Origin of the sequence: Marasmitruncus massiliensis, assembly GCF_900186535.1 — a bacterium.
Taxonomy (GTDB): domain Bacteria; phylum Bacillota; class Clostridia; order Oscillospirales; family Ruminococcaceae; genus Anaerotruncus; species Anaerotruncus massiliensis_A.
Window position 1 is genome coordinate 519043 of record NZ_FYDE01000004.1, and the last position, 357905, is coordinate 876947.

Sequence of the window (357905 nt, forward strand, 5' to 3'; positions counted from 1 at the left end):
TGAACGATAATATCGTGAAATCGAAAAGGAGATGCATTATGAAAAAGAAACTGGCACTTATCCTTGCTGCGATTACGGCACTTTCCGTCACGGCGGGATGTTCCGGTGACAAAGCGTCATCGTCGGCAAGCGAGGCGGCTCCCGCAGCGTCAAGTAAAGCAGCTTCCGCTGATACGGCGGCATCAGGCGATCCTGTCAAGTTCCTTGTTTATGCCTGCGTATCGGGCGGCACGTCCGAATCGGGCCGTCAGTGCACACTCGCGGCTGAAACGGCGCAATGGTACATTAATGAAAAACTCGGCGGTTTCCCATCTTTGGGCGGACGCCCCATCCAAATTGAAGTCCTCGACTCCACATCCGATGCGGCTACGGCGACTCTGCCGCTTGAACGTGCTCTTTCCGCAGGCGGCTATACGAGCGTTATTGGCAACTCCAACTCGTCCATCGCGCTGACAATGCTCCCGATACTTGAAAAATACAAGGTGCCCACAGTCACGGGCGCGGCGGCAAACAAGGCTGTTTCTGAACAGGGATGCTCTTTTGTGTTCCAGCCGGCGGCTACGTCAAGTTCGTTCATTCCCACACAGCTTGATTTCCTCGCCGAATACGCGGATCTCATCGGTAAGGACGTCAAAGACCTGAAACTCGGTCTGCTCTATTCCAATGATGCGTGGGGCACAGACCAGTCCAACAATACCCGCACACAGGTCGCGGAGCGCGGACTCAACCTCGTTTCCGACGAAGGCTATGAGGGCAGTTCGTTTACAGACGCGACACCGCTTATCACCAAGATCCAGAACGCGGGCGTTGATGTTATCCTTCCGAGCGCGTACCCGAACGACCTCAAACTGATCTTTACGGCGATGAATACGCTGAACTACCACCCGCTCGTAGTCGGCGGCGGCGCGGCTATGACCTGGCCGTCACTCTATAAAGACCTTGGCGACAACGTAAACGGGCTCACTTCTGTTGATTCCTGGTGCTGGGACCAGAAGGGCGCAACCGAAAACACCGGCTGGATGGAAATGAACGCCTACTATGAAGAGAAAAATAACGAATTCCTTGCAGGTCAGGGCGGACCGACTCTCTTCTCGATTATGCTTGCTTATGAAGCGGTTGAAAACGCGAAATCCGACGATCCCGTCGCGGTTCGCGACGAGCTTCGCAAGCTCAACAAAGACAACAGCAAATGGTTTGGCGTTATCAACGGCGACGGCGACTTTGATGACACAACAGGTCTTAACACTGGTTCCCGCGCTATCATCCTGCAATGGCAGAACGGCAAACCCACAAGCATCTATCCGCCGGAATACGCGACAGGCGTAGTGCTTAACCCGGACACAATGAAGCCTTTCACATTAAGCTAAAAGTTTAAGCGTTTACGGGCGCGCGCCGCGCGTGCGCGCCCGTCCTTAACCCTTCGTCTACGCATCGCGTACTTGGGAAATCACCCCCCGTAAAGAGGAGAATGATAAAAAATGCTTCAGGTTATAATTAACGGGCTGTTAATCGGCGGGGTTTATTCGCTGGTCGCCGTGGGAATAACGATGATTCACGGTGTTATGAAAATAGTCAACTTCGCTCAGGGCGATTTTCTGGCTATGGGACTTTATTTTACTTACGCGATGTATTCGCTTATGCCGCAGGGGAGCCTGCCTTACTGGCTGCTTGTTCCGGTGGGCGCGGCGATGTACCTCGCGGGCTGCATCTTCTTTTCCACCACCATCAGGAAGGTTATCGGCAAGGGCGACAGCAACTATATTTTGCTGACGATAGGGCTGTCTTATATTATACAGAACCTTATTCAGCTCATCTTCGGGCCCGACTTCAAGAGTGTGGCGGTATCAGACCAGCTCCGTAATGGGGCGGTCGCGATCGGGGGCGTGTCGCTTTCCACCGCGAGAATTATCGCGTTTGTCGCGGCGGCGGCGTTTGCCGTGTTCGTCAACTGGTTCCTCGGCTCAACCGACATCGGCAGGGCAATGAGAGCGACGAGCGAAAACCGCGTCATAGCCGAGTCCCTTGGAATAAAGACGAGCGTCGTCTTTATCACGGCGTTCGCTATGGGTACTGTATTCGCGGGGATCTCGGGGCTGCTCATCTCACCGATCTTCCTGCTTTCCCCGAAAGTGGGCTCGCAGTTTTCCATCATAGCGATGTCCGCGATGGTTCTCGGCGGATTGGGCAACATCAAGGGAGCGCTTGTCGGCGGGCTGATTATCGGGCTGGTTGAATCGCTGACAAGTTCATATGCCGGCGTGCTTCTGGCTCAGGCGGCAATTAACGCCGTACTGATGCTGGTGCTGATCTTCAGACCGTACGGACTTTTCGGGAAGAAAGGACGTGCGTCGTAATGATTAAGGATATTTTTAGCCCGGCAAGTATCAAAAAACATCCCATTGCGCTGATATTTATCGTAGCATGCCTGATTTTCCCGTTTGTGATAAGCAGGACTTATTTTACGCGCGTGCTTATGGAGGTCTTCTTCTTTGCCGCACTCGGCAACGCCTGGAATATCATCGGCGGATACGGCAAGCAGACATCATGGGCTTCGTCGACTTTCTTCTCAATCGGCGCGTATACCACCATCATACTGTTTGCCGGTTCGGGGCAGGCGGGCGGGAAGATTATCCCCGCGCTTGGCGTTTCCCCCTGGATAAGCGTATGGCTCGGAATCGCGATTGCCGTTTTGTTCGCCGTAATCATCGGCTGGCCGTGCTTCAGGCTTCGCGGAGTGTTCTTCTCCATAGCGACCATCGCCTGCACGACAATCTGGCGGCAGCTGTTGATTTACTATGAGCGTTTCACAGGCGGGTCGCTCGGACTTACTTTCAAAATTCGCAGCGGCAATACGCTTTGGGGGCTGCATTTCGACACGGATTTGCCTTACTATTTCGTGGCGTTCGTGTGGATGATTATCACCACGCTCATTATCGTGTATATTGACAGCCACAAACTCGGGTATTATCTGAGGGCTATTTGTGAAGATCAGGACGCGGCGGAATCACTGGGAATGAAATCGCAGAACGTCAAACTGCAGGCGTTCATTATAAGTTCTGCGATGATGGCGTTTACAGGAATGCTCTACGTTTTCAAGACAGGCTTTGCCGATCCGAATACGCTGGCGTCGCAGGATATGTCCGTGCGTATCGGCATCGTGGCAATTCTCGGCGGTATGGGCACAATCTGGGGGCCGACGGTCGGCGCGCTTATCACGATACCCCTGCTGGAACTCTCCAATGCCTATTTGCAGGACTTCGGTGGCGGCGGCGCGGGCTGGGCGCTTTACGGTTTGCTCATCGTGATTATGGTTCTGTTCAAGCCGAACGGTATCGTTTCGCTTGTTGACGACATCAAGGCGAAGTTCCTCGCCAAAAAGGCGGTCGGGGGTGACAATGTTGCCTGATAACTGTAAAAAGATCATCGAACTGAAAAACGTGGATAAGTCTTTTGGGGGCGTACACGCCATCAACAATTTGAGTTTCTCCGTATACGAGGGCGAAATTCTCGGGCTTATCGGACCGAACGGCTGTGGCAAAAGTACGTCCGTCAACCTTATGACAGGCGTTTATATTCACGATAAAGGCGAAATCATCTATTACAACGCCGACGGCGGGGCTGTCGCGCTCAAAGAGCAGTCCGTGCCGGACAGGGCGAAACTGGGTATGGGGAGAACTTTCCAGACCCCCAAACCTTTCGCGGATTTGACCGTGTTTGAAAACATTTATACGATCGCTATGCTGTATAACCGTACGCTCAAAGAGGCGTATAAGGCAGCGGAAGAGATTGTGAAGTTTGTGCAGCTCGACGACATCGCGGAGCAGAAATGTACCAAGCTGCCCATCGAAAAGCGCAAGTGGCTTGATATGGCGCGCGTGCTTGCGACACGCCCGCGAATCCTGATGCTGGACGAGTGCCTCGCGGGGCTTACCCCGAGCGAGATGGAAACAAGCCTTGATATGGTCCGCAAAATCAACAAGCAGGGCATAACGGTTCTATTTATCGAGCACGTTATGTCCGCCGTGACCAAACTGTGTAACCGCGTGGTCGTTATGGAGGAAGGTCACTTTATGACAGAGGGCGATCCCCTTGAAGTGATGAAAAAGCCTGAAGTGATCAGAGCGTACTTAGGGGAGGATTACAAATGAGGATACGGGATTTGATGTTTCGGGGACTGGGGACAGTGAGGGATCATGTGAGAATTCCGGGGAAGATGGGGTGGACTGTATATGGAGATGCTTAAACTCGAAAAGGTCTGCGCTGGTTACGGCGACCTGAAAATTCTCTTTGACATCAGCCTTTCGGTAAACGAGGGTGAAGTTGTGGCGCTTGTCGGCTCAAACGGCGCGGGCAAAACAACAATCCTCCGCACAATATCGGGCGAAGTAAAAATTCAGTCGGGCTCAATTTCCTGGTTCGGCGGCGACCTCGCGTCAAGGCCCGCCCATTCCCGCGCCGAGATGGGCATCGCCCACATCCCGCAGGGGCGCGGAATCCTCAGCAGCCTTTCCATAATGGATAACCTGATTCTTGGCTCTTACACAAAGCGCACAAAGTCAAAACGGCAGGAACTGCTGAAAACGGTTTTCGACACATTCCCGATTCTCAAAGAGAGGGAAAGCTACCCTGCCGGTACGCTGTCGGGCGGCCAGCAGCAGATGCTTGCCATCGGGCGTGCGATGATGATGGAACCGCAGCTTCTCATCCTCGACGAGCCGTCGCTCGGGCTCGCGCCTATCGTCGTGGACGAGGTGTTCCATATCCTGAAAAAAATGAAAGAAAACGGTTCGTCAATGCTTATCATCGAGCAGAATCTCGTCAAGGCGCTGCAAATTGCCGACAGAGGTTATGTCCTTGAAACAGGCAAAGTCGTAATGGCCGACAAGAGCGCGGAACTGCTCGCCAACCCCGATATACGCAAAGCGTATTTGGGAATTTGATCATTGATAGTTGTCAGTATATGAGCCGCTTTGCGGCGGATTGTATTGGCGAAACGGAGGCAGATTCTGAAAGCGTTAGTATACAAGGTCCCCAATCGCCGCGCTGAAACCCGGAGGAACCTGCGTATGGATAGGCAACAGCGCGAAAAACGTCGAGGTCAATATGCAGAGCGTGGTTACGCGCGCGCTTAACGTCAAGGGAACGTACATTTACTCGCACTCGGAATTCGGAGAGGCAATCGAGTTTATACGCGACACAAGCCCGATCTTTCCGCGCTTATTTCCCGCGAGGTTTCCCTTGACGAAGCCCCCGGAATGTTCAGGGAACTTGCGGAGCACACGGAAAGATATCTCAAATGTGTGGTTAAATTTTAATTGGTCTCGCGGCGGTGTTCGATCACCCGCATGAAATAACTGCGAAATTTATATTACGGGTCTGCGGCAAAATTACGCCGCGGGCGTGAAATCTGAAACGGAGGTCGATTTTTATGGCCTATCCAAAGGAATTATTGGATAGCATCAAAGCAAAGGCGCAGACTTTACGCCGCGACGTGGTAATCAGTATGGGAGTGGGTCACGCGGGGCATCTCGGCGGCTCGGGCTCTTCTGCAGACATTGTCGCGGCTTTGTATTTTCACAAGATGAACCATGACCCCAAAAACCCGAAGAAACCCGACCGCGACCGTTTTCTGCTCAGCAAAGGGCACGCGGCGATCCTGCAATATTCGGCGCTTGCCGAGGCGGGATATTTCCCTGTTAATGAGCTGAAGCACACCAAGGAAATCGGCGCAATGCTGCAAGGGCACCCCGATGTCCGCAAAACTCCCGGAATTGAGGCCGGCACAGGCTCTCTCGGGCAGGGGCTTTCCATCGGGCTTGGTATGGCAATCGGACTGAAAGAGGACAAAATTCCCGCGAAAGTCTATGTAATCTGCGGCGACGGCGAAATTGCCGAGGGCCAGATATGGGAAGCGGCTATGGCGGCGAAGGTTTTCAAAGCGGATAACCTTGTGGCGATAGTAGACCAGAACACATTGCAGGCGCAGGGCAAGGTCTGCGACCGCTTTGACACAAACCCCCTGCCTGAAAAATGGAAAGCTTTCGGCTGGAATGTCATCGAGATAGACGGGCACAACATCGCGGAAATCCTTACCGCGCTCGACGCCGCCGACGAAGTCAAAGGCCAGCCGACGGTGATTATCGCACACACAATCAAAGGCAAAGGTATCAGCTTTGCCGAGGGTGTCGTAGGATTTCATAACGGCATTCTGACGGATGAAACATACCAAAAGGCTCTTGACGAGCTTGAAGCGTAAGGGGGGCTTGACAATGGGCTATGTAAACCAAAGAATGGCATACGGCGAAACGCTTGTGGCGCTCGGTGAAAAAAATAGAAATATTTTCGTGCTTGACGCTGATCTGGGCGGCTCTACGATGGGCAAACTTTTTGAGCTTAAATATCCGAAACGCCACCTTGAAATGGGGATCGCGGAAGCAAATATGACCTCTGTCGCAGCGGGGCTTGCCCAGACGGGCAAGATTCCTTTCATCAATACCTTCGCCGTATTCGCGGCGGGACGCGCCTATGACCAGATTCGCCAGACAATCGCGATAGGCAAGCTCAATGTAAAAATCGTCGGCTCGTCCGCGGGGCTTTCCGATTTCGGCGACGGCGCGACACACCAGAGCGTCGAGGATATGGCGATTATGCGGGCCATTCCGAATATGGTTGTAATCAACCCCGCCGACGCCAACGAAACGGTAGAGGCGACAAAGGCGATAGCGGATTACGACGGCCCCGTCTATCTGCGTGTTAACCGCAACGATTACGATAATGTCACCCCCGAGGGCAAACCGTTCAAAATTGGCGAGCCGTCTGTGCTCAAAGAGGGCGGAGATGTTGTTGTGTTTGCGACGGGTTATGCGGTGAGCCTTGCCCTCGCGGCGGCGGAAGCGCTTGAAGGCAAAGTTTCCGTTAAAGTTGTCAACGTCAGCACAATTAAACCGCTTAACAACGAGAAAATCATCGCGCTTGCCGCCGATTGCGAAGCCGTTGTCACAGCGGAGGAGCACAGTGTCGTCGGCGGACTGGGCGGCGCGGTCGCGGAAGCGCTGCGTAAATCACGCAAGCCGATTGAGTTTGTCGGCGTTGAGGATACATTTGGTTGCAGCGCGCACAATTACAATGAGCTGCTCGAACATTTCGGCATTACGAAAGACCACATTGTCAAGGCGGTTTTGTCGGTGAAATAGATGACCGGCAACGGCGTCAACTGAAAGGGATTCAAAAGGGACAATGCCCTTTTACGGAGGTTTATGTTATATGAAAATTGGATTTATCGGGCTTGGAATCATGGGCAAGCCTATGGCAAAAAACCTGCTCAAAGCGGGATATGACTTGACCGTGTTCGACGTTGTGAAAGCAAATGTTGACGATGTTGTCGCCGCCGGGGCCAAAGCTGGCGCATCCGCGAAAGACGTGGCCGCTGTTTGTGATGTCGTGATCACGATGCTGCCAAACTCCCCGCACGTCAAAACGGTAGTCTGCGGCGCTGGCGGCGTTCTCGAAGGTGCGAAATCCGGGCTTATTCTGATCGATATGTCCTCTATCGCCCCGCTTGCTTCAATTGAGGTTGAAAAAGCCTGTGCCGAAAAAGGCGTCAAAATGATTGACGCGCCTGTTTCCGGCGGCGAACCCAAGGCAATCGACGGAACGCTCGCCATTATGGCGGGGGGGGACAGGGCAGTACTTGAAAGCGTCAAACCCATACTTTCCCAAATGGGATCAAGCGTTGTATATTGTGGAGAAATCGGCGCGGGCAATACGACAAAGCTCGCCAACCAGATTATAGTCGCTGTGAATATCGCGGCTGTCGCGGAAGCGTATACCCTTGCCCAAAAAGCGGGCGTAGACCCTGCTCTCGTCTTTGACGCGATTAAAGGCGGGCTTGCCGGTTCAACCGTTATGAACGCCAAATCCCCGATGATGCTTGATGGCAACTTCAAACCGGGTTTCAAAATCGATCTGCATATCAAAGACCTCGGCAACGCGCTTGATACGGGTCACGGCGTAGGTTCGCCGCTGCCGCTCACCGCGTCCGTTATGGAAATGATGCAGACTCTGCGTGCCGACGGCTGCGGTCAGGATGACCACAGCGCGCTCGCGAAATATTACGCGAAAGTGTCTGGAACAAAAATTGGCAAATAAAAAACAACAAGAGGCTATTACACACGGAGACGGCTTTGGCGGCTGTCCCCGTTCAGGGGAGGAATATATCATGGGTATAGCTGAAAATTTGCTCAAACTGTTTTCACTTGAAGGGAAAACAGTCCTGTTCACGGGAGCGGGCGGCGGTATCGGCGGGGAACTTGCCTCGACGCTGGCGGGGGCGGGCGCGTCCGTCGCGCTGTGCGATATAAACGCCGACGCTTTGGGCAAGCGCAAAAAACTCATTGAAGACGCGGGCGGCAAAGCGTCGGCCGTTATTCTTGACGTTACAAAGCGCGAGAGCATTGACATAGCGGTAAAGGCTGTCGTAGCTGAATACGGGAAAATAGATATTCTCGTAAACTGTGCGGGAATCAACAAACGCGAAGGACTTGCCGACGTTGACGAAGCCACCTACGACAAAATTATGGCGATCAACCTTAAAGGTGCGTTTTTTGTTTCGCAGGCTGTCGCGCCTTATATGAAAGAGAAAAAGTACGGAAGCATCATCAACATCGGTTCGCATAATACGGGACCTATCCTAGGCGGGTGTTCCGTTTACGGCGCGACAAAATGCGGGCTTCTTTCGCTGACGCGTTCTATGGCGGTAGAATGGGCGAAATACAATATCCGCGCCAACTGCATCAGCCCCGGGCATATCAAAACGGACCTTACAACCGTGACCTGGGCGCACCCGACGCGCAGCAAGTACCTTCTCGACCGCATTGCGCTTAATCGCCCCGGCTATCCTGAGGACATTTCGGGCGTGTGTCTGCTCCTTGCCTCGGACGCTTCATCCTATATCACCGGCTGTGAATACCGCGTTGACGGCGGTTGCGTCTGCGGCGGTCAGCCGTGGGATTATGACACAAACTTTTAACCGTTCGGGATTAAGAGCGGTTACGAGCATTCAGATCAGGGAATCTGTTGTTCTTTCGTAGGGGCAGGTTTTATCGCCTTCGGTAAAACTGTTGGTTGCGATCATGTTTTATGTGATAACAAAATGGCAGCAAGAAGCGGTGGTAATGTTACCACCGCTTCTTGCTGTAAAAATAACTACCGGGAAAAATCTATTATGGGGAGAAACGAGCAGAGAGAGGAAACCTATTGATTGCACAGTTCTTATCAATCGGTTATACTAGAAACCAAGGAGGTGTTTTCAAGTGACTGAACGTACAAGAAGAAATCTTGAATATACCCTGTCGACTTTCGCAGTGGAGGGATTAAAGCCGAGCAAAGAAGCGGTTCGTCTTTATGAGCGCATGGATGAGGGGAAATTGTCCCTGAAAGATGCCATAGCGGCCATTGAACGCAAGCATGGCGTAGCGGGTGAAAAGCGTGCCTAACAGTTTCGGAAAATATGATGTCTATACCGAAACGGGGTCTTTATACTGTTATAAGGATACTCATGTCCTGTGTCCTGAAAAATCGGTATGGTATTCGTGACACGGATAAACTGAAACAGGTCGAACAGGACATTGTCGGTGCAAAGCAGCAGTATCTTTTGTTAAATCCTGTGCAGGGGCGGTATACAGCCAGCCATCTATCCTTGTTACACATAATCCTAATATTGCAATTGCATGTGATGCTAAACAAATTGTATACTGTCACATGGATAAAGAATCGCATACCCTTAGTTATATTTCTGGAGCTATCGAGGATCCCATTACAAAAAAGCATGTTGTAGATGTTCTTGAGGGCACTATGCTAGCTTTTAATCTTAGGCAAAAAAAGTATGATAAAGTTAAATAATGCTGTATTATATTATCAATAGGTATGAAGTGCTAATTTTCCATTATGTTTATGACATGCCTCGATTGTATGCTATTTATAAAATAATAACTCACAGAGAATTGGGGGACAAACAAATGATACAAGCAGTGGTACATATTGCTTTGGTAGTAAAAGATTATGATGAAGCCATAGATTTTTACACAAAGAAACTCCATTTTGAATTAGTGGAAGATACATATCAACCAGAACAGAACAAGCGTTGGGTCGTTGTGTCCCCGTCGGGTTCAAATGGGACTACTATTTTACTTGCAAAGGCTTCAAAACCAGAGCAGGAACCATTCATTGGAAATCAGGCTGGCGGAAGAGTATTTTTGTTTTTAGGGACGGATGACTTCAACAGAGATTTTGAAGATATGAAACGTCGTGGAATCGAATTTGTCAGAGAACCTGCTGCACAAGAGTATGGAGTAGTCGCTGTATTCAAGGATTTGTACGGAAACTTATGGGACTTAATTCAATTTAGCCAAAGCCACCCTATGTTACATAGAGTTAAATAAATTTTTATTTTACGAATAGGCCGAATTATTTATAAAATAGTTACTTGACTAATGGAAACTGCAGAGAAGTTGAAGTTATAGTACGGGCTCAATCTGTACTTCGAATAATGGTACTAACTGTATAACTAAGAGTCATGTCTAACAGATGAAGCGAATTCCAACACGGTATCAAAAGGGCGTTTCCCACGGTTTCTGTAACCCCTGTGAGGTCGTTGGGTGTTATAGTGGACGAGCCACTGGTCTAAGTCCTCCTGCAGCGCCTCCACATTTTCATAAAAGTTCTCACGGAAAGCAATACGAAAAAACTCGTCCAGCACAGTCTTATTGAAGCGTTCAATAAAGCCGTTGGTTTTGGGGGATTTGACCTTTGTCCGCCGGTGCTCGATGTCGTTTAGGGCAAGGTAAAGCTCGAATGGATGGTTCTCGGTTCCACAGAACTCCCTGCCATTATCGGTCAAAATGGCACCGACAGATAGTCCGTGTTTCTGATAAAACGGGAGCACATCATTATGGACCAGCGCAGCGGCACACTCCGGCTTTTTGCCGGTATGAAGGAATCCAAAGGCATAGGAGCCGTATGTATCAACGCAGGCATGCAGATATACTTTTCCGACCCCTTTCAGGTTACCGACAAACATGGTGTCCTGGCACAAAAGTTCACCTGGGTGCGACGATTCCACATGCCGTTCCTTGAAACAGGGGTTGTATTTTTCTATCTTAGCCACCCTGCTCGGCAGTCAACTCTATGCCTGTCTCCAGATGGCGTTCTTCCACCTTGAGCCAGCGATCGTAGACACTCGCCATGTCATTGCGGGTGAGGATCTTTTGTACGGTAGGAGAACTGACCGAAATCCCTTGCAATTTCAAAAAATCAGACAGTTTCACGCAGCCCCAGGACGCATGAGCGAGGCTGCATTCCAGAATAGCAGCTTCTGTTTCGGGGGTTGTCTGATTGGGCTGCGACTTGGGAATAGGCGGCATGTCCTTGAGCCCCTCCAGCCCATGCGTCTGAAATCGCCGCTTCCATTCATAGAAGCTCGTCCTGTCCATACCCCCGCGACGGCATGCTTCAGAGATATTCCCGAGCATCTCGGCCATTTCCAATACGCTCAGCCGCTGCTTTGCTATTTTGATTGTCGGATCTTTTTCTACAATCTTTCCTGCCATCTTTCCTGCCATCTTTATCTCCTCCAACATCAATATATCATCTGTTTTGATGTTAGACAAGACCATTAGTCATACATCCATGCCGCTCAAAGTTTTGCCTTATCTGCGAATATTCCATAAATTCGTCTCCGACCTCACTAGTATTACTTTTATGCGAATTCCTGTTTAGTTGCGCACTATATAAAAAATCTGAATTTATACTGAATACTATTTTGCTTACATGTGCTGAATTGGAATAAGTAAACATTATGCGAAGTTCGGAGAGTTTACTGAGTTTCTCAATTTTCTCATACTGTGCCCTACTATTTATAGGTATTTTTAATCGGTTTGCTAAATGTAAATTCTATTATTTTTATTCCAAAATAATCTTTTAATTGTTTTTCTGTAAGTGGAGTATTTTCTATGCGCGTTACGTTTGAGGATTCACTATATTCTTCGAGATATGCAATTCGAGGTTTGTCTCGTGTGCGCCCAGATATATCCTCTCCCATATAATAATCTCCTGTGCCATAGTCAAGCCAAACCTCACTTCTATTATTAACCCTTGCAGGGTTTAGAACAGATGGAACGTTTTCAATACTTATAATTGAAATTCTTTTTGTTCCGCTTTTTAAATGCTCATCCCAAGTTCGAGGTTTAGTAAACCAAGTAGAATGATCAAATCCACTAAACTTGCACACAACAGTATCTTCTATGTCGGACGTTTCCCATTAAATTCATATATAAAGTGAAATGGAAACTCACCATCTTCTATAGTGGGAACTGTCTGTGTTTCTTCATAACCGCAATGCGTCATTGCCAATAAAATAACTATAATAGTAGTTATTATATAGAAGAATTTTCGAATACTAACACCACCTAGTATAAATAATGCGTTTTAAGAGCTTAAGCAGGTCATAAACATAATAAGCAACTTAGATTAATTAATCCTAATATAAAAGCATTACAACTAAAACAATGAACAGAACCATGATCTCTATAATCCAAATAATATAAGTATATTTGTAGTTCAAATTGCAAATATAAACTTTATTAGGGTATTTCTCCCAATATTTTATTTTCATTATTTCATTTTTATTCCCAGGTAATGTATAAAGAGGAATTTTTGACGATATTTTTATTGATTCTTGATATAAATAAAATTGAACTGTATAAAAATAATGATATGGTATGCGGTAACTCTTTTCTGCTTCAATTAATTTTGCTTCTCCCTCAATCCCATATTTAAGTATTTCATTATTTGCCTTTATATAATAATAAGAAACTATAGGTTTAATTATTACGTAAACCATGCAAAATAATATTGCTATTAGCTCTTTTACATCTATAATTGCTCATATGTATGACTAATGGTCTTGTCTAACATCAAAACAGATGATATATTGATGTTGGAGGAGATAAAGATGGCAGGAAAGATGGCAGGAAAGATTGTAGAAAAAGATCCGACAATCAAAATAGCAAAGCAGCGGCTGAGCGTATTGGAAATGGCCGAGATGCTCGGGAATATCTCTGAAGCATGCCGTCGCGGGGGTATGGACAGGACGAGCTTCTATGAATGGAAGCGGCGATTTCAGACGCATGGGCTGGAGGGGCTCAAGGACATGCCGCCTATTCCCAAGTCGCAGCCCAATCAGACAACCCCCGAAACAGAAGCTGCTATTCTGGAATGCAGCCTCGCTCATGCGTCCTGGGGCTGCGTGAAACTGTCTGATTTTTTGAAATTGCAAGGGATTTCGGTCAGTTCTCCTACCGTACAAAAGATCCTCACCCGCAATGACATGGCGAGTGTCTACGATCGCTGGCTCAAGGTGGAAGAACGCCATCTGGAGACAGGCATAGAGTTGACTGCCGAGCAGGGTGGCTAAGATAGAAAAATACAACCCCTGTTTCAAGGAACGGCATGTGGAATCGTCGCACCCAGGTGAACTTTTGTGCCAGGACACCATGTTTGTCGGTAACCTGAAAGGGGTCGGAAAAGTATATCTGCATGCCTGCGTTGATACATACGGCTCCTATGCCTTTGGATTCCTTCATACCGGCAAAAAGCCGGAGTGTGCCGCTGCGCTGGTCCATAATGATGTGCTCCCGTTTTATCAGAAACACGGACTATCTGTCGGTGCCATTTTGACCGATAATGGCAGGGAGTTCTGTGGAACCGAGAACCATCCATTCGAGCTTTACCTTGCCCTAAACGACATCGAGCACCGGCGGACAAAGGTCAAATCCCCCAAAACCAACGGCTTTATTGAACGCTTCAATAAGACTGTGCTGGACGAGTTTTTTCGTATTGCTTTCCGTGAGAACTTTTATGAAAATGTGGAGGCGCTGCAGGAGGACTTAGACCAGTGGCTCGTCCACTATAACACCCAACGACCTCACAGGGGTTACAGAAACCGTGGGAAACGCCCTTTTGATACCGTGTTGGAATTCGCTTCATCTGTTAGACATGACTCTTAGTTATATATGTTAAGTGCTTTGCTGTTTTCGCTATAAATTCCGTTCATCGTGAGCGGCGGCGTATTTCCGGCATTGTAATGTTGCAGGAAATCGCCATCTCCACCAATCAGGTTCGACCGTTTAGGTTGAATCAAGACAGCGCTGGCTTTGTTGTCAGCGTTGTTTTCTTTTATGGAATTATTTTAAAATAATCAAAGGTACCGTTCGGCGGTAAGCCGAACGGTACCTTACTTGTTTTTTGTATTTATTAATAAAATAATATAGAATCAATCTCCGATGGCAGACTTGCTTTTCCACGAGCCGCTCAGAAAACGGCCCCCTGCAATCGAAAGGCCAACCAGCCATCCGAGCGGAATGGACCACCAGATAGCGGCTTCCCCAATCAAGGCAGAAAGGGAGTATGCACCGACAACACGGCAGAAGAAATTGGCGAGCGTGCAGAACATAAACATCCGCAGATCCCCTGAACCGCGCAAAACGCCATTAAAGGAAGCCATAGACCCCATGAGCACGTAGAAAGTACCCACAACGCGCAGATATTCTATGCCTACAGCAATGACCTCGCGGTTGGTTTCGGTATCCACAAACAGGCCTACAAAGCTGCCGCCAAAGAGATAAAGCGAAGCTGTCAGCAGGCCGCCGATGATGAACACCATTAAAAATGCGGCGCGCAGGCCCTTTTTGACACGTTCCGGCTTCTTGGCACCGATATTCTGGGCTGTAAAGGCGGAAACTGCATTCCCGATGTTTATCATGGGCATAATGGCGATGCTGTCGATTTTGGTCGCTGCGGTGTAACCGGCTACAACATTTGTTCCATACCGGTTGACCAGAGCCTGCACAAATACGACACCAAAAGAGATAATCGACTGCTGAATAATAGAAGGAATTGCCACTTTCCCGATATGAGAGAGCATTGCCCCGTCAAATAAACGCGATTTTTCGTCCGTATTGATTTTATGAAGCCGGAGAAACAGAACCAACAGCGCCAGCAGGGAAGCAATCCCCTGTGAAATCAGGGTCGCCCATGCCACACCCGCCACGCCCGCATGAAACCGGATAACAAACAGCAAATCCAAAACAATGTTGGTCATGGAAGAAAAAATCAGAAAATAGAGCGGCGTGCGGCTATCACCGAGCGCATTAAAGGCGGCAGTACAGATATTATAGAGAAACATAAAACCGAGTCCCATCAGATAGACACGCAGATAAATATCCGCGTCCCCCATGATCTCGGCAGGCGTGCTCATCCAGCGCAGGATGGAACCGCTCATCAGCAAGCCGATTGCCGTCATGAGCAAACTCAGAAGAATAATGGAAGTCAGGGCGGTGAAAACTGCCGTTTTCATCTGCGCCAGCCGTTTGGCACCGAAAAACTGGGAGATCACTACCGAGCATCCGATGGACGACCCCGTGGCAATCGCGATGAACAGAAACGTGATGGAAGAGGATGCACCGACGGCGGCCAGCGCATCCGGGCCGACAAAGTTGCCGACAACCACCGAATCTACAATGTTATAAAGCTGCTGAAACAAATTCCCGAGAATAATGGGAATCGTAAAGAAAATCATAATTTTGGACGGGCTGCCTTGTGTCATATCCCGGATCATGCATTATCCTCTTTCAATCATTTTCTCTATTTATTGTAAAACAAACAAGTTGCTGTTTTTCTTACAGCAACTTTATTTTGCCCTTAGTTTATTCGTTTTCGTTATACATGCTGTACATCCGATAATAAAATCCTTTTCGCGCCATCAACTCCTCGTGAGTGCCCTGCTCGGCGATACCGTCTTCCGTCAGCACAAGAATCAAAGACGCGCCCCGGATAGTTGTCAGACGGTGTGCAATGGTAAAAGTAGTGCGCCCGGCCGCCAGTTTTTCCAGCGACTGCTGCACAAGCCGCTCGCTTTCATTGTCAAGCGCAGAGGTCGCCTCATCCAAAATCAGGATCGGTGGATTTTTCAAGAAGACGCGCGCAATGCTGATGCGCTGTTTTTGCCCGCCGGACAGCCGGACACCGCGTTCTCCCACATAGGTGTCATAGCCGTCCTCAAACTCCGAGATGAAATCATGTGCGCCAGCGAGCTTGGCGGCTTCTATGATTTCTTCCTCAGCTGCTCCGGGACGCCCGTAGGCAATATTTTCGCGGATACTGCCGGCAAACAGATAAACGTCCTGCTGCACAACGCCGATCCGGCCGCGCAGGGAATGCAGCGTAAACGACCGGATATCATTGCCGTCGATCAGGATGCTGCCGCTTGTGACATCATAAAAGCGGGGGATTAAATTGCAGAGGGTGGTTTTTCCGCTGCCGGACGGGCCCACCAGCGCCACATTCCCTCCGGGCGCTACATGCAGGTTGATATTCGCAAGCACGGCGTGTTCGTCTCCCGCATAGTGAAAGCCGACATTCCGGAATTCAATCTCGCCGCGGACATCCCTGAGTTCCTGTGCGTCCGGCAGATCGATGATATCCGCAGGAGCATCCATCACCTCGAGAAACCGTTCAATGCCGGTCATGCCGCGCTGAAACTGCTCGGTAAATTCCACGATTCTGCGGATGGAAGTCAGCAGGGTGGTGACATAGAGCAGATAGGCAATCAAATCCGCTGGGGTGATTTTCCCGTCAATCATAAACAGCGCACCCGCGACGACCACGGTGATGTACATCACCCCGTCGTACAGGCGGGTTGTGCTCTGAAAGCCCGCCATATAGCGGTACTGTTCCTTTTTGATGTCCAAAAACAGCTCGTTGCCTTCCTCGAATTTCCGCTCTTCAATCTCCTCGTTCGCGAAGGACTTTACAACCCGCACGCCTAAAAGGCTGTCCTCCACCTGCGCGTTCAGTTCGCCTGTCTGGTTGCGTGACTTTTTGAACGCATGTCTCATCCTTGTTCTGAAAAACATCGAGCTGAAGATCATAAGCGGGATAATGGCAAAAATAATCAGCGTCAGCCAGAAATTGACTCTTGCAAGGATGATAAAGGATACCGTGATTTTCAGCGCCGCAATAAAAAACTCTTCCGGACAATGGTGGGCAAATTCCGTGATTTCAAAAAGGTCGCTGGTGATGCGCGCCATAATCTGCCCCACTTTGGTGCTGTCAAAGTAAGCGAACGAAAGCTTTTGCAGATGCGCGAATAAATCCTTGCGCATATCCGTTTCAATCCGCGCGCCCATTACGTGCCCGATATTCGCCATGTAATAGTTGGCGCAGGTATCAATGATGCGCAGAATCACATAAAGCCCGCCGATACGCAAAATTATGCCGACCGTCAGGCTTGCCATATCGTTCATTCCCTGGTTGGTGATATAACGCACCATCAGCGGAAGAACGAGTTCGCACAGCGTTGTCAGGGCGGCGCAGAACAAATCCAGAAGCACCACCCATATATACTTTTTAAAATAGGGAGAAAACCGGCGTATCAGGGTCCCGGTCTTCATATGTTGGTTCATTTTGTTTTCCTCATTCCAATGTTAGTTATTGTTCATCATAGCATAAACCGTGTGGAAAATCATGGTTGATAATTCACAAAAATTAATTACCGGCCAAGCAGAATTTTAACCAGTCGCATTTTGGGACAACTTCTCATCATTTTATGCCCGGCACTGTCAAAAAATAAAGAACTGTGGTAAAATATAGATAAATTATGAACTGGGAGATGTGTATTTTGATCAAAACAGAGCAGCCTTATCAAACGATCTGCTGCATCTGCGAAAACCTGCGGGTTTTCCTGAAATGGCTTTTTGTGGCATTGATTACCGGCGGTTTGATCGGAGGGGTGGGGAGCCTTTTCCACATTGCTTTAAACTATGCGACAGAGCTTCGTATCACACATGGCTGGATGATCTGGCTGCTGCCGTTGGCAGGTGTGCTGATTGTGTTCCTCTACCGGCTTTGCAACATCAGGGAACCGCGCGGAACGGATTTGGTCATCGAAGCGGTCCGGACTTCCGAGGAACTTCCGGCAATTATGGCACCTCTGATTTTTGTTTCGACGATTCTGACCCATCTGTGCGGCGGCTCTGCCGGACGTGAAGGGGCAGTGCTCCAGATTGGAGGCAGCATCGGCAATAAACTGGGAAAATGTATGCGGCTGGATGACGAAAAATCAAAAAACATTATGATTATGTGCGGAATGAGCGCTGCTTTTTCTGCATTATTCGGCACACCGGTAACCGCGACGGTCTTCTCGATGGAACTGATCAGCGTAGGGGTAATGTATTATGCCGCGCTGGTGCCCTGCGCCGTTTCCGCGGTGATTGCGCTGGAGGTCGCGCGTGCGTGCGGCGTTGCGCCGGAAGCGTTTCAAGTATACGGCATTCCCGACACGAATATCGGCAGCATTTCCAGAGTCCTGGTGCTGTCGCTTCTTTGCGCGGGTCTGAGCATTGTCTTTTGTTTCTGCCTGCACCAGGCGGGACGGCTCTACAAAAAATATCTGTCTAACCAGTATCTGCGGGCGGCGGCGGGCGGCGCGCTTGTTTTGCTGCTTGTGCTGGTGTTCCAAACAAGGGAGTATCTCGGCGCAGGCATGGATGTGATTGAACGCAGCATACAGGGAGAAGCGCTTCCGTGGGCGTTTGCGCTGAAACTGCTGTTCACCGCAGTGACACTGGGCGCCGGCTATAAAGGCGGCGAAATTGTGCCAGGCTTTTTTGTGGGCGCTACGTTCGGATGCGTTGTGGGCGGTTTCCTTGGGCTGCACCCGTCCTTCGGCGCGGCGCTTGGCTTGGTGGCGCTGTTCTGCGGCGTGACCAACTGCCCGATTACCGCGCTGATGCTGGCGTTCGAGCTGTTCCATTTTACAGGGGTTCTCTTTTTCCTGCTTGCGGTTGCCGTCAGTTATATGCTGTCGGGCTATTTCAGTCTTTACAGTGCCCAAAAGTTTGTTTACGCCAAAACAAGACCGGAATTTATTAATCGATGCGCGCATTAACTCGATTTATATTTTACATAGAAATTTGAAATATCTTGCAAAATTGATCGAAAATGGTATAATTAGTTTTATCATGGGGGAATGTTTCGAATTTTTATTTAGGAAGTGTCACAATGACTTTTGGCAATACGAACAAAGATTTTGATGTAATCAGTTTGGGAGAAATTATGCTGAGGCTTTCGCCGACGGGCCTGGACAGGCTTTCCCAGTGTGAAACGCTTGAAAAGAGGCCGGGCGGAAGCGAACTGAACGTGGTTTCCGGTATTTCGCTGCTGGGCCTGCGTACAGGTATTGTAACGAAAATTCCGGATAATGACATGGGGCGTTTCATCAAAAATAAGATCCGTTTTTACGGCGTCAGCGACGATTATCTGATTTATGACAGTTCGGAGAATCGCCGCATCGGCATCTATTACTACGAGAGCGGCGCTTACCCCAGAAAACCCGCTGTGATGTATGACCGCGCGTTTTCTTCGATCAACAGCATCGGTATTGATGAAATTGACCCCAAGATTTACAGCGATTCGCGGGTGTTCCACACCAGCGGCATTACCCTGGCACTGAGCGAAAACTGCCGCAAGACAGCGGTTGAAATGATCAAACGCTTTAAAGAAAAGGGCGCGCTGATTTCTTTTGATGTCAATTACCGCGCAAACCTTTGGAACGAGGAAACAGCGCGCAAAACCATCTACGAAATCCTGCCTTATATTGACATTCTGTTTGTTTCTGAGGAAACGTCCCGCCGCATGATGCAGCGGCAGGGCACGATGGAAGAAATTATGCGCGGCTATTGCGCGGAATTCGGATGCAAAGTGGTGGCCTGCACCCATCGGAAAGTGAAGAGCCCCAAATGCCATTCGTTCAATTCGACGATTTATCTGCATGAAAACGATATGGTTTATACCGGCATTCCATTTGAAGACATTGATGTGATTGACCGTATCGGCAGCGGAGATGCCTATGTGGCGGGCGCGCTGTTCGGCCTGCTGAAATATAACGATGTAAAAAAAGCGGTGGAATTCGGAAACGCGATGTCTGCGGTGAAGAACACCATTGTGGGCGATATGCCGGCTTCTGATTTTGAAGAAATCAGCCGTGTGATTGCGCTGCATAACTCCGGAACTGCCGGAGACGAGTTGAATCGATAGCATTTGTGCCGGATATCTGCTGTTCGCGGCAGATATCCGGTATGATTTTTATGTAAGTTTTTGCAAATGGGTTGACAGATGACTGTTGTTTGTTATAATGAAAGAAACTATTCAGGGTTATGGAGGCCGCTATGGACCACCTGTCCGCAAAACAGAATCGATTTTACGGCTTTTTTAGCTGGGGCTTTTTCTTTAGCACCGGCTTTATTTGCTGTGAAAAAGATTGTGTTTGTGAGTAGAGGCGTTCCTGGGCCATATCAGCGATAGGAATGATACAAGAGAACTCATTGACGCAATGGGTTCTCTTTTTGTATGCTCAAAAAATGAACCCATGCAACTAACACATTTTTGGAGGGTATGCAATGATCGTAATCATCAAACGCGGAACACCGCAAAAGGAAATTGACGACTTAACAAACCAGCTCACCGCAAAAGGGGTGGAAGTCAATCCGGTTGTGGGCAAGGACCTGATCATCCTCGGGCTTGTGGGGGACACCAGCAAGATCGACGATTCCTGGATTGAAGCAAACCGGAATGTGGAACGGGTGATGCATGTCGCGGAGCCGTTTAAAAAAGCGAACCGTATGTTCCATCCGGCGCCGACTGTCGTAGAAGTCGGGGAAAACCGGATAGGCGGAAAGAAACTGGCTATGATCGCGGGCCCGTGCTCGGTGGAAAGCGAACAGCAGATCTGCGGAGTTGCCGAAGAGGTCAAGCGTATCGGCGCCAATTTTCTGCGCGGGGGCGCGTTCAAGCCCCGCACAAGCCCTTACGCCTTTCAGGGGCTGAAATATGATGGGCTGGAACTGCTCAAAGAAGCGAGGGCGGCAACCGGACTGCCGATTGTCACCGAAATTATGTCGCCTTATGATATCGAAATTTTTGAGCGGGATGTGGACATTATTCAGGTGGGGGCCCGCAACATGCAGAACTTTGAGCTGCTGAAAGAACTGGGACGCACCAGAAAGCCCATTCTGCTCAAGCGTGGGCTTTCCGCCACAATTGAGGAGTGGCTGATGTCCGCCGAATATATCATGTCCGGCGGCAACGAAAGCATTATCCTCTGCGAACGCGGTATCAGAACGTTTGAAACCTACACCCGCAATACGCTGGATCTTTCCGCGATACCCGCAATTAAAAAACTCAGCCATCTGCCAATTGTTGTGGACCCCAGCCATGCCACGGGAAAATGGTGGATGGTAGATCCTCTGGCAAAGGCGGCAGTCGCGGTGGGCGCTGACGGGCTGATTATTGAAGTGCACAACGACCCGGCCAATGCCCTCTGCGATGGGCAGCAGTCGATCAAGCCCAGCGTATACGGCGAACTTGTGGAGGAACTGCGCCCGATTGCCGCCGCTGTCGGACGCGAATTATAATGATCAGGGAGACGGAAAATGGCAGATTTGAACGATTACCGCAGAGAGATAGATGAAATCGACGGCCAGTTGATTCCGCTGTTCGAGCGCCGGATGGAAATTGTGCGCGAGGTTGGCTGCTATAAAAAGGAGCATGGGCTTCCTGTCCTCCAGGCAGGCAGGGAAGAAGAAATTTTGCAGAAAGCTGCCGATTTTTTAAAAGACAAGGGCTATGCGCCGGATGCAAGGCGTTTTATGCGTGCGGTTATGGAAATCAGCCGAGGGGCGCAGTCCCGCAGCTTGCAGGCCGGCGGACAGCAAACGCAAGATACCATAAAACATGGAACGGTCGGCTATTACGGCATCCCTGGTTCCTTTTCGGAACAGGCCCTGATCGATCTGTTTTCCGATCAGCAGGACCGCATGGCCTACGCGGAATTCCGCGACGTGTTTGAAGCGCTGAAGGATGCAAGAATTGACTATGGGGTACTGCCAATCGAAAACTCCTCCTCCGGCGCGATTTCTGCGGTCTATGATCTGCTGGGCAGCTACGGGTTTTATATCGTGGGGGAGCGGCGTGTCAGAATCAGTCAGAATCTGGCTGCTGCTCCCGGGGCGTCACTGGATAGCGTCACACAGGTCTATTCCCATGAGCAGGGGCTGATCCAGTGCAGTGAATTTTTGTCCCGCCATGGGCATTGGGCGCAGGTTTCCCATCAAAGCACGGCGACCAGCGCGAAGCTGGTGGCAGAAGCGCAGGACCCGGCAAAAGCCGCAATTTGCAGCCTGCGCGCCGCAAGCCTGTACGGGTTGCAGATATTGGCCTCCGATATTCAGAACCACCAGGAAAACACGACCCGTTTTATCTTAATCGGCCGTGAACTGGAATCGCGCAGCGCCGACAAGGTCAGCCTCGTATTTACGCTTGACCATGAGTCCGGCACGCTGTATCAGACGCTGCGCTATTTTGCGGAGCGCGGCATCAGCCTTGTTAAAATTGAATCCCGCCCGATTCCAGATGTTCTATGGAACTACCGGTTTTATCTGGATTTTGAGGGGGATATCGACAATCAGCAGGTGAAAACCGCTTTGGATGCCATCGCGGAGCATGCAAAGGATTTTCGCGTATTGGGAGCGTACCGGTCGGACAAATCCTGAGTAAAGTGTATAAAAAGAGCCGTCTCAATGCGAGACGGCTCTTTTTAGTCCAGCACAAGCGGAAGAAATTCCATCAGATTTTGAATGGTATAATCGCAGGTTTCATTTCCGCCGCCGCCCTGCGGAGCATACAGGCAGGTGGTCATTCCGGCGTCGCGGCCGCCCTTCATGTCGGAAGAAAGTGAGTCTCCGAGCAAAATCATCTGCCCGCGTTCGTCAGACGGAATATCCAGCTCCCGGAACATATGGTCGAAAAACGCGGGATGGGGCTTCTGCCAGCCGATTTCACCCGAAATAAAAATGTGATCGATATAGGGGGCCAGCGCAGACTTTTTAAGACGGGGCGCCTGAATGTCCGGTATGCCGTTGGTCACAATGATCAGCGGGCATTTGCCATGCAGCGCGCGACAGATGTCCAGCGCGCCGTCAATCAGAAACGTGCATTCGGAGAGACGGCGGGAATAACAGCGGTTCATGGAGGCGGCATCGCCGGAAATTCCCGTTTCGGAAAACAGCTTTTCAAACCGAAGCCGCCGCAGCGCGGACTGGTCGATTTCCCCGCGTTCAAGCTGCCGCCAGAGCTCCGCGTTGATCGCGCGGTATTGCTCGTAGAGGCCGGGAGAGGCGGGAATGCCCTGATCCGCGCAGGCGGCGGCAAAGGAATGCCGCTCGGAGCGGTCAAAATCAAACAGCGTCCCGTCAGCGTCAAAGAAAATCATTTGATACTTCATTTTTAACCTCCAGATTTTATCGGCGCATTCCCTGCCTGCGCGCGAGATATTCTTTCGTCAGAGAAAAAACTTTGCCGGACAGCAGCAGAATTGCAATCAGATTGGGAACTGCCATCAGGCCGTTAAAGGTATCGGAGATGCTCCAGACCAGCTTCAGGTCCGCGACACATCCGACGCAGGTCATACAGATATAGACCAGCTTATACAGGAAAACGGATTTCCGGCCGAACAGATATTCAACCGCCCGCTCGCCGTAATACGCCCACCCGAGGATAGTGGCAAAAGCAAAACAGGTGATGGCCAGCGACACAAAGAGGCTGCCGAATTCCCCCAGCCCTTCGGAAAAAGCGGCAATTGAAAGCGCCGCCCCGTCTTTTCCGTCGGAAAGCGCCCCCGAGGAAAGAATCACAAGCGCGGTAATCGTGCACATCACAATCGTGTCCGCAAACACCTCAAAAATTCCCCACATGCCCTGCCGGACAGGTTCCTTTACGTTGGAAGCGGAGTTGACGATGACAGAACTGCCAAGCCCGGCCTCGTTGGAAAAAATTCCCCTTGCCACACCGAACCGGACTGCGTGCATCATTGCGTACCCCCCGGCGCCGCCGCCCGCCGCGCGCAGGCTGAATGCCCCGGTAAAGATGGAGGAAAGCGCCTCCGGAATCCGCTGCCGGTTTATGACTAGGATTGCAAGGCCGCCTGCGATATAGAACAGTGCGGCAAACGGAACGAATTTTTCTGTTACAGAGGCGATCCGCCTGACCCCGCCCAAAATTACCAGCCCGGCCAGCAGAGCAACCAGGATGCCGATGGACAGGGGAGAAACGGAAAAGGAGGAAGTGAGCGCGCCCGCAATGGAATTTGCCTGTGTCATGTTGCCGATGCCAAAGGAAGCAACTGTACAGAACAACGCAAACAGAACCGCCAGCCATCTGCAGTGCAGCCCCCGCTCGATATAGACCATCGGACCGCCGACCCATGCCCCTTTTTTGTCCTTATAGCGGTAATAGTTTCCCAGAACATTTTCGGCGAATTTGGTCATCATTCCGACGAACGCTGATACCCACATCCAAAAGATCGCGCCCGTCCCCCCGGCGACAATCGCGGTGGCAACCCCCACAATGTTGCCGGTCCCGATGGTTCCGGCGAGGGCGGTTGAAAGAGCCTGAAACTGCGAAATTGTGTGCGGGTCGCGCTTATCACGCACGGTCTTGTCGCGGAAGATTGCAAACAGGGTTTCGCTGATCCAGAGGCGAAACCGGCTGAACTGGAAAAAGCCGGTTCCCACTGTAAAATACAGACCCGCAAGCATCATGAATGCAATCATAGCGGGTCCCCAGACGAGCCCGTTCAGCCGACTGTTTAAGCCGATAATTGCAGCGACCAACTCCCGCATACCTGTACACACTCCAAGCGTTGAATTCTATTATACCATAAGGGTCAAATACCTGCCATCCGACTTTACACCATATGAGAAACCTGCGGTCTTCATGCCAGCCGGTTCATTTGACGATGCATAGGGATCGGTAATAAGGATGGAAAGTGGAAGGAAGCATAAAAATTCACAAATTGTACATGATTTTTTTGGGGAGCTGGTTTACAATAAATTTAGCAGTCAAATACATAGAGTGCTAATAGACTTTACTGAACGAAATCAATTGTGATGAAGGAGGAGTGTTCCTTGAATGCTCAGAAATTTACCCAGAAATCTTTGGAGGCGCTCCAGTCCGCTCAGAATCTGGCAATAGAATATCAGAATATTCAGATTGAGCAGCAGCATCTGGTTTATGCGCTGCTGATGCAGGAAAACGGGCTGATCGGGCAGCTGCTGAAAAAGATGGAAATTGACCTCGCCGTGGTGCAGTCCGCGGTGCGCGTGGAGCTTGAAAAGCTCTCACGCATGAGCGGGCCCGGGCGGGAAGAAGGAAAAATCTATGTTTCGCAGGAAGTGGACAGGGCGCTGGTCGACGCTGAAAAAACTGCCGAGCGCATGAAGGACGACTATGTTTCGGTGGAGCATGTCATGCTTGCCCTGCTTGATTCGCCGAACAGCGCGATGAAACAGGTTTACCGCCAGTTCGAGATTACAAAGGACCGGTTCCTTGCTTCCCTTGCCGGCGTGCGCGGCAACGCCCGTGTGACTTCCGACAGCCCGGAAAGCACCTATGACGCCCTGAAAAAATACGGTTCCGATCTTGTGGAGCTGGCGAGGAACCAGAAGCTGGACCCGGTGATCGGGCGTGATAATGAAATCCGCAATGTCATCCGCATCCTGTCCCGCAAAACCAAAAACAACCCGGTGCTGATCGGCGAGCCGGGCGTTGGTAAAACCGCGATTGCGGAGGGATTGGCGCTGCGTATTGTGCGCGGGGATGTTCCGGAAAACCTGAAAGACCGCACCATTTTTTCGCTGGATATGGGCGCGCTGATCGCGGGCGCGAAATTCCGCGGGGAGTTTGAGGAACGTTTGAAAGCTGTCCTGCAGGACATCAAAAAAAGCGAAGGCAGGATTATCCTGTTCATCGACGAACTGCATACGATTGTGGGCGCGGGCAAAACGGAAGGCTCCATGGACGCCGGGAACCTGCTCAAGCCGATGCTGGCACGCGGGGAGCTGCACTGCATCGGTGCCACCACCCTCAACGAATATCGCCAGTACATTGAAAAGGACGCTGCGCTGGAGCGCCGGTTCCAGCCTGTGCTCGTGCCGGAACCGACGGTGGAGGATACGATTTCGATTCTGCGAGGCCTCAAGGAGCGGTATGAGGTGTTCCATGGCGTAAAAATCCACGATCAGGCTTTAATTGCCGCCGCGACCCTTTCCAACCGCTACATCTCCGACCGGTTCCTGCCGGATAAGGCAATTGACCTGGTGGATGAGGCGTGCGCAATGATCCGTACCGAAATGGATTCCATGCCGACCGAAATGGATGAAATTTCCCGCAGGATCATGCAGCATGAAATTGAGGAGGCGGCGCTGAAAAAGGAAACCGACCAGCTTTCCCGCGAGCATCTGAAAGAAATCCAAAAAGAACTGGCCGAGATGCGCGAACAGTTTAAGAGCATGAAAGCGCGCTGGGAAAATGAAAAGAGCGCGATCTCAAAGGTGCAGAAGCTGCGCGAGGAGCTGGAGCAGGTGAACGCCGATATTGAAAAGGCGGAGCGTAGCTACGACCTGAACAAAGCGGCGGAGCTGAAATACGGTAAACTGCCTGCGCTGCAAAAGCAGCTGGAAGCGGAAGAAAAACTGGCCGCTGAGGCGGAAAAAGGGACGACGTTGTTACGCGACAAGGTGACCGAGGAAGAAATTGCGCGTATTATCTGCCGCTGGACAGGAATCCCGGTTGCGCGGCTGATGGAGGGTGAGCGTGAAAAGCTGCTGAATATGGAGTCCATCCTGCATCAGCGGGTGATCGGCCAGGATGAAGCGGTGACAAGCGTCGCGGAAGCTATCCTGCGTTCGCGGGCGGGTATTCAGGACCGTAACCGCCCGATCGGCTCCTTCCTGTTCCTCGGGCCGACGGGCGTCGGCAAGACCGAACTCGCCAAAGCGCTGGCGCAGGCCCTGTTCGATGATGAAAAAAATATTGTACGTATCGATATGAGCGAGTACATGGAGAAATACTCGGTCAGCCGCCTGATCGGAGCGCCTCCGGGATATGTGGGCTATGAGGAAGGCGGCCAGCTGACGGAAGCGGTCCGGCGCAAGCCTTACGCGGTTGTACTGTTCGATGAAATCGAAAAAGCGCATCCCGACGTATTCAATGTGCTGCTGCAGGTGCTGGACGACGGACGGATTACCGATTCGCAGGGAAGGACTGTGGACTTTAAAAATACCATTATCATCCTGACTTCCAATCTCGGTTCGCCGTATATACTCGACGGCATCAATGAACGCGGCGAAATTACGCAGGAAGCGCGGGACAGCGTGGACAGTCTGCTCAAACAGCAGTTCCGTCCGGAGTTTCTCAACCGTCTGGACGAGATTGTGTTCTATAAGCCGCTGTCCAAAACGGAGATCAGCCGCATCGTCGACCTGCTGATGGCGGACCTGCAGAAACGTCTGAACGAAAAGCAGCTGTCGCTCACCCTGTCGCCGGAGGCAAAGGCCTATATCGTGGAGCAGGGATATGACCCCGTGTATGGCGCCCGTCCGCTGAAACGGTTCTTACAGCATAAAGTGGAAACGCTGCTGGCGAGAATGATGATTGCTAACGATCTGGCGCCCAATACCCGGCTGGAGGTTGTCCTGCAAAACGGCGAACTCGCTGTTCGGCAGAGCGCTGCTTCTTAAAAACAATTACGGCGGGCATCTTTCCGGATTCTTTGGAAAGATGCCCGCCGATTTTAATATTCAGAGATAGATGCTGTTCCCCGGATTATGCCCCCTGGGTAAGAGCAAGCGTAATCAAAAACGCCGCGGCCAGGATACCGAAAAAAAGAACGGGGTTGTTAGCGTAATGGCTGACCATTTTTTGAAAAAAAGAACGGTTATCCGGTGCGTTGCCGGACATCCGCGTCGGCTGTGAACGTCTTTTCTTTTTGGACAAAATATCACCCCTCGCTTATTATAACAAAAAAGCTGTGCGTTGCAAAGCGCAAAATCCGGATGCTGCAAAGAAAGTTCACTATTTAAAGATGTTCCGGAACCACCTGAAGTCCTCCCGGGTGATACAGGCAGAGAGCGTCAGGAACAGCCCGTAAATCAGCAGTGTCAAAACGATCTGCGCGGACAATGAAAAAAAATTCAGCCGGGAGGGGAATTCCGACAGCCGGAAGAGTACTCTGGAGGCGCAGACAGCGCCGACAATGCCAAAAACAGGCTTGATCAGAAGTTTCATCAAATCGACACGCAGCTGTGTAACCACAACCAGCCGCCCCGCGCTGAGGGCAAAATTCAATAGTTCCGTGACAAAAATGGTTACAATGTAACCTTTGATGGCGTACTTCGGCAGCAAAAACCAAATCATGACCACGCCTACGAAAGAGTCGATGATATTGTAGCGCATGGAACTTACCTGCTCACCCAGGCCTTTCAGCATACCGTCCACCGTTTCGTCTATGTAAATAAAAGGCACAAGCGGCGCCAGCAGCCGGATACATTCGGCAGTTTCGCTGCTGTGGTAGATCAGCAGCGAGAACTCCTCCGCAAAACTGTAAAGCAGCCCGGACATTCCGATCGCGAACAGCGCGGTAATTTGAAGCGCCCTGTTGACCGTATAATGAATGCTTCTGCGCTTCCCCTGCGCATAGAATTCCGACAATTCCGGAATCAGCAGGTCGGAGGCCGCGTGAAGAAACGAGGCGGGGAAAAGCAGAATCGGCATGACCATCCCGCGAATGATTCCGTATGCGGACAGGGCTGATTCGGTGGAAATCCCGGATTTTTTCAGCCCGTATGGGGTCAGCAAAGATTCCGCCATGGACAGAGCGGCGCGCACATATGCGCTGAACGCAATCGGCAGCGCGATTCCGAGCATTTTGCGCGGCATGCCCGCCGGAGGGGCCTTGCTCGTTCTGTATTTGCGGCGGTCCAGCAGATAAAGCAGGCAGGAGATCCCGCAGGAAATTGCTTCTGCCGCCACCGAACCGGCGACCATCGCAAGGCAGGCATATTTCAACCCCTTCGGCATCAGCAGCGTGAAAATGGTCACGACGAACGTAATTTTAGACATCTGCTCAAAAATTTGAATCAGCACATTTTTCACAATGCCGCGCACGGCGATAAAATAGCCGCTGATCACGCAGGAGATAGATACGGTGGGAAGTCCGATGGCAAGCAGCCGAAGCGAAGGCAGCGCATCGGCGCTGAGCCAGCGGCAGCTAATGAATTCTGCGCTGTTATAAAGCAAAAATGCGGCGCCGGTCCCAAAAATCAGGGCGTACAGAATGCAGCACCGCATGGCTTTTTTGACTCCCGCCCGGTTGTCCACGGCAAGCTCCAGGGCCACCAGCCTTGTCACGGCAAATTTAATCCCTGAAACAGCCAAAGTGACCGCCAGAAAATAGACGGACATCATCAGCTGATACAGTCCAATACCTGCCGAGCCGATTTTTCCGACGAGATAGACCTGAAATGCAACCCCGATAAAGTGCATCAGAACCGTACCCGCCGCAAGGAGAAGAGCATTCATAAAAAATAATTTAACCCGCTTCATCGCAACCCCTCATTCTGCATATACAAAGTAGTATATGCGGGCAGTACACCGCATTATGGCGGCATAACAGTTTCAAGGGAGGAATTTCGATGAATTATCAGGATTTTATCCGGCCGGAGCTGGTTATTTTGATCCCTGTCCTGTATTTCATGGGGAAACTATTAAAGGCGTCGAGAATACCCAATTACAGAATTCCTGCTATCTTGGGAGTCACGGGAATTTTGCTTGCAACGCTCCATGTGGTGGCGACAACTCCGCTTCATAACCTTCCGGAAATTGCAATGGGGCTGTTCGTTTCGATTACACAGGGGATTCTGGTTGCGGGAACCAGCGTCTATTATGACCAGCTGAAAAAGCAGTGGCACAACAGCAGGGAAGACGTTCCGGCAGTTTATGGACAGGAAAATAAAAGTTTGCATTAAAAAATCGCGCCCATGCAGAAAGCATGGGCGCGATTTTTTATGTCTTTAATGAACGTGGCAAGCGTCGCATTCACCAATCTCGCCTACAATCGGAGTCGGGTCTACCCCGTTCTTGCGGTAGTAATCAGCTAAGGCGGACTTGACAGCCTGTTCGGCCAGAACCGAGCAGTGAATCTTGGAAGCGGGCAACCCGTCCAGCGCTTCCACCACCGCCTTGTTGGAGATTTTCAGAGCATCCTCAATCGAGGCCCCTTTAATCATATCGGTCGCCATGGAACTTGTCGCGATTGCGGCCCCGCAGCCAAACGTTTTGAATTTTGCGTCCATGATGACGCCGTCCTGAATTTTCAGGTACATTTTCATGATGTCTCCGCATTTGGCGTTGCCGACTTCGCCGACACCGTCCGCGTTTTCGATTTCACCAACGTTGTGAGGATTGGCGAAATGTTCCAATACTTTATCAGAATACAGCATATAGAATACACCCTTTCTATCTCAATACAGATTGCAGTCAGTTAAAACCCGGCTGATTATGCCAGTACCAGTTCACCCTTCATGATGTGCTCCCACATGGGGGACATGCTCCGGAGCTTTTCAATGATCGGCGGGACAGACGCGATGATGTGATCTGTGTCCTCGTCGGTTGTCCAGTCGTTGATGCTGATTCGGAGGGATCCGTGGGCAACCTCATGGCTCAGCCCGATGGCAAGCAGAACATGGCTCGGATCGAGGGAACCGGAGGTGCAGGCGGAGCCGGAAGAGGCACAGATTCCCTGCAGGTCCAGCGACAGCAGCAGTGCTTCGCCTTCCACGCCCGGGAAAGAAATATTGATGTTTCCGGCGAGACGGTGCTCACGGTCGCCGTTAAGCCGCGCCATGGGAATTTCCAGCAGCGCATCGATAATACGGTCGCGCATAGCGCGCACACGCTCGTTTTTCTCCGGTAAATTGGAGCATGCAATTTCAATTGCACGTCCAAGCCCGACGATAGAAGCGACATTTTCGGTCCCCGCGCGGCGTCCGCGCTCCTGTCCGCCGCCGTCGATCAAATTGGGAAGAACGATCCCTTTTTTGATATAAAGCACGCCGACCCCTTTGGGCGCGTGAATCTTATGCCCGGACATGGAAAGCATATCGATCTTCTGTTCCACAACATTGATTGGCACATTCCCGACCGCCTGAACCGCGTCGGTATGGAACCAGACGCCCTTTTCGCGGCAGATCTTGCCGATTTCCGGAATGGGCTGGATGGTCCCGATTTCATTATTCGCATACATGATGGTAACGAGGGCGGTGTCGGGACGGATCGCGTCCGCTACCTGCTGCGCGGTAATCAGACCCTTTTCATCCACAGGCAGATAGGTGATTTCGAAGCCTTCCTTTTCCAGCGCGGCGCAGGTGTGCAAGACGGCATGATGCTCGAAAGTCGTCGTAATAATGTGCTTTTTACCTTTGGCTGCCAGCTTGTGCGCCGTACCTTTGATCGCCCAATTGTCGGCTTCCGAGCCGCAGCCGACGAAAAAGATTTCAGCAGGCTGCGCGCCCAGCGCGGCGGCAACCGATTTACGCGCGTCTTCGATTGCATGTCCCGCGTCACGGCCTTTTGCATAAATGCTGGAGGGGTTGCCATAGCCCTCCTTCAGCCAATACTCCATAGCCGAAAAAACCTCATCCGAAATCTGCGTGGTTGCGGCGTTATCGGCATATACAAATCTTTTCATATCCTAACCACCATTCTGTTATGAAATTCACCAATACAATATTAGGTTTCCTGATGCTCTTATTGTATACCTTAATGGTATGAATTTCAATAGCTTTTTAAAATTTATTAAAAAATTCACAAATTTTCTTTTATTTTCACAATTGCATGAACAGCCAAAGCGTCACAGCGTTCATTTTCGGGATGTCCGGCATGCCCCTTCACCCAATGAAATTTCACATGATGTGCTTGCAGGAGAGGGAGAAGCTGTTTCCATAAATCCACATTTTTTGCCGGTTCTCCCGGCGCGCGCATCCAGCCCTTTTTCTGCCAGCCGTATACCCAGCCCTTCTCCACGGAATCCACAACATATTTGGAGTCGGTCGTCAACAAGACCTCACAGGGCTCCTTTAAGGCGGAAAGCGCCATAATAACGGCCATTAATTCCATACGGTTATTGGTCGTCATCGGTTCGCCGCCCGACAGTTCTTTCTCATGTCCGCCGAAACGCAGAATTGCGCCCCAGCCTCCCGCGCCCGGGTTCCCGGAACAGGCGCCGTCTGTAAACGCTTCAATTTGCTTAGGCATAAGGCTCCTCCTGCTTAACTTCCCGAATTAACTATCTATTGTATACGATATTGCTCTTTTTTACAAGCCTTTCCTGAAATTTTTTGAGGGTGCAAAACGGCATAAAATGGTTTTGGAAGAGCAATACTACGATCAATAGAATCGGTGCGGAAGTTTCATGGGAACGGTGTGCGGAGGAATAGGATATGAAGGCGATTATAATCGCGGGCGACATTGGGGAACAACTGCAATCGCTGGCCGGCGGAGCACCAGCCTGTATGGTCCGGCTGTGCGGCCGGCCGCTGGCAGAATATGTTCTGGAGCAGCTTGCCGATTGCGGTTTCAACGAATGTACATTTGTGCTGGACGATCCAAAGGCGGCGGCAAAGCGATATCCGGAACAACGCTTTGCAGGCATTTCCCTGTGCTTTTGTACAAGCATAGGATGTCCAGAGGAAAAAGTCGGTATTCAGGACACAAAAGAACAGCCGGTACTTGTGATGGATGGAAGGCTGTTGTGTGATTTTTCGCTGGACGAATTGGTTAGAGCACATCGAAAGAGCAACGCGGATATTACTGCTGCAGTTCTTGGAAAGAGCGGAACGGGCGTTTCAGAAACAAGCGGCATCGAATCGGACAGGAACGTTTGGAATTCCGGTATCTATATGATATCCCCGCGCGCGGCAGATATCATGCAAAGCGAAGAAAAACCCCTGCTGGGAGACTTTATCAAAACGTTCGTTAACAAAGGGATGAAGGCCGCGCTTTGGAGCGGCAACGGCTACTGGAGACGTATCGACAGCCTCAGTTCCTACCAGCAGGCGCAGAAGGACCTGCTGGATGGGAGAATCAGATGCAGGCTCAGAGGAATACGGGACGAGCAGGGGAATCTGATTGCCGGGCGCTGCCCTCCCGGGCATTACAGATTGACAGCGCCGGTTTTTATCGGCAATGGCGTATATCTGGGCGAGGGAGCCGTAATTGGTGCCGGCAGTGTCCTTGATGACGGATGTACTGTGGCCTCCGGCGCAGCGGTGGAAGCGGGGACGCTGCTTCCGCACAGCTTTGTGGGGGAACGCGCCTGCATACAGTCCAGCGTCGTCTGTGCCGGCGCTCCCGTCAGGTCGGGAGCCGTATTGATGAAAGGAGCGGTGGCAAAATCCGTCGTACAAACGGCGTTTTCTGATGAGGCATCCGCCGATACGGACCATAACAATACGGTCGGCGGGGAGATCGGAATGGAATTGACTCCGGAGTTCGCGGTACAAGCGGGATGCGCGTTGGGGACGATACTGCGCGGCCGGACAATCGGTGTGGCGGTAGATGAGTTTTGCAGTTCCCGTGTGCTGGCCGACGCCTTGATTGCCGGTGTTCGTGCGACAGGGACGAATGTGCTGGATTTTGGCTGCGCGTTTCAGGCGCTGTTCCAATTTGCCGTCCGCTATAACGCAGTTCCCGGTGTGCGTATCAGCAGCGGAAAAGCCGGATGGATTCAAATGGTGGAAAGCGACGGCCAACCTTTTGACGGTTTACTGATGAAAAACTTTCGTTCTGTTTTATCCCATAAAGAGTTTTCATACGCCCCCTGGAACGGGTTCGGCGGGCATGTCGAACTGTCCGGAATCAACATGATCTATCGGGGGGAACTGCTGCGCCTCGCTTTGGAGGGGCTTCCAGGAATGTCTGCACAGACTGTTTCCCCCAATAAAGCGGTTGAAAAACTGATGAACGAAACCCTGCAAAAGCTGGGCTGTAATTTATCCGGAGGGGTGCTGCTCCGTATTTCCGCTGACGGTACGGATTTGGAGATCTGCGAAGGATATTGCAAAATGGAAGGCGAGCGGGTGCGGGCAGTCGACAGATTCCTGCAGTTAAAAACAGCCGGCGGCATGGATAGCTGTCCACCGGGGATGCATAGATGCGCGCTGTCGGCACAAACTGAAAATACTGGGCAAAAAGCCTGGACAGCTGTTGAGCGCCAGCCGATGCGGGACGGCATGATGACTGCAATCCGGATTTTAGATTACCTGCACCGGCAACGGCTTACCTTGCCGGAATTAAACGGTATCGTGCCTAAAAGCGACGCAAAGAGCAAAAGTCTGCAAAGCGAGCGGCAAGGCGGGAACGATTCCGGCGTGAGAAATCCGAAAAAGAGTGTACTGCTGCTATGCCCGGCTCAGCGCGCGCCGCTTCACGCGTTGGCGGAGGTGTCCGGCTGGGAACTTGCGCAGGAGCTTTACACGGATTCCGGACGGTGCCTGGACAGTTTGCTTGACAATGAGCGGCGGAACGGTTAATATAAATAATGATGATGTGTTCGGTTTTTGGTTTTGTGAGCTTTGCGCCACGAAACATGCGGCTGCTTTTTTTAAAGCGCGCGATCAAAATTACGGCTGTACTGCTTGCGTCGGTACGAGGCCTTGTTTTCTGATTGATTAACTGAATAGCACACGCCTATCCCGTTTTGTTCTTGATCGGCAAAAAGTACAAAGGGATGGGTAATTATTTAAGTTTGCCTAAAATGAAATTTTTAGTAAAAGAACATAATGAATTGCACAATATATGGAGGTATAATTTGTGACAGATGAAAAAAAAGTCGGCGGGAAGCTGACAGATGAACAACTCGGGCTGGGGCTTGACCTGCTGGAAAAGCGTGCCTCTGTGGAACGCGCTGCACCGCAGAAAAAAAAGCAGCGGCAGTCCGGGGCACCTTCTGCTGCGAAAAACCAGCAGGAAACACTGGTTAAGCACGAGAAGAAAAAGGAACAGACACAGACACAAACACGGAAAGCGCAGCCGGCAGCGGTTTCTGCCGAGCAGGAAAAACCGGCGCAGGAACAGGCGAGGCAGGAAGGCGCCAAGCCGCAGCAGCGACGGGGCCGCCGTCCCGGAAACAACGGCCAGAAGCAGGCGGTTTCTAAAACTGCCGCAGCGAAGACGAGCGTACCGGCCGCCGTCGTAAAACCGGCACCGGTAAACGCCGTACAGCCGGCTTCTAAAACCAACACGCGTCCTAAAAAAGGGCGTTCCAGGGAGAAAGAACAAAGCAAAATTCCGGTCAGGATTACCCCCTTGGGAGGACTCAACGAAGTCGGCAAAAACGTAACCCTGTATGAATGCCAGAATGACATGTTTATGGTGGACTGCGGCATGACATTTCCGGATGAACAGATGCTGGGTGTCGACCTGGTGCTGCCCGACCTCACGTATGTGGTCAAAAACCGTGAAAAACTCCGCGGCATTGTGATCACGCACGGACACGAAGATCATATCGGCGCGCTGCCTTATTTTCTGAAGCAGGTAAATGCTCCGGTTTACGCGACCAAACTGACGATAGGCCTGATTGCAAACAAACTGAAAGAGCATGGCCTTTTCGGAAAAGTCAAGCTGATGCAGATAGCCGCGGGGGAAACCTTTAAAATGGGCTGTATGGAAGTGGAATTCATCCGGGTCAATCATTCCATTCCCGATGCCGTATCGCTTGCGATCCACACACCTGCCGGTGTGATCATCCAGACTGGCGACTTTAAAATCGACTATACCCCGATTATCGGTGGAATCATAGATTTGGCTCGATTCGGCGAACTGGGCAGCCATGGTGTTCTGGCGCTGCTTTCCGACTCCACAAATGCCGAACGTCCGGGATTTACCCCGACTGAGCGGACCGTCGGAGAGAGCTTTGATAAGCTTTTTAAGCAGGCACACGACAAACGTATCCTTGTTGCGACCTTTTCGTCGAATGTCAACCGGATTCAGCTGATCTGCGAAGCGGCGGCAAAGTGCGGCCGAAAAGTGGCAGTTTCAGGACGAAGCATGGTAAACGTGGTCGAGGTGTCGATTGAACTTGGATATCTGAAACCGCCGAAAGACGTGATTATCGATATTGACGATATCAACCGTTTTCCGCCGGAACAGATTGTGCTGATCACGACCGGCAGTCAGGGAGAGCCTATGAGCGCGCTTTCCCGCATGGCCAGCAATGACCACCGCAAGGTCATGATCACATCCGGAGACTTCATTATCATCAGCGCGACCCCGATTCCAGGCAATGAAAAGACAGTAAGCCGTGTGGTAAATGAGCTGATGCGCCTTGGAGCCGAAGTGATCTATGAACGGATGTATGAGGTGCATGTATCGGGCCATGCCTGCCAGGAAGAACAGAAAATTATGCTTGCCCTGACACGTCCGAAATTCTTCTTCCCGGTGCACGGCGAATACAAACAGCTCAAACGCCATGCCAGCCTTGCTTTCGGCATGGGGATGGACTCAGACCATGTGATTATCGGTGAAAACGGAAAGGTTTTCGAACTCGACGGCGTTTCTGTCAAATGTGAGGAAACCGTGCCGTCCGGACGGGTTCTGGTGGATGGTCTGGGGGTTGGCGACGTCGGCAGCATCGTACTTCGCGACCGCAAGCATTTGGGGCAGGACGGTCTGATCGTGGTTGTGACCACAATCGAACAGGCAACCGGACAGATTGCTGCGGGGCCGGATATTATTTCCCGCGGATTTGTTTATGTGCGTGAAGCCGAAGACATGCTTTCGGAGGCCCGTGAGATTGTCCGCCAGACAATCGAAACCTGTATGCAGAACAATGTGCGTGAGTGGGGCAACATCAAAACGCAGGTGCGTGATGCGCTGTCCTCCTATTTCTACAACAGAACAAAAAGAAGCCCGATGATTCTTCCGGTGATTCAGGAAGTATAATCAGTCAGTAAATAAAAAACACCCGCCGAGCGCGGGTGTTTTTTCTGTTTAATAGGAGAGGGAAGGATCAAGCTTTTCCAGCCATAATTCACCCAGGGCTTCGATGTCCGCTTTGAATTCTTCCGGTGTCTGCGTTTCTTTTTGTTCAATTTCGTCAAGAATCTCAAAGGTAAACGCATCCTTGCCGTAGGCGTCCCAGTCTTTTTGCAGTTTATAGTGGATGCAGGAGCCTGTGGAACAGGAAAAGGCAAAGCGATTCTGATTGCCTTTGGGGTTGGGCCCGATTTCCAGCAGGTATTTCCCATTGACGGTGTTCCGGATGATACAGACCCCTCCCTGCAAGGGTCTCTGCTTATATTCCCGGATCAGTTCTTTTTTGCGTTCATCCATCAGTAGCCCATCTCCTTTAAAATACGAGCCAGCACCGACAGCCGTTCCCCAAGCAACTCATCATCATTGGAAAGTGCCTGGCTGAACAGTTTGATGTCCTCGTCGATCATCGGATTTTCGGTACATACCCCTACTGTCATGGCGTCGCCCTGCAAACCGATGCGGTCAATGACCGGCTGGTCGGGGTCATACATTTTTTGGTACCGGTATCCTTCTTCGCGGAAATATAGTTTGGTGCGGCAGATTAAGATTGCAAGATCGATGATACGGTGAAGAGGGAGTTCTTCCGATTGCCTGGACCACTTTTCTCCCGTATATCTCCAGACTTTTGCGGAAATATCCAGACGGCCGCGATCGTTCCACTGGGCTAAGCCGAGGGAAATCCCTTTCGCATCGCTGTTATAGGCATAACGCCCGTCGATATGCTCATAATCTTCCGAAGCGATCACAGGCTTGTGCTTAAGTGTGACCGGTATTTTCATGGTTAATGCCTCCGATTACTAATTTACTAAATTACTGATTTAGTAAATTCATTATAAACCGCTTCTGCGCCGAAGTCAAGTACGAAATGCGATTGCAACCCCAATCAGAACGTGTTATAATAAAGACCGATTGGCAATATGGAGCGTGCCTTGCTTTTTCGTCCGTTTCAAGTTGTCTGCCATATTCAAAGTCCATTCGATCTGTGAAAATGAGGTTTCAAAGTGAAGAAGAACTTGAACTTGTTCCGGCCTGTTTTCTATATTTCAGCCGGTTGCTGCATTTCAATGACGGTCGCGTCTCTGTTTTTCAGTCTGCGGCTGTTCTATATTTGCGCCTCAGTAACCGTTGTCTGCATTGCGTTGATCGTGTGGCAGATGCTGTCCATTCGGAACTCGGTTACCAAATTTCTGATTCAGATGGGCCATCTGCTGACCACCGTCCAGCAGGATGCCCTGATTAATTTTCCCATCCCTGTCATGGTCTGTGACAGCGACGGAGAAATCCTGTGGGCAAACCAGCAGGCGCAGCGCGGCGTCCTGGATGGGGAAAACATCTATTCCAAAAGCATTTATACGATCCTGACCGGTCTGGATATTACCCGCCGCTGCCCGGACAACGGATACGAGGTGGATTATAAGGGGCGGCACTTTGTAGCATATGTTACCCGTGCGGTCAACAATCATCAGGACCTGTATATGGTCTATTTCTTTGATAACACCGAGTTGAAGCAGTTTGCCCATGAATATTTTGAAACACGCCCTTCCATCATGCTTCTGGTTGTGGATAACTATGAAGAGCTCCAGCAAACCATGAAGGACAACGAGCGTTCCCGCCTGATGGGGCAGATCGAATATACAGTAAGCAAATACGTTTCGGAAAACGGCGGGCTGATGGTAAAAACCGAGCGGGACCGTTTTATCGTTATTATTGAGGAACGCAATCTCAGGGGAATTATCTCTTCCAGATTTCAGATTTTGGAAGAGGTGCGCGCCATTGAAAACGAGGCCAATCAGGTTCCCACGCTTTCCATTGGCGTGGGGCGGGATGCTTCAACCCTCAGCGAAAGCGAGCAGTTTGCGCGGCAGGCTGTGGATATGGCCTTGGGGCGCGGCGGGGATCAGGCCGCCGTACGCAGCGTTTCCGGCTACGAATTTTTCGGCGGGGTTTCCAATGGGGTTGAAAAGCGCACCAAAGTAAAAACCCGTATTGTAGCGACGGCTTTGGCGGAATTGATGAACGGCAGCGACAATGTGCTGGTCATGGGGCACCAGAACTCCGATTTGGACTGCTTCGGCGCTTCTATCGGGATTTTAAAGGCCGCCCGCCTGATGGGTAAGGATGCATGGCTGGTCATCCGTCGCGACAAAAACCTGGTGGGTCCTTTATATGACAAACTGCTGGAAAATGGCTATAACGGGCTGTTCATCGAGCCGGAGGAAGCACTGTCCCATATCAGCAGAAAAACGCTGCTGGTAATCTGCGATACGCATGTGAAGACGTTTCTGGAATCGGCGGAAGTATTTGAGGCCTGCAAATCCGTTGTGGTGATTGACCATCACCGCAAGATGGTGGGGCATATTGAAAACGCCGTGATCTTCTATCATGAGCCCTATGCGTCCAGCGCGTCGGAAATGGTGACGGAGCTGGTGCAGTATTTCGGCGAACGTTACCGCATCGGCCGCTACGAGGCGGAAGCTCTGCTGGCCGGCATTATGCTGGATACCAAAAACTTTGTGATCAAGACGGGCGTCCGTACCTTTGAAGCGGCTGCTTATCTGCGCAAAATCGGTGCGGATACGGTGGAGGTGCGCAAGCTTTTTGCCATCCAGATGGGAGCGTACCAGCTGAAGGCACAGCTGGTTGCCAACGCTGAAATTTATAAAGGCTGCGCGATTGCCGTTTCTCCCAACCGGGAAATTTCGGATATTCAGGTGACTGCCGCGCAGGCGGCGGATGAACTGCTGAATATCAGCGGGGTGCAGGCGTCGTTTTTGATCTTCCGCATTGGCGATGGGATCTCTTATTCGGCGCGGAGCATGGGGCAGCTGAATGTCCAGCTGATTATGGAAAAGCTGGGCGGAGGCGGGCATCACACGATGGCCGGAGCCCAGATTGCAAATATCAGTCTGGAAGAGGCAAAATCCAGGCTGACTGCGGCAATCGACGAATTTTTTGAAGAAAACAGCCGGTAGTCTGTTTTACGGCATTTATTTATTGCCAGACAGTCCGAATTTATATAGATAGGGGTTTTAAATATGAAAGTAATTTTGACAAAAGATGTACAGGGCAGCGGCAAAAAAGGTGACCTTGTGAATGTCTCAGACGGATACGCCCGTAATTTTTTGCTGCCAAAAGGGCTTGCGGTCGAGGCAAACGCGCAGGCAATGGGAGAACTGAAGGCAAAAGAGGCTGCCGCGGCTCACAAGGCGGCTGTTGAAAAACAGGCGGCGCTGGATCTCGCTGCGAAACTGGAAGGCAAAACTGTCAAGCTCACTGCAAAAGCGGGGGCAAACGGCAAGCTCTTCGGTTCTGTTACAGCCAAAGAAATTTCGGAGGAACTGAAAAAGCAGTTCGGCGCTGAAATCGATAAACGGAAAATTTCGCTGGATTCCGATATCAAGGCGTTTGGAAGCTATACGGCTGTGGCGAAGCTCCACCCCGGTATTACCGCAAGCATCTATGTGGTAGTTGGGGAAGCGGAATAAAATTCATGAAGTAATTTGCATAAGGGGGGCAGAGCTTGGCTGATTTTGACATAAGCGGACAGTACGGCCAGCAGATGCCCTATAATCTGGAAGCGGAACAGAGCGTGCTCGGCGCTGTTCTGATCGACCCGGCATGCTTCCCTGTGGTTATGGAAAACCTGCGTACGGATATGTTCCACCGCCCGCAGCATCAGCAGATCTTTGATGCGTTCCTCGGCATGTTTACCCGCAACGAGGTCATGGACTTCATCACCATTTTGGAAGAGGTCAAACGGCAGGAAGTTTTTGAAACCGCGGAAGACGCGAAAATCTACCTGACAAATCTTGCTCAGGTTGTGCCGTCTTCGGCAAATGTGGAGGCTTATTGCCGGATTGTCCGCGAAAAGTATTACATCCGCAGGCTGATTACCGCCTCGCGGGAGATTATAGAGATGGCGCAGGAGCCGCAGGCGGATTCGGACATGCTGCTTGACAGCGCGGAGCAGACAATCTTCGATATCCGGCAGGGGCGCAATACCAGCGCGTTCAAGCATATCCGTACGGCAATTACCGAAACCTATGAAACCCTCCAAAGGCTGTCCGGTGAGGACAGGGATCGATATAAAGGCATCTCCACCGGCTACCCGGCGCTGGACCATGTGATTACAGGGCTGAATAAGTCGGATTTGATCCTGATTGCCGCCCGCCCCGGTATGGGCAAGACTTCTTTCGCGCTGAACATCGCGGAAAATGTGGCGACAAAAACAGATAAAACCGTCGCAGTGTTTTCCCTTGAGATGAGCAGCGAGCAGCTTGCGCAAAGGCTGCTGTCCTCTCAGGCGTCTGTGGAAGGCAAGTCCCTCCGGACGGGGGAACTCTCCGGCGACGACTGGGTCCGCATCGCGATGGCGTCGCAGGTGCTTTCCAAGGCGGACATCTATCTGGATGATACTCCCGGCATCACCATCGGGGAGATGAAGGCAAAGCTGCGCAGACTCCGTAAGGTGGATGTGGTAATCATTGACTACCTGCAGCTGATGTCGTCCGGACGACGGATTGAAAACCGTGTGCAGGAAATCTCTGAAATTACCCGAAACCTCAAAATTATGGCGAAAGAATTAAATGTTCCGGTAATTACCCTGTCCCAGCTTTCCCGTGGCCCGGAGTCCCGTGCCGACCACAAGCCGATGCTTTCCGATTTGCGTGAGTCAGGGTCCATTGAGCAGGATGCGGACATCGTGCTGCTATTGTACCGTGAGGACTATTATGCGCGTGAAGAGGCGGAAGAACGCAACATCGTGGAATGTGATGTTGCGAAAAACCGCCATGGCGAAGTTGGCGTCGTAAAGCTTGGATGGGACAACCGTTATACAAGATTTACCAATTTGGAGTTATCGCGTCATGAACCATAAGGCGAGAGCTACAATTGAACAATTCGCAATGCTTCGGCAGGGCGACACGGTTACGGCGGCGGTTTCGGGCGGCGCCGATTCGGTCGCGCTGCTCGATTTTTTATGTTCGGTCACGGATCTCGATCTGCATGTGCGCGCCTGCCATCTGAACCACTGCCTGCGCGGGGAAGAAAGCGACCGCGACGAACAGCTGGTCCGCACCATGTGCGGGCAGTATGGCGTTCCGCTTGATGTGCGCAGGGTGAACATCAAGCAGCTTGCGGGAGAACGCGGAACCTCGCTGGAAGTAACCGGCCGTGAGGAACGGTATGCGTTTTTTACTGAACTGGCCGAAAAGTATCACAGCAAAATTGCAACGGCGCACACGCTTTCCGATACAGCGGAAACAGTTTTACTCAACCTTTCCCGCGGTACCGGGATTACCGGCCTGTGCGGGATTCCTCCGGTCAGAGGCCCCATTATCCGGCCGCTGATTGCCTGTTCACGCGAAGAGATTGAACGTTACTGCACTATGCATAACCTGTGCTATGTTACGGACAGCACAAATCTGTCCAACGACTATACACGAAATCATATCCGGCATAACATTGTGCCTCTGCTGGCCCGCATCAATCCAGGCGCTTTGGATGCGATTGGGCGTTTGACTGATCTGCTGCGTCTGGACGCAGATTACCTGCAGCAGCAGGCGCTGGCGGAAGCCGGACGGTGCGCGGCGGAAGGCGGGTTTTCACTGGAAAAACTGGCTGATCTGCATCCTGCCGTCCGCTCGAGAATCATTTCGGGGATGCTGGAAGATCATGGAATTGAGCGCAGCGCGGAACGGATCAGCCTGATTGAGGAAATCATAATAGGTGGAAAACGCCACGTGCTTCAGGTCGGGAAAAACTGGTATATTACGGCGCGCGGGGGAATCCTGCGCGCTGAGTGCCGCACAAGACGGAAAAGCGACCCGCTCAGGCAGGTGGCGGTCAGAAAAAACGGTCTTGACGGACAAACGATTCCGCTTGGAAACCGGAAAACAGTGACTTTTTCCGTATTGAATTGTGCAGATTATGAAATTTTTGAGAACAATACCGATTTGGTATTAAAAAATGCTGCGGATTATGATAAAATAAATTCTGATATTTTTTTACGTTCGCGGCAGGCGGGAGATAAAATGAAGCCTGCTAACCGCGGCTGCACAAAATCGCTGAAAAAACTGTTCAGTGAACTTGCCCTGCAAGACAGGGATCAGCTGTGTGTGGCAGCGGATAGCGAGGGTGTGGTGTTTGTTGAAAATATCGGTGTGGATGCGAGGGTCAAAGTGGACCGCAGTACCCGCAATGTGTTAACGTTTACGATTACTCAATCGGAAGATTACGGAGGGCGACAGGCGTGACAGACGATATCTTAAAAGTGCTCATCAGTGAAAATGAAATTAAACAAAAGGTGCAGGAACTTGGCAAAACGATTTCTTCAGATTATGAGGGGAAGAATGTGCTTGTGCTCGGGGTTCTGAAGGGCTCGTTCGTCTTTATGGCGGATCTGATCCGTGAGCTGAGCATCCCGGTTGAAGTGGAATTTATGGCGGTTTCCAGTTATCATTCCGGCGTAAAAACATCCGGAGTGGTTAAGATAATCAAGGATATTGACATTAACCCTCAAAACTTACACATATTGATTGTCGAGGATATTCTGGACAGCGGCCTGACTCTGAGCTATCTCAAAGGGCTGCTGATGCAGCGGGGTGCCACGGATATCAGGATTGCGACTCTGCTCGATAAGCCTGCCCGCCGGATTGCGGATATCAAAGCCGATTACACCTGCTTTGAAGTGCCGGATGAGTTTGTTGTAGGGTACGGGCTTGATTATGCGGAACAATACCGGAATCTCCCCTATGTCGGCGTGCTGAAGCCAGAGGTATATGGACAGCCTGCCGGCCAGGAAAAGCAAGCTAAGGGCTGATGCCCAATGATTTTGACAGGAGTGAAAAAAATTTGAACAAAAAGTCGAAAGGCATCGGTATTTATATTTCGGTATTCCTGCTGCTGATGCTTATGGCGGTCATGTTGCTTTCATCGAGCATGAAAACTCCGACTTCCGTGAAATATTCCGAGGTGATCGGGTATTTCCAGAGGCTGGAAGTCAAGGAATTTGAGCTTGATCAAAACACAGGAAAACTGAATCTGACGCTGATTGATGATAAAAAGCTGGCGGATTATAAAATTCCGAACCTCAGTATTTTTTATAACGACGTCAACGGAACGCTCGCTGATGGGAGCGACGACCTGATTGCCGCTTACAATAAGGCGAATCCGGACGCGCCGATGAAATATGACTATATCCCTGTGAAAGAATACCCGGTATGGCTCAGCTTTATCCCGACTCTGCTGCTGGTCGGCATGCTGGTGTTTTTCTATGTGATGATGATGCGGCAGGCGCGCGGAGGCGGCACCGGCGGGGTCATGAGCTTTGGAAAGGCCAAGCCCCGCGCTCCGGAAGAGGGCCCGAAAGTTACGTTCAATGATGTTGCGGGTGCTGAAGAGGAAAAAGAAGAGCTGGTTGAAATCGTTGAATTCCTCAGGAATCCGAGTAAGTTCAACGCGCTGGGTGCGCGTATTCCCAAGGGCGTTTTGCTGATGGGCCCTCCGGGAACCGGTAAGACGCTGCTGGCCAAGGCGGTCGCAGGTGAAGCGGGTGTCCCGTTCTTCTCCATCTCGGGTTCCGACTTTGTAGAAATGTTTGTGGGTGTCGGTGCGTCCCGTGTCCGTGACCTGTTCGAGCAGGCAAAGAAAAATGCCCCCTCTATCATTTTCATCGACGAAATTGATGCGGTCGGCCGCCATCGCGGCGCCGGACTTGGCGGCGGACACGATGAACGTGAGCAGACACTGAACCAATTGCTGGTTGAAATGGACGGCTTTGGAACCAACAGCGGCGTCATTGTGATCGCTGCCACCAACCGCCGCGATATTCTGGACCCGGCTTTGCTGCGCCCCGGCCGTTTTGACCGCCAGATCGCGGTCGGATATCCGGACATTAAGGGCCGTGAAGCAATCCTGCGCGTCCACACACGCAATAAGCCGATTGGTCCGGATGTGGACCTCAAGACGATTGCCGCGTCTACGGTAGGCTTTACCGGGGCAGATCTGGAAAATCTTTGCAATGAGGCTGCGCTGCTTTCAGCAAAAAAGGGCCTTAAAGCAATCACAATGACGGAAATTGAAGAAGCGACCATTAAAGTGATCGCAGGACCGGAAAAACGTTCCCACGTTGTTACTGAAAAAGACAAAAAACTAACGGCTTATCATGAGGCAGGCCATGCGGTCTGTACTTACTATCTGCCGACACAGGACCCGGTTCACCAGATTTCCATTGTTCCGCGCGGAATGGCTGGCGGTTACACGCTGTCTTTGCCCGGTGAGGATAAATCCTATGTGACCAAGCGGGAGATGAACGAGGATATCGTCACGTTGCTGGGCGGGCGCATGGCGGAAAAGCTGGTGCTGGAAGATATTTCGACAGGGGCTTCCAACGACATTGAAAGGGCTACAAAAGTCGCCCGCAATATGATCATGCGGTATGGCTTCTCCGAAAAATTAGGACCGATCGTTTACGGCCATGATGAGGATGAAATTTTCCTGGGGCGTGACTTTAACAATACGCCCAGCTATTCTGAGAATGTGGCGGCAGAAATTGACGCTGAAATCCGTGAAATCATCGATACTGCTTATGAACGCGCCCGCGATATCCTGACGGAACATATGAATCAGCTGCATCAGGTGGCGCAGTTCCTATTTAAACATGAGCGGATGGAAGAAGCAGAATTTGCCGCAATGATGCAGGGCTTGCCTGTTCCGGGAGATACAGAAGAGGAAACACCAAAAGAGGAACAGGATATCAATCAGATCCCTGAAGCGGACAAAACAACCGAATAGCTTTCAAAATATGCGTGCGGACGGCATCAAGGCCGTCCGCCTCCTATGTCCTCATAGATAAAGGGAGGTCGGCTATTTTATGATGTTTGATAAGATTATTACATTATCCCTCAACCCTGCGGCGGATTCTACCTGTTATATGAAGGAATTCATACAGGGGGAGAATAATGTTGTGGAAAGTGAGCTGTATGATGCCGCAGGCAAAGCGGTTGATGTGTCCCGCGTGCTGCAGTGTTACGGGATTGCCAATACAGCGTTGATTGTTGCCGGGCAGGATGGAAGCCGCCGCTATTTTGAACGCCTGAAAGACGAGAACGTTACGACTCGCGTGATCTACACCGAAGGGCGTCTGCGGGAAAATCTCTGCATAGTGACAGCGGATGGTACGGAAACCCGTTTGGTCCGCAACGGTCCCAGAATCAAGCAACATACCATTCAGGAGCTGGAAACGGTTCTCGCGGAAGAAATTAAGCCGACCACGCTGGTTGTGGTTGCGGGGCTGATGCCGGAGGGCATTACCAATGTGAACCTTTGTGAAATCTGTGCGTTCATCCAGGAATGCGGCGGCATCATCGCGCTCGATACCCGTTCCGTTACGCTGGAAGATGTAGCGAAAATTAAACCATGGGTGATCAAGCCGAACTATGAGGAACTGTGCGCGCTGGTGGGGAAAGAACTGCACTCCATCGAAGCGATCAAAGAGGCGGTGCTTCAGGTTTCAAAGGCGGGCGTGCACCATGTGCTGGCCAGTTTCGGAGAGGATGGAATGATCTATACGGACGGTTCCGTTACATATAAAGCGGACGTGCCTGTGCTTTCCGAGATCAAGTCGTCGATCGGGGCGGGGGACGCAGCGCTGGCGGGATTCATTATCGCTCACGATTTTAAGTATGACCCCAAACGCTCCCTCCAGTATGCGGCCGCCTTTGGGACTGCGTCCTGTCTTGTGGAGGGAACCAATCCTCCGCGCAGAATTTCGGTGGCCATGATTAATAACCAGATCACAGTTTCGGAAATTTAATAAGCAGTTTCAAAAAACAAGGCGTTGCGGGTTCGGCGCTTTGTTTTTTTATGACGTAAAACAATTTGTTAGCATCGTTTTTTATTGACTTTGACTCTGGAATTTAATTTCAACAGATGGTTATCACATTGTTTTCCTTGCTGGTCACAGGCAAAATAAAACCAATGATTTTATTAAATATTATGTTACTTTCCTATAAAAAAGAAATTATTATGTCGATTTTTGCACGAAAACATGTAAAAATATGTCGAAAAAACATTGAAAATAGTTTTTATAATGCTATAATAACAAAGTAAAAAGAAATTCCTGTTAGCATTGAAACCGATTGTATAGGAGGCTATTCAATAATGAATATACCGCTGATCGCTGCCATTGAAGAACAAATGGACTTTCTGACAGATGCGGAAAAAAAGGTTGCGCAGTTTATTGTAAATAACCGCGAGGATGTTATTTACCTGACTGTGAGCGAACTTGCCAATCAATCCGGATCCAGCGAGGCAACGATCGTGCGCTTTTGCAAATCAATGGGTTATCGGGGCTTTCAGGATTTTAAAATCAATGTTGCAAAAAACACAACCGATTCCCAAAGCGGCTCGAATGAAGCGTTGAAGCAGGATGACTCGACGTCTGCAATTAAGCGTAAGGTCTTCAATTCACGCATCCAGGCTTTGTCGGAAACGCAGAGTGTCCTGAGCGATAAAGAGTTTGAGCGCGCTGTGGATGCGCTCGTAAAAGCGAAACGGATTGAATTGTTCGGGGTAGGGGCTTCCGCTTATGTGGCGGTGGATGTGAAACATAAATTTTTAAAGTACGGAATAAAATGCGGTGTTGACCTCGACGCGGATACCCAGGCAATGTCCGCCAGCCTGCTTGGCAAAGGTGACGTTGCGATCGGGATTACCTATTCGGGGCGTTCAAGTCTTACCATCCGGAATCTGCGCCTGGCAAAGGAACGCGGCGCAACAACGATTGCACTGACGGGCCATGCCCGCTCTCCGGCCTTAAAAGTCAGCGATATTGTATTATTTACAACGGCGAAGGAAACACTGTATAACAGCGATGCGTTCGCTTCCCGCATAGCGGAAATTACAGTGCTGGATGCGCTGCTTATGGCAATTTCGTTGCGGCGTTACGACGAAACACAAAATGCAATCTGTCTCACGAGGTATGCCTCGTCACAAGACAAACAATAAACAGATCGACTCATTCATTTTTAACTTTTCTGAATAACACTGGAAAATCACGGAAAAATCGTATATACTAAAGAGGAGGACACCACACGTCTGAATAGAATGCTTCAAGGGAAGGGGCTGGAATGATGGATCATTTTGTGGTTACCATTGCGAGAGGATATGGAAGCGGCGGCAGAACCATTGGCAGGATGCTGGCGGAAAAGCTCGGAGTTCCTTACTATGATAAGGAGCTGCTGCATCGTGCTGCGGATGACAGCGGCATCAATGTGAAGCTGTTTGCCCAATCGGATGAAAACCTGAAAAGGCCCAAGCTCTTTAAAACGGGAAAGGCAAACTATTCCGGTGAAGTCATTCCTCCTGACAGCGACGATTTCATATCCGAAGAAAATCTGTTTAATTACCAGGCGAAAATCATCCGGGAGCTTGCTGAAACGGAATCCTGTGTAATCGTTGGGCGCTGCGCGGATTTTATTTTAAAGGATTATGATTACGTCCTGCGCATCTATGTCCATGCGCCGATGGATTACTGCATCGAAAAAACGATGGAGATTCACGCCAATTTCAGCAGGGAGGAAGCCGAGCGGTATATTCACAAAACCGATAAACGCCGTGCCGGATACTATCGCTATTTTACCGGGCATGACTGGAAAGATGCCGACAACTACGATTTGTGCATCAACAGCAGCATGCTTGGATGGGACAAATGTGTTGCGCTGGTAAGGTCGTATCTTTCCATTAAATTATCGGAAGACTGAAAAGATAGAGAAAAAGCCCGTTCGGATAACATCCGAACGGGCTTTTTAAGGTACGTTCAAAGCAGTATGGAAACTTCTCCTGAATGAAGCGTTTCCATACTGTTGTCCGGATAACGGACAAGCAGTCCACCGTCATGATCGACTTCGCAGGCGACCGCTGATTGTTTTTTACCGGACCGGTAAAGCGTAATTTCCCTGCCCAATATCAGAGAGCGCTGGCGGTATTCTTCCAGAAATGTTCTGTTTTCCATCGAATTGCATAGTGCGTAAACGTGGTTCAGAATGGCCCCGGCGAGCCGGCTGCGCGTAATGCCGTCCGGCTTCTCCGCAAACAGAAAACCGGCCTGCTCCCGAAGTTCCGGCGGGAAACCTCTTTCCGGCCGGCTGAAATTCAAACCGATTCCCAAAATCACGCATTCGACGGAGCCGCTTTCAAACCCTGTGAGCGCTTCGGTCAGGATGCCGCAGATCTTGCGCCCATTCAGATAAATGTCGTTTACCCATTTGATTTGTGTTTCGGCGCCCGCAATTTCTTTTACCGCGCGGCAGACCGCGACCGCTGCCGCCGTGGTGATGAGTACCGCTTCGGAGGCTTTCAGATCGGGCCGCAAAATAACGCTCAGATAGATTCCAGCGCCGGCGGGGGAAAAAAAGGAACGCCCAAGGCGCCCGCGCCCCAGCGTCTGCTCTTCGGCTAAAATGACGGTGCCTTCCTCGGCGCCGGCAAGAGCCAGTTGTTTGGCGGTGAGATTGGTGGATTCCAGCGAAGAAAAAGTCTGAATCTTTAACTTCTGGCAATGCTCACCTAAAAACGGGGCGATGCTTTCCGCCGACAGCAGATCGGTATTTGCGGCGATTCGATATCCTTTATGGGTGACCGCTTCAATTTCATATCCGGATTTTTTCAGCGATTCCACCGCTTTCCAGACTGCGGCACGGGAAACACCCAATTCTTTTGCCAGAAGCTCTCCGGAACAAAAGCCATTCCTGTGCTGTTCCAGATAAGCCAGAATATCATTTTTGACAGCCATGGCACACCCCCATTGTTTATTACACTTTATTATAGTCTGTTAAGTATTTTGCGTCAACTCGGGCAGATACAGTGAAAATAAAATTCGGAAAATACGTTCTTTCGGTGTTTTCGTGTGCTGTATTCATGTGCTATAATAGAAAACAACATCGAAAAATCTTAGGCTTCGGAAGGGGGCAAAAGCAGATGAAAAAACCAATAATTGGGGTTACACCGCTTTTTGATGAGGAACGGGACAGCATCTGGATGCTGCCGGGGTATTTGAACGGCATCGCAGGCGCGGGCGGGATTCCCGTTATTTTGCCGATGGCCAAAAGCAGGGAGGACATTCTGCGTCTTGCCGTTGAACTGGACGGTTTCCTGTTTACAGGCGGGCAGGACGTTGCCCCTTCCGTTTATGGGGAGGAACCGCTTGCTTTCTGCGGAACACCCTGCCCGGACAAGGACAGGCTGGAACTGCTTTTGCTGCGGGAGGTGATCGGATTGGATAAACCCGCGCTTGGGATTTGCCGGGGCCTTCAGTTTTTCAATGCGGCACTTGGCGGGACGCTCTATCAGGATTTGCCGCAGCAGTTGAAGCTGAAAAGCCCGCTGAACCATCACCAGAGCCCGCCTTACGATCAGCCGGCACACGCTGTGTCCATCCTGCCTGACACGCCGCTGCGCGCGGCTACCGGGTGTGAAAAGATACAGGTCAACAGCTACCATCATCAAGCGGTCAAGTCGCTGGCGGCGGCGCTCAAACCGGCTGCTGTCGCTCCGGACGGCCTGATTGAAGCGGCATTCCATCCCGGAAAGCGCTTTCTGATAGGCGTCCAGTGGCATCCTGAATATATGTATCGAACCGATAAGCCTTCTGCCGATCTGTTTGCAGAATTTGTGTACTGCTGCAGGCAGGGCTGACTCGCTAATTTTTCAATCAAAAGAGGACAATATGAACTTATCCGATATCATTGAGCCGTTGCTGAACTGGTACGAGGCTGAAAAACGTGATCTGCCGTGGCGCGTCAGCAAAGATCCTTACCGCATCTGGATCTCCGAGATTATGCTCCAGCAAACCCGTGTGGAGGCGGTCAAGGGATACTTCGCCCGGTTTTTGACCGCTTTGCCGGATGTGTCCGCGCTTGCCGGGGTACCCGAGCAGCAGCTTCTCAAACTTTGGGAAGGGCTCGGATACTATAACCGCGCGCGCAATCTGCAAAAAGCCGCACAGCAGGTAATGGAGCGCTTTCAGGGAGTCTTGCCGGAAAACTATGAAGATCTGCTGACGCTGCCCGGAATCGGCAGCTACACCGCAGGCGCAGTTGCTTCCATTGCTTTTGGAAAGCCGGTACCCGCTGTTGACGGAAATGTACTGCGCGTTCTTTCCCGCCTGACTGCGAATTACGATGATATTGCGGACCCCAAAACCAAACGCGCCGCGGAGGACACACTGCGCGCGGTCATGCCGGCGGGGCGCTGCGGGGAGTTTAATCAGAGCCTGATGGAACTTGGCGCCGTGATTTGCGTGCCCAACGGGCCGCCCGATTGTGGACGCTGCCCTCTGGCGGGCCTGTGCGAAGCGAAGAAACGGGGAACTGCTCTGGAACTGCCCGTAAAATCCGCGAAAAAGCCGCGGCGTATCGAGCAGCATACAATCCTGCTGCTGGTGCGCGACGACCTTCTCGCGATCCGCAGGCGCAAGGGGAAAGGGCTGCTGGCAGGCCTGTGGGAACTGCCTTCCGCGCCGGGGATGCTTACCCGCGAACAGGCCGTATCGCAGGCCCGCACGTTCGGCTTGGAGCCATTGCGTGCCGAGGAGCTGTGCGGTGCGAAGCATATTTTTACACATGTCGAATGGCAGATGACCGGATGGCGCGTCACGGTTGCAGAGAGCAGCCCGATGCAGTCGGGACTGATTTGGGCAAAACCGGAACAGCTCCGGGAGGAATATCCGCTGCCGGCTGCATTTCGAGCCTATCTGGCACCTTTTTTGGAAGAAAACCCAGAATCTTCTCAAACTTCAAAAATATAGATTCCTTATTTTCCGATTGAATCTGATTTCTTTTTTATCCGCAATCTGCTATAATAAATTATTCTACAAAATGAAAGATGAGTAAAGGAGAGTTGCATATGCCGTTCAATCCGTTTTCCGAAGTAACCCAGGAAATTCTGGAGCTTACGGAGCTCTGCAGAAGAAGCAGTGCGATTGACCCAGCACTTTATGAAAAGTACGACGTCAAACGCGGACTGCGCGACATCAACGGAAAAGGCGTTCTCACCGGCCTGACCGAAATTTCTGAGATTCAGTCTACCCAGCGGGATGAAAACGGAGCGGAGGTTCCCTGTGAGGGCCGCCTGTTTTATCATGGAGTAGATGTCAAGAACCTGGTGAGCGGATTTATCCGTGAAAACCGGTTTGGCTTTGAGGAAACAACCTACTTACTGCTGTTTGGAAAGCTTCCCACGCAGGAGCAGCTTGACCAGTTTACCGCTCTGCTTACGCGGTACCGTTCGCTGCCCACCAGCTTTGTGCGCGATATCATTATGAAAGCCCCCAGCCGCGACATGATGAATACACTGGCCCGCAGCGTCCTGACGCTCTATTCCTACGACGACCGCGCCGACGACATCTCCCTCCCCAATGTTCTCCGCCAGTGCCTGCAGCTGGTTGCGCTGTTCCCCATGCTGTCCGTCTACGGCTACCAGGCATATAACCATTACCATGAGGGAAAGAGCCTGTTCATTCATGCGCCGCAGCCCCATCTTTCCACGGCGGAAAACATTCTGCACATTCTGCGCCCCGACAGCAAGTATACCAAGCTGGAGGCGCGTGTACTGGATGTGGCGCTTGTTCTGCACGCAGAACACGGCGGCGGCAACAACTCCACCTTTACCACGCATGTGGTAAGCTCTTCGGGCACGGACACCTATTCGGCGGTGGCGGCTGCGATCGGTTCGCTGAAGGGGCCGCGCCATGGCGGAGCAAACATCAAAGTTGTGCAGATGTTTGAAGACCTGAAGAAGACGGTCTCCGACTGGTCGGATGAAGAAGCGGTCGCATGTTACTTAAAGAAGCTCCTCCGCAAGGAAGCGTTTGACAAGGCGGGGCTGATCTATGGAATGGGCCATGCGGTTTACTCGCTGTCCGACCCGCGTGCCGATGTGTTCAAATACTACGTCAAGAGCCTGTCCGAGGAAAAAGGGCGGGATAAGGAATTCGGCCTGTATTCGCTTGTTGAGCGGCTGGCGCCCCAGATCATCGGGGAGGAGCGCCGCATCTATAAAGGCGTTTCCGCCAATGTCGATTTCTTCAGCGGCTTTGTCTACAGCATGCTCGATCTGCCGACCGAGTTGTTTACCCCGATTTTTGCGATCTCCCGTATCGCAGGCTGGAGCGCGCATCGGATTGAAGAGCTTTGCAATTCCGGGAAGATTATCCGTCCCGCTTATCTCAGTATTTCTCCGCACTATGATTATGTGCCGATCGATCAGCGGACGGAAGGATAATAAAGGGCCCTCCGGCGAAAAAGAGCGTTCCCGTTTTTCGGGAACGCTCTTTTTCTAAGATTATTGACCGGTGATTCCGGAAATCAGCCCTTTGCACCAGTCCAGAAAGCCGCTTTTTTCTTCTGTAACAGGTGCGGTTTCCTTTTCAACCTCGGGGGCCTTGATTTCATCGGTCTTCATGATGAATTTCAGCTCGGTGCCCAGTTCGGCGGGCGCGTCAGTAAAGATCCGGTATTGATCGGACAGCGCCACAAGTGCCTCCTTGCGATCGAACAGCTCATCGGCATCATCCATTTTGTTCAGCGAACTGCCGACAGTGTCTTTTGCCTGTAATCTGTCCAGCGTTTCGATCATGCTCCGGCCGATGTCAACGTTTTTCGGCAGCAGTGCCCATCTCAGAGAATCGCTGATATCGCGATGATTTTCCAGGTCGTCTTTCATTTTCAGAAGGGTGGTGGTGGTTTTGGGAGACTGATGCAGACTGACATTGATGTCGCCCTTTTTCAGGTCGCGGTTGAGCGCTTTCACGATTGGGCGCAAATCCTGCATGTCCTTGCGGAGATCGTCAATATATTCAATATCGTCCAGCAAATCTTCTTCCTTCAGCTGGTTCATCAGCAGGATGAGAGAGGTGAAGTTCTCCTGATTATAGGCCAAATCCTCTGTGAGTTGTTCCATCGCAGCCTGAATCATCTGCGCCTTTTTTGCGGGGTCTGTCTCATTTTTCACCAGCGGCGCAAAGCAGGCTTCCGCAAGCGGCTGCAGGCTTTCCACTTTGGTGAGCAGGCTGTCGGCAAATGCCATGGCGGCGGGCAGGTCATCGTCCGAAGTAATACCGTTTTCCGCCATTGCCAGCTTCAAAGCGTTCGTATGGCTGCGCAGGGCAATCAGCGATTGAAAAGACGCGTTGTCTTTCAGCATTTCGCAGACGGCATCAAGCTTTTCAGGGTCGCTGAAGATGCTTCCCAGCGCGCTGACAATTTTTGCGCGGGGGGTGCTGCTGCTGTCGGCTTCAAGCTCGTGGGTTACAGGAGATAAGTCGACGGTGTCTGTTTCTTCAGCATTAGTTTCTTCTTCTGCTTGTTCGCCGCCTTCCGGGAGGGATTCATCTGCCTGAGAAGAGGCGTCCTGCCCGTCACTTTCCACATAGGCGGCGAGTACAGAGGTATGCGTATCTTCGCCGTCGGTTTCTTCGGACGGCTCAGGGGTCTTTTCCGGCTGCTCCGATTCCTGAGATTGGGCTTCGGATTCTTCGTCCGAAGAGCTGTTTTCGGGTTCGCTGGAAACGTCGGAACTTTCTTCAGAATCGGGAACGGAAGCATCGGAGGAGGATGAGTCCGCTTCCTCGGGCACCGAAGAGGAAGCATCGGGAACGGCACTTGGAGATATCTGCTGATGATCTGCGAAGATGTCCAACCCGGTGGAAGTGATGCCCGCATCGGCAATATAGCCTGCGGCCATATCTTTGTCAATCTCCTCGGAAAGAGAAGGCAGCAGCGCTTTGAGCAGGACTTTCAGGGATGCGTCCTCAATTTTTCCTGTTCCCGGTATCTGTGCGGCAATGCCTGCATACAGAAGCTGCCCGAAAGCGGCGTCGTCGAGCGTCTGTACATCTCCCAGAAGGGCGAACATCGGCTCTCGGCAGGCAGCCAGCTTTTTCAGGGTTGCAATATTTTTCTGCGCGTCTGCGGTGCCGAAAACAGAGGTGAGCTCGCTGCATCTGCTCATCAGTGTCCGCAGTGCTTTCATGTCCATCTGATCGAAGTCATCCGCGAGAGCCTGCAATTTTGCGGGGCTAAGCTCGTCAACGCGGTCAAGAAGATCAAATACAACATCGTCGTCCAGCAGGGTGTCGAGGGTGCTGTCCTTTAAATCGTATTTGATGCGGTCGTAGAGCTTGATGTTTTCGTCTGTAACGTACTTTGGCAGGATATCCAGCATATCTTTGTTTAAATCATAAAATGCGAAAATGTCGTCCACCAGAAGCTGAGCGGCTTCTGTGCGATCGGGGTCGGTAATCAGGGAGCGCAGATCCCTGTCGGGATCGGCGCGGTCCAGATCGTCCTGCATATCCTGCAGATCGTACAGGTCCCGCCGCATATCGTCAATATCGTCGCTTTTCTTGATTTCGTCCAGATTCGGAAGCTCTGAGGTGACGGCAATTCCGACAGGACCCATTTCAAATTCCTTTGCGTCGGCCGTAACGGTAAATTCCTCCGGAAAATCGAGATCATTGATTTCTTTCAGGCTGTATTTCCCGAGCCCGAGGCTTTCCGACAGTCCCGGCATGCAGACGATGGAAACCGCCTGATTGTTGCCGTCCGCAACAACAGAGCCGTCGCTGACCTGCAAATTGGAAAAGTGATCGTCGGAGAAGCTCATTCCCGCAATCACCATGAGCGGCGTATGCATAACCGTTTGCCTGCCTGCCACCGTCACTTCATTGGCGGTGGCATTTTTAAAGCACAGTTTCATCTCCATCTTACCGGATTTCCCCGCCATTTCCTCGGGTGACAGCTCCCTGCCGTCCATGGAGTAAGTAATGGATATTTCCAGCGGCAGCGGTTTGCTGGTGGTACCGCGGTAATAGAGGTCAGTCCCATCCAGTTTCCACCTGAGGGAATCTCCCTCTTTCTGCGGTGTTTCAGTTCCTTTCACGTTGGTCAGCCCATCAATATCTGTTCTGTCGGGAAGTTCCGCGCCGGGAGTGTCGCTGTGCAGCCAGTCGGTAACGATGGATTCGCGCACGCTGCCGTCCGCGTTCAGGTTCACATAAACAGTTTCGCTCTTTTTCCCAAGATAAGCGGGTTCCTGCTGCTCCTGCCCGGGCTGTGGTTCCGGGGCCTCCGGCGCATCGGTGCTTTCCTGCGGCAGAGAGTCGGAAGGAGCGCTGTACGCGGAAATCGGAGGCAGGGAATCGGCGGTTGCGGCGGCGGCCGATACGGTGGTCGCCAGCACAAGCGCCATTGACCCGCACATGACCCTTAGGGTGTTTTTTTGCAGTTTCATCGGTATTCCTCCAGTGTATTCATGCTTTTTTCTCAGGCGCGGCTGCCTGCTTAAAAATCCAGCCCCGCGAAGTTTTCCTGAACAGCTTTTCACATGCCAGCAAAACCGACGGGAGGATGAACATGCTGACGAATGCGCTGATGATGGCGCCGCGGGCCAGCATGGAGCAGATGCTTTTGATGATTTCAATGCGGGAAATCAGGCTGACGCCGATATTCGCGCAGAAGAAAACCAGAGCGCTGGTGACGATGGATTTGTCAGCCACATTGGACGCGATTTTGATTGCGGTGACACGGTCGTACCCATTATTCAGTTCCTCGCGGAAACGCGTGGTCAGCAGGATTGCGTAATCGACGGTTGCGCCGAGTTGGATGCATCCGATGACGATCGGCGATACAAAGGGGATCACGGTTCCAGAAAGGGATGGGATTCCCTGGTTGATGAAAATTGCCAGCTCAATGGCGGAGACAAGCACAACCGGGATTGTAAATGATTGAAAGCAGATGCCAACAATCACCAGAATTGCGACAATGGACAGGATATTCGTGACCTGAATATCCACCGTGGTGATTTCGCTCAAATCCTTGGTCATTGCGCCTTCGCCGGTAATCAGGCCGTTCGGATCGTAGCGCTTTACAATTTCGGTAATTTGATCAATCTGCGCATTTTCTTCCGGCAAGGCGGCTTTATAACGGGAATTGACCATGATCATCTGCAAACCGTCCTTTTTGCAGAGATCCTTCACGTCATCCGGGATGAATTCGTCCGGTACCAGCGGCCCGACAAATTTGTCATATGCCAGCATGCTTTCGATACCGTCGACCTTTTCAATCTCCTTCTCCATCGCGCTTAATTGATAGGGAGGCAGAGAATCGTCCACGATGATAAAATGCGTGGTGGCCATTTTGAACTGTTCCTTCATTTTGTCGGTAGCGACGGTGGAAGGAAGATCAGCCGGAAGGGAACGGTCGATATTGTAGTAAATCTGCGTCCTGCTCTGAATGATCCAGGAGGGAATAAACAGGACCAAAAAGATGAAGACGAAGGATTTTTTATGATTGATAATCCATTCGTTCAGTCTGGAAAAATCCGGTGTAAGTGTGCGATGCCGCCATTTGTGAATCGGTGCGTCAAACTGTAAGACCAGCGCAGGCAGCACAAAAATGACGACCAGGATACCGATGACAATGCCTTTTGCCATCACCAACCCCAAATCGGGGCCGAGTCCAAGGCGCATGGCACAAAGCGCGAGAAAGCCCGCGACGGTGGTCATGGACGAACCGGACAGTGAAACAAACGCGCTCTCGATAGCGCTCGCCATCGCGTCGCGCCTGTCCGCAAATTTGGGCTTTTCCTCGTCGTAACGGTCCACAAGAAAAATCGAATAATCCATGGAAACGCCCAGCTGCAAAATAGCGGCGATCGCTTTCGTGATGTAGGAAACCTGCCCTAAAAACAGGTTGGTCCCGAAGTTATAAGCCACAGCAAAGCCGATCCCCATGATGAATACAAACGGCAGCACATAGGATTCCATCGTCAGCATCATAGCTAAAATGGAAAAGATAATAGCCAAAATCGTGTAGGTTGGCATTTCGCTTTCCACGATATCTTTTGTATCCTTCAAAAAGATGGACACGCCGGCTAAAAAGCACCGTTCGTCGCAAACAGCGCGCACCCGGTCTATTGCCGCCAAAGTTTCATTGGAGGCGCCCGGGCGGTCAAACTGAATAATCATCAGGGTTGAATCCTGATACTGCTCGCTGTAAAAGATGTTTTTGATATCATCCGGCAGAATTTCTTTCGGCACACTGATGTCCATCATGCTGGAAACCCAGAAGGCGTTGCTGACATTTGGAATCTGCTCAATCTCATCCCGCAGCTTTTCCGTATCACGTGCCGGCATGCCCTCCACTACCAGCATGGCGGTAGCGGCGCTTTGAAAGGTATCCTCCAATATGGTCTGCCCCTTTGTAGAATCCAGTGTGTCGGGCAGATAGGACAAAATATCGTAGTTGACTTTTGTGCGTATCGCGCCGTAGATGCTGGGAATCAGCAGCAGCAGGGCAATCGTGACGATTACCGCAGGACTGCGGGTCAATACCCGCGCAATTTTTTTCAACAACTAAAGTACCCCCTTGCGATGTCCTGAAAGCCGCTCTGCCGCGGCCGAAAAAACCATTTGAAAACAGTCTGCGTTTAAGCTATGATAAGAATGGAAAAATTCTGAAAAAAGGGGATCGCATATGGCCGAGGTTTCTCTCACGAAGCGGGTGCTGGCTCAGTCGATTAAGGAACTGATGCAGAACACGCCGCTTTCCAAGATCACAGTGGGCGATATAACCGCGCACTGCGGGGTGAACCGCAATACCTTTTACTACCATTTTAAAGATAAATTTGAACTGGTAAATTGGATTTACTATACGGAAACGCTCGAACAGATGAGCTCCTTTACGGACTACCGGCACTGGGAAGAAGGGCTGCGGAACCTGTGCCTCTATATGCAGCAAAACCGGAAATTCTATATCAACGCATTAAGCACGATGGGACAGAACTCCTTTTCGGATTATCTGGTCGATTTTTATAACAACCTGCTGATCACCTGCATTGAGGAGCTTACCGGCGGGCAGAAGGTGGACGAGCGGGATGTCCGGTTTATTGCGAAATTCTATACCTATGCTTTTGTCGGTATCATAGAGGAATGGGCGAAAGGCGGCATGGAGGAAGACCCGGCAAGGTGGATTTCCCGCGTGAAGGAATTGATTGACGGCAGCATGGCGCGGGAACTGCTGGGCGACCGCAGACTAGATTAGCGGCTGCTCTCCCGCAGGATTGCCTCAAGATCGAATTGGTGCCGCAGGACAGCGTCTTCATGGATGACCTGATATCCGCTGCCCGGGACGATCTGCCCGCCGATTTCCGGCACGTCCCGCTGGAGATCGATCAGCGCGAGCGGGATACGCCGTTTTCCGCTTGTATAGAAAAAGCGCCGTTCGCGCTTACCCGCCGCGTTCAGGGGAGCGGCGCCTGTGTAGACCCCGAACAGGCAGCCGGACGCTGTCATTGCGGAAAGAAAAGCGCGATCATCGAACGGTTTGCGGTCGCGGCACAAGAAGCCATACAGCAGCCGCTGTGCCTTCAGCGGTTCAAAAGGGAAGGCGGCCGTATCGGAAACTTCCGCAATGACGACGATGTTTTTTAATTCCCGGACGGCATGAGAAGTCTGCACGTCCGCGAGAAAAGGCGGAATGACCGCCCAGAACAGGCATTCCTGAAATTCTTTTGCCAGCTTTGCCAGCACTGTGAACTGTTCCCGCGATCGGACGGAAAAAATGTAAGACAAAATGCCGTAATTGCCTCCCTCGCGCAGGACCCCGGAAAGCTGCCCGGCGGAACAGCCGGGGCAGTCAAGCTGAATCATCCAGGGAAGCGGGACTGCCCATTTTGCGGAATAGTTCTGCAAAAGGCCGGAACCGCAGGTGAGGGCGGTGTAACCCAGATTGACTCCCGCGCGCTTTACAATTCCTGTGTCTGTCTCATTCACGGCACGGATTAACAGAGCGCTGTACGGATTTTTAGGGTTGCGCGCAATCTCCTGCAGCTTGCAGAAAAACGCTTTCTGGCGTTCACCGGACGCAAACTGGGCGCCGAGGTCGACGAGGCTGCGGATGCCCCGATTGTGGTCCTTTTTTAGTTTGGGAATTGTGCGCTCCACGGCAGAATCAATGGCCAGCCGCATCAGCCTGCGTTTAAACTCCATTCATCCGCACCTTCTTTCAATTCCTACGGAATTTAGTATAGTAATTTTGGGAAAAATGTGTATAGGCACTTTTGGCTTTTGTTTAAATTTTGGGCAAAAGAAGAAAATTGCCTAAAAGAGCGTCTTCGTAATTAGCGAAGACGCTTGGTTTTTTAGATCGTTCTTTTCTAAAGAGTTGAATCATTCGGGAATCTGCGGTATGATAGCAATATGTAGATAATAGCCTGATTAAAAAACTGGAGGGGTTTCTTCATGCAAAACTTTCTATTTTATTCGCCTACCGAAGTGGTTTTCGGGAAAGACGCGGAACTGCAGACAGTTCAGGAGATTCAGAAATTCGGCGGGCATCGTGTGCTTGTGGTTTACGGCGGCAGCAGCGCGGTAAAAAGCGGGCTGCTGGCAAGGATAGAGGGGAACCTGAAAACAAAAGGGATGGAATATGAGCTGCTGGGCGGTGTCAAACCCAACCCGCTCCTTTCCTTTGCCAGAAAGGGCGTAAAGCAGGCGACTGCGTTCGGCGCTGATTTCATCCTTGCGGTCGGCGGGGGCAGCGTGATAGACACGGCGAAAGGCATAGCGCACGGCGCCGCCAACCCGGACATCGATATCTGGGAATTCTGGTGCGGGCGGGAAATTGAAAAAAGCCTTCCGGTGGGCGCGGTGCTCACGATTTCGGCGGCGGGAAGCGAGACAAGCAATTCCGCTGTTCTGACCAATGAGGAAACCGGAGAAAAGCGGGGACTGCCTTCCGACTTTAACCGGCCCAAGTTTGCGATTATGAATCCGGAGCTTACCTATTCGCTCCCGTCTTTCCAGATCGCCTGCGGAATCACCGATATTATGATGCACACGCTCGACCGCTATTTCACGCCGACCGAGGGGAACCAGCTGACGGACGGAATTGCGGAGGCATTGCTTCGCACTGCCATTGAAAACGGCAGGATTGCCATGAAAAACCACAGCGATTACGACGCCATGAGCGAACTGATGTGGTGCGGAAGCCTGTCCCATAACGGCCTGACCGGGCTGGGGGCGGCTGCCGACTTCGCGCCCCACAAGCTCAGCCATGAACTGAGCGGAAAATTTGATGTGGCGCACGGCGCCGCGCTTTCGGCGGTCTGGGAGGCGTGGGCAACCTATTCCTGGAAAGAAAAACCCGAACGGTTTGTCCGTTACGCCGATAAGGTCTGGGGCATCCAAAAGGAAAAGCCGGAAGACGCGGTGAAAGCCGGCATTGACGCCACGGTTTCGTATTTCCGGTCGCTTGGGATGCCGACCTGTTTTACGGAACTCGGCATCGGCGTGCAAAATAACGAAACACTGCGGGAGCTTGCGGGACGTGTAACGGGCAACGATGCTTATACAGTGGGCAGCTTTAAAGTGATTCATACGGAAGATGCCTACTGCATTTACCAGCTTGCCAATCACTAAAAAATGGGACGCGGAAATGTACATTTCCGCGTCCCATTTTTGCATGTTGATTATAAGGTAATCACTTTGTCCGCCTGCTGCATCCGTTGAGTAATGTCGTACATATTGCTGACGGTGCCGACTTTCAGCTGGTCCGCAATTTTGTAAAAATTCAGGCAGGTGCCGCAGACGAGGATTTCCACGCCCTTGTCGGCAAGAACCTTGAGATGTCCGATAATCTGTTCATCACCGGCCGGAAGTTTTACCCCCCCGTTCATAAATAAAAGGCTCGTTGGGAGCTGGTCGGACTCTGTCATCGTGTAAAAATACATCCGCATCAGGTTTTTTCCCAGTTCGGAATCCCCGTCCCCGATGATCTCTTTCCCAATAAAAACCGCCCACTTCCCGGTGCGGGGCTTCGGTGAAAGCAGCTGCTCCGCTTCCTCGCAGGCAACACATCCGGTTTTGGAAAAAGCCAGCTGGAAACCGCCGGGGACTTCCTGGACAGCGGCGTTGAATCCCTGATTGTCAGCGAGACGGCGCAGATTTTCCACAGCGGTTTGGTTATCGACCTCAATCGTAAATGTACTGATACCGTTATCAATTTCTTTTTTTGCCAAAACGACTGGAATGGGGCAATTTTTCCCCTTAGCATCGATGAAAGTCATGTTAAGTTCCTCACTTTTTCAGATTTTTGCGAGCTCTTATTTTCAGAATAGATTCCTGATCCCGTAAAGTCAACGGCTTGAAGGCATTATAGAAATTATTGATAAAATAGAGAATCCTATTGAAAAACGCCTCTCGACTTTTTTGTCAAAAAAGCCTATACTAAAATTATGTTTAAAAGCCAGTTGGTCAGTAATGACTTTTTCAAGGATTCTTTAGGGGGACAATTGGTGGAATCTCAGTTTTATCTGATGACCTTTGATTCTGTCACGCACAGCATGCAGACAGAAAAGCTCGCGAAGCGGCAGTTCCCGGTCATTGTCATGCCTGCTCCGAGAGAAATTACGCAGAGCTGCGGGCTTGCTCTTAAATTTTTAATATGGGAACCGAAAAAAATTGAGCAGTTTTTTCAGTCACTTTCGGTTCCATGCAGGTTATATAAAATGGGAACTTCCCATGTAGATGGCAAACGTCCGCTGGAATTGGTTGCCGAGGTCCAATAGAAAAACCTGACGGCGCACGGTGGGCTTCCAAGGTCATTTAAGGCGGTGCAATCGATTGAATTCAGGCGAAAGACGGGACAAAATCATCGAAATACTCAGGGGAGGCAGCCAGCCTGTCAGTGCTTCCGCCCTGGCAAAAAAGCTCAATGTCAGCCGGCAGATCATTGTCGGGGACGTTGCGCTCCTGCGCGCCGCCAATGTGCAGATTTCCGCCACACCGCGCGGCTATGTGCTGGAGGAACAAAAGGACAGGCCGGAAACGGTTTATACCATTGCCTGCCGCCACAGCAGGGAAAATCTCGCGGAGGAGCTTTATACCATTGTAGACAATGGCGGGGAGGTGCTGGATGTTATTGTCGAACATCCGGTTTACGGCCAGATTTCCGGCCAGCTCCGCATCTTTTCCCGGTATGACGTGGATATGTTCCTGCAGAAACTGGATAAAAGCAAAGCGCCGCCGCTTTCCATGCTGACCAACGGCGTGCATCTGCATACCATCACCTGCCGGACACCGGAAATTTATCAGCGGATTCTTGCGGCCCTTGAAGAAAGGGATATTTTATTCCACACCTGAAATTGTACAGTTTGCATACGCAATGCTTGACTTTTTCGTTTCGCTGCGATAATATATACACAGGTGTCAAGACACATGTAAATGTTATTGAAGTGAGGGCTGAAAAGTGAAAACAAATCAAAAAATTAAAACAATGGTTATCGCTGCGTTATTATGTGGAATCGGGATTGCAATCCCGATGTTTATGCCGAAGGTTGTACTTGGGCCGATGTCCTTTACGCTGGCAAGCCATGTGCCGGTATTCCTCGCCGTATTTATCTCGCCTCCGGTTGCGGCGGTGGTTTCCGTCATTACCGGATTCGGGTTTTTGATGGCCGGTTTTCCGATTGTAATTGTTCTGCGCGCGTTCAGTCATCTGGGGTTTGCGCTGGTCGGCGCTCTGCTTCTTAAAAAGAGGCCGGAAACGCTTTGCTCGGTTGGCGGGACACTGGGGCTGGGTGCCTTAACCGCCGTCATTCATGCCATATGCGAGGTTTTTGTGGTGACCGCTTTCTTTTTCAGCGGCGCCATGGGGGAAGCTAGCTATCAGCAGGGCTACTGGTATACGGTGTTTTTCATGGTCGGCGTAGGTACTCTGATCCACAGCTCGGTTGATTATTCCATTTCGGTATTTGTCTGGAAGCATGTTCAAAGCGTCATCCATATCCCTGTCTGTGCCCGCGTGAAACCGCTGGCATCCGGTTCTTCCGGCGAAACCTGTTGACGATAAGGCCGCCTTTATCGTAAAATAGGCCATGGAGGTGCGAAAGATGAAACTGATGATCGCTTCGGATATCCATGGTTCCTTATACTATTGTGAAAAGGTCCGGGATATCTACCAAAAGGAAAAGCCGGAAAAGCTGCTGCTGCTCGGAGATCTGCTTTACCATGGTCCGAGAAATGACCTGCCGCGGGATTATAATCCCAAGGGGGTCATCAAACTGCTCAACGAAATGAAACAGGAACTGCTGTGCGTGCGCGGAAACTGCGACGCGGAAGTTGACCAGATGGTGCTGGAATTTCCGATCATGGCAGATTATATGATCCTTTATCTGGAAGGCCATCTGATTTTTGCGACGCATGGGCATATCCACAATAAGGAGCATATGCCGATGCTGAAGAAGGGTGATGTGCTGCTTCATGGGCATACCCATGTGCAGGCGATGGAAGACCTGGACGGGGTCTTTTATCTGAACCCCGGGTCCGTTTCGCTGCCTAAAGAGGGAAATCAGAACAGCTACATGATTTATGAGGACGGCTGTTTCCAGATTAAGAATTTGGACGGGCAGTTAATCAAAAGCTATCAGATGAAATCATGAAAGACCAAAAAAGGGCTGCATATACAGCCCTTTTTTGGTGTCTTATAGGAATGAGGCAGTGGTAAGCAGGTTCAAACCGATTCCAGAATGTTCTTTTCCGGTTTTTCGACTTCCATGTTTTTCGGAAGCACCAGATTGAGCACCAGTGCGACGATAAATACGATCGCGACACAGTTGCTTTGCAGAACCTCTCTGGCCATAGTCGGCAGGATGGAAAAGATGCCGGGCACCTGCGTGAATCCGATGCCGATACCGATGGATAAGGCCACAATGGTGGTGTTGCGCTGGTTGAAGCCGCAGCGGGTAATCATCTGCACGCCGCTTACAACAATGGAACCGAACATCATAATGGTGCAGCCGCCAAGGACCGCGTCGGGCAGGGTGGCGAAAATAGCGCCGATGGGAGGGAACAGGCCCGCCAGAATCATGCAGGCTGCGCCGGTCATGATCGTAAATCGGTTGACAACCTTTGTCATTGCGATCAGGCCGACGTTCTGGCTGAAAGAGGTGATCGGCAGACAGCCAAACAGAGCGGAGAAAGAACTCATATATCCGTCGCAGCCAAGGCCGCCTCTGATTTCTTTTTCCGTAACGTCGCGTCCAAGCCCGGTCACGGTCATGGCGGAGATGTCACCGATGGTTTCCGTCGCGGAAACCAGAAAGATCACAGTAACTGCCAGGATCGCGCTGATATTGAATTCAGGGATAAACGGCAGAAATCTCGGGACTGAAATGAAACTTGCCTGTGTTATAGTGGAAAAATTCACCATTCCCATAAAGGCGGCCGTGATATAGCCGACCGCAAGCCCGAATAAGACCGAAAGTTGTTTCCAGAACGATTTCGCGAAGATATTGAACAGCAGACAGGAAATCAGGGTGATGCTGCCGAGCAGGATATTTTGCGCGGAACCGAAAGCCGGGTTGCCCGAGCCGCCGCCGAAGGACGATGCGCCGACACTCAGCAGGGAAAAGCCAATCGAGGTCACGACGCATGCGGAAACAATCGGAGCGACAAACCGCCTCCAGTATTTTGCGAACATGCCGAGTGTTCCTTCAATGAGGCCGCCCACCAAAGCGGCGCCGATCATAGCGGGAACGCCGTAGGTTGCGGCGACATAGCAGAGGATGGTTACGAAGGTAAAACTGACGCCCATAACAATCGGCAGCCGCGCGCCGATTTTCCAGAGCGGATACAGCTGAACAAGCGTGCCGATCCCCGCGACAAACATTGCGTTTTGAATCAGCATTGCCTTCTGCGCTTCATCCAGACCCGCAGCGCCTGCAACAATAATAATCGGTGCGATATTTGCCACAAACATCGCAAGCACATGCTGCAATCCGAATGGAATCGCTTTTGAGAGAGGAACTCTTCCGTCCAGTTGATAAATATTTTCTACCGTGCAGTTGGCCTGTGTCTTTGTTGACATAACGCACCTCCAAGTTTGATTCCCAATCAGTAAAAAATGGTAATAGGTAATAGGTAATACTAATAACCTATTACCTACATTATAATCAAACAATTAGAGAAATACAATAAAAAATCCTACAAATATTTACGATAATTATTGATGTTTTCCATAAAATAAAAAGCAGAGACTTCCATTATGGAAATCTCTGCTTTTTATATCTTAAAAAACTATAAAACAGGCTCCCGGCTGCACTGTTCCCGAAGGAACGCAAGAAACCGATTTTGAACCTTGTTAAACTGGTGCCCTCTGCGAAAAATTAAGACGTCTTTATTCAGAAGTTTCGAAAGCGGGCATGCCCGGGTTACCATTCCGCAGCGGTCTAAAATCTCTTTCGGCATGGGCGAAACCCACATATAGGACCCGGCAACACGATGCAAAAGGTCAAACTGGCTGCCGCGCTCATAGACATAGATTCTCCGCGCGGGCGATTCCAGCCCCGCGCCGACGGCAATTTCGGAAAATGACAGGGAAGGTACCTGCAAATCGCCGTGCACGATTTCCGTATAGCCTCCGAGCATGTGGTAATTAACTTCCGGCAGCTGTGCAAGCGGATGCTCCTTCGACATCAAAAGCTGCATGGTGAATTCCCGCAGCGGCTCGGCGGTCAGCTTGAGGTCATGCAGATAGGAGACAAAATAGGACTCGTAAATCACCTGATAACGGATAACCCCCAGGTCGGATTCCCCGCAGCTTACGTCATTGGCGGCGGCCATCGAATTTGTTTCCCGATAATGGATATCCATATGTTCTTTCACGTCAAGACGGCTGACAAATTCAGCAAACAGGGAGGAAAGATATGTCGCTCTTGGAACCGACAGGCTGAGTTGAATTGCATGCTGCGTCTTCGGCTGGTAAAGCGATTCCAATTCATCGATCTGGGAAAGAATCGTATTGGCATACGCCAGAAATTCTTCCCCTTTTCTGGTTGTCTCAACACCTTTGGCTGTGCGGCGGAAAATGGTGATCCCAATTTCCTTTTCCAGCTCCTTGATAGCCTTGCTCAGGTTCGGCTGCCCCATATAAAGATTTTGTGCAGCTTTCGTAATCGAACCGCTTTTTTCGACTTCCGAAACATAGCGTAGGTAGGCGAGATTCATGATGCTTTCCTCCATCAATATAAGACATAAGTGATATATAAATTATACATTACCCGACGGCAAATGACAATGATAAAATAATAACAAGCTTAAAAGATCGTATAAAAACAAATCATATAATCAAAATCGAGAATTTGGAGGAATTAGTTATGGCACGCTTTACATTACCGAGAGATATTTATTATGGGCCGGGAGCCATCAACGAGCTGAAAAACCTGAAGGGTCACAAAAAAGCAATGCTGTTGACCGGCGGAAGCTCGATGAAAAAAGCCGGATTCCTTCAGAAAACGGAAGAGGTTCTGAAGAGTGCGGGCATGGAAGTGCAGCTGTTTGAAGGTATTGAGCCGGACCCGTCCATTGAAACCGTTTTCCGCGGCGCGGCTGCGATGAGGGAGTTTCAGCCGGATGTCATTGTTGCCATCGGCGGCGGTTCTCCAATGGATGCCGCGAAAGCCATGTGGGTTTTCTATGAGTATCCGGAAAAAACCTTTGACGATATCAAAGATCCGTTTACCATGCCGAAACTGCGCCAGAAGGCGATTTTCGTCGCGATTCCGTCCACTTCCGGCACCGCTTCGGAAGTGACCGCTTTCTCAGTCATCACCGATTATTCCACCAATATCAAATATCCGCTTGCGGACTTTGAAATTACCCCGGATATTGCGGTACTGGATACCGATATTCCGCTAACCATGCCCAAGACACTGACCGCGCACACCGGTATGGACGCGCTCACTCATGCAATTGAGGCCTATGTGGCAACCGCGCGTTCGGATTTCTCCGACCCGCTTGCCATGAAAGCGATTTCCGATATTTATGACAGTCTGCTGGATTCCTATCACGGTGACGTGGAGGCGCGCGGTAAGATGCATATTGCGCAGTGCCTGGCCGGTATGGCGTTCTCAAACGCATTGCTCGGAATTGCGCACAGCCTTGCCCACAAAACCGGCGCCGTATTTGAAATCCCGCATGGCTGCTGCAACGCGATCCTGCTGCCCGCTGTGATCCAGTATAACTCAAAAGTCTGCATGGAAAGATATGCGCAGATTGCCCGCGCGATCGGCCTGCCCGGCAGCACAGACAAACAGCTGGTCAACTCGCTGGTTGATTCCATCAAGGCGATGAATAAAAAACTCGGAATTGCCCAGACCTATCAGGAAAACGGCGTTTCGGAGGAGCTGTTCAACGCGAATGTGGATAAGATTGCGGAAAACGCGGTAAAAGACCCCTGCACAGGTTCCAATCCCCGCGCGATTGATGTTGAAAATATGAAGAAAGTACTTACCTGCGCCTTCACCGGCGAAGATGTAACTTTCTAAATATAAGGCATTTTCATATTCTCCTTTCTGAAAAGGGACGCTGATGAATTCAGCGTCCCTTTTCACTTGTTTTAAAAAGCGAAACTGAATGGCGCCTGACGGTTCAGGGCATATTTCTGTGAGATTGTTCAGGAAGAATTATGGCTTGGAAATGATTTTTGATCATTTTGATAAATATCGGGGACAGACATAAATCTTTACAAATCCTAGTTGATTTTTATATATCTTAGTGTCAAAATGAAGAAATTAAAATTGCGGGAGGATCAAATAAAAGCCTCCTGTATCAGGGAAAAGATGTCTTGATTTTTTTCCGCAGCACTTCAATTTGAAGACAGCGGACAGGGAAGCTCGTTATATCACCAGGAGGCGATTTTGTGGCAATTCTATTGGATTTAAAACATCTGGCATGGACTTTGAGTTTTCTGTTTACAATTTATATCGCATATTACGCTGTTTTTTCCCTGCTTTCCCTCAAACGCTCAAAAGCGCTGAAAGAATGTGCCCCGCAAAACAGGTTCGCGATTGTCATTGCCGCGCGGAATGAGGCGTGCGTCATTGGAAATCTGGTGGAGAGCCTGATGGTGCAGAATTATCCCAAAGAACTCTACGACGTTTATGTTGTGCCGAATAACTGCACCGACAACACCGGGGCGGCGGCCAGGGAAGCGGGAGCCCTTCTGCTGGAATGCCGCGTACCGGTAAAATCCAAAGGCCAGGTACTGAACGATGCCTTTGACCAGCTTTTGTCCGGAGGCGGCTATGATGCATTCTGTGTTTTTGACGCCGACAACCTGGTGCATCAAGATTTCCTTAAATCCATGAATAATGCCCTTTGCGCCGGTGCCAGGGTAGGACAAGCGTACCGCGACAGCAAAAACCCTTATGATTCCGTCGTATCCGGGTGCTATTCCGTCTATTACTGGATGATCAATCGTCTGATTAACCATACGCGAAGTGTGGTTGGCCTTTCGGCCATCATCAACGGCAGCGGGTTTATGGTGCGTGCGGATCTGCTTCAGGAGATGGGGGGCTGGCATACCTTTACCATGACAGAAGATATCGAATTTACGACCCAGTGTCTGCTCCGCGGCGAAAAAGTCATGTGGGTGCCCGACGCCCGGATTTATGATGAACAGCCTGTAACGTTCGCCCAATCCTGGAAGCAGCGCAAGCGCTGGTCCACCGGTCTGCTTCAGGGCTTTGAACTATATTTTACCAAGCTGGTGAAAGCAGTCTTCGTGGAGAAAAAAGTGAACTGCATTGACCAGATGGTCTTTTTGTTGGCCCCATGTATGCAGGTTATTTATATTGCATCCCTTGCGGTAGGGCTTCTGTTGGATTTGTGCTACGTCAAATATGATCTGTTTCCGGAGAAAGTGCTTTACTATAAGATGTTTGTTTCGCTTAATGTTTCTTATCTTACGACACTGGCTTTGTCGGTCTATACGATCATCATGGAACGTAAGAGCAGCCTTCGGATACTCGGCGGCGCGGCGGCTTATTGGCTGTTTATTGTAAGCTGGATTCCGATCAATATCATCTGTCTTTTTAGGAAAACGACAACATGGGATGAAATCAAGCATACCAGAAATGTTTCAATCGATGAAATCAGCGGCGGCCGTAAGCAGCCGTCCTTTTTAAAGATCACCTGACGGTTCTCAGAACTTTGCTGCATATTGACAGATTTTAAGGGGACTGTTATACTAATTTACAGTTGAATAGCTGGGGAGCTTGTATCGCAGGCTGAGAGGAAGTGCTCAAACTTCGACCCTGATACCTGATTTGGATAATGCCAACGTAGGAAAAAACAGACGCCTTTGCGGGATATGCCTACGTGCATATCCCGCTTTTTATGTGAAGGAGACAAAAATGATGAACAGTTCAGAAAAAACATCCAGTATCAGTCAGGGATTTTTGTGGTTTGGGGCGGCTGTCTCGATTGCGGAAATCCTGACCGGCGCTTTGCTTGCCCCGCTGGGCTTCACATGGGCGCTGCTGGCAATCCTGATTGGCCATGCAATTGGAGGAATCATCTTCTATTTTGCCGGGTATATCGGTGCGAAAAGCGGTTTGTCCGCGATTGAAACCACACGGATTTCCTTTGGAAAATACGGTTCCTTCTGGTTTTCCATTCTCAATGTGGTGCAGCTTTTGGGATGGACGGCGGTTATGATCATCAACGGGGCAAAAGCGCTGAACGCCGCCACTCCGACGATACAGAATGAACCATTATGGTGCGTGGTGATCGGAGGCCTGATCTGCGTCTGGATTCTGGTTGGAATCAAAAATCTGGCAAAGGTGAACGTGATTGTTGTTTCAGCTCTGTTTATGTTTACGCTGGTACTTGGCGTTGTTGTATTCCGCGGCATGTCAAGCGGGCAGGCCGCGGTATCCGACGCACTGAGCTTTGGCGCGGCAGTCGAATTAAGTGTGACCATGCCGCTTTCCTGGCTGCCGCTGATTTCCGATTATACCCGCACCGTAAAAAATGCAAAGGCGGGTTCCGCCGTGAGCGCGGCAGGCTACACCGTCGGAAGCTGCATGATGTATGTCATTGGGCTGGGTGCCGCAGTATATACCGGGTCGGACGACATCGCCTCTATTCTGGTAACTGCGGGCCTCGGATTGATCGCACTGTTGATTGTGATTTTTTCCACCGTTACGACGACTTTTCTGGATGCGTGGTCGGGCGGTGTCAGCCTTGTCAATCTAAACCACAAAATCAATGAAAAAGTCGCCGCGCTTGCGGTCTGCATAGTCGGCACCGGAATGGCGGTTCTGATTCCCACGAGCCAGTATGAGAATTTTCTCTATCTGATCGGCTCTGTCTTTGCGCCGCTGTTTGCTGTGCTGATCACAGATTATTTTCTCCTCGGAATCAAAAACGCAGATGACAGCAAGGTGCTGAATGTCAAAAACATGGTGATCTGGGCTTTGGGTTTTGCGTTTTACCGTGTGATGCTGAATGTGGATACCCCTGTGGGCGTCACGCTCCCGACAATGCTGTTCGTATCGCTCCTCTGCCTTTTGGCAGCAAAACTGACAAAAAAACAGCGTTCTTAACTGCACACTGTTTTCGTTTGGAAAAACGCCCGGAATCCCGGGCGTTTTTTTATGCAATCGCTTTTGCTGCGACGATGGCGATTTGTGCAGTTTTGCTCTTGAAGCCGTCTGTCTGCGTGATACAATAGATATGAAACTATTTTAGTGCTGATTATTTATTTTTAGATTGGTGGCATAAAGATGTATGATCTTGTTATCCGGGACGGAACGGTCATAGACGGCAGCGGCGCACCGGGAATCCGTGCCGATCTGGCAATCAAAAACGGAAAAATCGCTCAGATTTCGCGACAGATTTCCGAATCCGCGCAGCAGGCGATTGACGCCGGCGGACGATATGTTACGCCGGGATTTATCGATATCCATCGCCACGCGGACATCAACTTGTTTCTGCCGTCCTTTGGGGAAGCGGAGCTGCGGCAGGGCCTTACGACGATCGTCAATGGGAACTGCGGATTGAGCGTGGTGCCCTGTCCGCCGGCACATCGGGCGGAAATTTTCCGGTTTTTGCAGCCGGTTATCGGGGAAGCGGCCTTGCCGGCTGACTTTTCCACGATGGGGGAATATCTTTCGCTGGCAGAACAGATGCCGCTGCCGCTGAATGTCGGAATGGATATCGGCAACGGCACCGTGCGCGCGGCGGTAAAGGGCTACCAGACCGGCCGCCTCACGCGGGAAGAGCTGGCCGCTGCTCGGAGGTTCCTGCACGACTCGCTGGAGGCGGGCGCGCTCGGTGTTTCGCTTGGCATCGTGTATGCACCGGAAAACTGTTATGATGCGGACGGTTTTGTGGAAGTCCTCCGGCCCATGAAGGAGTTCGGCGTTCCGCTTGTCACCCATATCCGTGGAGAGGGCGATTTGTTTCACCAATCGCTTTATGAAGTGATAGACATTGCGCGGCGGCTGGAGGTTCCGCTTCATGTCAGCCATCTGAAGTGCATCGGGAAGCGAAACTGGGGGCATGGCGTAAAAAAAGCGCTGGAGATTCTTGCAAAGGCCCGTGCCTCCGGCATGGACGTTTCCTACGATGTTTACCCCTATACCGCCGGTTCCACGCAGCTGATTCAGATTCTGCCGCCCGACTATCTGGAAGGCGGCGTGGAAGAGATGGTCAGACGCCTGAAGGACCCCGCCAAGCGGCGGGAACTGGCCGAAATACTGAGACAGCCACAGGATTATTTTGAGAATCTGGTTTCCTCCATCGGCTGGGGAAATATCCGTATGAGCACCCTGACGTTGCCGGAAAATCAGAAATATGTTGGGAAATCCGTTTCTGAAATCGCGGCGACGCAGGGAAAAGACCCCTGCGAATGTGTCTGCGACATGCTCGCGGACGAACAATGCAAGATCTCGATGGTGGATTTTATCACCTCCGAGGACGATATCTGCACGATCCTGCGCGACCCTTACAGTTCGGTGATTTCCGACTCGGTCTATCCGACCGGCGGCGTTCCCCACCCCCGGCTTTACGACACCTTTCCGCGCATTCTGCAAACCTATGTGCGGGAGCGCGGGGTGCTCACACTCGAGCAGGCGATTCACAAAATGACGGCTTTGCCAGCTTGCGTATACCATCTGAAAAAAGGGTTGCTTCAGGAAGGCGCAGATGCCGATGTGAATGTCTTTGCGCTGGAGAATATCCAAACAGATGCAACCTATGAAGACCCGAAGCGTTTTGCGACGGGATTCGATTACGTCCTTGTCAATGGAGAAATTGCGGTCAACCACGACAGAATGACGCACAAGCCCGCCGGAAAGGTGCTCCGCAGATAAAGAAAAACCATGCCGTTCTCATAACGGCATGGTTTTGTACTGTATGCATTCAATTCCGTGACATAGCGGCCGGCGCATCCGCATAGACATAGAACGAGAAGAATAGGAGGTCGAATACGATGGTTGAAGAAAAGAAAAAAGCAATGCCGCATAACGTCATACTTGAAGACCGTAAACGCCTGTCTGTATCCGGCGTTACCGATATTGACAGCTTTGATGAGCAGACGGTGGCGCTGTTCTGTGATTCCGGGGAACTGGTGATTCACGGCCAGGGGCTCCATATTAACCGGATTGACGTGGATACAGGGGAACTGAATCTGGAAGGGGAAAGCATCGACGGCCTTTCTTATACCGATAACCATCCGATGCACGGAGGATTTTTCAGTAAGCTGTTCCGCTGACAGGCCTCATCCATATACCGTTCTGTCTATAGCGGGCAGGAAGAATCGGCCGCCTGCATACTGCGGCCGGTTTTGTTATGCGGGTCATTTTGATAAGCCGGATTTCAGCGAATAAGGAGGGTATTGCTTTTGGAGATCTCAGTGGCGGAACAGACATGGATGTTTCTGGCGTCTGTCGCCCTTGGAGCGGCGCTCGGCGTCTGTTACGACGTGTTCCGTATCCTGAGAATTGCAATTCCGCATCGGACTGTGGCGGTAGTGGCGGAAGATATTCTGTTTTTTGCGCTCTGCGCGGCCGCAACCTTTTGCTTTTTGCTTGCTGCCGGTGACGGGCAGCTGCGTGCGTTCATAATAATCGGGGAAGCGGTCGGGGGGATCCTGTATTATTGTACAATCGGCGTGCTGATAATTGGCATAGCCAGATGGATCATCGCGGCAATCAAATGGGTTTTTCATATGATTTGGAAAATTTTTATCCGGCCAGTCTGGAGCATGGCAAAGAAAATAGCGGGATTCTTTAGGAAAAAGCTGGGAAATACAGCAAATTGTATAAAAAGCAAGGTGAAAAATTCAAATTCACACTTGAAAAACCACAGCCAGATATTGTATAATCTAAAGAGTAATATTATGCGGACCAAAAAGAAAACCGGAGACGGCAACAGCCGTAAAAAGCGGAGCGAAAAGTGATATGAAAAATGTCAGGACGGGGAAAAAAAGTCTGTTGATGCGGCTTTGCCTGTTAGGCTTTGCCGCATATATTGCTGTGTCTCTTGTGACGCTTCAGATGGAGATTAATTCCAAGCGTTCACAGCTTGCCGATGTGTCTGAAAAATGTGAGGAACAGCGGTTGGCCAATAAAGAAATTGAGCGGCTGATCAGCTTGGGAAATGATAAATCCTACCTTGCCCGCATCGCTCGGGAAAAGCTGAATATGGGACTGCCTGAAGAGCATGTTTATAAGGATGCTTCGGGTTCATAAAACCCGGCAGATATAGAGTTAAAAAGCTAAAGGATTTGAAGGAGGCAGCGTAATAGATTATGCAGCTTGAGGTAGGGAGTATTTTAGAGGGCAAGGTAACCGGCATCACAAAATTTGGGGCGTTCATTGAGCTGCCAGGCGGCAAAACCGGAATGGTGCATATTTCGGAGGTGGCTTCGTCCTATGTGAAAGAAATATCCGATCATCTGACCCTGAATCAGACGGTAAAGGTCAAAGTGATTGGCATTACGCCTGAAGGAAAGGTAAGCCTGTCGATGAAACAGGCGGCACCGGCTCCTGCCGCTACGCAACAGCAGTATTCTCCGCGTCCGGCCGGCGGCGCTCCGCGCCCGTTTACTGCAGCAGGCGGACAAGGGGTTCCTCCCCGCAGGCCGCAGGCTTCCCGCAGACCTGTCCGCGAAGTCAGCTATGGCTTTGAACGCAGGCAGCCGATCAGCAGTGAAAACATGTCTTTTGAGGATATGATGAGCAAGTTCAAACAGGCCAGCGACGATAAGATATCCGACCTAAAGAAATATACAGATGTTAAGCGCGGCACATCGAGAAACCGCAATACACCGAAATAATTCGAAAGGGCGCTGAGGCGCCCTTTTTTTATACGAGGAGAACCAAATGGTCATTTATAACGCAAGGGTACGCACGATGTGCGGTATGGATTTTGAAAATGGATATATTCAAATGGAAAATGGGAAAATTAGTTCGGTTGGCGATATGTCGGACTGCCCCGCTTCAGAGGAACGGTTTGACGCCTGCCGTGCGGTAGCGCTGCCTGGCCTGATTGATGCGCACTGCCATATCGGTATGTGGGAAGATGGGATGGGTTTTGAGGGGGACGACGGCAATGAGGATACCGACCCCTGCACGCCGCATTTACGGGGCATGGATGGCATCAATCCACTCGACCGATCCTTTTCCGAAGCGCTTGACTATGGCATCACCACGGTGGTGACGGGGCCCGGAAGCGCAAATCCGATTGCGGGACAGATGTGCGCAATGAAAACTTATGGGTGCAGGATTGACAAAATGCTGATTAAGGAGCCGCTTGCCATCAAATTTGCGCTGGGTGAAAATCCGAAAAACAGCTACCACGAAAAAGAGCAGGGCCCTGCGACCCGCATGGCGATTGCCGCGATTATCCGCGAGCAGCTTGCGAAAGCCAGACAATATGCAAAACAGCGTGCGGAAGCAGCGGAAGACGAGGAACTTGATGAGCCGGATTTTGATGCCAAATGCGAGGCGCTGCTGCCTTTGCTTGACCATCGTATTAAAGCGCATATTCATGCGCACCGGGCGGATGATATTTTTACGGCAATCCGAATTGCAAAGGAATTCGACTTTGAGTATGTCATTGTGCATGGAACGGAAGGGCACCTTGTGGCGGAAGAACTGGCGGAAGAGGGGGCAAGCGTGCTGACGGGGCCGCTGATCGGATCACGTTCCAAGCCCGAGCTTGTCAACGCCAGCGTTGCGGGGGTGGGAATTTTGGACCGGGCGGGGGTGCGCGTCGCGATCACAACGGATCATCCTGAAGTGCCAAGCCGCTTTTTGCTGATGAGCGCGCAGCTTGCCGTGCAGGAGGGGCTTGCGCCGGATGCGGCCCTGCGGGCGATCACTTCCCAGGCTGCCGCGATTGTCGGTATAGAAGACCGTGTGGGAGCGCTGAAAGCCGGGCTTGACGCGGATGTGGCGCTGTTTTCCACGGACCCCATTCAGGAGCGCGGTAAACCAATCGCCGTCTTTGTGGGCGGAAAACAGGTAAGAGGTTAAACTTTACAAATCATTTTGAAAACCTTTGAATATCTCTTGTAAATTCAGACAATATGATGTATAATAATGACGTAAAATCTAGATGATCTGTTAAAAACAGCGACAACTGTACAAACAGCTGTTCTGTTTTAGATAAAGCAAAGGGGTTGAACGTATGAACATTACCATTACTGCAAGAAAGACTTCAGTCCGTGATTCTTTTAAAGAAAGAATTGACCGGAAGCTTTCAAAGCTGGACCGCTTTTTTGATGAGGGTGCAAGCGCAACTGTCACGGTAACCAACGAGGGCGACCGCGATACAGTGGAGGTAACGATTCAGTCGCGGGGCATGTATTACCGCGCGGAAAAAACAACTTCCGACCGGTTTGATTCTTTGGAAGCAGTTGTTGATAATCTGTTCCGTCAGATCGTGAAAAACAAAAACAAGCTTGGGAAACGCCTGAGAGATACAGCGTTCGCTCCCGCCAATCTGGAGGCCGGTGAGGAACAGGAACATCAGACCGGGGAATATGACATTGAGCGTGTCAAGCGGTTTGTAATGCGTCCGATGGATGTAAACGAGGCGATTCTTCAGATGAATCTGCTCGAACATGAGTTCTTTATTTTCCTGAATGCCGAGACAAATGAAACCAATGTGGTCTATAAACGGCATAACGGCACTTACGGCGTTCTGGAACCCACAGTGGGCTGACGGCTAAAAACAACATGAAATTGCGGCGAAAGCGGATTCATTCCGCTTTCGCATTTTTTGACCTTGTATGCACGTCCTGTTTATGGTAAGATAAAGAAAAAAGCAGACTTTGGAGGTGGAGGAATGTTTTGCACGGAATGCGGAAAGCCTGTAAAAAATGACTATAAGTTCTGCCCGCATTGCGGAGCCCCCCGCGACAAGGACCTCATGGAGAATCCGGGGGAAGAAACATTTCCCCGCGCTTCCGAAACGTGGGCGGTGGAAGAATCTCCGGCTGATCACGCCGATGCTGCGGATGATCTGTATTCTGAAACTGCGCGTACGCAGGATCCGGAGGCCGAAGAGCCGTCCGAGCCGGAAGTGGAGAGCCGCGATTGGTCCGCTTCCCGGTTTGAGATAAGCGAAGAGGACGACCTGGACCCGCCGCTTTCTTTCAGCTATGAAGAGGAACCGCCCCGCCGGTCCGCGCAAAATCCACCCTATTTTATATATCATCCTGATCCGGACAGGCATAAGGTCAAGACAGGGCCGAGAGAAAAGCCGGATAGGTTGGATCTCCACGCGGATGAATCTGCAAAGAGATCCCCCATCGCATTTTCACCGGCCGTAAGCAGGGGGCCGTCATGGGGAATCAAGGTGCTTGTCATTCTTGCCATGGTTGCGCTTGCACTGGTCGCTTCCGTATTTGGATATCAGTATCTGTTTGCTTCCAAACCGTTTGAACCGGGCTGGTTTTTTGGCCTGCATTTTGTTTTATAGACCGTAAGTATGTGATCTGGCCCGTAAATTCTGTATTTCATTACAATCTGTATGATAAGGCTGAAACACATGTCGGAACATATCTGGAGTTCGGAGGGGGGCTTCCAGTGGAGGCAGCCGAAAGGGTAGAGCGATGTGTGCGGAATGAAACAGGTGAAGTGCGCAAAAAGCGGCTTCGCCTGTTCCATTTTTACCGGAAAAGGGTGATGCGCTTGAAAAAACTGTTGGCTGCCATAAGCGGCAGCGTGGGCAGGCCGTCGCTTTTTATGATGGAAAAGAAATTTTGGGAGGTGCCGTTATTTTATGACACTTGCAATACCGATTTTGATTATCATTGCGTCAAATGTGCTGTATAATTTATTTACCAAAAGCATGCCTGCCGATGCAAATCCTTTCGCAGCGCTTGTGGTGACCTATCTGAGCGCTGCTGCTGTTGCGTTTTTACTGCTGCTGGGCAGTAACCATGGGAAATCGCTTGGCAGTTCCTTCGGCTCTGTGAACTGGACAAGCGTCGCGCTTGGATTTGCCATTGTGTGGCTGGAATTCGGCTATATCAGGGCGTATCGGGTTGGCTGGAATATCAGCACCTGTTCTCTTGTGGCAAACATTGCTTTGGCAGTGATTTTGCTGATCATCGGCGTTCTGGCCTATCGTGAACGCCTTGCGGCCACACAGATATTCGGAATGGTACTCTGCGTAGCCGGTTTATTTTTCATCAATAAACATTAAAACAAGGCTCTGCGCAAAGCGCAGAGCCTTGTTGACTATTTGACCGTTATTTCAAGCGGACACGTCAGTGTATCAACCAGATCAAGTGTACCGGCATCCACCGCGTTCAAATAAGCGGTTGCCCTGTATTCACCGGAGGGAAGCTGCTTTTGCAGGTCAATGGAGCTGATGTACTGGTTCGGGGCAATATATTGGGATCGATATACAGTGCCGTCTGTTCCGTCTACTGTGATTTCCAGAACCATCAGGTAACGATTAAAGGAAGGGTTCTGAACCTTGATATCCCCGCCGGAACCATTCGACTGGAATACGGGGGTGGGATTGATACGGTAGCTGAACATCCCCTCTCCCGGTGACTTTTCATCCTTCGGAACCCCGGGCAGTCTGCCGTTCTTCGCGTCCGGGTCCAGATTTTCGACCTGAAACTGTTTCTGGATCAGATTGCCGGATGCGGTGCTGTGAAAGAAGTAAAAATAATAGATGGCTGCCGCAAGGATTCCCGCAAGCAGAACAGAGAAAAGTACAATCGGAACAATGTGCACACGTCTTTTTTGTCGAAGCACCAAACCAAAGGCACCCGCTTTCAGTAAAATTAAGGAATTTTCCGCAAAATACGGGGACGGAACCAATGAATATAAATAAAAAGCACCTTGCTCAAAAGATAATCATACATGAAAAACGTGTAGTTTGCCAGGCCGATCGCAACGTAAGAGGTATATTTCCCCAGAGAGCCCCAGTCGGACAGCAGGTCAGGAATGCCGAGCAGGTAGATTGTCGCGTAGTAGAACGCAACGATGACCACGTTGAAAAGCGCCAGCTTCAAAAGATATACAAAAGGCTTGGGAATGCGCTCCAGTTTGGGCTTGATCATAGGATAATACCCGAGCAGCATGATAAATAAAAGCACAGACTCCCGGTCAGGCACAATAAACAGGGAGAGCACGGAGGTTGCTACAAATACCAGCAGCGCGGTCGCTCCGCCGATTTCGGTGGCAACCGCAATCAGGACGATGCCCGCCATCCCGGGAAACACATAGGTGGAAAACGGAATCAGTCCTGTCATAAACATCAGCAGGACGCAAAGCGCGGAAGACAGCCCTCCAATTGCCACCTGTGTACTTTTCTTCATATAAACGCCTCCATCAGAAACAGCCGTTCATACAGCAGTCCGCGCACCACAGCGCCGCGCAGATATCACAGCAGCTGCAGCCGCCCAGACTGGCACCACCTTGCGGATAACTGCCGTAACCGCTGGGGCGCCCGCTTTGCCGCTGCCAGACCAGCTGGTTATAGGCTGCGGCATATTCCGCATTCTGCGGGCTCATGGAGCAGGCTTTCTGGAAACACTGCAGAGCGTCGTCCAGCCAGCCGCGGGAATAATGGATACTGCCTCTCAAAAAATACCATTCGGCGTCCCTGTTGGCCGCCGCGACACCGTCCAGAAGTTCCTGGGCCTCGGCGATTCTGCCGGAATTAATCAGGCGGCGGATATCGGCAAATTGCGATCCGCCGGAACCGTAACCGTAACCATAGGATGCTGTGTTGCCGTACGCTGTACCGCCTGCCTGCGCATTCTTCCGCTGCTTGGAAATCTCATCATATGCGCGGTTGATTTCCTGCATTTTTTCTTCCGCCAAATCCGAGAGGGGATTGCCCGCGTAATTGTCAGGATGATACTTTTTTGCAAGTTCGCGGTATGCGGCCTTGATTTGCTCATCGCTGGCATTGGGAGAGACCCCTAGGATTTTATATGGATCTGTCATTGGTGTTCAGTCTCCTTCGGCATCATGATTCGTTCCACGGTTTCGCGCAAACCAAGGTGGATGATATTGTCCAGAATTGGCTGATAAGTATGCAGTTCAAGCAGCTCATAGGTTTTAATCAGTTCCCCGATGGTAAGAAACAGGGAGCCTTTTGCGTTTTCACGGATTTCAGCCAGTTGTTTTGCATCAGGCGAGGTCAGATGCTCTCTGAGCAGAAAGGCATTGTAACTGCCCTGCCGCGCATCCTCTTCCAGATCGTCCAGGGCATCCGCCAGATACACATAACGCCCCAGCAGATAGCCGAACCGTTCCAGAATGCGCTTCTGGCTCTTATCGTCGGAAAGCAGCCCGCAGATTCCGGAGAGGACAAGCGCGGTAGGCTCGCAGGCCTGATCGACACTGTCGCACTGCTCCTCCTCAATCAGGCTTTGCTTGCTGATGGCTTCATAAATAATCTGTGCCGCTGCGGGGTACTGTTCCGAAGCTTTCCGGTAAGCAAACCGCGCGAATGGCATGCAGAGCGCAGCCAGCGCCTTGTCGCGAAACCCGCCGTCATTAAAGTTGTCCAGAGCTTTGTAGTAAAACATCATCATCGCCACGCCGGAAGAAAAATTCAGTTCCAGCCCGTCGTTCAGACAGGGAAGCCTGCGAAGAGGATTGAGCAGACATCGCTTCCGGCAGAACTGAGCAGTATTTTCCGGCTTCAGGGAAAGGCCGAGCAAAGCAAGGAAGGTGAAATCATAGCTGAGAGTCAGGCGGGAAAAAGGGCCGTATTTGCGCCCCAGCTGTTTGCAGAGCCCGCAATATACCGCTTTATAAGTTTCATATTCGCATACGCGCATTTGCGGTTTGCAGGGTTTGATATATCCAAACATAGCAATCTCCAAATGACAGTGACCATACTTCTGTTAACTTTTTTATTTTACACGAATTAATGGCCAATTTGTTTAATAAACTATGAATTTGTCGTGGAGATCAAGCAAATCAACCTGTTTTTGCTGCATATCAGGCCCCTGAAAGATTAGGGTGCGTATGTTTGCCGGTATTATGTAAATACAAGCGTTTTGAAAAGCGGATGCTGAAAATACTTCAAAACAAAAAAAGCCGCCCCTGCGGGCGGACAGTCAGGCGTAGGTATCGAGAAGATGTCCGGATAAAGGCGCCGGAATCGTGTTGCGCAGGCTGTCGATCATCTGCTCACTTTGTGCTGTCGTTGTGTCCATTGCTTTCTTCAGCATTGCGACGGATACCGACTGCTGCGTTTGTGCAAGATGCATGTCGATGCTGACAGCACCAATCGAAGAAAGATCCATCCAATCAACTCCTTTTATTTATAAATCGACAGGTTAGCGCAAAAGGAAAGCAGATGACGGACAAAAGCTGTAAGACTTTTTCAACAATCAGATCGGATCATTGAGAATAACTGCCCAAGGGGTTGATTTTGGGGGCTGACTTTGTTATGATAAGAAGAATGGATTTAACAGATAAATGCGTTAAAGTGTTGTGTGTTTCGGTGCGCATAAAGGAAATGGAGTGAAAACCGTGATCTATAACCCTGAAATGGAAACCATGCCGCGGGAAAAGCTGGAGGCTCTCCAACTGGAACGTCTCAAGAGGGTTGTGCGATACTGTTACGATCATGTGAAATTTTATCATGACCGCCTGGACGCGGCCGGCCTGGACCCGGATAAATTCCGGGCGCTTTCCGATATCCAGTATATCCCGCCGACCACCAAGGCCGACCTGCGCGACCATTATCCGTTCGGGCTGTTTGCCGTTCCGCAAAAACAGGTCGTGCGTCTCCACGCGTCTTCCGGGACCACCGGAAAACCGACCGTGGTGGGCTATACCAAAAATGACCTTGGCATGTGGTCGGAGCTTATGGCGCGGATTATCGCGGCGGCCGGAGTCACGGACGAAGACATCGCGCAGATATGCTTCGGGTACGGGCTGTTTACCGGCGCGCTTGGCCTGCACTACGGGCTGGAACGCATCGGCGCGACGGTCGTGCCATCCTCCAGCGGGAACAGCGAAAAACAGATCATGCTGATGAAGGATTTCGGCACGACTACCCTGATCGCAACGCCCACGTATGCGCTTTATCTTGGGGAACTGGCGCACGAAATGGGTTACGATCTTTCCGATTTTAAGCTGCGTATCGGCTTGTTCGGCTCGGAGGGCTGTACCACGGAAATGCGCGCGAAGATTGAACATCGCCTGGGCCTCTTCGCGACCGACAACTATGGTATGTCCGAACTGATGGGGCCGGGTGTCTCCGGCGAATGCGAACAACGGTGTGGGCTACATATCGCGGAAGACCACTTTTTTGCGGAAATCGTCGACCCCGGTACGCTTGCCCCGAAAAACGAGGGCGAAACAGGGGAACTGATTGTCACCACCATGACGAAGGAGGCGTTCCCGCTGCTGCGCTACCGCACACGGGACTTAACCCGCATTGTGAAAACCCCATGTGCCTGCGGGCGGACGGCGGCGCGGATGGATAAAGTCAAGGGGCGCAGCGACGACATGCTGAAAATCAAGGGTGTGAATGTGTTCCCATCCCAGATCGAAAGCGTGCTGATGCCTATGGAACAGATCAGCCCACATTACATGCTGTATGTGCGGCATGAAGGGTATACGGATACGCTTGAAGTGAAAGTGGAACTTGTGGACGCTTCCCTGCTGGAGCGTTATTCGGATCTGGAAAAGCTGACCTGTGTCATCCGTTCCAGACTGCGCACCGTGCTTGGAATTGACGCCAGGGTGACGCTGGTGGAGCCGAAATCCATCGAGCGGTTTGCCGGAAAAGCCAAACGTGTTGTCGACCTGAGAGAAAACGAATCAAAATGATGGTAAGGAGCAGGATACATTGAAACAGTTGATGTTGGGCAATCAGGCGGTTGCCAGAGGCCTTTTTGAGGCCGGATGCAGGGTAGTTTCCAGTTATCCGGGAACCCCCTCCACCGAAATTACCGAATATGTGAGTCTTTATAACGAGATTTATGCCGAATGGGCGCCGAATGAAAAGGTTGCCTGCGAAGTGGCGCTCGGCGCCTCGATCGGCGGCGCGCGCTCGTTCTGCGCGATGAAGCATGTGGGGCTTAACGTGGCGGCCGACCCGCTGTTTACAGCTTCCTATACGGGAGTGGGCGGCGGTTTCATTCTCTGCGTTGCGGACGACCAGGGAATGCACAGCTCCCAGAACGAGCAGGATTCCCGTCACTACGCCGTGGCGTCAAAGCTGCCGATGCTGGAACCGGCGGATTCTCAGGAATGCATTGATTTTGTGAAGGCGGCCTATGACCTTTCGGAAGAATACGATACGCCGGTCATCCTGCGCACCTGTACCCGCGTGGCACATTCCCAGAGTATTGTGGAGACCGGCGAACGGGCGGAAGTTCCTGTCAGGCCGTATGTGAAGGACCCCAAAAAATATGTGATGATGCCCGGCAACGCGATCGGCCGCCATGTGGTGGTTGAAGAGCGTATGCGCAGGCTGGCGGCCCTTGCGGAAACAACGGGGCTGAACCGCATCGAATACGGCGACAAAAAGATTGGGTTTGTCACCGCGGGCATCTGCTATCAGTATGTCAAAGAAGCGTTCCCGCAGGCGAGCGTCCTCAAGCTCGGCATGGTGAATCCCTTGCCGGTGGATTTGATCCGCCAGTTTGCTTCGCAGGTAGATACACTCTACGTTGTGGAGGAGCTTGACCCCGTCATTGAAACACATTGCAAGGCGAATGGCATCCAGACGGAAGGGAAGTCCTTGTTCGGCCTGCTCGGCGAGCTTTCCCAGCGGAAGGTTGCGGCGGCTCTGGGTCAGCCTGTGCCGGAATCCTTCGGGTTCGGTGAAACAATTCCGGTGCGCCCGCCTGTCCTCTGCCCGGGCTGTCCCCACCGCGGCCTGTTCTATACGCTGAACAAGCTGAAAGTCATGGTAAGCGGCGATATCGGCTGCTATACGCTCGGCGCCCTTCCGCCGCTGAACGCGGTGGACACCACCATCTGCATGGGTGCGTCGGTATCGGGCCTGCATGGGTTCAATCTCGCGCGCGGCGGTGATTCCGCCCGCAAATCGGTTGCGGTCATCGGAGACTCGACCTTTATGCATTCCGGTATTACCGGACTGATTGATATTACCTATAACCGCGGCAATTCCACGGTGATTGTGCTGGACAATTCCATCACCGGCATGACCGGCCACCAGCAGAACCCCACCACCGGGCTGACGCTGAAAAATCAGCCTACACCGCAGGTTTCCATTGAAAAAATCTGCGAGGCGGCGGGCGTCAGACGTGTGCGCGTGGTCGACCCCAACGAGCTGAAAGAACTGGAAGCGGTTATCCGGGAGGAACTCGAAGCGGATGAGCCTTCGGTCATCATTACAAGGCGTCCCTGCGCACTCTTAAAGTGCGTCAAGCACAAGCCCGCGCTGGCAGTTAATCAGGAAAAATGCAAAAGCTGTAAAATGTGCATGAAGATCGGCTGTCCCGCGATCAGCATCGTCGGCGGCAGAATCGTGATCGACGATACGCTGTGCGTGGGCTGTGACCTGTGCAAAAAGATGTGCGGTTTCGGAGCAATCCAATCCGCTGAGGAGGCGGCAAAATGAGCGTGAAAAAGATTATGATTGTAGGTGTGGGCGGTCAGGGCTCCCTGCTGGCTTCCAGGCTGATGGGAAATGTGCTGATGGCGCAGGGCTTTGACGTCAAAGTATCGGAAGTGCACGGAATGGCACAGCGCGGCGGTTCGGTCGTTACCTATGTCACCTACGGCGACAAGGTGTATTCCCCGGTTATCACGGAAGGGGAAGCAGACGCGATTGTCTCCTTTGAAAAACTGGAGGCCGCGAGATGGCTGTCCTACCTCAAAAAAGGCGGCAGGCTGATCGTCAATGACCAGCAGATTTCCCCAATGCCGGTCATTACCGGCGCAATGGAGTATCCGTCGGTTATTCTGGAAAAAATCAGGGAAAAGGGCGTTCAGGTAATGGCGCTGGACGCGCTGGCTCTGGCGCATGAGGCCGGCAGCGCAAAGGCGGTCAATGTGGTGCTGATCGGGGTGCTGTCCGCCATGCTGGATTTTTCAGACGAAGTATGGCAGAAGACGATTGAAACGACCGTCCCTGCCAAATTTCTTGAGCTGAACAGAAAAGCGTTCGAGCTTGGACGCCACGCAGTTTCAAAATAAATTTACAGGAGTGATCATTGTGCCGCAGTACCGCGATCCCATTGAATGCGCCCCGCTCGGGGAACTTCGCGCGCTCCAGTCCTACCGTTTGATCAAAACGGTGCGACATGTCTATGAAAATGTTCCGTTTTATCGCGATCGGTTTGACAAGCTGGGGCTGAAACCGGAGGATATCCGGTCGGTGGACGATTTGAGCAAGCTTCCTTTTACCTATAAGCAGGATTTGAGGGACAACTATCCGTACGGCCTGTTTGCGGTGCCGCAGGACCAGGTGGTGCGTATCCACGCGTCCTCCGGCACGACCGGAAAGCAGACGGTTGTCGGTTACACCCAGAACGATCTCGACGTCTGGGCGGAGATTACCGCGCGCGCGTTGGTGGCCGCGGGCGGTTCGAAAAACGACTTTGTACATATTTCTTATGGCTACGGCCTGTTTACAGGCGGATTGGGCCTGCATCAGGGCGCAACCGCGCTGGGCGCGTCGGTTATCCCGGTTTCCACCGGCAACACCAAACGCCAGATTCAGATTATGCAGGATTTTGGTTCGGACATCCTCTGCTGCACCCCGTCCTATGCGCTTTACATGGGGGAGACGGTGCGCGAAATGGGTATCGACCCAAAAACCCTGAAACTGCGCGCGGGCGTTTTCGGCGCTGAGCCGTGGACGGAGCATATGCGTCAGGAAATCGAGCGGATGCTGGCGATCAAAGCCTATGACATTTACGGCCTTTCGGAAATCATGGGCCCGGGCGTTTCCTATGAATGTCCGGAACAGTCCGGCATGCATATCAATGAAGACCATTTTATCGCGGAGATCATCGACCCGGATACCGGCGAGGTGCTCCCGGAAGGCGTCATGGGCGAACTGGTCTTTACCTGCATCACCAAGGAAGCGCTGCCGCTCATCCGCTACCGCACCCGCGATATCGCGATGCTCACCCGCAAGCCCTGCTCCTGCGGGCGCACGTTCATCAAGATGACAAAACCGGCCGGCCGGACCGACGACATGCTGATTATCCGCGGCGTCAATGTGTTCCCGTCGCAGGTGGAAAGCGTTCTGCTCCAGTTCAGCGGCACCACGCCCAACTACCAGCTGATTGTGGATCGCGTGGGCGCACTGGATACGCTTGAGGTGCAGGTGGAAATGGATGAGCATATGACCTTCGACGCGGTACGCCTGATCGAAAAGCGCGAAAAGGAAATCCGCGGCGCGCTCGAATCCACGCTTGGAATCGCCGCCGTGGTGCATCTTGTTTCCCCGAAAACGATCGCGCGCAGCGAAGGAAAAGCAAAACGCGTTATCGACAAACGCTGCCTGGAATGATATAATAAAACCATAAAGTGGCAAATAAAAGCCGGATATCGGCAGAATGGGTGTTGAGCAATGATCATTAAGCAGTTATCCGTTTTTGTGGAAAACCAGCCGGGCAGGCTTGCGGAGATTACCGACGCACTTTATAAAAAAGATATCGACATCCGTGCGCTTTCTATCGCAGATACCACGAATTTCGGTATTCTGCGCCTGATTGTCAACCATCCTTCGCGCGCGGAATCGGCGCTGAAAGAACAGGGGTTCACCGTTTCGCAGACCGATGTGATCGGCGTGGGTGTTGAGGACCGCCCCGGCGGGCTTGCCGCCGCGCTGGAGGTGCTCAGGGACGCGAATATTGCGGTGGAGTATATGTACGCTTTCGTCAGCAAGGCGGAAAAAACCGCTTTTGTGATTCTTCGCGTGGAGGATAATGACGCAGCCATCCGGACGCTTCAGGAAAAGGGCGTGAAAATTCTCAGCGCCAATGAGATTTACTGAAAACAGGTTCTTTCGAAAAACGGGCGGAAATGCTTCCGCCCGTTTTTATCATTCTGTCAGATACTTTGGATTCAAAAAACGCATCTCTACATTTGCAAGGTCGGAGTAATAGACAAAGCAGTCGGGCGTATTCTGCGCAAGCATCAGGGTAGGCTGGTCAACAAGCAGCAGGCTGTGATTATATCCCTCCTCTCCGGAACCCTCGTAACCACTTGCGCATACCTGAATCAGACCGCCGGGCTTTAACTGTAAAATCGTGTCCACAACATCGCCTTTAAGCCCGTATTCCATCTCTTCCGACGCATACCCCCAGAAATGCGCCACATTTTCCCATGCGGGTGACCCGCCCCCTGATCCCGCGAACCATTCCCCGGTCATTTCGTCCCGCCGTTCAACCGCGTCCTGCTCCCCTCCGCTGAAGCCATACCAGATGCACTGCGATGTAAAGTTGGAACAGTTCCCCATCCAGTCGCTGATCCGGTAAAAGGCGGGGTTCGGCGTTTCCGTGTAAGCTTTTGCATAACGAACGGCCTGTCTGCTGTTATAGGGGATGGAACCGGGCGGCCGGTCTGTTTGCTGAACGTCATATCGAACTGTCTCTTTGCGAAACTCGTTTTGCAGGCTTTTCAGCAGGTCCTGTTTTGATGGCGGTTCAAGCAGGGAATCCCGGCCGAATTTGCGTTCCGATCCCGGGTAGTAGTGGAAAGTAATGACCCATCCGCCGCTTATCTGCTTGAGCTTCATCGTGTGCTGGGCGTTTACTGCGAAAAAAGGCGGGTAGGCGCGCCCTTTCTCACCTGTGATTGTAAAATGGATGATCGTTTCCGTGCTGTCCGCGAATTCTTCTTTTTCCCAGAACTCCATACGTTCGTCATTTGCGTCCCGGTCGAAGTGAATGGTATATGGAAAATGGCGGGTTTCCACATAGCAGAACCGATTTTCGGCGATCAGTTTTCTGCGCAGGATCAGCGTATCCAGCCATGCCGCTTCATTGCGGTTCTGAATTTGGCCCATATCCATCAGGCGGCTGTAATCGGCATTTTTCAGGCTGGTGTATGCCTGATACTGTAAATCCAGAAATAGTTCGATAATCTCCCGGGGCGTAAGCCCCGCAGAAGGTAATAGAGCCTGTTCCGCTTTTTCAGAACGATGATCGGATCTTTGCAGTATTTTGGCAAAAGCCGTGCATTCCTCTTTCACCGCGCAGCCCGCCAGCAGAATGGAGGCAAGAAAAACAAAAATCAGTTTTTTCATGAACAACCTCCTTGATTCCAGATTCCCTTCTATTCTTATGAATGCTGATTCCGATCTTTTACTGAGATACGGCCGCTTTTAAAATTTTGTGGTCCGGTTTCCAACAAAAATCCCCTCGCCCGCGACGCGGGCAAGGGGGATTTTGCATGGCTTTCTTGTTTGGTTTCCATGGGAAAGCTTCTTGAGGGACTCAGCCTGTTTATTGAGCCCTGCCGCACACCGGGCGACGAGGCCCTCTCGGCGAATACGGGATCACAAATTCGCGGATTCCGGCGACATAAGGGGCGATTTCATAAAGCTGGAAGTAAATCACCAATCCCTCCGGTTTCAGATAAAAGTTGCTTTCGTCAAAACTATTGGATACGTTTTCCTCATAATCCTCGAAATATGGATTGTCACCGGCTTTAATCTGGTCAGCGATTTGTTTTTGAATAGTTTTGATCAGATATGTTCGATAGTTGGCGTTTCCGGGGAACAGCTGTGAAAGCGAAAGCCTGCGTCCGCTTTGCAGATTCCAGGTATCCGAGCTCCTTACCGTATTGCCGTGTGCCCCTCCGGTATATTCGTACCGGTCATAGTAAAGGCTGAGTGCGCAATTCTGCCGGTAGGTGACGGTATAGTCCTGCTCCGCCTGAAATTCCCTGACTGGGTAATCATGCTCCATGGATTCCCTGTATTGTTCTACGGCCATCCGATAAAGCCTGGTCCTGCAGTAATGCTCAAACGCGAGCGCGTTAGCCTGATAAAATAAACTGATTCTGAGCGCGGTTCCCTGAAATACCGGTGAAATAAACAGCGGATAATTGATTTTATAGCTTAAAACCGCCGTTTCCCGATAATACATCGTATCTTTCAGCGTATTGTTCCTTACGATTACGCTTTGAACTGGCATTGCCAAACACCTCCTTACATGCAGGATATGCCGCACGGCGCCGTTTTGACTATCAGCCAAAAACAGAAGAACCACCCCGATAACCGGAGTGGTTCTTCTGTTTTTGCCGCGACACCGGCGGCTTATCCTTGTTTCTATCTTTTCAGCATCATTTTGGCACATTTGTTGACGTCGCCGCAGCCCAGTGTAATAACCAGGTCTCCGGGCTGGGCGTTCGTCGTGACATAATCGGTAATTTCTTCAAATTCAGGGAACCAGACCGAACCGGGGATTTTTTCGGCAAGCTGGCTGGTATAAATACCGTCCGTATTTTTCTCCCGGCTCCCCATAATTTCAGACATCACGACTTTGTCGGCCAGCGACAGCGCCTTTGCGAAATCATCCATCAGAAGCTTTGTACGGGAATAGGTAAACGGCTGGAATACCGCCCAGACCTGATTGAAATGCAGCTCCTTGGCGGCTTTCAGCGTAACGGCAATTTCTGCGGGATGGTGGGCGTAGTCGTCCGCGATCGTGATGCCGCGTACCTTTCCCAGAATTTCAAACCTGCGTGCCGCGCCGCGGAATCCGGCGAGCTGCTCTTTCATTGCTTCGACAGGGGTTCCAACGTAAAGGGCGGCGGCAATGGCTGCGACCGCGTTGAGAATGTTATGCCGTCCGGGAACATGGATGGTAAAACGCCCCAGTCTATTTTTGCCGGAATACAGGTCAAAAGAGGACTCCGCGCCTTCATGCACAATTTCGGCGGGGTAGTAGTCGCAATGATCCGACCAGCCAAACGTCAGCAGCTCTTTGCCGGATATGCCCTCCATTGCCTTAACGGTATTCGCGTCGTCGCCGTTATAGAAAACCGCTTTCTGCGCCAGGGACGCAAATCGGTGAAAGGAACGGATGACATTCTCGATCGTTCCAAAATAGTCGAGATGGTCGGCATCGACATTCAAAATGACGGCAATATCGGGGAAAAGCTGCAAAAAGTGATCGTTGAACTCGCAGGCTTCGCAGACCATGATGTCACTTTTACCTACACAGCCGCTTCCGTGAATCAGCGGGAGCTTTCCGCCGATGACCGCAGTCGGGTCCAGCCCGGCGCCGACCAAAACCTGCGTGATCATGGAAGTCGTGGTGGTCTTGCCGTGGGTGCCGCAGACACAGATGCAGTTTTGATACCGCGAGGTCAGATAACCCAGCAGCTCCGCGCGTTCAATCGTGGGGACGCCGCTGCCCTTTGCGGCGCGAAGCTCGGGATTGTCGCTCATAATCGCAGCGGTGTAAACGATCAAATCGGCGCCGCCGATATTTTCGGCGCGCTGCCCCAGAAATACTTCCACACCCATCTCCCGTTCAAGCGCAAGGGTGTCGGTTTCATTGTTATCGCTCCCGGAAATGCGGTAGCCTTTGCTGTGTAAAATCTGGACGAGCGGATACATTCCTGACCCGCCGACCCCGATAAAATGAATATGTTTTGCGTTTTCCAACAGTTTTCCGTCGAACATTGCAAGCTCCATTCCGCCGTCCTGCACGGCACGTAGAATTCACCTATACTTTCCCCCAAAACAGGTAAATGGAAAAGTTTGTATGCGCACCGTTTCCGGCGTGGGCCAGACCGATGCGAAAACATAGCAGAAACAACCGCCAGCCTAAAAGATTTCTGTACAAGCCGCCAGTTTTCAATAGTGATCATTGGTTATCATGCTTTATCTTATCCAGTATAGGGTGTTTTTGTGAAAAATTCAAGTGGACAAGCAGCTGCTGCATAACTTTCCCCGGCCTGCCAAATACTATCATTGACAAACATTTAGGAGGAAATGCAGCATGACCATCACCGATATTAAAATTCGACGTACCTATCAGGACACACGGCTGCGCGCGTTAGTTTCACTGACCATCGACGGAGAGTTCGCCGTGCATGATATCAAGGTAATTGAGGGGCCGGAGCGCCTGTTTGTTGCGATGCCCAGCAGAAGGGACGAAAATGGAATTTTCCGCGATATTGCCCATCCGATTACCACCGGGGCGCGCCATATGATGGAGGAGAGTATTTTGGCAGCCTATCACGAACATATCACAAATCAGCAGGCTCATGAGCATGAATCGGCGGAAAAAGAAGGGAACCCGTAAGGGTCCCCTTTTTGTGTCTTATTTTACACTTTTTTCACAAATTTAGACGGCTTTATGGTATATAATAATATCGATTGTTTTTTGATATTTTTTACTTTTCGATAGAGGACTTAGAAATATGCTGAAAAAATTAGCCTGTATACTGGCGTCTTTGATTGCTTTTTCCATATACCCCAATTACATATCGGCGGCTGAAGTACCGGTTCCCCCGAGCCTTTACTCTGAAGCCGCAGTGCTGATGGACGCGGATACCGGGCAGGTGATTTATGGAAAACAAATGCACGCGAGAAAATATCCGGCGTCAACGACCAAGCTGCTGACCCTGCTGCTTGCCATGGAGCGTGGCAAGTCGTCGGACATTGTTACGATTAATGACGAATGTGTCGAGACCGTTCCGCGCAACACCACGCACATTGCCCTGACGCAGGGAGAACAGCTGACGTTTGAACAGCTGGAATATGCGATGATGGTGGAATCGGCCAACGACGCGGCGAATGCCATTGCGATTCATCTCGCCGGCACGATCGCAAATTTTGCGAAACAGATGAATGAGCGGGCGGCGCAGCTTGGCGCGAATGATACGCATTTCACCAATGCCAACGGGCTGCCGGATGACAATCACTATACCAGCGCCTATGATCTGGCGCTGTTTGCAAAAGAGGGACTGACCCATCCGGAATTCCGGAGCCTGGCGGGTACCCAGCATTATGAGATCCCGCCTACCAATAAACAAAAGGATACCCGGATGCTCAATAACCAGCAGTACATGTTTTGCCTGAACGACACCTACCCGGGCGCGTTTGCCGGAAAGACCGGGTGGACGGAAGAAGCGGGCAAGACGCTTGTCACTCTGGCCGAGCGGGACGGCGTTACGCTGATTTCCGTGGTGCTGAAAGCCGCCGGAACGGTGGACGCGGAGTTTAAGGATTCCACCGCATTGCTGGATTATGGATTTGATCATTTTAAACGGGTGGCGGTTCCGCCGGATTTTGTGACCTCCCGCATTGATACACAGCAGGCCGCCTACTTGCCTAAGGCGCAAATGCGCGTACTGCTGCCCGATGCGGTCAGCCTTCAGGATTTAAGCTGTGCGCTGAATACCTCAGGACAGGAGGTTACGCTGCAGGCGCCGGCAAGCTCCGATTCGTTTATGGATACCACAGTAGGTGTTTTCCCGCTCGAACAAACTCTGGTTCAGGGAACACCTGTGGAGGTGACAGCAATATCCGACCCGCCGTCCCAGAAAAAGGATTCCGGGCGAATTTGGATGATTGTTGTGGCTGTCTGTGCCGGCATCCTGCTGTTGGCTTTTTTGGGGATTTTTCTTCTCAGGCTGTACGTTCTTCGGAAATATCGCGCAAAAATGCGAAGGAGAAACCGGCTGGAGCGAAAAATGATGCAAAAGCAGCGCCCTCAGGCATCGCAGATCATCGATGTCACACAGGATAAAATGCAAAAAAATAAAATCAGGGTAATTGATCAGGACAAACAGTGAATAATCACCCAAAATAAACGACCCTCATAGGATATGGTATCTGAAAAGATGTCAGAAAATCCTATGGGGGTTATTATTATGGTTCCATATAAAACATATGCCGTAATTGGCGGAGACTTGCGGCAGGCACATATTGCCAACCGGATTGCCGCGGAGGGCAACACGGTCTATCCGCTGCTGCTGGAGGAAAATCCGACTCTTCTTCGGGAACTGATCTGCGAGGAACCGCTGGAAACTGTGCTTCCCCGCTGTGACGTCGTGATATTGCCGCTGCCCCTTTCAGTTGACGATAGCAATATAAACGCTCCATTCTCCAAGCGTAAGCTTTCATTGAAGCATTGTTTTGAGTCAATTAAGCCGGGGACGGCGATTTTTGCGGGAAAAGTGGATGCTGCCGCCAAACTCGCCAAGAAGTATGGACATTCCATTACAGATTATCTGGAGCGGGAAGAACTCGCTGTTAAAAACGCGGCTATTACCGCGGAAGCGGCTGTTGCAATTGCTGTGGAGGAACAGCCGGTCGCTCTGTTTGGGTCGCATTGCCTGATTGTCGGTCATGGGCGCATCGCAAGATCATTGATGCGCATATTGAACGGAATGAGCGCAAGCGTGGCGGTAGCTGCGCGGAAATATGGCGACCTTGCGCAAATACAGGCCGAAGGCTGTGAACCGATCCCATTCGGGGAGCTGAAACGTTATCTGCATGATGCGGATATCGTGTTCAATACAGTGCCGGCTAAAGTTTTAAACAGAGAAGAGTTGAGCTTAATTCGCAGCACAACGCTGTTGATAGATTTGGCTTCCCGTCCGGGAGGTATCGATCTGGATGCAGCCGGAGAACTGGGTGTCAAAACAATATGGGCGCTTTCACTGCCCGGGAAAACGTCTCCGATTTCAGCGGGAGAGTTTATTTGGGAGACGGTCGAGAATTGTTTGCGTGAAAGAGGCGATGCATAGTGGGAAAATTAAGAATTGGATTCGGGATGACCGGCTCCTTTTGCACTTGGGAACAAGTAATATCGGTTTTGAAGCAATTAGGAAACACCTATGAGATCACTCCGATTCTCTCATCAATCTCCTGCGTATCGGAGAACCGTTTTGGAAAGGCATCTGACTGGATCAAACAGATCGAAGAAATCTGCGGGAAAAAAATCTGGAGCACGATTGAAGAAGTGGAACCCATTGGACCCCAAAATCTCCTGGATGCGATGGTAATCGTGCCATGTACCGGAAACACACTGGGAAAGCTGGCAAACGGGATCAATGATTCTGCGGTCACAATGGCTGCCAAATCGACACTGCGCAACGGAAACCCTCTGGTTTTGGCGGTGTCCACAAACGATGCCCTTGGAGCTTCTGCCCGCAATATAGGTACCCTGCTGAACGCAAAAAATGTCTATTTTGTGCCGATGCATCAGGATGATCCGGAGCGAAAGCCGACCTCTATGGTAGCTAACTTTGATCAGCTGGAGCCGGCTTTAAAAGCGGCATTGCAGCATCGCCAGATACAGCCGATGTTCTAATGTCCGAATACAGGAAACAGGGAAATACGCCCTTGCCCTGTATTTTAAATAAGCGCCGGTGCAAATATGCACCGGCGCTTCAGCTTTATGCAATTGGTTAAGGGAAAACCTGTCTACCGCCCAAATGTGATGTCCGGGGTGCTGTCTGCCGCACATGCCGCCTGCTGGGAGGCGATGATGCCAAGACTGTCACCGACCGCGTTGAAAAAGTTACATAAAATATTAAGATCGTCTGTATCCAGCCCTTCTGATATTGCAACGGCGGCAGTCGCAGCAAGATAGGCTATCTTTTCTCCGGAAAGACATTTCAGCTGTGACATAAAATTTCACCTCATAATACCATATGCTGGATCCATCGGTTTGTTCAAAAATACGGTCTGCCGATAGACGAAGATAGCCGGATCACTTATCCAGCATGTCAGAGAATTCTTCGTGTTTTAAAAACCAATTCTCGGCGTATGGGCAGGATGTCCTTGTTTTCATTCCCTTTACCTGGATATCCGCGACAGCGGCACGCATCAGGGAATCCGCGACGCCCTGCCCGCGCAGGGAAGGGTCCACAAAGGTGTGGTCGATGTCAACCGTTTTGTCAGAGACAGCCGGGAAGGTGATCTCCGCAATGACCCGCCCACCTTGATCGATGGCATAGATGCGATGATTTTCATGCTGCAAGGAAAGTTCCAAGATGATCCCCCCAATTGAATGATCAAAAATCAAACCGGCCTGCATACAAAGGCACGCCTGAAGTGATTTACATTATTTTTTACTGATAAACAGCACAGCGCCCACTACTATGACAGCAATTAATATTACAATACCAAGCATAAATATACCGCTGAAAGCCATAGGAATCCCTCCTTTTTTCTTTTATCATAACATACCGCCCGGCCAAAGTCACCAAGGATTGAAAAAACGCATGAAATACTTTCTTGACAGCGTCTGGACATCCCTTCGCCGGGCTGTTATGATAAAAAGCGGCATTGGGGGCGGTTCATATGACGCGGACAACTGGGAATATCAGCTACCAGTTAACTTATAAAAAGGTGAAAAACCTGAATATGCGGGTGTATCCGGACGGAACTGTGTGGGTATCCGCTCCGAAGCGGGTCCCGGTTTCGGAAATCGACCGGTTTGTGGAATCGAAAGCAAACTGGCTTGCAGCTGCGCGGGAACGGCTGCGCGGCCGGACAACGATTCCTAAGGATACGCACTCCAACCAGGAATGCCTAGCGCTGTTTACAATGATCAGCGACCGGATTTATCCGATGTTTGCTGCAAAAATCGGAGAAAAGCCGGAACTGCGCGTACGCTGGATGAAATCCCGATGGGGTGTATGCTACCCGGCAAAACATCGCATTACGCTGAATCAGCAGCTTTTTGAAAAGCCGCTGGCAGCGGTAGAATATGTGGTGATGCATGAATATATGCACTTCCTGTATCCCAACCATCAAAAAGGATTCCATGCGGCGATGGCAAAAGCAATGCCTGACTATCAGGAAAGGCGCAGTCTCTTAAAATGAGCTGATACAGCAAGGTAACCGTGGAAATCGGCGGCGAAAGGAACAGATTTCTGGTTGTCAAAATATTAACAATATGATAAAATAAGAATCAGACCCAAATAGATAGATCCCGTCTGTTTCTGGAACATAACCTGGCGCATTGAAAAAACAAAAATTTTGTAGTATCCTGTTAATAGTGTGATGGAGCATTCTGATATTTTGGACAGTTTGTACAGAACTCCCATCGAAATGACTGAACGGGGGAAACGCTATGGAAATCTATATCTGCATTGGGAGCTCCTGCCATCTCAAAGGCTCCTACGATGTCATCAAAGCATTTAAAGATTTAATTGCGCAAAATCATCTGGAAGACAAGGTCAGCCTGAATGCTTCGTTCTGTTTGGGATACTGCCAAAACGGTGTGTCCGCCAAAATCGACGGCCAGCTTGTAACCGGCCTCAGCCGGGACAATGCGGAAGATGTGTTCAATAAGATGGTTCTGAAGGAGCTGCGGTAAACTTATGACGGACGTTTTATCCTTAAAAAAAGCCAACTGTAAGAATTGCCATAAATGTATCCGTGCCTGTCCGGTCAAGTCCATCCGCTTTGCGGATAACCAGGCGAAAATTATTAACGAGGAATGCATTCTCTGCGGACGGTGTGTCGTGGCCTGTCCTCAGAATGCGAAGAAGGTGCGCAACGATCTGACCGAAGTGATCGGCGCGATCGGCAGCGGGCGCCGGGTCATTGCGACTTTGGCCCCATCCTTCATCAGCGAGTTCCCCGTTTCCGGTATTGAAAAGATGGAAGCCTGCCTGAAAGAGCTGGGCTTTTTCGCCGTACGCGAAACCGCAGAGGGCGCTTATATTGTCAAAAGCGAGTATGAGCGGATGATCCGGGAAAACAGTCAGGAGGTCATCATCTCGTCCTGCTGCAGTACGGTTGTCACGCTGATCCAGAAATATTACCCCGCGGCAATCCCGTTTATCGCGCCGGTCCTCTCGCCGATGATGGCGAGCGCCCGGCTGATCAAGCAAGACTATCCGGACGCTTATGTCGTATTTATCGGGCCATGCATCTCCAAAAAGAAAGAGATGGAAAAAGTCCCCGGCTATGTGGACTGTGTGCTGACGTTTGACGAGCTGGAACAATGGTTTAAGCAGCGCGGAATTGTTCCGGAACGGGAAGCTGTTGCGGAACAGGAGGGGCGCGCGTCCCGCTTTTTCCCGCGCGTCGGCGGTATCATCAAATGTATGCACACCGAGAATACCGGCTGGAACTATCTCGCGGTGGACGGGGTGGAAAACTGTATCCTTGCGATTGAGGAGATTCAGCGCGGCGGGCTCAAAGGCTATTTTGTCGAGATGAATGCCTGTACCGGCAGCTGCATCAACGGTCCGTCTACCAAAGCCTATCAGGAAAATTTTCTGCGCAGCCATGTGCGGGTGGACAGCTACGCCCAGCCGGATGAACGCAGGAAACCGGATTTCAGTGCCGAGGCACGGTTCGGGCTGCTGCGCTCCATCCCCAATGAATTTGTGCATGAAGTGCAGCCCCCCGAAAGCGCAATTACGGAAATTCTCGCAAAGATGGGAAAAACAAAGCCGGAGCACGAGCTCAACTGCGGCAGCTGCGGCTATCCGACCTGTCGGGAAAAAGCGAAAGCGGTGTATAACGGCAAGGCGGACATTACCATGTGCCTGCCGTTCCTGCTGGAGAAGGCAGAATCCTTTTCCGATAACGTGTTTAATGTCAGCCCGAACGCGATTTTTGTTCTGGACGACAAGCTGTGCATCCAGCGGATGAATATGCCGGCCTGCCACCTGTTCAATGTCAGCGCGCAGACAATGGTGGGCTCGATGATTATTGACCTGATGGACCCCACGGACTTCCAGAACGTACTGGACACCGGAAACGATATCATAGACAAAAAACTGTATTTGTCGGAATACAATAAGTACATTGAACTGACAGTCGTTCTGGACGGGGAACATAACCTGCTGTTCGGTATCATCAAGGATATTACGGGCGAGCAGAGGCGCCGTGAGAAATATCGGGAAACCCGTGCGCAGACGATTGAAATCACCGACAAGGTAATTGAAAAGCAGATGCGGATTGTGCAGGAAATTGCTTCCCTGCTCGGTGAAACGACTGCGGAAACGAAAATAGCACTTTCAAAGATCAAGAACACGGTGCTCTCGGAGGATGAATGATGGACCGACTGTTTATGGAAAACGGCTACGTCAGCCTCAATAAGGTAGGGGAAGAACTGTGTGGGGACCGGGTCATGGTAAAAAACCGGACGCCGGAAGGCGACTTTACGATGGTGCTGGCGGACGGGCTGGGCAGCGGCGTCAAAGCAAACATCCTTTCCACGCTGACGGCGCAGATCATCGCTACGATGATGGATTCCGATATGCCGATTGAGGAATGTGTTACGACCATCGCGCAGACCCTGCCGGTCTGTTCGGTGCGGCAGGTCGCTTATTCCACCTTTACGATTATCAAGGTCTACCGCAACAAGGATGTTTATCTCATCCAGTATGACAATCCGGATGTTGTCCTGCTGCGTGACGGCAAAAATTACGATTACCCCAAATATGAAAAAATCATATCCGGCAAAAAAATTTTTGAATCCCGCTTTCAGATTCATCTAGGAGACCTGTTTCTGCTGATGAGCGACGGCGTCATTCACGCCGGCGTCGGCCAGTCGCTCAACTTCGGCTGGGAAAGGCCGAATGTAATTGAATATCTGGAGGAGCGTTACCGCCCTGACATGTCGGCAAAAACGGTGGCAAAACTGGTGAGCGGTGCCTGCCATGATTTATATATGGGTAAGCCTGGGGACGATACGACGGTCGGGGTGCTGCGCATCCGCGAACGGCAGCTGGTGAATCTGATGATCGGCCCGCCGGTCAATCCGGAGGATGACGAAAAGGTGATGGAGCTTTTCTTTTCCAAGGATGGGAAGACCATCGTCTGCGGCGGGACAACCTCCACACTGGCCGCCCGTTTCCTGAAAACCGCGGTAAAAACCAAAATTGATTATCTCGACCCGAGCATCCCCCCCATCGGATACATAGACGGCGTGGACCTCTGCACCGAAGGAGTGCTTACTATGGGACGCGTGGTGGAACTTGCCAAGCGGTACGCCTCGTCTCCAAGCGCCAACTGCGACTGGGAGGGGAAACGCGACGGAGCTTCTCTCATTGCCAAAATGCTGTTCGAGGATGCGACCGATGTCAACCTGTTTGTAGGCCGGGCGATGAACCCGGCCCATCAGAATCCCAACATGCCGATTGATCTCTCTATTAAACTCCGCTTAATGGAAGACCTGCAAAAACATCTGGAAAAGATGGGAAAGCACGTCAAAATGAGCTTTTATTAAAATCAGGGCCTTTTCAGGCACTTTTATAAAAATGCAGGGATTTGAAGAAGTTCCTGCATTTTTACTTGCTGATTTTGCTTTCTTGCTTGATTTTTGCAGGAATTTAAGATATGATATGATGAGATATGAAATAGGGGTAAGAGAGGATTCCGGAAATGAATAGTGATTTACTGACGGTAATCGGGCAGATGATGCCTAAATTTTCGAAAGGACAGCGGCTGATTGCCGGATTTATTGTCAATCATTTTGATAAGGCCGCGTTTATGACCGCATCCAAGTTGGGCGCTACAGTTGGGGTGAGCGAATCCACAGTGGTGCGCTTCGCTTCAGAGGTTGGCTATGAAGGGTATCCGGAACTGCAGAAAGCGCTGCAGGAACTGATTCGGAACAAGCTGACCACGGTGCAGCGCATGGATGCCACAAGTGAACAGCTGGAGTCTTCCAACGTCCTGCCCAAGGTATTGGGGAAAGATATCGAAAAAATCCGCCGCACACTGGAGGAAACCAGCGGCAGGGATTTTGAAGCCGCCGTGGCAGGGATCTGCGAGGCAAAAAATATCTATATTATCGGCGTCCGGTCCTCCTCCGCACTGGCACAGTTCCTCAGCTTCTACTTCAACCATATCTTTCCGAGCGTGCGGCTCATCAACACAACCAGCCGCAGCGAAATGTTTGAGCAGATTATGCGCATCGGCCCGGGCGACGTGTTTATCGGGATCAGCTTTCCGCGTTATTCCAAACGGACGGTACAGGCTTCGCATTACGCAAGGACGAACGGCGCGAAGGTCATTGCAATCACCGATTCCATGAAATCTCCCATAGCGGAGGTTGCCGACCATGTCCTCATGGCGCGCAGCGACATGGTTTCGTTTATAGATTCGCTTGTCGCGCCGCTTTCGCTGATCAATGCACTGATTGTCGCGGTCGGGCTCAAAAAGAGAGACGAAATTGCGCAGACCTATGCGCGTCTGGAGCGTATTTGGGACGAATACGAAGTTTATGAAAAACATGAGGAAGATGTCGGTGAGCAATAAAGCGGTTATCATTGGCGGGGGAGCCGCCGGGCTGTTCTGCGCGGGGCTGGCGGCGCAGCGCGGTTTGGACGTTACGGTATTGGACAAAAACGCAAAGCCTGCCCGGAAACTGCTGATTACCGGAAAGGGCCGCTGCAATGTGACCAATAACTGCACCCCGGAGGATTTTTTGCAGAATGTGCGCACGAATCCCCGATTCTTATACAGCGCAATCCATGCGTTTGCGCCCGCGGATACCATGCGGTTTTTTGAGGAGCGGGGCGTGCCGCTGAAAACGGAACGCGGCAGCCGCGTTTTTCCGGTCTCGGATAAGGCTGTGGAGATTGTTGACACCCTGACGGCGTTTGCAAAACAGTCCGGCGTCAAAATCGTACCGAAAACGCGGGCGGCCGCGGTCAGCTGTGAAAACGGCGCAGTCACCGGCGTTGTATGCGAAGACCGGCAGAAATTTGATGCCGCCGCCGTGGTCATTGCAACCGGCGGCGCCAGCTATCCGCTGACCGGCAGCAACGGGGACGGGTACCGGCTGGCGGCGCAATTGGGCCATTCTGTGATACCCTCGAGGCCGTCGCTGGTTCCTGTGGTGACCGCCGAACCGTGGTGTGCCGAGATGATGGGGCTGTCTTTGAAAAATGTGACGCTCACTTTAAAGAATGCAAACAACAAAGTTGTCTATCAGGAGCTTGGCGAAATGCTGTTTACGCATTTCGGGATATCGGGGCCGCTGGTGCTGTCGGCTTCTTCTTATATGACGGAACCGCCCCAAACCTACCGGATGAGCATCGATATGAAGCCGGCCCTGGAGCCGGATCAGCTGGATGCCCGTATCCTGCGGGATTTCGAGGAACAGAAAAATAAAGACTTTGCGAACTCGCTGGACGCCCTGCTTCCACGCAAAATGATTCCGGTGGTGGTACGCCTGTCCGGCATTCCGGCGGATACCAAGGTAAATTCGGTTACGCGCGAACAGCGCAGGAAGCTGGTCTCACTGATCAAAGCGCTGCCGCTGACACCGATCCGTTTCCGGCCCATTGAGGAAGCGATTATTACGTCGGGCGGGGTGTCTGTGAAAGAAATTTCGCCAAAGACGATGGAATCAAAGCTGATAAATGGGTTGTTTTTCGCCGGGGAAGTGATTGACGTGGACGCGTTTACCGGCGGATTCAATCTGCAGATTGCGTTTGCAACCGCTTTTCTGGCCGCTCAGAGCCTGTGCCCGGAACAGTAAACCACAATTTTCATTTGGAGGTTATAGCGATGACGGCAATTGCCATCGACGGACCGGCCGGAGCCGGAAAAAGTACCATTGCACGCGCGGTTGCGCAAAAGCTGGGCTATCTTTATGTGGATACAGGCGCGCTTTACCGGGCAATCGGGCTCGCTGTTTTTGAGCAGGGCGACGATACCGCCGATCCTGATGTGGTCATTCCCGCGCTGAAGCAGATCAAGGTTGAACTTCGTTTTATTGACGGCGAGCAGCGTGTATTTCTAAATGGCCGGGATGTCTCGGCAGATATCCGCCGCAACGAAATTTCCATGGCTGCCAGCAATGTCAGTGCGATTCCCGCTGTCCGGGAATTCCTGTTTGAGCTTCAGCGCAGTTTTGCGAAAAACAATCATGTCGTCATGGACGGGCGCGACATCGGAACAGTGGTTCTGCCGCATGCGCAGGTAAAAATCTTTCTGACGGCTTCCGCGGAAGAACGCGCCCGGCGGCGGTTTGAAGAGCTGACGCAGAAAGGGCAGCAGGTGGACTATGATACGCTGCTGGCGGAGGTCAGGCAGCGGGACTATAACGATTCGCACCGTGCGGTTGCCCCGCTCAAACAGGCGGACGACGCGATACTTGCGGATACGACGGGTAACCGTATGGAGGAATCAATTGAGCAGATTTTGAAAATCGTTGAGAAGAGGCTGTGCGATGTTATATAAAGCCGGACGGAGCCTTTGCATGATCCTTCTGCGGATTCTGTTTTCCGTCAAGATTGAGGGCAAAGAGAACATTCCTGGCACAGGATATATTTTGGTGGCGAACCACCGCACAAACTTTGACCCTCTGTTTGTGGTGACAGGCATCCGTGCGCAGGTCTGCTTTATGGCAAAAGTGGAGCTTTTCCAGAATCCTTTGCTGGGATGGCTGCTTAAGCACCTGGGCGCGTTTCCGGTGGAGCGCGGAAAAGGCGATACCGGCGCGATTGACTGGGCAGTCGACCTGATCCGCGGCGGAAAGGTGCTGGGCATGTTTCCGGAGGGGACGAGGTCGCTTACCGGAGCTCCGCAGAGGCCTAAATCTGGTGCGGCGCTGATTGCCATGCAGACAGGGGCGGATCTGCTTCCATGTGCCGTGTGTTACGGCGAGAAGCTGGGCTTTCGCACAAAGGTTACCGTGCGTTACGGAAAATTGATTCGCGGCGAAGAATTAAACTTTACGCCGGGCACACAGTCGACCGCTGAAATCAAAGCGGCAAGCCGGCTGATCATGGATCGGATCATCGGCCTTCTGGAGGGAAAACAGTGATTACAGTTGCCAAAACAGCCGGGTTCTGTTTCGGCGTGCAGCGCGCGGTGGACAAAGCGCTGGAACAGGCGCGGCTAGGGGAGCCTACCTGCACGCTGGGGGAACTGATTCATAATACACAGATTGTGGAGCAGCTCTCTCATACCGGCATAGAGCCCATTCAGCATCCGAATGAGAGCTGCGGACGCACGGTCATTATCCGCTCCCACGGCGTGGCTTTATTCGTTTATGAGGAATTGAAAGCCTGCGGGTGCAAAGTCATCGACGCAACCTGCCCGTTTGTGGAAAAAATTCATCGGATTGTGGCGAACGTACCGCCCGAAACACTGCTTCTGATTGCGGGCGATTTGCATCATCCGGAAGTGGAGGGCATCGCGGGATATTGCCGCGGGCGCTTTTTGACGTTCGGTTCTGTGACCGAGCTGGAGCAACTGCTGAATGAGATTGAAAAATATGGAAATTCAGAGGTTGTTTTGGTGTCACAAACAACTTTTTCCCAGTCGGAGTGGCAAAAATGTGTAGAAAAACTAAAAAAGGTGTGTACAAAGCTAAAAATATTTGATACAATATGTATTGCTACTGAAAAACGTCAGTCCGAAGCAAGAAAACTTGCTGCCGAAAACGACGCGATGATTGTTGTAGGCGGGCGGCACAGCTCCAACACGGCAAAGCTTGTTCAGATTTGCAGGGCGTATTGTGACACCTTTTTTGTGGAAAATGCAGGGGAATTGCATGAGGTGGATTGGAGCGGTTATAATAAAATTGGTGTTACAGCTGGTGCGTCAACGCCGGCTTGCATAATTAAGGAGGTACATAAAACAATGAGTGAGATTTTAAAAGATCAGGACGAACTTTCTTTTGAGGAGATGCTGAATCAATCCTTCAAAACAATATATAACAAGGAGAAAGTAACCGGTGTCGTCACGGGAATCGCCCCGAACGAAATTTCTGTTGATATTGGAACAAAACATGCGGGTTATGTTCCGCTGAACGAACTCACAGATGACCCCAACGCGAAAACAGAAGATCTTGCCAAGATCGGCGATGAGCTGGAGCTGCTGGTTGTCCGCGTCAACGATGTGGAGGGTACTGTTATGCTCTCCAAGAAGCGCCTTGACCAGATCGCGGGCTTTGAAAAGGTGATGGGCGCCGCCGATACCGAGGAGATTCTGGAAGGCGTTGTCGTGGAAGTCATTAAGGGCGGCGTTCTGGCTCTGACCAACGGGGTAAAGGTATTCATCCCCGCTTCCCAGGCTACGATGTCCAGAAACGACAGCCTTGAGGATCTGCTCAAACAGAAGGTGCAGTTCAAGATTCTGGAAGTCAACCGTCAGCGCAAACGTGCGGTCGGTTCTATTCGTGCCGTCCTGCGCGAGCAGAAAAAAGAGCTTGAGGATCAGTTCTGGAAAGATGCCGAGGTCGGCAAGAAATATACAGGAACCGTCAAGTCCCTCACAAGCTACGGTGCATTCGTCAACCTTGGTGGCGTTGACGGTATGGTGCACATTTCCGAGCTGAGCTGGAACAGAATCAAACATCCGTCCGAAGTCGTCAAAGTAGGCGACACGGTTGAGGTTTATATTAAAGACATCGATGCTGAAAACAAGAAGATCTCTCTGGGCTACAAGAAAACCGAAGACAATCCGTGGGAAATCATGAAGAATCAGTATGAAGTCGGTGCAGTCTGCACGGTGAAGATCGTTTCGATGACTCCGTTCGGCGCTTTTGCCCAGATTATTCCAGGTGTTGACGGCCTCATTCATATCAGTCAGATTGCGAATGAGCGGATTAATAAGCCTTCGGATGTTCTTTCTATTGGTCAGGAAGTTCAGGTCAAGATCACCGAGCTGGACATTGAGAAAAAACGTGTCAGCCTTTCGATGAGAGCTCTGCTCGAGGAAAAGAAAGAGGAAGCGCCGGTTCAGGAAGAAGAATCTCCTGTGGTTTATGAAGCCGGACCTTCCACAGAATCCGCTGAATAAGAAAAGACCAAGAAAGCCACCCTTCCGGGTGGCTTTTTGTTTGCTTTGCAGGGAACGTCGGCCATATGTCAGCCATATTGTGTTAAGCATAAAAAAGTGATATAATGAAGAATCATGTAATAAAACAACGGAGGAATAGGCGTGCCGATTAAACGATGGAATAGAAAGCAGCCCGATGAAGCGCTGGCAGCCCGGCTTGCCGCGGAACAGAACCTTTCACCAATCGTTGCCCGGGTCCTTGTGAGCAGAGGATATGACACGAAGGAACAAATTCAGGCTTTCCTTTCTCAGGATGACCGGTTTTCCGACCCGATGCGCCTGAAGGATATGGATAAAGCGGTGTCGCGTATTCGGCAGGCGGCCCGCGACGGCGAAAAGGTTGCGGTTTATGGCGACTATGACTGCGACGGTATTATGTCGACTGTACTGCTCTATAGCTATCTGGAATCCGCCGGTATCAATGTCTGCTATTACATCCCGCAGCGTGACCGGGAAGGCTATGGGATGAACATGAATGCGCTCAAGCTGATTGCCGATGACGGTGTTTCCCTTGTGATCACAGTGGACAATGGCATTACGGCAATCGGCGAAGTGGAATATGCTTCTTCTCTCGGATTGGATATTGTCATCACCGATCATCATAAGCCCCGTGAAGTGCTGCCGGATGCGGTTGCGGTGGTGGACCCGCACAGGCTGGATGACGAAAGCGGCTGCGAGTATCTGGCGGGAGTCGGCGTTGCTTTCAAGCTGGTCTGCGCGTTGGAAAATGATGACGGCGGTCTGATGCTGGACCAGTACGGCGACCTTGTGGCAGTCGCCACGGTGGCGGATATTGTACCCCTTGTGGGGGAAAACCGGATGATTGTCAGACGAGGAATCCAAACCTTGCAAAACACCGATAACGAGGGGCTTGCCGCCCTGCTCAACGTTTGCGGTATGTCGGGCAAGGAGCTTTCCTGTGAAAATATTGCGTACGGAATCGTCCCAAGAATCAACTCCGCCGGACGGTTTGACTGTGTGGATCACGCAATAGAGCTGTTTGTAGGCGCAGGAGAGGAACTGGAGGAGTTGGCGGACGGGATTAATTCTCTGAATGAAAAGCGCCGTCAGGTTGAGGATCAAATTGTGGCGCAGATTATGGCACAGCTGGAAAATGATACTGCGGTTCTGACGCAGCGTGTGATTGTCATTTCCGGGGAACACTGGCATCATGGCATTGTCGGTATCGTGGCGTCCAGAATGGTGGAGCGGTTTGGGAAGCCCTGTATTGTGCTTTCGACGGAAAATGATACGGTACGCGGTTCCGCGCGTAGTGTAGAGGGCTTTTCTATTATTGACGCGATCAACGCATGCTCCGAACATCTCGAGCGGTACGGGGGGCACAATCAGGCAGCCGGCCTGACGGTAAAAGCAGGCCATTTGGAGCAATTTACACAGGCAATCAATCGCTGGGCGGCAGAGCATTTTCCCGAAATGCCCCAGCAGGCGCTTACAATAGACTGCCGGATTTCGCCGCGCTCCTTAAATGTCGAAAGTATACAGCCGCTTTGTGCCTTGGAGCCTTTTGGCGCGGGGAATGAGCTCCCGGTGTTTTTAGTGGAGAACTGCATTTTGCAGGGGGTTTACCCGATCGGAGACGGAAAGCATGTACGGCTGCGCCTGTGCGGCGAGGATACCGTTTTTTACGCGGTTTGCTTTGGCGTTGCGGCGCAGGATTTCCCGTACAGTATCGGCGAAAAGGTTGATCTTGCGGTTACCGTTGATGTCGGGGAATGGAATGGAGAACAGAGGCTGTCTGTGAAGGTCAAGGATATTCATCTTTCCAATATTGATTACAATAAGATTCATCACTCCGAACAGATCTACCAGCGGCTGATGCGCCGTGAGAGAATCGACGCGCCCGACCGGGAGCAGTCGGTTCCGAGCAGGGACGATATTGCCGTTGTGTATCGCTATCTGCGCGCAAAGGGTAACCTGAGCGCGCCGGATGAGGTGATCTACGCAAAATTGTGCGGCAACATCTCCTGCCTGTGCAAATTAAAGATTGCCATTGATGTGCTGGATGAAATGAAGCTCATTACGCGCAAACCAAGCGGTTCGGGCAAGTGTGTTTCCGTAGTGGCAAATCCCGCCAAAGTCGATATTGCGAGTTCCAAAATTTTACAGACTCTGAGATAACAGTTTTGTTGCGAAGGCGGGCCTGAGGGGGTTGCAGGTCGCGGGCAATCGCTCGTGATGGAGGGGCAAGATGAAATATTACGTAATAGATGAATTGATGGACGCCATTGAAAAAAGCGGCAAAATTTATGACCGCGAAAAGATCATGGCGGCCTATGAGCTGGCAAACGCGGCTCACAAGGGGCAGTGCCGCGTTTCCGGCGAACCATATATTTCCCATCCGATAGCAGTTTCGATCATTCTGGCGGATTTGGGGATGGACAGCGACTGTATTGTGGCGGCGCTTCTGCATGATGTAGTGGAAGATACCAATACGTCGCTGGAAAGCATTGAAAAGCAGTTTGGTTCCGACGTTTCGCTGTTGGTCAACGGCGTGACAAAGCTTGGAAAAATCAGCTATACCTCCCGCGAGGAGCAGCAGGCCGAAAACGTGCGCAAGATGCTTCTGGCCATGGCACAGGACGTGCGGGTCATCATCATCAAGCTGGCGGACCGCCTGCACAATATGCGCACGATTGAAGTGATGCCGGAGCAGAAACGCCGGGACAAAGCCCTGGAAACCATGGAGGTCTATGCGCCGCTGGCCCACAGGCTTGGTATCCGCGCGGTTAAAGAGGAACTGGAAGACCTGTCTCTGCGCTATCTGGACCCTGTCGCGTATCATGATATTGAAAAGATGCTGGATCTTAAAAAAGGGGACCGCCTGATTTTCCTGGAAAAGATCAAACAAAAAATCCGGGACCGCCTTTCCTCCGAGTACAGTGAAATCTATATCGACGGCCGCGTCAAGAGCATCTATGGGATCTACCGCAAGGTTTATATGCAGGCGCGCGCCTTTGAAGAAATTTTTGATATTTACGCTGTGCGGATTATCGTCGATTCCGTGTTTGAATGCTATAATATTCTGGGCATTATCCACGATATGTTTCGCCCGCTTCCCAACCGCTTCAAGGATTACATTTCCACACCAAAGCCCAATATGTACCAGTCCCTGCATACCACGGTGATCGACAAGGAAGCGATTCCGTTTGAAGTGCAGATCCGCACCTGGGATATGCACCATACGGCGGAGTACGGCATCGCGGCCCACTGGAAATACAAAGCGGGCATTTCCGGCAAGGATAAGCTGGAGGAACGTCTTGCGTGGATTCGCCAGCTGATTGAAAACCAGAAGGAAGCAGACGATGTCGAGGACATTGTGCGCTCGATCAAAAGCGACCTGTCTCCCGAGGAAATTTATGTGTTTACGCCGAAAGGGGACGTGATCAGTCTGCCGACGGGCGCAACCATCATTGATTTCGCTTATGCGATTCATACAGAGGTCGGCAACCGGATGGTCGGCGCAAAAATTGACGGACGCATGGTGGCGCTGGATACCCCTCTGCACACCGGACAGATTGTCGAAGTGGTGACCACGAACGCCAAAGACCATTCTCCCAGCCGCGACTGGCTGAAGCTTGCGCGTACCACCGAGGCGCGCAATAAAATCCGGAACTGGTATAAGAAAGAGCGCCGGGAAGAAAATGTTCTGCAGGGCCGTACGGAATTGGAGAAGGAGTTCCGCCGCAACATGATTACGCTGCCTGAGGGAAAGATACAGGAATTTTTGGCTGGCATTGCCAAACGGCAGCATTTTGACGTGGTTGACGATTTTCTCGCGGCGATCGGCTACGGCGGTGTGTTGTTGTCCAAAATCATGCCCCGCGTGAAAGACGATTTTATCCGGCAGTACCGCTCCAACCAGCCCTCTGACCCGACCGAGCTGGTTCTGGCGCAGAAAGCGCCTTCACGCCGCAGTAAAGGCGCATCCAGCGGCGTGATTGTCGAAGGCCTTGATGAGTGCCTTGTCAAGTTCGCGCGCTGTTGCAACCCCCTTCCGGGGGATGAAATCATCGGATTTGTCACCAGGGGATTCGGCGTGTCCATCCATAAGAAGGACTGCCAGAACGTCCTGAACTCCATCAACGATCCCAACAATGCCGAACGCTGGGTGCATGCCGAATGGGCGATGGATTCCGCGAAGAAGGAGCATTTCAAGAGCACTATAGAAATTCTGACGGACGACCGCATCGGCGTACTCGCGGACATTTCCGTTGCGCTTTCCTCCATGAGGATTGCCATTACCACCCTGATGGCCAGGGAGGTCAAACAGGGTACGAATATTGTGACGGTCACATTTACCGTCAGCGATATTGACCAGCTGAATTTTATCATCAATAACCTTTCCAAGATTGCGGGAGTGGAGCGGGTCACTCGTTCTGTTCAGTAAAAGGAAGGAATAAGTATACCAGGAGAGGGATTATGAAAGCTATTTTGCAGCGCGTACGCCGCGCCCGCGTGGAAATCGAAGGGAAGCCTGTCGGGGAAATCGGTCAGGGGCTGATGGTTCTGCTGGGCGTTTTGGAAGGCGACGGCGTGGAACAGGCTGACTTTCTGGCGGAAAAAGCGGCGAATCTGCGCATCTTTGAAGATGAGAACGGAAAGATGAACCGCTCTCTGCTCGATATCGGCGGCGGGATGCTGATTGTATCGAATTTTACCCTCTGCGCCGACGCGCGGCACGGCAGGCGCCCCTCCTTTACGGCTTCCGCGAAACCGGAAACCGCGAATGCCCTGTACGAGCGGTTCATTGCCGCGGTCAAGGATACCGGCGTCAGCCCGGTGGAGTCGGGCCGCTTCGGGGCGGATATGCAGGTGACCCTCCAGAACGACGGCCCGGTAACTATTATACTGGATACGGACGAAATTATGAAACGATAAGGAGTGGCGGGAATGAAGCTATATGTAAAACCTGTGGGAACGCTTGGCACCAACTGCTATATTGTTGCCGACGACAGCGGAAAATGCGCGGTCATCGATCCCGGTGCTCAGGCGGAAAAGCTGCTTGATTTTTTGGAAACCCATGGCTTTACGCCGGAATATATCCTGCTGACCCATGGGCACTATGACCATATCGGCGCGGTGAAGGCCATTGCGGAAAAATACGGCTGCAAGATTGCCATAGGGAGAAACGACGCCGAACAGCTTACCGACCGCGAGAAAAGCCTTGCCACTTCGCGGGGACTGAGCGAAAAGGACTATCTGATGGCGACTGACCTGCTGTTGGCGGAAGGGGACCATCTGACGGTCGGAAACCTGGCATTTTCGGTTCTCGATACGCCGGGGCATACCCGCGGCGGAGTGTGCTATCTCTGCGGGGACCTGCTCTTTTCCGGGGACACCCTGTTCTGCGGGGACGTCGGGCGCTGCGACCTCTACGGCGGCAATTTTATCATGATGCAGGAGTCTCTGAAAAAACTGGCCGCACTGAAAGGCGATTTCCGGGTGCTACCCGGACACGGCCCGGAAAGCACCCTGGATCAGGAACGTATGCAGAATCCATACATGAGGGAGCATTCGGATGACGGTCTTTCTTAGAGGACATCACTTCGGTTATGAGCTGCAGCGCGTGGCGCAGATGTTCTTTTTCGGGGAAAAAGTCGAGATTGCCGACGGGGAGCCGGAGGCCGGACAGCCGGACGGTTATCTCTTTGCGGAACTGGACGGCGGGGAACTGCGGGTTTCCGGCTGTCCGTGCGGGGACAAGCATTACCGGCTTCTGGATACCGTGCAGCCGGAGGACAGGCAGAATGATGTTGAACATAAATTCGGCGTCATGATTTACCGGATTTTATCAGATGCCACCGGTATCCGCCCTCCATGGGGGGTGCTGACCGGAATCCGGCCTGTGAAGCTGTTTGCTTCCCGCATGCGGCGCGGCGAGGATGACGGGGCGCTGCGCGCGCATTTTACCGGCGGCTGCCTGATGAGCGAAGAACGGTTTTCCCTGGCCATGCAGACCGCGAAGGCACAAAAGGAGCTTTTATGCCGGTCTACGCCCGACAGCTTCTCACTTTATGTTTCCATTCCGTTTTGTCCGACACGATGCGCTTACTGCTCCTTTGTCTCCCATTCGGTGGAAAAGGCCGCGAAGCTGTTGCCCGTCTATGTGGACAGGCTGTGTGAGGAACTTCGTTATACCGCAGAAATTGCTTCTTCACTGGGGCTTTCGCTTCGTACCGTTTATTTCGGGGGCGGAACGCCGACTACACTATTGCCGGAGCAGCTTTCCCGTATCTGTGAAACAATCTCCGCTTGCTTTGACACCAAAAATGTATGGGAATATACGGTGGAGGCCGGACGGCCGGATACAATTACGCGGAAAAAGCTCGAAGTAATCCGCGCCGCCGGAGCGGACAGAATCAGCATCAATCCGCAGACGCTGAGCGATTCCGTGTTGGGAGCCATCGGCAGGAAGCATACGACGCGGCAGACGCTGGAGGCGTTTGCCCTTGCGCGTTCCTGCGGATGCGACAATATCAATATGGATTTGATTGCAGGGCTTCCCACAGATACGCCGGAGGGGTTCCGGGCGTCTGTGGACGGGATCCTGGCGCTTGCACCGGAAAATATTACGGTGCATACCCTGACTGTCAAACGTTCGGCGGAGATGACCTTCGAACGCGCCCGCGCGGAACTGGCAATGGTAGGAGACATGGTGGATTATGCGCGGAATGCGGTACAGGCGGCGGGCTACCGCCCCTATTACCTTTACAGGCAGAATGGGTCGCTGTCCGCATTGGAAAACGTGGGCTATGCAAAGCCGGGGACCGAAGGGTTTTACAATGTCTACATTATGGATGAAACCCATTCGATTTTTGCGGTCGGCGCCGGCGCTTCCACGAAGCTGTGCCACCCGGTTACAGGCGAAATCAAACGGATCTATAATTATAAATATCCCTATGAATACGTGGACCGTTTTGAAACGGTAAAAGAACGAAAGCTGGAAATTCCGCGCTTTTATGGGTATGATAAGAAAAAGATTCCGGAAACCTGCTTGTAAACGGTTTCCATTCAGTGTATAATTTATATGATCATCGAAATTATGACAGGAGGGTCATTTTAATATGAGTAAACTGGATGAGCTGATTTTAAAGGCAAAGGATTTGGCCGGAGTTGCCGGCAGCAAGACCCAGGAAGTTGTGGAATTGACCAAGCTTCATCTGCAGGTGACCCAGCTGAAATCTGATATTGACGCGAATTACCAGAAGCTTGGTGAAATTGTTTTTGAACTGAATAAGGCTGGTACGCAGAATGATGAGCTTATTCATATGTGCGTATCGGAGATCCAGTCTCAGCTCGACGAGCTGGCTGCCCTGAGCCATAAAATTGATGAAATGAAAAATGTGGTGAAATGCCCCCAGTGCATGGCGGCAAATCCTGTCGGCGCGCTGTACTGCTCCCGGTGCGGATTTTCGCTCAAATCTCAGGCGCCTGAACAGCAGGATGAAGATGAAGACACCGAGGACCCGACACTTTGAGAGCCTCTTAGCGGTTACAGGCTGATGAAACATTGCAATCAGCGGCCACCCGAGCGGGTGGTCGCTTTCTGTCTGCTAAAAAATGCGCGATGGGCTTCAGACAATGAATGATAAGGATTGGTTAAATGGAAGAAAGAAAAGAAAATAAGATGGGGACCATGCCGGTAGGAAAGCTGTTGATTTCAATGTCACTGCCGGTCATGATTTCGATGCTTGTGCAGGCGCTGTACAATATTGTGGACAGTATTTTTGTCGCACAAGTCAGTGAAAACGCGCTCACCGCTGTTTCGCTGGCATTTCCGGTGCAGAATTTGATCATAGCCGTCGGAGTAGGCACCGGGGTTGGTATTAATTCGCTGCTTTCCAGGCGGCTAGGAGAGAGAAACTATGAGGATGCCAACGCTACGGCGGAGAACGGTATCCTGCTTGCGATTATAAACTGGCTGGTATTCGCGGTGCTCGGCGGGCTGTTTTCCGAACCATTTTTCCGCATGTTTACGCAAAACGCGGAGATCGTTGAAATGGGAACCCAATATCTGCAGATCTGTACGATTTTTTCGTTTGGCCTGTTTATGCAGCTCACCATAGAACGGATTATGCAGTCGACCGGCGTCACGATTTACAATATGATCACGCAGGGAGTCGGGGCGATTTTTAATATTATTTTTGACCCGATCCTGATCTTCGGCCTGTTTGGGATGCCCAGAATGGGGGTGGCCGGCGCCGCCCTTGCAACAGTATTGGGGCAGATTCTGGCGATGGGCCTGGGCATTTTGTTCAACCATTATAAAAATCATGAAGTACGGATCCATTTTAAGGGGTTCCGCCCGAACCCGCGCATCATCAGGGAGATCTATCAGGTGGGGGTTCCCTCCATTATCATGCAGTCCATCGCTACGATTATGACGGTTGGCATGAATAAAATCCTGCTGATGTTTACGGAAACGGCGGTTTCTGTTTTCGGTGTCTACTTTAAGCTGCAAAGCTTCATCTTTATGCCGGTCTTCGGCCTGACTAACGGGCTGATCCCGATTGTGGCCTATAATTTCGGCGCCCGCAAAAAGGCCCGGATCATGCATGCGCTGCGGGACGCGCTGATCTATGCGGTAGCGATTATGTCGCTGGGCGTTCTGATCTTTCAGGTGTTCCCCGAACAGCTGCTTGCCATGTTCAAGGCTTCGGATGTCATGCTGTCCATCGGCGTTCCGGCACTTCGCATCATCAGCATCAGCTTTTTTGGCGCGGGGGTCGCAATCGTGCTGTCGTCGGTGTTTCAGGCGGTGGGGAACGGTGTGCTCAGCCTGCTGATGTCGGTTGCGCGTCAATTGGTGGTGATTCTGCCGGCGGCCTATCTTCTGGCGAAATTTTTCGGCCTCAACGCAGTGTGGTTTTCCTTTGTCTTGGCGGAAATTACTTCGGTCGGAATGGCAATTTTGATGTTCCGAAAGGTATACCGTAACCGGATTCAGCAGATGCCTGATTGACAAAATGGAAAGGAGCCGGTTTCCTCTGTTGGGAAACCGGCTCCTTTGCCGTGTTTTTGCTTACAGACGCTCAATCAGAGAAAGTGTAATTTTTGCGCAGCGTTCGGCAGCGTGCACCACAAACGTATCAAAATCGGTCGCGCCCTGATCGTCGGCCCCGTCGGAAATGCATCGGATCACCGCGAAAGGGACCTTGTTCAGATAGCAGACATGCCCAATAGCGGCGCCCTCCATTTCTGTCGTCATTCCCTGTGTGTCCGCGATGATCTTTGCCTTCACAGTGGAGTCGGTGACAAACTGGTCGCCGGAAACGACCCTCCCGCGCAGACAGGCAATCCCTTGTTCCGCGCAGACTTTTTCCGCGAGCGAGGAGATGCGCTCGTCGGCGGGAAAATGGTCTGCGCCCGGGAAATAATCGCCGGAAAGAAATCCGGAATAGAGATCATGATAGGCCACATCGGTGGCCGCTACGATATCCATAATATGGAGCTTGTCCGAAAGCGCTCCCGAGACTCCGCTGTTGATGATGCAATCAGCGTGGAAATTCGAAATCAGCATCTGCGCGCACGCGGCGGCGTTTACTTTGCCGATGCCGCATTGGACCGCGACGACCTGCTTTTCCCCGAGGCCGGCGGTATAAAACGTGTAAAGCCCAACCTGCTCGGGCCTGCCGCCAAGCGCTTCCCGGATGCGCTTCAGTTCGCTTTCCAGCGCGCAGATAATGCCAATGGTTTTCATGATAAATCCTCCCAACTGTTTATGGAGCTATTTTACATCATGGCGGGCCGCATTTCAACTTTATGCGGGTTATAATTCTTTTTCTGTTTTAATATAGCTGTAATGTTGCAGAAAAGGGGGGATGAGGATGGGCAGACAGCATAAGCAGGGGTATCTTTATGGTATGATGGTGCTTGCGGCGGGAACCATAGTGGTGAAACTGATCGGTGCGCTGTTTAAAATCCCGCTTACGAATATTCTCGGCGGGGTGGGCATGAGTTATTTCAATGTTGCCTATGACCTTTACTACCCCCTTTATGCACTGTTTGTATCGGGAGTGCCGGTTGCGGTATCCAAACTGGTAAGCGAGAGCATGGCCCGCGGGCAGGCGCGCGATGCCAGAAGGCTGCTGCGGATTTCGGCCGTTATTTTTGTTGGGATTGGGCTTTCGGGTTCTGTTGTCATGGTATTCGGCGCGAAATGGTTTGCGGCGGTTGTCCATAATCCGGACGCGAGGTATGCAGTATGGATGCTGTCACCCGCTCTGTTCTTCGGCTGTGTCACAGCCGCGTTCCGGGGGTATTTCCAGGGCCTCCAGGACATGAGGCCGACCGCTGTGTCGCAGATTGTGGAGGCGGTCGCAAAGCTGGTGCTGGGGCTGACACTGGCCTATCTCATCACGCAGGCGGGCCTGCGCCAGTTTGCACGGCAGGGTACGGTGTTTGGAATCCCCTGCCCGGGTGCTGAGGAAGCAAGGCTGGCGGTCTTGCCGTTCGCCGCCGCCGGAGCAATTCTGGGGGTAACGGCCGGCGCCCTGTGCGGCAGCATCTATCTCTATGGCTACCATAAGCTGGGCCGTGGCGGTATCCCGCTGGCACTGTGGAAGAAAGCTCCAAAGGCAGTCCCGGCAAAGGTGCTCGGGCGGCGCCTGATTGCAATTGCCCTGCCCGTCTGCTGTGCTTCCGTGATCACCAACATGACTTCGTTCATTGATCTGGTCTCCGTCATGAACCGGCTGGTCTCGGCCATTGAAAACAGCCCGGAAACGGTGCTGGGGATGTATCGGAATGCGATTCCGTCCGGTGTGGGGCTGGAGCAGCTGGCCTCTTACCTTTACGGGTGCTATTCCGGGCTGGCGGTTCCAATCTACAATCTGGTCCCGTCTTTGACGGCTGTGATTGGAGTCAGCCTGCTGCCTGCGGTATCAGCCTCATGGGCGACCCATAGCCAGGCTGCGTTGGAACGCAATGTCGCCAGCGCTCTGCGGGTGGCTTCCATGATCGCGATGCCTGCGGGCATCGGTATTTCGGCTATGGCGGAGCCGATTATGCGCCTGCTCTATTTTTCAAAGCCGATGGAAGTGGCGGCAATTGCGCCCGCGCTCCGGCTGATGGGAATCAGCGCGGTATTTGTCGCGTTGACGCTTCCAGTCAACGCAATTTTACAGGCGGTCGGGCGTGCGGAACTGCCGATGAAGCTTTTGCTTTGGGGTGGGCTGATGAAACTGGCTCTTAACTATTTTATGGTCGCGGTTCCCCAGCTGAATATCCGGGCCGTCCCCGTCGGGACGCTTTTCTGTTACGCGTTTGTGCTTGCGGTCAGTTTATCGGCTTTGATTCATACAACCGGTGTACGCCTTTCCATTTCCGGAATATTCGGGAAGCCGCTTTTTGCCGCGCTGTGCTGCGGCGTCACGGCGCGGGCTGCTTATTTACTATTGCTGAGTACCTGCCAGGAAGCCGTTTCCACCCTTTTTGGGGTGGCTGTTGGAGGCTTTTTTTATCTTGTAGTGCTCATTTTTACAAAAACCGTGACAAAAATTGATATTTTGATGCTTCCCAACGCAGAAAAGTTTATAAATATACTTGAAAAGCACAAACTTTTAGGGTAATATAATAAAAGCCGTCTTACAATAAATTTCCGTTTTTGAGACGGCAAAGAAAAGCTCATGGAGGCGTTTGAATTGCCAGTGAATTTCCCCCAAAAACAGTCCTACGATATTGGCGATCTGCTTAAGATCATGGAACTGCTGCGGGGAGAAGACGGCTGCCCATGGGACAGGGAACAGGATCACCACTCGATTCGCAAAAACTTTCTGGAAGAGACGTATGAAGTGATGGAAGCAATCGACAAGGAGGATTCCGAACTTTTAAAGGAAGAGCTCGGAGATGTCCTGTTGCAGATCGTTTTTCACTGCCGAATGGAATCGGAATCAGGCCGGTTTGATTTTGGGGATGTGTGCGACGGAATCTGTAAGAAACTGATTGTACGCCACCCCCATGTTTTTGGCGATGTCACTGTGGAGAATTCCGGGGAAGTGATTGTCAACTGGGATCAGATTAAACGGCAGACAAAAGGGCAGAATACCACAACGGAAACACTGAAAAGTGTTCCGGCGGTGTTTCCGGCTTTGATGCGCAGCGAAAAGGTCCAGCACCGCGCGGCAAAGTCCGGGTTTGATTATCCGTCCCTGGAATATGCAATGAGCGACCTCGACAGCGAGATAAACGAGCTGAAAGCAGCAATCGCTGAGAAAAATCAGGCGCATGTTGAGGAAGAACTTGGGGATTTGCTTTTTGCGGCTGTAAATGTGTCGCGCTTCACGCAGACAGATGCGGAAAATGCGCTGGCCCGTTCCTGCGAAAAATTTATCGCCCGGTTTGAGCAGGTGGAGAATCTGGCAGTTTCTAACGGCGTAGACATGAAGCAGGCTTCCATTGAGGAACTGGACAAGCTTTGGAAGCAGGCAAAAATGCGGGTATGATCACAGGAGAGAGTCCTGATGGCATATTTTTATTAAATAATTACGGAGGTCATTTCAATGACAAAAGCAGAACTTATTGCCGCGGTGGCAGAAAAATCGGAACTTTCCAAGAAGGACAGCGAGAAGGCGGTTGTTGCAGTAGTTGACGCAATTACAGAAGCTCTGGTTGCCGGCGAAAAAGTTGCTCTGGTAGGCTTTGGTACTTTCGAGACCAAGACCCGTAATGAAAGACAGGGCATCAACCCGATTACCAAAGAACCGATGACAATTGCGGCGGCGACGGTTCCTGCGTTTAAAGCTGGAAAAGCTCTGAAAGATGCTGTGGCCGGCAAATAAATTTTAGAAATAAAACCCGCCGGATGATTTACAGTCGGCGGGTTTTTTCTATTTGTCTGCTTGTGGGACGCGTGTAACGCGACTTACGGCAATGATGTGGAGGACAATGATGCGACTGGATAAATATCTGAAGACAACCCGGCTGATTAAACGCCGGACAGTGGCCAACGAAGCCTGTGACGCAGGACGTATCATCGTGAACGGTAAGCCTGCCAGAGCGTCTTACGACGTGAAAGAAGGGGACATTGTGGAAATCTGTCTGGGGCAGAAGCCGCTCAAGGTGAAAGTGGCCAAAGTCAGCGAGTACGCCACGAAGGATACGGCGTCCGAGGGATATGAAGTCATAGAATAAAACAGATTATGCCGCTTTAAAGCTATCCGGGCAGGCGCTTCTGCATTGCGTCTGCCCGGATAGCTTTAAAGCGGCAGGATGGATTCCGGCAGTAATCGGACTGCGCGGGGATATCCGCCTGTTTGGCGGGAAAACAGGACTGAATGAGTGACAGCAGCTAAAATGATAATTGTTGCAATTTCGGCTGTTAGAGCCTGATAGGTATCGTCTGTATCAATATATGATGCCGAAGTGTCGTTTGTGATGGGCGGACATGGATATATGGAAAAAATACTTTTCATTGAGTGGAAAATGTTTAAGAACGGATAAAAATTGCGCCTGTAAATTTTACAGGCGCAATTTTTATCTGTTCTTAAATCGTCTTTTCCAGTTCTTTTTTCAGCTTTTTAATAATCCGTTTCTCCAGACGCGATATATAAGACTGGGAAATCCCGATAATATCGGCCACTTCTTTTTGCGTTTTTTCTTCCGTTCCCATAAGGCCGAACCTCAGCTTCATAATCGTCTGTTCCCGTTCCCCCAGACGGTTTACCGCATTGAGCAGCAAATTTTTTTCCGCTTCATCCTCAATCGGACGATTGATGCTGTCGGCTTCCGTTCCGAGAATATCCGAAAGCAGCAGTTCGTTTCCATCCCAGTCGATGTTCAAGGGCTCGTCAATTGAGATTTCATTTTTATGGTTCTGATTTTTCCGCAGATGCATCAGAATCTCATTTTCAATACATCTGGACGCATAGGTAGCTAGTTTAATATTTTTCTGCGGACAGAACGTATTGACGGCTTTAATCAACCCAATGGTGCCGATCGAAATTAAATCCTCCACGCAGATGCCGGTGGATTCAAATTTTTTGGCAATGTACACCACCAGCCGCAGATTATGTACGGTCAGCGTTTCTTTGGCGGACTCGTCGTGCGCTTCCAGCCTGAGAAATACAAGCTTTTCTTCTTCTTTGGAAAGCGGAGCGGGCAGGGTTTCAGGCCCGTTTATGTAAAAAATCCGTCGGAGCCTCAGCCGCAGGAGCAGACTTTCCAGCAGCAGTTTCCATTTTAGAACCCATTGCATTACAAACACCCTTTCCCTTTATGTAAAAATGCCGTTCATTATTGTTCGGACAAATAGCACTGCGCTTTTCAGGCAGGGGTTTATCCGCGGTCAACCAGCTGGGGGTTCAGCAGCGCCTGATATTCCCCATGAATCGGTTCCCTGCTGGCTGCTATGTAAACATCCGAGGTTCTTGTTTGCAGATTCTCCCCGGAAATCGAAACCTCGTCCGGGCGGAAGCCACGCAAAGCGCCCTGTCCGGTAACGGTAAAGCAGGGGATCACGCGGTAACGGGTTTCCTCCGAAGGGGCGATGCGGCTCGCAAGCTCTTTATCGCAGACAATGACCGGCGCGCCGGAAAAAGGCTCTTTCAACTGGCAGCCGGTATCGGCCAGCCCCTTCATGGCAAGTGTTTTGCCGTTTACCATGACCGATACGTTATATAACTTTTTTTCACTTGTGCGGCTGAACAGCAGCCGTTCAAATAAAAGCAGCAGAAAATAGGCGGCCGTTGTTGTGGCAAGCAGCATAAGCATGGAAATGTCGAAATAGACAATACCGTTGTAAAACAGGACATTGAGCGGTTTGATCAGGTAGGAAACCGCAAGCAGAATGCCGGCAAACAGGAAACTGACGGAGAGCAGAACAAACAGAGACTTGGCCAGCCGTTTCCATGACTGGCAGCCGAAAGCCGCAGCGGCCATCGCGCCCGACAAAAAGATTTTATAAAAGAGCTGGAACCACCATCCGATGTAGGGCAGAAAAATAATCAGCGAGCCTGCCGCCCCAAGAAGAGCGGAAAGGCAGGCCCGTTTTCGGCTTAAAATAATGCCTAAAATTTTGCCGGAAGCCAATATGATCAGAAGATTGATGATATAATTCACCACAACCAGAACATCTGCATAAACTGTCATGTCAAAACACCGCTTTCCAGAAGAGGAAGTCCTCGGTCTTTATTATAGGAAAGGGACAAGTTTTGTTTGTGTCGAAAAAGCGTGGCTTAAAAGATTCTTGCGAACCTCAAACACACGGCATGCATACTATGAAAAAGAACGGCACATGGCGCTGCCGTGTCAGGTATACATTTATTTTTAAGACAAAAGGTGTGATAATTCATGGCTTGCTGTAACAACAGATACTGCAATTACAGATGTGCGGTCCCTGGCTGCGGCTCTAAGGAGAATTGCATTAGATGCAAAAACAGCTGGTATCCAATTGTGGACACGGAATCCGTCGAGCGTAGAATGAGGATGTGCTGCGATCAGGGTGGCTGCTGCGGAATGTTTCCGGTGGATTGCAGAAATACGTACTGGCCGTCTTTCTCTCACCCCCGTTGGCTCTGCTGCAAAGATCTGTATTGCGCGCGTTAAAGAACCACGCGTTTGTGAGGCACAATAAGCCGGCGGTAAAACGCCGGCTTATTGTGTGCGCAATGCAAAATCGATGCCGGATTCTTTCAATGGGTAATTATTGGAAAGAGCTCGGTTTTGCATGTTTGATGATACCCGCGCCCATACTAATTTCTGAAAAGAAAATAGAAAACGGGGTGCGGGACGTGTATATCAATAAGGTTGAAATTTGCGGGGTAAATACGTCTAAGCTAAAAGTGCTGAAGGAGAAGGAGAAGATAGAATTACTTCGGCGGATTCGGGCGGGCGACAATGCCGCCCGAGAGGAAATGATCAACGGAAACCTGCGGCTGGTGCTCTCGGTGGTGCAGAAATTCACAAACCGCGGTGAAAATCTGGACGACCTTTTTCAGGTAGGGTGCATCGGGCTGATCAAAGCGATCGACAATTTCGATCCGAACCAGAATGTACGCTTTTCCACCTATGGCGTTCCCATGATTATCGGTGAAATCCGCCGCCATCTCAGGGATAACAACTCGGTACGTGTCAGCCGTTCCATGAGAGATATGGCTTATAAAGCCATGCAGGCAAAGGAAGCACTTGTAAACCGCAATGCAAGGGAGCCTACCATCGATGAAATTGCCGAAGAAATGGGTGTTAATAAAGAGAATGTCGTTTTAGCGCTTGAGGCAATTGTGGAGCCGATGTCGCTTTATGAACCGGTCTATTCGGATGGCGGAGATACCATTTACGTAATGGATCAGGTCGGAGATAAAAACGGCGAAAACGATTGGATGGATGAAATCGCAATCCGGGAAGCAATGAAAAATCTGGGGGAACGTGAGAAAAAGATCCTTACTCTGCGTTTTTTTGTTGGTAAAACCCAGATGGAAGTGGCGCAGGAAATCGGTATTTCGCAGGCGCAGGTGTCCAGATTGGAAAAGGGTGCGCTTGATTGGATCAAAAAACATTTATAAATACAGCAGCGGCCACCTTTTCGGGCGGCCGCTGCTGTTGCTATTTTGTGATTTAGGCCTATGCAAATATCGCGGTCAACTGTTCCAAAAGATGAAATTTTTCGTTATAACCTTGCACAAAAATATACAGGACAATGACGGGCAGGATATAAGAGACATAAATACGGGTCCATGCCGGGAACCGGATGCCGTTTCCGGTGTCCGCTTCCTTCAGAAAATTCTTCCACCCCCAGCCATAGCGGGAAGTGCAGAATGCCAGATAAACCAGGGAACCCAGCGGCAGCAGGTTGCTGCTTACAATAAAGTCCTCAAGGTCCTGAATATTGGTGCCGGCGCCCAGCGGCTGAATACTGCTCCAGAGATTGAAACCGAGCACACATGGGATAGATAGAACAATAATAAGAACAGTATTGATCAGAACGGTTTTCCGGCGGGACCAGCCCCACAGGTCCATCCCGAAAGACACAATGTTTTCAAACACTGCAATGACGGTGGAAAGCGCGGCAAACGTCATAAAGATGAAGAAAAGAGCCCCGAAAATACGGCCGCCCGTCATAACATTAAAAATGTTGGGAAGCGTAACAAAAACAAGCCCGGGTCCCTGACCGGGGTCCATGCCGAACGCCGAACAGGCGGGGAAAATAATCAGTCCCGCCATCAGCGCAACACCGGTATCCAGCAGTGTAATGCTGATGGATTCCCCGGTGAGTGAACGTTCCTTGCCGATATAACTGCCGAAAATTGCCATCGCGCCGATTCCGAGGCTCAGCGTAAAAAATGCCTGCCCCATTGCGGCAAAGATCACAGTGGAGATTCCCTGCTCCGCCATTTTGCCAAAGTCGGGCAGCAGATAGAACCGCAGCCCGTCACCGGCCCCCGGCAGGGTCACCGCTCTCAGGACAAGGACAATCATCACCAGGAACAGGCACCCCATCATTGCTTTTGTGATCCGTTCCACACCGTTTTGAAGGCCGAGCGAGCAGATGCCGAACCCGATCAGCACCACGGCAACCATCCAGAAGGCCATAAGCCCCGGCCGGGCAAGCATATTGCCGAATACCGAAGCAACCTCGTCCGGTGTTTTGCCGACAAACTCGCCCGTCGCTGTTTTCAGAAAATAGATGATCATCCAGCCGCCGACCGTGGTATAGAACATCATCAGCATGTAGTTGCCGAGCATCGCGCCATAACCGTACAGGTGCCACCGCGTACCCTTTGGCTCCAGCACGCGGAAGGAGAGCGCCGCGCTTTTCTGGCTGGCACGTCCCACAGAAAATTCCATGACCATAATCGGAAGCCCCAAAACCAATAGGAAGAATAGATAAATCAGCACAAAAGCGGCGCCGCCGTACTGTCCCGTAATATAGGGGAACCTCCACACGTTGCCCAGCCCGATGGCACAGCCCGCCGATATCAGCAGAAAGCCCAGCCGGGAAGCAAATTTCTCTCGCTGCAAAATAAACACCTCACATTTGATTTACGTGCGCGTCTGCGCCGCATTACACACCATAAGTTTGCACAACGGGAACTAAAATATCTTACCTTTCTTTTGCGGGAAAGTCAATCACGGGAGATCATCCGGTCTATTTTGCATTGCCGAGGCATACAGTATAGATACTCGTGAGTTCTGCGCAATGGAGGAGGGGACGCGATGTACTGCAGGATCAGTGATCTGAGAAGCAAATTTGTCATCAATGTCCGCAACGGTGTGAAGCTGGGCTATGTTTCTGACGTGGAGCTGGATACCGTAACGGCGACGGCTTCCGCGCTTGTCATCAGAGGAAGGCTGCGCCTGCTTGGTTTGCTGGGGCGGGAAGACGATATTGTGATCCGGTGGGACGACATCGAAGTCATCGGTGAGGACACCATCCTGGTGAACCATACGCTGCCCGCTCCCGGAGAGAACCGTAAACGCGGGCAGGGATGGCTTCATATTCTCACAGAAGACTAAATGCGCCGGAATGCAAATTTCCGCTTGCATTTTTATCTCTTTTGTGCTATTATTATCCGGCTGATGGATTGATTCAGCAGAACACACACCGTGCGATTGTCTTGTCGGTGTCCCGCGTGGGATGATAAGGCGAGCTTGAAGCAGGGTGGCGGAAAATAACCGAAAGAGAGGAATTTATCATGGGCGTAGTATCTATGAAACAATTATTGGAGGCCGGCGTTCATTTCGGACATCAGACCAGAAGATGGAACCCGAAAATGGCGCGCTATATCTTTACGGAGAGAAACGGCATCTATATCATCGACCTTCAGAAAACCGTAAAGAAACTGGACGAGGCTTATATGTTTGTCCGTGACCTTGCAGCGAACGGCGGCAATGTCCTGTTTGTCGGCACCAAGAAGCAGGCGGGCGATTCTGTCCGCGAAGAAGCAACCCGCGCCGGCGCATACTTTGTAAATGCAAGATGGCTCGGCGGCATGCTGACCAACTTCAAGACCATCCGCCGCAGAATTGAACGGCTTGCACAGCTGCGCAAAATGGAAGAGGACGGCACGTTTGAGCTTCTGCCGAAAAAAGAGGTCAGCAAGCTGAACCTTGAAATTGAAAAACTCGAAAAATTCCTGGGCGGCATCAAGGACATGAAGAAACTCCCGGCTGCTCTGTTTATCGTTGATCCGAGAAAAGAAAAGATTGCTGTTGCGGAAGCTCATAAACTGGGCATCCCCATTGTGGCGATTGTTGATACCAACTGCGACCCCGATGAAATCGACTATGTGATTCCCGGCAACGACGACGCGATCCGTGCCGTCAAGTTGCTGTCTGCGACAATGGCTGACGCGATCATTGAAGGCAGACAGGGGAGCACCGCTGTGGCTGAAGAAGAAGCCGCCGCGAAAGAAGAGGAAACCGAAGAGGCTGCTCAGTAATCTTACCGGAAGAAAAAACGATACGGAGGAATTAAAATGGCATTTACCGCGAAGGATGTACAGTCCCTCAGAGAAAAAACCGGAGTCGGCATGATGGAATGCAAAAAGGCGCTTTCCGCATCCGACGGCGATATGGATAAAGCAATTGAAATCCTCAGAGAGAAAGGCCTCGCCGCCGCTGCCAAGAAATCCGGCAGAATTGCTGCCGAAGGCGTTGTTCTGGCGACTGTGGATGAAGCCACGAAAGTCGGCGTAGTCATCGAAGTCAACTCCGAGACGGATTTTGTTGCAAAAAATGAAAAATTTATGGAGTTCGTTGAGTCCTGTGCCAGGACTGTCGCGGCCAAGAAACCCGCCGACGTGGACGCGCTGCTGAAACTGCCTGCGGTCGGCCTGAATATGACCGTCGAAGAAGAACTGCGCGATAAGATCCTGACCATCGGCGAAAACATGAAGATTCGCCGCTTCGCGTATGCGGAAGGAACTGTCTGCACCTATGTGCACGGCGGCGGCCGCATCGGCGTCATGGTCAGCTTCGACACCGACCTTGCCGGCAAGGCCGAGTTCCAGGATTACGCGAAGGATGTCGCGATGCAGATTGCCGCGATCAATCCGCTTTATCTGGATGAAACCGCTGTTCCCGCTGAAGTGATTGAGAAAGAAAAAGAAATTCTCACTGTTCAGATTGCAAACGATGAAAAGCTCAAGAATAAGCCCGCTCAGATCATTGCAAAAATGGTCGAAGGCAGAGTCGGCAAGTATTACAAGGAAAACTGCCTTGTTGAGCAGCAGTTCGTAAAGAACGGCGACATCACAGTTGGCCAGTATACTGCCGAAACCGCCAAAAATCTCGGCGGTTCCATTAAAATCACCGGGTTTGTCCGCTATGAAAAAGGCGAAGGCCTTGAAAAGAGAGAGGACAACTTTGCTGATGAAGTTGCCGGAATGATTAAATAAGCGGTATTTTATGAAAGCCCGCCGGGGTTTCCCGGCGGGCTTTTTCTGATGAGAATCTGCCGATTGGTCTTTACTTTATTTTCTGGTTATTGTAAAATATATAAGATATAAGCACAAAATGAAAGTAGTCTGATTTTCATATATCTGGAGGTTGAAAATGCCTATTCAATATCGACGCATACTCTTAAAACTCAGCGGCGAGGCGCTTGCCGGCAGTAAAAAATTTGGAATTGACTACGATGTGGTATCCGCTATCTGCAGAAGTATTCAGAAAAGTGTGGAGATGGGTGCCCAGATCGGAATTGTTGTCGGTGGCGGGAATTTTTTCCGCGGGCGCAGCAGCGGGCAAATGCAGGACAGAACCCGCGCGGACCACATGGGAATGCTCGCTACCGTTATGAACGCGCTGGCGATTGCGGACGGGCTGGAAGCCCTGAATGTGCCGGTGCGCGTGCAGACCGCGATCACGATGCAGCAGATTGCGGAGCCGTATATCCGCAACCGGGCAATCCGCCACCTTGAAAAAGGGCGCGTCGTCATTTTCGGCTGCGGGACGGGCAACCCGTTTTTCTCGACCGATACCGCGTCTGCGCTTCGTGCCGCTGAAATTGAGGCGGATATTATGATGAAGGCCACGATGGTGGACGGCGTTTATGACCGCGACCCGAACCGTTTTGCGGACGCGGTAAAATATGATGAGATTTCCTTCCAGGAGATTCTGGAGAAACAGCTTGGTGTGATGGACAGCACCGCGGCAGCCCTCTGCAAGGAAAACCATATCCCTGTGCTTGTGTTTAGTCTTTCCGATTCCGACCACATTGTGGAAGCAATCGAAGGCAAAAATATTGGAACAATCGTTAAGGAGGCATAATCATGAACGAAAAGGTAAAGTTCTATAACGAAAAGATGGAAAAAACCATCCACGCGCTGGAAAAGGAATATGGCGCAATCCGTGCGGGCAGAGCCAATCCCGCCGTGCTGGACAAAATCATGGTTGACTATTATGGAACACCTACCCAGATTCAGTCCATGGCTGCCATTTCTGTTGCGGAGGCAAGAATTCTTGTCATTCAGCCGTGGGACAAATCCACCTTGAAAGCGATTGAAAAGGCGATTCAGACCTCCGACCTTGGAATTAACCCCGCAAACGACGGAACTGTGCTGCGTATTGTCTTCCCACAGCTGACAGAGGAACGCAGAAAAGACATCTGTAAACAGGTCCGCAAAGAAGCGGAAGAAGCCAAAGTTGCAATCCGTTCGATCCGCCGTGATGCAAACGAAAAGTTCAAGGCGATGAAAAAGGCCAGTGAAATCAGTGAAGACGAGCAGAAGGACCTCGAGGATTCTACCCAGAAACTGACGGATAAATTCTGCAAAACGATTGACGACCTTTCGGCCAAAAAAGAAAAGGAAATCCTTGAGATCTGATTCCAGAACGGAGTTGTCAAATGGCACAATCATTGCTTGCGCATGTGCCGGCGGATACGCTGCCGGCACATATCGGGATTATTATGGACGGCAACGGCAGATGGGCGACCAAGCGGGGATTGCCCCGCAGCGCCGGCCACAAGCAGGGCGCCGATACATTCAGTAAAATTGCAAGACACTGCAGGGAAATTGGCATCCCGTTTCTGACCGCCTATGCTTTCTCCACGGAAAACTGGCGGCGTCCGGCTGATGAAGTCGGCGAAATCATGGGACTGCTGCGCAGGTATCTGAAGGATACGAAGCTGCATCAGGATGAAAATGCGAGAATTTGCTTTTTGGGCGACAGGGAGCCGCTTGCGGACGATATCAAAGAGATGATGGAACAGGTTGAGCACGAAAGCGCTCACCGGACAGGCATTACGATCAATCTGGCGCTGAATTACGGAGGGCGGGACGAGATCATTCATGCGGTTCGCCGCCTTTCCGCCCAATGTGCTTCCGGCGAATTCAAGCCGGAGGACATTGATGAAGACCTGCTGTCAAGGCAGCTTTATACCGCGGGGCAGCCGGACCCCGATCTGATTATCCGCCCCAGCGGAGAGATGCGCACTTCCAATTTTCTTTTATGGCAGTCCGCCTATTCGGAACTGGTCTTTATGGATGTGTTATGGCCGGACTTTACGCCGGCACATCTGGATCACGCAATTCTGGAGTATCTGAACCGCACCCGGCGCTTCGGCGGCATTTAATGCGGCCGCGTATTTCCAATGGCGCATCGTGCATGCGGCAGAATGGAGCTTTTTATGAAAACAAGAGTCATCAGTTCGTTAATCGGACTGGTTGTCCTGATTCTGGTATTGCTGATGTTCAATACGATCGTGCTGAATATTGCGGTGGCGGTGATTTCTCTGATTGCTGTGTATGAATTACTCTGCGCCACCGGATGCCGTCAGTATCGCGTCCTTTTTTTCCTGTCTATGACATTTGCCGCTTTGGTTCCATTTTTCCCGGTTCGCTTTGTTGCGCAGAACCTGATGGTGATCTGTTATGTCTATGTATTGGCGGTTTTCCTGCTCCTTTTAAAGACGCATGAACATCTGCGCGTCGAGCAGGTGGCAATCAGCGTGATGTGCAGCCTGCTGATCCCGTTTTCGCTGACGACACTTGTATATCAGCGGGACAGCCATGGTGCAACACTTGGGATTTTTTATGTGCTGATCTCTCTGGGCAGCGCATGGCTTTCTGATACAGGGGCTTATTTCGCGGGGCGCGCTTTCGGCCGCCGCAAGCTGGCGCCTCAGATCAGCCCTAAGAAAACGGTGGAAGGAGCGATTGGCGGCGCTGTTTTTGCGGCGTTCACCATGCTGTTCGTCGCGTGGCTGTATGCGTTGATGGTGTCTTATGTAGGATATGAAATGGATGTTTTTTATCTGAGACTTCTTTGCATGATGCCCGCTTTAACGGCGGTCAGCATTTTGGGAGATTTGTCGGCATCGGTGATTAAACGCCAGTTCGGGGTTAAGGACTATGGGTCTATCATGCCGGGCCACGGCGGCGTCATGGATCGTTTTGACAGCGCTTTGACAGTGGCGCCTCTTGTCTATCTGATCAGCCAGTGGATTCCGCTGGCACAGCTTGTGGTAAAGTGAGGTCCCCTATTGAAAAAAATTGCTTTATTGGGGTCAACCGGTTCCATCGGTACCCAGACATTGTTTTCCTGTAAGAATTTGGGATATCAGGTGAACGTTCTCGCGGCAAACAGGAATGTATCACTTTTGGAGCGGCAGGCGAGGGAGTTCACCCCTCGCTATGTTGCAATTATGGATAAAAACGCGTATTCCGATCTGAAAACCCGGCTTGCGGATACTTCTGTCCGCCTGCTGGCCGGTGCGGATGGTTTGTGTGAAGCGGCAGCACTTGACGGCAACGAGCTTGTGTGCAACGCCGTAACCGGTATAGCCGGCCTCCGGCCTACGCTTGCGGCGCTGGAAGCCGGCAAGACCCTGGCCCTTGCCAATAAGGAAACGCTGGTCGCCGGGGGAAAACTCGTTTTGGAGACGGCGGCAAAAAACGGCGTAAAAATTCTGCCGGTGGACAGCGAGCATAGCGCCATTTTCCAGTGCCTGCAGGGAAACGAACAAAAATCTTTACGCAAGATCATCCTCACCGCGTCGGGCGGCCCGTTCCGGGGGAAAACTTATGCGGAACTGGAAGGAATGACCCGCATGGACGCGCTGCGCCATCCAAACTGGTCCATGGGCGCAAAAATCACGGTGGATTCCGCCACGCTTATGAATAAGGGGCTCGAATTTATCGAAGCCATGTGGTTGTTTGATTTGGCTCCGGAGCAGATTGAAGTGGTCGTGCACCCGCAGAGTGTGCTTCATTCGGCGGTGGAATATGAGGACGGTTCGGTCATCGGGCAGTTGGGCGTACCGGATATGCGGATTCCGATTCAATACGCGCTGACCTATCCCCATCGCGCGCCGAGCGGTGTGAAGCCGCTTTCCTTAACGGAATGCAGCAGCCTGACCTTTGAAAAGCCGGATATTGATACTTTCGTCTGCTTAAAATATTGCATTGAGGCGATTCGCAGGGGCGGGCTGTATCCCTGCGCGGTAAACGGTGCCAATGAACAGGCAGTGGCGCTGTTCCTTGAGGGTAAACTTGGCTTTAACGGCATTGGGCGCTGTGTGAAGCATGTGCTGGACAACCTCAAGTGTGAATCACAGGGTGCCTATACATTGGAGCAGGTGCTGGAAACCGACCTTGCCGCGCGGGAGCAGGTGCTGGCATATTGCCGGGGAAATCGAGAATAGTATATAGGGGCGGGATGCCCCTATTTCGTTCTGATGGAAAATGAGAGGTTTCGTATGAATATTGTCTTTCAGGTAATCATAGCGGTTTTGGTGTTCGGGGTTTTGATTTTTGTACATGAGCTCGGGCACTTTACAGTCGGCAAGCTTTCCGGCATGCGTGTCAACGAATTTGCAATCGGTATGGGCCCCGCGATTTGGCACAGGCAGAAGGGGGAAACCAAATATGCGCTGCGCCTTTTTCCGATCGGCGGTTATGTAGCGGTGGAAGGGGAGGACGAAGACAGCTCCGACCCCAGGGCGTTCTGCAATGTCCGCCTTTGGAAACGGATTCTGTTTGTCTGCGCCGGGGCAATCATGAACCTTTTGCTGGGATTTGTCATTTTGTCGATTCTGGTGGGCCTGCGCACTTCGCTCCCGACCACGATTGTCTCCGATTTCCGGGAGGGCGCGACGAGCAACGCTTACCTCCAACGCTACGATAAAATCCTCAAAATCAACGGAAACAGCGTTTTTACCGCGAATGACGTTACGTTTTCCATGATCAGCGATAAGGATGGGATTGTGGATTTTACGGTCCTGCGGGATGGTAAAAAGCTGGAGATTCCGGGCATAGACTTCGGCATGCAGGTAGAGGAGGACGGAACCCGCCTGATCAATCTGGATTTTTACGTGTTTTCCGCGCAGAAAACTTTTTGGGGCAGTGTGAAGTACACGTTCCTGTGGATGTTCTCCATTGTCCGGCAGGTTTGGCTTTCGCTGGCGAATTTGCTGACGGGGAATTTCACGATGTCCGAATTGTCGGGTCCCGTGGGGGTTTCCACAGCAATCGGGCAGGCGAGTTCGGCCGGTATGGGCACGCTTCTGCTGCTCATTGGGTTTATTACGGTCAATATCGGCGTTTTTAACCTGCTGCCGGTTCCGGCTTTGGATGGCGGACGCCTGATTTTCCTGCTGATTGAACTGATTTTACGCCGCCCGGTCAATCCGAAATACGAGGGCTATGTGCATGCCGCCGGTTTTGTCGCCCTGATGGGGCTGATGCTGGTGGTTACGTTTAATGATATTGTAAGACTTTTTTAGCGGACAGATAGGATGGTAACATGTCAAGGACAGTGAAAGTAGGAAACAGAACCATCGGCGGCGGCGCGCCGGTCACCGTGCAGTCGATGCTGAATATTCCGGCGGAAGATCTGGAAGGGAGCGTCCGGCAGGCAAAGGCGCTGGAAGCGGCGGGCTGTGAAATCATCCGCGCGGCGGTGCCTGACCTGAACGCGGTCAGGCTGATTCCCGCGCTCAAGCAGGCGGTAAAGGTTCCGGTGGTGGCGGATATCCATTTTGATTACCGCATCGCTTTGGAATGCGTGGCGGCAGGGGTGGATAAAATCCGAATCAATCCCGGCAACATCGGGGACGACAGCCGCGTGAAGCAGGTTGCGGACGCGTGCCGGACAGCGGGCATCCCGATTCGAATCGGCGTCAATTCAGGCTCGGTGGAAAAGCAGCTTCTTGCGAAATACGGCTCCCCGACCCCGCAGGCGCTGGTAGACAGCGCGCTCTACCATGTGCGCCTTCTGGAAAAATATGATTTCCGGGACATTGTGATTTCCATGAAATCGTCCAACGTGCCGGATATGATTGCGGCCTATCGTCTGGCGGCACAGCAGACCGACTATCCGCTGCACCTCGGCGTGACAGAAGCCGGAACCAGCAGGATGGGCCTCATTAAAAGCGCGGTCGGCATCGGCTCGCTTTTGTGCGACGGCATCGGGGATACGATTCGTGTTTCGCTGACCGCCGACCCCGTTGAGGAAGTCTATGCCGCGCGGGATATTCTCAAAGCGATCGGCAGACCGGGGTGCGGCGTGCAGATCATCTCCTGCCCGACCTGCGGGCGCACCAAAATCGATTTGATCCCCCTTGCGGACAAGGTGGAAAAAGCGCTGTCCGGATGCCGCAAGGACCTCAAGGTAGCGGTGATGGGCTGCATTGTCAACGGGCCGGGAGAAGCCCGCGAGGCCGATATCGGCATTGCCGGCGGAAACGGCGAAGCGCTGCTGTTTAAAAAGGGCATAGTTGTTGGCAAATACCCCGAGAGCGAAATATTGAAGATTCTTCTTCATGAGATAGAAACTATGTAATCTTTGAGAAATAGATCTGTTTGGAGTGTTGTACCTTGGCATCGTTTATGGAAATTTTTGGCGGATATCTGACAACACCGCCAAACGGGGGGCTCCTGTGCGGAGAAGTCTGCGGCCTGACCATTTGGCAGGAAAAACGGGAAATGACTGTCCGGCTGAGTCTGGATGAGCTGCAGCCCTATTCGGAGCTGGCGCAGCTCCAGCGCAGCCTCTGCGCTACCCTGCAGCTACACGAAGTACATATCTGCCCCAGTTATCCGTCAAAGCTGTTTACCTGCGACTATGTTCCCGAAATCATTGCGCGTCTCGGGAACATGGGTGTGCCGGTCAACGGCTTTTTCAATGGCTGCAAATGCGATTATATCGGCTCGACACTGCGCATTTACCTGACGCATGGCGGGCAGGAACTTTTGGAGGGAATCCACTGTGCAAACCGAATTGCGCAGGTTATTGCCGAAGAATTCTCCCTTTCGCTTCAAGTGGAGTTTGACGGCGTGCTGGAGGTTGCACCGGACAGTGCGTTATATCAGGATGTGGTGGAGAAGGTTCGCCCTGCGCCGATCGCCTATGTGCCGCCCGCGCCGCAGGACAAGCCCGCGGATTCCGTGGCTGCCGAGCGCCCTGCGCCCGCGAAGCTCAGTTTTGACGCGGAATCTTTGCCGTTTGAGCCGAATTCCATGGTGGCGCTTTACGGAAATCCCCCAAAGGGAAAACCGCAGGAGATGGCGCAGGTCAATATTGAAAGCGGAGCGGTCACTGTCTGGGGCGACGTGTTTAAAATAGACCGCCGGACAAGCCGTGATGAAAAAACATTGATTCTTTCCATCTATTTTACCGATTATACCGGTTCTTACTGCGCGAAAGTGATCGGACGCTTTGATAAAAAAATGAAGGACCTTGACGAACTCAAGGAGGGCAATACCGTAGTTATGCACGGCATGATTGAGTTTGATCGCTTCGATCATGAAAACGTCCTGCGCCCGGACAGTATCGCTGTGGTGAAAAAGACAGTGCGGCGGGATTTAAGCGAAGAGAAGCGGGTTGAACTGCATATGCACTCCAATATGTCCGCCATGGACGGCATGACGCCCGCCGCCAAACTGGTACAGCGCGCGTATGAATTCGGGCATAAAGCGGTTGCCATCACCGACCATGGCGTGGCGCAGGCCTTCCCGGACTGCATGAATGCGGTTGGAAAAATTCGAAAGGGCGGCGGCAATATCAAAGTCATCTATGGGGTGGAAGCATACTTTGTAGATGATGTGGTACATGCCGTCAGCGGGACGGCACAGCGGGGATTTGAGGAAGAAATCATCGTATTCGACATTGAGACGACCGGCTTGTCGGCCGCGACCGAGCGCATTACGGAAATCGGCGCGGTGAAGCTGCGGGGCGGCGAAATCGTCGACCGGATGGACACATTTGTCAATCCGGAGCGCGCGATTCCGTATGAGATCACAAAGCTGACTGGAATTACCGATGATGATGTGCGCAGTGCTCCCTCGGAAAAAGAGGCACTGAACCTGTTTTACGAGTTCTGCGGAGGCGACGACGCGGTGCTTGTCGCGCATAACGCCCCGTTTGATACCAGCTTTATCAGACAGGCGGCAAAGCGCAGCGGCGTGGGATATCGATTTACTGCCGTTGACACGGTGGTGATGTCCCGCTCTTTGTTTCCGGAACTGAAACGGCATAAGCTCGACCTTGTTGCAAAGCATCTGGGGCTGGAAGACTTCAACCACCACCGTGCCTGCGACGATGCGGAGATTCTCGCGAAGATCTTTCAGAAGATGATGGGCATTTTGAAAACGCAGAAAGGCTGTGACTGCATCGAACGAATCAATACTTCGCTTGCCGCAGTTGACGTCAAAAAATCGCCGATCTATCACCAGATTCTGCTGGTGCGCAACTACGAAGGGCTTCGCAACCTCTACCGGCTGATCTCCCTTTCCCATCTGGATTACTACGCCAAGAAGCCCCGTATCCCGAAAAGCAAACTGATGGAGTACAGGGAGGGGCTTCTGGTGGGGAGCGCCTGCGAAGCCGGACAGCTTTACAGGGCAATTACAGAGGGAAAAAGCTGGGGAGACCTCTGCGAACTCGCAAAATTCTATGATTATCTGGAAATTCAACCGCTTGGGAACAACGAATTTATGGTGCGCAGCAATCAGGTTCCGAGTGTGGATACGCTGAAAGAATATAACGAAACGATTGTGAAACTCGGTGAAAAGCTGCATATTCCGGTTGTCGCAACCTGCGACGTCCATTTTCTGGACGCCGGCGACGCGAAATTCCGCGCGATCCTGATGGCGGGCATGGGGTTCTCCGATGCCGACCAGCAGGCTCCGCTGTTTTTGCGCACCACCGATGAAATGCTCAAAGAGTTTGCCTATCTCGGTGCCGAAAAAGCGCACGAAGTGGTCATTGCCAACACCAATCTGATCGCCGATATGATTGAGGAGATCAAGCCGATTCCGGACGGAACGTTTACGCCGACCATCCCAGGTTCGGACGAAGATATTCAGCGTATCACCTGGGAAAAAGCAAAATCCATGTACGGTTATGAAGGGCAGGTTCCCGAGCTTGTGGAGAAGCGTCTCAACCGGGAGCTTGGATCGATTATCAAACATGGTTTCGCGGTTCTGTATATGATCGCGCAGAAGCTGGTGGCCAAGAGCGAGGAGGGGGGCTACCATGTCGGTTCCCGTGGCTCCGTCGGCTCTTCGTTTGTCGCGACGATGGCGGGCATCTCCGAAGTGAACCCGCTTCCGCCGCACTATTACTGCCCGAACTGCAGGCACAGCGAATTTATCACCGACGGGTCGGTGGGTTCCGGTTTTGACCTGCCGGAGAAAGTTTGCCCCAAGTGCGGGACAACCTATAAGCAGGACGGCCACGATATCCCGTTTGAAACGTTCCTCGGATTCGACGGTGATAAGGCGCCGGATATCGACCTGAACTTTTCCGGCGAGTACCAGTCGCAGATTCACAAATACACCGAAGAGCTGTTCGGCTCCACCCACGTATTTAAGGCGGGCACGATTTCTACTGTTGCGGAAAAGACCGCCTATGGCTTTGTCAAAAAATACGCGCAGGAACGCGGGCTGGTGATGACCCGCGCGGAAGAGGAACGCCTTGCATTGGGCTGTACGGGTGTCAAACGCACGACCGGGCAGCACCCCGGCGGCATGGTTGTCGTGCCCTCCAACCATGAGGTTTACGACTTTACGGCGGTGCAGCGCCCGGCGGATGACGCGACATCCGATATTACTACCACCCATTTCGACTTCCACTCCCTGCACGACACGATTCTGAAGCTGGATGAGCTTGGCCACGATGTTCCGACCATGTATAAGTATCTTGAAGACATGACAGGCATCAATGTCAATGACGTTCCGATGAACGACCGGAAGGTGATGAGCCTTTTTGTGTCCACCGAGGCGCTCGGCGTCACGGAGGAGGAGATTGGCTGCAACACCGGGACGCTGGGCATCCCGGAGTTTGGCACCAACTTTGTACGGGGCATGCTGATTGAAGCGCAGCCGAAGAATTTTTCCGACCTGCTCCAGATTTCCGGGCTTTCGCATGGCACGGATGTTTGGCTTGGCAACGCGCAGGAGCTGATCAAAAACAAGACCTGCACGATTTCCAACGTGATCGGAACGCGTGACAGTATCATGACCTACCTGCTCCACAAAGGTCTGGAACCCAAAATGGCGTTTAAAATCATGGAAATTACCCGTAAGGGCAACGCCCCCCGCCTGCTGACCGAGGAGCACATGAATGCGATGCGGGAGCATGGCGTCCCGCAGTGGTATATCGACAGCTGCCTGAAGATCAAATACATGTTCCCGAAGGCACATGCCGCGGCCTATGATATCGCGTCCATCCGGCTGTGCTGGTTCAAGGTTTACCACCCGCTGGCGTTTTACGCGGTCATCTTTACCGTCCGCGGGGATGATTTTGACGCTGAGGCGGCAGTCGCGGGTAAGCAGGCCACGCGCAATAAGATGCAGAATCTGATTGCCATGGGAAACGAGCGCTCGGCAAAAGACGACGGCGTTCTGACGATGCTCCAGATTATCCATGAGTGTCAGGCGCGTGGCATCCAGTTCCTGCCGGTCGACTTATATCAATCCCATTTCAATATTTATCAGGTTGAGGACGGAAAGATCCGTTTGCCCTTTATGGCGTTAAAAGGGGTCGGGGAAGCGGCGGCAAAGAACCTGTGGGAAGCGGCCCAGAAAGAGGTCTTTATCTCTGCGGATGATATTGTAAATCGCACCGGTGTTTCAAAATCGGTGATTGAAATGCTGAAAAGCATGGGGGCATTAGGTGACCTGCCTGAAACATCACAGGTTTCTTTTTTCTAATTCAACAAAAAATGCAGGGGAAAACGGTTGACAGCATGAATTCAATGTGCTAATATATTAGCAAGCTAAAGCAATGCACGACAGCTGGAGGTTTCTATGAAACGCTACAATAAGAGTACTCCCGACGGCACGCGCGACCTTCTTTTTGAGGAATGCGAGGCGCGGGATGAAGCGGTATTCCGCCTGACGGCGATGTTCCGCTCCCGCGGCTACCGGCAGGTCATGACCCCGGCAATCGAATTTTACGATGTGTTCGGGTCATCCGGTACTTATTTCCCGCAGGAAAATATGTATAAACTGACTGATAACCGCGGCCGGCTGATGGTGATGCGGCCCGACTGCACGATTCCCATCGCAAGACTGGCGGCGACCCGCCTGACAGCCATGCCGATGCCGCTGCGGCTGTATTACAGCCAGAATGTTTACCGAATGGGACATGACGAGCGCGGCAAGCGGGATGAAATCTTCCAGACAGGCGTGGAACTGATCGGCAGCAATTCGCTGCGCAGTGATCTGGAAATCGTGGAGCTTGCGGCTTCCGGGCTTTCGGACCTGAACGGGGAGAGCTTCCGCCTTGAAATTTGCCACATCGGCTACTTTAGGGCGCTGATTGACAGCCTTGATACCGATGACGCGACAAAAGAGGAAATCCGTCAGAGCGTGGAACAGAAAAATTACGCGGCGCTCAACGACCTGCTCGAGCAGTTTGGCTCCAGCAAAGCGGCGGCGGCGCTCAAATATCTGCCCAGGCTGTTTGGCGGGGAAGAGGTCTTTGAGAAAGCCTACTCCCTGTTTGATGAAAACGGCGCGAAGGAAAGCCTGGATTACCTGAAATCGATCTATGAAGACCTTTGTCAGCTCGAGCTGGAAGACCGTGTGCTCATTGATCTCGGGCTGGTCAATCAGGCGGAATATTACACGGGGATCATCTTCCGGGGCTATCTGGACGGGATTGGGGAGCCGGTCTTATCCGGCGGGCGCTATGACAACCTGATTCATGATTTCGGCGTCAGCCTTTCCGCCACAGGGTTTGCGGTAACGGTTGACCTGGTAACCGGGGCTGTCGGGCATCCCGCACAGAAGGTGCCGGATATTCTGGTGTTTGCGGACGAAAACCATCTGCCGCAGGCGATCAACTATATCAAATCCCTGGCGCAGAATGGTCTGACAGTGGAAAACTGCGTATTGGACGATTTTGAAGCCGCCGCCGACTATGCTCGCCGCCGCGGAATTGCACAGCTGCATGTCGTGGATGACGAGATTGAACTCATTGATGTGGATACGCTGTAAGGGGAGGGCTGTCAGATGAAACCGATTCGGATTGCCCTCACAAAGGGCAGGCTGGAAGAAAAAAGTATCGAGCTGTTTGAACAGCTGGGCTATGACTGCACAGCGGTGCGGGAAAAGGGCAGAAAACTGATTCTTCCGCTGGCGAATGCCAATATTGAAATTGTGCTGGCCAAAGCGGCCGATGTTGTCACTTATGTGGAAAACGGCGTATGCGATATCGGAGTCGTGGGCAAAGATACCATCATGGAGAAAGGCGGCACCTTTTATGAGGTCGCCGACCTCGGGTTTGGAAAATGCCGGTTTGCGCTGGCTGTTCCAAAGGGCGTTGATTTTTATGAAGGCTATCACACCCGCTGCATTGCGTCCAAGTATGTGAATGTGACCCGTACGTTTTTTGAGCGTAAAAACATGGACGTCAACATTGTAAAGATTGAAGGGTCCGTCGAACTGGCGCCCATTCTCGGCCTTTCCGACGCAATCGTGGACATCGTGGAGACCGGAACGACGTTAAAGGAGAACGGGCTGGTCATCGCGGAATACGTGTGCGACATCAGCGCGCGGATGATCGTGAATATCGCCAGCCTGAAACTGCGAAAAAATGAGATTGAGCCGTTCATCAACCGGATCGAGCGGTATTTGGAAGGGGAAGCGGAATGATCAATGTTGTCAGGACGGACGGAAACGCGGAAAAGGAACTGCTTTCCACACTCCGAAGCCGCAGTGGCAAAGTGAATGAGGAAGTTACAAAGACCGTTTCGGGCATCATCAGCGATGTGCGCGAGCAGGGGGATGCCGCCGTGCGGGCGTATACCAATCGGTTTGACGGGCATTGCCCTGAAGTTTTTGAGGTGGACAGGGAGCTCATCAACGACGCGCTGACAGAGGCGGACTCCGCGTTTGTCGACGCGCTGCTCAACGCGATGGAGAACATTTCCGTGTTTCACCAGAGGCAGAAACAGCAGGGCTTTATTGATGCAAAGCCAAACGGCGTTATTATGGGGCAGCGAATCCGGGGGCTTGACCGGGTGGGGCTTTATGTGCCCGGCGGCACTGCGGCCTATCCCTCTACCGTGCTGATGAACTGTGTGCCGGCAAAAATTGCGGGTGTGCGCGAATTAATTATGGTGACCCCGCCGCGTAAGGACGGCACCGCGAATCCCGACATTTTGGTCGCTGCCGCGGTAGCGGGCGTTGACCGCGTGTTCCTGATGGGAGGCGCACAGGCGGTCGCCGCGCTTGCTTTCGGAACCGAAACCGTCCCGAAGGTGGATAAAATCGTGGGCCCCGGTAACATTTTTGTGGCGACCGCGAAAAAATTGCTGTACGGCGTTGTCGACATCGACATGATTGCGGGGCCGAGCGAAATTCTGATTATTGCCGATGAATCCGCGAACCCCGTTTATCTGGCGGCGGATTTGATGAGCCAGGCGGAGCACGATGTTCTGGCCTCCTCCATCCTGCTGACGACCAGTGAAACGGTCGCCGATGCGACAGCCGCGGAGCTGGAACGGCAGGTTGCCGCGCTGCCCCGCGCGGAGATTATCCAAAAAGCGCTCACAGACTACGGGGTGATCATGATCTGCCAAAATCAGCAGGAAATGATTGATCTTGCCAATGAGCTGGCGCCCGAGCATCTTGAGGTGATGACCGCCAACCCGTTTGACTATCTGGGAAAACTGGATAATGCGGGCAGTGTTTTCCTCGGTCAATATGCGCCCGAACCGCTGGGGGACTATTATGCCGGCCCCAACCATGTCCTCCCGACCTCCGGGACTGCCCGCTTTTTCTCTCCTCTGGGCGTGGACAGTTTCATTAAAAAATCCAGCTACATTTATTATACGGAAGACGCTCTGTGTGAAGCAAAAGACGATATCCTTCTGATTGCCGGAAAGGAACAGCTGACGGCACATGCGAATTCGATTCAGGTGCGGTTTCCTTTGTAAAGTGCTTTGAAAAGGAGTGTTTCCCATGTACCAGCTTCCCCAAAAGCTGCAGGCTCTGGTGCCTTATGAGCCGCTCACAGGCAGTTATCCGGTTCGGGCGGATGCAAACGAGAGCTTTTTGGCTCCGCCCACAGGTCTGCGTGTGCAGATTGCCAAGGTCGTCTCCTCCCTTGATTTTAACCGCTATCCGGACCCGAACTGTACGGAACTCTGCAGGCGGTTCGCCGATTTTTTTGGGCTTGAGGAAAAGCATATCGTCGCCGGAAACGGGTCGGACGAATTAATCGGGCTGATTATTTCATCGTTTACCTCCGCCGGGGAATCTATGGCTGTGGTCAGCCCCGACTTTTCCATGTATGCGTTCTATGCGCAGATGAACGGCGTGCGGGTCGAGACTTTTTCCAAGGAAGATTCCGGACTGGCGCTTGACGCGGATGCGCTGATTGCGTTTGCAAAAGAAAAGCAGGTTTCCCTGCTGATTCTCTCCAACCCCTGCAACCCTACGTCGCTTGCGGCTTCGCGGGAGGAAATCCTGAACATTGTGGACAGCCTCGACTGCCTCGTGGTGATTGACGAGGCCTATATGGATTTTGCGGAAGGCTCTATTCTGGATATTGCCGACAGCCGCGACAATCTCATCGTGCTCAAGACCTGTTCCAAGGCCTTTGGCATGGCGGCAATCCGGCTGGGGTTCGCCGTGGCGAACCAGACCATAATCAATGCAATCCGTGCGGTGAAGTCGCCCTATAACGTCAATTCCATGACGCAGGCGGTCGGCTGCCTTCTGCTGGAACAGAAAGACTATCTCCAGGATTGTATTCGGCAGATCAAAGATTCCCGGGACACGCTTTATCAGATGATTTGCGGGCTGAGGCAGGAAAAACAGGAAATTCTGGAGGTCGCCAATACCCGCGCAAACTTTGTATTCCTCAGGCTGACCGAGCCTGAACAAGTGTTCCGGGCAATGCTCGGCAGAGGAATCGCCGTGCGCTGTTTGGGGCGTTATCTGCGGATATCCGCCGGCAGCGAAGCGGAAAACAAGGCAATTTTGGCCGTTCTGTGTGATATTTTAAAGTAGGAGGGAACGAACGTGAGGGAATGTACCATACGCCGCGCTACAAAGGAAACGGATATCACGCTTTCTGTCAATCTGGATGGAACGGGCTGTTTTTCCGGTTCCTCCGGTATCGGTTTTTTTGACCACATGCTGACCGCTTTCGCTGTTCACAGCGGGATCGATCTTACTTTGCAGATGACCGGGGACCTGGAGGTAGACTGCCATCATTCGGTGGAGGATGTGGGCATTGTGCTGGGACAGGCATTTGCGCAGCTTCTGACAGACAAAAGCGCGATCGCGCGCTACGGCAGCTTTTTCATTCCCATGGACGAATCGCTCGCGTTCTGTTCTCTTGACATCAGCGGACGCCCGTTCCTTGTGTTCGACTGTGCGTTTACAAATCCGTCCATCGGCAGTTTCGACTGCTGCATGGCCGGGGAGTTTTTCCGGGCGTTCGCTATGAATGCGGGGATGACCCTGCATATCCGCCTCCTGTACGGTGAAAATGACCACCACAAGGCCGAGGCGGTCTTTAAGGCGGCGGCACACGCGCTGAAAGCGGCAATCTTGCCGAACACCGGCGGGATTCTTTCTTCCAAGGGGGTGCTGTAACGGATGATCGCAATCATCGACTATGGCGCGGGCAACCTGTTCAGCGTCAGGAATGCCTTGGAGTATCTGAAGATCGAACACACCATTTCTGCCGATCCGGCTGTTCTGGAAGCGGCCGATGAGCTGATTTTGCCGGGGGTAGGCGCGTTTCCCGATGCGATGAGAATGCTGCGGGAATCCGGTCTGGTGCCCGTTATCCGGGAACAGGCGGCGAAAAAGCCGCTGCTGGGCATCTGTCTCGGCATGCAGCTGTTGTTTGAAAAAGGCGTTGAGTTTGAAGAGACGGAAGGTCTCGGGCTGATTGAGGGCAGCGTCCGGCTGATTGACGCGGGCGGGCTGAAAATTCCGCATATGGGCTGGAATGATCTGACGGTGCTCAACCCCTGTGCGCTGACTGTTGAAACCCAAAACGGGGATTATGTCTATTTCGTTCATTCCTATCGCGCCGAAACACCCGATGAAACTATTTCCTGCTACACGAACTACCACGAGCGCATCCCCGCACTGGTACACCGCGGGCTTATTTACGGGGCGCAGTTCCATCCGGAAAAAAGCGGATCGGTGGGTCTGGCGATGCTTCGAAATTTCGCGGGACTGGCAGGTGAACGGAAATGATTGTTTTGCCGGCAATTGATATACAGGGCGGCAACTGTGTGCGCCTGCTTAAGGGGGATTTCTCCACTGCACATAAGGTCGCGGAGAATCCGGAGGACACGGCTGCGGGCTTTCGCGCGGCGGGAGCGTCGTGGATTCATATGGTCGATCTCGACGGCGCGAAAAACGGCGGTGTCGTCAACGCGCCGGTATTTTTGAAGATCGCGGCCGCTTCCGGCCTGAAAGTCGAACTGGGCGGGGGCATCCGCACGATGGAGACGGTCTCTTATTATCTGGAAAACGGCGTTTCCCGCGTGATTCTCGGTTCCGTGGCGGTGAAAAATCCCGCGCTGGTGCGGGAAGCGGCAGAAAGATATGGGGACCGCATCGCGGTCGGGATTGACGCCAAAAACGGGATGGTCGCGACGGAAGGCTGGCTGGACACCAGCAGCGTTTCCTATCTGGAGCTTGCGAAGAAAATGGAGCAGGCCGGGGTTAAAACCATCATTTTTACCGATATTTCAAAAGACGGCACGCTGCAGGGCGTCAATATGGAGCAGCTTGCTTTGATCAATGAAGCGGTCTCCTGCGACATCATCGCCAGCGGCGGCGTGCGCGATCTGCATGACATCGCCGCCTGCAAGAAGCTGGGGCTCTATGGCGTCATCTGCGGGAAATCCATTTACTGCGGCAGTCTTTCACTGCCGGATGCGATAGAAATGGCGGGTGAACAGACATGCTAGCAAAAAGGATTATTCCCTGCCTGGACGTGCAGAACGGGAAAGTGGTCAAAGGCGTGAACTTTGTCGGTATCCGCGAGGTGGGGGACCCGGTGGAATGCGCCGTGGAATACGACCGTCAGGGTGCGGATGAGATCACCTTTTTAGACATCACTGCGACCCATGAGGGGCGCAGCACCATGATCGACGTGGTGCGCAATACCGCCCGCAGGGTATTTGTGCCGCTGACTGTGGGGGGCGGCATCCGCACCGTAGACGATTTCCGGGAAATCCTGCGTGCCGGAGCGGATAAAATTTCTGTAAATTCCGCCGCGGTACGCAATCCCCAGCTGATTCACGACGCCGCGGAACGGTTCGGCAGCCAGTGCGTGGTGGTTGCCATCGACGCGAAGCGCCGCCCTGACGGCGGCTTTACCGTGGTCGTGAACGGCGGGCGCATTGATATGAAGCTGGACGCAATCGAATGGGCCAAGACCTGCGAACAGCTTGGCGCGGGGGAAATTCTGCTGACTTCCATGGATACCGACGGCTGCCGGAACGGCTTTGACCTGGAACTGACCAACGCTGTCACAGAGGCGGTCCATATTCCTGTGATTGCGTCCGGCGGCTGTGGTTCGCTGGAGCACTTTTCCGAAGTCTTTGAAAAGACCGGGGCCGACGCGGCGCTTGCCGCTTCCCTGTTTCATTTCCGGGAACTGACGGTGGAACAGGTCAAGGATCACCTGACGTCCCGCCGCATTCCGGTCAGGAGGTAAGCTATGAAAGATCTGGACCGTTATTTTCAAAAATCCGAACTCATTCCCGCGATTGTGCAGGAGGCGGGCAGCGGCGAGGTGCTGATGCTCGCCTATATGAACCGGGAGAGCCTGCAAAAAACCTTCGAAACGGGGTATACTTGGTTTTACAGCCGTTCCCGTCAGGAGCTTTGGAACAAAGGCGCGACTTCCGGGCACCTGCAAAAGGTGGTGGATTTGCGTGCCGACTGCGATGACGATACGCTGCTGGTGACTGTGATACAAACCGGAAACGCCTGCCATACGGGTGCGCACAGCTGTTTTTTTAAAGAAATTTGGAGGGATACCGATGAATGATGTGCTGAAAGGGCTTTATGAAGTGGTGCTTGAGCGCCGCGACCACCCACAGGAAGGTTCCTACACCTGCTATCTGTTTGAAAAAGGGCTGGATAAAATCCTGAAAAAATGCGGAGAGGAATGCAGTGAAGTCATTATTGCCGCCAAAAACAGAAAAAATGAGGATACCGCGGAAGAAATCTGTGATCTGCTTTACCACCTGCTGGTGATGATGGCGCAGCAGGACATCCCGCTGGAACAGATCGAAAGCATTCTCGAAACCCGCAGGCAGAAAATCGGAAATCTGAAAACGTTCCATGAAAGCGACCATAATTCCTGATGACTGTCCCGGCAGAAGATTCTGAGCAATTCTGGAAACAGAATTGCTCTTTTTCGTTATTGTTGCTATAATGAAAACAGCACAAATGAGGCCGCTTTCGGCTGGGAAGATGTGATACATTCCATGATACAAGTGATCTCCATCAATATGATTTTGGAACTGAATCAGCTGCTTCGCGACAAGGGGCTGATGTTTCAGGTACATCTGCGGGATGCCTGCGGCAGGCAGTCCATGTGGGCGGAAGCTTTGGACCCCCATGCATTCGAGAATTCGGGACGGCTGTTTTATCAGGAATTGGAAGCCTATTTTTCCCGGCACAAAATGGGAATTTCCTATGCGCCGGACAGGATGACATTTTGGATTTTGCCGGAGAAAAAATAGAGCCTGCAAAAAATGCGCTCTTTTTTCCCGGCGGGGGTGTAGGATAATCAGTAGGGAGGAATCGATATGGCTGGAAAACGAATGCAGATCAAAAAGCCCTATATAGCTGCCATTATTGCGGCGGCCGGTTCGGCTGCGCGGATGAACGGGCTGGACAAGCAATTTGAAGAGATTGACGGGGTGCCTGTTCTTGTCCGCTCGATGTTGGCGCTTTCCGACAGCGATTGGGTTGATGAACTGGTCGTTGTGGTCAGGCAGAGGGATATTCCTGACCTATACGCTTTAATCAGGGCTTATGCAGTCCCGAAAGTGCGCTCGGTGGTAGTTGGCGGAGAGACCCGGCAGCAGTCGGTCAGGAACGGGGTGGCGGCTGTCAGCGAGGAAACGCAGTATATCGCTGTGCATGACGGGGCGCGCCCGTTTGTCACCCAGCAGGTGATTGCGGACACGGTACTGGACGGTGTGCGTTACGCCGCCGCCGCCGCGGCTGTGCCTGTGGTGGACACGATCAAACTGGCGGATGCCGACGGCAAAATCATCAGCACGCCGGACAGAAATCGTCTCTTCGCGGTGCAGACGCCGCAGGTATTTGAAATCGGCAGTTACCGGGAGGCGTCTGAGGAGGCGCAAAAGGTCGGAAAGGACTATACCGATGATTGCCAGATGCTGGAGGCAATCGGCAAGCCTGTGTACCTGTCGCGGGGCGACAGCTCAAACCTGAAAATAACAACGCCCGCCGATTTGATTTTTGCGCAGGCAATCGCGATGGAACTGGAGGAACGGAATGGATTTCAGAATCGGGCATGGCTATGATGCGCACCGTCTGACACCGGACAGGGCGCTGATTCTCGGCGGCGTGGAAATTCCCTATGAGCGCGGCCTTCTGGGACATTCGGACGCCGATGTGCTGACGCATGCCGTGATGGATGCGATCCTCGGGGCGCTGGCCATGGGCGATATCGGGACCCTGTTTCCGGACAGCGACCCTGCCTACAAAGGCATCTGCAGCATTAAGCTGCTGGCAAAGGTCCGGATGCTTATGGAAGATATGGGATGGGAAATTGGCAATCTGGACGCAACCGTGGTTGCACAGGCGCCCAAATTGAAGCCATACATTGAACAGATGCGCGGAATTTTGGCGCAGGCCTGCGCATGCAGGCTTGAAGATATCAATATAAAAGCCACAACGGAGGAGCATATGGGCTTCACGGGCAGCGGAGAGGGAATCTGCGCCCACGCTGTCTGCCTGCTTTCCCGCCGGTAGTTCGTGGCAGATGATTTTCCCCCGGCATAAGATGATACAGCGGCACTCTGTTGTACCGCTGTATTTTGTTATGTGAGGGGGACTTTTCCTATGGCGAGCAGCACGGATTACGTTCTGGCGGTACGTTCTTCCACCAGCGCGATGAGAGGGCAGCGAATCCTGGAAAGCAAGGGCATTCCTGCCGAGATACAACGCACTTCAGCGCCATCGAGCCAAAAAGGCTGCGGTTATGGAATTAAAATAGTAGGAGATCTTACCACTGCTGTCAACATTCTAAATTCGGAGGGTGTAGAAGTCGTGGAGATATGGAGGTGACCCCGGCAGATGGTTTATTTTGACAATGCTGCCACCAGCTTCCCCAAACCGCTGCTGGTAAAAAACGCGGTGGATTCCGCGATCGTGCGCTACGGGGCCAATCCGGGACGCAGCGGACATGACCTTGCGGCGGAAACAGGAAAAAAGGTATATGATGTACGCGTAAAGGCGGCGGAGTTTTTTGGGGCCCGCAACGAGGAACAGGTTGTTTTTATGCAAAACTGCACGTATGCGCTGAACACGGTTATCAAAGGGCTTCTGCGCCCGGGGGACCATGTGATTACCTCCGATATGGAGCACAATTCAGTCATGCGGCCGCTTCACACTCTGGAAGCCAGAGGGATCATCACTTACAGTTGCGCGGTTACTTCTTACGACGACGAGGAGACGGTGGACGCGTTCCGCTGTCTGATACGGGACAATACCCGCGTTATTATTACAACGCACGCGTCCAACGTGTTCGGCATCAAACTGCCGGTTCAAAAACTTGCCCTGCTTGCCCGTCAGTACGGACTGTATTTTGTGCTTGACGCGGCCCAGACAGCGGGTACAGAGCCCATTCATGTAACCGATATGGGAATTGATTTCCTGTGTACGGCCGGCCATAAGGGGCTGTATGGCCCGGCCGGGACCGGCCTTTTGATTACCCCCTATGGGAACTGTCTTTCTCCGCTGGTTGAAGGCGGCACAGGCAGCCTCTCGTTTGATTTGGCCCAGCCGGATTTTCTGCCCGACCGGCTTGAATCGGGTACGCTCAACACGGTTGGGATCATCGGGCTCGGCGCGGGGCTTGACTTTGTAAATCGGTGCGGCCTGGCAAATATTGCACGCTGTGAATGCAAAGTAGCGCGCTGTGTCTATGATAATATCAGCAAGGAAAAAGGAGTCATACTTTATACGCCGCCGCCCGAGTATGGCGTCAACCTTCCGGTCGTCAGCTTTAACATTGAAGGGCTCACTTCGGAAGAAACAACTGCGCGGCTGAACAAGGCCGGGTTTGCGCTGCGGGGCGGGCTGCATTGCGCGCCTACCGTGCATAAAAAGTTCGGAACCGACTCGATCGGGACTGCAAGAATCAGCGTTGGAGCATTTAACACAGTTGAACAGGCGTGCGATCTGGCAAATGCGATCTGCAAAATCGCACGCTCATCCAGACTGGCTGTAAAAAAAGATTGATTTCATGCTTGAATGTGATAGAATAGATAATAGGATTGTGCGGCCGGGCTTTCCGGCCGCAGTCTCCTAACGGCGAAGGAGAATTAAGCTTATGTCTGCACTGTGGTATTGGATCGTAAATGCGTTTAACGCATTTTCCTGGCGTGATGCAGTGGATATTACGGTCATCGCGTACTTAATTTATCAGGCCATCAAGCTTGTGCGTGAAACGCGGGCCGCACAGCTCGTCAAAGGCATCGCAATGCTGCTGGTGCTTTATGTGATTGCGCGCGCTGCCGAACTGCGCACAATGAAGTTTTTGATGGAAAATTTGATGCAGCTGGGGTTCGTAGCGCTTGTGGTGGTGTTTCAGCCGGAACTGCGCCGGGCGCTGGAACAGGTTGGGCGTTCCCGGATTGGAAAGCTTCAGGTGTTTTCGTCGTCAATGGGCGAGCAGGACGCGAAAATCGGCTGGACAAAGTTTATCAATGCGCTGGTGGAAGAAGCGTCCGCCCTGTCCCGCCAGAAAATCGGCGCGCTTATCGTGATTGAGCAGAATACAAAACTCGGGGATATCATCAAGACCGGTACAATCATTGATTCTGACCCTTCCGCCGAACTGATTGGCAACATCTTTTTTCCCAATTCTCCTTTGCATGACGGCGCCATGATTGTTCGAAACGGACGGCTTCATGCGGCTGGCTGCTTTTTGCCACTATCCGACAATTCCGAGATCAGCAGGGAGCTCGGTACCCGCCATCGTGCGGCGCTTGGCATGAGCGAAATGAGCGACGCTCTTGTCATCGTCGTTTCGGAGGAGACGGGATATATTACTGCCTGCCAGAACGGCAGGCTGGACAGAGGGCTCACACTGGCAGAACTGCGGGAGCGGCTCAGCAGTGTATTGATCCCTGAAAAGTTTGCATCGGAGCCTTCCGACAAGAAGTTTGACTTCAGGAAGGGGAAAAAGCAATGAAATTAAATTACGATAGAATTTTTAGCAATAAAAGTTTATTAAAGTTGATGTCGCTTCTTCTTGCGGTTTTGGCATGGCTGTTGGTTGTAAGGACGATCGACTCCATCACCACCAGGACCATCAAAGATGTTACCGTGGATGTCACCGCGCAGTCTTCCAAAATTGACCCGATGAATCTGAGTGTAGTGGAGGAGCAGGGTCAGGAAATTGCGGTGGATGTCCTGATTGAAGGTGATCAGGGGGTTATCGGCGGTGTTCGGCCTTCGGAACTGAGCGTTGTGGCGGATTTGACCGGCATCACGCAGCCCGGCACCTATAACAATGTAAGATTGATCTGTACCGACTTAAACAGCGTCGGCGCTACAAATAAAAGGTTTCAGGTCGCGAAAATTACGCCTTCCATGATTACTGTAAAAATAGACCGGATGGTAACCAGAAACTTTGCGATTACCACTGATGTGGAAGGGCTTTTGATTCCGGACGATTATGTGGGCTTCGAGACGGCCACCACGCCGAAAGAAGTGACAATCACAGGCCCGGAGAGCGAAATCAGCAAGATAAACAGCTGCGGGGTCTCTGCAGCCTTTACAGACCCCTTAACCAAAAATACCACGGTAAAAAGCGATATTGTGCTTTATGACAGTGAAGGAAATGAACTTGAGAAAAATCTCTTTACACTGAGCCCCGAGACCGCAGACATTACCGTGCCGGTGCTCAAGCGCAAAAAATTGCCTGTCAAGGTTGATTTTATCAATGTGCCGTCCGGTTTCCCGATTCAGGATCTGGATTATAAGCTGTCGCAGGGGTATATTAATGTTGCGGGGCCGGAGAGCGGGATTGACGCCTATCAGGATTTGTCAATCGGGCATATCAACCTGAGCGAAATAGGGCTGAACTATGTGGAAGTCTTTGATATTTCTCTGCCAAGCGGCTTTAAAAATCTGGACAACGTGGACGGCATCAGCGTGGAAGTGGATACGGCCGGTATGACGGAAGCAAACTTTGTGGTGAAAAACATCAAAGCGGTGAACGTTCCGGTGAATTATGAAGTTTCAGTTGATACCGTGCAGATCAGCGGTGTCCATATGGTTGGTTTGGAAGAAGCGATGGAAAACCTGTCAGCCGATGACCTTGTGGCCGAGATAGATATCTCCGAACGGGAAGTTTCGCCCGGCCCGTATAATCTACCGGTTAAAATTACCGCACCGGGCAAAGGGCTGGTCTGGGCGGAGGGCGAATATACCGCCGTGGTCACCATCAAAGAAAAATAACAACAGGAGGAGTGCCCGGCACCAGCCGGACACTCCTCCATCATGTCAGAGGAAATCAAATGTCAATTCTAATTCATTCGATCAGGACATCTATTCAGGAAGACCGGCAGGAAGCGGTGAGAAAAGCAATCCGTCTGCTCGGGGTGCCGGGGGACGCAGTCAAGTCCGCACATATTGTAAAAACATCGTTGGACGCCCGGAAACGGACGGACGTGCATTTTGTTCATTCGGTCTCCGTTTCGCTCGAAGGCGGGGAGCCGGAGACGGTCAACCGTTTTTCGGGAAACCAGGTCTGTCTTCAGGTGGAGCAGCCGCTTGAAGTTGTTACCGGCTCGAAGAGACTCGAACACCGCCCGGTTATCGTGGGATTTGGACCTGCCGGCATGTTTGCGGGGCTTCTACTGGCCCGTCAGGGATACCGCCCGCTGATTTTGGAGCGCGGAAGTGAAATGGACCGGCGGGTTGCTGACGTGGAGCGGTTTTGGAAAACCGGAACCCTGAATTCTCAGAGTAATGTGCAGTTCGGCGAGGGCGGGGCCGGAACCTTTTCGGATGGGAAGCTGACGACGCGCATCGGGGATTCCAAATGCGGATGGGTTTTAAAGGAGTTTGCCGGATTTGGAGCGCCCGGGGAAATTCTGTATAAAGCAAAACCCCATATCGGAACCGACCGTCTTCGTGAGGTTGTAAAAAACATCCGGAAGGAAATTATCGCGCTGGGCGGAGAAGTCAGGTTTGACACGATGCTGTCCGATCTGGAAATCAAAAACGGAAAGCTGGCAGCGGCTGTGACCCCCTCCGAAACCATCCCTGCCGGCGTGCTGATTCTGGCAGCCGGACACAGCGCACGTGACACTTTTGAAATGCTGCTCCGCCGGGGGCTCACCATGGAAGCAAAACCGTTTTCGGTGGGGGTCCGCGTGGAACATCTGCAGTCGGATATTGACCGGGGGCTGTATGGGGAGCTTGCCGGACATCCCGCATTGCCGGTGGGAGAATATCAGCTCTCCCATCGCATAGGGGAACGGGGCGTCTATACCTTCTGCATGTGCCCGGGAGGCTTCGTCGTGCCGTCTGCGTCGGAGCAGGAGATGGTGGTTACCAACGGCATGAGCTGCTATGCGCGCGACGGAGTAAATGCCAACGCTGACGTAGCCGTTTCTGTGACGCCTTCGGACTTTGGCAGCTCCCCGCTTGACGGCATGCAGTTTCAGCGCAGGCTGGAGCGCCTCGCGTGGCAGGCCGGGGGACGGTCCTATCAGGCGCCCGCGCAGGATGTCGGCCACTTTCTGGACGGCAAGCCGGGGCTTACAGTCGGAAAAGTGCGGCCGACCTATCATCTGGGCGTACAGCCCTGTGATTTTAACGCGCTTCTGCCCGCTTTTGTGGCGGATATGCTAAAAGCGGGGCTTTTGTCCTTTGACAGGAAGCTGAATGGATACGCGGCCCGGGATACGCTGCTGACCGGCGTGGAAACACGTACGTCCTCGCCTGTGCGCATCCTGCGCGGTGAGAATATGCAGTCTCCTTCCGTTTCGGGCCTCTATCCCTGTGCGGAGGGCGCCGGATATGCCGGCGGTATCATCAGCGCCGCAGTTGACGGAATTCGCTGCGCACTCGCTGTAATGGCTGAATATCACCCGATTGCGTAACAAAATGCATAAATTTCGCATAATATGGCAGTAAAATTGAGCCTGGGAGGGGTCTGCCATGAAAATCGGAGTTGCATTTTCCGGCAGCGGCGCGGGGGCGCCCTGGTCACATATCTTTGCAGAGGAGCTCCGTTCCTGTGCGATCCCAATTGCGATGCTGTCCGCGACCTCATTGACTGCGGTTCCCGTTTTGCTTTGGTCCAAGGGGTGCTCCGATGAGGAAATACAGCTGTGGATGCAGAACATTTTTCAGGACCCCGCGCTTGGGTGCAGACAGTTGGCCAAATCGGAACTGATCAAAAGGCCAGACGGATATTCTGTTGCAATCAGTAGTGTGGATATCCTGAGCGGGGTCTCCGTGTTATATTCGGATGAATTGCAGGCCGACGCCTGGAATCTGAAGGTTCACCCGCTTGCCGGAAACGAGGAATATGCGCTGATGTCCGCTGTCAGCCCTTTTGGCGGGATGGAGCCGCCGATTGTAGATAAAATGAAACTGTGTGATTTTTCAATGCGTTACGGATGCCCTTTCTTTCCACTGAAAATGGCGGGAATCGAGCGGATTTTATCCGTATCGTTTCCCGGAGGGGATATGCCGGTGCAGGCGGCAGGGGATAATATGACAGCGCTGACAGGGCGCAATGCGGACCTCCACTTTTCGATCAAACCGGATTCTCCGGAACGTGTGGAAACCTATATCCGCTCGTTTGTACAGAACAATATTGGCGCGATCTATCAGAAACTGCTGTTTTAGGCACTTATAAAGGAAATAAAACTTGTATTGTATGACGTTAAAAGAAAGAGGATTGCTGGATGAAAAAACTAACGTTAGCCTGTCCGTGCCTTTTTGGGCTGGAAAGCGTGCTCGCATTCGAAGTTCGCAAGCTCGGGGGAGAAAATGTAACGGTAACCGACGGGCGTGTTACATTTGAGGGAGATCTTTCCATGGTGGCTAAGGCGAATATCTGGCTGCGCACCGCGGAGCGGGTGGGGATTGTCATTGGGTCTTTTAAGGCGGAAACATTTACGGAGTTGTTTGACCAGACGGCTGAACTGCCATGGGAAGAGTTTATCGGCATAGAGGATCAGTTCCCGGTGAAAGGCTCTTCCATCAATTCAAAGCTGTTCAGTATGTCCGATTGCCAGCGGATTATCAAACGCGCGATTGTCCGCAGGTTTGAAAAGGTCTACCATAAGGAGCAGTTTTCAGAAACAGGGGCTTTGTATCAGGTGCAGTATTCCATTCATAAGGATATCGTGACTTTGATGCTCGATACAACGGGCGCGGGGCTGCATAAGCGGGGCTACCGTGCAAATTCAAATGAAGCGCCGATTAAAGAGACCATTGCGGCCGGTATTGTCGACTTTGCGCGGGTACGCGGCGATTCAACCGTATATGACCCGATGTGCGGTTCCGGAACGCTGGTCATTGAGGCCGCGCTGAAGGCGCTGAATATTGCCCCCGGCATCCGGCGTCGTTTTGCCGCACAGAATTGGGCCTGTTTTCAGAATTACATTTTTAACGATGTCCGCAAAGAAGCAAATGAACAGGTACGGCGTGACGCGCCGTTCATGGCTTATGCCGCCGACATTGACCCGCATGCCGTGCAGCTGACAATGGAAAATGCGGCAAAAGCCGGTGTGGCGTCCCGTATCCGCGTGCGCCGGGCGGATTTAGCGGATTTCCATATTGAGCCCGAACAAAAAGGGATTGTACTCACCAACCCGCCATACGGGGAGCGTATGCTGGCAGTATCCGAAGCGGAAACGCTCTATCGCACGATGGGAGAAGTGTTTGTGCCTGCCGAGCATGCAAGCTATTACATCATCAGCCCGCATGAGGAGTTTGAGGAACTGTTCGGCCGCAAGGCAGACCGCCGCCGCAAGCTTTATAATGGGATGATCAAGTGTCAGCTGTTCATGTATTTCAACAAAGATGAACGTTCCTTCAAAAAATAAAAAGTGCTGACAAAACGGGTCGCGGCAGTTTCGTGGTCCGTTTTGTCTTATCCGGCTGAAAGTTTTAATACAGGGATATTTGCATGCCCAGAAATGGCAGGAATATTACAAAGGGATGGAAGAAGAGGACTCCAATATCTTGAAAATTTATGTTTTGTACAATTTTTTAATCAAATTAAAATGATTATATGTGAATATAGGACTACAATTATTACAATTTGGTAACAAAAACCTCTTGAAAAAGCAGGGTATCTCCCATATACTTGGCTCATTCCAAGCTGTTCGTGTGACGAAACAGGACGGAAATGATTATTTTTCAGGAGGATTTAAAACATGAAAAAAGCGATTGCAATGTTGCTCGCGACCACCACCGCGCTTTCCCTTGGCGTGACTGCTCTGGCTGAAGACGTCTCCTCTTCCGAAGCTTCCTCTTCTGAGGTCTCTTCTTCCGAAGCGTCTTCCTCTGAGGCTTCCTCTTCTGAAGTTTCCTCTTCCGAGGCATCTTCCTCTGAGGCTTCCTCTTCCGAGGTTTCTTCTTCTGAAGCATCCTCTTCCGAGGCATCTTCCTCTGAGGCTTCTTCTTCCGAAGCGGAAACCCCTGTGGGTGATCCGACCGCATTCCAGTTTGACGCTGACGAAGACGGCGCAATCCTGGGTGAAACGATTCTTGAGCCCGGCACAGAGTACAAGTTCCCCGCTTATGTAACCATTGGCGGCCAGAAGGTTGCGATTACCGACAAGCTGCTGGAGACCTACAAATTCTCTTACACCAGAGTATCTTCCAAGAGTGCCGAGACCTTCAAAATTGACGATTACAAAGGCACCTACTACCTGTATGTGGAACCCAAAGACGGCACTCCGATTGAAGAAATTGAGCTCAAGTACAACATCAAGCTCGTGAAGAAGTCCGACAACCTGTCCCTCTTCACCCAGCAGGTTAAATTCTCCTACGGCTACACCGAAGCGAACAGCGACTACATCAAGGGGCTGGACAAGGGCGATGAAGTTGAGATCGACAACAACAACCCGGTTATCACCGAAGACCAGTTCGAGAAGATCGCAGAGATCAACGATTACAAGAACGTGACCCTTTCCGGCCCGTCCTGGAAGTTCACTGTTAACGTCACCGACGAAGAAACCAAAAACATGGTTTCCTCCAACGCGGGCGTCAAAGAGATCATGGCTCAGTTCCCTGACCAGGATTTCAAATTCTACAAATTTGCCGGCAAACCCTCCTTCGCGGCAACCGGTACAGTTGCGCTGGATGTGGAAGACATTGTTGACGAGTTCGACAATATGTACACCTACCGCTATGCGGACGGCAAACTGTACAGACTGAACGCAACCTACAATGAGGATGACGAAACCCTCAACTTCCGCACCAACACGCTGGACACCTTCCTTGTCACCAACAAGCTGATCAAAGACGGCACTGTCATTGAGAACGCCGATGTCGATGATGATGACACCTCCAGCGATGTGGATGAGACCGATGATGGCAAAGGCAACCCGACCACCGGTGCAAGCGACATGATCAACGCCGCTGTTATGGCTGCGATCGCTTCCCTGGCTGCTGCCGGTACCGTTGTCTGCAAAAAACTCTCCAAGTAAGATATTTCTTCTTTAAAAACGGCCGCCTTCGGGCGGCCGTTTTTGTTGTAAAATTCCCCAAAAGGCTGTCGATCATCTTGACAATCCGGTGGGAATCATAGTAATCTAGTTAGGATTTAAGGCAGAGAGCCTCCCGCCGGATGAACCGGCAGGGCAGTATTCATGGATTCTAATTTTATAGACGCCGTTTTCGGTGTGACAGAAACTGAGGCGATGAATCGTTTGAAACTCAATGGACAAAACTATCTGGAGCGCGGCGCGGGCATCCTGCTTCCTGTCACCAGTCTGCCATCCCCATATGGAATCGGCAGCTTTGGAAAGGAAGCCTATGCGTTTGTCGATTTCCTTGAAGCGGCGGGACAAACGTATTGGCAGGTGCTGCCGCTCGGCCCGACCAGCTATGGCGACAGCCCTTATCAGAGCTTTTCCGCATTTTCCGGAAACCCTTATTTGATTGATCTGGATCTGCTGATACAGCAGGGGCTCCTCACCCAAGCGGAAGTGGATGCCTTTGACTGGGGGGATGATCCCGCGTCGGTGGACTATGCGAAACTATATGAAAACAGGTTCCAAGTGCTGCACTCCGCGTTTTTGCGAAGCCCCTGCCAGACGGCCCCCGAATTCGCGGTATTTTGTGCGGAAAACCGTTTTTGGCTGGAGGATTACAGCCTTTATATGGCGGTTAAGAATTATTTCGGCGGGAAAGAATGGCTGGCATGGCCGGAAGATATCAGGCTGCGGACGGAAGAAGCGGTAAAATCTTATTCGGCGCTGCTGAAAGAAGAAATTGCATTCTGGAAGTTTTGCCAGTATGAATTTTTTCGGCAGTGGTTTTCACTTAAAACCTATGCAAATCAAAAGGGAATCCGTATTGTCGGGGATATTCCGATCTATGTTGCGCTGGACAGCGCGGATGTCTGGGTCCATGGCGACCAGTTTCAGCTGGATGAGCGCCGCCGTCCGGTTCGGGTCGCGGGGGTGCCGCCGGATCTGTTTTCCGCTGCGGGGCAGCTGTGGGGAAATCCGCTTTATGACTGGGATTATATGGAGAAGGACCAGTTCACCTGGTGGAAAAACCGGATGGCGGCTTCCGCAAAGCTCTATGACGTGATCCGGATTGATCATTTTATCGGAGTTGTCAACTATTACTCGATTCCGGCAGGGGACGATACGGCCCGGAATGGGGAATGGATGCAGGGGCCGGGCGAAAAACTGCTGGATGCAATCGAGAATGTGTTGGGAGATGCGAGAGTGATCGCGGAAGACCTCGGCGTGGTTACACCGGCGGTGCGCGGGCTGCAGCAAAAAAGCGGCTATCCGGGCATGAAGCTGCTGGAGTATGCCTTTGACTCGGATGGAAAAAACGGCAACCTGCCTTGTCATTATGAAAAAAATACGGTGGTTTACGGCGGAACGCATGATAACGAGACGCTTAAAGGCTTTTTCGAGAGACAAAACCAATCGGTTTTGTGGTTTGCGCACAGCTATCTGAATACCCGCACAAACCACGAAATTCCGCAGGCGGTTATTCGCGCGGGCTATGCAAGTTCGGCGGATCTGGCGGTTTTCCAGATGCAGGATTTTCTCGGGCTGGATAACCGGGCGCGCATGAATACCCCCTCTACCATCGGCGGCAGCAATTGGCGCTGGCGGCTGACAAAGGGCGAACTGACGCCGGAGCTTGCACAATCCATGCGTCTGCTGGCAGAACTTTACGGCAGATAGAACCGGGAGGATACCATGCCGCAATCTGAATGGGAGATCACAAAGCGCCGTGTTTTCAAAACACGGCGCTTTGTGATCCCGGATATATGGATTGCAGATCTGACAATCCGGGTGTACAATACGGATATAGCAAAATAATCATGAGGGCGGTAGATCACTGATCATGTTTGAGAGAAGCGGAATGATTCAAAAATCGTTTGTAACCAGTATGCCGGATAAATCCGGTACTTTTCTGCGCGCGTCCAGAATCATCGCAAAACACAGCGGGAACATTGCCAGGGTCAGCTACAACAAGGCGGTAGACCTTCATATGCTGTTTCTTGACGTGCTGGCTACAAAGGAGAATCTTCAGAAAATAGAAGAGGATCTTTTAAATATTGGCTATATCAGTAATAAAATTGCGGAGACCAGGATCATTGAGGTATCCGTTAAAATTCCGGATACCCCGGGCGCAATCCTGCCTGTTTTGGAAATTTTAAACAGATATGAGATCAATATTTCATATATGAATTCGTTTACGAATGGAAGCGCCTGTCAGGATTTCAAATTCGGTCTGCTGATTGAAAATCCGGGTATTATCAAGACCTTGCTGGACAGTATCAGCGAACTCTATTCCGTTGATATTATCGAGTGTGAAAGCTCCGAGGAAAATCTGGATAATACGGTTTTTTATATCCGGCTCGCCAATGAAATGCAGACGCTGCTTGGAATCAGTACCGAAAAAACCATGCAGTTTATCTCTGAATCAAACCGCATCCTGCAGGTGCTTCAGGCAGAGGGCGAAAATGCCGGGAAGGTGTTTGACTATATCCGCCGGTTTGCGCATACCGTAAGCTCTTACCGCAAAAGCGCATTTAAAACCACGATCCAGAAATTATGTCCGAGCGAGCTTGTTACGATCTACAGTATCCAGCCCTATTGCGGAAGCAATACCTATCTGCTGGTGGCGCCGGGCGAACTGCTGATGCTTGATACCGGCTATACGATTTATACGGATGAGCTGCTGCGGGTCGTCAAAAGTTTGGTGCCGGACTGGGAGGCGCGGACAAAGAAAGTTTACATTACGCATGCGGATGTCGATCACTGCGGTCTGCTCTCCCAATTAAAGGATACGAAAATCATTGTAAACCAAAAGAGCGCTGAAAACTTTGAAAGGCAAGCAGCGGGGCTTCCCGACTACCGCGAACAGACAGCGCTTCATTTGGGTTACAGCAAAATCAGTCAGATCATCTCCGGCTACCAGGTTCCGGATGAGGCTCAGTTGAAGGTATTGGACAGCGGTACCCCAAAGGAGCATGACAACCTGCTCCCAATCGGGAAGATGCGTGCGGGAGATTTGGAGTTTGACATTTTGGAGGGAAGCGGGGGGCATCTCTACGGCGAAATGGTTTATGTGTGCGAACGAGCCGGTATCGTTTTTACCGGGGATATTTTAGTCAATATCAGTGGGTTCTCCAGGGAGAGAGCAGAGTTTAATTCGCTGGCCCCGTATTTGATGAAAAGTGTGAATGTCAATTCGCAAAAAGCCAAAGAAATGAGAATACAGGTTTTGTCTTTGATTCAAAAAATTATCGAACAGAATCACAGACCCTGTATGATATGTGGTGGGCATGGGCCGCTGTCTGAACTAATAGATGGAAAAATGGTCAGCATTGATCCCGAGTAAATCAATAAAGCCTCCCTTTCCGCTGAGGAAAAGGGAGGCTTTATTTTAATCCGTGGCAATGCCGGCCATGCGGCCGGACAGTTCATTTTAAATTCAGCAAGAATCAGCTGATTGCAAGTCCTGCGCTGGCATAGCCCGCGACTGTGGTGGCAACGTCGATACCGGCCGTTACACTTGCGGAAAATACAAGCAGCAAGCGGGTTTCTGTGGTGACAGGAATTGAAAGCCCGGTCGTGGAACCGCTGCTGATCGTACCGATGGCGACAATGCCGGTGAGAGGTGGCGCAAGGGTAACCACAGCCCCCGGGATGGGAGTAAATACATTGTCAGGTGTTGTTGAGCTGTAAAGCTGAGCTGTAATGGTAACGGTTGAGCCCACAAGCGTCAAAGCGGCGGTCGTGCTGAAATATGCTGCCATCGACGTAATGGTGCCGTCCTCGGGCATGGAAAATGCGTAGTTGGTAAGCGTTGTGGTGTCGATTGTCCCGCCTACCGCACTTACAGAAGCAGTGGAACTGCCAAAGCCAACTACGGTGGATGTTCCTAACAGGCCGCCTAAAACAGTTGTTAAAACTGCGGGGGCTCCGGATGCGAATGGAATAATAGCGCCTACTGCGGCAGGGCCAGTGGGTCCGGTATCGCCGGTAGGCCCAGTAGGTCCGGTATCACCGGTAGGGCCAGTGGGTCCGGTATCACCGGTAGGGCCAGTGGGTCCGGTATCACCGGTAGGGCCAGTGGGTCCGGTATCGCCGGTAGGGCCAGTGGGTCCGGTATCACCGGTAGGGCCAGTGGGCCCGGTATCGCCGGTAGGCCCAGTAGGGCCAGTGGGTCCAGTATCGCCGGTAGGGCCAGTGGGTCCGGTATCGCCGGTAGGGCCAGTGGGTCCGGTATCGCCGGTAGGGCCAGTGGGTCCGGTATCGCCGGTAGGGCCAGTGGGTCCGGTATCACCGGTAGGGCCAGTGGGCCCGGTATCGCCGGTAGGACCAGTGGGTCCAGTATCACCGGTAGGGCCAGTGGGTCCGGTATCACCGGTAGGGCCAGTGGGCCCGGTATCGCCGGTAGGACCAGTGGGTCCAGTATCACCGGTAGGACCGGTAGGGCCGGCAAGACCAATAGGTCCGGTAGGACCAGTAGGTCCGGTAGGTCCGGGATCACCAGTAGGACCGGTAGGTCCGGCAAGACCAATAGGTCCGGTAGGACCAGTAGGGCCAGTAGGTCCGGGATCACCAGTAGGACCGGTAGGGCCGGCAAGACCAATAGGTCCGGTAGGACCAGTAGGACCAGTAGGCCCGGTAGGCCCGGTAGGGCCAGCAAGCCCAATAGGACCAGTAGGCCCGGTAGGACCAGTTGGTCCGGTAGGACCAGTAGGACCGGTAGAACCAGAAGCAGGACCAGTAGGTCCGGTAGGACCAGTAGGTCCAATAGGACCGCCAGGTCCCTGTGGGCCAATTGGTCCCTGTGGACCGATTGGACAGAAAGGTTTACAGCAAGGGTTACAATTACAATTGAGCATATTAAAACTCCTTTTTCATCAATTCAATAAGGCTGTTAACTTCGTGGTGCATATCGTCCCATCAACATTCTATGGTATAAGCCTCAGTTCGGTTACCTGCTTTTACAAAGGGAAATTCCGGGCATTCTTGTGCGGCAGGAAAATTGAAACAATGTTGTTTTTTGCAGAAAAGCCCGCTGCCGTTTTGGCAGCGGGCTTTTCTGTCTAGGTCAATGAAAAATAATTTTAAAATAAAAATATTAATAATTAAAATAATTATTATAAAATCCGAATTTGTAATGATAATCCTTATAAGCTGATGAAAGACAAAAAAATATCCGCAGATAACTATCTGCGGATACCTCGTGGGAAGCGAAAAAATTTTTCGTTTCAATGATAGCAAATACAGTGGAAAAAGTCAACGGTCTAATCAAAAGTTTTTAAGATATCGGATTATGGAAACTATGTTTCGAGCAGAGTCGGACCACGGGATTTTTAAATCTACATAATATCTACAAATCGTTTTGATACCATGCAACTAACAAAACAAATTAGGAGTTAACATGATGAAATTGTGGAATCGCATCAAAAAGTCTTTTCAGAATTATTTAACACGGCTGGAGAAGGAAAATAAAGAACTATTTGGGAACGAAAGGCCGAATTGCTGCACTTTAAACCGCAGGGAAGAAAACCGCAGAAGATAATTGCCTGTGCACGTCTTACTGAAATCGTGCACACAAATAGTTGAAAAGAGGATGGTTTATGGAATCTGGCAAAAAAACCTCTATGCTGCGCATCGGCGGCATGACATGTGTAAGCTGTCAAAACAAAATTGAAAAAAAGCTGAAAAATACGGTTGGCATCGAAAACGCCGAAGTCAGTTATAACGATGGAACGGCAGTCGTTACCTACGATACCGGGATTATAACGCTCAAAGATATCGGGGCAATTATCAGCAAGCTCGATTATCAAGTCCTGACTGGAAAGGAACAGCAGGAATCAACGGGCCGAATTGCCGGTATTGTCATCATTATTGTCGCCTTGTATGTGATCCTGCAGCAGTTTGGCGTTTTACAGTTGTTCGGCTCTTTTCAGCTGGCCGAAGCCGGCATGGGATATGGAATGTTATTCATTATCGGACTGGTGACTTCGGTTCATTGCGTGGCCATGTGCGGCGGCATCAATCTCACGCAATGCATCCCGCAGGCTGAAAAAACCGACAGTAATGGCCGGTTCGCCTCCCTGCGCCCGAGCCTTCTGTATAATCTTGGCAGAGTGCTCTCCTACACGGCTGTCGGCGGTATCGTCGGCGCACTGGGGTCGGTCATTTCTTTTTCAGACGGCATGAAGGGCATCGTACAGGTTATCGCGGGTATTTTTATGGTTATTATGGGAGTCAATATGCTTGGCATATTTCCCTGGCTCAGAAAATTGAATCCGCGTATGCCAAAGTTTATCTCCCGTAAGGTTCAAATTCAAAAAGCGGACAGCAACAGCCCGCTGTATGTAGGGCTGTTAAACGGCCTGATGCCGTGCGGCCCTTTGCAAGCCATGCAGATTTATGCGCTTTCTACCGGCAGCCCGTTCGCGGGTGCATTGTCCATGCTGGTCTTCAGCCTTGGGACCGTGCCATTGATGTTCGCACTTGGGGCGCTTACCTCCGTCTTAAGCAAAAAATTTACCAAAAAGGTCATGACAGTCGGCGCCGTTTTGGTTGTGGTCCTTGGCGCTTCCATGTTTTCAAACGGCTGGAGCCTGTCCGGGTTTTCGCTTCCTTCTCTGAAAACTTCAAATGCAGCCGCTCCTCAGGGCGGTGAAGTACCGGTCAAAGTGGAAGACGGTGTGCAGATCGTAAACAGCACCCTCTCATCCGGCAGGTATCCGGCGATCACAGTACAGGCCGGAACTCCGGTGAAATGGATGATCGACGCCCCCCAGGGCAGCATCAACGGATGCAACAACAGGATGCTTATTCAGGAGTACGGGATTGAATATCAGTTCAAAACAGGGGAAAACGTAATTGAATTTACACCCGACAAGACGGGGACGTTTCCATACAGCTGCTGGATGGGTATGATACGCAGTTCCATCACCGTAGTGGAGGCGGGGGCGGAAATCGCTGAATCAAACGGTTCAGATGCGGAAAATCCTGTGCTGTCCCAGGCCGGGCTGAACCCAACACCGGCGGGATATACCATTCCGACAGAGCAGGTTGCCGTTGCAACGATTGCTGACGGGGTACAGCGGGTTACAATTGACATGACGGACAGCGGGTTCAGCCCCGCGGTTATCGTACTTCAGGCAGGCCTTCAAACCGAATGGACCATTAATAACACTTCTTCACGTACGGGCGACACATTGCTTTTCCCCATTTATTATGCAAAATTCCCCGCATTGGACGGTGAAAACCAGATCCGTCTGTATCCCACTGATGATTTCGATTTTTCGACCGGGGACAATTCGTTCTATGGATATGTGAAGGTTGTGGAGGACCTTAATTCCGTAGACCTTGACGCGACTAAGGATGAAGTGGGCGGTTACGAGACTTTGATTTGGCCGCCGGAGTATTTTGAAACAGGCGGCGGCGCTCCAAGCTGCCATTAAATAATCAGAGGCAATTTATGATTTATTTGGCATGAATGGATGTTGTAGGGAGAAAGTAATATGGAGTTATTATTAAGCCATTGGCACTGTATACTGCCAATCGCGGGTCTTATAGTAGGCATGTTTTTTATCAATCGCGGAAAGTAAAAAAAAAGAGCAATAAAAAACCATGAGTGCTAAGTTTCCTTAGCACTCATGGTCATGGAACAGGAAATCTGGCGGCCGGTGTCGTGCATATACTGCGTTCCCCAATCATACATCGCAAACAAAAGAGGCTTGAGGCTTTTCCCGAAATCTGTCAGGGAATACTCCACCTTGGGAGGCACAACGGGGTAAACCTTGCGTGTCAGTAAATTATCGTTTTCAAGTTCCCGAAGCTGCTGTGTCAGCATTTTCGGCGTGGCCTGCGGTATCATTTTTTGAAGCTCGCCGTGGCGCATGGTACCGCTGATCAAATGCCAAAGGATCAGGGCTTTATATTTTCCTCCTATCAACCGGAGCGTGGCGTCAACAGGACAATTCAGATCGATGCCATGACAGTTCATAACGTTTCCTCCTTACTATCATTTTGTATACTATAATACAAAATAGTGCGTACTTGTTTTAAATATAATTACAGTTATAATAATATCATGACAACCACAGTGAGTCAAGAGAGCAAAAAATTGAAGGAGTGAGGTGCTTTATAGATGGAAAATCAGGTTTTAAGTATCAGGGGCATGACCTGTGCAGCTTGTGCCCAGCGCATAGAAAGAACAGTTCGGAAGCTGTCGGGCATCGGCCAGGCGTCTGTAAACCTTGCAAGCGAGAAGCTGTTTGTGGAATATGATGCGGGCAGCCTTTCGCTGACTGATATCAAACAGGCGGTTACAAAAATCGGCTATGAAGTGGTGGAAAAATCCGAAAATACCCACATTACCATTCCGATCGGCGGCATGACCTGCGCGGCCTGCGCGCAGAGGGTCGAGAAGGCAATCCGCAAGCTTGACGGCGTTGCGACTGTTTCGGTAAATTTTGCGACCGAGAAAGCCACAGTCGAATACCAACCGCAGACGGTGCGGCTTTCCGCTATTAAAGAAGCGATTCAAAAGGCCGGATATCAGGCGTTGGAGGCTTCCAAATCCGACGCTGCCGACGAGGACCGGGCGCGCAAGGAAAAGGAAATTCGCACGCTGTGGACGAAGTTCATTGTATCAGCCGTGTTTTCACTGCCGCTTTTATATATCGCCATGGCGCCGATGATTACATTTGTCCGGCTGCCTTTCCCCGAAGGGCTGTCCCCGATGCGGTATCCGCTGATTTACGCGCTGGTTGAGCTGCTTCTGGTGATCCCGGTGATCGGCGTGGGATACAGGTTCTATGTGGTTGGCTTCAAAGCGCTGCTGCAGCGAAGCCCGAATATGGATTCGCTGATTGCTGTCGGCACCACGGCGGCCGTCGCATATAGCGTATGGAATGTCTGGAAGATTACAACGGGTGATTTCGGCGCAGCAGAATCTCTTTACTTCGAAACAGCCGGTGTTATTATTACCCTGATTCTGCTTGGAAAGTCTTTGGAAGCAGTATCCAAAGGCAAAACCAGCGAAGCAATTAAAAAGCTGATGGGGCTTGCGCCTAAAACAGCAATCATTATCCAGGACGGCATAGAAAAAGAAATTCCGATCGACGAAGTGGAAATCGGCGATGTCATTTTAGTAAAACCCGGCGCGAAAATCCCGGTGGACGGAACCGTGCTGGAAGGGCACACAGCCATTGACGAATCCATGCTGACCGGCGAGAGTATGCCGGTTGACAAAAAGGCCGGGGACGCGGTATACGCTGCTTCTCTGAATACAAACGGTGTCATCCGGTTCCGTGCGGACAAAATCGGCAGCGACACAGCGCTTGCCCAGATCATCAAGCTGGTGGAGGACGCGCAGGGCTCCAAGGCCCCAATCGCGCAGATGGCGGACATCGTTTCCGGCTACTTTGTACCGATTGTCTGCATCATTGCTGTTCTTGCCGGAGTTGCATGGTATTTTGGCACGCGGGATCTGGAATTCGCCTTGACCATCTTTATCTCCGTACTCGTGATCGCCTGCCCCTGTGCGCTTGGCCTGGCCACACCGACCGCTATCATGGTCGGAACAGGGAAGGGCGCGGAAAACGGAATCCTGATTAAAGGCGGAGAAGCGTTGGAAACCGCACATAAAATCAACACCATTGTTTTTGATAAAACCGGTACCATCACAGAGGGGAAACCGACCGTGACGGATGTGCTGACCGCAGAAGGCGTGAAATCTGATGATCTGCTGCAAATCACCGCTTCGGCGGAAAAAGGTTCCGAGCATCCTTTGGGTCAGGCGATTGTGCTTGGCGCACAGGAAAAAGGACTTGCATTCCTGTCGGTGGACCATTTTGAGGCAATCACCGGACGCGGTATCGAAGCGCAGATAAACGGAGCGGCCGTTCTTGCCGGAAACCGCAAGCTGATGGATGAGCGGGGCATTTCCCTCTCAGGGCTGGAACAGGCAAGCGACAGCCTGGCCGAAGAGGGCAAAACCCCTATGTATGTGGCGCTGGACGGCAAGCTGGCGGGAATCATCGCGGTTGCCGACGTCGTAAAGAAATCCAGCCGTGCCGCCATTGAAAGCCTGCATAAAATGGGCGTTCAGGTTGCGATGATCACAGGCGACAACCAAAAGACTGCCGCTGCCATCGCGAGACAGGTTGGAATCGACAGGGTGCTTGCCGAAGTTTTGCCGCAGGATAAATCCAACGAGGTCAAAAAGCTGCAAAATGAAGGACATAAGGTTGCCATGGTTGGCGACGGTATCAACGACGCGCCCGCGCTGGCACAGGCCGACATTGGGATTGCTATCGGCTCCGGTACGGACGTGGCGATGGAATCGGCTGATATCGTGCTGATGCGCAGTGATCTGATGGATGTGCCGACCGCCGTGGACCTCAGCAAAAAAACTATCCGCAACATCAAACAGAACCTGTGCTGGGCGTTCGGGTACAATGTGATCGGCATCCCCATCGCGGCGGGCGTGCTCCACCTGTTCGGCGGCCCCCTGCTCAACCCGATTTTTGCAGCCGCCGCCATGAGCCTCAGCTCTGTATCGGTTTTGACAAACGCGCTGCGGCTGAAACGATTCAAAGCCGCGCGGATTGAAAAGGGGGTGCACTGAATATGAAACGATATAAGAAGGTTTTCCTTGTCTCGATGTGTTTTATGATTCTGGGTTTCACAGCGGCCTGCCAGCAGCTGGATGTGATTGGGAGCGATGCCCTCAAATCGTTCCAGGAGGTCACTAATACGGTGCCCGACCGCATAGAAGCCGATGAAATGAACGGCGGATGGGCTCTGACCGCTCCTGATGACAGCGTAAGGTTTATCTGGAGTAAGGACTTCAGCAAAAGCCCGCTCCACGATGTGATGCTTGAATTCAGCGCGCAGCCGTTCCTTGATGCAGGGCTGGATACCGGCAAGCTGCCGGAAGAAATCGTGGTCTATGAGGACAAAATCATGGTAGGCACCAAGCTGGGTGAGGAGGCGTTCACCTATCGCGGCGACATAACACCGTACGCATCCTTTGAACAGATTGTCAGGCTGAAAGGCGACAGCATCGGTTATCATACAGCGCTTGACCATTACGGCATCGATTTGGCCGGCGGCAACATGTTTGAATGGGCCAAAGACATGAACACAAATGACAAAGACATTGTATTTGTCCTGAATCCCGAACCTTTTATTGAGGCTGGCGCAGACCCGGATAAGGTTGAGGGCTGGGCTTTCGCCAAGGTGCCTACGATGGATAAGGACGGTAAAAAAGTAGAAGTGGATAAACTATTGAAGCCATTTAATTTGAAATAATTCGAACGAAATGGAAAAATAAGTTAATTGGAGGTTTTGAACATGGAAAAAACAGTATTGACGGTGGACGGGATGTCCTGCGAACATTGTGTGAAAGCAATTACGAACGCGGTAGGATCTTTGCCCGGCGTGGCAAGCGTCGCTGTGGATTTAAAAAAGAAATCGGTAGCGCTGGAGTACGATCCTGCGAAGAGCTCACTGGATAAGATCAAATCTGAAATAGAAGATCAGGGCTACGAAGTAGTCGCATAGCAAAGAAAGGAACCGCCGTCATGGCGGTTCCTTTCTTTGCGTTCCGGCATAACCGGAAGCCGTCAGTATCTTCATAAAATCTTCATAGCGGCTTGCTATGATAAGCAAAACGAATGAAGGAGTACTGATCATGGCAAATTCAAAAAAACAGCCTGCCTATGGAAAGTCTAAATCTGCGAATCTTGGGGTCATCATTTTAGCCGTGCTTGGCGCACTGATTGCATTGACCGCAGTTCTTTATCTGCTTCTTGGAAGGACTGGAGCACAAGCAGGAGTGCAGGATGCCCAGATACCGCAGGGTGGAAACATTCAAATTGTGAAGAATGAAATAACCGATACCGCAAGTTTTATCCCGTATGATGCGGGCGGAATGAGCATGGAACTCATCGCCGTGAAAGCATCTGACGGGACTGTCCGGACAGCTTTCAACACCTGCCAGGTCTGTTACGATTCCGGCCGCGGGTATTACAAGCAGGAAGGGAATGAACTTGTTTGCCAAAACTGCGGAAACCGGTTTCAAATAGATCAGATTGAAAAAGAGAAAAATGGATGCAACCCTGTCCCGATCCTTGAAGAAGACAAAACGGATGACGGAACGACCATTACGATATCGGAAACCTATTTAAATCAATATAAAGAGTTGTTTGGAAACTGGAAAAAGGTATAACAACCGCAAAGCGGTTATGATACGTTTATGGCCGGGGCGATGCGCTCGCAAAGCTCGCTTCCGTCCTGATGGCCAATGATACCGCTACATGTTTGCATTTGTGGTATAATATCTTTGGGGTATCAAACAAAATTCAGACTGACCCCATTTTGGACGGGTGAACTATATGAGCAACATGGCAAACCGCATTCTTGTAGTGGATGATGAGCCTAAAATCGTGGACGTTGTAAAATCGTATCTGGAACACAGCGGCTATCTCGTCTCTACCGCGGAAAACGGCAAAACGGCTTATGAAAAGTTTGACAGGGAAAACCCTGCGCTGATCATTCTTGACTGGATGCTGCCTGATATTTCGGGTGAGGAAATCTGCAGAACGCTTCGCCAAAAGTCAAAAGTACCAATTATTATGCTGACTGCAAAAGTGGAAGAAGAAAATGTCCTGCAGGGGCTTCACAGCGGCGCCGACGACTATGTCACCAAGCCGTTCAGCCCCAGACAGCTTGTAGCAAGGGTGGAAGCTGTTCTGCGCAGGGCAGGGAACCATACCCCTCATGTTCTTTCTTTCCAAAATGGGGAACTGGTGATTGATCTGGACAGCCATGGTGTAAAGAAAGACGGAAACCCTGTCAGCCTTACTCCTAACGAATATAAAATCATCAGCACGCTTGCCTCCTATCCGGATAAAGTGTTCACGCGCGATGAATTGATTGCGATTGTGATTGGGGATGACTTCGATGGATTTGACCGAGTGATTGACACTCATATCAAGAATATCCGACAAAAGATCGAAACGGAGAGCAGAAATCCCCGCTATATTCTTACCGTCCACGGGTTTGGCTACAAGTTCGGAGGCAGCTGAAAATGAAATACAGTTTAAAATCGAAACTATCTTTTTCCTATGCTGCAATGTCGCTTCTGCTTGTTGCCCTGATCAGCTTTTGCATCAATGTCCTGCTGCAAAATCAGTTTAAAAATTATATTATCAAGCAGCAGGAGCAAAAAAACAGGGAGTTCGTCAGTCTTGTGGAGCATCAATATAGTGCTGCCGGACGTCTCTGGAATATCAATACGATCGAAAATATCGGAGTAAATGCTTTGGAACAGGGTATTATTCTCAAAATTAAAGATAAAAACGAAGGCACTATATGGGACGCTACTATTCATAATAACGGCCTTTGTGTACAGATGCTTACAAATATGGCGAATAATATGCAGCGCCACGATCCGAACTTTAAAGGCGGGTACGAACAGGCGAGTTACCCGATGATTGTGGGCGATCAGAACATTGGAACTGTAGAAATCGGGTATTACGGCCCTTATTATTACAATGACAATGATATCGCCTTCTTGAATACCGTCAATGAGGTTTTGATTGCCGTTGGATTTCTTTCTCTGCTCATGGCTGTTTTGCTGGGCACGTTTATGGCAAAAAGGGTCAGCGACCCGATTTCAAAATCCATAAAAGCCGCGGGTGAAATTGCAAAAGGAAACTTAAAACAGAGGCTGGCCGAAAATTACAGCACGCTGGAAATGATGAAACTCACAAATACCATCAATAATCTGGCGGATTCCCTGCAAAACCAGGAGGGTTTAAGGAAAAGGATGTCTGCCGATGTTGCGCACGAACTCCGGACACCGCTTGCCAACCTGCAAAGTTCGCTTGAAGCAATGATCGACGGGATCTGGCAGCCAAGCAGGGAGCGCCTGAAAAGCTGCCACGAGGAGATCCTGCGAATTAACCGCCTGGTGGGGGATCTTGAAAAGCTCGAACGAATCGAAGCGGAAAACAGGGAGTTAACCATTTCGGAATTTGACATATCGGAACTGGCGGGGCATATCATCAAGAATTTTGAACCGGAATTTTATAAAAAAGGGGTCCAGCTGTGTTTCTCCGGCAATGCGGAAATGATTGTGGCCGACAGGGACAAAATCAGCCAGGTGCTTGTGAACCTTATTTCCAATGCATTGAAATACACATCCCCGGGAGGATGTGTTGAGGTGCGGGTAGCGGGAACGGAGCACACAGTTGAAATTGCCATACAGGACAGCGGGGAAGGGATATCTCCCGAGGACCTTCCTTATATCTTTGAACGGTTCTACAGGTCGGACAAATCGCGGAGCAGACTGACCGGAGGGTCCGGGCTGGGGCTTACGATTTCCAAGGCGATTGTGGAATCGCATAAAGGAGAAATCAATGTCCGCAGCGAGCCTGGAAAAGGAACAATCTTTACAGTCTGTCTCCCCAAATTACATGGATAAAAATTTTAGAGGACGCCCATTAAGGCGTCCTCTTTTGCGGGGTACCGGGATTACAGGCTCCACTCCTGACTTTCACGCTGTAATTCGACCATATGGCGGAAAATACCGTTTGTTTTTATCAGTGCATTCGGGGCGCCCATTTCGGCGACTTTTCCATCCGATAATACGACAACCTTGTCCGCTCCCATGACTGTCCGCATTCGATGTGCGATAATCAGCACGGTTTTATTTTGCACCAGACCGGACAGAGCCGTTTGGATTGCGGTCTCGTTTTCAACATCCAGACTGGCTGTCGCTTCGTCCAACAGGACCACCGGGGCATCTTTCAGCAAAGCTCTGGCAATCGAAATCCTTTGCCGCTCGCCGCCGGAAAGGGTGGAGCCGTTTTCCCCGATGACTGTTTGATATTCTTCGGGCAGCTGTTTGATAAATTCATCACACTGGGCTGCTTTTGCTGCCGCCAGCACTTCCGTATCGGTGGCATTCCTGCGCCCTAAGCGGATGTTTTCCATTACAGTGTCATGGAACAGCACGACATCCTGAAAAACAATTGCATAATTTTTAAGAAGGGTTTCCGGGTCTACAGAAGAAACGTCCACTTCACCCAGGCAGACTTTGCCGCCGTTCACATCCCAAAACCGTGCTGCCAGTTTAGCCGCTGTACTCTTGCCGCCGCCGGACGGGCCGACGAGGGCGGTGATTTCCCCCTGTCTGGCGGTAAAGGAAACATCACGGAGGACGCCTTCATTTTCATGATATGCAAATGTCACATGGTCAAAGGCAATGTCATAACCGTTTGGCGTGTACTCTTTTACACCGGTTTGTATCGGCTGTTCCTCAATGGAACGCATCCTCTCGATCTGCAATTTCGCATTGAAGGTAGCGGCGAGATTCATATAGCATACATTGAGCGGATCATAAAACCGGGAAGCAACAATCAGAAAAATTAAGAATGTCGTCAGATCCAGCTGTCCGGAAATCAAAAGGCTGATTCCTGCCAGAATAGTCGTTGCAATTCCAATCCGTAACAGTGCCTGTGCGGAGGACACAAAAACGCCTGTTGCAAGTTCGGAATGGATGGCTGCTTTTTCCGCTTGCGTCAGCTTGTTTTTCAGCCTGTTCAGATAGATTTCTTTCTGATTGCAGGCTTTAATATCTTTTATGGTTTCCAGCAGTTGCTGCAATCCGTCTGTCGCGGCGCGCTTTTTCAAAATGCTTTGGGTGCCGAATTGATCCTGAATCCATTTGGAACCGATAACAAGAAGTGCCGAAACGGGGACAACCCAGATTGCCGCCAGACCCATCCGCCAGTCCATCAGTAAAAGCCCGATGGAGATTAACACTGTAGAAATGACTGTGCCGAACAGCTGTGGAATGAAATGAGAAAAGGCCTGTTCCAGCGAACTGCAATCGGACATGATGGTCGAGGTCAGATCGGATAGATCACGCTGACCGAAAAACGACAAAGGAAGCTGCCGCATTTTTTCCGCCAACCCGACACGCCTGTTGGCACTTTCTTTGTAAGTGGCAATATACAGACTTTCGTACTGGAACCAGTGAATGATGTAAATAAGAACGGTCAAGAAGGCTGCAACCGCCGTATACTTCCATATACCGGCTGCCGGATTTTCCCCGGTTTGAAGCGCTTCTATGATATGCCGCAGCACCATAATCAGCAGCCCGACCGGGAACATCAGGCTTAAATTCGCCGCTACCGTGAGAAGGGTCGCTTTTACTAAATCTTTTGCACCTTTTTCAGTCAAAACAAAAATATTTTGTAGTTTTTGAATCATAAACGCACCTCTTTTCCAACCTTCCATTGCGCCGAGGTCTGATAATCTTTCCACATGGCGGCATAAAGACCATTTTCTTTAAGGGTTATCACCCACAGGTACAATTACTGAACCAAGGGGGTAACCGGTACGGGGCACCAAGAGAAGCAGACATCCATTCACGATTATGTGGCTGGATGTCTGCTTTCGTTATTGAAATGCTAACATTTATAAAAAATTCAAGACTGTATCGCATATCATGCGGTATGCATTATAAGCATCAGTGGGCTGGCTTCGATATTCACCTAACGCCGCAAATTGTAGACATGTAGATGCGGTGCCGAAAAAGCCTGTAGTTATAGTTATGAGCTTTTCTGGTATTGCTCAAGTTTTAATAATGTGTTCCTGATAATGCTGTTTCGAGTGTCGGGAACCATCACAAAAGCCGATTTTGTCGCGGAATGGCTGAAAGTTGGCGTGCAACTCCCAAGCAATTATTTTTTCAAGGTTCCATCGCAAGCATATTGTCATATCTCGTATCTGCTGAAAAAAATAACGAAAAGCGAAAAGCCTACAGCTGTAATGCCGATAAGCGCGGCACCGACAGCGGCAAGCTTATTCTTTTTTATCCAGTTATACCTTGCGAAACTTAAAATATAAAGCAAAACCGCGAGTAATAAAATTGTTAGAACATATTTCATTTAGCCACTCCTACATAATTTGTTATACTGTTATAGATCAGTTTTTAGCCTGTGTGCCCGTTCTCCGGATAGCAAATTCAACATTGACTGTTATGTCCGCTTCCTTAAAACGGTTGTTCCAGTCATAGCTTTCCCAATCATTTATCGTTAAGAAATTTTTAACCGCATAATCTCCAAACAGTAGCGCATCCGTATTTAAGTCCTTGCATTTATTAATGAGCTTCTCAATCCCATCTTTTACGATTTGTCGGAAGGCTTGCTCCAACAATTCCTTATGCTCCGGTTTTTCATAGTCGATGCCGCTTTGAACCGCAAGAAGGTCACCATCCAATAGAACATTCAGCCGTATAATAGGCTTTGATCCGTCACACGTAACTTTAATCTCAGGTTCTCTGGAACTTCTAATGTCTAAGGAAATTACCAATTCCGGTTTTTGGGGGTCTTGTATCGTGAAAAATCCCCGTTCAAATTCACCCCGTGCCAAAAGCAAATAACGGGTTTCATCGCCGTCCAACTCTCCCACCATCGTGTCTCTGACAAATAGAGCGGTTCCCCAAATTTCAATTTTATTATCCCCGGTACGAGGTATCCGGCCAGCCGAATATTCTCCTCCTGTTTTGAATTCCGTTCCCGAAGGCTCTCCATTTTCTATAAAACTTTTACCGTTATTCACCGCTGCAATGGCTGCGATCGGCTGATGATAGGTGGACTTTAACCCTTCGGAGAAATTTTCAAGCGTCACATGCGGGAAATACCCTGTCATGGCACCTTCCTTTATCAGAAGCTGAAAACTTTTGAACAGCAGGTTCCCGATAAACGGTTTATTCTCCTTCATTAAATCGTATGCCTTGCCTTTTACGACAAATACATGCGAGGTTTTTCGGATTTCTCTGAACCGATTGATCGGAGCAATATACTCGTTGATCAACCCGGATTCCGCCAATTCCTCCGAGAAAAGGATGATTTGGGCATGCATAAAATTCAGCTTTCGCGGCAGGGAGGTATTCAGCATATTGATACCCGCAAAAAAGGAAGGGGCGTCGATCGACACGCAGGTATATTCTTCCTGACTTTTTCCGCTTCCGCTGCCGGACTGTTCCGAACCGCCACTTTCCTTCATCGTGGGGAATTGAATTGTTAAACGCCATTGATCCGAAACGCCCTTATCAATCCCAATCGCCACAACATGGATTATATCGTCGAATTCATTCGCGTCGTAACAGGATGTCAGGCTCATAGCCATTAATATTAAAATTAGTGTTATAACTGCTTTACGCATGTGCCTTCGCTCCCTTTTTCCTGATAAAGGCCGTGGCGAGGGATACGAGCGGCAAAATAAAAACGAAAATCGCGCCGTAGTTTCTGAGCCATTGCACATAATCCAATACCGTTTCTATATCCTTGTGCATAAGCACGGCAGCGTAAAGGAGAATACAGCCCGCGATGCAGATCGGCTTCTTATCCTGCATTCTGAAGATCCGGCAATAAATCCAAATAAAGGAATAAGTGACGATGGTGGAGGATATCAGCGTACTGGTTATCCAGACAAAGAGGAAAATCGGTTCGACTCTTTGCAGAAATCGTCCGTAGTCGATAAAGGTTGCCATTTCATACATCGGCGCCGTAATATCCCGCTCCGTATAATACGGAAACGTCAATATATACGACAGCAGCGAAAGGCTGATCAAAACGGCGGACAGCAGGATGCCGATAACACCTTCTTTTTTGATATGCTTTAAACCCTGCAGCGACTGAGCGAAGACCGCCAGAAGGATGACTTCGCCGTAAACCGAGCTTCTGACAACACCGTGGAGTAATGTCTTATCCAGGCCGTAGCCCAATATCGGATAAAGGTAATTCGGATTATAATTCTGGCTACTCAAAATCAATACGACCAAAAAGCCGGCAAGCATAAAATAGATCAGCAGTTTTGCAAACCGCGCGATACTTTCCAAACCCAGTATGCACAGCGTGAAGACACAGATGACATAGATTCCGGTGATCAGCCAATTCGGGCTTAAAGGGAAAACATAGACTTTGATGACCTCGTTGAATTCGGCAATTCTGGTAACCGCTTTGAACAGTAGGTAGATTGCCAGTATCCCGGAAAAAGCAAACCCCAGAACGCGCCCCAATGTTATATCAAATATCTCCATGATGTCCCTTCCGGGAAAGCGCTTTAATAACAGATAGATGAACATGAAGCCTGCAAGGGCTGTGACCGCGGAGATCAGCGTCATATACCAGCCGGTATTGCCAACCAAACCGACCAGCATGGAGGGACTGGCAAAAAACATCTTTGCGGATATGGCCAAGGTCACAAGCCATATGGCTTCCCGGACGCCGATTTTACCTTCCGTTATCATTATCGGTCTCCTTTTCGTCCCGCGCAACCCAGCCACGCACGACTTTACCCATCCGTGTCCTGTCGGACGTGTTTATGAAATCCGGCCTCGTTTTCTGCATCCAGGGCGGCATTCTTACAATGGTGTCGTGGCCGGATGTTGTCTTGGGTGCAACGGGGCTAAAGTATGGTACCCCAAAGGACTTTAGGGAACAAGCGAGTCCGCCGAATATAAATATTCCGGCCGCTATCCCATAAAACCCTGCAATGGCTCCGCAGATAATAAAGATGAACCGTGAGATGCGCACGCCGAAAGCCAGAGAAAAATTAGGAATGGCGAAGCTCCCAAGTCCGGTGATCGATATAACGATGATCAGCACGGGGCTTACCAGGCCTGCAGTGACGGCGGCCTGCCCCAGAATGATCGCGCCGATTATACCGAGCGTCTGTCCGATGACCCCAGGTACCCGTATACCCGCCTCGCGGATCAGTTCAAACGAGATCTCCATCAAAAGGATTTCAATAATCGTGGGGAACGGCAGATGCTCTCTTGCTTTTGCAAGGGAGACCAGCAGTTCAGTGGGGATCATTTCGTGATGATATAGGGTTAGCGCGACATACATACCGGGTAAGAATAACGCGATACATGCGGCGATCATCCGCACGATCCTTAAAAATGTGCCGTATTGCCAGCGAAGCGCGTAATCCTCGGAGGTATGAAACATATCAAAAAAGGTCACCGGGATCACGCTTGCATACGGCGTGCCGTCACAAATAATTGCAGCCTTGCCTTCCATAAGGAAGTAGGCCGTCCTGTCCGGCCTCTCCGTACTTAATATCTGGGGAAAAAGTGAAAAAGGATGGTCCTCGATCAATTGGTCGAGCGTCCCGTCTCCCTGAATTTGATCGACATCGATGCTGACGATCCTTCTTTTTAATTCCCGAACAACCTTCGGGTTCACAATCCCTTTGATATACATGATCCCACAGATCGTATTGTCGGTTTTGCCGGTCGGCAGCAGTTCAGTCACGAGATCCTTATTGCGGATGATCTTGCGAACAAGGGTGATGTTTGTTCTCAGATTTTCGATAAAGGCTTCGTGCGGGCCTTTGATAATCGTTTCCGTCAGTGGATTGGATACGTTTCTCTTATCGAAGCCGCGACTTTCGATCAGAATGCATTCCCCGGCATCCTCTACAAAAAGGGCGGTCAGACCGCTTAAGACCTGTTTGATAATTTGGCCGTATTCCGTCTGCCTTGTCACCTGATTTACAGACAGCAGGTTGTTTACCAGGCAATCGATCAGATCCTTGCCTGAACCCGCAGTTTTGCTCGGATTCGGCGCCATAAGCTGCCGCAGGATATAATCATTGATAGTCGTCTTATCGACCATGCCGTCTATATAAACGATAAAGGCGTCGCTTTTTTGCATGATCTTGAACTCACGGATCACGACATCCTGATTGGTGGGGAAATTGAGCTCATTCTTTATGATTTCAAGGTTTGTGCTGAGCTTTTTTGTCACCTTTCCGTCACGGTTTTGACCCTGCTCCGGTTCTTGCTCGGGTTTTGCCTGCGTCCGTTTGAAAATCCCGGTTCTTGATTTAACTTTTGTCTTTATTTCCGTGATAGGCTGAGCAGCATCTTCATTTTCTTTCTGATCCTTGTCTTCGGGTTCGTCCTCCAGTAGCTCGAACCGGTCATATTTCGGGGGCTCTTTATATAAAAGAAGATTCAAAACAGTTGACAACAAACTCATCTTTCCACGACCTTTGAATCATTTTACCTCTGAATAATTTTCTCCTTAATAATCCGATTTATTCAAATTCTGCCTGAGAATAGGTCACTTTTTGTTACCTCTCCTCTCAATTTAGAATCTGCTGAAAAACATGATAGCTTTCTTTCGGATTATGTGCTATCGTGTGTTGCTGAAGGGAGGCGGCACGCATGGACAACATACTGAAAGTACAATACGACCATTTCTACCGAGCGCCGAAAAACATGCCGGAGGCAAGGCGGATTGAAGCAAACCATCGGCTGTTAATTCAAAGGCTCAGCAAACGAAACCGCAAACTGGTATTGCAGATTATGGACGGCAAAGACCTTATCTGTTCGGATGTTTCTCTGGACATCTTTATTCGAGGTTTCCGGCTAGCGTGGCAGATATCAAATCAAATACAAAATTTTGACGGACGTTCGGATTGCAGCCAAAGAGCTGAACCGGACGCCCGTTTTGTATTTTCAAAGGAGGTTTCCAAATGAAAAAGCGAATTATCACTGTAATTGCTATTATCGCCTGTGCCGCGCTGTGTGCCGCTGTGTGGCTGCGAAGCGCCGAGGGCGGGGATTTACCCGCCGAGCCGGTAAAAACCGCCGTAATCGCCGAAATTGAGGCTCGCTCAGAGGAAAAAGCGGAATTTTTTATCTCTGCCGATGCTCCTGCTCCTGAAGCGGAGGCTGTAGCAGAAAGTGAGCCAGTAGAAACTGAGATATCGGCAGAAAAAGAAACACAGAAACCAGCGCCAACGCAGACGGCACAATCGGTTAAGCCGAACACATCATCAACCGGGCCGCACATGAGAGATGTTCGTATCGTTAACGGTGAGAAGCAAATCTACATCCTCGGTTTCGGCTGGATTAAAGACGAAGGCGGCGGGAGTGTCGGCACAATGGTCGGAAATCCCGGCGACGAGCTCACCGGCAACAAGGTCAGTATCATGGGAGGCTGTACGACTGTTGACGATAAAGGCGACATCAATAAGCAGGTCGGCATAATGGGCGGTGGCTCCGTCGCCGAGGACATGTACGAGAACGGACATAAGATAGGGATTATGGGCGGAGAAGAATGTCCATCGGGTGAACTAACCTCTCCACCTTCAGAGCAGCCGGAGCCGACAGGCGACGTCATATACATCGAGTTGCAACCAGTACCCACAAAGGACAGCCCCCTGCCGCCGTATAAACCAAACGGAGAGCCGACAAACCCGTAACAGAATACATAAAGGAGTGCATTCAGACTATATTCACTGGTTGGATGCATTCCTTTTTCTGTTCGTCTCAGCGTTGCTCTGAAGCTGTCAGCTACATCATAAACTGTACGCCTTCGACGGATTTGGTACGCTGTGGGCGAACTACTATGCCTTTTAGAATTACTATACCTCTGCCCTTTGCGCCGCTTGCGTTTTCATGATATAATTTTACAAAATTGTCGAAAACGAGGTGACTGAAGTGAAAAAGAAGAAAAAGACTTTGCTTGACCTTAACCGCGTCCCGACGCTCGATGAGCTCCGCGCGTACTTTAAGGAAAACGACTTCTCCGCGGCAACATACATAGATATCGACTATGACAAGATGGATGCCGAGAGTGTGGAAGCGCTCGAATACATAAAAGGCCTGGTGGAAGAAAAATGGGAGCCGCTGTCGCGTGAGATGGGCTTGAAATCCGATTCGTCATATTATGGCAAGGAAAATCCTCTAATCGCCATGCGCGACAACATGGAAAACCTCGTCGCAGGCGGCGTGATGAAACTCCTTAATGAAAAGCCTGAAATGGTCGCGGAGATATTGGATCACTTCAGTCAAGACCCTGACGTGGAAAAGCACGCCGACGCTTTTTTGAATAACGCAGTTAAAACCATGATGGAAGTCATGAACTATGAAGAGCTCGCGCAGGTCGTTCAGAACAACGCCGCATACGAGGACTTTAATCACGATAAATTCAACAATTACCGCTCTAAGGATTTTGACCGCAAGTGGAATCATACCCGTTCTAAAGTAGAAACCGTCTCGCTCAATGAAATGGAGTCTGCGGTTAACGACGAGGGTGAAAGCGCACCCGCGCAGGTTGCGGACAGCTCTGTGAGTGTTGAGGATGAAGTTATTTCACAGTTGACCGGCCAAACCTTTTGGGACAACATCTCCGAGGATGACCGGATGCTGCTCCGAATAAGGATGAGCGGCAAAACCCAGCAGGAGATTGCCGACGCGCTCGGTTACAAAACTCACAGCGCCGTCACAAAGCGGCTGCAAAAGCTGAAAGAGATATTTGAAAATAGCGATCAATAAATCATGTGCATGTCGATGTGTTCGGCAGGCATATTTTTTTGGTGTGCCCGATGGGCACACGTTCTAATGGGTGAAAGTCCCAATCCGCCCGGCAGTGGGAAGGATACAGGCGAAGCCAGGGGTGTCCATCGTGAGATGGAATCTGAAGAAAGGATTAGCCAAAACCCTGGCTTGTTACATCAGAGGCTGAGCACAAGGACAAGGTTGCCAAACAAATCAAAGTCCAATAACTGCACGGAATTGTGTACAGTATTTATGGAATGAGTATAAGAGGGAAAGAACGTGTGAGTACTCGGGGATGTCTCGTGGACGTGGTTAAAAGCAATATAAAATTAGCAACTGCGGTTGAAACAAGATTTATCACGAGAAGTCAGCAGAGGTCATATTACCAGAACGGCTTAAGACGTACTGGGAAGGACTGAACTTTAGGAGATGTGAGTAAATGAATGTAACCGAAGATGGATATAAGGACAGACAACTTCAAAAAGAGGGCTATCTGCAAAAGGTATCTGCGGAACAGAAAGAGTATGCAGAAGCGTCCGCCCATACAAGGATTGCTGAAAACAACCGCATCAACACAAACTTTCAGACGGACAACCTTCTGGAGAGGATTTTACATAGAGATAATCTCAACATGGCATACAGTAAAGTAAAATCCAACAAAGGGGCAGGCGGAATAGACGAGATGAGTGTGGATGAACTTCTGCCGTATCTGAGAAATAACCAAAAGCAACTAATACAGAAATTGAAGGAAGGGAAATACAAACCCAACCCAGTCCGCAGGGTAGAAATACCAAAAGAAACAAAAGGTAAGTACCGGAAATTGGGGATACCAACCGTAGTTGACCGAGTTATCCAACAGGCAATTACGCAGGTATTGACACCAATATTCGAGGAAGAATTCTTGAGAAACAGTTTTGGATTCCGACCAGGCAGAGGAGCGCATGACGCATTAAAACAATGCCAAGAAAATGTAAATGATGGGTATGTATACGTGGTAGATATGGATCTGGAGAAGTTTTTGATACGGTCTGCCAAAGCAAGCTCATAGAGGTTCTATCACGAACCATCCAAGATGGGAGAGTCATATCTCTTATCAATAAATACCTTAATGCTGGAGTTATCAGTAGAGGTATATTTGAGAAGACGGAAGTCGGTGTGCCCCAAGGAGGGCCGTTAAGTCCGTTGTTGAGTAACATTATGCTGAATGAGTTGGATAAGGAACTTACGGACAGAGGTCACAGATTCGTCCGCTATGCGGACGACTGTATGATTTTCTGCAAAAGCAAGAGAAGTGCAAACAGAACCTTAAACAACATAGTGCCCTATATCGAAGGTAAACTTTTTCTACGAGTAAACCCAGAGAAAACCAAGGTAGCACATATAAGCAAGGTAAAATATCTCGGACACGGATTTTACAGGCACAAAGGGAAATGTAGATTAAGAGTCCACTCAAAGTCAGCAGAGAAGATGAAAAATAAAATCAAAGAACTGACAAACAAAAACAATGGATGGGGAAATGAGTATCGGGCAAATAGGCTCAGACAATTTGTCAGGGGATGGGTGAACTATTTCAAAATGGCAGATATGAAGAACCTATTGCTCGAAGTAGATGAATGGGTGCGCCGGAAGGTGAGGGCGGTTTACTGGAAACAATGGAAGAAGGTAAAAACCCGCTACAAGATGCTGAGAAAGTATAATATACCAGAATGTAAAGTGCATGAAATAGCAAACTGCCGCAAAGGCTCCTGGCGAGCATCTATTATGCTAAACAGTGTACTCACCAATAAAGAAATAGTCAATCTTGGCTACATAACCATGACTGACTATTATCTGAAAGTAAGTGTAAACTAGAGAACCGCCGTATACCGAACGGTACGTACGCGCGGTGTGGGAGGTCGGCTAACCAATTAATGGTTAGCCTCCTACCCGATAAAGTTCAGGAACAATTTATTTTCCTTATGTCGTAAGCAGGTAAGGGAAACACTATACACGTTGAGCATCCGTTGAAAAACGGGTGCTTTTTCTGTTGCGGTTTTTCTTGAAACCAATACGAACGGGAGGAAAGCAAAATGAATAATGAAAACAAAAAGAACGAAAGGATGTGCTTCGATACCATCGGCGGCGCGACGCTGATGAGCACGCCACTCCAGCCGCTGCGGTTCGTGGTGGACTCGCTCATCTCACAGGGGCTTCACGTCCTCGCCGGTTCTCCGAAAGTCGGAAAGTCGTGGCTGGCGCTCTGGCTGTCGGTCACGGTGGCAAAGGGCGAGCCGGTATGGGGTATGAGAACGCGACAGGGCACGACGCTCTATCTCTGCCTTGAGGACAGCAGACTACGCATCCAGAACCGGCTGTTTGAAATCATGGAGGACGCGCCGCCCAGCGTTCACTTCTGCACCGACGCCTTCATCATCGGTGACGGTCTGGATGAACGGATCGAAACCTTCATCGATGAGCACCCCGATACGGTATTTATTATCATTGACACGCTGCAGATGGTGAGAGGCTCGGGATACGACAACACCTACGCCAACGACTACCGCGACTTGTCCGTTCTGAAAAAGCTGGCGGATAGGCATGGCGTCGCAATCCTGCTCATCCATCATCTTCGCAAGGAGGGCGCCGATGATGTGTTCAATCGCATCTCGGGTACGACCGGCGTCCAGGGCGCTGTCGATTCCAGCTTCACCCTCATCGAGGACAAACGCGGCAGCGGCAAGGCGAAGCTCTCCTGCATCGGCAGGGATATCGAGTATCGGGAAATCTGTCTTGAGCGTAACGAGGATAACGTCTGGGAGAAGGTATCAGACAGCCGAGAACAGCCGGAGCTACTTAGCGACGCCATTATTTCTCTTCTCTCTGCATTTATGAAAACCGCTTCTCATTTTATCGGCACTCCGACTGAGTTGGCGGATAGGCTGTTCAGTCAGAGCGGCGATAAGATATCTCCGAAGAAAATCTCCCAGAGAATTCTGCAAAACACCGATGCGCTCATGGACTCGGGAATCACTTTCGACATCCGTCGTAGCAACGGCAAACGCCTCATTGAGCTAACCCGTGCCGATGGTGACGATAGTGCCGATAAAACGGGGACTACTCCAGATACCCCAAACATCGTCCCTATCGACCCTGTATGCGGGGGCTTGGATACGGAAGCTCTCCCTTTGGGAGAGGCAAGCAAAGCGTCCGGCTATACGCCGGTCGCAGTAAGCGGGGCGCTGCCCCACACCCCAGTGACGAAAGGAGCATGACATGGAGAAATTAAAGGATAAAAAATTCGCGTTCCGAGTAAGGGAGCGCGACCTGAATCAGATCAGATTGAAAGCAAAACGGGCAAAGATGACGGTCACGGATTATCTTGTTGCCTCGTCTCTGGGCAAGGATATCGTCGTCATAGATGGCGTGGAACCGCTCATCGGTCAGCTGAAAGCTGTCGGTAAAAACCTCAATCAGCTCACCACACTGGCGCATATGGGCAGGATTCAGGCCGTCAGACTGGACGAGGTCAAGGAGGCCTTTGGCGATATCGCTGCCGCCCTTCGTGACCTGACCGGGGAGGTGAAATGATGGCGACACTCACAAGAGTCAAGGTAAAGCACGCCTCCTGCGGGAGGATGCTCGGCGCACTCTCGTATGTTCTTCAATCCAAAAAGGTGACGTTCGATGGCGTCCGCGTCGAAACGGGACATAATTGTACACCCTACACCAGCTACCTTGAAATGATGACGACCAAGCAATCCTTCAAGAAAACCGACGGCGTCAATTTCTTTCACTATGTTCATTCCTTCTCCAACAAGGAGAACATCACGCCGTGGCAGGCTAATGAAATCGCACGCGAGCTTGCCGAAAGGCTGTTCCCCGACAACGAATGTGTCATCGCCACCCACAACGATACCGACAATCTCCACTCGCATATCATCGTCAATTCGGTCAGCTTCAGGGACGGCAAAAAGCTTCATATGTCTCCGACTTCATTACAAGAGCAGCGGCAGGTCAACGATGAAATCTGCAGAGCGCATGGGTTCTCTGTACTGGAACCCTATGACGGGCAGAAAAGAAAGAAGCGGCTGACGCCGGGCGAATACCGCGCCGCCATGCGGGGCGAGAGCTGGAAGTTCTGCCTGATGAAGGCCATCGACGAGGCTCTGGAATACTCCCCCGACAGGAAAAGCTTCATCCTGAACATGGAATACGAGGGCTATGAGGTGCGCTGGGACGATGCGCATAAATACATTCTATTCACCACGCCGGAGGGCCAGAAGTGCCGTGATCGCACTCTGCACGATGACACCTACCTCAAGGAAAATCTTGAAAAGCTGTTCGCCTACCGCACCGAGCATGGATTCACTCCGCAGACACCAGAGCCACCGGAGGGCTGGCTGGCCCAGGTAAATTCGATGGGTAAGCTCGCCTCAGATGCTGTTTGCCTCGGCAAAAGTGTTGAGAAAATGATGGATGTGCCGTCAGCATTAAAGCCTTTTACCCCCACCGACAGCAAGCAGAAAAAGCGAGAGACGCTCAAAAAGCTGGCGCAGGGACACAAGCTCCGGAGCGAGCAGGATCAGGATATGAACCTGACAATGTAACCCGTAATGGAGAAAGGAACTTTTATGGACAGAGAAAAAATAATTGCAAGGCACTATCTGGAGACAGGAATTCTCGGCTCTTATGAAACCGCCGAGGTAGTACACGAGGAAGAAGAAAACGGAAAATATGCCCCTTGCTTTGAGGACGCTACCGTCTTTTTTGATAAAACGCAAACGACAACCAATCGCTCCATGTGCATTGAGGGCAGGCGGTATCGCATCTGCTCGGTGTTCCCGGTGGAGACGAAGCAGACCCCCACGGGCAAGCTCCTCGCTCTCATTGACACCGAGCTTGAAAAAGAAACGCACAGTGCCTGAATTCAGTAGACTTGCGGAAACCGGTGCGGTATGATGTGGTTACCGTACCGGTTTGCCTCAAAAGAAGGAGGTTAAATACAAGATGGCAAACCAAAAATACAACATACTTTATGGCAGGCTAAGCCAGGAGGACGAGCTCAAGGGTGACTCCAACAGCATCCAGAACCAGCGTATGCTCCTTGAAAAATATGCGAGAGAAAACGGCTTCACCAACGAGAAATTCCTGTACGACGACGGTTATTCGGGCACCAACTTCAACCGCCCTGCATGGAACGAAGTAATGAAGCTAATCGAGAACAGCGAGGTGGAAACGCTTATAGTGAAAGACCTTTCGAGGCTGGGACGTGAATATCTGCAGGTGGGCTATTACACGGAAATCTACTTTCCCCAGCGGGGTGTCCGCTTCATTGCGGTCAACGACGGCGTCGATTCACTCTATTCGGAAACCAATGATTTCACCCCGATGCGCAATTATTTCAACGAACTTTACGCCAAAGACTCCAGCAAGAAGGTACGCATAGTGAAACGGGCGCAGGCCGAACGCGGCGAGCTCCTCGGCGGCAGGCCGCCTTATGGTTACAAGAGGGATGAAAACATACGAAAGGGCGTCGTACCCGACGAGGAAGCGGCGGGCGTTGTAAAGCGCATCTTCGGCCTCTGCGCCGAGGGAAAAGGCCCGAACCAGATCGCGAGGATACTGACAAAAGAGCAAGTGATGAATCCGTGTAATTATTACTACCGGAAGACCGGCGCCTCACATAGAGGGCTGGATACGACCAGACCGTATCATTGGAGCGGCAGCACGGTTACCGGCATCCTCGACAACAAGACCTACCTCGGGCACATGGCGGGACTTCGATCCACGACGCTGTCCTACAAGAACAAGAAGCTCATCCGCCACCCGGAATCGGAGCAGATTCTGGTGGAAAATACCCATGAGCCGCTGATCACACAGGAGTTATGGGACATCGTGCAGGACGTCCGCCAGCACAAGAAACGGACGCCGAAGCAAATGGACGAGCCGAATATGTTCTCGGGACTGGTGTACTGCGCCGACTGCGGAAAGACGCTGGTGCTCCACCGGGCACACACGATGAAGGCGACACAGAACAACTTCATGTGCTATACCTACAAAAAGAAGGGCAAGGAAGTCTGCACGGCACACTATATCCGAGAACAGGATTTGACGCAGATCATCCTTGACGACCTGCGTAGGGTGACGCACTTCGCGAGACAGAAGGAAAGGTTGTTTGCCGAGTACATCAACCGGAAGAACAGCGCGGAGCTTCGCCGGGAGATCAATACCGTGCAGAAGGAACTGGATACCATGCGGCACAGGAACACTGAACTGACGGCGCTTTTCAAACGGCTTTATGAGGACAACGTGCTGGGGCGTGTTACCAACGAACAGTTCCGCATCCTCTCCGGCGATTATAACGTAGAGCAGAAGGAACTCTCGGCCTCCATTCCTGAGAAAGAAGCGCGGCTGGAGAAGCTCAAGGATTCCGCCGCCAACGTGGAGGCGTTCATTGAGAAGGCCAAGCGGTATACGGAAATCAGTGAGCTGACACCGGAAATTCTGAGGCTGTTCATCAGTCGTATTGAGGTCGGGGAACGCGGTGAAAAATACTCCCGCACCGCCGAGCAGAGCATCCGTATCCTCTACCGAGACGTGGGTGTAATGGACAGTGTGGTGCCGATTGAAGAAAATATGGAACAGGAAAACATTGCATAGGAACGCATGAGGCGAACAACTTTCGCCGTCCGCCTCATACATATAGATTTAGTTCACAAAATGTCCCTATGAACGTTAACAGAAGCAATTCGTGGTGTTTCCCTCTTTCCGCAATCTTTCCGTTTTTAAATACCAGAATCAGATCCGCATTTTGAATCGTAGATAAGCGGTGCGCAATCATCAATACTGTTTTGCCTTTCGTCAAAGTTTCGAATGCTTTTTGAATGAGGGCTTCATTTTCCGGATCCGCAAATGCGGTGGCTTCATCTAAAACGATAATGGGAGCATCTTTCAGAATCGCTCTGGCCAGTGCAATTCTCTGGCACTCGCCTCCGGACAGATAAATTCCTTTGGTTCCGATGACCGTATCAAGGCCGTCCGGCAGCTTTTCGAGTAGGTCCTTGCACTGGGCCGAGTAAGCCGCGGCAAGCACCTGTTCACGGGTTGCGTCAGGGCGGGCGGCCCGGATGTTTTCAAAAAGACTTGTCTTGAACAGGCGCGTGTCCTGAAATACGAATGCGACCTGATTCATAAGCGCTTTTGAAGAAAGCCGGCGCACATCCATGCCGCCGACAAGAACGCTGCCCTCCTGCACATCCCAAAACCTCGGGATCAGGCTTGCCGCTGTGGATTTGCCGCTTCCGGAGGGGCCGACCAGCGCCACCGTTGTTTTTTCCGGGATTCGGAAACTGATCTTTGACAGCGCGGGAACAGCAGCTTCCGGATAAGTGTAAGTCACTTCCTGAAACTCGATCCCCGCATTTAAGGGGACTTTCGGCTCTGACGGTTCCTCCATGGGGGAAATACTCATAATCTCTTCGAGTTTACGAACAGCTTCATCGGCCTGCATTTTCGCTTCGCTGGCATACATAATGCGCATCATCATCAAGGCACACATAGGAGTAAACAGAATATAAAACAGGAGATCGATCAGCACAGCCCATCCACTTGAAGCGACGCCGCACAAAAGCATCCCGGCAGGAATCAGAAGAAGAAATGTCCCGTTCAGCACAGTCGTAAATCCGGTCATCGGGTTTCGGCAGGACATTGCATAATCTGAAGCGAGATCACGGTAACTCATAATCGAGGAATAGAACGTTTTAAACGAGTAAACTGTCTGCTGGAACACCTTGACTACAGGGATACCTCGGACGTATTCTGTGGCTTCCGCACTTAAATTTTCAATTGCTTTCTGATAGCGGCTGAAGAATCTGGCGTTTTTACCGCCCATCATGCGGATTAAAAGAACTACGGCAATGACTATCGGGACAAGGCAAATGAGCCCCATCCTCCAATCAAAGACAAACAAAAGAACGATTGCCGCAACCGGGGTGACAACCGCGCCTACTAAATCCGGCAGCTGGTGTGCCAGGAGGGTTTCTGTCATGCCTGCATTATCATCAATGATTTTTCTCAGCCGTCCCGACTGGTTAGCGGTAAAATATCCAAGCGGGACGTCTACCAGGTGTTCCGCGGCGGACTGCCGCATATTTTTAGCCGTGCGGAAGGCGGCAAGATGTGTACACATCAGGGCTGCGAAATAGATCAATAAACTGGCGGCAGCAAGCCATAGCGCAATCCATCCATATTGAATCAGCCCTCGTGCGGAACTTAGGTTTGTGAGCGAACTGAACACACCTCTTGCCACAAACCAGATGCAGATATACGGGGCCATAGCCAGAACGGCCGATACGCCTGAAAGGGTACAACCTAATATGGTCAGTTTTTTATGGCCGCCCGCATAGGTCATGAGCTGAGAAAGGCTGCTTTTCTTTTTTTCTTTCCAATCCATGAGATCACTCCTTTTTATCATTTATAGTTAGTTACAACTAACTATATGTCAAAAATAATAGGACTTAAAGCCCCATGATTTTTTGCCATCCGGCAGAATAAAATGTTCTCAGTTCTTTTACATAAGCGATGGCTTTTTCTTTTGGCATATCATGAATAACCGTCTCAAAAAATGCGGAAAACAGGCCGCTCGCAAGGATATGCTCCAGCTGAGCGTCTAAATGATTTACTTCGTGTCCTAATCTTTGCAGAATGGAAATGAATTGGTTTGTAGCATTGACTTCAATCTCTACCATCGTGTGAACGAAATGTTCGTATTCAGTTCCTTCCGAACAGCATAAGATCAATTTAAAGGGTTCAAAATGTTCATAAATATACCCGACCATCCAATCCATACAGTCGCCGGATATTTTGCACATTTGCGCCAGCTGCTCATCCGGCGGGAGATTTGCAAAAACGTTTTGCGCTTCATTGAATTGATCTAAAAATACTTTTGCGGGTCCCTGTACAAGGGCGTCAAATAACTCTTTTTTACTTTTGTAGTATCCGTAAAAGGCACCGGTGGTCACACCGGCTTCCTTGACAATGTTTCGAAGGGAAGCGGAGCGGAACCCTTTTGCCAAAAACTCCTTTTTCCCTGCAAAGAGGATGTTCTCCTGTGTATTCGGAATTTGGCTGTCCAATAAAATACCTCCATATAACAATGTTATATGACACTGTTATATTATAATGAAAATTTTTACTTTCGTCAAGAGGCTTTTTAAGAAAAAAAGACGCGTGATAATACGCCCTTTTGCTTTATAGAGTTGATAATCGCTCATGAGTGAGGTAGTATAGAAGAAGAAACGGAGGTATCTGAAATGAAAGTATTGATGATCAACGGAAGCTGTCACGAAAAAGGCTGCACATATACTGCGCTCTCTGAAATTGCGGCCGTACTGAATGAGCAAAAAATCGAAGTTGAAATCTTCCAACTGGGAAGCAAGCCGATCAGGGATTGTATCGCATGCGGAAAATGTGCTGAATTGGATAATGCCTGCATTTTCAATGACGATTTCATCAACGAGCTTATTATAAAAGCCGAAAAAGCGGACGGATTTATCTTTGGCACGCCCGTTTACTATGCCCATCCCAGCGGACGTATTCTTTCGGTGCTTGACAGGGTGTTCTATGCGTCGAAAGGCGTATTCTCCCACAAGCCCGCGGCGGCGGTTGCTTCGGCAAGACGTGCCGGAACAACTGCTTCTCTTGATGTCCTCAATAAGTATTTTACGATTGCCGAGATGCCTGTTGTCTCTTCCAGTTACTGGAATATGGTGCATGGCAACACTCCGGAGGAAGTGAAGCAGGATGAAGAAGGACTGCAGTCCATGAGGAATCTCGGGAGAAATATGGCCTGGCTGCTTCGATGTATTTCCGCTGGCAGGGAGCAGGGTGTAAAAATACCTCAAAATGAAAGCGATCACAGGACCAATTTTATCAGATCATAAGGGTAAAAGCAAAAACGGAGCGTTTCTTCATCAGTGTGAAGAAACGCTCCGTTTTAGGATCAACGCCTTTAGACATCATATTCAATACGTTTTTTAGCCTGCTCCAAAAGTTGAAACGGGGAATCAATCTGTTCAGAATAACGTATGGTCCCTATACGCATATCCAGGGCAATTTTACGTTTGCCGGAGGCATCCCTTAAATCAATTTTTTCCAGCTGTTTTTCCACACGGTCAATTATAACATGTATGGAATCGGAGTCGGTAAATAAAAGGGTTCCCCAAAGGTAAGGGCTGCTGTCAAGGAGGTAAACCGCGTCTTCTTCTCTCAGGCAGGAAGTGATCACCTCTGAAACCTGTTTGACCAGACGCTCCAGTCCTCCCGGCCCTATCATCTGAGCCAGTTCACGCTGGAAGCGGAACTGCCACAAAAGCAGCACAAGCTCCATCTTGTACCGGCGGGATATCTTCATATACACATGGCATTCTCTCTCATAGCTGCGCATATTTTTCAGTTCGGTGAGTGAATCGACGCCTGAAAGCCTTACAAGCTGTGACCGAAGCCGCTCATTCTCCTTCTCCTGTAACAGCGTACGTCTGGTAAACAGATGTGTGGCAGCAGTCACACAAGGGGACCATACCATCCAGAAATAAACATCGGGCGTAAACGAGACCCCTTTGAGTGCGGAAAACAGGATTAGATAGGTCACATAGCCGAAGATCAAGACCATGTTTAAAATAAGACCTGCGGTGAGGGAAGAAAAGTACGTGGCGATTGCCACTGCAAAAACAACAGCTAAAATGATGGCGTTTTTCAGTAGATAATCGGGAGATGCCGCGACAAATAACGTACAGATGAAAAGCAGAAGCAATATGCATACGAAAGAAAGATCAGCGATCAGAGCGTTTTTATCACCCCTCATAGTTCCCCTTCTTTCTGTACTTGACAAGTAAGGACGCCGCCGCAACAGCCAAAAGGAACAGGACGAGCGCCGTTGCCAGCAGCAGCCGCTTCACGTCGCCGCGTGCAGCCAGCTGATCTAAAACAGGAGGCCTGTCGGTGTTGTCTTCCGGTTTGAAACGGTAGGCAAACACCTGCTTTGCGTCAGCAACAAAGCCATCTCCATAAATCTTCCAGAGGTTTTCTGAAGAGCCGATATAGTCTGCCGCGCGCAGCATCGCTTCATCGCTGGCGCCTGTTACAGGCATCAGCGCACGTTTGTCCTCACTGTAAGGGGAATCGAGCAGTTGTACCGTCCCTAAAGAAGTGCCGTAATTGGGGTCAATCAGCATTTTTTCATTGGAAAGCAGCGTTTTCCCATCCGCGCTGAAGCGGAAGAACAGGGCATCGTTTACCTGCTGAGCAAATTTGTTTTCGCTGAAACGGCCGATGCTGATAATATTTGCCTGCTTCAAATCCCCGGGCTCGGACATATGGGCCACGCACAGCGATCCGGTGTTGTCCTTGAGGGACTGCCCAAAGGTCAGCATGATTTTTCGAAAGGCTTCATAATCGGCGGAAACCGGTTTGTCCGGCATGACTACCACCACATGATTGAAGCTGCCGTCTTTCATAAACGGACTGGGATAATTTTCAAAGAACAATGTATCAATCTCCGTGGAGGACAGTTTGAGCATACTTTCATTGGAAATCCAAGCCCAGGGCGTTTCCGATTGATTAACAGCACACCAGAGGTCCTTCATTTCGAGATCGAACGAAACTCTTACGGTAAAGTTGCCGCTGATTTTCAAATCTGAGGGAATGTCCAGCAGGAGGGTATCCCCCTGCGCCTTTTCCCGCGTCAGCTTTTTGCTTCCTACCGGATTCTCATTCATGTAAACGGTGACCAGAGAACGATCAAAATCAAGGTTTTCCGCGTAACGGATTGCCAGGCTGATTTGGCTGGAATACGAAAGCCTTCGGTTTGCGGGATATTGAATAAAAAAAGAAGCGCTCTGACGAAAAGGGCCCTTTACATAGCTGCCGGATTCATCCGTTAACCTCAGATACTGCTGCGGTTCCGATTTTGGACTGCGCACATCCTCCTCTGCGCTTACGGGGCGAAAGGCAGTCTGCAGCTGTGCCATATAAGAAGCGTTTCCAAGCAGGCGGGCAGCGTTCAGAAGGGCGTCGCCGCTGTTTCCGGTAATCAGAAGCACAACCGCCCCGGCATCGTTTTGAACAAGGGTTATGATGGCGCTTTGTTCGGCGGCCTGTCTTTGTTCGAGCGTCAGACGGTCTTTGACAACAGGAAAAAGAGAATCGTACCTGCTGATGAAAATGCCGTATTTTTCTGAAAAAAGCGTTTGCTCATCCGGAATGGTCCGAAATGCGATATTTTCGTAAAACATCTGTGACTGGCCGGAAATCCCGGCTAATACAGCAGCCGCGGCACTCAGTTCCACATCATCAGGATCTGAACCGATTACAACTGCGCTTTGCCGGTTTTCCAGCGCGTCAATCGCAGTAAACTGCGCGTAGTAAGCGGCAAGTGTGTCGGAGGATGCCCGCGGAAAGTAGGAAATCGCGAAAGACGATTCCTTCGATAGTTCCATCCAGTTTGCTTTGGAAACATCGTCCACGCAGGGCGACGAATCTCTTGTACGGACAGAAGCTTCTATGACCAGATCGTTGGAACCTTGCCGGATTGCCTCTGCCGGAAGGGTTACCGTAAGCTCCTGTTTCGTGCCTGTATCGGGAAAAATACGGGCAGAATAAAAGTTCTGTCCGTTTAAAGACAGCGTAAGATCGGAAATTGTATTGTCCGCCAATTGGGAAGCGCTGAAGCGCAAAGTAAGCGAAGCACTTAGAATCTCCCAGTTTCCTGCGGAAAAATGCTCTGTACATTGTGAAAATAAGCCGGTCAGGCTGTACGCGCTGTCAAATGCCTCCTGATGCAGATAGGGAGCCGGTTCCTCCGGTGCGGGAGATACGGACGCAGCCGGAAAATCTGCCGGAGACTGATCCTGTACGGCTCTGTCCGGAGAGATGTCTTCTGCGTACGCAGCCAAAGATCCGCCAAAGGCGGCGGACAGCGCTATCACAAATGTCAAGACGATCAGCCGGATTCGTTGATACTTCAAGACTGCAATTCCTCTGTTCTTTATTGAAATCGTTCTGTTTTGTACCATTTGGTCTCATGGTGAAAGAGTTTGTCCTTTAAATACTGGAAAAGTCCATAAGCGGCAACCACCATCCACATTTTTGAGTAGGTAAAGTACATCGCGCCGATCATTGCGGCATTGGAAAGCGTCAGTTCCCCTTTTTCCGTGGTAACGGTGACAAATGTCCCCAGAATGAATAAGATGATTGCCAAAATCCAGAGGAGGTTGCTGAAGCTGGCAAGGGTGGTGTGGATCAGCCCGCTTACATTCATCAGCAATACACTGTCGGAAATGATGAGTGAGGTGAGCAGCAGAAAATAAGTGGATAAAAAATAACAGATATCAAAACGGATATGGCCCGCTCTCGGATTAAAAAGTAACGGAAGATTTTTCACAAGAACATAGATATTTCCTTTTACCCAGCGCGTCCGCTGCCGAAACCAGACTTTAAACGTTTGGGGCTCCTGTTCCCATGTGACCGCCTGGGGTAAAAATTTGATAAAATATCCCATCAGATAAATTCGAAAGCTAATTTCAGTATCTTCTGCAATTGCGTGAATATCCCAGCCACCCATCTGTTCCAAAATTTCGCGCCGAATAATAAAATTCGTACCCGGGATGGTGCATAGTTTCATGAGTTTCCACCGCCCTGCCTGTGCCATCCACTGAAAAGCCAGCGTTTCAATATTAATAAAGCGGGTTAACCAGCTGGCATCTTTATTTCTCGTACGAAATTTTCCGATCACGGCACCAAGAGAAGGATTGGAGCAGATTTCTGACACAAGCAGTCTCAAAGCATCGCGTTCCGGGGTGTTATCCGCATCATAAATAACAATGTAACTGCCGCAGCACTGCTGAAAACCGATGTTAAGGGCATTGGATTTTCCTTTTCCGCCTGTTAAGCTGTCCGTGTTGATAATTTTAATGGTTCTGCCGGGGTTTTTTTCACGGATATCTTCTAATAGCTGTGCGCTGTTGTCGGACGAATTATCATTGATTACAATAATTTCGTATCGGTTTTGCGGATAATCAAATGCCAAAAGAGAAAGCAGAGTCTGGGAAATTACAATCCCTTCATTGTGGGCGGGAACCATAATAGAAACCATAGGAAAATCCTTCGGCTGCACAGGAACATACCCGATACTTTCCACGTAATACCGGTATCCTCCTGCAATCAGAACAACATTAAGCAGCAGCAGAGACCAGATACAGACTAAAGAAGCCAGCATAAGCCAGTCTACAAGATTCAAATTGCCTCCCTCAGTCCCGATAAAATTTCTGCCGGTTTATTCTGCGCCCGATATGGAGCAAGATGACGAACACGAGAATACTGATTCCGACGATTGCGATGAGTATGCGATTAGTTTGTGTAAAAAAACCGGCCATATTTGCCTGTTCCACAGGCCGGTAAACAAACTGTGCGTCTTCGGGCGATTCGTCGTAAACAGGTGTGCTTTCCCCCAGTACTGACCGGTAGTCTGACAAAGTGAGCCAGCAGGTTTTTATAGATTCGATTGCCTGCGAAAGTGCTTCCTGAGATTCAAACAAATGAAAACCAATCATGGTATTGATCGGCAGCGCACCAAAGTTTTTTTGTGCTGGAACTATATTTTTAAGTTCTTCAAAGGGAATTTCGAAAGGAGGAAACTCCATATCCAAAATCAATACCCCCTCCTCCGAAAATGCATTTTTTGCTCTCGCTATCTTTTCCTCAAGGGGTTCCCGTTCTGTTTCATACTCTCGAACAATCGGCTCATGCAGCACGACAGAACCACCTTTTGACTGTACATACCGCAGCGCCTGCGTATAACGGTGGAAAGCGGGATAATCAAGATTGTCATAAACAGGCATCACTCTGACAATAAAAGGAATGCCGTTTTGATAAAACTGATCAGCAGTCAGATAAAGCATGTCAAGATCTGAAAAGGGATACACTTCGTCAATCAGAACGTACATTTGGCCTGTTTGCTGGTGGTCATCTCTAAACAGGCGGCTCATCACTTCGCCGAGCACTACGGCGCCCAAACCATCCTCCTGAAACCACGGAAGGTAAGCGATATTGCCAGACAGTACGGCATATGGAATGGTTTCTCCGGAAAACAGTTCCAGGTTTCCGTATACTTCTCCGATATAGGTATCAATCAAATCAGCCGGTTTCCGCATAAAAAAAGTTTGTGCATGTTGTTGGTAGGTAAGACGGATTTGTTGATTTTCCATCGAAATCGTATGAATTCCATCCACCGGGCCAGCCTGTTCCCCAATACAGATTGTCGGGATTCCATCGGCCAGCGCGTCTCGATAGGGCCGGTTGATTGTTGTAACCAGATACTCATAATTTTTCAGAAACCCCTGCCGGTAATTACTTTCTGAAATCGCATCTACACTTTTTCCGGTGGAACGGATCAGTTCTTCTAGTACCGCGCGCCCATTGTTTTCATCACAGACTAAGAGAACCTGTGCTGTTTTTTGATTATTTTCCTGTGGGGAAGCAGCAAACACATTGGCTGGAACAAGCAGGATTACGGCCGCAGCAAACGCGATTGCCCGAAAAAACAGCTTCAATAAAATCATCCTTTGCTGGTATTTGTGGTGACAGCCTGCGCACGCAGAGCGGCAAGCGCCATTAAATTATCAAATGAATAGGCTTCCCGGGTTTCAGCATTTGCAAATGCCCCATAAAGCTGGCTTTGTGTATCGGTAATCTGAAAAGCTTTCATGCGGTCAACTGCCAGCCGCAGAAGCTCCGAATCCTTTTCAGAAGCCCCTAATAAAACGCACAGCGCATACACGGCAGTGGATTCCACTTTGGACACGGGATGCCCCTCCTGCGAATATTCCCCGTAAACAGGGCCTTCTTTCAGCCTTTGGCGCAGCCATGCCGAGGTAGAGGGCGGGCAGGCGCCTGCCTCTGATAAATGCAGGGCGGTCAGCAGCGCTTCCGCCATGCGGATGGTTCCAGAAGAATAGGTCGCGGAATCTATTTGATAGCGGGTATGAAAAAAGGGAAAGAAGTCCCCGAGGTAACCGTTCAACAGAATTTTTCGCATGTTGGATTCGACTTTCAGCCAGCGGCGATCCGTTTGACCAAGCAGCCGCATGGTTTTCAGATCGGAAAAGCAGAGGGTGCTGGTCTGCCCGGCTTTTTCGTAAGACTCGTCATAAAAATCCAGCAGGAAACCGTCCGCAACATTCGTCTGATAAAGCCTGCCGGCATATTGTTCGGACAACGCTTGATACGAAGCCTCCGAAAACGCTTGCGCACCCTCCATCAGGCCACGCAGGATACGCAGATCGTCTATGGACGCGTTGACCGGATAGCGGTTTCCGTCTTCCCGGACACGGTAGGAAATGATGTTTCCGGAATCCATTGCTTCCCGAATAAATGTAAGCGTGCGTGTGAATTGCTGTGTGTCTGCGGTCATCGCGTAATATCGCAGCATCAATCCCTGCGATTCGCTCAGTACCTCATGTCCCGACGCAAGTGCGCTTCCCGGAGAGCCGGGAAGATAGTTTGTGAAAATGCCGCCCCGGCTGTCCGTCAGCTCCGTCTGTACAAAGCGCAGGCACGCCGATTCTTCCACTCCCGCCGCGGCAGGCACAGATAAAAACGGTTCCTTCAAAGCGGAGGATTTTTCCTCCGCCCGGCATCCGGTGCATAAAATGCAGCCTGCAAAAAATACCCCCAGCAGGCGGGAAAGCGCTATTTGCATAATACAGCCTCTTTTTTGAGCAGTTGTTCAGCGGCTTGCTTTCGGGAAGAATGCCGGCTTGCCCGCCATTGAATCCATACAGTGGAAATTAAAATAAAATTTGTAAAGTCAAAAGCCGCGTTATATAAAAAGATATGTTTGGACAGATCTGCGTCTCCCGCGCCTACAATCGAAACGCCGATTTGCGAAAGACCCATCAATACTGCGCACGCAATGACCCAGGTGCGTTTTCTGTCCCGGAAGCTGATTGCCAAAACCGCTCCCAGCCAAAGAATCATAAAACCAACCGTGCGTGGAACCAGCCGCTCTTTCATCATGCTGTGCAGGGTAAAGAAAGAGGTCTGCGCGCCCGGTGCTTTGCCGGCCGATCTTTCGTAATTCCCCATAGCGGCTGGGCGGATGGAATAGGCATTTTGTGCCGCATGGTCAAGCATTTGCAGCAGGCTGTCCGGATGCTCCATGTAATAGGCGGCTACCGAAACAAAGCCGTAATTCGGGTAAAACCGTGTTTTCAGATCTTCGCCCTCCACATCGGCCGCGGGGTAACGCTCAAAATAAATGGAACCGTCAAGCAAAGCGTACTGGGGATCAATGTGAAACTGCGCAAGCGCCTCCTCGGGATTCTTCGAGGACGGAAGCACGCCGCGCGTCATGGCGTGATATTGATTAATCTCTACAAAATTCTGCGGGATAAGCAGGTATACGGCCGCCCCGGAAGCACAAAGTAAGGAAGAGCACGCAATAACAGAAATCCGCCTGATTGTCCTTTGTTTTTTGGATGGCCGCTCATCCGGATTTTTTCTGCGGAGCATGACAGGCAGACACAGCAGTCCCAGCAGAATTCCCAGCGGCGCGTTCTGCTGCTTGGCGCAGACCAGTACGAGACTATTCATCATATAGGCTGAAATCAGCACCCATGAACGGTACCTGTGCTGTCCCAGCAGCAACATGCAGGCCATAGCCGTTAAAAAGCTGACAAAGACAATCCCCTCGGCATAAAAGGAATTGAAATAAGCCAGATAACCGGTATCCGCAAAAAGCAGCACCGCCAAGGCGGCAATTACGTAACCGTAACGACGCTCAATTCCCCAACTGGCGTAGTCAACCAGCAAATAAATTGCAATCAGTGCCCAGATGCAGAGCGGCAAGGCAAGAAACCGGATATCAAAAATTTCATCGTTGCCGGTGAATAACCGGTCAAGCAATAAAGCGCCTTTTATAAACGGTGTCTGGGAGGACAACAGGCTGTCTGTGTTCTCATTGAAGTACTGGTAAATTCCAAATTTGCTGGAAGAATAATCAAAGTACTGGTCTTCCTGATATTTGTCTAATTTATAGATTCCATTTCCCTGTGTCACACGGAAAAAATCTCCGTTGTCGGCCATCCCGATGATGGGATGGACGAATAATACAAAAATCATGATACAGGCGGCGGCAATGGCCGCAGCTACTGGCGGAGACGGAGCAGAAAACGTTCGTTTATTCAAAAAATTACCTCATTTCTGCTTTTTATCCATCAACGAAAAAGGCAGGTTTTCGTACAGCGGGTTTGCAGCTGTCAGCAGAAAACGCCCTAACATCAAGTTTCTCTGTTTATAAAACAATAGAAAGCGGTATAACCGATAAATTCTTTTTGGTTTGGCTACATTATAACATTCAAATTTTAAACAATAAATTCGTTTCCCTTGATCTTTCCACGGATGGAAAAAGTTTATTAATTAAAAATTTGGATTTTGCCGGAGGAGATAGGAAATGGAGAACTATCTGTGAAACAATTAAAAACGATGATGGTGTTTGGCACACGGCCCGACGCTATTAAAATGATGCCGCTGGTATATGCGTGCCGAAAACGTCCCGAAATTGATCTTTCTGTTTGCGTCACTGCACAGCATCGGGAACTGCTCGATGATGTGCTGTTTCGTTTTCATGTGCAGCCGCAGTATGATTTAAATATTATGAGGCCGCGTCAAACTCTGACAGAAATTACCACGCGCGTGCTGACGGGGCTCGCATCCGTTTTTGAACAGGCCAAGCCTGATGTTGTCCTTGTGCACGGAGATACCACCACCGGTCTAGCGGCCGGTTTGAGCGCCTTTTATCATCAAATCCCCGTGGGACATGTCGAAGCCGGGCTGCGTACCGGGAATCCCCATTCGCCATTCCCGGAGGAGATGAACCGCACAATTCTCGGGGATTTATGCAGCGTCCATTTTGCTCCCACCGAGCAAAACAGGCAAAATCTTTTGGACCGGCATGTTTCAGGTAAGATTTATGTCACAGGAAATACTGCCATCGACGTATTGCGTTATACGGTGAGCGAGACTTATGTGTTTTCGCAGCCCGTGCTAAATACGATTGATTATCGCCAAAAAGTTATTTTGCTCACTTCTCATCGAAGAGAAAATCTGGACGGGGGCTTGTCAGAAATTTTTTCTGCTGTGCATATGCTTCTGGAGGCTTTTTCGGATATTAGCTTTTTATTTCCGGTACATCCGAACCCCGTGGTGCGCAGGCAGGCCCAGACCGCCTTTCAAGGAAATAAAAGGGTATGTATGCTGGAGCCTTTAGACGTGTTTGATATGCATAACCTGATGAACAGATGCTATTTTGTGATGACTGATTCCGGGGGAATTCAGGAAGAGGCGCCCGCGCTGCATAAGCCTGTACTGGTGCTGCGCAGAGAGACTGAACGAATCGAGGCGGTACTTGCCGGAACAGCGGTGCTTGCAGGCGTGGAAAGAAATGAAATCTTTACCTGCGCGTCCCGCCTGCTGCGAGAACCGCTGGCTTATCAGAAAATGTCGCTGGCAAAGAATCCGTTTGGTGACGGCTATGCGAGCGAGCGAATCGTTGACGCGCTGGTGAAAATCGTATGAATGATAAATTGGATGTTTCATTTTTAGCAGTTGTTTAATTGGCCGCTATTGCTATTTTGGTTAAATAACGCAACCTCCATGCGAAGCTCATCTTTATACAGGTATTTTTAAATTAAAGAACACCAAAATACCCTCAGCATAATAAGATGCTTGGGGTAAAAACTATTGTGTGATACAATATTCTTACTTAAGGCTTATGAGAGGTTTTTTCTGTTGGTCTATCACAGCGAAGATATAATTCAAGAGGGCTTAAAGATGTGTTTGATCGCGCATCTTTAAGCCCTCTTTTTATACAAAAAATAATGCCGCCCCAGCTATTGCCGGAACAGCACCCCTGGTGGACGGTAACGGGTTCGAACCGCTGACCCCCTGCACGTCAAGCAGGTGCTCTACCAGCTGAGCTAACCGTCCGTTTATGACCATGTATTTTGGCGACTCGTTTATTATATTATACTTGTCCGTAAATTGCAAGTAAAAAATTCATAATATTTTTAAATTTTTCATTTTAAGAAAAAACACCAAAATATACCTTTTTCCGCAGCTGCTTGTTTGGGCAAATTGCAAAAAAATGTCCCCCTAAACTCGGTAAAACCGATGGACAAGGGCTTGTTACATGCTACTGCAGTATGATATAATTAATCAGATATGCCGATAGGTATGCCGTCAGCGCGGGAGGACTTATGATTATCTTAGGAATAGATCCCGGATACGCGACCGTGGGGTTTGGAGTGGTGCAGTATCTGTATGGCCGATTCCAGCCGGTGCGCTTTGGCGCGATTACGACTCCACCTGATCTCGAGTTTCCGGCCAGACTGAAAATGATTTATGACGATATCTGCCTGGTTTTGGAAAAGACCTGTCCGGAAGCATTATCCATTGAACAGCTTTTCTTTTCCAACAACAAAACAACAGGAATTGATGTGGCGCAGGCAAGAGGGGTAATCCTGCTGGCGGCTCAGCAAAAAAACATACCTGTTTTTGAATATACTCCCAATCAGGTAAAACAAAGTGTGGTTGGTTACGGACGCGCGGAAAAAAAACAGGTTATGGAAATGACACGTCGGATACTCGGGCTGGAAAAGGTCCCCAGGCCGGATGATACCGCCGATGCGTTGGCGTTGGCCGTATGTCATGGGCACTGTTCCGGCTCACTGCTCAGCTATTTAAAATAGCCGGTTAAAACAGATACATATAGAAATGGATGGGAAACGCCATGTACTATTCTCTTACCGGAAAACTGGTTCATACGGAAGCATATCTCGCTGTGGTTGACTGCGGCGGTGTGGGCTATAAATGTATGACCACAATGACCACGCTGTCCTGCCTGCCTCCGGTCGGAGGGCAGACAATTCTGTATACCCACTTAAATGTAAGGGAGGACGCACTGGATTTGTACGGGTTTTACACCCTGGCGGAGCTGTCTTCCTTTAAAATGCTGATTGGCGTTTCGGGGGTCGGCCCCAAATCTGCGCTTGCCATCCTTTCGGATATGACGCCGGACAGGCTTGCGCTGTGCATTGCTTCCGGTGATTCCAAATCCCTGACAAGGGCCCCGGGAATCGGCCCTAAAGTGGCGCAAAGGCTGATTCTGGAACTGAAAGATAAAATTACAAATGAAGAGCTTGCCGCAGGTGTGGGAAATGTAAGTGCGCAGTTATCCAACGAGTCTTCCAAGGTTGGGGAGGCCGTTGCGGCGCTGTGCGCGCTTGGATACAGCCAGTCCCAGGCCGCGCAGGCGCTTGCCGGCGTGTCCCCGGATGCCGCGGTGGACGAGATGATCAAATACGGGCTGAAAGCCATTGCGAAAATGTGACGCTAGGAGAAGTTGCGGATGTTTGACAAGGAAATGGATTTTGAAAACCGCATCGTAACCCCCGACTACGCGGCCGAAGACGGCGATGCGGAGCTTTCCCTGCGCCCGAAAACGCTCAGCGAGTATATCGGACAGGAAAAGGTCAAGGAAAATATGAACATTTTCATCCAGGCCGCAAAAGGGCGTGGGGAGCCGCTTGACCATGTGCTGCTCTATGGCCCTCCGGGGCTCGGGAAGACGACGCTTTCCAATATCATTGCGAATGAAATGAATGTAAATATGCGCATAACCAGCGGTCCGGCGATAGAAAAACCCGGAGATTTGGCCGCTTTGCTCACAAATCTTGCTCCAAACGATATACTGTTCATAGATGAGATCCATCGGCTCTCCCGCGCGGTGGAGGAGGTACTTTATCCGGCGATGGAGGACTATGCGCTCGATATTATTATCGGGAAAGGCCCGTCGGCGCGTTCCATCCGGATCGACCTGCCGCATTTTACGCTGATCGGGGCTACGACCCGTGCGGGACAGCTGACCTCGCCGCTGCGCGACCGGTTCGGCGTCATCCAGCGTCTTGAGCTGTACACGGTGGATGAGCTGTGCACGATTGTACAGCGCAGTGCGGGCATCCTGAATATTCCGTGCGAAAAAAAAGGCGCATATGAGCTGGCCCGGCGCAGCCGGGGCACCCCTCGTATTGCCAACCGTCTGCTGAAACGTGTGCGGGATTTTGCGCAGGTGATGGGAGACGGGACGATTACGCAGGAGGTTTCCTCCATGGCGCTCGACCGGATGGAAATCGACCAGCTTGGCCTGGACTCCATCGACCGCAGAATGCTCGAAACCATTATCAGGCATTACAGCGGCGGCCCTGTGGGGCTGGAGACGCTGGCGGCGGCTGTGGGCGAGGAATCGGTGACGCTGGAAGATGTTTATGAGCCTTATCTGATGCAGATCGGATTTTTGGCGCGCACGCCGCGCGGGCGCTGCGCCACCCCGCAGGCATACGGGCATTTGGGTATTAAGATGCCCGGCGCCTGCGCCGATCCTGACCAGCTGAGCCTGGAATGAGCGGGATGCCCGGGGATCTCACGATGATTTTGGAAGGAGAACGGAAATGGGGAGACTATTTGGGACAGACGGTGTAAGGGGGATTGCCAACGGCGATCTGACTGTCGAGCTTGCCACAAACATCGGCAGGGCGGCGGGAATGGTGGTGGAAGAGGCAATCAACCGTCAGCCGACCTTTCTGGTAGGAAAGGATACCCGCCTTTCTTCCGATATGCTGGAGGCGGCGCTGGCCGCCGGGCTTTGCAGCACGGGGGCAAATGTAGTGCTGCTGGGGGTGGTTCCCACACCCGCAGTCGCTTATCTTGTAAAACGCTATGGGGCAGATGCCGGAGTGATGCTTTCGGCAAGCCACAACCCGTTTGAATACAACGGAATCAAAATTTTCAGCAATGAAGGGTTTAAACTGCTGGATTCGCAGGAAGAGGAGATCGAACAAATTGTGCTCGACCAGCTTAAGCCCTACCAAATTCGTTCAGGCGGGGAGATTGGAACGATCACCCGTGCAAAGACTGCGGCCGACGATTATGTGGAGTATCTGAAGACAACGGTGGAGTGTGACCTGACCGGCCTGCGGGTGGCGCTGGACTGCGCAAACGGAAGTGCAAGCGTGACCGCGCAGAAATTGTTTGAGGGATTGGGTGCCCATTGCGATGTTTTTCATGCGAATCCCACCGGGCGCAACGTGAACGACCACTGCGGCTCCACCCACGTGGAGGAACTCGGGAAGTTGGTCAGGGAAGGCAGCTACGACGCGGGGCTTGCGTTTGACGGCGACGCCGACCGCTGCCTTGCTGTGGATGAGTGTGGCGAACTGGTGGATGGCGACCGGCTGATCGCGCTTTTCGCATACCATTTGAAAGAGCAGGGCAAACTGAAAAATAACACGTTTGTAGCGACAGTCATGAGTAACCTGGGGCTGTTTCAATTCGCAAAATCGCATGGCATTGAGACACGGGCCACAAAGGTGGGGGACCGGTATGTTCTCGAATGCATGCGGCAGGAGGATTTCTGCATCGGCGGGGAACAGTCGGGACACATTATCTTCCGCGATTACATGCCTACCGGTGATGGACAGCTCACAGGCATACAGCTTTTAAGCCTGTTGAAACTCTTCCAAAAGCCCCTGTCGGAAGCTGCCGGCGTCATGCGGGTCTTTCCGCAGACGCTGCTGAACATACGGGCCACCCCGCAGATGAAAGCCGCGCTGGACAGTGACGAGCAGGTGCAGTCATGTATCCGCAGCCTGAATGAAAGCCTCGGGGAGAACGGGCGGATTCTGGTGCGCCCTTCCGGAACGGAACCTTTGATCCGCATCATGGTTGAGGGGCAGAATCTGACGGAAATTGAGCAGATTGCGCAGAAAATTGCGGCGGTAATCCAAAATTAAGGAGATTGAAACATGCGGGCAGCAACCGATTGGAAGGATTTTGAAGTGCTGGATACCAGCAGCGGGGAAAAACTGGAGCGCTGGGGTGATGTCACGCTGATCCGCCCCGATCCGCAGATTATCTGGAACACGCCGAAAGACGGCGCGTGGCAGAAGGCAAACGCGCGGTATCTCCGCTCCAATTCGGGGGGAGGAAACTGGGAAATCCGGTCCATGCCGAAAGAGGAATGGGTCATCGGCTACCGGGACTTGAAATTCCATATCCGTCCCACAGGGTTTAAGCATACCGGGCTGTTTCCGGAGCAGGCGGTCAACTGGGACTGGATGCGGGAACAGATTGCAAAAAGCGGGCGGCAGCTGAATATTCTCAACCTGTTCGCCTATACGGGCGGCGCCACGCTGGCATGCGCGGCGGCGGGTGCAAAAGTCTGCCATGTGGACGCCTCCAAGGGGATGGTGCAGTGGGCGCGGGACAATGCCGCGCTCTCCGGTTTGTCGGAGAAGCCCATTCGGTGGATCGTCGACGACTGCAAAAAATTCCTCGAGCGGGAAATCCGCCGGGGAAACCGCTATGACGGCATTGTGATGGACCCGCCGTCTTATGGGCGGGGGCCGGGGGGAGAAGTCTGGAAGCTGGAGGACTGCATCTATGAGTTGGTTTCCCTGTGCACACAGGCACTTTCCGAAATGCCGGTATTCTTCCTGCTCAATTCTTATACAACCGGCCTTTCGCCTTCGGTGATGGCGTATATCCTTTCCTGCACAGTCAAAAAAACCTATGGCGGAACCGTAACAGCCGATGAAATCGGCCTGCCGGTCAAAAAATCGGAGCTGGCGCTGCCCTGCGGCAGCACGGCTGTCTGGGCAAAATAGGAGGGCTTTCCGGTGAAAAAAGTTCCTTTTTCCAAATTTCAGAATGGGCTGGAAGGTGTGTCACTTTTTCTGCTGGGCTATCAGGGCTTCTACCTGATGATGGGGTGGGATTCCATCCCCAATAAGATCCCCACCCACTTTAATGCCGCCGGAATTCCGGACGGCTGGGGCGGGAAAGGAACTTTGTTGACACTGTTGGGCATCTGCCTGCTGATCTATCTGCTGATTACCGTTGTGCTGTTTGTCCCCAAAATGTGGAACGTCCCGGTTACAATCACCGCGGCGAACGAACAATTTGTCTATGGGAATATGAGCAGGATGCTGAGCACCATAAAACTCAGTATCACCGGCTGTTTTACCTACATAAATATTCGGTCGGCGCAGGGAGGGTCGCTGGGCGCATGGTTTATGATCATTTTTCTGCTTGCCATGTTCGGCTCAATGGCTTATTATATTTTAAGAACTGTGCGGGGCGCAAAGAAGTTCCAATAGAGGCTTGTCCGCCAAGAATCCAATCAAAAGAGGAATGCAAATGCCAAACATCATTTCCGCTGAAAAGGTACGTTTCGGCTACCAGAAAGAAAATAATGAGTTCAATCTTGTTCTGAAAGATATCAGCCTTGAAATTCCGCAGGGGCAGTTTTTGGCTGTTCTGGGACATAACGGCTCCGGCAAAAGCACGTTTGCAAAGCATCTGAATGCCATCCTGCTTCCGCAGGGCGGGACAGTCACCGTATGCGGGCTCAATACGGCGGATGAGGACAAGCTGTACGATATCCGCCAGCAGGTGGGGATGGTGTTTCAGAATCCGGATAACCAGATTGTCGCGACCATTGTGGAAGAGGATGTTGCGTTCGGCCCGGAAAATATGGGGGTGGAGCCGTCTGAAATCCGCACGAGGGTGGATGAAGCGCTCAAGGACGTGGGAATGGATGAATACAAGACACACGCGCCGCACCAGCTTTCCGGCGGACAGAAGCAAAGGATTGCGATTGCCGGGATTATCGCGATGAGGCCGAGGTGTATTGTGCTGGACGAGCCGACCGCCATGCTGGACCCGCGGGGCCGCAGCGAGGTCATTTCGACCGTCAAACGGTTGAACAGCGAACTTGGCATTACGGTTGTCCTGATCACGCACTATATGGAGGAAGCGGCGCAGTGTGACCGCGTGGTGGTGATGAACGACGGGGAAGTCCTGCTGGATGATACGCCGCGCAGGGTTTTTTCCCATGTAGAGCAGCTCAAATCTGTGGGGCTTGATGTCCCGCAGGCAACCGAGCTTTGCTGGCAGCTGCGCAAAAACGGCTTTGACCTGCCCGACGACATTTTGACTGAGGACGAATGCGTCGAGGCAATCTCCGCGCTATTGGAGGCTAAAAAATGATTGCCATAAAAACTGAAGACCTGACCTATGTGTATTCGGCAGGTACTCCTTTTGAAAAAACCGCGATTGACCACATCAATCTGGAAATTGAACAGGGGGAATTCGTCGGGGTGATCGGCCATACCGGCTCCGGAAAATCCACTCTGATTCAGCACTTTAACGGCCTGCTGAAACCGACTTCCGGCCGGATTCTGATCAATGGAGTGGACCTGTGGGCAAAAGAAACAAAAATCCGGGATTACCGGTTCAAGGTGGGCCTTGTGTTCCAATATCCCGAATATCAGCTGTTTGAGGAAACGGTTTATAAGGATATTGCTTTCGGGCCCGCGAACATGGGACTATCCCCCGCGGAAATAGACGAGCGTGTACGCGAAGCGGCGGAATTCGTCGGGCTCAAGCCCCACCACATGCAGAAATCACCGTTTGAGCTTTCCGGCGGGCAGAAGCGTCGGGTGGCGATTGCCGGCGTGCTCGCGATGAATCCGGAAATTCTGGTGCTTGATGAGCCGACCGCCGGTCTGGACCCTAAGGGACGGGACCGGATTTTGGGCCAGATCAAGCAGTACCATAAGGCGAGGGGTACAACGATCCTGCTGGTTTCCCACAGCATGGAAGATATTGCGCGCTATGCGCATAAGGTGCTGGTGTTAAATCATTCGGGGGTTGCAATGTATGACGACGTTGCGGCGGTCTTTTCCCGGGATAAGGAAATCATCCAAATGGGGCTTTCTGTTCCTCAGATTACCAGGATCTTCTCCAGGCTGCGGGACCGCGGCTACCCGGTCAGCGAAAGCGTATATACAATGGATTATGCAAAGCAGGAGCTTCTTTCCCTGCTTTCGGGAAAGGAGGGATGAACCGTGCTGCGTGATATTACGATAGGGCAGTATTTTCCGGGGAAATCTGTGCTGCACCGCCTTGATCCGCGCGTTAAAATTGTGCTGACGCTGGCTTTCATCGTCATGCTGTTTATTGCCTCCAACCCGATTGGGCTTCTGGTAGGAATTTTGTTTCTGGTGCTCACCTACGGGATTTCCAGAATTCCGCCCATTATGATTCTGAAAAGCCTGAAACCGGTTTTGCCGATCATTCTGTTTACATCGATACTGAACATGTTTTTTATCGAAGGGACGCCCCTGTTTCAATGGTGGATTCTTAAAATCACACTGGAGGGGGTTACAACCGCCATTGTAATGAGTATCAGAATCCTGTGCCTGATCGCGGGTACATCGCTTCTGACCTATACCACATCCCCAATCGCGCTGACCGATGGCATTGAACGCCTTTGCAGCCCGCTCAACCGGCTGAAGCTGCCGGTGCATGAGCTGGCGATGATGATGACTATCGCGCTGCGCTTTATCCCAACCCTGATTGAGGAGACGGATAAAATCATGTCCGCGCAGAAAGCACGCGGAGCCGATCTGGAAACGGGCGGCCTGATGCAGCGCGCCAAAGCACTGATTCCGATTTTGATTCCGCTGTTTGTGTCGGCGTTTCGCCGCGCGGACGAGCTCGCCGTCGCGATGGAATGCCGCTGTTACCGGGGCGGCGAAGGGCGCACAAGGATGAAGCAGCTGAAAATTCAGATGTATGATATCTGGTGTTCTGTTTTCGTCGGTCTCTGTATTGCCGCGGTCATCTTCATTAATCTGTTTGCACCTGTCGTCCTGCATATGTGAGGCTGTGGATATGCAGGAACGCCAGCTTTTATTAACGGTACGGTTTCGCGGGACGCATTATCATGGCTATCAGGTGCAGCCCAACGGGGTGACCGTTGCGCAGGTGATACAGGATGCCGTAGAGCGGGTATTTGGGAGCAGGCTGGACATTAAGGGCTGTTCCAGGACCGACGCCGGCGTCCATGCCAACGGGTTTTGCCTGTCGCTGCATACCGTTTCGGGTATCCCCTGCGATGCGGTGATTCGCGCGATGAATGTCAACCTGCCGGACGACGTGGCCGTGATCAGCTGCCGTGAAGTGCCGCTTGGGTTTCATCCGCGCTATGACTGCACCGGAAAACGGTATCTGTATCAGATCTATAACGGCCCTGTGAAAAACCCGTTCCTTACCGATCTTGCCCTGTTTCATAAATATCCGTTGGATGAGCATCTGATGGATGCGGCGGCCCGCAGCTTTTTGGGCACACATGACTTTTCAGCGTTTTGTTCTGCGGGAAGCAAAATTGAGGATACGGTGCGTACGATCACAGCGGCTTCCGTTACAAGAAATGGCGAGATGGTGACTTTTTCCGTAACCGGGGACGGATTTCTTTATAATATGGTGCGGATCATGACAGGCACACTGCTGGACGCCGCCCGCGGTATTTTTACGCCGTCGGACATCTCCCGTATCATGGAGGGACGCGACCGTTCTGCGGCGGGCGCTACGGCACCGGCCCATGGGCTCTATCTTGACGAAGTTTTTTACGAGGGAATATGATCATCCAAATTACTTAGCAAAGGGGGCTGCGGGATGGCGAAGCTGACAGATTTGGAGAAGGTGCGCCGCCAGCGGCAGCGCCGCCGCACAGTCCGCAATCTGCTGCTGCTGGCAGTGTTTGCGGGCGTGGTCTGGCTTGGCATGTGGGTGGTTCAGCGCGCGGGCGACCTTGACCTGAAGACCGCTTACAGCGATATTAAGGCGGAAATTACAACCGGTTCCGGCTATCCCGTTCCGCTTCCCGGCGGCAAAATTGCCCGTTTAGACGCTGTGGATAATGTCGTAGTGCTTCTTTCTGATACAAATATGTATTCTTATAATGCGTCCGGCAGGCAAATGCTGAATGTACAGCATGGAATTATTAACCAGGGAATGGTGACGGCGCAGGACAGGATGCTGCTTTACGACCGTGGCGGCAACAAGCTGTCGTTATATTCAAAATCCGAGCTGCTTCAAACGCTGACAACAGAGTATAAAATTTATACAGCCGATTTGGCGCAGACCGGGAATTATGCGGTGGCAACCTCGGCGCGGGAGTACATTGCACATGTCAAAGTATACAATAAGTCAAATCAGGAAATTTTTAACTGGTATTCTTATCAGAAACCGGTCGTGAGCGTGTCGCTTTCTGATTACAAAGAGGAAATGATGGTGGGCTGTGTGGATGCCGCGGACGGCAGCTACCTTTCCAGTATCAGCAAGTTCCAGTTCAGCATCAATCAGGAACTTGGCCGCGCAGAGTTTCCGGACGAGCTGTTGTTTTCTGTGGATTATGAAAGTGCCGCACGGGTGCGCGCTTTGACGGATCGCCGCGCAATTCTGCTGAATCAGGAACTGAAAGAACTGGCCTCCTATGATTACGGCGGGCAAAAGATCAACCGGACCGCGAGCTCTCCGGACGGGATGCTGGTCTTGGTACTGGGCGACTATGCCGAGGACAAGAAGCTCACAGTGGTGTCTCTCGACAAGGAATTCAATCTCCTTGGCAAATTTACAGTTGACCATGATATCTCGGATATTGTATGCGCGGAAAGCCATGTGTTCCTGACTTCTAAAAACCAGCTGGAGATTTATGAACCCGGAGGCACTCAATTGGTCAGCAACCAGATTAACGGTATTCAGAAAATATGCCCGGCGGGGGGACAGCTCTATTACGTATCCGTATCGGAGCTCGACAGCATGAATATCCGGGAAATGATTGCGCCACCGGAAGAAACTTCTTCCGGCAAACAGACAGCTTCCGATGGGGGCAGTTCTGGCGATGCGGTTTCTCTTTTGCCGGAAAGCAGGGAAGAATCAGATGACGATTCCGGCAGCAGTTTGGAATCTGAGCTCGCAGGCAGCTCTTCGGAGCCAACTGCGGAAAGCGGGGAAAGTGATTCTCCCTCTGAACCGGAAGCGTAGCTGAGAATTTTATTTGTAAGTTCTGCAAAAATTTGGTACAATAACAGGATAAGGAAAGATTTTCCCGGCCTGGTTGAGTCCTGCAGGAAAAAGGAGGATTTATGGAACAGCTGATGGCCATCTGTCTGGACATTATTGCAGTTGGAATTGTGCTTTGGTGTATGAACGCAGCGGCGAAAAAAGGCTTTTTGCGCACGGTTGTGCAGATGATTGCGTATATTGTCATTCTACTGGCTTCATCTTTTTTAAGCCGCGCGGCTGCTCCGGTCGTTTATGATCATGTAGTACAGCCAATGATTTTTGAAAGTGTCCGGCCTGAGCAGGAAAAAAATCCGGATAATGCTGCGCTGATTTCTATGGCTCCGCGGGGTACACTGTCTATGATGGACACTGCATTGGATTCTCTGGATTCTCTGCTCTCCGACAGTTTAAAAGACAGCGGTGTTCTCGATGACCTCGCAGAAGCTGCGCTGAGACCGCTGATGATCAGCGCAATTTCGATGATTGGCTTTTTCGTTATTTTTGCGCTGCTTTCCCTTTTATCCAATCTGCTGCTGTCCGCACTGGGGATGATTGACCATATTCCCGTCATTGGAACGGTCAACGCTGTGCTGGGCGGTGCGATTGGGGTATTTCAGGGGCTTTTGCTGGTATTGGTGCTGTGCATCCTGCTCAAAGGGCTGCTTCATTTGCATCCCGGCGGCTGGCTGCTTCTGAATGAGGACGTGCTGAACCGCACCTATTTGTGCCGTTATCTGCTTAATTTAGATTTGGTCGGACGTCTGCTTGCATGATTGATTTTGGGGGTGCCCGTCATGAAACTCAATATTCCGAACACGCTTTCCCTCATCAGAATTTTGTTGATTCCCTTGTTTTTGTGGAAATTCTTGAGCGCGGACACCCAGTTGGATTATACCTTTTCGGCTGCGATACTCGCTGTTTCCGGGTTTACCGATACGGTTGACGGTGCGATTGCGAGAAAATTCAATATGATCACGCAGCTTGGGAAAATTCTGGACCCTCTGGCCGATAAACTGACGCTTGCCTCTGTGATTACAGCACTTTGGATCAAGCGTCCATATTTATGGTGGCTGTGCGCGCTGCTGATTTTAAAAGAATTGCTGATGCTGGTCGGCGGCCTGCGGCTGCATACCCGGAAGGTAACCATTGAGGGTTCCAAATGGTTCGGAAAATTGGCTACTGTCATGTTCTATATCATCATGATTGTAATTGTGGCGGTTCCTGTTCTGGAGGATCATACAATTGCCGGGCTGCTGCTTTTTTTATTGATGTTTATGCTGTTTGCGTTTTTGCAGTATGCTTTACTGTTCAGGCGCTTGCTCACAAATATGCATCATAATGAATAAAAAAATAAAATAGAGGCATTTAGTATAAATTTTTCATCAGGCATTAATATGGTGTTCATATGAAGCATATAGAATATAATTCGGGGAATTACCCAACATATGCGAACTTCGCATCGCATATGTAAAGAAAAAGGTGAAGATTCTATGGATATGATGTGTTCAAGGTGTAAAAAGCGTCTGGCAGTGGTGTTTATGACCCGTCTGGAAGGCGATAAAACAATTAATGAAGGGCTTTGTCTCAAATGCGCCAAAGAGATGGGGCTGAAACCTGTCAGCGATTTAATGGATAAAATGGGAATCACTGATGATGATCTTGACAATATGTCGGATCAAATGATCGATATGTTCGGTTCGGACGGCGAAAGCGGTTTTGAAATGGGCGGGGCGCAGTCCATGCCATTTCTTCAGAATATCATGGGGATCGGCAGCAACGCAATTGTTCCGCAGGAAGAGGAAAAAGACGGAAAAAACCGTTTGGAATCGGACGATGGAAGTTCCCCTGTCCGCGAACGCACAAAAAAGGAACGCCGGACAAAAGGGGCGCCCGAAAAAAAATACAAGCATCTCGAAGCGTATTGTGAAGACCTTTCACATAAAGCGGAAGAGGGCAAAATTGACCGGATTATAGGCCGTGACCGTGAGATCGGACGCGTCATTCAAATTTTGAACCGTCGGACCAAGAACAATCCCTGTCTGATCGGTGAACCCGGCGTCGGAAAAACTGCCGTGGCCGAGGGAATTGCCCAGCGGCTTGCAAGCGGCGATGTCCCGTTCCGCCTGGCAAATAAAAAACTGTATCTGCTTGATCTGACCGCTCTGATTGCGGGAACACAGTTCCGCGGCCAGTTTGAAAGCCGTGTCAAGGGCCTTGTGGAGGACATAAAAGAAGCAGGGAATGTCATTCTGTTTATTGACGAGGTGCACAACCTTGTCGGGGCAGGGGATTCCGAAGGGTCCATGAACGCTGCCAACATCTTGAAGCCTGCACTTTCGCGGGGCGAAATTCAGGTAATCGGTGCGACTACGTTTAACGAATACCGTAAAAATATTGAAAAAGATGCCGCGCTGGAACGTCGTTTTCAGCCGGTTACAATAGAAGAACCTTCGATATCCGATGCAGTGGATGTGATCAAGGGTATTAAGGGTTATTATGAGCAGCATCATCGGGTAGTGGTAAGTGATGAACTGGCCCGTATGGCGGTGGTTCTGTCCGAACGCTATATTACCGACCGTTACCTTCCTGACAAAGCGATTGACCTGTTGGATGAAGCCTGTTCCTGCGCTGTTCTGCGCAATAAGCAGCTTGCGGAATATGATAAGCTGTATAAGGAAGAGGAAGACACAACCGAAAGCCTGGAGAATCTCGAAGCCCAGACCGACCGGCTGGATTACGAAGCAATCGCCAAGCTGCGCGGTGAAAAAATTGTGCTGGAGGAAAAACTGAAGGAGCTTGCGCCGGCCGCAATCAATCAGCCGGTCACGCTTGACGATATGGCAAATGTCATCGAGCTGTGGACAGGGATTCCCGCCGCCAAAATCCGCGAAACCGAAATGCGCCGGGTTGCGAAGCTCGAACCGGCCTTGAAAGAAAAAATCATCGGGCAGGATGAAGCGGTTGAACTGGTCGCGGCGGCTGTACGCCGTAGCCGTGTGCAGATTTCCGCGCGCCGCAGGCCTGCGTCGTTTATCTTCGTCGGGCCGACAGGTGTCGGAAAGACCGAGCTGGTCAAAGTGCTTGCCAAAGAGCTGTTTGATGCGACAGACCCGCTCATCCGTCTGGATATGTCCGAGTTTATGGAAAAGCACAGTGTCTCCCGGATCGTAGGTTCTCCTCCGGGCTATGTTGGTTATGATGAGGCCGGGCAGCTGACGGAAAAGGTGCGCCGTAAGCCGTACTCGGTTGTATTGTTCGATGAGATCGAAAAGGCCCATCCCGATGTTTTAAATATCCTGCTGCAAATCCTCGACGAGGGGCGTATCACCGATGCGCACGGACGGGTTGTTTCTTTTGAAAATACCGTCATTGTGATGACATCCAATGCAGGCAGTGAACATAAGGAAGGTGCGGTTGGCTTTAACCGGCAGCCGGGCGAAATTGCAAAAGAAAAGGTCATGAAGGCGCTTTCCGATTTTCTTCGCCCGGAATTCCTCGCGCGTGTGGATGAGGTTGTTGTGTTCCGTCCACTTGACGAGCAGAATTATCAGAAAATTACCGCACTGATGCTGGGTGAACTGAAAGACCCGCTGAATGAAAAAGGGATCAAATTCGGCTGGGATGAAGCCGCCATTTCCTACATTGCCCATAAGGCTTATGGCAAAAAGAGCGGGGCACGTGATCTGCGCACCATTATCCGCAAGGAAGTGGAGGATGCGATCAGCCTGAGGCTGGTGGAGGACCCCGACAACATGCCGGCGCTGATGAAGCTGACTGTTGAGGACGAACAGCTCAAGCTTCTCTGTCAGTAATTGATAAACTTTACAGAAAACAACTGAAAAGAGGATCCTTCCTGTATCGGAAAGATCCTCTTTTTGCATATCTGCGGAAAAAGGAAGGCATCATTTTATTTATTCGTGCTTGATGGCCTCCAGTGCGGAGATCTTCATGGCACGATTTGCCGGCAATATGCCGGAAAGAATTCCAATCAGCGTGGCAAAAACAATCGCAAGCCCGACCAGCCAAAGCGGGATTACGGAAATCGGCGCTTGGGAAGCCGCGTCCATCCCCATGCCGCCCATCATATAAGCGCCGGACATCATTCCTCCGCCAGCCATATCTTCCGCACTTTGCGCCGCGCCAAAATAATTCATCGCGGTTGATATGGCAAAGCTGATACCAACCCCCGCAATGCCGCCCACAAAACCGATGACTCCCGCCTCCATCAAAAAGATGGAACGGATATTGTCGACCTTGCAGCCAAGCACCTTCATAACGCCAATCTCTCGGGTGCGCTCATAGATTGACATGATCATCGTGTTCATAATGCCGATGGCGGCGACAAACAGCGATATCCCGCCCATAATGCCGAGAAAAAGCTGCTGCTTCCGGGCGCTTTCCTGCATGGGCTTGCGGATGGTTTCCATCGATTGGGTCTCAAATCCCATAGCCTTGATCTGTGTCTCCACCGGGTCAACATCTTCCATCGTTTTCACAAGAACAGTTGCCTGATTATATCCCTGCTGTTCCTCGTTTTTGTTCACACTGATTTTGTTTGCTTTGATGTATTGCTCTTCCAGCTCCTTCACATCGTCAATATCCATCAGAATGCCGCGGGATGTTTCATATCCTTTGTCCCAGTCCTCTTTCATGCGTCCGACCGGATGCAATACTCTGGTAATGACGGTGGAATCGGCAGAATCCTCTTCCATTTTTTCGCTTCGCAGGGTAAGCTCATCCTGATTAATATCTACAAAAGGCTCCTGAAGCACTTTGCCGGAGGCATCTGTTTCCGGCCAGCGGTAGTTGTCAAACTTCTTTTTTGTATCCTCAAAGTCGTAAGCAAGATATTCGCCAATCAGTATGTCAATCGGTTTTTTTGGATTTAACTGTGGACCTTCGGGATAGTTCCCTTCCAGCAGCTGGTAGCCCATTTTCGGCATAGCCGACGAATAAATTCCCTGAATATTTAAATACGGGATGCGGTAACGGTCATCTTTACCGGCGTAAAGGCATGCATTCAGATAGCGCGGATTATAAATCGGTGTAGCCACCTCCACGTTTGGAAGCGCCTGCATTTTAGCAATGGCGGCATCGTCCAAAACCGCCTTTTCCTCGCCCTGGCCGCTGTATCCGTAATTCATGACATTGATCATGGTGAGCCGGCTGCCCATCTGCGCGATTGTCAGATCGAGCTGAACGTTCATCCCGATGCCGATTGAAATCATAACCACGATGGAACAAGTGCCGACAATCACGCCCACAACAGTGAGGAGGGTACGCATCTTGCGGCGCAGCAAATTCCCTATGCACATGGAGATGATGTCAGAAATCTTCATCCTGCTCCTCCATCTTTTTTTCTTTATGTGCACGGTACAGCTTTTTGGCAAAGGCAAATAGTATAATCAATACAACGCCTGCGGCCACCCATGTCCAAATCGGAATTTCGCTGAGCCAGGTGACCGGCTCAGCTTCCATACCTTCCGGATTCATTGCGAGTTCGCCGTCGTCGGGCGGCATGACATTATTTGCCTGAGCGGTCGCGCTGAAAGGCGCCCGCAGTTCTCCGACATGCATGTTGGCGTCTTCATAAGTGATCACAACCTCGCCGGAAATTTCACCGGGCATGTCCGCACTGATGGAAAAATCGGCGGTTTCTTCTTTACCGGCTTCTATGTTGCCGATGAACTGCTTTTGTCCCGGTTTGGAAATGTTTCCGGTGATTTCGGCGGAAACATTATAAACGGGGGTTTTCCCTTTGTTTACAAACGTAGCCTCAATGTTTGTGCCTTCACCGACAAATATCATTTCCGGCACTTCCAGCGGATTCAGTGAAAACCGGTCCAGCTGGACAACGGGAATGCTGATTTCTTCTTCGGATGTAAACTGCTTGCGCGTTTCGTCAATCACCGCTTCAAAAGAAAATGCCAGCTTGATGGATTGGGAAATCGGCTCCGCATTCGGTTTCACAGAGAGGCTCATGGTGCGCTCTATTGCGCTGTCCCTGCCCAGCTTTTCCACGTAAAAGGTATTGGAAGAGCTGGTCATGGTGAATGCTTCCGGTACGGTAACTTTCATGACAATGTTATCAATCGGCAGTTTTTTGCTCGTGTTTTTAAAGGTGACTTTGAGTGTGAAATTGCCGGCGGCCGGTACATTGCCGCCGCCGTAATCATATTCCGTGACAATAATGTTCGGGGTAGGGGGCGCGATATCCGCTTTGCTGGAACTGTCGTCATCGTCATCATCATCGTCGTCGTCATCGTAATCATGATAATATGTATCCACCACACATTGGTTGATTGTTTTTGTCAGCGTATGGCTCGTGGCACCTTTATCAAAGCTCAGTGATATGGCAAACTGCTTGTTTCCGCCCAGATATTTGACATTATTAAAGCGGATGTAGAAATTTTTTGAAACGTTGCCGGATAAAACTTCATAAGAATAATTACTTGCTTCCGAAAAGCTGCTGCCAGTAAGTGATACCTGAATCTTTTTTTGGATCTGTTCCCATTCTTCAGCTGTCAGATTACTTTTAATAATTTCCACTTTTAAATCCAGAATCGTTCCCGGATAGATGGATGAATTATATTCGCTGCTGCCATCATAAAACTGATAGCTTCCGATACTGCAATTTTGAGGATCGGGACTGGAAGGAAGGGCGATATCGTGTGACAGATTATATACGTCGTTGTTTTGATAGGTAATAGTAAAGCTGATTTTGTCCTGCTCATTCTGTGTATAAGTGATATTTGTGAGTTTAATGTCATAGGTAAGCCCAGAGCCGTCTTCCAACATTTTTTCATTTTCTAATGATACGTCAGAAGGTGAAACAGAATAAAAATTGTCGGAATTGAATTTGAAGTCAATAACTGACTGATATAAGTTACTGTGTGTTAGTTCAGTATCCTTAACCGTTATTACCAAATTTTTGATAGTCTTGTTTGATAAAACATTAGAAATGATATCAATATCGTCGGCTTTTACAGCAATGATTGACGCGTTTGTTGGATTCTCACCCTCCGCTAATACCTTCGAACCGCCCAGCACAACAAAAAACGAAGTCCCCGCGGCCGCCAGCAAAAAAATAACGGCCAGTACTAACGGAATTATCCGATTGATAAAACGGCTCATAAACTGGATTCTCCTTTTTCTTCTATCCGATCCGGCAGTTCAATATCGAGGGGAAGTGCCGGCGGGTCCTCCATTAAAATGGGTAGAACAGATTCCGTTTCTTTATCCGGAGTGTCGGCCTCTGGCGGGCCTTCAGCTGGAGCAGCTTGTTCCGAATCGGATGCGGGAGCGTTATCACCATTCCAGTTGTAGACAGGAGTGTGCAGCACATCGCTGGTAATTTCGCCGTCAATCAGGGTGATGACCCGGTCGGCATAATCGGAAAGCTCCGGATCATGTGTAACAATAATCAGAGTTTCGTGGTGTTTACGCGCGAAACGGACCATCATTTTCATAATTTCAAGGGTGGTCTTGGTATCAAGGTTACCGGTCGGTTCGTCTGCAAAAATCACATTGGGCCGGGTCACGAACGCGCGGGCAATGCCGACACGCTGCTGCTGCCCGCCGGACATCTGGGTCGGCTTGTGGTAGGCTCTCTTTTTTAACCCTACGGCGGCAAGCATTGTCAAGGCGGCTTTTTTGCGCTTGCTTCTGCTGATGCCTTTGAAAATGAGGGGCAGAGATACGTTTTCCAGAGCTGTCATGGTAGGCATTAGGTTATAAGACTGGAAAATAAAGCCCAGATGCCGCTGCCTGAATTCCGCCAGCCGGTTTTCCGAAAGCGAAGAAATGTTGGTTTTCCCAATAAAAACAGAGCCTTTTGTCGGCTTTTCCAATCCGGCAAGCTGGTTGAGCAGGGTGGATTTGCCGGACCCGGAAGTCCCCACAATACAGCAGATCTGCCCCTGAAGGATCTCTAAATTGATATTTGCAAGAGCCACCACCCGTTCATCCCCGATACGGTAAACCTTGCGCAGCCCCTTCACGCGAATCACTTTTTTTGGCTGGACTTGTTCCAAAGCCTCCAAACCAGTCGCCTCCAATCCCATCTGCCTTAGAGAAGGTGTCGGGATTCTAAAAAATTACTGCATAAAATAATAAAAACATCACGTAGACTTCATATTTCCAACACAGTCGATCTATAAAAACCGGCTAATTGTAAAGAGATGTGTGTTATGCTACAATGAACTTGTGAATGGAACTTACTGTACTTTGCCAGATAGTACACATTAGTATAGCACATATCTTTCCAAAATAAAAGGAACATCCGGGAAGTATTTTTCGTTTGTTCTGTATAATAACGTGCGGGATGGAATTAGGAGAAAAGGCCATGATGCAGAAAAATCAAATCATTTCGATGGAAATAACAGGTATGTCCCACGACGGCAATGGCGTTGGCCATTTTGATGGAATGGCGGTTTTTGTTCCGGATTCCGCTGTGGGCGATGTTTTGTCTGTGCGGATTGTCAAGGTTAACCGAACCCATTGTTATGGAAGAATCGAACAGATCGTTGCACCATCTCCGGACCGTATCAGTCCGGACTGCGCGGTCAGCCGGCGATGCGGCGGATGCAAGTTTCGCCATGTCAGTTATGAAGCTGAACTGCGTTATAAGCAGGAGTTTGTCCAGAGTAATTTGCGCAGGATAGGCGGGTTTTCACTGGAAGTGGAGCCGATCGCCCCGTCTCCGCAGCAGGACGGCTATCGTAATAAGGCGCAATATCCGGTCCGCCTGCAAAAAGATGGACTATGCGCGGGTTTTTTTGCGCCGCGCACGCATGAAGTAGTTGACTGTCACAATTGCAGGCTTCAGCCGCAGAAATTTGAAACGATACTGGAAACCGTGCTGGATTTTGTAAAAAAATATGAAATTACAATTTATGATGAAACAATGGGGAAAGGACTGCTGAGGCATGTTTATCTGCGGCACGGGCAGGAATCCGGTGAAACCATGGTTTGCCTCGTTGTGAACGGGGACAAGTTTCCGCATTCGGATGAACTTGTAAAAACATTGCTGAACTGCGATCAGCAAATTGTTTCCATTATTTTAAATGTAAATACGCAAAATACAAATGTTATTATGGGCGGAGCGATAAAGCTCTTATATGGAAAACCATTTATTACAGATACACTTTGCGGCGTCAGTTTTAATCTGTCCCCATTAGCGTTTTATCAGGTCAATCATGACGGTGCACAGCAGCTTTATCAGATTGCGGCGGATTATGCGGGGCTCACAGGCAAGGAAATCCTGCTGGATTTATATTGCGGAGCCGGAACAATTGGGCTCTCCATGGCTCATCGCTGCAAACAAGTGATCGGCGTCGAGATCATCCCTGAAGCGATCGAAAACGCAGTCTCAAATGCCGCTAAGAATGGAATCCGGAATGCGCGATTTTTTTGTGCCGATGCGGCAAAAGCTGCCGAGCGCCTTGCAAGTGAAGGTGTCCGCCCCGATATCATTGTGCTGGATCCGCCGCGCAAAGGATGCGACGCGGCAGTGCTGCAATCTGTGGCGCAAATGAGTCCCGACCGTATTGTTATGGTGTCCTGCAACAGCTCCACAATGGCGCGGGACTGCGCCATCCTGCGGGATTTGGGATATCGTATGCAAAAATGCCGCCCGGTTGATCTGTTCCCGCGTACCAACCACGTTGAAGCGGTGGTAGGACTATGTCGCGTATAATCAATATATGATTTGTCGGAGTTTTACCATTTTGAAAGGAAGATTACAATGGATAAACTTGATAGAGAATTCTATAATCGGGACTCAATCTTAGTTGCCAAAGAGCTTCTGGGGAAGGTACTTGTACACGAAATAGGCGGGCAAAGAACTTCGGCTAAGATTGTCGAAGCAGAAGCGTATATGGGCTTTGAAGATAAAGCAGCGCATTCCTATGGCGGTAAAAGGACATCTAGAGTGGAGGTTATGTATGGGAGTCCGGGATTCTCTTATATATTCATGATCTATGGCATGTACTACTGTTTCAATATAGTAACTAATGAAAAAGAGAACCCTCAAGCGGTTTTAATAAGGGCGGCCGAGCCGCTGGAGGGAATGGAATGGATGGCGCAAAGGAGATTTAAACGGTTATACGAACAGCTGACAAAAAGCCAACGCAGAGGTCTTACCAACGGGCCAGGAAAACTATGTGGTGCATTATCATTCGATCGGAGTTTTAACGGTATAGATTTATGCGGTAATGAAGTATATGTTGAGGAAGGTAAAAACGAGAGATTCAGTATAGTTACAACAAAACGCATAGGAGTTGACTATGCTGAGGAAGCAAGAGACTATCCTTGGAGATTTTATATAGCAGACAATGAATATGTATCCGTAAAGTAACTATGGTTGATTAGAATATGGGAAAATCAGTGGGATTGTTTCAGAAAATGCACCTGCTTCCAAGGAAGGCCAGTGTCGGGCAAATTAATTTCTGACCGCTCGCATTAAGCGGCAGAACGCAAAAACGCCCGCCATTTCTGGCGGGTGATCTGCGGGGTGCATCTGTTACTATAGCACAATTGCCTGTTTCATTCTGTCGGATTTAGACTGCTCCGGTATCAGCGCTTTTATCGGACAATACATTGCCATTTCACTTGCGGCTACTGGCATAGATGGCAGTTGGCGCATTGCTGCGGCGTACATCCTCCAATGGCGTTCGGATAAACATGAAAGGTAGATTCTGAAAGGGAAAAATAATGTTCCTTACTGTCTGCATCCATGATGCGGGCGGCATTTTCGGCGTAATCAAAGAAAAACCGGATAGGAACACGCATAACAGCAGTTTCATCCACCAGGCTGGGACGAATGGCGGGGGCAAAATAACGTGTGGAGGATTCTTTTGTGATCACCGCGACCCGGTCACTGGACGTGACCACGCTTTCGATACGGCCCTGCTCATCGTAATGCAGGGAACAGTCGTCCGCGCAGATGCCGTCGCAGGTTTCATCATAGGCAGTGAGAATCCCGACAGGTGTTTTTACCGGTGTCGGCACTGCCGGCTCCAGCGACTGCAGCGCGCCGTCTTCATGCATAGAGAAGCCTTTTCTTGTGTGCACACAGCCGCCGTCCGGGATGATGACATCAATTTCCTCTTTTGGGAAAAGCGTAATGCTCCGGATAGCGCCGCTTTTGTAGAAGCAGATTCCTGTCAGCAAAGCGGAAAAATCAGCGAATCCTAAAGAAAAATGGAAGGGAATATTCAATGCACGCTCCTCTTCCTCCGGCCAAAATCCACTGATTTTTCCGTCCAGCGGGAAGATGCGCCGAAGCTCGCCGCTGGAATAAAAGGTGACCAGCTCCGCGGGGAACTCTCCGATGGGGGTCATCACCTCCTGCTGCTCTTCCAGCGATACGGACTTCACCATCCCGTTTGGATGGAAGGAAACGGAAGGCTTAAATTTTTTGCGAGGGTTATCCGCCGTGTAGGAAGGAACCAGTTCCCCTGCGTGGGAAATCAGCACGTTTTTCTCGGTTAGCCGGATATTCCTTATAGCGCCGTTTTGATCATATTCGGCTGTGGATATGCCGCTGAAAACACCGTACGGCGTCAGCAGCTGTTCAGGGACAGTTTTCAAGCAAGACACCTCCTAGCATTGTTTTTTAGTGATAACCGCGGTGACCTGTTCGCCGGAATTGCTGGTTTTAATGTCGAGGGGAGCATTTTCCAGCCATGGCGGAAGGTGTCTGCATACCAGATGCAGTTTCAGAAAAGGCGTGCTGTTCAGGAAATCTGTCAGCGCCTTTTTGGAGGAAATTTCCGGGCATTCCGTTTGCAGAGCGGCAAGGTTCAGAAAATAAATGCCGGGTGTCGCTGTTTCAACGGGGCGCGCCTGGCGGATCATTTCTTCCTTTCTATGCAGCTTTTGGTCACTCTGTGCAACGTCCCGCAGGATGCCGTCAAACGTATCGGGCTGTACGGAATCAATATCGAATATAGAGAACCCGGCTTTGTCAAATTCCGCATAGGCGATGCCGGTCAGGCTTTTCCCGGCAATGATGCTGCAGTCCCCCAGCTGTGTAATCAGCGCGCGTACCCCGGAGCGCAGCGCAGAAAGATTGCCTGCGTCAGAAAAGTTAATGGGGATAGTCCGGATACTGCGCCATTCAGTTTCCTTCTCATAAATAAGCAGCATATTGGCTTTTGAAAATGAAACTATGGAGTGTCCGTCCTGCAAATATAAGGCTATTTTTGGCATTGGGGAAATCACCTCTCTTTCGGATTTTTCCTTTACAAGAGTGTATTTTAATTCAGGCTGTATGTCAATAGCGGGACAAGGATATTTCAAATATGCAAGTTGAATATAGTTAACTATCATAAAAACAGTAAATCGGACTTGCACTTTTTCTAAAATCTGATGTATTGTGATCTGCCCGTCAATCCTCTATACTGGAATACAAGAAGAAACCGTACAAACAAAACATAGGCCCTAACGGAACAAAGGAGTTCGCCCAGCGATTGCTGTGCGGCTCTTTTTTATTATCAGATTTTTAAAAATTGGAGGGAGTATTGTATGAGGCAGGTTGCAATTTACGGAAAAGGCGGAATCGGGAAATCGACCACGACCCAGAATCTGAACGCAGGGTTGGCCGAGATGGGGAAAAACATTTTGATTGTGGGCTGCGACCCAAAGGCGGATTCCACCCGCCTGATACTTGGCGGTCTGGCTCAGCAGACGGTTCTTGACACGCTGCGCGAGGAAGGCGAGGACATCGACCTTGATTATGTGTTAAAAAGAGGGTTTGGCGGAATCCGCTGTGTGGAATCAGGCGGGCCGGAGCCGGGGGTCGGGTGCGCCGGACGCGGCATCATCACTTCCATCGGCCTTCTGGAAAGACTGGGCGCTTATACGGAGGATCTGGACTATGTGTTTTACGATGTTCTGGGCGACGTTGTCTGCGGGGGATTTGCAATGCCGATCCGCGAGGGCAAGGCTAGGGAAATCTATATCGTCTGTTCTGGTGAGATGATGGCGCTGTATGCGGCAAACAATATTGCAAAAGGTATCCAGAAGTACGCGAGCACCGGCGGCGTACGGTTGGGCGGACTCATCTGCAATTCCCGAAAGGTCGACGGGGAGGCGGATTTGGTATCAGCAGTCGCAAAAGAGCTGGGGACGCAAATGATCCACTTTGTCCCCCGTGACAATGCAGTGCAGAAAGCGGAAATCAACCGCAAAACCGTCATTGAATACAGCCCCGATGAGCCGCAGGCGGATGAGTATCGGGAGCTTGCGCGTAAGATCGACGGAAACGACATGTTTATCATACCCAAGCCGATGAGTCAGGAGCGTCTGGAAGCAATCCTAATGGAACATGGTATGCTGGACTAAGTTGCGAATGCGGATACTATATGGTAAAGGAGTATGTATATGCTGTTGATTAGAGCGATTATCCGACCCGAAAAAACGGGAATTGTCATGTCGGAGCTGGTCGCGGCGGGATTTCCCGCCGTCACAAAGATGGATGTCTTCGGACGCGGCAAGCAAAAAGGCATCACGGTCGGCGAGGTGCATTATGACGAGATTCCCAAGGAAATGCTGCTGGTGGTATGCAATGACGAGGATAAGGATGATATCATAAAAGTGATCCTGCGCAACGCAAAAACCAATGGCGGAACTTTTGGTGACGGCAGAATTTTTGTTTCTCCTGTCGTGGAGGCGTATACCATCAGCACCGGCAAAAAGGGCCTGTAAGGGGGAAAGCAGCGATGAAAGAAGTGATGGCATTTATCCGCGTCAATATGGTGAACGTCACAAAGGAAGCGCTTGCCAACGCAGGCTATCCGGCATTTTCCTGCCGCAAGTGCCTCGGAAGAGGCAAAAAAAGCCTGGAACCGTATTTGGTGGAAGCAATCCTTGCCACGGGGGAGGTTCCGGCAAACGCGGTAGGGGAACATCTCACGGAATATCAGCGGCTGATTGCCAAGCGCTTTTTCACCCTGATCGTCGATGACGACAAAGTGGAAGAAGTTGTGAAGATCATCATAGACGCAAACCAGACAGGACATCCCGGGGACGGCAAAATTTTTGTGCTGCCTATTATGGAGGCATATACGGTCAGGACGAGCGAATCCACAAAAGAAGCATATTAGGCGGGTGATTAGATATGGATGAGAGAACGAGATTGCTGGATAAATATTCCGCGAGGATTTATAAAAACCGCAAGGAGCATGTTATCCAGCTTCAGGAGGATCCCGCGGGTCAGGAGATTACCGCAAATACGCGCACGATTCCCGGGATCATCACCAACCGCGGTTGCTGTTACGCAGGGTGCAAAGGCGTTGTCGTCGGGCCGCTGAAGGACTGCTGTGTCATTACTCATGGCCCGATCGGATGTGGCTTTTACAGCTGGGGCACCAGACGCAACAAAGCGCAGGCGGAGGAAGGCGAACAAAATTTTGTACCCTATTGCCTTTCAACCGATATGCAGGAATCAGATATTGTGTTCGGCGGCGAAAAAAAGCTGAAAAAGGCCATCCAGGAGGCGGTGGAAATTTTTCACCCGAAATGCATTTTAATCTGTTCCACCTGCCCGATCGGGTTGATCGGCGATGATGTGCAGTCGGTCGCGCGGCAGACCGAGGCAGAGTACGGCATCAAGTGTATCGGATTCTCCTGTGAGGGATATAAAGGCGTTTCGCAGTCGGCAGGGCATCACATTGCCAATAACGGCCTGATGCAGCATATTATCGGGACGGGCGACAAACGGCCTGCCAAAAAGTATTCGCTGAATATTCTGGGCGAATACAATATCGGCGGGGACGGCTGGGAGCAGGAACGGATCCTCAAACGCGTCGGTTACGAAGTTGTGTCCGTATTTACAGGTGACGGTTCCTATGAAACGATGAAAAATGCGCATTTGGCGAATCTGAATCTGGTGATGTGCCACCGCTCCATCAACTATGTGGCGGAAATGATGCACACGAAATACGGAATTGACTGGCTGAAGGTGAACTTTATCGGTGTGGGCGCAACGATCCAGTCCCTGCGGGACATTGCCAAATATTTCAACGATCCGGAACTGACCGAGCGCACCGAAGAGGTCATCCGGGATGAGCTGGCGGAGATACTGGATGATATGGAATATTATAAAAACAAGCTCAAGGGCAAAACAGCCGGTATTTTCGTGGGCGGTTCCCGATCGCACCACTATCAGAAACTGTTGGAGGATCTGGGTGTTGAAACCGTCATTGCGGGTTATGAGTTTGCACACCGCGACGATTATGAAGGGCGTGAGGTGCTGCCCTTCCTCAAGGAGGATGCCGACAGCAAAAATATCGAGACCATTACGGTCGCGCCGGACGAAAAGCTGTATCAGCAGCGCTTTTCGCAGGAAGAGATTGAGAAGCTGCGGGAAGAAATTCCGCTGGATACCTATGACGGCATGATCCGCGACATGAAATCGGGGCATATGGTAGTGGATGATTACAACCATTTTGAAACAGAAATGCTGATTAAGCTGATGAAACCGGATATTTTCTTCTCCGGCATCAAGGACAAATACGTGATCCAAAAGGGCGGGACCCCGTCCCGGCAGATGCATTCCTACGATTATGCCGGCCCTTACGCGGGATTCAAAGGTGCCGTCAACTTTGCAAAAGACATTACAATGGCGATGTATACGAGCGCTTGGGCGTTTGTAACGCCGCCGTGGAAATCCGACCCGATTTTGGTCGGCTCGCTTACAGGAGGTGAATAAACATGTTGGATCTGACACCGAAAGAAGTATCCATACGTTCCGCGCTGCGCATTAATCCCTGCAAAACCTGCCAGCCGGTCGGCGCGATGTATGCCGCGCTAGGAGTTCATAAATGCATGCCGCACAGCCATGGTTCACAGGGGTGCGTTTCTTATCACAGGACGTTCCTGACTCGTCATTTCAAGGAGCCTGCCATGGCATCCACCAGCTCCTTTACAGAGGGTGCATCCGTATTCGGCGGAGGCAGTAATATCAAGACCGCTGTCAAAAATGTATTTGACCTATATGACCCGGATATTATCGCAGTTCATACAACGTGCCTGTCCGAGACGATCGGTGACGACCTGAATTCCTATATTCAGGAGATGAGCATCCCCGAGGGGAAACTGGTGGTGCACACCAATACGCCCAGCTATGTGGGCTCGCATATCAACGGATTTTTCAACATGATGTGCGGATTTATCAATTACCTTGCGCAGAAAACCGGTACGCCAAACGGCAAGACAGCGATCTTCCCCGGTTTTGTCAACCCGGGGGATATGCGGGAACTAAAAAGGATCGCCGGGCTGATGCAGGTTCCGTTTACCATGTTCCCGGATACCAGCGGCGTAATGGACGCGCCGATGACCGGGCGCTTTGAAATGTATCATAAGGGAGGCACCACCATTGACGAAATCCGCGGACTGGGAGACTGTGGCAAAGTGCTTGCCCTCGGGCAGATCACCAGCGTGGAACCCGCCGAGCTGCTTGAAAAGAAATGTAAGGTGCCTTATGAGCTGATGCCGCTGCCAATCGGTATTGAAGCGACTGACCAGTTTGTACAGGCGCTCTCCAAAATTTCGCATCAGGAAGTTCCCTATGAACTGGAGGAACAGCGCGGGCAGCTGGTTGACATTCTGCTGGATTCCCATCAGTACAGCTATCAGAAGTCCGTCGCGATCTTCGGAGACCCCGATACCGTAATTGGGCTGACGGCGCTTTGTCTGGAGATGGGAATGGTCCCGAAATATGTGATTACGGGAACTCCCAAGGAAGAATTCAGTAAACTGGCAGGCGCTTTATGCGAAAAGTACGGCGTGCAGGACTACACCGTAAAGGCGAACGCGGATCTGTTCGAGCTGCACCAGTGGATCAAAAACGATCCGGTCGATCTGCTGCTCGGCACCAGCTATGGAAAGCAGATTGCAAAAGCGGAGGATATTCCGTTTGTCCGGGCAGGCTTTCCGGTTCTGGATCGCTATGTGCATTCTGTTCTGCCGATGGTTGGCTACGGCGGGGCGATGCTGCTGGTGGAGAAAATCCTGAACACGCTGATGGACAGACAGGACAGGGATTGCGAAGACAAAGACCTTGAAGTGGTCATGTAAGAGACAATATTTATAGGTGCAACGCAGACTGCAATGGGGCATACCCCATTGCAGTCTGTCATTTTTAGGGGGGTGTTCAGGATGAGCGGCAGTGTAAGGATCTTGGAGGAGCGGAAAACCTCCATTTTAGATAAGGCGATGTGCTGTAACGGAAACGGAAAAGAGATCGGCTGTGAGAAGCAAAGTGTGTCCGGCGCTGTCAGCCAGCGCGCCTGCGTTTACTGCGGCGCGCGCGTGGTGCTGAATCCGATTACCGACGCTTACCATATTGTGCATGGCCCGATCGGCTGCGCCAGCTATACGTGGGACATCCGGGGCAGTCTGTCCAGCGGGGCGGAGATCTACCGGAACAGCTATTCCACCGATCTGCGGGAATCGGATATTATTTTCGGCGGTGAGAAAAAACTGGCGGCCGCGATTGACGAGCTGGTGGAAAAAGAAAACCCGAAGCTGATTTTCGTCTATGCGACCTGCATTGTCGGTGTGATCGGGGACGATATTGAAGCGGTCTGCCGCCTTGCTGAAGAAAAATACGGCATCCGTGTGATACCGGTGAAAGCGCCGGGCTTTTCCGGAACCAAATCGCTGGGTTATAAAATCGCGTGCAATGCCATTATGCGGCTGATTGCCCCCAACCGTGAACTGCCGAAGGGAAAGGGCGTCAATATTCTGGGGGATTTTAATCTTGCGGGTGAAATGTGGATAATTAAAAGCTATTTGGAACGAATCGGTATTCCGGTAGTATCCACTGTGACCGGGGACGCAAGCTTTGAATCGCTCATGCGCATGCCCAGCGCACAGCTGAATATCGTGCAGTGCGCCGGATCCTCCACCTATCTTGCCAACCAGTTGGAAGAGCAGATGGGAATTCCTTACATCAAGGTTAGCTTCTTTGGCGTGGAGGATACGACCAGTTCGCTTGTGCGCATCGCGCAGGCGCTTGGCGACCAGCAGGCGCTTTCCAAAGCGCTTGCTTTCACGGCGGAGGAAAGTGAAAAGGCAAAGGCATTTCTGAAAACGTATCTGCCCAAATTTGAGGGCAAAAAAGCCGCTGTTTATGTGGGCGGCGGGTTCAAGGCAATCTCGCTGATCCGGCAGTTCCGGGAAATGGGGATTGAAACGGTGGTTGTAGGTACACAGACCGGACAGAAAGAGGATTATGAGATCATAGAACAGCTTGTCAGCGATGACACGGTGATTCTGGACGACGCCAATCCGGCTGAGCTGGAGGAATTCATGCTCGAAAAGGGGGCGGATATTCTGGTCGGCGGCGTCAAGGAACGCCCGCTGGCCTACAAGCTTGGAATTGCGTTCTGCGATCATAACCACGAGCGTAAACACGCGCTCGCAGGCTTTGAAGGAATCCGTAATTTTACGCGGGAGGTCAACCTTTCGCTCAACAGTCCCGTCTGGGAATTTTGCAGATAAAGGCAGGTGAAGGCTATGGGAGCAAACCTTGTGAATCTGAATGTCAATCCGTGTAAAATGTGTATGCCGATGGGTGCGGTCAGCGCCTTCTACGGGCTGAAAGGCTGTATGACGATCCTGCATGGCTCGCAGGGCTGCGCTACCTACATCCGCCGCCATATGGCGACCCATTATAACGAACCGGTGGACGTCGCATCCTCCTCGCTGACCGAGGAGGGCACCGTTTTCGGCGGTGAGACCAATCTGATCAGGGGAATTGAAAACCTGATTTCGCTGTATAGCCCGGAGATCATCGGTGTGGCAACGACCTGTCTTGCGGAAACAATCGGAGAGGATGTGGGAGCGATCATCAGGAAGTTTTACGACGCGCATCCCGACGCGAAGGTCAAAATCATCAACGCGTCTTCGGCGGGCTATGCGGGAACGCAGTATGAGGGCTTTTTCCGGGTTCTGCGCGCGGTCGTCGAGCAGACGCCGATGGACACCAACCCCAGTCAGTCGGTCAATATCATAGCTCCGATGCTGTCCCCGGCGGACTTCCGGCAGTTAAAGAAGCTGCTCGAAAGCATGGGACTTTCGTACATTCTGCTGCCCGACCTGTCGGAAAATCTTGACGGTATCCATGAGAAGCATTACAAACGCATCAAGTCGGGCGGCACGCCGCTTGGGGAGATTGCCAGGATGGCGGGGGCAAAGTATACGATCGAGCTGTCCCGCTTCATCAGCGAGGACGATTCTCCGGCGCAGTATCTGAACGAACAGTTTGGTGTGCCGTTTGAGCGGCTGGCAATGCCGGCAGGCATCCGGGATACCGATGCGCTGATTGAAAAGCTGGTTGAGCTGGGCGGCAGAAAAACGCCGGAACTGATGCGGGAACGCGGAAGGTATATCGACGCAATGATCGATTCGCATAAGTACTGTGCTCTGGGGCGCGCGGCGGTATTCGGGGAGCCGGACTTTGTGTATTCCGTGATAAGGCTGTGCTGTGAAAACGGCGTGATTCCCGTTCTGGCGGCGACTGGATCGGTATGTCCCGCGCTGCGCCCGGCGTTGGAAGAAGAAATCCGGAAATGCGCGGACCGGCAGCTTGTGGAAAAAACCGTGATTCTGGATGACTGCGATTTTGACATGATTGAAAGCGTTTCCCGCGAGTTGGGCGTTAACGTCATGATCGGCAGCTCCGACGGCAGGCGGGCGGCGCACAGGCTCGGCGTGGATCTTGTGCGCTGCGCGTTTCCGATCCATGACCGGGTCGGAGGGCAGCGTGTCAGGATGATCGGTTACGGGGGCTCTCTCAATCTGCTTGACCAGATTGCAAACATTCTGCTTGGAAATCAGGAGGAGCGGTTCCGCGGAGAAATCTATGACAGCTTCTTCGAAACAGCGCGGCATACCGGGCAGGCAAAGAAACCGGAGGGCACCTTGCAGACGATTGCGCAGAGGACGGCCTCCCACCCCTGTTATACCTGCGGGGGCGGGAAATATGCGAGAATGCACCTGCCGGTCGCGCCCAAATGTAATATCCAGTGCAACTACTGCGTGCGCAAGTATGACTGTCCCAACGAAAGCCGCCCCGGCGTAACGACGCAGGTGCTAACGCCGGAGGAAGCGCTGGAAAAATACAAGCTGGTGAAAAAACAGGTGGAGAATCTGACGGTTATCGGGATTGCGGGGCCGGGAGACGCACTTGCGAATTTTGAGCAGACACGCGATACCCTTCGGTTGATCCGGGAATATGACCCGGACGTGACCTTCTGCCTTTCCACCAACGGTCTGATGCTGCCGCTTTACGCGCAGGAGCTGGTTGATCTTGGCGTCTCCCATGTGACCGTTACGATCAATGCGGTCGACGTGGAAATTGGCGCCAAAATTTACAAATACGTCGACTATATGGGAACACGCTATACCGGTGTGGCGGCGGCATCCATCCTGCTGGGCAACCAGCTGGCCGGGCTGCGTTATCTTACGGAACACGGCATTATCTGCAAAGTAAATACGGTTGTGCTGCGGGGCATTAATGAGGAGCATATTGAGGAGGTTATAAAAAAAGTGCGTGATCTGGGAGCCTACATCTCCAACATCATGCAGATGATTCCTGTAGCGGGTTCGGCATTTGAGAATATGGAGCTTGTAAGCAACAGGGAAATTTCAGAAATCCGGAATAAGTGTTCTGTCGATCTCAAACAGATGTATCATTGCAGACAGTGCCGTGCGGACGCAATCGGGACGCTCGACAACGATGTTTCAATTGAATTCAGGGGAGGCTGCGGAACCGGGGAAGAACAGGCGGCGCTGCCGGTGAAAAAATATGCGGTCGCCTCCAAGAGCGGTATGCTGGTGGATCAGCATTTTGGCCATGCGGATACGTTTTATATCTACGAAAGCGACGGTACAACGGCGCGTTTTGTGGAAAAGCGTCAGGTAAACCATTACTGTACCGGAAAAGAAGACTGTCTGGATGATAAGCAGTCCAAAATGGATCTGATCCTGTCAACGGTAGCTGATTGCAGCGGTGTGCTTGCCCTGCGAATCGGAAACGCGCCTTTAGAGAAGCTGGAAAGTAAAGGTATCAAGGCGGTTACAACCTATGACCGGATCGAAAATGCCGTAAAGCAGGCGGCGTCACAGTAAATAATAAAGAAGAAAGGGGCGTCGTAATATGGTAAGCCCAAAGTATCATATCTTTGTCTGTACGAGCTGCCGCACCAATGGGGTGCAGAAAGGATTCTGCTATCAGAAAGATAGTGTGAAAGTCATTGAGAAATTCATGGAGGAAATTGAGGAAAGGGATCTTTCCGGCGAATGTATGGTAAACAACACCGGCTGCTTTGGGATTTGCAGCAGAGGCCCGATAGCCGTTGTCTATCCGGAGGGGGTATGGTATGGAGGGCTCACGCCGGAGGCCGTGGTGGAAATTATGGATCAACATATTGAAAGCGGTGAAATCGCGGAGAAATACCGGATTTAACATGATAACGGGGAGGGCGTCCTATGATCAGACTTACAGATATGACTGTCAGCTGCCTGGATGCGTATGATCCTTCTTCCGGGCAGATCCAGGCCCTGATCGGCTATCTGATAGAAGCAGGCGTCGACACGATTGAGCTGACAACAAACGCCCTGCACAAGTTGGGAACGCCTGACCCCCAGGGAAAGTACATCCTGCGCATCAGGCAGCCGGACGAGGCATTGTCCTACCCTGAGTTCAGCCGCTTTATCTGCCGTCGCGGCGGATGGAAACCGTCATCAGGCATTGTATCGGAAATTCAGGCAAACGACATTCGGGAGATCAATTTTCTAAGCCAGTATGGAGTGTTGGAAAACATCCGTATTGTCGGATTTGACGACGTACTTTGTCACAATTTTGAGCGGGTGTTTGAAAGCGTGAAAAAGCAGGTGCGCGGACGGATCGAGTTCTGTCCGGAGGATTCGCTGTTCTGCGCGACAGCCCTTGCGGTGGAGTGGGCGCTGTCCGGAGGGACAGACATCGTTGCCTCCTTCGGCGGAATCGGCGGCAAAGCCTCTCTTGAGGAGGTGATGGTGGCGCTGCGGGTCGTCAAACGATATAAAAGCACAATGTCTTTTTCGGTATTCCCTAAGCTTGCCAAACTGATTGAACAGATTACCGGCGTTTCGTTTTCCAATAAAAAAGCTGTCATCGGGGAGGGAATTTTTGATGTGGAATCCGGCATCCATGTGGACGGAATTATAAAAAATCCCCAGATGTATGAACCATATGCCCCTGAGCTCATTGGAAAAACGCGCAAAATCATTGTTGGGAAGCATTCCGGGCACAAAGCCATTGCCGTCAAACTCAAGGAGTTAGGGCTGTCTCCGGAGGAATATCAGTTGGATAGCCTGCTGGACGCTGTCCACAGCACAAGCATCCGCAAAACGGCAAGCCTCAGCGACGCGGAATTTATGGAGCTTGCGCGTATGCACAGAAAGTGAGGCGCGGGTATGGTTGCACAAAAATATATTGTTGATACAACGATGCGGGACGGTGATCAAAGCCCCGGAATCGCCATGAACCGTGAGCAGAAGCTCATCATCGCGAAAATTCTGGATGACGCGGGCGTGGAACAGATCGAAGCGGGCGTTCCCGCGTCTGACCGCTATGAAGCCGATACCATTCGCCAGATCATGAAAAACCGCAGGAATGCAAAAATATCTGTCTGGAATCGGGTAAATATGGAGGATATCCAAAAGTCGGCTGAATGCGGGCCGGACATCATTCACATCTGCGCGCCTGTCTCCTATGTACAGATCTATTCCAAACTCAACAAAAACAAAACATGGCTGGTCAAGAATCTTTCAGCCTGTGTGAAGTACGCGCAGGAATGTGGATATGAGGTTACGGTTGGCTTTGAGGATGCCTCCCGTGCGGATATCACGTTTATGGTGACGCTTGCAAGAAAGATGAAAGAGCTTGGCGTTACGCGTATTCGGTTTGCGGACACGGTGGGTGTCCTTTCTCCCACGAGAACTTATTTTGCGGTGCGGGACATCATTGAGCAGACCAGTATCGACGTGGAAATCCACGCGCACAATGATTTGGGAATGGCGGTTGCCAATTCGCTTGCGGGAGCGAAAGCCGGCGCGAACTTCATTGACACTACCATTTTGGGGATCGGAGAACGTGCCGGCAATTGTGATTTTCATAAGCTGATCCATGCGGCGCAAAGCATATTTGAACTGCAGACATCCAAATTTGATGCCTTTTGCGCGCAGGAGCAGATTGCCGAATTGCTTTCTTTGCATCACTGATTTTCACGGAATTTTGCAGGCGGACAATGGTGCCTTGTCTGCGGTATAAACAATGGTGTTTATAAGAATAGCGGCGCCGTGCAGTCAAACTGTACGGCGCCGCTGTTTCTGCACACTATTTCAGGAGGGCAATTTGGCCGCTGCATGACTTTTTCCAGCTTATTTGAAGGGTAGCTTTTTATCATGGTTTATGGTAAATTTATTAAATGATATGTTTGTCTTATAATAATCAAGAGCAGGGCAAGAATGATAAAATGGCGTGGGGGATTGGGAATGGCGAAAAAAAGGATTGTCATAGGTATTAGCGGAGCAAGCGGCGCGCCGCTAGCAATTGAAACGCTGCAAATGCTGCAAAAGCAAACGGACTGGGAAACGCATCTGGTGATGTCCCGGGGAGCGGAGCGGACAATTTGCATGGAAACGGCACTGACGCCGGATGAAGTATATGCGATGGCTGATGTGTGCTATGACAATGAGGATATAGGAGCGGCAATCGCAAGCGGAACATTCCGCAAAGAGGGAATGCTGATTGTACCTTGCAGTATGAAAACAGTCGGGGGAATTGCATCGGGATATTCCGACAGCCTTCTGCTGCGCGCGGCGGATGTGACGTTAAAAGAGCGACGGCGGCTGGTAATCGCCGCGCGAGAGACTCCGGTTCACGCCATTCACCTGCGAAACCTGCTGACTTTGTCACAGGCAGGCGTAACAGTTGTGCCGCCGATGGTTTCCTATTATCAAAATCCGCAGTCGGTGCAGGAAATAACGCATCATATCGTCTGCAAACTGCTCGACCAGTTTGGCATCGAATGTGAGAATTTTTCTCGTTGGGGAGAATAGACAAATAAAAACACAACCGTCCGGAACCCCGGACGGCTGTGTTTTTATTGTGCAATAATTTTAAAAGTAACCGGTTTTGTGGAGTCGGGACAGCAAACATAGGCGATTTCTTTTTTCACGTCCCACGGAGGGCTTAATGCATTCCTTCTTGAGCGACTCTTCGGGGGTATTTGTTAAGGCCGCGCGCACAAAGCGCCCGGTAAACTTTTTCAGGGGTCATCGGGAGTTCATGCAGTTTGATGCCTGTCGCATGAAATAGTGCGTTTGCAATCGCGGGCGCGGGGGTATGGATGACCAGTTCCCCCAGAGATTTTGCTCCAAATGGCCCTGTCGGCTCGCTGCTCTCTTCAAATGCGACGCGGATATTGCGCACATCCAACCGTGTGGGAATTTTATACTGCATGAAGCTGTCGGTAATCAGACGCCCTTTTTGATCCCGCACCGGCTGCTCATAAAGCGCGTAGCCGATCGACTGCACAACGCCGCCCTCCGCCTGAATACGTGCGAGGGCCGGATTGATCACTTTTCCGCAGTCCACCACCAAAACAAACTGATGCAGATCAATTTTTCCGGTTTCCAGATCAAGGTCGATTTCGGCAAAACCGGCGGCGAACGGATTCGGCGCGTCGGTACAGAGATAGGTCTCGGTCGCTTCCAGCATCGCGTTGTCACCGATCATGGTCGCCATGCCGATCCCCGAAAGTTCCATAAAGCGGGAAGGGTCGTTTTGCATCGCGACACGGTCTTCCAATAAAACCAGCGTGTCCGGCGGGCAGGCCATCCGTTTGCCCGCCCATGTAAACAGCCTGTTTTTAAAGCTTTCCGCCGCTTTTATGACTGCGTTGCCGGTTACATAGGTTGTGCACGAAGCAAATGCGCCCGTATCGTAGGGACCGTCGGTGTCGGCTGTGCGGGTATTGATGCGGGAAACCGGACAGTTCAGCACCTGTGCGGCGATCTGTGTAAGGATGGTGTCCGAGCCGGTGCCCAGATCGGTCGCGCCCGAACGCATGAGGTAGGTGCCGTCCTCTTCCAGGCGGATGGAAACGGCGGCCTGCCCGATATTCTGTACGCCGGAGCCATGTGTTGCGGCCGCCATGCCTACCGCGCGAAGCCGGGTTTCGGAAAGCTGCTGGACCGGATACTTTTCGTTCCACCCGATCATTTCCCGGCCGCGCGCAATGCAGCGCAGCAACGACGAGGAGCGGATGGGGGTCGTGAGAATCCCCCCGGTGTCGCCTTCCTTCGCACAGTTTTTGAGCCGAAAAGCAATCGGGTCGATTCCGCAGGCGTCAGCAAGCTCATCCATCATGCATTCTATGGCGAACGTGGACTGCGCCGCGCCGTAACCGCGCATCGCGCCGCCCGGCAGCAGATTGGTATAGACGGTGGTGCCGGTGAATTCGATGGCATCGGTGCGGTTGTGCATCGGAAGCATATTGCCGGCGGAGACCATGGTGACCGCAGGGCCGTCCTCGCCATAGGCGCCGGTGTTGTTCAGGCAGTCAACCTGAACTGCCTTGAGCGTTCCGTCCGCCGATGCCCCGAGCGTAATGCGAAACCGCATTTCATGGCGGCTGGCCGTTGCCGTAAAGGTTTCCTTGCGGGTCAGCACCATCTTTGCCGGGCGTCCCGTTTTCAGTGTAACAATGCCGACATACGGCTCACAGACCGTAATATTTTTTCCGCCGAATGCCCCGCCGACGCGCGGCTTCATGACGCGAATCCGGTTATAGGGCAGGCCGAGCGCGGCTGCGGTCTGCCTGCGCGTATGAAAAGGCGACTGGGTGGAGGTCCAGAAGGTGAGACGGCCGAATTCATCCGGAAAGCAAAACGAGCGGTGTGTTTCCATCATGCAATGCGACTGCGGCGGAGTGAAGAATTCTCCCGTAACCACACGGTCGGAGCTGGACAGGGCGCTGCTGAGATCACCTTTTTGTACTTTGTGGCGGGAAACCACATTGTGTGCACAGTCCAGCCCGACATCGTCCGGCATAAATACCCCTTCGTTCGGAGCGTGTACCAGCACGGGGTTATTTTCCGCATTGGTAAAGTCCAGCACGGCGGGCAGAATTTCATAATCGACCCGGATCAGTTCCAGTGCGCGCGCAGCGGCCTTTTCGCTTTCCGCGGCGACAATCGCCACCTCATCCCCGACGTAACGCACCACCGGTTCCAGCAGAAAGCGGTCGTGCGGACATGGCTCGGGATAGCTTTCGCCGGAATTCGTGTAGCGGCAGTGGGGCACATCTTCATGCGTGAGGATGCAGGCCACTCCCGGAATTTTTTCCGCATGGGACTTGTCAATCGAGCGGATGCGCGCATGGGCGTGGGGAGAGCGCAGAATTTTGACAATCAGCGCGTGATGATAAGCGGCGAGGTCGTCGGTATAAACCGGTTTCCCCGTGACCAAAGCCTGCGCGTCGAGCTTGGGGATGCTTTGCCCGATCAATGGCCTTCCTCCTTTCCCAGCAGCGGCCGGAGCATGCGGCGCATCAGCACGTTGCACATTTCTCTGCGGTAGTCCTCCGAACCGCGCATGTTGGAGCCGAACTTCAATTCTTCTGAAGCAAGCAGTACGGCCCGCTCTGCCAAAACATCAACTGGCAGGGAGCCGCGGTTTTGCAGGACAAATTCCCCGGCGTTTCGCGCAAGCGCCGCACACTGCGGGCGAGCGCCGACCGCGATGCGGCAGTCAGCGTGATCAAGATACACCGCTCCGTTCAAAAGAGCAAAGTCACCTGCCGAGTTCCGCAGACAGGCTGATCTGCCAATCCCATTCTGTGCGGGAAGCAGAATTTCCAGCAGGATATCCCTGAAAAACGGCCGGTTCAGGAAGTCCTCAAGCGGCATCATCCCGGCTTTTGCCAAACGGACAGAAGCGCCGCATGCCAGCAGGGAAGGGAGAAGGTCCGAAAATCCATATCGCGCGAATACGCTTGCGCCGACCTGCGCGACGGCCCGGAACTGCACGCCGACAATGTTGAAGATGCCGTCGGCAACCAGCCCTCCGCAATAACCGCACAGCAGAGGGTCGGTTTCAGCTTGGCGCAGGGTACAGCAGGCGCCGATCTGAAGTGCTCCGTCCTGTTCGTAGATGGAATTCAGCCCCAGATTTTTCAGGTCGATTCCGGTATGCAGTTTCAGATTGCTCATCCGCAGCCATGCGGTGCCGCCCAGAATACGGTTTTTCCTGCTTTTGTCCAATAAAGCGAGAGCCTCTTCAACAGTTGCCGGGGCGGCGTAGTCCTGAAAGGAAAACATCAGTCCACCTCCGGTTCCGGAAGCCCCATATAGCGCCGGACCGTGCGCATCTGCCCCATATAGCCGGTGCAGCGGCACAGATTGCCGTTCAGGTAGCGGCGGATTGCTTCTTCGGTGGGAGTTTGCAGTTCCCGCTTCATCGCCAGAACGGTCAGAATGAATCCGGGTGCACAGAACCCGCACTGTTCCGCGCCCTGCTCTGTGAGATACTTTGTGAATTCGGAGGCTTCTTCCTGCATCCCCTCTAAAGTATGTACGGTATGGCCGTCCGTCCGTGCCGAAAGTGTCGAGCACGATAATATAGGAGTGCCGTCAACCAGTACGGTGCAGAGCCCGCACATACCGGTGTCGCAGCCGCGCCGCACGCTCAGCATCCCTGCCGCACGGAGCGTTTCGGACAGATATTCATCGGGTTCAATAGGAAGCACAGCAGGCCTTCCATTTAAAAGAATATGGATGTCGATAAAAAGCGCTCCTTTTCTGTGGTTTGCTGTATCTATAATAAGGTATCTTTTTCCGCGTTCCTTCCTATTATAATGGGAAAAGGACAGACCTTATTTTTGAAGCGCGGCCAGAATTTTTTTCGGCAGAAGCGGAAGGTCGGACAGTTCCGTCCCCAGCGCGTCATTGACCGCATTGATAATTGCGGGAGCGACCGGTACAATGGAAGCCTCGCCGATGCTTTTGCCGCCGTAGGGACCATGCTCTTCATAAGCCTCCACGAAGTGAATCCGGATTTTCGGCATATCAGCGGCATGGGCAATCCGGTAACGGCGAAAGCTGGTGGACTTGCCGCGTCCTTTTTCATCCAGCTCGATTTCTTCAAACAACGCCATGCCAATCCCCATCGCGATGGCACCCTCCACCTGTCCTTCCAGCAGAAGAGGGTTCAGCGCCGTGCCTACATCGCACGCGGCAACATAGTCCAGTACGCGTACAGTCCCCGTTGCTTTGTCTACGCGGACCTGCGCAAAATGTACGCCGTAGGAACCCGCATTATAATAGGAATTATAGGAAAGTGTTTCAATCAGTTTTTCCCGGCGCTTGTCCATGGCGTACCAGACCAGTTCTGTCTTGTTGATAGACTTTCCATCCTTTGTGACAAAAACTCCATTTTCCAGTGTAATCTCCTCAGCCTGCACCCCGAACACTTCCGCCGCCAGAGAAAAGAGGCGTTCCCTCATTTTTCGTGCCACCAAAACAATCGTTTCTCCGCCCGTCCAGGTGTTGCGGGACGCGCCTGCGCCGGTATCATAGGTGCCCGCGTCGGTATCGGAATGAATCAGATTGATGTCGCCGAGCGGCATATCCAACTGCTCCGCGACGATCATTTTATATAAAGTATAGGTACCCGCCCCATGGTCGCAGTTGCCGGTGCGCAGCAGACAGGTTCCATCCTCGTTCATCGCGATGGAGGCCACCGAAATATCGGGAGCGAACGGAGCGACCCCGTTGCCGTGCATGGCGGCTGCCAGTCCGACTCCATAAGCATACCGTTCCCCGGACTTCGCTTTGCATTCCTGCTTCTTTTTGTCCCATTCGAACAATTCAGCACCCTGCCGCAGGCAGTCCCGCACCCGACCGTTGGCGAGCGAGGAACCGTTGACCGGATCAGGGGCGAAAGGAACCATCAGATTTTTCATGCGAAGCTCTACGGGATCGATATCCAGCCTTTTGGCAAGCTGGTTTACTGCGACTTCAATTGCCGTAAATACCTTTGGCGAGCCGAAGCCGCGCATTGCGCCTCCGACCGGCGTATTCGTATAGACTGCCTTGCCGTCGAACCGCATATTGGGTATGGCATAGACCTTGAACATCTTACCGCACATGGCGTGCAGCACGTTGACCGATCCGCCGCAGTAGGCCCCCACGTTCATAAACTGGCGATAATCAATCGCGGTGATCGTTCCATCGCGTAATGCCGCGATAGTTGCCGTCATTTTAGCGGCATGGCGGGTCGTCGTGCAGAGAATGTCTTCCTTGCGGTTAAACCGGATTTTAACATGCCGGCCGGATTTTTTGGAGAGCAGCGCCGCAATATGTTCGGCGGTAAGGCCGTCCTTTCCGCCGAACGCTCCTCCCATCAGCGGACTGTGATAATGAACTTTGGAAATCGGCAAGCCGAAAATCCGGCTGAGGATGATCTGCGTACGGTGCACGCCCTGCTGCGGCCCCCAGACGGTCAGGTTATCGTCCGGCGCCCAATATGCGACGCAGACATGCGGTTCGATCGGGGCATGATGAATCATTTTGGTTTCCATCCGTTGTGTATACACCACGTCTGCGGATTTGATGGCGGTGTCTACATCACCGCACTGCGTCAGCAGGGGTTCCAGCAGGTTGCCTTCCGGATAGAGCTTTGGGGCGTTCTCCCCAAGTGCAAGTTCAGAATCCAGAACAAACGGCAGTTCCTCATATTCCACGCGAATCAGAGAAATCGCACGGTTGGCAATGACCTCGTTGTCAGCGGCAACCGCTGCGACGGCATCCGAAATACAGCGGAGCCGGGTATCAAAAACGCGCTCCGTAGCCGGAGGGGTGTCATGCAGGTTGCGGTGAATCCGATTGTACAGTGTCTGCGGGGAATCTTTGTAACTGACAACTGCGTGTACACCCGGAAGCGCTTCTGCGGCTGAAGTGTCAATGGAAAGGATGTTGGCATGCGCGTACGGGCTGAACAGAATCCTGCCGACAAGCGCGTTGGGGAAAGCAAGGTCATCACCGTAAAGCGCGTGTCCGGTCACTTTCATAAGTGCATCATCGATTGGGGTGGGCACGCCGATATATTTCACGATACAACCTCCTTTTCCTGCATCTGTAGAGCAGCCAGGTGGATTGCCTCCACGATCTTTTTGTAGCCGCTACATCGGCAAAGGTTATTTCCGAGTGCTTCAAGGATTTCATCCTCGGTTGGATCGGGGCTTTTAGAGAGCAGGGCAATGGATGTAATCACCATGCCGGGTGTGCAGAAACCGCATTGAATGGCTCCGGCATCTATGAACGCCTGCTGAACCGGATGAAGCTGGCCCCCCTGACTGACACCCTCGATCGTGACGATTTTTTTGCCTTCCATATTGCGGGCAAGGAGCGTGCAGGAGTTTTTTGCCTCACCATCGATCAGCACTTTGCAGGCGCCGCAGTCACCTGTGCCGCAGCCGTATTTAGAGCCGGTAAATCGCAGAAGCTCACGGATAACATACAGCAGGGTCCAGTTTGATTCAACCTGTAACGGATAATCCCTGCCGTTGATGTTCAAAAGAATGCTTAACATGGTTTTTGCCCTCCTTGCTCAAAATAAAAATCGGCGGTACCCCCATTATGGTTTTGGCATAAAACAATCGTCAAAAGACCATTGCAATTATACTCCGCCATGCCGAGTGTACCGCCGACATAAAGCCGTCTGTACAAAAAAGAAGTCATTGCAAAGGAGAACCCTTCACAATGACCTCTTTGTCATTTTCTATATTTTTATTATAGCTTTTTGTTCAAAAAAGTCAATACGGCGCTGATTTAAAAGCAAAGTAAAAGAATTGAACAAAAACACGAAAAGATTTATGCAATATTGACCAATATGGAACTGGGAATAAAAAACATGTTGACAAATCATAGCCCGATGCGTTAAAGTGATGGCAACGAAAAAAGACAAAGATGTCTGACATGGGAGACCATGTTGGACGTCTTTTTTTTATTCAAAAAAGCGCCCAAAAAGCGTTTAAAAAAATGGGGAGGGTCAATTATGAAAAATTTTTTCGCGTTTTTACTGGCGGCTTCTATCACAGCGGTTTCACTAAGCGGGTGCGGCGGTTCGGCTGCGCAGTCATCAGGTTCCAAAAGCGGCGATGCCGCGGACCAAGGCAGCGCGGCGTCTGCCGGCAGCGAACAGGCCTCGGAAAGTAAAGCCGGCGGAGAGTTCAAGGTGGCGATGCTGCTGCCCGGTACCATCAACGACCAGGGCTGGAATGCGGAAGCCTATAAAGCGTTACAGGCCATTGAGAGCGGTCTCGGCGCCGAAGCCGCTTACAGCGAAAGTGTGCCGCAGTCCGATTATGAGCAGGTTATGCGCGGCTATGCGAGCCAGGGGTTCAATTTCATTGTCGGTCATGGCTATCAGTTTTCCGATGCGGCAAAGATCGTAGCCAAAGAATTTCCGGATGTGGATTTCTGCATCACAAACGGTACGGAAACGCAGGAACCCAATCTGGCGACCACCAGTGTGGATTCCTATGAATTCGGATTTCTCTCCGGAACGGTTGCCGGCGTTCTGACCAAAAGTAAAAAAGTCGGCATTGTGGTTGGCGAATCCTCTCCGGTCATGAATGCTTTCTCCGACAGCTATCTGTTCGGTGCGAGTTATCATGATTCGTCGATCACCGGCAAAAGCATCACCGCGGGTACCCTCGAGGATGCGTCCAAATGCAAGGAAAATGCGTTGAACCTGATCGATGACGGTGCGGATGTACTGACTCAAATGGCCAATCAGGCGGGCCTTGGTGTAATCAACGCCTGTGAGGAACGCGGCATAATGAATCTCGGCTCCAACGGGGATCAGGCTCCGGTAGCGCCGGATACGGTTGTGACCAGCGTTGTGCAGGATATGAGCAAAGCAATTTATGCCGCCGCGGAGAAATCCAAGAATGGCGAGCTTGAAGCAAAAAGCTATAATTTCGGCATCAAAGACGGCGCACTGTATCTCACTCCGTTCGGTAATTTTGAGGACAAACTCACACAGGAGCAGAAAGACGCCATTTCCGGATATCTGGAAAAACTGAAAAGCGGCGAGATCGATGTCCACGCACTGATGGGTAAATAAGCGGTTATATCCCCAATTTGCCTCTGCGGCAGTCAAGCCGCAGAGGCAGCTCACTATTTACAGCGCGCAGATTCCGGCAGGGGAATGCAATTGTTCCCAAAACAAATTTATGAGGAACTGCCGGGAGGTCACTTCAAATCATACGGTCGAAACCCGTCACCACCATAAAAAGCTGTGGAGTGGGATGGCAATTTTGCAGGCCGTTTGCGACAGTATGACAATCAGAAGCCGCAAAATTTCTAACAAGCCCCACACTGTTTTGAATGGTGATAACGGAAGGGATGGTTATGTACCATGAGTGAGAAGATAGGAAACAAAAAACTGGGACAAGTCCGGGAGATTGCAAAGCCCTTTATTTCGGTCTTTCTGGCGTTATTATGCGGCGGGATTATTATCGAGATAATCGGGGAAAACATGGGGAACATCTATCAGATCATGTTTACCGGGGCATTCGGAAACCGGATCAATATTGCGGAAACGCTGATCAAATCAACCACATTAATTTTTACCGGCATGAGCTATGCATTTGCCTATAAATGCGGTCTGATCAATATCGGCGCGGAGGGGCAGCTTTATATGGGAGCGGCGCTGAGCACCTGGATTGGCGTGAACCTCACCGGCCTTCCGGCAGCGGTTCATATTCCGGTTGCCCTGCTGGCGGGCTTTTTGGGCGGCGCGCTGCTGGGCGGATTGGTGGGATGGCTGAAAACACGTTTTGATGCAAATGAAGTCATCACAACCGTTATGCTCAATTATGTGGCTCAGTATCTGGTCAGCTGGCTGGTAACAGGCCCCATGAAAGAGCAGCCGGGCGACTTCCCGCAGACGGCAATGACACAGGAGTCCGCCTATCTGCTGAATATTCTGCCGGGGACCCGTTTGCATATGGGATTTGTGCTGGCAATCATAGCGCTGGTGCTTTACGGCGTTTTTCTCTGGCATACGTCTTCCGGCTATGAAATGCGTATTGTCGGCCAAAACAACAAGGTGGCCGCGTACGCGGGGATGAACGTCAAAGGCAACGTGATGGCCGCGATGTTTATCGCGGGCGGATGCGGCGGCCTCGCCGGCGCAATGGAGATTCTTGGCGTGCAGCATCGTCTGCTGCAGAATTTCTCAAGCGGCTACGGTTTTGACGGCATAGCGGTGTCCCTTCTGGGCAGCAACAACCCTCTGGGAATTTTCTTATCCTCCATCCTGTTCGGCGCGCTGAAAAGCGGCGGCAACGCCGTCCAGATGTTTTCCAATGTGCCGGCGGCAATTATCAACATTATTCAGGCGCTTGTCATCATTTTCGTTGTCATTGACCTGGTGTCCAAACTGTGGAGAAAGAAGATGGTGAAGTAACATGGACAATTTCAATTTGATCGGAAATCTGCTGCTGTCTGTGATCCGCACAGCGACTCCGATTCTGTTTGTCGCACTGGGCCTGCTGGTGATGCAGTCCTCCGGCATTATCAACATGGGGGCTGAGGGCATGATGCTGCTGGGCGCGTTCGTAGGCGTGATCGGTACCTACTGGACCGGGAATGTCTGGCTGGGTGTGCTGTGCGCAATGGCGGCCTCGGGGCTTGCCAGTCTGCTGTTCAGTTACTTTGCGCTGACCTTCCAGGTGAATCAGGTGGTGCTGGGAGTTGCCTTCAATATCCTGTTCGGCGGCGTTACGACAACGCTCAGCCGAAGCGTGTTCGGGCTGAATTCCGCGCCGCCCAAGATCGACGGCTTTCATGATGCGCTTTTTGGCTTGCCGCTTCCGGTATACATTGCATTTGGACTGGTTCTGGCAATCCATCTGTTCTTTTACAGAACCAAACCCGGCCTGAAAATCCGCGCAGCCGGTGAATATCCGCAGGCAGTGGAAGTAGTCGGTCTGTCAGTCGTTAAGATCAGGCTTCTCAGCAGTCTTCTGGGCGGTTTGTTTATCGGTTTTGGGGGAGCTTTTCTGTCCTTGGGGCAGTTGGATTTCTTCATTGAAAATATGTCCAACGGGCGCGGCTATATCGCGCTGGCGGCTGTTTCATTCGGAAAATTCACCCCAATCGGAACGATGCTGGCAGTGCTCCTGTTTGGCGGGGGCGAAGCGCTGCAATACCGTTTGCAGGCCGGCAACAGTATCATTCCTTACCAGTTTGCGCTGATGATCCCCTATGTGATGACAATTATCGCGCTGGCCCTGTTTATCCGCAACGCATCCGGACCGGCGGCGCTTGGCAAACCGTATCAAAAGAGCCATTAAGGAGTTGAACATTCTTGAAAAAATTTTTCCTTCCTGTCGATGTCCGTTTCGGAGAAGGCGCTGTAAATCTGCTTGAAAAAATAGTGGGGCCGGACGACCGTGTGTTTGTTGTAAGCGATCCCGGTCTGGTTGCCGCGGGAATCTCCGGCAAAGTAACGGCAATTCTCGACAGAACCGGCTGTGCTTTTACAGTTTATTCCGATGTGACGCCGAATCCGACATCCGACCTTGTCGCATCGTCGATGGAGGTGCTGAGAGGATATCAGCCGACGAAAGTCATCGCGGTCGGCGGCGGAAGCCCGACCGATCTGGGCAAAATTCTTTCCGCTCTGGCAACCAATTCGCGGCCGCTGGCGGACTACCAGTGGAACGGCTTTGATTTTGAAGCGCCCTCGCTGCCCTTTATCGCAATTCCGACAACAGCCGGAACCGGTTCCGAAGTGACCCGCTGTGCGGTGATCGGGGACAAAGAGGTAAAAAAAGGTATCAATTCCGACAAATTGTTTGCCGCGTATGCGATCATTGACCCGGAACTGATGACTGGTCTGCCTCCTTATCTGACCGCGACAACCGGCATGGATGCGCTTACGCATGCAATCGAAGCCTTTACCGGACTCGGTTCCAGTCCTGTTACGGACGCGTGGGCAAAAGAGGCAATCTCGCTGATCGGAAAATCGCTCTGGACTGCCTGTGCGGATGGCTCAAATGTGAAAGCGCGCACGGACATGGCGCTCGCATCGATGCTGGCCGGTGTGGCGATGGACCAGGCGGGACTTGGAATGGTTCACGCGATGTCCGGCCCGCTGTGTACGCACTATCATCTGGCGCATGGGGAAGCGAATGCCCTGCTGCTGGAATATGTCATGCGCTTCAATTTAATGTCCTGCGCAAAAAAATATCGAACCGTTGCCGAACTGCTCGGCTGCGACACAACGGGGCTCAGCGATTTTGAAGGCGGCGCTCTGGCTGTTGAAGCAGTTTCCAGACTGTTTGCCGAGACCGGGTGTCCTGTGGACTTGAAAAAATACGGGGTAACCGCTGATGCCGCCGACACCATAGCGGAAGGAACCTACAAAATGTATATGATTGCAAATAACCCGCGCAAGCCTTCCACAGCGCAGTGCAGACAGGTTTTCCTCGAAATGCTTGCGCACAACCAATAATATTTGCTCTGTGAAATCGATGCAGGGGGATATAAAAGATTATCCAGAGAGAGGTATGAGAAAGATGAAAAAAGTTCTTGCAATCGTCATGAGCACGGCAATGTCCCTTTCCTTATTGGCAGGCTGCGGCGCCTCCAAAGCGGAAAGCACCCCGTCGCAGCCGTCCGGGTCTGCCGCTGAAAGCGTACCGGCTAAAAAAGAATTTAAAATCGCGCTGATTGTGCCCGGCACCGTCAATGACCAGGACTGGTCGCAGCTGGCCTATGACGCGGTCAAATCGGTTTCGGACGATTTGGGCGCGACCCTTAATTACTCTGAAAAAGTCGCGAGCTCCGATTACGACCAAATTCTGCGCGGTTACGCTTCTCAGGGTTACAACGTTGTTTTCGCTCATGGAAATGAATTTTCCGACGCCGCTAAAATTGTCGCGGCTGATTTCCCGGAAACACAGTTTATCATCACTTCGGGCGCGGAGAGCGTCAAACCGAACTTCAACGGCTTTCAGGTCGGCGGAATTGATTCCGGCTTTATGACCGGCGCAATCGCCATGATGGTATCCGAAACAGGCAAGGTCGGAGCGATCGGCGGCGTGGAGATGCTCCCGATCATCCAGTTTATGAAAGGCTTCGAGGCCGGAGCGAAGTATATCAATCCGGAGGGCGAGGTTACGACAATGTTCACCGGTTCCCTCGAAGACGCGGCCAAAGCGAAGGAAGCCGCGTTTGCAATGATTGAGTCCGGCGTGGATGTCCTCTCACAGAATGCCAATACCGCTTCGCAGGGGGTTATCATGGCCTGCCAGGAAAAGGGGCTGCTGAATGTCGGTGCGGTTTCCGACCAGCGCGTTTTCGCTCCCGACACCGTGTTCATCTCGGTCAATTCCGACATGATGACCGCAATCGGCGCAATCATCAGGCAGGCTTACAACGGTCAGCTGAGCGGTGAGGTCAAAAACCTTGGCATTAAAGAGGGTGCAATCCTGCTGACGGATTACAGCGAGGAAGCGTTTGCCCGCATTCCGGATGAAACGAAAGCGAAAATCCAGGAACTGTATGATCAGATTGCCTCCGGTGAAGTAGACCCGGTTGCTCTTGCCGGTAACTGACAATGGACAAAACGTTTGACCTGCTTTTGCAGGGTGTAAACCTGTTCGACGGTGCAACCGGCATGGATGTGGGAATCCGGGACGGCAAAATCGCGGCTGTGGAGGGAAACATCCCTCCGCAGGCCGCGGCCGAAGCCTTTGACTTTCGTGGAAAGCTGCTGATCCCCGGCTTTGTCGATTCCCATACCCATCTTGACAAGGCTCTGACCATTCAGGATGAAGAAGCCGACGGACTGGTGGACGCGGTCAATTTGTTCCGCAATTATCAGAACCGGATTCCGAAAGGGAAAATCGCGGAGGATGTCAAGCGGCGCGCGGCGCGGGTGCTGGATATGGAGATCGCACACGGTACCACCTGTATCAAAACTCATTTGCTGTGCGATGAAGTCTGGGGCATGGAAAGCGTTTACGCGCTTGACGAGCTCCGGCGCGAATATGCCGGCCGCATCACCCTCCAGCTGATTGTACCGTGGTGCGAGGCAAACGCGGAGGAACTGGACAGAGCCTGCCGCAAAGGCATCATCGACTACTTTGCGGGTTACGCCCACCTCTGCGATGATTTTCGCACCGAATTGGACGGTATTTTTGCCCGGGGCGAAAAATACGGGATTCCGCTCGACCTGCATGTCAACGAATCCGACGTCGGAAATATTGACGAGTTTCTCTATATCCAACAAAAAACGATGGATCTGCACATGGATGGACGCGTCAATTGCAGCCATGTCACCGCGATGTGCGCGGTGGATGATGAGACCGCTCAAAAGGGCATTGCACTGGCCGAGAGAGCACGCACCAACATCATCACGCTGCCTTCCTGCAACATGTATCTGATGGGAAGGCACGACCGCCAGCCGGTGCGGCGGGGCGTGACCCGGGTCCGTGAGTTTTTGCAGGCAGGTGTGAATGTCGCCTATGCTTCCGACAATATCCGCGATCCGTTCCGGCCGTTCGGCAACGGCGATATGCTGGAGGAAGGCTTATTTACCGCGCAGGTTCTCCAGTATGGCACCGCAAGCAAACTGGCGGAGGTTCTGCGGATGGGAACTTTTCGGGCGGCGCGCAATGCCCATTTATCTGATTACGGGCTTACCGTGGGGTGTACGGCCGATCTGGCGGTTCTGGACGCAGAAACCCCGCGCGAAGCACTTGTTACCCGGGCGCAAAGGCTGCTGGTTCTGAAAAACGGCAAGGCAGTCAGCCGAAGCGGCGTACTGGTGCCATGAAAAAACGGGATGCTTGCGGCGGACGCACCGCGCAAAGAAGCGGCGCGTTTGCCGGAACCATCTGGGAAAGGAGGAATGTGAGATGCAACAATATAGTGTAAACGAAGCCGCGGCCGCAATCATCGAGCGGCAGGTGCTTTCAGACACCGAACGGCTTCAGATCAAAGCCAAAAGGCTTGCAAACGGCGCAACGGTGCTTGATTTCGGAGTGCATAGCAAAGGCGGGTTTCTTGCGGGAAAGTACTTTGCGGAAATCGGCATGGGTGGCCTTGGACGCCTGACTTACGGTACCATGCGGCTGAGAGACCATCTGGTGCCATCGGTGCAGATCTTCGTGGAGGCTCCCGCGGTCTGTGAGATGGCTTCGCATGTCGCATTCTGGAAACTTCCGTACCGCGGCGGGCAGGCAGTGATCTCCGGCCCGGTACGTGCAATCCGCGGTGCGGATCAGTTCGCCCGCGCGGTTGGTTACAGAGACCCGGCGCCGTCAAAAGCGGTCGCCTGCATCCAGACCGGGGAACTTCCCGACGAGGAACTTTGTGAATTGATCAGCGAAGGCTGCGGCGTTTCCTGCGAAAACCTTTACCTGCTTGCGGCGCGTACGGGCTGTATGGCCGGCGCGGTGCAGGTCTGCGCGCGTAATGTGGAGCAGTCGATGCCGACGGTATATGATCATGGGTTTCCAATGGATAAAATTGTAGAGGCGAGCGCTGTCACACCGCTGGTCTCAATGACGGACGATGAATCCGTTGCATACGGGCGGGTCAATGACTGCCTGATCTACGGGCAGGAAACAAATCTTTATGTGCGCTGTGATGACAAAGAGATCACAGGAATGCTGGACCAGCTTCCGTTTTCAAAAAACGACAGCAGTGTTTATGGGGTTCCATTTTATGAACTGTTTGCAAAATGCGGCAATTCATGGGCGAATGTCCCGCGCGACTGGGACGCGCCCTGCAAAATCAATTTTATCAATCTGACGACAGGGCATGTCTTTTCAACCGGGCAGATTTGCACAGATGTTCTGGAACGGTCTTTTATGGGAGAAAGAGGGATGAAACTATGAACCGGCAGATCATCGACCTTGGCGTTTCGAATGCGGCTTCCTGGCATGGCATTCTGGAACTGCTGCACCGCTTATGCGGCGGGGCGGCCGACATCTCCTACGGAGACCGTGTGGTTTCGGGATTCCGGCTGCCGTCTTTGGAAATCCGTCTGGATGACCCCGCGCGGCTGATTCCCCCTGACAGGCAGGGAACCGTGCATGTCTGGCACGACTGTGCCGTTGCATTTGGAGCCGGTGTGCCGGATGTGCCAGCCGGAGATGTGTATCTGATGCCGGAATGCGGTGCCGCGGCGACAGTTTATCACGCTTTTCTTTCTCTGACCGAACTCCTTGCGGCTTTGGGTACTACCCTGGACCGCACGACATTTCAATGGGCGTGGTACAGCATCCCGCTTGCGCCGTTCTGTGACGATTTGGCAAAAACACAGGCGCGCTGGCAGGCGGCGGCCTCCGGAGGCGCGGTATGCAGCCTGTGGATGCGCTGCGAAAATGACGAACTCATTCGGTCGGCACTTCATTCACTCCCGCCTTGCGGGGAAATACGAATCCATAACCTGAAAACAGCCAACACGCTCATCGCCGGAACACTCCAAACAGACTGCTTGACGAAAGCGTTCGGGCTGGAATGACTGATTTCAATAAAACCTTCGGGAGGAAACAACATGATCAAACTTTTGGGAGTCTGCGGAAGCCCCCGCAAAGCATCCACCTATTACGCGCTGAATGAAGCGCTGAAGGCGGCTTCGGAAATCAATGGGGTCGAAACCACACTCGTGGAACTGCGGGGTAAAAAGATCAATCCCTGTATCGGCTGCAATCGCTGTGTCAGGGAAAACGTCAACGACTGTATGGTTTATCAGGACGATATGAACGAGCTGTACCGGACCTTTTTCGACTACGATGCTTTTCTCATTGCATCGCCCGTTTATAACATGGGCGTAACCGGACAGCTTGGCTGCTGGTTTTCGCGCTTTCGTCCGCACTATCTGATGCAGAAGCAAAATCCGGACTGCAACCTGTACAAAGCAGGCGCGGCGCTGACGGTCGGAGGTACGCGCAACGGCGGCGAAGAAACCGCGATCAATGTTATTCACGGTTTTTTCCATACCAAAGGAATCCCCGTCGTCAATGGAGGGCTTGGCGTTTATGGCGGCGCGGCGGTCTGGAGTCAGGATAAGATGGCGCAGGGCGCGGCCGAAGACCTGAAAGGGATGGACAACGCACATGCCGTCGGCAGACGCCTGGCGCTGCTGGCATCTGCGATTAAAAATGGGAAGGATGCGAATTGAGATGGCGGATATCGTAAAGGCGATCGGGATGCAGTTTTGGGGGACGCACGGCTATTATCCCGAAGAAAATAAGTTCGGAGCAAAATTTGTGGTGGATGTCGAGGCGATGGCCAATGAGGACGATATGTGCCAGTATGATGAGCTTTCGGGTGGCGTCAGCTACATCACACTGTATGAGGCGGCGAAAAAGGTCTGTACGGAAGAACAGCATAAACTTTTGCAGCGCATTGCGCAGCGTATTTCTGATGAAATCTTTGAAGCGGAGCCCGATACACAGCAGGTGACGGTGACTGTGAAAAAGCCGTTCGTGCCGATCGGCGGGATTTTGGACTATACCGGCTGCACCATCACGCGCACCGGGAAGGGTGCGAAAAGCGATGGAAATGCCCTCCCTTACACCGGCATCAATCCGATGACCGGAGCTTATGGAAACGGGGGGAAGGAAGATGTCTGAGATTCATGACCTGCGCTCTTTTCTCGCGGTACTGAAAGAAAACGGCCGGCTTGCTGAAATTGAGAAAGAGGTCGACTTGGTGCATGAGCTTGGCTCCGTTCTCGCGACACTGGAATCAACCGCGGGAAAAGGTGGATTATTTTCCAAGGTAAAGGAACGTGAATTCAGAGTCTGCGGCGGGATGCTGGCCTCCATGGATAACATCGCGCTCGCGCTCGGATGCCCCAAGGAACAGATCACAGACTTTCTGGCGGAAGCGCTCACCAAACCGATCAAGCCCAAAATTGTTGCAGATGCGCCCTGCCACGAAAATGTGCTGACCGGCGATCAGATTGACATGTTCCGGGTACCTGTTCCGACACATGCGCCGAAAGACGGCGGACCGGTCATCACCGGAGGCGTGGTGCACAGCAGGGGGCTGCATGGCGGGCCGCAGAACCTTTCCTTTCAGCGCATGCACGTCAAAGGGCGCGACAAATTTTGCATCATGATCAACGAGTGGCGGCATTTGAAGGGCTTTTATGACGAGGCCGAAGCGGAGGGAAAGCCGCTCCCGATTTCCGTGGTGTGCGGCTGTGACCCGGTGCTCTATGTGGGCGCGGGCCTGCGGTATGACGGTGATGAGACGGAGGTTGCCGGCGCAATCCGGGGGAAACCGATTGAAGTGGTAAAAAGCATCACCAACGATATCTATGTTCCCGCTGAGGCGGAATTTGTCATAGAAGGCGAGATTCAGCCCAACCTGCGCGAACCGGAAGGCCCGCTTGGCGAATTCACCGGCCACTATTCCCAGCCGTGGAACAGCCCGGTCGTCCGCGTGACGGCAATCTGCTACCGCAACAACGCAATCTACCAGACCATCAACGGCGCCTCGTTTGAGCATATCAATCTCGGAAACGTCCTGCCGCGCGAGCCGCTGCTTAAGAATTTTGCGAAATATGTGTCCAGCGGTGTTGTGGACGTGCATATTCCGCCTTACGGCAACGGATTTCTAGCCTATGTGCAGATTCATAAGAAAAATCCGGGCGAACCGAAAAATATAGCGCTGGCGGCGATGATGACCTATGTTAACATCAAGAATGTCATTGTGGTGGATGAAGACGTCGATATCTACAATCCGGCGGATATCATGTGGGCGCTTTCTACCCGTGTCAAGCCCGAACACGACATTTTCTATGTGCCGAACGCGCAGGGGCATGAGCTGGACCCCTGCTCGGATGAACGCGGCGTACAAACCAAAATGGGAATTGACGCCACGCTCAGCGAGGACAACAAAGCATTTGAACGCGTGCGCTATCCAAAAGTCGACCTGAGCGACTATCTGAAATAAATCCAAAAACCAAGATGCTGTAGGAAGGGAGGGGACTGTGGGATGAATGTAGTGCACCAGTCTGTTGACAAAATCGACGGGATGGGCAGCGTTTTGGGACGCCCGGTTTATGCAGAAGACCTTGCGCCTGCGGACGCGCTGTGCGTCAAATTCCTGCGCAGCCCCCACGCTTATGCGCGCATCCGCTCCATCCTGAAGGACGCTGCGATGAAGGTGCCGGGGATGGTGCTGATCCTGATCCATCAGGACTGTAAGCCGGTTCTGCACACCATCGCGGCGGAGGCCTACCCCGAAGGCTCCCCCTATGACCGATATCTTTTGGAGGATACTGTCCGCTATGTGGGAGACCCGGTGGCGGTTGTCGCGGGGGAAACGGAACAGGCGGTGCTGGAAGCCATGCGGTTGATCGAGGTCGATTATGAGGTGCTTACTCCCATTCTGGATTTTGAGCAGGCGCTGGATAACCCGATTGTGCTGCATCAGGATGTGTTTACCAACCTGCCGATCGACAACGATCCCGCACGTAATATCGCGGCCTCTTTCCCGTGGACAAGGGGCGACGTGGACGCGGAACTGAAAAAGTCCGACGCGGTGGTCAAATCGACCTATTATGTGCAGGCACAGCTTCACGCAATGACCGAGACCCACCGCGCGTTCAGCTATTACGATGCGCGCGGGATACTGACCATTGTGTCCTCCTGCCAGTCGCCGTTCCATGTGCAGCGGATTGTATCCAAAACGCTGGAAATCCCGCAATATAAAATCCGTGTGATCAAACCGAGGGTCGGCGGCGCGTTCGGCGGGAAAAACAGCACGTTTATTGAGCCGTTTATCGCGTGGGTTACCAAACTGACGGGCCGTCCTGCGCAGATGATCTTTGACCGCCGCGAAAGCCTGACCTGCACCAACACCCGCCACGGCATGCGCATCCGGGTGACGATGGGCGGGAAAAAGGACGGCACGATCAACGCCATCCGGCTTGAGGTGCTCGCAAACACCGGAGCCTACGGAGAGCACGCGATCGACGTGCTCGCGGTCGCCTGCAAAAATACGCTGCCGATGTATGCCAAAATCAGCGCTGTGGATTATTACGGCGTGCAAGTCTATACCAATATGGTCCCCGGCGGGGCGTATCGTGGTTTCGGCGGGGCGCAGTCGAACTTTGCAATCGAGTGCGCGGCCAATGAACTGGCGCATAAGCTGGGAATCGATCCGATCGCCCTGCGTAAAAAAAATATCATCGAGGAAGGGGAAAGCCATCCGTTTCTGGCGGGCGGCTCCCCGGCGGGCGACGCGATAGTGCGCTCGACCACGCTGGCGCGCTGCATCGATAAGGGGCGGGAGCTGATCGGCTGGGACAGCAAATATCCTTGCCGTGAACTCGATGGGGACCGTGTGCGGGGCGTCGGCATGTCGGTGGCGATGCACGGCTCGTCTATCGGCGGCATGGATGTGGCGGATGCCGAGGTGCGGCTCAATTATGACGGCGGTTATACGGTATTTTCAGGCGCGTCCGACCTTGGCACCGGCGCGGAAACAATCCTCTGCCAGATTGCGGCGGAGGCGCTGTGCACCGATATGGACCATGTCTGGATTGTTGCCGCGGATACCGGCACAACCCCCTATGATAAGGGCGCATACGCCTCTTCCTCCACGTATGCGTCCGGGAACGCGGTGCTGAAAGCGGCGCAAAAGCTGAAGGCAGAACTGCTCCGGGGCGCGAAGCTGGTGCTTCGGACAGAGGAAGAAATCCTGTTTGACGGCAGATGCTTTCAAACATCCTCCGGCAAAACGCTTTCCCTCAGCGAATATCTGACAAAAGTCACCTATTGGAAGTTTGCGCCCGATTATTTCGCGGATGAAAAGACAATGCCCCAGTTGTCCGCTTCGGCACGGCATGGAGGGCCGACCAGCCCGCCTCCTTTTGTGGCAGGTTTTGCGGAGGTGGAAGTTGACCGGCGCACCGGAAAGGTAACGCTGATCGACTATGCGGAAGTGGTTGACTGCGGCACCGTGATCAATCCGAAGCTCGCCCGCATCCAGGTGGAAGGCGGCCTGGTGCAGGGGATGGGGTACGCGCTGTTTGAGGAAATCCGCTATGACAAAAGGGGGCGTATGCTCAGCGACAGCTATACCGAATACCATATTCCGCGCCGGCTGGATATCCCGCGGATGCAGGTTGCGTTCGAGGAAAGCTGCGAACCTACCGGCCCATACGGTGCAAAGTCTCTTGGCGAGGTCGTGTTTCACACCCCTGCCTCCGCGATTGAAGAAGCAATCTACAATGCGGTCGGCGTCCGGCTGCGCAGCCTGCCGATGACGCCTGAAAAGGTGCTCGCGGCGATTCGGGAGAAGGAGGGGCGGCAGTAATGATCTTCAAAGAATATGTCTGCCCCTCGACGCTTGCGGAAGCCTATGAAACCCTCTGGAGCCATCCCGGCAGCGTACTGCTGGGCGGCTGCACGCTGCTTCGCAGAAATACGCGGACGTCCCCGCTTGGCATCGACTTGGGCGGGCTGGGCCTCAACCAGATTACAAAAACAGGAACAGACCTGATTCTGGGGGCGTCGGTTTCCCTGCGTGAAATGGAGACCAGCTGCGGAGATTTGTTTGACGGTGCGCTTTGCAAGGCTGTTTCCGCGTTGGGCGGGATACCCCTGCGTAACGTGATCACAGTGGGCGGAACGGTCGCGAGCCGTTTCGGCACCAGCGACCTCCTTACGGTCCTGCTTGCGCTGGATACGCGGCTGCAATTTTATCACAGCGGCCTGTGCACGCTGGAGGAGTATTTGAACATGCCGCCCCTCCGTGACATTCTGACAGAAATTCACATTCCGCTGGGCTGTTCCCGCATCGCGTTCCAGAGCATGCGGAACGCGTGCACGGATTACGCGCTGCTGAATGCCGCCGCCGCCGATACTGCTTGCGGCCTTCGTATCGCGGTCGGCGCGCGCCCGATGGCCGCCGCACTTTCAGAGGCTGCGGCAGATTGCATAAACCGCGGAGGAACGCCGGCGCAGGCGGCAGAAGCTTCGGCGGCTGAACTCAAATTTGCGGACAACCACCGCGCAGGCGGCGCGTACCGCAGGGAGCTTTGCCTCGTACTGGTGGAGCGGGCGCTGAAGGAGGCGGGGATATGACGGTTACGTTTTGGGTGAACGGGCGCAGGCAGGCGTGGGAAGTTCTGCCGGACGAGGTGCTTGCGGACAGCCTGCGCAGCCATGGCTTCACCAGCGTCAAAAAGGGCTGTGGACAGGGCGCCTGCGGGCTTTGTACGGTCTGGGTGGAAGACAAACCCGTTCCGTCCTGTTCGGTGCTGACCGTCCGAATGGCCGGAAAGCATATCACAACGCTGGAAGGCGTGCAGGAAGAAGCCGCGGCTTACGGTAGCCTGCTGGTGGCGGAAGGGGCTGAGCAGTGCGGATTCTGCGCTCCGGGCTTGATCATGCTGGTGCTGGCGATGAAAAAGGAACTGAAAGATCCTTCCGAACAGCAGGTCAGGGAGTATCTGAACGGAAACCTCTGCCGCTGCTCGGGCTATTACGGGCAGATCCGCGCGGCAATGAATTATTTACAGTCAGAAAGGTTGGGATAACAGTGTTGGATGAGTATTACCTGGGTGAGTATCAGAATTATATAGACGGCGTGTGGCAATCCCCGAAATCCGGCGCGCTGATGGAAGTCCGATGCCCCGGAAACGGCGCGGTGGTATCCCGCGTGCCTGATTCGGGCAAGGAAGATATTGATGCGGCGGTTGCCTGCGCCAAACGCGCGTTTGAGCAGGAGGACTGGGCATTTCAGCCGCGGCTGCGGTCGTCGGTGCTTTACCAGTGGGCACAGGCGATGCGGCAGCATCTGAACCCCCTTGCGCGGGCTTTGTCCCTTGAGACAGGAAAACCGATTGCGGAAGCGCTGTTTGAAGTGAACGGGGCCATCGGCTATCTGGAGTATTACGCCAGTGCCACGCGCACACTGTTCGGCGGTTCTACCGCAGTGGATAAAAACAGCCTGTCTGTGCTGTGCCGCGAGCCGGTTGGCGTAGTAGCCGGCATTACGCCGTGGAACTATCCGATTACGCTGCTTATGCGTGACCTGGCTTCCGCGCTGGCGGCGGGCAATACGATTATCATCAAGCCTGCGGAGCAGACGACCGCCTGCACGTTTGAAGTGGTAAAACTGCTCGAACTGGTGCCTTCGATGCCGAAGGGCGTGGTCAACGCCGTATCGGGCAGAGGGGCAGCAGCCGGAAACGCGCTTGTTGAGCACTCGGACGTGGATATGGTGTCGTTTACCGGCGGGGTGGAAACCGGCAAAAAGATTATGAAAACCGGCGCGGACACGATGAAAAAGCTGTCGCTCGAGCTTGGCGGGAAATCCCCCAATATCATTTTTGCCGACGCAAATCTGGATAAAGCGCTGCCGTTTGCCATCAAGGCAATCTTCACAAATGCCGGGCAGCTTTGCACAGTGGGATCGCGGCTGGTTATTGAAGAATCCATTGCGGATACCTTTCTCGCAAGGATGAAAACAGAGGTTGAAAAGCTGAAACTGGGATTCGGACTCAATGAAGATACCCAGATGGGGCCGGTGATTTCCGAAAAACAGATGCAAAAAATCCTCGGTTACATCGAAGACGGACTTCAGACCGGAGAACTGGTTACCGGAGGCCGCCGTGTCACCGAGAACGGGCTGGACAGCGGGTTCTTCATCGCGCCGACCATTATTAAAAATCCGGCGCATGACAGCCGTGTTGTGCAGGAAGAAATTTTCGGGCCGGTGCTGGTCGTGGAAACCTTCCGCACCGAGGAAGAAGCCGTTTCACTGGCAAACGGCACGATCTATGGGCTGGCAGGCGCGGTCTGGTCCAAGGATATCGACAAAGCCATGCGGGTTGCCAGAAAGCTGCGCACGGGATCGGCCTGGGTGAACTGCTATAACAAGCTGTTTCCGGAATGTGAGACCGGCGGCTACAAGCAGTCGGGCGTTGACCGCGCAGGCGGCGTTGAGGGCCTGATGAAATATACGGAAGTCAAACATCTGTGTGTGGATTTCGCTTAGGAATTCGCATTCGCAGATGAAGCTGTCAAAACGGCGTAAGGGGGCTGCAATGATGAAACAAACTGACCAGAATAAAATCCGGCTGATGCTGGTGAACATTGTCAAGATCTATCCCGGCACCATTGCCAACAACAACGTAAACCTGAAGGTCCGGGAAGGCGAGGTGCATGCGCTGCTTGGTGAAAACGGTGCGGGAAAATCCACGCTGATGAATATCCTGTATGGATTGACAGAGCCCAACGAAGGGGATATTGTGTTTGAAGGAACGCAGGTACATATCCAGTCTCCCAAGGACGCGATTGCAACCGGCATCGGCATGGTACACCAGCACTTTATGCTGATTCCGGCGCTGACAGTTGTGGAAAATATTATTCTTGGAATGGACGATACCAGAAAGATCGCCATGGACACCAAAGGAGTTGCCGACCGGATTCTGGAGCTGTCCAAGAAGTATAATCTTGCAGTTGACCCCTATGCGCGTGTCTCCGACCTGACTGTGGGCCAGCAGCAGCGTGTTGAGATTGTAAAAGCGTTATATAAAGAGTGCCGGCTGCTGATTCTCGATGAGCCTACCGCCGTTCTGACCCCTCAGGAGATTGAACAGCTGTTCCTGATCATCCGCCAGCTGAAAGCGGAAAATAAATCCGTCATTTTCATCACGCATAAATTGGGTGAAGTCATGGCTGTCTGTGACCGGATTACGGTTCTGCGGGCGGGGGAAACCGTCGGAACGGTTAATACTTCCGAGACCAACCCGCGAGAACTGGCGCACATGATGGTCGGCAAAGAGGTGCTCTTTGAAGTTGACAAAAAGGACAGGGAACAGGGAGAAGTAGTGCTTGATGTTGAGCATCTTACTGTCAGGAACAAGGACGTCACCGCGGTCAGCGACTTGTCTTTGCATGTGCATGCCGGTGAAATTTACGGCATTGCGGGGGTTGACGGCAACGGCCAGTCCGAACTTATCCGCGCCATCACCGCTCTGAAAAAGAAAACGGGCGGCACGGTCACCATCTGCGGCAGGGATGTCACAAAAGGGAGTTCGAGGGATGTGCTGGACTGCCAGGTTGCCCATATCCCCGAAGACAGGCAGAATGTCGGTGTAGTAATGGGCATGTCCATTAAGGAAAACATGCTGCTGCATGATTATAAAAAGAAGGAATACAAAAAGAACGGGCTGCTCGACTGGAAGCGGATTGCGGTTCACGCGCAGGAACTGATCCAAAAATATAGTATCAAAACGCCTAATGAGGAAGAACCGATCACGGCGCTTTCCGGCGGCAATCAGCAGAAGGTGGTTGTGGCGCGGGAGCTGGAAACCCATCCTAAACTGATGCTGGCGGTTCATCCGACGCGCGGTGTGGATGTCGGGGCTATCGAATTTATTCATAAGCAGATTGTAGCCGCGCGCGACGAGGGCTGTGCGGTACTGCTGATTTCCACAGAACTCGATGAGATTATGTCCCTTTCCGACCGCATCGGCGTGATTTATGAGGGGAAAATTCTGGGGGAAATGGCGCGTGAGGAAGCGGAAATCGGGCGGATCGGGCTGCTGATGGCGGGCCACTGTGAAAATGCCAGTGCGTAAAGGAGGACCTATGACGGATTATATTTTGACCAATGCAGTAATTGTGACCGTAGACCCCGCGCGCCGTGTCCTGTTTGACGGCGCTTTGGCGGTTGAAAACGGGCGGATTGCGGTAATCGGCAGGACCGAAGAACTGATCAGGCAATCTCCGGATACCCGCAGAATTGACTGTACCGGCAAAGCCGTTTTTCCGGGGTTTATCAATACGCATAACCATCTGTTCCAGACTTTGCTGAAAGGGCTTGGCGACGACATGGTGCTGTCCGACTGGCTGCGCACCATGACCTTTCCGGCAGCCCGGTTCCTGACTCCGGAGGACAGCTGCCATGCCGCGATGCTCGGCTGCGCCGAGGCTGTCCGCAGTGGTGTGACAACTATGACGGATTACCTCTATCTGCATCATAAGGAGCACCTCACGGACGGTGTCGCAAAAGCGATGACGGAACTGAAAATCCGCGGCGTCATCGGCAGCGGGGCGATGGACGCCGGTCTGGACGCAGGCGTCTGCCCCGAGATTACCCAGACTCCTGAAGTGGTGGAGCGCGAAATGACGGAACTGTTTGACCGTTATCACAATTCGGAAGAAGGCCGGCTGAAAGTCTGGGCGGCGCCGGCGGCACTTTGGTCCAATTCCGAAAAGATGCTCCGGATGCTGTGGGAACTTACCAGTTCCTATCACAGCGGCATTACCATCCATGTATCTGAAACACCGTTCGACCGGAAGGCCACGGAAGCGCTGCACGGGTGCGCAGGGACGGACTGTCTGGAAAAGCTGGGCATTCTGGGGCCGAATGTACTGATGGTACATTGTGTTTACCTCAATCAAAAGGACATCGCTGCCGCGAAGCAATATGATCTGAAGGTTTCGCACAACGCGGTCAGCAACATGTATCTGTCCTCCGGTGTCGCGCCGGTTCCGGCAATGCTTAAAGCGGGCGTCACAGTCTCCCTGGGGGTGGATGGCGCCGCTTCCAACAACGGCCAGGACATGCTGGAACTGATGAAATCCACCGCGCTTCTGCATAAAGTGTCCACGCTGGACCCGACGGTTATCACTGCGGAAAAGGTGCTGGAAATGGCTACGATTGACGGCGCGCGTGCTCTGGGCATGGAAGACGAGGTTGGTTCGCTTGAGGTCGGGAAAAAGGCTGACTTTGTAGTATTTAACCCTTATCTCAGCCCGAAATCGATTCCAATGCACAACCCGGTTTCCACGCTGGTCTATTCTTCGACTATGGCAAATATCGAATCGGTCGCGGTGGACGGACGCTTTATTCTGGAAAACGGTGTACTGACGACGGCGGATGAGCGAAAAATATTAGAAGACGGGTACCGCGCGGCGGAACAGCTCGCGTCACGTGCGGGAATAACGAATCGGGGGGCGGGGCATCCGTGGTGTTCCGTTTACGCGGAAAACAGATAAAAAGAAAGAAGGTACGGCCGCGGCGGGTATGATAGCCGGAGCCTTGCTCCGGAAAACAGACAGCTCTGCCCAGACGGTGAAACTTTGGAAGGGATCGGAAAAACAATATGGGATATCGCTTGTTCGGGATAGAGATGCAGTCGCCGTTTATTATCGGCTCGGGACCGCTGAGCTATGGGGCGCCTGGCCTTATCCGTCTGCATCAGGCGGGAGCGGGGGCCGTTGTTACGAAAACCATTAATCTTGAAGCGGCTGAGAACGCAGTGAACCATATGGCGAGCTGCGGGATGAACACGCTGATCAACTGCGAAAAATGGTCGGATTACGGCCCGGAACGCTGGATAGCAAACGAGATACCGCAGGCCAAAGCCGCGGGAGTGGTGGTCATTGCGAGTATCGGCGTTTCCCTCTGCGCCTGGCCGGAACTTGTCACAAGGATGATTGAGGCGGGCGCCGACATGATCGAGCTTGTGTCATACGATGAAACCGAGCTGAAAACGATGGCTGAAACGCTGCGCCCATACTGTACGGTTCCGATGATTGCGAAACTGTCCGCCAACTATCGGGATATGCTGGAGGTTGCCGGCGCATGCAGGAAAGCGGGATGCGCCGGGTTTACCGCATGTGATTCCATCGGCCCGGTCATGAAAATTGATATTGAAACCGGCAGGCCGGTGCTGGGAGGTAAAGAGGGGAAAGGCTGGCTGTCCGGCGCGATGATCAAACCGATTATTCTGCAGAAAATTGTGGAGCTGCGCCAGAAGTTCGATTGCCCCATCATCGGCCTTGGCGGCATTACGACCTGGCAGGACGCTATCGAGTTCACGATGGCGGGCGCGGACGCGCTGGGCATCTGCACCGCGCCGATCCTGATGGGCGTTGAAACAATCGGGAAGCTGAACAGGGGGATTGAGCGCTATCTTGACGATCACGGGTATGGCGGCCTGGACACTATCCGGGGGATGGCACTCTCCCATTTGCCGGAACAGGAGGCGACGGGCAGTTTTCATATGGGATTTCAGAAGGAAAGCTGCATCGGCTGCGGCCGCTGCGTAACGGTCTGCGCTTATGGGGTCCGGACACTGGATGAAGATGGGAATATGGCGGTTGATGAGGCGGCATGCCGCAGCTGCGGGCTGTGCGTATCTGTCTGCCCGAAGAATTGCATTACAGTGAATAGGGGGCTGGTTTCATGCTGACAAAACAAAGGGAGCAAGCGGTCATTCATTTGTGCCAAAAGCTTGTGCAGATTCAGAGCTATTCCGGTGAAGAAGGTGGTGTTGCCGGGGAACTGGCGGGCTTTTTCCGTGAGCGGGGGTTCGACGAAGTCAAGGTAAATGAATACGGCTGCATCATTGCCTGTGTTCACGGCAAACACCCCGGCCCGAAAATTCTGTTTGACGGCCATATTGATACCGTTCCGGTTACGAACGCTGAAGAGTGGCTCCACCCGCCATTTGGAGGAGAAATCCACGACGGCAGAATTTACGGACGCGGCACTTCCGACATGAAAGGCGCTGTCGCCGCCATGGCCTGCGCGATTGCAGACTTTGCGCAGGATACCGGATGCGACTTCTCCGGCTCGCTCTATTTGGCGGGCGTGGTGCATGAGGAATGCTTTGAGGGAGTTGCCGCCCGTTCGGTCAGCACGCAGGTCAAACCTGACTATGTCGTGATCGGCGAGGCCTCTCAGCTCAATGTGAAAATCGGCCAGCGTGGGCGCGGCGAAATCAAGCTGGAGGTTTTCGGCAAGCCGGCCCATTCCGCCAATCCGGAAAAGGGAATCAACGCGGTTTATAAAATCGCGCGTGTCATCGAGGAAATCCGCAAGCTGGCGCCCACGGAACACCCGGTGCTCGGCAAAGGAATTTTGGAACTGACCGACATCAAGTCCAGCCCATATCCGGGGGCATCGGTGGTGCCGGAATACTGCATGGCGACTTACGACCGCCGCCTGCTGGTGGGGGAGACCAAGGAAACGGTGCTGGCGCCCCTGCAGGCACTGCTTGACCGGATGATGGCGGAGGATCCGGAACTGCGCGCGAAAGTTTCCTACGCGCACGGAGAGGAGCATTGCTATACCGGAAACAAAATTGAAGGCGAACGCTTCTTCCCGGGGTGGCTGTATCAGCCTGACGAACCGTTTGTCCAGGCGGTTGTCGGCAAGCTGGAGTCAAAGGGTTTTTCGCCCGAAATCACGCAATATAATTTCTGCACAAACGGAAGCCACTACGCGGGCGAGGCGGGAATCAAAACATTCGGCCTTGGCCCTTCGCGCGAAAACCTTGCGCATACCATCAATGAGTATATCGAGGTCGATCAGCTGACCGGAGCCGCGGAATGTTATTACGCTGTCATTCAGGCGCTGCTTGGATGACCATACTCTGCGGCGAAAGGCGGAATAACCATGTATGATCTGGAAATTGCGGGCGGATGCCTTTATCAGGACGGAAAATGGACTTCTGGAAATCTGTTTATTAAAAACGGCAGGATTGAGCAGATTTCCTCCGCGCACCTTGAGGCAAAAGCGGTTTATGATGCGGCGGGCGCATCGGTGATTCCCGGGCTGATTGACAGCCATGTGCATTTGCAGGCGCAGAACGGCCGCTTTACCTCGGCCGACAGCTTTTATTCCGGCACCGCGGCGGGCGCGCTGGGGGGCGTTACCACCGTGATTGATTTTCTGGACGAGGCTTGCGATGCTGGGGAAGCTGTCCGGAATTTCGAACTTCGTATGTCGCTTGCGAAAGACAGCGTGGTAGACTATGCGTTTCACTGTGGAGTACGGCAGCCAAAAAACGTTCCGGAACTTGCAAAAGCCATGCTGGAACGGGGAATTCCCTCCTTTAAGGTTTATACCACCTATAAGCAGGCGGGGATTTTTTCCGATGATCTTCATATCGGGGAACTGCTGAAACGTACCTCCGACAGAGATGTGATGCTGCTTTCCCATACGGAAAACGACGATTTGATCGATTGGGGCTTCAAGCGGATTGAGGATTATGCGCGGCGCAGGCCGGTTATTTGTGAACTTTCCAAAGCGGTGCAGCTTGCGGAAATGACCGATTATTACGAAGGTATGACCTATATGGTACATGTCAGCTGCGGCAGCACGGTGCAGGAGCTGAACAAACGGTTCGGGGATATCCTCCATCGTAGGTTTTTTCTCGAAAGCTGCCCGCACTATTTCCTGTTTGACGATTCCGTGTATTCCGGAAAAGACGCCGCGCTGTATACCATGATCCCGCCCCTAAGGAGCGGCAGCGAGCGGGAAAAACTGGTCGGCGCGTTTGATGAGATTGATACTGTCGGAACAGACCACTGCCCTTATACCCGGGCGGAAAAGCAGAACTTGGATATTGATGCCATCCCCATGGGGGTTAACGGGCTGGGGAACAGCTTTCTTCAGATGTACCGGCTGTTCGGCGACCGGGTGATCGACCGGTTTACACGCAATCAGGCGCAGATTCACGGGCTGTTTCCGCAAAAGGGAATCCTTTGCGAGGGTGCGGACGCGGATATCGCTATCTATGAGGAAATTGCCCCGCGTCCCGGTTTTCGCCTCTACGGGCGGTCGGACTACTCTCTCTATTCGGGCTGTGAGGAGAACATTTTAATCCGGACGGTGCTCAGCCGCGGAGAGTTTGTGGTAAAGGACGGTGTGCTGTGCGCGCATCAGGGAAAATTTGTCCGCCGGAAACTGGATTTTACGTGACGAAACGGATAAAGCAGGGGAGGAATGGCAATGTTTGCAGTCAAAGCAAAATGGCTGGTCTGCTCCTATGACAGGGTTTATCAAAATTACGGCCTGATATGCGACAAAGATCAGATTCATGCGGTGCTGCCAAACGCGGAGATTGATCAACTGCACAGGGACGGAAAATTGACGCATGTGATCGACCGCAGCGCATCGATTTTGCTGCCCGGCTTTGTCGACGCCCATATTCACCTGTACGGCGTCCTTTCCCACGGCATACCGAACCATGTGACGGTGCATAATTTCGAAGAATTCCTGAAGCTCTACTGGTGGCCGATGGTGGAGGACCGCGTACGCAAAGCGCAGGTGCTGTCCACCGCGCGTTCCGGCGCGGCGGAGCTGCTGCGATCCGGCGTCACAGCGTTCTGCGACACGCTGGAAGCCCCTTTCTGCGAACCGGACACGCTGGTGGAACAGGGCAGGCTGCTTGAAGAAATCGGCCTGCGCGGCATCGTTTCGCTGGAAAGCTCCCAGCGGGCGGGCAGCCAAAACGGGGAAGACTGCCTTGCGCAGAACGTACGCGCCGCCCGCTGGCTGAAAGAGCACGCAAGGCTGGTACGCGGGGCTGTCAGCACCCACACCACCTTTACCTGTACCCCTGAGTTTATCTGCAGGGCAAAGGCGATGAGCCGTGAGGAGGGTGCCTTGTTTCAGTTCCATCTGTCCGAAAGCGTCTATGAGCCTTCCGTAAATCCCCGGCCAGCCGGAATTTATGATGCCTGCGGTGCGCTGGATGCCGATACGCTGGCGTCCCAGTGCGTGCAGGTGGACGCGGAAGAAATCCGGCTGCTTGCAGAAAGAAAGGTAAAAACCGTTCATATGCCGCTGAGCAACTGCGAGGTCGGGGGAGGGATTGCCCCTGTCCCCTCGATGCTGGAATCGGGAATCTGCGTCGGCCTTGGCAGCGATGGATATATCAACGACTTCTTTACGGTGATGAAAGCGGCGTTTCTGATTCATAAGGCAAAGGAGCAATCCGCCGCCGTAATGCCCGCTTCCCTGGTTTTTCGCATGGCGACCGAATTTGGCGCGCGCTGCCTTGGCTATGATAACCTCGGCAGGTTGAGGGCGGGATATCTTGCCGACTTTATCGTTCTGGACGATCAGTTTTTAACGCCGGTGACCCCGGAGAACATCTTCGACCAGTTGGTTGTCTATGGAAAAAAAGAGTATGTCAGAGACGTTTTTGTAAACGGCCGGCAGCTGATGGAAAGCCGCCGCCTGCTCACGCTGGATGAGGATGCCGCAAACAGGCAGGTTCGGGAGACAGCGAAAAAATTCTGGGAGGGCCTGTAATGCGTGTTCGGATGTCAGACCCGCACAGTACGGGAAGATTTATCATTAGAAACGGTTGGATTGTGGACGGGAGCGGCGCCCCCGGTTTCTGGGGGGAACTGCTTATTGATCATGGGAAAATCATGCGGGTTTCCGAAAAGGTGGAAGCAGAGGATGCGGTAGTCATTGACGCGGACGGCGGGATTGTATGTCCGGGCTTTATTGATACCCACAGCCACAGCGGGCCACATTTGTTCAGCGACCCGCTGATGGAACCGAAACTCCGTCAGGGCATCACGACTGAAATTCTGGGGCAGGACGGGATTTCCCTCGCGCCGGTATCCGCCGGGCATCTTCCGGTCTGGAAGGCGCAGGTGGAAGAAATTGAAGGGCTTGACCCCAAGATCGATTGGGCGGCGTGCGGTTCGGTTGCGGACTACCTGGCCCGGATGAAACGGCTCGGCGTCAGCGGGAACTATGGGTATCTCGTGCCCCACGGAAACCTGCGTATGGCGGTCATGGGGATGGAAAACAGATTCGCGGACAGCAACCAGATGGAAGCGATGTGCGCGCTGCTGGAACGGGAGATGCAATCAGGTGCGCTGGGGTTGTCCACCGGCCTGATCTATGCCCCCTGCTGTTTTGCAGATACAAAAGAATTAATCGCGCTTTGCAAGGTTGTGGCGCGCCGCGACGGGGTGTTTGCTGTTCATCAGCGCAGCGAGGCTAACGAGATTCTTTCCTCTATGGAGGAGCTTCTTAAAATCGCCCGGGAAAGCGGTGTCCGGCTGCATATTTCCCATTTTAAAATCTGTGGAAAACAAAACTGGAATAAGGCCGAACGAATTTTTGCGCTGCTCGATGCAGCGAAACAAGACGGAATCCGCGTCACCTTCGACCTTTACCCCTATACAGCCGGATGTACGGCTTTGAGCGTCCTGCTGCCGCCCTGGGCACATGAAGGCGGCAGGGAACAGCTGTGCGAACGACTGCGTGATCTTCCCACACGCAGGAAAATGAAAGAGGAAATTCTGGAAACGAATAGCCAATGGGATAATTTTGTGGAGTTTGCCGGTCTGGACGGCATTGTCATCACAAAATCGCAGAATGCAAAGTTCATCGGCAGGAACCTGCTGGAGCTGGGGGAGATGCAGGGGAAAGATCCGCTTGATGCGGTGTTTGACCTGCTCCTCTCTGAAAGCGGGGTCGGAATCATCGATTATTACGGGAGTGAAGACGTACTTGATTCGCTGATTCAGCGGCCGGAACAGAACTTCTGCACCGACGGGGAAGTCTGCGCACATCCTCATCCGCGCCTCTACGGCAGCTTCCCGCGGGTTCTTTCCCGCTTTGTGCGGGAGAAACGGCTGCTGACACTGGAACAGGCGATTCACAAAATGACGGGTCTGCCCGCTGAAACATTTTCGCTGTCAGGCCGGGGGCTGATTCAGGAGGGAAGCTGCGCCGATCTGGTGATATTTGACCGATTTGAGATACAGGACCGGGCAACGTATCTCGATCCGGCACTTTACAGCAGTGGAATTCACTTGGTCATGGTCAATGGAGTTCCTGTCTTGCTCAACGGTGAAAACCGGAAAAAACCTGCGGGAGAAATCCTGTGCCGGTAGACGGGAGAAAAAATCAACCCTGATGTCCCATCACCAGACAAAAGCTGATGATGAGACATTACTTTGTGGAAATTATATCACTGGCAATTCCTCAAATGCCCATTGTTGATTGATACAATTTGTGATATATTACAATTGTGGCTGTTACGGCAAAGCAAATGAGGTGAACGATCATTGCAAAAAATCAACCTGTTGGTTACGCTTGATCAAAATTATATACTTCCGCTGAAAGTGATGTTGTCATCCATTTTTTCAAACCATGTAAACGTTGCTTTCGACGTCTATATGGTTTATTCAGACATTCCTCCACAGCAGATAGAAGAAATTTCCGAATGGGTTCGGCAAGACGGCTCAAATTTGATCCCTGTTGAAATGGATAACGACCTGTTTTCTGACGCGCCAATCAGCGGCCGCTATACAAAAGCGATGTATTATCGGCTGCTGGCTTATAAAATCCTGCCGGAAAATCTGGACAGGATTCTTTATCTTGACCCGGATATTCTGGTGATCAACCCGCTTGACAGTTTGTATGAAACAGATCTTACCGGCTATTTGTTTGCGGCTGCCTCTCATACCGCGCTTACTCAGGTTACTTCCCGTATTAATCGTTTGAGACTCAATACCTATGATATGCCGGAGTATTATAATTCGGGCGTTCTGCTGATGAATCTGGCTCTTCAACGGAATGAAATGAACTCGAAAGATATTTTTTTCTATGTTCAAAAAAATAAGAGTAAGCTTATATTGCCGGATCAGGATATCCTGAACGGACTTTATTGGGACCGCATAAAACCTTTGGATGACAGTATTTATAATTTTGATGCAAGGAAAAGCAACATTTACTATTTATTGTCTTCCGGATTGAAAGATGTCGACTGGATCATGGACCATACTGTTATTCTGCATTTCTGCGGCCGGCAAAAACCATGGAATAAAGGATACGTCAACAAATTTTCTGTGTTGTATAAGCACTACCAAAAACAGCTTTTCAGAAACGATGGGTAGGGCTCTATACGGCCCCGGCTTTTTTGTGTAAGACAGCGCTGTTAAGACTGCATGGAGTAACCGCCGTCAACATGGAGAATTTGTCCTGTGACATAGGAAGAATCATCAGAAGCAAGGTATACATAAGTAGGAGCCAGCTCAAATGGCTGTCCTGCCCTCTTCATAGGGGTTTCCGATCCGAATGTGGGAATATAATCGGCAGGCCAGCTGGCAGGCTGGAGAGGGGTCCATATTGGGCCGGGTGCAACTCCATTCACCCGGATGCCTTTTGATACAAGAGAGCGTGCCATTGCTCTGGTAAATGAAACAATTGCGCCTTTCGTGGATGAGTAATCAATCAGCAGGTCGTCGCCGCGGTATGCAGTGATTGAGGTAGTATTGATCATCACACCTCCTGCCGGCAGATATTTCAGGGCCTCTTTGGTAATATGAAATATGGAAAAAACATTAATTTGGTAAGTAGTTTCCAACTGCCCGGCAGAAATGTTTTCCAGGCTATTCTGCGGGAACTGCACACCCGCATTGTTGACCAGTATATCCAACCGCCCGAATGTCGATATGGTGCTTTTTACTGCTTGCTGGCAGAAAGCCTCGTTGCGCAGGTCCCCCGAGAGCAGTAAGCATCTGCCGCCCAGATGATTGATGTAACGTTTTGTAAAGTTTGCATCATCGTGTTCATTATAGTAGACGATCACGATGTCCGCACCTTCTTTGGCATAAGCGACGCATACCGCCCTGCCGATTCCGCTGTCACCACCGGTTACCAGCGCGACTTTGCCTCTGAGCTTGCCGCTGCCGGTATAGGCTGGATTGTCAAAAATAGGCTTTGGTTCCATTTGCGTCTCTAAACCTGGCTGTGTATCCTGGTGCTGGGGCGGAAACTGTACAGGAACCTTTTCACATTCTTCCTGATACCCTAAAAATGGAAATTGCAATTGCATCTCAAAAAACCTCCCAGAATGTATCTTTTCACTTTAATATATGCCGCGATGATGCCATATGTACGATAAAATCATCAGCAGAGAGCCGGAATGTATGGTCTTACCTATCGGAACGCGAGCGCGTTTATTCCAACGGTATGTAAAGCATAAAGAAACCCACAGATTGGTTTGTTAAACCAATCTGTGGGTTTCTTTATGCTTTTAACTATCAAAAATAAAGGGAGGGGGATGCTTTTGTAAAGAGCTCGATTCCGTTTTCAGTCACCAGCAGGGTATCTTCTATGTTATAAGTCTGCCTTGTTGAACTGTAAAAAGGAGTTTCGAAGCACAGCACCATCCCCGGTTCCAGGATTCGCGTTTCGCCGGGCGCGAAAAACGGAGCCTCTTCGCCCGATATATCACAGCTGATAGAATGGCCGTGATGTCCCCGCACATAGTTTTTGATACCGATTGCCTGCTGTGTTCCATGAAAAATATCAGACATTTTCACGCCGGGTCCCATGTGTTGGACAGCAAATTCATAGCCTCTCCAAAGTGCCGCGTAAAGCTCTTCTTTGTCTTTGGAAGCAGCCCCCCCGATTGCATAGGTTCTGCCGAGGTCCGACTTATAGCCGTCCGTATAGGGGCCGCCGTCCAGCCTGATGAGATCGCCTCTTTCAATTCTCCGGGGCTGCGGAATCCATGCCGGGGCAAAATCGGAACCCACCGTGTGGGACTGGCTTACAGCCGTCATGTCGGGCGCCAGTTTCAGGCAGGTTTTATGAAAGATGTGGTGCACATCCACCGTTGTCATCCCCGGAACGATGGTCTTAGCCGTAATATTCATTGCCTTTTCCGCAAGCTGTGCGTTATGGCGCAGTACCTCTATCTCCCAGGGTGTCTTGGTGATCCGTGCGTCGCTCAGAATTTTGGTACAATCGACAACATTATGGTCTCCGAACACTTTTCTGAGGTAACATCCGGATTCATAGGTAACCCACTTGCTCTGTACACCGATTTTGACGCCGTCTTTCTTGCTTGGAATCAGATTTACAGCCATATGGTAAGTCTTGTTGAGATCCGGTTGCACTTCTTTTGTCATCTGCTCTGTAGCATAGTCCTCTATGTAAATCCAGACAGGATATGCTTCAATCCTAATACTTGGATCACAGACCATAACTGCGGCGTTTTTTTCAAATTCACTGCAGATCAGCGCTACATCCCCATCTGCGGTGACTACTGCGGCAGCGTTTCCGGTTTTCCCCGAACGGTAAAGGCTGCGTACCGCAAAGCCGGTGCTGTAAAAAACGCCATCTGCGGAAGTCAGAATCAGGGCATCCAGCCCCGCTTTCTGAATTTCAGTCTGCAGCTTTTTCACGATAGCCTTTTGGTCTCTTCCCTTGATCATATTTTCCCTGCTTTCTAAATCTTTCTAAACCGTAATTGTTGGTACTAAGTATATCCAGTTTATTGCTATTGGGCAAATACATAAATTTGATTGGAACCATTATATTTTATCTATGGCAGGATAATCAGGGTGCTTAGACTTGTCTCCGTCCTTTCATTGCTTAATAGGGAATTTCTATAGCGGCAATCAAAGTTAAGTATTAGACAAACTACTCTGCCGATTTTATAATAAAAAGAAATCCTATACCCCATTAAACATAGGAGCATTCGATGAAAAATGAATCTGATACTGACTGTCCTGATTAGCGCAATAGGGTCTCTCTTGTTTTATAAATTGAAAGTCCCGGCCGGTGCGATGGTGGGTGCGATTATTTTCAGTGCGGTTTTCAATATTCTTACAGGAATGGGCTGTTTCCCCAAATTGGTGAGGGTTGCCGTTCAGGCAATTGCCGGAGGCTTTATCGGGCAGAGAATCTCTCTGAATGATGTCCGAGAGATGAAGACCACTGTCAAACCGTCCCTGCAGCTATTTTTGGGAATTGTGTTCTTCAGTTTTCTGACCGGCATCGTAATCCACGCCGTGTCGGATGTGGACATTACCACCGCCCTGCTTTCTTCTGTGCCGGGAGGAATGTCTGATATAGCAATGATCAGCACCGATGTGGGGGCGGACCCGACACAGTCAACGGCGCTGCAGCTGGTGCGCTATTTAATCGCAATTCTGGTGCTCCCACAGGCTGCAACATGGATTTGCAGTCGGTTTGACCGCAAAAAGATCGGGCAGAAGCCCGTCACCCCGCTTTCCCATGAGAAACCTCAGGAAAAGCCAAAAAAGGCCTGTACCCGCAAAAACGCATTGATAACGCTGCTGATCGCAGCCGTATCGGGCACGGCGGGTAGGCTGAGCGGATTCCCTGCGGGGGCAATTGTATTCTCGCTGTTTGCCGTTGCGGCATACAATATCCGCTATAGCAGGGCATACCTGCCGAAGCGGCTGCGGCTGCTGGCACAAAACTGTGCCGGAACTGTTATCGGTACCGGCATCTCGATGCACGATATACAACATTTCCACGAACTTCTGGTCCCCGTAATACTGGTGACAATCAACTGCATTCTGATGAACTATGTCCTTGGGCTGCTCATTTATAAGACAAACCCACTGGATTTATCGACCAGCCTGTTTGCCTCAGTACCCGCGGGGCTTTCAGATATGGCGCTCATTTCCCTGGAATTGGGCGGGGATGCATCGAAAGTTATGGTTCTTCAATTGGTGCGTTATATTTGTGTAATGGCATTTATGCCTGTTATGATCAAGGTTTTCTCCTCAGCTTTTCCTTTCTGAATGAAGCAGCGGGGCTGACAGATATGTTTCTAAAAAAATTTCCCAATTGCAGAACCATCAGGCTGAAATTGGGAAATTTTGGTTATTGCGGGATCCCTGTGATGTACTTATACTGGAAAGAAAATGATCTGCCGGGGATAGCAGGCGGGAGGTGTCTTATCGCAGGGGGGTGCTGCCGCCGCTGTATAAGGCGTGGATCTCTTCGATGAACAGCTGGGCAGCCGTTGAAAGATAGTCGTTCTTGGTGTGGGCCACGACAACAGTCCAGTTGGAAGCGAACTTCGGGTCAATGCGGTAATAGGTGATCGGCAGCAGCGGCTGATAATACCGGATGGCAAATTCGGGAAGGATCGCAAAGCCAAGCCCATGGACGGAAAGAAACATGGCTGTTTCGGAACTGCTGGTCATAAGGGCGGTCTGGACAGTGATCCCCGCTTTTTTTAAAATCGAGTCTACCACAAAACGGGTTTTTTGATGGGGCCTTGCCAGAATAAAGGGCTGGTTATTCAGTTGTGTGATGTCAAAGATATTGGTTTCAGGGTCAACAAACTTTAAAAGGGGATGGTTGGGCGGAGCGCAAAGGACCATCTCACAGGTAAAAATGGTTTCATAATTTAAATCCATTCCCAGGGGAAGGGCCATGATGGCCAGATCGGTCTTTCCTTTGATTAACGAGGATTCCAGGGTCTTGGATTCCTGCTCATACAGGATCACGTCCATGCCTGGATATTTTTGGACGTAATTGGAATAGATTCGCGGCATGATCTGACAGGCCAGCAATGTTGGTACCCCCACGACCAGCCGCCCGCGTTTCATGTTGTTCATGTCGGAAATCGCGTTTTCCATGTCGCGGTATGTTTTTGAAATCTTATTGGAGGCATCCAGAAAAATTTCACCGGCATAAGTCAGCGTGATTCCCGAGTTGGTACGGACAAACAGCTGTGTACCCAGCTGTTCTTCAATTTTATGGATGCACTGACTCAAGGAGGGCTGTGCGATAAACAGGCGCTGAGCTGCTCTTGTGATGTTACCTTCCTCAGCGACAACCGTAATATATTCTAAATCCTTTGTATTCATTTCTGCTCCTCCTTGCTTTAATTCCGTGACATCAATTTTGTAAATTATACATCACAATTGGTAAAGGTACAAGGCAAACAGATAAGTGGACGCAATAGGAAAATCCAATGACAGCATACAGGTATTATGTATTAGACACATAAAGAATCTGTAAATATAATAATTATAAGCTTTTTAAACTGTTTGAGTTGAATTTTAAAAAGAAAGGGGAAACTGTAACCTTTTGTAACTGTGTATGGCACAATGGCGTGATAATACAGCAGATCAGATAGAACAAAACGTTTCGCCAGCGAGACAAAATTTGAGGAGGATAACAATGGCGGCAAAAAAAATTTATTTGGCCTTATCGTCTGTATTTGTAATTTTTCACCTTTACACTGCAATGTTCGGAGTGGTTTCCGGAAACGGACAGCGTGCGATCCACTTGTTGCTGATACTTTCCCTGTTGTTTTTAAGAGCTTTTATCAAAGATGAGAAACTCGTAAACAAAATAGCAGACATCGCTTTTTTAGTAATGGGAGTGGCAAGCGTGGGTTACGTGCTGTATATCACCCCGGCGTATGACCTGCGGGGCGGGATTACCTATCCCATCGACGTGTTTTTCGGGATTCTGCTGATTATTTCGCTGATTTACGCTACCTATAAATCAATCGGTCCGTCACTTTCCATTGTTGCGGCCTGTTTTATCGCTTACGCGTTTATGGGGCAGTGGATGCCTTCCATCCTGCAGCACGGAGGATTTAAGCTCAGCAGGTTTATCCATCTGGTTGTCTACACCTCCGACGGGATCTTCGGTTCCGCTTTAAACGCCTCAGCAAATTATATCGTATTGTTTATCATTCTGGGCGCCGTATTTAATGAGACAGGCGTGGGAGATTATTTCACCACAATTGCCGCCGCATGGTTCGGCAAGATGAGAGGCGGGCCTGCAAAGGTGGCGGTGGTTGCTTCCGGCTTCTTTGGCTCCATCTCAGGCTCTTCCATTGCGAATGTGATCGGGACAGGCACTTTTACCATCCCCATGATGAAAAAAACCGGGTTTGAGCCGGAGTATGCCGGAGCTGTGGAAGCTGCTGCATCTACAGGCGGGCAGATCATGCCTCCTGTGATGGGCGCCGCTGCATTTCTGGTGGCGGAGATCCTGCAAGTGCCTTATTTCGAGGTCGTGAAAGCGTCCGCTATTCCGGCTGTTCTCTATTTCGCCGCCATTCTGATGATTATCGATCTTTATGCGCGTCGCAAAAATATCAAGGGGATGGACCACAGCGAAATACCGGACATCAAAACCCTGGTCAAACGAATTTACTTGTTTTTCCCGCTGATTGCCCTTGTCGTTTTTATAGGGCCTATGAAGCTGACCATTACAAAAGGCGGCATTTTCACGTTGATTTTTACAGCCTTTATCGTTTCGTTCAGTAAGGAAAATCGGATTACCAAGGAAAAGCTCGCCAAAATTGCGACAAGTTCGGCAAATGGGTCTATGTCGGTTGCAACGGCCTGCGCGCTGGTGGGAATTATTATTGGGACTGTGCTCGGGTCCGGTCTTGGTTACAGGCTGTCCGCGATTCTGGTGGAGGCTTCAGGCGGAAAAGTCGCGCTGCTTCTGATACTGACCATGATTGTATCCCTGATACTGGGTATGGGCCTTCCGACGTCCGCCGCCTATCTTGTCCTCGCAACGCTGGTTGCTCCCGCGATGATCAAGCTCGGTGTTTTGCCGATGGCGGCCCACTTGTTTATCTTCTACTTTGGCGTCATATCCAACATTACGCCGCCTGTTGCGATGGCCGCCTATGCGGCGGCGGGCATTGCCCAGTGCAGTCCCTCGAAATGCGGCTTCCGGGCGTTCCAGCTCGCTCTTTCCGGATTTATCCTTCCGTTTATGTTTGTCTATAATCCGGTGCTGCTTGCGCAGGGGGCATGGTATTCCATTCTGTATTCGTTCGGCATGGCCCTGCTGGGCATCTATCTGTTAAGCTGTGCGGTGGAACAATATTTTGTCAAGTGGCCGATTACAAACATTGAGCGGGTGATTCTACTCTGCGCGTCACTGTTGCTGATTGATTCCGGCGTTGTCACTGATATCACAGGCGCCGCAATCATGGCTCTTTTGCTGTTTTATCATTTCATCAGGGAGAAAAGAAAATCGGTTCCCATTTCTCAGAATCCGTAACGATATGCAAAGGTGCATATCGTTCCATATAATACAATAAATGAGAGGACGGTCAAAAATGAAAAAAGTATTTAACGGTATTTTAGCATGTTTAATTGCCGCTTCCATGCTTGCCGGATGCGCAGGTACAACCTCATCGTCGCCTTCTGCCCCTTCTGCGGAGACTTCGGGCGCAGACGCACAGGCATCGCCTGCGCCCGATATTTCTGTGTCGGCGGCAAACGATGGGGTAGAGCGAAAATCACAGGTTATCACCATTGCCTGCGGAACCAGCGCGGGTGTGGGCTATGTCACAACGACCACTACCGGAGCGATTTTAAATAAGTTATATCCGGAATACCAGATCAAGCCGGAACTGACCACCGGTTCACAGGAGAACGTGAATCTGATCACACAGGGCGTTGCTCAGATCGGTGTGTGTATGGCAGATTCAGCCTTGGCCGCGTACAATGGCGAACGTGAGTTCAATGAGTCCACGAAGGGAAAAATTAATTTTATCACTGGCGGATACATAACGACGATCACACAGTTTGTCCCGAAGAATTCGACGGCCAAGAGTCTCGCGGATCTGAAAGGTAAAAAAATCGGTGTCTCTAAAGGTGTTATGTCCCAGTTTTACTTCCCGACGATTCTGAAAGCCTATGGATTGTCCGAATCTGATTTTAATATCAGTGTGCTCTCTATCGGGGACATCACCGCGGGCGTTCAGGACGGGAATCTGGACTATGGAGTCCATGTTGCCTCTACTCCCAATACCGCGATTTCCGACCTTGCCATGTCTGCGGGCATCAACCTGCTGACGATGAGTGACGATATCAGGGATAAAATCATTGAAGAAAATCCTTACTTCCAAAAAGTGACGATTGAAAAGGATGTCTATTCCACAGAGGATGATTCTGATACTCTGGCAACCAGAAATGTATATATCTGTTCCGCCGATGCCGATGAGCAGGTGGTTTACGACTGGATAAAAACCCTGATTGAATATCATGACGATATTGCTCTTGCGCATCCGCAGGCAGGTGACTTTGGCGGCAAAGACGGCGCCAATGCCCTGGAAGGACAGCTCATTCCGATTCATCCCGGCGCGGAGCGCTATTATAAGGAAATCGGACTGATCAAATAAACACACAGGCAACGAAACCGCCGGTTTAACCGGCGGTTTTTCAGATGGTTTTTTGCAAAAAGTCTCCCCGCTGGAAAAGCGGGGAGACTTTTTATTTTGTTATTTGGAACCTTCAGCGTAATAGTTGATCAGGCTTCCCGCCAAAACGATTTGTGTCTCTTCCTCAGAAAGCGCGCTGATGGTAAGCGGAATGTCGTTGAGCACTTTGCCGTCCCGAATCAGTGCGGCCTGAATTTTCTGCTGCCCGGAAGCGATTACCTGCCGGATATTTGGAAGATATAGCAGATCCCCCCTTCGCAGAATATGCAAGAGCGCTGCGTCTCCGAGAAACGGGATCATTCCCCAGTTTACCAGATTGGACCGGTAACGTTTGGTGGCGTATTCCACGCAGATATTGGCCAGCCCGCCCAGCACCCTCTGGCACGAGGCGGCCTGTTCCCGGGCGGAGCCGTCTCCCGGCTTGATCGAATAGATCACGCTGCCGAAACAGGTCGTCTGCAGGAACTGTCCGCGGCTCCGGGAGGGATATCCCAAAGCGGCGATAACGCCGTCTGCAAAGCTGGCAAGCTCCGGCGAAGCATCCCCGCCCTGACGGAGCAGTTCCAGCCTCTGAATCTCCTTTGCGCCGTCTACATACTGCGGGTCGCGGCGAGAAAGTGTGAAACCGGCCATCCGTTTCGGATTGGAGCGGTAAGAGGCTGCGTCCCCCGAAGGGATCAGTTCATCTGTAGTAGTCACTGGGTCACCGATAACAGAACAGACTTTCAGCAAAGCGTTTTCCGGCAGCGCAATCATATTGGGCCAGTCGGTGATGTTGGGGCCAAAGCGGAGTTCGGTTTCCGGTTCAGGATGCCCGAATCCGTTGTAAACACTTTTCCGATAGGAACTTTCATCAAAATGGTACACCGGTTCCTGATCGTCATACTCCACGTCGGCCGCTGATTTTAAGAATCCGCCATTTGCCGCGGTGGCCGCGACCGAGCGGGCGTCCATCAGCGCCACAGACGCCATCTGGTGTTCTTTCGGCTTGGAGCCCTCCCGGTTGGGGAAGTTGCGGGTGGTATGCCGGATGGCGAGCGAACCGTTGGCAGGGACATCTCCCGCGCCAAAGCAGGGACCGCAGAAGGAGGGTTTCAGTACGACGCCGGCCTCCATCAGGTCCTGTACGGCCCCGTTTCGGATGAGCTCCAGAAGTACCGGATTGCTGGCAGGGTAGACGCTCATACTGAAAAACTCATTGGGGATGCTCTTTCCCTTCATAATCCGCGCGGCACAGACCAGGTTTTCAAAGCTGCCTCCGGAGCATCCCGCGATTTCGGCCTGATCGACGCGGAATTCATGACCATGCAGTTTGGAGCGAAGGTCGAGATGCAGTTCCGGATTGTCGATCTGCTTCTGTGCACTTTGTTCCACATCGGCGAGAATTTCCTCGGCATTTTCACGGAATTCCCGGATGCTGTATGCGTTGCTGGGGTGGAACGGGAAGGCAATCATCGGCTCGATTTTGTCCAGGTCGATGATAACGGCACCATCATAACAGGCGTTCCTGCCCGGAGCCAGTTCCGCATATGCCTCAGGCCGCCCGTGAAGTTCAAAATATTGTTTTGTCCTGTTGTCGGTAACCCAGACGGAGGACAGGCAGGTCGTTTCCGTGGTCATAACGTCGATGCCATTGCGGAAATCCATCGAAAGATGCTCAATGCCGGGGCCGACAAATTCCAGAATCTTATTCTTTACAAACCCATTCTGGAAAACAGCCTTCACCAGTGTCAGGGCAACATCCTGAGGGCCGACTCCATGCCCGGGCCTGCCCTGCATCCAGACGGCAACCACCTTGGGAGGCTCAATATCGTATGTGCGGCAGAGCAGCTGCTTGACCAGTTCTCCGCCGCCTTCCCCGATGCCGAGCGTGCCCAGCGCGCCGTACCGCGTATGGCTGTCTGAGCCGAGCACCATGCGGCCGCATCCGCTGAGCATCTCCCGGGCGTAGGAGTGAATAATCGACTGGTTGGCGGGAACAAAGATGCCGCCGTATTTTTTGCACGCGGACATGCCGAACATGTGGTCGTCGCGGTTGATGGTTCCCCCGACCGCGCAGAGGCTGTTGTGGCAGTTTGTCAGCACATAGGGAATCGGAAACTCTTTCAGCCCGCTGGCCCTTGCGGTCTGGATAACGCCTACATAAGTCAGATCATGGGAAATCAGCGAATCAAATTTCAGCTTTATCTGTTTGTCCGCAGAAGTATTGTGGCTTTTCAGAACCTGATATGTAATCGTATTTTCCCGCCCTGTACGTAGAGCTTCCTGCATGTGCTTATCGCTCTGACCCAACGGCACAAGTGTACTATCCGGCTTGAGACATACCGGAGCGTCAATCAATTCAACCATGAAAAAACCTCCTTGATAATTCATAAATTTCAATAGCAAACCGGAAGATACCTAGCAGAGATCGGGAAGTTCCGGCAGCTTTTCGATTCGCAGGATGTCCTGCATGAGCCGCCCCGCGCGTTCGGAGGAGATGCTTCCCAGCGCGAGTCCGGTAAACTTGTCGGTTTCCTGCCGTGCGGTCAGCGGGCGCCGGATACTGCCGGAAATGTCGTCGATCTGGCGGACAAGCTCCCTGCCGTCTTTCATGAAAATATGCATCCGGCTTCCCCAGCGTGCGGGGTACCTGTCGTTAAACAGCGGGTCGGAGACTACTTTTGTCGATTCTGCAAGACGCCTGACCATTGGGTCGGCAATCAGTTCCCCGGTGAATTCCGCCTGCGTGACTTTGCCGCGCACAAGGGCGGCGGCGCAGGTGTAGGGGATACTGAATTTCGCTTCAACAGGGCTTTCCGGGTATTTTTCAAAGCCGCACTGCAGGACACCCACTTCGTAGGTTTCTACCAGAATGGAGGAGACTTCTTCCGGATGAAACCCATCCGTATCGCGCAGGAAAAGCGCAGCGTCGATTGCGTGGTGTGTGGTCCGGCAGCAGGGATATGGTTTTTTGTCAATTTTCAGGATTTCCCAGGTTTCTCCCAGCCCTGCGGAAACCTTTCGCATATCAAAGGAATCACTGACCGCACGGTATAGACCGCCGTCCTCTGCGTCCAGAATCTGCGAAGGGCCGGACATGCCGCCCTTCGCGAGAATCGCGGAACAGAACCCGTTCACCGCGGCCCTTGCGGGGTGCAGCTTTTTGCAGGTGGAGCCCTCCGCAAGAAAAGCCCAGAGCCCGGAGGACTGTGTGCCAGCCATGCCGAAGGCGGAAAGTGTCTGTTCCCAATTCAGGCCAAGCAGGCGGCTGGTTGCTGCTGCGGCGCCGAAGGTGCCGATGATCCCGGTCGTATGCCATCCGCGCTTGCGGTTGCTGGAAACGTTCATTCCCATGCCAATGCGCGCCATGACCTCATATCCGGCAATCACGGCTTCCAGAAAAGCTTCGCCGGAAGCGCCCAACGCATCCGCCAGCGTCCATGCCGCCGGGACGATGACCGCCCCCGGATGGGATTTGGAACCGGTGTGCACATCATCCATTTCCAGTGCGTGCGCCATCATGCCGTTTATCAGCATCGCGGGGAAAATGCCCGCCTTTTCTCCCTGCCCCCATGCGGATGCACATGTCCCCCAAACGCCGCTGCTCCAATGCGAAAACTCCCTGAAAAGTGCGGGGAGTTCCTCATAGCCGGCTGCGCCGAGCGCTGAACCGATGGTATCGAGCACACAGTAACGGGCAGCGTTCACAACGGATTCGGGGACTTCTGAGAGCCGCAGGGAACAGGTGAACCGGGCCAATTGTTCAAGTTCATTCAATAGGAATGCCTCCTTTGTTTAAGAATGGAAATTCCCGCCGAAGAGGTCTTCGGCAGGAATCAAAAAGAGGAGAAAAAAGACTGTCATATGTCGAGAGAGTCATATTTCTCGATATAGTCCAATAATCCACCCTCGTTTACGATTTTAATTTCCTTGTCGGAAAGGGTAAACGGCATGGAGAAGGAAGGGTCGTTTTCTTTTTTAATGATGCGGTTTGCAATATCTACAAATAGCTGGTCGCCCTCTTCGATGCGGTCCGTATCGCATTCAATCAGCAGCATGCCGTTGTTGATTGCGTTGCGGTAAAAAATCCGCCCGAAAGATTTGGAGAGCACTGCGCCGACACCCGCAAGCTTAATAATGATCGGCGCGATTTCACGGCTGGAGCCGCAGCCGAAATTTTTGTCTGCGACGATGAAATCATCGGTTTTAACCTCTTTGGCGAATTCCGGACGCGCGTCCTCCAGCACATGCCGTGCATATTCTGCGGGATTGGCGCGCAGGGAAATCAGCCGTCCGGGAGCGATCGAGTCGGTGCTGACATTGCTGCCGAACTTCCATGCTCTTCCTTTAATGCTATCACGAATCATATAGTTTCAGCCCCATTTCAAATAGTGTAATCGTTCCTTATTCCATTACTTCGCGCGGGTCGGTGATATACCCCGTAAGCGCCGTTGCCGCTGCGGTCGCGGGGCTGGAGAGATAGATGCTTGCTTTGGGGTTCCCCATGCGGCCTTTGAAGTTGCGGTTCTGGGTTGCGAGCACGACTTCACCGTCGCAGGGGATTCCCTGATGGACCCCCATGCATGGACCGCAGTTCGGGGCTTCAATCATTGCGCCTGCTTCCGCAAGCGTCAGGAAAGTTCCGTCGCGCAGGCATTCCTTATAAACATAGGTCGAATTGGGGATTACCAGCAGGCGGACGCCGGGGGCAACCTTTTTGCCTTTCAGGATTTCTGCGGCGGCGTGCATATCTTCGACGCGGCCGTTGGTACAGCTTCCGATGAATACCATGTTGACCTTCTGCTGCGCACAGTTTTTTGCGAGGTCAACGTTTTCCAGATAGTGCGGTTTGGAAACCAGCGGTTCCAGCTGGGCAGCATCAATATCGATGATGCGTTCATAATTTGCCTGTTCATCTCCGCGGATTTCTCTGTAATCTTCAGCGCGCCCCATCTGTTCCAAAAAACTGCGGGTGTGCCCGTCGGTTTCCATGATGGCGCATTTTGCGCCGACGTCGACGCCCATACTGGTGATGGTCAGGCGCCCGTCCATGCTTAGAGAGGCAATGGTATCGCCCCGGAATTCCAGCGATTTATAAATTGCCTGGTCGGATTGGATGATGCTTGCCAGTTTCAGCATAATATCCTTGGAGTAGACCCCACGCGGCAGTTTCCCGGTTACGTTAATACGAAAAGTCTCCGGTATTTTAATCCATGTCTTCCCGAAACGGGTTACGGCAACCATATCTGTGGAACCGCAGCCGGTCGCAAAGCAGCCGAATGCGCCGTGTACAGTGGTGTGGGAGTCGCCTACGATGCATACCGAGCCACATTTCAGGTATTCTTCATAGACATGGGCGTGGACATGGCCTGTGCCACCTTCTTCCCAGTGACAGCCGTGCGATGCGGCGTAGTCTCGGCAGAGCGCGTGTTCGTTTGCGATTTCTTTGGTGGGTACAGGGCCGAATTCATTGGCAAACAGGACGTGCGATGCATCGAATACAGGACTCTTGTCATAACCGCGCTCTTTCATCAGGCGGACCAGCAGCGGCCCGGAGCCGTCGTGCAGAGCCGCGAAATCCACATTGACAACAACGGTTTCTCCGGCATGTACCTCCCGTCCCATTTTTTCACTCAGGATTTTTTCCACTAACGTTTGTCCCATTGTGTGATTCCTCCATCTACTGATCGGATTTCAGGCAGCTCAGCAGTTCTTCCGCATAGGTCAGTTCCTCAAAGGAATCAATTCTGCGGGCCAGCTGTGTCTGCCTTTCTTTTGAATAAAACGCAGAAAGGTTATTCTCAAATTTAATACGTACATCGTCTTTGTCGATGGGGTTTTGATAAGTCCCCATTTCATAGCGCTGGTCTTTAATGTAGATGCTGCCGCTTTTGGTCGTTACCTTGAGCCATCCGGGGAAATAGCCTGGATTTTGCTGTTCCCGGTCGGAGACGCATCTGACGCGTGCCATCAGTGACAGAATCTTTGGATCCTGCGCATACTTCATATCGATTTCCCAGGGGCTGACTTTTTGATAGACAGCGGCAACCGCCACCACATACGGCAGGCTGAACCGCATCATGTAATCGGTGCTCGGGTGAATTTTGACATCCCGCGGCTCGCAGACGATGTGATAACTGCGCGGTTCAATGCGGCACTCCACAGATTCGATGTCGTCGGCGGCAAAGTGGAATTCATTTTCAAGGCTGATCATGCAGTCAATAAAGGAATGGGTCATGTGGCAGACCGGATATAGTTTGAAAGAGATTTCTGTGGTATGCCAGACCTTTCCAAAATCAGAAAACGCTTCTTCAAGGCCTTCCGTTGTCCCCAGGTGCGTTTTCCAGAGCCCGAAATCGCCTTCAAACACCTGCAAAGGGCCCGTAAACCCGTATTTTGCCATCATTAGGGCATAGATTGCGCTGTGGCAGCCCCAACCCGGATGGATTTTTTTGACCCACGTGCCGTCATGCAGAAATTCCTGAATTGCCGCCGCCTGGCTGCCGCAGATGCCGAGCGCGTTTACCAGGGTTTCTCTGGACAGTCCCATCAATTTCGCGGCCACACAGGCGGCAGCGAAAGGAGCGACCATGCCGGTCCCATGATAGCCGATATCATGAAAACGCCCTTTGGCAGCCAGCGCCAGCCGCACAATGACTTCCCACCCGGCAACCATGGCTTCGAGCATTTGGCTTCCGTTTGCGCCGACTTTTTCTCCGACCGTCAGTGCTGTGCTGACGACAGCGGCACTGGGATGCACAATTCCGGCCACATGGGTATCGTCATAATCCGCGCCGTGAATCAGGCAGCTGTTATACAAAACCGCGTCCGCCATCTGCACCTTTTCGTCCGTGCCCCACAGGGAACATTCCTCTGCCGGGCCAATTTCCAGAACCGCCCGCCGTATGGCCGCCGCATGCTCCATCTTTTGACAGGACATCGCTACACCGAATGTATCCAGCAGCAGCAGCTTTGCATAGCCGATTACTTCCGCGGGAATATCCTGCAAGCGCAGATCAATTGTAAAGTCTGCTATGCATTCCGAAAGGGATTTTGTTTTATCGGTTTCCACTTATGTAGCTCCTCTTTTTATCAACTTTTTATCTGCTGATTTCTATTATAAAAGGGTAAGAATTATTTGTCTAATACATAACTTTAATCACAATTATTGGTTTTTCCTATGGTTCTGGTTGCTAAGAAAGAAAACGGTATGCTATAATAAAAACAAAAAACATTGATTTAAAAGAAAAGCGGTGTGAATTATGAACCTGAGCATGCGGGAAATTCAATATGTCCTGACCATTGCGGAGGAAGGGAATATCACAAAAGCGGCCCAAAAGCTTTATATTGCGCAACCGTCGCTCAGCCAGGCATTGAAAAAGATTGAGGAGGAAGTGAGCGTTCCACTTTTCTGCCGTGTGAAAAACCGCATGCAGCTGACACAGTCAGGAGAGCTTTTTGTAGAAACCGGTTCAAAAATTATGAAAGCCATGCGCGACCTGGAAAATAATATTCTTGATGTCGAGCAACTCAGGGGAGGACATCTTTCGCTGGGGATGCCATACCATTTGGGCGCGGTTTTCGTACCGGCGGCAATCACACGTTATAAGGCGCTTTATCCGGACATTAAGCTGCAACTTTATGAATCCAATTCTCATGATCTGGAGAATATGGTGCTCAACGGGACCATTGATCTTGCGATTATGCCGCTTCCGGCTGAAAATCCAGGACTCTATACGAAGACATTTTTTGCCGGCAGAATGGTACTTCTGGTTTCTCAGAACCATCCGCTGACGAATCTGGCTTATGTCAAGGAGGATGGAAAGCCCTATTTTGATCTTCGCAATGCGGATGGGCAGGAGTTTATCATCGGGAACCAGGGACAGTATATCCGGAAAACCGCAGAAGCAATCTTCCGAAAGGCGGGGATCACGCCGCGTATTGCTCTGCAGTCCAAAAACATTGAGACCATTCAGCGGATTGCAGCTACCGGGGTTGGAATTGCCCTTGTCCCCGAGGTTTATCTTCCGAAAGATCCCATGGAGCTCTCGGCAAATTCTTATTATCTGGAGCCGGAACAGGATGTCCCGTGGCAGATCGGAACCGCCTATCTGAATACCGGGTATCTTTCCTCCTCCGCCCTACGGTTTCTGGAGATATTGGATAACCTTTACTCCAATCTGGCAGAGTCACATCTGGGATGAAAACGGAGAGGGGACCTCACAACTGCTTCAACATGGAATGTAAATAAAAAAACAAAGGTACGCTTCTGATTATTCAGAAGCGTACCTTTGTTTTGTCCTGCGTGCAAAGAAGCGTAGGAATGCGAAATAGGAAAATCCTATAAAATTCATAACAAATATCAATTTGACATATGTATAACGCCCAACTAGAATGAATCTAGAACAGCCCCGGCAAGCCGGAAATAGAGATAAATTGCAGAAAGAGATGATCTGTCGCATGAAAATCCAAAAAACTGCGGTGGCGGGAACCATGGAATCAAGCGATATCATGGTGACCATTGCGCCGAATGAAGGAAATGGGATGGAAATTGATCTGGACAGCACAGTTGAAAAACAGTATGGAAAGATCATTCGCAGAACGATCGAGGAAACGCTGAAAGAACTGAAGGTTCATGACGCACGGGTCCACGCGGTGGATAAGGGGGCATTGGACTGCGCGATTCAAGCGCGCGTAAAAACAGCGGCTTATCGTGCCAGCGGTGAACAATCCTATCAGTGGGGAGGCGAGGCAAAATGAAAAGGCTCCGCAGAACCATGCTGTTTGTGCCCGGCAACAATCCCGGCATGATCAAAGACGCCGGGATTTACGAACAGGACAGTATTATGTTTGATCTGGAGGATTCTGTTTCGGTGGCGGAAAAAGATGCCGCCCGTTTTCTGGTTTACCAGACACTCAGCACGATTGACTATAATGGAAAAGAGTTGGTTGTGCGTATTAATGACCCGACTACAAAATGCGGTATTGATGACCTTGAATCAATTGTCCGAACACAGAAGGCGATCATCCGCCTCCCCAAAACAGAAAGCGCGCAGGATGTGCTGATCTGCGAATACGAAATAGAACGTATCGAAAGGGAAAACGGCATCAAAGTCGGCTCTACAGGCATGATGGCGGCAATTGAAAGCGCGGCGGGCGTGCTGAACGCAAAGGAGATCGCATTTTCCAGTAAGCGGCTGGTCGGTATCGCGTTGGGCGCGGAGGACTATGTGACAGACCTGAAAACCAAACGTTCACCAGAAGGTGTTGAACTTCTGTTCGGTCGCAGCATGATTCTGCTTGCGGCGAGAGCTGCGGGGATTGATGCGATTGACACAGTTTACAGCGATGTCAACAACGAAGAGGGTTTCCGGAAAGAAGTCGAACTGATTCATCAGCTCGGATTTGACGGAAAATCAATCATCAATCCACGCCAAATCAAAACGGTTCACGAAATCTATACGCCGTCCCGGAAAGACATTGAAAAGGCGCTGGATATTATGGATGCGATTGAAGAGGCACACCGTAAAGGTTCGGGTGTGATCGCGCTCAACGGCAAAATGATTGACAAACCGGTTGTGGCCCGTGCTCAGCGCACGCTTGACCTCGCACGCGCTGTGGGCGTATTGAAATAGGGAGGGAACACAGGTGCGCATACAGTTAGAAGAAATCCCTCATTTGGAGGAACTTGGGAATGTGAGCCGGGTTTTCGACCCGGATAGTTTTACAAAAAACTCCCGCACGTTGGCGGAACGCGAAAAGCTGAACAATAAAATCGTGCCAAGTCTTGAGGATGCCATTCGTCTGACCGGACTGAAAGATGGCATGACGGTCTCTTTCCACCACCATTTCCGCAACGGGGATTATATTGTCAATATAGTCATGGATAAATTGGCGGAGATGGGCTTTCATGATCTGGCGCTGGCTGCATCGTCTCTGACCGACTGCCACGCGCCGCTGATTAAGCATATTAAAAGCGGTGTGATCAGAAGAATTGAAACCAGCGGTCTGCGCGGAGAACTGGCCAATGAAATTTCTCACGGACTGATGGACATTCCGGTAGTGTTCCGGAGCCACGGGGGACGCGCTTACGCGATTGAAACAGGGGAACTCCCGATCGATGTGGCGTTTTTGGGGGCGCCGTCCTGTGACCCTTACGGCAACGCAAACGGATACAGCCGTGATGTGGACGGCGGGGTCATGTGCGGTTCCATGGGCTATGCCAAATGTGACGCGCAGTATGCAAAGAAAACCGTAATTCTAACCAACCATATCGTTTCTTATCCGAACGCGCCGTTCGGTATCCCGGAATCGGATGTGGACTATATCGTTGAAGTCCCTGAAATCGGGAACCCGGATGGGATTATGTCGGGGGCGACCCGGTTTACGAAAAACCCAAAGGAACTGATGATTGCAGAAACGGCTGCAAACGTGATCGAGGCAAGCGGACGGTTCAAGGATGGATTCTCCATTCAGATGGGGTCCGGGGGGGCCTCTCTGGCGGTTGCCCGGTTCCTACGGGAAAAAATGCTGCGGGACCAGATCAAGGCAAGCTTTGCGTTAGGCGGTATTACCGGCTCGATTGTTGACCTCCATGAGGAAGGGTTGATCAGCAAAATCCTGGACGTCCAGTCCTTTGACCTGCGGACCGCCGAATCACTGAAAAATAACCGGTTCCATCAGCAGATATCCGCTTCCTACTATGCCAGCCCTTCCAATGAGGGAACGGCGGTGAACCAGCTGGATTTAGTGGTGCTTTCGGCGCTGGAAGTCGACTGCGGTTACAACGTCAATGTGCTGACCGGGTCGGATGGTGTCATCCGCGGCGCGATCGGCGGGCACCCGGATACCGCTTACGGCGCGTCTGTGGCGATTGTCGTCTGCCCGCTTACACGCGGGCGTATCCCCTGCGTCGTAAAACATGTCAACACCATTGTAACACCCGGCAAGGTCGTGGACGTAATTGTGACCGATCAGGGCGTTGCGGTCAATCCCCGCCGGAAAAACCTGCTGAAAAAAATTCAGGATGCGGGGATTCCGCTCTGCACCATTGAAGAGCTTCAGCAAAAGGCGGAACATATTGTTGGAAGCCCTGATCCGATCGAATATACCGACCGGGTGGTGGGGGTCGTGACCTATCGTGACGGCTCTGTAATCGACTTGATCCGGCAGGTGAAGGACTGAGGAAAGAAAAGGCGGCGGTATGATGTATGTGGAATATGGCAGCCCGCTGAATGGTCGCCGCCTTTTGGAAACGGTGGCGTTTCTGAACCGCAGCGGACTGGATTGTGAGATGGGAATCGAATTTTCCGTGAACTTGCTGGAGGACGGGAAAATTGTCGCCTCCGGTTCCATGCAGGACAATGTACTGAAATGCATTGCAGTTTCTAAGGACTGTCAGGGGGAAGGGCTTGCTGCGAAAATAGTCAGTGAACTGAAACTGGAAGCGGCGCTGCAGGGGAAAACACATTTATTCCTGTATACGAAACCGGAGAACAGGAGCCTGTTCGATGCGCTGGGTTTTTACAAAGTGGCGCAGACAGAGCATATTCTGCTGATGGAGGACCTTAAAAACGGCGTAGCGCAGTTTGTATCAAAAATCCCAAAGGCAAAAGCACAACCCGTCGGGGCGATTGTCATGAACTGCAATCCATTTACGAACGGGCATCTCGATCTGATTGCGAACGCGGCGGCGGAATGCGGATTTCTTTATATTTTTGTGGTATCGGAAGAAAAAAGCTTTTTTTCTGCGCAGGACAGGCTGAGGCTGGTAAAGGAAGGGACGGCGCATCTGCCGAATGTGGCCGTGCAGCCGACCGGAGAGTATCTGATTTCGTCGGCTACTTTCCCAGTTTATTTTATCAAAGAAAAAGACCGTGCCGCGGAGTTTAACAGCGCGCTCGATCTGACGGTTTTTGCGGAATGCTTTGCCGGACCGCTTGGCATCACCCGGCGTTATGTTGGGTGCGAGCCTTTCTGCCCGGTGACCCGCCGCTATAACCGGCAGATGCAGCGCCTTTTGCCGGAGCATGGAATCACGGTTATTGAGCGTCCGCGATTCTCAATCGGCGGCGAGGCGGTAAGTGCAAGCCGTGTGCGGCGGCTTTTTGCCGAAGGGCGTTTTGAGGAACTGCGGCCGCTGGTGCCGGAAGTGACCTATTGGTATTTAATGGAGGTGTCCGCAAAATGAGCATTTCCGCCATTTCGGCAAGTGAACAGGTCTCCCTGGAAGAAATGCTGGCGGCAAGGGAACACCGTGTGGACAGACAGCGGGGACTGCTTGCTTGTTTTCCTGGCCCGCTGATTTGTTTCAGTTTAAATATCGCCGGCCCATATAAAGCCTTTCCGCTGGCACGGAAAGCGTTTGAGGAAGGATGCGGGATGATCCTTTCCGAACTGAATCGAAGGCGGATTTCTGTGGATGTTTCGGAAACAGAACACCTGAAAACAGGGGATTGTGCTTACTTTGCCGTCCCTTATGACCCGCTGGCGGTCAAACGCATGCTTTGTGATATAGAAGAAAGCTGTGCGCTTGGCCGTCTTTTTGATATGGATTTGATAGGCCCGGATGGAATCAAGATTTCCAGGAAAGAGCTTGACCTGCCGGAGAGGGCATGCTTGATCTGCGGCAACCCCTCAAGCGGCTGTGCCCGCAGCCGCAGGCATCCCGTGGAGGAACTCCAGCGGCGCTCGGTGGAATTGATACAGGATTATTTCTTTACGAAATATGCGGATGAACTGTCTTCCGCTGCGGTCAAAGCACTGCTATACGAGGTTTCCGTTACGCCCAAGCCCGGGCTGGTCGACCGCGCGGGCAACGGCGCACACGATGACATGGACTTCTTTACCTTTCTTGACAGCGTGTCTGCGCTGGCACCGCAGTTTCGCTCGTTTGTCTTGCTGGGATGCAGGAACCATGCCTTGTCCCCGGAAGCATTGTTCCGGAAAGCCCAATATCAGGGGCGCCTTGCGGAAGATGCGATGTTTGCGGCAACCAATGGGGTGAATACCCATAAAGGCCTTATATTTTCACTGGGACTGCTTTGCGCGGCGGCGGGCTGGCTTTATGCGGAAGAGCTGGAAAAACAGAAAACAGCATGCGACGGGCAGGATACGCGCCGGCAGATTCTCGAACGCTGCGCCAAACTGGCAGCGTTTTCACTGCCCGATCTGGAATCATCCAAAGGGCGTAATCCTCAAACGCATGGGGAGCAGGTTTTTCGTGACTACGGCGTGCATGGAGTCAGGCAACAGGCTGCCGCCGGATTTCCGGACGCCGTTAAACTCGCGCTGCCTCTGCTTGAACATGATCGTCCGGATTATACCGGCTGCCTCGCATTGCTTCATCTGATTTCAACCGTTCAGGATACCAACGTGATACATCGGAGAGGCAAAGATGGGCTGGACGCTGTGAAAAACCGTGCAAAAGAACTGCTGAGCAGGATCAACCCGGATAATTACCTGTGGGAACTTGAAAAGATGGATCGGGATTTTAAAGAACTTTGGGTCAGTCCCGGCGGTTCGGCCGACCTGTTGGCGATATCTTTTTTTCTTTGCTTTCTTCCTGATTAAATGCTTACGACGTTGGCAAGGGCATGTGTCATGTCATAGCATTTAGAATCAGAGTTATAGGTTTTGCCTATATTTTACATTAAAACAATCAATTTTACACATGGATTGTTATATGCTACAATCTGTAAAATGATAAGTTTAAAAAACTTGATAAATATTACTAGAACGCTTTGCTGAATTACAGTATTTTACAAAAGGAGGATCATGCATGAAATATAATTTTGATGAAATTGTGGAAAGGCGGAATACAGAAAGCTCCAAATGGGACAATGTCGGTGCGCGGGTGGGAAATCCGGACGCACTTCCCATGTGGGTTGCCGATACTGATTTCCGCTGCCCACAGCCGGTGGTTGATGCGGTGAAAGCCAGGGCGGAGCATATGATTTACGGCTATCCCTATGTGACGCCGGAATTTCGCACGGCTACCGTAAACTGGGTAAAAAAGCGCCACGGCTGGGAAATGGATCCCGACTGGGTAATGTTTGCGACGGGAATTGTACCCGTTTTCAATACCATGGTGCAGGCCTTTACCGAGCCGGGTGATGAAGTGATCATCCAACGCCCGGTTTATCATCCGTTCGGGTTTGCAGTCGAGGACAATGACCGCGTCATCAGCGACAGCAGCCTCGTTTACCGGGACGGGCAGTATACCATAGACTTTGAGGATTTAGAACGCCGGGCATCCAGCCCCAAGGCGAAACTGTTTTTCCTCTGTAACCCACACAACCCGGTTGGGCGTGTCTGGACGCCGGAAGAACTGCGCCGCATAGCGGATATCTGTTTGAAGCATCACGTTCTTGTGATCAGTGACGAAATCCACTCCGACCTGATACTTTTCGGGCACCGTCATATACCGGTGGCATCTTTGGACGAACGGTACCGGATGAACACCGTTACCTGCTATGCGCCGTCCAAAACTTTCAATATCGCGGGCCTGCGGGGCTCCGGAATCGTGGTTCCAAATCCCGAAATTCGCAAAAAGCTGGAACAGCAGTTCAAGCGCAACCGCAGCATCCAGCAGAATGTGTTTGCCGTACCGGCTTATGTTGCGGCTTATGAACAGTGTGAGGATTATCTGGAACAGCTTCTGCTTTATCTGGAAAGCAATGTGGATTTCCTGGATGAATTCCTCCGGACGAAAATGCCGAAGATTAAGCTGGTTCGGCCGGAAGCAACCTATCTGATGTGGCTGGACTGTTCCGAAACCGGGATGTCCGGGGATAGCCTGGCAAACTTCTTTATTCATGAATCCAAAGTGGCTGTCAGCCGCGGTGATGGCTTTGGCCCCGAGGGTGCGGAGTTTGTCCGCTTAAATATCGGATGCCCGCGTGCAACCCTGGAAAAAGGGCTTGGGCAGATTCTGGAACAGTACCGCAAGCGTTTCTAAGTAGTTTATTGGCCCGAAGATGACCGTTTTCCGGGCCTTAAATAAACAGAACTGTAAGGAGGTTTCTATTATCATGAGAAAAATGATTGCATTGGTCTGTGCGTTAGGTCTGGCAGTTTCAGCCGCTGGATGCAGCGGATCGCCCGCGGCAGCCGGCTCCGCCCCGGCTTCTTCTTCCCAAGTTCCGTCAGAGTCGGCGTCGGAAGCCGTATCTTCGGCACCCTCCGCTGCCGCTTCTTCCGAGGCTTCTTTGCCGGCTGAGGTGGCAAATGTGCCTGCTCCCGCGGATTTCCCGAAAAAGGACATTAAATTTATTGTCCCGTTTGCGGCAGGCGGCGGCACGGACACGATGGCACGCATGGTTGCCAGCGCGGCAGGCAAGGATTATTTCAATGGGCATTCCCTTATAGTTGAGAACATGGGCGGCGGCGGCGCCGTGATCGGACAGACTTATGTAGCAAAGACAGCCCCCGCCGACGGGTACACCGTGATGGTTTATACCAGTTCCGTCATCAATAACGCGCTGTTAAAGGATGTTACTTATTCTTATGAGGACTTTAAGCCGATTATCGGATGCAACCCGGATGCGGAGATTATCGCCGTCCCAACTAGCTCGCCATATAAAACGCTGAAAGACCTTATCGAGGCCGCAAGGACAACAACCATTAAGGTCGCGACCCCGGGGCACTCCTCCGGACACCATATCCGCGCTTTGAACATGGCTCGTCTCATGGGCTTGAACTTTGAATATATTCATAACGACAGCGCGGCAATGCAGCTTTCCCAACTGATGGGCGGCCATTGCGATGTTGCGTTTATGACTGTTTCCGAGGCAGCGGGCACCATCTTGGACGGACAGGCTGTCGGACTCGGCGTAATGGCTGTTGAAAGAGACCCTGCCCTGCCGGATGTTCCCACATTTATGGAAGAAGGCTATGAAGGCTGGGTTGACGGAGCTAACAGAGGCATTGCGTGCAGCAAGGATGTTCCGGACGACATTTACCAGTACCTTGTTTCTGAATTCCACAAAATTTGTACTTCGGATGCTTATGTGGACGCGATGACAAAATCCGGAATTACCCCCGGCGCTGAGACTCCGGAGGAATATCAGGATTATATTGATTTCACGGTTGACGGAATCAAAGCGCTGAAACCTCAGCTGCAGAATTCTTAATACGGGAATTTCAATTTGGAAAGCCGGAGCCGGTTTTGGAAATTAGGCCGGTTCCGGATCTTTCCGCTCAGGAGGTGCAAAGTTGAACAGAAGTAAACTGATCAATCTGACAATGCCTGCGTTTTTCGTTGGCTTCTTTGTCTGGGTCATCCTGTCCACAATGAGTATGGAAAAATCCGAGGCTATTTTTCCAAGGATGATTGGGGTATTCTCACTGGCTGTATCGTTTTTTCAGCTCTATTCCGATTTAAAAAAAGCAGATCATAAGGATAAGTTCCAGAACAGCAATGTTTTAAAGGTGCTGGAGGCGACTGCCGTCCTGTTTATCTATATTCTGCTGATGAAAAAAATCGGGTGTCTCATTGATACCGTCTTGCTGTCTTTCTATACCATGTATGCGCTTGGCTATCGTAAGTTGAAGGTTGCTGTGCCGGTTTCGGTTTTGCTGACTTTGGTTGTGTTTCTGGTATTCAAACTTCTGCTTCGTGTTCCCTTACCGATGCTGTTTTTTGACTTTTGACAGATAGCTGAGGTATGTAAAATAGTGCATTGCTTTCAATGAAGAGAGCCGGTTCCCAAGGTGATATCTGACAGAGTATTACGCCGGGGCTGGTCTCTTCATTTTTAAAGCAATTCCTGTTTCCTGTTACTGATTCTATAAGAAGGAGACTGAGTCATATGGAGAATATCCTGATTGGACTTCAGCAGTTTTTTAATCCTATGGTATTCCTTGCCTTAATGGGGGGGACTCTGCTGGGATTGATTGTCGGCGCGCTTCCCGGCCTGAACGACAGCATCACCATTGCCGTATTGATCCCGGTGACCTTTGGTATGGATCCTCATGTGGCGCTTTCCCTGCTGGTGGGCATCTACTGTGCATCCGCCTGCGGCGGCTCCATTCCGGCAGTTTTGCTTGAGATCCCCGGGACGGCGTCTGCTATGGTCACCGCGTGGGACGGTTATCCTATGACCCTCAAAGGCAAAAGCAAGCAGGCGCTCAGCCTGTGCATGACAAGCTCTTTTTTCGGCGGCATCAGCAGTGCCCTTGTATTGCTGTTTTTTGCCCCGATTCTGGCAAAATGGGCGCTGAAATTCGGCCCTCCGGAATATTTTATGCTGGCAATACTCGGCATGAGCACAGTCATCGGAATGGCAGGCAAAAACATCGCCAAGAACTTCCTGTCGATGTGCCTCGGCTTATGGATTGCCTGTATCGGCATGAGCCCTACCACGGGAATGGCACGTTATACGTTTGGGACGGCGAGCCTGATGGACGGAATCCCGCTGATCCCGCGTATGATCGGCCTGTTCGGTATTTATTCCCTGCTCAAGATGTATGATGCCGTAGGCAAGAAAAAAACGGATGCCGCAATCGCGTCCGAAAACGCGGTCGCCTCTTCGGAGGACAGGATTGCGCTGCCCGGCTTGTCAATGTGTAAGCGGTTGCTCCCGACCTGGCTGAAGTCCAGTTTTATAGGAAATGTGCTTGGTATTATTCCCGGTGCCGGCATGACGATGGCGATTTTCCTGGCGTATGACCAGGCCAAAAAATCCAACCCCAAGTTGGAGTTCGGCACCGGAGTCCCGGAAGGTGTTGCGGCTCCGGAATCTGCGAACAACGCCGTGGTGGCAAGTTCAATGGTGCCGCTTCTTTCACTGGGAATTCCGGGCAACGGAACCTCCGCCCTGTTCCTTGGTGCGCTGACCATTCAGGGACTGCGCACAGGCCCGACTCTGTTTAATGACTACCCCGACATGGCTTATATGATTATCATAGGATTTATTCTGGCAAATCTCGCAATGCTGCCGATGAGTCTCGTATTCTGTAAATATCTGGCATCCAAGGTGCTGAAACTGAACCCGCAGGTATTGGCCGCTGGTGTGGTCATACTTTGCGTAACGGGAGCCTATTCCTATATGAACAATCTTTTCCATATCGGCGTTATGGTTGTTTTCGGCCTGATAGGTTACTTATTCTGGAAGTTCGGTCTTCCTCAGGCGCCGCTGATTCTTTCTTCCATTCTTGGAAGCATGATGGAAAGCAACTGGGTATCCAGTATGGTCTATGCGAACAATTCTCCCATTGTATTTATTCAACGCCCTATCAGTCTGGTGTTAGTCATCCTCTCCGCGCTGTTCCTTTTGTGGCCTCTGGTTCAGCGCCTGAAAAAAAGATTGATGAGCGTCCCCCAGGCGGTTTGAGAAAATCTGCTGCAACGGATGCGGACTACGCCGCTGCTATAGGGTTGATCCCCTCAGAGCAGACAAAAACTCTTGAAATTGTATCATGAAACCCCATTCACTAAAATATGGGCAAAGAATAAAAAAATGCGTCCAGTATACTGGGCGCGTTTTTTATAATTCAGCATTGTCTGAAAATATGTAAAAATGAATCGGCTAACTATTCCTGCTGTTTGCCGCTTTGGCGGGCCAATTCCGCATAATACTGCATATTGGCCTTTCCCCAGTCAAACATGGCATCAACAATCGGGATGAGTGTTTTCCCCAGATCGGTAAGCAGGTACTCCACTTTCGGAGGGATTTCCGGATAAATATTCCGATAAATAATACCATCCTGTTCGAGTTCCCGGAGCTGTTTGGTCAAAATACGGTTGCTGATATTTTTAAAAAGGCGAAATAATTCTCCATACCGGTGAGCGCCCTCATGCCCCAAGTGCCATAGAATGACAATTTTCCATTTTCCGCTCAAAATGGAAAGGGTAAGCTCCTTCTCACAATTAAATTCTCCGTTCAGAAGTCGTTTTTGCAGGTCTTGCCTTAGCGTAGTGACCAACAATGCCACCTCTTTTCCGTATTTTTGTAATATTTGACAATTCCAGTATAGCAGATAATAGGACAAAGTAAAGATATTTTCCATTTTTTGTTTTTCTTTACCATACCAAATGCACAAAATCAAACATGAAGCCAGCCGCAGGGTGGCCTGCGGCTGGCAGAGGCAGCTTGAAATCATTACGCCTGAGGTGCTTCGAGCCTTGTAGGAAAGTCGTTGGTATTATAACTGATAACCGCGTCCGCGCCGGAACTCTTTGAGATTTTAACCATTATCCGGTTGTTATCAAGTTCCAGGGCAAGGGCATTGAATGTGTAGAGTGTCGGATGGTTGCCGGTTCCGGAAGCCATAACATCATTCGTCTGCGATCCTATTTGTTCCGCCCCGGAGCCGTCCGCGTCTACTTTATAGAGCTCTACCGTGATTTCAGACGCAGACTCAGGGCTGTTGGTCCAGAGCGTAAATGTCCAGTCCCCGCCGGTATAGGTTCCATCCAGAACAGGGGTATACCAATACGAGGGCGAATCGGTAATTGTTTTAATGGGCTGCCATCCGGTGATTCCGCTGTGATCCGCCTGCATATTTTCTCCATTGGGAGAAACATTGCTGACAGCCTGGTTAAAGAGGTACCAGGTCGGTTCGGGTTGTTCCGCCGGAGGGTTTTGAGTTCCTTCGGAATTGTACGGGATATCTGCTTTGAGCAATGTGTCACCGCTGGAATCTTTCAGCTCCAGCTGGTAAGTGAACTCTCCGGCAGGAATCGAATCCTGATTGACAGCAGTAATCAGATTCTGAGCCGAAGTGGTGCCGCTTACAAAACTGGTATTCAGCAGTTCCGTGGTACCGCTGCTCCCGACCAGACTCATAGTTGCCGAGATCGTTTTTCCAGGGAAGCTGGTATTGACATCTGCATGGAAGGTTGTTTGCGTTTCGTCTGCTTCGGTATACAGGTAAGCAGCGGCTTTCTCATTTGCGTTGGTCACTTGAGTAAGACCGACCGTCGGGGTGTAATATTCTGTCCATTCGAGTTCCTCCTGCGGGGACAGGGTTGCGTCTTCAAAAAATTCGGATGAGGTTCCGCCCCATAACTCAATGTAAGGTCTGGCGGAGTTTCCGTATGCGGTTTCGGGATTGACGGCATAACTCTGATCAAAGCCCCATGTCCAGAGCTTCATACCGGGAGTTGCGCCGCTGTTGTCTGCAATTCGCAGAATCCCCTGCTCGTTGTCATGATTGATGACACCCCACCAGTTGCCGGAGAGGTTATTTGCATAGGCAATCCCCATATCCTCCCAATTGGAAAAATGTGCGAGATTGTCAAATTTGAAGAGATGTGACGAAGCATTCACTGCTTCATCAACGGTCCCCATCCACGGCCACCAGTCATCTTTACTTTTCACCTCTGTCATTGGAGCAACGATCTCCATTGTTTCAGAGCCGATCGTATTGCCGGGGGTTGAGCCTGGAGCAAGCGTATTGCATGTCCAGTATTCATAATTGACGGATTGATCCTGATTGTTCTTTAAGCGGACATTCATTTCTACATACGGCTTGTCCGCATAGACCGTGTAAATGACCTCACAGGTAATGTTCGTAAGCCCGTTATCAAATTTTCCGGGTCTACGTGTGAAATTGATTGTATCAGTCGCTGTCATTTTAACGGAAACCTGACTGGAATTCTGGGTCACAATCTGATAGCTCCATGGGAGAAGCCAGAACTTTCCATGCTCTGGCTCTGAAAAAGTAGGCATAATGCCGCCGTAGACCATGAGCCAGTCATAATAAAAGTTTCCTTCCCCAATCCCATAAGGTGCGCCGACCGGATTCTGATAGAGCAGTTCTTTGCCTGTCGGTTTATAAATGATGGACAAAAGTCTGCCGCCGAAATCGGGCAGCAAGGTTACCTTCAGATAATCGTTTTCGATTACTTTGGTATTAAACACCGTATTGACAAGGCTGGAAGGGTTGCCGCTCTGGAAGGAGTTGTCCGGATTTAATGTATAGTCAAAATGTTTGAATGTGGTGGTGGAGTCATAAATAGTAACGGAAGACGAACTCGCTGAGCTTTTCCGGGCTGTTACAAGAATGGACGATGTAAGTACCAATGTCAAAACCATAAGCAATAAAAGAAATCTTTTTGCAAGCTGTTTCATTGTCTTCATTTTTGCCATTCCTTTCCTTTTCTGTCGTCTTATTTTACCGTGTTCTGTCGCCTGAGGTTTCATAATACCAACATAAGCATTCCTCCTCTCACTTTTATTGTTTAAAACATAAAAAGTAATTAACATTTAGATAAATTTATATTTAAATAATACCATAAATTTATAATCAGTAAAGTACGCACATTTTTGTAACTACCCTAAGCCTGCTTCAGTAGCCTGTAAATTGACTGCGGAAAAACGCAGTCCGATTTTCAAGGCATTGTTTATCTGAATGTATGCTAGTAACAAAAATGTGCGTACTTTACATTTAAAAAATTGGATTTATAATAATGATATGGATATTAATGATAAATAAAGTGGAAGATGTTGATTTTATTTATGTATATTTTGACAATATCCACCCGTGGCACAGATGAAAACAGGGGAGGGGAAACATTGAACGAATATCGGGTTCGAATGGAGAATATTTACAAAAGCTTCGGAGGAGTCAAAGCGCTCAAAGGAGTGAGCCTGCAGGTGCGGCAAGGCGAAATTCACGCGCTGGTTGGCGAAAATGGGGCGGGAAAATCAACTCTGATGAAAATCCTGTCGGGTGCTTATAAAAAAGACCGGGGGGAGATTTATATTGACGGTGCGTGTGTGGAAATCGGCTCCCCGCGCCGGGGAAGGGATTTGGGTGTCGGGACAATCTATCAGGAATTCGAACTGGCCAGCGACCTGACTGTGGCGGAAAATATTTTTCTTGACCGGCTGGGTCCGCACGGGATCATTAACTGGAAAAATCTGAACCGACGCGCCGCAAAGGTTCTTGCAGATTTGGGATTTGACCTGAATCCCGAGGAGCTGGTGGGAAACATCAGCGTGGCATACCAGCAGGTGGTTGAGATCGCGAAGGTTTTGTCTGCGGATACGAAGGTTTTGATTTTGGATGAACCAACGGCGGTGCTCACGCCTAAAGAATCGGAAAAGCTGTTCCATACCCTTCGTCTGCTCAAGCAGAAAGGGGTCAGTATCATCTATATCTCGCACAGGATGGATGAAATTTTTGAAATCGCCGATACGATTACGATTATGCGGGACGGCGAAGTAACCGGAAGTGGGAGAAAAGACGACATGCAGGTTGATCATGTGATTGAACTGATGATCGGCCATGAGCTTGCAACGCTCTATCCGCCGCGTGAGGCAACGCCCGGGGAAGAAATCCTGCGGGTGGAACATCTGAGCGGAAAGGCCTTTTCCGACGTCAGCTTTACGGTTCGGCGCGGAGAGGTATTGGGAATATCGGGACTTGTTGGGAGCGGGCGTACGGAAATCGTGCGGGCCATTTTTGGTGCGGACAGCAAGTTATCGGGGCATATTCTGCTCAACGGGAAGGAAGTGGCTATCCATTCGCCCAGCGATGGAATGCGGCATGGAATCGGGCTCGTCCCGGAAAACCGCAAAGAGCAGGGGCTGGTGCTGGATATGCCCATCCGGTACAACATCACCATGTGCAGCATCAAAAAAGTTCTGGGGAAATTGGGCATTATTCAGCGCAGGAAAGAACAGGCTCTCTCCAATGACCTGATTGCGAAGCTGAATATTAAAACCGATACGCCGGAAACCCCCGTGCAGGATTTAAGCGGGGGAAATCAGCAGAAGGTGGTCATCGCCAAATGGTTCAATACGGACTCCCAGGTGATTATTCTTGATGAACCGACCAGAGGCGTGGATGTGGGCGCAAAAGTGGAAATCTACCATCTGATCAATGAGTTCGCGCGCAGGAACATGGGAATCATTTTAATCTCCTCCGAGCTCTCTGAAATTATCGGTATGTGTGACCGGGCAATCGTGATTGACGCCGGCAGGCAAACCGGGGAGCTGCAGAAAAGTGAACTGTCGGAACTCAATATTATGAAACTTGCCGTTGGAGGAAAAGTCAAATGAATGGGGTCAATATTTCAAAACTAGCGCAAAAACCGGCTGCCCGTACTGTCCTAAAAAATTACATACCGGCAATTGTGTTTTTACTGCTCCTGATTGTTTCCAGTATTTTATCCGATGCATTTTTTACAAGCCAGAATATCTTCAACCTGCTGCGCCAGCTTTCGGGCACCACGATTGTGAGCATGGGGATGCTGCTGGTTATTCTCACTGGGGGAATCGATCTCTCGGTCGGGTCCGTGGTTGCTATGACAGGGGTCATCTTTTCCTATTATGCGGCGTCGTCCAATCTGGCAACCGCCTTATTGATGGCATTTGCATGCGCCGCACTGGCGGGCCTGATTGCCGGATATTTTGTGGCATTCCAGAATATGGCCCCGTTTGTGGTAACACTGGCGTCAATGACTGCCGCCAGGGGCATTGCCTATATTGTTTCCAAAGGAACTCCTATCCAGATTAAAAACCCGATTGTTCTCGCGTTTGGAAAAGGTTCGATCTTCAGAATTCCGTTTCCGGTCGTTACCGCGGTGATCATTTTTATCATCATCTGGCTGGTTCTTCGCTACACCAGCTTCGGCAGGTTCGTACAGGCGATGGGCAGCAATGAAACGGCCGTTAAACTTTCCGGGATCCGGGTGGAGTACTACAAATGGGCCGTATATGTAATTTCCGCTTTATTGTGCGCGTTTGGCGGAATCATCAGCGACGGCCGGACAGGAGTCGGATCGCCGAACATCGGGAACGGGCTGGAGCTGGACGCAATCGCGTCCTGTGTGATCGGCGGGGCAAGCCTGTCTGGAGGCCGGGGTTCGGCGCCCAACGCTTTGATGGGAGTCCTCATACTGGGGATGATCGGAAACATTATGAACCTCATGAACATAGCGGGCTATCCTCAGCAGGTCATTAAGGGGGTCATTATCATAGCAGCAGTACTTATGCAGCGCAGCAAGAAATCTTAGAAGGGTCAACTGCAGTAAGTATAAAGGTTGGGTTCCTGCGTGTAGTGCCGCCGGGACACAGCCGCGATTGTTACTTGCCGTCAGGCTTGCCAGAATGCACTACCTGGCCGGTTTGATACGGTAAAGTAAAACAGTTCGGACTTTTCTGATTCACTCAATTATTAGGAGGTCAGTTAAAATGAAAAAAGGTTTTCCGAGTTTGTGCATGGCTTTGGCAATTTGCCTGTCAGTTTCTCTGTTCACAGCGTGCTCCGCGATTTCTACCAGCGATGAACCGGCACCCGCTCCGGCCGCGCAGCCAAGTGAGAGTGCGCCCGCGGCATCTGAAAGCAAGAAACCGCTAAACGAATTGAAAATCGGACTTTCGATGCAGACATTGGGCGGAGCCTACTTTGCGACCCAGGAGTCCACATTTAAAGATCTCTGCGCCGGAATGGGCATCACCTTATTCTCTGCCGATGCACAGGGCGACATGAGCAAACAGCAGTCCGATGTGGAGGACTTGATTTCCAAGGGCTGCGATGTGATTGTAATCAACCCCAAAGACCCCAAGGGCGCGGTTGCTACTACACAGGCATGCACCGCCGCAGGGATTCCAGTTTTTATCATGGATAACTCGATTGACCCGTCCGCAGACTATGTATCCATGATACAGTCTGATAACTATGAACTGGGGAATCTTGTGGGAATCGATGTTGCGGAGCATTTCGGCTCTGAAAAAATCAGGATCGGTCTGCTCAGTGGAAACCAGGGCAATGCACTGGGCGTATCCAGAAGAATGGGAACCGTAAAGGGTATTACGGAAACGCAGCTTGCCGCCTCCAACAAGAGCAATTTCGAAATCCTCACGCAGGGATGGGGCGATTGGAACCAGGAGGGCGGCCTTAGCGCGGCGGAAGACATGCTCATGGCGGCGCCGGACATCAACTGCATCATTGCGGAAAATGATGATATGGCGCTGGGCGCGCTGCAGGCGGTGCAGGCTGCAAACCGTTCCGACATTATCATCGCGGGCGTCGACGGGCAGAAAGAAATGTATCGCATGATCAAAGAAGGCGGGCAGATACTGGCTACGGGCAGAAATGATCCCGCTGAATGCGCCGATCTCACCCTGCAGACCATTTTGAAATGGCTGGATGGGGAATCCGTGCAGAAGGTGGTTTACCTTGAGCCTGTCAGTGTAAACGCAAAGAATATTGACCAGTACTATGATCCGAATTCCAAGTTTTAATTAGAGCTTATAATAAGAAAAGGTGATTTTTATTGAAAATGTTCATCAATGGAAAGCGGGCTGATTCCAGGGACGGAAAAACGATTGATGTTTTGAATTCAGCCACGCAGGAATTCCTTGACACCGTTCCCGCCGCGACTTCCGAGGATGTGCAGGAAGCAATTGATGCCTCACAGACCGGAAAAAGGGTCTGGGCGTCCACTCCTGTACATGAGCGCTCCCGGATACTGATGGCGTGTGCGGATGAAATAGACCGCAGGCGGGAGGAATTGGCGGTCAGTCTCAGCACGGAAATGGGAAAGATCATCCGCGAGGCGCGTGGGGAAATCCGTGTTTGTGCCCAGATCTTCCGCGGATTTGCCGAGATGGCCAATCACTATTACGGCCGTACCCTGACAGACTATCAAATCGGAACGGAAAAAGATATTATCTTTACGCGCAGGGAACCACTGGGTGTCGTGGCATGCATCTCGCCGTTTAATTATCCGGTGGAACTCTGTACCCAAAAAACCGCGTCCGCGCTGGCCGCAGGCAATGCGGTAATCATAAAACCGGCCACTGAAAATCCGCTGACTATCATGAAAATTGTGGAGATTTGTCATTCCTGCGGGATTCCGGGCCCGGTGCTTCAGCTGGTTACCGGAAGAGGCGCAGTCGTTGGCGACCTGCTTGTCGGCAGTAAGGACATTGACGCAGTCAGCTTTACCGGGAGCACCGAAGTCGGACAGCATATTGCAAAAGTCGGAGCCGAGACACTGAAACGGGTCTTTTTAGAGCTTGGCGGGAATGACCCGTACATCGTTTTTGAGGACTGCGATTTGGAGCAGGCAGCGGCAGACGCGGTGCAGGGAAGGGTTCAGAACGCCGGACAGACCTGCTGCGCCCCCAAGCGCTTTATTGTGCAGAGTACCGTAAAAAAAGAGTTTTTGCGGATCATGCTGCAAAAGCTGGAAAAACTGCGGCAGGGAAGCCCGCTGGATGAAAAGACCGACCTTGGCTCGGTAATCAGCCCGAAGGCGGCTCAGGAGATTCAGCAGCAGGTGGAACGGACGGTTTCCCAGGGAGCGGAATTGGTTTGCGGAGGGAAAGCATACGACCTTTCCTATTTTCAGCCCACTATTTTGGACCATGTTACCCTGGATATGGACATCGCAACTACTATGGAGGTATTCGGACCTGTATTGCCAATCATTGAATTTGATGACGAGGAACAGGCGGTTGCAATTGCCAACGCAACGATTTACGGCCTTCAGGGAGGGGTAATGACCAGGAACATGAACAGGGCCATACGGGTAGCCTCCAAACTGGCATGCGGCGGAGTGGTGATCAACAGCTCCGGCAATTACCGCCATCTGGATCAGCCTTTCGGCGGCTGGAAGATGAGCGGGCTCGGCAGGGAAGGCGTAAGTGTGACACTGGATGAAATGACACAGGAAAAATCTTATATACTTAAGAATATTCTTGCCGGGTAACCCATTCGGTCCTCCTGCCGGACCCATCAAAAGCCAGCGCCGTTTAGGCGCTGGCTTTTTACTTCCGGTACAGTGGTACAACAGTATCTTTTGAAAAGAAAGGCTTGCAGGAACGTTTGATTTTATGTACTATTTTGGATTATTCGCAACTGAATAATAACTGGCTTTTAACATGAACTGGCGTATTTCTGTTTGTCTGTTGAATAATTGCTTAAAGATCCTATCGCGTATAGTTTCGTTTAAGTTGTTAAACTCAAAATCATAAAATGTGTCATTCCCGCTTTGATACTTTCTGATATTCTTGCCGGGAACATAGATTGCTTCGCCGTTTTCAAACAGAACTTTTAGCGTATAGATCTGCTTCATATTTAGTGGAGTTTGTTCTATGCAGCAGAAAGTGATTAAGTTACCGCCAATTTTCTTGATAGCGGCATCGGATATATGCAGGTTATTATCCTGAACTTCTCCCGTTAAATTCCAATACATGCTATAATATTGGTTAGATGGCTTATATTGAATATCTTTAATAAAGATACAGCCGGTGTCAACTTTTCCCAACAGTACATTGTATTCATAGAACCTATTGTTTTTCTCAACAATCAGTGAGCAATCGATAATTTCATTGCTTTTTTCTCCGATAAAATCCTTAAAATCAACTTCATCGCAATAGAATTCATAACCTATGTCATTATTGATCATATTACCCTGATAATTGTAGCAGTTGCTTTTTGTTGTAATAATCAGGGACACCCACGTTATGGGTCCTATGATCGATTTTATATCCTCGTCCTGCCCGATTAAAATATTGATCATAATGCCTGCTAAATACGGGTCAAACTGTTTTCCTTTGTTCTTTGAAAGTTCTTCAATCACTTTTTCCTGAGGTAGTGAGGACTGAAATACTCTGTCTGAAAACATTGCGTCAGTCGCGTCAGCCACTGCTATAATCCTGCTTAATAAAGGGATATCTTCCGCTTTTAATCCGTCAGGGTACCCGGTTCCGTCAAATCTTTCATGGTGATGCCGTATAATATCGTCCAGATCATTTAAGCCGATATGATCTTTAAGATTTTTTATCATATTGAACCCGAATACTGTATGCTGCTTCAAAATACTGAACTCGTTGTCACTTAATTTTCCGGATTTGTTTACTATATTTTGTGGGACCAACAGCATGCCTATGTCGTGCAATATTGCGGCAATGTAAAGTTCAAAATAATATTTTTCATCCAACTTGATCTGTTTTGCAATCAGTATGCACCAATATGCAACATTAAACGGATGATTAATACGGCAACTGTGGTTTTTATAAAATTCGCACGCCATATTCATGTACGAAAAGAAATCTTTTTTTATTAAACAGTTGTTGTATATACAATTTAATACATAACTGATGACAGACAGATCACTATTGAAATATTCATTTTGCAGCAGAGCATCAAAAGCATTGTTCATTTTCCGGCATCCTAAATAAAAGCATCCGATGATTTTATCACCATTGGTCTGCGAAAATATCGGAATATACATTTCCTGCGATATACCTGTAATCAGATGCTCATATTCTATATTGTCAAACAGCATATCGTCGTCCCGGGCAATGATTAATCGCTTTTTTTCGCGCATCAAATTAATTATTTGCTTCTGGTCGGATGATTCTATCGGATCGGCATCCATGCTTTTAAATTTTGGAGTACTGTATGAATCTAAAATGGACGCGTAGTAATCCTGAATCAGTATTAACAGACATACGTCAATATTGCAGTTATATACTAAGTTCGAGGAGATTTTATCAAATATATCTTTGTTTCCCAAATTGATGGACCGGTTCTGCAACAGCATGCTTTATCCTCCTGACTATGATGTATTGGAGTACACACTGGTGCATGGGCTGTATTTGACCTTGTAAGCTATTATTTTATTTTCATATTTGTTAAATAAATGCAAAAAAAATTTTTATCTGTTTAATATTTATTTTTTTTAACTAAATAAAAAATACTCCATTAAAGTGTACTTTAATGGAGTATTTTGTCTAACCTTAATATAGCAGATTTTGGTTATATAGGCAATAGTCGTGCTGGTTAAATATAACATTTTTCACAAATGAACAGTATTCTTCAAAAAATTACAGTCCTTCCTGTTAATTTGACCGATCCTGGAAAAAGCAACGCATTCATATGGGACAAGAACGCTGAGTTTGCCTGGATGCTGAAATTTGTACGAATGCACAAAAGCTTTGGCGGAATTGAACAACGCTGGATGCCCGCAGACCATCCAAAACGCCTTGTAATCCTTATGCAAGCAGATTAAGCGAACAGATACCATGTATTGTGCTTCGATTATTGTAGACAAAAACTTGGAAACATAATTTTGTCATTAATATATTTTACCTAAATTATTGAATCTTTTATTTGCAATTTAATAAAAAATCAATAAAATTTAAGTAAGGCGTGAAAAGAGTTTAAGGCAAGACGCCACATCATCAATTGAGGAGGTAATCGATTATGTTTGAGAAAAGCAGTTCAAAAACCGCTGTTCAGCGCGTCGGCCGCAGCTTGAGCGCAATGGTTATGCCCAACATCGGGGCATTCGTTGCGTGGGGGCTTATTACGGCGCTGTTCATTGCCACAGGCTGGATTCCCAATGAGCAACTGGCCACGCTGGTCGACCCCATGCTGAAGTATCTGCTCCCACTGCTGGTTGCGTACACAGCCGGTAAAAATGTGGGAGGCGCGCGGGGCGCTATCATTGCAACCATTGCCTGTATCGGTATCATTGTTGGCGCCAGCATCCCCATGTTCCTTGGTGTCATGATTTATGCTCCGCTGGCCGCTTGGATCATTAAAAAATTTGATGAAGCGGTGGAAGGCAAAATCAAGGCCGGTTTTGAAATGCTGGTAAACAATTTTTCCGTAGGCATCATTGGGATGCTGCTTGCCGTCTGCGGCTTTTATCTCGTCGGCCCCTTTGTTTCTGCCATTACCGCCATCCTCACAGCCGGCGCGTCATGGATTTACGGTGCGGGGTTCCTGCCTTTGATCTCTGTTTTCGTGGAGCCCGCAAAAATCCTGTTCCTGAATAACGCCATTAACCACGGCATCATGGGCCCGATTGGTATTGAGCAGGCCGCCGCTGCAGGAAAATCGATTATGTTCCTGATCGAGACTAACCCCGGTCCTGGAATGGGCATTATCCTTGCATACTGGCTGGTTGGCAAGGGCGGCGCAAAAAGTTCCGCTCCCGGAGCCGCGATCATTCATTTCCTTGGCGGTATTCATGAAATCTATTTCCCCTATGTCCTCATGAACCCGGCGCTGCTTCTGGCAGTTATCGCGGGAGGCGCATGCGGCGTACTGACCTTTGCCATTACCGGTGCCGGTCTGGTTGCCACGCCTTCTCCGGGCAGTATCTTCGCCCTGATTGCCATGACCCCGAAGGGCGATTTCTTCAAAACCCTGCTTGGCGTACTGATCTCTTGCGCGGTCTCATTCCTGGTCGCCTGTGTCTTTGTTAAGAAAAGGGCTTCCACGGAATCCGACGCCGATCTTGCGCTTGCCCAGGAAAACGTTCAGTCGATGAAAAAGGAGAGCAAAGGCCAGTTGAGAAAGCTGACAGGAACCGTTGTATTTGCCTGCGACGCGGGTATGGGCTCCAGCGCGATGGGCGCTACAATGCTTCGCAAAAAACTGAATGAAGCGGGGCTGGATATCAAGGTTGTGCACTCGGCTATCGAGGAGATACCGAACGACGCCACCTATGTGTTGACCCAGAGGGTGCTCGCAGACCGCGCCAAAGCAAAAGCACCGCATGCCGAGCTGTTTACGGTTGATAACTTTATGGACGCGCAGAGTTATGCGCCCTTTATTGAGTCGCTGACGGCAAAGCTATAATACTGTATAACGTCAGGGAGGACAGCCACTGATGCGGCTTTCCTCCCTGATGGGGTTTGATTTGGAGGGGAGTCCGTGGAAATTACCACACGGCAGCGCGCAATTCTTGAATTGATACTGGACACCGAAGGGTTTATCACCTTGGGAAGCATTGCGGACTCCCTTGGGCTGAGCACCCGGACGGTGCAGCGTGACCTGGGCGCTTTCCCAAAACGCCTTGGCAGTTTTTCCAAGCTGATCGAGAAGAAAAGCGCCAACGGTGTGCGGTTTTGCGGCGACGCAAAACAACGCCAGTCCCTGCGCAGGCATATTGCCGACCATACGGAGCTGCGGCCTTCTTATTCGCAAAACGAGCGGATGACCGGAATTCTGTATACCCTGCTCACCGACAGAGAGCCGCACAAAATTTATTCGTTTTCCAAGGATTTTGGCGTTACCGAAGCAACCATCAGCGCGGATCTGGATAAGTGCGAAAAGTGGTTTAACAGCAACAAGCTGGCGCTGGTGAGGAAACCGGGCGTAGGCGTGTATGTAGACGCTGACGAGTGGCAGCGGCGCCGCGCGCTCATGGGCCTTTACTATGGCTGTATGGAGGAGAGCGGCTCTGCCGATCATGCCTTTCGACAGCCCGCCGCCTCCTTGGGTGCGCTTTTTGAAGCTGATTTGCTGGACGCCGTCAAACTTGCCCTGGAGGAAACGGACCGCGAAGAAGAACTGATCCTCAACGACCGCAGCCGTACCGCACTGCTGATTCATCTATACCTGATCGTGCGCCGTGTGCGGGATGGCGCGAGCATCACCGTTCCGATTCCGAATTTAAGCAACGACGACGGTGCGCGGCAGTTGGCAGGCCGGTTGGTCAAAAAGCTGGAGAAGCACTGCGGCACGCCCATACCGGAAGGTGAGGTAGAGTATCTGACCGCAATCCTGATGGCTGCTCAGGGGCTGCGCGGGTTTGGCAGCGAACGCAGTATTTTAAAAGCAAAAAACATTGCGGATAAAATTATCCGGATCGCAGAAGCAAAAACCGGTCTTATCATAGAGCCGGATAGTGGTTTTTACAACGCGCTGGTGAACCATCTGGTGCCCACCATAGAACGCCTGAATATGAATATGCAGATTCGCAATCCCATGCTCAAAGAGATTCAGACGCACTATGGTTCGCTTTACGAACTTGCGAAAACATGTGCCGCTGTCATAGAAGATGAGCTCATGCTGCCTGTGCCGGATTCGGAGATCGGATACATCGCCATCCATCTTGGCGTTGCGCTGGAGGACAGCCGCAGTTCCTACATCCGCCGGTGCCGCGCGGTGGTATGCTGCCCCAGCGGAATCGTCACGGCACAGCTTCTCGCACTTCGCGTGAACCGCGAGTTCCCGGATATTGAGATTGTGAACAGCGTTTCCACCTCTAACATCGACTGTAAGCGCCTGCAGGAGAACGGTGTGGAGATGATTATCTCCACTGTGCCGATCGAGGATTCCAGCATCCCGTGCGCCGTGGTTTCCCCGTTTTTAAACGACAGCGAAAAGGACAACGTATGGAAAATCCTCAAGGTATGCAAGATGGAACCGCCGAAGGAAAGGACATATGTTAAACTATCCAATCTTGCTGCGTCGCTCACCGAGACAAAAGCGTATATTGACGCCATCCTGCAGATCTTGGGAAACCTTTTCGTCTGGAGGGACGACGGCTGCACAACCGTCGCGGAACTGGTGCAGAAGGTCGCCTCGCATATGGCGCCCACACCCGAGCAAAAAAGTATACTGGCGAACGATTTGTTCGCGCGGGAGCAGTTTGGCAGTACTGTCACGGAAAATAACCGGACCATGTTGCTGCACTGCCGTTCGGCTGCCGTCGACAGGCTCTGGCTGGGAATTGTCACCCCCAAATGTTTTGTGCATTCCCACAACATGCAGGAAATCCGCCTGAAAACGATTCTGGTGATGGTCGCTCCAAAAGAGTGTCCCAAGCAGTCGCTGGAAGCAATCAGCGCCATCAGCCGGGCCGTTGTGGAGGAAGGATGGTTCATAGACGCCTTGCGCGCAGGCGATAAAGTAGACTGTTACGCGGCAGCGGAAAAGATATTGACGGCATTTTATCACAGCATAACCAAACGCTAGCATAGGAGGACAACGCAATGCCCATTTTCAGAAAAAAAGAAGAAAAACGCCGGGAGATCGTGGAGAGCTTTAAATGTCTGAGGCCGGAGGATATCCATATCGGGCTCAAAGCAGACGACAGGTTCGAGGCGATTCGAATGGCGGGTGAATATCTGGTACAACGCGGTAGTGTCGAGCCGGAATATATTGAAGCAATGATTTTGCGGGAAAATACGGTGACAACCTATATCGGCGACGGTGTCGCCATCCCGCACGGTGTCGGCGAAGCAAAAAAATTCATTCAAAATACCGGACTTGTGGTACTGCAATTCCCGGAGGGCGTTGCGTTCGGCGACGAAAAAGCGCAGCTGGTCATCGGCATAGCGGGACTTAACGACGAGCATCTGCCGATCCTGAAAGCGGTAGCCAACATGATGCTGGAGGAGGATCTTCTGCAGGAAATGAAAACGACCTCCGACCCGGCTTACATCTATCAAAAGCTTTCCACAGGGGGTCAGGCGCTATGATTATCACGGTGACGCTGAATCCGGCAGTGGATAAAACAGCCATATCGCCCGGGTTTTCCGTCGACCATGTCAACCGGATCGGCGGGATCAGGCTGGACGCGGGGGGAAAGGGGATCAATGCGTCAAAGGCAATCCAAAAGCTCGGGGGCACCTCCGTCGCAATGGGCTTTTTAGGCGGTACGGCTGGAACATTTGTAGAGCGGTCTTTAGCGGAAATGGGCATTCAAGCCGATTTCGTGCGGGTTCCCGGGGAAACACGCACCAATCTAAAGGTGGTGGACTCGGTGAATGGGACTTATACCGACCTGAACGAGCCGGGGCCGGAAATCGGAGCCGCCGCAGTCACCGAGTTTGAAACCCTTTTGCTCTCACGGGCGGCTCCCGGCGATACGGTGCTGCTGGCAGGGAGCGTTCCGGCGGGGATGCCGGACAATATTTACGCGGTGTGGACAAAGCGGCTCAAAAGCCGGGGCGTTTGTGTCGCGGCAGACCTGGACGGGGAACGCCTGCGCCAGGTGATTGCAGAAAAACCGTGGCTGATTAAGCCGAACGATGAGGAGCTCTGTCAGCTCCTGGGGCTGCCGGATATGGAGATTTCCACGCTGGCGGCAGCGGCAGAGACGCTTTGCCGGGACGGGGTGGAAAACGTAGTTGTTTCGCTGGGCGCGCGGGGTGCCCTGTTTGCCGGCACGGATGGCGTCCTGCTGGCGAAAGGCCCCGAGGTTGCTGTAAAAAGTACGGTAGGCGCCGGCGATACGGTAACGGCTGCTATGATATTTGCTCATGAAACCGGCATGAACCTGCCGGAGGCCGCGCGTCTTGCGGTCGGTGCCGCCACCGCGAAGGTAACCAGAGAGGGCAGCAGCCCGCCGGAACGCGAGGAGATTGAATTTTACGCCCGCTATGTTCGGGTGTCTGAATATCACGGAAAATTGGAGGGATAAAATATGCTGACAAAAGCAGTCAGACTTTACGGGGCAGGCGATCTGCGTTTAGAGGAATTTGAACTGGGGGAAATCCGTGACGATGAAATCCTGGTCGAGGTAGTTTCGGACAGCGTATGTATGTCCACCCATAAATGTGCAATTCTGGGCCAGCAGCACAAGCGTGTTCCGGTGGATGTGGCGCATAACCCCACCATTATGGGCCATGAAATGGCAGGGAATATTGTGCAGGTCGGCTCAAAGTATAAAGGGCAGTTCCGGGAAGGTGACAAATTCACCATGCAGCCGGCGCTGAATTACAAAGGCTCAATGTGGTCGCCGGGATATTCTTACAGCCGGTGCGGCGGAAACGCCACCTACTGTGTGATGCCGCCGGAGGTTATGGAATGCGGCTGCTTCCTTACCTATCATGGGGAGGCTTATTTCGAGGCTTCCCTGGCGGAACCGATGTCCTGCTGTATCGGCGCTTTTCATGCGGCTTACCACACCCAAATGGGGGTATACAGCCACAGCATGGGAATCAAAGAGGGCGGCAGACTGGCGATCCTCGCGGGCGCGGGCCCCATGGGAATGGGAGCGGTCGAATACGCCCTTGGCTGTGACCGGCGCCCCGGCGTGGTGGTGATAACCGATATCGATCAGGCCAGACTGGAGCAATGTCGGCAGATTTTTTCCGCAAAAGGGGAGAAAACCGGTATAGCGCTTCATTTTATAAACACTACCGGTATGGAAGACCCGGCGGGACAGCTGAAAGCCCTTGCGGGAGGCGGCTTTGACGACGTCTTTATCTTTGCGCCGATCAGTTCCCTGGTGGAACTGGGCAGCGCGATTCTGGGACGTGACGGCTGCATCAATTTCTTCGCGGGTCCCACTGATACGCAACTGATGGGGAAAATCAACTGCTACGATCTGCATTACAACTCTGCGCATGTGATGGGAACGACCGGAGGAAACACGGAGGATATGAAGGAGTCCTTAGTTTTGTCGGAACAGGGCCGCATCAATCCGGCCGTTATGGTCACCCATATTGGGGGGCTGGACTGCGCCGCCCAAACGATTCTGGAGCTGCCACGGCTCAGCGGCGGAAAAAAACTGATTTATAACCATATCTCCATGCCGCTTACAGCTTCAAAGGACTTCCGCGCCCTGTCCGGGGAAGACAGCCGCTTTGCTGCGCTTGCGGACATCCTCGATTCCAGCAACGGTTTATGGTGCCCGGAAGCGGAAAAATATTTATTGTCCCATTGGCGTTGACCGCGCAAGTAAACAAATACGATCATGAATGGAGGGCCCACTGCTATGTATGCAAAATCAACCACGATCAAAAACAAGACTGGACTGCACGCCCGTCCAGCCGCCGATTTCGTTGCCGCGGCCGGGAAATTCCAATGCAAGCTGAACATAAGGCGCACAAATGAGGAAGAAAGCGCGAATGCAAAATCCATCATCCGGCTGCTGGCGCTCGGCCTGTCGCACGGCGAAGAAATTGAACTGACCGGGGCGGGAGACGATGAAAAAGAGGCAGTGGACAGCCTCATTGCGCTGATCGACTCCGGATTCGGCGAATAATGCCGGCCACACAACGCAATGGAAGGGAAGGGCTGCAAATGCTCCTGAAAGGGAATCCGGTTTCCGGGGGAATCGCCATCGGGAAGGTGTATCTTTATAAAGCCTTTAGCTGCGATGTGCATGAAGCGTATTATGAAAAAGGAGAAAAAACGCAGAAGCTTGCGGAGTGGGAATCTGCGAAAGAGGCCGCACGTGCCGAACTGACCGCCATTGCGGATTCGTTTACCAGAGACGGCGCGGCTGACAAGGCAAAGATCTTTACAGCGCACATCGACATGTTAAGCGATGAGGAAATCGACGAAATGGTCCGCGAGGGAATTGAAAATGACTGCGCCATGCCCGACTATGCGGTCGATAAAACCTTTGCTGAATTTATCCGGATTATGGGAAAGGTAAAGAACCCGCTGATCGCTGCAAGGGCCGCGGATCTGCGCGATATCCGCAACCGGCTGATCCGGATTCTGCACGGCGAACCGGAAAGGAACCTCTCCCTGCTATCGGAGCAGGTCATTGTGGTGGCCCATGATCTCCTGCCCAGCGACACGGCGACCATTGACCGCAGCAGGGTCATAGGAATCATTACGGAAGTCGGCGGTCCCACCTCGCACTCGGCGATTATTGCAAGAAGCTATGGTATCCCGGCTGTGTTGGGCGTACCCGATGCGACCAAAGTGCTATGCGACGGTGCACTCGCGATATTGGACGCTGCTGAGGGCGCAGTGAGGATTTGTCCGGACGGGGAAACGGTCGCCGCGTTTCAGGCGAAAAAGGCGGAATACGACCGGATACAGGCAGAAACAGCAGCCTTCCTGACAGCGGAATCCTTGACGAAAGACGGAGTAAAAATCGATATCGGCGTCAATATCGGATCGGATCAAAACGTGGAATATGAAAACTGCGATTTTGTGGGCCTGTTCCGTACGGAATTTCTGTTTATGCAGAACGACCATCTGCCTACGGAGGAGGAACAGTTTGAAGCCTACAAGCGGGTGCTGGAAAAAGCGGGCGGCAAGCCTGTGACCTTGCGTACGCTGGATATTGGGGGCGATAAAAGCCTGCCCTATCTGGAGCTTCCGAAGGAGGAAAACCCGTTCCTTGGAAAACGGGCAATCCGGCTCTGTTTCGATCTGCCGGAGCTTTTTGAAACACAAATCCGTGCCGCCCTGCGGGCATCGGTGTTTGGAAAACTCTGGATCATGCTTCCTATGATTGGTGGTATGGAGGATATCCGCCGGGCAAAGGAAACGGTTGTAAAGGTGAAAGCGGAACTGGATGCACGGCAGATTCCATATGACAAAGATGTCCGGCTTGGGATCATGATCGAAATTCCTTCCGTGGCGCTGATCGCGGATTTGGCGGCCGGGGAGGTGGATTTTGCAAGTCTTGGCACGAACGATCTGTGCCAGTACACCTGTGCCGCCGACCGGATGAATCCCGGCGTGAGCGAATACTGCCGCAGCCTGTCTCCCGCGATGCTGCGGATTATGGGTATGGCGGCCAGCGCGTTTAATCAGGCGGGAAAACCGATCTCGGTATGCGGGGAGCTGGGAGGAAATCCCGATGCGGCGGTGCTTCTGGTCGGTTTGGGGATTCGGAAGCTGAGCATGAGCGCAAGCTGTATCGCGGGCGTCAAACGGCGGCTTTCGCAAATTACCCTTGATCAGGCGCAAAAGGCGGCCGCACAGGCGGTAAACCTGCCTACTCAGGAGGAAGTTCTCCGCTGCGCCAGCGAGGCCGGGGACAGGAACTGATTTTCCGGTGGTTTGACGTCCTTTCGACGATGCAAATTCCTTTTCTTTCCATTATAACGCAAAAACCCGGCATGGAAAAATTCATGCCGGGTTGCTGTATTCTATAGAAGATTTTTTTAAGAAAGGCCGTACTGTATTTTTATCGTAATTGAATTATGGCTTGATTTAACAAAAGAAAAAGGCTATATTAAACAGAGTAGTCTTGTTGTAAAAGGAATGCTTTCTTTTCTTGTTACGTTATCTTGAATTTGATTATATACATATCGAAACGATTGATGTTAAATAACATTTTTTTGTGTGTGGTACTTTATCAATTTCTGTACAAGGAGGACAGCTATGCTTTGCTTGGCAATCTGTGACGATGAAAAAATGCACCGAGAACTTTTAAAAGAAAAATTGGACATTTACTCTTTTCAGGTGGATACGGCTTTTAGATTCATCGAAATTGGATCCTCGCAGGAATTGCTGTGCACTCCTTTCGATTATGATATTTTGTTTTTAGATATTAAGCTGGAAAACGGGGTCAACGGGATTGATGTTGCGTGTATGCTGCGCGAACAGGGGAACAACTGCGCGATTATTATTGTAACATCTCTTGAAGAATATGCAATGCAGGGATATCGCGCGGATGTTTTTCGCTATATAGTGAAACCGATTAAACAGGAAGAGCTGAATGAAGCACTGTCTGCTCTGATCAAAAAATTAAATCGGACGAAACTGTTTCTAAAGGTAAGATGTATCGACGCGGTACATTATTTCGACATTGAGCGCATATCGCTCATTGAGTCTTATAACAGAAAGCGCAGGATTTATTATGATGATCAGGTATTCGAATCTGTGGAATCGCTGGAAAGTATCTATCAAAGGCTGCCGCCCCATCAATTTGCATATCCCCAGAAAGGCTATGTTGTGAATCTGGATGATGTTTTCCGCGAAAAAATGAAAGTGCTTACTATGAAATCAGGAAAAGTAATTCCTATTTCAAGGATATATCTGCAATCATTTATGACCGCTTTACACAAATATTTTCATTCACAATAATTACAGATCGGGAGAAGGGACAGTATGGTCTGGGCAGAATTGTTCCATTGCATCATTGAGTTTGCCATTTTGCTGCAGTTTTCAAGAAATTATCTGAATCTCAAAAAGCATGGCCGATATCTGAATTTTTTAGCTGTGCTGATCGCTTCCGCGGGGTTGCTGGGTATCAATCAGCTTGGAATCGGGAGCTTAAATACCGTGGTGAGCGTTCTTTTAGCAACCCTTTTATTGCACTTTCTGTTTGACAGCAGCATTATGGCAGAGGTAGGCATCTCTTTCTTTTATGTGGCGATTCTGGTATTTGCTGATTTTATTACCAGCCTGTCTCTGTCAGCATTTTTAAATAGGCCTGTCAACCAAATCATTATGAATGCAATGAGCAGAATGATCGCAATTGTGATCAGCAGAATTGCTTTAATCATGATATTGCGTATCATCAGCACTTTTTACCAGCAAAAACGATTTTATTATAAACATAACCAGATTGACAAAAACACTGCATTTTTGTTGGCATTGCCATTTGTGAGCCTTTATACGGCATATCTGCTGCTGTATTTTGAGCAGTGGATTCCTTCCACCTTTTTTAATGGGTTGTGGCTTTCCGGAATCTGTTTTGGACTGCTTTTAGTCAATTTAATCGTTTTTAATATTTATGATACAAAAATTGAAAATTCCGAATTGAAAAATCAACTGCAGGTGGCCCAGAAATATCAGAATTATCAGGATCAGGCATACCGAAAACAGGAACAATACTTGTTTGATATGGAGGCATTGGCCCATGATTTTAAACATCATCTTGTGAGTATTGAAGGAATGCTGGATCGGCGGGATGATGATTTAAAGGAATATTTAAACACGCTTAACCAATCGATTGACAGTAGGGTTTCCAAGCCCGCGGCATGGTCTACAAACAGAGCCTTTAATGTGATCGTCTATCAAAAGCAGAAAGAGTGTGAAGAATACGGCATCGAACTTAATTTGTGCATCAAATACGGTGATCTGGCCTTTTTGAATTATTCCGATACCTGCGCAATTTTCGGGAATGCTCTGGATAACGCAATAGCCGCCTGCCGCAGTATCATAGATAATCAGCTAAAAAAGTACATAAAACTTTCCATCAGCAGGCATAATGATTTACTTTTGATTGATATTGAAAATTCAAAAAATGAGTTTGAAAAGATTATAGAATCCGATGAGGGGTTAAAAACAACCAAACGGGGAGAACATCACGGGTTTGGATTTACGAACTTAAAAAGTGCTGTATTGCGCAATGGCGGCACGGTGCTGTATGATTACAGCGACAGAATTTTCACGCTAATGATCACATTAGGGATTAAAAATAGCACACTAAAAAATGAACATTTTGTTAACGAGATGTCAGTCAGACAATAAAACGTGTTATTTTTGCATATTTTGTCATTTTAAGCGATTTATCTGATATTCTTAAAAAAAAAGGAGTGCTGAAAATGAAATCGAAAATCTGGGCGTATCTCTTAAAAACGTGTTCCTTTTTATCCCTGGGCTTAGTCTTGCTTAATTTTCACACCAATTGCATGAGCATTCTTTATCAGCCCAAATTGCCTGACGCATTACTGAAATATAAAAAGTAATGTACAGGGCGGCCGCAGAGAAACTGGCTGAAAACGCAATTGCCAATCATGTGATCCCGGCACAGGAAAAGGAGTTGTATGTCTTTGCCTATGAAACCCTGTTTGCCCGCTTTTTAAGTTGGGGAACGATCCTCTTGATTGGATTGATTTTTCATTGTATCATTGGAACCTTGTTTTTTATCGCTACCTTTTTCCCTTTGCGTATCTATGCTGGAGGTTTTCATGAACGAAGCTATGGGAGATGCTTTTTAGCATCGAACATAATATTCGGGGTATGGATTCTGTGTTACAAAGTGTGGGCACCATATTTACACAATTACATAATATTATTCTTAATCGTTTCCCTAATTGTGGTGCTCACACTCGCACCAATTGGAGACAAAAACAAACCGCTCAGCGAGGCGGAAATTAAAAAATACGGAACAATAGCGAAGAGCATTGCAGTGATACAAACGATTATCATTTTGATTATGTTGTGGATGAACATCGGCAGAGAAATCCTTTTGTTTTCAACGTTTTCCATGATAACAGAAGCAGCTCTTTTACTATTATCGAAGTTTCCAATCACACTAAGATCTAAAAACCGAGCACATGCATAATGGCTCGGTTTTTTCTTTGTCAATATCCGCTTAATACGCAGACAAAAGACAACGAGACGGTAACCGCGTCCGAAAAGTTGATTTAGGCGCCTATTATTGATCAAGACCGGCAACAGCGCTTGACAACGGGCCAGTCAAATGTTATGATTTAGAAAATTTAAAAGGTGGAGTATTGATGTCGGTTCTGTCTGTTATGGTAATTCTCAACTAAATATAGTTGCAAAAGGTGTGGCATTATGGGGTAAACCCCCTGTTTGTGTTACCTTTTTGAATGACATGCCTGACAGACTGCTTCAATCTTTTCAATAAATTGATGCGCGGCAAGGTGTGCTTGTCGCGTTGTTTTTATATATTGAGATTTTGTCCGCAGGGAGCATTCTGCACTTTTACAGGTGCGGTATGTCTTTGCGGGCATTTTATTTTTTGTGAGGAGATCAAAATGAATCATTATACGACTCTTGAATTTGATAAAATACTTGAAAAGCTGGCGGAAAACGCACTGTCCGAGACGGTGAAAACACGTTGTCTTGCGCTGAAACCGTCATTAAACGAGACTGAGGTAAGGCGCTGGATGGATGAAACAACGCAGGCGAAGCGTATGATCGAGCAGATCGGAACGCCGCCGCTTTCCTCCATGTCGGAACTTCAGAAAGTCATTGGCCTGATTGCGATAGAAGCCATGCTGACGCCCGATCAGATTACGCATGTCTCATCCTTTCTTGTGTCCTGCCGGAGAATGAAAGCCTATCTCAGGAAAGCTGAGGCAACAGATTTGAAAATAGCGTACTACGGTGGGTCAATCAACGAACTTGCGGAGCTCGAAAACGAAATCGAACGGTGCATCAGAAACGGTGTCGTGGACGATAAGGCATCTACCCAGCTTGGCGATATCCGGCGGCAGATCATGATTACCACCGATCAAATGAAGGCAAAGCTTGACGCCCTTTTGCGGAAAAACAAAGCCTGGTTTTCGGAGGACTTTGTCTCAATCAGAAATGGCCGCTATACCCTGCCGGTAAAGCGCGAACACAAGAACGATGTTGCCGGCGCTGTGATCGAGATCTCCAATACCGGAGGAACCTGCTTTATTGAGCCTGTATCCGTCAGCAAACTGGAGGCGGAGCTTTACAACCTGAAAATCGAGGAAGACAGTGAAGTCAGGCGCATTCTATATACCCTGACAGCGCTGATCAGTGACTATCTTCCCGCTATCAAGCTGAATATTGAGACAATGGAAACGCTTGATTTCCTCTTTGCTAAAGGAAAACTGAGTATTTCCATGAAAGCATCCCCTGTAGGTATCAGCACCGGCAGGAAGATTCAAATTAAAAACGCGAGGCATCCATTGCTCGATCCAAAATCCGCGGTGCCCTTAAACTTCGAAGCCGGAAATGAAATTTCAGGGGTGATTATCACCGGGCCGAACACAGGCGGCAAGACTGTCGCGCTGAAAACAGTCGGGTTGCTTTCCCTGATGGTGCAGAGTGGACTGCATGTCCCAGCAGATGGTGACAGCAGTTTCTGCATGCGCAATCTGGTCCTGTGTGATATCGGCGATGGGCAGAGTATAGCGGAAAATCTGTCTACCTTTTCATCGCATATGAAAAACATTATAGAAATATTAAAGCTGGCAAATAAGGAGTCCCTTGTTCTGCTCGACGAGCTTGGCTCCGGAACGGACCCGGCGGAAGGGATGGGTCTTGCAATTGCGGTTATGGATGAACTCTGCGCAAAAGGATGCCTGTTTGCCATAACGACTCACTATCCGGAAATAAAAGAATATGCGGCCAATAAGCCGGAGCTGGTCAATGCACATATGGCATTCGACAAGGAGAGCCTTATGCCGCTTTATCGCCTTGAAATCGGTGAGGCCGGCGAGAGCTGTGCGCTGTATATTGCACAAAGGCTGGGAATGCCCATGCAAATGCTGAAACGTGCGCACGAAGCCGCATATGGAAATTTAAAGGAAGAGAGTTGGCCGGCATCATCGCAAAGCATCGCTGCTTTCGACAAGGCCATCATGGCACCTAAGATCATCAGGCAGAAAGATACGGCGCCTGCGGCACAGCCGCGCAGCAGCAAATTCAACATCGGAGACAGCGTAATGGTTTATCCCCAGAAGGAAATCGGAATTGTTTACGCCCGCTCCAATGAGAAGGGAGAAATCGGGGTTCAAATAAAGGGCGTGAAAAAGCTGATCAGCCATAAACGCATAAAGCTGCATGTAGCAGCCAGCGAGCTCTACCCGGAGGGCTATGACTTCTCCATTGTATTTGACAGCGTGGAAAATCGAAAAGCGAGGCGCATTCTGGAAAGACGGCATGAGGAAGGAAATGTGGTCATTATTAAAGAAGGGGAGAATAAAAGATGAATCCAGTTATTCGACCGGAAAATGAGGGCGATTACAAAGAGGTGGAAAATATGACAAGGGAAGCCTTTTGGGATATCTACCGGCCGGGCTGCGACGAGCATCTTTTTGTTCGTAAGCTCAGGAAAGTTCCTGCATAAGTAAACCTGCAATGCAAGTATTTTAAGTTTGCATTGCAGGTTTACGGCTATTTAGGCATATATTTGGCAGAAGTGGAGCCCGGGCTTGACGTGAAAGCTATTTGTCTCCTGAACAAAAATTCTCTGCCAGACTGATCATTCCCGCCACAGAAAAGGGCTCTGCAGGGGAAGTCTCGGCTAAAGAAATTGTAAACTGCGGATATGCCGGGTTCACAGCGGTGATGATATCGTACTGCCTGCGGTTGCCTGCTACGGCAATGTGGGCAGGTGTGCCTTTGGTGATGGTGGAGATGCCATGCATGACTCCGGCATTCAGTACGCCTTCCAGGTAGGAGCGGCGTTGCGCCAAGGTCGAATCGGAAAACAGTTCCATGGACCTTACAATATATAACGCCCGGTTGAACCCATACTGTTCAACGTTCCGGACTCCCTGCAATACCTGCTCGGGGTCAAGCGGCGTATTTCCTTCACCTTCCACACTTGCGCCAATAATGCTTTGCTTACAAACAGCACTATATAACTCCCCGGTTACATTGGAAAGAATATCGTCAATTACACCGTCGGTTAAAAACAGAACCTGAGTGTGGGACCCCGGTAAAACAACAATTACCCTCCCTTTTTGAAGTTCAGGATATTGGCGCAATACGCCAAAGACCTCGATTTCTTCCCCTCGTACGTTGTTGACTCCCGCAACCGTGTCTAAAGTTGCCCTGACACCGCTGGGGATCGTTTTAAGCCCGGGGACAATTTTTATTTTTCGTCTGAAATAATCCATTTCAGGATGTTCAACCACTTTTTTGGACAGAGCTGCGCAATCAACAGGCGTGGGCACATGTTCAATTTCCACCATTCCGCTGGGACACGAAATCATACCCGACATCCAGATTTCATCAATATCGGAATCCTTAAGCTTGTTTTTTTCCAGGAGTACGTCGTACAGTTCTTTCAATGCGCTTATCAAAACCGCACGGTTTCCGGCCAGCGCCGAATCGCGTGAGCCAACTGCGCGGGATGCACGATCCAGCGTACGGTTGTCCTGCATGAGATAAATGCGGGTATTCGACGTACCGGAGTCAAAATAAACACGTATCATTTGGATGCCCCGCTTCCGGCCTTTTTCCTGTATTTCGCAGCCAGTTCCGTAATTTTTTTATAGTTACCTGTGCGGATGGCCTCGTTGTCCACGATATTAGAGCCGATACCGACACTGCATACTCCGGCGTCAAAAAAGTCACTGATGTTTTCAAGGTTAACACCGCCCACCGCCGAAAGACGGATATGAGGCATAGGTCCGCGCACGGCTTTTATATAATCTGGTCCGACAGTGCCGGCAGGGAAGACCTTTACAATATCTGCCCCTGCGACATGGCAAGCCGCGATTTCCGTAGGCGTAAACGCCCCTGGTATCGTAACCAGCCCCATTTCATGCGCCATACGGATCATTTGGATGTCTGTCTGCGGGGTAAGAATAAACTGCGCTCCCGCATCCCTTGCCGCAATAAGCTGCTCCTCTGTCATCACTGTGCCCGCGCCGACGCACATAGAGTTGCCAAACTCCGCACAGGCCTTTTTCATCATTGCGGCGGTTGCTTCCGCTTCTTTGCGCTGGTCGAACGTAATTTCAACCAAATTCAATCCGCCTTCCCGCAGGGCTTCCATGGTTTTGAGAATCTGCTCTTCTTGCAGCCCGCGAAGGATTGCAATTACCCGGTCATTTAGAATTTGAAAAATGGTACTCATAAATGCACTTCCTTATCCCGTCAAAAGTAATGATCTATTTTCTGCGAAGCACTTTGCCTGCACCGGTATGAATGAAACGGTCGTGGTCATTTGCAATTTCCCCGTTGACCAATACATAGCTGAATCCGGTACCCAGTCCGCGCGGATTGACATAGGTCGCGTTGTTTTGTAACTGATTCAGATCAAACACACATAAATCCGCATCATAACCTTCCTTGATCAGGCCTTTCTCCGGAATGGAAAGCACTTCGGCCGGCGCCCCTGTGATTTTATGGATTGCCTGCGGTAAGGTGAGGAGCGGTTTGTCCCGAACGTAGTCGCAGAGAAGCTTGGGAAGTGTTCCATACTGACGCGGATGGGGCATTCCGCCATCGGGATAGATAGAATCCGAGATCACGCAGCTATACGGATATTGCAGGATTGTTTCGATATCTTCTTCACAGACAATAAAGTTTACCATGGAAATGTCGCAGTCTTCCTCAACCAGCATATCAAACGCACAGTCATAAGGATCTTTCCCTTGAAGTCTTGCTATTTCGCTGACCCGCATTCCCACATATGGCTGATTTTTTGCAGTATGTACGGTTGTGATCATGATAGATTCCCAGCCGACGGAGGCCAGAAGGTTTTCGAACCGAGTCTGCTTAACCTCCAGAATTTCCCGGCACTGCCGACGCAATAGAGGGTCTTTTAAGCGTTCAATTGTCTTTTCCATCCCGCCCTCAAGGTATTCAGGCGGCAGCAGCTGGACAAGCTGGGTGGACCCCGCTGTCCATGGATATACGTCGCAGGTAATGTTCATCCCCGTATCGCGCGTGCGGTCAAGCAGTTCGGTCGCTTTTGCAAGCAGGTGCCCCCAATTATGCCGTCCCACGCATTTGTAATGGCTGATATGCAGAGGAACATGCAGCCGCCGCGCGATTTCGATCACTTCCTCCAGCGATTTGACCAGCAGGTCGCCCTCCCCGCGGATATGGGTTACCAGCGGTATCCTGCTGTCCCGGATCGGCTCAAGCACTTCTACAAAGCCGTCGATATCATACATCGTTTCCGGCATATAAACAACGCCCATCGACACTCCGAACGCACCGTTGCTGAGAGCGTCATTTAGATATGCCTGTGCAACCGCCACCTCCTCTTTACTCATTTTCCCTTTTTCAAACCCTTTGGCGGCCATCCGCAAAGTTCCGTTCCCAATGTGCATTCCAAAATTGATCGGGAGCTTTTCGTGCTCCAGTACCCGCAGATATTCCGAAAAGCTTTCAAAATGTCTGTCCTGTGGCACGGAACCGATAATCGGTTTCAGATAGCTGAAAATATCCGGTTTCCACTTCTCAGGGCAGGGAACGATACTCAGCCCGCAGTTTCCGTTGATTGTGGTAGTGATGCCCTGCCTGAGCTGAATTTCTCCAAACCCCTTTTTAAAAACAAAGGCATCGCTGTGACGATGCATGTCAATAAACCCCGGGGTTACATACTGTTTTTGTGCGTCGATTACCTGTTTGGCTTCCGCTGTGATCTCAGCGGTAATTTTTTTGATTTTCCCGCTTTCTATCGCAATATCCGCGCTATAAACTTCCGCGCCGCTTCCGTCAACAATCCTTGCATTTTTGATCAGAGTCTCAAGCATAGTTAACACCGCCTTTTTAGAATAACTCTAATATAGTAAAGTTTTATACAAAAATCAACATTTTTTTTAATCATTAAAATAATATTGTTAAAACGGATAAAAAATGCATCAATTTTTGACTATTTAAACAAAATAAAAAAATAATATTGACATTAGTTATAATTAAAACTATAATTACGCTAACAAAAATTTTAATAATTAAAAAAATAATCAATAAAGAAAGAAGAAAAGCCATGAGTATCTATGAAGAACTCGGTGTTCCGACGATCCTGAATGCCGCAGGCACCTATACTGTTCTGGGCGGCTCAAAGATGAGCAAACAGACTTTGGACGATATGGCCGATGCCGCCGGCAGTTTCGTACAGATTCGCATATTGCAGAAGGCGGTCAACTCTGCGGTTGCAAAACTAACCCGAAACGAAAGCGCCTATATAAGCAACGGTGCTGCAACCGGCCTTTATTTATCCATTGCCGCGGCAATTCAGATGCACTTGGGAAAGAAATTTTACTACATAACGAAAGAGGAAATCGCCAAAACCAACATTGTGATGTTCAAGGCCCACAGAAATCCTTATGATCTGGTGATTGGGCATCTGGGCACTCAATACAGGGAACTCTCATTCCCGAATATTATTTTCCCGCCTACGGAAGAAGACCTGCGGATGGCTATTGACGAGAATACCGCTGCCGTCTACTATGCGCAAAGCGGATGGGTTGCCCCCGGTTATCTTCCCCTGGACAAAACAATCCAAATTGCGGGAGAAAAAAACATTCCAGTGATCGTTGATGCCGCCGCGCAGCTTCCGCCGGTGGAAAACCTCTGGAAGTTCACTGAAATGGGGGCTGCAATCGCTCTCTTCAGCGGCGGAAAAGATTTAAAAGGTCCGCAGGCCAGCGGATTAATGGTAGGCAAGAAGGAACCGATGGACATCGTTTCGAGCATCGGTTTCCCAAATTACGGGATCGGGAGAATGATGAAAGTGGGCCGGGAAGAGATGGTGGGCCTTTATTCCGCAGTCAAGCAATATATAAGCCTTGACCATCAGGCGCGCGGTAACTGGTGCGAAGTACAGGTTGAAAAATTTAAAAGAGCGTTTACGGACAGCAAGACGTTTCACGCCGTCCGTTCCTACCCTAATGAAGCGGGCCAGCCGATTCCACGTGTTTTTCTTGAGATTGTTGACGAAAAAATGACCCCAGAACAGGTGCACGATTTCCTGCTGGCCGGAAATCCATCCATCTACGCGAACAGCGATGGGCTGAACGGTATCTTTATCAACCCAATGTCGCTGGAAGAGGGCGACAGTGATGTGATTATTAAACGTCTGCTTGAGTTTTCATGCTGAAGCGGCGTCTATAAAATAAGAAGATAGTGAGGCTATGCAAAATGGAACCAGCGAAAAAAATCCCAAAGGGTGCACAGCAGCATGTGACTGCCGGCCCTTATTCCCCAGTTTTGGAAATTGAATGCTCCAAGCTGATTGTCATATCCGGTCAGGCGTCGATCGGCCATGACGGCTCGGTTCTGGGCAACGATATTGCTACCCAGACAAGGAACACCCTTTTAAATTGCCGAAAACAGCTTGAAAGCGCGGGATGTACGCTGGAAGATGTTTTCAAATGTAATGTTTATATGGTAAATCTGGATGAATGGGATGTGATGAACGAAATATACCAGGAATTCATGCCGGAACCTCGTCCGGTGCGTACGGCGGTGCAGACAAAGCTCCTGCCTGGTATTTTAGTGGAAATTGAGATGTGGGCGGCAAAGAAATAACCATAAAAAACTGAATATGAGGAGGCAACAGAAATGGCAAATGCAAACGCGACCTTTTTCATTATTGGCTTCATCGGGTATGTGCTGCTGATGATTTTTATCGGCTGGTGGTGTTCCCGCGGAAAAACCAGTGGAAAGAACTATCTGACTGGCGGCGGCCAGATGCCCCTGTTTCTGATTTTCGCGACAATGGGAGCAACCCTGATCGGTACCGGCTCTTCCATTGGTGCAACCGCGAACGGGTTTAAAAACGGCTGGGGCGGCTCGGCCTACGGACTTGGCGCCGCGCTCGGTATCTGGGTACTCGTCGCTGTTGCAAAGAAGACAAAATTGAGATCGAAGAACTTTGTCACAATGGCAGAAGAAGCGCAGTATCATTACAACGGGAACTACAAGGTCAAATGTGTCATGAGCGTTATGATGTATGTCATTGAAATCGTGTGGCTGGGTAACCATATCAATGGGGGAGCTACCTATCTTTCTTACATAACCGGCCTTGATTTAACCGTTTCAAAAGTCATTGCTGTTTTAGCATTTGGAGTTTATGTCATCATCGGCGGCTATCTTGCTGTCGTCTGGACCGACTTGATCCAACTCATTATCCTGGTCGCTGGTTTCCTCGCGATTACTGCAATTGCAATTCCATACGCCGGCGGCTGGGGTGCCATTGCTTCTACAATTCAGGCAGCAGGGAAGGGTGGAAATTTAAGCTTCTACGGGATAAATTCTATGGGAGGCATGGCTGTTTTTTCCTTGATCTTCTCGATTGCCATTCCCTGCTTGGGCACACCTACCTACAGGATGCGTATTTACACATCCAAAGACGACAAAACAGCCACCAAGGCACTCAACCGATCGGCATGGCTCCTTCTCATTTTCTCGCTATTCCCGGCGATCATCGGTATGGCAGCTTTCACAATCGCAACCCAAAACGGGGCATCTGCTGTTCTTGAAACCCCTGATTTCGCGTTTACTTATATTGCAACGGTCGTGCTGGGCCCCGTGCTCGGGTTACTGTTTATGATTTCCGGTTTGTCGGCGACGATGTCTTCGGGAGATTCAGACGCAATTGCCGGAGTCACGATTCTCATTCAGGATATCTATCCGATTTTTACAGGGAAACAGCTGGAAGAAAAAAAGGTTGCACTCTGGTCGCGTATTGCTACAGTATTAACTCTTGCAGGTGCTTTCTTAGCCACTCTGTTTGCCAAGGATGTGATGGGATACATCAGCAATGTAATTGGTTCAATCATTCCCGGTGTTTCCATTGCGATGCTGCTGGGAGCCTGCTGGAAGCGCGCAACATGGCAAGGGGGAATTGCCTCCGTCATTTCGGGCACTGCGTTCGGCGTTGCTTTTCTTGTTATTCCGGCATTTAAGGCTTTCATTACCGGAATTTTTACAGGTCCCGCGATTCCGGCCACATTAATTGCCCTGGTTGTGGAAGTCATCGTTTCTCTCTGTACCAAAAATGAACTTATGACAGAGGAAGAAAAGATGGCTTGCGTGGTTAAGTCACGCGGTGCTGTAGTAAAAGCATAATATTTTTATACGCAATCAATCAAAATATGGTATAATAGTGATAACCGGTAAATCGGTTATCACTATTTTAATTAAAAGGGAATTTTTATGAGTTATGTATCGGACAATTTTGAAGTTCTGAATGGGATCATTCGCTGCATTGCAAAAGAATTCGGGGTCAACTGCGAAGTCGTTCTGCACGACTTGACGCTTCCTTACGACCGTACAATTGTAGCAATTGAAAACGGGCATGTAACGGACCGAAAGGTTGGCGACTCGGGCACCAATATCGGCCTTGAGGTCTTGCGGGGAACGGACGAAGGAGACGACCGCTACAATTATATCAACCATACCAGGAACGGCCGCGTTCTCCGCTCTTCCTCCAAGTACATTAAAAATGCAAGAGGCACTGTTGTTGGAAGTATCTGTATCAATTTCGATGTTACAGATCTGATTATGGCTCAGCGCAGCATTCAATATCTTGCCAGCCTCGGCGGTGAGGATTCGACAAGGGAAGTGTTTACTTCAAATGTCGATGAACTCCTGGATGTATTAATGCAGGATACACTCAATGTGATTGGAAAGCCTGTCGCGATGATGACTAAGGAAGATAAAATTGCGGCTGTACGCTATTTGGATCAAAAGGGAGCGTTCCTGATTAAAAAATCGGTTGATCGTGCTTCCGAATTTTACGGGATTTCTAAATTTACCCTGTACAATTATCTGGATGCCGGTCGGGAGGACGCAAAAGAAACGTCAAAAGACGATTTTCAGGACTGAATGTGTTGTAACAGTCCATGATCGGCGCATAGGTTTGAACCCTGCATTTTTCTGCAAAGAACCTGCATAGGCAGCATGTCTATGCAGGTTCTTTTTTGAGAAATTAAAACGTGTTACAATATCAGGCTTTTTTAACAGTCTTATAACCGACCGCATGGGCAAATTTTTATGAATTGCCCACAATTGCCTTAGCGGCGCAGTTCATGTATAATAGCTGTAGTAATTAAAACCTGCCGGTAGATGTGGCGGGCCGTTTTGTTAGATAAGTCCCAGCAGCATCCACCAGAGCACTTCAACCGCAATGGTGAAAAACGCGATTATGAAAAGCGGGATGCTGAACCGAATGCTTTCCTTTTGAGTATACAGGCCGTTTTCTTCTCCCATTCCCACCAGAATACTCATATTCTGGAAAGGGAAAACGTAGTGCAGAACAATCGCTGTCAGTGCCCATAAGGCGGGCACCAGCGGATTGATGGACATGCCCGCTGTATAGGTTAAAAATGCAGGGACCGCTACCCCCATAACGGCAATGACACTGCCCAAAAGCATGTGGATCATGATTGAAACCAGCCCCACAAATGCAGCGAATAGGAAGAGATTGGAAGGGGCTGAAGACGGGAGCAGTGTCGTGGCAATCCAATGATTCATGCCGGTGACCGCGCCCACTTTGCCTATCGATATTGCTGCCGTGATAAACAGCAAAACATGGACCGGGACTTCGCCCCAGGACTTTGCGGTAAGCAGCCCGCCTATGCCGGGCATGGACATGAGCATAGCAATCAGCAGGGTTATCCAGCCGATATCGATTCCGTGCAGACTGTCGGTCACCCATAGGAGCACTGCAAGGAAAAGCCAGAAGATGGCACGGAACTCTTTTTTCGTCAGCCTTCCCATATCCGCCAATTTCTTTTGGGCTGCTTTTTTGTCAATCGTAATAGGCTGGCTGGGCCGGAATACGAGTAGAATGGCAATGCAGGTGAGGACGGCAGCCACAGCGCACGGGAGCCCCATAATCTTCAGCCAGCCGAACCACCCCAGCTCCACTCCGGCATACTGAACCACAAGCGGATTGATGGTGCTGTCACCGGTCAAAAAGATGGTGGAAATAGGCACAGAAGCCGCAAACACCGTAAAGCCGATGGAAATGGCGTCCCGGCGTGATATTTTTGCGTTTTGGATTACCTCCGTCATGACAGACATGATTAAAAATGCCCGGGGCCAGGGGTGGGGGATGATGATGCTCAACACGAAGGTCATGCAGAATATGGATACGATGACGCTCCGGTAAGAATGCATAAACCTGACAATGAACCAGTAGGCAATCCGTTCGCCCAATCCGGAGTTTTTGACTGCTGAGGCGATTAAGTAGGCTCCGATAATGAGGTACATTGTGGTTCCGGTCCAGGAATAGAATACCACCGAAGGCTCAGCCACTTTGAGAATGACAAACAGAGCCAGAAGCAGGCCGGAGATATATCCGGCCTGAGCCACCTGGAAGGCCCAGAGGATTACGGTCATAACGGTCAGAGCCAGACAGGCCTGCCCCTGATGGGAGAGCCCGTTCAGCGGGACGAAATAGAGCGATAACGCCGCTGCAATTCCTGTCATAAGTCCGATGATTTGCTTTTTACTTGACATCCATTCACAACCTTTTCCATTGTTGATTGCTCTGTACGATGGGCAGCGTGCAAAGCAGGCTGGCTTCCCCTATCTGTCCAGACCATGATTACTTTTCGAATATCTAACTGTGGTGCGAATGATCCATGAAGGAGGAGCCTGCCTTGACACTTCAGCAACTGGTATTTTTCACGGCGATCCATCAATACGGAAGCTTTACCACTGCTGCCAATGAGCTGTTCATCTCCCAGTCATCGCTTTCCAAGCAAATCATTTCGTTGGAAAAAGAACTGGGTATTGAACTGTTTGTGCGAAATACCCGGCATATTTGTCTTTCAGAAGCAGGGGAACAAATTCTGCCCCATGTGCTTTCTATCGTGGGGAAATACCAGGAAATGAAAAATTGTGCCGCTCTGGTTGAACAAAGTGCGCAAGGAGTGATAAAGCTGGGCGGGGTTCCGGTTCTGAGCATTTACGGTATTACCCACGCTCTCCTGAAGTTCGAAACGCTGCATCCCGAGTTCAGTGTTGAAATAGCAGAGACGAAAACGAGCTATATTTTAAGCCGGTTGGCCGCTTGTTCACTGGATATAGGAATCGTTCGCCTTGCATATCCTTTGGAATACGATTCCGGCAGCATGCTGGTGATACCGCTGGTGGATGATGAACAGGTGCTGGTGACATCATCGGATCATCCCTTTGTTCGGCGGGAACGTATTTCTTTGGCAGAGGCAATGGGAGAAACCTTCGTACAGCTTAATTCCGACCCTGTGGTGGCGGCACACCATATCCAACAGATTGAGTTGATGCTTCCCGATGTGACACTGCACCTATCGAATATGAAGATGGACTCCATCAAGCAGTGTATTTTGCAAAAGGGCTGGGTATCACTGATGATGCGTGAGGTAGCGCAGGCTGCTTTTTTGCCGGAAGCGCACATTGTTTTGTTGCAAGAACCACTGCGGCTGACCCTTTGCGCTGTCTTGCGACGGGAAGATCCCAACCCAGCCTGCCAGGCTCTGATCAGCTTTTTGACAACCTACTTTCGGAAGAAAACCATATATCCACAGAGCTTTTGACTGGAGCCGTTCCAGTACAGGGGCCGCTTTCACAACTGGAAAGCGGCCCCTGTATTTTTATGCAGGACTTTTAGCGTTCGGGGCACTCAAACAGCACGGCACCCTGATCCAGCAGCATCTGCTGCAGCTGAGCGACATCCTGTTCCAGCGCACGTGGGGTGACGCCTTTTTGAATACACAGCCCGGCGGCGGTACCGGCAGCCTGGCCGGTAACCATCGTCTGGTGCAGGTAGCGCAGATATGCGGGCCGGTCGGTGGAAACACACTTGCCGGCAGCCAGCAGGTTATTAACCTTCTGCGGAACCAGGCAGCGATAGGGAATGTCATAAGATCCGCCGTCCTTGGGCCAGGACATGCGCGGGTCGTCAACATTTACATTCAGCGTATTGACATTGGTCACATGATATCCGCCCGCTTTAAAGGAGCTCTTGCCGATGGTGTCGGCAAACTGCCTGCATTCGGCCACATCCTCTCTGGTCAGGACATAGTCCCCCACGATGCGCGGGCCCTCGCGCAGACGAAGTTCTGTGCAGACCTTTGTAATATAGGCGTTCTTGAAGCCGGGCACATAATTCTTAAAGAATCTCCAGGCAATCAGGTTCTGCTTGCGGCATTCCACCATGCAGCGGGTCAGATCCCAGGCGTCGGTGGGCAGGGAGTGGTCCCATTGGGAGGAATGCTGGAAGTGAGCCTGAATGTGGCCGCCTTCTCTCGGGGTCAGGAAAAAGCCTACTCCGGAATAGGGATGCCAATCTCCGTTTTTCATGGCCACATTGCGTAATTCGTAGAAGCCCATCAGTTCGCCAAGCTCGGTAATATCGTGGCATTTGCTGTAAACATCCATGATAGCCTCGTGCGTGCCGTCGGTGTAAGGATTGAGCAGCTGCTTAAATGAGAACTGTTCGGGATGCGACCGGACGTAGGTCAGCAGTTTCTCCCAGTCAACGCCATCCACAGTGAAAGCCAGCGTATGAGGCTGGATTTCGTCCCGGCCGACGCAGCCCATTTCGCAGCCGGCCTGGGCGGAGACATAGCCCTCTCCGGTGCAGTCGATGACGATTTTGCCTTGGATTTCATTGCGCCCGTTGGCATTCTCAACCACGATGCCGGTCACAGTATCCTCCTCTTTAATGACACCGACCACCAGGGTGTCCAGCAGCAGCTGCACGCCTTCTTCATCCATCATTTCGAACATCAGCATGGTCCACCATTCGGGGTCGACGTAAGAGAAGGTGAACCCCGCTTTTTCGCGGAAGGGGTAGCGCTGATGGGGCAGGGCGTGTCCCGTCTTCAGCAAACGCCGGTGGGTTTCCTCCACAATGCCGCCCACATCTCGTTTGCCCTGGGGGTTGAACAGGCGGGCATAAGCGAATCCCGGAGGGCCGGAAAGGCTCATCTGCCCTCCCATGGTACCGGTACGCTCCACCAGCAGGGTTTTCGCGCCGGTTCTTGCCGCGGCGATTGCCGCGGCCACGCCGGATGTACCGGCGCCACAGACGATTACATCATATTTAATATCGTATCCGTTCATAGGAAATTCCTCCTTTGATCAGTCGGGTTGTACTTCTATACCCGTTTAAAGTTCTCAATGGATCTGGCAGTTTCACCGTTTGGCAGTCGGAGAGCCTCTACACAGCCTTCACTGTGCAGCGCCCAGGGCAGGATAACGCCGGAATGGCCGCCGCGTCCGCCGATCGTCACAACCTCTACGTCTTTTGGGAAACGGGTAACGGGTAATGGATGGCGGTTGGCCCATTCTTTTGGACGCACCGGTACCAGGCCGCGGTTGCGTACCATGGGAACTTCATGATACACATAGGTATGAATGTGTTCCTGAATCATCTCTTTGGTGTAGCCGGCTTTTTTCAGCATCATGGCATGGTCGGGGGTAAAGCAGACTACCAGCGGCCCGGGCATGTAGGCGTTATTGGAACCCAGCGTGGTGCAGCAATGGGTGATCGTGTCCAGAAGATCGTGGCCGTCGAGGCTCAGGAAGTCGATAATGTCATGCAGCGGCTCCGCTTTGAGCAGATAGACCGTAGTCGTATCGGAATCAAAGCGATCCTCGTTGATCATGTTCCACTGTGCCAGCTCCGGTTCCTCGGCAAAGCAGTAGGTGAATTCAGCCTGAGAAGCGATGCAGTCCAGATCGCATACGCCGGGGACAGTGCGGAGCACATTCATCAGAACCAGGTTGATGGCGCGGCCGATCGTAGCATTGGCCGGCCAGCCGGGCCCCTGGCAGCCCTGTTTGCCCGAAACGCCGATTTCCTGGGCAATGGGGCCGGATACAATGCAGAGGTTGCCGCCGGGATGTGAGGTGGTGACCGACTGGTTGAAGTTGTAAAGCGGGCTGTTGAGCGCCTTAAAAGCCGCTACGAGTACCGGTATGGATTTTGGAGTGCAGCCCGCCATAATAGCGGCAATTGCAACGTCTTTGACGGTGATTTCCTTGCCGCTGGGGCCGGATGGATCAACCAGTTTCAGGTTTTCATCCCAAGGGCAGTATTCCATCATTTTTTCATAGCGCCGGTTGGTTGGCGGAATAATAGGCAGGCCATCGCTGATATGTTCGGCATTAAAGTAATCGTTGATTTCTTCCATATAAGCGCCGGGTTCTGTCGATTTTTCCTCGCGGTACTCCGGCAGGAAAGGCAGATAGCCATCTTTGGCAGGCGCAACTTTATCCATCTTCAGGTCGATGTAAGCGAGTTTTTTGAGTTCTTCGCCGTTGGTTGTCAGAGAATGGAGGATATAATCCCATTTCAGGTCTACTTGAGCCGCGACCTCTTCTACGGTACTGGCCTGGTAGATATCCACCGAACACAGGCACAGGTTTCCAGCGCGGTAAACGCCTACCCCTTCGGTGATACCGGTTCCCGGAGGGGCTGTCATATACACAGCCGGGATGCCCAGCTTCTCCAGCGCAATGGTTACCACAGTGGTGGAAGAAGAGGTACCCATATCGCCAAAAGCAACTATAGCGGCAGTGGGCTTCTCCTGGGCCAGCATGGATGCGTATTCGTACAGTTTTTCGGAATTTTTGCCGCGGACAGTTTCCGTATACTCCACAAAATTGGTAATACCCAGCTCGGTAAAGTGCTTTTTGATCTGATCAAACACTGTATAGTAATTGCAGAACCCGAGTTTTGTGTTGTTATAAAACAGGATTTTTCCCTTTTGAAGCTCTTCCAGGGTGGGGCGCTTGGCCAGCTGGATTACTTCTCGTTCCTGATAACCGCGGGGATCCAGCAGCGCATTCAGTTGCTTATTCATATGTTTCTCGTCTCCTTTACTTAACAGCTTCGTTCCTATTCATGTTCATGGTTTGCGGTGCGACGCTTTTGCTACTTTTATCCTAAATCGAGCGGATTCATTTTTCAATTCACTTTACTGAACGGCTTATGCCAAAACAGAATAATTGAAAGAATGGCTTCTTCATTTCGGATCTAAAGCTGTTTTGGAGAGGGACTATCTTGTGAATAGATACTAAATTAATTTAAAATTGTTTTTAATTTATTCCATTTTAAACTAAATAAAAGCTAAAAATGAATTGCTTTCCTGGAAGTCAGCATGATAGACTGAAACCACAATATTGCAGTTTCCTGTTTTCAATGATTGCATTGCGACGCTTTTGATTGGAAGATGAAACAAGGCAGGATTGCGTAAATGTCTTTCTAAAGTAGGAAAGTGGCAGGCAGGTTTTTTCGCCAACCATCACTCGGCATGGAAAAGCCGGATTGTTCAGTTCGGCTTTGCAACAATGGGATGAACAACAAAGATTATTAAAGGAGGCCTTTTTATGATCAAAAAAGTGATCGCCCACAGTATCATGCTTTCAATGCTAGTTGTTTGCCTAGGCGGATGCAGCTCCTCCAAACCGCTTCCTTCCGACAGTAATACGGATGCCGGCAACTCTGAGGGCAGCCAATCAACTTCCAGTGGGGCATCCACATTGGTAAAGAGCGTAAATATTGCATCTCAGGCCGTGGGAACTTCCTACTACGCGCTGGGAACCGGTATTGCCAAGATCATAACTGAAAATACTCCTATTCAGGCGACCATTCTTCCGTATGCGGGCCCGGATGCCTGGATGCCGGAGCTGCGGGATGGCACCATCACCCTTGAAATCGTCTCCTCTATGGATATGTACTGGGCTTACAGCGGAACCGTCAATTACACCGAACCTTATGATGAGACACGTCTGCTGCTGAGTGGAAACTGGTCCAATCACTGCACGATGACTGTTCTGGAGAGTTCAGGCATTACACAGGCGAAAGATCTTAAGGGGAAACGTATCGGCTATGAGTACGGCGGGAATAAGCTCACGGTAAATCTTGTTGACGCTGCGCTGGCGGCTGTTGGCCTTTCCATCGATGACTGTGTTGCCGTGCCGTTGGCTGATCTTTCCAGCGCTCAGCGCGCATTGCAGGAGCGCCGGGTAGATGCGATCTTTACCGGGTCCAATACCACTCCTTCCTCGGTTCAGCTGGATGAGTCCATCGGCATCCGGGTTTTGCCTTTAGGTGATCTGAAACCTGCCGACATTGCCAATGGCGTGCCGGAAAACATTCAGGCAGTCCTTGACCAATATGTTCCCGGCGCTGTGGCGCGTGTCTGCTCTGCCGGCGGTACAGTGAAGGAGGATACGGTGCTTACCACTTATCCGATCCAGATGGGCGTTTCCACAAAGTTGAGTGAAGATGATGTTTACACAATTATGAAGGCCATTTATGAGAATTATGCAGAGCTGGCTGACGTGCATGCCTGGGGCACGGAATGGATTCCTAAGAACTTTGTGATTGAACATTTCAGTGTTCCTTATCATGACGGAGCAATAAAATTCTATAAGGAAGTCGGCCTTTGGACCGATGCTGCGGAAGCTACTCAGGCAGCGCTGTTGGGCGTATGACCTTCTGCCAAAATAGTCTCTATTCGAGCCGGATGCTCGGGTTTACCGTTCGTCCTGCCAATTCTGATTGAGAGATAAGAGGTATATTATGTTTAACAAGCTTTTTGAAAGGGTACGCTGGTATTCCTTCCCGGCCATTGCGATTATTGGCCTTATGATCATCATTGATATACCGTCCTACTTTCGACTCTCCATGTATACCGAGCAATATTTGGGCATTTACCTGGCCATGATTTTGTTTGGTACCTTTGTATCCAACCCCTATAAAAAGGGGGCCGACTTTACAGCCGTGGATTTGGTTTTAGCCGTTCTGTCCCTTGCCGCCGGCCTGTACATTACAGCTGCTTACCCGTCTATTGCTGTGAACATGGGGGTGGCCACCACGGCACGCACGATCTTTGGCATCATTGCGATTCTGCTGGTGCTGGAAGGCCTGCGCCGTTCCATGGGCATTTCGCTGATGCTTGTGTGTATCGTTTTTTTGCTTATCACAAAATTCGGAGAATTTTTACCGGGTATTCTGCATAGCCGCCCGTTTACGCTGCCGAAGATGGTCAGCTATATCTATGTGGACCCCAACAGTCTGATGTATATGCTCAGCTTCGGGGCTACGGTGGGTGTCGCTTTCATTTTCTTCGGGCAGGTCCTGCTGCATTACGGCGGCGGAAAATCCTTCATTGATTTCGCGCTGCTGTTTTGCGGAAAAGCCCAGGGCGGCAGTGCGAAAACGGCGGTGGTAGCCTCCAGTCTGGTGGGTACCATTACCGGCGCGCCCATGTCAAACGTTCTGCTCACCGGCAGTGTTACCATCCCCATGATGAAAGAAGCCGGATATCCTCCGCATATGGCGGGCGCAGTGGAGGCTGTGGCTTCTTCCGGTGGTCAGATTATGCCGCCGGTCATGGGTATTGCGGCATTCATTATTGCTGAAACACTGGGTGTTTCCTATTCCAAGGTAGCCATGGCAGCGCTGTTTCCAGCCATTCTTTTTTACTTGGCCACTTTTGTACAGGTACATATGGAAGCGGGGAAAATGAAGCTAAAGATGATACCCCGCGAACAACTTCCCAAACCCAAGGACGCCTGGAGCAATGGCTGGTTCATTATTCCGCCGATTGTGGTACTGCTGATTTGCATGTTTAACCTTGGCCTGCCAGCCGCCATTTCGGCGATTATTGCAAGCGTTGTAGCGCTGCCCTGCCTGGCTGTGAAAAAAGAGAACCGGACCCACTTCCTGAAGCAGTTTATTGGCGCTTTAAGGGAGTGCGGCGACCTGATGATCGGCATCGGTATTGTGATGGCGATGGCAGGTATCGTAGTCGGCTGCATTAATGCTTCCGGGCTGGCGTTCAACTTAAGTCTGGCGCTGACAAGTCTGGGGCAGAGCAACGTTTTGCTGCTTCTGATCTGTGCCGCGCTGGCGTCTCTGGTGCTGGGAATGGGGATGCCTTCCGTTGCAGCCTACTCGTTAGTGGCCATCTTAGTGGCCCCTTCTCTCATCGAATTTGGGATTCCTGCCATGGCGGCCCATTTATTTGTGTTCTATTTTTCAGTCATTTCCAACATCACACCCCCGGTAGCGGTATCCTGCTTTGCGGCTGCGCCGCTGGCGGGAGCCAATCCGACCAAGGTGGGAACCACGGCTTTCCGGTTGGCGATTGCGGCATATATTGTGCCGTTTGTATTTTGCTTTGAGCCTGCCCTGATCATGGTTGGCGCACCGGGTATGATCGCACTTAACTTTTTACTGTGTGCCTATGCTATTTTCAGCGTATGCATTGCTCTTTCCGGCTATTGGCAAAAAAAGGTCTCCATGCCGCGCCGCATATTGCTCTGCGCAGTTTCTGCAATCATTTTGTGGCCAACCCATCTCTTTATCAATCTGGGTGGGGTTGTGCTGCTGACTGTTCTGCTTTTCCCCGATATGCGTCTTTCTTTTGCTAAAATGTATGAGCGGCATCAAGCTAAGAAAGTTGCTGTCAGCTGATTTATATTTCGAGCGGGGATTCATTTAAATTTGTTTATTGGAGGAGTTCCATTATGAGTTATGATACAACCTATGATGTGATCATCTGTGGAGCCGGTACTTCGGGTGTTGCCGCAGCTATTTCCGCGGCCCGGGGCGGCGCGAAAACCCTGCTGGTAGAGCGTACCGGCACCATGGGAGGGCAGATGAGCCTTTCCGGCCCTCCGGGATTTGCTTATGCCCGTCTGTTCAATCCTCAGGGGAAACGCGATATAGGCGGCATCGTGGAAGAGACTTACCAGCGCCTGTTCCAAACAGGACATGCGCTCCCGCATCTGCGGTATCCGGTTCGTGAAAAAGCAGGGTATACCTTCTCCTACGTAGATCCGGAATGGTGGACCATGCTGATGTTTGAAATGATGGAAGAAGAAGGCGTGCAGCTGCTGCTGGATACGCTCGTGGTCGGCGTCACCAAAGAAGAAAATACTGTAACAGGTATTGTGGTTGAAAACGCCAACGGACGCAATGAAATCAAAGGCAAAATTGTCATCGACTGCACCGGAGAGGGCTATGTGTCCGCCCATGCAGGCTGTGAAATGGAGTGCGTCGGCCGGGATGAGATCCAGCCTCATACGCTGGCCTTTACCGTGGACGGCGTTGATTGGGAAGAACTGCTTACCTATATCCGGTCACATCCTGATCAGTTCTCATTCCGCCAGCTGGTTTTTCCCTTTGAGTGGGCCAACACGCAGGAAGATATTATCAACATGTATGAAAAATGCCATGATATTACCGAACTGGGCGAGCTGATGGGCTTCTACGAGCTGCGGGATATGGCTTTCAAAAATGGTGACTGGCATCCCTATTCCGGTGCCGGGTTCTTCCTGACTCCCAAAGAGGGCGGGCACATTCAGGCGCATTTTCAGCACTCCTCCCAATGGGATCACACGCTGCCCACCGATGCCTGGGATCTGACCCGCTGTATGATAGAGTGCCGCAAGCAGAATCTCATTGCATGGCGTTTCTTCAAGAACTATGTGCCCGGCTTCAGGAACGCCTATATCACGAAGGTTTGCACCGAGCTTCGTCTGCGCGAGGGCCCGCGTATCGTGGGGGACTATGTCCTGACCAGAGAGGATGTGGCTGAATGCAGACAATTTGAAGACACCATCGGCAAGAGTTCTTTTAAGGCGGGCGCTTACCATGTGTCCACTATGGATACATTGAACGCCTGTGTGACCTATAAGACCGATATGGCTTACCCGAAAGACGGCGGTTCCTATGACATTCCCTATCGCTGCCTGGTGCCGCGGGAGGTAGACAATCTGCTGGCAGCCGGCAAGTGTATTTCTACCGACCGGCCCGCATACCTGCGCTACTTGCACCAGACGATGGTTACCGGCCAGGCTGCCGGTACTGCTGCCGCATTATGCGTAAAAGAGGGCATCTCACCCCGCCGGATGGAGCAGGATGTTTCGGAATTGCAGCAGTCGTTGTTGGCACAAGGTGCGGTCCTGTTTGAATGTCCGGTGAAATAATCGTAGTGTGTCAATAAAAAAGGTGGCTTTAACAAGTAGCTGAGTCCGATAAAGCCATCCGCTGTGCGGTGAGGTGCAAGCGTAAACAAAAAACATCCTTTCTGTCAGATGGTACGTGTTCAAACCATCAAAAACAGAAAGGATGTTTTATCTTTTTTAAAACTGGTGCAGGCCTTTATTTTTGATATAAAAAATTCTGGAGCATTTGGCTTTCGGCAGAGAGCCTGGCTCCTTTTTTCGTGACCATAGCCAAATAAAGAAACGGGTGGTCTTTTATACGCAATACCTGTGTTCCTGACATTTTATGGTAGTCGGCAACCCTGTGCATCATCAAAGAAATACAGGTATTTTCCATAACACAAACTTTAATGGTTTCCAGGCGCATTTTCGTGTATTCGATGATGGGGTGGATCCCGCCGTCCCGCAGAATCTTCAAATAGAAACGTGTATAATAGGGGTCCGTATCCATGAGCATAAAGTGGTCGTCAGCCACCTGTTCTATGCCGACTTCCTTGCTGCTTGCCAGCGGGTGGCGGTCGCTGACCAGCAGGATATGTTCATCTTTCAGGATTGGCAGGATGTCATAACAACTGTCATGAAGATAGGGGGTGCGGATAATGCCAATATCGATTTCCTGACGATCCAGCATTTCAAAAATGTCGGCCGTCACTGTTTCTGTCACTTTGATAGAGATAAGGGGGTTTTCCTTGCGGAAGCGCAGCAGTTTTTCGGTAATACCGTAATGATTTAATATGGGCACGGCACCAATCGCGACTATTTCTCCATGAGGACGCCGGAAAGAAGCAACTTTTTGAGTGAGATTCTCGTATTCAGCCATAATTTGCCCGGCCTTTTCCAATACTTCCTCTCCGGCGGGGGTCAGGGAAAAATTGCGGGTATTCCTTACTAACAGCTTGATGCCGAGTTCTTTTTCCAGCGCTGAAATCTGTTTGGAAAGGGAAGATTGAGAAATATAAAGCTCATTGGCTGCAGCTGTAAACTGGCGGCATTTGGCAACTGCTATCAAAAATTCAAGCTGTTCAATCGTCATAAATGCCTCATCTCCTGCTTATGTCCGGATTTTCTATGATCTTCAGACTTCCCAGGCTACTATACCACAAGTGCAAAGCACGCAGTGGTATCATCGGCCCATCAGGGCGGGGGCGAGCTTTTGCGAGCGTATCGCTCCGAACAGCCACTCTACGGCTATTATACCATAAGGCCAGTAGAAAATATAACCAATAACATCTCGTTTTTATCGGTTATTGTGGCCGAAAGCGCGGTGGTAATCAATTTTCTGACAGTCTCTTTCAGAACCGGCGGAACAAAAGAGCAGCCCCCGCCGAATGGCGAGAGCCGCGTGAAAATGGCTTCTGATTATTTGCACTGTCCCGCGAGTTTAATCAGCAGATCGATTAAAGCTTGAATATCCATCACGAAACCCCCTTTTGATACCTGATCTATCTGACAACTGTATTGTAGCATTTTAAATATAAATATGCAAATGTAACTGCTGGAAAACTATATAAATTGTTCAAAAAACGGAACCAATTGAAAGGAAGAAATCAAAAATCCGGCGAACTATAGCTGTTTGGCCGGAGGGTCAGTAAAGATGCGAATGATCTGTTGAAACAGAAAGAACTGCGGGAAATGAACGGCAAACCAGTGTGGTTTGCGTACTCTCTGCCGAAGCAGGTTCCACGATAGGCAGAATGCGGGGCCTGCCGATGCTGTCATAGACAATCCCAGCATTTTTTACAGATTCCGGGCTGTAGCAGTTGCGCCCGTCGATCACCACCGGTGCTTTCATATGTTTCGCGTATTCAGCCGGGGCAAACTCCCGGATCTGCTTCCATTCGGTCATAATCATACATAGCTCCGCGTTACTGATTGCCTCTGGGATGGTATCGCAGCAGTCAAGCGAATGGGGAAAAAGGATTTTTAAAGAATCATATCCGGATGGATCCCACACGCGGACATGTGCGCCCGCTTCCAGCAGAAGCGCGATATTTTGCAGCGATGGAGCGTCCCGCAAATCGTCGGTATCCGGCTTGAAGGTAACCCCCAGTACGGCGACTGTCAGGCCTTCGAGGTTTTGATAATATCTGTGTGCTTTTTTGAAAAGCAGCATCTTTTGGTTTTCATTCACTTCAATTGCCGCTTTTACTGTTTTGATCTCATAATCATGGTATTTTGCCAGCCAATGAAGTGCTTTAGTATCTTTGGGGAAACAGGAGCCACCGTAACCGATGCCCGCGCGCAAAAACTGTTTTCCGATACGGCTGTCCATTCCCATCCCAAGGGAAACGGTTTCCACATCCGCACCCACGCGTTCACACAGGTTGGCGATCTCGTTAATATAGGAGATTTTCAGCGCCAAAAAATTGTTGGACGCATACTTGATCATTTCAGCCGTCTGCCGGTCGGTCACGATGATTGGCCCGGTATAATTGGCATACACATTTTTCAGGACTTCCTCGCTGCGCGTGCTTGCCACGCCAATGACAACGCGAGGCCCAAACAAAAAATCGTATACGGCGGTTCCCTGCGACAAAAATTCGGGATTGGAGGCGACCTCAACCGTGCATCCATTCCGTACCTTAGACGAAAACAAGCGTTCCAGCTTTCGGTTTGTGCCGATGGGAACCGTGGATTTTACTACACAGACGCAATCGCTGCTCACATTGTCGGCAACCTGTTCGGCGGCTTTAAAAACATGCTTCAGATTTGCATAGCCATCCTCCCGTTCGGGCGTTCCCACGCAGATAAAAACGACCTGCGCATCCACACATGCCTCCCGGCAGCTGTCTGTATAGACAAGCCGGTCGGCATAGAGCCACATGAATTTCTCTACGTCCTTTTCAAAAATGGGGGATTGCCCGGATTTTAAAAGGGAGAGCTTTTGAGAATTTGACTCGACGCAGGTCACCGTGTGGCCCCAATGTGCCAGACACACCGCTGTCACCAGCCCTACATAACCTGTTCCCACAACTGCTATTTTCATAACGCCTCCTTCTCCGATGCTAATCAGTACAGAATAGAATCCGGCGTTAAGCCGGGCCAAGAGCTTCCGTTTTGTAATCATACCAGCCCCGTCCTTAATTGGCTGTCCGGCGGAGGGGTAAAGCTGCCTGAGCCGCTGTATAATGCCGCATCAGGTTTTCAAAAATAGCGTCCCAGCTTCTGCTCTTTGCCGTACGCAGCGCCTGCGAACGAATCCGGCTCCGCAGGCTGGGATCCAGCAATTCGAGGATGGCCCCGGACAGGCTTGCCGGGTCCCTGTAGCGGCACACCAGGGCATTTTCATCGGGAACTGTATAGTCGGTGACTCCGCCTGAATCCGTGCAGATGACCGGCAGCCCGCTTGCCATCGCCTCCAGCACAACGTTTCCAAATGTTTCAGTCCCGGATGGGAACACAAACGCGTCGGCGCTCGCGTAGATCTGCACCAACTCCTCGCCCCGTTTTTCCCCTGTAAACATCACATTCGGCAGTTCCTGTGCCGCCAGTTCGTTCAAAAGAGGGCCGTCACCCGTTATCCAGAATTGTACCTGTTTGCCGTGTGTTTCATTGACGCTGCGGATGCTCTGCATCAGTACATCAAGTCCCTTTTCCGCGGAAATACGTCCGACATATAAAAAGACGGTTTTATCCCGTGCCCCGTATTGTTCCCTCAGCGCAGCGGAGAAATGGGAAGGGTGGAACCGCTCAAGATCAATTCCGCGGGACCAGATACTCGTGTTTGTGAATCCATGCTGCTGTACGGACCGCATCGTGTCGCGGGAAGGGCAGAGATTTACCTGTGCAAAGCTGTGAAACCATTTCATATAAGACCACAAAGCCTGGCTGAAATGCGTAAGATGATAAAACTGTAAATATTTATCGAAATTGGTGTGGTAAGACATGATGATCGGGATATTCAGGACGCTTGCCGCGCGCAATCCGGAAAGGCCGATGCCCAGCTCCGTGACGATATGGACTACGTCCGGAGCAAAATCCGCAAGAAGGCGGGTCATTCTCTCCAGCGGCACAAACGCAAGCCGGCATTCCGGATAAATCACCGGGCGGAACCCCTTGAACCGCACGACCGGCAGATCCGCGCATTCGGCAGTATCGAAGCCGTAATCAGGGGTGAAAAAAAGATGTTCTACCTGATTGTCCTGCAGATAACGGCTCAAATAGGACAGCGTATTGGAAACGCCGTTGATCTGGGGATAAAAAGTATCTGTAAAAAATGCAATGCGCAATTTGGTTCTCCTTTCCGTGTCACACAACCTGCAGTTTATGAGATTGGTGGAGATTTGTCTGCGTAATTTCCGCAGCTGTACACCCGCAGGTCAAAACTATCGCGTCGATGCAGGCCATCATGGCGTAGAGCAGGTCGTTTCCCAAGGACGGACGCGACAAAAGGTAGCTGGAATGCAGGCTTTCAAACTGCCGGTAAATCTCTTCCGGCCGGGCACCCGGGATGGGGCGCGACACAAAACGGATGGGAACAATCTGCTGAAAATTTTCCCGGAAGAAATGGTACAGCTCTTTTTCATATGCGATGTGCTCGTACAGACCGCCCGTAAAACCGCTGTTATGCGCGAAACAAAAAAAGTCCGCATAGAAATGGCAAAGGATCCCCAGAAGCCGGGAACGTTTTTTGTCATTGCATGCGGACGAAGTCAGAGGTGTAACGGCGCGGATCACATGTTGAACGTAAGAGCTATTGTTCTTCAGATAATGCGGACTTGTCAAAAAGGACGGGCAGTAATCCGGTAAAACATTGCCCAGGACAAAACTCCTTTGATTCAATGGAATTCCGTAGTGGCTGCCCACATATCCGCACAAAAATTTCCCCATTAAAATATGCGACTCTGTATTCATAGACTCACCCCTTTGGCTACAGTGTATGATGTCAAACTATAAACAGCATCATAGCCAGGTAAAATCATTGTGAAATATAGAACAGAGCGCGGCTGCCTGTCTGTTGTTTCCAATCTTCGAATACGACGGAACTTTATGACGGTCAGTCAAAATGGGAAAGGGAAGAAGCGGCAAGAGTTTTCCGCTGTTTCTCCCTTTTTTTTAAATTGGCCAACAGTTCGGTTAAGGTAAACACATCGGTAAATTGATGCTCACAGCTGTTTACCGCGACGCAGGTTAACGTCATCAACGGATACTTTTCGATATTGCCGCTGCGGCTGACGGCGGTAATATAGCCTCTTTTCAGATCATCCTGATTATAACGGGTCAAAACGAATTTTTCAAACTGAGTTACGACCTTCTGTGAAAAAGCCTGCGAAGTTTCATGATAGAAAATTACCACAAAATCATCCCCGCCGACATGCCCGACGAAATCATCGACAGGTAAATTTTGCTTGAGCGCTTTTGCCAGGTACTGGATGATTGAATCACCGTTTTCAAAACCGTAAACATCGTTATACGCTTTAAAATTATCAATGTCAAAGTAGGCTATTCCGTATTCCTGAGTACTTTCCACACACTGCTTCAGCTTTTGCTCAATAATCAGATTCCCGGGAAGTCCGGAAAGCGGATTTTGATGTTTTGCCATTGTGACCTCAATTTCGCTGGCTTTTTGCAGCAAGTCCTTTATTGTAACGGTTCCCAGGTATTTTCCGTTTTCCGTAACCACAATAAAATCATAAAGGCGGTCACTGGAGCGGGACATTGCTTTTGAAGAAACTTCACTCACAGGTGTCCTGCAATCCACGCATAAGAATTGCTGGTCCATAAGCGAGCAGATGGATTTATTTTGGTGCAGCGTAAATCCATAGTGGCCGCTTAACTGAAGCGCGAGCTTCTCCCGTGTAACAATCCCGACAGGTTTTTGATTTTCAATCACACATAACCCAAAGCAGTTTGCGTCTTGCCTGAAAATATCATATACGTGGGATACTTTTTCGTTTGGCAAAACAATACTCGTATAAGTACACAGGCCTTTGATACATGTGCTGGATAAACTGTTGGGGGCCGAATTACTTTTGATCTGATTAATTTCTTCGAGCACCAGCAAGACCTCCTTGCCGATTTCATGTATGTTCTCATCTGGCCTCTGAATGAAATACCCTTGCCCATATTGTACGCCCAGATCTGTAACGGTTTGCAGTTCTTCATAAGTTTCAATGCCTTCTGCGATCAGCGCAATTCCAGAAGCCTTGGAGAGTTCTGCCATTCCTTTGACAAGTGCGTATTTCAAGCTGTCTTCATGGATTCCCCGAATCAGATTCATATCCAGCTTGATATAATTTGGATTTACATCGCTGATGAGGTTCAGCCCGGAGTATCCTGCACCGGCATCATCAATTGCAATTTTGTAGTTCTGATTTTTATAGTGGTTGATCGTCTGCTGAAATCCGGCTGTATCCATTACCATGCTTTTTTCAGTGATTTCAAAGATAATATTATCAGAAGTAATGTGATATTGTTTCAAAAATTCACTGGTAAAGCCCTTTTTAAAATGATCATCGTGCATAACATGAGGATTTACATTGAGAAACAGTTTCTTACTGTATGGAGGATCCATAAATTTGAATGCGGTTTCCAGTGCGGTTGTTCTGCAAAGCTGTTCGAGTTCCCACAGACGTTTATAAGTCTGAGCGGCAGCGAACAGCATTTCCGGATTGCTTATAGCGCTTTTGCTGGTTATTCTGCTAAGTGCTTCATGCCCCAATATACTCCCATCCCGCAGGGATATAATTGGTTGAAAAACAATTTTAATCTGTTTTTTGCGAATAATATCATCCAGTTCTTTTTTGATATCAATTATCATATGTATTTATCTTTACTGCCTTTCCGGTAGTATATCTGTTACAAATGAGGTTAGGAAGATATTCTTTCATTATTTTGTGCAATTTTTCTATTAAAATAAAGATAGCACTAAGAAGTTTTACAATTATAACGTCGAAGTAAAGAATAGATAAAATAGTTTAAACCAAGCAAATGTAATTCCTGTGGTGAAGGAAAACATTGTTTCTGTTACCTTGACGAAATGAAAAATTAAAAAACACTCTTGCTATTTATTCCATAGAAAGGTATCATAATAATAAATACTTTATAAATCTTTTTAAGGAATGGAATGTTATGAAAATCTCCCGGGCGAGCAATATAGATGTTAAAAGAATTAACCGGACAAATACGATGCGCAGTATTTTCTCCTGTGACCGTATTTCTCAGCGTGAGCTTGCGGCAAAACTTGACATCAGCTGGCCGACGGTACTGCAAAATGTCAAGGAACTGCTGGTGCTCGGCCTGGTGGAAGAGGTCGGGGCATTTGAATCGACCGGAGGGCGCAAGGCCCGCGCTTTTGCACCTGTCAGAGACGCGCATCTTGCGGTTGGGCTGGATATTACCCAGAACCATGTCAGTATTGTGCTTGTAGATTTGGCCGGCGGGCTTGTGCGGTATTCACGCATGCAAAAGCCGTTTTCCATGGAGGACTCCTATTTTCAATTCCTTGGCGAAGTGGTTGATCACTTCATCATGGAATCCTGTATTCCACGGGAAAAAATTTTGGGCGTAGGAATTTCCCTGCCGGGAATTGTAGACGAATCGGGAAAACTTTTAGCGCGTTCCCATGCGATTGGGCTCAGAGACGTCCCCACGTCGGCCTTTAGCCGCCATATTCCTTGGCACTGCGTTTTTATCAACGATGCCAATGCGGCCGGATTTGCCGAGCTGCGCAATCAGGAAGACAAGCGGGACACGGTGTATCTTTCGCTCAGCAACAGCGTCGGCGGCGCTATCCTTTTGGACGGATCGCTTTACATGGGGGATAATCAGCGCAGCGGTGAGTTTGGACACCATACGCTCGAGCCGGATGGCAAACTTTGTTACTGTGGGAAGCGGGGGTGCCTCGATACTTACTGTTCGGCAAAAGTGCTCTCCAACCATACGGATGGGAACTTGGCTGTCTTTTTCGAACGGGTACGTGCGGGGGACACAGTTTTGTGTTCCGTTTGGGAGAAATATCTGGACTGGCTTTCGGTCGAGGTCAATAATTTGCGGATGACCTTTGACTGCGATGTGATTGTTGGCGGGTATGTGGGCGGCTATCTGGAGGAGTTCGCCGAAGACCTTCGGAAAAGATTAGCAAAGCGAAATACCTTTGAACCGGACGCCACTTACCTCAGGGTCTGCCGTTATAAACTGGAAGCTTCTGCGGTAGGAGCCGCGCTCTTACAGATTGAACAGTTTATCGGTCAGCTTTAATACATGAAAAATGGGCTCACACTTGGCTGTATGAGCCCATTTTTATCTGTAGTTTCTCAGCTTTTTACACAAACGACGCATTCTCCGTTTGCTTTCTTTTACAAAGTTGTTACAGACCTGTTGACTTTTAAAGCCGGCAGGTTTATTGTATAGCTACTTTAATAAATATTTTATAAAAGTGTAAATCAATTAGACGGAAAGAAAGGAGGGCAAATGCTTCATAAAAGCATAGATAAATGAAGGAGGCAGGGACATGGAAGGGAAAATGAAAGTAGCGGTCATGAACGGAATCGGCAAAATGGGTTATGCAGAGCGCGATATCCCTATCCCGGGGGACAACGAGGTATTGGTGAAACTGGAGTATGTGGGTATCTGCGGCAGCGATATGCATTACTATGAGACCGGCGCCATCGGGAATTATGTGGTGAAGCCGCCCTTTGTTCTGGGGCACGAACCCGGGGGGACAGTGGTGGAAGCCGGCAGGAAAGTAACCCATTTGAAGGCGGGTGACCGGGTTGCGCTGGAACCGGGAAAAACCTGCGGCCACTGTGAATTTTGCAGGAAAGGCGAATACAACCTCTGCCCGGATGTTATCTTTTTCGCCACTCCGCCGGTGGACGGCGTATTCCAGGAGTATGTGGCTCATGAAGCGGACCTTTGTTTTAAGCTGCCGGATAACGTGGGCACTTTGGAAGGCGCGCTGATTGAACCGCTGGCGGTGGGATTCCATGCCGCGAATCAGGGCGGGGCCCACGCCGGGCAGACCGCCGTTGTCATGGGCGCGGGCTGCATTGGCCTGGTTTCGATGATGGCGCTGAAAGCCGAGGGTGTCTCGAAGGTCTATGTCGTGGACATCATGCAGAAGCGTCTGGACAAGGCGCTGGAGCTTGGCGCGGACGGTGTGATCAATGGCAGGGAAGGGGATACCGTTCAAAAGGTGCTGGAATTGACCGGCGGCATGGGGTGCGATCTGGCTATCGAGACGGCGGGCGTCGAACTTGCCACCCGTCAGGCCATTTCTTTCACGAAAAAGGGCGCGACCATTGTGCTGGTAGGTTACAGCAAATCCGGTGAGATGACGCTGCCTATGAGCTTGGCGCTGGATAAAGAGCTGACTTTTAAAACGGTATTCCGTTACCGCCATATCTATCCCATTGCGATTGAGGCGGTAGCTGCCGGAAAGGTAAACCTCAAGGGCATTGTCACCGACGTATTCGATTTTGACGACATTCAGAACGCCATGGACAGGAGCATTGCTGACAAAGCGAACATTGTAAAAGCGGTCGTAAAGATCTGCAAATAAAGAAGGAGAGAAGAATATGAAAAGAAAACTTGTGTCAATTTTACTCTGCGCGGTTTTATCGCTTGGTTCAATGGCGGGCTGCAGTTCGGGGAGTGCCCAAGTGCCTGCCGGCTCGGAGTCCACGGGAAGTACAGCGCAAAGCGCTGATGCCTCAGCGTCCAAGGACGGGTTCACAATCGGCATGACAGTCAACGAACTGACCAACCAGATTTTTGCCAGCACCTGTGAAAACCTCGACAAAATGGTAAAAGATGCGGGCGGGACGCTTACATATCTGGAGTGCAAAAGCAATGCCTCCACGCAGATCACACAGATTGAGAATTTTATCTCCAGCGGTGTGGACTGCATTATTATCCAGCCGGCCGAGGCAACCGCTATCGACAATGCGCTTAAACAGGCGATGGACGCCGGAATCAAGGTGTTTTGCTGGGATGAAGATATTCAGAACGCGGACATCTGCTGGCTGATCGATAACTATGATCTGGGCAAAAAAATTGGAGCCGCCGCCGCAGACTGGATCAACGGCCAGTGCGGAGGGTCCGCAGAAGTAGCCGTTTTAAATTATCCGCAGCTGGAAATCCTGGTGGAACGCGGCAAAGGGATTGAGGATGCCATCAAGGAACAGGCCCCCGACGCAAAAATCGTTGCTACGGCCAGCGCAATCACAGCAACGCAGGGGATGGATGCCACAGAAACGATCCTGCAGGCGCATCCCGACCTCAAGGTGATCGCGTGCATCGGCGGGGGCGGCGCTACAGGAGCTAATGAGGCGGTAAAAGCGTCAGGAAAACTGACCGATGACTTCGGTGTGTTTGCGGCGGACTGCACGCAGGAGGAAATGGCGGCAATGGCCAATGATGAATCCAATCGCGGGTCGGTGATGATCACCGGCGACGGAAAAGCCATCGCGGCGGAAATTTTCAGCTGGGCACAAAAGCTGCTTAACGGAGAATCTGTTGAAAAGAAAATCTACAGGGATACCTTCCTCGTAAATCAGGATAATCTCAGCCAGTACTACACCGCCCAATAGGATGCGGATGCTTCACCGATGATTCAATCACAGAACTGTGTGCGGACAAATACTTGGGATATAAGGCAGGGGGATTTCCTCCTGCTTTATATTCAACAGGAGGAATCATGATGGATGCTGCGGAAAACATCCTGGAACTGAAACATATTACAAAAACCTATCCCGGCGTGGTGGCTCTGCATGATATTACGCTGGAAGTCCGACGGGGAGAAATCCATGCCCTGATCGGAGAAAACGGTGCCGGGAAATCCACACTCATTAAGACCTGTACGGGAGCGGTGGTTCCGGACAAGGGGGAGATTGTCGTCGACGGGAGATCATTCCCGGCAATGACCCCGAAGCTTGCGGAAGAAAATGGGATTGCGGTTATTTATCAGGAGTTCAACCTGGTGGGAGAAATGACGGTTGCGGAAAATATATTTCTTGGCAAGGCTATCCGGAAAGGCGTTCTGATAGACCGCAAGGCAATGATGGATGCATCCGCAAAAATTTTCCGCCAACTTGGGATCAATATTGACCCGGCTGCTTTGATTAAGGATCTGACCGTCGGGTATCAGCAGATTGTGGAAATTGCCAAGGCTATCTCACAAAATGCAAAGATACTGATCATGGATGAACCCTCGGCCCCCTTAACCACAGCGGAAGTGGAATATATGTTTGCCATGGTGGACCGTTTAAAAGAACAGGGCGTTACGATTATTTATATTTCCCACCGGCTGGAAGAAATCTTCCGGCTGTCGGACCGGATCACCGTCATGCGCGACGGTGAAAAGGTTAAAACACTGATTACGGCTGACTCTGACGTGGGTGAGCTGGTAACGCTGATGGTGGGCCGGGAACAGACAGAGACCTACCCGCCCCGGCAGACGGTGATTAAGGACGAGGTTCTTATGGAGGCGCGGCACCTGTCCGGGAACGGGCTGAAGGATATTTCATTTAAAGTGCACAGGGGAGAAATTCTGGGATTTGCGGGGCTTATCGGTGCAGGGAGGACGGAACTGGCGCAGTTGATTTTCGGGGCGGTTCCCATCACCGAAGGGAAACTGTTCTTCAAAGGGCAGGAAATTCGTCCCAAGTCTCCGAGGGCAGCCATTAACCATGGGATCGCACTTGTCCCGGAGGACCGCAAACGGCAGGGCGCGCTTCTGGACATTGATATTAAGGGAAATATCAGCCTGGCTATCCTGCCGCAGATTTCAAGAATGTCTGTGGTGAACAAAAGGAAGGAACGGCAGATTGCGGAAGTCTATCAAAAAGAAATCCGGATCAAAACCCCCAGCCTGGAGCAGAAGGTTAGAAATTTAAGCGGCGGCAACCAACAAAAGGTAATTGTGGCAAAATGGCTGGCTGCGCAGCCGGAACTGATTATTCTTGACGAACCTACCCGCGGTATTGACGTGGGTGCGAAATATGAAATTTACAAGCTGATCAACCAACTGGCGGAAAACGGGAAAACCATCCTTTTGATCTCTTCGGAACTGGAGGAGGTCATGGGCATGTCGGACCGGATCATCGTGCTCTCGGAAGGCCACTTGAGCGGGGAAGTTCCAAAGGAATCCTTTAGCCAGGAATTGATTATGAGATATGCATCGAAAAATGAAAGCGGGGCTGCCTCATGAAACAACTGACGGAAGGTTTAAAAAGGTATGGAATCTATCTGGTCCTTCTGGTCCTAATTATTTTTTTCTCCATCGCATCCAAAGCATTTCTTCATCCCAGCAATCTTTTTAATGTGGCTCGGCAGATTTCCACCCTCGGCATTGCGGCGGTAGGAATGACCTTTGCACTGCTGCTGGGCGGGATTGATTTGTCCATCGGTTCACAGATTACGCTGGCGAATATCATCACCGCATGGCTGATGGTAAACGCCGGAGCAAGCCCGGTGCTTTCGATTCTGGCGGCTTTGCTGGTAAGCACTGCGGTAGGATTCCTGAATGGCTGGGTGATTGCAAATATTCATATGCCTCCGCTGATTGTAACGCTCAGCACGATGACCATTCTGGAGGGGCTTGCTTACATTATTTCAGGCGGTGTTCCCATTTTCGGCTTTCCGGAGTCCTTTGCGTTTATCGGTCAGGGGTATGTCGGGCCTATTCCGGTTCCGGTCATTATTATGGTGATCGTTCTGCTGACCGGCGCGTTCATCCTGAATATGACCTATTTCGGAAGGTACTTTTATGCGGTGGGCGGAAATGAGGAGGCATCGAAGCTCTCGGGCATCAATGTAAAAATGGTGCACTGCATGGCATACACGCTGTCCGGGTTTATTGCCGGCCTGGCAGGGATTGTGATGCTTTCGAGGACAAACTCCGGACAGCCGGTAGCGGGCAAGGGGTTTGAATTTGATGTCCTGACAGCGGTGGTTCTGGGCGGCGTCAGTGTCAGCGGCGGATTTGGAAAAATCAGCAATGTGGTAGCGGGTGTGATTATTCTCGGTGTGCTCAACAACGGCATGGTGCTGATGAACGCCAGTTCCTATATTCAGATGGTCGTCAAGGGCTCGGTTCTGTTGTTGGCAGTTGGCTTTGACTGTTTGCAAAAAAGGCGAAAAGTGAAATCAATTTAGATAGGCGAAGGAGTTTTGAGCGATGCAGTATTTGGAAAAATTATTTGGGCTGACTGGTAAAACAGCAATCGTAACAGGCGGCGGGCGCGGGATCGGCCAGGTGATTGCGCACGGGTTCGCGCGGGCGGGCGCGGAGGTTGTGATTCTCAGCCGTTCCGGGGCGCAGGAAACAGTGGATAAAATCCTGCGGGACGGCGGAAAAGCATATGACCTGAAAGCAGATGTCACTGACGAGAAGCAGGTGGACACCGTGTTGGCGGAGATTGAGAAGCGCTCCGGAAAAGTGGATATCCTGTTCAACAACGCCGGTATCTGCATCCATAAGGATACCCTGAACGCGTCCATTGCGGAGTGGCGGGAAGTGATCGACATTAACCTGACCGGCGAATATATCATGGCGCGCGCTGTAGGCCGTATGATGATTGAAAAGGAAATCAGGGGCAACATCATCAATATGGCTTCCATGTCGGGCACGATTGTCAACATTCCCCAGTGGCAGGCGTCTTACAATGCATCCAAAGCCGGAGTCATCCATCTGACGAAGTCTCTTGCAATGGAATGGGCAGGTTACGGTATCCGCGTCAACAGCCTGAGTCCCGGCTACATTGCGACCCCGATGTCGGCAGATGTAGAACAAGAACTGAAGGATGCCTGGACACCGCTGATGCCTACTCATGAGATGGGCGACCCCGAGGCGCTGGTTCCTGCGGTGCTTTATCTGGCGAGCCCTGCCGCCACCTATACGACCGGCAGCGATGTTCTTGTAGATGGGGCTTATACCTGTTTCTGACCTTATAAAACAGGAGGAATATAAAATGACAGTTTCGTCTTTACTGACCGGACTCCAGCATATTGGGATTCCGACGAATAATCTCGACCGGACAGCTGACTTCTATCATGCGCTGGGTTTTGAATCTGTACTGGAAGCGGTCAACGAGGCCGCCCATGAGCGAGTCGCTTTTTTAAAGCTGGGAAACCTGATGATTGAAACCTATGAAAATCACTGCGCCGTAGGGAGGGCAGGTGCCATTGATCATATTGCTTTGGATGTGAACGACATTGAATCCGCTTTTTCAATGACAAAAGCGGCCGGACTGAAACTGCTCGACACTGAAATTCAGTCGCTGCCTTTTTGGGAACGAGGGGTACGGTTTTTTACAGTGGAAGGCCCCAATATGGAAAAAGTTGAGTTCTGTCAAAAGTTGTAAAGGAGTGTGCCGGAATTGAGGTTTGATGTAACCGCGGTCGGAGAACTGTTGATCGATTTCACGCCAAACGGAAAAAATGAGCAGGGCATGGAACTTTTCGCACGAAACCCTGGAGGGGCGCCCGCCAACGTGCTGGCAATGAACGCCCGGCTGGGCGGGGAAACCGCTTTTATTGGTAAGGTTGGCCGGGATGCTTTCGGGGAATTTCTGAGGCAGACTCTGGCGGACAGCCGGATTGATGTCTCAAGTCTGGTCGCAGACGAGCGAGTCCCGACAACGCTGGCATTCGTACAGCTAGATAGTCATGGTGACCGGACGTTTAGCTTTTACCGGAATCCGGGCGCGGATTTGATGCTGTCACCGGAGGAACTTTGTAAAAACGTCATCGAGGACTGCGCAATCTTCCATTTCGGTTCGGTTTCGATGACCGGCGACCCCAGCCGGGCCGCGACATTTGAAGCGGTGGCCTGCGCCAGGCAGATGGGAAAGCTTGTCAGCTTTGACCCTAACTTTCGCCCCCTGCTGTGGGAGGATACGGAAGACGCAAAGGTCCAGATGAAGCAGGGTGTGTGCATGGCGGATCTTGTTAAAGTTTCCCAGGAGGAGCTGGAATTGCTAACCGGAGAGAGCAACCTGCTAAAAGGTTCCGGGAAACTGCTGGAACTGGGCATATCGCTGGTGCTGGTTTCACTGGGCCCGGAAGGAGCCTTTTACCGGAATAAAAACGCCTTTGGACAGCTGCACACCTACGATGTGAAGACGGTAGACACGACCGGCGCCGGGGATGCTTTCTTGGGGGCGGTTCATTACCGGCTGAAAGGAAAATCAGTTGGACAGCTTCGGGAACTGTCAAAGGATGAGTTGGAAGACATTGTTGACTTTGCCAATGCGGCAGGCAGCCTGACCACCGTGAAAAAAGGAGCCATCCCGGCTATGCCGTCAAGGGAAGAAATTGAAGAATGCAGAAAAACGGTCCCCTTGCTCTGATAAGCCTTATTGTGATTTATAAGCCTGGAATATTGACATATAAAGCCTTAGGCTTTTGTGCCATAGCTATACGATTGAACTTACGCGGCAGAGCTCTTGTCTGTGACGGAAATGATCAGGCAGAAAACTCCTTCTCAGGGGCCGAATATCTTTCATGCCACACTCGGACTTGACTGTTGTCCAATGCTTTTAGTTCATTTAGTAATTAATTGCCTTTATAGAAAATTTGTATACGTTCTTAACTGCATTATATTACGATAGCGAGCCAATAAATTATTCACATTGGCTTGCAAAATCCATAGAGAATTTAAGAAAAGCAAATGCAAGAGCGATTTTTCTTGTGTTTGCTTTTTGTGTAAAAATACATCGTTATGCAGTGCAGTAAAAAATAATTGACTTTGTCAATACCTCCAACTTGGCCCGAAGTTGAAATTGACAATATTAACAAGTAGTGATAATATAAATATGCTGTACGACTGACGGAAGTGGGATTAACCACAGGAAGTATAGCGTTTTGGGAGGCCGACCGTCTGGGCATGATGCTTGGATTGGTGGGCCCTTTTTATTGTTTTCTGAGTACCTTGATTTTCATTCAGAAAGAATTATAAGTCAAGAGCAGAGTAGGACTTTGTGCGTAAATCACTGATTTGAAGTGCCTTCTGAACGGGGAGTTGTCAGAGGGACGAAAAGCCTTTGCAGGCTTACGGTACAAGGTTCGCATCCCGCTGCTACATAAGGAGAAGCGGTGTATTAGTATGCCTCTTGTTATGTAGCTGTGCTGCATAACAGGAGGTGTATTTGATGGTCACAACTTAGCAAGTCAATTTAACAGTAAACTTTCTATAACACGTTCTATTAAGAAGGGAGAAGTTAAATTGAAAGATTCATCTTTATATGTGCGCCGTATCACGATATCTGCGGTATTCCTTAGTATTTCACTCGTTTTGAAAACAACATTTTCTTTTTACATACCCATGTTTGGACAAAACGGAATGAGTGTTGGGGTCTCCGGCATTTTCTCCATCATGCCATCTCTTTTATTTGGGCCTGTGTATGGCGCTGTTGTGTCCGGGCTTTCTGACTTTTTAGGCTATTTATTGAAGCCTGTAGGCACCTATATCCCCCTCATGACGCTGGTCGTAGCTGCCGGTGGATTTATCAGGGGAGCATTATGGGCTATTCTGCGAAACAAGGACAGTAAGAAAATGAGAATTGCAGTCGCAGTATGTTCCACGTTCTTATTGTTGGTAGGTATTTGTAATATTGCGTTTCTGTCTACCGATGGTATTGATGCCGGATTTTACGACCATAAACAGAAAGGAAACATCAAAGACAATATGCACCTTGTCAGCAAAATGCTTATTATAAGGACAATTGACACGAAAGACCCATCGGGAAATCTGGCAACCTACATCACTTTCGTAACAGCAGGAGTCATTGGAAGTGCTGCTCTTGGTATCCTTTTGTTAGCAGCAGATTTCTTTATGCCAAAAAAGTTTCTTCATGACGCACGAAAAGGGCAAATTCCCCGGTTGTTAATCGCTATGGTAGGTTCGGGCTTGATTGTGACTACGCTTAACACGGTCGTATTACGCGAAACAATCTTTACTGCATGGAAGGTGCTGCCGTTTATAGCTATATGGATTCCCCGCGTAATTGAAGAAGTCTTGGGCAATACGGTTAAGGCATATTTTGTAGCCTTACTGCTGGGAATTTTCAGGAAGCAGATAGCATGAACGAATTAATTGATGGGCCATCCATAGGACCTAAAAATAACACAAAGTCTTAGTAGGCTTGGGATGAATGATGTGTACTTATCAAATAGATGCGGCGTTACGTCCTCTGAACAAACATTGCGGGAGCTTCATAAAGGTTTTATAGCACGAGGTTACAGTGTTATAGATAATGCAATCATGAGAGGACACATCATTCATCATTACCGCAATATTTTTCAGGAGCGGTTTGAAGGTATACTTATAGAATTTCGATATACAAAATATATTGAGAACCGTTACTTTGGAGAAGAGGAACTAACGGATAGAAACGAAATGCTTTTCCAGTCAACAAAGCAGAAGCTAAAGGAAGTGTTTATGCGATTACCTTATTTTCGGAAGCAAACATTAACTATATCAGAACAACAATTAAATTAGCCCGTAGTTTTGATATAAAGAGCTGGGAGCGAAGGCAGGATGCCAATGCTTCCAGCTCTTTATAGCTCCACCACCGTAAGCTGTTTGAGAACGTTAGATACTCCGGCCCCACAATTCCGTATAATCTTTTTTGCAGGGTTATAATCTCGGATGAATAAACGCAATAGGTATGTCATCATAAAACAGAAGAAAGGTGTTGCTCTATGGCAGAAAGTTTAGCACATAGTCTTTACCCCAAAGTATAGGAGGAGGTTGATATACAATCAGCTTTGTGTAAATGGAAAGGGCAGAAATTATAGGAGGGCATATGGTGCCCGATAATCCATCTGTTGCTGTCTATATTACCTAAGAGTGAAGTATCCCTTGTGGGAAAGATTGATGACAGAAAAGAATTATCTTTATGCAGAGGGGTAAAATTGTTTATTCACTTGCTTGTATCTTAAAAAGATGATAATGTAAGCGTTAGCAAATTTCAGCTCCGATGTGTAATTTGATACCAAAGCATAATTTATAGCAACGGTAAAAAATATCCGGGTGATGGATTCTGGTTGTTTTTTACTCCTGCTTTAGTAAAAGGCTGGGCTATTTCAAAAAAACCAGGGAAACCGCTGACGGACGAACGAAATCCGAACGAAAAAAATCTTAAAACCACAGGAAAAATACAGATTGCTGAGTTATTCTTTTTGCGGAGGGATATTTATGTCTATACGAATCCTGCTTGTCGAGGACGATGAGCATATCTGCAATACAGTCAAAGCTTTTTTATCTGAAGCGGGATATAGGGTAGATGCCTGCCTGGACGGCGATGAAGCGCACACCAAGTTTTACGATAACGCCTATCAGCTTGTCATTCTCGACATCATGCTGCCGGGAATGAACGGGCATGAGCTTTTGCGGGAATTCCGCAAACTGAACAATACCCCTATTCTGATGATGACCGCGCTTTCCGATGATGAGAATCAAATCAAAGCGTTTGACGCGGAAGCGGATGATTATGTAACAAAGCCGTTCAAAATTCAACTTCTGTTAAAACGTGTGGAAGCCCTGCTCCGGCGAAGCGGCGCGTTGGCAAAAGAAATCCACTGTGGCAGGCTGACGCTTTTTCCGGAGGATTTCAAAGCTGCATATAATGGCGAGGAAATTGTCTTGACCCTCAAAGAGTTTGAAATCCTAATGCTGTTAGTTCAAAACAAAAGCAGGACACTATCACATGAGGTGATTTTATCCCGTGTGTGGGGTTATGATTTTGACGGTGACGGCAGCACCGTGCATACCCACATCAAGAACCTGCGGGCGAAACTGCCTGAGAACATCATTAAGACGGTTCGCGGCGTGGGCTACCGCTTGGAGGAAGAATGCTAATGAAAAAGCACGGGATTTTTACGAAGATATTTACTTATACGATAATCTCCATATTGCTGCTTCTCGGCGTCACGGTAGCACTATTTTCGCAACAGTTCAAGTCATTCTACAGGACGATACAAACTCGTGAAATAGTAGCTTCATATCAGCCTTTGGTAAATCGGATTCAAAGAAACAATACCAGCGACATTGCTGGATTGGCACAGCGGTTTTCTGAAACCAACCAATCTTTTGAGTTTTTTATTGCAGATAAAGACGGCGTTCCAATATTCGCCACGCCGAATGCCGACACATCGGGAAATTTTGATGGCGATTTTTATTATGTCGTGCATAAAGATAAGGACTATTCCATTATTGCTCAAAATAGGACGGGCTTAGAATCGTTCTATCGTGATTTAATCGTTCGTGGAGTTACCGTGTTTGCTATAATGCTTATGCTCTGTCTCGTTTGCGCTTTTGTCTTTGCGAGGGAGATGACTAAACCCATCAAGGTGTTGGCGGATAACGCCAATAAAATGGCGAACCTCAAGGATGTGCCGTTTCCGGCGGAGCGCAAGGACGAAATCGGTGCGTTAGCCCGCGACGTTCACTCAATGTACGTCAAACTGAAAAATGAAATCCTGCGGGAGCGCGAGTTGGAGGAAACTCAGCGGTATTTCTTCGCGGCGGCTTCCCATGAGTTAAAAACACCGATCGCGGCGACGAGTATCTTGTTGGAAGGAATGCTCGAAAATATAGGCGATTACAAAGACCACCCCAAATATCTGCGCGAATGCGTGAAGATGATGGACGCACAGAGCAAGGTAATTTCCGAGATACTGGAGATTGTAAACCTGAATGACGGGAAAATCGTACCCGCTCCTGAAGAACTGAACATCAGGCATACAGTTGCCGACATGCTGCCTGACTTTCAGACATTGTCTGAGGCAAACGGTCAGCGTATTGTCACGGATATTCCTGATGAGCAGACCTGCCTGGCCGACCCCAAAATGCTCCAAAAGGCGCTTTCCAACGTCATATTGAACGCGGTGCAGAATACGCCCGAAGGCGGCGAGATTCGGATATGGAGCGAACCTGCGGCTGAACGATATCGCCTTTGCGTGTTGAACATGGGCGTGAGGATTGACGATACTGTTCTGCCGAAGCTGTTCGACCCGTTCTACCGCGTGGATAAGGCGCGAAGCAGGAAAAGCGGACGGAACGGCTTGGGGCTGGTCATCGTGCGGAAAACGCTGGAAGCCATGAACGTCGAGTTTGCTTTGGAAAATACTCCGGACGGCGTTCTGTTTTGGATGAGTTTGCCGAAAATGTAAACAGTCATAATTTATTACTTTGACCGGCAGGGTATGCTTCCGAGCATATCTTTTGTTCCATAGGAGGAAAAAACAATGAAATCGGAAAAACAAAACACACTTACAATCATATTATTCGTAATATATATACTGGTTTTGACAGGGATAATTCTTTTCAAACTACCATTTTATTCTGAGATATCAGACGGAATACGAGTAATCAATCTGATTCCGTTTCAGGGGTCTTTCGATGAAAACGGAGTTATACTCTTACGCGAAATTGTTTATAATATACTTCTTTTTATACCGTTGGGCATCTATATCTGCATGTTAAAAAGCGAATGGTCTTTTGTTAAAAAAACTCTTCCAATTATCGGTTTAACCTTAGCGCTTGAAGTTATACAATTCATTTTCGCAATCGGAAGAACCGATATTACTGACATATTTAACAACACACTTGGAGGGATAATCGGTATTGGTATTTATGCTTTATTATTCAAGATTTTTCAAAACAGAACTATTAAGGTTGTAAATATTCTTGCTTTGGCATTCACTGTTTGTATAGTATCGCGTTTCACCTATCTGTTTTACCTCAGTCATTTTGTCATGAGGCGTCCGCCCAGCTGATGTAAGCAATCATACTTTATCACTTTGACCGACAGGGCTATTCCTGCCGGTCTTTTTTAATTTCTCGCCGCTACAGACAAACTACAGGTTGGCCACAGGGGAAATACAGATTGTTTTGCCATAATAGCAACCGTGGCACACACGAATGCCTGTTTTATGGGAGGAAACAAATGTATAGAAAGGGCAAAAGCCGCTTTACATCAACAAATGTAAAATCTGCTATCCTCTGCCGGAGAACATAAAAATCAAGAAGGTGAAAAAATGATGAAAAACGTCGGCATTACCGTTTATGGCTGCGAGCAGGATGAGGCGGATATGTTCCGCAGACTGTCACCGTGCTTTGGTATCATGACCCATTATATCGAGCGAGCCGAGATGTTTGCAAGGGGATATGTGGCGTCACAATCAAGATAGCTATTTTGATTTTCCCATCGCCGATGAGGTCATCGAGATTCGCGTGGGGAAACTTCTGCTCGGCGCGGAAACATCAGGGCTGGCTACCGTTCTGTAACCGCAATCTCATTGCAGCAAAGGAGGCTGTCATATTGAAACGCTTTATTTATATCGCAGGGATTCTTTTGGTATTATGCATGGCGATAGTTTCTTTCGTGAGATATGCTGATTTGGAAAGTGATAGGAACAGACCAGATGACAGAATACAGTCAAGCAGGGAATTGCTGACGAGCAACCCCCATGAGAGCGCACTGCGTATGCGCAGGCCACCAACGAACGCTCCGCATACAAGCGAACCGTCGGAAGATATTTTACTTGTAAACGCTGAGAATCCTCTGCCGAAAGAGTTTCACCCCGAAAATCTTGTAAACCTCTATGACCAAAAACACAGGCATTTTCAGTTGGCGCAAGCTGACATTGAAGTCTGTGAAACTGTTTTTGAGGCAATGGACGCGATGTTCGCGGCGGCACAGAAGGAGGGTGTGAAGGGATTCATCATTACCAGCGGATACCGTTCGCGTGAGGAGCAAAAAGAGATTTTCTCCACTTCCACAGACGGAACTGCGGCAAGACCCGGCGAAAGTGAGCATGAGACTGGACTTGCCTTTGACGTGACAACGATGGGTGATGAAAATTTTGAATTGACCCCACAGTTTGAGTGGCTCTCTAATCATTGTGCGGAGTTCGGGTTCATTATCCGCTATCCGAAGGGCATGGAAGATGTGACGGGCTATCCGTATGAACCATGGCATTACCGCTATGTAGGTAAGGCACACGCAGCAAACATTATGGATAAGGAACTCACGCTGGAACAGTATTTGGAAGAGAGGTGAGCAAAAGAAAGAACCACTTCACACTGAAATTGTATAATTGCTCCCAGGTCAAACAATTTAGATCAAACAATTTGAGAGGAAATACAAAATGAAAAAAATCATGGCATTTGTTCTTGCTCTGACTCTCACCTTTACCTTGGCGGCGTGCGGCGGCACAGGCGAAGCGGGAATCCCATCAGGCGCCGAAGACAACAGCACGGATGAAACATCCGGCCAGTTATCCCTCAGTGGAGAAATCGGAGGCGAAATCACCATATCTGCTTATGACACCATGCAATACAAAGCATTTTTGGAGGATGCGGCAAAGCTTTTTGAGGAGAACTATCCCGGAACCAGGGTGAACGTGGAGACCTTCTCCGCCATGCCGGAAATCAAGACCTCCGGCC

The 357905-nt window shown here is 50.9% G+C and carries 314 protein-coding genes, 1 tRNA gene, 6 pseudogenes and 3 riboswitches; of the genes and pseudogenes, 239 read left to right on the top strand and 82 right to left on the bottom strand.

Annotated features, from left to right (window positions below; all coding sequences use genetic code 11):
- Positions 1 to 38 precede the first annotated feature (38 nt).
- The 11 genes from C1A10_RS06440 (at position 39) to C1A10_RS06495 (ending at position 10439) form a co-directional block, all read left to right on the top strand.
- Positions 39 to 1367, top strand: coding sequence for an ABC transporter substrate-binding protein (locus C1A10_RS06440; RefSeq protein WP_101909468.1), 1329 nt, complete (start codon positions 39 to 41; stop codon positions 1365 to 1367).
- A gap of 111 nt (positions 1368 to 1478) precedes the next feature.
- The gene (locus tag C1A10_RS06445) at positions 1479 to 2354 is read left to right on the top strand and encodes a branched-chain amino acid ABC transporter permease (protein ID WP_101909469.1); all 876 of its coding nucleotides are present in this window, start codon (positions 1479 to 1481) and stop codon (positions 2352 to 2354) included.
- Complete coding sequence (locus C1A10_RS06450) at positions 2354 to 3406, top strand: branched-chain amino acid ABC transporter permease (RefSeq protein ID WP_101909470.1); 1053 nt, start codon at positions 2354 to 2356, stop codon at positions 3404 to 3406. The genes C1A10_RS06445 and C1A10_RS06450 overlap by 1 nt, the downstream gene beginning before the upstream one ends.
- Positions 3396 to 4148, top strand: a complete 753-nt coding sequence (locus C1A10_RS06455; protein ID WP_101909471.1) for an ABC transporter ATP-binding protein — start codon at positions 3396 to 3398, stop codon at positions 4146 to 4148. Before C1A10_RS06450 ends, C1A10_RS06455 begins: the two co-directional genes overlap by 11 nt.
- An 81-nt stretch (positions 4149 to 4229) precedes the next feature.
- Entirely contained in the window at positions 4230 to 4940 is a 711-nt protein-coding gene (locus C1A10_RS06460; protein WP_101909472.1) for an ABC transporter ATP-binding protein, read from the top strand.
- Between the two features lie 488 nt (positions 4941 to 5428).
- Positions 5429 to 6256: a transketolase gene (locus C1A10_RS06465; RefSeq protein WP_101909473.1), complete on the top strand. Its 828-nt coding sequence runs from the start codon at positions 5429 to 5431 to the stop codon at positions 6254 to 6256.
- Positions 6257 to 6269: 13 nt separating this feature from the next.
- Positions 6270 to 7193, top strand: a complete 924-nt coding sequence (locus C1A10_RS06470; protein WP_101909474.1) for a transketolase family protein — start codon at positions 6270 to 6272, stop codon at positions 7191 to 7193.
- A 70-nt stretch (positions 7194 to 7263) separates the two neighbouring features.
- On the top strand, positions 7264 to 8148 hold the full coding sequence (garR, locus tag C1A10_RS06475) for a 2-hydroxy-3-oxopropionate reductase (protein WP_101909475.1): 885 nt from the start codon (positions 7264 to 7266) through the stop codon (positions 8146 to 8148).
- A 70-nt stretch (positions 8149 to 8218) separates the two neighbouring features.
- Positions 8219 to 9028: an SDR family NAD(P)-dependent oxidoreductase gene (locus C1A10_RS06480; RefSeq protein ID WP_180951023.1), complete on the top strand. Its 810-nt coding sequence runs from the start codon at positions 8219 to 8221 to the stop codon at positions 9026 to 9028.
- Between the two features lie 283 nt (positions 9029 to 9311).
- A complete protein-coding gene (locus tag C1A10_RS06485) occupies positions 9312 to 9494 on the top strand; it encodes an antitoxin VbhA family protein (protein ID WP_101909477.1) in 183 nt (60 codons plus the stop codon).
- A gap of 522 nt (positions 9495 to 10016) precedes the next feature.
- Positions 10017 to 10439, top strand: a complete 423-nt coding sequence (locus C1A10_RS06495) for a VOC family protein (RefSeq protein WP_101909774.1) — start codon at positions 10017 to 10019, stop codon at positions 10437 to 10439.
- Between the two features lie 125 nt (positions 10440 to 10564).
- Here the strand turns inward: C1A10_RS06495 and C1A10_RS06500 are convergent.
- Together C1A10_RS06500 and C1A10_RS18205 are read right to left on the bottom strand one after the other, a co-directional pair.
- Positions 10565 to 11618 (bottom strand): annotated as a pseudogene (locus C1A10_RS06500) (IS481 family transposase).
- 290 nt (positions 11619 to 11908) lie between these two features.
- Complete coding sequence (locus tag C1A10_RS18205) at positions 11909 to 12286, bottom strand: hypothetical protein (protein WP_145997706.1); 378 nt, start codon at positions 12284 to 12286, stop codon at positions 11909 to 11911.
- Positions 12287 to 13009: 723 nt separating this feature from the next.
- On the opposite strand from C1A10_RS18205, the pseudogene C1A10_RS06515 reads away from it, so the two are divergent.
- Positions 13010 to 14063: pseudogene (locus C1A10_RS06515) on the top strand (IS481 family transposase).
- Positions 14064 to 14329: 266 nt separating this feature from the next.
- Here C1A10_RS06515 and C1A10_RS06520 read toward each other — a convergent pair.
- Both C1A10_RS06520 and C1A10_RS06525 read right to left on the bottom strand, forming a co-directional pair.
- Positions 14330 to 15673 (bottom strand): MATE family efflux transporter, encoded by a 1344-nt coding sequence (locus C1A10_RS06520; RefSeq protein WP_101909480.1) that lies wholly within the window; start codon positions 15671 to 15673, stop codon positions 14330 to 14332.
- 88 nt (positions 15674 to 15761) lie between these two features.
- Positions 15762 to 17519, bottom strand: a complete 1758-nt coding sequence (locus C1A10_RS06525; protein WP_101909481.1) for an ABC transporter ATP-binding protein — start codon at positions 17517 to 17519, stop codon at positions 15762 to 15764.
- A gap of 206 nt (positions 17520 to 17725) precedes the next feature.
- Between C1A10_RS06525 and C1A10_RS06530 the strand changes: the two genes are divergently transcribed.
- The 4 genes from C1A10_RS06530 (at position 17726) to pheA (ending at position 22664) form a co-directional block, all read left to right on the top strand.
- Positions 17726 to 19003 (top strand): chloride channel protein, encoded by a 1278-nt coding sequence (locus C1A10_RS06530; RefSeq protein WP_242968879.1) that lies wholly within the window; start codon positions 17726 to 17728, stop codon positions 19001 to 19003.
- 113 nt (positions 19004 to 19116) lie between these two features.
- The gene (locus C1A10_RS06535) at positions 19117 to 20151 is read left to right on the top strand and encodes a sugar kinase (RefSeq protein ID WP_101909483.1); all 1035 of its coding nucleotides are present in this window, start codon (positions 19117 to 19119) and stop codon (positions 20149 to 20151) included.
- Positions 20152 to 20513: 362 nt separating this feature from the next.
- Entirely contained in the window at positions 20514 to 21527 is a 1014-nt protein-coding gene (gene aroF, locus C1A10_RS06540) for a 3-deoxy-7-phosphoheptulonate synthase (protein ID WP_101909484.1), read from the top strand.
- Positions 21528 to 21545: 18 nt separating this feature from the next.
- A complete protein-coding gene (pheA, locus tag C1A10_RS06545) occupies positions 21546 to 22664 on the top strand; it encodes a prephenate dehydratase (RefSeq protein ID WP_101909485.1) in 1119 nt (372 codons plus the stop codon).
- Positions 22665 to 22708: 44 nt separating this feature from the next.
- Here pheA and C1A10_RS06550 read toward each other — a convergent pair whose 3' ends face one another.
- Together C1A10_RS06550 and C1A10_RS06555 are read right to left on the bottom strand one after the other, a co-directional pair.
- Positions 22709 to 23395, bottom strand: coding sequence for a YjjG family noncanonical pyrimidine nucleotidase (locus C1A10_RS06550; RefSeq protein ID WP_101909486.1), 687 nt, complete (start codon positions 23393 to 23395; stop codon positions 22709 to 22711).
- 16 nt (positions 23396 to 23411) lie between these two features.
- Entirely contained in the window at positions 23412 to 24791 is a 1380-nt protein-coding gene (locus C1A10_RS06555) for an alanine/glycine:cation symporter family protein (RefSeq protein WP_101909487.1), read from the bottom strand.
- A gap of 285 nt (positions 24792 to 25076) precedes the next feature.
- On the opposite strand from C1A10_RS06555, the gene clpB reads away from it, so the two are divergent.
- On the top strand, positions 25077 to 27689 hold the full coding sequence (clpB, locus tag C1A10_RS06560; RefSeq protein WP_101909488.1) for an ATP-dependent chaperone ClpB: 2613 nt from the start codon (positions 25077 to 25079) through the stop codon (positions 27687 to 27689).
- 334 nt (positions 27690 to 28023) lie between these two features.
- On the opposite strand, the gene C1A10_RS06565 is transcribed toward clpB, so the two are convergent.
- The gene (locus tag C1A10_RS06565; RefSeq protein WP_101909489.1) at positions 28024 to 29553 is read right to left on the bottom strand and encodes an MATE family efflux transporter; all 1530 of its coding nucleotides are present in this window, start codon (positions 29551 to 29553) and stop codon (positions 28024 to 28026) included.
- Between the two features lie 89 nt (positions 29554 to 29642).
- On the opposite strand from C1A10_RS06565, the gene C1A10_RS06570 reads away from it, so the two are divergent.
- The gene (locus C1A10_RS06570) at positions 29643 to 29975 is read left to right on the top strand and encodes a phage holin family protein (RefSeq protein ID WP_101909490.1); all 333 of its coding nucleotides are present in this window, start codon (positions 29643 to 29645) and stop codon (positions 29973 to 29975) included.
- A gap of 45 nt (positions 29976 to 30020) precedes the next feature.
- Here the strand turns inward: C1A10_RS06570 and nifU are convergent, their stop codons facing one another.
- The 3 genes from nifU to rnhA all read right to left on the bottom strand — a co-directional run bounded on the left by nifU (position 30021) and on the right by rnhA (position 32262).
- Complete coding sequence (gene nifU / locus C1A10_RS06575; RefSeq protein WP_101909491.1) at positions 30021 to 30449, bottom strand: Fe-S cluster assembly scaffold protein NifU; 429 nt, start codon at positions 30447 to 30449, stop codon at positions 30021 to 30023.
- Positions 30450 to 30505: 56 nt separating this feature from the next.
- Entirely contained in the window at positions 30506 to 31696 is a 1191-nt protein-coding gene (nifS, locus tag C1A10_RS06580; RefSeq protein ID WP_101909492.1) for a cysteine desulfurase NifS, read from the bottom strand.
- A 116-nt stretch (positions 31697 to 31812) separates the two neighbouring features.
- Positions 31813 to 32262, bottom strand: coding sequence for a ribonuclease HI (gene rnhA / locus C1A10_RS06585; RefSeq protein WP_101909493.1), 450 nt, complete (start codon positions 32260 to 32262; stop codon positions 31813 to 31815).
- A 185-nt stretch (positions 32263 to 32447) separates the two neighbouring features.
- Here rnhA and C1A10_RS06590 point away from each other — a divergent pair, with 185 nt between their 5' ends.
- The gene (locus C1A10_RS06590) at positions 32448 to 34538 is read left to right on the top strand and encodes a hypothetical protein (RefSeq protein ID WP_101909494.1); all 2091 of its coding nucleotides are present in this window, start codon (positions 32448 to 32450) and stop codon (positions 34536 to 34538) included.
- Positions 34539 to 34818: 280 nt separating this feature from the next.
- A complete protein-coding gene (locus tag C1A10_RS06595) occupies positions 34819 to 36948 on the top strand; it encodes an RNase J family beta-CASP ribonuclease (protein ID WP_242968850.1) in 2130 nt (709 codons plus the stop codon).
- 48 nt (positions 36949 to 36996) lie between these two features.
- On the opposite strand, the gene C1A10_RS06600 is transcribed toward C1A10_RS06595, so the two are convergent.
- Together C1A10_RS06600 and C1A10_RS06605 are read right to left on the bottom strand one after the other, a co-directional pair.
- A complete protein-coding gene (locus tag C1A10_RS06600) occupies positions 36997 to 37338 on the bottom strand; it encodes a GIY-YIG nuclease family protein (protein WP_101909495.1) in 342 nt (113 codons plus the stop codon).
- The gene (locus C1A10_RS06605; protein ID WP_101909496.1) at positions 37338 to 37820 is read right to left on the bottom strand and encodes a DUF6530 family protein; all 483 of its coding nucleotides are present in this window, start codon (positions 37818 to 37820) and stop codon (positions 37338 to 37340) included. Before C1A10_RS06605 ends, C1A10_RS06600 begins: the two co-directional genes overlap by 1 nt.
- Positions 37821 to 38042: 222 nt before the next feature.
- Between C1A10_RS06605 and C1A10_RS06610 the strand changes: the two genes are divergently transcribed.
- The 9 genes from C1A10_RS06610 (at position 38043) to C1A10_RS06650 (ending at position 48803) form a co-directional block, all read left to right on the top strand.
- Positions 38043 to 40013, top strand: a complete 1971-nt coding sequence (locus C1A10_RS06610) for a DHH family phosphoesterase (protein WP_101909497.1) — start codon at positions 38043 to 38045, stop codon at positions 40011 to 40013.
- Between the two features lie 63 nt (positions 40014 to 40076).
- Entirely contained in the window at positions 40077 to 40526 is a 450-nt protein-coding gene (gene rplI / locus C1A10_RS06615) for a 50S ribosomal protein L9 (RefSeq protein ID WP_101909498.1), read from the top strand.
- Positions 40527 to 40561: 35 nt separating this feature from the next.
- Positions 40562 to 41917 carry a replicative DNA helicase gene (gene dnaB, locus C1A10_RS06620; protein WP_423241413.1) on the top strand — a complete coding sequence of 452 codons (1356 nt, stop codon included), beginning with the start codon at positions 40562 to 40564 and terminating at the stop codon, positions 41915 to 41917.
- Positions 41907 to 43295, top strand: a complete 1389-nt coding sequence (tilS, locus tag C1A10_RS06625; protein ID WP_101909499.1) for a tRNA lysidine(34) synthetase TilS — start codon at positions 41907 to 41909, stop codon at positions 43293 to 43295. Before dnaB ends, tilS begins: the two co-directional genes overlap by 11 nt.
- On the top strand, positions 43292 to 43861 hold the full coding sequence (gene hpt, locus C1A10_RS06630) for a hypoxanthine phosphoribosyltransferase (RefSeq protein WP_101909500.1): 570 nt from the start codon (positions 43292 to 43294) through the stop codon (positions 43859 to 43861). Before tilS ends, hpt begins: the two co-directional genes overlap by 4 nt.
- Positions 43861 to 45834 (top strand): ATP-dependent zinc metalloprotease FtsH, encoded by a 1974-nt coding sequence (gene ftsH, locus C1A10_RS06635; protein WP_101909501.1) that lies wholly within the window; start codon positions 43861 to 43863, stop codon positions 45832 to 45834. The genes hpt and ftsH overlap by 1 nt, the downstream gene beginning before the upstream one ends.
- A gap of 79 nt (positions 45835 to 45913) precedes the next feature.
- Positions 45914 to 46855 (top strand): 1-phosphofructokinase family hexose kinase, encoded by a 942-nt coding sequence (locus C1A10_RS06640; RefSeq protein WP_101909502.1) that lies wholly within the window; start codon positions 45914 to 45916, stop codon positions 46853 to 46855.
- Positions 46856 to 47202: 347 nt separating this feature from the next.
- A complete protein-coding gene (locus C1A10_RS06645) occupies positions 47203 to 48048 on the top strand; it encodes a MurR/RpiR family transcriptional regulator (protein ID WP_101909503.1) in 846 nt (281 codons plus the stop codon).
- A gap of 122 nt (positions 48049 to 48170) precedes the next feature.
- A complete protein-coding gene (locus C1A10_RS06650; protein ID WP_341456892.1) occupies positions 48171 to 48803 on the top strand; it encodes a cytidylate kinase-like family protein in 633 nt (210 codons plus the stop codon).
- Between the two features lie 56 nt (positions 48804 to 48859).
- Here C1A10_RS06650 and C1A10_RS06655 read toward each other — a convergent pair whose 3' ends face one another.
- Positions 48860 to 49834 (bottom strand): biotin--[acetyl-CoA-carboxylase] ligase, encoded by a 975-nt coding sequence (locus tag C1A10_RS06655; RefSeq protein WP_101909504.1) that lies wholly within the window; start codon positions 49832 to 49834, stop codon positions 48860 to 48862.
- A 185-nt stretch (positions 49835 to 50019) separates the two neighbouring features.
- On the opposite strand from C1A10_RS06655, the gene C1A10_RS06660 reads away from it, so the two are divergent.
- The 3 genes from C1A10_RS06660 (at position 50020) to C1A10_RS06670 (ending at position 53322) form a co-directional block, all read left to right on the top strand.
- Positions 50020 to 50736 carry a gamma-glutamyl-gamma-aminobutyrate hydrolase family protein gene (locus C1A10_RS06660; RefSeq protein WP_101909505.1) on the top strand — a complete coding sequence of 239 codons (717 nt, stop codon included), beginning with the start codon at positions 50020 to 50022 and terminating at the stop codon, positions 50734 to 50736.
- 31 nt (positions 50737 to 50767) lie between these two features.
- Positions 50768 to 51847 (top strand): A/G-specific adenine glycosylase, encoded by a 1080-nt coding sequence (gene mutY, locus C1A10_RS06665; RefSeq protein ID WP_101909506.1) that lies wholly within the window; start codon positions 50768 to 50770, stop codon positions 51845 to 51847.
- A 98-nt stretch (positions 51848 to 51945) separates the two neighbouring features.
- Positions 51946 to 53322 (top strand): citrate/2-methylcitrate synthase, encoded by a 1377-nt coding sequence (locus C1A10_RS06670; protein WP_101909507.1) that lies wholly within the window; start codon positions 51946 to 51948, stop codon positions 53320 to 53322.
- A 60-nt stretch (positions 53323 to 53382) separates the two neighbouring features.
- On the opposite strand, the gene C1A10_RS06675 is transcribed toward C1A10_RS06670, so the two are convergent.
- Together C1A10_RS06675 and C1A10_RS06680 are read right to left on the bottom strand one after the other, a co-directional pair.
- Positions 53383 to 56331, bottom strand: a complete 2949-nt coding sequence (locus C1A10_RS06675; protein ID WP_101909508.1) for a hypothetical protein — start codon at positions 56329 to 56331, stop codon at positions 53383 to 53385.
- Between the two features lie 19 nt (positions 56332 to 56350).
- Positions 56351 to 58453, bottom strand: a complete 2103-nt coding sequence (locus C1A10_RS06680; protein WP_101909509.1) for an efflux RND transporter permease subunit — start codon at positions 58451 to 58453, stop codon at positions 56351 to 56353.
- A gap of 121 nt (positions 58454 to 58574) precedes the next feature.
- On the opposite strand from C1A10_RS06680, the gene dhaS reads away from it, so the two are divergent.
- Positions 58575 to 59141 carry a dihydroxyacetone kinase transcriptional activator DhaS gene (gene dhaS / locus C1A10_RS06685; protein ID WP_101909510.1) on the top strand — a complete coding sequence of 189 codons (567 nt, stop codon included), beginning with the start codon at positions 58575 to 58577 and terminating at the stop codon, positions 59139 to 59141.
- On the opposite strand, the gene C1A10_RS06690 is transcribed toward dhaS, so the two are convergent.
- Positions 59138 to 60088: a hypothetical protein gene (locus tag C1A10_RS06690; protein ID WP_101909511.1), complete on the bottom strand. Its 951-nt coding sequence runs from the start codon at positions 60086 to 60088 to the stop codon at positions 59138 to 59140. The two genes, dhaS and C1A10_RS06690, sit on opposite strands and share 4 nt — an antisense overlap.
- Before the next feature lie 252 nt (positions 60089 to 60340).
- On the opposite strand from C1A10_RS06690, the gene C1A10_RS06695 reads away from it, so the two are divergent.
- Positions 60341 to 61519: an iron-containing alcohol dehydrogenase gene (locus tag C1A10_RS06695; protein ID WP_101909512.1), complete on the top strand. Its 1179-nt coding sequence runs from the start codon at positions 60341 to 60343 to the stop codon at positions 61517 to 61519.
- 50 nt (positions 61520 to 61569) lie between these two features.
- On the opposite strand, the gene yedF is transcribed toward C1A10_RS06695, so the two are convergent.
- Positions 61570 to 62166, bottom strand: coding sequence for a sulfurtransferase-like selenium metabolism protein YedF (gene yedF, locus C1A10_RS06700; RefSeq protein ID WP_101909513.1), 597 nt, complete (start codon positions 62164 to 62166; stop codon positions 61570 to 61572).
- Between the two features lie 228 nt (positions 62167 to 62394).
- Here yedF and C1A10_RS06705 point away from each other — a divergent pair, with 228 nt between their 5' ends.
- From C1A10_RS06705 to yfcE, 4 genes are all read left to right on the top strand, one after another.
- Positions 62395 to 62667, top strand: coding sequence for a putative Se/S carrier protein (locus C1A10_RS06705; RefSeq protein WP_180951024.1), 273 nt, complete (start codon positions 62395 to 62397; stop codon positions 62665 to 62667).
- Positions 62668 to 62722: 55 nt separating this feature from the next.
- Complete coding sequence (locus tag C1A10_RS06710; RefSeq protein WP_101909515.1) at positions 62723 to 63241, top strand: transcription repressor NadR; 519 nt, start codon at positions 62723 to 62725, stop codon at positions 63239 to 63241.
- A gap of 106 nt (positions 63242 to 63347) precedes the next feature.
- The gene (locus tag C1A10_RS06715; protein WP_242968851.1) at positions 63348 to 63944 is read left to right on the top strand and encodes a hypothetical protein; all 597 of its coding nucleotides are present in this window, start codon (positions 63348 to 63350) and stop codon (positions 63942 to 63944) included.
- A gap of 46 nt (positions 63945 to 63990) precedes the next feature.
- Positions 63991 to 64539, top strand: a complete 549-nt coding sequence (gene yfcE, locus C1A10_RS06720) for a phosphodiesterase (protein ID WP_101909516.1) — start codon at positions 63991 to 63993, stop codon at positions 64537 to 64539.
- 71 nt (positions 64540 to 64610) lie between these two features.
- On the opposite strand, the gene C1A10_RS06725 is transcribed toward yfcE, so the two are convergent.
- Together C1A10_RS06725 and C1A10_RS06730 are read right to left on the bottom strand one after the other, a co-directional pair.
- Positions 64611 to 65966 (bottom strand): uracil-xanthine permease family protein, encoded by a 1356-nt coding sequence (locus C1A10_RS06725; RefSeq protein WP_101909517.1) that lies wholly within the window; start codon positions 65964 to 65966, stop codon positions 64611 to 64613.
- Positions 65967 to 66175: 209 nt separating this feature from the next.
- Positions 66176 to 67105, bottom strand: a complete 930-nt coding sequence (locus tag C1A10_RS06730) for a LysR family transcriptional regulator (RefSeq protein ID WP_101909518.1) — start codon at positions 67103 to 67105, stop codon at positions 66176 to 66178.
- Between the two features lie 149 nt (positions 67106 to 67254).
- Here C1A10_RS06730 and C1A10_RS06735 point away from each other — a divergent pair, with 149 nt between their 5' ends.
- The 13 genes and pseudogenes from C1A10_RS06735 (at position 67255) to C1A10_RS06795 (ending at position 78604) form a co-directional block, all read left to right on the top strand.
- Positions 67255 to 68424 carry an iron-containing alcohol dehydrogenase gene (locus tag C1A10_RS06735; RefSeq protein ID WP_101909519.1) on the top strand — a complete coding sequence of 390 codons (1170 nt, stop codon included), beginning with the start codon at positions 67255 to 67257 and terminating at the stop codon, positions 68422 to 68424.
- A gap of 374 nt (positions 68425 to 68798) precedes the next feature.
- Positions 68799 to 70076, top strand: a complete 1278-nt coding sequence (locus tag C1A10_RS06740; protein ID WP_180951025.1) for a glycosyltransferase family 2 protein — start codon at positions 68799 to 68801, stop codon at positions 70074 to 70076.
- Between the two features lie 61 nt (positions 70077 to 70137).
- A riboswitch (TPP riboswitch) is annotated at positions 70138 to 70245 on the top strand.
- 48 nt (positions 70246 to 70293) lie between these two features.
- Complete coding sequence (gene cytX / locus C1A10_RS06745; RefSeq protein ID WP_242968852.1) at positions 70294 to 71487, top strand: putative hydroxymethylpyrimidine transporter CytX; 1194 nt, start codon at positions 70294 to 70296, stop codon at positions 71485 to 71487.
- 180 nt (positions 71488 to 71667) lie between these two features.
- Complete coding sequence (locus C1A10_RS06750; protein ID WP_101909522.1) at positions 71668 to 73257, top strand: N-acyl-D-amino-acid deacylase family protein; 1590 nt, start codon at positions 71668 to 71670, stop codon at positions 73255 to 73257.
- A gap of 119 nt (positions 73258 to 73376) precedes the next feature.
- Complete coding sequence (locus C1A10_RS06755; protein ID WP_101909523.1) at positions 73377 to 73658, top strand: YabP/YqfC family sporulation protein; 282 nt, start codon at positions 73377 to 73379, stop codon at positions 73656 to 73658.
- A gap of 129 nt (positions 73659 to 73787) precedes the next feature.
- Positions 73788 to 74345 carry a spore cortex biosynthesis protein YabQ gene (yabQ, locus tag C1A10_RS06760; RefSeq protein WP_101909524.1) on the top strand — a complete coding sequence of 186 codons (558 nt, stop codon included), beginning with the start codon at positions 73788 to 73790 and terminating at the stop codon, positions 74343 to 74345.
- A gap of 1 nt (position 74346) precedes the next feature.
- Positions 74347 to 74637, top strand: a complete 291-nt coding sequence (locus C1A10_RS06765; protein ID WP_101909525.1) for an FtsB family cell division protein — start codon at positions 74347 to 74349, stop codon at positions 74635 to 74637.
- Between the two features lie 59 nt (positions 74638 to 74696).
- Entirely contained in the window at positions 74697 to 75224 is a 528-nt protein-coding gene (locus tag C1A10_RS06770; protein WP_101909526.1) for a S1 RNA-binding domain-containing protein, read from the top strand.
- Between the two features lie 46 nt (positions 75225 to 75270).
- Positions 75271 to 76425 (top strand): amidohydrolase, encoded by a 1155-nt coding sequence (locus C1A10_RS06775; protein WP_101909527.1) that lies wholly within the window; start codon positions 75271 to 75273, stop codon positions 76423 to 76425.
- Positions 76426 to 76579: 154 nt separating this feature from the next.
- Positions 76580 to 77116 (top strand): ribosome hibernation-promoting factor, HPF/YfiA family, encoded by a 537-nt coding sequence (gene hpf / locus C1A10_RS06780; RefSeq protein ID WP_101909528.1) that lies wholly within the window; start codon positions 76580 to 76582, stop codon positions 77114 to 77116.
- Between the two features lie 123 nt (positions 77117 to 77239).
- Positions 77240 to 77875, top strand: a complete 636-nt coding sequence (locus C1A10_RS06785) for a zinc ribbon domain-containing protein (RefSeq protein WP_101909529.1) — start codon at positions 77240 to 77242, stop codon at positions 77873 to 77875.
- 244 nt (positions 77876 to 78119) lie between these two features.
- Positions 78120 to 78182: pseudogene (locus C1A10_RS18945) on the top strand (aminomethyltransferase beta-barrel domain-containing protein); the annotation flags it as partial.
- Positions 78179 to 78604, top strand: a complete 426-nt coding sequence (locus C1A10_RS06795; protein ID WP_101909531.1) for a hypothetical protein — start codon at positions 78179 to 78181, stop codon at positions 78602 to 78604. The pseudogene C1A10_RS18945 and the gene C1A10_RS06795, both read left to right, overlap by 4 nt.
- A gap of 35 nt (positions 78605 to 78639) precedes the next feature.
- Here the strand turns inward: C1A10_RS06795 and C1A10_RS06800 are convergent, their stop codons facing one another.
- From C1A10_RS06800 to C1A10_RS06820, 5 genes are all read right to left on the bottom strand, one after another.
- Positions 78640 to 79170, bottom strand: coding sequence for a hypothetical protein (locus tag C1A10_RS06800; RefSeq protein ID WP_101909532.1), 531 nt, complete (start codon positions 79168 to 79170; stop codon positions 78640 to 78642).
- Positions 79171 to 79196: 26 nt separating this feature from the next.
- Positions 79197 to 79733, bottom strand: a complete 537-nt coding sequence (locus C1A10_RS06805) for a hypothetical protein (RefSeq protein WP_101909533.1) — start codon at positions 79731 to 79733, stop codon at positions 79197 to 79199.
- Positions 79734 to 79746: 13 nt separating this feature from the next.
- Positions 79747 to 80367, bottom strand: a complete 621-nt coding sequence (locus C1A10_RS06810; RefSeq protein ID WP_101909534.1) for a J domain-containing protein — start codon at positions 80365 to 80367, stop codon at positions 79747 to 79749.
- Positions 80364 to 81242 (bottom strand): DUF5685 family protein, encoded by an 879-nt coding sequence (locus tag C1A10_RS06815; protein ID WP_101909535.1) that lies wholly within the window; start codon positions 81240 to 81242, stop codon positions 80364 to 80366. The genes C1A10_RS06810 and C1A10_RS06815 overlap by 4 nt, the downstream gene beginning before the upstream one ends.
- Positions 81243 to 81491: 249 nt before the next feature.
- Positions 81492 to 81680, bottom strand: coding sequence for a YjfB family protein (locus C1A10_RS06820; protein WP_101909536.1), 189 nt, complete (start codon positions 81678 to 81680; stop codon positions 81492 to 81494).
- A 229-nt stretch (positions 81681 to 81909) separates the two neighbouring features.
- Here C1A10_RS06820 and C1A10_RS06825 point away from each other — a divergent pair, with 229 nt between their 5' ends.
- From C1A10_RS06825 to C1A10_RS06845, 5 genes are read left to right on the top strand one after another with little or no spacing between them, the layout of a single operon-like run.
- The gene (locus C1A10_RS06825) at positions 81910 to 83217 is read left to right on the top strand and encodes a phenylacetate--CoA ligase family protein (RefSeq protein ID WP_180951026.1); all 1308 of its coding nucleotides are present in this window, start codon (positions 81910 to 81912) and stop codon (positions 83215 to 83217) included.
- 19 nt (positions 83218 to 83236) lie between these two features.
- A complete protein-coding gene (iorA, locus tag C1A10_RS06830) occupies positions 83237 to 84979 on the top strand; it encodes an indolepyruvate ferredoxin oxidoreductase subunit alpha (protein ID WP_101909537.1) in 1743 nt (580 codons plus the stop codon).
- Positions 84976 to 85557, top strand: coding sequence for an indolepyruvate oxidoreductase subunit beta (locus C1A10_RS06835; protein ID WP_101909538.1), 582 nt, complete (start codon positions 84976 to 84978; stop codon positions 85555 to 85557). Before iorA ends, C1A10_RS06835 begins: the two co-directional genes overlap by 4 nt.
- A 19-nt stretch (positions 85558 to 85576) precedes the next feature.
- Positions 85577 to 86881, top strand: a complete 1305-nt coding sequence (locus C1A10_RS06840) for a phenylacetate--CoA ligase family protein (protein WP_101909539.1) — start codon at positions 85577 to 85579, stop codon at positions 86879 to 86881.
- 60 nt (positions 86882 to 86941) lie between these two features.
- Positions 86942 to 87367 (top strand): ACT domain-containing protein, encoded by a 426-nt coding sequence (locus tag C1A10_RS06845; protein ID WP_101909540.1) that lies wholly within the window; start codon positions 86942 to 86944, stop codon positions 87365 to 87367.
- A gap of 48 nt (positions 87368 to 87415) precedes the next feature.
- On the opposite strand, the gene C1A10_RS06850 is transcribed toward C1A10_RS06845, so the two are convergent.
- The 3 genes from C1A10_RS06850 to murC form a co-directional block, all read right to left on the bottom strand.
- Positions 87416 to 88621, bottom strand: coding sequence for an amidase domain-containing protein (locus C1A10_RS06850; RefSeq protein WP_101909541.1), 1206 nt, complete (start codon positions 88619 to 88621; stop codon positions 87416 to 87418).
- Positions 88622 to 88820: 199 nt separating this feature from the next.
- A complete protein-coding gene (locus C1A10_RS06855) occupies positions 88821 to 89513 on the bottom strand; it encodes a DUF3298 and DUF4163 domain-containing protein (RefSeq protein WP_180951027.1) in 693 nt (230 codons plus the stop codon).
- Between the two features lie 134 nt (positions 89514 to 89647).
- Positions 89648 to 91021, bottom strand: coding sequence for a UDP-N-acetylmuramate--L-alanine ligase (gene murC / locus C1A10_RS06860; protein ID WP_242968853.1), 1374 nt, complete (start codon positions 91019 to 91021; stop codon positions 89648 to 89650).
- A gap of 307 nt (positions 91022 to 91328) precedes the next feature.
- Between murC and spoVG the strand changes: the two genes are divergently transcribed.
- From spoVG to C1A10_RS06880, 4 genes are all read left to right on the top strand, one after another.
- Positions 91329 to 91634 carry a septation regulator SpoVG gene (spoVG, locus tag C1A10_RS06865; RefSeq protein WP_101909543.1) on the top strand — a complete coding sequence of 102 codons (306 nt, stop codon included), beginning with the start codon at positions 91329 to 91331 and terminating at the stop codon, positions 91632 to 91634.
- A 118-nt stretch (positions 91635 to 91752) separates the two neighbouring features.
- Positions 91753 to 93129, top strand: coding sequence for a D-alanyl-D-alanine carboxypeptidase family protein (locus C1A10_RS06870; protein WP_101909544.1), 1377 nt, complete (start codon positions 91753 to 91755; stop codon positions 93127 to 93129).
- A gap of 78 nt (positions 93130 to 93207) precedes the next feature.
- Positions 93208 to 94086: a dipicolinate synthase subunit DpsA gene (locus C1A10_RS06875; RefSeq protein ID WP_180951028.1), complete on the top strand. Its 879-nt coding sequence runs from the start codon at positions 93208 to 93210 to the stop codon at positions 94084 to 94086.
- On the top strand, positions 94086 to 94652 hold the full coding sequence (locus C1A10_RS06880) for a dipicolinate synthase subunit B (RefSeq protein ID WP_101909546.1): 567 nt from the start codon (positions 94086 to 94088) through the stop codon (positions 94650 to 94652). The genes C1A10_RS06875 and C1A10_RS06880 overlap by 1 nt, the downstream gene beginning before the upstream one ends.
- Before the next feature lie 113 nt (positions 94653 to 94765).
- Here C1A10_RS06880 and C1A10_RS06885 read toward each other — a convergent pair whose 3' ends face one another.
- Both C1A10_RS06885 and C1A10_RS06890 read right to left on the bottom strand, forming a co-directional pair.
- Positions 94766 to 94972: a hypothetical protein gene (locus C1A10_RS06885; RefSeq protein WP_101909547.1), complete on the bottom strand. Its 207-nt coding sequence runs from the start codon at positions 94970 to 94972 to the stop codon at positions 94766 to 94768.
- An 82-nt stretch (positions 94973 to 95054) separates the two neighbouring features.
- Positions 95055 to 95336 carry a GNAT family N-acetyltransferase gene (locus C1A10_RS06890; RefSeq protein ID WP_242968854.1) on the bottom strand — a complete coding sequence of 94 codons (282 nt, stop codon included), beginning with the start codon at positions 95334 to 95336 and terminating at the stop codon, positions 95055 to 95057.
- Positions 95337 to 95647: 311 nt separating this feature from the next.
- Between C1A10_RS06890 and C1A10_RS06895 the strand changes: the two genes are divergently transcribed.
- From C1A10_RS06895 to C1A10_RS06970, 16 genes are all read left to right on the top strand, one after another.
- On the top strand, positions 95648 to 96172 hold the full coding sequence (locus C1A10_RS06895) for a M48 family metallopeptidase (protein WP_101909549.1): 525 nt from the start codon (positions 95648 to 95650) through the stop codon (positions 96170 to 96172).
- 250 nt (positions 96173 to 96422) lie between these two features.
- Positions 96423 to 96668: a (2Fe-2S) ferredoxin domain-containing protein gene (locus tag C1A10_RS06900; protein WP_101909550.1), complete on the top strand. Its 246-nt coding sequence runs from the start codon at positions 96423 to 96425 to the stop codon at positions 96666 to 96668.
- A gap of 4 nt (positions 96669 to 96672) precedes the next feature.
- Positions 96673 to 98364, top strand: a complete 1692-nt coding sequence (locus C1A10_RS06905) for a [Fe-Fe] hydrogenase large subunit C-terminal domain-containing protein (protein WP_101909551.1) — start codon at positions 96673 to 96675, stop codon at positions 98362 to 98364.
- Positions 98364 to 99539, top strand: a complete 1176-nt coding sequence (locus tag C1A10_RS06910; protein WP_101909552.1) for a SpoIIE family protein phosphatase — start codon at positions 98364 to 98366, stop codon at positions 99537 to 99539. Before C1A10_RS06905 ends, C1A10_RS06910 begins: the two co-directional genes overlap by 1 nt.
- Positions 99540 to 99694: 155 nt before the next feature.
- Complete coding sequence (locus C1A10_RS06915) at positions 99695 to 100573, top strand: MurR/RpiR family transcriptional regulator (RefSeq protein ID WP_101909553.1); 879 nt, start codon at positions 99695 to 99697, stop codon at positions 100571 to 100573.
- Complete coding sequence (locus C1A10_RS06920) at positions 100539 to 101801, top strand: BaiN/RdsA family NAD(P)/FAD-dependent oxidoreductase (protein ID WP_242968855.1); 1263 nt, start codon at positions 100539 to 100541, stop codon at positions 101799 to 101801. Before C1A10_RS06915 ends, C1A10_RS06920 begins: the two co-directional genes overlap by 35 nt.
- A 29-nt stretch (positions 101802 to 101830) precedes the next feature.
- A complete protein-coding gene (gene cmk / locus C1A10_RS06925; RefSeq protein ID WP_101909554.1) occupies positions 101831 to 102505 on the top strand; it encodes a (d)CMP kinase in 675 nt (224 codons plus the stop codon).
- Positions 102495 to 103091: a lysophospholipid acyltransferase family protein gene (locus C1A10_RS06930; protein WP_101909555.1), complete on the top strand. Its 597-nt coding sequence runs from the start codon at positions 102495 to 102497 to the stop codon at positions 103089 to 103091. Before cmk ends, C1A10_RS06930 begins: the two co-directional genes overlap by 11 nt.
- Positions 103088 to 105073: a bifunctional 4-hydroxy-3-methylbut-2-enyl diphosphate reductase/30S ribosomal protein S1 gene (locus tag C1A10_RS06935; protein ID WP_101909556.1), complete on the top strand. Its 1986-nt coding sequence runs from the start codon at positions 103088 to 103090 to the stop codon at positions 105071 to 105073. Before C1A10_RS06930 ends, C1A10_RS06935 begins: the two co-directional genes overlap by 4 nt.
- Positions 105074 to 105214: 141 nt before the next feature.
- Positions 105215 to 107251 (top strand): single-stranded-DNA-specific exonuclease RecJ, encoded by a 2037-nt coding sequence (gene recJ / locus C1A10_RS06940; RefSeq protein WP_180951029.1) that lies wholly within the window; start codon positions 105215 to 105217, stop codon positions 107249 to 107251.
- Positions 107252 to 107321: 70 nt separating this feature from the next.
- Positions 107322 to 109520, top strand: coding sequence for a RelA/SpoT family protein (locus C1A10_RS06945; protein ID WP_101909558.1), 2199 nt, complete (start codon positions 107322 to 107324; stop codon positions 109518 to 109520).
- Between the two features lie 32 nt (positions 109521 to 109552).
- Positions 109553 to 110011 (top strand): D-aminoacyl-tRNA deacylase, encoded by a 459-nt coding sequence (dtd, locus tag C1A10_RS06950; protein WP_101909559.1) that lies wholly within the window; start codon positions 109553 to 109555, stop codon positions 110009 to 110011.
- A gap of 12 nt (positions 110012 to 110023) precedes the next feature.
- Positions 110024 to 110668 (top strand): MBL fold metallo-hydrolase, encoded by a 645-nt coding sequence (locus C1A10_RS06955; RefSeq protein ID WP_101909560.1) that lies wholly within the window; start codon positions 110024 to 110026, stop codon positions 110666 to 110668.
- On the top strand, positions 110652 to 112133 hold the full coding sequence (gene hemZ, locus C1A10_RS06960; protein ID WP_101909561.1) for a coproporphyrinogen dehydrogenase HemZ: 1482 nt from the start codon (positions 110652 to 110654) through the stop codon (positions 112131 to 112133). Before C1A10_RS06955 ends, hemZ begins: the two co-directional genes overlap by 17 nt.
- A gap of 64 nt (positions 112134 to 112197) precedes the next feature.
- Positions 112198 to 112611, top strand: coding sequence for a zinc ribbon domain-containing protein (locus C1A10_RS06965; RefSeq protein WP_101909562.1), 414 nt, complete (start codon positions 112198 to 112200; stop codon positions 112609 to 112611).
- 125 nt (positions 112612 to 112736) lie between these two features.
- Positions 112737 to 114095, top strand: a complete 1359-nt coding sequence (locus tag C1A10_RS06970) for an MATE family efflux transporter (RefSeq protein ID WP_101909563.1) — start codon at positions 112737 to 112739, stop codon at positions 114093 to 114095.
- A gap of 60 nt (positions 114096 to 114155) precedes the next feature.
- On the opposite strand, the gene C1A10_RS06975 is transcribed toward C1A10_RS06970, so the two are convergent.
- Entirely contained in the window at positions 114156 to 114833 is a 678-nt protein-coding gene (locus C1A10_RS06975; RefSeq protein ID WP_101909564.1) for a 5'-methylthioadenosine/adenosylhomocysteine nucleosidase, read from the bottom strand.
- A gap of 127 nt (positions 114834 to 114960) precedes the next feature.
- Between C1A10_RS06975 and C1A10_RS06980 the strand changes: the two genes are divergently transcribed.
- The 4 genes from C1A10_RS06980 to C1A10_RS06995 all read left to right on the top strand — a co-directional run bounded on the left by C1A10_RS06980 (position 114961) and on the right by C1A10_RS06995 (position 118264).
- Positions 114961 to 116703 (top strand): putative polysaccharide biosynthesis protein, encoded by a 1743-nt coding sequence (locus C1A10_RS06980; RefSeq protein ID WP_180951030.1) that lies wholly within the window; start codon positions 114961 to 114963, stop codon positions 116701 to 116703.
- A 78-nt stretch (positions 116704 to 116781) separates the two neighbouring features.
- On the top strand, positions 116782 to 117576 hold the full coding sequence (gene mazG / locus C1A10_RS06985) for a nucleoside triphosphate pyrophosphohydrolase (protein WP_101909782.1): 795 nt from the start codon (positions 116782 to 116784) through the stop codon (positions 117574 to 117576).
- A gap of 57 nt (positions 117577 to 117633) precedes the next feature.
- Positions 117634 to 117912: an HU family DNA-binding protein gene (locus C1A10_RS06990; protein WP_101909566.1), complete on the top strand. Its 279-nt coding sequence runs from the start codon at positions 117634 to 117636 to the stop codon at positions 117910 to 117912.
- A 109-nt stretch (positions 117913 to 118021) separates the two neighbouring features.
- The gene (locus C1A10_RS06995) at positions 118022 to 118264 is read left to right on the top strand and encodes an RNA-binding S4 domain-containing protein (RefSeq protein ID WP_101909567.1); all 243 of its coding nucleotides are present in this window, start codon (positions 118022 to 118024) and stop codon (positions 118262 to 118264) included.
- 352 nt (positions 118265 to 118616) lie between these two features.
- On the opposite strand, the gene sigE is transcribed toward C1A10_RS06995, so the two are convergent.
- Together sigE and C1A10_RS07010 are read right to left on the bottom strand one after the other, a co-directional pair.
- Complete coding sequence (gene sigE, locus C1A10_RS07005; RefSeq protein ID WP_101909569.1) at positions 118617 to 119327, bottom strand: RNA polymerase sporulation sigma factor SigE; 711 nt, start codon at positions 119325 to 119327, stop codon at positions 118617 to 118619.
- Between the two features lie 80 nt (positions 119328 to 119407).
- Positions 119408 to 120220: a sigma-E processing peptidase SpoIIGA gene (locus C1A10_RS07010; protein WP_101909570.1), complete on the bottom strand. Its 813-nt coding sequence runs from the start codon at positions 120218 to 120220 to the stop codon at positions 119408 to 119410.
- A 641-nt stretch (positions 120221 to 120861) separates the two neighbouring features.
- Between C1A10_RS07010 and sigG the strand changes: the two genes are divergently transcribed.
- The gene (gene sigG / locus C1A10_RS07015; RefSeq protein WP_101909783.1) at positions 120862 to 121632 is read left to right on the top strand and encodes an RNA polymerase sporulation sigma factor SigG; all 771 of its coding nucleotides are present in this window, start codon (positions 120862 to 120864) and stop codon (positions 121630 to 121632) included.
- A 58-nt stretch (positions 121633 to 121690) separates the two neighbouring features.
- On the opposite strand, the gene C1A10_RS07020 is transcribed toward sigG, so the two are convergent.
- Positions 121691 to 123091 carry a sodium-dependent transporter gene (locus C1A10_RS07020; protein WP_101909784.1) on the bottom strand — a complete coding sequence of 467 codons (1401 nt, stop codon included), beginning with the start codon at positions 123089 to 123091 and terminating at the stop codon, positions 121691 to 121693.
- Between the two features lie 192 nt (positions 123092 to 123283).
- Here C1A10_RS07020 and C1A10_RS07025 point away from each other — a divergent pair, with 192 nt between their 5' ends.
- From C1A10_RS07025 to C1A10_RS07190, 34 genes are all read left to right on the top strand, one after another.
- Positions 123284 to 123583, top strand: a complete 300-nt coding sequence (locus tag C1A10_RS07025) for a YlmC/YmxH family sporulation protein (protein WP_101909571.1) — start codon at positions 123284 to 123286, stop codon at positions 123581 to 123583.
- A gap of 179 nt (positions 123584 to 123762) precedes the next feature.
- Positions 123763 to 124509: a 30S ribosomal protein S2 gene (gene rpsB, locus C1A10_RS07030; protein WP_101909572.1), complete on the top strand. Its 747-nt coding sequence runs from the start codon at positions 123763 to 123765 to the stop codon at positions 124507 to 124509.
- Between the two features lie 36 nt (positions 124510 to 124545).
- Positions 124546 to 125466, top strand: a complete 921-nt coding sequence (tsf, locus tag C1A10_RS07035) for a translation elongation factor Ts (RefSeq protein WP_101909573.1) — start codon at positions 124546 to 124548, stop codon at positions 125464 to 125466.
- 157 nt (positions 125467 to 125623) lie between these two features.
- Complete coding sequence (gene pyrH / locus C1A10_RS07040; protein ID WP_101909574.1) at positions 125624 to 126337, top strand: UMP kinase; 714 nt, start codon at positions 125624 to 125626, stop codon at positions 126335 to 126337.
- 2 nt (positions 126338 to 126339) lie between these two features.
- Complete coding sequence (gene frr / locus C1A10_RS07045) at positions 126340 to 126894, top strand: ribosome recycling factor (RefSeq protein WP_101909575.1); 555 nt, start codon at positions 126340 to 126342, stop codon at positions 126892 to 126894.
- 20 nt (positions 126895 to 126914) lie between these two features.
- Positions 126915 to 127643, top strand: a complete 729-nt coding sequence (locus C1A10_RS07050; RefSeq protein ID WP_101909576.1) for an isoprenyl transferase — start codon at positions 126915 to 126917, stop codon at positions 127641 to 127643.
- A gap of 54 nt (positions 127644 to 127697) precedes the next feature.
- Positions 127698 to 128543: a phosphatidate cytidylyltransferase gene (locus C1A10_RS07055; RefSeq protein ID WP_180951033.1), complete on the top strand. Its 846-nt coding sequence runs from the start codon at positions 127698 to 127700 to the stop codon at positions 128541 to 128543.
- 9 nt (positions 128544 to 128552) lie between these two features.
- Positions 128553 to 129713: a 1-deoxy-D-xylulose-5-phosphate reductoisomerase gene (locus tag C1A10_RS07060; RefSeq protein ID WP_101909578.1), complete on the top strand. Its 1161-nt coding sequence runs from the start codon at positions 128553 to 128555 to the stop codon at positions 129711 to 129713.
- A gap of 54 nt (positions 129714 to 129767) precedes the next feature.
- Positions 129768 to 130793: a M50 family metallopeptidase gene (locus tag C1A10_RS07065; RefSeq protein WP_180951034.1), complete on the top strand. Its 1026-nt coding sequence runs from the start codon at positions 129768 to 129770 to the stop codon at positions 130791 to 130793.
- Positions 130794 to 130813: 20 nt separating this feature from the next.
- Entirely contained in the window at positions 130814 to 131851 is a 1038-nt protein-coding gene (gene ispG / locus C1A10_RS07070; protein WP_101909580.1) for a flavodoxin-dependent (E)-4-hydroxy-3-methylbut-2-enyl-diphosphate synthase, read from the top strand.
- A gap of 35 nt (positions 131852 to 131886) precedes the next feature.
- Positions 131887 to 136224, top strand: a complete 4338-nt coding sequence (locus C1A10_RS07075) for a PolC-type DNA polymerase III (RefSeq protein WP_101909581.1) — start codon at positions 131887 to 131889, stop codon at positions 136222 to 136224.
- A 96-nt stretch (positions 136225 to 136320) separates the two neighbouring features.
- Positions 136321 to 137514 (top strand): ATP phosphoribosyltransferase regulatory subunit, encoded by a 1194-nt coding sequence (hisZ, locus tag C1A10_RS07080; RefSeq protein ID WP_101909582.1) that lies wholly within the window; start codon positions 136321 to 136323, stop codon positions 137512 to 137514.
- A 15-nt stretch (positions 137515 to 137529) separates the two neighbouring features.
- Complete coding sequence (gene hisG, locus C1A10_RS07085; RefSeq protein WP_101909583.1) at positions 137530 to 138171, top strand: ATP phosphoribosyltransferase; 642 nt, start codon at positions 137530 to 137532, stop codon at positions 138169 to 138171.
- Complete coding sequence (gene hisD, locus C1A10_RS07090) at positions 138168 to 139457, top strand: histidinol dehydrogenase (RefSeq protein WP_101909584.1); 1290 nt, start codon at positions 138168 to 138170, stop codon at positions 139455 to 139457. The genes hisG and hisD overlap by 4 nt, the downstream gene beginning before the upstream one ends.
- A gap of 25 nt (positions 139458 to 139482) precedes the next feature.
- The gene (locus C1A10_RS07095) at positions 139483 to 140535 is read left to right on the top strand and encodes a pyridoxal phosphate-dependent aminotransferase (RefSeq protein ID WP_101909585.1); all 1053 of its coding nucleotides are present in this window, start codon (positions 139483 to 139485) and stop codon (positions 140533 to 140535) included.
- 12 nt (positions 140536 to 140547) lie between these two features.
- Entirely contained in the window at positions 140548 to 141126 is a 579-nt protein-coding gene (gene hisB, locus C1A10_RS07100) for an imidazoleglycerol-phosphate dehydratase HisB (protein ID WP_101909586.1), read from the top strand.
- A gap of 3 nt (positions 141127 to 141129) precedes the next feature.
- Positions 141130 to 141741: an imidazole glycerol phosphate synthase subunit HisH gene (gene hisH, locus C1A10_RS07105; RefSeq protein ID WP_101909587.1), complete on the top strand. Its 612-nt coding sequence runs from the start codon at positions 141130 to 141132 to the stop codon at positions 141739 to 141741.
- A complete protein-coding gene (gene hisA, locus C1A10_RS07110; protein ID WP_101909588.1) occupies positions 141738 to 142463 on the top strand; it encodes a 1-(5-phosphoribosyl)-5-[(5-phosphoribosylamino)methylideneamino]imidazole-4-carboxamide isomerase in 726 nt (241 codons plus the stop codon). Before hisH ends, hisA begins: the two co-directional genes overlap by 4 nt.
- The gene (gene hisF, locus C1A10_RS07115; RefSeq protein WP_101909589.1) at positions 142457 to 143215 is read left to right on the top strand and encodes an imidazole glycerol phosphate synthase subunit HisF; all 759 of its coding nucleotides are present in this window, start codon (positions 142457 to 142459) and stop codon (positions 143213 to 143215) included. Before hisA ends, hisF begins: the two co-directional genes overlap by 7 nt.
- Positions 143216 to 143218: 3 nt before the next feature.
- Entirely contained in the window at positions 143219 to 143551 is a 333-nt protein-coding gene (gene hisI / locus C1A10_RS07120; protein ID WP_101909590.1) for a phosphoribosyl-AMP cyclohydrolase, read from the top strand.
- Positions 143544 to 143870, top strand: a complete 327-nt coding sequence (gene hisE, locus C1A10_RS07125) for a phosphoribosyl-ATP diphosphatase (RefSeq protein ID WP_101909591.1) — start codon at positions 143544 to 143546, stop codon at positions 143868 to 143870. The genes hisI and hisE overlap by 8 nt, the downstream gene beginning before the upstream one ends.
- 123 nt (positions 143871 to 143993) lie before the next feature.
- Positions 143994 to 144251, top strand: coding sequence for an RDAC family protein (locus C1A10_RS07130; RefSeq protein WP_101909592.1), 258 nt, complete (start codon positions 143994 to 143996; stop codon positions 144249 to 144251).
- 66 nt (positions 144252 to 144317) lie between these two features.
- Positions 144318 to 145064, top strand: coding sequence for a 2-C-methyl-D-erythritol 4-phosphate cytidylyltransferase (ispD, locus tag C1A10_RS07135; RefSeq protein WP_242968856.1), 747 nt, complete (start codon positions 144318 to 144320; stop codon positions 145062 to 145064).
- Complete coding sequence (ispF, locus tag C1A10_RS07140; RefSeq protein ID WP_101909593.1) at positions 145036 to 145515, top strand: 2-C-methyl-D-erythritol 2,4-cyclodiphosphate synthase; 480 nt, start codon at positions 145036 to 145038, stop codon at positions 145513 to 145515. The genes ispD and ispF overlap by 29 nt, the downstream gene beginning before the upstream one ends.
- Positions 145516 to 145605: 90 nt before the next feature.
- Positions 145606 to 145830: a putative Se/S carrier protein gene (locus C1A10_RS07145; protein ID WP_101909594.1), complete on the top strand. Its 225-nt coding sequence runs from the start codon at positions 145606 to 145608 to the stop codon at positions 145828 to 145830.
- Between the two features lie 9 nt (positions 145831 to 145839).
- Positions 145840 to 147006 carry an aminotransferase class V-fold PLP-dependent enzyme gene (locus C1A10_RS07150; RefSeq protein WP_101909595.1) on the top strand — a complete coding sequence of 389 codons (1167 nt, stop codon included), beginning with the start codon at positions 145840 to 145842 and terminating at the stop codon, positions 147004 to 147006.
- A gap of 91 nt (positions 147007 to 147097) precedes the next feature.
- Positions 147098 to 147961 carry a diadenylate cyclase CdaA gene (cdaA, locus tag C1A10_RS07155; RefSeq protein ID WP_101909596.1) on the top strand — a complete coding sequence of 288 codons (864 nt, stop codon included), beginning with the start codon at positions 147098 to 147100 and terminating at the stop codon, positions 147959 to 147961.
- Positions 147958 to 149232, top strand: a complete 1275-nt coding sequence (locus C1A10_RS07160; RefSeq protein ID WP_101909597.1) for a CdaR family protein — start codon at positions 147958 to 147960, stop codon at positions 149230 to 149232. The genes cdaA and C1A10_RS07160 overlap by 4 nt, the downstream gene beginning before the upstream one ends.
- Positions 149233 to 149291: 59 nt before the next feature.
- Positions 149292 to 150884, top strand: coding sequence for an NAD(P)/FAD-dependent oxidoreductase (locus C1A10_RS07165; protein ID WP_101909598.1), 1593 nt, complete (start codon positions 149292 to 149294; stop codon positions 150882 to 150884).
- A gap of 58 nt (positions 150885 to 150942) precedes the next feature.
- A complete protein-coding gene (locus C1A10_RS07170) occupies positions 150943 to 151638 on the top strand; it encodes a hypothetical protein (RefSeq protein WP_101909599.1) in 696 nt (231 codons plus the stop codon).
- Between the two features lie 59 nt (positions 151639 to 151697).
- Positions 151698 to 152843, top strand: coding sequence for a THUMP domain-containing class I SAM-dependent RNA methyltransferase (locus tag C1A10_RS07175; RefSeq protein ID WP_101909600.1), 1146 nt, complete (start codon positions 151698 to 151700; stop codon positions 152841 to 152843).
- A 333-nt stretch (positions 152844 to 153176) separates the two neighbouring features.
- Positions 153177 to 154454: a hypothetical protein gene (locus C1A10_RS07180; RefSeq protein WP_101909601.1), complete on the top strand. Its 1278-nt coding sequence runs from the start codon at positions 153177 to 153179 to the stop codon at positions 154452 to 154454.
- Between the two features lie 213 nt (positions 154455 to 154667).
- Positions 154668 to 156179 carry a 4-alpha-glucanotransferase gene (gene malQ / locus C1A10_RS07185; RefSeq protein ID WP_101909786.1) on the top strand — a complete coding sequence of 504 codons (1512 nt, stop codon included), beginning with the start codon at positions 154668 to 154670 and terminating at the stop codon, positions 156177 to 156179.
- A 163-nt stretch (positions 156180 to 156342) separates the two neighbouring features.
- Positions 156343 to 157845 (top strand): MBL fold metallo-hydrolase, encoded by a 1503-nt coding sequence (locus tag C1A10_RS07190; protein WP_242968857.1) that lies wholly within the window; start codon positions 156343 to 156345, stop codon positions 157843 to 157845.
- Between the two features lie 103 nt (positions 157846 to 157948).
- On the opposite strand, the gene C1A10_RS18880 is transcribed toward C1A10_RS07190, so the two are convergent.
- Positions 157949 to 158449 (bottom strand): exosporium glycoprotein BclB-related protein, encoded by a 501-nt coding sequence (locus C1A10_RS18880; RefSeq protein ID WP_341456898.1) that lies wholly within the window; start codon positions 158447 to 158449, stop codon positions 157949 to 157951.
- A 5-nt stretch (positions 158450 to 158454) separates the two neighbouring features.
- Positions 158455 to 159267, bottom strand: coding sequence for a hypothetical protein (locus tag C1A10_RS18885; protein WP_341456894.1), 813 nt, complete (start codon positions 159265 to 159267; stop codon positions 158455 to 158457).
- 636 nt (positions 159268 to 159903) lie between these two features.
- Between C1A10_RS18885 and C1A10_RS18950 the strand changes: the two genes are divergently transcribed.
- Positions 159904 to 160041 carry an LDCC motif putative metal-binding protein gene (locus C1A10_RS18950; protein WP_423241414.1) on the top strand — a complete coding sequence of 46 codons (138 nt, stop codon included), beginning with the start codon at positions 159904 to 159906 and terminating at the stop codon, positions 160039 to 160041.
- A gap of 58 nt (positions 160042 to 160099) precedes the next feature.
- On the top strand, positions 160100 to 161941 hold the full coding sequence (locus tag C1A10_RS07205; RefSeq protein WP_101909604.1) for an urease accessory protein UreH domain-containing protein: 1842 nt from the start codon (positions 160100 to 160102) through the stop codon (positions 161939 to 161941).
- Between the two features lie 176 nt (positions 161942 to 162117).
- Here the strand turns inward: C1A10_RS07205 and C1A10_RS07210 are convergent, their stop codons facing one another.
- On the bottom strand, positions 162118 to 162486 hold the full coding sequence (locus C1A10_RS07210) for a winged helix-turn-helix transcriptional regulator (protein ID WP_101909605.1): 369 nt from the start codon (positions 162484 to 162486) through the stop codon (positions 162118 to 162120).
- Positions 162487 to 162630: 144 nt separating this feature from the next.
- Here C1A10_RS07210 and C1A10_RS07215 point away from each other — a divergent pair, with 144 nt between their 5' ends.
- The 6 genes from C1A10_RS07215 (at position 162631) to C1A10_RS07240 (ending at position 168978) form a co-directional block, all read left to right on the top strand.
- Positions 162631 to 165114 carry a heavy metal translocating P-type ATPase gene (locus C1A10_RS07215; RefSeq protein ID WP_101909606.1) on the top strand — a complete coding sequence of 828 codons (2484 nt, stop codon included), beginning with the start codon at positions 162631 to 162633 and terminating at the stop codon, positions 165112 to 165114.
- Between the two features lie 2 nt (positions 165115 to 165116).
- On the top strand, positions 165117 to 165800 hold the full coding sequence (locus C1A10_RS07220; protein WP_101909607.1) for a hypothetical protein: 684 nt from the start codon (positions 165117 to 165119) through the stop codon (positions 165798 to 165800).
- A gap of 42 nt (positions 165801 to 165842) precedes the next feature.
- Positions 165843 to 166052, top strand: a complete 210-nt coding sequence (gene copZ, locus C1A10_RS07225; protein WP_101909608.1) for a copper chaperone CopZ — start codon at positions 165843 to 165845, stop codon at positions 166050 to 166052.
- A gap of 130 nt (positions 166053 to 166182) precedes the next feature.
- Positions 166183 to 166719 carry a DUF2318 domain-containing protein gene (locus C1A10_RS07230; protein WP_101909609.1) on the top strand — a complete coding sequence of 179 codons (537 nt, stop codon included), beginning with the start codon at positions 166183 to 166185 and terminating at the stop codon, positions 166717 to 166719.
- Between the two features lie 166 nt (positions 166720 to 166885).
- Entirely contained in the window at positions 166886 to 167578 is a 693-nt protein-coding gene (locus C1A10_RS07235; protein WP_101909610.1) for a response regulator transcription factor, read from the top strand.
- Between the two features lie 2 nt (positions 167579 to 167580).
- Positions 167581 to 168978, top strand: coding sequence for a sensor histidine kinase (locus tag C1A10_RS07240; RefSeq protein WP_101909611.1), 1398 nt, complete (start codon positions 167581 to 167583; stop codon positions 168976 to 168978).
- A gap of 50 nt (positions 168979 to 169028) precedes the next feature.
- On the opposite strand, the gene C1A10_RS07245 is transcribed toward C1A10_RS07240, so the two are convergent.
- The 5 genes from C1A10_RS07245 to C1A10_RS07265 form a co-directional block, all read right to left on the bottom strand.
- Entirely contained in the window at positions 169029 to 170771 is a 1743-nt protein-coding gene (locus tag C1A10_RS07245) for an ABC transporter ATP-binding protein (RefSeq protein ID WP_101909612.1), read from the bottom strand.
- A gap of 506 nt (positions 170772 to 171277) precedes the next feature.
- Complete coding sequence (locus C1A10_RS18450) at positions 171278 to 171451, bottom strand: hypothetical protein (RefSeq protein WP_180951035.1); 174 nt, start codon at positions 171449 to 171451, stop codon at positions 171278 to 171280.
- 37 nt (positions 171452 to 171488) lie between these two features.
- On the bottom strand, positions 171489 to 172730 hold the full coding sequence (locus tag C1A10_RS07255; protein ID WP_101909613.1) for a Ger(x)C family spore germination protein: 1242 nt from the start codon (positions 172728 to 172730) through the stop codon (positions 171489 to 171491).
- Positions 172723 to 173817 (bottom strand): GerAB/ArcD/ProY family transporter, encoded by a 1095-nt coding sequence (locus C1A10_RS07260; protein ID WP_101909614.1) that lies wholly within the window; start codon positions 173815 to 173817, stop codon positions 172723 to 172725. Before C1A10_RS07260 ends, C1A10_RS07255 begins: the two co-directional genes overlap by 8 nt.
- Positions 173801 to 175555 (bottom strand): spore germination protein, encoded by a 1755-nt coding sequence (locus C1A10_RS07265; protein WP_101909615.1) that lies wholly within the window; start codon positions 175553 to 175555, stop codon positions 173801 to 173803. The genes C1A10_RS07260 and C1A10_RS07265 overlap by 17 nt, the downstream gene beginning before the upstream one ends.
- Before the next feature lie 188 nt (positions 175556 to 175743).
- Between C1A10_RS07265 and C1A10_RS07270 the strand changes: the two genes are divergently transcribed.
- From C1A10_RS07270 to C1A10_RS07310, 10 genes and pseudogenes are all read left to right on the top strand, one after another.
- The gene (locus tag C1A10_RS07270) at positions 175744 to 176058 is read left to right on the top strand and encodes a hypothetical protein (protein ID WP_180951036.1); all 315 of its coding nucleotides are present in this window, start codon (positions 175744 to 175746) and stop codon (positions 176056 to 176058) included.
- Positions 176055 to 176786: a hypothetical protein gene (locus C1A10_RS07275; protein ID WP_101909616.1), complete on the top strand. Its 732-nt coding sequence runs from the start codon at positions 176055 to 176057 to the stop codon at positions 176784 to 176786. The genes C1A10_RS07270 and C1A10_RS07275 overlap by 4 nt, the downstream gene beginning before the upstream one ends.
- Positions 176787 to 177024: 238 nt before the next feature.
- Positions 177025 to 177861: a hypothetical protein gene (locus tag C1A10_RS07280; RefSeq protein WP_101909617.1), complete on the top strand. Its 837-nt coding sequence runs from the start codon at positions 177025 to 177027 to the stop codon at positions 177859 to 177861.
- Between the two features lie 685 nt (positions 177862 to 178546).
- Positions 178547 to 179214: pseudogene (locus C1A10_RS18955) on the top strand (reverse transcriptase domain-containing protein); the annotation flags it as partial.
- Positions 179215 to 179331: 117 nt separating this feature from the next.
- Positions 179332 to 179715 carry a group II intron maturase-specific domain-containing protein gene (locus C1A10_RS18960; protein WP_423241416.1) on the top strand — a complete coding sequence of 128 codons (384 nt, stop codon included), beginning with the start codon at positions 179332 to 179334 and terminating at the stop codon, positions 179713 to 179715.
- Positions 179716 to 179996: 281 nt separating this feature from the next.
- On the top strand, positions 179997 to 181115 hold the full coding sequence (locus tag C1A10_RS07290; RefSeq protein WP_242968880.1) for an AAA family ATPase: 1119 nt from the start codon (positions 179997 to 179999) through the stop codon (positions 181113 to 181115).
- A 1-nt stretch (position 181116) separates the two neighbouring features.
- On the top strand, positions 181117 to 181431 hold the full coding sequence (locus C1A10_RS07295) for a plasmid mobilization protein (protein WP_101909618.1): 315 nt from the start codon (positions 181117 to 181119) through the stop codon (positions 181429 to 181431).
- Entirely contained in the window at positions 181431 to 182450 is a 1020-nt protein-coding gene (locus C1A10_RS07300) for a relaxase/mobilization nuclease domain-containing protein (RefSeq protein WP_180951037.1), read from the top strand. The genes C1A10_RS07295 and C1A10_RS07300 overlap by 1 nt, the downstream gene beginning before the upstream one ends.
- Before the next feature lie 24 nt (positions 182451 to 182474).
- Positions 182475 to 182768, top strand: a complete 294-nt coding sequence (locus tag C1A10_RS07305) for a hypothetical protein (protein ID WP_145997707.1) — start codon at positions 182475 to 182477, stop codon at positions 182766 to 182768.
- An 82-nt stretch (positions 182769 to 182850) separates the two neighbouring features.
- Positions 182851 to 184503 (top strand): recombinase family protein, encoded by a 1653-nt coding sequence (locus tag C1A10_RS07310; RefSeq protein WP_101909621.1) that lies wholly within the window; start codon positions 182851 to 182853, stop codon positions 184501 to 184503.
- Positions 184504 to 184537: 34 nt separating this feature from the next.
- On the opposite strand, the gene C1A10_RS07315 is transcribed toward C1A10_RS07310, so the two are convergent.
- Complete coding sequence (locus C1A10_RS07315) at positions 184538 to 186295, bottom strand: ABC transporter ATP-binding protein (RefSeq protein ID WP_101909622.1); 1758 nt, start codon at positions 186293 to 186295, stop codon at positions 184538 to 184540.
- A 64-nt stretch (positions 186296 to 186359) separates the two neighbouring features.
- Positions 186360 to 186977 carry a TetR/AcrR family transcriptional regulator gene (locus C1A10_RS07320; RefSeq protein WP_101909623.1) on the bottom strand — a complete coding sequence of 206 codons (618 nt, stop codon included), beginning with the start codon at positions 186975 to 186977 and terminating at the stop codon, positions 186360 to 186362.
- Positions 186978 to 187154: 177 nt separating this feature from the next.
- Between C1A10_RS07320 and C1A10_RS07325 the strand changes: the two genes are divergently transcribed.
- Entirely contained in the window at positions 187155 to 187784 is a 630-nt protein-coding gene (locus tag C1A10_RS07325) for a flavodoxin family protein (protein ID WP_101909624.1), read from the top strand.
- 68 nt (positions 187785 to 187852) lie between these two features.
- On the opposite strand, the gene C1A10_RS07330 is transcribed toward C1A10_RS07325, so the two are convergent.
- Genes C1A10_RS07330 through wsfD form a run of 6 tightly spaced genes read right to left on the bottom strand, consistent with a single transcriptional unit; the run spans position 187853 to position 196083 of the window.
- Entirely contained in the window at positions 187853 to 188704 is an 852-nt protein-coding gene (locus tag C1A10_RS07330) for a diguanylate cyclase domain-containing protein (RefSeq protein WP_101909625.1), read from the bottom strand.
- Positions 188694 to 190865 carry a cellulose biosynthesis cyclic di-GMP-binding regulatory protein BcsB gene (locus C1A10_RS07335; protein WP_180951038.1) on the bottom strand — a complete coding sequence of 724 codons (2172 nt, stop codon included), beginning with the start codon at positions 190863 to 190865 and terminating at the stop codon, positions 188694 to 188696. The genes C1A10_RS07330 and C1A10_RS07335 overlap by 11 nt, the downstream gene beginning before the upstream one ends.
- A 20-nt stretch (positions 190866 to 190885) precedes the next feature.
- A complete protein-coding gene (locus tag C1A10_RS07340) occupies positions 190886 to 192136 on the bottom strand; it encodes a glycosyltransferase family 2 protein (protein WP_101909627.1) in 1251 nt (416 codons plus the stop codon).
- A gap of 10 nt (positions 192137 to 192146) precedes the next feature.
- Positions 192147 to 193448: a DUF2334 domain-containing protein gene (locus C1A10_RS07345; RefSeq protein ID WP_180951039.1), complete on the bottom strand. Its 1302-nt coding sequence runs from the start codon at positions 193446 to 193448 to the stop codon at positions 192147 to 192149.
- 5 nt (positions 193449 to 193453) lie between these two features.
- Positions 193454 to 194596 carry a hypothetical protein gene (locus tag C1A10_RS07350; RefSeq protein ID WP_101909629.1) on the bottom strand — a complete coding sequence of 381 codons (1143 nt, stop codon included), beginning with the start codon at positions 194594 to 194596 and terminating at the stop codon, positions 193454 to 193456.
- On the bottom strand, positions 194587 to 196083 hold the full coding sequence (wsfD, locus tag C1A10_RS07355; protein ID WP_101909630.1) for a glycan biosynthesis hexose transferase WsfD: 1497 nt from the start codon (positions 196081 to 196083) through the stop codon (positions 194587 to 194589). The genes C1A10_RS07350 and wsfD overlap by 10 nt, the downstream gene beginning before the upstream one ends.
- A 279-nt stretch (positions 196084 to 196362) precedes the next feature.
- Between wsfD and wecB the strand changes: the two genes are divergently transcribed.
- Positions 196363 to 197472 carry a non-hydrolyzing UDP-N-acetylglucosamine 2-epimerase gene (gene wecB / locus C1A10_RS07360; RefSeq protein WP_242968860.1) on the top strand — a complete coding sequence of 370 codons (1110 nt, stop codon included), beginning with the start codon at positions 196363 to 196365 and terminating at the stop codon, positions 197470 to 197472.
- Between the two features lie 335 nt (positions 197473 to 197807).
- Here the strand turns inward: wecB and C1A10_RS07365 are convergent.
- Positions 197808 to 197883, bottom strand: a tRNA-Val gene (locus C1A10_RS07365).
- A gap of 269 nt (positions 197884 to 198152) precedes the next feature.
- Here C1A10_RS07365 and ruvC point away from each other — a divergent pair.
- From ruvC to C1A10_RS07435, 14 genes are all read left to right on the top strand, one after another.
- Complete coding sequence (ruvC, locus tag C1A10_RS07370; RefSeq protein WP_101909631.1) at positions 198153 to 198644, top strand: crossover junction endodeoxyribonuclease RuvC; 492 nt, start codon at positions 198153 to 198155, stop codon at positions 198642 to 198644.
- Between the two features lie 41 nt (positions 198645 to 198685).
- Positions 198686 to 199285, top strand: a complete 600-nt coding sequence (ruvA, locus tag C1A10_RS07375) for a Holliday junction branch migration protein RuvA (RefSeq protein WP_101909632.1) — start codon at positions 198686 to 198688, stop codon at positions 199283 to 199285.
- Positions 199286 to 199303: 18 nt separating this feature from the next.
- Positions 199304 to 200356, top strand: coding sequence for a Holliday junction branch migration DNA helicase RuvB (gene ruvB / locus C1A10_RS07380; RefSeq protein WP_101909633.1), 1053 nt, complete (start codon positions 199304 to 199306; stop codon positions 200354 to 200356).
- Between the two features lie 46 nt (positions 200357 to 200402).
- Complete coding sequence (glmM, locus tag C1A10_RS07385) at positions 200403 to 201743, top strand: phosphoglucosamine mutase (RefSeq protein ID WP_101909634.1); 1341 nt, start codon at positions 200403 to 200405, stop codon at positions 201741 to 201743.
- Positions 201744 to 201755: 12 nt separating this feature from the next.
- A complete protein-coding gene (locus C1A10_RS07390; protein WP_101909635.1) occupies positions 201756 to 202616 on the top strand; it encodes a class I SAM-dependent methyltransferase in 861 nt (286 codons plus the stop codon).
- A 12-nt stretch (positions 202617 to 202628) separates the two neighbouring features.
- On the top strand, positions 202629 to 203108 hold the full coding sequence (locus C1A10_RS07395) for a DUF1648 domain-containing protein (RefSeq protein WP_101909636.1): 480 nt from the start codon (positions 202629 to 202631) through the stop codon (positions 203106 to 203108).
- A gap of 40 nt (positions 203109 to 203148) precedes the next feature.
- Positions 203149 to 204000, top strand: coding sequence for an energy-coupling factor transporter ATPase (locus tag C1A10_RS07400; RefSeq protein ID WP_101909637.1), 852 nt, complete (start codon positions 203149 to 203151; stop codon positions 203998 to 204000).
- Positions 203997 to 204857, top strand: a complete 861-nt coding sequence (locus C1A10_RS07405) for an energy-coupling factor transporter ATPase (RefSeq protein ID WP_101909638.1) — start codon at positions 203997 to 203999, stop codon at positions 204855 to 204857. Before C1A10_RS07400 ends, C1A10_RS07405 begins: the two co-directional genes overlap by 4 nt.
- A gap of 3 nt (positions 204858 to 204860) precedes the next feature.
- Entirely contained in the window at positions 204861 to 205679 is an 819-nt protein-coding gene (locus C1A10_RS07410; RefSeq protein ID WP_101909639.1) for an energy-coupling factor transporter transmembrane component T family protein, read from the top strand.
- Between the two features lie 10 nt (positions 205680 to 205689).
- Positions 205690 to 206439, top strand: a complete 750-nt coding sequence (truA, locus tag C1A10_RS07415) for a tRNA pseudouridine(38-40) synthase TruA (RefSeq protein ID WP_101909640.1) — start codon at positions 205690 to 205692, stop codon at positions 206437 to 206439.
- Positions 206440 to 206472: 33 nt separating this feature from the next.
- A complete protein-coding gene (locus C1A10_RS07420; RefSeq protein WP_101909641.1) occupies positions 206473 to 207843 on the top strand; it encodes a DUF5711 family protein in 1371 nt (456 codons plus the stop codon).
- A gap of 101 nt (positions 207844 to 207944) precedes the next feature.
- A complete protein-coding gene (locus tag C1A10_RS07425; protein WP_101909642.1) occupies positions 207945 to 208637 on the top strand; it encodes a CvpA family protein in 693 nt (230 codons plus the stop codon).
- 21 nt (positions 208638 to 208658) lie between these two features.
- A complete protein-coding gene (locus C1A10_RS07430) occupies positions 208659 to 209210 on the top strand; it encodes a CDP-alcohol phosphatidyltransferase family protein (protein WP_101909643.1) in 552 nt (183 codons plus the stop codon).
- A 150-nt stretch (positions 209211 to 209360) separates the two neighbouring features.
- Complete coding sequence (locus C1A10_RS07435) at positions 209361 to 211676, top strand: ATP-dependent Clp protease ATP-binding subunit (RefSeq protein WP_101909790.1); 2316 nt, start codon at positions 209361 to 209363, stop codon at positions 211674 to 211676.
- A 99-nt stretch (positions 211677 to 211775) separates the two neighbouring features.
- Here C1A10_RS07435 and C1A10_RS07440 read toward each other — a convergent pair whose 3' ends face one another.
- Genes C1A10_RS07440 through C1A10_RS07450 form a run of 3 tightly spaced genes read right to left on the bottom strand, consistent with a single transcriptional unit; the run spans position 211776 to position 215906 of the window.
- On the bottom strand, positions 211776 to 213203 hold the full coding sequence (locus C1A10_RS07440) for an ABC transporter permease (protein WP_101909644.1): 1428 nt from the start codon (positions 213201 to 213203) through the stop codon (positions 211776 to 211778).
- Entirely contained in the window at positions 213190 to 214998 is a 1809-nt protein-coding gene (locus C1A10_RS07445; RefSeq protein ID WP_101909645.1) for a COG1361 family protein, read from the bottom strand. Before C1A10_RS07445 ends, C1A10_RS07440 begins: the two co-directional genes overlap by 14 nt.
- Complete coding sequence (locus C1A10_RS07450) at positions 214995 to 215906, bottom strand: ABC transporter ATP-binding protein (protein WP_341456895.1); 912 nt, start codon at positions 215904 to 215906, stop codon at positions 214995 to 214997. Before C1A10_RS07450 ends, C1A10_RS07445 begins: the two co-directional genes overlap by 4 nt.
- A gap of 302 nt (positions 215907 to 216208) precedes the next feature.
- On the opposite strand from C1A10_RS07450, the gene rlmD reads away from it, so the two are divergent.
- Positions 216209 to 217561, top strand: a complete 1353-nt coding sequence (rlmD, locus tag C1A10_RS07455) for a 23S rRNA (uracil(1939)-C(5))-methyltransferase RlmD (RefSeq protein WP_242968861.1) — start codon at positions 216209 to 216211, stop codon at positions 217559 to 217561.
- A 48-nt stretch (positions 217562 to 217609) separates the two neighbouring features.
- Positions 217610 to 218221, top strand: coding sequence for a DNA-3-methyladenine glycosylase (locus C1A10_RS07460; protein WP_101909648.1), 612 nt, complete (start codon positions 217610 to 217612; stop codon positions 218219 to 218221).
- 260 nt (positions 218222 to 218481) lie between these two features.
- On the opposite strand, the gene C1A10_RS07465 is transcribed toward C1A10_RS07460, so the two are convergent.
- Together C1A10_RS07465 and C1A10_RS07470 are read right to left on the bottom strand one after the other, a co-directional pair.
- The gene (locus C1A10_RS07465) at positions 218482 to 219456 is read right to left on the bottom strand and encodes a hypothetical protein (protein WP_101909649.1); all 975 of its coding nucleotides are present in this window, start codon (positions 219454 to 219456) and stop codon (positions 218482 to 218484) included.
- 12 nt (positions 219457 to 219468) lie between these two features.
- Positions 219469 to 220077 (bottom strand): Fe-only nitrogenase accessory AnfO family protein, encoded by a 609-nt coding sequence (locus C1A10_RS07470; RefSeq protein ID WP_180951040.1) that lies wholly within the window; start codon positions 220075 to 220077, stop codon positions 219469 to 219471.
- A gap of 315 nt (positions 220078 to 220392) precedes the next feature.
- On the opposite strand from C1A10_RS07470, the gene nifH reads away from it, so the two are divergent.
- From nifH to C1A10_RS07525, 11 genes are all read left to right on the top strand, one after another.
- Entirely contained in the window at positions 220393 to 221211 is an 819-nt protein-coding gene (gene nifH, locus C1A10_RS07475) for a nitrogenase iron protein (RefSeq protein ID WP_101909651.1), read from the top strand.
- A 39-nt stretch (positions 221212 to 221250) separates the two neighbouring features.
- Entirely contained in the window at positions 221251 to 221574 is a 324-nt protein-coding gene (locus C1A10_RS07480) for a P-II family nitrogen regulator (protein ID WP_101909652.1), read from the top strand.
- A 14-nt stretch (positions 221575 to 221588) separates the two neighbouring features.
- Positions 221589 to 221972 (top strand): P-II family nitrogen regulator, encoded by a 384-nt coding sequence (locus C1A10_RS07485; RefSeq protein ID WP_101909653.1) that lies wholly within the window; start codon positions 221589 to 221591, stop codon positions 221970 to 221972.
- 14 nt (positions 221973 to 221986) lie between these two features.
- Positions 221987 to 223579 (top strand): nitrogenase molybdenum-iron protein alpha chain, encoded by a 1593-nt coding sequence (nifD, locus tag C1A10_RS07490; protein WP_101909654.1) that lies wholly within the window; start codon positions 221987 to 221989, stop codon positions 223577 to 223579.
- Positions 223580 to 223581: 2 nt separating this feature from the next.
- Complete coding sequence (locus C1A10_RS07495) at positions 223582 to 224946, top strand: nitrogenase component 1 (RefSeq protein ID WP_101909655.1); 1365 nt, start codon at positions 223582 to 223584, stop codon at positions 224944 to 224946.
- An 81-nt stretch (positions 224947 to 225027) separates the two neighbouring features.
- Complete coding sequence (gene nifE, locus C1A10_RS07500; RefSeq protein ID WP_101909656.1) at positions 225028 to 226374, top strand: nitrogenase iron-molybdenum cofactor biosynthesis protein NifE; 1347 nt, start codon at positions 225028 to 225030, stop codon at positions 226372 to 226374.
- A gap of 15 nt (positions 226375 to 226389) precedes the next feature.
- On the top strand, positions 226390 to 229005 hold the full coding sequence (nifB, locus tag C1A10_RS07505; RefSeq protein ID WP_101909657.1) for a nitrogenase cofactor biosynthesis protein NifB: 2616 nt from the start codon (positions 226390 to 226392) through the stop codon (positions 229003 to 229005).
- 28 nt (positions 229006 to 229033) lie between these two features.
- A complete protein-coding gene (locus C1A10_RS07510) occupies positions 229034 to 229342 on the top strand; it encodes a 2Fe-2S ferredoxin (RefSeq protein ID WP_101909658.1) in 309 nt (102 codons plus the stop codon).
- 23 nt (positions 229343 to 229365) lie between these two features.
- Positions 229366 to 230325: a homocitrate synthase/isopropylmalate synthase family protein gene (locus C1A10_RS07515; RefSeq protein WP_101909659.1), complete on the top strand. Its 960-nt coding sequence runs from the start codon at positions 229366 to 229368 to the stop codon at positions 230323 to 230325.
- Between the two features lie 9 nt (positions 230326 to 230334).
- Positions 230335 to 231141, top strand: coding sequence for a beta/alpha barrel domain-containing protein (locus C1A10_RS07520; RefSeq protein ID WP_101909660.1), 807 nt, complete (start codon positions 230335 to 230337; stop codon positions 231139 to 231141).
- A 273-nt stretch (positions 231142 to 231414) separates the two neighbouring features.
- Positions 231415 to 231981, top strand: coding sequence for a UbiX family flavin prenyltransferase (locus tag C1A10_RS07525; protein ID WP_101909661.1), 567 nt, complete (start codon positions 231415 to 231417; stop codon positions 231979 to 231981).
- A gap of 133 nt (positions 231982 to 232114) precedes the next feature.
- Here the strand turns inward: C1A10_RS07525 and C1A10_RS07530 are convergent, their stop codons facing one another.
- The 5 genes from C1A10_RS07530 to C1A10_RS07550 are packed head-to-tail and all read right to left on the bottom strand — an operon-like array spanning position 232115 to position 238516.
- Positions 232115 to 234433, bottom strand: a complete 2319-nt coding sequence (locus C1A10_RS07530) for a xanthine dehydrogenase family protein molybdopterin-binding subunit (protein ID WP_101909662.1) — start codon at positions 234431 to 234433, stop codon at positions 232115 to 232117.
- Entirely contained in the window at positions 234430 to 235245 is an 816-nt protein-coding gene (locus C1A10_RS07535; protein WP_101909663.1) for an FAD binding domain-containing protein, read from the bottom strand. The genes C1A10_RS07530 and C1A10_RS07535 overlap by 4 nt, the downstream gene beginning before the upstream one ends.
- Positions 235245 to 235748, bottom strand: a complete 504-nt coding sequence (locus tag C1A10_RS07540; RefSeq protein WP_341456900.1) for a (2Fe-2S)-binding protein — start codon at positions 235746 to 235748, stop codon at positions 235245 to 235247. The genes C1A10_RS07535 and C1A10_RS07540 overlap by 1 nt, the downstream gene beginning before the upstream one ends.
- A gap of 51 nt (positions 235749 to 235799) precedes the next feature.
- The gene (locus C1A10_RS07545; RefSeq protein WP_101909665.1) at positions 235800 to 238037 is read right to left on the bottom strand and encodes a xanthine dehydrogenase family protein molybdopterin-binding subunit; all 2238 of its coding nucleotides are present in this window, start codon (positions 238035 to 238037) and stop codon (positions 235800 to 235802) included.
- Entirely contained in the window at positions 238034 to 238516 is a 483-nt protein-coding gene (locus tag C1A10_RS07550; RefSeq protein ID WP_101909666.1) for a (2Fe-2S)-binding protein, read from the bottom strand. Before C1A10_RS07550 ends, C1A10_RS07545 begins: the two co-directional genes overlap by 4 nt.
- A gap of 465 nt (positions 238517 to 238981) precedes the next feature.
- Here C1A10_RS07550 and C1A10_RS07555 point away from each other — a divergent pair, with 465 nt between their 5' ends.
- The 23 genes from C1A10_RS07555 (at position 238982) to C1A10_RS07665 (ending at position 265655) form a co-directional block, all read left to right on the top strand.
- Positions 238982 to 240055 (top strand): BMP family protein, encoded by a 1074-nt coding sequence (locus C1A10_RS07555; RefSeq protein WP_180951041.1) that lies wholly within the window; start codon positions 238982 to 238984, stop codon positions 240053 to 240055.
- Positions 240056 to 240349: 294 nt separating this feature from the next.
- Entirely contained in the window at positions 240350 to 241402 is a 1053-nt protein-coding gene (locus C1A10_RS07560; protein WP_242968863.1) for an ABC transporter permease, read from the top strand.
- Between the two features lies 1 nt (position 241403).
- A complete protein-coding gene (locus C1A10_RS07565) occupies positions 241404 to 242291 on the top strand; it encodes an ABC transporter permease (protein WP_101909668.1) in 888 nt (295 codons plus the stop codon).
- Positions 242292 to 242305: 14 nt separating this feature from the next.
- On the top strand, positions 242306 to 243454 hold the full coding sequence (locus tag C1A10_RS07570; RefSeq protein ID WP_101909669.1) for an iron-containing alcohol dehydrogenase family protein: 1149 nt from the start codon (positions 242306 to 242308) through the stop codon (positions 243452 to 243454).
- Between the two features lie 64 nt (positions 243455 to 243518).
- Complete coding sequence (locus tag C1A10_RS07575) at positions 243519 to 244559, top strand: BMP family protein (protein ID WP_180951042.1); 1041 nt, start codon at positions 243519 to 243521, stop codon at positions 244557 to 244559.
- Positions 244560 to 244561: 2 nt separating this feature from the next.
- The gene (locus C1A10_RS07580; RefSeq protein ID WP_101909671.1) at positions 244562 to 245782 is read left to right on the top strand and encodes an amidohydrolase family protein; all 1221 of its coding nucleotides are present in this window, start codon (positions 244562 to 244564) and stop codon (positions 245780 to 245782) included.
- Positions 245783 to 245864: 82 nt separating this feature from the next.
- A complete protein-coding gene (mch, locus tag C1A10_RS07585; RefSeq protein ID WP_101909672.1) occupies positions 245865 to 246848 on the top strand; it encodes a methenyltetrahydromethanopterin cyclohydrolase in 984 nt (327 codons plus the stop codon).
- Positions 246845 to 247477 (top strand): hypothetical protein, encoded by a 633-nt coding sequence (locus C1A10_RS07590; protein ID WP_101909673.1) that lies wholly within the window; start codon positions 246845 to 246847, stop codon positions 247475 to 247477. The genes mch and C1A10_RS07590 overlap by 4 nt, the downstream gene beginning before the upstream one ends.
- 33 nt (positions 247478 to 247510) lie before the next feature.
- Positions 247511 to 248137 (top strand): flavodoxin family protein, encoded by a 627-nt coding sequence (locus C1A10_RS07595; protein WP_101909674.1) that lies wholly within the window; start codon positions 247511 to 247513, stop codon positions 248135 to 248137.
- Between the two features lies 1 nt (position 248138).
- Positions 248139 to 248591 carry a dihydroneopterin aldolase gene (gene folB / locus C1A10_RS07600; protein ID WP_207654716.1) on the top strand — a complete coding sequence of 151 codons (453 nt, stop codon included), beginning with the start codon at positions 248139 to 248141 and terminating at the stop codon, positions 248589 to 248591.
- Entirely contained in the window at positions 248584 to 249921 is a 1338-nt protein-coding gene (locus C1A10_RS07605) for a UbiD family decarboxylase (protein ID WP_101909676.1), read from the top strand. Before folB ends, C1A10_RS07605 begins: the two co-directional genes overlap by 8 nt.
- Positions 249922 to 249963: 42 nt before the next feature.
- Positions 249964 to 252291 carry a xanthine dehydrogenase family protein molybdopterin-binding subunit gene (locus C1A10_RS07610; RefSeq protein ID WP_101909677.1) on the top strand — a complete coding sequence of 776 codons (2328 nt, stop codon included), beginning with the start codon at positions 249964 to 249966 and terminating at the stop codon, positions 252289 to 252291.
- A complete protein-coding gene (locus tag C1A10_RS07615) occupies positions 252291 to 253061 on the top strand; it encodes an FAD binding domain-containing protein (RefSeq protein ID WP_101909678.1) in 771 nt (256 codons plus the stop codon). The genes C1A10_RS07610 and C1A10_RS07615 overlap by 1 nt, the downstream gene beginning before the upstream one ends.
- Entirely contained in the window at positions 253058 to 253516 is a 459-nt protein-coding gene (locus C1A10_RS07620; RefSeq protein ID WP_101909679.1) for a (2Fe-2S)-binding protein, read from the top strand. Before C1A10_RS07615 ends, C1A10_RS07620 begins: the two co-directional genes overlap by 4 nt.
- A gap of 5 nt (positions 253517 to 253521) precedes the next feature.
- Positions 253522 to 254979 (top strand): aldehyde dehydrogenase family protein, encoded by a 1458-nt coding sequence (locus C1A10_RS07625; protein ID WP_145997709.1) that lies wholly within the window; start codon positions 253522 to 253524, stop codon positions 254977 to 254979.
- 49 nt (positions 254980 to 255028) lie between these two features.
- On the top strand, positions 255029 to 256567 hold the full coding sequence (locus C1A10_RS07630; protein ID WP_242968864.1) for an ABC transporter ATP-binding protein: 1539 nt from the start codon (positions 255029 to 255031) through the stop codon (positions 256565 to 256567).
- A 10-nt stretch (positions 256568 to 256577) separates the two neighbouring features.
- Complete coding sequence (locus C1A10_RS07635) at positions 256578 to 257990, top strand: amidohydrolase family protein (protein ID WP_101909682.1); 1413 nt, start codon at positions 256578 to 256580, stop codon at positions 257988 to 257990.
- A gap of 107 nt (positions 257991 to 258097) precedes the next feature.
- Positions 258098 to 259189 (top strand): dihydroorotate dehydrogenase, encoded by a 1092-nt coding sequence (locus C1A10_RS07640; RefSeq protein WP_101909683.1) that lies wholly within the window; start codon positions 258098 to 258100, stop codon positions 259187 to 259189.
- Positions 259183 to 260367, top strand: a complete 1185-nt coding sequence (locus C1A10_RS07645; protein WP_101909684.1) for a YgeY family selenium metabolism-linked hydrolase — start codon at positions 259183 to 259185, stop codon at positions 260365 to 260367. The genes C1A10_RS07640 and C1A10_RS07645 overlap by 7 nt, the downstream gene beginning before the upstream one ends.
- A 30-nt stretch (positions 260368 to 260397) precedes the next feature.
- Positions 260398 to 261705 (top strand): dihydroorotase, encoded by a 1308-nt coding sequence (locus C1A10_RS07650; RefSeq protein WP_101909685.1) that lies wholly within the window; start codon positions 260398 to 260400, stop codon positions 261703 to 261705.
- Positions 261706 to 261735: 30 nt separating this feature from the next.
- Positions 261736 to 263043, top strand: coding sequence for an amidohydrolase family protein (locus tag C1A10_RS07655; protein ID WP_101909686.1), 1308 nt, complete (start codon positions 261736 to 261738; stop codon positions 263041 to 263043).
- Positions 263043 to 264650, top strand: coding sequence for an N-acyl-D-amino-acid deacylase family protein (locus tag C1A10_RS07660; RefSeq protein ID WP_242968865.1), 1608 nt, complete (start codon positions 263043 to 263045; stop codon positions 264648 to 264650). The genes C1A10_RS07655 and C1A10_RS07660 overlap by 1 nt, the downstream gene beginning before the upstream one ends.
- Positions 264651 to 264824: 174 nt before the next feature.
- Positions 264825 to 265655: a glycosyltransferase family 8 protein gene (locus C1A10_RS07665; RefSeq protein WP_242968866.1), complete on the top strand. Its 831-nt coding sequence runs from the start codon at positions 264825 to 264827 to the stop codon at positions 265653 to 265655.
- Between the two features lie 41 nt (positions 265656 to 265696).
- On the opposite strand, the gene C1A10_RS07670 is transcribed toward C1A10_RS07665, so the two are convergent.
- Together C1A10_RS07670 and C1A10_RS07675 are read right to left on the bottom strand one after the other, a co-directional pair.
- Complete coding sequence (locus C1A10_RS07670; RefSeq protein ID WP_101909687.1) at positions 265697 to 266596, bottom strand: SDR family oxidoreductase; 900 nt, start codon at positions 266594 to 266596, stop codon at positions 265697 to 265699.
- A gap of 208 nt (positions 266597 to 266804) precedes the next feature.
- A complete protein-coding gene (locus tag C1A10_RS07675) occupies positions 266805 to 267983 on the bottom strand; it encodes a M24 family metallopeptidase (RefSeq protein WP_101909688.1) in 1179 nt (392 codons plus the stop codon).
- Between the two features lie 276 nt (positions 267984 to 268259).
- Here C1A10_RS07675 and C1A10_RS07680 point away from each other — a divergent pair, with 276 nt between their 5' ends.
- The gene (locus C1A10_RS07680; protein ID WP_101909689.1) at positions 268260 to 269324 is read left to right on the top strand and encodes an AbrB family transcriptional regulator; all 1065 of its coding nucleotides are present in this window, start codon (positions 268260 to 268262) and stop codon (positions 269322 to 269324) included.
- Positions 269325 to 269480: 156 nt separating this feature from the next.
- On the opposite strand, the gene C1A10_RS07685 is transcribed toward C1A10_RS07680, so the two are convergent.
- A complete protein-coding gene (locus C1A10_RS07685) occupies positions 269481 to 270401 on the bottom strand; it encodes a LysR family transcriptional regulator (RefSeq protein ID WP_101909690.1) in 921 nt (306 codons plus the stop codon).
- A 316-nt stretch (positions 270402 to 270717) separates the two neighbouring features.
- Here C1A10_RS07685 and C1A10_RS07690 point away from each other — a divergent pair, with 316 nt between their 5' ends.
- Together C1A10_RS07690 and C1A10_RS07695 are read left to right on the top strand one after the other, a co-directional pair.
- Positions 270718 to 272574, top strand: coding sequence for a TRAP transporter permease (locus C1A10_RS07690; RefSeq protein ID WP_101909691.1), 1857 nt, complete (start codon positions 270718 to 270720; stop codon positions 272572 to 272574).
- Between the two features lie 58 nt (positions 272575 to 272632).
- Positions 272633 to 273700, top strand: coding sequence for a TAXI family TRAP transporter solute-binding subunit (locus C1A10_RS07695; protein WP_180951043.1), 1068 nt, complete (start codon positions 272633 to 272635; stop codon positions 273698 to 273700).
- Between the two features lie 99 nt (positions 273701 to 273799).
- On the opposite strand, the gene C1A10_RS07700 is transcribed toward C1A10_RS07695, so the two are convergent.
- The 5 genes from C1A10_RS07700 to C1A10_RS07720 all read right to left on the bottom strand — a co-directional run bounded on the left by C1A10_RS07700 (position 273800) and on the right by C1A10_RS07720 (position 280793).
- Positions 273800 to 276088, bottom strand: coding sequence for a hydratase (locus C1A10_RS07700; protein ID WP_101909693.1), 2289 nt, complete (start codon positions 276086 to 276088; stop codon positions 273800 to 273802).
- 51 nt (positions 276089 to 276139) lie between these two features.
- Entirely contained in the window at positions 276140 to 277498 is a 1359-nt protein-coding gene (locus C1A10_RS07705; RefSeq protein ID WP_101909694.1) for an MmgE/PrpD family protein, read from the bottom strand.
- Between the two features lie 83 nt (positions 277499 to 277581).
- The gene (locus C1A10_RS07710; RefSeq protein WP_101909695.1) at positions 277582 to 278088 is read right to left on the bottom strand and encodes a LeuD/DmdB family oxidoreductase small subunit; all 507 of its coding nucleotides are present in this window, start codon (positions 278086 to 278088) and stop codon (positions 277582 to 277584) included.
- 37 nt (positions 278089 to 278125) lie between these two features.
- Entirely contained in the window at positions 278126 to 279385 is a 1260-nt protein-coding gene (locus C1A10_RS07715) for an aconitase/3-isopropylmalate dehydratase large subunit family protein (protein ID WP_101909696.1), read from the bottom strand.
- Between the two features lie 16 nt (positions 279386 to 279401).
- Positions 279402 to 280793: an MmgE/PrpD family protein gene (locus C1A10_RS07720; RefSeq protein WP_101909697.1), complete on the bottom strand. Its 1392-nt coding sequence runs from the start codon at positions 280791 to 280793 to the stop codon at positions 279402 to 279404.
- Positions 280794 to 280983: 190 nt separating this feature from the next.
- Here C1A10_RS07720 and C1A10_RS07725 point away from each other — a divergent pair, with 190 nt between their 5' ends.
- The 10 genes from C1A10_RS07725 to C1A10_RS07770 all read left to right on the top strand — a co-directional run bounded on the left by C1A10_RS07725 (position 280984) and on the right by C1A10_RS07770 (position 292056).
- Complete coding sequence (locus C1A10_RS07725) at positions 280984 to 281925, top strand: LysR family transcriptional regulator (protein WP_101909698.1); 942 nt, start codon at positions 280984 to 280986, stop codon at positions 281923 to 281925.
- Positions 281926 to 282181: 256 nt separating this feature from the next.
- Complete coding sequence (gene citD / locus C1A10_RS07730) at positions 282182 to 282481, top strand: citrate lyase acyl carrier protein (protein ID WP_101909699.1); 300 nt, start codon at positions 282182 to 282184, stop codon at positions 282479 to 282481.
- The gene (gene citE, locus C1A10_RS07735) at positions 282478 to 283356 is read left to right on the top strand and encodes a citrate (pro-3S)-lyase subunit beta (protein WP_101909700.1); all 879 of its coding nucleotides are present in this window, start codon (positions 282478 to 282480) and stop codon (positions 283354 to 283356) included. Before citD ends, citE begins: the two co-directional genes overlap by 4 nt.
- Before the next feature lie 13 nt (positions 283357 to 283369).
- Complete coding sequence (gene citF, locus C1A10_RS07740; protein ID WP_101909701.1) at positions 283370 to 284905, top strand: citrate lyase subunit alpha; 1536 nt, start codon at positions 283370 to 283372, stop codon at positions 284903 to 284905.
- A gap of 19 nt (positions 284906 to 284924) precedes the next feature.
- Positions 284925 to 285911, top strand: a complete 987-nt coding sequence (citC, locus tag C1A10_RS07745) for a [citrate (pro-3S)-lyase] ligase (protein WP_101909702.1) — start codon at positions 284925 to 284927, stop codon at positions 285909 to 285911.
- A complete protein-coding gene (gene citX, locus C1A10_RS07750; protein ID WP_101909703.1) occupies positions 285908 to 287293 on the top strand; it encodes a citrate lyase holo-[acyl-carrier protein] synthase in 1386 nt (461 codons plus the stop codon). The genes citC and citX overlap by 4 nt, the downstream gene beginning before the upstream one ends.
- A 208-nt stretch (positions 287294 to 287501) precedes the next feature.
- Positions 287502 to 288680 carry a MalY/PatB family protein gene (locus tag C1A10_RS07755; protein ID WP_101909704.1) on the top strand — a complete coding sequence of 393 codons (1179 nt, stop codon included), beginning with the start codon at positions 287502 to 287504 and terminating at the stop codon, positions 288678 to 288680.
- Between the two features lie 73 nt (positions 288681 to 288753).
- Positions 288754 to 289854 (top strand): tripartite tricarboxylate transporter substrate binding protein, encoded by a 1101-nt coding sequence (locus C1A10_RS07760; RefSeq protein ID WP_242968868.1) that lies wholly within the window; start codon positions 288754 to 288756, stop codon positions 289852 to 289854.
- An 82-nt stretch (positions 289855 to 289936) separates the two neighbouring features.
- On the top strand, positions 289937 to 290374 hold the full coding sequence (locus C1A10_RS07765; protein WP_101909705.1) for a tripartite tricarboxylate transporter TctB family protein: 438 nt from the start codon (positions 289937 to 289939) through the stop codon (positions 290372 to 290374).
- Positions 290375 to 290532: 158 nt separating this feature from the next.
- On the top strand, positions 290533 to 292056 hold the full coding sequence (locus C1A10_RS07770) for a tripartite tricarboxylate transporter permease (protein ID WP_101909706.1): 1524 nt from the start codon (positions 290533 to 290535) through the stop codon (positions 292054 to 292056).
- Between the two features lie 199 nt (positions 292057 to 292255).
- Here C1A10_RS07770 and C1A10_RS07775 read toward each other — a convergent pair whose 3' ends face one another.
- The gene (locus C1A10_RS07775) at positions 292256 to 292648 is read right to left on the bottom strand and encodes a winged helix-turn-helix transcriptional regulator (RefSeq protein WP_101909795.1); all 393 of its coding nucleotides are present in this window, start codon (positions 292646 to 292648) and stop codon (positions 292256 to 292258) included.
- 176 nt (positions 292649 to 292824) lie between these two features.
- Positions 292825 to 294807, bottom strand: a complete 1983-nt coding sequence (locus C1A10_RS07780; protein ID WP_242968870.1) for a DUF5107 domain-containing protein — start codon at positions 294805 to 294807, stop codon at positions 292825 to 292827.
- A gap of 435 nt (positions 294808 to 295242) precedes the next feature.
- On the opposite strand from C1A10_RS07780, the gene C1A10_RS07785 reads away from it, so the two are divergent.
- From C1A10_RS07785 to C1A10_RS07800, 4 genes are all read left to right on the top strand, one after another.
- Entirely contained in the window at positions 295243 to 296733 is a 1491-nt protein-coding gene (locus tag C1A10_RS07785; RefSeq protein ID WP_180951045.1) for a sugar ABC transporter ATP-binding protein, read from the top strand.
- Positions 296730 to 297689 carry an ABC transporter permease gene (locus tag C1A10_RS07790; RefSeq protein ID WP_101909708.1) on the top strand — a complete coding sequence of 320 codons (960 nt, stop codon included), beginning with the start codon at positions 296730 to 296732 and terminating at the stop codon, positions 297687 to 297689. Before C1A10_RS07785 ends, C1A10_RS07790 begins: the two co-directional genes overlap by 4 nt.
- Positions 297690 to 297867: 178 nt before the next feature.
- Positions 297868 to 298920 (top strand): substrate-binding domain-containing protein, encoded by a 1053-nt coding sequence (locus C1A10_RS07795; protein ID WP_101909709.1) that lies wholly within the window; start codon positions 297868 to 297870, stop codon positions 298918 to 298920.
- 38 nt (positions 298921 to 298958) lie between these two features.
- Positions 298959 to 300392: an aldehyde dehydrogenase family protein gene (locus C1A10_RS07800; RefSeq protein ID WP_242968882.1), complete on the top strand. Its 1434-nt coding sequence runs from the start codon at positions 298959 to 298961 to the stop codon at positions 300390 to 300392.
- Between the two features lie 129 nt (positions 300393 to 300521).
- On the opposite strand, the gene C1A10_RS07805 is transcribed toward C1A10_RS07800, so the two are convergent.
- Positions 300522 to 302231, bottom strand: a complete 1710-nt coding sequence (locus C1A10_RS07805; RefSeq protein WP_101909711.1) for an HD-GYP domain-containing protein — start codon at positions 302229 to 302231, stop codon at positions 300522 to 300524.
- Between the two features lie 662 nt (positions 302232 to 302893).
- Between C1A10_RS07805 and C1A10_RS07815 the strand changes: the two genes are divergently transcribed.
- From C1A10_RS07815 to C1A10_RS07880, 13 genes are all read left to right on the top strand, one after another.
- Positions 302894 to 304279 (top strand): PTS mannitol transporter subunit IIBC, encoded by a 1386-nt coding sequence (locus C1A10_RS07815; RefSeq protein WP_101909713.1) that lies wholly within the window; start codon positions 302894 to 302896, stop codon positions 304277 to 304279.
- Positions 304280 to 304354: 75 nt separating this feature from the next.
- Positions 304355 to 306403, top strand: a complete 2049-nt coding sequence (locus tag C1A10_RS07820; protein WP_101909714.1) for a BglG family transcription antiterminator — start codon at positions 304355 to 304357, stop codon at positions 306401 to 306403.
- Between the two features lie 17 nt (positions 306404 to 306420).
- Positions 306421 to 306909: a PTS mannitol transporter subunit IIA gene (locus C1A10_RS07825; protein WP_101909715.1), complete on the top strand. Its 489-nt coding sequence runs from the start codon at positions 306421 to 306423 to the stop codon at positions 306907 to 306909.
- Entirely contained in the window at positions 306906 to 307853 is a 948-nt protein-coding gene (gene pfkB / locus C1A10_RS07830; RefSeq protein WP_101909716.1) for a 1-phosphofructokinase, read from the top strand. The genes C1A10_RS07825 and pfkB overlap by 4 nt, the downstream gene beginning before the upstream one ends.
- Before the next feature lie 3 nt (positions 307854 to 307856).
- Entirely contained in the window at positions 307857 to 309107 is a 1251-nt protein-coding gene (locus C1A10_RS07835) for a zinc-binding dehydrogenase (RefSeq protein ID WP_101909717.1), read from the top strand.
- A 45-nt stretch (positions 309108 to 309152) separates the two neighbouring features.
- Positions 309153 to 309422 (top strand): HPr family phosphocarrier protein, encoded by a 270-nt coding sequence (locus tag C1A10_RS07840; protein ID WP_101909718.1) that lies wholly within the window; start codon positions 309153 to 309155, stop codon positions 309420 to 309422.
- Positions 309422 to 311173, top strand: a complete 1752-nt coding sequence (gene ptsP / locus C1A10_RS07845; RefSeq protein ID WP_101909719.1) for a phosphoenolpyruvate--protein phosphotransferase — start codon at positions 309422 to 309424, stop codon at positions 311171 to 311173. Before C1A10_RS07840 ends, ptsP begins: the two co-directional genes overlap by 1 nt.
- 336 nt (positions 311174 to 311509) lie before the next feature.
- Positions 311510 to 312214, top strand: coding sequence for a LytR/AlgR family response regulator transcription factor (locus C1A10_RS07850; protein WP_101909720.1), 705 nt, complete (start codon positions 311510 to 311512; stop codon positions 312212 to 312214).
- Between the two features lie 24 nt (positions 312215 to 312238).
- Positions 312239 to 313606 carry a sensor histidine kinase gene (locus C1A10_RS07855; protein WP_101909721.1) on the top strand — a complete coding sequence of 456 codons (1368 nt, stop codon included), beginning with the start codon at positions 312239 to 312241 and terminating at the stop codon, positions 313604 to 313606.
- A gap of 74 nt (positions 313607 to 313680) precedes the next feature.
- The gene (locus C1A10_RS18965) at positions 313681 to 313824 is read left to right on the top strand and encodes an AgrD family cyclic lactone autoinducer peptide (protein WP_101909722.1); all 144 of its coding nucleotides are present in this window, start codon (positions 313681 to 313683) and stop codon (positions 313822 to 313824) included.
- On the top strand, positions 313824 to 314423 hold the full coding sequence (locus C1A10_RS07865; protein WP_101909723.1) for an accessory gene regulator B family protein: 600 nt from the start codon (positions 313824 to 313826) through the stop codon (positions 314421 to 314423). The genes C1A10_RS18965 and C1A10_RS07865 overlap by 1 nt, the downstream gene beginning before the upstream one ends.
- Before the next feature lie 439 nt (positions 314424 to 314862).
- Positions 314863 to 316794, top strand: a complete 1932-nt coding sequence (locus tag C1A10_RS07875) for an endonuclease MutS2 (protein WP_101909725.1) — start codon at positions 314863 to 314865, stop codon at positions 316792 to 316794.
- The gene (locus C1A10_RS07880) at positions 316791 to 316931 is read left to right on the top strand and encodes a hypothetical protein (protein ID WP_180951046.1); all 141 of its coding nucleotides are present in this window, start codon (positions 316791 to 316793) and stop codon (positions 316929 to 316931) included. Before C1A10_RS07875 ends, C1A10_RS07880 begins: the two co-directional genes overlap by 4 nt.
- Before the next feature lie 97 nt (positions 316932 to 317028).
- Here the strand turns inward: C1A10_RS07880 and C1A10_RS07885 are convergent, their stop codons facing one another.
- Genes C1A10_RS07885 through C1A10_RS07895 form a run of 3 tightly spaced genes read right to left on the bottom strand, consistent with a single transcriptional unit; the run spans position 317029 to position 320301 of the window.
- The gene (locus C1A10_RS07885) at positions 317029 to 318024 is read right to left on the bottom strand and encodes a 2-dehydro-3-deoxygalactonokinase (RefSeq protein ID WP_101909726.1); all 996 of its coding nucleotides are present in this window, start codon (positions 318022 to 318024) and stop codon (positions 317029 to 317031) included.
- Positions 318021 to 318671: a bifunctional 4-hydroxy-2-oxoglutarate aldolase/2-dehydro-3-deoxy-phosphogluconate aldolase gene (locus C1A10_RS07890; RefSeq protein ID WP_101909727.1), complete on the bottom strand. Its 651-nt coding sequence runs from the start codon at positions 318669 to 318671 to the stop codon at positions 318021 to 318023. The genes C1A10_RS07885 and C1A10_RS07890 overlap by 4 nt, the downstream gene beginning before the upstream one ends.
- A gap of 34 nt (positions 318672 to 318705) precedes the next feature.
- Positions 318706 to 320301 (bottom strand): N-acyl-D-amino-acid deacylase family protein, encoded by a 1596-nt coding sequence (locus C1A10_RS07895; protein ID WP_101909728.1) that lies wholly within the window; start codon positions 320299 to 320301, stop codon positions 318706 to 318708.
- 233 nt (positions 320302 to 320534) lie between these two features.
- Here C1A10_RS07895 and C1A10_RS07900 point away from each other — a divergent pair, with 233 nt between their 5' ends.
- From C1A10_RS07900 to C1A10_RS07915, 4 genes are all read left to right on the top strand, one after another.
- A complete protein-coding gene (locus C1A10_RS07900) occupies positions 320535 to 321647 on the top strand; it encodes a hypothetical protein (protein WP_101909729.1) in 1113 nt (370 codons plus the stop codon).
- Between the two features lie 41 nt (positions 321648 to 321688).
- Complete coding sequence (locus C1A10_RS07905) at positions 321689 to 322078, top strand: RidA family protein (protein WP_101909730.1); 390 nt, start codon at positions 321689 to 321691, stop codon at positions 322076 to 322078.
- A gap of 33 nt (positions 322079 to 322111) precedes the next feature.
- A complete protein-coding gene (locus tag C1A10_RS07910) occupies positions 322112 to 323620 on the top strand; it encodes a sodium:solute symporter family protein (RefSeq protein ID WP_101909731.1) in 1509 nt (502 codons plus the stop codon).
- A gap of 87 nt (positions 323621 to 323707) precedes the next feature.
- On the top strand, positions 323708 to 324379 hold the full coding sequence (locus tag C1A10_RS07915) for a helix-turn-helix transcriptional regulator (RefSeq protein WP_101909732.1): 672 nt from the start codon (positions 323708 to 323710) through the stop codon (positions 324377 to 324379).
- Between the two features lie 258 nt (positions 324380 to 324637).
- On the opposite strand, the gene C1A10_RS07920 is transcribed toward C1A10_RS07915, so the two are convergent.
- Complete coding sequence (locus C1A10_RS07920) at positions 324638 to 326017, bottom strand: SLC13 family permease (protein ID WP_101909733.1); 1380 nt, start codon at positions 326015 to 326017, stop codon at positions 324638 to 324640.
- Positions 326018 to 326160: 143 nt separating this feature from the next.
- Between C1A10_RS07920 and C1A10_RS07925 the strand changes: the two genes are divergently transcribed.
- The gene (locus C1A10_RS07925; RefSeq protein ID WP_180951047.1) at positions 326161 to 327075 is read left to right on the top strand and encodes a LysR family transcriptional regulator; all 915 of its coding nucleotides are present in this window, start codon (positions 326161 to 326163) and stop codon (positions 327073 to 327075) included.
- A 70-nt stretch (positions 327076 to 327145) separates the two neighbouring features.
- Here the strand turns inward: C1A10_RS07925 and C1A10_RS07930 are convergent, their stop codons facing one another.
- Together C1A10_RS07930 and C1A10_RS07935 are read right to left on the bottom strand one after the other, a co-directional pair.
- On the bottom strand, positions 327146 to 328606 hold the full coding sequence (locus C1A10_RS07930; protein ID WP_101909735.1) for an FAD-dependent oxidoreductase: 1461 nt from the start codon (positions 328604 to 328606) through the stop codon (positions 327146 to 327148).
- Between the two features lie 35 nt (positions 328607 to 328641).
- Complete coding sequence (locus C1A10_RS07935) at positions 328642 to 330351, bottom strand: UGSC family (seleno)protein (protein ID WP_101909736.1); 1710 nt, start codon at positions 330349 to 330351, stop codon at positions 328642 to 328644.
- A 526-nt stretch (positions 330352 to 330877) separates the two neighbouring features.
- On the opposite strand from C1A10_RS07935, the gene C1A10_RS07940 reads away from it, so the two are divergent.
- The 3 genes from C1A10_RS07940 (at position 330878) to C1A10_RS07950 (ending at position 335491) form a co-directional block, all read left to right on the top strand.
- Positions 330878 to 331987, top strand: coding sequence for a TAXI family TRAP transporter solute-binding subunit (locus C1A10_RS07940; RefSeq protein WP_101909737.1), 1110 nt, complete (start codon positions 330878 to 330880; stop codon positions 331985 to 331987).
- A gap of 88 nt (positions 331988 to 332075) precedes the next feature.
- Positions 332076 to 333974 carry a TRAP transporter permease gene (locus C1A10_RS07945; RefSeq protein WP_101909738.1) on the top strand — a complete coding sequence of 633 codons (1899 nt, stop codon included), beginning with the start codon at positions 332076 to 332078 and terminating at the stop codon, positions 333972 to 333974.
- 53 nt (positions 333975 to 334027) lie between these two features.
- Positions 334028 to 335491: an FAD-dependent oxidoreductase gene (locus C1A10_RS07950; RefSeq protein ID WP_101909739.1), complete on the top strand. Its 1464-nt coding sequence runs from the start codon at positions 334028 to 334030 to the stop codon at positions 335489 to 335491.
- Positions 335492 to 335666: 175 nt separating this feature from the next.
- Here C1A10_RS07950 and C1A10_RS07955 read toward each other — a convergent pair whose 3' ends face one another.
- The 5 genes from C1A10_RS07955 to C1A10_RS07980 form a co-directional block, all read right to left on the bottom strand.
- On the bottom strand, positions 335667 to 336542 hold the full coding sequence (locus C1A10_RS07955; RefSeq protein ID WP_101909740.1) for a LysR family transcriptional regulator: 876 nt from the start codon (positions 336540 to 336542) through the stop codon (positions 335667 to 335669).
- Between the two features lie 552 nt (positions 336543 to 337094).
- Positions 337095 to 338495 carry a UDP-glucose dehydrogenase family protein gene (locus C1A10_RS07965; protein WP_101909797.1) on the bottom strand — a complete coding sequence of 467 codons (1401 nt, stop codon included), beginning with the start codon at positions 338493 to 338495 and terminating at the stop codon, positions 337095 to 337097.
- Positions 338496 to 338589: 94 nt separating this feature from the next.
- Entirely contained in the window at positions 338590 to 339738 is a 1149-nt protein-coding gene (locus C1A10_RS07970) for a glycosyltransferase family 4 protein (RefSeq protein ID WP_145997710.1), read from the bottom strand.
- A gap of 19 nt (positions 339739 to 339757) precedes the next feature.
- Positions 339758 to 340363, bottom strand: coding sequence for a zinc dependent phospholipase C family protein (locus C1A10_RS07975; protein ID WP_101909743.1), 606 nt, complete (start codon positions 340361 to 340363; stop codon positions 339758 to 339760).
- Between the two features lie 142 nt (positions 340364 to 340505).
- Positions 340506 to 342269: a GGDEF domain-containing protein gene (locus C1A10_RS07980; RefSeq protein WP_101909744.1), complete on the bottom strand. Its 1764-nt coding sequence runs from the start codon at positions 342267 to 342269 to the stop codon at positions 340506 to 340508.
- Positions 342270 to 342580: 311 nt separating this feature from the next.
- On the opposite strand from C1A10_RS07980, the gene C1A10_RS07985 reads away from it, so the two are divergent.
- From C1A10_RS07985 to C1A10_RS08055, 16 genes and pseudogenes are all read left to right on the top strand, one after another.
- Positions 342581 to 343708 (top strand): ROK family transcriptional regulator, encoded by a 1128-nt coding sequence (locus C1A10_RS07985; protein ID WP_101909745.1) that lies wholly within the window; start codon positions 342581 to 342583, stop codon positions 343706 to 343708.
- Positions 343709 to 343961: 253 nt separating this feature from the next.
- Positions 343962 to 345011 (top strand): NAD(P)-dependent alcohol dehydrogenase, encoded by a 1050-nt coding sequence (locus tag C1A10_RS07990; protein WP_101909746.1) that lies wholly within the window; start codon positions 343962 to 343964, stop codon positions 345009 to 345011.
- A gap of 16 nt (positions 345012 to 345027) precedes the next feature.
- On the top strand, positions 345028 to 346041 hold the full coding sequence (locus C1A10_RS07995; protein ID WP_101909747.1) for a sugar ABC transporter substrate-binding protein: 1014 nt from the start codon (positions 345028 to 345030) through the stop codon (positions 346039 to 346041).
- Positions 346042 to 346148: 107 nt separating this feature from the next.
- Positions 346149 to 347660: a sugar ABC transporter ATP-binding protein gene (locus tag C1A10_RS08000; protein WP_207654717.1), complete on the top strand. Its 1512-nt coding sequence runs from the start codon at positions 346149 to 346151 to the stop codon at positions 347658 to 347660.
- Positions 347657 to 348607, top strand: a complete 951-nt coding sequence (locus C1A10_RS08005; RefSeq protein ID WP_101909749.1) for an ABC transporter permease — start codon at positions 347657 to 347659, stop codon at positions 348605 to 348607. Before C1A10_RS08000 ends, C1A10_RS08005 begins: the two co-directional genes overlap by 4 nt.
- Positions 348608 to 348629: 22 nt before the next feature.
- Complete coding sequence (locus C1A10_RS08010; protein WP_101909750.1) at positions 348630 to 349397, top strand: SDR family oxidoreductase; 768 nt, start codon at positions 348630 to 348632, stop codon at positions 349395 to 349397.
- A 25-nt stretch (positions 349398 to 349422) separates the two neighbouring features.
- The gene (locus C1A10_RS08015; RefSeq protein ID WP_101909751.1) at positions 349423 to 349815 is read left to right on the top strand and encodes a VOC family protein; all 393 of its coding nucleotides are present in this window, start codon (positions 349423 to 349425) and stop codon (positions 349813 to 349815) included.
- Positions 349816 to 349830: 15 nt separating this feature from the next.
- Positions 349831 to 350802, top strand: a complete 972-nt coding sequence (locus C1A10_RS08020; protein ID WP_101909752.1) for a carbohydrate kinase family protein — start codon at positions 349831 to 349833, stop codon at positions 350800 to 350802.
- A gap of 462 nt (positions 350803 to 351264) precedes the next feature.
- Positions 351265 to 351345: riboswitch (ZMP/ZTP riboswitch) on the top strand.
- A gap of 71 nt (positions 351346 to 351416) precedes the next feature.
- A riboswitch (THF riboswitch) is annotated at positions 351417 to 351532 on the top strand.
- Between the two features lie 145 nt (positions 351533 to 351677).
- A complete protein-coding gene (locus tag C1A10_RS08025; RefSeq protein WP_242968871.1) occupies positions 351678 to 352538 on the top strand; it encodes an ECF transporter S component in 861 nt (286 codons plus the stop codon).
- Positions 352539 to 353174: 636 nt separating this feature from the next.
- Positions 353175 to 353314 (top strand): annotated as a pseudogene (locus C1A10_RS18890) (transposase); the annotation flags it as partial.
- 337 nt (positions 353315 to 353651) lie between these two features.
- A complete protein-coding gene (locus tag C1A10_RS08035) occupies positions 353652 to 354314 on the top strand; it encodes a response regulator transcription factor (protein ID WP_101909753.1) in 663 nt (220 codons plus the stop codon).
- Positions 354314 to 355627, top strand: a complete 1314-nt coding sequence (locus C1A10_RS08040; protein ID WP_101909754.1) for a HAMP domain-containing sensor histidine kinase — start codon at positions 354314 to 354316, stop codon at positions 355625 to 355627. Before C1A10_RS08035 ends, C1A10_RS08040 begins: the two co-directional genes overlap by 1 nt.
- A gap of 75 nt (positions 355628 to 355702) precedes the next feature.
- Entirely contained in the window at positions 355703 to 356233 is a 531-nt protein-coding gene (locus C1A10_RS08045) for a VanZ family protein (protein ID WP_101909755.1), read from the top strand.
- Positions 356234 to 356494: 261 nt separating this feature from the next.
- The gene (locus tag C1A10_RS18455; RefSeq protein WP_180951056.1) at positions 356495 to 356647 is read left to right on the top strand and encodes a hypothetical protein; all 153 of its coding nucleotides are present in this window, start codon (positions 356495 to 356497) and stop codon (positions 356645 to 356647) included.
- Between the two features lie 131 nt (positions 356648 to 356778).
- Positions 356779 to 357519, top strand: a complete 741-nt coding sequence (locus C1A10_RS08050; protein ID WP_180951048.1) for a M15 family metallopeptidase — start codon at positions 356779 to 356781, stop codon at positions 357517 to 357519.
- An 88-nt stretch (positions 357520 to 357607) separates the two neighbouring features.
- Positions 357608 to 357905: pseudogene (locus tag C1A10_RS08055) on the top strand (hypothetical protein); the annotation flags it as partial.

Excerpts from the sequence above, each read along its gene's own strand:
- C1A10_RS06695 (WP_101909512.1), top strand. The coding sequence starts at position 60,341 with ATGCAAAACTTTCTATTTTATTCGCCTACCGAAGTGGTTTTCGGGAAA.
- C1A10_RS07855 (WP_101909721.1), top strand. The coding sequence starts at position 312,239 with ATGGTCTGGGCAGAATTGTTCCATTGCATCATTGAGTTTGCCATTTTG.
- C1A10_RS07205 (WP_101909604.1), top strand. The coding sequence starts at position 160,100 with ATGGAATCTGGCAAAAAAACCTCTATGCTGCGCATCGGCGGCATGACA.
- C1A10_RS06690 (WP_101909511.1), bottom strand. The coding sequence starts at position 60,088 with ATGGAGTTTAAACGCAGGCTGATGCGGCTGGCCATTGATTCTGCCGTG.
- tilS (WP_101909499.1), top strand. The coding sequence starts at position 41,907 with ATGAACCATAAGGCGAGAGCTACAATTGAACAATTCGCAATGCTTCGG.
- C1A10_RS07220 (WP_101909607.1), top strand. The coding sequence starts at position 165,117 with ATGAAACGATATAAGAAGGTTTTCCTTGTCTCGATGTGTTTTATGATT.
- pheA (WP_101909485.1), top strand. The coding sequence starts at position 21,546 with ATGGCAGATTTGAACGATTACCGCAGAGAGATAGATGAAATCGACGGC.
- C1A10_RS06775 (WP_101909527.1), top strand. The coding sequence starts at position 75,271 with ATGGTCATTTATAACGCAAGGGTACGCACGATGTGCGGTATGGATTTT.
- C1A10_RS07895 (WP_101909728.1), bottom strand. The coding sequence starts at position 320,301 with ATGCTTGAGACTCTGATCAAAAATGCAAGGATTGTTGACGGAAGCGGC.
- C1A10_RS07995 (WP_101909747.1), top strand. The coding sequence starts at position 345,028 with ATGAAAAGAAAACTTGTGTCAATTTTACTCTGCGCGGTTTTATCGCTT.
- C1A10_RS07050 (WP_101909576.1), top strand. The coding sequence starts at position 126,915 with ATGGCACAATCATTGCTTGCGCATGTGCCGGCGGATACGCTGCCGGCA.
- glmM (WP_101909634.1), top strand. The coding sequence starts at position 200,403 with ATGGGGAGACTATTTGGGACAGACGGTGTAAGGGGGATTGCCAACGGC.
- C1A10_RS07180 (WP_101909601.1), top strand. The coding sequence starts at position 153,177 with ATGAAAAAAGCGATTGCAATGTTGCTCGCGACCACCACCGCGCTTTCC.
- C1A10_RS07420 (WP_101909641.1), top strand. The coding sequence starts at position 206,473 with ATGGCGAAGCTGACAGATTTGGAGAAGGTGCGCCGCCAGCGGCAGCGC.
- C1A10_RS07630 (WP_242968864.1), top strand. The coding sequence starts at position 255,029 with ATGATGAAACAAACTGACCAGAATAAAATCCGGCTGATGCTGGTGAAC.
- C1A10_RS07065 (WP_180951034.1), top strand. The coding sequence starts at position 129,768 with ATGAATATTGTCTTTCAGGTAATCATAGCGGTTTTGGTGTTCGGGGTT.
- cdaA (WP_101909596.1), top strand. The coding sequence starts at position 147,098 with ATGTCTGCACTGTGGTATTGGATCGTAAATGCGTTTAACGCATTTTCC.
- aroF (WP_101909484.1), top strand. The coding sequence starts at position 20,514 with ATGATCGTAATCATCAAACGCGGAACACCGCAAAAGGAAATTGACGAC.
- rnhA (WP_101909493.1), bottom strand. The coding sequence starts at position 32,262 with ATGCCTAAGCAAATTGAAGCGTTTACAGACGGCGCCTGTTCCGGGAAC.
- C1A10_RS06870 (WP_101909544.1), top strand. The coding sequence starts at position 91,753 with ATGCTGAAAAAATTAGCCTGTATACTGGCGTCTTTGATTGCTTTTTCC.
- C1A10_RS07635 (WP_101909682.1), top strand. The coding sequence starts at position 256,578 with ATGACGGATTATATTTTGACCAATGCAGTAATTGTGACCGTAGACCCC.
- C1A10_RS18450 (WP_180951035.1), bottom strand. The coding sequence starts at position 171,451 with ATGAAATATGTTCTAACAATTTTATTACTCGCGGTTTTGCTTTATATT.
- C1A10_RS07245 (WP_101909612.1), bottom strand. The coding sequence starts at position 170,771 with ATGATTCAAAAACTACAAAATATTTTTGTTTTGACTGAAAAAGGTGCA.
- mch (WP_101909672.1), top strand. The coding sequence starts at position 245,865 with ATGCAACAATATAGTGTAAACGAAGCCGCGGCCGCAATCATCGAGCGG.
- C1A10_RS07535 (WP_101909663.1), bottom strand. The coding sequence starts at position 235,245 with ATGTTTTCCTTTCAGGACTACGCCGCCCCGGCAACTGTTGAAGAGGCT.
- ruvC (WP_101909631.1), top strand. The coding sequence starts at position 198,153 with ATGATTATCTTAGGAATAGATCCCGGATACGCGACCGTGGGGTTTGGA.
- dtd (WP_101909559.1), top strand. The coding sequence starts at position 109,553 with ATGAAAGCTATTTTGCAGCGCGTACGCCGCGCCCGCGTGGAAATCGAA.
- yfcE (WP_101909516.1), top strand. The coding sequence starts at position 63,991 with ATGAAACTGATGATCGCTTCGGATATCCATGGTTCCTTATACTATTGT.
- C1A10_RS07840 (WP_101909718.1), top strand. The coding sequence starts at position 309,153 with ATGTATGCAAAATCAACCACGATCAAAAACAAGACTGGACTGCACGCC.
- citC (WP_101909702.1), top strand. The coding sequence starts at position 284,925 with ATGATGTATGTGGAATATGGCAGCCCGCTGAATGGTCGCCGCCTTTTG.
- yedF (WP_101909513.1), bottom strand. The coding sequence starts at position 62,166 with ATGACTTTCATCGATGCTAAGGGGAAAAATTGCCCCATTCCAGTCGTT.
- C1A10_RS07605 (WP_101909676.1), top strand. The coding sequence starts at position 248,584 with ATGTCTGAGATTCATGACCTGCGCTCTTTTCTCGCGGTACTGAAAGAA.
- C1A10_RS06845 (WP_101909540.1), top strand. The coding sequence starts at position 86,942 with ATGATCATTAAGCAGTTATCCGTTTTTGTGGAAAACCAGCCGGGCAGG.
- ispD (WP_242968856.1), top strand. The coding sequence starts at position 144,318 with ATGGCTGGAAAACGAATGCAGATCAAAAAGCCCTATATAGCTGCCATT.
- C1A10_RS07510 (WP_101909658.1), top strand. The coding sequence starts at position 229,034 with ATGGTAAGCCCAAAGTATCATATCTTTGTCTGTACGAGCTGCCGCACC.
- C1A10_RS06770 (WP_101909526.1), top strand. The coding sequence starts at position 74,697 with ATGCAGCTTGAGGTAGGGAGTATTTTAGAGGGCAAGGTAACCGGCATC.
- C1A10_RS07150 (WP_101909595.1), top strand. The coding sequence starts at position 145,840 with ATGGTTTATTTTGACAATGCTGCCACCAGCTTCCCCAAACCGCTGCTG.
- C1A10_RS07615 (WP_101909678.1), top strand. The coding sequence starts at position 252,291 with ATGATCTTCAAAGAATATGTCTGCCCCTCGACGCTTGCGGAAGCCTAT.
- C1A10_RS06900 (WP_101909550.1), top strand. The coding sequence starts at position 96,423 with ATGGAAATCTATATCTGCATTGGGAGCTCCTGCCATCTCAAAGGCTCC.
- hemZ (WP_101909561.1), top strand. The coding sequence starts at position 110,652 with ATGACGGTCTTTCTTAGAGGACATCACTTCGGTTATGAGCTGCAGCGC.
- C1A10_RS07650 (WP_101909685.1), top strand. The coding sequence starts at position 260,398 with ATGTATGATCTGGAAATTGCGGGCGGATGCCTTTATCAGGACGGAAAA.
- C1A10_RS07685 (WP_101909690.1), bottom strand. The coding sequence starts at position 270,401 with ATGAATACAAAGGATTTAGAATATATTACGGTTGTCGCTGAGGAAGGT.
- C1A10_RS06480 (WP_180951023.1), top strand. The coding sequence starts at position 8,219 with ATGGGTATAGCTGAAAATTTGCTCAAACTGTTTTCACTTGAAGGGAAA.
- C1A10_RS07680 (WP_101909689.1), top strand. The coding sequence starts at position 268,260 with ATGAATCTGATACTGACTGTCCTGATTAGCGCAATAGGGTCTCTCTTG.
- malQ (WP_101909786.1), top strand. The coding sequence starts at position 154,668 with ATGAATCGTTTGAAACTCAATGGACAAAACTATCTGGAGCGCGGCGCG.
- C1A10_RS06725 (WP_101909517.1), bottom strand. The coding sequence starts at position 65,966 with ATGTCAACAAAGACACAGGCCAACTGCACGGTAGAAAATATTTATCAA.
- C1A10_RS07885 (WP_101909726.1), bottom strand. The coding sequence starts at position 318,024 with ATGATACGTGTTTATTTTGACTCCGGTACGTCGAATACCCGCATTTAT.
- C1A10_RS06445 (WP_101909469.1), top strand. The coding sequence starts at position 1,479 with ATGCTTCAGGTTATAATTAACGGGCTGTTAATCGGCGGGGTTTATTCG.
- hisG (WP_101909583.1), top strand. The coding sequence starts at position 137,530 with ATGAAACCGATTCGGATTGCCCTCACAAAGGGCAGGCTGGAAGAAAAA.
- nifH (WP_101909651.1), top strand. The coding sequence starts at position 220,393 with ATGAGGCAGGTTGCAATTTACGGAAAAGGCGGAATCGGGAAATCGACC.
- C1A10_RS07690 (WP_101909691.1), top strand. The coding sequence starts at position 270,718 with ATGGCGGCAAAAAAAATTTATTTGGCCTTATCGTCTGTATTTGTAATT.
- C1A10_RS07850 (WP_101909720.1), top strand. The coding sequence starts at position 311,510 with ATGCTTTGCTTGGCAATCTGTGACGATGAAAAAATGCACCGAGAACTT.
- C1A10_RS07945 (WP_101909738.1), top strand. The coding sequence starts at position 332,076 with ATGTTTAACAAGCTTTTTGAAAGGGTACGCTGGTATTCCTTCCCGGCC.
- C1A10_RS07310 (WP_101909621.1), top strand. The coding sequence starts at position 182,851 with ATGGCAAACCAAAAATACAACATACTTTATGGCAGGCTAAGCCAGGAG.
- C1A10_RS07795 (WP_101909709.1), top strand. The coding sequence starts at position 297,868 with ATGAAAAAAGGTTTTCCGAGTTTGTGCATGGCTTTGGCAATTTGCCTG.
- frr (WP_101909575.1), top strand. The coding sequence starts at position 126,340 with ATGAACGAAAAGGTAAAGTTCTATAACGAAAAGATGGAAAAAACCATC.
- C1A10_RS06805 (WP_101909533.1), bottom strand. The coding sequence starts at position 79,733 with ATGAAGAAAAGTACACAGGTGGCAATTGGAGGGCTGTCTTCCGCGCTT.
- C1A10_RS06750 (WP_101909522.1), top strand. The coding sequence starts at position 71,668 with ATGTATGATCTTGTTATCCGGGACGGAACGGTCATAGACGGCAGCGGC.
- C1A10_RS06460 (WP_101909472.1), top strand. The coding sequence starts at position 4,230 with ATGGAGATGCTTAAACTCGAAAAGGTCTGCGCTGGTTACGGCGACCTG.
- rlmD (WP_242968861.1), top strand. The coding sequence starts at position 216,209 with ATGATGCAGAAAAATCAAATCATTTCGATGGAAATAACAGGTATGTCC.
- C1A10_RS06875 (WP_180951028.1), top strand. The coding sequence starts at position 93,208 with ATGGTTCCATATAAAACATATGCCGTAATTGGCGGAGACTTGCGGCAG.
- C1A10_RS07460 (WP_101909648.1), top strand. The coding sequence starts at position 217,610 with ATGGATAAACTTGATAGAGAATTCTATAATCGGGACTCAATCTTAGTT.
- C1A10_RS06640 (WP_101909502.1), top strand. The coding sequence starts at position 45,914 with ATGATGTTTGATAAGATTATTACATTATCCCTCAACCCTGCGGCGGAT.
- C1A10_RS06565 (WP_101909489.1), bottom strand. The coding sequence starts at position 29,553 with ATGAAGCGGGTTAAATTATTTTTTATGAATGCTCTTCTCCTTGCGGCG.
- C1A10_RS06590 (WP_101909494.1), top strand. The coding sequence starts at position 32,448 with ATGAAGGCGATTATAATCGCGGGCGACATTGGGGAACAACTGCAATCG.
- C1A10_RS06730 (WP_101909518.1), bottom strand. The coding sequence starts at position 67,105 with ATGAATCTCGCCTACCTACGCTATGTTTCGGAAGTCGAAAAAAGCGGT.
- C1A10_RS07145 (WP_101909594.1), top strand. The coding sequence starts at position 145,606 with ATGGCGAGCAGCACGGATTACGTTCTGGCGGTACGTTCTTCCACCAGC.
- C1A10_RS07645 (WP_101909684.1), top strand. The coding sequence starts at position 259,183 with ATGCTGACAAAACAAAGGGAGCAAGCGGTCATTCATTTGTGCCAAAAG.
- C1A10_RS07270 (WP_180951036.1), top strand. The coding sequence starts at position 175,744 with ATGGACAACATACTGAAAGTACAATACGACCATTTCTACCGAGCGCCG.
- rplI (WP_101909498.1), top strand. The coding sequence starts at position 40,077 with ATGAAAGTAATTTTGACAAAAGATGTACAGGGCAGCGGCAAAAAAGGT.
- C1A10_RS07170 (WP_101909599.1), top strand. The coding sequence starts at position 150,943 with ATGAAAATCGGAGTTGCATTTTCCGGCAGCGGCGCGGGGGCGCCCTGG.
- C1A10_RS07440 (WP_101909644.1), bottom strand. The coding sequence starts at position 213,203 with ATGAAGATTTCTGACATCATCTCCATGTGCATAGGGAATTTGCTGCGC.
- cmk (WP_101909554.1), top strand. The coding sequence starts at position 101,831 with ATGACGGCAATTGCCATCGACGGACCGGCCGGAGCCGGAAAAAGTACC.
- C1A10_RS06570 (WP_101909490.1), top strand. The coding sequence starts at position 29,643 with ATGAATTATCAGGATTTTATCCGGCCGGAGCTGGTTATTTTGATCCCT.
- C1A10_RS06815 (WP_101909535.1), bottom strand. The coding sequence starts at position 81,242 with ATGTTTGGATATATCAAACCCTGCAAACCGCAAATGCGCGTATGCGAA.
- C1A10_RS07755 (WP_101909704.1), top strand. The coding sequence starts at position 287,502 with ATGAAATATAATTTTGATGAAATTGTGGAAAGGCGGAATACAGAAAGC.
- C1A10_RS07485 (WP_101909653.1), top strand. The coding sequence starts at position 221,589 with ATGAAAGAAGTGATGGCATTTATCCGCGTCAATATGGTGAACGTCACA.
- mutY (WP_101909506.1), top strand. The coding sequence starts at position 50,768 with ATGAACTTATCCGATATCATTGAGCCGTTGCTGAACTGGTACGAGGCT.
- citD (WP_101909699.1), top strand. The coding sequence starts at position 282,182 with ATGAAAATCCAAAAAACTGCGGTGGCGGGAACCATGGAATCAAGCGAT.
- hisE (WP_101909591.1), top strand. The coding sequence starts at position 143,544 with ATGAATGATGTGCTGAAAGGGCTTTATGAAGTGGTGCTTGAGCGCCGC.
- C1A10_RS07430 (WP_101909643.1), top strand. The coding sequence starts at position 208,659 with ATGAAACTCAATATTCCGAACACGCTTTCCCTCATCAGAATTTTGTTG.
- hpf (WP_101909528.1), top strand. The coding sequence starts at position 76,580 with ATGAACATTACCATTACTGCAAGAAAGACTTCAGTCCGTGATTCTTTT.
- C1A10_RS06835 (WP_101909538.1), top strand. The coding sequence starts at position 84,976 with ATGAGCGTGAAAAAGATTATGATTGTAGGTGTGGGCGGTCAGGGCTCC.
- C1A10_RS06465 (WP_101909473.1), top strand. The coding sequence starts at position 5,429 with ATGGCCTATCCAAAGGAATTATTGGATAGCATCAAAGCAAAGGCGCAG.
- C1A10_RS07825 (WP_101909715.1), top strand. The coding sequence starts at position 306,421 with ATGCCCATTTTCAGAAAAAAAGAAGAAAAACGCCGGGAGATCGTGGAG.
- C1A10_RS08010 (WP_101909750.1), top strand. The coding sequence starts at position 348,630 with ATGCAGTATTTGGAAAAATTATTTGGGCTGACTGGTAAAACAGCAATC.
- C1A10_RS06920 (WP_242968855.1), top strand. The coding sequence starts at position 100,539 with ATGAAAAACATGAGGAAGATGTCGGTGAGCAATAAAGCGGTTATCATT.
- murC (WP_242968853.1), bottom strand. The coding sequence starts at position 91,021 with ATGGAGCTTGCAATGTTCGACGGAAAACTGTTGGAAAACGCAAAACAT.
- C1A10_RS08035 (WP_101909753.1), top strand. The coding sequence starts at position 353,652 with ATGTCTATACGAATCCTGCTTGTCGAGGACGATGAGCATATCTGCAAT.
- hisZ (WP_101909582.1), top strand. The coding sequence starts at position 136,321 with ATGAAACGCTACAATAAGAGTACTCCCGACGGCACGCGCGACCTTCTT.
- C1A10_RS07640 (WP_101909683.1), top strand. The coding sequence starts at position 258,098 with ATGGGATATCGCTTGTTCGGGATAGAGATGCAGTCGCCGTTTATTATC.
- C1A10_RS07900 (WP_101909729.1), top strand. The coding sequence starts at position 320,535 with ATGAGTATCTATGAAGAACTCGGTGTTCCGACGATCCTGAATGCCGCA.
- C1A10_RS07935 (WP_101909736.1), bottom strand. The coding sequence starts at position 330,351 with ATGAATAAGCAACTGAATGCGCTGCTGGATCCCCGCGGTTATCAGGAA.
- C1A10_RS06915 (WP_101909553.1), top strand. The coding sequence starts at position 99,695 with ATGAATAGTGATTTACTGACGGTAATCGGGCAGATGATGCCTAAATTT.
- hisA (WP_101909588.1), top strand. The coding sequence starts at position 141,738 with ATGATTGTTTTGCCGGCAATTGATATACAGGGCGGCAACTGTGTGCGC.
- C1A10_RS07910 (WP_101909731.1), top strand. The coding sequence starts at position 322,112 with ATGGCAAATGCAAACGCGACCTTTTTCATTATTGGCTTCATCGGGTAT.
- garR (WP_101909475.1), top strand. The coding sequence starts at position 7,264 with ATGAAAATTGGATTTATCGGGCTTGGAATCATGGGCAAGCCTATGGCA.
- C1A10_RS07525 (WP_101909661.1), top strand. The coding sequence starts at position 231,415 with ATGGCGAAAAAAAGGATTGTCATAGGTATTAGCGGAGCAAGCGGCGCG.
- C1A10_RS06885 (WP_101909547.1), bottom strand. The coding sequence starts at position 94,972 with ATGTCACAGCTGAAATGTCTTTCCGGAGAAAAGATAGCCTATCTTGCT.
- C1A10_RS06850 (WP_101909541.1), bottom strand. The coding sequence starts at position 88,621 with ATGAAAAAACTGATTTTTGTTTTTCTTGCCTCCATTCTGCTGGCGGGC.
- C1A10_RS07715 (WP_101909696.1), bottom strand. The coding sequence starts at position 279,385 with ATGGGACAAACGTTAGTGGAAAAAATCCTGAGTGAAAAAATGGGACGG.
- hisF (WP_101909589.1), top strand. The coding sequence starts at position 142,457 with ATGCTAGCAAAAAGGATTATTCCCTGCCTGGACGTGCAGAACGGGAAA.
- C1A10_RS08015 (WP_101909751.1), top strand. The coding sequence starts at position 349,423 with ATGACAGTTTCGTCTTTACTGACCGGACTCCAGCATATTGGGATTCCG.
- C1A10_RS06470 (WP_101909474.1), top strand. The coding sequence starts at position 6,270 with ATGGGCTATGTAAACCAAAGAATGGCATACGGCGAAACGCTTGTGGCG.
- C1A10_RS07350 (WP_101909629.1), bottom strand. The coding sequence starts at position 194,596 with ATGCAAATAGCGCTTTCCCGCCTGCTGGGGGTATTTTTTGCAGGCTGC.
- C1A10_RS07670 (WP_101909687.1), bottom strand. The coding sequence starts at position 266,596 with ATGCAATTGCAATTTCCATTTTTAGGGTATCAGGAAGAATGTGAAAAG.
- C1A10_RS07835 (WP_101909717.1), top strand. The coding sequence starts at position 307,857 with ATGCTGACAAAAGCAGTCAGACTTTACGGGGCAGGCGATCTGCGTTTA.
- ptsP (WP_101909719.1), top strand. The coding sequence starts at position 309,422 with ATGCCGGCCACACAACGCAATGGAAGGGAAGGGCTGCAAATGCTCCTG.
- C1A10_RS07055 (WP_180951033.1), top strand. The coding sequence starts at position 127,698 with ATGAAAACAAGAGTCATCAGTTCGTTAATCGGACTGGTTGTCCTGATT.
- C1A10_RS07980 (WP_101909744.1), bottom strand. The coding sequence starts at position 342,269 with ATGATAATTGATATCAAAAAAGAACTGGATGATATTATTCGCAAAAAA.
- C1A10_RS18965 (WP_101909722.1), top strand. The coding sequence starts at position 313,681 with ATGAAATCGAAAATCTGGGCGTATCTCTTAAAAACGTGTTCCTTTTTA.
- cytX (WP_242968852.1), top strand. The coding sequence starts at position 70,294 with ATGATGAACAGTTCAGAAAAAACATCCAGTATCAGTCAGGGATTTTTG.
- C1A10_RS06855 (WP_180951027.1), bottom strand. The coding sequence starts at position 89,513 with ATGCCAGTTCAAAGCGTAATCGTAAGGAACAATACGCTGAAAGATACG.
- C1A10_RS07010 (WP_101909570.1), bottom strand. The coding sequence starts at position 120,220 with ATGACAGTTTATGCAGATGTTCTGGTTGTGGTGAATTATATCATCAAT.
- C1A10_RS18950 (WP_423241414.1), top strand. The coding sequence starts at position 159,904 with ATGAAATTGTGGAATCGCATCAAAAAGTCTTTTCAGAATTATTTAACA.
- C1A10_RS07240 (WP_101909611.1), top strand. The coding sequence starts at position 167,581 with ATGAAATACAGTTTAAAATCGAAACTATCTTTTTCCTATGCTGCAATG.
- C1A10_RS06605 (WP_101909496.1), bottom strand. The coding sequence starts at position 37,820 with ATGAAAATACCGGTCACACTTAAGCACAAGCCTGTGATCGCTTCGGAA.
- C1A10_RS06795 (WP_101909531.1), top strand. The coding sequence starts at position 78,179 with ATGACACTTGCAATACCGATTTTGATTATCATTGCGTCAAATGTGCTG.
- C1A10_RS07620 (WP_101909679.1), top strand. The coding sequence starts at position 253,058 with ATGACGGTTACGTTTTGGGTGAACGGGCGCAGGCAGGCGTGGGAAGTT.
- C1A10_RS07655 (WP_101909686.1), top strand. The coding sequence starts at position 261,736 with ATGTTTGCAGTCAAAGCAAAATGGCTGGTCTGCTCCTATGACAGGGTT.
- C1A10_RS07235 (WP_101909610.1), top strand. The coding sequence starts at position 166,886 with ATGAGCAACATGGCAAACCGCATTCTTGTAGTGGATGATGAGCCTAAA.
- C1A10_RS07940 (WP_101909737.1), top strand. The coding sequence starts at position 330,878 with ATGATCAAAAAAGTGATCGCCCACAGTATCATGCTTTCAATGCTAGTT.
- C1A10_RS07610 (WP_101909677.1), top strand. The coding sequence starts at position 249,964 with ATGAATGTAGTGCACCAGTCTGTTGACAAAATCGACGGGATGGGCAGC.
- ispG (WP_101909580.1), top strand. The coding sequence starts at position 130,814 with ATGTCAAGGACAGTGAAAGTAGGAAACAGAACCATCGGCGGCGGCGCG.
- C1A10_RS06525 (WP_101909481.1), bottom strand. The coding sequence starts at position 17,519 with ATGAACCAACATATGAAGACCGGGACCCTGATACGCCGGTTTTCTCCC.
- C1A10_RS07175 (WP_101909600.1), top strand. The coding sequence starts at position 151,698 with ATGAAAAAACTAACGTTAGCCTGTCCGTGCCTTTTTGGGCTGGAAAGC.
- C1A10_RS07560 (WP_242968863.1), top strand. The coding sequence starts at position 240,350 with ATGAGTGAGAAGATAGGAAACAAAAAACTGGGACAAGTCCGGGAGATT.
- C1A10_RS06520 (WP_101909480.1), bottom strand. The coding sequence starts at position 15,673 with ATGATCCGGGATATGACACAAGGCAGCCCGTCCAAAATTATGATTTTC.
- C1A10_RS08045 (WP_101909755.1), top strand. The coding sequence starts at position 355,703 with ATGAAATCGGAAAAACAAAACACACTTACAATCATATTATTCGTAATA.
- C1A10_RS07985 (WP_101909745.1), top strand. The coding sequence starts at position 342,581 with ATGAAAATCTCCCGGGCGAGCAATATAGATGTTAAAAGAATTAACCGG.
- C1A10_RS07930 (WP_101909735.1), bottom strand. The coding sequence starts at position 328,606 with ATGAACGGATACGATATTAAATATGATGTAATCGTCTGTGGCGCCGGT.
- truA (WP_101909640.1), top strand. The coding sequence starts at position 205,690 with ATGCAGGAACGCCAGCTTTTATTAACGGTACGGTTTCGCGGGACGCAT.
- C1A10_RS07710 (WP_101909695.1), bottom strand. The coding sequence starts at position 278,088 with ATGATTCGTGATAGCATTAAAGGAAGAGCATGGAAGTTCGGCAGCAAT.
- C1A10_RS07255 (WP_101909613.1), bottom strand. The coding sequence starts at position 172,730 with ATGCGTAAAGCAGTTATAACACTAATTTTAATATTAATGGCTATGAGC.
- C1A10_RS07445 (WP_101909645.1), bottom strand. The coding sequence starts at position 214,998 with ATGAGCCGTTTTATCAATCGGATAATTCCGTTAGTACTGGCCGTTATT.
- C1A10_RS07495 (WP_101909655.1), top strand. The coding sequence starts at position 223,582 with ATGTTGGATCTGACACCGAAAGAAGTATCCATACGTTCCGCGCTGCGC.
- C1A10_RS07675 (WP_101909688.1), bottom strand. The coding sequence starts at position 267,983 with ATGATCAAGGGAAGAGACCAAAAGGCTATCGTGAAAAAGCTGCAGACT.
- C1A10_RS07165 (WP_101909598.1), top strand. The coding sequence starts at position 149,292 with ATGTCAATTCTAATTCATTCGATCAGGACATCTATTCAGGAAGACCGG.
- C1A10_RS07875 (WP_101909725.1), top strand. The coding sequence starts at position 314,863 with ATGAATCATTATACGACTCTTGAATTTGATAAAATACTTGAAAAGCTG.
- C1A10_RS07990 (WP_101909746.1), top strand. The coding sequence starts at position 343,962 with ATGGAAGGGAAAATGAAAGTAGCGGTCATGAACGGAATCGGCAAAATG.
- C1A10_RS06975 (WP_101909564.1), bottom strand. The coding sequence starts at position 114,833 with ATGAAAACCATTGGCATTATCTGCGCGCTGGAAAGCGAACTGAAGCGC.
- sigE (WP_101909569.1), bottom strand. The coding sequence starts at position 119,327 with ATGCAATGGGTTCTAAAATGGAAACTGCTGCTGGAAAGTCTGCTCCTG.
- C1A10_RS07230 (WP_101909609.1), top strand. The coding sequence starts at position 166,183 with ATGGCAAATTCAAAAAAACAGCCTGCCTATGGAAAGTCTAAATCTGCG.
- C1A10_RS06930 (WP_101909555.1), top strand. The coding sequence starts at position 102,495 with ATGTTATATAAAGCCGGACGGAGCCTTTGCATGATCCTTCTGCGGATT.
- C1A10_RS06675 (WP_101909508.1), bottom strand. The coding sequence starts at position 56,331 with ATGAAACTGCAAAAAAACACCCTAAGGGTCATGTGCGGGTCAATGGCG.
- C1A10_RS07580 (WP_101909671.1), top strand. The coding sequence starts at position 244,562 with ATGGACAAAACGTTTGACCTGCTTTTGCAGGGTGTAAACCTGTTCGAC.
- C1A10_RS07470 (WP_180951040.1), bottom strand. The coding sequence starts at position 220,077 with ATGCCAAAAATAGCCTTATATTTGCAGGACGGACACTCCATAGTTTCA.
- C1A10_RS07400 (WP_101909637.1), top strand. The coding sequence starts at position 203,149 with ATGCCAAACATCATTTCCGCTGAAAAGGTACGTTTCGGCTACCAGAAA.
- pyrH (WP_101909574.1), top strand. The coding sequence starts at position 125,624 with ATGCCTATTCAATATCGACGCATACTCTTAAAACTCAGCGGCGAGGCG.
- C1A10_RS06765 (WP_101909525.1), top strand. The coding sequence starts at position 74,347 with ATGAAAAATGTCAGGACGGGGAAAAAAAGTCTGTTGATGCGGCTTTGC.
- C1A10_RS07295 (WP_101909618.1), top strand. The coding sequence starts at position 181,117 with ATGGAGAAATTAAAGGATAAAAAATTCGCGTTCCGAGTAAGGGAGCGC.
- C1A10_RS07515 (WP_101909659.1), top strand. The coding sequence starts at position 229,366 with ATGATCAGACTTACAGATATGACTGTCAGCTGCCTGGATGCGTATGAT.
- C1A10_RS06535 (WP_101909483.1), top strand. The coding sequence starts at position 19,117 with ATGACTTTTGGCAATACGAACAAAGATTTTGATGTAATCAGTTTGGGA.
- C1A10_RS07325 (WP_101909624.1), top strand. The coding sequence starts at position 187,155 with ATGAAAGTATTGATGATCAACGGAAGCTGTCACGAAAAAGGCTGCACA.
- C1A10_RS07815 (WP_101909713.1), top strand. The coding sequence starts at position 302,894 with ATGTTTGAGAAAAGCAGTTCAAAAACCGCTGTTCAGCGCGTCGGCCGC.
- C1A10_RS07130 (WP_101909592.1), top strand. The coding sequence starts at position 143,994 with ATGATACAAGTGATCTCCATCAATATGATTTTGGAACTGAATCAGCTG.
- C1A10_RS07520 (WP_101909660.1), top strand. The coding sequence starts at position 230,335 with ATGGTTGCACAAAAATATATTGTTGATACAACGATGCGGGACGGTGAT.
- C1A10_RS06440 (WP_101909468.1), top strand. The coding sequence starts at position 39 with ATGAAAAAGAAACTGGCACTTATCCTTGCTGCGATTACGGCACTTTCC.
- C1A10_RS06450 (WP_101909470.1), top strand. The coding sequence starts at position 2,354 with ATGATTAAGGATATTTTTAGCCCGGCAAGTATCAAAAAACATCCCATT.
- C1A10_RS07215 (WP_101909606.1), top strand. The coding sequence starts at position 162,631 with ATGGAAAATCAGGTTTTAAGTATCAGGGGCATGACCTGTGCAGCTTGT.
- C1A10_RS06955 (WP_101909560.1), top strand. The coding sequence starts at position 110,024 with ATGAAGCTATATGTAAAACCTGTGGGAACGCTTGGCACCAACTGCTAT.
- C1A10_RS07265 (WP_101909615.1), bottom strand. The coding sequence starts at position 175,555 with ATGAGTTTGTTGTCAACTGTTTTGAATCTTCTTTTATATAAAGAGCCC.
- C1A10_RS06455 (WP_101909471.1), top strand. The coding sequence starts at position 3,396 with ATGTTGCCTGATAACTGTAAAAAGATCATCGAACTGAAAAACGTGGAT.
- C1A10_RS08040 (WP_101909754.1), top strand. The coding sequence starts at position 354,314 with ATGAAAAAGCACGGGATTTTTACGAAGATATTTACTTATACGATAATC.
- C1A10_RS06970 (WP_101909563.1), top strand. The coding sequence starts at position 112,737 with ATGGAAGAAAGAAAAGAAAATAAGATGGGGACCATGCCGGTAGGAAAG.
- hisH (WP_101909587.1), top strand. The coding sequence starts at position 141,130 with ATGATCGCAATCATCGACTATGGCGCGGGCAACCTGTTCAGCGTCAGG.
- C1A10_RS06755 (WP_101909523.1), top strand. The coding sequence starts at position 73,377 with ATGGTTGAAGAAAAGAAAAAAGCAATGCCGCATAACGTCATACTTGAA.
- nifE (WP_101909656.1), top strand. The coding sequence starts at position 225,028 with ATGAGCGGCAGTGTAAGGATCTTGGAGGAGCGGAAAACCTCCATTTTA.
- copZ (WP_101909608.1), top strand. The coding sequence starts at position 165,843 with ATGGAAAAAACAGTATTGACGGTGGACGGGATGTCCTGCGAACATTGT.
- C1A10_RS06655 (WP_101909504.1), bottom strand. The coding sequence starts at position 49,834 with ATGGCTGTCAAAAATGATATTCTGGCTTATCTGGAACAGCACAGGAAT.
- spoVG (WP_101909543.1), top strand. The coding sequence starts at position 91,329 with ATGACCATCACCGATATTAAAATTCGACGTACCTATCAGGACACACGG.
- C1A10_RS06905 (WP_101909551.1), top strand. The coding sequence starts at position 96,673 with ATGACGGACGTTTTATCCTTAAAAAAAGCCAACTGTAAGAATTGCCAT.
- C1A10_RS07435 (WP_101909790.1), top strand. The coding sequence starts at position 209,361 with ATGATGTGTTCAAGGTGTAAAAAGCGTCTGGCAGTGGTGTTTATGACC.
- C1A10_RS07330 (WP_101909625.1), bottom strand. The coding sequence starts at position 188,704 with ATGAGGGGTGATAAAAACGCTCTGATCGCTGATCTTTCTTTCGTATGC.
- C1A10_RS07260 (WP_101909614.1), bottom strand. The coding sequence starts at position 173,817 with ATGATAACGGAAGGTAAAATCGGCGTCCGGGAAGCCATATGGCTTGTG.
- nifS (WP_101909492.1), bottom strand. The coding sequence starts at position 31,696 with ATGAAAAGATTTGTATATGCCGATAACGCCGCAACCACGCAGATTTCG.
- ispF (WP_101909593.1), top strand. The coding sequence starts at position 145,036 with ATGGATTTCAGAATCGGGCATGGCTATGATGCGCACCGTCTGACACCG.
- nifD (WP_101909654.1), top strand. The coding sequence starts at position 221,987 with ATGGATGAGAGAACGAGATTGCTGGATAAATATTCCGCGAGGATTTAT.
- C1A10_RS06995 (WP_101909567.1), top strand. The coding sequence starts at position 118,022 with ATGCGACTGGATAAATATCTGAAGACAACCCGGCTGATTAAACGCCGG.
- ruvB (WP_101909633.1), top strand. The coding sequence starts at position 199,304 with ATGTTTGACAAGGAAATGGATTTTGAAAACCGCATCGTAACCCCCGAC.
- C1A10_RS07210 (WP_101909605.1), bottom strand. The coding sequence starts at position 162,486 with ATGAACTGTCATGGCATCGATCTGAATTGTCCTGTTGACGCCACGCTC.
- C1A10_RS07725 (WP_101909698.1), top strand. The coding sequence starts at position 280,984 with ATGAACCTGAGCATGCGGGAAATTCAATATGTCCTGACCATTGCGGAG.
- citE (WP_101909700.1), top strand. The coding sequence starts at position 282,478 with ATGAAAAGGCTCCGCAGAACCATGCTGTTTGTGCCCGGCAACAATCCC.
- C1A10_RS18455 (WP_180951056.1), top strand. The coding sequence starts at position 356,495 with ATGATGAAAAACGTCGGCATTACCGTTTATGGCTGCGAGCAGGATGAG.
- C1A10_RS07920 (WP_101909733.1), bottom strand. The coding sequence starts at position 326,017 with ATGTCAAGTAAAAAGCAAATCATCGGACTTATGACAGGAATTGCAGCG.
- tsf (WP_101909573.1), top strand. The coding sequence starts at position 124,546 with ATGGCATTTACCGCGAAGGATGTACAGTCCCTCAGAGAAAAAACCGGA.
- C1A10_RS07660 (WP_242968865.1), top strand. The coding sequence starts at position 263,043 with ATGCGTGTTCGGATGTCAGACCCGCACAGTACGGGAAGATTTATCATT.
- C1A10_RS06530 (WP_242968879.1), top strand. The coding sequence starts at position 17,726 with ATGTGTATTTTGATCAAAACAGAGCAGCCTTATCAAACGATCTGCTGC.
- C1A10_RS07025 (WP_101909571.1), top strand. The coding sequence starts at position 123,284 with ATGTACTGCAGGATCAGTGATCTGAGAAGCAAATTTGTCATCAATGTC.
- hisI (WP_101909590.1), top strand. The coding sequence starts at position 143,219 with ATGAAAGATCTGGACCGTTATTTTCAAAAATCCGAACTCATTCCCGCG.
- C1A10_RS06785 (WP_101909529.1), top strand. The coding sequence starts at position 77,240 with ATGTTTTGCACGGAATGCGGAAAGCCTGTAAAAAATGACTATAAGTTC.
- C1A10_RS06945 (WP_101909558.1), top strand. The coding sequence starts at position 107,322 with ATGAAATATTACGTAATAGATGAATTGATGGACGCCATTGAAAAAAGC.
- C1A10_RS07955 (WP_101909740.1), bottom strand. The coding sequence starts at position 336,542 with ATGACGATTGAACAGCTTGAATTTTTGATAGCAGTTGCCAAATGCCGC.
- C1A10_RS06965 (WP_101909562.1), top strand. The coding sequence starts at position 112,198 with ATGAGTAAACTGGATGAGCTGATTTTAAAGGCAAAGGATTTGGCCGGA.
- C1A10_RS07890 (WP_101909727.1), bottom strand. The coding sequence starts at position 318,671 with ATGAGTACCATTTTTCAAATTCTAAATGACCGGGTAATTGCAATCCTT.
- C1A10_RS07965 (WP_101909797.1), bottom strand. The coding sequence starts at position 338,495 with ATGAAAATAGCAGTTGTGGGAACAGGTTATGTAGGGCTGGTGACAGCG.
- pfkB (WP_101909716.1), top strand. The coding sequence starts at position 306,906 with ATGATTATCACGGTGACGCTGAATCCGGCAGTGGATAAAACAGCCATA.
- C1A10_RS08000 (WP_207654717.1), top strand. The coding sequence starts at position 346,149 with ATGATGGATGCTGCGGAAAACATCCTGGAACTGAAACATATTACAAAA.
- C1A10_RS07700 (WP_101909693.1), bottom strand. The coding sequence starts at position 276,088 with ATGGTTGAATTGATTGACGCTCCGGTATGTCTCAAGCCGGATAGTACA.
- C1A10_RS07565 (WP_101909668.1), top strand. The coding sequence starts at position 241,404 with ATGGACAATTTCAATTTGATCGGAAATCTGCTGCTGTCTGTGATCCGC.
- C1A10_RS07760 (WP_242968868.1), top strand. The coding sequence starts at position 288,754 with ATGAGAAAAATGATTGCATTGGTCTGTGCGTTAGGTCTGGCAGTTTCA.
- C1A10_RS07160 (WP_101909597.1), top strand. The coding sequence starts at position 147,958 with ATGAAATTAAATTACGATAGAATTTTTAGCAATAAAAGTTTATTAAAG.
- rpsB (WP_101909572.1), top strand. The coding sequence starts at position 123,763 with ATGGGCGTAGTATCTATGAAACAATTATTGGAGGCCGGCGTTCATTTC.
- C1A10_RS06660 (WP_101909505.1), top strand. The coding sequence starts at position 50,020 with ATGAAAAAACCAATAATTGGGGTTACACCGCTTTTTGATGAGGAACGG.
- C1A10_RS07095 (WP_101909585.1), top strand. The coding sequence starts at position 139,483 with ATGTACCAGCTTCCCCAAAAGCTGCAGGCTCTGGTGCCTTATGAGCCG.
- C1A10_RS07290 (WP_242968880.1), top strand. The coding sequence starts at position 179,997 with ATGAGCACGCCACTCCAGCCGCTGCGGTTCGTGGTGGACTCGCTCATC.
- C1A10_RS07790 (WP_101909708.1), top strand. The coding sequence starts at position 296,730 with ATGAATGGGGTCAATATTTCAAAACTAGCGCAAAAACCGGCTGCCCGT.
- C1A10_RS06550 (WP_101909486.1), bottom strand. The coding sequence starts at position 23,395 with ATGAAGTATCAAATGATTTTCTTTGACGCTGACGGGACGCTGTTTGAT.
- C1A10_RS06645 (WP_101909503.1), top strand. The coding sequence starts at position 47,203 with ATGAATATACCGCTGATCGCTGCCATTGAAGAACAAATGGACTTTCTG.
- C1A10_RS06990 (WP_101909566.1), top strand. The coding sequence starts at position 117,634 with ATGACAAAAGCAGAACTTATTGCCGCGGTGGCAGAAAAATCGGAACTT.
- C1A10_RS06810 (WP_101909534.1), bottom strand. The coding sequence starts at position 80,367 with ATGACAGATCCATATAAAATCCTAGGGGTCTCTCCCAATGCCAGCGAT.
- C1A10_RS06495 (WP_101909774.1), top strand. The coding sequence starts at position 10,017 with ATGATACAAGCAGTGGTACATATTGCTTTGGTAGTAAAAGATTATGAT.
- C1A10_RS06670 (WP_101909507.1), top strand. The coding sequence starts at position 51,946 with ATGCCGTTCAATCCGTTTTCCGAAGTAACCCAGGAAATTCTGGAGCTT.
- C1A10_RS07590 (WP_101909673.1), top strand. The coding sequence starts at position 246,845 with ATGAACCGGCAGATCATCGACCTTGGCGTTTCGAATGCGGCTTCCTGG.
- C1A10_RS07405 (WP_101909638.1), top strand. The coding sequence starts at position 203,997 with ATGATTGCCATAAAAACTGAAGACCTGACCTATGTGTATTCGGCAGGT.
- C1A10_RS07595 (WP_101909674.1), top strand. The coding sequence starts at position 247,511 with ATGATCAAACTTTTGGGAGTCTGCGGAAGCCCCCGCAAAGCATCCACC.
- C1A10_RS07300 (WP_180951037.1), top strand. The coding sequence starts at position 181,431 with ATGGCGACACTCACAAGAGTCAAGGTAAAGCACGCCTCCTGCGGGAGG.
- C1A10_RS07190 (WP_242968857.1), top strand. The coding sequence starts at position 156,343 with ATGTTTGAGAGAAGCGGAATGATTCAAAAATCGTTTGTAACCAGTATG.
- C1A10_RS07770 (WP_101909706.1), top strand. The coding sequence starts at position 290,533 with ATGGAGAATATCCTGATTGGACTTCAGCAGTTTTTTAATCCTATGGTA.
- C1A10_RS07480 (WP_101909652.1), top strand. The coding sequence starts at position 221,251 with ATGCTGTTGATTAGAGCGATTATCCGACCCGAAAAAACGGGAATTGTC.
- C1A10_RS06980 (WP_180951030.1), top strand. The coding sequence starts at position 114,961 with ATGGGCAGACAGCATAAGCAGGGGTATCTTTATGGTATGATGGTGCTT.
- C1A10_RS07275 (WP_101909616.1), top strand. The coding sequence starts at position 176,055 with ATGAAAAAGCGAATTATCACTGTAATTGCTATTATCGCCTGTGCCGCG.
- C1A10_RS07555 (WP_180951041.1), top strand. The coding sequence starts at position 238,982 with ATGAAAAATTTTTTCGCGTTTTTACTGGCGGCTTCTATCACAGCGGTT.
- hisD (WP_101909584.1), top strand. The coding sequence starts at position 138,168 with ATGATCAATGTTGTCAGGACGGACGGAAACGCGGAAAAGGAACTGCTT.
- C1A10_RS07550 (WP_101909666.1), bottom strand. The coding sequence starts at position 238,516 with ATGTTAAGCATTCTTTTGAACATCAACGGCAGGGATTATCCGTTACAG.
- dhaS (WP_101909510.1), top strand. The coding sequence starts at position 58,575 with ATGGCCGAGGTTTCTCTCACGAAGCGGGTGCTGGCTCAGTCGATTAAG.
- C1A10_RS06910 (WP_101909552.1), top strand. The coding sequence starts at position 98,364 with ATGGACCGACTGTTTATGGAAAACGGCTACGTCAGCCTCAATAAGGTA.
- C1A10_RS06555 (WP_101909487.1), bottom strand. The coding sequence starts at position 24,791 with ATGCGGGAGTTGGTCGCTGCAATTATCGGCTTAAACAGTCGGCTGAAC.
- folB (WP_207654716.1), top strand. The coding sequence starts at position 248,139 with ATGGCGGATATCGTAAAGGCGATCGGGATGCAGTTTTGGGGGACGCAC.
- C1A10_RS07950 (WP_101909739.1), top strand. The coding sequence starts at position 334,028 with ATGAGTTATGATACAACCTATGATGTGATCATCTGTGGAGCCGGTACT.
- C1A10_RS06735 (WP_101909519.1), top strand. The coding sequence starts at position 67,255 with ATGGCACGCTTTACATTACCGAGAGATATTTATTATGGGCCGGGAGCC.
- C1A10_RS06820 (WP_101909536.1), bottom strand. The coding sequence starts at position 81,680 with ATGGATCTTTCTTCGATTGGTGCTGTCAGCATCGACATGCATCTTGCA.
- C1A10_RS07780 (WP_242968870.1), bottom strand. The coding sequence starts at position 294,807 with ATGAAGACAATGAAACAGCTTGCAAAAAGATTTCTTTTATTGCTTATG.
- C1A10_RS07425 (WP_101909642.1), top strand. The coding sequence starts at position 207,945 with ATGGAACAGCTGATGGCCATCTGTCTGGACATTATTGCAGTTGGAATT.
- C1A10_RS07390 (WP_101909635.1), top strand. The coding sequence starts at position 201,756 with ATGCGGGCAGCAACCGATTGGAAGGATTTTGAAGTGCTGGATACCAGC.
- C1A10_RS07880 (WP_180951046.1), top strand. The coding sequence starts at position 316,791 with ATGAATCCAGTTATTCGACCGGAAAATGAGGGCGATTACAAAGAGGTG.
- C1A10_RS07695 (WP_180951043.1), top strand. The coding sequence starts at position 272,633 with ATGAAAAAAGTATTTAACGGTATTTTAGCATGTTTAATTGCCGCTTCC.
- C1A10_RS07915 (WP_101909732.1), top strand. The coding sequence starts at position 323,708 with ATGAGTTATGTATCGGACAATTTTGAAGTTCTGAATGGGATCATTCGC.
- C1A10_RS07805 (WP_101909711.1), bottom strand. The coding sequence starts at position 302,231 with ATGCTGTTGCAGAACCGGTCCATCAATTTGGGAAACAAAGATATATTT.
- C1A10_RS08005 (WP_101909749.1), top strand. The coding sequence starts at position 347,657 with ATGAAACAACTGACGGAAGGTTTAAAAAGGTATGGAATCTATCTGGTC.
- C1A10_RS07315 (WP_101909622.1), bottom strand. The coding sequence starts at position 186,295 with ATGGATTGGAAAGAAAAAAAGAAAAGCAGCCTTTCTCAGCTCATGACC.
- C1A10_RS07575 (WP_180951042.1), top strand. The coding sequence starts at position 243,519 with ATGAAAAAAGTTCTTGCAATCGTCATGAGCACGGCAATGTCCCTTTCC.
- C1A10_RS07975 (WP_101909743.1), bottom strand. The coding sequence starts at position 340,363 with ATGAATACAGAGTCGCATATTTTAATGGGGAAATTTTTGTGCGGATAT.
- C1A10_RS06650 (WP_341456892.1), top strand. The coding sequence starts at position 48,171 with ATGATGGATCATTTTGTGGTTACCATTGCGAGAGGATATGGAAGCGGC.
- C1A10_RS06600 (WP_101909495.1), bottom strand. The coding sequence starts at position 37,338 with ATGGATGAACGCAAAAAAGAACTGATCCGGGAATATAAGCAGAGACCC.
- C1A10_RS07800 (WP_242968882.1), top strand. The coding sequence starts at position 298,959 with ATGTTCATCAATGGAAAGCGGGCTGATTCCAGGGACGGAAAAACGATT.
- nifU (WP_101909491.1), bottom strand. The coding sequence starts at position 30,449 with ATGCTGTATTCTGATAAAGTATTGGAACATTTCGCCAATCCTCACAAC.
- C1A10_RS07865 (WP_101909723.1), top strand. The coding sequence starts at position 313,824 with ATGTACAGGGCGGCCGCAGAGAAACTGGCTGAAAACGCAATTGCCAAT.
- citX (WP_101909703.1), top strand. The coding sequence starts at position 285,908 with ATGAGCATTTCCGCCATTTCGGCAAGTGAACAGGTCTCCCTGGAAGAA.
- C1A10_RS07305 (WP_145997707.1), top strand. The coding sequence starts at position 182,475 with ATGGACAGAGAAAAAATAATTGCAAGGCACTATCTGGAGACAGGAATT.
- C1A10_RS06895 (WP_101909549.1), top strand. The coding sequence starts at position 95,648 with ATGACGCGGACAACTGGGAATATCAGCTACCAGTTAACTTATAAAAAG.
- ftsH (WP_101909501.1), top strand. The coding sequence starts at position 43,861 with ATGCCCAATGATTTTGACAGGAGTGAAAAAAATTTGAACAAAAAGTCG.
- nifB (WP_101909657.1), top strand. The coding sequence starts at position 226,390 with ATGGGAGCAAACCTTGTGAATCTGAATGTCAATCCGTGTAAAATGTGT.
- C1A10_RS07905 (WP_101909730.1), top strand. The coding sequence starts at position 321,689 with ATGGAACCAGCGAAAAAAATCCCAAAGGGTGCACAGCAGCATGTGACT.
- C1A10_RS18960 (WP_423241416.1), top strand. The coding sequence starts at position 179,332 with ATGAAAAATAAAATCAAAGAACTGACAAACAAAAACAATGGATGGGGA.
- ruvA (WP_101909632.1), top strand. The coding sequence starts at position 198,686 with ATGTACTATTCTCTTACCGGAAAACTGGTTCATACGGAAGCATATCTC.